The sequence below is a fragment of the Altericroceibacterium spongiae genome (genome assembly GCF_003610805.1).
Taxonomy (GTDB): Bacteria; Pseudomonadota; Alphaproteobacteria; order Sphingomonadales; family Sphingomonadaceae; genus Altericroceibacterium; species Altericroceibacterium spongiae.
In genome coordinates this window covers 1-345,794 of sequence record NZ_RAPF01000005.1, presented here as the reverse complement: position 1 = coordinate 345,794, position 345,794 = coordinate 1, and the positions used below count along the sequence as shown (strand labels likewise).

336 protein-coding genes, 6 tRNA genes and 3 pseudogenes are annotated in these 345,794 nt (G+C 58.1%); 174 read left to right on the top strand and 171 right to left on the bottom strand.

The annotated features are described in order from the left end of the window. Positions 1-345: 345 nt before the first annotated feature. From D6851_RS11870 to D6851_RS11845, 6 genes are all read left to right on the top strand, one after another. The gene (locus D6851_RS11870; protein WP_120325083.1) at positions 346-1,395 is read left to right on the top strand and encodes a glycosyltransferase family A protein; all 1,050 of its coding nucleotides are present in this window, start codon (positions 346-348) and stop codon (positions 1,393-1,395) included. A gap of 3 nt (positions 1,396-1,398) precedes the next feature. Further along, positions 1,399-2,385, top strand: coding sequence for a glycosyltransferase family 2 protein (locus tag D6851_RS11865; RefSeq protein ID WP_120325082.1), 987 nt, complete (start codon positions 1,399-1,401; stop codon positions 2,383-2,385). 10 nt (positions 2,386-2,395) lie between these two features. Next, entirely contained in the window at positions 2,396-3,385 is a 990-nt protein-coding gene (locus D6851_RS11860) for a glycosyltransferase family 2 protein (protein WP_120325081.1), read from the top strand. Between the two features lie 14 nt (positions 3,386-3,399). After that, positions 3,400-4,863 (top strand): oligosaccharide flippase family protein, encoded by a 1,464-nt coding sequence (locus tag D6851_RS11855; RefSeq protein ID WP_183030079.1) that lies wholly within the window; start codon positions 3,400-3,402, stop codon positions 4,861-4,863. Positions 4,864-4,918: 55 nt separating this feature from the next. Next, a complete protein-coding gene (locus D6851_RS11850; protein ID WP_120325079.1) occupies positions 4,919-6,730 on the top strand; it encodes an ABCB family ABC transporter ATP-binding protein/permease in 1,812 nt (603 codons plus the stop codon). A gap of 188 nt (positions 6,731-6,918) precedes the next feature. Beyond that, positions 6,919-8,412, top strand: a complete 1,494-nt coding sequence (locus D6851_RS11845; protein WP_183030078.1) for a SulP family inorganic anion transporter — start codon at positions 6,919-6,921, stop codon at positions 8,410-8,412. A 109-nt stretch (positions 8,413-8,521) separates the two neighbouring features. Here the strand turns inward: D6851_RS11845 and D6851_RS11840 are convergent, their stop codons facing one another. From D6851_RS11840 to D6851_RS11825, 4 genes are all read right to left on the bottom strand, one after another. Then, complete coding sequence (locus tag D6851_RS11840; RefSeq protein ID WP_120325077.1) at positions 8,522-8,713, bottom strand: DUF1737 domain-containing protein; 192 nt, start codon at positions 8,711-8,713, stop codon at positions 8,522-8,524. Positions 8,714-8,726: 13 nt separating this feature from the next. Beyond that, positions 8,727-10,031 (bottom strand): ATP-dependent protease ATPase subunit HslU, encoded by a 1,305-nt coding sequence (gene hslU / locus D6851_RS11835; protein WP_120325076.1) that lies wholly within the window; start codon positions 10,029-10,031, stop codon positions 8,727-8,729. A 5-nt stretch (positions 10,032-10,036) separates the two neighbouring features. After that, the gene (gene hslV, locus D6851_RS11830) at positions 10,037-10,609 is read right to left on the bottom strand and encodes an ATP-dependent protease subunit HslV (RefSeq protein WP_120325075.1); all 573 of its coding nucleotides are present in this window, start codon (positions 10,607-10,609) and stop codon (positions 10,037-10,039) included. Positions 10,610-10,702: 93 nt separating this feature from the next. Then, a complete protein-coding gene (locus D6851_RS11825) occupies positions 10,703-11,176 on the bottom strand; it encodes an outer membrane protein assembly factor BamE (protein WP_120325074.1) in 474 nt (157 codons plus the stop codon). A 176-nt stretch (positions 11,177-11,352) separates the two neighbouring features. Here D6851_RS11825 and D6851_RS11820 point away from each other — a divergent pair, with 176 nt between their 5' ends. From D6851_RS11820 to D6851_RS11810, 3 genes are all read left to right on the top strand, one after another. Next, positions 11,353-11,871: a ubiquinol-cytochrome C chaperone family protein gene (locus tag D6851_RS11820; RefSeq protein ID WP_120325073.1), complete on the top strand. Its 519-nt coding sequence runs from the start codon at positions 11,353-11,355 to the stop codon at positions 11,869-11,871. Beyond that, a complete protein-coding gene (locus D6851_RS11815; RefSeq protein WP_120325072.1) occupies positions 11,868-12,419 on the top strand; it encodes a YceD family protein in 552 nt (183 codons plus the stop codon). Before D6851_RS11820 ends, D6851_RS11815 begins: the two co-directional genes overlap by 4 nt. A gap of 86 nt (positions 12,420-12,505) precedes the next feature. Next, on the top strand, positions 12,506-13,525 hold the full coding sequence (locus D6851_RS11810; RefSeq protein ID WP_120325071.1) for a toxin-antitoxin system YwqK family antitoxin: 1,020 nt from the start codon (positions 12,506-12,508) through the stop codon (positions 13,523-13,525). Positions 13,526-13,622: 97 nt separating this feature from the next. Here D6851_RS11810 and ssb read toward each other — a convergent pair whose 3' ends face one another. From ssb to D6851_RS11785, 5 genes are all read right to left on the bottom strand, one after another. Continuing rightward, the gene (gene ssb, locus D6851_RS11805) at positions 13,623-14,231 is read right to left on the bottom strand and encodes a single-stranded DNA-binding protein (RefSeq protein ID WP_120325070.1); all 609 of its coding nucleotides are present in this window, start codon (positions 14,229-14,231) and stop codon (positions 13,623-13,625) included. Between the two features lie 110 nt (positions 14,232-14,341). Then, positions 14,342-16,195 (bottom strand): ferrous iron transporter B, encoded by a 1,854-nt coding sequence (gene feoB / locus D6851_RS11800; RefSeq protein WP_120325069.1) that lies wholly within the window; start codon positions 16,193-16,195, stop codon positions 14,342-14,344. Next, positions 16,192-16,431 (bottom strand): FeoA family protein, encoded by a 240-nt coding sequence (locus D6851_RS11795; RefSeq protein ID WP_120325068.1) that lies wholly within the window; start codon positions 16,429-16,431, stop codon positions 16,192-16,194. The genes feoB and D6851_RS11795 overlap by 4 nt, the downstream gene beginning before the upstream one ends. A gap of 72 nt (positions 16,432-16,503) precedes the next feature. Next, complete coding sequence (locus D6851_RS11790) at positions 16,504-17,151, bottom strand: COQ9 family protein (RefSeq protein ID WP_120325067.1); 648 nt, start codon at positions 17,149-17,151, stop codon at positions 16,504-16,506. An 88-nt stretch (positions 17,152-17,239) separates the two neighbouring features. Continuing rightward, a complete protein-coding gene (locus tag D6851_RS11785; RefSeq protein WP_238474062.1) occupies positions 17,240-17,866 on the bottom strand; it encodes an ankyrin repeat domain-containing protein in 627 nt (208 codons plus the stop codon). 96 nt (positions 17,867-17,962) lie between these two features. Between D6851_RS11785 and D6851_RS11780 the strand changes: the two genes are divergently transcribed. The 9 genes from D6851_RS11780 to D6851_RS11740 all read left to right on the top strand — a co-directional run bounded on the left by D6851_RS11780 (position 17,963) and on the right by D6851_RS11740 (position 24,725). Beyond that, positions 17,963-18,556 carry an SCO family protein gene (locus D6851_RS11780; RefSeq protein WP_338014751.1) on the top strand — a complete coding sequence of 198 codons (594 nt, stop codon included), beginning with the start codon at positions 17,963-17,965 and terminating at the stop codon, positions 18,554-18,556. After that, entirely contained in the window at positions 18,544-19,011 is a 468-nt protein-coding gene (locus tag D6851_RS11775; protein WP_120325066.1) for a YcgN family cysteine cluster protein, read from the top strand. The genes D6851_RS11780 and D6851_RS11775 overlap by 13 nt, the downstream gene beginning before the upstream one ends. Then, on the top strand, positions 19,008-19,730 hold the full coding sequence (locus D6851_RS11770) for a M48 family metallopeptidase (RefSeq protein ID WP_120325065.1): 723 nt from the start codon (positions 19,008-19,010) through the stop codon (positions 19,728-19,730). The genes D6851_RS11775 and D6851_RS11770 overlap by 4 nt, the downstream gene beginning before the upstream one ends. A gap of 276 nt (positions 19,731-20,006) precedes the next feature. After that, positions 20,007-21,362, top strand: coding sequence for a hypothetical protein (locus D6851_RS11765; protein WP_120325064.1), 1,356 nt, complete (start codon positions 20,007-20,009; stop codon positions 21,360-21,362). Then, on the top strand, positions 21,362-21,703 hold the full coding sequence (locus tag D6851_RS11760) for an antitoxin Xre/MbcA/ParS toxin-binding domain-containing protein (protein ID WP_120325063.1): 342 nt from the start codon (positions 21,362-21,364) through the stop codon (positions 21,701-21,703). Before D6851_RS11765 ends, D6851_RS11760 begins: the two co-directional genes overlap by 1 nt. Before the next feature lie 3 nt (positions 21,704-21,706). Next, complete coding sequence (locus D6851_RS11755; RefSeq protein ID WP_120325062.1) at positions 21,707-22,276, top strand: RES family NAD+ phosphorylase; 570 nt, start codon at positions 21,707-21,709, stop codon at positions 22,274-22,276. A 318-nt stretch (positions 22,277-22,594) separates the two neighbouring features. Next, entirely contained in the window at positions 22,595-23,101 is a 507-nt protein-coding gene (locus D6851_RS11750) for a hypothetical protein (RefSeq protein WP_147395469.1), read from the top strand. Next, positions 23,101-24,123 (top strand): bifunctional diaminohydroxyphosphoribosylaminopyrimidine deaminase/5-amino-6-(5-phosphoribosylamino)uracil reductase RibD, encoded by a 1,023-nt coding sequence (gene ribD, locus D6851_RS11745; RefSeq protein ID WP_238474069.1) that lies wholly within the window; start codon positions 23,101-23,103, stop codon positions 24,121-24,123. Before D6851_RS11750 ends, ribD begins: the two co-directional genes overlap by 1 nt. Beyond that, entirely contained in the window at positions 24,108-24,725 is a 618-nt protein-coding gene (locus D6851_RS11740; protein WP_120325060.1) for a riboflavin synthase, read from the top strand. Before ribD ends, D6851_RS11740 begins: the two co-directional genes overlap by 16 nt. 83 nt (positions 24,726-24,808) lie before the next feature. Here the strand turns inward: D6851_RS11740 and D6851_RS11735 are convergent, their stop codons facing one another. After that, positions 24,809-25,984 carry an amino acid aminotransferase gene (locus tag D6851_RS11735; protein ID WP_120325059.1) on the bottom strand — a complete coding sequence of 392 codons (1,176 nt, stop codon included), beginning with the start codon at positions 25,982-25,984 and terminating at the stop codon, positions 24,809-24,811. A 79-nt stretch (positions 25,985-26,063) separates the two neighbouring features. Further along, entirely contained in the window at positions 26,064-26,885 is an 822-nt protein-coding gene (locus D6851_RS11730; protein ID WP_120325058.1) for a DUF1134 domain-containing protein, read from the bottom strand. A gap of 200 nt (positions 26,886-27,085) precedes the next feature. Between D6851_RS11730 and D6851_RS11725 the strand changes: the two genes are divergently transcribed. Beyond that, positions 27,086-27,178 (top strand) — tRNA-Ser (locus D6851_RS11725). 93 nt (positions 27,179-27,271) lie between these two features. On the opposite strand, the gene D6851_RS11720 is transcribed toward D6851_RS11725, so the two are convergent. Then, on the bottom strand, positions 27,272-28,378 hold the full coding sequence (locus tag D6851_RS11720) for an Abi family protein (RefSeq protein ID WP_238474061.1): 1,107 nt from the start codon (positions 28,376-28,378) through the stop codon (positions 27,272-27,274). A gap of 100 nt (positions 28,379-28,478) precedes the next feature. Then, positions 28,479-28,766, bottom strand: a complete 288-nt coding sequence (locus D6851_RS11715; RefSeq protein ID WP_147395468.1) for a hypothetical protein — start codon at positions 28,764-28,766, stop codon at positions 28,479-28,481. Between the two features lie 224 nt (positions 28,767-28,990). Between D6851_RS11715 and D6851_RS11710 the strand changes: the two genes are divergently transcribed. Then, entirely contained in the window at positions 28,991-30,229 is a 1,239-nt protein-coding gene (locus D6851_RS11710) for a membrane dipeptidase (RefSeq protein ID WP_120325056.1), read from the top strand. A gap of 213 nt (positions 30,230-30,442) precedes the next feature. On the opposite strand, the gene D6851_RS11705 is transcribed toward D6851_RS11710, so the two are convergent. From D6851_RS11705 to D6851_RS11685, 5 genes are all read right to left on the bottom strand, one after another. After that, entirely contained in the window at positions 30,443-30,955 is a 513-nt protein-coding gene (locus tag D6851_RS11705; protein WP_238474060.1) for a hypothetical protein, read from the bottom strand. 792 nt (positions 30,956-31,747) lie between these two features. Further along, a complete protein-coding gene (locus D6851_RS11700; RefSeq protein ID WP_120325055.1) occupies positions 31,748-32,371 on the bottom strand; it encodes a DUF305 domain-containing protein in 624 nt (207 codons plus the stop codon). Next, positions 32,372-32,788: an ion channel gene (locus D6851_RS11695; RefSeq protein ID WP_120325054.1), complete on the bottom strand. Its 417-nt coding sequence runs from the start codon at positions 32,786-32,788 to the stop codon at positions 32,372-32,374. After that, positions 32,785-35,151, bottom strand: a complete 2,367-nt coding sequence (locus D6851_RS11690) for a heavy metal translocating P-type ATPase (protein ID WP_120325053.1) — start codon at positions 35,149-35,151, stop codon at positions 32,785-32,787. Before D6851_RS11690 ends, D6851_RS11695 begins: the two co-directional genes overlap by 4 nt. A gap of 39 nt (positions 35,152-35,190) precedes the next feature. Then, on the bottom strand, positions 35,191-35,655 hold the full coding sequence (locus D6851_RS11685) for a DUF411 domain-containing protein (RefSeq protein WP_038575711.1): 465 nt from the start codon (positions 35,653-35,655) through the stop codon (positions 35,191-35,193). Positions 35,656-35,691: 36 nt separating this feature from the next. Between D6851_RS11685 and D6851_RS11680 the strand changes: the two genes are divergently transcribed. Then, positions 35,692-35,955: a hypothetical protein gene (locus D6851_RS11680; protein ID WP_147395467.1), complete on the top strand. Its 264-nt coding sequence runs from the start codon at positions 35,692-35,694 to the stop codon at positions 35,953-35,955. A 105-nt stretch (positions 35,956-36,060) separates the two neighbouring features. On the opposite strand, the gene D6851_RS11675 is transcribed toward D6851_RS11680, so the two are convergent. Next, positions 36,061-36,759: a DUF2231 domain-containing protein gene (locus D6851_RS11675; RefSeq protein ID WP_120325051.1), complete on the bottom strand. Its 699-nt coding sequence runs from the start codon at positions 36,757-36,759 to the stop codon at positions 36,061-36,063. A 98-nt stretch (positions 36,760-36,857) separates the two neighbouring features. On the opposite strand from D6851_RS11675, the gene D6851_RS11670 reads away from it, so the two are divergent. From D6851_RS11670 to D6851_RS11640, 7 genes are read left to right on the top strand one after another with little or no spacing between them, the layout of a single operon-like run. Next, positions 36,858-37,142 carry a hypothetical protein gene (locus D6851_RS11670; RefSeq protein ID WP_120325050.1) on the top strand — a complete coding sequence of 95 codons (285 nt, stop codon included), beginning with the start codon at positions 36,858-36,860 and terminating at the stop codon, positions 37,140-37,142. Further along, entirely contained in the window at positions 37,139-37,579 is a 441-nt protein-coding gene (locus D6851_RS11665; protein ID WP_007013475.1) for a periplasmic heavy metal sensor, read from the top strand. Before D6851_RS11670 ends, D6851_RS11665 begins: the two co-directional genes overlap by 4 nt. A 6-nt stretch (positions 37,580-37,585) precedes the next feature. Beyond that, the gene (locus D6851_RS11660) at positions 37,586-38,146 is read left to right on the top strand and encodes an RNA polymerase sigma factor (protein WP_120325049.1); all 561 of its coding nucleotides are present in this window, start codon (positions 37,586-37,588) and stop codon (positions 38,144-38,146) included. Positions 38,147-38,178: 32 nt separating this feature from the next. Continuing rightward, positions 38,179-40,029 (top strand): copper resistance system multicopper oxidase, encoded by a 1,851-nt coding sequence (locus D6851_RS11655; protein ID WP_120325048.1) that lies wholly within the window; start codon positions 38,179-38,181, stop codon positions 40,027-40,029. Continuing rightward, positions 40,029-41,264 carry a copper resistance protein B gene (locus D6851_RS11650; RefSeq protein WP_120325047.1) on the top strand — a complete coding sequence of 412 codons (1,236 nt, stop codon included), beginning with the start codon at positions 40,029-40,031 and terminating at the stop codon, positions 41,262-41,264. The genes D6851_RS11655 and D6851_RS11650 overlap by 1 nt, the downstream gene beginning before the upstream one ends. 11 nt (positions 41,265-41,275) lie before the next feature. Next, the gene (locus D6851_RS11645; RefSeq protein ID WP_183030077.1) at positions 41,276-41,791 is read left to right on the top strand and encodes a YybH family protein; all 516 of its coding nucleotides are present in this window, start codon (positions 41,276-41,278) and stop codon (positions 41,789-41,791) included. A 13-nt stretch (positions 41,792-41,804) separates the two neighbouring features. Further along, complete coding sequence (locus D6851_RS11640; protein WP_183030076.1) at positions 41,805-42,533, top strand: PepSY domain-containing protein; 729 nt, start codon at positions 41,805-41,807, stop codon at positions 42,531-42,533. A gap of 250 nt (positions 42,534-42,783) precedes the next feature. On the opposite strand, the gene arsH is transcribed toward D6851_RS11640, so the two are convergent. From arsH to D6851_RS11605, 7 genes are all read right to left on the bottom strand, one after another. After that, on the bottom strand, positions 42,784-43,530 hold the full coding sequence (gene arsH / locus D6851_RS11635) for an arsenical resistance protein ArsH (protein WP_120325046.1): 747 nt from the start codon (positions 43,528-43,530) through the stop codon (positions 42,784-42,786). Between the two features lie 23 nt (positions 43,531-43,553). Next, positions 43,554-43,877: a YnfA family protein gene (locus D6851_RS11630; protein WP_007013468.1), complete on the bottom strand. Its 324-nt coding sequence runs from the start codon at positions 43,875-43,877 to the stop codon at positions 43,554-43,556. Further along, positions 43,874-45,160: an arsenic transporter gene (locus D6851_RS11625; protein ID WP_120325045.1), complete on the bottom strand. Its 1,287-nt coding sequence runs from the start codon at positions 45,158-45,160 to the stop codon at positions 43,874-43,876. The genes D6851_RS11630 and D6851_RS11625 overlap by 4 nt, the downstream gene beginning before the upstream one ends. Beyond that, a complete protein-coding gene (gene arsC / locus D6851_RS11620) occupies positions 45,160-45,588 on the bottom strand; it encodes an arsenate reductase (glutaredoxin) (RefSeq protein ID WP_120325044.1) in 429 nt (142 codons plus the stop codon). The genes D6851_RS11625 and arsC overlap by 1 nt, the downstream gene beginning before the upstream one ends. Beyond that, the gene (locus D6851_RS11615; protein ID WP_120325043.1) at positions 45,589-46,107 is read right to left on the bottom strand and encodes an arsenate reductase ArsC; all 519 of its coding nucleotides are present in this window, start codon (positions 46,105-46,107) and stop codon (positions 45,589-45,591) included. 11 nt (positions 46,108-46,118) lie between these two features. Next, positions 46,119-46,451 carry an ArsR/SmtB family transcription factor gene (locus D6851_RS11610; RefSeq protein ID WP_120325042.1) on the bottom strand — a complete coding sequence of 111 codons (333 nt, stop codon included), beginning with the start codon at positions 46,449-46,451 and terminating at the stop codon, positions 46,119-46,121. A 253-nt stretch (positions 46,452-46,704) separates the two neighbouring features. Next, positions 46,705-47,094, bottom strand: coding sequence for a MerR family transcriptional regulator (locus D6851_RS11605; RefSeq protein ID WP_238474059.1), 390 nt, complete (start codon positions 47,092-47,094; stop codon positions 46,705-46,707). 76 nt (positions 47,095-47,170) lie between these two features. Here D6851_RS11605 and D6851_RS11600 point away from each other — a divergent pair, with 76 nt between their 5' ends. The 3 genes from D6851_RS11600 to D6851_RS11590 are packed head-to-tail and all read left to right on the top strand — an operon-like array spanning position 47,171 to position 49,047. Further along, positions 47,171-47,518: a mercuric transporter MerT family protein gene (locus D6851_RS11600; RefSeq protein WP_120325040.1), complete on the top strand. Its 348-nt coding sequence runs from the start codon at positions 47,171-47,173 to the stop codon at positions 47,516-47,518. After that, positions 47,511-47,723 carry a GDCCVxC domain-containing (seleno)protein gene (locus tag D6851_RS11595; RefSeq protein WP_120325039.1) on the top strand — a complete coding sequence of 71 codons (213 nt, stop codon included), beginning with the start codon at positions 47,511-47,513 and terminating at the stop codon, positions 47,721-47,723. Before D6851_RS11600 ends, D6851_RS11595 begins: the two co-directional genes overlap by 8 nt. After that, positions 47,716-49,047 carry a dihydrolipoyl dehydrogenase family protein gene (locus D6851_RS11590; RefSeq protein ID WP_120325038.1) on the top strand — a complete coding sequence of 444 codons (1,332 nt, stop codon included), beginning with the start codon at positions 47,716-47,718 and terminating at the stop codon, positions 49,045-49,047. Before D6851_RS11595 ends, D6851_RS11590 begins: the two co-directional genes overlap by 8 nt. Before the next feature lie 105 nt (positions 49,048-49,152). On the opposite strand, the gene D6851_RS11585 is transcribed toward D6851_RS11590, so the two are convergent. Together D6851_RS11585 and D6851_RS11580 are read right to left on the bottom strand one after the other, a co-directional pair. Further along, positions 49,153-49,368, bottom strand: coding sequence for a helix-turn-helix transcriptional regulator (locus D6851_RS11585; RefSeq protein ID WP_120325037.1), 216 nt, complete (start codon positions 49,366-49,368; stop codon positions 49,153-49,155). Next, positions 49,361-49,852: a hypothetical protein gene (locus D6851_RS11580; protein WP_120325036.1), complete on the bottom strand. Its 492-nt coding sequence runs from the start codon at positions 49,850-49,852 to the stop codon at positions 49,361-49,363. The genes D6851_RS11585 and D6851_RS11580 overlap by 8 nt, the downstream gene beginning before the upstream one ends. A 368-nt stretch (positions 49,853-50,220) precedes the next feature. On the opposite strand from D6851_RS11580, the gene D6851_RS11570 reads away from it, so the two are divergent. From D6851_RS11570 to D6851_RS11485, 18 genes are read left to right on the top strand one after another with little or no spacing between them, the layout of a single operon-like run. Further along, on the top strand, positions 50,221-50,553 hold the full coding sequence (locus D6851_RS11570; RefSeq protein WP_039280257.1) for a hypothetical protein: 333 nt from the start codon (positions 50,221-50,223) through the stop codon (positions 50,551-50,553). A gap of 31 nt (positions 50,554-50,584) precedes the next feature. Next, positions 50,585-50,872: a type IV conjugative transfer system protein TraL gene (gene traL, locus D6851_RS11565; RefSeq protein ID WP_120325034.1), complete on the top strand. Its 288-nt coding sequence runs from the start codon at positions 50,585-50,587 to the stop codon at positions 50,870-50,872. 12 nt (positions 50,873-50,884) lie between these two features. After that, a complete protein-coding gene (locus D6851_RS11560) occupies positions 50,885-51,454 on the top strand; it encodes a type IV conjugative transfer system protein TraE (protein ID WP_120325033.1) in 570 nt (189 codons plus the stop codon). After that, positions 51,451-52,266 carry a type-F conjugative transfer system secretin TraK gene (locus D6851_RS11555; RefSeq protein ID WP_120325032.1) on the top strand — a complete coding sequence of 272 codons (816 nt, stop codon included), beginning with the start codon at positions 51,451-51,453 and terminating at the stop codon, positions 52,264-52,266. Before D6851_RS11560 ends, D6851_RS11555 begins: the two co-directional genes overlap by 4 nt. Then, complete coding sequence (locus D6851_RS11550) at positions 52,266-53,582, top strand: TraB/VirB10 family protein (RefSeq protein ID WP_120325031.1); 1,317 nt, start codon at positions 52,266-52,268, stop codon at positions 53,580-53,582. The genes D6851_RS11555 and D6851_RS11550 overlap by 1 nt, the downstream gene beginning before the upstream one ends. After that, the gene (locus D6851_RS11545) at positions 53,579-54,451 is read left to right on the top strand and encodes a DsbC family protein (RefSeq protein ID WP_120325030.1); all 873 of its coding nucleotides are present in this window, start codon (positions 53,579-53,581) and stop codon (positions 54,449-54,451) included. Before D6851_RS11550 ends, D6851_RS11545 begins: the two co-directional genes overlap by 4 nt. Next, positions 54,448-55,020 (top strand): hypothetical protein, encoded by a 573-nt coding sequence (locus tag D6851_RS11540; RefSeq protein WP_120325029.1) that lies wholly within the window; start codon positions 54,448-54,450, stop codon positions 55,018-55,020. The genes D6851_RS11545 and D6851_RS11540 overlap by 4 nt, the downstream gene beginning before the upstream one ends. After that, positions 55,017-57,560, top strand: a complete 2,544-nt coding sequence (gene traC / locus D6851_RS11535; RefSeq protein ID WP_120325028.1) for a type IV secretion system protein TraC — start codon at positions 55,017-55,019, stop codon at positions 57,558-57,560. Before D6851_RS11540 ends, traC begins: the two co-directional genes overlap by 4 nt. Beyond that, positions 57,557-57,937 (top strand): hypothetical protein, encoded by a 381-nt coding sequence (locus tag D6851_RS11530; protein ID WP_120325027.1) that lies wholly within the window; start codon positions 57,557-57,559, stop codon positions 57,935-57,937. Before traC ends, D6851_RS11530 begins: the two co-directional genes overlap by 4 nt. Further along, positions 57,930-58,316 carry a type-F conjugative transfer system protein TrbI gene (locus D6851_RS11525; RefSeq protein ID WP_238474058.1) on the top strand — a complete coding sequence of 129 codons (387 nt, stop codon included), beginning with the start codon at positions 57,930-57,932 and terminating at the stop codon, positions 58,314-58,316. Before D6851_RS11530 ends, D6851_RS11525 begins: the two co-directional genes overlap by 8 nt. Further along, positions 58,313-58,834 (top strand): S26 family signal peptidase, encoded by a 522-nt coding sequence (locus tag D6851_RS11520; protein ID WP_120325026.1) that lies wholly within the window; start codon positions 58,313-58,315, stop codon positions 58,832-58,834. The genes D6851_RS11525 and D6851_RS11520 overlap by 4 nt, the downstream gene beginning before the upstream one ends. A 23-nt stretch (positions 58,835-58,857) precedes the next feature. Continuing rightward, complete coding sequence (gene traW, locus D6851_RS11515; protein ID WP_098104463.1) at positions 58,858-59,469, top strand: type-F conjugative transfer system protein TraW; 612 nt, start codon at positions 58,858-58,860, stop codon at positions 59,467-59,469. Next, positions 59,466-60,479, top strand: a complete 1,014-nt coding sequence (gene traU / locus D6851_RS11510) for a conjugal transfer pilus assembly protein TraU (protein WP_120325025.1) — start codon at positions 59,466-59,468, stop codon at positions 60,477-60,479. Before traW ends, traU begins: the two co-directional genes overlap by 4 nt. Beyond that, positions 60,476-61,228: a type-F conjugative transfer system pilin assembly protein TrbC gene (gene trbC, locus D6851_RS11505; RefSeq protein ID WP_120325024.1), complete on the top strand. Its 753-nt coding sequence runs from the start codon at positions 60,476-60,478 to the stop codon at positions 61,226-61,228. Before traU ends, trbC begins: the two co-directional genes overlap by 4 nt. Then, positions 61,225-62,958: a conjugal transfer protein TraN gene (locus D6851_RS11500; protein ID WP_120325023.1), complete on the top strand. Its 1,734-nt coding sequence runs from the start codon at positions 61,225-61,227 to the stop codon at positions 62,956-62,958. The genes trbC and D6851_RS11500 overlap by 4 nt, the downstream gene beginning before the upstream one ends. Beyond that, on the top strand, positions 62,955-63,785 hold the full coding sequence (locus D6851_RS11495; protein WP_238474057.1) for a conjugal transfer protein TraF: 831 nt from the start codon (positions 62,955-62,957) through the stop codon (positions 63,783-63,785). Before D6851_RS11500 ends, D6851_RS11495 begins: the two co-directional genes overlap by 4 nt. After that, complete coding sequence (locus tag D6851_RS11490; protein ID WP_120325022.1) at positions 63,775-65,211, top strand: conjugal transfer protein TraH; 1,437 nt, start codon at positions 63,775-63,777, stop codon at positions 65,209-65,211. Before D6851_RS11495 ends, D6851_RS11490 begins: the two co-directional genes overlap by 11 nt. A gap of 12 nt (positions 65,212-65,223) precedes the next feature. Beyond that, positions 65,224-67,935, top strand: a complete 2,712-nt coding sequence (locus tag D6851_RS11485) for a conjugal transfer protein TraG N-terminal domain-containing protein (RefSeq protein ID WP_120325021.1) — start codon at positions 65,224-65,226, stop codon at positions 67,933-67,935. Here the strand turns inward: D6851_RS11485 and D6851_RS11480 are convergent, their stop codons facing one another. Then, positions 67,936-68,139: a hypothetical protein gene (locus tag D6851_RS11480; RefSeq protein WP_337189597.1), complete on the bottom strand. Its 204-nt coding sequence runs from the start codon at positions 68,137-68,139 to the stop codon at positions 67,936-67,938. A 149-nt stretch (positions 68,140-68,288) separates the two neighbouring features. Here D6851_RS11480 and D6851_RS11475 point away from each other — a divergent pair, with 149 nt between their 5' ends. From D6851_RS11475 to D6851_RS11460, 4 genes are read left to right on the top strand one after another with little or no spacing between them, the layout of a single operon-like run. Beyond that, entirely contained in the window at positions 68,289-68,648 is a 360-nt protein-coding gene (locus tag D6851_RS11475) for a helix-turn-helix domain-containing protein (RefSeq protein ID WP_098104470.1), read from the top strand. Beyond that, complete coding sequence (locus D6851_RS11470) at positions 68,645-69,940, top strand: type II toxin-antitoxin system HipA family toxin (RefSeq protein WP_120325020.1); 1,296 nt, start codon at positions 68,645-68,647, stop codon at positions 69,938-69,940. Before D6851_RS11475 ends, D6851_RS11470 begins: the two co-directional genes overlap by 4 nt. A gap of 34 nt (positions 69,941-69,974) precedes the next feature. Beyond that, positions 69,975-71,528 carry a hypothetical protein gene (locus D6851_RS11465; RefSeq protein ID WP_238474056.1) on the top strand — a complete coding sequence of 518 codons (1,554 nt, stop codon included), beginning with the start codon at positions 69,975-69,977 and terminating at the stop codon, positions 71,526-71,528. Further along, on the top strand, positions 71,506-73,977 hold the full coding sequence (locus D6851_RS11460) for a phospholipase D-like domain-containing protein (protein ID WP_120325018.1): 2,472 nt from the start codon (positions 71,506-71,508) through the stop codon (positions 73,975-73,977). The genes D6851_RS11465 and D6851_RS11460 overlap by 23 nt, the downstream gene beginning before the upstream one ends. Positions 73,978-73,997: 20 nt before the next feature. Here the strand turns inward: D6851_RS11460 and D6851_RS11455 are convergent, their stop codons facing one another. From D6851_RS11455 to D6851_RS11440, 4 genes are all read right to left on the bottom strand, one after another. Further along, positions 73,998-77,396: a TM0106 family RecB-like putative nuclease gene (locus tag D6851_RS11455; protein ID WP_120325017.1), complete on the bottom strand. Its 3,399-nt coding sequence runs from the start codon at positions 77,394-77,396 to the stop codon at positions 73,998-74,000. Between the two features lie 61 nt (positions 77,397-77,457). Beyond that, a complete protein-coding gene (locus D6851_RS11450; protein ID WP_120325016.1) occupies positions 77,458-77,622 on the bottom strand; it encodes a zinc ribbon domain-containing protein in 165 nt (54 codons plus the stop codon). Next, positions 77,615-78,559, bottom strand: a complete 945-nt coding sequence (locus D6851_RS11445; protein WP_183030075.1) for a toll/interleukin-1 receptor domain-containing protein — start codon at positions 78,557-78,559, stop codon at positions 77,615-77,617. The genes D6851_RS11450 and D6851_RS11445 overlap by 8 nt, the downstream gene beginning before the upstream one ends. A gap of 25 nt (positions 78,560-78,584) precedes the next feature. Next, positions 78,585-78,821, bottom strand: coding sequence for a DUF2188 domain-containing protein (locus D6851_RS11440; RefSeq protein ID WP_120325014.1), 237 nt, complete (start codon positions 78,819-78,821; stop codon positions 78,585-78,587). 95 nt (positions 78,822-78,916) lie between these two features. On the opposite strand from D6851_RS11440, the gene D6851_RS11435 reads away from it, so the two are divergent. The 7 genes and pseudogenes from D6851_RS11435 to D6851_RS11405 all read left to right on the top strand — a co-directional run bounded on the left by D6851_RS11435 (position 78,917) and on the right by D6851_RS11405 (position 93,445). Then, positions 78,917-79,831 (top strand): helix-turn-helix transcriptional regulator, encoded by a 915-nt coding sequence (locus tag D6851_RS11435; RefSeq protein WP_476561127.1) that lies wholly within the window; start codon positions 78,917-78,919, stop codon positions 79,829-79,831. Further along, positions 79,828-83,331, top strand: coding sequence for a protein NO VEIN domain-containing protein (locus tag D6851_RS11430; protein WP_120325013.1), 3,504 nt, complete (start codon positions 79,828-79,830; stop codon positions 83,329-83,331). The genes D6851_RS11435 and D6851_RS11430 overlap by 4 nt, the downstream gene beginning before the upstream one ends. Continuing rightward, positions 83,328-83,675 (top strand): annotated as a pseudogene (locus tag D6851_RS18365) (sacsin N-terminal ATP-binding-like domain-containing protein); the annotation flags it as partial. The gene D6851_RS11430 and the pseudogene D6851_RS18365, both read left to right, overlap by 4 nt. A gap of 105 nt (positions 83,676-83,780) precedes the next feature. Next, entirely contained in the window at positions 83,781-86,351 is a 2,571-nt protein-coding gene (locus D6851_RS11425; RefSeq protein WP_238474055.1) for a hypothetical protein, read from the top strand. After that, on the top strand, positions 86,335-89,166 hold the full coding sequence (locus D6851_RS11420) for a DUF1156 domain-containing protein (protein ID WP_120325011.1): 2,832 nt from the start codon (positions 86,335-86,337) through the stop codon (positions 89,164-89,166). The genes D6851_RS11425 and D6851_RS11420 overlap by 17 nt, the downstream gene beginning before the upstream one ends. Before the next feature lie 11 nt (positions 89,167-89,177). Continuing rightward, complete coding sequence (locus tag D6851_RS11415) at positions 89,178-92,480, top strand: DUF499 domain-containing protein (protein WP_120325010.1); 3,303 nt, start codon at positions 89,178-89,180, stop codon at positions 92,478-92,480. 329 nt (positions 92,481-92,809) lie between these two features. Beyond that, positions 92,810-93,445 (top strand): S24 family peptidase, encoded by a 636-nt coding sequence (locus tag D6851_RS11405; protein ID WP_063512036.1) that lies wholly within the window; start codon positions 92,810-92,812, stop codon positions 93,443-93,445. A gap of 10 nt (positions 93,446-93,455) precedes the next feature. Here the strand turns inward: D6851_RS11405 and D6851_RS11400 are convergent, their stop codons facing one another. The 5 genes from D6851_RS11400 to D6851_RS11380 form a co-directional block, all read right to left on the bottom strand. Further along, entirely contained in the window at positions 93,456-94,364 is a 909-nt protein-coding gene (locus D6851_RS11400) for an HNH endonuclease (protein ID WP_120325008.1), read from the bottom strand. Positions 94,365-94,436: 72 nt separating this feature from the next. Continuing rightward, positions 94,437-97,361, bottom strand: a complete 2,925-nt coding sequence (mobF, locus tag D6851_RS11395; protein WP_120325007.1) for a MobF family relaxase — start codon at positions 97,359-97,361, stop codon at positions 94,437-94,439. Positions 97,362-97,419: 58 nt separating this feature from the next. Further along, positions 97,420-99,732 (bottom strand): type IV secretion system DNA-binding domain-containing protein, encoded by a 2,313-nt coding sequence (locus D6851_RS11390; protein WP_120325006.1) that lies wholly within the window; start codon positions 99,730-99,732, stop codon positions 97,420-97,422. Further along, on the bottom strand, positions 99,722-100,054 hold the full coding sequence (locus tag D6851_RS11385) for a hypothetical protein (RefSeq protein ID WP_089217209.1): 333 nt from the start codon (positions 100,052-100,054) through the stop codon (positions 99,722-99,724). Before D6851_RS11385 ends, D6851_RS11390 begins: the two co-directional genes overlap by 11 nt. A gap of 729 nt (positions 100,055-100,783) precedes the next feature. Further along, complete coding sequence (locus D6851_RS11380; protein WP_120325005.1) at positions 100,784-101,005, bottom strand: hypothetical protein; 222 nt, start codon at positions 101,003-101,005, stop codon at positions 100,784-100,786. A gap of 346 nt (positions 101,006-101,351) precedes the next feature. Between D6851_RS11380 and D6851_RS11370 the strand changes: the two genes are divergently transcribed. Beyond that, positions 101,352-101,618, top strand: coding sequence for a DUF6437 family protein (locus D6851_RS11370; RefSeq protein WP_063511267.1), 267 nt, complete (start codon positions 101,352-101,354; stop codon positions 101,616-101,618). A gap of 67 nt (positions 101,619-101,685) precedes the next feature. On the opposite strand, the gene D6851_RS11365 is transcribed toward D6851_RS11370, so the two are convergent. From D6851_RS11365 to D6851_RS11335, 7 genes and pseudogenes are all read right to left on the bottom strand, one after another. Then, positions 101,686-102,084 carry a single-stranded DNA-binding protein gene (locus D6851_RS11365; RefSeq protein ID WP_063511266.1) on the bottom strand — a complete coding sequence of 133 codons (399 nt, stop codon included), beginning with the start codon at positions 102,082-102,084 and terminating at the stop codon, positions 101,686-101,688. Positions 102,085-102,354: 270 nt separating this feature from the next. Continuing rightward, positions 102,355-102,624 (bottom strand): hypothetical protein, encoded by a 270-nt coding sequence (locus tag D6851_RS11360; RefSeq protein WP_120325107.1) that lies wholly within the window; start codon positions 102,622-102,624, stop codon positions 102,355-102,357. Between the two features lie 70 nt (positions 102,625-102,694). Continuing rightward, entirely contained in the window at positions 102,695-103,630 is a 936-nt protein-coding gene (locus D6851_RS11355; RefSeq protein WP_120325003.1) for a DUF2493 domain-containing protein, read from the bottom strand. A 243-nt stretch (positions 103,631-103,873) separates the two neighbouring features. Continuing rightward, a complete protein-coding gene (locus D6851_RS11350) occupies positions 103,874-104,290 on the bottom strand; it encodes a hypothetical protein (protein WP_120325002.1) in 417 nt (138 codons plus the stop codon). A gap of 14 nt (positions 104,291-104,304) precedes the next feature. Beyond that, positions 104,305-105,234, bottom strand: coding sequence for an ArdC family protein (locus tag D6851_RS11345; RefSeq protein ID WP_120325001.1), 930 nt, complete (start codon positions 105,232-105,234; stop codon positions 104,305-104,307). A gap of 420 nt (positions 105,235-105,654) precedes the next feature. After that, positions 105,655-105,899: pseudogene (locus tag D6851_RS18360) on the bottom strand (YHS domain-containing protein); the annotation flags it as partial. Between the two features lie 12 nt (positions 105,900-105,911). Beyond that, positions 105,912-106,775 carry a multicopper oxidase family protein gene (locus tag D6851_RS11335; protein WP_238474068.1) on the bottom strand — a complete coding sequence of 288 codons (864 nt, stop codon included), beginning with the start codon at positions 106,773-106,775 and terminating at the stop codon, positions 105,912-105,914. Between the two features lie 69 nt (positions 106,776-106,844). Here D6851_RS11335 and D6851_RS11325 point away from each other — a divergent pair. Continuing rightward, positions 106,845-108,208 (top strand): IS3 family transposase gene (locus tag D6851_RS11325; protein WP_120325000.1). Its coding sequence is split into 2 segments (ribosomal slippage): positions 106,845-107,192 and positions 107,195-108,208, totalling 1,362 coding nucleotides; the frame shifts between segments, so codons are not numbered across the junction. Positions 108,209-108,426: 218 nt separating this feature from the next. On the opposite strand, the gene D6851_RS11320 is transcribed toward D6851_RS11325, so the two are convergent. The 8 genes from D6851_RS11320 to D6851_RS11290 form a co-directional block, all read right to left on the bottom strand. After that, positions 108,427-108,852 (bottom strand): CBS domain-containing protein, encoded by a 426-nt coding sequence (locus D6851_RS11320; protein WP_238474067.1) that lies wholly within the window; start codon positions 108,850-108,852, stop codon positions 108,427-108,429. Between the two features lie 251 nt (positions 108,853-109,103). Further along, complete coding sequence (locus D6851_RS11315; RefSeq protein ID WP_120324998.1) at positions 109,104-109,742, bottom strand: cation diffusion facilitator family transporter; 639 nt, start codon at positions 109,740-109,742, stop codon at positions 109,104-109,106. A 163-nt stretch (positions 109,743-109,905) separates the two neighbouring features. Then, entirely contained in the window at positions 109,906-113,169 is a 3,264-nt protein-coding gene (locus D6851_RS11310) for an efflux RND transporter permease subunit (protein WP_147395470.1), read from the bottom strand. Between the two features lie 43 nt (positions 113,170-113,212). Further along, complete coding sequence (locus D6851_RS11305) at positions 113,213-114,361, bottom strand: efflux RND transporter periplasmic adaptor subunit (RefSeq protein WP_120324996.1); 1,149 nt, start codon at positions 114,359-114,361, stop codon at positions 113,213-113,215. An 11-nt stretch (positions 114,362-114,372) separates the two neighbouring features. Beyond that, entirely contained in the window at positions 114,373-114,831 is a 459-nt protein-coding gene (locus D6851_RS17775) for a TolC family protein (RefSeq protein WP_238474066.1), read from the bottom strand. Between the two features lie 32 nt (positions 114,832-114,863). Further along, on the bottom strand, positions 114,864-115,598 hold the full coding sequence (locus D6851_RS17770) for a TolC family protein (protein ID WP_183030073.1): 735 nt from the start codon (positions 115,596-115,598) through the stop codon (positions 114,864-114,866). A gap of 89 nt (positions 115,599-115,687) precedes the next feature. After that, on the bottom strand, positions 115,688-116,035 hold the full coding sequence (locus D6851_RS11295) for a hypothetical protein (RefSeq protein WP_147395466.1): 348 nt from the start codon (positions 116,033-116,035) through the stop codon (positions 115,688-115,690). Between the two features lie 193 nt (positions 116,036-116,228). Continuing rightward, positions 116,229-116,675 carry a MerR family transcriptional regulator gene (locus tag D6851_RS11290; protein WP_238474054.1) on the bottom strand — a complete coding sequence of 149 codons (447 nt, stop codon included), beginning with the start codon at positions 116,673-116,675 and terminating at the stop codon, positions 116,229-116,231. 87 nt (positions 116,676-116,762) lie between these two features. On the opposite strand from D6851_RS11290, the gene D6851_RS11285 reads away from it, so the two are divergent. The 11 genes from D6851_RS11285 to D6851_RS11235 all read left to right on the top strand — a co-directional run bounded on the left by D6851_RS11285 (position 116,763) and on the right by D6851_RS11235 (position 129,245). Continuing rightward, positions 116,763-117,425, top strand: a complete 663-nt coding sequence (locus D6851_RS11285) for a cation efflux transmembrane domain-containing protein (protein ID WP_050775901.1) — start codon at positions 116,763-116,765, stop codon at positions 117,423-117,425. After that, entirely contained in the window at positions 117,422-119,362 is a 1,941-nt protein-coding gene (locus D6851_RS11280; RefSeq protein WP_238474053.1) for a cytochrome c/FTR1 family iron permease, read from the top strand. Before D6851_RS11285 ends, D6851_RS11280 begins: the two co-directional genes overlap by 4 nt. Positions 119,363-119,388: 26 nt before the next feature. Further along, positions 119,389-121,008 carry a multicopper oxidase family protein gene (locus D6851_RS11275; RefSeq protein WP_120325105.1) on the top strand — a complete coding sequence of 540 codons (1,620 nt, stop codon included), beginning with the start codon at positions 119,389-119,391 and terminating at the stop codon, positions 121,006-121,008. A gap of 67 nt (positions 121,009-121,075) precedes the next feature. Then, positions 121,076-122,716 (top strand): acetolactate synthase large subunit, encoded by a 1,641-nt coding sequence (locus D6851_RS11270; RefSeq protein ID WP_120324993.1) that lies wholly within the window; start codon positions 121,076-121,078, stop codon positions 122,714-122,716. Further along, positions 122,713-124,107 (top strand): aldehyde dehydrogenase family protein, encoded by a 1,395-nt coding sequence (locus D6851_RS11265; RefSeq protein ID WP_120324992.1) that lies wholly within the window; start codon positions 122,713-122,715, stop codon positions 124,105-124,107. The genes D6851_RS11270 and D6851_RS11265 overlap by 4 nt, the downstream gene beginning before the upstream one ends. Continuing rightward, complete coding sequence (gene lspA / locus D6851_RS11260) at positions 124,104-124,583, top strand: signal peptidase II (protein ID WP_063506150.1); 480 nt, start codon at positions 124,104-124,106, stop codon at positions 124,581-124,583. The genes D6851_RS11265 and lspA (D6851_RS11260) overlap by 4 nt, the downstream gene beginning before the upstream one ends. A 193-nt stretch (positions 124,584-124,776) precedes the next feature. Then, on the top strand, positions 124,777-125,412 hold the full coding sequence (locus D6851_RS11255) for a peroxiredoxin (RefSeq protein WP_067468560.1): 636 nt from the start codon (positions 124,777-124,779) through the stop codon (positions 125,410-125,412). Positions 125,413-125,654: 242 nt separating this feature from the next. After that, positions 125,655-126,818: a cytochrome P450 gene (locus tag D6851_RS11250; RefSeq protein WP_210210347.1), complete on the top strand. Its 1,164-nt coding sequence runs from the start codon at positions 125,655-125,657 to the stop codon at positions 126,816-126,818. 107 nt (positions 126,819-126,925) lie between these two features. Continuing rightward, positions 126,926-127,618 (top strand): AraC family transcriptional regulator, encoded by a 693-nt coding sequence (locus tag D6851_RS11245; protein ID WP_120324990.1) that lies wholly within the window; start codon positions 126,926-126,928, stop codon positions 127,616-127,618. Positions 127,619-127,690: 72 nt separating this feature from the next. Further along, positions 127,691-128,575, top strand: coding sequence for a sterol desaturase family protein (locus D6851_RS11240; protein WP_210210346.1), 885 nt, complete (start codon positions 127,691-127,693; stop codon positions 128,573-128,575). A gap of 109 nt (positions 128,576-128,684) precedes the next feature. Next, entirely contained in the window at positions 128,685-129,245 is a 561-nt protein-coding gene (locus tag D6851_RS11235; protein WP_238474052.1) for a class I SAM-dependent methyltransferase, read from the top strand. Between the two features lie 64 nt (positions 129,246-129,309). Here the strand turns inward: D6851_RS11235 and D6851_RS11230 are convergent. The 4 genes and pseudogenes from D6851_RS11230 to D6851_RS11215 form a co-directional block, all read right to left on the bottom strand. After that, a pseudogene (locus tag D6851_RS11230) lies at positions 129,310-129,432 on the bottom strand (chromosome segregation ATPase); the annotation flags it as partial. 255 nt (positions 129,433-129,687) lie between these two features. Next, positions 129,688-131,661 carry a ParB/RepB/Spo0J family partition protein gene (locus D6851_RS11225; protein WP_120324988.1) on the bottom strand — a complete coding sequence of 658 codons (1,974 nt, stop codon included), beginning with the start codon at positions 131,659-131,661 and terminating at the stop codon, positions 129,688-129,690. Positions 131,662-131,764: 103 nt separating this feature from the next. Continuing rightward, on the bottom strand, positions 131,765-136,012 hold the full coding sequence (locus D6851_RS11220; protein WP_120324987.1) for a strawberry notch-like NTP hydrolase domain-containing protein: 4,248 nt from the start codon (positions 136,010-136,012) through the stop codon (positions 131,765-131,767). A gap of 75 nt (positions 136,013-136,087) precedes the next feature. Continuing rightward, positions 136,088-137,002, bottom strand: coding sequence for a DUF7146 domain-containing protein (locus D6851_RS11215; protein ID WP_120324986.1), 915 nt, complete (start codon positions 137,000-137,002; stop codon positions 136,088-136,090). Between the two features lie 138 nt (positions 137,003-137,140). Between D6851_RS11215 and D6851_RS11210 the strand changes: the two genes are divergently transcribed. The 3 genes from D6851_RS11210 (at position 137,141) to D6851_RS11200 (ending at position 138,526) form a co-directional block, all read left to right on the top strand. Further along, positions 137,141-137,725 (top strand): lytic transglycosylase domain-containing protein, encoded by a 585-nt coding sequence (locus tag D6851_RS11210; protein ID WP_050601845.1) that lies wholly within the window; start codon positions 137,141-137,143, stop codon positions 137,723-137,725. A 64-nt stretch (positions 137,726-137,789) separates the two neighbouring features. Further along, positions 137,790-138,341, top strand: a complete 552-nt coding sequence (locus D6851_RS18050; protein ID WP_238474051.1) for a thermonuclease family protein — start codon at positions 137,790-137,792, stop codon at positions 138,339-138,341. After that, a complete protein-coding gene (locus D6851_RS11200; protein ID WP_082835508.1) occupies positions 138,332-138,526 on the top strand; it encodes a DUF6961 family protein in 195 nt (64 codons plus the stop codon). Before D6851_RS18050 ends, D6851_RS11200 begins: the two co-directional genes overlap by 10 nt. Before the next feature lie 136 nt (positions 138,527-138,662). Here the strand turns inward: D6851_RS11200 and D6851_RS11195 are convergent, their stop codons facing one another. Continuing rightward, positions 138,663-139,886, bottom strand: coding sequence for a tyrosine-type recombinase/integrase (locus tag D6851_RS11195; protein ID WP_120324985.1), 1,224 nt, complete (start codon positions 139,884-139,886; stop codon positions 138,663-138,665). A gap of 166 nt (positions 139,887-140,052) precedes the next feature. After that, a tRNA-Leu gene (locus D6851_RS11190) sits at positions 140,053-140,139 on the bottom strand. 242 nt (positions 140,140-140,381) lie between these two features. Here D6851_RS11190 and D6851_RS11185 point away from each other — a divergent pair. Next, positions 140,382-141,329: a complex I NDUFA9 subunit family protein gene (locus D6851_RS11185; RefSeq protein WP_120324984.1), complete on the top strand. Its 948-nt coding sequence runs from the start codon at positions 140,382-140,384 to the stop codon at positions 141,327-141,329. Positions 141,330-141,339: 10 nt separating this feature from the next. Here D6851_RS11185 and D6851_RS11180 read toward each other — a convergent pair whose 3' ends face one another. The 5 genes from D6851_RS11180 to ligK all read right to left on the bottom strand — a co-directional run bounded on the left by D6851_RS11180 (position 141,340) and on the right by ligK (position 145,749). Beyond that, a complete protein-coding gene (locus D6851_RS11180; RefSeq protein ID WP_120324983.1) occupies positions 141,340-141,819 on the bottom strand; it encodes an NfeD family protein in 480 nt (159 codons plus the stop codon). After that, on the bottom strand, positions 141,819-142,793 hold the full coding sequence (locus tag D6851_RS11175; RefSeq protein ID WP_120324982.1) for an SPFH domain-containing protein: 975 nt from the start codon (positions 142,791-142,793) through the stop codon (positions 141,819-141,821). The genes D6851_RS11180 and D6851_RS11175 overlap by 1 nt, the downstream gene beginning before the upstream one ends. Positions 142,794-142,982: 189 nt before the next feature. Further along, positions 142,983-143,852, bottom strand: a complete 870-nt coding sequence (locus tag D6851_RS11170) for an amidohydrolase family protein (RefSeq protein WP_120324981.1) — start codon at positions 143,850-143,852, stop codon at positions 142,983-142,985. A gap of 91 nt (positions 143,853-143,943) precedes the next feature. After that, the gene (locus D6851_RS11165; RefSeq protein WP_238474050.1) at positions 143,944-145,002 is read right to left on the bottom strand and encodes a 4-oxalomesaconate tautomerase; all 1,059 of its coding nucleotides are present in this window, start codon (positions 145,000-145,002) and stop codon (positions 143,944-143,946) included. Between the two features lie 72 nt (positions 145,003-145,074). Continuing rightward, positions 145,075-145,749, bottom strand: a complete 675-nt coding sequence (gene ligK / locus D6851_RS11160) for a 4-carboxy-4-hydroxy-2-oxoadipate aldolase/oxaloacetate decarboxylase (RefSeq protein ID WP_120324980.1) — start codon at positions 145,747-145,749, stop codon at positions 145,075-145,077. 112 nt (positions 145,750-145,861) lie between these two features. On the opposite strand from ligK, the gene D6851_RS11155 reads away from it, so the two are divergent. The 7 genes from D6851_RS11155 (at position 145,862) to D6851_RS11125 (ending at position 152,335) form a co-directional block, all read left to right on the top strand. Further along, positions 145,862-147,001 carry a LysR family transcriptional regulator gene (locus tag D6851_RS11155; protein WP_120324979.1) on the top strand — a complete coding sequence of 380 codons (1,140 nt, stop codon included), beginning with the start codon at positions 145,862-145,864 and terminating at the stop codon, positions 146,999-147,001. Between the two features lie 103 nt (positions 147,002-147,104). Then, positions 147,105-147,905 (top strand): NAD(P)-dependent oxidoreductase, encoded by an 801-nt coding sequence (locus tag D6851_RS11150; protein WP_238474049.1) that lies wholly within the window; start codon positions 147,105-147,107, stop codon positions 147,903-147,905. Then, a complete protein-coding gene (locus D6851_RS11145) occupies positions 147,902-148,927 on the top strand; it encodes an amidohydrolase family protein (RefSeq protein ID WP_120324977.1) in 1,026 nt (341 codons plus the stop codon). Before D6851_RS11150 ends, D6851_RS11145 begins: the two co-directional genes overlap by 4 nt. Before the next feature lie 12 nt (positions 148,928-148,939). Further along, positions 148,940-149,347, top strand: a complete 408-nt coding sequence (gene ligA, locus D6851_RS11140) for a protocatechuate 4,5-dioxygenase subunit alpha (RefSeq protein WP_120324976.1) — start codon at positions 148,940-148,942, stop codon at positions 149,345-149,347. A gap of 1 nt (position 149,348) precedes the next feature. Further along, positions 149,349-150,257 carry a class III extradiol dioxygenase subunit beta gene (locus tag D6851_RS11135; RefSeq protein ID WP_120324975.1) on the top strand — a complete coding sequence of 303 codons (909 nt, stop codon included), beginning with the start codon at positions 149,349-149,351 and terminating at the stop codon, positions 150,255-150,257. Between the two features lie 126 nt (positions 150,258-150,383). Continuing rightward, the gene (locus D6851_RS11130) at positions 150,384-151,343 is read left to right on the top strand and encodes a Gfo/Idh/MocA family oxidoreductase (RefSeq protein ID WP_120324974.1); all 960 of its coding nucleotides are present in this window, start codon (positions 150,384-150,386) and stop codon (positions 151,341-151,343) included. After that, positions 151,343-152,335: an aldo/keto reductase gene (locus tag D6851_RS11125; protein WP_120324973.1), complete on the top strand. Its 993-nt coding sequence runs from the start codon at positions 151,343-151,345 to the stop codon at positions 152,333-152,335. Before D6851_RS11130 ends, D6851_RS11125 begins: the two co-directional genes overlap by 1 nt. Positions 152,336-152,407: 72 nt before the next feature. Here the strand turns inward: D6851_RS11125 and D6851_RS11120 are convergent, their stop codons facing one another. Together D6851_RS11120 and D6851_RS11115 are read right to left on the bottom strand one after the other, a co-directional pair. Further along, positions 152,408-153,286 carry a dienelactone hydrolase family protein gene (locus D6851_RS11120; protein ID WP_120324972.1) on the bottom strand — a complete coding sequence of 293 codons (879 nt, stop codon included), beginning with the start codon at positions 153,284-153,286 and terminating at the stop codon, positions 152,408-152,410. A 72-nt stretch (positions 153,287-153,358) separates the two neighbouring features. Next, complete coding sequence (locus tag D6851_RS11115) at positions 153,359-154,288, bottom strand: SDR family oxidoreductase (protein WP_120324971.1); 930 nt, start codon at positions 154,286-154,288, stop codon at positions 153,359-153,361. 74 nt (positions 154,289-154,362) lie between these two features. Between D6851_RS11115 and D6851_RS11110 the strand changes: the two genes are divergently transcribed. From D6851_RS11110 to D6851_RS11100, 3 genes are all read left to right on the top strand, one after another. After that, positions 154,363-155,061 carry a nuclear transport factor 2 family protein gene (locus D6851_RS11110; RefSeq protein WP_120324970.1) on the top strand — a complete coding sequence of 233 codons (699 nt, stop codon included), beginning with the start codon at positions 154,363-154,365 and terminating at the stop codon, positions 155,059-155,061. Beyond that, positions 155,061-155,546, top strand: a complete 486-nt coding sequence (locus D6851_RS11105; protein ID WP_120324969.1) for a nuclear transport factor 2 family protein — start codon at positions 155,061-155,063, stop codon at positions 155,544-155,546. Before D6851_RS11110 ends, D6851_RS11105 begins: the two co-directional genes overlap by 1 nt. 200 nt (positions 155,547-155,746) lie before the next feature. After that, on the top strand, positions 155,747-158,098 hold the full coding sequence (locus D6851_RS11100) for a TonB-dependent receptor (RefSeq protein ID WP_238474048.1): 2,352 nt from the start codon (positions 155,747-155,749) through the stop codon (positions 158,096-158,098). An 83-nt stretch (positions 158,099-158,181) separates the two neighbouring features. On the opposite strand, the gene D6851_RS11095 is transcribed toward D6851_RS11100, so the two are convergent. Next, a complete protein-coding gene (locus tag D6851_RS11095) occupies positions 158,182-159,282 on the bottom strand; it encodes a 5-methyltetrahydropteroyltriglutamate--homocysteine S-methyltransferase (RefSeq protein WP_120324968.1) in 1,101 nt (366 codons plus the stop codon). 191 nt (positions 159,283-159,473) lie between these two features. Here D6851_RS11095 and D6851_RS11090 point away from each other — a divergent pair, with 191 nt between their 5' ends. The 4 genes from D6851_RS11090 (at position 159,474) to D6851_RS18045 (ending at position 162,679) form a co-directional block, all read left to right on the top strand. Next, the gene (locus tag D6851_RS11090; RefSeq protein ID WP_120324967.1) at positions 159,474-160,238 is read left to right on the top strand and encodes a glutathione S-transferase family protein; all 765 of its coding nucleotides are present in this window, start codon (positions 159,474-159,476) and stop codon (positions 160,236-160,238) included. Then, positions 160,238-161,026 (top strand): glutathione S-transferase family protein, encoded by a 789-nt coding sequence (locus D6851_RS11085; RefSeq protein ID WP_120324966.1) that lies wholly within the window; start codon positions 160,238-160,240, stop codon positions 161,024-161,026. Before D6851_RS11090 ends, D6851_RS11085 begins: the two co-directional genes overlap by 1 nt. A gap of 67 nt (positions 161,027-161,093) precedes the next feature. After that, positions 161,094-161,966, top strand: coding sequence for an amidohydrolase family protein (locus D6851_RS11080; protein WP_120324965.1), 873 nt, complete (start codon positions 161,094-161,096; stop codon positions 161,964-161,966). 380 nt (positions 161,967-162,346) lie between these two features. Next, entirely contained in the window at positions 162,347-162,679 is a 333-nt protein-coding gene (locus D6851_RS18045) for an LbetaH domain-containing protein (protein WP_238474047.1), read from the top strand. Here the strand turns inward: D6851_RS18045 and D6851_RS11070 are convergent. Together D6851_RS11070 and D6851_RS17765 are read right to left on the bottom strand one after the other, a co-directional pair. Beyond that, positions 162,669-163,895: a glycosyltransferase family 4 protein gene (locus D6851_RS11070; RefSeq protein WP_183030072.1), complete on the bottom strand. Its 1,227-nt coding sequence runs from the start codon at positions 163,893-163,895 to the stop codon at positions 162,669-162,671. The two genes, D6851_RS18045 and D6851_RS11070, sit on opposite strands and share 11 nt — an antisense overlap. Then, positions 163,892-165,274, bottom strand: a complete 1,383-nt coding sequence (locus D6851_RS17765; RefSeq protein ID WP_183030071.1) for a polysaccharide biosynthesis protein — start codon at positions 165,272-165,274, stop codon at positions 163,892-163,894. Before D6851_RS17765 ends, D6851_RS11070 begins: the two co-directional genes overlap by 4 nt. Before the next feature lie 124 nt (positions 165,275-165,398). On the opposite strand from D6851_RS17765, the gene D6851_RS11065 reads away from it, so the two are divergent. From D6851_RS11065 to D6851_RS11055, 3 genes are all read left to right on the top strand, one after another. Next, complete coding sequence (locus D6851_RS11065; RefSeq protein WP_120324962.1) at positions 165,399-166,556, top strand: glycosyltransferase; 1,158 nt, start codon at positions 165,399-165,401, stop codon at positions 166,554-166,556. A 98-nt stretch (positions 166,557-166,654) separates the two neighbouring features. Next, complete coding sequence (locus D6851_RS11060; RefSeq protein WP_120324961.1) at positions 166,655-167,086, top strand: hypothetical protein; 432 nt, start codon at positions 166,655-166,657, stop codon at positions 167,084-167,086. Continuing rightward, the gene (locus D6851_RS11055; protein WP_120324960.1) at positions 167,083-168,333 is read left to right on the top strand and encodes a hypothetical protein; all 1,251 of its coding nucleotides are present in this window, start codon (positions 167,083-167,085) and stop codon (positions 168,331-168,333) included. The genes D6851_RS11060 and D6851_RS11055 overlap by 4 nt, the downstream gene beginning before the upstream one ends. On the opposite strand, the gene D6851_RS11050 is transcribed toward D6851_RS11055, so the two are convergent. Continuing rightward, positions 168,279-169,727, bottom strand: coding sequence for a hypothetical protein (locus D6851_RS11050; protein WP_147395465.1), 1,449 nt, complete (start codon positions 169,725-169,727; stop codon positions 168,279-168,281). The genes D6851_RS11055 and D6851_RS11050 overlap by 55 nt on opposite strands. A 35-nt stretch (positions 169,728-169,762) precedes the next feature. Between D6851_RS11050 and D6851_RS11045 the strand changes: the two genes are divergently transcribed. Then, complete coding sequence (locus D6851_RS11045) at positions 169,763-170,746, top strand: glycosyltransferase family 2 protein (RefSeq protein WP_120324958.1); 984 nt, start codon at positions 169,763-169,765, stop codon at positions 170,744-170,746. Here the strand turns inward: D6851_RS11045 and D6851_RS11040 are convergent. The 4 genes from D6851_RS11040 to D6851_RS11025 all read right to left on the bottom strand — a co-directional run bounded on the left by D6851_RS11040 (position 170,695) and on the right by D6851_RS11025 (position 178,305). Further along, positions 170,695-172,569: a GumC family protein gene (locus D6851_RS11040; protein WP_183030070.1), complete on the bottom strand. Its 1,875-nt coding sequence runs from the start codon at positions 172,567-172,569 to the stop codon at positions 170,695-170,697. The two genes, D6851_RS11045 and D6851_RS11040, sit on opposite strands and share 52 nt — an antisense overlap. 352 nt (positions 172,570-172,921) lie before the next feature. Continuing rightward, a complete protein-coding gene (locus D6851_RS11035; protein ID WP_120324956.1) occupies positions 172,922-174,262 on the bottom strand; it encodes a WcaI family glycosyltransferase in 1,341 nt (446 codons plus the stop codon). A 330-nt stretch (positions 174,263-174,592) separates the two neighbouring features. Next, entirely contained in the window at positions 174,593-176,026 is a 1,434-nt protein-coding gene (locus D6851_RS11030) for an exopolysaccharide biosynthesis polyprenyl glycosylphosphotransferase (protein WP_238474046.1), read from the bottom strand. A gap of 311 nt (positions 176,027-176,337) precedes the next feature. Continuing rightward, complete coding sequence (locus tag D6851_RS11025; protein WP_238474045.1) at positions 176,338-178,305, bottom strand: TonB-dependent receptor plug domain-containing protein; 1,968 nt, start codon at positions 178,303-178,305, stop codon at positions 176,338-176,340. A gap of 191 nt (positions 178,306-178,496) precedes the next feature. Between D6851_RS11025 and D6851_RS11020 the strand changes: the two genes are divergently transcribed. Next, complete coding sequence (locus tag D6851_RS11020) at positions 178,497-179,036, top strand: nuclear transport factor 2 family protein (protein ID WP_238474044.1); 540 nt, start codon at positions 178,497-178,499, stop codon at positions 179,034-179,036. 74 nt (positions 179,037-179,110) lie between these two features. Here the strand turns inward: D6851_RS11020 and D6851_RS11015 are convergent, their stop codons facing one another. Both D6851_RS11015 and D6851_RS11010 read right to left on the bottom strand, forming a co-directional pair. Further along, positions 179,111-180,580 carry an aldehyde dehydrogenase gene (locus D6851_RS11015; RefSeq protein WP_120324954.1) on the bottom strand — a complete coding sequence of 490 codons (1,470 nt, stop codon included), beginning with the start codon at positions 180,578-180,580 and terminating at the stop codon, positions 179,111-179,113. A gap of 134 nt (positions 180,581-180,714) precedes the next feature. Further along, positions 180,715-181,629 (bottom strand): SDR family oxidoreductase, encoded by a 915-nt coding sequence (locus tag D6851_RS11010; RefSeq protein WP_120324953.1) that lies wholly within the window; start codon positions 181,627-181,629, stop codon positions 180,715-180,717. Positions 181,630-181,724: 95 nt separating this feature from the next. On the opposite strand from D6851_RS11010, the gene D6851_RS11005 reads away from it, so the two are divergent. Next, complete coding sequence (locus tag D6851_RS11005; RefSeq protein ID WP_120324952.1) at positions 181,725-182,219, top strand: nuclear transport factor 2 family protein; 495 nt, start codon at positions 181,725-181,727, stop codon at positions 182,217-182,219. Positions 182,220-182,264: 45 nt separating this feature from the next. Here the strand turns inward: D6851_RS11005 and D6851_RS11000 are convergent, their stop codons facing one another. From D6851_RS11000 to D6851_RS10985, 4 genes are read right to left on the bottom strand one after another with little or no spacing between them, the layout of a single operon-like run. Beyond that, positions 182,265-182,813, bottom strand: a complete 549-nt coding sequence (locus D6851_RS11000; protein WP_120324951.1) for a hypothetical protein — start codon at positions 182,811-182,813, stop codon at positions 182,265-182,267. Beyond that, complete coding sequence (locus D6851_RS10995) at positions 182,810-183,226, bottom strand: c-type cytochrome (protein WP_120324950.1); 417 nt, start codon at positions 183,224-183,226, stop codon at positions 182,810-182,812. Before D6851_RS10995 ends, D6851_RS11000 begins: the two co-directional genes overlap by 4 nt. Next, entirely contained in the window at positions 183,223-184,785 is a 1,563-nt protein-coding gene (locus D6851_RS10990; protein ID WP_120324949.1) for an FAD-binding oxidoreductase, read from the bottom strand. Before D6851_RS10990 ends, D6851_RS10995 begins: the two co-directional genes overlap by 4 nt. 14 nt (positions 184,786-184,799) lie before the next feature. After that, complete coding sequence (locus D6851_RS10985; protein ID WP_120324948.1) at positions 184,800-185,564, bottom strand: SDR family NAD(P)-dependent oxidoreductase; 765 nt, start codon at positions 185,562-185,564, stop codon at positions 184,800-184,802. 239 nt (positions 185,565-185,803) lie between these two features. Here D6851_RS10985 and D6851_RS10980 point away from each other — a divergent pair, with 239 nt between their 5' ends. Further along, positions 185,804-187,009 (top strand): MFS transporter, encoded by a 1,206-nt coding sequence (locus tag D6851_RS10980; RefSeq protein ID WP_183030069.1) that lies wholly within the window; start codon positions 185,804-185,806, stop codon positions 187,007-187,009. 78 nt (positions 187,010-187,087) lie between these two features. On the opposite strand, the gene D6851_RS10975 is transcribed toward D6851_RS10980, so the two are convergent. Both D6851_RS10975 and D6851_RS10970 read right to left on the bottom strand, forming a co-directional pair. After that, positions 187,088-187,519 carry a nuclear transport factor 2 family protein gene (locus D6851_RS10975; protein ID WP_120324946.1) on the bottom strand — a complete coding sequence of 144 codons (432 nt, stop codon included), beginning with the start codon at positions 187,517-187,519 and terminating at the stop codon, positions 187,088-187,090. 53 nt (positions 187,520-187,572) lie between these two features. After that, positions 187,573-188,097: a MarR family winged helix-turn-helix transcriptional regulator gene (locus D6851_RS10970; RefSeq protein ID WP_120324945.1), complete on the bottom strand. Its 525-nt coding sequence runs from the start codon at positions 188,095-188,097 to the stop codon at positions 187,573-187,575. Positions 188,098-188,222: 125 nt separating this feature from the next. On the opposite strand from D6851_RS10970, the gene D6851_RS10965 reads away from it, so the two are divergent. After that, the gene (locus tag D6851_RS10965) at positions 188,223-189,713 is read left to right on the top strand and encodes a lignostilbene-alpha,beta-dioxygenase NOV2 (RefSeq protein ID WP_338014750.1); all 1,491 of its coding nucleotides are present in this window, start codon (positions 188,223-188,225) and stop codon (positions 189,711-189,713) included. Positions 189,714-189,836: 123 nt separating this feature from the next. Next, positions 189,837-190,265, top strand: coding sequence for a hypothetical protein (locus tag D6851_RS10960; protein WP_183030068.1), 429 nt, complete (start codon positions 189,837-189,839; stop codon positions 190,263-190,265). 91 nt (positions 190,266-190,356) lie between these two features. Here the strand turns inward: D6851_RS10960 and rplA are convergent, their stop codons facing one another. The 3 genes from rplA to D6851_RS10945 all read right to left on the bottom strand — a co-directional run bounded on the left by rplA (position 190,357) and on the right by D6851_RS10945 (position 192,609). Then, on the bottom strand, positions 190,357-191,058 hold the full coding sequence (gene rplA / locus D6851_RS10955; protein ID WP_120324943.1) for a 50S ribosomal protein L1: 702 nt from the start codon (positions 191,056-191,058) through the stop codon (positions 190,357-190,359). A gap of 4 nt (positions 191,059-191,062) precedes the next feature. Continuing rightward, on the bottom strand, positions 191,063-191,494 hold the full coding sequence (gene rplK / locus D6851_RS10950; RefSeq protein WP_120324942.1) for a 50S ribosomal protein L11: 432 nt from the start codon (positions 191,492-191,494) through the stop codon (positions 191,063-191,065). Between the two features lie 203 nt (positions 191,495-191,697). Then, positions 191,698-192,609: a hydrogen peroxide-inducible genes activator gene (locus D6851_RS10945; protein WP_120324941.1), complete on the bottom strand. Its 912-nt coding sequence runs from the start codon at positions 192,607-192,609 to the stop codon at positions 191,698-191,700. Positions 192,610-192,924: 315 nt separating this feature from the next. Here D6851_RS10945 and nhaA point away from each other — a divergent pair, with 315 nt between their 5' ends. Next, positions 192,925-194,109: a Na+/H+ antiporter NhaA gene (nhaA, locus tag D6851_RS10940; RefSeq protein ID WP_120324940.1), complete on the top strand. Its 1,185-nt coding sequence runs from the start codon at positions 192,925-192,927 to the stop codon at positions 194,107-194,109. After that, complete coding sequence (locus D6851_RS10935) at positions 194,106-195,050, top strand: calcium/sodium antiporter (protein ID WP_120324939.1); 945 nt, start codon at positions 194,106-194,108, stop codon at positions 195,048-195,050. The genes nhaA and D6851_RS10935 overlap by 4 nt, the downstream gene beginning before the upstream one ends. Positions 195,051-195,102: 52 nt before the next feature. Here the strand turns inward: D6851_RS10935 and D6851_RS10930 are convergent, their stop codons facing one another. Both D6851_RS10930 and D6851_RS10925 read right to left on the bottom strand, forming a co-directional pair. Next, the gene (locus tag D6851_RS10930) at positions 195,103-195,885 is read right to left on the bottom strand and encodes an IclR family transcriptional regulator (protein WP_238474043.1); all 783 of its coding nucleotides are present in this window, start codon (positions 195,883-195,885) and stop codon (positions 195,103-195,105) included. Positions 195,886-195,887: 2 nt separating this feature from the next. Further along, positions 195,888-197,015: a cobalamin-independent methionine synthase II family protein gene (locus D6851_RS10925; protein ID WP_120324938.1), complete on the bottom strand. Its 1,128-nt coding sequence runs from the start codon at positions 197,013-197,015 to the stop codon at positions 195,888-195,890. Positions 197,016-197,357: 342 nt separating this feature from the next. Between D6851_RS10925 and D6851_RS10920 the strand changes: the two genes are divergently transcribed. Genes D6851_RS10920 through D6851_RS10905 form a run of 4 tightly spaced genes read left to right on the top strand, consistent with a single transcriptional unit; the run spans position 197,358 to position 200,704 of the window. Then, on the top strand, positions 197,358-199,016 hold the full coding sequence (locus D6851_RS10920) for a GMC family oxidoreductase (protein ID WP_183030067.1): 1,659 nt from the start codon (positions 197,358-197,360) through the stop codon (positions 199,014-199,016). Then, positions 199,013-199,402 (top strand): nuclear transport factor 2 family protein, encoded by a 390-nt coding sequence (locus D6851_RS10915; protein ID WP_120324936.1) that lies wholly within the window; start codon positions 199,013-199,015, stop codon positions 199,400-199,402. Before D6851_RS10920 ends, D6851_RS10915 begins: the two co-directional genes overlap by 4 nt. Positions 199,403-199,425: 23 nt before the next feature. Beyond that, positions 199,426-200,175, top strand: a complete 750-nt coding sequence (locus tag D6851_RS10910) for an SDR family oxidoreductase (RefSeq protein WP_120324935.1) — start codon at positions 199,426-199,428, stop codon at positions 200,173-200,175. A gap of 10 nt (positions 200,176-200,185) precedes the next feature. Then, positions 200,186-200,704, top strand: a complete 519-nt coding sequence (locus D6851_RS10905; RefSeq protein ID WP_120324934.1) for a DUF3237 domain-containing protein — start codon at positions 200,186-200,188, stop codon at positions 200,702-200,704. Between the two features lie 101 nt (positions 200,705-200,805). On the opposite strand, the gene D6851_RS10900 is transcribed toward D6851_RS10905, so the two are convergent. The 4 genes from D6851_RS10900 to D6851_RS10885 form a co-directional block, all read right to left on the bottom strand. Continuing rightward, a complete protein-coding gene (locus tag D6851_RS10900) occupies positions 200,806-201,567 on the bottom strand; it encodes a competence/damage-inducible protein A (RefSeq protein ID WP_120324933.1) in 762 nt (253 codons plus the stop codon). A gap of 108 nt (positions 201,568-201,675) precedes the next feature. Then, positions 201,676-202,548 carry a bifunctional methylenetetrahydrofolate dehydrogenase/methenyltetrahydrofolate cyclohydrolase FolD gene (gene folD, locus D6851_RS10895; RefSeq protein ID WP_120324932.1) on the bottom strand — a complete coding sequence of 291 codons (873 nt, stop codon included), beginning with the start codon at positions 202,546-202,548 and terminating at the stop codon, positions 201,676-201,678. A gap of 15 nt (positions 202,549-202,563) precedes the next feature. After that, entirely contained in the window at positions 202,564-203,418 is an 855-nt protein-coding gene (purU, locus tag D6851_RS10890) for a formyltetrahydrofolate deformylase (protein WP_120324931.1), read from the bottom strand. A 61-nt stretch (positions 203,419-203,479) separates the two neighbouring features. Then, the gene (locus tag D6851_RS10885; RefSeq protein ID WP_338014749.1) at positions 203,480-204,304 is read right to left on the bottom strand and encodes a methylenetetrahydrofolate reductase; all 825 of its coding nucleotides are present in this window, start codon (positions 204,302-204,304) and stop codon (positions 203,480-203,482) included. Positions 204,305-204,485: 181 nt separating this feature from the next. On the opposite strand from D6851_RS10885, the gene D6851_RS10880 reads away from it, so the two are divergent. Beyond that, positions 204,486-205,178, top strand: a complete 693-nt coding sequence (locus tag D6851_RS10880) for an alpha/beta fold hydrolase (RefSeq protein ID WP_120324929.1) — start codon at positions 204,486-204,488, stop codon at positions 205,176-205,178. Positions 205,179-205,218: 40 nt separating this feature from the next. Further along, positions 205,219-206,622 (top strand): syringate O-demethylase, encoded by a 1,404-nt coding sequence (gene desA, locus D6851_RS10875; protein WP_120324928.1) that lies wholly within the window; start codon positions 205,219-205,221, stop codon positions 206,620-206,622. Between the two features lie 184 nt (positions 206,623-206,806). Here the strand turns inward: desA and nusG are convergent, their stop codons facing one another. After that, positions 206,807-207,343, bottom strand: coding sequence for a transcription termination/antitermination protein NusG (gene nusG, locus D6851_RS10870; protein ID WP_120324927.1), 537 nt, complete (start codon positions 207,341-207,343; stop codon positions 206,807-206,809). A 32-nt stretch (positions 207,344-207,375) separates the two neighbouring features. Further along, positions 207,376-207,570, bottom strand: coding sequence for a preprotein translocase subunit SecE (secE, locus tag D6851_RS10865; protein WP_120324926.1), 195 nt, complete (start codon positions 207,568-207,570; stop codon positions 207,376-207,378). Positions 207,571-207,865: 295 nt separating this feature from the next. Between secE and D6851_RS10860 the strand changes: the two genes are divergently transcribed. Further along, positions 207,866-209,383 carry an alanine/glycine:cation symporter family protein gene (locus D6851_RS10860; protein ID WP_238474042.1) on the top strand — a complete coding sequence of 506 codons (1,518 nt, stop codon included), beginning with the start codon at positions 207,866-207,868 and terminating at the stop codon, positions 209,381-209,383. A gap of 441 nt (positions 209,384-209,824) precedes the next feature. Here D6851_RS10860 and D6851_RS10855 read toward each other — a convergent pair. Then, a tRNA-Trp gene (locus D6851_RS10855) sits at positions 209,825-209,900 on the bottom strand. Positions 209,901-210,053: 153 nt separating this feature from the next. Here D6851_RS10855 and aat point away from each other — a divergent pair. Next, a complete protein-coding gene (gene aat, locus D6851_RS10850; RefSeq protein ID WP_238474041.1) occupies positions 210,054-210,755 on the top strand; it encodes a leucyl/phenylalanyl-tRNA--protein transferase in 702 nt (233 codons plus the stop codon). Here the strand turns inward: aat and D6851_RS10845 are convergent. The 4 genes from D6851_RS10845 to D6851_RS10830 all read right to left on the bottom strand — a co-directional run bounded on the left by D6851_RS10845 (position 210,680) and on the right by D6851_RS10830 (position 212,707). Then, positions 210,680-211,204, bottom strand: a complete 525-nt coding sequence (locus D6851_RS10845; RefSeq protein WP_120324924.1) for a DUF2155 domain-containing protein — start codon at positions 211,202-211,204, stop codon at positions 210,680-210,682. The genes aat and D6851_RS10845 overlap by 76 nt on opposite strands. A 41-nt stretch (positions 211,205-211,245) precedes the next feature. Next, positions 211,246-211,644, bottom strand: coding sequence for an NADH:ubiquinone oxidoreductase subunit NDUFA12 (locus tag D6851_RS10840; protein WP_120324923.1), 399 nt, complete (start codon positions 211,642-211,644; stop codon positions 211,246-211,248). A 69-nt stretch (positions 211,645-211,713) separates the two neighbouring features. Further along, positions 211,714-212,202, bottom strand: coding sequence for a DUF192 domain-containing protein (locus tag D6851_RS10835; RefSeq protein ID WP_120324922.1), 489 nt, complete (start codon positions 212,200-212,202; stop codon positions 211,714-211,716). 4 nt (positions 212,203-212,206) lie between these two features. Then, on the bottom strand, positions 212,207-212,707 hold the full coding sequence (locus D6851_RS10830) for a regulatory protein RecX (RefSeq protein ID WP_238474040.1): 501 nt from the start codon (positions 212,705-212,707) through the stop codon (positions 212,207-212,209). A gap of 220 nt (positions 212,708-212,927) precedes the next feature. Here D6851_RS10830 and D6851_RS10825 point away from each other — a divergent pair, with 220 nt between their 5' ends. After that, a complete protein-coding gene (locus D6851_RS10825) occupies positions 212,928-214,661 on the top strand; it encodes a fatty acyl-AMP ligase (protein ID WP_120324920.1) in 1,734 nt (577 codons plus the stop codon). A gap of 65 nt (positions 214,662-214,726) precedes the next feature. Here the strand turns inward: D6851_RS10825 and D6851_RS10820 are convergent, their stop codons facing one another. Together D6851_RS10820 and D6851_RS10815 are read right to left on the bottom strand one after the other, a co-directional pair. After that, on the bottom strand, positions 214,727-215,461 hold the full coding sequence (locus tag D6851_RS10820; RefSeq protein WP_120324919.1) for a metallophosphoesterase family protein: 735 nt from the start codon (positions 215,459-215,461) through the stop codon (positions 214,727-214,729). A gap of 78 nt (positions 215,462-215,539) precedes the next feature. Further along, complete coding sequence (locus D6851_RS10815) at positions 215,540-217,054, bottom strand: DUF389 domain-containing protein (RefSeq protein ID WP_120324918.1); 1,515 nt, start codon at positions 217,052-217,054, stop codon at positions 215,540-215,542. Between the two features lie 148 nt (positions 217,055-217,202). Here D6851_RS10815 and D6851_RS10810 point away from each other — a divergent pair, with 148 nt between their 5' ends. The 4 genes from D6851_RS10810 (at position 217,203) to D6851_RS10795 (ending at position 220,814) form a co-directional block, all read left to right on the top strand. Next, positions 217,203-218,408 carry a toxic anion resistance protein gene (locus D6851_RS10810; RefSeq protein WP_120324917.1) on the top strand — a complete coding sequence of 402 codons (1,206 nt, stop codon included), beginning with the start codon at positions 217,203-217,205 and terminating at the stop codon, positions 218,406-218,408. A gap of 7 nt (positions 218,409-218,415) precedes the next feature. Next, positions 218,416-219,159, top strand: coding sequence for a hypothetical protein (locus tag D6851_RS10805; protein ID WP_120324916.1), 744 nt, complete (start codon positions 218,416-218,418; stop codon positions 219,157-219,159). Beyond that, positions 219,159-219,467, top strand: coding sequence for a polyhydroxyalkanoic acid system family protein (locus tag D6851_RS10800; RefSeq protein ID WP_120324915.1), 309 nt, complete (start codon positions 219,159-219,161; stop codon positions 219,465-219,467). Before D6851_RS10805 ends, D6851_RS10800 begins: the two co-directional genes overlap by 1 nt. A 423-nt stretch (positions 219,468-219,890) precedes the next feature. Then, positions 219,891-220,814 (top strand): OmpA family protein, encoded by a 924-nt coding sequence (locus D6851_RS10795; RefSeq protein WP_120324914.1) that lies wholly within the window; start codon positions 219,891-219,893, stop codon positions 220,812-220,814. 57 nt (positions 220,815-220,871) lie between these two features. Here D6851_RS10795 and D6851_RS10790 read toward each other — a convergent pair whose 3' ends face one another. Beyond that, positions 220,872-221,312, bottom strand: coding sequence for a DUF2721 domain-containing protein (locus tag D6851_RS10790; protein ID WP_120324913.1), 441 nt, complete (start codon positions 221,310-221,312; stop codon positions 220,872-220,874). A gap of 172 nt (positions 221,313-221,484) precedes the next feature. Here D6851_RS10790 and D6851_RS10785 point away from each other — a divergent pair, with 172 nt between their 5' ends. Continuing rightward, the gene (locus tag D6851_RS10785; protein ID WP_120324912.1) at positions 221,485-222,060 is read left to right on the top strand and encodes a biliverdin-producing heme oxygenase; all 576 of its coding nucleotides are present in this window, start codon (positions 221,485-221,487) and stop codon (positions 222,058-222,060) included. Beyond that, positions 222,057-224,663, top strand: a complete 2,607-nt coding sequence (locus D6851_RS10780; protein WP_120324911.1) for an HWE histidine kinase domain-containing protein — start codon at positions 222,057-222,059, stop codon at positions 224,661-224,663. The genes D6851_RS10785 and D6851_RS10780 overlap by 4 nt, the downstream gene beginning before the upstream one ends. A 28-nt stretch (positions 224,664-224,691) precedes the next feature. Here D6851_RS10780 and D6851_RS10775 read toward each other — a convergent pair whose 3' ends face one another. Beyond that, positions 224,692-225,435, bottom strand: coding sequence for a TonB family protein (locus D6851_RS10775; RefSeq protein ID WP_238474039.1), 744 nt, complete (start codon positions 225,433-225,435; stop codon positions 224,692-224,694). Between the two features lie 373 nt (positions 225,436-225,808). Between D6851_RS10775 and D6851_RS10770 the strand changes: the two genes are divergently transcribed. Genes D6851_RS10770 through D6851_RS10755 form a run of 4 tightly spaced genes read left to right on the top strand, consistent with a single transcriptional unit; the run spans position 225,809 to position 230,123 of the window. After that, positions 225,809-226,957, top strand: a complete 1,149-nt coding sequence (locus D6851_RS10770) for an NAD(P) transhydrogenase subunit alpha (protein WP_120324910.1) — start codon at positions 225,809-225,811, stop codon at positions 226,955-226,957. Next, entirely contained in the window at positions 226,954-227,265 is a 312-nt protein-coding gene (locus D6851_RS10765; protein WP_238474038.1) for an NAD(P) transhydrogenase subunit alpha part 2, read from the top strand. The genes D6851_RS10770 and D6851_RS10765 overlap by 4 nt, the downstream gene beginning before the upstream one ends. Before the next feature lies 1 nt (position 227,266). Further along, complete coding sequence (locus D6851_RS10760) at positions 227,267-228,688, top strand: NAD(P)(+) transhydrogenase (Re/Si-specific) subunit beta (RefSeq protein ID WP_120324909.1); 1,422 nt, start codon at positions 227,267-227,269, stop codon at positions 228,686-228,688. Positions 228,689-228,731: 43 nt separating this feature from the next. Further along, positions 228,732-230,123: an NAD-dependent succinate-semialdehyde dehydrogenase gene (locus D6851_RS10755; RefSeq protein ID WP_120324908.1), complete on the top strand. Its 1,392-nt coding sequence runs from the start codon at positions 228,732-228,734 to the stop codon at positions 230,121-230,123. A 73-nt stretch (positions 230,124-230,196) separates the two neighbouring features. Here the strand turns inward: D6851_RS10755 and soxR are convergent, their stop codons facing one another. Further along, positions 230,197-230,661, bottom strand: coding sequence for a redox-sensitive transcriptional activator SoxR (gene soxR / locus D6851_RS10750; RefSeq protein WP_120324907.1), 465 nt, complete (start codon positions 230,659-230,661; stop codon positions 230,197-230,199). Between the two features lie 207 nt (positions 230,662-230,868). Between soxR and D6851_RS10745 the strand changes: the two genes are divergently transcribed. The 4 genes from D6851_RS10745 to D6851_RS10730 are packed head-to-tail and all read left to right on the top strand — an operon-like array spanning position 230,869 to position 236,946. After that, a complete protein-coding gene (locus tag D6851_RS10745) occupies positions 230,869-232,074 on the top strand; it encodes an efflux RND transporter periplasmic adaptor subunit (protein WP_120325096.1) in 1,206 nt (401 codons plus the stop codon). Between the two features lies 1 nt (position 232,075). Next, complete coding sequence (locus tag D6851_RS10740; RefSeq protein ID WP_120324906.1) at positions 232,076-235,168, top strand: efflux RND transporter permease subunit; 3,093 nt, start codon at positions 232,076-232,078, stop codon at positions 235,166-235,168. After that, entirely contained in the window at positions 235,161-236,603 is a 1,443-nt protein-coding gene (locus D6851_RS10735) for an efflux transporter outer membrane subunit (protein WP_120324905.1), read from the top strand. Before D6851_RS10740 ends, D6851_RS10735 begins: the two co-directional genes overlap by 8 nt. Continuing rightward, the gene (locus D6851_RS10730; RefSeq protein WP_183030066.1) at positions 236,590-236,946 is read left to right on the top strand and encodes a winged helix-turn-helix transcriptional regulator; all 357 of its coding nucleotides are present in this window, start codon (positions 236,590-236,592) and stop codon (positions 236,944-236,946) included. Before D6851_RS10735 ends, D6851_RS10730 begins: the two co-directional genes overlap by 14 nt. Before the next feature lie 150 nt (positions 236,947-237,096). Here D6851_RS10730 and D6851_RS10725 read toward each other — a convergent pair whose 3' ends face one another. Next, complete coding sequence (locus D6851_RS10725; protein ID WP_120324903.1) at positions 237,097-239,361, bottom strand: NADP-dependent malic enzyme; 2,265 nt, start codon at positions 239,359-239,361, stop codon at positions 237,097-237,099. 113 nt (positions 239,362-239,474) lie between these two features. Here D6851_RS10725 and mutS point away from each other — a divergent pair, with 113 nt between their 5' ends. Further along, entirely contained in the window at positions 239,475-242,084 is a 2,610-nt protein-coding gene (gene mutS / locus D6851_RS10720) for a DNA mismatch repair protein MutS (RefSeq protein WP_183030065.1), read from the top strand. A 42-nt stretch (positions 242,085-242,126) separates the two neighbouring features. After that, entirely contained in the window at positions 242,127-242,522 is a 396-nt protein-coding gene (locus tag D6851_RS10715) for a YidH family protein (protein ID WP_120324902.1), read from the top strand. A gap of 39 nt (positions 242,523-242,561) precedes the next feature. Here D6851_RS10715 and D6851_RS10710 read toward each other — a convergent pair whose 3' ends face one another. The 4 genes from D6851_RS10710 to gluQRS are packed head-to-tail and all read right to left on the bottom strand — an operon-like array spanning position 242,562 to position 244,960. Continuing rightward, positions 242,562-242,906, bottom strand: a complete 345-nt coding sequence (locus D6851_RS10710) for a hypothetical protein (RefSeq protein ID WP_120324901.1) — start codon at positions 242,904-242,906, stop codon at positions 242,562-242,564. A 51-nt stretch (positions 242,907-242,957) separates the two neighbouring features. After that, complete coding sequence (locus tag D6851_RS10705; protein ID WP_120324900.1) at positions 242,958-243,827, bottom strand: 3-hydroxybutyryl-CoA dehydrogenase; 870 nt, start codon at positions 243,825-243,827, stop codon at positions 242,958-242,960. Between the two features lie 54 nt (positions 243,828-243,881). Continuing rightward, complete coding sequence (locus D6851_RS10700; protein ID WP_120324899.1) at positions 243,882-244,109, bottom strand: hypothetical protein; 228 nt, start codon at positions 244,107-244,109, stop codon at positions 243,882-243,884. 5 nt (positions 244,110-244,114) lie between these two features. Continuing rightward, positions 244,115-244,960: a tRNA glutamyl-Q(34) synthetase GluQRS gene (gluQRS, locus tag D6851_RS10695; protein ID WP_120324898.1), complete on the bottom strand. Its 846-nt coding sequence runs from the start codon at positions 244,958-244,960 to the stop codon at positions 244,115-244,117. Positions 244,961-245,084: 124 nt separating this feature from the next. Here gluQRS and D6851_RS10690 point away from each other — a divergent pair, with 124 nt between their 5' ends. Beyond that, positions 245,085-245,693 carry an HNH endonuclease gene (locus tag D6851_RS10690; RefSeq protein WP_120324897.1) on the top strand — a complete coding sequence of 203 codons (609 nt, stop codon included), beginning with the start codon at positions 245,085-245,087 and terminating at the stop codon, positions 245,691-245,693. A 29-nt stretch (positions 245,694-245,722) separates the two neighbouring features. Here D6851_RS10690 and D6851_RS10685 read toward each other — a convergent pair whose 3' ends face one another. From D6851_RS10685 to D6851_RS10645, 9 genes are all read right to left on the bottom strand, one after another. Next, positions 245,723-246,139, bottom strand: coding sequence for a DUF4112 domain-containing protein (locus D6851_RS10685; protein ID WP_238474037.1), 417 nt, complete (start codon positions 246,137-246,139; stop codon positions 245,723-245,725). Between the two features lie 33 nt (positions 246,140-246,172). After that, on the bottom strand, positions 246,173-247,708 hold the full coding sequence (locus D6851_RS10680; protein WP_120324896.1) for an ABC transporter substrate-binding protein: 1,536 nt from the start codon (positions 247,706-247,708) through the stop codon (positions 246,173-246,175). A gap of 47 nt (positions 247,709-247,755) precedes the next feature. Next, entirely contained in the window at positions 247,756-248,130 is a 375-nt protein-coding gene (locus D6851_RS10675) for a PilZ domain-containing protein (protein WP_120324895.1), read from the bottom strand. Positions 248,131-248,274: 144 nt separating this feature from the next. Then, on the bottom strand, positions 248,275-248,733 hold the full coding sequence (gene dksA / locus D6851_RS10670) for an RNA polymerase-binding protein DksA (protein WP_120324894.1): 459 nt from the start codon (positions 248,731-248,733) through the stop codon (positions 248,275-248,277). 276 nt (positions 248,734-249,009) lie between these two features. Continuing rightward, positions 249,010-250,158 (bottom strand): GNAT family N-acetyltransferase, encoded by a 1,149-nt coding sequence (locus D6851_RS10665; RefSeq protein WP_120324893.1) that lies wholly within the window; start codon positions 250,156-250,158, stop codon positions 249,010-249,012. 28 nt (positions 250,159-250,186) lie between these two features. Continuing rightward, complete coding sequence (locus D6851_RS10660; protein ID WP_120324892.1) at positions 250,187-250,960, bottom strand: glycerophosphodiester phosphodiesterase family protein; 774 nt, start codon at positions 250,958-250,960, stop codon at positions 250,187-250,189. Next, positions 250,932-251,393: a RidA family protein gene (locus D6851_RS10655; RefSeq protein WP_120324891.1), complete on the bottom strand. Its 462-nt coding sequence runs from the start codon at positions 251,391-251,393 to the stop codon at positions 250,932-250,934. Before D6851_RS10655 ends, D6851_RS10660 begins: the two co-directional genes overlap by 29 nt. Beyond that, positions 251,390-252,019 (bottom strand): HAD family hydrolase, encoded by a 630-nt coding sequence (locus D6851_RS10650; RefSeq protein ID WP_120324890.1) that lies wholly within the window; start codon positions 252,017-252,019, stop codon positions 251,390-251,392. The genes D6851_RS10655 and D6851_RS10650 overlap by 4 nt, the downstream gene beginning before the upstream one ends. Next, complete coding sequence (locus tag D6851_RS10645; RefSeq protein ID WP_338014748.1) at positions 252,016-252,270, bottom strand: DUF3572 domain-containing protein; 255 nt, start codon at positions 252,268-252,270, stop codon at positions 252,016-252,018. Before D6851_RS10645 ends, D6851_RS10650 begins: the two co-directional genes overlap by 4 nt. Before the next feature lie 93 nt (positions 252,271-252,363). On the opposite strand from D6851_RS10645, the gene D6851_RS10640 reads away from it, so the two are divergent. The 4 genes from D6851_RS10640 to D6851_RS10625 all read left to right on the top strand — a co-directional run bounded on the left by D6851_RS10640 (position 252,364) and on the right by D6851_RS10625 (position 254,947). Continuing rightward, positions 252,364-252,765, top strand: coding sequence for a response regulator (locus D6851_RS10640; protein ID WP_120324888.1), 402 nt, complete (start codon positions 252,364-252,366; stop codon positions 252,763-252,765). A gap of 73 nt (positions 252,766-252,838) precedes the next feature. After that, complete coding sequence (locus D6851_RS10635) at positions 252,839-253,081, top strand: acyl carrier protein (protein ID WP_120324887.1); 243 nt, start codon at positions 252,839-252,841, stop codon at positions 253,079-253,081. Positions 253,082-253,087: 6 nt separating this feature from the next. Next, entirely contained in the window at positions 253,088-254,338 is a 1,251-nt protein-coding gene (gene spt / locus D6851_RS10630) for a serine palmitoyltransferase (protein ID WP_120324886.1), read from the top strand. 180 nt (positions 254,339-254,518) lie between these two features. Next, the gene (locus D6851_RS10625; protein ID WP_120324885.1) at positions 254,519-254,947 is read left to right on the top strand and encodes an OsmC family protein; all 429 of its coding nucleotides are present in this window, start codon (positions 254,519-254,521) and stop codon (positions 254,945-254,947) included. 71 nt (positions 254,948-255,018) lie between these two features. Here D6851_RS10625 and D6851_RS10620 read toward each other — a convergent pair whose 3' ends face one another. Further along, positions 255,019-255,657: a YqaA family protein gene (locus D6851_RS10620; RefSeq protein ID WP_120324884.1), complete on the bottom strand. Its 639-nt coding sequence runs from the start codon at positions 255,655-255,657 to the stop codon at positions 255,019-255,021. 194 nt (positions 255,658-255,851) lie between these two features. Between D6851_RS10620 and D6851_RS10615 the strand changes: the two genes are divergently transcribed. The 19 genes from D6851_RS10615 to D6851_RS10530 all read left to right on the top strand — a co-directional run bounded on the left by D6851_RS10615 (position 255,852) and on the right by D6851_RS10530 (position 270,656). Next, the gene (locus D6851_RS10615) at positions 255,852-256,394 is read left to right on the top strand and encodes a hypothetical protein (protein ID WP_183030064.1); all 543 of its coding nucleotides are present in this window, start codon (positions 255,852-255,854) and stop codon (positions 256,392-256,394) included. After that, on the top strand, positions 256,372-257,709 hold the full coding sequence (locus D6851_RS10610; RefSeq protein ID WP_238474036.1) for a DNA-packaging protein: 1,338 nt from the start codon (positions 256,372-256,374) through the stop codon (positions 257,707-257,709). Before D6851_RS10615 ends, D6851_RS10610 begins: the two co-directional genes overlap by 23 nt. 65 nt (positions 257,710-257,774) lie before the next feature. Then, positions 257,775-258,935 carry a phage portal protein gene (locus D6851_RS10605; RefSeq protein WP_120324882.1) on the top strand — a complete coding sequence of 387 codons (1,161 nt, stop codon included), beginning with the start codon at positions 257,775-257,777 and terminating at the stop codon, positions 258,933-258,935. Next, the gene (locus tag D6851_RS10600) at positions 258,932-259,240 is read left to right on the top strand and encodes a DUF6127 family protein (protein WP_120324881.1); all 309 of its coding nucleotides are present in this window, start codon (positions 258,932-258,934) and stop codon (positions 259,238-259,240) included. Before D6851_RS10605 ends, D6851_RS10600 begins: the two co-directional genes overlap by 4 nt. Beyond that, positions 259,237-259,698, top strand: a complete 462-nt coding sequence (locus tag D6851_RS10595) for an HK97 family phage prohead protease (RefSeq protein WP_120324880.1) — start codon at positions 259,237-259,239, stop codon at positions 259,696-259,698. Before D6851_RS10600 ends, D6851_RS10595 begins: the two co-directional genes overlap by 4 nt. Before the next feature lie 135 nt (positions 259,699-259,833). Beyond that, complete coding sequence (locus D6851_RS10590; protein ID WP_420797108.1) at positions 259,834-260,964, top strand: phage major capsid protein; 1,131 nt, start codon at positions 259,834-259,836, stop codon at positions 260,962-260,964. Between the two features lie 133 nt (positions 260,965-261,097). Continuing rightward, a complete protein-coding gene (locus D6851_RS10585; protein WP_120325093.1) occupies positions 261,098-261,658 on the top strand; it encodes a head-tail connector protein in 561 nt (186 codons plus the stop codon). Then, on the top strand, positions 261,655-261,819 hold the full coding sequence (locus D6851_RS17760) for a hypothetical protein (RefSeq protein WP_183030063.1): 165 nt from the start codon (positions 261,655-261,657) through the stop codon (positions 261,817-261,819). Before D6851_RS10585 ends, D6851_RS17760 begins: the two co-directional genes overlap by 4 nt. A 4-nt stretch (positions 261,820-261,823) precedes the next feature. Continuing rightward, positions 261,824-262,219: a DUF3168 domain-containing protein gene (locus tag D6851_RS10580; RefSeq protein WP_120324878.1), complete on the top strand. Its 396-nt coding sequence runs from the start codon at positions 261,824-261,826 to the stop codon at positions 262,217-262,219. Positions 262,220-262,241: 22 nt separating this feature from the next. Beyond that, positions 262,242-262,649 carry a phage tail tube protein gene (locus tag D6851_RS10575; RefSeq protein ID WP_120324877.1) on the top strand — a complete coding sequence of 136 codons (408 nt, stop codon included), beginning with the start codon at positions 262,242-262,244 and terminating at the stop codon, positions 262,647-262,649. Next, positions 262,646-262,960 carry a gene transfer agent family protein gene (locus D6851_RS10570; RefSeq protein ID WP_120324876.1) on the top strand — a complete coding sequence of 105 codons (315 nt, stop codon included), beginning with the start codon at positions 262,646-262,648 and terminating at the stop codon, positions 262,958-262,960. Before D6851_RS10575 ends, D6851_RS10570 begins: the two co-directional genes overlap by 4 nt. Next, on the top strand, positions 262,957-263,160 hold the full coding sequence (locus tag D6851_RS10565; protein ID WP_120324875.1) for a phage tail assembly chaperone: 204 nt from the start codon (positions 262,957-262,959) through the stop codon (positions 263,158-263,160). The genes D6851_RS10570 and D6851_RS10565 overlap by 4 nt, the downstream gene beginning before the upstream one ends. Beyond that, a complete protein-coding gene (locus tag D6851_RS10560; protein WP_120324874.1) occupies positions 263,153-263,746 on the top strand; it encodes a tail tape measure protein in 594 nt (197 codons plus the stop codon). The genes D6851_RS10565 and D6851_RS10560 overlap by 8 nt, the downstream gene beginning before the upstream one ends. A 15-nt stretch (positions 263,747-263,761) precedes the next feature. Continuing rightward, entirely contained in the window at positions 263,762-266,098 is a 2,337-nt protein-coding gene (locus D6851_RS10555; RefSeq protein ID WP_120324873.1) for a DUF2460 domain-containing protein, read from the top strand. Continuing rightward, on the top strand, positions 266,095-266,922 hold the full coding sequence (locus tag D6851_RS10550) for a DUF2163 domain-containing protein (protein ID WP_120324872.1): 828 nt from the start codon (positions 266,095-266,097) through the stop codon (positions 266,920-266,922). The genes D6851_RS10555 and D6851_RS10550 overlap by 4 nt, the downstream gene beginning before the upstream one ends. Continuing rightward, positions 266,919-267,347: an NlpC/P60 family protein gene (locus tag D6851_RS10545; RefSeq protein WP_120324871.1), complete on the top strand. Its 429-nt coding sequence runs from the start codon at positions 266,919-266,921 to the stop codon at positions 267,345-267,347. Before D6851_RS10550 ends, D6851_RS10545 begins: the two co-directional genes overlap by 4 nt. Further along, a complete protein-coding gene (locus D6851_RS10540; protein WP_183030062.1) occupies positions 267,308-269,527 on the top strand; it encodes a phage tail protein in 2,220 nt (739 codons plus the stop codon). The genes D6851_RS10545 and D6851_RS10540 overlap by 40 nt, the downstream gene beginning before the upstream one ends. A gap of 12 nt (positions 269,528-269,539) precedes the next feature. Further along, positions 269,540-269,998, top strand: a complete 459-nt coding sequence (locus D6851_RS10535) for a DUF2793 domain-containing protein (RefSeq protein WP_120324869.1) — start codon at positions 269,540-269,542, stop codon at positions 269,996-269,998. A 61-nt stretch (positions 269,999-270,059) separates the two neighbouring features. Then, the gene (locus tag D6851_RS10530; RefSeq protein ID WP_120324868.1) at positions 270,060-270,656 is read left to right on the top strand and encodes a superoxide dismutase family protein; all 597 of its coding nucleotides are present in this window, start codon (positions 270,060-270,062) and stop codon (positions 270,654-270,656) included. A 12-nt stretch (positions 270,657-270,668) separates the two neighbouring features. Here D6851_RS10530 and D6851_RS10525 read toward each other — a convergent pair whose 3' ends face one another. The 7 genes from D6851_RS10525 to D6851_RS18210 all read right to left on the bottom strand — a co-directional run bounded on the left by D6851_RS10525 (position 270,669) and on the right by D6851_RS18210 (position 277,612). Beyond that, positions 270,669-272,210: an MFS transporter gene (locus D6851_RS10525; RefSeq protein WP_120324867.1), complete on the bottom strand. Its 1,542-nt coding sequence runs from the start codon at positions 272,208-272,210 to the stop codon at positions 270,669-270,671. A 1-nt stretch (position 272,211) separates the two neighbouring features. Next, positions 272,212-272,922 (bottom strand): 7-cyano-7-deazaguanine synthase QueC, encoded by a 711-nt coding sequence (queC, locus tag D6851_RS10520; RefSeq protein ID WP_120324866.1) that lies wholly within the window; start codon positions 272,920-272,922, stop codon positions 272,212-272,214. A 65-nt stretch (positions 272,923-272,987) separates the two neighbouring features. Further along, positions 272,988-273,422 (bottom strand): DUF3617 domain-containing protein, encoded by a 435-nt coding sequence (locus tag D6851_RS10515; protein WP_238474035.1) that lies wholly within the window; start codon positions 273,420-273,422, stop codon positions 272,988-272,990. 91 nt (positions 273,423-273,513) lie between these two features. Beyond that, entirely contained in the window at positions 273,514-274,431 is a 918-nt protein-coding gene (gene hslO / locus D6851_RS10510; RefSeq protein ID WP_238474034.1) for an Hsp33 family molecular chaperone HslO, read from the bottom strand. A 117-nt stretch (positions 274,432-274,548) separates the two neighbouring features. Continuing rightward, complete coding sequence (argF, locus tag D6851_RS10505; RefSeq protein WP_120324865.1) at positions 274,549-275,478, bottom strand: ornithine carbamoyltransferase; 930 nt, start codon at positions 275,476-275,478, stop codon at positions 274,549-274,551. Then, positions 275,478-276,668: an aspartate aminotransferase family protein gene (locus D6851_RS10500; protein ID WP_120324864.1), complete on the bottom strand. Its 1,191-nt coding sequence runs from the start codon at positions 276,666-276,668 to the stop codon at positions 275,478-275,480. The genes argF and D6851_RS10500 overlap by 1 nt, the downstream gene beginning before the upstream one ends. A gap of 167 nt (positions 276,669-276,835) precedes the next feature. Further along, complete coding sequence (locus tag D6851_RS18210; RefSeq protein WP_120324863.1) at positions 276,836-277,612, bottom strand: cold-shock protein; 777 nt, start codon at positions 277,610-277,612, stop codon at positions 276,836-276,838. Between the two features lie 234 nt (positions 277,613-277,846). Here D6851_RS18210 and D6851_RS10490 point away from each other — a divergent pair, with 234 nt between their 5' ends. After that, a complete protein-coding gene (locus tag D6851_RS10490; RefSeq protein WP_120324862.1) occupies positions 277,847-278,647 on the top strand; it encodes a TerC family protein in 801 nt (266 codons plus the stop codon). A 2-nt stretch (positions 278,648-278,649) separates the two neighbouring features. Next, complete coding sequence (locus tag D6851_RS10485) at positions 278,650-279,093, top strand: protein tyrosine phosphatase family protein (protein WP_120324861.1); 444 nt, start codon at positions 278,650-278,652, stop codon at positions 279,091-279,093. A gap of 87 nt (positions 279,094-279,180) precedes the next feature. Here the strand turns inward: D6851_RS10485 and D6851_RS10480 are convergent, their stop codons facing one another. The 18 genes from D6851_RS10480 to D6851_RS10390 all read right to left on the bottom strand — a co-directional run bounded on the left by D6851_RS10480 (position 279,181) and on the right by D6851_RS10390 (position 298,251). After that, positions 279,181-281,322, bottom strand: coding sequence for a tetratricopeptide repeat-containing sulfotransferase family protein (locus D6851_RS10480; protein WP_120324860.1), 2,142 nt, complete (start codon positions 281,320-281,322; stop codon positions 279,181-279,183). Between the two features lie 151 nt (positions 281,323-281,473). Continuing rightward, a complete protein-coding gene (locus D6851_RS10475; RefSeq protein ID WP_120324859.1) occupies positions 281,474-281,812 on the bottom strand; it encodes a P-II family nitrogen regulator in 339 nt (112 codons plus the stop codon). Between the two features lie 185 nt (positions 281,813-281,997). Further along, positions 281,998-283,383 (bottom strand): ammonium transporter, encoded by a 1,386-nt coding sequence (locus D6851_RS10470; protein ID WP_120324858.1) that lies wholly within the window; start codon positions 283,381-283,383, stop codon positions 281,998-282,000. A 17-nt stretch (positions 283,384-283,400) separates the two neighbouring features. Beyond that, positions 283,401-283,739: a P-II family nitrogen regulator gene (locus D6851_RS10465; RefSeq protein WP_120324857.1), complete on the bottom strand. Its 339-nt coding sequence runs from the start codon at positions 283,737-283,739 to the stop codon at positions 283,401-283,403. A gap of 158 nt (positions 283,740-283,897) precedes the next feature. After that, entirely contained in the window at positions 283,898-284,656 is a 759-nt protein-coding gene (locus tag D6851_RS10460) for an endonuclease/exonuclease/phosphatase family protein (RefSeq protein ID WP_120325090.1), read from the bottom strand. 104 nt (positions 284,657-284,760) lie between these two features. Then, complete coding sequence (locus D6851_RS10455) at positions 284,761-286,284, bottom strand: peptide chain release factor 3 (protein ID WP_120324856.1); 1,524 nt, start codon at positions 286,282-286,284, stop codon at positions 284,761-284,763. Between the two features lie 141 nt (positions 286,285-286,425). Continuing rightward, positions 286,426-288,819 (bottom strand): phenylalanine--tRNA ligase subunit beta, encoded by a 2,394-nt coding sequence (gene pheT / locus D6851_RS10450; protein WP_120324855.1) that lies wholly within the window; start codon positions 288,817-288,819, stop codon positions 286,426-286,428. Continuing rightward, complete coding sequence (gene pheS, locus D6851_RS10445) at positions 288,816-289,916, bottom strand: phenylalanine--tRNA ligase subunit alpha (RefSeq protein WP_120324854.1); 1,101 nt, start codon at positions 289,914-289,916, stop codon at positions 288,816-288,818. Before pheS ends, pheT begins: the two co-directional genes overlap by 4 nt. Positions 289,917-289,978: 62 nt before the next feature. Then, complete coding sequence (locus tag D6851_RS10440) at positions 289,979-290,872, bottom strand: helix-turn-helix domain-containing protein (RefSeq protein WP_120324853.1); 894 nt, start codon at positions 290,870-290,872, stop codon at positions 289,979-289,981. A 162-nt stretch (positions 290,873-291,034) separates the two neighbouring features. Next, positions 291,035-291,394: a 50S ribosomal protein L20 gene (gene rplT, locus D6851_RS10435; RefSeq protein WP_120324852.1), complete on the bottom strand. Its 360-nt coding sequence runs from the start codon at positions 291,392-291,394 to the stop codon at positions 291,035-291,037. Between the two features lie 32 nt (positions 291,395-291,426). Beyond that, the gene (gene rpmI / locus D6851_RS10430) at positions 291,427-291,630 is read right to left on the bottom strand and encodes a 50S ribosomal protein L35 (RefSeq protein ID WP_120324851.1); all 204 of its coding nucleotides are present in this window, start codon (positions 291,628-291,630) and stop codon (positions 291,427-291,429) included. Between the two features lie 152 nt (positions 291,631-291,782). Next, a complete protein-coding gene (locus D6851_RS10425; protein ID WP_183030061.1) occupies positions 291,783-292,223 on the bottom strand; it encodes a gamma-glutamylcyclotransferase family protein in 441 nt (146 codons plus the stop codon). A 29-nt stretch (positions 292,224-292,252) separates the two neighbouring features. Continuing rightward, complete coding sequence (gene hisN / locus D6851_RS10420) at positions 292,253-293,035, bottom strand: histidinol-phosphatase (RefSeq protein ID WP_120324849.1); 783 nt, start codon at positions 293,033-293,035, stop codon at positions 292,253-292,255. A 1-nt stretch (position 293,036) separates the two neighbouring features. Next, positions 293,037-293,972, bottom strand: a complete 936-nt coding sequence (locus D6851_RS10415; RefSeq protein WP_120324848.1) for a ribose-phosphate pyrophosphokinase — start codon at positions 293,970-293,972, stop codon at positions 293,037-293,039. 167 nt (positions 293,973-294,139) lie between these two features. Next, the gene (glpX, locus tag D6851_RS10410) at positions 294,140-295,123 is read right to left on the bottom strand and encodes a class II fructose-bisphosphatase (RefSeq protein WP_120324847.1); all 984 of its coding nucleotides are present in this window, start codon (positions 295,121-295,123) and stop codon (positions 294,140-294,142) included. Positions 295,124-295,640: 517 nt separating this feature from the next. Beyond that, positions 295,641-296,951: a homoserine dehydrogenase gene (locus tag D6851_RS10400; protein WP_120324845.1), complete on the bottom strand. Its 1,311-nt coding sequence runs from the start codon at positions 296,949-296,951 to the stop codon at positions 295,641-295,643. A gap of 99 nt (positions 296,952-297,050) precedes the next feature. Continuing rightward, the gene (locus tag D6851_RS10395) at positions 297,051-297,932 is read right to left on the bottom strand and encodes a hypothetical protein (RefSeq protein ID WP_147395464.1); all 882 of its coding nucleotides are present in this window, start codon (positions 297,930-297,932) and stop codon (positions 297,051-297,053) included. 127 nt (positions 297,933-298,059) lie between these two features. Continuing rightward, positions 298,060-298,251: a hypothetical protein gene (locus D6851_RS10390; protein WP_147395463.1), complete on the bottom strand. Its 192-nt coding sequence runs from the start codon at positions 298,249-298,251 to the stop codon at positions 298,060-298,062. A 146-nt stretch (positions 298,252-298,397) separates the two neighbouring features. On the opposite strand from D6851_RS10390, the gene D6851_RS10385 reads away from it, so the two are divergent. The 4 genes from D6851_RS10385 (at position 298,398) to D6851_RS10370 (ending at position 301,050) form a co-directional block, all read left to right on the top strand. Then, positions 298,398-299,069 (top strand): energy transducer TonB, encoded by a 672-nt coding sequence (locus tag D6851_RS10385; protein ID WP_120324842.1) that lies wholly within the window; start codon positions 298,398-298,400, stop codon positions 299,067-299,069. Between the two features lie 80 nt (positions 299,070-299,149). Further along, complete coding sequence (locus D6851_RS10380) at positions 299,150-299,941, top strand: MotA/TolQ/ExbB proton channel family protein (protein WP_120324841.1); 792 nt, start codon at positions 299,150-299,152, stop codon at positions 299,939-299,941. Between the two features lie 102 nt (positions 299,942-300,043). Then, positions 300,044-300,580: an ExbD/TolR family protein gene (locus D6851_RS10375; RefSeq protein WP_183030060.1), complete on the top strand. Its 537-nt coding sequence runs from the start codon at positions 300,044-300,046 to the stop codon at positions 300,578-300,580. Between the two features lie 35 nt (positions 300,581-300,615). Further along, positions 300,616-301,050, top strand: a complete 435-nt coding sequence (locus tag D6851_RS10370) for an ExbD/TolR family protein (protein WP_120324840.1) — start codon at positions 300,616-300,618, stop codon at positions 301,048-301,050. Positions 301,051-301,225: 175 nt separating this feature from the next. Here the strand turns inward: D6851_RS10370 and D6851_RS10365 are convergent, their stop codons facing one another. From D6851_RS10365 to D6851_RS10345, 5 genes are read right to left on the bottom strand one after another with little or no spacing between them, the layout of a single operon-like run. Continuing rightward, positions 301,226-303,673, bottom strand: coding sequence for a ligase-associated DNA damage response DEXH box helicase (locus D6851_RS10365; protein WP_120324839.1), 2,448 nt, complete (start codon positions 303,671-303,673; stop codon positions 301,226-301,228). 30 nt (positions 303,674-303,703) lie between these two features. Continuing rightward, complete coding sequence (locus D6851_RS10360) at positions 303,704-304,564, bottom strand: arylamine N-acetyltransferase family protein (RefSeq protein ID WP_120324838.1); 861 nt, start codon at positions 304,562-304,564, stop codon at positions 303,704-303,706. Between the two features lie 13 nt (positions 304,565-304,577). Beyond that, positions 304,578-305,981, bottom strand: a complete 1,404-nt coding sequence (gene pgmG, locus D6851_RS10355) for a phosphoglucomutase/phosphomannomutase PgmG (RefSeq protein WP_120324837.1) — start codon at positions 305,979-305,981, stop codon at positions 304,578-304,580. Then, positions 305,978-306,271 carry a J domain-containing protein gene (locus tag D6851_RS10350; protein ID WP_120324836.1) on the bottom strand — a complete coding sequence of 98 codons (294 nt, stop codon included), beginning with the start codon at positions 306,269-306,271 and terminating at the stop codon, positions 305,978-305,980. The genes pgmG and D6851_RS10350 overlap by 4 nt, the downstream gene beginning before the upstream one ends. A 3-nt stretch (positions 306,272-306,274) precedes the next feature. Continuing rightward, positions 306,275-307,096: a division plane positioning ATPase MipZ gene (locus D6851_RS10345; RefSeq protein WP_120324835.1), complete on the bottom strand. Its 822-nt coding sequence runs from the start codon at positions 307,094-307,096 to the stop codon at positions 306,275-306,277. A 76-nt stretch (positions 307,097-307,172) separates the two neighbouring features. Here D6851_RS10345 and panC point away from each other — a divergent pair, with 76 nt between their 5' ends. Continuing rightward, entirely contained in the window at positions 307,173-308,066 is an 894-nt protein-coding gene (gene panC, locus D6851_RS10340) for a pantoate--beta-alanine ligase (RefSeq protein ID WP_120324834.1), read from the top strand. A 41-nt stretch (positions 308,067-308,107) separates the two neighbouring features. Here panC and D6851_RS10335 read toward each other — a convergent pair whose 3' ends face one another. From D6851_RS10335 to pepN, 11 genes are all read right to left on the bottom strand, one after another. Next, complete coding sequence (locus tag D6851_RS10335; RefSeq protein WP_120324833.1) at positions 308,108-308,818, bottom strand: GntR family transcriptional regulator; 711 nt, start codon at positions 308,816-308,818, stop codon at positions 308,108-308,110. Positions 308,819-309,259: 441 nt separating this feature from the next. Beyond that, positions 309,260-310,543, bottom strand: coding sequence for a 3,4-dihydroxy-2-butanone-4-phosphate synthase (ribB, locus tag D6851_RS10330; RefSeq protein WP_120325088.1), 1,284 nt, complete (start codon positions 310,541-310,543; stop codon positions 309,260-309,262). A gap of 191 nt (positions 310,544-310,734) precedes the next feature. After that, positions 310,735-310,808, bottom strand: a tRNA-Gly gene (locus D6851_RS10320). 38 nt (positions 310,809-310,846) lie between these two features. Further along, a complete protein-coding gene (locus tag D6851_RS10315; protein WP_120324831.1) occupies positions 310,847-311,491 on the bottom strand; it encodes an OmpA family protein in 645 nt (214 codons plus the stop codon). A 10-nt stretch (positions 311,492-311,501) separates the two neighbouring features. Next, on the bottom strand, positions 311,502-313,349 hold the full coding sequence (locus tag D6851_RS10310; protein ID WP_120324830.1) for a cation:proton antiporter: 1,848 nt from the start codon (positions 313,347-313,349) through the stop codon (positions 311,502-311,504). A gap of 256 nt (positions 313,350-313,605) precedes the next feature. Then, a complete protein-coding gene (locus D6851_RS10305; RefSeq protein WP_120324829.1) occupies positions 313,606-314,142 on the bottom strand; it encodes an adenine phosphoribosyltransferase in 537 nt (178 codons plus the stop codon). A gap of 74 nt (positions 314,143-314,216) precedes the next feature. After that, entirely contained in the window at positions 314,217-315,074 is an 858-nt protein-coding gene (locus tag D6851_RS10295) for a cytochrome c1 (protein ID WP_120324828.1), read from the bottom strand. Between the two features lie 27 nt (positions 315,075-315,101). After that, positions 315,102-316,397, bottom strand: a complete 1,296-nt coding sequence (locus tag D6851_RS10290) for a cytochrome b (RefSeq protein ID WP_120324827.1) — start codon at positions 316,395-316,397, stop codon at positions 315,102-315,104. 16 nt (positions 316,398-316,413) lie between these two features. Further along, complete coding sequence (gene petA / locus D6851_RS10285) at positions 316,414-316,992, bottom strand: ubiquinol-cytochrome c reductase iron-sulfur subunit (protein WP_120324826.1); 579 nt, start codon at positions 316,990-316,992, stop codon at positions 316,414-316,416. A 202-nt stretch (positions 316,993-317,194) separates the two neighbouring features. Further along, positions 317,195-317,956 (bottom strand): peptidoglycan editing factor PgeF, encoded by a 762-nt coding sequence (gene pgeF / locus D6851_RS10280; protein WP_120324825.1) that lies wholly within the window; start codon positions 317,954-317,956, stop codon positions 317,195-317,197. Then, positions 317,949-320,603 (bottom strand): aminopeptidase N, encoded by a 2,655-nt coding sequence (gene pepN, locus D6851_RS10275; RefSeq protein WP_120325086.1) that lies wholly within the window; start codon positions 320,601-320,603, stop codon positions 317,949-317,951. The genes pgeF and pepN overlap by 8 nt, the downstream gene beginning before the upstream one ends. A 52-nt stretch (positions 320,604-320,655) precedes the next feature. On the opposite strand from pepN, the gene D6851_RS10270 reads away from it, so the two are divergent. Beyond that, positions 320,656-321,450, top strand: coding sequence for a Rossmann-fold NAD(P)-binding domain-containing protein (locus D6851_RS10270; RefSeq protein ID WP_120324824.1), 795 nt, complete (start codon positions 320,656-320,658; stop codon positions 321,448-321,450). Here the strand turns inward: D6851_RS10270 and D6851_RS10265 are convergent. Together D6851_RS10265 and D6851_RS10260 are read right to left on the bottom strand one after the other, a co-directional pair. Further along, the gene (locus D6851_RS10265; protein ID WP_120324823.1) at positions 321,441-322,376 is read right to left on the bottom strand and encodes a DMT family transporter; all 936 of its coding nucleotides are present in this window, start codon (positions 322,374-322,376) and stop codon (positions 321,441-321,443) included. The genes D6851_RS10270 and D6851_RS10265 overlap by 10 nt on opposite strands. Then, on the bottom strand, positions 322,373-323,368 hold the full coding sequence (locus D6851_RS10260; protein ID WP_120324822.1) for a threonine aldolase family protein: 996 nt from the start codon (positions 323,366-323,368) through the stop codon (positions 322,373-322,375). Before D6851_RS10260 ends, D6851_RS10265 begins: the two co-directional genes overlap by 4 nt. A gap of 54 nt (positions 323,369-323,422) precedes the next feature. Here D6851_RS10260 and D6851_RS10255 point away from each other — a divergent pair, with 54 nt between their 5' ends. Continuing rightward, entirely contained in the window at positions 323,423-323,728 is a 306-nt protein-coding gene (locus D6851_RS10255) for a GNAT family N-acetyltransferase (protein ID WP_120324821.1), read from the top strand. Positions 323,729-323,804: 76 nt separating this feature from the next. On the opposite strand, the gene D6851_RS10250 is transcribed toward D6851_RS10255, so the two are convergent. Then, positions 323,805-323,879 (bottom strand) — tRNA-Thr (locus D6851_RS10250). 109 nt (positions 323,880-323,988) lie between these two features. On the opposite strand from D6851_RS10250, the gene D6851_RS10245 reads away from it, so the two are divergent. From D6851_RS10245 to D6851_RS10200, 10 genes are all read left to right on the top strand, one after another. Next, a complete protein-coding gene (locus D6851_RS10245; RefSeq protein ID WP_120324820.1) occupies positions 323,989-324,180 on the top strand; it encodes a hypothetical protein in 192 nt (63 codons plus the stop codon). Positions 324,181-324,248: 68 nt separating this feature from the next. Further along, positions 324,249-324,935: a 2,3-diphosphoglycerate-dependent phosphoglycerate mutase gene (gene gpmA, locus D6851_RS10240; protein ID WP_120324819.1), complete on the top strand. Its 687-nt coding sequence runs from the start codon at positions 324,249-324,251 to the stop codon at positions 324,933-324,935. Between the two features lie 3 nt (positions 324,936-324,938). Then, positions 324,939-325,442 (top strand): 5-(carboxyamino)imidazole ribonucleotide mutase, encoded by a 504-nt coding sequence (gene purE / locus D6851_RS10235; RefSeq protein WP_238474033.1) that lies wholly within the window; start codon positions 324,939-324,941, stop codon positions 325,440-325,442. A 1-nt stretch (position 325,443) separates the two neighbouring features. Beyond that, entirely contained in the window at positions 325,444-326,508 is a 1,065-nt protein-coding gene (locus D6851_RS10230; RefSeq protein ID WP_120324818.1) for a 5-(carboxyamino)imidazole ribonucleotide synthase, read from the top strand. Then, entirely contained in the window at positions 326,505-327,020 is a 516-nt protein-coding gene (locus D6851_RS10225) for a dihydrofolate reductase (protein WP_120324817.1), read from the top strand. The genes D6851_RS10230 and D6851_RS10225 overlap by 4 nt, the downstream gene beginning before the upstream one ends. Then, the gene (locus D6851_RS10220) at positions 327,017-327,943 is read left to right on the top strand and encodes a bifunctional riboflavin kinase/FAD synthetase (protein ID WP_120324816.1); all 927 of its coding nucleotides are present in this window, start codon (positions 327,017-327,019) and stop codon (positions 327,941-327,943) included. Before D6851_RS10225 ends, D6851_RS10220 begins: the two co-directional genes overlap by 4 nt. Before the next feature lie 78 nt (positions 327,944-328,021). Continuing rightward, positions 328,022-328,597, top strand: coding sequence for a GNAT family N-acetyltransferase (locus D6851_RS10215; protein WP_120324815.1), 576 nt, complete (start codon positions 328,022-328,024; stop codon positions 328,595-328,597). 12 nt (positions 328,598-328,609) lie between these two features. Then, positions 328,610-331,513 (top strand): isoleucine--tRNA ligase, encoded by a 2,904-nt coding sequence (gene ileS, locus D6851_RS10210; RefSeq protein ID WP_120324814.1) that lies wholly within the window; start codon positions 328,610-328,612, stop codon positions 331,511-331,513. Next, positions 331,510-332,046: a signal peptidase II gene (gene lspA / locus D6851_RS10205; protein WP_120324813.1), complete on the top strand. Its 537-nt coding sequence runs from the start codon at positions 331,510-331,512 to the stop codon at positions 332,044-332,046. Before ileS ends, lspA (D6851_RS10205) begins: the two co-directional genes overlap by 4 nt. Then, a complete protein-coding gene (locus D6851_RS10200) occupies positions 332,046-332,456 on the top strand; it encodes a DUF3035 domain-containing protein (RefSeq protein ID WP_120324812.1) in 411 nt (136 codons plus the stop codon). The genes lspA (D6851_RS10205) and D6851_RS10200 overlap by 1 nt, the downstream gene beginning before the upstream one ends. A 100-nt stretch (positions 332,457-332,556) precedes the next feature. Here the strand turns inward: D6851_RS10200 and D6851_RS10195 are convergent, their stop codons facing one another. After that, positions 332,557-333,885: a hemolysin family protein gene (locus D6851_RS10195; RefSeq protein ID WP_120324811.1), complete on the bottom strand. Its 1,329-nt coding sequence runs from the start codon at positions 333,883-333,885 to the stop codon at positions 332,557-332,559. A gap of 148 nt (positions 333,886-334,033) precedes the next feature. On the opposite strand from D6851_RS10195, the gene D6851_RS10190 reads away from it, so the two are divergent. Then, a complete protein-coding gene (locus D6851_RS10190; protein WP_120324810.1) occupies positions 334,034-334,723 on the top strand; it encodes a YiaD family glycine zipper/OmpA-like lipoprotein in 690 nt (229 codons plus the stop codon). Positions 334,724-334,813: 90 nt separating this feature from the next. Here the strand turns inward: D6851_RS10190 and D6851_RS10185 are convergent, their stop codons facing one another. After that, complete coding sequence (locus D6851_RS10185; RefSeq protein WP_120324809.1) at positions 334,814-336,682, bottom strand: ABC-F family ATP-binding cassette domain-containing protein; 1,869 nt, start codon at positions 336,680-336,682, stop codon at positions 334,814-334,816. Positions 336,683-336,766: 84 nt separating this feature from the next. On the opposite strand from D6851_RS10185, the gene D6851_RS10180 reads away from it, so the two are divergent. Both D6851_RS10180 and ybaK read left to right on the top strand, forming a co-directional pair. Continuing rightward, positions 336,767-337,183 (top strand): DUF4186 domain-containing protein, encoded by a 417-nt coding sequence (locus tag D6851_RS10180; RefSeq protein ID WP_238474032.1) that lies wholly within the window; start codon positions 336,767-336,769, stop codon positions 337,181-337,183. Then, complete coding sequence (gene ybaK / locus D6851_RS10175; protein ID WP_120324808.1) at positions 337,180-337,659, top strand: Cys-tRNA(Pro) deacylase; 480 nt, start codon at positions 337,180-337,182, stop codon at positions 337,657-337,659. The genes D6851_RS10180 and ybaK overlap by 4 nt, the downstream gene beginning before the upstream one ends. A 49-nt stretch (positions 337,660-337,708) precedes the next feature. Here ybaK and D6851_RS10170 read toward each other — a convergent pair whose 3' ends face one another. The 6 genes from D6851_RS10170 to D6851_RS10145 form a co-directional block, all read right to left on the bottom strand. Next, positions 337,709-339,091 (bottom strand): glycoside hydrolase family 27 protein, encoded by a 1,383-nt coding sequence (locus D6851_RS10170; RefSeq protein ID WP_120324807.1) that lies wholly within the window; start codon positions 339,089-339,091, stop codon positions 337,709-337,711. Between the two features lie 156 nt (positions 339,092-339,247). Next, the gene (locus tag D6851_RS10165) at positions 339,248-340,150 is read right to left on the bottom strand and encodes an amidohydrolase family protein (protein ID WP_147395462.1); all 903 of its coding nucleotides are present in this window, start codon (positions 340,148-340,150) and stop codon (positions 339,248-339,250) included. A 159-nt stretch (positions 340,151-340,309) separates the two neighbouring features. Further along, positions 340,310-340,792 carry a hypothetical protein gene (locus D6851_RS10160; protein ID WP_120324805.1) on the bottom strand — a complete coding sequence of 161 codons (483 nt, stop codon included), beginning with the start codon at positions 340,790-340,792 and terminating at the stop codon, positions 340,310-340,312. A gap of 106 nt (positions 340,793-340,898) precedes the next feature. Then, on the bottom strand, positions 340,899-342,833 hold the full coding sequence (locus D6851_RS10155) for an FAD-binding monooxygenase (RefSeq protein WP_120324804.1): 1,935 nt from the start codon (positions 342,831-342,833) through the stop codon (positions 340,899-340,901). A gap of 34 nt (positions 342,834-342,867) precedes the next feature. Beyond that, a complete protein-coding gene (locus D6851_RS10150; protein ID WP_120324803.1) occupies positions 342,868-344,184 on the bottom strand; it encodes a M24 family metallopeptidase in 1,317 nt (438 codons plus the stop codon). Between the two features lie 46 nt (positions 344,185-344,230). Continuing rightward, positions 344,231-344,785, bottom strand: a complete 555-nt coding sequence (locus D6851_RS10145; RefSeq protein WP_120324802.1) for a carboxymuconolactone decarboxylase family protein — start codon at positions 344,783-344,785, stop codon at positions 344,231-344,233. A gap of 268 nt (positions 344,786-345,053) precedes the next feature. On the opposite strand from D6851_RS10145, the gene D6851_RS10140 reads away from it, so the two are divergent. Continuing rightward, positions 345,054-345,491 (top strand): MarR family winged helix-turn-helix transcriptional regulator, encoded by a 438-nt coding sequence (locus D6851_RS10140; protein ID WP_120324801.1) that lies wholly within the window; start codon positions 345,054-345,056, stop codon positions 345,489-345,491. A 176-nt stretch (positions 345,492-345,667) separates the two neighbouring features. On the opposite strand, the gene D6851_RS10135 is transcribed toward D6851_RS10140, so the two are convergent. Continuing rightward, positions 345,668-345,744, bottom strand: a tRNA-Met gene (locus D6851_RS10135). Positions 345,745-345,794 lie beyond the last annotated feature (50 nt).

Genomic DNA, 345,794 nt, shown 5'->3' with positions numbered 1-345,794 from the left:
GGACGCCGTCGCCCACATGTCCCTTCATCATATAACTACAATGTCAAAGATCACACCAATACAAAAACAGAAAAATAATCCCCGAAATTCCTCCCGGAGGACCAATATCCCGTTCCTGTTGGCGACCGGGTCAGTTGCGAGCCGTTGAAGCGTCGTTCCCGTCCGGTGAGCAGCCCTCTACGGGGCATGCAGGATTCGGGCAAGCCCTTTTTTGCAAAATTGTTTCAGTTTTTTTGGATTGACGGATTTTCGCCATTTTTGTCCGACCGGTCAATGATTGCCGACGGACCATGGGTCATCACATGTTAAACCAATTGTTATCAGCCACTCTCTTATAGAGCCTTCATGATCGACGAGCCTCTTCCCCCCAAGGATAGACCATATAGTGACAGCGCCTCTGCACGTGTCGCTGTTATCGTGCCGGCCTATGGTGTTGCCGATGTTGTTGGCGAAGCGCTTTCCTCGCTTGAGGCGCAGACCATGGAGGATTGGGAATGCGTGGTTATTGATGATGGCTCTCCGGACGATGTCACGAGCGCCGTTGAGCCTTTCCTGTCCGATTCCCGCATCCGCTTCCTCAAGACAGCCAACCGGGGTGTCTCGTCCGCCCGCAATACGGCGATCGCGTCCTGCAAGGCTCCGCTGATTGCCCTGCTGGATGGCGACGACCGGTTTGAGCCGGACTACCTGGCTAGGATTGTTCCCCTTATGGAAGCGGACAAGGACGCTCGCCTTGCGACCTGCAATGCACGCCTGTTTGGATCGATCTCCCAAGAGGTGCCTATTGTCCAAGATAAGCAGGGGAATGAAGACGGGCGGACGGGTTCACTCGCCGATGTTCTGGATCGCAGTTTCAACGTCTATATCGGCTCCACCTTCCGTCGGGCCGATTATGAGCGGATCGGCGGCTTTGACGAAGCCATGGCCCAGGCTGAAGATCTGGACCTGTGGTTCCGCCTGATGGCTTTGGGCGGACACGCTCTCTATGTAGACGCCATTCTTGGGGCCTACCGTGTGCGGGAAGGCTCTGCATCCGGGCATATGGGCAAGATGTTACGCGGCAACATCCGCGCTTATGAAAAAGTGCTGCAACTGATTGGCGGCCAGCCTGAGACTGCGCTTGTTCACCAACTGCTGGAAAAGAACCGGCGCGCCCTGCGGTTTGAAGATGCCATCGACATGATCCTGGACGGCAAGGTGCACGATGGACTGGAGAAGATCGCCGGGAACGACGTCGACCATCCGACCTCGCTCGCTTGGAAGCTGTCCATGCGAATCTGGAGGATATTCCCCTCCCTTGCTCCAGCCATGCTGGCATGGCGGCGTCACACCCACCGACGCGGGGGGCAATCCTTCCGCAGTTTCACCTTTTCCGCCAACAAGAAGGCAGCCTGATTGATGACGCCTCCGCGCATTTCCGTTCTGATGAGCGTCTATAATGACGGCCCCTTTGTCGGCGCCGCGATAGACAGCATTCTGGCTCAGACCCTTACGGACTTTGAATTCCTGATCGTGGATGACCTGTCTACGGACGATTCCCTGTCCGTCATACAGCAGCGCGCCGAACAGGATTCGCGCATCCGCGTCCTGCCTCATGGAAAGAAGGGCCGTGTGCCGGCGCTCAACCGGCTGATCTCGGAAGCCCGCGCGCCCTGGCTGGCGTTGATGGACAGCGACGACACCTGCTCTGCCGATCGGTTCGAGAAGGAGATGGCTTTTCTGGAAAGCCATCAGGATCACGGCGCGGTCAGCTGCAACTGCACGGTAATTGACGAGAAGGGCGCCCCTTACTGGCGCCCCAAGATCGACCGTCCACTGACGCATGAGGGAATAGTCGCCAATCTGGAAAGCGGCCCCCTGCTGAATCACAATGCGGTGGTTCTTTCCCGCGAGGCGATCCAGTCCATTGGCGGCTATCGCAAGGCTTACAGACACGCCGAGGATTACGACCTCTGGCTGCGCCTGTCGCAAGTGACCAAACTGGCCAATCTGGAAGAGGCGTTGACCTCCTACCGCATCTATCCCGGCCAAGTGAGCACTGCCCATGTCATAGAGCAGACAGCCAACGCCGCCATTGCCTGGCTGGCCCATTGCGAAAGGCTGGCCGGACGGCCTGACCCCACCGAAGGGCAGGAAGCGCTTCCTTCTATTGAAGAGCTGGACACTATCTTTGACCCCGGCAGCGCGGCCTATGTCCGTCGTCGGGTGATTGAACGCACGATCTACACGCCAGAGCTTCTGGCAGGCCAAGGCTGGCCCCTGCTGATCGCCCATGCGCGCGAGAGCAAGAACAAGGCCCCGCTCTGGCGGCTGAGCGCGCGTTTGCTGAAACACGGCCACCCGGCCAAGGCGCTACGCCTTGTTATGGCGCTGATAGGCGGCTGAAGGACACACGATGACCAGCCCCCAGATCAGCGTCCTGATGACGGCCTATAATGTCGAGCCCTATGTCGGCGATGCGATAGACAGCATCCTGTCGCAGAGTTTTAGCGATTTTGAACTGCTTATCATTGATGACCAGTCCACCGACGGCACGGCAACCATCATTGCCGAACGCGCAGCAGAGGATAAGCGCATCCGTGTGCTGCCCTCTCTTGAGAAAGGCCGGGTACCTGCGCTCAATGCCCTGCTGGCCGGAGCGCGCGCGCCGTGGATCGCAGTGATGGACAGCGACGACATCGCCCTGCCAGATCGATTCGAAAAGCAGATGGCGTTTTTGGCGGCGAATCCCGATTGCGGCGTGCTGGGCGGTATGGCCCAGAACATGACGGAGGACGGCACGCTGCTGCCCGCCCCGGAAAGCACCATTGAACAGACCCATGAGGCGATCATCGTCGACAGGGAGAACGGCATCCCCCTGCGCAACCCGACCGTGATTGCGCGGACGGAGCTGCTGCGCGCAGTGGGTGGTTACCGCCGCCCCTTCCGCTTTGCGCAGGATTACGACCTCTATCTTAGGCTGCATACGCGGACCCGGTTGGCGAACCTGCCGGACATCCTTCTCTATTACCGCATCCACCCGACACAGGTGAGCACGCGCAACGCCATGGCGCAGACGCAATCGGCCGTGGTCGCATGGCTATCCTGCAAGGCACGACTTGAGGGGCAGCCTGATCCGGTGGACGGGTTGGATGCTCTTCCCACGGTTGGCACGCTGGATACCCTTTTCGATATGGAAGGGGCCGATGCCCTCGCCCGCCACCGGATTGTGGACCGCATCCGCTATTCCCCTGCCATGCTGGCGGGTGAAGGCTTCCCTGTTCTGGCCGGCTATGCGCGCGACACGGGCGCCAGCAAGGATTTATGGCGCATGGCTGTGCGACTGCTTCGCGCCGGGCACCCTCTCGCCTCCCTGAAGCTTGCCATGGTATTGGCCAGGGCCTGAGGGAGACACGGGCGATGAACATCCGCAACGCGGCAAGCTGGGCCATGGGGGCGCAATACGCCTCTTTCGCGATGCAATTCGTGACCAGCCTGATTCTGGCCCGCTATTTTATTTCGCCCGAACAGCTGGGCCTGTTCTCCATTGCCTTTGCCGCGATCAGCCTGCTAGCTTCGCTGCAGGATTTCGGGGTGAACCGCTATGTCTGCGGGGAGGCGGACCTGACCCCGCAAAAGCTGCAGACCAGCTACACCGTTTCGCTTGGCATCAGCTGGGCGATTGCCTTTGTCTGCCTTGGCCTCGCCTGGCCCATGGCGGCCTATTATGGCGAAGCGCGCCTGTTCGCGCTGACGCTGGTGATAGCCGCGTCCTATTTCCTCGTGCCCTTTGCCATTGTCCCGCAGGCCCTGCGCCAGAGAGAACTCGATTTCCGGTCCAGCGCCATGATTACCGTGGGGGCGACCGCCGCCAATTCGGCCGTGGCGCTCTATCTGGGGCGGGATGGCTGGGGCGCGATGGCGCTCGCCTGCGGCGCACTGGCTCAGCAGGCCGCCCGCGCGCTGATCGCGCAATGGCGGGCAGGCTGGATCTCCCCCTGGCCGCCCAGCCTGCACAAACCGGGCCGGGTGCTGAGCTTTGGCGGAACGAACACCGTGCTCGTCACTTGTGCCAATATTGCCGCCAGCGCGCCGGAACTGGTCATTGGCCGAATCCTCGGCGCCGCGTCCGCTGGTCTTTATACCCGCGCGACGGGGCTGGCCCTACAGGTCCGCCTGCTGCTGGTCGGCGCGGTTGGCGGTGTCTTCCTGCCCGCCTTCCGCAAGATTCGCGAAGAGGGCAAACCGCTTGGCCCGCCCTATTTGCGCATCGCCGCCATCTTCAGTGCGATCATGTGGCCGGCCCTCGCAGGGCTTGCTGTTCTGTCGGAGCCGGTGGTGAACCTGCTCTACGGCCCGAAGTGGATCGACAGCGCGCCGCTGCTCTTCCGTCTCAGCCTGGCGCAGATGTTCTTTGTCGCCATGCCGATGATCGCCGACCTTGGCGTTCTGCTGGATCACAAGAAGGAGCTCGTCATCCGCAATATCGTGGATGTGGTGGTCGCCATCACCCTGCTGGCTCTCGCCGCGCCCTTTGGACTGGGAGCGATTGCCGCATCGCGCATCGTGCATGGCGTTTTGTGGACTGTGAACTTCATCACTTTCCTGCGGCGGATGGTGGGCTTTTCCTGGAAAGACTGGGCCAATGTGCAGCTGCGCAGCCTTGTGCTGACCGGGCTGGCCATCGTGCCGTCGCTGGCATTCTTCCATTACGCCGATGGCCCACGAGAAGCGGGGGCGCTGCAAATCCTCGCCAGCGCAGGATGCGGAGTGGTGCTGTGGCTGATCGGCCTGTGGTTGCTGCGGCACCCGGCCTATGAGGAAATCCTGCGGGTGGCCCAGCCTCTGCTGGCAAAGGCCAAAGGCGCTCGCCCGGCGAATTAGGGATTCAGCCACACTCCGGATTTGCGAATCCCACTCACATTCCTACATAGGGCAGATGCCACCAGACACATCAGGCGATAGCGCCTCCGGCCGTCACGCGGACTGGGCAACCGTCCGCCGTTTCCTGCCTTATCTCTGGCCGAAGGACCGGCCCGATCTGCGCTGGCGGATCGGCTGGGCGATTGTCTTTGTGGTGCTGGCCAAGATTGTCGTGCTGACTCTGCCTTTCGCCTATGCCGGGGCGGTGGATGCGATGTCGGACGATGCCGATCCGGCCTTCTGGGTCGCCATGGCTCTGGTGATCGCCTATGGCGCGGGGCGTTTCGCCACGGTCGCTTTCGACAATATCCGCAATATCATTTTCGAGCGGGTCGGGCAGGATGCGGTACGGCATCTGACCGAGGACGTGTTCCAGCGGCTCCACCGGCTGAGCCTGCGCTTCCATCTCTCGCGCCGCACCGGCGAAGTCACCAAGATCATCGAACGCGGCACCAAGAGTATCGACACGATGCTCTATTTCCTGCTGTTCAATATCATGCCCACCGCCATCGAACTGCTGATCGTGGGGGGCATTTTCTATGTCAAATTCGGCTGGCCGATTGTAGCGGCGACCGCGCTCACCATCGTGGCTTATATCTATATCACCCGCATGATTACCGAATGGCGCACCAAATTGCGCCATGAAATGAACGAACTGGACGGCCGCGCGCTGGCCCGGGCGGTGGATTCGCTGCTCAATTACGAAACGGTCAAATATTTCGGGGCCGAACAGCGCGAGCAGGAGCGCTACGCGTCCGCCGCAAGGGCCTATGCCAAAGCGGCGATCAAATCGGAAAATTCGCTCGGCGTGCTCAATATCGTGCAGGCGGTCATCATGAATCTGATGATGGGCGGCGCGATGGCCTTCACCGTCTGGGGCTGGAGCACGGGGCGCTTCAGCGTGGGCGATCTGGTCCTCATCAACACCTATCTGATGCAGCTTTTCCGCCCGCTCGACATGCTGGGCTGGGTCTATCGTACGATCCGGCAGGGGCTGATCGACATGGCCGCCATGTTCCGCCTGATCGATACGCCGGTGGAAGTGAGCGATGCCCCCGGCGCACCGGCGCTGCTGGTCCGCCAGCCGACGGTCGTGTTCGACAATGTGGTGTTCGGCTATGAACAGGACCGCGATATTCTCCACGGCCTCAGTTTCGAAGTGCCTGCGGGTGCGCAGGTGGCGATTGTCGGCCCCTCGGGTGCGGGCAAATCGACGATCGGGCGGCTGCTTTTCCGCTTTTACGATCCGCAATCGGGCCGCATTCTGATCGACGGGCAGGATATCGCCAGCGTCACGCAGGAAAGCCTGCGCGCCGCCATCGGGATCGTTCCGCAGGACAGCGTGCTATTCAACGACACCATCGGCTATAATATCGGCTATGGCCGCGAAGATGCGAGTGCAGAGGCCATTGCCAGAGCCGCCGCAGATGCCGCAATCCTGCCCTTTATCCGCTCTCTGCCCGAAGGATTCGACACGGAAGTGGGCGAACGCGGGCTGAAATTATCGGGTGGCGAAAAGCAGCGTGTGGCGATTGCGCGCACCTTGCTGAAAGACCCGCCCATCCTGCTGCTCGATGAAGCGACCAGCGCGCTCGACACCCGCACCGAGCAGGAAATCACCGGCACCCTGCGCCGCGTATCCCGCAACCGCACCAGCATAGCCATCGCCCACCGCCTTTCCACCATCGCCGATGCCGACACGATTTTCGTGCTGGATAAAGGGCGCCTCGCCGAAAGCGGCTCCCACCAGCAACTCCTGCGGCATGACGGGCTCTATGCCGAAATGTGGTCAAGGCAGGCGAATGAACGGGTGGAGGAAGTGTCCTGAGGATCTTCGATTCCCGATAGCCCGGCTCACACCATTCTCTCCAAACTCCGCTCACACGCAAAAACGCAGGGTTGCAATGGGTTGCCAGATGGGTTTAGGCGGGTGAGGCCCTGCAGGGGGGCTTTCCGACATTTTATCTGCACAATGCAGCGCTATGGCGCCGCATGTCTGGCCATACGGATCATCTCATGAGTTTACCCGAGACGCTAAAGCGCGACTGGCTGTCCCATCCCAGAGCCGATATTCTCGCCGGAATCGTTGTGGCGCTGGCCCTTATTCCCGAAGCCATCGGCTTTTCGGTGATTGCCGGGGTCGATCCGCGGGTGGGGCTGTATGCCTCGGTGGTGATTGCCATGGTGATCGCCTTTACCGGCGGGCGCACCGGCATGATTTCCGCCGCGACCGCTGCCGTGGCCGTGGTGGTGGTACCTCTGGTGCGGCAATATGGTGTGGACTATCTTTTCGCCGCGACGATCCTGATGGGCATTCTCCAGCTCATCGCCGGATTGCTACGTCTCGACCTGTTGATGCAGTTCGTGTCGCGCTCGGTCATTACCGGCTTCGTCAATGCGCTGGCGATTCTGATCTTCATGGCGCAGCTTCCGCAGCTGACCAATGTGAGCTGGGAAACCTATGCCATGGTCACGGGCGGCCTTGCGATCATTTACCTGCTGCCGCGCCTGACCACGGCCGTGCCGTCCCCGCTGGTGGCCATTATCGTGCTGAGCATCATTTCGATATCGCTGGGCCTGCCGGTCAATACGGTAAGCGATATGGGCAAGCTGCCCGAGGGCATGCCCTATTTCGTGCTGCCGGATGTGCCGCTCAACTGGGAAACCCTGCAAATCATCTTCCCCTATTCGCTGACCATGGCGGCGGTAGGTCTGCTCGAATCGCTGATGACCGCACAGATCGTCGACGATATGACGCATACGGACAGCGACAAACGCCGCGAATGCGGCGGTCAGGGCCTGGCCAATATGGCCGCAGCCTGTTTCGGTGGTATGGGCGGCTGCGCGATGATCGGGCAATCGGTCATCAATGTGACCTCGGGCGGACGCGGACGATTGTCTACCTTCACGGCCGGTCTGGTGCTGCTGATCCTGCTTTCGCTGCTCGGCCCGATTGTCGGGCAGGTGCCGATGCCTTCACTGGTGGCGGTGATGATTATGGTCTCTATCGGCACATTCAGCTGGAATTCGATCCCCAATCTGCGCGTCCATCCGCTGACCTCCTCCTTCGTCATGCTGGCGACGGTCGTGGTGGTGGTCGCCACGCATAATCTCGCGCTGGGCGTGGTGATCGGCGTGCTGCTCTCGGGCGTGTTCTTCGCCTATAAGGTGCGCAACATGTCGCATGTGGTGCGCACGCGCGAAGCCGACCACGCGCTTTATACCGTCACCGGGCAAATCTTCTTCGCTTCGGTCGACCGGTTCCAGCAGGCGCTCGGCCCCGAAAGCACCCGGCCCGACCCCGCCGACCATGTGGTGATCGATGTGACCGGCGCGCATTTCTGGGACATTTCCGCCATCGATGCGCTCGACAAGGTGGTGGAACGAATGCGCCGCAACGGACGCAGCGTGCAGGTGCTCGGTCTCAACCGGGCAAGCGCCGATCTGGTCGATCGCTATGCCAATACGGACAAGACCGGGGTCGAGATCGGCCTCGCCCCGCATCCCTGACCCGGCTTGGGAGTCCATAGGAAGAGCGCATAGAAAAGGCCGGCGGATCGCAACGATCCGCCGGCCTTTTTCTCACTGGCACGCCCTGAGCGCTGCCCCGGCTTGCGCCTCAGCCGATAAAGCCCTTCCAGATGACGGCCTGCGCACAGATCACCCGTTCGCCATTGAAGGTCAGAGCGGGCGAGCCATGCAGTTCCCAACCATCTTCCAGCGCCTGCGAGACACGCTTGCAGAATGTGTCGTCATCCGGGCCGGTAAGGCAGCGATAGATCGGCTTGCCGTCGGGCGGGGTCGTGCTCATGCGATAGGCTCCGTCAGAGGATATATTTGCTCAGATTGGTATCCTGCACGAGATTCGAGAGCTTTTCACGCACATAATCGGCATCCACCGTCACGGTTTCACCCCGGCGATCCTCGGCATCGAAGCTCAGTTCTTCCAGCAGGCGCTCCATCACGGTCTGCAAACGGCGCGCACCGATATTCTCGACACTTTCATTCACCTGCGCAGCAAGGCGCGCGATTTCGCGGATCGCATCCCCGGTGAAAGTCAGCGTCACCTGCTCGGTGCCGATCAGCGCCTGATACTGGTCGATCAGATTGGCCCGCGTATCGCTGAGGATCGAAACGAAATCCTCTTCCGTCAGCGCAGCCAGCTCCACCCGGATCGGCAGACGGCCCTGCAATTCGGGCAGCATGTCCGAAGGTTTGGCGACATGGAACGCCCCGCTGGCGATGAACAGCACATGGTCGGTCTTCATCGGGCCGTATTTGGTCGCCACTGTGGTGCCTTCGATCATCGGCAACAGGTCACGCTGCACGCCTTCGCGGCTGACGGAACCGCCGCTGCGCGATTCGGAAACGGCGATCTTGTCGATCTCATCGAGAAAGACGATGCCGTTTTCCTGCGCATTCTGAAGAGCGACACGCGCCACATCGTCCTGATCCAGCCGTTTTTCGGCTTCTTCATCGACCAGCTTGTCCCACGCGTCGGGGACTTTCAGCTTGCGACGCTTGAGATTCTGATTGCCGAAAGCCTTGCCCATCATGTCGGACAGATTGATCATCCCGACATTGCCGCCCATGCCCGGAATTTCCATCGGCATATTGGGGCTGTCTTCGACTTCGATCTCGACCTCGGTATCGTTCATCGAATCCTGCACGATACGCTGACGGAAACTTTCGCGCGTCGCTTCGGACGCGCTTTCGCCGACCAGCGCATTGAGCAGCCGTTCCATCGCCGCTTCCGATGCGGCTTCGCGCACGGATTCGCGACGGCGGTCCTTTTCCAGCCGGATCGCTTCTTCGGCCAGATCGCGGGCAATCTGTTCCACATCGCGCCCGACATAGCCGACTTCGGTGAATTTGGTCGCTTCCACTTTCACGAAAGGGGCATTGGCGAGCTTTGCCAGACGGCGGCTTATCTCGGTTTTGCCGCAACCGGTCGGGCCGATCATCAAAATATTTTTCGGCGTGATCTCATCGCGCAGATCGGGCTGCAATTGCTGGCGCCGCCAGCGATTGCGCAGCGCAACGGCTACCGCCCGCTTTGCGTCTTTCTGGCCGATAATATGTTCGTCGAGAGCGGCGACAATCGCCTTGGGAGTCAGTTGATCTGTCATGAATCTCAAATGGTTTCGACCGTCACGCGGTCATTGGTGAAGACGCAGATATCGGCAGCCACCGCCATGGCGCGGCGCGCGATAGCCTCGGCATCCTCTTCATAATCGTCAAGCGCCCGTGCGGCGGACAGCGCATAATTGCCGCCCGATCCGATGGCGGCGATACCGCCTTCGGGTTCGAGCACATCGCCATTGCCGGTCAGCACCAGCAGGCTGTCCTTATCCGCTACGATCATCAGCGCTTCGAGATTGCGGAGATATTTGTCGGTCCGCCAGTCCTTGGCCAGCTCCACAGCCGAACGCAGCAACTGGCCGGAATATTGTTCCAGCTTGCGTTCGAGCCGCTCGAACAGCGTGAATGCGTCGGCGGTGGCACCGGCGAAACCGGCGATCACCTTGCCCTTGTCCGGCCCGCCTTCACCGATCCGGCGGACCTTGCGGGCATTCGGCTTCATCACCGTATTGCCCATGGAAACCTGTCCGTCACCGGCGATCACGGTCTTGCCGTTTTTCCTCACACCGATGATCGTCGTACCATGCCACTGGGTCAGGCCGTGGCTCGCTGTCTGGTCATGCATGGAGCGGCATATGGGAGGCGGGCAAGAACGGTTCAAGCCGCTTTATTGTCCTATTCCACGCATCAGGGGCAGCCCCCATGACCGGCCGCCGCCTTATGTGCCCGGACCGCCCGCGCCACCTGCACCGGCACCGGGCATACCGCCCACCTGGCCGATATTGCCGAACAGATCTTCCAGGAAGCTGCGTTCGCGGCCCAGAGTCGGGGTGGAATCGCCATTGGGATGGATCCGCACGACATTTTCCATGCCCGACCGGTCGGCAGACACCACATTGCCTTCCTTATCGAACTTTACCGCCAGAACCGTCTGCGCATCGATATGCGGCGTGGTGAAAGGCGCCTGTTTGGTAGTGCTGGAAACATAATACCAGGTCGGCGGACCGAACTGGCTCTTGAAACTCGGCTGGCCCAGCGTGCCTTCAACCGAACGCTCATTATCGATCCCCGGCTGGATGGCGTACATCAGCGTTTCATCGACAATATAGCCGCGATGATTGGTAATCGAACTGCAGGCAGCCGACAGACACGCCAAGGCCACCACTGCCCCGATCCGACCAAATTGCGTCATGCTACCCTTTCCACTTCCGTGTCGGCCCGTCACTTCCGGCAATAGAGGCTTTGATTTGCCTTCGATAGTGCCACATTCTACAGCGCGAGCCTTAGGGCCATGTGCGCCACTTCGCAATGGCGCTTGGCCTCCGGCAATTTAATCGCCGCTGAACAATGGACAACCGACACCGCGTCATGAGCCTGCTTTCCCGCCTTTTCCGCTCCCGATCCGACCCGCGCGAAGCGCTGCGCCCCCTATGGCACCGGACCGTCGAAATTTCCCGCGAACCGCACTGGTATGCGCAATGCGGCGTGGAAGACAGTGTAGCCGGGCGTTTCGACATGATAACCGCAACGCTGGCCATCGTGCTAATCCGTATGGAACGCGAGGAGGAGCTGATCGCTTCTTCGGTATGGCTGACCGAATTATTCGTCGAGGATATGGACGGGCAATTGCGCGAAAGCGGTGTCGGCGACATGGTCGTGGGCAAACATATCGGGCGGCTGATGGCCGTGCTTGGCGGCAGGCTCGGCGCTTATCGCGAAGGGCTGGCCGAACAAGGCGATTCGCAACTGGCCGAGGCCATCACCCGCAATGTAAGTCTGGTCGACAATACCGGACCGGAAAAACTGGCAGCAGCGCTGCGCCGGCTGGAAGCGGATTGCGCCGCCATGCCGGGCACCGCGCTGCTCGAAGGACGAATTGAACGATGAGTGTATCCCAGCAAGGCAGCCCCGCGGCGGGCGAAACGGAGTCAGGTGAATTTTCCCGCATGATCGACCGGCGGCAAATCGGGAACGATCCGGTTAAACTGGAAGCGAGTGAGGAAGAATGCGCTGCGCTGGCCGAGCGATTCGGGCTGGTCCGGGTCGCCAGCCTGGCGGCCGAAGTGGAACTGGAGCCTGAAAAGGACGCGGTGATGGCGCGTGGCCGGATGCAGGCCTCCATCGTGCAAAGCTGCGCTGTATCGGGTGAGGATCTGCCGGTCGGGATCGATGAGCCGATCGCTTTTCGTTTCGTCCCCGACCGCCGGATCACCGAAGAGGAGCTGGAGCTTGAAGAAGAGGATTGCGATGAAATCCCCTATTCGGGCACCGCTTTCGATCTTGGCGAAGCCGTTGCACAAAGCCTCGCTCTGGCTATCGATCCTTTCCTCACCGGCCCCAATGCAGACAAGGTAAGGCAGGAAGCTGGCCTGCTCGATGAAGAGGCCGCCGGCCCCTTTGCCGCACTGGCCGCGCTGAAAAAAGATCAGGACTGAACTTCAGGCGGGCAGGATCGCACTTGCGGCACAGCATACCGCAAGCCGGCTTTGCATCGGCGCGTCTCTCCCTTTAGGCCAGCCCCATGCTTTCCCTGCGGCACGGTCTTCGTCTTCCTTTCCGTTCGCTTTCCGGCTTTCTGAGTATCGGCCTGGCGGCACTGGTGCCGCTGACCGCTCATGCCTCTCCGGTCCTGACGCTCGATGCCGGTCGGGACCGGCGCGAAGCCGCCTTATGCACCCCGCCCGAGGCCGGCAGCTCTGCATTCACCGGCACTCTCGAATTGCGCCGCGAAGACGGTTCTTTGCAGCGGCGCCTCTTTTGCCGGGCGGGCCGCAAAGACGGTCTGGACCGCAGCTTCTTTCCCGATGGTACGCTGGCAGAAGAAGAGCACTGGAAAGAGGGTGCCCTGTTCGGCCCCTATCGCAGCTGGTTTGCCGACGGAACGCTGGAGCAGGCATGGCGCTATGGCCGTGCAGGACTGGAAGGGCTTTATCGCACCTATCATCCCAATGGTATGCTGGCCGCCGAAGTACACTGGCGCGATGGCAAGCGCGACGGGCCTTATGCCGATTATGACCGGGACGGCCATCCCATCGAAGCCGGGACCTATGCGATGGGCCATCCGGACGGGCCGGTTACCGAATGGTATGCTTCGGGAGCGATAAAATCGACTTTGTTGTGGAAGGATGGCCGACGGGTCGGGACCGCCCGTTTATGGGGCCGCGACGGCTCTTTGCTGCGCGAAACCCGCCGCAGCGCCGATGGGCGCTTTCTGGGGCAGCGCGTATGGCAGCATGGACAAAACGGGCATGGCCGGGTGCTCTGGCGCGTAACCGAGCCGGTGACGGTGCCGCAATACGGGCCGGGGCTGAAGACCGAACGCTATGAAGGTCCGCTCACCTATACCACGGTCGAAACCGGGGCGGACGATCCGGCAGAACTTTCCTACCTCAATTATGTCGAGACGGACGGGCTCTATAAGCTCGAAACGCTGCATTGCGGCGACAGGCTGGTAGACCGGGTGGAAGCCTTCGATCACACATTGATCCCGCCGGTCATTCACAGGGACAGGGATTGCCCCTGCCCGCCACCGCAGGACTGACATGGCCGCAAGGCTCATGCAAAACGCCCGGCCTCTGCAAAGACAACTGCCTGCAAAGACTGGGCGGTTCAGAGAATAGCCATTCGGGCCGGCAGGCTCAGAACGGGATATCGTCGTCCAGATCGTCGCCGAAATTGCTGCCGCCACCGGCGGGCGCGCCACCGCCGCCCTGATTCCAGCCGCCCGAGGACCCGCCCGAACCACCGCCCTGGTTCCAGCCACCACCGGAGGAGGAGCTGTCTCCACCCTGATTCCAGCCGCCGCTCTGGCCGCCACCGCCTTGATTCCAGGCACCGCCTTGATTCCAGGCACCGCCGCCCTGACCACCGCCAGCACCGCCGCCCTGACCGCCTCCGGGGCCGTCGAGCATGGTCAGCGTGCCGTTAAAGCCGCGTAGCACCACTTCGGTCGTGTAACGGTCCTGCCCGTTCTGGTCCTGCCATTTGCGGGTCTGAAGCTGGCCTTCGATATAGACCTTGGAGCCCTTGCGCAGAAACCGTTCGGCCACATTGACAAGCCCTTCGGAGAAAATCGCCACCGAATGCCATTCGGTGCGTTCCTGCCGCTCACCCGTATTACGATCCTTCCAGCTTTCGCTGGTGGCGATCCGCAGATTGCAGACCTTGCCGCCATTCTGGAAGCTGCGCACTTCCGGGTCCTGCCCGAGATTGCCGATCAGAATGACCTTGTTGACGCTACCTGCCATGGAGTCGCTTTCCTTAATTCGTCTGTTGCGCTGCCGCTTAGTCCAAAGCGTAAGAGTGACACCAGCGCCAGCCTCTGTCCATCCACAGCAGAATCATATCGCCGCGTCGGCTATAATCCCGCTGCGCTGGCCAGCCAGAATGTCAGCCCGGCAAAAATATAAGCGAGGCCGAAGAGATAGACGAGCATGAAAATCGGCCATTTCCAGCCATTTGTCTCGCGCCGGGCCACCGCGATGGTGGACAGACATTGCGGTGCGAAAACGAACCAGGCGAGAAAAGCCAACGCCATGGGCAGAGTCCAGCGCGCAGCGAGCTGATCGGTCAGCGCGGCGACTTCGGCATCTTCGTCATCGGTCGAAATGGCATAGGTGGTGGCGAGCGAGGATACCGCCACTTCGCGCGCCGCCATGGCCGGAATCAGCGAAAGCGCCATATCGCGATCGAACCCGATCGGTTTCACCACCACGGCGAGCCCGTTGGCGAGATGGCCGGCGATGGATGCGTCGACCTGATCTTCGCCCGGTGCGGCCTTGGGAAAGCTGAGCATGATCCACAATACCACGGTGACAGTGAAAATGATCGTGCCCGCGCGGCGCAGGAAGATCCAGCCGCGTTGCCACAGCCCGATCAGCAGATCGCCCAGCTTGGGCATCTGATAGCGCGGCAATTCCATGATGAAACCACTCGCCCGCCCGGCCGTGACCGAACGGCGCAGAACCAGCGCGGCCAGCACCGCCCCGACGATCCCCGCAACATACAGCCCGAACAGTACCAGACCCTGCAAGCCGATACCGTAACCCACGCTGCGTTCGGGAATGAAGGCCGCGATAATCACCGCATAAACCGGCAGACGCGCCGAACAGGTCATCAGCGGAGCGATCAGGATCGTGGTCAGCCGGTCTTTGGGATCGGCGATGCTGCGTGTCGCCATAATGCCGGGAATGGCGCAGGCGAAGCTCGACAGCAACGGAATGAAGCTGCGTCCGGACAGCCCCACATAAGACATCAGCCGGTCCATCAGGAAAGCGGCGCGCGCCATATAGCCCGATTGTTCGAGCACCAGAATGAAGGCGAACAGAATGATAATCTGCGGCAGAAAGACCACCACCGAACCGACGCCCGACAAGACGCCCTGCGTCAGAAAATCGCGCAGAATCCCGGCGCTCATATGCGCATTCACCATTTCGATCAGCGCACCCACCCCGCCATCGAGCGCATCGATCAGCGGATTGGCCCAGGCGAACACTGCCTGAAAGATCACGAACAGCAAAGCGAACAGGACCGGCGGCCCGAGCCAGGGATGCAGCAGCACTTTATCGAGCTTCGTATGCACCAGATGCCGCGCGCTCTGCGACAGGATCGCGCCCTTGGCGATATTGCGCGCCGCCAGCCGCCTTTCGGGTAGCGTCAGATGCGCCATCGGATGATCGGACGGGTCTTCCTGCGCTTTCCGTTCGGCCGAAGCGACCGCTTCGACCAGCCGGTCGAGCCCGCGCCGCCGCACCGCTACGGTGGGAATCACCGGAACGCCCAGCGCCTGTTCGAGCGCGCCGGGATCGACCACCAGCCCGTCGCGCTCGGCCAGATCGAACATGTTGAGCGCCACCACGGTCGGATGGCCCAGCGCAATCACTTCCTGCGCGAAAACCAGATGCTGTTCGAGATTGGACGCATCGAGCACCAGAATGAGCACTTCGGGCTTCGCTTCGCCCGCAAACTCGCCCAGCACCACTTTGCGCGTCACTTCCTCATCGGGGCTCGACGCATCGAGACTGTAGCTGCCCGGCAAATCGATCAGCTCGACCGGTTCGCCCGAAGGCAGAGTCAGCCGCCCGGCTTTGCGCTCCACCGTGACACCGGGATAATTGGCGATCTTCTGACGCGCGCCGGTCAGTGCATTGAACAGCGCGCTTTTACCAGCATTAGGGTTGCCGACCAGCGCGGCGGTGCGCAGCCCGCTCATATGTCTTCAACCGTCATGGCCCGGGCATGAGAGCGGCGCAGCGCCACTGTCATCTTGCCCACGATGAGTGCGATGGGATCTTTCCCGGCGAAAATCCCGCGATGGGCGATTTCCACCTCGGTTCCTTCATCGATCCCCAGAGCGCGTAATCTTTTGCCTTCTTCCGGGGCAAGACTGGGCCAGTCCACCGCGACTATTCTGGCGCGATGCGAAGCAGGGAGATCATCGAGATTCATGCGGGCGCTCGTGCCAGACCGCCTGTTTATTTGCAACTGCCTCGCATTTAAGAATGCATATTCAGCGCAAAATTATCGTGCCGGATAACGCAAACGGCCCAGAAACCGCACCGGGCTGAAATGATCGCGCGGCTTCAGCCATTGCGCTTTCACCTTTTCAAACTTCATCACCCCGGCAATCCGGCGGTCGAGAAAATCGCGAGTCTCCACTTTGCCTTCCGATTCATCCTCGATAAAAACCGCCAGCGTAGCGGCATAGATACCGGCCAGAATCGTGCGCTTGGTGTAATAATTATAATCGGTCGCCCGGTCTCCGGCGAGACGCCACATCGCATCGGCACTGTGCCAGCCGAATTTCACCGAACGGGCGACATTTTGCGGCATCGCCTGAATGGCCAGCGCCCGGCGGATCGCTTCTTCGCGCCCCAGCACGGCATCGAGACGGAACTGCACCAGCGTGCGGATTCGTTCACGGATCGGCAAAGCCGCCATCCGTTCTTCCGGGCATTCTTCGGCCATGCGCTGATCGACGAAGCCGATCCAGGCGGCGATCATATCGATCGCGCCGCCCGGAAAAGCGATTCGCGCCACATCCCGGTCCACACCGAGGCTGTCGGCCGACGCCATCAGCGCCTCTTCGGTCCAGCCATCGAAAATGGCCGCATCGGCAATGGCCGGCGCCAGTTGCAGACGAATTTCATCAAGCGTCAGATTTTCCATGACTATCCCTCTGAGAGCGATCCTCTATCGGCCTTCCTGTACATAACAAGCGGGCCGCAACAACGATCCGGTGCAGGCTGCGACCCGGTCAGAAACGCGGCCCATAAGTGACGCCGGCATTTTCACGCTCATTTTCAGGTTTGGCATTGCGCTCTATCACATCGATCAGTTCCTGCCCCGCTCCGGCGAGCCTGGCATAATCCATCGCCGAGCGGCCCGAATTGTCGTTCCGGTCGGGATTAGCCCCGGCTTTCAGCAATACGCGCATCATGGAAAGATCGCGCCGGTGCACAGCGGCAATCAGCGGGGTTTCCCCGGCGGCATTGGGATTATCGACCTGCGCCCCGGCCTTGGCCAGCGCTTCCACGCCATCGGTAAAGCCGAGCTGGCTGGCAATCATCAAAGGGGTTTCCCCCTTCTTGTTGCGGATATTGGGATTGGCGCCCTTGCCGAGCAGAAACCGGATCCAGGTCAGATCGCGGCGCGCGGTGACCATATGGAGGGCCGAATCGCCGGTTGTAAGATCGCGCGAATTGACGAGAGTCGAGCCCGGCTTGTCGAGCATCTGGGTGACTTCGGTCCCGTCCTTCTTCTTCACCGCTTCGAGGAATTTATATCCGTCAGAAAACATCTGCGCCGAAACGGGCGCGGCGCTGAGCAGCGCGACACCACAAAAAATCCCGAGAAGGCCTTGCGAAAAGCTGCCCCTGAACACAGACTTACTCCTTAAACAATATCACGGCGGTTTGCCCCGCCATGCTAACAACCCCCCTTGTTCGAACAGCGTTAGCAGAGCATGAACCGCCACGCCATGATGATGAAACATTCTCTTTTCGCCGCGCCCCTGCTGTTGCTGGCCGCCTGCGGCAACGGCACGGCAGGCGATCCGGGTGAAGCGCCGCTGGCCGGCGCCCGGATCGGCGGCCCCTTCACTCTCACCAGCAGCGATGGTGAAACGGTCGAATGGTCCGATTTCGACGGCAAATACCGGATGGTCTATTTCGGCTATGCCTATTGCCCCGATGTCTGCCCGCTCGATGTCCAAAGGATGATGAAGGCCTATGCCGCTTTCACCGAAGCCGAACCGGATAAGGCGCAGCAACTCCAGCCGATCTTCATCACCATCGATCCCGAACGCGATACGCCCGAGGTGGTCGGCCAGTTCACCCACGCCTTTTCGGACGATCTGCTCGGCCTGACCGGCACACCCGAACAGGTAAAGCAGGCGGCCGATGCCTTTTCGGTCTATTATGCCAAAGGTGCCGTGCGCGAAGATGGCAGCTATCTCATGGATCACAGCCGGGCCGCTTATCTGATGGGCCGAAAGGGTGAACCCATCGCCCTGCTGCCGGTGGATGAAGACGCGCAAAGCGTGGTTACGGAACTGGAAAAATGGGTTCGCTAAGGCCGAAATTCTGGGAATTGCCGCTCGACGATCTTACGCGTGACGAGTGGGAGGCGTTGTGCGACGGCTGCGGCAAATGCTGCCTGCACAAGCTGGAAGATGAAGATACCGGCGCCATCGCCCATACCAATGTCGCCTGCAAGCTGCTCGATCCCGATACGGCACTGTGCAGCGATTATCGCTTTCGCAAGCTGAAAGTGCCCGATTGCATGCGGCTGACGCTGCGCATCGTACGCGATGTGCCCTGGCTGCCCGCCACCTGCGCCTATCGCCTGCGCGCCGATGGCGATCCCCTGCCCGACTGGCATCCTTTGCTCACCGGCAACCGGCAGGCCATGCGCGAAGCGGGCATTTCGGTGGCCGGGCGGGTGGTCAGCGAATTGCAGGCCGGGCCGCTGGAAAACCATATTGTCGACTGGCCGGGCGAAGAGCCTTTCGAACTGGACGAGGAATGATCGACTGGCTGCTGCGTGAGACACAGGAGCCGACCATCAGGGTCGGCGATTGCGATTTACCACTGGCCATTCGCCGCCATGCCCGCGCCACACGGATGACCCTGCGCCTTGCCCCCGATGGCAGTGAGGTTCGGCTGACCATTCCGCAATGGGGGCGCACGGCCGAAGCGGTGGAATTCGCCCGCAGCCGCACCGCATGGCTGGCCGAGCAGCTTGGCCGTATTCCCGAAAGCACCCCCCCGGCGCCCGGCGGCACGCTGATCTATCGCGGCATGCCCGTACGGATCGAATGGACGCCCGGCGCGCCGCGCAAACCGCAGATGGACCCCGATGCGATCCGGCTGGGCGGGCCGGAAGACGGGCTTGCCCGGCGCCTGCTCCGCTGGCTCGAAAGCGAAGCCTTGCGGCTCATGGCGCAGGACGCCGCCTTTTATTGCCGGGAGGCCGGCTGCGAGACGCCGCCGATCCGCCTGTCACGCGCCCGGCGACGCTGGGGAAGCTGCGCATCGGACGGCACGATCCGGCTTAACTGGCGGCTCGTTCAGGCGCCCGATTTCGTCCGCCGCTCGGTGGTCGCGCATGAAGTCGCGCATCTTACCCATTTCGACCATTCACCCGCCTTCCACGCCCTGCTGGCGCGGATTTTCGAAGGCGATCTCGATACGGCCAATCTCTGGCTAAAACGCGAAGGCCGCGCACTCTACAGCAGTTTCGGCTAAAGCGCGGAGACAATTCCGACCTGAATGCGCGTCTAATATCGGGAGGTGCAGGAGAGTGCTTTCTTTCATGGCGGGAAAGGGGAGAGTTTGCGACTGTCTGCTTTCAGATGGCAAATCGACAAACCGGACATTCCATCAAGGGCGAAGGCTGGGCCGATTGCAGTCGGTCCGGACTTGGACAGAGGGTCGCGGAAGCGGACGTCCCACCAAGATCGGCCACTCTGTTATTGACCTTTTCGTTTCACAATGGCATATGCCTGAAACAAAGAGGTCATTATGAGCGTCATTCAGTTTCCGAAACAGAAAGCGGTCTTCCAACCGTTCGCCCATTTCATCCGACTTGGCGAAGGTAGCTATCGCCGCGTAGCCGATCTAATTGCGGCGGGCACTTTGACCAGTAAGCGGGTGGTGATCGACGCTTCCAAAGCTGCTCACCAGCGCGACTTGATCGAAATGCTTCGTGGACGCGAAACCGAGATCATTCTCGATCCGCGAACCATCGAGCTTTCGTCGAGACGAAAGTGCGGCGGACTCGCAGCCAGCGCACCATGGGCGTCGCCCGATAAAGGGACGCCACTTGGGCCCGAGCTTTTCCGAAAAGGTCATTCTACGGACATCTATGGCCAGATCGCTAAAATGTGCATGGAGCTCGGTGTAGACGCGGTCCTGGCACCGACCCAATTTCTTGGCGATCCGGGGTTCGATGGCTGGTATCGGATTAACGTCGAGGGTTGCGAACTGCTGCGCACGGCTCTCGACGATGCTGGCGGTCAGAACGTACGCATCGACTATCTGCTCGCTGCGCGCCTTAGCGATTTACGCAAACCCGATTTCCAGCGGCAGTTCCTTACCGACCTGCAATCTATGCCCGTCGACAATCTTTGGCTTCGCCTCAGTATGTCTCCGGTTGAGAATAGCCCGACCAACGCGCAGCGCCTAATCGGCACATTGGCAGGGTGGCACAATGCGGGCGTACCTATCATCATGGATTATGTGGGCGGTCTCGCCGGCGAGGCATTGCTCTCGATGAACGTCGTCTCTGGGATCGCTCATGGCTTCGGGGAGCAGACGGCCTTCACCACCTCGAACTGGAATGACCCGCCCAAAAAGCGCGACCCCGAAGATGGCAAGAAAGGTGGCCGCGCCCAACGCATCTCTGTGACCGCCCTCGGTCGCACCTTCACCACGAAGGAGATGGAGGTTCTCTTGTCGGCTCATGGTGCAAGAAGTCTGCTTCTGCCGGCCGAGCGCCATATCGCGCCCAACGGCGTCCAAGATATTCAGAACGATGCGCGTCGCTTTAATGCCGCCGATGCCGAGCATCGGCTGCTTGCGATTTCCAAAGTCCCGACAGTGGATCGCCCCGAATTCTTCGCCCAGACACGGATGCGCGAAATTGCCAGTACAGCGAAGCGTGCCGAGAAGCTCAATCCCAAGGCGGAGGTCGCTAAGGCGAACAATGTCGATCTTGCTAAGCTTCAGAAGCGCTTGACGGAGCAGAGACAGAAATCAGATTCCCTGCGTGAGACGTTCGAGGATATCGCAACCGAGCGGAAGGAGCAGGGTTATCTCGCTAAGGAAATTGGCTCGGTTCGCCTCGCGACCCAACATAAAGAAACCGGGACACGATAATGGCTAGCACGGCCATAGCGCGAAGCATTTCGGACCTTGAGACCATCGGTGGCCTTAACGGGACCGATATCGCCAATTTCACTGATGTCTCCAAAGCGACGGTATCGCGATGGCGGAACGGCACGAAGAGGCCGCAACCGGGGCGCGAACGCGTTCTGTCGGACCTAGTTTATGTCGTTAAGCGGCTCGAGGATTACTACAACAACGACGAGATCCGGATGTGGCTCTATGCTCCGCATCCTCAGCTCGAAGGACAACGGGCGATCGATCTCATCCATGAAGGGCGAGTGGTCGAAATCTTCCGCGTGCTCGATCGCCTCGATTCGGATGGATATCTCTAACCGATGATTGGGGGGGCTCGTGATCGCACCCTGATTGACACTCTGGAGGGCTTGCCCTGCGAGCCGCTTGAGATGATCGTCTGGAGAGTTGTTCGCGATACGCGCGACCCAACGATCTTTTCAAGTGGTGGAAACCGGTGGGACGACGGCAGTTTCGAAGTCCTCTATACCTCGCTTTCACGCGAGGGCGCGCTGGCCGAAATGCGTTTCCACCTCGGCAGGGGGCAGCCCGTCGTCCCGTCAAAGCTCAAATACCGGCTATTCGCTCTTTCGGTGAAGGTGAGCGGCGCAATCGACCTCTGCGGGAAGGGAACGCTCGAAAAGCTCGGTGTTGACATGGCGAGTTTCGGAAAGCTGCCGTATCTCGACCGCATCGGTGAATACGAGACTTGCCAGAAGATTGGCGAGGCTATTCACTTCCTCGGCTCCGATAGCCCGGGCGATCCGACCGCGATGCTGGTGCCAAATGCTCGGTATGACACGCGCAATCTCGTCCTTTTAAGCGACTACACCAGTCCGGGTGATGTCGAGGAGCTGGAAAACCATGGCATCATCGACTGGTCGGGGATTTAGGATAAACGCGCATTTGATGTCTGCTTTCTTCCTTCGTGCCAAAGCCATTCAACGACCGACATTAGGGCGCAAAGCTGACCAAGCTAACCTCGCGCCGAACGTCCGCTTTGGAGAGCGGTACAATAAATGCGCTATGACCGGCAGTAGGGTCGTGTCCGAAAATGCCGCTTTCGACCGAAATATCGCGAAAAGCGGACTTTATGTGCGGCGGCTCAGTGTGCTTTCGCAACTACTGGGCCGCCATCGGTCCTGCTGTTCGCCGTTTCCCCGCCATGAATGGGCTGGCATGATGCGGCCACTGCGCCTATCCTGCGCCCCATGAGCTTCTGGCGTGACATCAATCCTCGCAGCGCGGCGGCCGATTTCGCTGCGATCTGGCGGGACAATCCCTATCGCTGGCGGGTGCTGGCGATTTCGATAGCGCTGACCTTTGCCATTTTCATGGTGCTGCTGCCCAAGAGCCAGCGCGTGCCGCCACGCCCGCCCAAAGTGACCTATATTTCCACTTTCGCCGATGGCCGCAGCGATGCCGAAATCGTCGCTTCGATTCTCGAAAGCCAGAAGCGCAAGGAAGAGCGGGAAGCCAGGCTCGAAGAACGGGCCGAATTGCGCAAGGATCTCTATCGCACGCTGGGCCGCGCGACCGGGCTCGACGTCGATTCGATGGAACGCGATATCGAGCAGGATGAAGCGGCGGCGAAATCGAGCCGTCAGGCCGAACGCGAAAAGCTCGCCGAAGAGCAGGAAGAAGCCATCGCCGCGATCGAGGCAGGCCGGTCCGGGAGCGATGGCGAAACGGCCTCTCCCGACTCACCCTCCCGGTGATTTCCGGTCTGGACGAAAAATGGCTGGCGGCAGCCGCCGCTCTGGCCGAACGCGGCCGGCCTTTGAGCCGCCCGAACCCCGCTGTGGGCGCGATCATTGTGGCTAATGGCCCCGTTCAAGGCGCTTCTGGCCCTGTTCCGTGCCCGTCAGGCCCCGTTGTCGGACAAGGCTGGACCCAGCCCGGCGGCCGCCCCCATGCCGAAGCCATGGCGCTCGAACAGGCGGGAAACCGGGCGAAAGGCGCCACGCTCTATGTCACGCTCGAACCCTGCGCCCATCGCAGCACACGCGGCCCGGCCTGCGCCGATCTGGTGAGCAAATCGGGACTTTCCCGCGTTATTATAGGCACTTGCGACCCGGACCCGCGCACCGCAGGACAGGGCATAACCCATATCCAACAGGCCGGAATCGCTGTCACCCTCGCTCAGTCGAAATCCGCTGAAGACAGCCTTTCGGGCTATCTCCGGCAGCGCCTTTCGGGGCGCCCCCATGTTACTCTCAAACTGGCCCTTTCACTCGACGGAATGATCGCTCTCGGCAATGGTGAAAGCCGCTGGATCACTGGCCCCGAAGCCCGCGCTCACACCCATCGCGAACGCGCACGAGCCGATGCGATTCTGGTCGGTGGCGGCACGCTGAGAGCCGACAATCCGCGCCTCGATGTCCGCCTTCCCGGGCTCGAAAAACGCAGCCCGCAGCGCTTGGTTCTGACCGGCGGCGCAGTGCCAACCGGATGGCATGCCATCTCAGAACCCGCGGAAATCTGCGGCCTGGAGGGCATCCAATATCTCTTCATCGAAGGCGGTGCGCAAACAGCCGCCGCTTTTCTCAAAGCGGATCTGGTCGATCGCCTGTTGCTTTATCGCGCTCCTATCCTGATCGGCGGCGGGCAACCTTCCATTGCCGATCTCGGCCTCACCGGTCTCGCCGCCGCCCATCATCGCTGGACCTTTCAGGACCGGCGCCAGCTTGGCAGCGACACTCTCGAAATATATGAGCGAAACCCATGTTTACCGGCATAGTCACCGCCATTGGCACCATTCTTAAAGCTGAACAAAAAGGCGATCTGCACCTTACCATCACCTGCCCGTTCGATCCCGAAACCATCGCCATCGGCGCCTCCATCGCCTGTTCGGGTGTCTGCCTGACAGTGGTTTCAAAGGGCGGAACCGCCGGAAACTGCTGGTTTTCCGTCGATATTTCAGCCGAGACCCTCGCCTGCACCTCTGTCGGAATGTGGCACGAAACCCGCCGCCTCAATCTCGAACCCTCGCTCAAACTGGGGGACGAACTGGGCGGCCATATCGTCAGCGGTCATGTCGATGCAGTGGGCCGGATCGTCTCGATCCGCGATGAGGGCGATTCGCATCGCTTTCTCATTCATGCTCCGGCAAACCTCGCTGCGTTCATCGCTCCCAAAGGTTCAATCACCGTGGATGGCATTTCCCTCACTGTGAATTCGGTTGAAGATCAAACCGATGGCAGTGTGCATTTCGGACTGAACATCATCCCTCACACCGCGCAGGTTACCACGATCGGCCAGCGCCGGAGCGGCGATACGGTCAATCTCGAAATCGATACGGTGGCGCGCTATCTTCATCGCATGAACAGCCTGCGAAGCTAATCTTGCTTTGGAAAAACAAGCGCCTGAAACGATAATCCCCGCCACACAGGGCGGGGACTACCATAATATGAAATCTCTATTGTTCAGACCGTTACATCGGCCAGAGCATCGATAAACTTCTCAATATTACCCATTGTCAGGCCGGCAATATTGATCCGGCCGGAACCGGCCATATAGACCGCATGATCTTCCCGGAGCTTGAGAATCTGTTCTTTTGTAAGCGGTAAAACCGAGAACAGGCCGTTCTGCGTGCCGAGCGGGGTCATATCCAGCGAGCCGACCGTACCGGCTTCGGCCAGACGATCGCGCACCTGGCGCATACGATCGCGCATACCGTCGAGCTCATTATGCCACATGGCGGTCAGCGCTTCATCGCGCAGGACCAGCCGAACGGCAGCCGCCCCGTGATCAGGCGGCATCGACCAGTTGGCACGGGCCAGCGCATGACCATTGGACAGAATGCGATCGATCTGGCCATTAGCTTCGGCCATCACGTAAAGAGCACCGACACGGTCTCGATAAAGACCGAAATTCTTGTCACAACTATAGGCGATCAGGGCTTCCGGAACCTTGGCCAGCACAGCACGAAGGCCATAGGAATCGTCTTCCAGACCGTGTCCCAGCCCCTGATAGGCAAGATCGATAATCGGAAGCAGCTCGCTATTACCAAGCGCAGCGGCGATCTCATCCCACTGCTCATGTGTATAATCGATGCCCGTCGGATTGTGACAGCAGCCATGCAGGAGGATGGCATCGCCCGGCTGAGAATCCTCGATTGCCTTTTTCACGGTATCGAGATCGGCCAGACCGTCCGACGTGGCATGGGTGAAGCTCACGATCTCGATACCGAGATCCTTGATGATCTGGGCATGATTGGGCCAGCTCGGCGCTCCTACGATCATCCGCTTGGCGCCGGCGCGGTGAGCCAGGGCGGCAGCAAGGCGAACGGCCCCGGTGCCGCCAGGCGTCTGCATACCCTCAATCCGTCCGCCGCGCGTCGGATCTTCGCCGAAAATAAACGGCATCAGAGCATGGACGAAGCCCATATCGCCTTCGGGACCAAGATAGGCCTTGGAGTCCTGTTCCTCGACCAGTTTGCGCTCCGCCTCTTTAATCGCACCGAAGACGGGAGTGCCTCCGTCATCCGTACGATAGACGCCCACGCCGAGGTCGATCTTATCGACACGCGGGTCGTCATTATAGAGCTTGATAAGCGCAAGCAGCGCATCGGGCGGTTGTTGGTCGAGTGTGTCAAGCATGGGCAGCGCTAATGCTCCTGTGCGCGGGGCCTATCAAGCGTGAATTTCAGCGCCGCACTATTTTTCGCAAGAAAGTTCCTCAGAAAGGCAGCCAGCGCTGCTTTTTCGAGAACTTCATATAGCCTGCATTCACACCAAGGCGCAGTCCTGCCCCCATACGGATGGGAATCATTACAATATCGCCTTTACGCAGATAGCTGGCAGTCAGACCACCCACCACATAAGCCTGCCCTTCCCCTGCCGGAAAGCGCTCATAGAGATCTTCGGTATCCCAAAGGTTGTAGACGAGAATAAACGTATTCCCGGCATTCGCGCCCGCGTCGAATCCTATGGACGGGCCTGTCCAGTAAACCGGCTTTTGCCCTTCAACCTTGTGGTACAGCGTACCCGAACCATAGCGGACACCCACAATAAACGCTCCGCCACCTTCACGACCGACAATATAGGCGTTGGGTTCACCTTGTTTGGCCAGTAAATCTTCGATCATGCGGGCAAGGCCTTCAGCTCCTTTCCCGAAAAGACCTTCGGCCGCACCGATCAGATCGTCTTCTTTATAAGTCGTGCTGGAATCAGCAGCTTCTGCTGCGGGTGCTGCTTCAGTGGCAGGGCTCGATTCGCCGGTGGGAGACTGGGTAGCCGGCGAAGCATAGGGATCCTGCTCAGGGGAAGCTGCTTCCGGCGGAAGATCCATGGTCCGATCTTCATAACTCGGCACATCCGTTGTCGATGCATCGGACTGGGGTTCCGGCTGTGACAGATCTCCATCGATAGCCGCGTCGGGATCGATCTCCTGCACCTGGGCAACAGCCGGAGTGGTTGCGAACATGGCAAGCGGCATAAGAGCTGCCACGGCACCTCGGCGTATCATTCCGGCAAAATCGATCATCGTCCCCTGCACCATTCACACCTCACGAAAAATACTTTCAGCCAGAAACGCGCTTATGCCTGAAGCAACAATGAATGCGCGGTCAGTTGAGTCGGTTTTACGGCAGAACGAGCCAAAATGCAGGCTTTGAAATTTCGTACAATTTTGTGTGAAACCGGGCTTGTCCCATCCGCCGACAGGCCCTATAGCGCGCCCTCATCGCTGAAACGCGATCCGGAGACGTGGGTGAGTGGCTGAAACCAGTCCCCTGCTAAGGGACCATACGGGTGATCCCCGTATCGAGGGTTCGAATCCCTCCGTCTCCGCCACCTTCCCTTGATTTTATTGATTTTTCAAGGTCGTGCGCCGGTTCCCATAACCGTTCCCCGATAGGCGCTGCGCTTCAGGCAGACGCGAGCGGACTAATCGGAGCAGAGATGCGCCCATAGCGGACGCTCCCGCCAATCGTCGGGGAAGCCCATGGCGGCAAAATTACCCGTGGGATTTTCCGCGATCAAACACGTCAAACGGCTTGGCCAATCCGATTCAGGGGCCACGATTCCCATTGAGTGCAAGAGCATCGAGAGTGTGTTGTAGAGCTTGCGATCAGCTTCGGGGGCTATCGTATCTGCAAGGCTGGCCGGATTTTGTGCGATTGGAAAGGTTACGGTGAAGCGCCGATTCCAAAGGCGGCTATGGTGTGCGCAGATATTCCGCACCGTTGCAAGGTGATGCATCAAGCCCTGAAACACCCGGTCATCAAAGCCGATCTTTCGAGCAATGACCTTACGGTCTGCGCGTCCCCCCAAGGCAGAGAAGAACTTGGAAAGCAGGCCAAAGGAAATGAACTCCGCAGCCATCCAGACAGGCGGCAATGGCGGGTTGTTATAGGTGCGCTTGTAGTGATCGACGAACACGTCATGCGAGCGATCATATTCGGATTGTAGCTGGGCCAGGTTGGCTTGAAAGCGGTCCGTGCGCGGATAGAGCGCCGCATTAAGGTAGCCGTGCGGCCCATAGGGCATTGCCATTTGGTGCGCCCACGCACCGCGCGCCGCGACCTCTATCCGCTCCAATGCATCCATGAGCAGGAGCCGTAGATGACGATCAAACTCATACAAGGCGAGCACCGCCTCCAGCGTCGTCCCATCCTTGAATACATGATTGCCGGATTCGGGATCGGCTTCATAATAGAGCCAGTAGGCACGCAACCGATAATAGCTGATATGGCTGAGCGCCCACTTTGCTTGCTGGACGTTTTGAATCACCATGCCACGCTCTTGGAGCAACGCGATTTGATCGGGAATTGATTTGGATGGCTTATTGAAATGGCGCATTGTCGGCTTATGCGCGAGCCAAGGCCAAAAACAAAGTAGCCCGCCATGGTGCGCATCGTTGAGAGGCGTGGCGGGCTTTGTTGAAGTGGATATATCCACCAAATCCCAACAAATCAATAACCGGCTGTTGCGCTTCGTCGCATCCAGCCGGACCGGATTGCCAATGGACTGCAATACAATTCGGGAAGCCATGCCGGCGCCAGCCGTGGAAGCTGGGAACCCTACACACCCTGCGCGACAGATCGCGGCTGGAAACGATGGAAATGTGTGGGTTTCGAGAGGCGGTAGCTTCTCAATCGAAAATGATCGGCCAATCGAATTTGATTAGAAGCGCGGTTTTCTGCGGGTTTATGGCTAATCGTTTCCGGGTCGCAGCTTGCCAGTCGGTTGGCACTCCACTCGCTTCTCCATCAAGCGATTGTGCCCAATTTCGAGCAATGAGATTGCGAGGAAAAACGGAAACCACCATGCCGCTGCCAAAACCAATCGGCCCGCGCCTTCCCATGCACCCGCGTCGGAACTGATGCCCCTGAATATCTGAATGCCGATCATGAAATAGCAGGCGAGCGGGATCAACCATAGAAACCCAGCCTTCGGAAAATACCAAGCAAATCGGTGCTCATGAAAACTCTTGTCCGCAGTGTGGCTGCCGACAAAGACCCAGATCATAAATAGCCAGATGGGCCGGTCGGGGACAACGCACAATTCGGACCAGCTATCCTATTTGACATCCAAGACCTTTCGTACCCTGTGGTTCGCGCGTAAGGATGTGGAACAACATGTGGAAGATCGGACAGTCTTTTGATGCGACAGAACCCTCTCTTTTTTCTGACTCTGGCACCATTCTTGATCGGAGCGGGGCCTGCGCTGGATCCTGCCAAGGTACATCAGGAAGCTGTTGTACTCGACACCCACTTCGATACGCCTGCTAATCTGGGGCGGCCGGGCTGGAACATTACAGACCGGCACGATGTGGAGATCGATGGCGATCAGGTCGATGTGCCTCGTATGAATGATGGCGGGGTGGATGGCGGTTTTTTCGCAATCTACACTCCGCAAGGTCCGCGTACCGTTGAAGGAATGCGTACTGCACGCGATAATGCTCTGGTGCGAGCTGTGCAGATTCGTGAAATGGTATCGGCGCATCCCGACATTTTCCGCTTCGTCATAACCCCGCAGGAAGCCCGCGAGGCAGTGGCGGCAGGGCGACACTTTGTGTTTATGAGTATGGAAAACGGCTCGCCATTCGCCGAGAATGTTTCGCTTCTTTCCAGTTTTCAGAGACTGGGGGTGACGATGGCCTCTCCGGTCCATTTCCGTAATAACGCTTTGGCTGACAGCGCCACGGATACGCCGGAATGGCACGGATTGAGCCCTAAAGGGCGTGAATTCGTAAAAGAAGCCAATCGGCTGGGCATCCTGATCGATTGCTCGCATGCCTCGGACGAAACCTTGAGACAAGTGCTTGCTTTATCGGATGCACCTATCATCTTGTCCCATTCCGGCGTCCGTGCGGTTCACGATCATCCGCGCAATGTATCGGATGAAGATTTACGCGCCTTGGCGGCAAAGGGAGGCGTTGTACAAATCAACGCCTTTAACGATTATATGATCGATCAGCCCAAAATCCCTGAACCTGAAAGAGAAAAGGCGATGCGTGCCCTGATGGGTGAAGCAATGCGCAAATTCGATTCCATGACCGAAGAAGAACGTCGCGAATTTGTGACGAAACGGCGGAAAATTGATGAGAAATGGCCGGTGCCTAAAGCGAATTTTAGCGATTTGATGGAGCATATCAATCATGCCATCGAAGTTGCCGGTATTGATCATGTCGGCATTAGCGGTGACTTCGATGGCGGTGGCGGCGTCGATGGCTTCAACAGTGTCGCTGATTACCCGCGCATTAGTGAGGCTTTGCTCGCTGAAGGCCATTCGTCAGATGATGTTCGCAAAGTAATGGGAGGAAACGCCTTACGTGTGCTGGCCGAAGCTCAGGCCGCTGGTGATCCCGCCTTGCGCGCAGTTATACCTGATACGCATTAGATATTTTGTTGTGATAGAGGCATTCCTGTTCAACTGAGGCCTGCTCAATCGAGGCAAAGACTGAGCGGATTTGATGGGTGTAAGCCGCCTCACCTAAGCACATTGAGGCTACTCCGTTCAGGCCTTCGCAGATGCCTCCTCATTGAGGAACATTGCAACTGGGAACCTGCCTTCTTGGCGAACACCCGAATCAAAGCATGACTTCGCCGCGTTTTATTCTGGGATCTTGCAACCGCGTGCGGTGGCAAGGCCGCGCAAATAGCCGCGCCGCGCCACTCCAGCGCCGATCGCTGCCTGTAGCCGCCGCTCGGCGGACGCCGCCCCGCTAATTTCGCGCACCAGGCCACGAAACGGGATCAGCGAATTAACCACCATCTGTCCTGCAGCTTCGGCAATCTTGCCCGCGCGATCTTCATTTTCCTTCTCGTCATCGCTGAAGTCGGGGCCGAGCGCTTCATTGAGTGTCCTCATATCGGCAATCATCGCCGAGCATTTACGGCCGCTCGGCGGCGCATAAGGATTTTTTGCAGCCTTTGTCAGCACAGGCGGTATCTTCGTCTTCGAAACGCCGACATCGCGGGCGGGCTGGGTCGCAATATCACCCGCCTTTTTCAGCGTTTCGTCATCCTGTACTTCCTGTTCCCCACTCTTCTGCGCAGAAGCGATGGCTGGTGGTGCGATAAGCGTGCCAAGGAGAAATACCAAAACCAGCGTGCGTATCGTCATGTCCCGATTATCCTCATATATCTATCGACGGGGAAACTTGGGAAAACCCGCTCTCTTTCTTTATAGAACAATCCGCACGACGAGGGAACGCTCCCTCCAACAGGCCACCTCTCGAGAAATGTCCGATCCCTTTGTCAGTTTCACCTCACACGTACCTTTGCGATCAGTTCTCGCCCTGACACTGGTGAGACCACACTAACCGAGAAGAGAGTCCTCCAACTGCTCAAAGATGGGGGCACTTCATTGCCTGCTACCGGCTGGATAATCACTAGTGTAGAGGCCGAGCTGGCCAGCAACTTTGTAAAGCCTGTCTTTTCTTCTTGAGAGTGCGAAGCCAGGATTCGGTTAGAGGCATGTGCGGGCCTTTTCCCAGTGTGGTTTCGCAAAGACCCACAAAAATCTCTTGGACCCCGAGATTTTGCGGGACGTTCCGGAACGATCCAAGGGCTAATTTCCAAGGGTCTCAGCGGGTTTTACAGATTATTTGGGAGAACGTGAGAAGAACAAATGGTGCCAGAAGAGGCATCACATTCGAACTGATTTTATATGTCTTATCAGCTAGTTAGGAATTCGGCCTTCTCCAAAAAGCCCTCAAAAGGCCCTCAAAAGCCGTCTAATGCATTGGTTCGATGCCTTTTTGAGGACTCAGAATACGCAATTATCCAGCTTTGGCATCGTCGATGCAAGTCCACAAAAACGGTCAGCGAACCATCTCCGCAAAGCCATCCGATCACGTTTTTATCCCGCAAATTCACATTTTCGTGAATTGCGGGATAAATCTGGCCGGAGCATCTATTCGCGCGTCGTAACCTCGTCGCGCACCTCCGGGCTGATAGGACGCTCGACCGCCTGTTCGGCTTCCTGCAATAGCTCTGGTGTGAGATCGGTCGTCCGCGCGGGGAGTGGCGTGCCGTCGCCCATCTCACCGTTCCTTTCGATGTCTTCGATCAGCAACTTCATCTCTGCAATTTCTTTGACCTGAGCCTCAATGATCGAGTCCGCCAACTTGCGAACACGCGGATCGGTGATCTCAGCCCGCGCACTCGTCATGATTGCGATCGAATGGTGAGGGATCATAGCCGACATGTACTCTTCGTCGTTGACGGTCGCCTGGCTGCGGACCAGCCACAGCGCCACCGCAAAGACCAGCGCGCCTACGCCCAGGATGATGAAGTTCTTGGTCTTGTCCTTGTACATGCCCCACATGAAGAGGAGCATGACGATCATCATCATGCCGCCCATGACGAACGTCATCCAGAAGCGCGTCTCGCTCCAGAACACGTGATCAAGCTCGTATGTGTTTAGATACATCAGGCCGAACATGATCGCGGTCGACGTCGCCACCATCGCCATGAAGCGCCAGTAGTTGCCTCCACCACCGTTCTGCTGGTGATCCGCGCTGTGGTTGTCGGCCATTCAATCCTCCTGTTGGCTCATCGTCTTGTATACGTACTGGGCTGTGCAGCTGATCAGGATGAAACCTGTCAGCGACGCGATGCCCGCGATCACCCTGAGGTGATCGGTTGGATAGATGTCGCCCAAGCCCACTGTCGTCACGGTGATCAGGGCGAAGTAATAGTAATCCATAGCCGACATGGCCGGTTCCTTGGCGAACCCGCCAAGACCGAGCGAGGCGGCCCATGCAAAACCGGCCGCGAAAACAACGGCTACCATCATGTGGCTGATGAGAACGAGCAGCGATCCGCCCGTCAGCCGCAAACCGGTCGGCGCAAGCCCCGGCGGTGAAAGCTTCTTCGCAAGTCTCAGCATGGCCAAGTGCAAGATCAGTGACGCAATAAAGAGTGAAATCCCGATTGCCGTTGCCGCGATCATGGCCGACCTTCGCTCAAGGTTGGAAGTTTGAGCCCACGAAGACGCAGGGCATTGGCGATGACCGACACCGACGAGAGGCTCATGGCCGCGGCAGCGATCATCGGATTGAGAAGAAGGCCAAAGGCGGGAAACAGCACGCCCGCCGCTACCGGTATGCCGAGCGCATTGTAACCGAACGCGAATACGAGATTTTGGCGAATATTGCGCATGGTGGCGCGCGACAGGACAATCGCCTGGAGCACACCGGTCAGGTCGCCGCGTACCAGCGTCACACCGGCGCTTTCGATCGCCACGTCGGTGCCGGTTCCCATTGCAATGCCAACATCCGCAGCCGCCAGCGCTGGCGCGTCGTTGATGCCGTCCCCTGCCATTGCGACGCGCTTACCGGAGGCCTTGAGCGCCTCGATTTTGCGATGCTTGTCCTCGGGCGAGACGTTTGCCTCGACCTCGTCGATACCGAGCTGGCGGGCCACGGCTTCGGCGGTGGCGCGGCTATCGCCGGTTAGCATGACCACTTCGATCCCGCGCTCGTGCAGCGCCCTAATGGCCGCAGGGCTGGTCGGCTTGATCGGATCAGCGACCGCGATCAGCCCTGCCGGTGCGCCATTGATGGCCACGAACATCACGGTTTGGCCTTGGGAGCGTCCGGATTCTGCGGACGCGAGCCATTCCGCATCATCGATCCCGAGCCGCCGCATCAGTTTCTCGTTGCCAATGGCGACCTTCCGCGGTCCCACGCGCGCCTCGACACCCTCGCCGGTAATCGACGACAAATCATACGCTGCCTCGAACGCCACGCCTCGCGCCTTGGTGCCTTCAACTATTGCATGGGCGAGCGGATGCTCGCTCCCGGCTTCGACCGCGGCGACGGCGGAAAGGAACTCGGCCTCGTCCAGTGCCACTCGGGGAGTGACCGAGACGAGATCAGGCTTGCCCATGGTGAGAGTGCCCGTTTTGTCGACCACCAGCGTGTCGATCTTTTCGAGAGTCTCCAGCGCCTCGGCGTTGCGAATGAGGATGCCGTGCTGGGCCCCCTTGCCGGTGCCGGTCATGATCGACATCGGGGTTGCGAGGCCGAGCGCGCAGGGACATGCAATGATGAGAACGGCGATCGCGTTGACCAGTGCATAGGCAAGCGCGGGGAATGGCCCCCAGATGGCCCAGACGATAAAGGTAACGACCGCGATGACGACGACCGAAGGCACGAACCAGGCCGCGACCTGATCGGCCAGGCGCTGGATCGGTGCCCGGCTGCGCTGTGCCTCGGCGACCATCTGGACGATCTTGGACAGCATCGTGTTCTTGCCGACCGCGCCTGCACGCATAACGAAGCCGCCGGTCTGGTTGACCGTTCCGCCGATAACCTGGTCGCCGGCCTTCTTGGACACGGGCAATGGCTCACCGCTGATCATGGACTCGTCGATCGCGCTCGAACCCTCGGTCACCTCGCCATCGACCGGCACCTTATCGCCAGGGCGGACGCGGAGCAGGTCACCGCTCGCCAATTGGTCGAGAGAGACTTCGCGCTCGTCGCCACTGCCGAAGATCTTGAGTGCGGTCGGAGGCGCGAGTTCGAGCAACGCACGCAGCGCGCTCGAGGTCGAACCCCGCGCCCTGAGTTCAAGCACCTGGCCAAGTAGGACGAGCGTGGTGATGACCGCCGCCGCCTCGTAATAGACGCCGACCCGGCCTGAGTGATCGCGGAAGGCGGGCGGGAATATGTCGGGCAGGAGCGTCGCGACGAGACTGAACAGGAATGCGATCGCTACGCCGAAACCGATCAGCGTAAACATGTTGAGGTTGCGGGTCCTGAGCGACTGCCACGCCCGTACGAAGAACGGCCACCCGCCCCAAAGTACGACCGGTGTGGCGAGGGCCAGCTGCGCCCATTGCGCACGTGCCGGTTCGATCAGCCGGTCGAAGCTGATCCCGGGCACCATGTCGCTCATCGCGTAGACGAACAACGGCAGGGTGAAGAGCGCGCTGACCCAGAAGCGGCGCGTCATGTCAACGAGTTCGGGATCGGGTCCATCCTCGAGGCTGACCGTCTCAGGCTCCAGAGCCATTCCGCAGATGGGGCAGCTTCCCGGTCCTACCTGCCGGATTTCGGGATGCATGGGACAGGTGTAAATCGTCCCCTCGGGAACGTCCTCGACCTGCTCAAGATGCGCGCCCGACAGATAGTGCTCCGGGTCGCTGACGAACTTGTCCTTGCACCGCGCCGAACAGAAGTGATGGGTTGCGCCGTCGTGCTCGGCGATATGCGTAGCACCCTCGATCGCCACGCTCATGCCGCAGACAGGGTCGATGGCGGTAGCTTCACCTTGGGCGTGGCCTGCCTGATGGGTGTCGCAACAGCTCATGGATTGCCTCCTCTGCTTCGCAGGTGCGTATGACTGAAATCAGGGATAGGACGCGAAAACCTCGCGGCGCCCGTTGCCGAACGCTATGACCTGGTAGGGTTGCACTTTGCCCCCCGCCTCCATGCCGGGCGATCCGAGCGGCATACCGGCCACCGCCAGACCTTCCACCCAGTCGGGCCTTTCTGCGAGCAAGCGCTCGACGTCGGCGGCGGGCACGTGGCCCTCGATGACGTACCCATCCGCGATCATGGTATGACACGAACGAAGGTCATCGGGGACACCGTGCTGCGTCTTTACCGACGCCATGTCGGGGTGATCGACCGTTGCGACTTCATGCCGGTCGCCCTGCTGCATGTGCGCCGCCCAGGCTTCGCAACATCCGCAACTGGGATCGCGATACATGGTGAAGCTGGCTGCCTGCGCCGCGCCCGTACAGGCTGCGAGCAATATCGTGCCAAGTATGGGGAGAAGTGGGCGATGGTTCGGATGTCTGCGTTTGCTCATCAGTTGTGTCCCATTGCTTTCATGTCTTCATCCGACATGGTCGACATGTCGTGGCCGGCATGCGGATCGTTAACAGGCGTCCCGGTGGGGGCGGGCGCTGGTACAGGCGCTGCATGGGAGCCTTCCCGAACAGGTGTCTTCGCCTCAGCGGGCGCCGGATTTGACTGCGACGCTGCCGGCGCCACCGGTGCCCGGACCGCAGTGGCTGTGCGGGATTCTATCGAGCTGCTGGTCGGGGACGGGGTAGCACTCGCAGAGGTGAGCGGTGCAGAAGGTTCCGCATTGCTGTCACTCTTTTGATCGTTTCGAGCGTCTGACGAAGCTCCACAAGCAGCCAGCGACAAAAACAAGAACGGCAGAACGCCGATTAATCGCACGTGTTTCGAAGTCTTTCGCTCCATGCTCTTACTCCAGACCAAGGTGATTGGGGCCGAAAACCATCTCGCCGCCGAGATAGCCTTGCAGTACGAGTGCTACCGCCAGCACCGCCAGCACGATACGAAGAAGGGTGCGGTTCCTCGCGCGAAATGCCAGCCAGGTCGCAACAAGGGCAACGGCTGCAATCGCCGTTCCATTCCATCGGTGCAGTCCCAACGTCTCGGAGCGGTCCTCGAGGCGCCATCCCGCAGCAAACCAACCGAGGAGTGCAGCGGTAAGCGCGCCAGCGGCCCCCCCGCTGATAAGAAAGCGCACCGTGGTTTCGAGGCCGAGAGCAGGCCGGATCGTCAGCAATAGTTCCCCCAAGGCAGCAAGCAAAAGGAGGGCAATCGGAAAATGCGCGGCGACAGGGTGGAGGCGACCGAGGAAGTCGCTGATCGAGGTAACCCGGTTCTCGGCAATTTTGGCTGCGAGCGCCTGGTCGGCTGTCTGCGGCATGGCGTTTGCCGAAGCTTGACGGGCACCTGCTGGGCCGATCATGGCGTCGGGCATCATCTCCGCCCCATCATGATGCGCAGCGGGATGATCCTGCATTTCCATCTGCGCCATCTCGGCCTCGCTCAGGTCCTTCTTATGACCCTCGTGAGCACTGCCAGGGGCCGAAAGAAGGAGGAGCGCCACAGCGATCGGTGTGAGGAGCGAGAGGAGCGAACGGGATAGCTTCATGCTTCTCTTACGTCCGACCCGTTCGCATCCCTCAAAAATTTTCAAGGGATATGAGAGGACGAAGCGTATAGTTGGCTGTAAGACAGGATAAAATACGCATGGCTGACAACGAAAGACTAAATCGTGCCTTGCAGTCGCTGGGAGCTGCACCCGATCCTTCGCTGCCCGAAGACTTCATGGGTGGCGTGTGGATGCGGGCGGGTAAGCTTGAACAGGTCGATGCGACGCGAACGCGTGTCGCCTTATTCACGGCGATGGCATTTATTGGGCTTGGTGCGGGCTTTGGCACGTCGCAATCGCCTGCCCGTGAAAGCCAAACAAATTACCAGCTAATCGAAGGCGCCGACCTCTCACCTGCTTCACTGCTGCATGTTCAACGATGAAGGTCAGCATTCTCCAGATAGTGCTTGCTGCCCTTCTGGCCGTGGCTGCGGGATGCATCGGCGCATACGCTGCCGGGCAATGGCGCGAGGCATCGCATGCGATCACTTTGCATGATTTCGTCCACGAGGAACTCGATCTTGATGCATCGCAGGACAGGAAACTCGATCAGCTCGAGGCGCGGTTCGCTGTTCAACGCCAGGAGCTCGACCTGTCGCTCAGAGCCGCAAACGCGAGGCTCGCCTCCGCGATGGACGATGAACATGAATACGGTCCCAAGGTGGCCGCGGCTATTGACGAGGTGCACGCACGCATGGGCGATCTGCAGAAGGCAACAGTCGAGCATGTATTTGCAATGCGCGCCTTGCTCGATCAGGAGCAGCGCGCGCGCTTCGATCGCCAGGTCGCGGCTTCGCTAACACGCGAACCTGGCGAATGACAGGTCGTGGAGGGGCGGAACGACACACCTGACGAGGAACTGGTCGAAAAGATAATTGCAGGGGACAAGGCAGCATTCGGCAGACTCGTCGAGCCTCATCTGCCCCGCCTGCTCGGTCTGGCCCGCCGGATGCTCTCGTCTGCCGACGAAGCCGAAGATGCGCTGCAGAACGCACTGGCATCGGTTTGGATGGCGCGAGCCAAGCTCGATCCTCGCAAGCCTGTAGCAGCCTATCTGACAACCGTGACGCTCAACAAATGCCGCGACCGGCTCAGGCGCCAAAAGGTTGTGCGGCTGCTGAGTTTGAGGGCCCTAGGTCCCGACGTTGCCGTTGCGGCAGACGAACCCGGTCCTGATGTTGAGATCGCCGACCGGCAATTGCTCGCTCAGGTCACCAACGCGATAGATCGCTTGCCGCTCCGCCTTCGCGAGGCTCTTGTTTTGGTCGCCATCGAGGGGCGAAGCCATGGCGAGGTTGCTGAATTGTTGGGAGTAACGGAAAAATCGGTCGAAACACGTGTGTATCGGGCCCGTCAGCGCCTGCGCAATAAGATCGATTTTCTTTGAGGGGTGATGGCGGTCGCGGCGTAAACAGAGGCATGAGCATACTTCCTCTAATCGACGACGTCGCAATCAACCGCAGAAAGTTCCTCACCGCCAGCGCCGGCGCGGCAAGCTTGCTCGCCCTCGGTCAGACAGCGCCGGCATGGGCCCGCGGCGCCGACCTGCACGGCGGCGGCCCCATCCGCCCCGGCTTCGACGAAGTGTCGGGCCGCGACATCGCACTGACGATCGGCGAAGGTCCGCGCGTTGTGCAGGGGCGTCGCGGCCACGCCATCGCTGTAAATGGGAGCGTACCGGGTCCGCTGATCCGTCTCAAGGAAGGTCAGCCGGTCCGGCTGGCAGTGACGAATACCCTCCATGAAGACAGCTCCATTCACTGGCACGGGCTGCTTCTGCCATTCCAGTACGACGGCGTACCGGGTGTCAGCTTTCCCGGCATCAAACCTGGAGAGACTTTCGTCTATGACATCCCCGCGCTGCGACAGAGCGGCACCTACTGGTGGCATAGTCACTCGGGGTTGCAGGAGCAGGCCGGGCACTACGGCCCGATCGTGGTTGAACCCGCCGGGACGGTCCCCGTGCAAGCGGACCGCGACTATGTTCTACTCCTGAGCGACTTCACGCCTCTTCACCCCCATACGATCATGGACAAGCTGAAGAAGGGCGAAGGCTACTTCAATTACCAGCAGAACACCTGGACCGACGACTATCCGCTGTCGGGCGAGGACCGCCGGATGTGGGCGCGTATGCGCATGATGGCGACCGACATCCTCGACGTGACCGGCTCGACCTACACCTACCTCGCCAACGGGCGCGGACCGGAAGAGGGTCTCGAGTTCCTGTTCAACCCTGGCGAGCGAGTACGGCTGCGCGTCATCAACGGCAGCGCCATGACATTTTTCAATGTCCGCATTCCCGGAGTGAAGTTCTGGGTGGTCGGTGCCGACGGTCAAAACGTGCGCCCGGTCGAGGTCGAGGAGTTTCAGATCGGCACAGCGGAAACCTACGACATCGTTGTCGAGCCGACCGGCGAGGCGCGGACAATCGTGGCAGAAAGCATGGACCGGTCGGGCATGGCGGTGGCGACCCTCGCCTCCCGTCCTGGCGCGCGGGCTGCGGTCCCTCCATTGCGCGATCCGCCACTGCTGACGATGGCGGACATGGGCATGAACCACGGCTCGGGCGGAATGGACCATGGCGGTGGCGAGATAGGCGGGATGGACCATTCGGCCATGGGCCACGACATGCCATCGCAAGGTGCGTCTGCGGATCCGATGGCCGGAATGGACATGAGCGGCATGGATATGCGCGACACATCCCTGCTGCCGCCCAGCGTGGAGGTCGGCCCCGGCATCGACATGGTGTCGATGAACCCGGTCGATCGCATGGGCGATCCGGGCCTCGGCCTGGACAACGTTCCCCACAAGGTTCTCACCTACAAGGATCTTGTGGCGCTCGAGCCGAACGACGATCTGCGCCGCCCGACACGTCAGATGGAGATCCATCTGACCGGCAACATGGAGCGCTACATGTGGTCGTTCGACGGCAAGAAGTTTACCGCCGTCAGCGACGACCCCATCCGCTTCGCCTATAACGAACGTGTCCGTGTGAAGCTCGTCAACGATACGATGATGGCGCATCCGATCCATCTGCACGGCCATTTCTTCGAACTGGTCAACGGCGCGCCTGCCGACCGGCAGCCGCAGAAGCATACGGTTATCGTGCAGCCCGGCGGCAGCGCCACCTTCGACCTCACCGCCGACGAACAGGGCGACTGGGCCTTTCACTGCCACCTGCTCTACCACATGCATTCGGGCATGTTCCAGATCGTGACCGTCGCCCAGCCGCCTTCGGCGCCCGATGTGAAACGGGTGGGAGAAGACTGATGCGCCTGATCGTCGCCATGTTTCTGGCGGGCACCGCCACCCCGGCCTTCGCGCAGGACCATTCGGGCCACGCGATGCCCGCGCCCCAGGCTCCTGCCCAGACCGAATGCGAAAAGGAGGCCGCACGTCATCGCGCCATGGGCCACCCGGTGCCCGAGGGAGCGTGTGCGCCCACTGCGCAACCGGGCGAAATAGCCTCCGCCGATCCGCACCAAGGCCACTCTGGCATGGATCATTCGCAGATGAACCATAGCCAGATGGAGGGGATGGACCATTCCACCATGGACCATTCGGGGATGGATCATAGCCAGATGCCGGCGATGGACGATTCTACCATGGAAAACATGGACCACGAGGCGATGGGCCATGAAGGGATGCAGTGGTCCGGCCAACCACCGATGAACCATCAGTCGATGGACCACGGGATGATGGACCATGGCACTATGGACCATGGCACTATGGACCATGGCGCCATGGACATGACCCCCATCCCGCAAGGACCGCCTCCGGCTGCGGCGGGATCGGGACCGCCCCGTGCCGCCGATGCGATCTGGGGGGCGGACGCGATGCGTGCCTCCCGCGATGCTCTGCGCGCCGAGAACGGCGGGATGAACGTTTTCTGGTTCCAGGGCGACCGCGCCGAATATCGCGCACGGGAAGGCGGGGATGGTTACCTGTGGGACGTGCAGGGCTACTACGGCGGTGACCTCGACAAGTTCTGGTTCAAGAGCGAGGGCGAAGGCACATTCGGCGAAAAGCCCGAGTCCGCTGAAATCCAAGGCTTGTGGAGCCACGCGATCGGCCCATGGTGGGACCTGCAAGCCGGCGTACGGCAGGACCTGACGGGCCCCGAACGGACCCACGCCGTCCTCGGCGTGCAGGGTCTGGCGCCCTATATGTTCGAGGTCGATGCGGCCGCTTTCCTGTCGACCAAGGGCGATCTGACGGCACGTGTCGAAGCCGAACTGGACCAGCGCATAACGCAGCGCCTTATCCTGCAACCGCGCGCTGAGGTGAACCTGTCCGCGCAGGACATTCCCGAACTGGGTGTCGGAGCCGGTCTCGATTCGGTCGAATTGGGGCTGCGGCTGCGTTACGAATTCGTCCGTGAATTCGCGCCCTATGTCGGCATCGAGCAGGAATGGAAGGTTGGCCAGAGCGCCGACTATGCCCACCTTGCGGGCGAGGATCCAAGCGTGACCAACTATGTCGTGGGCGTTCGGTTCTGGTTCTGAGGGGATAAGCGATGAGGGTTACAGGTTTCGCGGCTGCGGCTGCGGCGGCACTCGCTGCGATGGCCACTGCGGCGCACGCTCAGCATGCCGGTCATGGCGATCATTCCGCCCATAGCGCACAAATTGCGGCGCCGGACGCGCTCACGCAACAGGCGCAGGCCGTGCTCGTTGCCTACCGTGAGGCACTGGTTGCCCGTGACGAGGCGGCCATGCGGACGCTGTTTGCCGCGGACTCGCTGGTTTTCGAGAATGGCAAGGCCGAGGGCACGTTCGCGCAGTACATGGAACACCACCTCGGCCCAGAGCTCGGCGAGATCACCGAGTTCGCATTCACCAATCCGACGGTGAACGCCAAGATAGTCGGGCATGTGGCGTATGGCCATGAAACTTACCGCTACCGGATCGCCCTCACGGATGGCCGTGTAATCGAGCGCGACGGGGTTGCGACGTCCGTACTGACGCACGAGGATGGCAACTGGAAAATCGTCCAGTACCACTCCTCGTCACGCGCGCCGCGCCAGAACTGATCAACCGGCCGCGATGACAGGCCAGCGTTCGCGCAAGCTGCGACTGCACATCTTTGGCAGCAAGGTCCACAAGTGGCTCGCAGTCTTCGTCGGCGTGCAAGCCCTCCTGTGGATGGCAACCGGGACGATCATGTCGTTCCTGAAAATCGAACACGTCCGTTCCGAGCACGTGATCTCGCGCGAACCATTACCCCTGGGCGTTGACGCTCCGCTACCTGCATGGGCGGCTAACGAGGGCGACCTGGTCTCGGCAACGACGAAGACCGTCAACGGCGATCCGGTGGTTGAATTGAAGCGCGTCGATGGCAGCGCAACATTGCACGAAGCAGTGACCGGACGGAAATTGTCGCCGCTCTCGCGCGACGCCGCCGAGCAAATCGCCTCGGCTGCCTGGACGGGACCCAGCACCGCGATCAAATCCTCAATGTCGATCGAAGCGCCGGTCGGCACCGAATTCGGCGGACCGTTTCCGGCGTGGCAGGTGCAATTTGCCGATCCGGATGGCACGCGCCTCTACATCGACGCTTCAACCGGCGCGGTGCTCGCGGCGCGCAGCGATACCTGGCGCCTATTCGACCTCGTCTGGGGACTCCACATCATGGACTGGACCCAGCGTGACCGGATCAACAGCTGGTGGCTGCTCCTGTTCGGCATCGGCGGGACCGTCATTGCAATTTCCGGCTTCGTGCTTCTTGCCAATCGCTTTCCCAAGCTCCGGCGCAATCGCGCGAAGGGGCCGTAGTTCGCGGTGCGCGATCTCCTGTCTGCAATCGGCCCGCGATCGGTCTGCGGACAGATGCCACGGGAGTATATGCTGCCCATGGTGCAGGCCTCGCCCCCGGATGCGATGAGGCCCGAAAGAAACTCCAATCCGTGAGACTGCGATTTCGAGCTCAAAATTGAATTGTGGCGCCGAGAGAATAGATCACCGAATATTCTCTCACCGCCTCAGGCTCACTTGTTCAGGCAGGATGTCGAAGGCTCTAGACGTCTCACGATGACGATAAGGCGATAGACGAGATATCGGCCTTGGGATCGATATCGCGTTTGGCTTCCTTGCGCTCCGAATAGCGGTCGACCAGCTGGTCGGCATGCCGGCGCAGCAGGACGGTGAACCGCACCAGTTCCTCCATGACATCGACGATGCGGTCATAGAGCGAGGACGGTTTCATGCGGCCCGCCTCGTCGAACTCCTCGTATGCCTTCGGCACGCTTGACTGGTTCGGGATGGTGAACATCCGCATCCAGCGCCCAAGCAGTCGCAGTGTATTGACGGTATTAAACGACTGCGAGCCGGCAGATACCTGCATGACCGCCAGCGTCCGCCCCTGGGTCGGCCGCATTCCCCCGATGCTGAGCGGGAGGTGATCGATCTGGGTCTTCATGATGCCGGTGATCTGGCCGTGCCGCTCCGGGCTGCACCACACCATGCCCTCGGACCAGAACGCGTGCTCGCGAAGCTCGTGAACGGCAGGATGGTCGTCACCGCCAATTTGATCGGGCAGCGGCAGGTCGGAGGGATCGAAGATACGCGTCTCCGCGCCGAACAGCTGGAGCAATCGAGCAGCTTCCTCGACCGCGAGGCGCGAATACGAGCGCTCCCGCAGAGAGCCGTAGAGCAACAGGATGCGCGGCGGTGGCTGGTCGGCGCCGAGACCTTCCGCCGGGCGGGCATGGACGAAGGCGGGGTCGAGCGCCGGAAAGCTGTCGGGATCGGGCAAGGGTCGCAGACGGGACAAGGAAATTCTCCAAATTTGGGTCGTCAGCCGCGGGGGCCGAACAGGATGATGGCAGCGCCGGCGAGCACGACCGCGCCGCCGACGAAGTCCCACCGGTCGGGGGTGGTGCCTTCGACAGTCCACAGCCACAGGAGCGACGCGGCAACATAGACCCCGCCATAGGCTGCGAAGGCGCGACCGGCAGCGTCGGTCGGCACGAGAGTCAGCAGCCAGGCGAACAGGGCCAGCGACACCATTCCGGGCAGCAGCCACAAGGGGCTCTTCTCCAGCCGCCACCATGCCCAGAATGCGAAGCAACCGGCGATTTCGAACAGCGCCGCGAGCGGATAGACGAGGAACAGCTTCATGCGAGGCTCAATCGCAGTGCGAGGGCGGCCAGGGTTACCAGCAGGATCGGCGTGGTCAGTGTGATGCCGACGCGGAAGTAATAGCCCCAGCCGATCTTCACGTCCTTCTGTCCCAGCACATGCAGCCACAGCAGGGTCGCGAGCGAACCGATCGGCGTGATCTTTGGCCCGAGGTCGCAGCCGATGACGTTGGCGTAGATCATGGCGTCACGAACCGGGCCGGTGGCACTCGTGGCATCGATCGACAGCGCGCCGACGAGGACGGTCGGCATGTTGTTCATGCCCGAGGATAGCACCGCGGACAGAATGCCCGTTCCGAAGGCCGCACCCCATATGCCGCCCTCGGCCGAGCGCTCCAGCACCCCGGCGATCGCAGTGGCAAGCCCCGCATTGCTCATGCCGTAGACGACCAGATACATGCCGAGCGAGAAGATCACGACCTGCCAGGGCGCTTCGCGGATCACCTGGCCCGTAGGGATGACGTGGCCGCGCGCAGCTATCGCGATGAGCGCCAGCGCGCCGACGGCAGCGACCGCGCTGATCGGCACGCCAAGAGGATCGAGAACGAAAAAACCGATCAGCAGCAGGGCCAGCACCACCCAGCCGGCGCGGAAGGTCGCTCGGTCATGGATCGCTTCTGCCGGAGCGCGGAGCTGTGCGACGTCGTAGCTGGTCGGAATGTCCTTGCGGAAGAACAGCAGCAGCGCTGCCAGCGTAGCCACGATAGCCGCCAGGTCGACTGGCACCATGACCAGCGCATACTCGCCGAACCCGATATCGAAGAAGTCCGCCGAGACGATATTGACGAGGTTCGACACGACCAGCGGCAGGCTCGACGTATCGGCAATGAACCCTGCCGCCATGACGAAAGCCAGCGTCGCTTTGGCGTTGTATCCCAGCGCCCGGAGCATCGCGATCACGATCGGGGTCAGGATCAGCGCCGCGCCATCATTGGCGAAGATCGCGGCAACACCTGCACCCAGCAATACCACGAGCACGAATAGCCAGCGACCGTCGCCGCGCCCCCACCGCGCCACATGGAGCGCAGCCCATTCGAAGAACCCGGCACGATCGAGGATCAAGCTGATCAGGATCACCGCGACGAAGGCGCCGGTGGCGTTCCAGATGATGTTCCACACCACCGGGATGTCGGCGAGCGAGATGACGCCGGTGGCAAGGGCGAGCAGCGCTCCGCCGATCGCGCTCCACCCGATGCCGAGCCCGCGCGGCTGCCAGATCACCATCGTGATGGTGACCACGAAAATTGCAACCGCAAGCAGCATCAGGCGATACGTTCGCCCGCCGCGTCCACGACCTGCTCGCCGTCTTCCTTGGTGAAGGCGCCCAGCTGGGGGCTTGGCAGAATGTCGAGCACCGCCTCTGACGGACGGCACAGGCGGACGCCGAGCGGGGAGACGACAACTGGACGGTTGATCAGGACCGGGTGCTCCATCATCGCGTCCACCAGCGCTGTATCGCTCAGGCTCTCATCGCCGAGGCCCAGTTCGGCATATGGCGTGCCCTTTTCACGCAACAGCGCACGGGGGGTGGGCCCAGCGCGCTCGATCAGGCTTTCGAGCATGGCGCGCGAAGGCGGCGTCTTCAGATACTCAATAACATGCGGCTCGAACCCGGCGTTGCGGATCATCGCCAGCGTGTTGCGCGAGGTGCCGCATTCGGGGTTGTGGTAGATCACGATGTCGGTGGTCATTCAGGATTCCTTGGCCTTGGCGCTGGCGCCTTCTTCGCGGCCGATGGCGGCCAGCTTGCTGCGCACAGACAATTCGTCGATGCTCTGGAGCGGGAGCATTAGGAACAGCTCGATCCGGCGTTTAAGATAGCTGAGCGAATCGACGAAAGCCTGCCGCTGGCCATCCCCTTCGACTGCGGCGGGATCCTCTACGCCCCAATGCGCGGTGAGCGGCTTGCCTGGCCATACCGGACAGCTCTCGCCCGCAGCGTTGTCGCAGACAGTAAAGATGAAATCGAACTCCGGTGCGCCGGGCTTGGTGAACTCGCTCCAGTTCTTCGAGCGCAAGCCATCGGTCGGATAGCCGAAGCTATCGAGCACCTCGAGCGACATCGGATGCACGTCGCCCTTGGGCTGGCTGCCTGCGCTGTAGGCACGGAAGCGACCTCCGCCCATCTTGTTCATCAGCGCTTCGCCCAAAATCGAGCGAGCCGAGTTGCCCGTGCACAGGAACAGGACATTGTAGGGTTGGTCAGCCATTGCCTGCTCCTTCAGCAACAATGGGAAAGTTCGGCGACAAGCGGCTCGCAAAGCTCTGCGCGACCTTCACAGCAATCCTTGGCGAGAAACAGCATCAGGTCGCGCAGGACTTTGATGTTTGCCCGTTGGATCATCTGTCGCCCCCGCTTCTCAGGTATGACGAGATCAGCGCCGACGAGGATCGCGAGGTGACTCGAGAAAGTGCTCTGCGTGAGGCCCGAGGCTTCCACGAGCTGGCCGGTAGAGAGCCCGTGGGGCTCGCTGCGCACCAGACGACGGAACGCATCAAGCCGCGTCGGGTGCGCGAGCGCAGAGAGTGCCTCTAGTCCTGTGGTCGACTTCATCCATCGGCAATTATCGATGGATTGCAAGGCCGTCAATTCTTATCGATATTTTTCGATGAATTGCGGAGGCGTTCCGCGCAACTGTTCATTGACGCCAGAAGGGAGAATGTGCGGATGCACCGCTCTGAATCCCTAATCCGACTGTCGGTTGACGCCCCCTCGGCGGCTGCGCCCCCTCTGGTGCTCTGCTTCCTCGGCGAAAGGCGCTTTAGATGGGTGGAAACCCGTTGGCCTGTCGCTTTGATCCGTTGGGCTAGCCTTCGCCGGCTAGGCTTTCCAATACCGGGCACCGATCAACACTCGTGGTGCCGCATTGCTCGATTAGCTCAGCGAGAGCGTTCTCCATACGCTCAAGGTCGGCCCGCTTCGCACGGACGTTCGCGAGGTGCTGTTCAGCGATCGACTGCACCTCATCGCAATGCACTTCCTGACCTGGCGTCAAGTCAAGCAATGCCCGCACCTCTTCAAGGGAAAAGCCCAGTTCGCGCGCGCGCCTGACGAAGCGGAGGCGCTCGATGTCCCGAGGACCATAGTCGCGGTAAGCGCCTCTTCGTGGAGGGGGAGCGATGACCCCAATCCGCTCGTAGTAGCGGATGGTCTCGATATTGCATCCCGCTCGTCTTGAAACCTCGCCAATTTTCACGCCGAAACCTCTTGAGTCTGTAGTGGCTACTGAGTTTAGATAGGGTTGCATCTCGGATTTTACAGAAGGAAGATCAATGCGCAGCCTCGGGATTTGGTGGAACGGATTGGCAACCGGTGGCGGCATTGCCGCGGCTTTCGGCGCGGCCGCTTGTTGTGCCCTTCCTCTCGTTTTGGCATCGGTGGGAGTGGGCTCAGCGTGGCTCGGCAGTATTGCCCCCGCCGTCGGACCGTATCGCACGCCCCTCCTGGTTCTAGCTTCAGCTCTGCTTGTTGCCGCCACCCTTCGGCTCCTCTGGCAATTCCGCCAGGCGCGGACATGCCCGACCGATACGGCGTGCGGTTCATCCACCTATCGAGTCCTGACTGCCATCGGCATTGTCATCGGGTTGGTTCTGCTCGCCGGAGCTTTTCTCTATGGCTGATCCGATCCTGATCTCGCGCTTGCGCTGCCCCGAATGCGGGCATGAGAAGGACGAGGAGATGCCGACCAACGCCTGCATGTTCTTCTACAACTGTTCGGCATGCGGCGTTCGCCTTCAGCCGCTCCAAGGTGATTGCTGCGTGTTCTGTTCCTACGGGACCGTTCCCTGTCCTCCGATCCAGGAGGGCGATTGCTGTAATGGCTGAGGCTTTCGATTTCGTCGCCATCGGATCGGGAACTGCTGCGCAGGTCGCGGTCCACCGGATGGCCGACGCCGGGAAGCGCTGCGCGGTTATCGATTATAGACCTTACGGTGGCACATGTGCGCTGCGGGGATGCGACCCGAAAAAGATGATGGTGAGTGCAGAGGAAGCGCTCGCTGCATACAGGCGAATGAAGGGGAAGGGCATCGAAGGTTCGGTTTCGATTGACTGGGGCGACCTCCAGGCATTCAAGCGGAGCTTTACCGACCCCGTCCCCGAAAAACAGGAAGCTCGCTACGAGCGAAAGGGCGTGGCGACCTTCTACGGAGCGGCGCGCTTTGCTGGCCCCGACAGGATCGCGGTAGGCGACAGGGAACTGAGTTTCTCGCACGCTCTTATCGCAACGGGAGCGGAGCCTCGGCCACTTGGCATCGAAGGCGAGCCATTGCTGACCCACAGCGATGCATTCCTGGAACTTGAAACCCTTCCAGATAGGATCGTATTCGTCGGCGGCGGATACATTGCCGCGGAATTTGCCCACCTCGCCGCACGCGCCGGAGCAAAGGTCACCATCGTCCAACGAGGCCGCATTCTGAAAGCCTTCGACCCGGATACGGTCGATTGGCTCATGCCGAGTTTCGACGATCTCGGCATTGAAATCGTGGATGCCGAGGTGAACGGCGTAACGAAGACAGCCGGCGGTCTGACCGTGCATGCTGGCGACCGCATGATCGAAGGGGAGCTGGTGGTGCACGCTGCCGGAAGGGTCCCCGCGATCGGCTCGCTCGATCTCGAGGCTGGAGGCGTCGCCATTGACGATGGTCGCCTGGCGCTAACCGCTCAGCTACGAAGCCAGAGCAACCCCAAGGTCTTCGCGGCGGGTGACGCTGCTGCAAATGGCCCGCCACTGACTCCAGTCTCCAGTCACGATGCCAAGGTCGTGGTAGATAACATACTCGAGGGTAGCGGCCGCACGCCGAACTATCACGGGGTTCCGAGTGCACTGTTCACCGAGCCGGCGGCGGCGCGGGCCGGAATGCTTGAAAGCGAAGCACGTGAGGCAGGTCTGGACTTTACGGTGAGCGCTGGCTCGCACCCCGGTTGGTTTTCGGCGAGGCGGTTAAACGCCCAGATTTACGGACACAAAGTTCTGATCGAGGTCGGCACGCGCCGCATCCTCGGTGCCCATTTGGTGGGTCCCGCTGCCGATGAACTGATCAACGTGTTTGGTCTTGCCATCCGCCATGGCCTTTCAGCGGACGACATCAAGTCGACGATGTTTGCATATCCCACCGCAGCGTCCGATGCTGGCTATATGGTCGGATGAAAGGCTAAGCGAAAAGCCGATGCGCAGCATTCCCAAAGCTGTGCATCTCTTTACCGCAGGCGAAAGCCACTGGCGTCTTCACCTATCGTGACCTAGTTGTTTTTATCAGGGCAATCTAACCGCAATCCAATTATCGATTTCATCTTCCGCCCATGCAACAGAGTAGCCACCAAGTTGCACCGGCTTCGGAAACTTGCCCTCGGCCATCCAGCGATAGATAGTCGAACGGCCTAGCCCGACGCGGTGTTGCACTTCCGGAAGACGGATGAGACGGGTGACCCGGCGGGTTTCGGTCGCTCCCTTGTCGATCTCTTCACCCACGATGGCCTCCTTCGACACCGGCGAAAACATCGCCTAGTAGCGCGTCCTTGCGTTCAAGTTCATCGATGTGGTCGGAGAGCAGCCGTGCAACACGGTGCGCCGTGCCCTTAGCCCAGCGCGGCTTCACATCGTGAACCTGGTTGCCCAGGACACGTTCGAGCGCCGAGGGCAGTTCGCCGGAAAAGTCCTCGAAGAACTGCGCTAGGTCCGATTGCAGCCACGCAATCGCGTGATCGCCGCTGCTGACGAGGAACAGGAGCAGGTGTGCGTGCGGCGCGACGCCGCACGCGGCAAGAATGCGCAAGGCTTCGCCGAGGCTGGCCGAGCGTTCGCCGGCGAGGACCCGGCGCAAGGCATCTTTATGGATCTGCGCGTCGCGCGCGATGTCGCAGCGGGCACGGCCGCTGGTTTCGACAGCTGCTACAAGCAGCCGGGCGAGGTCGGCGCGAACCTGTTGTTCGGCAAAGAGCGCTATGCTGGTCATCGACGAATCCTTTTCTCAAGATGTGATCGACTCACCGGCTAACCGCGAAGGAAGCCTGTAGGAAAACGAAAAGAACATTAAGAGAACATAGAGGAAGGAACGAATCAGCTTCCTTCGACGATTCGCGCGAATTTCGGTCGTGTTCGCGCATATGACGGCACGCTTCGCGCCAAAGCCGGCACAGTCGGCGCTGCAGCGCAATTGGCCGGCGCGGATCCCGGCATGCGCACCTTCCGATGTCGCTTTTTGCTTGGCCGGCAGCCCCAGAATCCAGTTCCCGATTTCCTACAGCCCGGCTCCGGAGAGAGGAAAGAACATACAGCGAACGCATCGCTGACTGATGTTCAATCCCTCGAAAGGTTCCATCCATGACCACCAAGACTGCCCTTCCGGTCCAGCAGCGCACGCTCAACCGCGTTCGTGGCCGCGACTACATTCTTCCCGCCTGCGTGGCGCTGGCCTGCGCCGGTGCAGCCTTTGCCGGCGCCGACACCACCTTCGATCCCGCGCTGACCAAGTTCACCGACTTTCTCGAAGGCTCGGGCGGCAAGATCATCACCGTGCTCAGCCTCGCGGGCGGTCTGATCGGTCTCGCCTCGGGGCGCTTTTCGCTCGGCCAGGTCGCAGTCCCGGTCGGCGTCGGGATCGGTGTCGGCACCGGCGTTCCGATCGTCACCTCGGTCGTGACAGCGGTCATCTGATCAGCGGATCCGGTCACGACAGGAGGGCGGCATGGCCGACAGGTACCTCGTTCCACGGCGGCTCGACGACCCGGAGCTCATCGGCTTCTGGACCATCGACGAGTTTGCAGGGATTCTCATTCCCTTCGCCTGGGGCATTCTCTCGCAGCATATCTTCATCGGTATCGGCTTGGCCGCCGGGGCCTGGCTTGCCTTGCGGAAGGCAAAGACACGCGGCGCCGGTTCGGCACTGGTGCATGCTGCGTACTGGTACCTGCCCGGGAGTTTTCTCGGGCTGAAAGCCACGCCGCCCTCCCACTGCCGCCTGTTGGCGGGCTGAGGGAGGCTACCCATGCGAGCAGAATTCGCGCACGAACAGGCGCAGACTTACCTTCGACAACGCAACCGCTTTGCCGTGCTGGCAAGTGTCCTTGGCCTCACCACGCTGGTCAGCCTCGGCGCCGCCGTGACCCGCGACGAGCAGGTTGTGCTGGTGCCGATTACCGCCGAGCGGATCACCGTCTCGAGCGGCGGGATCGACGCGCCTTATCTCGAGCTCGTCACCCGCGACACGGCGCTGATGCTCCTCAACCGGGCCCCGGAAAGCCTCGACTACTGGATGGCGAACATTCTGAAGCTCGCCGATCCCGCCGCGCACGGCCGCCTCAAGGCCGAGCTCGTCAGAATCGTCGAGGAACAGCGCGGCTCGGACATCAGCCAGGCCTTCGTGATCGCGGAAATGCATGTCGATCCCAAGGCCCTGACCTCGACCGTCACCGGCACGCTCAAGACCTTCGTCGGCGCGCAGGTGATCGCGAGCCAGCGCCGCTCCTTCCGTTTCCGCTGGTCGAAGCGTGGTCTCAGCGTCGCGCTCGCCGGTTTCGAGCAACTTCCCACCGACAAGGAGGAACCCGGCCAATGAGCCTTCTCCCATCTCCCCTCGCTGCTGCGCTTGCCGGAACCGGCCTTGCCTGGTTCGCGATCGGCGCGACTCGGCGCCCCGATCCCGGACTCAAGCTGACCGGCCTCGCCGTAATCGCCTTCGCGCTCGCCCCTATCCCTGCGCATGCCGACCAGTTCGTCGAGGCCGCCGACAACGCGACCATCGACTGCGAACTCGCACGCGGCGAACTCACCCGGATTGCGCTCATCGATGACGGCTTTGCCAATGTCTCGAAGATCGCGAGCGGCTTTCCCTACAACGACTTCCAGGTGACGCACGAGCCGGTGCGCGGAGACATCTATATCTCCGTGCCCCCGCAATTTGCCGCCGCCCGGGTCAGCTTCTTCGCCACCAGCAAGGCGGGCTACGTCTACAAATTCGCCTGCCGCCTTGGCGGCGAGGAAGCGACCCAGCTTTTCATCACCAATCCCGCGCTCGCAAAAGCAGCGGCTACCGAATGGGAGACCGAGACCGGCCCGGAGGACGCCGCGATCCGCCTGATCGAGGCGATGGCGAGCGATGCCGTCCTGCCCGGGTTCACCGCTCGCGCCGAACTTTCGGCTCCGCGCCGTACCGGCGGGATCGAGGTCCAGCTGGTCGTCGAATACCAGGGCGATGAACTCACCGGAAAGCGCTTCCTCGTACGCAACCTCGGCCAAGATAGCCTTGCGCTTGGCTCCGAGCGCGAAGGTCCCGCGGGCGCGCTCGCCTTTGCCTATGGCCGCGATGCACTCGCTCCCGGTGAAGCGACCAGTGCCTTCCTTGTCTTTGCCAAGGGAGGCCTCGACTGATGGCCGAGGCAACACAGAAGGACGCCGAAAAGAGGCCTCTGCCAGGCTCGCCGGAAGCGCGCGAAAGCGGACGGCGCAACCTCAATTCGCAGATCGCGCAGCGCCAGAAGATGCTGCTCGCCGGGATCGGGGCCATCGCGCTCATCGGCGGCGGGATGTTCATCTTCGGCGGCGACGGCGACGAGGGCGGCAGTGATGCCAATGGTGCGGCGACGATCGACACCGGCGGCCTCGTCAATCGCAACCTCTCACAGCGCGAGTTCGTCGCGAGCTACGGCAACCGGCTCGATGCACAGGGCCGCGCGATCAAGGATCTGCAGCAGGCCCAGCTACCGCGACCCGAGATCGAGCAGGAGCTCGAAGCACTGCGCAGCGAGAACGCGCAGATGCGCTCCGACGGCCAGGCGGCGATCGACGCGATCTCGACCGAGAATGCCAATCTGCGTTCACAGCTCAGCGAAGCCGCGAAGGCGCCTGCAACCGCGCCGCCGCTGCCACCACCACCGGCCTATGGTCCCGGCGTGGGAACGGGCGGGGCTGTCCAGCCACCGCAAGGAGCGCCGGAAGCGCAGGGCGGACAGCTCAGCCTGATGAGTTTCAGCGCTGAGCCGGGCAACGACGGCAAGCCGCGCGCGGCAGAGACTGCGCCCGCACTGCTGCTCGAAGCGAGCCGCGATTACCTGCCTCCCAACAGCTACGCACCGGCAACGGTCATCGTGGGTGTCGACGCCTCGACCGGCGTTGCCAGCCAGAGCGATCCGCTTCCCGTAGTGCTCCGGATCACCGGGCCGGCCCGCTCGGTGATGCGCGGCAACAAGCTGCTGACCACCGACATCACCGGCTGCCTCGTCAATGGCGCTGCGCGCGGCGATCTCTCGGCCGAGAAGGTCTACGTCAAGCTGGTGCGCATGACCTGCGCGCAGCCCGGTGGGCGCTTCGCGGTGAGCGAGGTCAAGGGGTTCATCTCCTTCGCCGGAAAGTCGGGCGTGCGCGGCCGCGTGGTCAGCCGCGAAGGCAGCCTTGTCAGCCAGGCGCTGCTGGCCGGGATTGTCGGCGGGTTCGGGCGCGGATTCTCAGCCAACGCCAACGGTATCTTCACGCAGCCTGTCGGCGCCAACGGTCAGCGCGAAGCGCTGTCGCCGACCGACATTCTCGCCGGTGGCTTCGGTCAGGGTGCTGGCGAGGCCGCCGACACCGTCAGCCGATACCTCATCGAACGCGCCGAACAATACCAACCCGTCGTCGAGATGCCGACCGGCATCGAGGTCGAGATCGTCTTTCTCGACGGCGTCCACGTCAGGAGCCCCTCCAAATGAACTACAATGACCACCGACCGGGCCTGAAGGCCCGCGCCGCCCACCTTGCCCTTGCCCTCTCGAGCGCCGCCGCCGTGCTGACGCTCGGAGTCTCGGCCGTCACCGCGATGCCTGCGAGCGCCGCCGGCATGGCAAGCGATGTCGCGCAGGCGCTGAAACTGCGGCTGCCCAAGACCCCGATCGATGCGATCAGCTGCGATACGCTTGGCCCCTGGTGCGAAGTCGTCTCGGGCGACACGCTGTTCTACATCGACGAGACCGCCCGCTACCTTTTTGTGGGCCGTCTCTACGACATGGAAGAACGGCGCGACGTTACCGCCGCCCGCCTGCTCGAACTCAATCCCGACCTGCTTGCGGCCGGTGCGGCACGCGTAGCCAGCGATGCGCCGGCGGGACGCGACGAAGCGCCTGTGCAGGCGGCCGCCAGCCATGTCGACCTCTCGTCGCTTCCGGCTGCGGGCGCGATCCACTGGGGCAACCCCAAGGGCGAGCGCCTGGTCGTCTTCTCGGATTTCCAGTGCGGGTATTGCCAGCGCCTGGCGGGCGAACTCGCCAAGGCCAGGGTCCATGTCGAAGAGCGACCGATCTCGATCTTCGGCGCGGCAAGCCGCAAGATTTCCGAGGCGGTACTGTGCGCCAAGGATCCGGCAAAGGCACTCCATGCAGCCTACGCCGGGCAGGGTCCGGCGACCGGCAAGACCTGCAAGGACGCCAAGGTGCTCGATGCCAACGAAGTCTTTGCGAAGGCCAACGGGTTTGCCGGAACTCCGGTCATCGTGCGCGCCCGCGATGGGGCAGTGCTGCATGGCTACCGCGATGCCGCAGCGATCCGCCGCTTCGTCGCCGAGGGCAAGGGAGCGGCGCAATGAGCCGGCTCCCGATCCTTCGCGCCGTGGTGCTTGTTGCGCCGCTCCTTTTGGCCAGTGGTTGCGCCAGCCTCGGCGGCAACGTCAAAGGCAGTTTCGCCTGCCGCGCTCCCGAAGGGACCTGCGCTCCGACTTCCTCGATCGATGCCGGGGCGACCGGTATCGAAAAGGCTGACACGACTGACGCGCAGCGGACGGTGACCCCGACCGGCGAAGCGGTTCGCCGCCTGCAGGTCGTGTTGACGCCCTACCGTGACGCGGCGGGCCGCGACCATGAGGCGCGCGTCGTTCACCTGACGCTGCCCGAGCAGGCAGGGACAGGCTGGCGCGCCCCGCAGGGCCGCCGCGAAGTCCTGCGCTCGCTGGCATCGACCATTGCCGCGACCCGCGAGGGCAACCCCGCACCTGAATTCCAACCAACAGACACATTGCCGGAACAGCTGTTTATCCCCTCGCAGCCCGTTCCGGTGATGCCCGGCGCTGACGCGCCGGAACCCGGGGGACCTGGCTCGTTTTCCCCTCCCCGCGAGTCGGTCCCCCACCCTGACATGACCGAAGGAGAGAGCCAGTGACGCTATCCCTTGCTGCCGCGCGCGACGCACTCTCGCGGGGCCTGTTTGCCGACACGGCTCGGCCTGAAAAGCCGCAGGCGCATTTCGGGCTCGATATGCTCTCGGACTGGCTGCCCTACCGGGTCTATGACGAGGGGGCGAAGCTCTACCGCAACGCCCGCTCCAAAGGCTTCGTGCTCGAAGTCACCCCGCTGATCGGGGCCGACGAACGGACCGGCGAGATCCTCGGTCAGTTCTTCTCCGAAGGCCTGCCGCAGGGCGCCTGCCTCCAGGTCCTGAACTTCGCATCTCCGCGGATCGGTAGTGTGGTCGGCCCCTGGTTCGCTCCGCGCTACGAGCAGGGCGGTATCTACGAGGCGATCGCCAGGGCGCGCACCAGGCGCCTTTACGATCTCGTCTGGAATTCGGGCTCAGCGCATGCGCCCTTCCACGCGCGCAACGTCCGGCTGATCGTCTCGCTTGGCGTGCCGGTGCCCGGCAGCGTGACCGATGCCGAACTCTCCGAATGCCGCGAAGGGCTGATGGGCATGCTCCATTCGCTCGGACTGCACGCGCAAGAGCTGCGTCCGGGCGGATTGCTGGCGCTGATCGACGAACTTACCTCGCCGACCACCGCGCACGAGACCGACATCCATGCGTGGAACCCGCACGATACGCTCGATGTCCAGGCGATCCGCCGCGACATCGAGCTCGAGGTCGGCGACGATCGCCTGATCCTCAGGACCGAGCGCTTCCGCGAGACGGGCCGCGACGAGGAGGGCAATCCCGAAGTCGGCGAATGCTATCCCGACCATTTCGACGTGCGGCATTATGCCGTGCGCTCTACCCCTGAGCGCTGGGCGCCCTGGGAATGCGCGCGGCTCATCGGCGACATGTTCACCGACAAGCTGCGCTTCCCCTGTCCGACGGCAACCATGCTGTGCCTCGTCTACCCCGACCAGGAAGCCGCATCGGCGCGCGCGGGCTTCAAATTCATGCGCACCACCAGTCTCAGCCAGACCAAGAGCGCGCGCTTTCTTCCCAAGCTCGCCGAACAGTCGGCCGAATGGCGCCACGTCCAGGCCGAGCTCCAGGCCGGCAAGAAACTCGTGAAGCTGTTCTACGGGCTCACCAGCATCTCGCCGCTCGGCCAGGGCGACGCGCACGAACGCATCATCAAGGCGATCTACAAGGCAGCGGGCTGGGATTTGGCAGACGAGCGCTTTCTCCAGCTGCAGGGCCTCGTCGCTGCCTTTCCCCTGAGCCTTGCCGATGGCCTCGCCGACGACATGGCGCGGCTAAAGCGCCTCAAGACCATGCTCTCGACGACAGCGGCACATATCGCGCCAATGCAGGGGGAATATCTCGGCGGCGTGATCCCGCACCTCCTGCTCGTTGGCCGCCGCGGCCAGCCCTTCTGGTGGTCGCCGTTCGAAAACACTGCCGGCAATCACAATATCGCGATCTGCGGCAAGTCGGGCTCGGGCAAGTCGGTCCTGCTGCAGGAGCTCTGCGCCGCCTTGCGCGGTGCGGGCGCCAAGGTCGTGGTGATCGACGACGGGCGCAGCTTCGAGCATTCGGTCAAGCTGCAGGGTGGACGCTTCGTCGAGTTCACGCTCGCCTCGGGCTTCTCGCTGAATCCCTTCTCGATGGTCGATGATGCCCGAGCGCACGAAGACGAGGACTACCGCCTCGACTGCTTCGCCATGATCAAGGCGATTGTCGGCCAGATGACGCGTCCCGGCACCGCGCCGAGCGACACCGAGCGCGGACTGATCGACCGGGCCGTAACTGCGACCTGGGAGGCCCTCGGAAGCGGCGCATCGGTCGACGATGTCGCGCATGCACTCCATGGCTCGGAGAGCGAGGCGGGCCGCGATCTTGCCACCGCGATCGCGCCCTTCTGCCGCGGCGGCAGCTACGGCGGGTTCTTTGCAGGCAAGGCGAGCTTCGCACTCGACGATGATTTCACCGTCTTCGAGATGAGCGATCTCGCGTGCCGCGAGGAACTGCGCAGCGTGGTCCTCTCGGCGATCATGTTCATGACCAGCCAGGCGATGACGCGCTCGTCACGGGCAACCAAGAAGCTGCTGCTGATCGACGAGGCCTGGGCCATGCTCAAGGGCGGGTCGATGGGCGAGTTCGTCGAGACCTACGCCCGCACCGCGCGCAAATATGGCGGCGCGCTCGCCACCGCGACCCAGTCCCTCAATGACTATTACAAGTCCGATGGCGCGCGCGCTGCGCTCGAGAACAGCGACTGGATGCTGGTGCTTCAGCAGAAGGCCGAGACGATCGCCGATTTCAGGGCGAACGCGCGGCTCGACATGGACGACCGCACCGAGACGCTGATCCGCAGCCTCAAGCGTTCGGGGACCGAGTACAGCGAGGTCTTCATAAAGGGTCCCGAGACCGAAGCGGTCGGCCGGCTCGTGCTCGATCCCTTCTCGGCAACGATCTACTCCTCCGATCCCGACACCTATGCCGCGATCCAGGACTGCGAGCGGCGCGGACACAGCCTAGCAAATGCCATCCGCATCGTGGCGGGAGGTGGACAATGATGGTCTCGCATCTCGCCGACCGGACACCGCCGGCCAACCTCCGCAGCCTGCTGCCGTTCCTGCAAGGGAGCTGCTTCGTCCTGATCGAGACCGCACGCTTTGCCGCGACCTCGCTGCTGATCGTGCTGGGATTGCCGCTCGCGCTGTTCCTGTTCGTTGCTGGCTGGGACCTTGGCAGCCTCTTCACTCAGCTCGCCAATCTGTCGGACCGCTACCTTGAGGCCGACGGCCTGCGCCGCAGCCTGTTCAGCCAGGACCTCAAGGGCTGCTTTCTCGTGCTTGCTGGCGCGGTGACGCTGTTTCGCATGCCGCGCTTCCTGAAGCGGCTCGCGGCCGATCTCGACAACCATCCGGCCCGGGAGGCAAACCGTGATTGAGACGCGCAGATTACAATCTTTTAATCACCCGCTGTTGCTGAGAATTCTTGGCGTGCTCGCGCTCGTCGCCGCACTGCTCTGGGTAACCTGGGTCAGCCGCGAGCTTTCCGAGCCGCGCCAGCAGATCGTCACCGTCCGGCTTGCCGAGACCATCGCCGCATTCGTCGATGCCGAAGCGCGCGGGCAGCAGGATCCCGAAGCCAGTCAGGCGCGCGTGCTCGCCTTCCTCCAGGCCTCCGAGCGTGCCGTTGCAGAAATGGGAACCGATGGCCGCGTGGTGCTGGTCGGCGAAGCGGTGCTCGCGGGCGATGCCCCCGATGCCACCGACGAACTGCGCGCACGGATCGCCCGCCAGCTTCAGCAGGGAGGCGGTCAGTGACGCACTTTGCCTCTCGTCTTGTCCGCACGATCAAACGGCCGCTTGTCCTGACCGCGCTGGTGCTGCTGCCGCTCGGATGGGGCGCGGTTGACGCCTTCGCAAAAGACCATGCCTTCCTCATCAACGCTAGCCCGAGCCTGCCCAACTGGGCCTTCTGGCTCGACAAGCATGCGCGGATCGAGCGCGGCAGCCTGATCTTCTTCGAGCCGCCGGCAGGCTGGCTCGTCGAAGTGCATTTCGGAAAAGGCACGCAGCTCTTCGGCAAACGGGTGCTGGGCGTGCCGGGCGATGTCGTGAGCCACCGTGGCCACGAGGTCTTCATCAACGGTCGCAAGATCGCCGCGCGGCTCGATGAGACCCGTCTCGGCATTGCGCTACACAAAGGCCCCGAAGGCCCGATCCCCGACGGCTGCTTCTACACCGGGACCAGCCATCCCCGCGGCCTCGACAGCCGCTACGCCGAGATCGGTTTCGTCTGCCGCGGCCAGATCCTCGGCAGCGGGAGGGCGATCCTGTGAGCAAACTCATCCTCCCCGCAGCCATGCTTGCAGTGCTGCTCTGCCCTGCCGAGGTGCTGGCGCGCGACTATGGGCAGCGCGGCACGGTGTTTCCCGTGATCGAGCGCGACCTCCTCGAGCAGATCCATTCGCGCCTGACGCAGATGGAACGTTCGGGCGAGACCGCGCGGCTCAATGAAGATTTGAAGCGCCGCACGATCGCGCGGGTGAACCGGCCCGACCCCGTCGCCGGGATCGTCCGGGCCAGCGAAGCCCGGCGCTGGCACTTCGATCCGACGATCACGCTCGCTGCCGATATCCGCGGGGCAAAAGGCGAGCTGATCCATGCCGCTGGCACGAGGGTTAATCCGCTCGACAGCGTCGGCCTTCGCGCTGATCTCCTGTTTCTCGACGGCGACGATCCCGACCAGCTCGCCTGGGCGCTCAAGCAGGACGCCAATGCCAAACTGATCCTGGTGAAGGGTGCGCCGCTCGAGCTGATGAAGGCCCGCCAGCGCCGCTTCTATTTCGACCAGGGCGGCAAGCTCACGGAGAGGTTCGGGATCAGGTCGGTGCCTACACGCGTGCGCCAGGAGGGCCGCCTGCTCGAAATCAGCGAAATCGCGCTGCCACCGAAAAGGAGGACAGCCCAATGATGCACTTAAGAAAGCTGGCGCTCGTGCTGGCCGCCATTCTTGGTCTCGCCACCGCAACGCCCGCCATGGCCGATGCCGGTCCCGGTCGCTGCACCGGCAGCTTCGTCAACCCGATCACCGACATCTGCTGGTCGTGCCTGTTCCCGATCTCGATCGGCGGGCTGGACATCTGGCCGTCGAGCCGGCCCGATCCCGACAACCCCGATCTGCCGGTGTGCCTGTGCGGTCTGAGGCCCGGGATCGCGATGGGCTTCTGGGAGCCGGTGCGGCTTGCCGATGTCAGCATGAAGCCGTGGTGCTTCGTGAACCTCGGCGGCATGAAACTCGGTCCGGGTTTCGATATCGGCTTTCGCTCGATCTCGGGTCCGTCGGCGGTGGGCGGCGCGAGCCAGTATTATTCGAGCTGGCACGTCCACTGGTATGCCTATCCGCTGATCTACTGGATGGAGATCGTCGCCGATTTCCTGTGCCTGGAATCGGGCTCGATCGACATTCTCTACATCTCCGAGATCGATCCGCTGTGGCAGGATTCCGAGCTTACCGCGATCATCAACCCCGAAGCCGTGCTTTTTGCCAACCCGCTGGCGCTCGCTGCCTGTGCGGCCGACTGCGTCGCCTCGACCGCGAAGCTGCCGATCGACGAGATGTTCTGGTGCGCGGGCTGCCAGGGATCGATGTATCCGATGAACGGCAATGTCTCGGCCAGCATAGGCCACGTCCAGGCATCGCGGCTCGTGCTCTCGCGCTTTGCCTACAAGCTCCACCGCGAACTCGTGTCGTGGGGGACGATGGGGTCCAAGGGACTGTGCGGCAAATATTTGATGCCGGTGATGCGCAAGCAGCAATACCGCTTCCAGGCCACCAACCCAAACCCGGCGACCTCGGGCCGTTACGCCTGCCCGCCCGTCGGCGCCTCAACCACCTTTCAATCGGCCGGACAGGTCATCCCCGCCATCGGCGAAGACATGGGATATCTCGTCTGGCGCAAGCGGAACTGCTGCGCGCTATGAACAAGCACCTCCTCCTTTTGCCCGTCGGCCTTGCCGTCACCCTTGGTGGCCTCGCTCTCGCCCAGAGCGCGCCCGAAGGCATCGACCTCGAAGCGATCCGCGAGCGTGCGGCCGAACATGCCGACGATGCGCAGGCGCTCAGCACCAATGTCCGCCAACGCGCCGAGGCACTGACCGAGGATGCACAAGCTATCCAGACGCAAGCGCAGGCCAATCGCGCGGCCTATGCGGACACCATCAAGGCAATCGAGACCGACGCCGTCCTCGACTTCGACGCGATGATCGCGGGGCAAGCCGCCGCAGAGAAGGCATCGCTCGGGGGAGCCCCGCGCTTCATTGCCTTTGCCAGCCTGTCGATGCCTCCCGAGGCGCTGAAAGCACTGGTCCATGACATGACCAGGGCGGGAGGCGTCACCGTGCTGCGCGGTTTCCCGCAAGGAAACAGCGAGGCGTTCAAGAAGCGGCTCGCCGCCATCTGGAGCACCCGCGACGCGGCCGGTTCGCTCGGGATTGATCCAAGGCTGTTCCGCGCCTTCAACATCGAGGCCGCGCCGAGTTTCGTCATGCTGAGCACCGAGTTCAGCCCATGCGACGGGTTCGATTGCACCAGCGAAGTGCCGCCACACGACCGTATCGCCGGCAACATCAGCGCGAGCGAAGTCCTCGAGACCTTTGCTTCGGGCAAGGGTCCGGGCGCCGAGCTTGCCCGCCTCCATCTGCGCCAGCTCTCCACGGAGGAACGGCCATGACCGGCAGAACTCTCGCCAATCTCCTTGCGGCACTCGTCGCCCTCACAAACGCGGCTTCCATTCACGCTCAGACCCGCGATGCAGCAAGGGCCGACGGCAAGGACTTTGCCACCGAGTTGCTGGGCGAGGCGCGCGATGCCGCAACGACCAATCCCGACGCTGCGCGCGTTCCCAATTTCGATCCGCAGGCGACGCGCGACCTGCAGGATCTTACGCGCGATCCCGACCAGATCGAGGCCCGCGCCCGCAGCGCCGCCACGACCAGCACGCCGATGCGCACCATCCGCGACAGCGTGGCCAATCGCGCAAGGTTCGAGCCGAACGAGATCGAGGATGTGATCGCCCGCAGCCTCAGGATCAATGAGACGCCGCTGGACTACACGAGCGGCATGGCAATTTCGGGCAGCCAGGGATCGTGCGTTCCGCTGCCGGCCGGTTCGGGGTCGGCAGGCACATATACCGCAACCTGCAATACGGGCACACGGATCGATCAGTCGGTGGGCCAATGCACGGTGCCGCTCGTCGCCGCGGTCAGCCAGCGACCGCAGTATCATTATCTTTGCAGCCCATTGGTTAGCTTCAACCTGTCAGCTGAGCCGGATTGCGAAGAATTCTCGGGCGCTCTTTGCCGGGTGACCGGACACCGGGACGGTCCGTGCCTGCAGTGGGGTTGGTCCGGCGGTCGCAAGTGGTGCACCGAGCCGGGCGATCCGCTTACCGAGCTGACGTGCAACGAACAGGTCGCGGGGCAGACGCCCTACCGCATCGCCACGGCGACCACCGTAACAACGACCCCTGACGAAAGCCAGTGCACAGGTCTTGCGGACAATAGCGATTGCACGCTGGACGCCGAAATCTGCACCGATAGCGATCCGCAGACGCGCGTGATCGACGGCGTCTCTGTCACCAGGCCCTGCTGGGAATGGCAACGCAGCTACACCTGCATTGCGCGCGAAGCGGCGACCGACTGCTCCGACATCGAAAGCCAGGGCACCTGCCGCTTTGTCCGCGAGGAATGCCTCACTGACGAAGACCCTTGCCAGACCTGGGAGCGCATCTACGAGTGCCCGCTTCCCGGAAACGATAGCTCAACCCAGTATGTCTGCGACGGTGATGTCTATTGCATCGACGGCAGCTGCGAGACGATCGAGCGCACAGCTAACGATGAGTTCAAGGATGCCGTCACCGCGCTCCATGCGATGGACGAGGCCCGCGGCCAGTTCGATCCCGAGACGCTGACGCTGTTCCGCGGCACCCGCAACACCTGCTCCTCCAAGGTCTTCGGCGTGCTCAACTGCTGCAAGGGCAAGGGCTTCCCGCTCATCCCCGGAATCAGCCTGCTCGTCGCGCTCGGCTGCAACCGCGAGGAAGTGCTGCTCCACGAACGCGATGCGCAGGGACTGTGCGCTTATGTAGGGACCTATTGTTCGGACAAGTTCCTCGGCGTCTGCCTGACCAAGAAGAAGGTCTACTGCTGCTTCGAGAGCAAGCTCTCGCGGGTCCTGCAGGAACAGGGCCGCCTCCAGCTGCCCAAGCCGTGGGACAAGCCCAAGGAAGAGCAGTGCGAGGGTTTCACGCTCGACGAATTCGCCCGGCTCGACCTCAGCCAGATGGATTTCAGCGAGGTCTATGCCGAGTTCACCGAGGCTGCGCGGCTCCCCGACGAGCTCGAGACCAGCATCCTCATCCAGCAGAAAATCGAAGACTATTACGCAAGGAGTGGCCAATGACGCGCCGCCAATCACTGCCGATGCTGGCCCTCCCAGCACTGGCCATGTGTCTCGCTGCACTGCTTCCCGTTCGGGCAGTTGCCCAGGAAGCGCGCCTGGCAGAGCCAGCTGCGTCAGCAGACAGCCTCTACTGCGAGCAGCGCAGGCTCGGCTATTGGTTCTATTGCGTAAAGCCGGTGCCGGCAGAGGAGCCGCAGATGGCGCAGCCACCGGCCCAGTTAACCGCAACGCAAGAACTCGACGCGGTCACGGGGGAACTGCGCGAACTCAAAGCGCGTGCAATCCTCTATCCGACACCGGAAAACGTCACCGCCTATATCCGCTTCCAGCGTGCCCAGCTCGACCGGGCTTCGCTGTTCTCCGATGTCTGGCAGCGCGCGATCTGGCAGGATCCCGAGCTCGACTACACGCTCGAACGGCCGGTCGGCGCGCTCGCCAAGAAGCAATGGCAGGACGCGCGCGCTGCCGACCGCGATGCGGTGATGGCCCGGCTCTCCGAGCGCTATGGCCTGTTCTACTTCTTCGCCCAGACCTGCGGCGCTTGCGAAGTGATGAGCCCGATCGTGCGCTCGGTGGCGGACCGCTGGCATATCGCTGTCCGGGCGATCTCGACCGATGGCGGACCGTCCCGGCACTTCCCCGACTACAAGGTCGAAAGCGGCCAGCGGCCGCGCATGGGGCTCGAACCCGGCATCACCCCGGCGCTCGTGCTGTGGGACAGCGTGGCCAGGCGCCCGATCCCGATCGGGTACGGCGTGCTCTCGGCCGACGAGCTGCAGGACCGCATCTACCTCCTCACCTCGAAGGAAGCCGGACATGATTACTAGCATCCGCAATGCGGCGCTCACCATAGCTGCCGCCGGCATGGTCGCGTCCCCCGTCGCCGCAAACGTCGGCGACAGCATGGACCGTTTCATGGACGACATGGGCGCGGCGGCCAATGTCACCGGGCCGAGCGCGTTCGAAGGCCAGTCGGCGGGCTATTACAGCCTCGGCAATGTCTGGACGCGCTTCCCGCAAAAGACGACCAACATCGCCAATCTCCAGCTTCCGCGTGCCCGCGCTGGTTGCGGCGGTATCGATATCTTCGCCGGGTCCTTCTCCTTCATCAACGCGAGCGAGATGGTCGCATTGCTCAAGGCCGTCGCCAACAATGCGGTGGGGTTCGCCTTCAGCCTCGCGATCGACACCGTCTGCCCCGAATGCTCGAAGATCATGCAGGAGTTCAGCCAGAAGGCGCAGCTCATGAACAATCTCTCGATCAACTCCTGCGAGATGGCGCAGGGACTGGTCGGCGGCGTGTGGCCCAAGGGCGATCTCGCCGACAAGGCGATCTGCGAAGCAATCGGCAATTCCGAAGGTATTTTCACCGACTATGCCGCAGCCAAACATGGTTGCGGAACGCGCGGCCAGCGCGCCTCGACCAACGAGGGCGCCGGCGCCGACTATGCTGACGTCAATCCCGGTGTGCCGCGCAATTACACCTGGCATGTCCTCAAGCAGAGCGCCTTCTTCAACCCCGGCGGCACATTCGACCGCGATCTTGCCGAGTATGCGATGACGCTCATCGGCACGGTGATCTACGTGCCGCCCCGCGACGACGAGCCGGGCAAGTTCGTGCCTTTCGCCGGCGATGCCTCCTCGACGCTGGTGACCGCACTGCTCGACGGGACGCAGGGCCAGTCGGTGCGGGTGTTCCAGTGCGACGAGCCCGACCAGTGCCTCAACCCCACTTTCCAGCAGATGAGCCTCTCGAGCGCAAAGGCCATCAGACCGCGCGTTGCCCGGCTCATCGGCAGCATGGTTGAGGCCATCCGCAGCGACACCGCGATTGGCGACGAGGAGAAGGAATTACTCCAGGTGGCATCGGTACCGCTCTACAAGATCCTCACCGTGCAGGCGGCCTATGGACGCGGGATGGCCACCGACGACCGCGACACGCTGGCCGAGATCGCCAGCATCGATCTCCTCTATGCCATTCTCGAACGCATCACCGCAGAGGCTGGACGCTCGATGGCGAGTTTCATCGCGGCCGACGAAGCCAAGCTCGCGATCTGGCGCGCTCAGGTCGCCGAGGTCCGGTCTAGCCTCGCCCAGCGACAAGCGACCGGACAGGTGCGGGTCTCGGCGATCATGCAGATCATCGAGAAAACGGCGATGATCGAGAACATGCTCGCTGCCTCGATGTCGCCGTCGATGGCCGCCGCGCTCGACTGGTCGCGCGGGATGCAGTCCCGCTCCATCGTTCCATAAGGGTCAGGCAGCATGGTCGAGATTTTCACGGTCGGCGGCGGCGAGTACATCGTCAATGTCCTCAACGCCGTTGCCGCCTGGACCGGTGCGGGCGGCTACAAGAGCCTCATCCAGGTCGCGCTGGTGATGGGCATGGTGCTCGCGGTCATAGTGGCCGCGTTCAACCAGGACTGGCGCGCATGGCTCAACTGGTTCCTCGGTGCGACGCTCATTTACATGTGCCTGATGGTGCCGCGCATGGACGTCCATGTTACCGATCGGGTCAATCCCAGCCTTGCACCGGCAACAGTCGCCAATGTCCCGCTCGGGCTCGCCCTGATGGCAAGCTTCACCAGCCAGGCGGGAGACTATCTGACCCGCTCTGCCGAACTCGTATTCGGCCTGCCGGACGACCTCAACTACTCGAAGAACGGCATGATCTATGGCGCGCGGCTGCTTGAATCGACGCGGTCGTTGCGCATTTCCGATCCGGAGTTTGCTGCGAACTTCGACGAGCATGTCCGGCAATGCGTGTTCTACGATCTGCTGCTCGGCCGCTACTCGATGAAGGAGCTGTCCGAGAGCGATGACATCTGGGCAACGATTGCACCGGGCAGCGCTGCGCGCGCGCAGAAATTCCTGACCCGGCAGGCCGACGACAGCGTGACGGCCTCGATCATCACCTGCCGCGAAGCCTACTCCGCGCTGTCGGGGCAATGGGCGAGCCTCATTGACGAGATGACGCTTGTCGCGGGGCGTCAGCTCTATCCGCGCCAGACCGAAGCGCTCGCCAAGGCCAAGCTCATGGCCGACCTCCCGATTGCCTACCAGTATCTCACCGGCATCTCGCGCAGCGCGAGCGACATCTTCCGCCAGGTGCTGACGATCAATGCCATGAACCAGGCTATGCACGGCTTTGCCGGGGCGAGCGGCACGGGCAGTATCGACGTCTTCGCGCAGACCCGGGCAGATATTCAGACCGAGCGGACCTATTCCTCGATCGCGCACAACGCGATGAAATGGGTCCCGATCCTCAATGTCGTGCTGACAGTGGTGTTCTACGCGCTGTTCCCTGTCCTGTTTCCGCTGTTCCTGATGCCGCGGACCGGACCCATTGCATTGAGAGGTTACGTCACCGGCTTCTTCTACCTTGCGGCGTGGGGACCGCTCTTCGTCATCCTGCACATGATCCTGATGTTTAAAGGCGCGGGCGATATCGCCGCCGCTGGCGGCAGCACAGGCCTCAGCCTAGCGACTTTTGCCGGCATGAGCGACGTCAACAGCGATATCGGCATCTTGGCGGGCTATCTTGTCGCCTCGATCCCGTTCCTTGCCGGCGGGGTGGCACGTGGTGCGCTGGCGATTTCGGGCCAGGCAACGAGCTATCTCAACCCAAGCCAGAACGCGGCCGAGGAAGCCTCGCGCGAAGCGAGCACCGGCAATGTCTCGCTCGGCAATTCGAACATCGACAATTCGACAGTGTTTTCCCGCCAGTTTGCCCAAGGCAATCTTGCCCCCAACATCGCCTATGGCGCCACGCAGACCCGTGGTTTCAGCGATAGCGGCACGCAGACTACCAGCTTCCCCGATGGCGAGTTCGCTGCTGTCCCGAATTCAAGCTATCCGTTCACGCCGACACTGGGGCAGGACTTCACCGGCCGCCTCGGAACGATGGCGAGCCAGAGCCGGACGCAGAGCGAGACCTATGCCAACCTCGCCCAGCAATCGACGAGCTCTGCGCTCACCCGGTTCAGCGAGATCCGCAACGCCTACAGCCAGGGTCAGAGCTCCGACACGGTCAGCGGCGTCGGCACGAACGACAGCATCGGCACGGCATTCAGCGAAGTCGACAATGCCTCTAGGACGCTCCAGCAGCAGTTTGGCCTGTCCCGGCGCGCGTCAGACGACATTACTATTTCTTGGTTCCTTAACGGCGAAGCAGGAGCCGGAGCAAAGGCCGAAGGCGGAGTACTAAACGCGCAGGCTGGCGTCCGCGGTGGCCGAAATCAGTCGTGGACCGACAGCGATATCGGGATCGCCTCGGAAGACCGTGGCAGGATCATGGGCACGCTGCGGCAGCTTTCGGATAGCCGTAACTGGTCGAACACGCGTGAAGGCTTCCTGCGCGAGACGAGCTCGAGCTCGGTATCGCAGGTGTCGACCAGTTCGTCGGGTCTCAGCCGATCGCTGACAGAAGCCGAAAGCTATACGCGAGAGGCGCGTCGTGCCGAAGAGATGGCCAGCCGCCTCGAGAACCAGGCCAGCTGGTACGAGGCCAACAGCGCCGCAGGCACGCTGAACCTGAGCCAGGCCTATCGCGAATGGGGCATGGCTGAGATGGAAGCCAATCGCGACTATTACGGGCCGGTTCGGTTCGACGACATCGAGTTCCAGATGAGCGCCCGCGGCCAGCAGCTGCAATCGCGGTTTGTCGAGAGCTATGCTGATCGCCTGCAAGACGACATCGAAGCCGACCTTTCGCTGCCGGACTTCGCTCCTGTCAGCCGCCCCGGGATCGGAAGTGCTGAGCAGGTACGCGCAAGAGGAGCCGTGGGTTCTGCGGGTGGTCCCTCAATGCCCGATACTCCTGATCGGTCTGGCATCACAGATGAGGTCGAACGGGTGCGCCGACAGGGTCGTGGCAGGATTGGAACCGTGCGAACTTATCTTGATCGCCAGACGGAAGGTGCCACGGGCGCGAGTGAGGAAGCTGCAGACGACGTCAAAGAATGGAGCAATAGATAGCTACAGCACGAAATCCTGCAGGATGACGAACGCCGCAAATGCGACGACGACCAGCCCAAGTAGCCAGAGTCCGCGTCGTTCCCAAGGATCTGCTAGAGCCTTCTTCCAGCTGTATTCCATACGCCGATTTTCGGAGATGGCACGGTCGATCTCTCGTAGACCCTTCCAGTCCGTCTGGTCGTTTTGCTCCTTCTCGTCATCCATTTCCATCACTCCGGCCTACATAAAGTCGCAAATTTGATGCATTATCGGTTATAAGCCAAGTTACGTCTCGATATTGACACATTAGGTTCCTTCATGTAAAGACGCAAAATCGCTACACAAAGCTCCATATCGGAGATAATGTCTCGATAATGCCACATTATGATTCATCAGACCTGCGCCCTCTATCGGTGCTGCTATCCGACCTCGGGAAGCAGATCGAAGCATATCGCATATCACGCAATCTCAAACAGGCCGAGCTTGCGGAAATGGCAGGTATCTCGCGTTCAACGCTCGCCCGCCTGGAAGCCGGTAATGGCGGGACCATCGATAGCCTCGCCAGGATAATGCGTGCGCTCGAAATTGAAGACCGCCTGCTGGATGTCATGCCGGATGCCAAGCTGAGCCCGCTCGATCCCCGGTCCGACACCGGCAAAGCGCGGCAAAGGGTGCGCAAGTCTTCTGAAGGTGAGGCTGGCGAGGAATGGAGCTGGGGCGACGAGGCCCCATGACGCGTGCCGTAGTCAATCTCTGGGGTCGTCAGATCGGCGCCGTCCTGTGGGATGAGGATCGCGATGTCGGGGTCTTCGAATACACTCCGGAATTCAGCCGCAGCGGTATCGAAGTCGCCCCGCTCACAATGCCCTTACGAAGCGGCGTCTACGATTTTCCCGCGCTGAATTACGAGACCTTCAAAGGGCTGCCGGGCATGCTGGCCGACAGCCTGCCCGACAAGTTTGGCAACGCCCTCATCAATCGTTGGCTTGCCGAGCAGGGCCGCACAGCCGACAGCTTCGATCCGGTCGAGCGCCTTTGCTATACCGGTCGCCGAGGCATGGGCGCGCTAGAATTCGAGCCTGCTACCGGTGAGCGCCGTGAACAGGGCCGGCCGGTCGATATCGCTCCGCTTGTCGAGCTCGCCAACAGGGTCATTGCTGCGCGTGAAGAACTGGCCGGTGTCCTTAAGGGTGAAGATGATCATCGCGCACTTCAAGAGATCTTGCGCGTCGGCACCTCTGCTGGTGGCGCCCGGGCCAAGGCCGTCCTCGCCTGGAATGAGGAGACCGGAGAATTCCATTCAGGGCAGCTGACTGCAGGGCCCGGCTATACGCAATGGCTGGTCAAATTCGATGGAGTGTCGGGCAATGCCGACAAGGAACTCGCCGACCCGATGGGCTTCGGACGGCTTGAATACGCCTGCTATCTGCTAGCCCGAGAAGCTGGCATCGACATGGCTCGCTCTCGTCTGCACGAAGAAGGCGGGCGGGCACATTTCATGACCCAGCGATTCGACCGCACGCCTGACGGCAAGAAGCTCCACATGCAGTCGCTTTGCGCGATGCGCCATTTCGATTTCAACCTCGCTCGCGCATACAGCTACGAGCAGGCGATTGAGACCATCCGCATGCTTGGCCTCGGACGCGAAGCGATCAAGGAGCAGGTGCGCCGCGCGCTGCTCAATGTCTTCATTCGCAACCAGGACGACCACACCAAGAACATCGCCTTCCTGATGGATAGCTCGGGTCGCTGGAGCCTCTCGCCCGCATTTGATGTCGTCTACGCCTACAATCCTGACGGGGACTGGACCAACGAGCACCAGATGTCTCTGGCCGGCAAAACGGACGGCTTCGAACGCGATGACCTGCTGGTATTCGGAAAGTTCGCTGATCTTAAAACTATTGAGACAAAAGCAATAATATCCGAGATCGGTGCTGCAGTAGACCGCTGGTCCCAATTTGCACGAGACGCCGGAGTGCCAAGTACCATGGCGCAGAGGGCGAGGATGGGATTCAGATCGTTCTAGAAGGCGATAGGCATTTTGGCGCGAGGACATTGATTTGGGGATTGAGGGGCAATCTTTGAACGGCGATCCGCTGTGGACCAAGACGGGCAGTTGGACGATGGGCCTCGACCCCCTTGGGCTTCAAGCTACCAGCATCAGAATCTATCAATCTCTGGTCCCGAACATCACCAACATTACCAACAGGCTGAGATACTACGCATATTTTCCGTGGCTGGTCAGCTTGTATGAAAAGCTCCACCACTCCGATGATCCAGCAAAATTTGCCAACTTCATGCGTCGCGGCGAGGCCCTCTATGCCCTCGCCACCCTCGTAGACGATCAGCAAGGCAGCGACGGTCTGGGTGGTTCGAACTGGGCAAGCCAGCATCGTTCCGAGGCCGCAGTCAACGGCATAGATTTCCGCCCCTATACGGACGACAGGACGTCGCCTCAAACCTACCTACAGGCATCGCGCGGCAACTATGGCGTTGCCTATGCTCCAACCCTGGTCGAGATGGAGTGGCTGACCCGCTCATCGGTGCCCGTGACAAAGGGGCGCGGTGAAACGGTGGCTTCCGCATTTGCCCACTCAATTGGACAGGTCGCCGACGACATTGAAGCCGTACTGCTTGCCGGCACAGCAACCGCCAAGCAGCTTCAGGTTATCGGAGCCGCAATCCATCCGGCCAAGATTCCGTCAGGATCTCAAGAGCAGTCCGTCCTTCGGGAGTTCCTGATCGGCACGCATGATACGACGAAGGACGCCCTGTCGCGCCGATCGACGATCTGGCTTGTTCTCGACCTCATTCGTAAGGGTGTCGCCCCCGGCGACATCGATGCACTTCGAAAAGCATTCTATGCCCGACGATTGCCCAATGACGATGTGTACAATCAGTCTGCCGAAACGCTTGATCGCTGGCGTGCATACCAGGCCAACGAGTTCGGGCAGGTTGCACTGGCCGGTACGTTGAACGCGCTGACCGGCTTGCAACGAGAAGACCATCCTTCTGGTATCGAACCAAATGATCTGATCGGGAAGGTGATCGCAAGTTCACTTCCGGCAAGCAACCAAAGCTGGTCGCAATGGGCCAGTTCTTTGGCGGCAGACTCCGAAGCTGATGAACTGAGGTTGATCGAACCCATACTCCAAGACCTGGGTAATGGTGTGCGGCCAGCGGAAGAAACCATGTTGAGCGCATTCAAGCTGCTCGCTGTGCTCTGGGCACGATGGGCGAAAGGTGACGAAGCTGTCCGGCCAATCATCGCGCGAATGGCGGGCCCCGACGGTCGCTCGCTCGATGGTATTCTGCGGACCCTGGATCTGGGTCAGAGCCTGACAGCCGGTGAAGCCTTGGCCGCAGTCATGCTGAAGCACGTTGTTATCGACCATCAGATCATTGCTGGCCGAAAGCTCTCGACGGCAGGAACCTTCACGTATCACTTCCTCGTCGAAGACGGCCTGCTCAGTGAGGGCTTGCTGGGCGAGTACGGCTACACGACGCCACGGTTGTTCAATTTGACCCGTGTTCTGAGAGATGCAGGGTATCTCAGCGACGATGGCGTGACGAGCGATGGGGAGGCGTTCCTTGAACAGCATCAGCCTCTTTAAAGATCTCGCGCGTACTGGCTTCCACACCTCGATCGTCACAACCTATTCGGTCGATGCGGCCTTCTACGACGGCTCGCTGCATCATCGGCTGCGCGTCTACGGAAGCGACAACAACATATTGATGGCCGATGCCAATATGCTCCAGCGGGCCATATCCGAGACGCCAGAGTCGTTTGGCCGTGCCGGCACGGCCTATGCCTTGTTGCCAATTTCAGTGCCTGGCGCATTCCATCCCAAAATCAGCGTCCGACTGGGCAGTGACGCCGGCTGCGTCATTGTTGGATCTGCCAACGCGACCGCAGCAGGCTGGGGCAGGAATCGCGAGATCGTCGGCCAATTCGAGTGGTGGCGCAAGCGCAACGATGGTGAGGAGAACGCCAATCGTCAGTTGATCCGCAAGGCATTCGATTATCTCTCAAAGTGGCTTCAGGAAGCGGGCCTCGAAACGGTCAAGCGCAAACTCGACCTCATCGAACGCGATGCCGCGTGGTTGTTCGATACTGAAGCAAATGAAGGTCCGGTCGAACTTAATGATGGCACGCTGATCGATCTGCTGTGCGAGGACGCCAGTGGCGGACCTGGCATACTCAGTCGAGTAGTCGATCTGGTCGGGGGCGCAGCTGTGACCCAGCTTGTCGTGCTCTCGCCCTATTGGGACGCAAAACTCGAAGGCCTGCTCGGCCTCATCAAAGCTTTGAAGCCTAAGAAGACAACCATTGCACTCAGTGCCCACAGCCCCGAGTTCCCCGTCGATCAACTCCATCGCATTCCGCAAGTCAGTTTTGCCGGGGTTTTCGATGGTAACGATGGCGCGAGGTTTATCCATGCCAAGGTCTTTGTGATCCAGACGGAGGATTGGGACCATATTGTCTACGGCAGTGCTAACTGTTCCGACGACGCCTTGGGCCTTACTGACCTTGCAGCGCGCAACGCTGAGTGTTCGGTCTATCGCCGTCTTCCGTCGGGTTCCGCACTTGAGCTGTTGGGCCTCGATCTGTCATCGAAGATAGACCCATCCGACTTGATGGAGCCGACGAAGGAACTGCTCGAAGCGAAACCCGGCGCACCGCTACCTCTTGGCACGATCGAAGCGGCGGGAAGCAGCTTGCGCTGGGTGCCATCGAAACGAATTGCCGATCCGGAGGGCGCGGTACTCGTGATCCCCGAGGGCGAGTTTGCATTCTCGGGCGTCCGCAGCGGCAGCTATGCACTCGATCTGCCGGCAAAACCTCGGTTTCCGCTGATCGCACGGATCCGGCTGAACAACGGAACGCTCACCAGTGCGGTTATCGTCAACGATGCGGTCAGTTTAACCCACGCTGCACCCGGCTTGGGAGACAAGCGGTTACGCTCGGCATTCGCGAAAGTGGAACTCGAGGGTGGCGACTTTCTCGAACTTGCCAGCCTTGCCGCGATCATCTTCTCCGAAACGCCCGAGAGTCGCCGTAAGGCGGCAAAAGCGGTCAGATCCATCGGCCGGGCCCATGGCAAAGGAACAGAGGACGGGGACGACCACGTCGTCTTCGACTACGAGAGTCCTGAAGCCTTCCGAGAGGCAATGTCGGCAAGCGCACCGTCCAAGGGCGATAGCAGTCGGCTCAATTTCGACGACCCCGATGCGGTCAATCTCCTGAGGATCATTCTCCGTGCAATCGGCCAGGCGGATGAGGAGGAGGATGACCTCTATCGCGACGAGGTGCTTGACGGCGGCGATGGAGCCGATGGAAGCGATGGAGATAACAATTCGGATCAGTCCGGCGATCAAGGAGCTGGCGATAACGGGGACCCGCCGTCTCGAGAACCGCGTACGTACCGACGTGATGAGGCCGAAAGGCAAAGCCTCGACATCCTGAAAGCGGTCGATTGCTTCGAAGCCTACATTGCGCGGTTGGCTGCCGAGGAAACTCCTCCGCCTCGCAAGCTCACTGCGGAAGTCTGCTTCATTCTGCGACTGATGGTCGAAGCGTGCCGTCGCCCACTCCAGGTCAAAGAAGGCGAACAGCGAGACCAGCTGTTCGCATTGGACCTAGAGCCTAAGCAACACGATCGCGAGCGCGCGTTTGTGGTCCGTGTTGGACGAATTCTCCAACGCCTGTGGCAGGGCAGCAAATCGGAAGCAGCTCTGTTGTCACGGATTTCGATCGGCCAGCATCAGACAGAACTTCCCTTCGACTGCTTTGCCTTGGTGGCGATCACGCGATGGGCGCTTGCGCGTTCAGTGATGGCAGTTGCTGACCACAAGCAGGCGGCTTTGGCAGGGTTCGTGACGAAAAGTGCAATCGCGATCTGGAAAGCAACCCAATCTTGGCCGCGGCTCGATCAAGAGGCCGAGCTCGAATTTGTCGGCAAATTGGATGCTGCTCTAGGCATTGATCGCGAAGAGACAGAGCTTCTCCTAAAACACTATACCCAGCTCAACCAGCAACTCACGAACGCCGACGCATCTTGAGCGTGAGCCTGCAGGCCTGCTCATTGCGCTCTCTCGAGGTAGCGGCAAAAGGCATTTGCAAGTTGCATTTGTCTCGGCGTGCGGCACTCGGCTTCGAAGACTTGCGGAGAGCCAACCAGAATCGTCACGCATTTCGCGCGGGATGTCGCAACGTTGAGGCGATTGAGACTGTAGAGAAACTCCATGCCTCGCGGAGCGTCCGCATGGGATGAGCTTGCGAGGGAGTAGATTGAAATCGGCGCTTCCTGCCCTTGAAATTTGTCGACGGTCCCAACCCGCGCCTGCGGCAGGCGCTGCTGAATTTCGAAGACCTGGGCATTGTACGGCGCGATGATCAGGATGTCATCGCTTCCGATAGGATGCTCTTCCCCATTCCGGTCAACCCAGGTCGCTTCTTGCTGGAGGATGTCGTCTACCAAGGCTGCGATAACATCGGCTTCCTCGGGAGAGCAGTTCTGATTGCCTTTGTGCTCGACGGGCAAGAAGCGGAGCCCCGTGCCCCCGGCGATGCCGCTGGCATTGACGCGTTGACCCGCCGTCTCCTCCTTCGATTCAAGCTTGCCCTCATAGAAGAGTTCTGAAGTGAATCCGGAAATATCGGGATGCAGCCGCCAGGTGACGTCGAGGAACAGCCCTTCGTCAGATGCTATCGTCTGTTTCCCCGACAAGAGATGGTCCAGAGCCGAGCATCCAGTGCCGTCCGGATGGCTTCCCTGCATTGGTTGGTCGAGTTGCTGAGGATCACCGAGCAAGACCAGCGTTTTGGCTGCCTGCGAGACCGCGAGCACATTTGCGAGGGACATCTGCGCGGCCTCATCCACGAAAAGAACGTCAAGACATTCGAACGCGTCCTCGGTCGACCACAGCCACGCCGTCCCGCCTGCGACCTGGCAATCGCCATGCAAAGCGGCGAAGACCTCTCCATTACTCTTCTTGGCAAAGCGAAGGCGGTCGGTGGCCTCTTCCTTTGAACCGCCTTTCGGCTTTTGAATGCACACAAGCGGCGTGGAGGTTTCCTCAGCAACCTCAATAACTTTGTCGAGAAGGTTGCGGATCACATCGTGGCCATTGGCCACGATCCCTACCTTTTTGCCTTGTTTCACCAGCTCGCAGATCATGTGCCCGCCAGTATGCGTCTTGCCGGTTCCGGGTGGTCCCTGGATCGGCAACACTCCTGACGCGACTAGCGGTGCAATCCGCACGCCGGCGGCCAGCGGCGTTTCGCCGTCCATCCTGATGGGCGCATCTCCTCCAACTTGCGGGGCCACGCGCATGAGCATGTCTCGGGCAGGCCGGTAGGCATCGCCGTCGAACATGCCATGCTCGCAGACATAGCGTGCCAGTCGAACAAGCGATTCCTGCATGGGCTTCGATGAAACATGCTCGTGGACGAAGATCGCTTCGGGATGCTCGCTCGCCATGGCCGAGGTCTTCTTGATGTCGACAGTCCGTTGGCTGCGGGAAATGTCCTCAACGGAACCGACCGATTGGCCGCCCTGGACCTTAATCCCCTTGCCCGGGCGAATGTCGGCTTCCTGAGCTGGAAAGCTGTAGCGGTCGATCGGACATTTTGCCGTTCCACCCACCGTCTCGATGTACTGCAGACCCGAGAGGCCCGCGCGCTCATCCAGTAGATCTTCTGCAGAAAGGTCGCACAGGCGGAAGTATTCCCACCAGCCTGCCTTCTCCTCGCGGCGATGCCATTCGAGCAGGTTCGCCAACAGCCAACGACCATGCTCTTCGGCCGACCGATCGGCCGGATCAACTGGCACTCCATCGGTAAGTCGCTCGATCAACGGCGTGATCAGCTCGAGCCATTCGGAGAGGTTTTCGCTTGGTGCGCCATCGGCGATCTCGGGACGCGCAATGTCGGCTCCCTGTTCGACCAACTCTTGCCGCTGCACTTCCAGCCAATCGCGCAAGTATCGCGTCGCAACGCAGTCATCGCGGTTGTAAGCCTCGACAGTAGCGCGATCCTCGGCCTCAATCCCAGTGGGATCGTTCGCTTCGAGGCACAGCTGAAGCCGCGTCAGAGCCTGGTTCGCGTCGGGCAGTTTGGCATCGCGTTCGTAGCCGAAAAGCGGCTCGAGCTTCTTGATTGAATAGCTTTCGACGCCAGCGCGAATGGCGTGTCGCACGACGCTGAGAAGGTCGACAAGAACCTTGCCGCGAAGCAGCCGATCGAGTTCATCTTCCCGGGTGGCATAGCGGCCCATGAGCCGCTTGAGCGCCCCCGGCTCGTATCCCCCGTAGTGATAGACATGCAGGTTGGGATAGGTTTCAAGCCTCGCGATAACGAAATCGATGAAGGTTTCGAATGCTGCCTTTTCTGCCTCGCGATCGAGCGCCCAGAGCCCCTGATAGCGCGTCTCTCCGCCGTCGATGTAATGAAAGCCGTGGAGGTATTCGAGACCATGCTCTCCGACGAAGGGATCACCCTCGAAATCGAGGAAGATATCGCCTTCATCGGGCTCGGGCAGGCAAGCCAACCCAAAACCGGGCACTGGTGCAAGGAGCTCGAATTTGAGTTCTCCGGCAAGACGGCTTTCCAGCTGAACGCGGGCCTGCTCGCGAACGCGCGTGAAACTCTCGATCGAGCCGCGTTCTGGTTTCCAGGGCAAGGGCATGGCGAGCTCGGCAAGCTGCGCACCTGTCGTGACCCCGTGCTCCTTGAGTTCGGCGATCTGAAGGCTCGAAATCCCAGCTACGAGGCAAAGATGGTCGTCGTCGCGGCGTTGCTTGTCGCAGCGGGTGCTCCACACGCAGATATCGCAATGCGCGGCCGGTTCCGGATATGACTCCTGCGGATCCCCGCAAGCGAAATTGGCCGCCATTCCTCCCTTTACCTGGCGGTAGTATGCCCCGAAATCGGAAACGCGATAGCACTCGGGCACAAAATCGGTCCAGGGTGGAACGACGTGCGCAAACTCCGGCATACGGCCCTGGACCTCGCCGATGAGCTCGGAATAGAGGCAAAGCTGGAGGACCGTCCCGCCTTTGGTCTCGCGGGCCAGCTTGGTGTCGACGGCTTCATAGGACCAACCGCCGAGATCGCTCGGCGTATCGACCTTCCGGAGGATGTCGGCGCGACCGACCCATGCGCCAGAACGCAGAGCGCCCTGCACGATGACGTCAACGCCTGCTCGCATGGCCTCGTGTGTCGCCGCAACAGCTTCATCCGTAACTTCAACACCGTCGATACGCACAACGTGCAGCCCGAGGGATGCCAGGTGCTCGACATAGTCCTGCTCATGTTTGGCCCCGCGTTCCCACAGAGCTTCGAGCAGAGGATCGTAATACTTGGGTTTCGACAGCTCACCCTTGGCAACGGCGTGCTCAAGACCACTCAGGTGCCGACAATTGAGGTAGCCGACCAAATCGGTTGCGCTGAAGCGAAGCTGATCATTTTGGATTTTCACGAGCTTTGCCCTCCTTGGGTACCTGGCATCTTTTCACTTCGGGATTTTGGACCGCGCTTGGCTACTCCCAGCCGCGACGGATGTCGGTGCGATGGCACTGCGGACAATGGACCGCCGATGTGGGGCGATCGAGGCGCCGCGCTTCCCGGCGCTCAGCCTCGTCGAGCACTTCCGTCTCGAAGCGGTAGCCGCAGTTCTGGCAACGGAACCGCACCATCTCAGTCATAGGTCACTCCCGCGTGCTGCAGGAATTCCGCCCAAAGCGCCTCGGCCGCACCCTCAGGGGTCAGACGCTCATCTTCGCGCCCGTAGCCAAACATCATCGGCGCAAGGAAAAGTTCGTATTCGTCGGCCTTGATGCTGAAGCCGCCATTCGCCGTGTTGTCCGGCGCGTTCTCCGAAAACGAATAGAATATGTCGCTGAATCCGTGACTGGTCCCGCGACAATGCACCGTGATGTGCGCTACGCCGCGGTCGCGCGCCTTGTTGACCAAGGTGCAGCTGAAGGAGGTTTCCGTCAGCGGAACGAAGCGTCCGCGCAAGTCGTCGATCGAATCGATTTCGGCGATGGCTTGCTCGAAGTAGGTTCGCAGCGATCGGAATGCCGCTGTACGAAAGTCGCTTCGATCGATCTCATCAAAGTCCCGCTTGACGCGATAGCGCCTCGCCGCGCCCCCTGCTTCGGTGGCGGCGGCCACCCCCGCGCTGGCATCTTTCGTATCCGGCCGGTCTTCGGTGCGAAGGATACGGCGGATTTCATTCACGACATCGAGGTAGGCGTTGTTCTCGTTCGTCCATTCGCTGATCGGCTTGCCGTCGCGTGGAAGCGCCTTCAGCTGTCGCAGCGGCGATGCCGCCCAATCGCAAGGCTCGATGATGATCGGGACGACCCGGGCATCCCCTGCAGCATGACGTTCGAGTGCGCGCTGCATCTCACGCTCCACGCAATAGTCGGAAGCGAGAAAGTCAGGACTGACAAGCAGCAAGAAGAGTTTGCACCCTTCGAGCTGCGCGGTGATCTCGGCATCAAGCTTCCCGCCCGCCAGAATCTCGCGATCGAACCAGGCCTCGACCGCGCCCTCACGACGAAGCATCGCCAGATGCGTGTGCAACCGGTCGAGCGCGTCTGCGTCCTTGTGCGAATAGGAAATGAAAGCCTTCACCGTGCCAGCCTTTCGAAAATGCCGATCAATGCTTCTTGTCGCGGGGCGGGTAGGGATCATTGCCCGGTGCAACCGTGTCGGAGTCACGCCAACGACCATCGCGTCCCTGGATGCGAACTTCGCCGCCGCCGAGATTTCCAACCGTCTTCTTGGCAGCCTTTTCGGCCTCCTTCTGCGTGCCATGCACACTGCTGGCTCGCTTCGCGCCGGGAGCTTTTACGGCCCAGCCCTTGTCGTGTTTGGTTACATATCGGTCCGCCATCGTATCCTCCGTGCGCATTGACTCGACTCGTTTAGTGTGTATATAAACTATACCTATAATACGGATTAGTCAATCTAGAAACTATACGGACTGATATGGCGATGCGCTGGGGTGTCGAGCAACGGCTCGAATTCATTGAGTTTCGGCTCTTCTGGGAGGGGGCGATCAACCGGGGCGACTTGGTTGAACAGTTCGGCGTGTCTGTGCCGCAAGCCTCTAAGGACCTGAGTCTTTACCAAGAGTGGGCACCCGGAAACATGCGCTACGACACCCGGGCGAAACGCTACTTTGCCGAACCGGAGTTCATGCTCCGCTTCCTCGATCCCGATCCTTACGTTTACCTGTCGCGGCTTCGCTCGGTGACTGAAGGCGTGGTCCCGCTTGAGGAATCCTGGTTCGGTGCGATTCCGAGAGCCGATGTGGCGGTCACGCCGCGCCGCGATGTCGATATCGAGGTCCTCCGCGCCGTTTTACGAGCGATACGGGAAGATCGATCTGTCGATGTTCTCTATCAATCGATGAACAAGGTTCGTCCTGAACCAACGTGGCGACGAATTTCGCCGCATGCATTTGGCTACGATGGTTTTCGCTGGCACGTTCGGGCCTATTGCCACCTTGAGCACAGCTTCAAGGACTTCCTCTTGCCGCGAATTCTCGAGGTCGGAGAGCTCGCTGCCCCAGGAGAATCCGGCAAGGCCGACTGGCTCTGGAACAACTATTTCGACATCATCATCGCGCCGCACCCCGGCTTGACCCCGAGCCAGCAACTGGTGGTTGCGAAGGACTATGGGCTCCCCGACGGCAAGGGCACGGTGAGTGTCCGGTATGCGATGCTTTTTTATGTTCTGAAAAAGCTTGGCCTCCTCGGAAGTCCCGAAAAAGACGACCCTCGTCGCCAGCATATCATTGCTGTGAACAAACGGGACGTGCAAGAAGCTCTCGACAAATCAAATGCTTCGCAGGGCCTTATCTTGAGTGATACGGCTACGAACGCAGCGGGGGGCAAATGAGTACGCTCGAAGACATCAAGAGTGGGGCCATTCTTCGTGGCATTGCACCCAATCAGGCCGTCCAGGTCGTCAGCGTCGACTGGATCGGCGATCAGGCAGTGAATGTCGTGTTCCGCGATCAGAACGGAACGGTGGCCGAGCGGACGCTCTACCGCGACGACGAATACCGTCTGGAAGTTGAGGCCAGTGGGCGTCCGTGGTCTTTCGATGCCGACGGTGCTTTGCTTCGACTTGTTACCGAGGCCAACCGGATCAAGCTGGCCCATTACTTCGATCCCTATCTCGCCATCCACACCAGCCTTGTCGATCCGCTGCCGCATCAGATTTCCGCGGTCTATGGCGAGATGCTGCCGCGCCAACCCCTGCGTTTCCTGCTCGCAGACGACCCTGGGGCCGGCAAAACGATCATGGCCGGCCTGCTCATGAAGGAGCTGATCGCTCGGAGCGATCTCGATCGATGCCTGGTCGTTGCGCCCGGCAGCCTTGTCGAGCAGTGGCAGGACGAACTCGGCGAGAAGTTCAATCTCGAATTCGACATCCTCACCCGGGATATGATCGAGACCTCGCGATCGGGAAATCCATTCAACGATCGCAATCGCCTGATTGTGCGCCTCGACGTCCTGGCGCGCAACGAAGAGCTCCAGGAAAAGCTGATGAAGTCGCAGGAATGGGACCTCGTCATCTGCGACGAAGCGCACAGGATGTCTGCGACCTATTTCGGCGGGGACGTCAAATACACCAAGCGATACCAGGTCGGTCAAAAGCTCGGCCAGGTTTGCCGTCACCTGCTCCTGATGTCTGCGACACCGCACAACGGCAAGGAAGAGGACTTCCAGCTGTTCATGGCGCTGCTCGACGGTGACCGTTTCGAGGGCCGTTTCCGCGACGGGGTCCACTACGCGGATACCGAAGACATGATGCGCCGCCTGACCAAGGAAGAGCTGTTGCGTTTCGACGGTCGCCCGCTTTTCCCGGAACGCTGCGCCTATACTGTGAAGTATGATCTGTCGCCCAAGGAGGCGGCGCTCTACACGGCGGTCACTGAATACGTGCGGACCGAAATGAACCGCGTCCAGCGCTTCACCGAGACCGATGGCAAGAAGCGCAACAATGTGGGGTTCGCTCTGCAGATCCTGCAGCGGCGCCTCGCATCCTCCCCAGCAGCCATTTATCAGTCACTCAAGCGTCGCCGTGAGCGCCTTGAGAACGAGCTGGCTGAAGCGCAACTTGCTGCACGGGGCAAGCGAGCCGGTTTCAACGAGGCCATTGTCAGTGAAGAAGTGTTGGGGAATATCGATGAGTTTGGTCAGGATGAAATCGACGAACTCGAGGATCTGATCTCGACCGGCGCAACAACCGCAGAGACGGTCGAGCAGCTGAAGCTCGAAGTAGAAACGCTTAAGGGGCTCGAAGACATGGCCCTTAAAGTCCTCCAGGCGGGAGAGGACACCAAGTGGTCGCAGCTGAACCGGATTCTCGACGACGAGCTGATGATCGACAAGGACGGCAATCGCCGGAAGCTGATCATCTTCACCGAACCCAAGGACACGCTGCACTATCTGACGGACAAGGTTCGCGCACGCCTCGGCAAACCCGAAGCGGTCGATGTCATTCACGGCGGTGTGACGCGCGAGGAACGCAGAAAAGTCATCGAGCGATTCATGCAGGACAAGGACCTGCTGGTGCTCATAGCCAATGACGCTGCCGGTGAAGGTGTGAACCTACAACGCGGCCATCTGATGGTGAACTACGACCTGCCATGGAACCCGAACAAGATCGAGCAGCGGTTCGGACGTATTCATCGAATCGGTCAGCAGGAAGTCTGCCACCTCTGGAACATCGTCGCGGCCGATACCCGCGAAGGCGAGGTCTATGCCCGGCTCCTGGAAAAGCTCGAAGCCGCGCGAGCGGCGCTCGGTGGCCGCGTTTACGATGTCCTCGGGGAACTGTTCGAAGGGGTTGCACTCAAAGACCTGCTGTTCGAGGCCATCCAGTATGGCGAGCAGGATGAAGTTCGCGAGCGCCTTTTCAAGCAGGTCGATGGTGCCGTCGACCAGCAGCACTTGCTCGATCTGCTCAAGCGGCGTGCGCTGACCAACGACACGATGCCGGAAGCCAAGGTGCACGAGCTGCGCCTCGAAATGGAGAAGGCCGAAGCGCAGCGTCTGCAGCCGCACCATATTCAGAGTTTCTTTGTCGAGGCCTTTCAGGAGCTCGGCGGCAAGCTCAAGCCACGCGAGGAAGGGCGGTGGGAGATAACGCATGTCCCGGTCCGCATCCGTGAACGGGATAGGCAGATCGGTACCGGCGCTCCGGTCCAGAAGAAGTACGAACGCATCTGCTTCGAGAAGAGCAAGATCAACCAGCAGCCGGTCGCGACCTTCGTTTACCCCGGGCATCCGTTGCTGGAAGCCGTCATCAGCATCATACGCGAGCAGTACGATCAGCTCATGAAACAGGGAGCAGTCCTGGTCGACGACACCGACGATGGCACGGAGATTTCCGCGATCTTCCTTCTTGAGCATAGCGTCCAGGACGGTCGTCATACGAGCCTGGGCAAGCAGCACATCATTTCGCAGAAGCTGCAATTTGCGGCGATCGACAAGACCGGCCGCACAGTCAACGCCGGGATTGCCCCACATCTCAACCTAAGGCCTGCCACGAGCGAAGAAATTGCCGCAACGGAGGATCAGCTGAAGGCCGATTGGCTGACTACGGAACTCGAAAAGACAGCGGTCAATTTCGCCACGGTCGAACTCGCTCAATCGCACGTTACCGAGGTGAAGGCACGTCGCCTGCCCGAGATCGCGAAGGTCGAGCACGAGGTGAACTTGCGCCTCAAGAAGGAGATCAACTACTGGGACAGCCGCGCTTTCGAACTGCAGGAAGAAGAGAAGGCTGGCAAAAAGACGCGGCTCAGCTGGCAAAACGCCCGGCGCCGCGCGGAAGACCTCGCCGAGCGTTTGAAGCGTCGCCAGGACCAGTTGGAAGAGGAAAAGTTCATCAGTTCTCAGCCGCCTCGCGTTCGCGGCGGAATGGTCGTGATCCCGCGCGGCCTGCTTGACAGCTTGGGACATGGAAATGACCCTGCCGGAACTGCGTTCTCTCAGGACAGCGAAGCTCGCAAAGCAATCGAGCGCGCGGCAATGGACGCTGTCATCGCGGCGGAGCGGGCCTTAGGAAACGAGCCTTCAGACGTCTCCGCCCAAAAGATCGGCTACGATATCGTTTCGCTGGATCCCGAAACCCAGCACCTTCGCTTCATTGAAGTGAAGGGCCGGGTCGATGGTGCAACCACGGTGATCGTCACGCGCAACGAGATCATCACCTCCCTCAACAAGCCGGAGAACTATATCCTCGCGGTGGTGCTGGTAGCCGATGGCGACGCCGGCGACCCTGCCTATGTTTGGCAGCCCTTCGAGGTGGAACCGCCATTCGGTGTGACTGCCCAGCAATTCGAACTGAAGCACTTGTTGAGCAAGGCGGAAGCCCCACGGTGAGCAAGCAGCCCGCCTATTTTGAAGCTGTGAGGCATCGTTCCCAGAAGCGCTGGGAGCAGCTTGAGGCCGATCCGGAACTTGCCGGTCCTTGGCACCAGCTTTTCAAGCAGGTGCAGAGCCCGCGGCATATTCTTTCGGAGCTCCTGCAGAATGCCGACGATGCCGGAGCGACGGAAGCGCATGCACGGATCGACGGCGATGCTTTCGTCTTCGAACACAATGGCGAGGATTTCACGGAGGAGCACTTCGCCTCGCTGTGCCGCTTCGGCTACTCGAATAAGCGCGCTCTCCACACTATCGGCTTCCGAGGCATAGGCTTCAAGAGCACGTTCAGCCTTGGCGATAAGGTCGAACTCTATACCCCGACCCTCTCAGTTGGCTTCGATCGGACGCGTTTTACCGAACCCTTCTGGATCGATCAGAAAAAGGTGGCCAATGGCGGAACCACAGTGCGGGTCGAAATTCTCGACCGGCACCGCAAGACTGAGGTCCAGAAAAATCTCGAAGATTGGACCAAGAGCCCTGTCTCGCTGCTGTTTTTCAAGAACATTCGCAAGATCCGGATAGGCGAGGAATTGATCCACTGGGTCTCGTGCGGCGAAGGTCCTGTGAAAGGGTCGCAGTGGCTCGCGCAGCACGACAACCTCGATGAGAAGTTTCTGCTCGCACGGTCGGAGCCGGAGGACTTTCCGGCTGAGGCGTTGGTCGAGATCCGCCAGGAGCGCCTCCTAAGCACCGAACAGGAGATGGAGTTTCCACCCTGCCAGATTGAAATCGTGATTGGGGTCGAGGGCCGACTGTTCGTCGTCTTGCCGACAGGTGTCGAGACCGAGCTACCCTTCGCCATCAATGCGCCGTTTATCCAGGACCCAACTCGCTTCAAGATCAAGAGCCCGTCAGTTTCGCCGACCAATCGCTGGTTGCTGGAGCGAGCCGGGAAGCTGGCGGCCGACGTTTTCAAAAATTGGCTTCAGCGACCTGACCTGCCGCTGTCCGATCGCGCCAAAGCCTATAATGCCATGCCGGACGTGGATCGAAAGAAGACGTCACTCGACAGCGCCTGCGGAACGCTTGTCGAGGAAGCCTTTGAAGCCGAGATTGCGGAAGCGGCTATCGCACTGACCGAAGACGGAAACTGTGTGGAATCACAGGACGCAGTGCTGCTTCCGCACGAAATCTACGACGCATGGCCGCAAAAGCAGGCAATTGGCTTTTTCGATGAGGCCGCGCGACCGGCTATAGCGATGGATGTGGAGCCCTTCGTCCACAAATCGCTCGATAGCGAGTCGACCAAGCCATGGCTGAAGCTGATCGGCGTTTCCGACCAGCCGACGGGGCCCGAAAAGTTGCTTGCGCGCCTGAGTGCGCTCGCCAGTTCGAAGACAGCTCCCGCGCACGAGGTTGAGAAGTGGTATCGGCGCCTGGATCAACTGATCGATGGGTGCTCGACGGACATCTTCAAATCGATCTGCGCGGCTTTCCGAGTTGAACGACTGATCCTGACGGACACTGGGGAATGGGAGGGCTCAGAAGGCGTATTCCTCAACGCTGGAGACGAGGAGATCCCAGACGCCCCTGTCATCAGGGCTTCCGTCCGTGACCTGACGTTATGGCGCAAGATCGGTGTTGGAGACCGCCCGACCGGCGATCTCATCATGCGCTGGCTGGGCAAGCTTGAGTCGGGTTCGATTTTGACGCAGGAAGACGTTCGCCGCGTGCGCGGACTGCTCCCAAGGTTCCCTGTTCGAATCTGGAATGAGTGCGCTCATTGGCTCAATCTCGCAGGCGAATGGGTTCCAATCTCGGATCTGAAGTTCAGCCTTTCAATGCAGACTCTGACTGCATTCGCTCACCTGCATCCTTGGGTGAAAAAACAGACGGCCGACCTGCGGCTGCTTCCGGTGGAAGTGGTCGAGGCCATGCCGTTTTCACAGCTGCCGGCTCTCGCGGCGCAAATCGATGAGCGACTGGAACTCGATCAGATTGAGGATAGCAGAGGCGAGGCACGGCCATGGCTGCGAGAGCTCGGACTCATGCTCCTGCGGATCAAGCTGGAGGATGGGGACGATTCCGATAAGCTGCGCGTGCTGGCGGCTCAGCTCAGCGAGACACTCTGGTATGGCTGCGCAGAACTGGAGACGCTTCCCTACATTGAAGGGAAGCCCGCGGGGACGGCCCGAAGGGCAGATGTTCTTTGGATCGATGAGTGCCTCTACGCAGAGCGCAAGCCGCTGGCCAAACTGGCCAAGAGCGTAGCGCAGGAGATTGGCAAGGCATTCCGTCGCGCTGACATCGTCGATGCGATCAAGCTCTGCTTCGACAGGGATGCGGCTTTCGTGCGTAGCTACATGGAAGAGAATTTCGATCTCCTTCCCGAAGCTGAAGTACCCAGGGTGCAGAACCCGGTCGTCGGCGATGAAACAGCTATCAAAGCAGCGCCCAGCCGCGATCCTTCGCTCACCAACGACACAGAGCAAGCATTTGACGACGATGAAGAGGACGATGCATTTCCCGATGACGATTCTGAGCAGCCAGATACTCATGCGGCTGGAGACGATGTCTCCGACAACGATGACACGGGCGAAAATCCAAACGCAGCCGAACCGACAGTCGTCCATCCTCGGAAACCGCCTGATGTGAAGCCTCACATCATGGAGCGTTTCGCCCTGTCACAAGGGTTCCGCAAAGACGGTGACGGCTCATTCTTCAACGATCAGGGCTGCACGATCGGAAAAGCCAATGGTGCATCATTTCCCTGGGAGCAAAGGTCGCAGGATGGCGACCTCCTCAAGCATTATTGGGCAAAGGATCATTGCCTCGAACGCGAGCCGCTGGAACTCGATGCGGTAATCTGGGGCATGCTCGAGCGCAGCGAAAACTATGTGCTTGTTCTCAGCGATCCTGACGGAGACCCGATCGAAGTCCCCGGCGACCATCTAATTCAACTTCGGGAACGCGAAGTGCTTGCACTTCATCCCGCCACCTACCGACTGGTTATCGAACATGACAAAGACCTATAAGAAGAAGCTCATCGAAGTCGCGATCCCGCTCGAGGCCATCAACGAGGCTTCAGCGCGCGAGAAGTCGATCCGCCACGGACACCCGTCGACCCTGCACCTTTGGTGGGCGCGGCGCCCTCTTGCGGCTTGCCGAGCTGTCTTGTTCGCACAGCTGGTCGATGACCCGTCGAGCAACCTCGAGGAATTTCCGACGCACGAGGCTCAGGAAGCTGAGCGCAAGCGGCTGTTTACCATCATCGAAGATCTGGTGAAGTGGGAGAATTCGACGAACGAAGAGGTCCTCGAAAAAGCACGAGCGGAGATTCGCAAGAGCTGTGGCGGCGAGCTTCCCCCTGTATACGATCCCTTCTCGGGCGGAGGCTCGATTCCGCTTGAGGCGCAGAGACTTGGTCTTCCTTCCTTTGGTTCTGACTTGAACCCAGTGGCGGTGATGATCGGGAAGTCGATGATTGAGATTCCCCCAAGATTCAAGAACGCCGACCCGGTCCACGGTGGAGCAAAAGAAAGGAATTTTTACCGAAATGCGGAGGGACTGGCTGAAGACGTCAAGTTCTATGGGGAATGGATGCGGGAGGAAGCTTGGAGGCGTGTGGGACATCTATACCCTCAAGCGCCCCTGCCGAAGCCGTATGGCGGTGGCGACGCAACCGTAATCGCTTGGATATGGGCGCGGACCGTCGCGAGCCCGGACCCTGCGTTCGGCGGCGCACATGTTCCCCTCGTAAGTTCTTTTCTGTTATCAGCCTATGCCGGTCGGGAAGCCATGATTTTTCCCAAAGTCAATAAGTCCGCAAGGTGCATTGATTATGAAATCAAACAAGGGCCGTTCTCTAAGTCTGAATTAGAGGTCGCACGTAGTGGAACAAAAGCCGGGAAGGGGCAGGATTTTATTTGTTTGCTTTCCGATACCGCCATCCCGCGCGAATACATAAGGCGAGAAGGTAAAGCTGGTCGGCTAGGACAGAAGCTTATTGCCATAGTCGCTGAGGGCAATGGCGGTCGCGCCTATGCATCTCCGTCACAAGATCACGAGAATGTCCTTATCGGATTGAAGGGGGACGCGGCAATCAGCGAGGCCCGCGATACTTTTCTCGCAGGAGAAACACCGACAAGGGCGGAAATTACCGGCGGGGTTTGTTCAGCTTACGGGCTAACAACTTGGGGGAGCCTGTTTAACGACCGGCAGTTGACGGCATTGCTCACATTTCTGAACATTCTTCCCGATCTGCGAAAAAAGGTGTTCGAAGATGCAATCGCGGTCGGCTTGTCCGAAGAATGCTCCGGTCAGGGAGACGGCATTTCACTTGCTGGCACATATGCCAATGCCATAAGTATCTATCTTTCGTTCGCGATCACCAAGCTTGCTGATCGCGGTAGTACCATCTGCAGCTGGGATTCTAGCCGGACCATTCTTCGCAATACGTTCGCACGCCAAGGCATTCCAATGACTTGGGATTACGCCGAAGGGAATCCGTTTTCATCCTCAACTGGCAATTGGTCATCATGTTGCGAATGGATCTTTAAGGCTATTGAGAAATTTTCTCCGAACTCATCCGGTTCGGAAAGTCAACAAGATGCACAAAGTGCGCAAATACCAAAAGCGGCGGCCATATCTACCGACCCACCTTACTATGACAATATCGCATATTCTATTCTATCAGATTTTTTCTACAGCCTACTTCGACCTGCTCTAAAGAACGTCGCGCCAGAGATTTTCTCTGTCATTTCAACGCCCAAATCTGAAGAACTCGTTGCAATTGCCTCTAGGCATGGAGGGCGCGATGGTGCCGAGCAATTCTTTATTGAGGGAATGACCAAGGCAATCCGAAAAATGGTCGAAAATAGTTTAGAAGATATTCCTGCTACGATTTATTACGCGTTTAAGCAAAGCGAAGTAAAAGAGGAGGGAATAAGCTCTACGGGGTGGGCAACATTTCTTCAGGCAGTTATTGAAGCAGGATATGCGGTTGTCGGGACCTGGCCAATGCGCACTGAGATGGCAAACCGCATGATCGCTTCCGGTACCAACGCACTTGCGAATTCTGTCGTTCTCGTTTGCCGGAAGAGGGATGACGCGGCGGAACCGGTCACTCGTGCAGAATTCATCCGGACTTTGAAGCGCGAATTGCCTGATGCAATAGCAGAACTGCAAGCTGCAAACATTGCTCCTGCAGACATGCCCCAATCAGCGATTGGCCCCGGGATGGGTATATTTTCTCGTTATCAGGTCGTCCTAGAAGCTGACGATAGTCCTATGTCGGTTAAGACCGCTTTGCAGTTAATCAACGCAGAGCTCGATGAGTATCTTGGCGGCATTCAAGGGGAATTTGATCCTGACACCCGTTTTGCGATTAACTGGTTCGAACAACACGGAATGAAGGCGGGCGATTATGGAGCTGCTGACAATCTAGCTCGCGCTCGCGGCATCTCGGTCGACAGTGTGAAGCATGCGGGTATCGTCGAGAGCGCGGCAGGTAAGGTCCGGCTACTTTCACGCGAGGAATTGGATGAGGAATGGGAGCCTGAAGGGGATGACCATCTGACCATTTGGGAATGCCTGCAGCACCTTGTCCGTTTTCACGAGAAAGATGGGCTTTCTTGGGAGACAATCCGTCTGATGCGCATGATTGGCGAAAAGGCTGAAGCGGCGAAGGACCTTGCTTATTGCCTCTATGACATCAGCGCGAACAAGCGAAAGGATGCCAAAGAGGCGACGGCCTACAACGCGATCATTGCCGACTGGACAGAACTTAGTCGCGAAGCCGCCAAAATCCACGATACCCGCCGCGACGGCCAATCAGCATTCGATCTTTAAGGTAAGCGGACATGGCAAAAAGCACCCGTCAGTATGTGTTCGAAGGCATGGAGCTGCTTCCAGAGGCCCTCATCCCCTTTGTCGAAAAGCGGCTTGAGAGTTCGCTCAAAGGGCACTGGCAACTCGAGGTCGTCGATCGAGTGAATGGCCTGAAGCCAAATTCCAAAGGCGATGTGGCATGGGATCAGGCTTCCCTTTTGAAGACCATGATGTTCATGTGGAAGGAGGCTTTTGCCACCGTCCTCGGCCATCCTGAGCGATCTTATGTTTCGGAGCTGCTCGACGTGCGGAACAAGCTTTCGCACAACGAGACCTTCACTTACGACGATGCTGAACGCGCACTCGACTCAATGCGGCGTCTCATGGAAGCTATCAGTGCAGGTGAGACTGCGGCAGAAATCTCCAAGATGCGTGAGACAATCCTGCGCACCAAATATGCTGAGCTGCAACGCAATGAGGAGCGGCGCAAAACACAGCGTCTCAATATCTCTGTCGAGACCGTGGCTGGCCTACTTCCTTGGCGTGAAGTCGTCGAACCTCATCAAGATGTAGCCACCGGCGAATTCCAACAGGCCGAGTTTGCTGCCGATCTCGGCAAGGTTCACGCGGGGAGTGCTCCCTCAGAATACAGCAATCCCAAGGAATTCTTCAGCCGCACCTATCTTACGGATGGTTTGAGTACTCTACTCGTCAACGCAGCGAAGCGACTGTCGCAGAACGGCGGAGATCCAGTCGTCGAACTGCAAACGAACTTCGGCGGCGGCAAAACGCATTCGATGCTAGCGCTCTACCACATGGTCGGTGCAACTCCGGCCCAAGACCTTCCTGGTCTGGATCAGCTCCTGTCGAAGAGCGATCTCACCGTTCCAGCGAAGGTCAATCGAGCCGTACTCGTTGGAACCTCGCGCGGACCACAGGATGTCTTGAAGGTCGAAGGCGGTCGTGAGATCCGGACGACCTGGGGTGAGCTTGCCTGGCAACTGGGCGGCGCCGATGCATTCGACATGGTGGCCGCCAACGATGCGAACGGGATCGCTCCTGGTTCGAACTTGCTTGAGGCCATCTTCAATAAGTGCGCACCGTGCCTGATCCTGATCGATGAATGGGTCGCCTACCTCCGCCAGATCTACAAGGTCGAGGGTCTTCCTTCCGGCTCATTCGATGCGAACCTGTCGTTCGTCCAATCGCTGACCGAAGCTGTCAAGGCGAGCCCCGGCACGCTGCTCGTGGCTTCGCTTCCCGCGTCCCAGATCGAGGTCGGCGGCGAAGGCGGACAAGAAGCGCTGGCGCGCCTCAAGCAGACGTTTTCGCGCGTGGAATCCTCTTGGCGACCCGCGTCGCAGGAAGAGAGCTACGAGATCGTGCGCCGCCGGCTCTTCAAAGAGATTCCCGGCGACCGTCATCACCACAAGGACAATACACTCAAGCAATTCGCGAAGCTCTATCGCGAGAATTCCAACGACTTCCCTCAAGGGTGTTCGGACGAGGACTATCGCCGCAAGCTTGAGAAGGCTTATCCAATCCACCCCGAGCTTTTCGACTTGTTGTATACCAGCTGGGGTTCGCTCGAAAAATTCCAGCGCACGCGCGGCGTGCTGCGGCTCACGGCGCAAGTCATCCATGAGCTTTGGATGAGCAACGACCCGTCGGTCATGATCATGCCCGGAAGCGTCGCTATCAGTTCGTCGCGGGTCGAACCGGAGCTTCTGCACTACCTCGACGTCAACTGGCAGTCGATCATTGCTGGAGACGTCGACGGTGCCAGCTCGACGCCTTATAAGATCGACCAATCGGCACCGAACCTCAACCGGTACTCGGCAACCAGGCGCGTGGCGCGAGCTGTCTTCATGGGCTCGGCACCTACCTATCAGGAAGAAAACCGCGGCCTCGACGACAAGCAGATCAACCTTGGCGTCGTACAGCCGGGCGAGCGGCCAGCAATCTTTGGTGATGCCCTTCGACGACTGACGAACCAGGCCAAGTTCATGCACAGCGATCTCGGTCGCTATTGGTATTCGATGTCCGCGAGCCTCAACCGGCTCGCAGCCGATCGCGCCGGCCAGCTGGAAGATGCGCTGATCTTGGTCACAATCGACCAGGAACTCACGAAGTACGTCAATGGTATCGCGGACCGAGGGCACTTCGATGCCGTCCAGGTTGCACCGGCGTCATCGGCCGAAGTACCCGACGAAGCGGGTGGCGTTCGGGCAGTCGTCCTTGGTGTGTCTCATGCCCACAACGGGCGCGAAGCGTCCGATGCACAAGTCGAAGCCAAGGACATCTTGATGCAGCGCGGTTCGACGCCGCGTGTCTATCGTAACACCTTGGTGTTTCTGAGTGCGGAAGCGCGGCAACTCGACGGGCTGAAGGACGCTGTTCGGTCGGCTCTCGCCTGGGAGTCGATCGTCAAGGACGACAAGCGCCTCGACCTGAAAAAGAGCGACATTGCCCTGGCGGAAGCGAAGCTTGCCGAAGCCAAGGACACGATGAAGACCCGGCTTCGCGAATGCTGGTGCTACCTCATCTACCCGCACCAGGAAGATGCGCAGTCGGACGTCGAGTGGTCTTCGAGCAAAATTCCGGCGCAGGATGGACTCTTGTCCAGGGCCAGCAAGAAGCTCGCGAGCGATGAGGGACTCTTGCCGGAATTGGGTCCCACGAGGCTCGACCGCGATTTGCAACGCTATATCTGGAACGGCAAACCGCACCTGCTTTTGCGGGATCTCTGGGAGTATCTGAACCGGTACACCTACCTCCCAAGGCTCAAAGACCAAACGGTGCTCGTCAAAGCCGTGCAGGCGGCAGTCTCAGGGATGCTCCCGGGGCCATTCGCCTATGCTGAAAAGTGGGACGAAAGCACCGAGAGCTATCTTGGGCTCCTGATCGATAAGGCGTCAAGCCCACACATCGTTGTTGATCGCGACAGCGTCCTTATCAAACCGGACGTCGCGGAAGCTCATCGGCCCACGCCAGCCAAACCCGGAGAGACGCATTCGGAAGAAGGCACTCCCGGAGGTGAATCTGGCCCGACAACGCAGGACGAAGAGCAGACCACCAAGACCGACCCGGATGAGAAAGAAAAGCTGCCGACGCGGTTCAATGGAACGGTCATGATCTCTCCGGATCGTCCGGCACGCGACATCCATCAGATCGTCGAAGCCATCGTCGAACAGCTTACGACCATTCCTGGTAGTGAGGTCTCGTTGAAGCTGGAGATCGATGCGGAAGTAGCGAGCGGTCTCGATCGATCCAAAGTTCGGACGTTGATGGAGAACGCGGCAACGCTTGGCTTCATCGACAAAGACATCCGCTAGCCGAGATTATGAGAGGGTGTGGGCGCCAAGCGCTGCCTCAGCGATTTGGCTGATCAGCCAAGTAGCGCTCCACCTTCTCTACGGTTCGTCGGCGCGGCCTGCGGCCACACCTTAGATCAAGCACGAAGCGCGGATCGCCAACGGCCCGACGACCGAACCGTGTCGCCGACATGTGCGACTCCTTGAGATGTCGCTCAATGCGATCAAGCAATTTCATGGCCTTCCTCGACTCACTCGGGGCTTGTGTTCCTGTTTTGTTCTTAGTAGGAAGGTTCCATCGAGTCTAGGAGATTTCCTTCTCTCCTGAGACCGTCAGAAGGAACGACACGATGGAACACGTCAGAGAGGAGCTCGATCGTCTGATCCAGCAGCGACGGCTCGGATATTCCTCGATCTCGCGGATGATCGGACGAAACTCGTCCTACATTCAGCAGTTCATCAAGCGCGGCTCGCCGCGCAAACTGGATGACGATGACCGTCGCACGCTTGCCAGCTTCTTCGGGGTCGACGAGCAAGTGCTTGGCGGACCGCCCGCACCCATGCGTGACGGGTTGATTGAAATACCCGTGCTCAATGTCGATGCGTCGGCAGGCTTCGGAGCGATTGCCGAAAGCGAGACCGCCCATACCCGCTTTGGTTTCGACGAACGCTGGCTTGGCCGGTTGACCCGGGCAAAGAGCGCCAGCCTTTCGATCATCCACGTCCTGGGCGATTCCATGGAGCCGACACTCAGCGATGGCGACGAGGTGCTGGTCGATGCATCGGATCAAGGCTCGCGGCTACGCGACGGTATCTACGTCCTCCGCGCCGACGATGCGCTGGTGGTCAAGCGCGTGACGCTCAAGCCCGGTGGCCGCAAGATCACCATCAGCAGCGATAATTCGGCCTATCCCAGCTGGGACGATGTCGACCGGTCCGAGATTCAGGTGGTCGGCCGTGTCATCTGGTTCGGACGTGCGGTCTGACTCTACCGGATCAGAACCCCGCAAAACGTGCGCGATGCTTAGCCACAAAGTCCGGACGGGGGTGATCCCGCGGATCGCACGGAAGCCTGATCTTTTGTCCTGAAGGCGGGAAGAGCTTCAACAGGTCGGACGGCACCTTGTTGTGCGATACGAGCAGGCACAAGTTGTCGTCGAACGTGATGAGATGCCGGTCGAACAGCCAATGGGCCGTAGCTGAAAGTGCCACGCCGTTGGGTACGACGTCGGGTCCGCCATCGGCGACGGACCACATATGGGCCGCCTGTGCCTCGGCTTTCCCGCCACCATTGATGATCCGCAATCCCGTGACGGCGCACGTGCTGTCATAGGCATCGAGAACCTGATTGCGGAAACTGGCGGCCCGGATCTTCTTGTTCACCAGGATCTGCTCGATCCGGCGTTCGCCAAAATCATCGGCCAGCAGCGCGGCGGTCGCATCGTCGATGTACCGCTCGTCGAGCTCGAGCCGGATCCGGTTGTCCGGGTCGAGCGTCTCACTCAGGCCCTGATTGACGATGGCGACGAAATCATCGCCATCGAGCGTGCGCACCGATTTGCCGCGCAGCGTCCTCCCGGCATCGCCAGGACGGGCCATGTCGCGAAGGAAGCGCTCGGCGAAGCGTCCGTCCTTGTCGCGGTATGAGACCGCATCATCGAAGGGTAGATAGTCCCTGACGCGCGCATAGTAATGGGTTGGATCGGCCTCATCGGGATCGATCCGCTCAACGAAAGCCGTCGCGATGTAGGCCATCCGACCGCCGGATACGCGGGTTTCGCGGTAAAGGATCCAGTCGTTTTCAAGCTGGCGGGCTAGAGGAAGATATTGCGAGGGGAAATGATACCGCTCGGTAATGAGGTCGTCGTAGCGCGAATTGCCGCTGATCTCGAATACACCCTTCACCGGCAACGCTCCGCACTTCTCTCGAACAGGCATCGTGCCTGGTAACGCGGAAATCGTCCAGGCTGTCGGTGATCAAATGCCGATTTCGAAAGGCTTTACCCTTTCCTTGGTGAGATCGGGCTTGTCACTTGCAGGCGAAGCGCTGGCGACATCCCTGTCTTGTGAAAGGCCTTTGGCAGCTGCCATCTTGAGCCTTTGCGTTACTTCGAGGGCCGATGCTTTCTCGCCGCTGTTGGACTTGATGGCCCGGCCGAGTTTCTCGGCATTGTCTGCAATCAGCGTAAGGCCGTCGCGAAGCCGGGTGACCGTAACCAGGAAAGTCTGCCGATTGGCGAGATTGCGTTCGCGACTGTCCATTACCGCGATCCCGCGATCGGAGGTCAGTCCCTGCGCCATATGCGCATTGAGGGCATAGGCGAGGTCCATGCGTTTGAGCATGGGGTCGCCGCGGCTCAGGCGGAGCTCCTTGCCCGCAGATGTCTCCACCAAGACGCCCTTTGTGTCGATGGCCACGATCCTCGCCTGGTCGGCGTTGAACAGCCCGCGCTTGTGGTCATTGGCGGTCCAACGGATCTTGTCACCCTCGATGATGGACAGCGATTTGCGTTCGAAGAGCGACAGCCGGCTATCGTCTGCGCCCGGCCGCAAGCGCGCGGGATTGAACTTGCGAAGCCGCCCTTTCCTGTCCTCAAGGACGAGCTGCTTGCGCGCATGGTCGATGGTCTTGACGGTGTAGTCACCCATGGAGAGCTTCTGGGTGCTGTCGCGCGAGCGAAAGTTGAGGACCATGCCCGGTTGGTAAGTGCGAAGATAGCGCAGCTCCTCAGGCGTCACATTCACCCGAGAATGAACGGTCAGCCGGCCCGATCGTGGGCCGAGCTCGCCGTTGGCCTTGAGTCCGCGCTGGACAGCCTCGTTAACCGCAGACCGTAGGGCCCGTCCCGACGCGTAGATCGACGTCCGATACCGATCCGCCGGGCTGAGCGAAAGCCACTTTTCGGCGGCAACAATCGCGCTGTCCCCACGAGCCTCGATGGTTGAAGGAGCAAGAGCCCGGAGCGCATCGTCGATGCGTCCCTCCTGCGCGGCGGCCTGGGCTCGCCGCAGGACGGGATCGCGGCCGCGCAAATTCACATCCATCTTGGCGCGCGCGATCCCGGCCTGCTGGACGAGGTCGAAGGGCTTACCGGCATCGACGGCGCCTAGCTGTCGCTTGTCGCCGACGAGAACCAGGCGCTGGACTTCGGCAAGGTTAGCCAGCCGTACCAACTTGGCTTTGTCCTCATTCGACACCATCGAGGCCTCGTCGAGCACCAGGACATGGTCTCCAAGCGCGCTCCGAGCCTCACTCAGCAGCGTGGCATTTCCCGGCTCGTGCAGAAGCCTGCCCCATTGGGCGAGAAAGCGGGCGATGGTCATCGAACGGATGCCGGTGTCGCGCTCGAGCATCTGGACGAGCGTATTCTGCACCGCGAGCCCCAGCACTTGCTTGCCTTCCTCGCGGAGCAGCTGGGCAACCGGCTTCATCACGCTGCTTTTGCCCGCCCCGGCAATGCCCTGGATCGCTACGATCCTGTCACGCGATGAGAGCACAAGGCTCGCCGCATCCTCCTGCCCTTCGTTGAGCGAAATTCCGTGGTTGAGCGCGGCAACAGCCTGAACCCGTTCTGCGGCGTCCGATCGATCCAGGATGGGCGACACCGCAGCTCGTCCTTGGTCGACATTCGCGAGAATGGTGCTTTCAAGGTCAAGCGCCTCCCGGCTCGCCAGCCAGCCTTTGTGCTCGCCTTTGCCGGGCTCGAGTGCGCCGCTTCTGATCAATGCGTTCACACGGGTTTCGATGTGGTCTACCGTCGTCGGCAGCCCAAAATCGAGCGCCGCCTTCAGCAATCCCTCACGGGGAAAGGCTGCCTCGCGCTGCGAGAGATGGCGCACCGCGGAAGCAACGGCCTGCGCGGCCGCGATGGTCGGTGCATCTTGCTTGAGGACATGGGCAGGGATCAGTGGATCCGCCGGATCGCCCTTGATCCGCTGGGCAAACTCTCTCAGCTTCGCAATTCCACGCTGAAGGAGGTTCCCTTCTTTCGAGCTGGGAATGTCCTTTGTTGCAGCGCGCATCTGCGACGCATCGATCAAACTGGCAAGGTCCATTCCGACTTCCTGGGCTTTCTGCTGCCATGCATCGAGAAGGCTGTCCCTGTCCCTTACGGGCGCCTTGCTTTTCCTCGTATCGAGCACAGCAATGTCGCGGGTTTTCGAAGTGTTCTCACCCAGCTGGCGTACCGCGTCGAGGACTTCTTCGCGCCGCGTTGAAAAGGCCATCACCTGCTCACGGGCAATGCCCGCTGCTTCGAAATTGCCATGCTTTCCAACCGGCCCCGCCTCGTAGCCCATTTTCTCGGCCGCCAGACGAAAGCGCGCCATGGTCATCGAGTTGAGCAGGGTGTTGAACGACCAAAGCTTGTCATTGCGAAGCGCGCGCCACTTCCCGTCGCTGCCTTGCGTGACATTTGCCACGACCGCATGAAAATGCAGGTTCGGCTCCTGGTTGCGGTTGGTGTCGTGCTGGAAGAGACCAATCGTGAGGTTATCTGTCGCGACCTTCCCGTAACCAGCCTGACTGCCCATCCGGGTCTGCGCCGCGTTCTTTTCTGCCCAGCGCAAGGTCTCGATGACGGCTTCGCGATAGGCATCGATAATCCGCTGGTCGCCGCCCACCAGCGCGAGCAGCGACCAGCTTTTCGGGAGTGAGAATGTGAGGTCGGTTCCCGGCCTGTGGGCCTGGCCCGCGTTGCCAACCTGGATGCCACCGGGAAGTTCTCCCCGCAGCAAGGCATCGAACTGCTCGGCATTGACGCGGCCCTCAAGGCCAAATCGTTCCGCTCCCTTCCCGACCCATGTTCCGGAACGATCGGCATCGGCGCCGGTGTAGTAATTGTCTGCCGCGAAATAGCTCGCAGCAGCTGAAGGGGAGCGCACATTGGCGACGGAAAGCATCCAGTCTAATCCTCGTCGGGCTCCCCTCGCGGCCGAGTAATCCCTCCCCATTTGCCTTTCACATGTCGGGCTCGAACTCGCCGAAATCCTTTTCCGGAGGATCTGCGACCGCACCTTCACGCAGGTCTTTCTCGACCGGCGTGAGAGATTGGTGCCCACTGGTCACCGCGCGAGCTTGGGGCGTCGAACCGCCCTTTCCAGCTGCGTCATCGCCGGCGGTTCCTGGTTCGGAGGGATGCTGTTCCGCGCCCATTGCTGGTGCATCCTCACCGGTTTGCACTGCGGTGAGGGGTAGTGTTAGACCTGCATCCAGATGCGTATCGGACCGGGTTTCGGCACCGAGATCACCAGCAGCGCGCCCTGCATTCAGCTTTTCAAGCGGCACAGGCTCCTGCCGATCCTGCGGTTCATCGGCGACACGGCGCTGCCCCTCCAAGTCAAGTTTGAGCTGCTTCGAATCGACAGGCTTACCAGCACCGTCGTCATTCGAGGCGGGATGCTCGTCATTCGGTTTCGAACCCGGTTTTGCTTGGAGCGTAGTTGCTGTAGGACCCTGGCCAGGCTTTAGGAGCGGTTTCTCGCGGGCGATGAATCCCTCGGCAATACGGCCACGCGTGCGCGGAATGAGCGATACCGGCGCAGCGGGGAATCCGTCGGGAAACTTGATGTAGGCCGACAACCGCGGAAGGTTCATGAACTGGTCGGGCAGAAGCAACGGCTCGATCTGCCGCCTGGGCGTCAGGCTGACTGCGTCGCGCGCATTGTTGTACCCGTAGCTGTAGCCTTCTTCCATGTCGCGCACCTGCCGGTGGCCGATGAAATCGGAGCACCAGGTCGCCGTTTCGCGATCGGCTGTCGCCAGGATGAGCTTGGTGCGCGCAAGCGAGGACAGAGTCATGGCCATGTTCTCGCCGTAAACTTCCTTGAGCTTGGCAAACGCATGCACGCCGGTGACGATCGCTCCGCCGAAGTTGCGCGCGGTTTGCAGCCCCTTTTCGAGGGCCGGTAGTCGGTGAAGGGCGCCGAGTTCGTCGATCAGAAACCACATCCGCAGGTCCTGTGTGCGCTCGAGCGTCATCAGCGTATTCATCGCCGTGTCGAGCCAAAGCGTGAGTAACTGAGAGGAGATGCTCATGTCGACATAGCGGGCAGAGAGGAACAGGATCGAGCCCGCCTGGCAGTCGCCTTTGACCCAGTCGCGGACCGAAAAGCGCGGTCCGGATGAGGGCAAAAGCTTGAGCACTTTCGCATTCGCATTGAACACAGCGCGGATCGATTCCGCCATGCGAGCCGCTTCCGGAGCGGTCAGAGGATCGGCCATGGTACCGCGCATCAGCTTATGCACTTCGGACAGGTCAGCGGTCATCAGCCGCCGTGCCAAGGCCTCGTTGGTTGCAGTGCCGGTACGGGCAAGATGGAGACACATCTCGACGAACAGCATGCGCGCTGCGAGCACCCAGAACTGTTCTGAACCACCCCCGTCATGGGGCACGAGCGCTTCAGCTGCGGCATGAAACTCAGCTTCCGTAGTACAGTCGTTGAACACGCTCCACAACGGGCACCGCACATCGACAGGATTGAGAATGATGTCGCGCGCGGGATCGTAGAAGGCTTCGATAAAGGCCCCTGTAAGGTCGAAAATGACCGCGCGCTGGCCGCGTTCACGTGCTTCGGCCACAAGTTCGGTGAGCGCCACGGTCTTGCCGGTTCCGGTTGTGCCTATGAGCATGGCGTGGCTCTGCTCGAGCCGCCACGGCCAGCTTACGCCGGCGAGATGTGCGGGTTGGTAATGGCCCGCTTCGGCAAGCGCCGACGAGCTCGCAAGCCGCCACTTCCAGCCGAACTTGCGTCCCAGTTCTTCGGCCCGGAATGCCTTGTTGTGACGCTCGATTTCTTCTTCGAGTTCGTCGAGCGAAACAAGCATTGCGCCGCGCTCGTGCTTGCGCTCTTTCGACCGCCCGCCAAAGCGCTCGGCGAACCACCAGAAGAACACGAAGGCCGGGATCAACAGTACCGCTGAGACCAGCAATCCCTGCTTCACTGCCGTACGAAACGCCTCGACCGCCTCGCGCATCGGCGGGAACTCGCGAACGATGCCGAACGGGAGGCCGACCCTTTCGCCGTCAAGCAGTTCAAGGTTGACCAGCTTGGCCGGATCGAACTCCATGAAGGCATAGAGACTGGCGTAGATATGCATCCAGACCAGGTAGATCTGGTGATCACTCAGAGCCGACCGCACTTCCCAATAGCAGGTGCCGACCGCTACCAGGCCGGTGACAATCAAGGGGCCCTTCAGGCCGGCTGCAAACATGAAACCAAAGTGGCCGAGCAACTGGCTCCCGCGGGTGAAGTTCAGGAGATTATGCTTCATGGGATTGGCCTCCCATGTTTGCGTTGACGGGGAGGCCAAGACGCTCGAGGCGTCGCCGGTACGCCTCGTGAGTACGGTCGCGCAAACTCGCGTCAGAATGGCTGGCCAGAAGCGCATCGAGCGCCACCGAAATGAAGATTGCCTGTCGCGCGGGATCGAGCCCTGCGGGCCTGTCCTTCGCCTCGTTATCGCGCTGCCACGCTGCGACGATTAGGTCACGAATAAAGACGCTGACACTGACGCCATGGTCCGCGGCACACTGGCGAACCCAGTTACCAACGGAGAGAGACACGAATGTCTGAAGCCGATCTTGTCGGGTCATGAAACAGGTTCCTTGTCGGGCCGACGGAACCTGGCTCACCTTGCGGAAGGTGCCGATGAGAATAAATCGTGAACAACTCGCAGTCAATCTAAAGATTCTGACGACATTTCAGAGTGATAGATGGATGTGAGTTGTCAGCGGATCAGCGCAAAGCCGCTCTACTCGCAGACGGGTTGATTTCGCCCAAAACCACATTCTTCAGCAATACCAGAAAGATAAATCCCGAAATCGCGGGGTAGGGTGTGCTCCTTTGTTCCCAAGAGCGCGAGGTGGTCCAGGCAATGAGGGGGATTGATCAAGGACGACCTTTCCCGATCTCCATGTTGGAGCGCGAGCAACTAGGCCTGGCACCTGATCGCATGCAGATCGAGAGCATTTCAACGCCTACAGCCAAAGACAGCACCTGCGAAAGAGGCAGCGGCCAAGGGCGCGTGGGAAGCAAGGTAAGCGGGGCATGTCGCGTGCCTAACTTCCCGCCGCCCGACCCGGTGCCGGTTCGCAAGTGTGCGCGGGGCCAAAGTACAAATCACGCCGCACCCTCAGGAGCGCATCTTTAGATGCGCGGGACAGAGTGCGTCCACAGCCCCGCTCCATTTATCGGGCGCCGCCGCATTGCGGTGGGCGACCGTCAGAGCAACCGACCGAACCGGGTTTTTGTGCTTGGTTGGACTACCCGGCGAACAAGAAAAAAGGCAGGAACCGTTCCCGGTTCCCGCCCTGTCGGTAGTCTCAAAACTCGTCGAGCATGCCGCCGTGGACCGTGTGGACCACCCGCGCTGCGAGATGTGCTGGCAAGATGTTGTAGTCACCCTCGTCGAGGGCAAAGTACCCGAGTTCGTCATCCTCGATAACGTGCTGATCGAAGAAGCTGTGCAGCGCTCTCTTCTCGGCTGCTTCCAGAGCCTCGAAATAGCTCCGCGACGGAAAGGCGCAATGCATTGAATAAGCCATGATAATCCTCCTGATTTCTGTCGTGAGACGACAGGAGGTGCGCGCGATGGTCTTGTGTATCCCGGGTCAGGGATCGCCCGAGTGGGCGACCGCGATAGCGGCGGTGGGGGTAACGATTTTGTTCGCTGCCGGATGCAATCCGGTGGCGGGCAAAATGGTGGGGCCCCGCCGTCCTTGAGGCGGGAGGCGCAAGGCCATCATGCTGGGAGAACCGTGAGCAAGAACCCACCGCCTCCGTCCCAATATCGAACGCCTGCTGGGTGCGAATTGCCTTTCCTACACCCCGATGACGCGGGCATGGAAACAACCGGGGAGCAGATCCGAGGGGGACAAAAGGACAAGTAACATGCCCCGAAACAGGAGCGCGATTGCAGCCCTGCAAAAGCTCGAAGCAGACCGCGAGGCGCTCGACGCCAAGCAACGCGAACTTGAAGTGCAAGCGGCCAGAGAACTCGGTGAAATCATCCTGGGAAGCGGCCTCGAAAGCTTCTCGAAGAAGGGCCTGAGGAAGGTTGCCGAAGAACTCGGGAAACTCGGTGAGAATGCCGCGATCGAGAAGCTGACTGGGCGCGGTGCAACCCGTGCTTCGAATGCAGCGCCGCAAACCCAGTAGCCACAGAAGAAGAGGCCCTGCCGCTTGCGGCAGAGCCTCTTCGTAAAAGGGACGACCGGCATCGATGTCAGTCGATATCGGGAGCGTCGGTGTTGTCGTTGTCGTCGCCCGAACCACTGCCGCGGGAGAGGAAATCGACCTTGTCGGCGAGGATCTCGGTGCCGTAGCGCGTGACCCCGTCCTTGTCCTCCCACTGGGTGTAGTGGATGCGGCCCTGGACGCTGACCAGCTGGCCTTTGGAACAGTATTGGCCGACGGTCTTGGCGAGGCCGTTGAAGCAGGTCACCCGGTGGAACTCGCTTTCCTTAGCGGTGTAGCCGTTCTCGTCCTTGTAGGTTTTGCCATCCTTGTCGCGTGCGGGGCGATCGGTGACGACGGTGATCCCGGTGACATTGGTGCCGCCCTTGGTCTCGCGGGTATCGGGATCGCGGGCGATGCGGCCGGTGAGGATTGCGATATTGGTCATGATGTAAGTTCCTTCAGTTCCTCAAACCGGAGACCATCTCCGGCTTGCGAACATCCAGAAGAAGCAGGGCATGGGAGGACTGCACCGCAGGCCTGAAAGGCCGAAGGGAAACCTGTTCATGACGGGTGGTGCGGGCAGGCGCGCGAAGCGCGACCACACGGCCGGAAAGGAACGGGTTGCTGTCCTCAGCTGACCTGATTCAGGACTGTTCGCGAAGAAAGCCGGATGGGTATCGGGTGCGAGTCTGAAGGTGCCAATACCCCAATGCAATCAGCTTACCCCATCGCCCTCCGATGCCGCCAGGAGGTCCATGAAGTTGCGCGCTGCCTCCCGGTCTTCCTCGTTTTCGAACGCCACATCGAGATCGGGGGCAGACCCGAACATGTGCAGGAACGACCACAGTGCAAAGCGCTTGCCCCGGTCCTCCTCGAGCCCGAGATCGACCCGGCAGTGTTCGATGCCGGCTGCAAAGGTGTCGGGAGCAACCCCGGAGAGGTCGGTGGTGGCAAAGTAGCGCTGCAGCAGATCGTCAAGTTGCATGGCCGGTCCATAGTCGGGTCGGCGCCGAATGCACATCCAGGCATTGCAGATATAGATGATCAAGGCCCCCTCAGGACCCGGGAGAGGCGCCCAAGGGGCCGCGACGATCGACCACGGTGATCCGGCGCGTCTTGGCATCGATCACCAGCCGTTCGGTCACGCCATTGCCCGGAAAGGCGACGACATAACGCGGATTGAGGGAAAGCATCTGCTCGTTGCGCTTGAACCCGGCGCGGGCACCAAGCCGACGATCGAGCGAATAAGTTAGTTGCTGGACTTCGCGGCGTTCAGCCCAACTCGCGGCAAGGCGATCGGCACCCTTGCCGTCGCCGCCATGGACCAGGAAGAGATCGGGAACCACATCGCGAACCTTGTCCAGCGTCGCCCAGATATTGTCGGCATAAACGCGCGCATCCTCAGCGCTCTCGAAGCTCTGGCGCCCACCTGCGAAGAGGACCGGGGTACCTTCCGGGATCAGGGCATGACGCCGGTTCTCGGCGCGTGCGCGGAGGAAATCGCGGGCATCGATCACGGCCGAGGTAAGGTGACGCGAATGGCTCGTGCGCGAGCCCGAAACGGGCTTCCAAGAGGAACCGGTCTCGTCGCGGTAGAGTGCTGCCGCAGCCTCACGCATCTGCTCAAAGGCCAGCATGCTGGCTTCGGCAGCCTGCGCGCGCTCGACCTGCTCTTCAAGATTGCTCGAATGCACTTCGGAGCCATCGGCCGAGGCGAGCAGGACACGGATCTCGTCGCTTGCCCGGTCGAGCTGAGCCGACTTGCGGCTTGCGGCGCGGTGGAAGAGGTTGACCACGCCCCAGGCAATATCCTCGGCATCGGCTTCCAGGGCCGTGTCGGAAAACATCGCGAAAAGGTCGGACCATACGGCGCCAAGCGTCTGGTCGATCGCTTCCTCGCAGGGAAAGTCGGTCGCGTCGAAGGGAGCCGGCCTGATGCTGAGGCCTGAGAGGTCAAGGCCGCTCAACTGGTCGATGAAGCTGTCGTACATGGGGTGTCTCCTGATCGCGGGGACAAGGAGAGGAGGCACCATTGCCTCGGCCCTGTCCGCCGGAGCCCGATCAGGGCCGGGGAAAGGGGCGTGACGCACCGCGTAGCGGGAAACCTGCGGCCCTAGGCTGGCGCGGGCAACACGGGCCGAGGGGCCGCAGGTTGCGGCGCGCCCAGACCGGCCCAAGGGCCTCTTCCGGCGGACTGGGTTGAGGCAGGATCACGACCCGATGTCGCAGATGGATCAGGAGCGCTCGAAGATCGCTTCACCATTCGAGAACCGCCCGACCAGGCGCAGCTCACCGAACAGGTCGACGAACCTGCCCGACACCTGGGCAAGCCAGTGCTGCGCCCTCGCTGTTCGAGGAGTGTAGAAGTCGGCCTCCCAGTAGCGAGCGTCATCGCGCTCGGCGAGCCAGATCGCGGCGAGCCCGCAATAGGTCGATATGCCGCAATCGGCGAAAGCGTTGCGCAGGAGGATACGATCTTCGCGGCCGCGCCATCCATCGAAACGCTCGAAGGAAGGAAAGGCCGCCTTGGCGGTGTCGATGGTCTCGTCAACGAGGCACTCGTAGACCCAGTCGACATCTTCCTCTTCACCGTCCTCAAGCAGGCGAAAGGCCACTACGGAGCCGGTCGGATAGCCGACGGAACGTCCCATCTACGGTCTCCCGTTCAGGCTGCATCAGCGAGATCGACATCGGGCTCGCTTGCACGGGATTGGTGACCACCCAGTTCGAGGAGCAGGGTAGCCGCTTCCTCGGCTTTTGCCGCAGCCGTCAGGATCGCGCGCTCATCCGATTTGAGGATCTTGAGCCAGGACGCGATGTAGCTGGCGTGATGGTCGAGGTGGGTGACCGGAAGACCCAGTTCGGCTCCAAGGATTGCCGACGAAAGTTCGGCGATCAGTTCTTCGGCGGCATAGGCCTCGCTGCCGAAGCGATTCTTGAGATCGCGATCGAGCCGCGAGGAATGCCCCGTCCAGTGCGACAGCTCGTGTGCGAGCGTTGCATAGTAGTGGTCATAGGCTTCGAACAGTTCGGCTGGCGGCATGGTGACACGGTCACGCAGCGGCTCGTAATAGGCCTGCGCACCATAATGGCGCAGGTCTGCGCCAATATGGGCAAAGAAGGCATCGAGCCGGTCTTCGCGTCCTTTGGGCTCGAGCGCGGCAACCAGCGGTTTGGGATGGTAGAATGCAGGGAGGCCATCGCACTGGTCGGCATTGAAGACAGCATAGGCCTTGAGCACGCGCCGGTTCTCGGTGTCGGCTTCGCCTTCGGCGGTCTCGACCTCCTTCGTGTAGCTCTTGTAGAAGATCGCGATGGTCGATTTCTCACCCTTGCGGACCTGTCCGCCGAGCTTCTGGCACTGGCGATAGGTCATCCAGTAGGGCGAGGCGTAGCCACAGCCGTCGGCCACCATCCACAACCAGAAGGTGTTCATGCCGCGATAGGGCGTCCCGCAGGAGCGCAAGGGCCGCGAGACGGGCACACCGCGCCACGGCTTGACCCAGGGCTTTGTGCCTTGCTCGAGCTTTTCGATGATGGCGGCGGTGATGCGCTGGGCAGGCGAAGTCGAAGCAGTGCGGCGGGACTTGGTCATGGGAGTTCTCCTGATCGCCGAGACGGACATGTCCCGGTTCAGGAAAAGCAAAAGCTCCCTCCCCTCTCGTCTAATGATGACGGCTTTGCGCCCTCCATCCGGGCATTTGGGAACTAATCGCAATCGCCCGAAAGCGGACACCCTTAAGGGAGACCCGTCTTGGAGTTAGAAGCTCGAGGCGTACACTGCTTGGTGGGGGTGTTGGCGCTGCCGAAGCTGCGCTTCAACGTGATGCCGAAGTTCAGATGGCGGTTTCGCTCACGAAACTCTCTAGCGGTTGATCCGGGCACAGCTCGGGAAAAACATCAACCGTTCCCGTTGGTTTGACGTATCGAAGAGATTGTCGATATCGATTGCTATGGCTGTTCGTGGATCGGGGCGCTATTCAATAAAATACCTCTCCGAATGGCCCTCCGTTGAACGTATCTCGGGATGCATCGGGCAGGTGTAAATCATGCCGGTCGGCAAGTCCTCCACCGCGTCGAGATGCGCTCGTGAGAGATAAAGCTCGGGATCAATCTCGAATTTGTCGAGACAGCGCGATGAACAGGAATAATGCTCAGAGCCCTCGTGGCGGGCCTCTGTTTGGCGCCCTCGACCGTAACGCGCATACCGCAGACCGGATCGTTCGCTGTGCCCTTAATAACGCTGTCCTCCTTGCTCATGCGAACTCCTTTCTAGCTCTTCACCACGACGAACTGTCCCATCATGCCTGCGTCCTCATGTTCGAGAATGTGGCAGTGATACATGTAAGGCAGGTCCGGATCGTTATGTTCCGCGAAGCGCAGGAGCACGCGCACCTGCTCGCGCGGATTGACGACGACCGTATCCTTGAATCCCGTTTCCAGCGGCGGCGGCGTGCGGCCGCCGCGATCGATCACGCGAAACTGCGCATTATGGATATGAAAGGGATGGGCCATCATCGAGGCATTGGCGATCTCCCAAATCTCCCACTGGTCGACGGGCACCCGCTGGTTGATGACATTCATGTCCATGTTGGCACCATTTATAGACATCCCGCCGCCCCTCATTCCCATATCGAGCACGAACCGCCGGGTTCGCACTGCAAGTGAAGGGTTGAGTGCTGGGAGCGCGGCAAGCTGCGGCGGAAGAATCCTTCGCGGCGAGGAGCCGGCGGGCCTGATATCGAGGGCGCGGAACGGCTCGTCCATCCGGGCATCGTCGCGCCGTCGGCCCATACCGCCTCCCATCATACCGCCGCCGTCGCCTCCCATCATGCCCATCGAATTGTCCGGACTGGTCGCCACAAGGCTGAGTGGGCGCCCTTCGGAAAGATCGACGAGGATCTGCGCCCGCTCACCCGGTGCGAGCCTGAGCGAGCGGACCGCATGCGGGCGATCCAGCAAGCCGCTATCGCTCGCGATGAGCTCCATGGTCTGACCACCGGACAGCGAGAAATCGTAGAAGCGTGCGTTCGATCCATTGAGGATCCGCAAGCGTAACTGACCGGTCCGAGCGTCAAACACCGCGTTTTGCGTGCCATTGACGTAGATACGATCCCCGCTGTCCGCCGTCAGCACCAATGGCACAGATTTGAGGTTGTGATTTAAGGAGGATTTGGGCTTCGTCGTAGTGACGAAGGAACGAAGATGAAGCCCAAATCCTCCAATGCAAAATCGCCAGCCAAGGCTCCTGCGGCACAGGTGGTGAAGAACATCCGGCGCCAGACCCGCCGGCATTTCTCGGCCGAGGACAAGATCCGGATCGTGCTCGATGGCCTGCGCGGCGATGACAGCATTGCCGAGCTGTGCCGACGGGAAGGTATCGCGCAGAGCCTGTATTACACCTGGTCGAAGGAGTTCATGGAAGCCGGCAAGCGTCGCCTGGCGGGCGACACCGCCCGTGCCGCCACGACGGACGAAGTGAAGGGCCTGCGCCGCGAGGCGCGCGACCTGAAGGAATGCGTGGCCGATCTCACTATCGAGAACCGCCTGCTTAAAAAAAGCATGATCGCGGATGGGGACGACGACGCATGAGATACCCAGCATCCGAGAAGCTCGAGATCATCAGGATCGTCGAGCAGTCGCACCTGCCTGCCAAACGCACGCTGGACGGGCTCGGCATCGCCCGCCGGACCTTCTACCGCTGGTATGACCGCTACCGCGAAGGCGGGCCGGAGGCGCTGGAGGATCGGCCATCGGCGCCGAGCCGGGTATGGAACCGGATCGAGGACGATATCCGCGGCCAGATCATCGAGATGGCGCTGGAGCAGACCGAGTTGTCACCGCGCGAACTGGCCGTGCGCTTCACCGACGAGAAGCGCTACTTCGTGTCGGAAGCCACGGTCTACCGCCTGCTCAAGACCCACGATCTGATCACCAGCCCGGCCTATGTCGTGATCAAGGCGGCCGAGGCGTTCCACACGCAGACCACACGCCCGAACGAGATGTGGCAGACCGATTTTACCTACTTCAAAATCATCGGGTGGGGCTGGATGTATCTGTCGACCGTGCTCGACGATTACTCCCGCTACATCATCGCCTGGCGCCTGTGCTCCACCATGTGCGCCAGCGACGTCACCGACACGCTGGACCTCGCTCTTGCGGCTTCGGGCTGCGACAGCGCCACCGTGTTGCACAAGCCCAGGCTGCTCAGCGACAACGGTCCCAGTTACATCGCGGGCGAGCTGGCGGAATATATCGAGGCCCAGAAGATGACCCATGTGCGCGGCGCCCCGTTCCATCCGCAAACCCAGGGCAAGATCGAACGTTGGCACCAGACCCTGAAAAACCGCATCCTTCTCGAAAACTACTTCCTGCCCGGCGATCTCGAGCAGGAGATCGAGGCGTTCGTCGAACATTACAATCACCGCCGCTACCACGAGAGCCTCGACAACGTGACACCCGCCGATACCTACCTCGGCAAGGCACCCGCCATCATCAAACAGCGCGAAAGGATCAAGCGACAGACCATCGAACATCGGCGCTTGCAGCACCGCAGGCTCGCCGCTTAATATCAACCCCAGAACGAGGCCCACACTCCGCTAATTTACGCAGCGATCTGCGCCAAATGTTCTGACGACGGACAGGATCAAGGTCAAGGTACGAATGAACTTCACCGGCCCGAGATAGTCGGGGGCGAGGCGATTGGCAAGTAACGAGCGATTGCGGACGGGGACCGATCAGATCGCCCCGTCCGCTTTAAGCGCGTAAAATAAATAGTCTTTTACGACTAGCAGCATCCCGCCGAAGCTGGCTCCGAACTAGCTTCGGATACCTCGCGCACGAGGTCACCCGTTTCCTTCTCAGCTGCGCTTCTGGCGATATCGGCCTGCGCAACGATGCCGCAGCATTTGCCTTCGTCATCGACCACCGGAAGCCGCCGAACCTGATTGTCTTCCATCTTGGTGCAGCATTCGTCGACGCTTGCATCGGCGGTGACAGTAACAGGTGATGATGTCATCACCTCCTCAACGCGTTGGTCGGAGGAATTGCCTTTGGCAACACAGCGGCAGGCGATGTCCCTGTCGGTCACCACGCCCACCAACGCACCGGAATCATCGACAACGGGGATTTCGCCGCAATCATTATCGACCATCAATGAAGCTGCCTCTTGCACGGTGCTCGATGGACTGCAGCATGCGGGGCTAGCTGTCATTACATCTTGGGCTTTCATGGCTTATCTCCTCATTCGTAATCGAGCTTTCAATGGAGGAAACGAGGCATTCCGAGTGTTAGTTCCGCGCATGTCGGCCACCTGTGGGGCGTAGAAGCTATCCCGTTCTGAGATTTCTGTCCAGCGTCGCCTCTTATAGCGGAGGCTTGGGTTCCGACTGCATCAGCAATGTAGATAACCAAGGGTTCGCAGCCGGATGTCAAACGCGTCGCAAATATAACCATCTTGGCCGGTTATCTGCCAAATTCGTCGCCCTTGCGGTGCTCGGTACCCTCTTCGTCATGGCGATCCTTATGCGCATCTCGCAAAATGTCGATGCCGCCGTAAAGCGCGATACCCGCAACGGCGACGCCCACGACAAGATCGGGCCAGTTCGCGCCGGTAAGCATGACGATGATGCCCGCAATGATGATCCCACCGTTAGAGATGAAATCGTTGAAGCTAAAGGTCGTGGCAGCGCGTAAATTGACGTCCTTCTTTTTCATGTTCTGGAGCATTCGCAGGCAAACCAAATTCACCACACCTGCCACCGCCGCCATCACCATCATCATCACACCGCCGGGATCAGAGCCTTCGAGGAAGCGCCGAATGGCATCGGCGATGACGCCGCCAGCGAAGATGAGGAGCATGATACCGGAAAAGCGCGCGGCGCCGCGCTTCCAGGTTCGAGAACGGGTTAACGCCAGCAGGCTTAATAAATAGACGATCGCGTCTGACGAATTGTCCAGGCCATTTGCAAGCAATGCGTTGGAATCAGCGAAATAGCCGACAACGAAAAAACCTATAGCGATCGCCACATTGAGCCAGAGGACAATCCAAAGCGTATGCCGCCTATCGTCTGTGTCGAGCTCAAGTTCTGCATCGCCGCTCATGTGATACTTCCTCCACTGCGACACCAAGCTTTGGCAGCGACCGGCATGGACCGGCTCATAAGACTGTTGTGGTCGAAACTTCGAGAATTTGCGTGGGCTCGAAGTCTGAACGACGGCTTGTCTTCTGCAATTTTCAACATTTGACATCTCCAACTCATTCCGGTCATGTCACATCTTTTAATTCCCGCCGCTCTTCGCGCGTTACGTTGCGTCGCAAACGGTCCCACCATTTCTCGCGCCAGCTGCGCTCGTCATCCGAACGGTGCAGGACGAGACGTGCGATTGCAGGCAGAACGAACAGAGTCAGCGCAGTTGCGGTAATCAGTCCGCCTATAACCACCGTAGCCAATGAACGCTGCACTTCCGCGCCTGTTCCGGTGGCGATCGCCATCGGCACGAAGCCGAGCGAGGCCACCAGTGCGGTCATCAGCACCGGTCGCAGACGCGCAAGCGCGCCATCGGCGATGGCTTCATCCAGCGGCATCCCCTTTTCCAGACGCTGGCGGATGGCGGTCATCATGACGAGGCCATTGAGCACCGCCACGCCCGACAGGGCGATGAAGCCGACCGCGGCCGACACCGAAAACGGCATGCCTCTCAAAGCCAGTGCGAAGACGCCGCCAGCGAGGGCCATGGGTATGGCGCTGAATACCGCAAGCGCCGGAACCCAGCCGCCGAGCGCCATGAACAGGAGGAGCAGAACGAGGGCGAAGCAGACAGGGACAACTATAGCTAACCGTGCCTGTGCTTCTTGCAGGTTTTGATACTGGCCACCCCATTCGATGAAAGATGCGGGCGGCAGATCAACTTGGGCCGCGACACCGGCCTGTGCTTCCTCAACAAACGACCCGAGGTCACGTTCGCGCACATTGGCTGATACGATCACGAGCCGACGCCCTTGTTCGCGGCGGACCTCCGCGAGGCCGTCGACCACCTGAAAATCGGCCAGCGTGCGCAGCGGAACGGTGACACCGTTTTCAAGGACGATCGGGAGAGCCCCGAGCTGGTCGAAATCGTTTCGGGTGGCATCTTGCAACCGCACAACGACGTCGAACCGGCGATCGCCTTCGAACACGAGGCCAGCAGGCCGTCCCCCAAGCGCGATCGCCACCGATTGGGCCACCTCCTCGACAGTCAGTCCGTATCGCGCGATGGTCGGGCGATCAAAAGCGATGTCGAGCGTGGGAAAGCCGCTAACCTGTTGAACGCGAACGTCTGCCGCACCCTCGACATCACGCATAACATCGGCGACATCATCGGCTGCGGTCGTCAATTGCGCCAAATCGTTTCCATAAATCTTGACGGCAAGGTCGCTGCGGCTTCCTGCAATCAATTCGTTGAAGCGCATTTCGATAGGTTGGGTAAATTCGTACAGGTTGCCGATCAGCCCTTCCAGATCCTCCTCAATCTCTGAGATAAGCTCTTCTTTGTTCTTGGAGGGGTCTGGCCATTCGTCCCGCGGACGAAGCATGACGAAGGCATCGGAGATATTCGGGGGCATGGGGTCGCTCGCCACTTCTGCGGTACCGGTTTTCGAGAAAACCAGTTCAACTTCGGGAAAACGAACAAGCCGATCTTCAAGCCGTCTTTGCATCTCGACCGAGCGTTCGATGGGAGTCGAAGGAATGCGTATCGATTGGACCAGAAGATCCCTCTCGTCGAGCTGCGGCGTAAACTCGCTACCGAGAAACCCAAACGTGACAGCCGCGACCGCGAAGATCCCGACCCCGGTGCCAATAACCGGCCAGGGCCGCGCAATAGCCTTGCGAACTGCTGGGCCATAACGCTCCTTCGACCAGCGAATGGGCTTGACCTCCTTTTCGGTAAGCTTCTTGTTGAGCAGCACCGCGATCATCGCAGGGACGAAGGTCAGCGACAGCACGAAGGCCGAAGCCAGTGCGAGCATCATCGTGATCGCCATAGGCGAGAACGTCTTGCCCTCGATCCCGGTAAAAGTGAGCAGCGGCGCGAAGACGAGGAAGATGATCGCCTGTCCGTAAACGGTCGGTTTGATCATTTCCTGCGCTGCCAGACGCGTCTCGGTCAGCCGCTCGCCCAACGTGAGCAAGCGTCCCTCGCGATGCTGTCGCGCCGCGAGCCGCGCGACGCTGTTCTCGACTATAATGACAGCACCGTCGACGATCAGCCCGAAGTCCAGCGCCCCAAGGCTCATCAGATTGCCCGAAACACCGAGCCGGTTCATCCCCACCGCCGCCATCAGCATCGACACGGGAATAACCAGAGCTGTGATGATCGCTGCTCGAATATTGCCAAGCATTAGGAACAGCACTGCAATCACCAGCAGCGCGCCTTCGAGCAGGTTTCTCTCGACCGTTGCGATGGTCGCATCGACAAGAGACGAACGGTTGTAGACGATCTCGGCCTCTACCCCTGCAGGAAGCGAGGCGCGGACTTCGTCAAGCCGTTCAGCCGCCTCGGCCGATACCGTGCGGCTGTTCTCGCCGCTGCGCATCAAAACCGTTCCGACCACAGCTTCTTCGCCGTTCAGCGAGGCGGCGCCTGTTCGCAGATCGCCGCCGATTTCGACATCGGCGACATCGCCAATACGGATAGGCACACCTTCGCGGGTAGCGATGACGGCTTGTTCAATATCCGCGATCCCGCCGAGCCGTGCATCGACCCTTACGAGCAGAGCCTCGTCTGCGCGACTGACGAAGTTGGCACCTGCCGCCAGATTCGCCGCTTCGAGAGCATCGATCAGCGAGTCGAAAGAGAGGCCGTAACCTGTCAAACGGGCCGGATCGGGCTGAACCAGAAATTGCTTTTCGAAGCCTCCGATCGAGTCGACCCCGGCCACTCCGTTGACGGAGCGCATCAACGGTGCGACGACCCAATCCTGCACTGTGCGCAAATAAGCCGCCTTGGCCACTTCGCTTTCGAGGCGGTCGCCACGTTCGGTGATAAAGCTGCCATCGGACTGCCAGCCTGTCCGGCCGCCACTGGTCGCACCCTTGCCGCCGGGGTGCTCATACTCGATCGTATACATCAGCACTTCGCCAAGGCCGGTGGAAATCGGCCCCATGGTGGGCTCCGCTCCCTCAGGCAGCGAAGCACCGATTGGTGCAAGACGCTCGTTTACCTGGCTCCGCGCGAAATAGAGATCGGTCCCTTCCTCGAAGATAGCGGTGACCTGGCTGAAGCCATTGCGCGAGATCGAGCGAGTCATCTCCAAGCCCTCAATCCCGGCCAATCCGGTCTCGATGGGAAAAGTTACTTGCGTCTCGACCTGCGAAGGCGAGAGCGCAGGCGCGGTGGTGTTGATCTGGACCTGCGTATTGGTGATGTCAGGCACCGCATCGATCGGCAAACGCAACAAATTGAGCGCGCCGTAGATCGCAGCAAGTATGGTTAGAGCGATGATCGCCCAGCGAAAACGCACGGCGATATCCAGCACCATCCCGATCAGGCCATGGCGGTGGCTGCCCTCATCCGAAGGCGTCGATACATGATCAGTCGTCATCTTCGACGTTCTCCTTTTCGAGTTCGGCCTTCAGCAGAAAGGCATTGTCGGTCGCGATCCGCTGTCCGGCTTCAAGACCGGACAGTATCGTCACCATTCCGGCGGACCGGCTGCCTGTGGCCACTTCACGCGCCTGGAACCCGCGCTGTGTGCGCACGAAAACGACATCGCGCCCTTCGAGCACTTGCACGGCGTCCTCTGGAACCGCGATGCGGCTCTGGTCGACTTCGCCCGAAGGACGAATGCGTACCTGGAGAAACGAACCGGGCTTGAGGCCGGGAACAGCGCGTGTGAGACTGAGCACGGCGGTGGCACTGCGGCTCTCCGGATCGAGCGAAGGCGTGACCGATCGGACACGTGCGCCGATCTCGCGGCCATCCCCCACGATCACCGCGGCTTCATCGCCAGGCTGAATGCGCGCGGCATCTTCGGAAGGCAGCGCAACTTCTACCTGAAGGCCGTTCGGATTGACCACGCGGTAGAGTTCTTCACCGGCATCGACGAACGAGCCGAGCACGATCGGGGCAGCGGTGACGCGGCCCGAGAGTGGACTCGTCACCGCAAGCGAACGTCCATCACCACTTACACCCGCTGCAGCGACAGCAGCCTGCGCACGGTTCAATTCGGCACGGGCAACGTCAAGATTGGCGCGCGCCGCTTCGAGATCTTGGCGCGCTGTCACGTTAGCTTCAAAAAGACGACGCTCCCGCTCATAGGCTGCCGAAAGCTCGGTCACGCGGGCGCGGGCGGAACTAAGCTGGGAAGCGAGGGCCGCCGCATCGGCGCTTTCGATCCGCGCAACAGTCTCGCCTTGGCGGACATAGTCGCCAAGCGTCTTGCCAACGCTGCGGACGACGCCCGAAGCGCGCGCATCGATTCTTGCACTTGCGGTCGGGCTCGCCGCAACGGTCGCTGGGAAGACCAGTTCGACTGCAGCACCGGCCTGCACTGCGGCGACCTCGATCTCTGCCGTGCGGATCTGTTCTTCGTCGATCAGAACGAGGCCTTCTGGCAATTCAGTTTCGGCGGCTTCGTTTTCTGCAAGAGGATCAGCTTGATAGTCAGGCCACAGCAATAATAGCAGTGCCGCGGCGAGTATGACGATTCCGGCGACGATCGCCAGTTTTCTGCGGTTCATTGGGAGGTTCCTCATTGTGCGGCCAGCCTGATCAGTTCGGCGGCAGCTTGTCCCCGGTCTTGCTGCGCGGCGATCAACGCCTCGCGTATGGCGTCACGCGCTTCGGCTGCGCTCAACACCTCGATCAGCGGAAAGCGACCGTTGCGATACCCGATGCGAACAAGCCGCAGCGCCTCTTCAGCCTGGGGGAGTGATGTCGTGGAAAGTGTCTCGACGCGCGCTTCGGCGGCAAGATATTCGGCACGAGCGCGGGTTATGGACTGTTCGAAGTCAGCGAGCGCAACTGCCTCGCGGGCATTGGCGGCCCGCAGCCTAGCCTCGGCAGCAGCGATGTTACCCTGGTTCCGATTGCGGAAAGGAAGCGGTATCGAGACGCCGACAAGAAAGGCACTGTCGTTGCTTTCCTCAAAGCGGCGAACACCGGCGGATACGACAGGATCGGGAATGCGCAAGCTGCGCTCACGATCGATCTCGGCGGCTGCGGCGGTGCTTTCGGCTCGCGCTACTTGTAATTGCAGCCCGTCGCCGAGGCCATTACGATGCCCGGAGGCACGATTTCGGGAAAGTCGGTCGGAACGAGCGGCGGCGCTTCCTGGTCGCTCCAAAGCGAGGCAAGCGCCGTGCGCGCCGCGAGACTGGCTGCTTGCGCCGCTTGAAGCTCGGCACGTGCTTCCGCCAGGGCCGCTTCTGCGCGCAATGCGCGCAGAGGCGGTTCGCGGCCCACTTCGACCAGCACACCGGCTATGCGGGCGAGTTCTTCGTTCCGCTCAACCACATCGCGAGCGAGTGCGACACGCGAGGCAGCCGCAACTGCCGCAACGTAGCGCTCACGAACGAGAAAGCCGAGCTCGACATCGGCGAGGTCGGCTCGCAAGCCTGCCAGCTGCGCCTGTGCCCGTGCAGCCTCCACGCGCGCGCCACGCTTGCCTCCAAGTTCGAGCTGCTGGCCGACAGCAAGCGTATATTCGGTTGCGCTGAGTCCCGAGAATGCACCACTACCGGCGATGTTCTCAACCTCGAGCGATACTTCAGGATTGGGCCGCAGCCGCGCCTGACCGACTAGCGCCTGTGCTGCCTCGGCTTCCGCCCGCGGACCGACGATGCGCGGGTTTAATTCGGGGTCTGCAGTTTCGCCGACCACGCCTGTCCGGCTCAATGCATCCTCGAGCGTCAGAAGCTCCTGTTCCTGCGCTGCCACGGGCGTGGCAATGGCGACGAGGGATAGCCCTGCAGTCAAGGCATCCCGCCAACTTATGGCTGACATTCTGTATAGTTCCTCTGCTGACGATCCGGTGTGCGCCGCGTTGCACAGCGCGATTCAACCCGTCAGCTTCGAGGAGGGCGTTGGGGCAGGCCGTGCGCCTCGCCAGTGATTTTCACGTCTGGAAAGGAGGTAGTAACGATGACGGTTTCGCCGAACGTTTGACTATGACTATTGGATACCAACGCTGCGAACAGGTGGTGGCAATGTCCATGCGCGCAGACCTGGGGCTGCGGACTATCTCGCTCAGATCCGTCACTGGTAACCGCATCAATCGTTTGGTTCGCATAGATTGCCGAAGACATTTCATCGCCGCATTGAGCGGCTTCCGCCACCGGCGACACCATTAGCGCCGCCACCGCCAAAACAGCGGCGACAATTCTAAAGGAAATCAATCCATGCTGTTCAAACATCCTGGCGCCTCTAGCGAACCTAAACCGGATCCGGATTGCCAAATAACCCCTCCAGCGACTGTAGGGGCAAGCGATTTTTCGCGCCTACGGGGCTTCAGTCGTCTCTCAATGTGGCGAAATAGATTATTGGAACGCCTTCATCACGAGGTGATCCGTCAGCTCTCCATAGTTTCTAATTGCACCGCAGCGCCGCTCAGAGAGACGAAAACGCATGGCTTCGCCTTTTTGGCTTTGCGGACACAGACTTTGGTCGGGATTGGGAAAGTGTCTCGATAATCTTGCAGTCCGACACGTCGCCGCCGGTACAAGACACCACTACGTTTTCCAGCTCTGCGCGAAGAGCTTCCAGACGGGTAAGGCGATCTTCCACACTCAGAAGGTGTTGTTTCGCAATATCGCCCGCCTTGTCGCAGCTTCCATTTGGCGTGTTCTTTAGTTCCAAGAGAGAGCGCGCTTCCTCGATGGAAAAGCCAAGTTTGCGCGCCTGCCGGATGAAGGCCAGTCGTTTAACATCCCGCTCCGTATAGGTTCGCTGGCCCGCTGCCGTACGTTCGGGTTCAGGCATCAGTCCGATGTCCTCGTAAAACCTGATCGTATTGACCTTGGTCCCGGTGGCCTTTGCCAAACCTCCGATAAGCATGAATCTACTCCTTAGACACTTAACATCGCGAAACATTCGCGATTGCAGCTTGCCTCTACAGCCACTGGAGGTGCTAGCTAGTGTCCCATGTTGGAAAATGAAACATCGGATTGTGGCTGCACCGGCGATACGCAAAGAGCAGGTGTGGACCCGGCCTATCGCCGCGCGCTCTGGATAGTGGTCGTGCTCAATTTGGGATTCGGTATTGTCGAGGCCTTCGGCGGATTTCTGGCGGACAGCCAGGCGCTCAAGGCTGACGCCCTCGACTTCATCGGCGATGGATCGATCACGCTGATCGGCATCCTGGCACTTGCGTGGAGTGCCCGCACGCGCGCGCGGGTCGCGCTGGCACAGGGCCTGTTTCTGGGCGCGCTGGGTCTTGGAGTGATCGGTCTGGCGGTCTGGCGCTCGCTTAACGCGGTCGCGCCTGAAGCCAGCTTGATGGGCGGGATCGCGGTCGCGGCCTTGATAGTCAACATCGCGGCGGCGCTTGTGCTCATGCGGTTTCGCGAAGGCGACGCACATGTATCCGCGATCTGGCTTTTCAGCCGCAATGACGCGATCGCCAATGTCGGAGTGATCATCGCTGCTGCCCTAGTCGCCTGGACCGGACAAGCTTGGCCCGATCTGCTGGTCGCGGCGGTGATCGCCCTGATCTTCCTGCATTCGGCTTACCTCATTGTAAAGCGCGCGACCGAGGAACTTCGCGCGCAGCATGCTCCTGCACAGGGAAAGGCCGCCTCCAAATGACGCTACGTGCTTTTGCGGTCCAATTGATCGCTTTCCTGTCGATCGCAGTCGCAATGCCCGCTTCTGCAGGCACGCATGGCGCGGTTCAGACGACCTGGCGCCTGCTCGATTACATCGCCGTGGATTACACTGAGGCCGTCAGCGACGGTGAAGTCACGAACGAGCTGGAATATGCCGAAATGCAGGAATTTTCTGCCTCGGTAGCCAAACGCATGGCTGCTCTGCCCGCAAACGCGCAACGTGCCCAACTGGTTGCGGACGCAGAGGCTCTCGTCGAGTCAATCTCGGCGAAGGTGGAGCCTGCTGTCGTCGCGCGCGACGCGCGCAGATTGGCAAGCGAGCTGATCGCGGCGTTTCCCGTTCCGCTTGCGCCCGAGGCGGCACCCGACCTCGCGCGAGGTGCCGCACTGTACGCCCAGAACTGCGCAAGCTGTCATGGCCCAAGCGGTGGCGGCGACGGCCCTGCCGCAGAGGGACTCGATCCCCCGCCAATCGCTTTTGACGACGTCATCCGTGCCCGCGAGCGCAGCGCTTTCGCGCTCTATCAGGTCATCGGACAAGGGCTGGAAGGAACGGCCATGCCGGGCTTTTCCGATCTCCCGGCGGAAGATCGCTGGAGCCTTGCCTATTATTCAGGGTCGATCGCATTTGAGAATGTAGAGCGCGGCAGACGGATCTGGAACGACGATCCGAAAATCCGGGCGCGTATTCCTGACCTCGCCGCTCTATCCGGCCTTACCCCGGCAGCCCTTGGCGAGGCGATCGGCACCGAGCGTGCCGATGCCGTTATGGCCTATTTGCGGGCTCATCCCGAAGCCGTGGCCAGCGATACGACCGGCTCACTCGCTTTGGCACGCGAACGCTTGCAGCAAAGTCTTGCCGCTTACGAAGCGGGTAATAAGGCCGAAGCGCGCGAACTCGCGCTCTCGGCCTATCTCGATGGCTTCGAACCTTTGGAAGCCGTTTTAAGCACGCGCGATGCAGACCTGCTCGCATCTGTCGAAACCGGCATGGCCGAGCTTCGAGCGGCAATAGGTCGCGGGGATCCGGTGGCCGCCGTCGCCCAAAGGGTGAATGCGCTCGACGTTCTTTTCTACCACGCCGAGACGGTTCTCGCCCCGGACAATGCCAGTGAGGCCTCGGCATTCGCAGGAGCCTTTGCGATCCTGTTGCGCGAAGGGCTCGAGGCGTTGCTGATCGTGATCGCGATGATCGCGTTCCTGCGCAAGGCCGAGAGAACCGAAGTTCTGCCCTTCGTCCATGGCGGATGGCTCTCCGCTCTTGGGGCCGGAGCCCTGACGTGGGTGGCAGCGACCTACCTGATCGGAGTGAGTGGTGCGGGCCGCGAGCTGGTGGAGGGGTTCGGATCGCTTTTTGCCGCTCTCGTCCTGCTGTCGGTCGGCATATGGATGCACGGCAAGTCGCAGGCCGGCGAATGGCAACGCTATATCCAGAAGACCATGCAGCACGCTCTGTCGCGCAGGTCCGCATGGTTTCTGTTCGGGCTGGCGTTCCTCGTGGTTTACCGGGAGGTCTTCGAGACGATCCTGTTCTTCGCAGCGCTCTGGACCCAGGGTCATGCCGACGCAATTTTTGTCGGCGCCGCCTCCGCAATCGTGTTGCTGGCGCTGATCGCCTGGGCGATGCTGCGCTACAGTCGGCGACTGCCGATCGGAACCTTCTTCGCCTACAGCTCGATCCTGATCGGCATTCTTGCCGTCGTTCTGGCCGGGAAGGGCATCTCGGGCCTCCAGGAAGCCGGACTTTTGGGGATCACCCCGCTTCCGAATCTGCCCCGCGTTCCGATCCTAGGCATTGCACCGGCACTTGAACCGGTAGCCGGGCAAATCATTACGCTCGCCCTCATTGCTCTGGGGTACTGGCGCAACAGAAGGAAAGGCATGCAAGTCCGGACACCGCAAGCCGAGGCCGGTTGACGGCGCTCCGGGCAATGGGAAGCAATATGATCGACAGACGTTCCATTCTTGGCGGTGCGGTGCTCGGCGCAGGTGCATTCGGAATAGCCGCATTTACCGGGCGCGATCTGTTGACCGGCCGGAATGCGACGCTTGCTTCAGCAACGGCGCGCTCGCAACTTCGCATTCCTCCTCTTTATTCGGGCGAGCGAAAAAGCGGCGAGAGGGTTTTCGATCTCAATCTACGCCACGGCGTCTCGCGATTTTTTGAAGGGATCGAAACGCCGACCATCGGTATCAACCAGTCCTACCTCGGCCCCACGCTTGAGCTGAACGCCGGCGATACGGTGCGGATGAATGTCACGAGCGATCTGCCCGAAACGGCGACCGTCCACTGGCACGGTTTTCATCTCCCTGCGCGCGCCGATGGCGGACCGCATCAACCGATCGGGCCGGGAGGCAGCTGGACCGCGCGTTTCGATGTCCGCCAGCGCGCATCGATGTTCTGGTATCATTCGCATGCGCACCGTCGCTCGGGGCCACAAGTTTACCAGGGGTTGGCCGGGATGATCTATGTCCGCGACAACGCCAGCGAAGCGCTCGATCTTCCAAACGATTATGGGGTCGATGATATACCGCTGATCGTGCAGGACCGCGCGTTCGCGAGCGATGGAAGCTTCATTTACTCCACGCGAATGCACAATGTTATGATGGGAATGATGGGCGATACGATGCTGGTCAACGGCGTCGTCGAGCCCGTCTTCGAGGCAAGGTCCGATCGCCTGAGGCTACGCCTGGTCAATGGCTCGAACGCACGCTTTTACCGTTTCGGGTTCGACGATGGCCGCAGCTTTCATCAGATCGGCACCGACGGCGGTTTTCTCGCCGCGCCGCTGCCAACCGACAATGTTGTTCTCGCTCCCGGCGAACGCGCGCAGGTAATCGTCGATGTCAGTGATGGAAGGCCGGTTTCGCTGCTTGCGGACGGCCTCGAAATCATGGGCATGGGAAACATGGGCCGGGGGATGAGAGGGTCCGGGCGCATGCGCGAGTCCGACGGGCCGATGGGCAACTGGATGATGGGCGAGCGAGGTGGCCGGGACGGTATGATGGGCGAACGGGAGCGCCGCGATGGGATGATGGGCGGCATGATGGACGAGCGGCGTCAATTCACCGTATTGGACATCCGACCTGCCGAGGGCCGGACCAAGGCCATCGTGATGCCTCGCCGGCTTGCCACATTGCCCCGGATAGATCCCGGCGATGCGGTCCGAACGCGCCATTTCGTTCTCGATATGGGCATGGGAATGCGCATGATGCGCGGAGGCGGTTTTACAATCAACGGCAAATCGATGGACATGCAGCGTATCGACGAGACAGTGCGGGTCGATACCACCGAAATCTGGCAAGTCGAGAATGCCTCGATGATGGCGCATCCGTTCCACATTCACGATGTGCAGTTCCGTATCCTCGACCGGAACGGCCGGGCACCTGATGCGGCGGAACAGGGACTAAAGGACACGGTTGTCGTCTATCCGGGCGAGACCGTGCGGCTCCTTTTGCGGTTCGAGGACTACACCGACCCGGATTTGCCTTACATGTATCACTGCCACATCCTCGAGCACGAAGACGCCGGCATGATGGGGCAATTCACCGTCACAGCTTGAATCAGTAGCCGAGCAGAAGATCTGCCACCAACAGCCTCCAAGCCCTCACCAATGCGAGAACCATACCATGAAAGCATCCGATCTTCTTGTCGCCGCGTTGGAAGCCGAAGGCGTCGAGTATATCTTCGCGGTTCCGGGCGAAGAAAACCTCGATCTTCTGGAGTCACTGCGGACCTCGTCGATCCGTCTGATCGTTACCCGGCACGAGCAAGGGGCAGGGTTCATGGCGGCAACCTATGGACGTCTTACCGGTAAAGCCGGCGTATGCCTTGCCACGCTGGGGCCAGGGGCGACAAACCTCACGACGCCCGCAGCTTATGCCGCTCTGGGTGCTTTCCCACTGGTCATGATAACTGGCCAAAAACCCATCAAGGTCTCGAAGCAGGCGCAGTTCCAGATCGTCGATGTCGTCTCGCTTTTCACCCCATTATGTAAGATGGCGAAGCAGATCGTGAATGGGGAGCGCATTCCTTCGCTCGTGCGCGAAGGTTTCAGGAGAGCTCAGGAAGAGCGACCCGGTGCAGTTCTGCTGGAGCTGCCCGAAGACATTGCCGAGGAAGAAACCTCCGAACCGGTCGTTGCGCCCCACCCCCGCCAATATGCGGTGGCCGGAGATGCCGCGCTAGACGAAGCTGCCGAGCGAATTCTCGCCGCGGATCGCCCGCTGCTTTTGGTGGGTGCCGGGGCCAACCGGCGTAGCGCCTGCAAGGCGCTCCGAAAGTTCGTCGACGATACCCGATTTCCGTTTTTTAATACGCAAATGGGCAAGGGAGTGCTCGATGAGGCAAGCCCCCTGTATCTGGGAACGGCGGCTCTATCATCGGATGACTATGTTCATTGCGCCATCGATCGTGCCGATCTGATCGTCAATATCGGCCATGACGTGGTCGAGAAACCGCCCTTTTTCATGGAGCCTGACGGACGCACCGTTATCCATGTGAATTACAAGGCCGCAGAGGTCGACCAGGTCTATTTCCCGCAGCTGGAAGTCATCGGCGATATTGCCGGATCTGTCGAGCGACTGGGAAACCGGCTACGCGGAAAACACCCTAGTGACCCGGCAGCCTACGCCAATGTCCACGAAAATATCGCCGCGCACATCCGCCAAGGCAGCGACGATGGCCGCTTTCCGATGGTGCCCCAGCGCATCGTTGCAGATGTGCGGACGGTCATGGGCCGGGATGATATCGTCGCGCTCGACAATGGTATCTACAAGATCTGGTTCGCCCGCAACTATATCGCGCATGAGCCCAACACCATTCTGCTCGACAACGCGTTGGCGACGATGGGAGCGGGTCTCCCCTCGGCGATGATGGCAGCGATGCTGTCGCCCGAGCGCCGCGTGCTCGCCGTATGCGGCGATGGCGGGTTCATGATGAATTCGCAGGAGGTGGAAACCGCGGTCAGGCTCGGCCTCAACCTCGTGGTGCTCATTCTCAACGATGCCGCTTACGGGATGATCCGGTGGAAGCAGGAACAGCTAGGCTTTCCCGATTACGGCCTGAGTTTCGCCAACCCCGACTTCGTTACCTATGCGAAGAGTTATGGTGCGACGGGCCACCGGATCGAAAGCAGCGAAGCACTGGTACCGACCTTGAATGAAGGGTTTGAAAGCGGCGGCGTTCACCTTGTCGACTTGCCGGTGGATTACTCCGAGAACCGCAAGGTTCTGATCGATGAACTCAAGGCGATGGAGTGTCCCCAATGACGTGGCAGGTCCTCAATCCCTACGACCAGGAATGCATTGGCAGCGTTGAGCTGGTCGACTGGCCGCAAGTCGATCGTTGGCTCGACGAGGCGCGCGCGCTGCACGAAGACCGACAAGCGCGGCTCCCCGCGCATGAACGCATCGCCATCCTGCAGCGCGCCATCGGGCTGATGCGCGAGCGCGCGGAGACACTGGCAATGCAGATTGCGCTCGAGGGCGGTAAACCCATCGTCGACGCGCGCGTGGAAACCAGTCGCGCCATTCAGAGCGTCGAATTGTGCATACACGAATTGTTCGCCAGCGGCGGGCGCGAAATCCCGATGGACCTGACGCAGGCGGGGGCAGGACGCAAAGCCTATACCTTCCGTGAGCCGATTGGGCCGGTCGTGGCGATCTCCGCTTTCAATCATCCTCTGAACCTGATCGCCCATCAGGTGGGACCGGCAGTTGCAAGCGGATGCCCTGTTCTGGTGAAACCGGCCAAGGACACGCCCCTTTCCTGCAAGAGCTTCGTCGAAATCCTTTATGAAGCCGGACTCGATGAACGCTGGTGCCGCTTTGTGCCATGTTCGAACGATGTCGCCGAACAAATGGTCATCGATTCGCGGACGGCATTTTTCTCCTTCATCGGTTCGGCCAGAGTTGGCTGGATGCTCCGCTCCAAACTGGCGCCGGGCACCCGCCTGGCACTAGAACACGGTGGCGCGGCTCCGGTCCTCGTCGATGAGGGCGTCGCAAGCGGCAAGGTAATTCCTCCTCTCCTGAAAGGCGGCTTTTATCATTCTGGACAAGTCTGCGTCTCGGTGCAGCGCGTGTTCGTTCCGCGCGCCGAACTGCCGGACTTCGCTGCCGAGCTCGCTGAGGGAGCAGAAGCGCTGACTGTGGGCGATCCGACCAAAGCGGAAACCCAATGCGGTCCGCTCATTCGTCCTGCCGAAGTCGACCGCGTCGCATCCTGGGTCGATGCAGCCGTTCAGGGCGGCGCCAGGCTCGCCGCAGGGGGTAAGCGCATGGGGTCCACCCTTTACCAGCCCACGGTCCTTGTCGATCCGCCGTGCGACGCCGATGTATCGCAGAAGGAAGTGTTTGGCCCTGTGGTCTGCATTTACGGATACGACGACGTCGATGCTGCGATCGGCCAAGCGAACGCGCTTCCCTACGCCTTTCAGGCGGCTGTGTTTACCGACCGAATGTCCTGGGCCGATTACTGCGTCGAAACGCTGGCCGCGTCAGCCGTAATGGTCAACGATCATACCGCATTTCGCGTCGACTGCATGCCGTTCGCAGGACGCCGTCAGTCGGGTCTCGGAACAGGCGGTATAGGTTATACGATGGTCGATATGAGCGAAGAAAAGATGGTGGTCGTGAATGCACCATCCAGCGTCCGATGACCTTGAGCGCGGCGAAACGGCTTGCGCCCGTTTTGATTCTGGTTAGCTTCGGCCTCGACCAATTGTCGAAAACCTGGGCGCATTCTTTGGTTGGTTCGGGTAACGTGATCGCAGTGTTCCCGGGCTTCAATCTAGTCGCCATCGCCAATAGCGGCGTGGCTTTCGGACTGGCCGGTGGAGCAGCCCCCGTGATCCTTATCGCGATCGGCGTTCTGCTTTCGGGCATGCTCGGGATTTGGCTGATGAGAACCCGATCCCCCATCCATGCGCTCGGCTTGAGCTTGGCGATTGGCGGAGCGCTCGGCAACGTTGCAGACAGGCTGATGTTTGGCGCCGTCAGGGACTTTATCGATTTGTACTGGGACAATTTTCATTGGCCATCATTCAATCTGGCCGACGTCGCGATCGTAGCGGGACTGGGGCTTTTGATCCTGGTGGGCGAAGACCAGCCTGAAACCAGCGCGAATACGAGCTGATTAAGACCGGACGCAATGAGAAAAGACGAACGCTTCCGCATAGCGCGGAAGGTCGGCACACCAGCACGCTGGCGATGCCGTCTATCGCGTCTGAACGCCGCTTGGTCGCGATCTCGGTTGCACCTACAGCAACTGTAGCACCCATCTGTACGTGTAGCTGCGTTGCTTTAGCGCTCACCACAGGAGATTTTCAATGACACTTCAACTTGGCGACACCGCACCCGATTTCGAGGCCGACACAACCGATGGCACGCTCAAATTCCATGAATGGATGGGTGACGACTGGGCGGTGCTGTTCTCGCACCCTGCGGATTTCACTCCTGTTTGCACGACGGAACTTGGTGAGGTTGCCCGCCTGAAACCGGAATTCGACAAACGCGGCGTTAAAGTGATCGGTCTCAGCGTTGATCCACTCGAAGACCACCGCTCCTGGGCAGGCGACATAGCCGAAACCCAGGGTCATGCTCTCAACTTTCCGCTGATCGCGGACCCGGATCGTGAAATCGCCGATCTCTACGGAATGATCCATCCACAGGCCGACGACACTCTTACAGTACGCTCGGTCTTCGTAATCGGATCCGATAAAAAGGTGAAACTTACGCTGACCTATCCCGCGAGCACGGGTCGAAATTTCGAAGAGATCCTGCGGGTCATCGATTCGCTGCAACTGACAGCCGACCACAGCGTGGCCACGCCTGTGAACTGGCAGCATGGCGAGGACGTCATCATCGTGCCCTCGCTCAGCGATGAAGAAGCGCGTGAGAAATTCCCCAAAGGCTGGGAGACGGTAAAACCTTATCTGCGCGTCACACCGCAGCCGCAGGATTGATCGCAGCATAAGGGGCAATGCGAGACTTATCGGCGGGAGCATAATCAAAAGCGCGCCGGTTGGTTTTGCCGTGCCTGGCTCGGCACCGATATGCCAAATCGAGAGGACGGTATTGGTCTATGAAACGTTCCATAAAACAGAGCGAAGAACTCATACCGCAAGGGCCCTTCGACAGCACACTCCATTTCCTGAGGCGGCCCTATGACTTCGTAAGCACGGTCTGCTCGCGAACCGGTGGCAATATGTTCGAAACCCGCCTGTTGCTCCGGCGGACTGTGTGCCTGCGCGGCGAAGCTGCGGCCGAGATGTTCTACGATAAAGCGCGAATGTCGCGCGACGGCGCGATGCCGGAACCGGTTCGGGCGACTTTGACTGGCAAGGGCGGAGTCCAGGGTCTGGATGGCGAGCGGCATCTGCGGCGCAAGGAAATGTTCGTGTCGTTGCTGACGCAAGAGCGTGTCGAGGCTCTGGGAGAGAAATTCGAGAAAATGTGGTTGGCCCAGCTCCCGGCATGGACCCGGGAATCGCAGGTAATCTTCTACGAAGCGCTGCATCCCATATTGGCCGAAGCAGTGTGCGACTGGGCCGGTGTGCCACTACCGGCTGAAGAGCGCATCAAGCGAACTCGCGACCTTGTTCTACTCTTCGACCGCGCGGCCGCGCTCGGCTTGGGCCATTTTCGGGCCCGGCGCGCTCGCAGCCGTTCCGAAGCGTGGCTTGCTCGCGTCATCAAGGATGCGCGTGACCGCCGTCTGGTCCCACCCGCTGAATCGGCGCTGGCTGTGATTGCTGCGCACCGGGATGAGGATGGTGCGCTGCTAAGTCCCAGGATCGCTGCCGTCGAACTGCTGAACGTTCTGCGTCCAACCGTCGCGGCGTCCGTTTACATTGCTTTATTGGCGCACGCTCTCCATTCGTTTCCCGACGTGGCACCGACCACTGCATCCGATCGCTCCGAATTGTATCATTTCGTACAGGAAGTGCGCCGGTTTTATCCGTTCTTCCCCGTGGTCGCAGCCAGAAACTGGAAGGTCTTTAGCTGGCGAAACATCCGTTTTCCAGCTGGGCGACGTTTCCTTCTCGACTTGCATGCAACCAACACTGATCCGTGTCTCTGGAATGAGCCGGAAACCTTCAATCCGGAGCGCTTTCGCAAGGAAGACTTTTCCGCGTTCGCATTAATCCCTCAGGGCGGCGGCGATGTCTCCAAAAATCATCGCTGTCCCGGCGAGACAGTCGTACTCGAAGTCATGGAGCGCGCGTTGCGTATGTTGCTTTGCGAAATGGAATATCGGCTTCCCGCGCAGAATCTGCGCATCGATCGTTCCCGGATGCCGGCGCTGCCAGTCAGCAAGATCATTCTCGCGGATATCCGGCGCAGTGAGCGGTCTTTGAAAGAGACTTGAGGAGAGTCGGGAACGCGTTGAGATCTCTCAGAAAGGAACGTCCGATTGCACAGCAGCTAAGACGAAATCGCTCTTTGAGAAGCACCGACGCTCCATGGGAGGGCAGCATGATGCTCGGATTTGGCTGGGCACTTCTCGACGCCCAAACAGGAGAGAACCGGCCGCACAGCCATCTGGCACACCAGATCAGTCTTTCGCTGGGCGACTCTTGCAGCATTACCGCTGACCGAGATCTTCGCTTGTCGCCCGGTGAAGCTGTTCTCATCCCTGCCACCACGGTTCACCGCTTGACGCCATCCGGTGCCATCCTGCGAAATCTGTATGTCGATCCGTTTTTCATGGGAACCCGTGACCTCAATAAGAGTGTTGGACTGGAACGGCTTTCGACCGCTGAAGCGAATGCATTGGCTCTGGTTCGATCCGGGAACGACGCACGCAAATGGATAGAGGGTTTTTTGAACCGAAAGAGTTCGAGGCGAATCGACCCGCGCCTCCGCTCTGCGCTGCAACGGATCGGACCCGGGGCAACCCCTTCGGAATTGGCCAAAGCCGTTGGCGTTTCCACCACGCGGATGCGGGAGATTGCGGTTCGGGATTTTGGAGTGCCGACAACCAAGCTCCTGCAATGGTTACAGGTTCAGCGTGCCATCGAGAGCTTCGACCAATCTCATAGTGTCGCTGCCGCAGCGGCCGCGGGTGGGTTTTCCGATCAAGCGCACTTTACCCGTCGTTTGGTCGAATGGTTCGGCGTGACGCCATCACTGGGTCTTGCAAAAATCGCGATTACCATCGTGCGTTAAAACACCAGCGAAACGTTCAAGACCGGTGGGCGACGGGAGCGTAAATGGATCCATCGTTTGATGGAGGCTCCAGTGGTCGTTTTTCGTTATCTCTATGCCCCACTCTATTTTTTTGGTTTTGTCGGGGGCGCTACGGCGATCGTGTCCTCGGATAGTTCGCCGGCCTGGCTGTTAGTTCTGGTCATCGCTGCGATCGGGACCTCACTTGCCGCCGAGCATATCGCGCCTTTCGAAAATCAGTGGAATTCGCGCCATGGGGATGACGGGCGGGACGTTTTGCATGCCCTTGTAAACGAAGGGTCTCTTGTGGCTATGGTGCTGCTTCTTCCGCTCATCGCAAGCCTTGTCCCTTGGGAATCAGCCTGGCCAACGACGCTGCCCTTATGGGCTGATGCGGCCATCGCGATCGTGCTTCTCGACCTAGGGATAACCCTTGCCCATTTCGCCAGTCACAGGGTTTCGTTTCTCTGGCGTTTTCATGCCGTGCATCATTCGGTACGCCGCATGTACGGCTTCAACGGGCTATTGAAGCATCCGGTCCACCAGTTCATCGAGGTTTCCGCCGGTGCCTTGCCATGGCTTCTATTGGGGATTCCTCTAGATGTCGCTGCCGTGGCTTCCTTTGCGGTGTTAATCCAGCTCCAGTTACAGCATTCGAATGTCGACATGCGGGTCGGGCCGCTGGCATATGTCTGGGCCGTCGCCCCTGTCCATCGGCACCACCACCTTGCGTCCCAAACGGACGGCGACGTCAATTTCGGTCTGTTTCTAACGCTCTGGGATGTTCTGCTTGGTACAGCGCGCTTTGGGTCGAGCCAGCATATCAGAGCGGGGGCGATTGGCCTCGCTGGCATCGAAGATTATCCGGATGCCTATCTAGCACAGTTGGCCGAACCATTTAGAAAGCAGGCACAGTCTCTGCCGGAGCTCGGCCCACAGAGCGAGAGACAGGCATGACCGATCAACATGCAGTCTATACGCCGCCAGCCGGTTTCCTATTCTCACGCCACTCTACGATATCGGGGTCCGACTTTCGACCCGCGAAAAAAGGTGGCGTAGCGACCTTGTGGACCTGATTGAGCCCAAGTGTAACGAGGTCCTGCTCGACATTGGGGCGGGTACCGGCAGCCTGGCGCCACTACTGGCCACGAAAAACCCAGCCACCACGTACTTCGGGATCGATCCAGACGAAGACGCGATCCAGATCGCACGAAAGAAAGCGGGGCGAGCTGGAATAGATGCTGAATTCAGGCATGGATTATTCTCGGCGGCCGCTGTTGCCAGTTGGCCAGCGCCGGACATCGCCACACTCTGCCTTGTTCTCCATCAAGTGCCTTATGATGAGAAGCTCCGCTTGCTGTGCGACATAAACGAAGCACTTAAGCCAGGTGGACGCCTGTTCATAGCAGACTATGGCGAGCAGAAATCACGCCTCATGCGTGTCCTGTTCAGAGCAACGATACAGCAGCTCGACGGTGTTTCGGACACGCAGCCAAACGCAGACGGCGCGCTTGTACCGCTTATGGAACAAGCTGGATTTCTCAGCATCACAGAATGCAAGAGATATCAAACCATCACTGGTTTGATATCGATCTACGGAGCGACCAAGGCTTCTGCGGATGAATGAGAAGATTGCTCATTTTCTCGCTTGGTTTGGAGTGGCCGGTACATGGATTTGCTGCCAGAGAGTTTCACCTCTCGCGAGGATTTGTCCCAAGAGGTCCACGACGGTCAACTACGCTGACCCGGCGTGATTTTGCCTCAATCACGAGTCGCTCAAGTACGCCATTGCCGGGAAAGGCGATGACATAGCGCGTAGCAAAATGCTCGTCCATCTCTTCAAGGACCCGCGCCTGATAGTCGCGCCAGTTCCCTTTGAAGTTCATATCCTTGAGCATGCTGTGCGCGATAACGAGGTAGACCCGGATCGCCTATTGCTATGTCCGCTATGTCCGCAAGTTTGCGCTAAAGCGGACAGGCAGCAAGCGGCCCAAATTCTGACATGAAAAAGGCGATCCGTCCCAATTGGGACGGACCGCCCACCGAGCGACCTCGACCTGTCAGGAGGGTCAGGCAGCCTGCTCGGCAATTTCGTCTGTCGCATCGTCGCTGACTGCCTCGTCGACTTCGACACCAATCGGCGCGACCTCCTGAGCAGCAGTGAACAGCATGATCGCAGGAACCCAGGCTTGCGCCCGCTCCTTGACCTCGGCCTCGCCGATGAAGTTGCCTGAGAAGATGCGCTCGGCTGCGCTCGCAAGCTCAGCCTTCTTCGAAGCAGCGTATCGGCTGACCAGCTCCGGACCACCCGCAGCATCGAGCGCTTCGAGCGTGCGAGCCTTGGCCACGCGGTCGAAATAGTTTGCCGCGGTGGGACGCCACCAATGCGCGGTTTCGATTTCCAGAAGTGCCCCGAGCGCTTCGTGCATGGGCACCGAACGATCGCCTTCGCAGGCTAGGCTGGCGACGAGCGTGCGCGAGACGACATGACCAAGCCAGGCCGAACGCGCCTCATCGGAAAGCGACCGGAACCTGGCAAACCGCTCGACGTCGGTCTCGCCCGAGCGCCAGCTTTCGTCGAGCGAACCAGCGAACTCGGCCAGAGCAGCGCTCGCCGGTGCATCCTTGGCCTCAAACCCGGCAACCGGTCCAGACGCGATGGAGCCGACAAGCGTCGATGCCTTTCTGGCGCGCCAGTCGTGCCCATCGGCATCCGCGAGCGTGAAGACCATGAAGTCGAGCGCCAGTGCCGGATCGTTAGCGAGATGGACCGCCAGGATATCGCGGCGCTGCATTGCGAGTTCGTCGAGCAGGCGCTGCGAAAGCGAGCTGCCCTTGGGTTTAACCGCTCCGCTTTCTTCGACTGCCTCCACCACACCTTCGTCAGCGATGACTTCGGTCTCGGTGTAGAACTGCGGGACCAAGGTCGGCTCGCCATTGCGCGAGAGGATAAGGAAGGCACCGGCCTCGGGTTTCAGCTCGTCGGCGAGCACGGGCGGCCGGTCATTGAGCGCGCGCATGGCGCGGTCGATGACGACGAGTTCCTGTTCGGCCTTGGCGACCTCGTCCTCGTGGCTGTCCTCGTCTTCGAGCACGGCGGCGACGCGGTCGTAGTCGGCCTCGAGCTCGCCAAGTTCCTTCGCTTCCTGTTCCGTCATCGGCGCAGGCTCGCAAGGCAGACGGCTCAGACCTTCGACAAGGTCGTGACTGAGATAGGTGCCCAGCGTCGGCCGAACCCAGGCAAGGCCATATTCGAGCGCAGCCTTTTTTGCCGCCTCTTCCATGGCCTTGTGCACGAGGTCCTCGAGCAGCGCGACATCGATCCAGCTCTCGCTGGCGTCATCGTCGAAGAGTTCGCGTTCGATCCGGCCACCCGCACCGATGTACGCATCGCGTCCGACCAAAACAGCTCGCGGATCAGAACCGCGCACCGTGGCATCGAGCACCATGCGGCGGATCGTGTCGGGCGTGATCTGGTACCAGGCGTCCTGCAGCTCGGCATAGACATGCGCCTGGCGCTCGACGTCGGAGATCGCGCCGTAGGCCTTGGCCATGTCGAGCGTGATCGTGCCTTCGGCGAGCGCTTCGAAGACGCAGGGTGCCAGACTTGCCAAACGCAGGCGCCCTTCGACGAACCGGACGGTGAGGCCGAAGCGGCGCGCCACGTCTTCGGTGGTAGCTCCTGCTTCGATGATGGAGGCGAAGGCCTGTGCCTCGTCGGCCGGGTTCATTGCGAGTCGCTGGAAGTTCTCGGCAAGGCTGGCTTCGCGCACTTCGCTTTCCTCGCCTTCGATGACGAGGCAGGTGACTTCGTGCGTGTCAGGCAAGGTGCCCTCTTCGGCCAGCGCCTGCAGCGCGGCGAGCCGGCGACCGCCAGCCTCGACCTCGAACTTGCCGCGCTTTCCTTTGCGCACGACGAGGTTCTGCAGCAGGCCGCGCGCGGCAATGTCTGCCCGCAGCTGGAGGTCGGCCAGCACGTCGCTCGACTTGCGAACGTTACGCGGGCTCGGGACGAGCTTCTTCAAGGGAATCGACTGGATCATGGGTGTTCTCCTGATGGAATGAAGGCGCCAGTGAGGATCACTTGGCCCACAAGCCCAAAGGGCTCCCTCCACTCTCATTCCGAGATTGGGGTCTCCCGAGGGATCAGGCGGCTAGCGCAGGGAGGACGGACGAGGCTCTCGACACCGGCACGAACAGCCGCGTGCGGTAGCGGATGATCTCGGTGAAGCAGCCCTTGCCCTTGTACCAGTCGAGCCGATCGGGCGAAAATCCGGTCAGTTCAAGGCGCTGTTCGCCTCCGACCAGCGAGCGCTTCACGGTGAGTGGATCGTGGCTTGCAAGGTCCAGCGGTTTGCCGCTTTCGAGGACGAGGTCGCCGATCTGGTCCGGCGCCGGACCGGTAACTCCGGAAAGACCAAAGGTATCGGCGATTGCGGCGAGATCGATATCGAGCACTTCGCGACCGATGATCGACTGGCCGTCCTCGGCAACGAGCCGGGTGACGCGGACATGATCGCCGGGCAGGCGCTTCCAGACAGGAAGCAGCAGTCCGGTGGCGAGATGGACGCGCTCGGTCACCGGTGACTTGGCCGCTTCCTCTTCCTCGGCCAGCCAGGCGCTGGTGAACGCTGTGACGCCAATTTCCTCCCAGTGGCTCTCACCAAGTGCTTCAAGCGTCCAGTTCGCGGAATTGAGCGGACGCAGAAGGCGTCGGCGTTCGACCACGGCCCCGTCGTCGGCGATGAGGCGCCGGGCTGGAACAGACAGCGCGACCTTGCCCGAGCGCGCATTGCGCAAGGGGATCGCGTGCGCGCTGCCGATCTCGTGCATCCGCACCAGGCGCTGCAACCGCAGAGGCCGAAGGTACCTTACCACCTCGAGCGAGACGAGGCGGGTCTCCGCTCCGGTCACGGGGTCGGTGCGCAGGAGCTCATCGGCGAGGACCGTGAAGCGATCGACCCTGATGGTTTCCAGTCCCTGGTCGAGCGTTCCGGCCTCGCGCGCGGCTTCGATCCGCGCTTCCACCAGCCCGAGATACTCGTCGAATATGGCGTTCTGCAGCGCGATCGGCAGCGCGAGGATGCGGTTGAGCCAGCGCTGGATCGTGGGGAGATTGTCGGTCAGCCCGCCATCGGGATTTTCAAGCCGGAGGCCGGTGCGCTCCACGAAGTTGCCGAAGCTCGTGGCCTCCAGCTTGCCGTCATAGAGCAGCTGGAACCAGCGGCTGAGCGCGTCGCGTGCATAGTCGCTTTCGAGATTGTCTGCCGGATCGAACAGGTTCTGTCCGCCGGTCTGGCGCTGGCCGCGCGTCAGCGCGCCGAGGGCATCGAGCCTGCGCGCAATGGTCGAGATGAAGCGGCGTTCGCCCTTCACATCGGTGGTCACTGGGCGGAACAGCGGGGCAGAGGCCTGGTTGGTGCGGTTGGTGCGGCCGAGCCCCTGGATCGCATTGTCGGCGCGCCAGCCCGGCTCGAGCAGGAAATGGACCCTGCGCTGCTGGTTCCTGCAGCCAAGGTCGGCATGGTAGGAACGCCCCGTGCCGCCCGCATCCGAGAAGACCAGGATGCGCTTGGTTCCTTCCATAAAGCTCTGCGCTTCGGCGACATTGGCACTGGGGCTTCGCCGTTCGAGGCGCTGCTGACCATCTCGTCCTGATACCAGCCTGCGGGTCCGACCCGTGACCTCGGCAACCGCCTCGGTCCCGAAATGCTCGATGATCGCGTCGAGTGCTGTGGCAATTGGCGGCAACGCGCAGAGCTGTTCGATCAGCGCATCACGCGCAACGATTGCACGTGGGCAGGAGACGGGATTACCCTGTTCATCGCTCATTGCCTCGGAGCGAAGATTGCCGTCCTCGTCGGCAAAGATCTGCATCAGGCGCACCGGAAAGCTCTTGGTGAGGTAGTCGATGACATATTCGCGCGGGGAGAGATCGATATCGAGCGCTTCGCGTTCTTCGTCGGAAAGGTCGGCCAGGCGCCGGTCGAGCATGGCCTCGGCGGTCGAGACCAGCTGCACGACGACCGAATGGCCGTCACCAAGCGCTGCTTCCATCGCGGGGATCAGGCTCGGCAATTTCATCGAAAGCAGGAGCTGGGCAAAGAAGCGCTGCTTGGTGCCTTCGAAGATCGATAGCGCCGCAGCCTTGGCATTGCGGTTGAGCGTGTCGCCGCTGTCTTCGTCGACCACGCGGGTTGCTTCGAGCGCAGCTTCGAGGTTGCGGTGAATGATCGCCCAGGCATCGGCATAGGCATCATAGATTTTTATCTGCGCATCGGTCAGGCTGTGTTCGAGGATCTCGTACTCGACCCCGGCGAAGGACAGCGCACGGGCAAGATAGAGGCCCTGGGCCTTGAGATCACGGGCGACGAGCTCCATCGCCGCGACGCCGCCAGCGCGGATCTCGGTCATGAATGCTTCGTGGGTCGGAAAAGCGGTCTCGGGTCCCCAAAGGCCGAGGCGGGAAGTGTAACCGAGGTTGGCGATATCCGAAGCGCCAGTGGCAGACGCGTAGAGCACGCGGGCGCGCGGGAGATGGTTCTGCAGCCTGAGGCCCGCCATCCCTTGTTCGGAGCCCTTGACCTTGCCGCGGATTGAAGAGCCCCCGAGCGCATTGGCCATCGCATGGGCTTCGTCGAAAGCGATCACGCCGTCGAAATCCTCGCCCGCCCAGGCAAGGATCTGGTCGAGCCGCGTATCCTCGGCGCGGCCCGAGCGCAGCGTCGGATAGGTGACGAAGAGAATGCCTTCGGACATCGTTACTGGCTGGCCGAGTTTCCAGCGCGAGAGCGGCTGGAGATCGAGCGGCAGCCCGCCAAGCGCTTCCCAGTCGCGGCGTGCATCTTCGAGCAGCGCCTCGTTCTTGGTGATCCAGACATGTCGGCGCTCGCCTGCGAGCCAGCGATCCATGATGACCGCGGCGATCTGCCGTCCTTTGCCCGCTCCGGTTCCGTCGCCGAGGAAGAAGCCTTGGCGGTAGGCGTGCCCATCTTCGGACAGTTCCAGCGAGGTGCCTTCCTGGCTGACCTTGAAGCGCCCCGGGAGGTCGCGTGCGAATGCCTGGGCAGCATAGACCAGCGTCTCGCATTGCGCTTCGGAGAGCAGGCCACCGGCCTGCCAACCTGCGGGGAGACGCGGGGTGACTTCAGGCTTCGGTGCCGCGACCGAACCCATGGCGACCGATTCCACGAGCGGGGTGGGATGAACGGGCGCGTCTTCGAACGCGATGCGGCTGGGCCGGTAAGGCAGGTAGATGCCTGTCTGTTCAGGCACCGGCGCAGGTTCGGTTAGGACCGAATAGGTCAGGTCGATCACATTCGTTGTGGCTCTTTGTGTCGCTTCAAAAGGCGCCACCGGCCGGATCGGCGTTCGTTGGGTCGAAGTCTTGCCAAGGAGACGCACTGGCTTGCCGACTGGCAGACGATGGAGGCTGGCGGAGGTCTGCGTTCGTGGCGGGAGCGCAGTGATGAGCTCGTGGAGCTCGATCAGGTCAGCAGTAGCTCCGGTGATCGGGGGCGAGGACGCGGTCGGCGTCTTGTCGATCACGACCAAGCGAACGGCAATTCCCGTGCCCGTCCGGCGAAACATCTGCTGCAGCCGGACATCGAGGAGCAGCGACGCTTCGTCCTGTGCCTTGGCGAAAGTGGAAGCATTGAAGCCGTCAGGCATGATGGCGACAATCCTCGCGCCACTGGCGGCGGCCCGGATTGCACTACGAAGGTGGCGCTGCGCCGTCTCGCCATCCTTGCCGCGTTCCTGGCTGCGGGCGAACGGCGGGTTCATCAGCACGACCGACGGAACAGGGCCGCGAAGCAGGTCGGCGATCAGTTCCCCGTCATGCGTGGTGGTCGCGGCCGAAGGGAAGATGTGGCCGAGGCCATCTCGTCTTGCCGGATCGATCTCGTTGAGGACCAATGAGGCCTTCCGGACGCTGCCCCATAGGGCAAGCGCACCATTGCCGGCTGATGGTTCAAGGAGTGTGTCGTGCGCGGAGATCGCTGCGGCCTTCGCCATCAGCCAGGCCAGCATTGGCGGGGTCGAGAACTGCTGGAGCTCGACCTGTGCTTCGCTGCGCACGTGCCGCGGCGGCAAGGCAGCTTCGAGCCAGTCGAACCGCGCTTCTGCTGCGTGCACGTTCGTCGCCAGATCGATCCGTGAGGACTCTCGAAGCCAGAGTAGTGCGCCGATCTCGACCGCGCTGTTGTAGTCGTCGATCGTCCAGGCACCTCCCCAGTCCAGAACACCGGTCTCTTTGGCGAACAGCCCGGAAATGTCGGTACGGGTAAGATGACGTCCCGAAGCAAGAAGCGCGGCAACTCGGGTGCCAATGGCATAGGCCATGGGCATGGACGGCAACTGCTCGCCGGCGGGAAACAGGTCAGATTGAAACATGGCAATTCGTCCTCCTGATGGGGGCATCGGGACACGCCCTCTGCCGGATCAGGAATTCGAGAAGCTTTCTCTCCTCTACCGCGCCGCTTTGCGGCGCAGCCATGCTGTCAGTTCATCGTTCCAGTCGGTGTCGCGTGAGGATGGTTTGCGAACGTGGATCGTCCGCCCTTCGCGGGCATAAGCGGCCAGGCCACGCGACGCGGCCAGCTCGCCGCCAGCATCGTGATCGACGAAGAGGTGAAGCTCGGTCACGCTCTCAGGCACGCTGACGAGACCGAAGCGCTCATTGCCCAGGGTCGCCCAGACGGGAATGCCGGTGAGAGCATAGGCCGACATCGCGCTCTCGACCCCCTCGGCAAGGCCAAGCTTGCCGGAAACTGGAGCGAAGAGACGAACAGCAGCTTCACCGAGCGCACCGAGCGCGCGTTTCGGCTTTTCGAAAGCGGCCTTGCCTGAAGCCTCGGTAGACAGGAACGTGCGGTGGATGGCGATCGGGCCCTCGTCGAGGCTGACTGCCGCGATCATGGCGGGCAGAAAGCGGGCCCGTCCTTTCGGGCCAAGCGGCGTTCGTGGATGGAAGCGGAGCGCCGGAGATGCGGCGAGGATGCCGCGGCTTTCAAGATATGCCTTTGCCGGACTGGCACGCAGTGGCTGTGCATCGCGCCAGATCCTCAGCGCTACCGCCGAGGGTTTGCAGGTGCTAGTCGATTCGGGTTCGTTGGTGGTCGCAGAACCTGAAAAAAGCGCCGGTGCCTCGAAACCTTCACGCGCCAGAGCAGCCAGCACGCTCTGCTGATCGCATCCCGCGAAACAGTGGAAGAGGATGGCCTGTCGGCCGAGCGACACACCGAGTGACGGCGTGCGGTCATCATGCGCGGGGCAACAGGCCATGCCCTTTGTGCCGGACCATTTGCCCCCTCGCGATTCGCAAATGCGACGGGCGGTCTCGGCAAGCGACCGGTTGGGATGAGTTTGGACAGACAGGGACATGCGAGCTCCTCAGCATGCAAAGTGGCCCCCTCATCAGCGTTCCTCTCCTCTCCCAAAGGCAGGCATTCGCGGCTTTCCTACAGGCACATGTTCTTTTTATGTTCTCTTTCGATTCGAATCAATGGAGCACAAGACGAGATGAACTGCCTCAATTGTCTGACCGCGCTAGCGGTCGCCTGTCTGGGGATGATCGCGACCTCCTCACAGCAAGTACGCGCCCAGGATTTCACCTTGTTCGAGCACGCGATCGTTCCGCCGAAGACGGGCCAGCAGCCGGCAAGGGAATATCTTCCTGCAATCTACCAGGCCGAGCCAGCAAACGTATCCTACCGGGAAGGCTTGTATATGGCGGCGATAGCCGAGGCTGAACGCCGTTACGGGCTTCCGACCAACCTGCTTCGTGCTCTTATCTGGGCTGAGTCCCGCTTCAATCCGATGGCTGTTAGTCCAGCCGGTGCTGCCGGGCTGGCTCAGCTTATGCCGGCCACGGCGAGAGAACTGGGCGTCCGGAACCGTCATGACCCTCTTGCATCGATCGACGGTGGCGCCAGGTACCTTCGCGATATGTTGGACCGGTTCGACGCAGTCCACCTGGCCTTGGCTGCTTACAATGCTGGCCCAGGTGCCGTCTCCCGATCACGCGGCATTCCCAACAATGGTGAAACGCCGCAATATGTCCGGTCTGTGTTGGGACGTTGGCAAGCAATTGGTACGTACAATTGACGAAACTACCTGATTTCCGGCTATTGTCTGAAATCATGTGCCGGAATGAAGACGGACAACGCCAGTGAATGAGACCCCGGGTGAGCCGTTCGACTTTCGCAAGGCGATGAAGGCACAGAAGCGCCGGAAGCTGAGAAAGGAGATCGCGTTGGGTTTGGGAGCATTCGCGATCGTATTTGCTGGAGGTATGCTGGCACTCAACTGGCCAGTCCATGATGCCAGCCTTGCTAACGACGATCAGCAGCCTCAGGCATTATTCCAGCAAGCAAGCTCCCCACAATTCGACATCTGCGGATCCATCCGGCGCACATGCGTCGTGGATGGAGATACTTTCTGGCTTGATGGCGTGAAGATCCGGATTGCCGACATTGACACTCCCGAGATCAGCGAGCCTCGTTGCGACTATGAATACCAGCTCGGCATGCGCGCGACGCACCGCCTTGTCGAATTGCTGAATAGCGGGCCCTTTGAACTGAGGACCATCGGTAGCAGAGACGAGGATCAGTACGGTCGCAAGTTGCGGGTTGTAACGCGCGGCGGCCGCTCGCTTGGCGATCAGCTGGTCAGCGAAGGCCTGGCGCGAACCTGGACCGGGAGACGTGAACCATGGTGCTGAACCGCGATCAGGAATTGTGGGCGGTCGCGCTCTGGGTCGAAAAGAACCATGGCGAAGAGGGAACCGCGTATATCGCGCAGCAAATCCAGCGGCTATCCAACGAAGGGGACGAGGCAGCCATAGCAACGTGGAAGACTGTTGCTGAGCGCTTCGATCAACTTAGCTGCCAAAGCTCTACGAACTGAGGCTCGGCACGATGCGGAATTGGCTTCGAATCTGGGGCATCAGAATTGAGTTCGCCGTGCTGGCGTCAGTGTCCCTGATAGGGCTGATCCTCAGCCTTCAATCCTGCACTGGCTGAGAAGAAATTCGTTCTTCCGATCAACCATTCGCAAACTTTCCCATGATGACCTTTCCTCCTGTCCGGAGCTCATCGAGGTAGTCGCTCCACCATTGAGCCATGCGCACGCGCTCTTCCCAATGTTTGCCGCGATGGTAGATGCCACGCACAATATTGCTGTCGCCATGTGCCAGGGCACGCTCGATCGCATCGGGATTCCAAAGGCCCGACTCGTTCAGGAATGTCGATGCTGTCGCCCGGAGTCCATGCGCGGTGACTTCTTCCTTCGAATATCCCATGCGACGAAATGCGGCATTGAGCGTGTTTTCACTCATGGGACGCTTGGAACTGCGCGCAGACGGGAAGACATATCCTTCGCGGCCGAGCATCTCGGCCAGGTCTGTGAGATAGCCTCTAACTTGCTTGGACAGCGGGACGGCATGCGCTCGGCGCGCTTTCATTTTACCGGCAGGGATCTTCCAGACCCCATCGACCAGGTCGATCTCATGCCATTCGGCGTGGCGGAGTTCGCCGGGGCGTACGAACACATGCGGCGCGACCTGCAAAGCAAACTTGGTCACCATGTAGCCAGTGAAGTCGTCGATTGCGCGCAGTAGCCCGCCTAGCTCGGTGGGCTCGAGGATTGCTGCATAATGCGTGGCTCTCGGCGTTACGAGAGCGCCCTTCAGCATACTGGTCGGATCGGATTTGCAGCGGGTGGTTGCGACACCGTAACGAAACACGCGGCCTGCGAACGAGCGGCATTTCTTCGCAGTCTCGTGCTTACCAGTGGCTTCCAGTCGTTTCAGAGGAGCCAGGACTTCGAACGGCTCGATCTCGTTGATGGGTCTGTTCCCGATGGCAGGCGCAAGCTTGTCGAGGAAATAATTGGCCTTGACGATCGTGCCATCGGCACGGCCATTCTGGACCATCATCTGTTCAATATACTCACGTGCGACTGCCTCGAACGTCTGTGCAGAAAGGAACTCGGCGCGGATTTTCCGCTTCCGCTTCTCAAAGGCCGGGTCGCCGCCAGAAGCAACAGTTCGTCGTGCCTCGTAGGCCACGTCTCGCGCTTGCTTGAGGCTGATTTCGGGATAGCTGCCGATGCAGAGCTTCTTTTGCGCACCGCCGATCCGGTATCGGAATCGCCAAAGTTTGCCGCCGGTCGGCGTGACCTCAACATATAGGCCGCGCTCATCGGTTACCTTGTACGGCTTATCCTTGGGCTTGAGTGCGCGGAGGCGAGTATCTGTCAGCGGCATGTGGGGGCCTTTCAAATGTGGGCTTTTGCGAAAAGACCTCAAAAGGCCCACAAAAGTGTCTGGAACGGCCGAGATTGGGCGGGACATTCCGAGACGATCCAAGGGCGGAATCCCTAGGATTTCTGCGGGTTTTATAGACTATTTGGGAGAACGTGAGAAGAACAAATGGTGCCCAGAAGAGGACTCGAACCTCCACGACCTTGCGATCGCCAGCACCTGAAGCTGGTGCGTCTACCAATTCCGCCATCTGGGCACGCGTTGCAAAAGCATTCAACGAAGTCTGCTTCGAGGTAGGAGCGCGCCGATAGCCAAGAGCGGGCAGGCTTGTCAACGTAGTTTCGACCTGAAAGGAATAAATTTGTCCATTGCCCGCTTGCGACAGGCAACGGCTTGCTGCATGGCGACACTGACAAAGCGTTGCGCGATACAGCGCAGCCTAACGGAAACACTCATTGCCAAGAGAAGTCTGGGCCAAGAGAAATCTGGATCGAATTTATGTCTCACGCATCGTCACTTGATGGTAAGCTCGTTGTCCTGATTGGCGGGAGCGGCTTTTTCGGATCGCATATCGCGCAGGATTTGCTCGATCGTGGTGCACGGTTACGAATTGCCAGCCGCACTCCCGATGACGCCTTCAGGCTGAAACCTCTCGCCAATCTGGGTCAGATGCAATTTTTCCCTTGCAGCGTAACCCATGAAGGCAGTGTTGAAGCAGCCGTGCGAGATGCCGATGCAGTGGTCTATCTAGTCGGCGCTTTTGCCGGCAATCTGCAAGCACTGCATGCCGATGGCGCCGGTATTGTAGCCCGTAAGGCCGCCGAAGCTGGCGCAGCCAGCTTCGTGCATATTTCTGCTATAGGAGCCGATGACACTTCCACAAGCACCTATGCTCAAACCAAGGCAGCCGGAGAACAGCAGGTTAAGCAGGCTTTCCCTAATGCCACGATCCTGCGTCCATCTGCCCTGTTTGGCGAAGATGATAATTTCATTAATATGTTTGCTTCGATTATCGCCTCTTTCCCGATTGTGCCCGTTTTCGGAGCCAATGCCCGTCTGCAACCTTTGTGGGTAGATGACGCAGCAGAGGCTGTCGGCAATGCGCTTGCGAACCCGGCTGCATTTGGTGGTCAAATCTACGAAATCGCAGGACCGGATATATTGACTATGGGTGAAATCAATCGACGTATCGCCGAAGGCCAGGAGCGCGACCGCAGCTTCATTGAAGTGCCTAATGGGATAGCTCGGCTGTTTGCCGCCTTGCCAGGCACACCGCTGAACAAAGACCAGCTCATCATGCTCAGCCAAGGTAACATTGCTTCAGGTCATTATCCCGGCATCGCCGACCTGAATGTGCATTCCAAGCCTCTCAGCCTGTTTCTTGATCGCTGGATGGTCCGTTATCGCAAGCATGGCCGCTTTACGGCGGAAGAGGCTTCAGTTTGAGCTGACCTCATTATTCTGGCGGCGCTTCCTTAGTCGGAGGCGTCGCCTGCGATGGTTCCACCTCCAAAATCACTCCTTTGGCACCAGTCACGCGAACAGGTGTTCCCACAGCACAGTCCGGCCCCCGGGCAATCCATTCGCTGTCCCCCAGTCTCACACGCCCGCTTCCATGCTCAATTGCCTGGGTTACGCGTGCCACTTCATTCACCATGCGCATCGCCGGGTGATTAAGTGTCGGATCGGAACTTTCAATCGGACGATCCTGAAAATAACGTCGCGCGGAAAAGACTGCGATTAATGCGAAAAAGACGAAATCTACTACCTGCATAGGCAGATTCGGCTCAATCGCCAGTGTCAGCAGACCGGTACATATCGCCGCCACAGCCAGCCATATCAGATAAACACCAGGCACAACCATTTCGAGCCCAGCCAAACCCACACCAATAGTAAGCCATATCCAATGAGCTTCGATGCCGTCAAACCAGTCCATCAGCGGCGGCCCGTTACCGGAACACCCGATGGGGAGCGCGGCGTGGGCACAGAGACATCACCTGTTTTATCATCACCTATCACGCCCTTCACCAGTTCGCCGATCCCACCCAATGTTCCGACCAGCTGGGTCGCCTCAACCGGGAACAGAATTGTCTTTGCGTTAGGTGATTCCGCAAATTTGGCCACTGCCTTGGTATATTCCTGTGCGACAAAATAATTGATGGCCTGACTGCCGCTTTCGGCGATCGCATCAGAAACCAACCGGGTCGCTTTGGCTTCAGCTTCCGCTTCGCGCTCACGCGCTTCAGCATCGCGGAATGCAGCTTCGCGTTTGCCCTCTGCAGAAAGAATGGCCGATTGCTTTTCCCCTTCAGCACGGAGAATGGCAGACGCCCGATCCCCTTCGGCTTCGAGGATTTCCGCCCGTTTCAGACGTTCGGCTTTCATCTGGCGGGCCATGGCTTCGGAGATGTCAAGCGGCGGACGAATATCTTTGATCTCAACCCGGGTGATCTTCACACCCCATGGTGAGGTTGCATGGTCAACCACGGCCAGCAAACGAGCATTGATTTCATCGCGTTTGGACAAAGTCTCATCAAGATCCATCGATCCCATCACCGTGCGCAAATTGGTGGTGGTCAGCGCCATGATGGCATTGTGCAATCCGGAAACCTCATAAGCAGCCTTGCCTGCGTCGAGAACCTGGAAGAAAACCACTGCATCGACACCGACCATGGCATTGTCACGGGTGATGATTTCCTGACCGGGAATATCGAGCACCTGTTCCATCACGTTGATCTTATGGCCGACGCTATCGATAAAGGGAACGATCAGGTGAAGACCTGGCTCTGCCTGCTTCGTAAATTTACCGAGACGTTCAATGGTGTAAATATAACCTTGGCGAACCACCCGCACTGCCATCAGCAAGAAGATGACTAACAAAGCCAGTAATGCAATCAGAAAATAGGCCATGTATACTCTCCATCGGGCTCAGACCTGTCGGAAAGCATGGTAACGTGGCAACATGCCACGGCAAGGAAAAGCATCTCAGGTGCAATGAAACGCCTCTCATCAATCTGCTCAATCAGTAAGCAGAACGCAAAAACGCTTTATCTCCGTCCTGCCGAAAAACTGGCAGGACGGAGTTAGAAAGAAACAGTATCAATCTGCCCAGTAAAGCCGGTCCGGATTGTTCACGAGCAACTTTTGCTGCAGCTCTGCAGTAGGTGCGATGCGCGGGATCATGTCGACCAGATGGCCATCATCGGGCAGGATAGTCTGCTGATTAGGATGCGGCCAGTCTGTGCCCCAGATACAACGATCCGGATAGTCCGCCACGAGAGGGGCAACAGCTTTGGCGAAAGCATCCCACGGATCGCCTGAAGGATCGAGCCGGTCGGGACAGGTCGGTTTGAACCAGATATCGTCTCGACTTTTAAGCAACTTGCGGAAAGCTTTCATATCAGCACCATCCGGCCCCTGCGTCACATCCGGGCGGCCCATATGATCAACCACGACCGGCACAGGTATGGCCGCCAGGAAAGGGCGTAACTCTTCAAGAAGATCCGCCTCGAAATAGATCACCACATGCCAGCCCTTGGGCAAGCGACCCGCTACGTCGAGAAACTGGTCTTTAGGCGCATTGTCGACCAGCCGCTTGAGGAAGTTAAAGCGCACGCCACGCATTCCGCCTTCGTGCAGCTTCTGCAGTTCAGTATCAGAAATCGCCGGATCAACCACAGCGACCCCACGAGCCTTACCATTCGATTGAGCGATAGCATTCAATGTCGCGGCATTGTCCGTACCATGGCAGCTCGCCTGCACCACCACATTGCGCGAAAAGCCCAGATGATCGCGCAAAGCGAATAGCATATCCGGGCCGGCATCTTCGGGGTGATATTTGGCCTTGGGGCTAAAAGGAAAATCCACTTCCGGTCCGAAAACGTGGCAATGCGCATCCACGGCGCCGGGCGGAGGTGAAAATTTTGGTTTTGAAGGATTGGAATGCCAGCTTGTAATACGCTCGCTCATATCAGGGTCTCTTCCTTATGATCGCCATCTTCATTGCCAGACGCATCCTGTCTTTCATTGGTCCGTCTGCAGGAATGGCGAAATAACAGGCTTATACGAAAACTATGCCATCCATCAGTTTGCGTGCTGTGCGCAACAAAGCAGCACTGCGCACTTCGCCACTTTCATCTACCTTCAGAATACAGGTCATTTCCCCACTCGGGTGCTCTATACTGAGGGTCTTCTCTGGCCCATCGGGAATATCGGCTACTTGCGAAGCTGGAGATCCTTGCACCAGGCAGGCCGTCGCCGCTGTGACTGCACCAAGCACGCCGATAGAAGCATGCGCACGATGCGGAATAAATACCCGGGTCGTTACAGCACCGCCATGTTTAGGTGGTGCCACCAAAGTCATCTTGGGCACAGATTTATCGGTTACATCGCCCAGATTCATCATCGATCCGGCCTTGAGGCGAATAGATTCGATCTTTTCACGAACAGGCGCAAAAGCATCGCTTTCCAGCTCCTCCCGGCTTTCATATCCGGTTGCACCAACATCTTCAGCCTTGAAGACAATACAAGGCATACCATTGTCGATCAGCGTACAGGCAACCCCCTCGATTTCATCAAGTGCATTGCCGGTAGGGAGTAGCGCTCCACACGAAGATCCTGCAGTGTCACGAAACTCGAGCGGCACAGGCGCATGGCTGCCGGGCACACCATCAATGCGGGCCTTACCCCGATAATTCACAACACCTTCGGGCGTTTGAACTGTGGCGATAGCGACCTGCCCGGTATTTTCCATGTAAATGGCCACCCGGGTTTCATCGCCAGTCGGCTCCACCAGCCCGCGCTCAATTGCAAAGGGACCGATACCGGCTAGTATATTGCCACAATTTTGTTGATCAGAAACGAGCGCTTTTTCGACGAACACCTGAAGGAACAAATAATCAACATCGATCCCTGGCCGCTCAGATTTACGAACTACGCCAACCTTGCTGGTCAACGGGTCCGCCCCACCCATTCCATCAATCTGACGATGATCGGGCGACCCCATCACCTTCAACAAGAACTCATCCCGCTCTGCAATGTCGGCAGGTAAATCGTCTGCGAGGAAATAGCCGCCTTTCGACGTACCACCCCGCATCCACATCACGCGTGTCTGGTCCATAATTCATCCTTTCAGCCTCTCAATAATACGAGATCATGAGGCAGACTGTAGTCGCCTCATGATAGTAGCTGATCAGATCCATTTCAGACCCATATCCTTAAGCTTGTCTCTGAACCCATACATATCGAGGCCCAATACCCCATCTGCCAGCTTCACGCGCTTTTCTTCTTCATTGGCTTCGCGAGCCTGTGCTTTTTCAAGCACCTCTTCGGCACGTTCACGCTGTACGACACAAACACCATCATCATCCGCAACGATAATATCGCCAGGACGGATGAATGCACCCGCACAGACCACATCCACATTTACACTGCCGAGCGAAGCCTTGATTGTGCCTTGCGCAAAAATGCGCTTTGACCAGACGGGAAAATCCATCTCCTTGAGGTCACGCACATCACGCACGCCAGCATCGATAATCAGGCCCTTCACACCGCGGGCCTGCGCAGAAGTAGCAAGCAAGTCGCCAAAATAGCCATCTTCGCAAGGCGATGTCGGAGCAATAACGAGGATATCGTTATCCTGGCACTGTTCGATCGCAGCGTGAACCATATAATTGTCGCCCGGCGGCACTGAAATGGTCACAGCCGAAGCGCCAATACGCGCACCGGGATAGATTGGGCGCATATAGGAGGCGAGCAAACCAGTACGGCCCTGCGCTTCATGAACCGTTGCAACGCCGCATTTGCCGAGTGCTTCGACCACCGTCTTATCCGCACGTTCAATATTTTGGACGACAACGCCTTTCATACCACTCTCCTACAGTCAAAATCCAACTATAAGTGACAAATGGACCCTGCCCCCTGCAAATCGCCAATCCGAAGCATGGTGCAAGGCATAAGGAAATGCTAAAAATACCTTCATGGCACAGCGCAGCTTCAATATCCGTCATTTCGCCGCATTGGCAGCTGTGGTGCAACATGGCAGCGTGACACGCGCTGCCAAAGCAATCAATCTGACCCAACCCGCTCTAACGCAAGCTATTGCGCGACTTGAAAGCGAGCTGAAATGTTTGCTGTTCCAACGTGGCCCATCTGGCATGACACCGACCGAACCTGCTTTGTTGCTTACCCCGCGCGCCGAAGCAGCGCTTGCTCACATCGGCTCTTCCCGCGTAACAGGCACCCAGTTGCGCGCATTTCTGGCTCTTGCACGGGCCGGCAGTTATGCTGCAGCGAGCGAAGCGACAGGCCTTTCCGCGGCCTCTTTACATCGAGCCGTCGCAGATCTTTCACTGGCTTTGGGACAGCGCCTGGTAGATCGCCGCGGTCGCAGTGTAATTCTGACTCAAGCTGGTCAGCGGCGCGCACGAGGATTTGGCCTGGCCATGGCAGAATTGCGCGCCGGGCTTGCCGAGATCGCTGCATGGCAAGGCAAAGCAGCCGGGCGAATTGTAATTGGTGCCATGCCACTCTCCCGAGCGCGTTGGTTGCCCAAAGCAATTGCCCGTTTTGTGGCAATACATCCCGGCGTGGATATCTCTGTGGTGGAGGGCAGTCATGCAGAACTGTCCGGGCCTTTGCGTGATGGAGAAATCGACCTTATGCTCGGCGCCCTGCGTGAAGCAACATTGGTTGAAGATATGATGCAGGATCCGGTGTTTGAAGACCGACCAGCCATTGTCATGCGTGCCGGACATCCTCTGCAAAAAAGCCCCGCCCCCACCGCGGCTCAGTTGCTTGAATATCCGTGGATCATGCCAGGTCGAGACACTCCGTTGCGGCGCTACTGGGAAGAAATGCTCCGCGAATGCGGTGAAAAACCGCCTCATGTGGGAATTGAGTGCGGTTCGGTGCTGGCAGTGCGCGAATTGCTACTATCCGGCGATGCGCTAACCCTGCTGTCTATCGATCAATTACGTGTAGAGCTCGAAAACGGTGTCTTAACAACATTACCGCCACCGGCACCGGTGTCGCGCATTATCGGCATTGTCACACGCGCAGGCTGGCGCCCCACCCGTCCACAAGCTGAATTTATCGATTTACTTAAAGACGTATCCTGAACCGCCAAACCAGCAATCATTTCGTAAAAACTTATGGCTATGTTGCTCTATCCATTTGCAGAAGCAAGAAGCTATACGCACATCCATTTACATGGAGAGCAGATTGGCCCTGATTGGCTTTGGTGAAGCCGGTTCTACTTTCGCCCGCGCCGCTTCTTGGGGCAAAACTACAACCGCTTTCGACATTAATGACTCTCGTCAGCAAATTATGCGAGAAAGCGGGGTGACGCCTTGTGACAGTGCAGAAAGTGCTTTGTATAATGCCGATATGGTTCTGTCGCTGGTCACTGCTGACAGCGCGCCGTTAGTGGCCAAAGACTATGCTGGCTTTTTGAAAAAAAATGCATTGTGGTGCGATATGAATTCCATCGCGCCACAGACCAAGCAAAGTAATGCCCAACGTGTGAATGCCGCTGGAGGACGCTATATTGACGTGGCTGTGATGGCCCCCGTCGATCCCACTGCTCTTGATGTCCCTTTACTGATTGCCGGGCCTAATGCAGCCGAAGCTGAGCAGAACCTCAACGCTTTGGGTTTCAAAAAAACACGCATCGTTGGAGAACAGATTGGCAGGGCCTCTGCAATCAAGATGATCCGATCAGTCATGGTAAAAGGTCTGGAAGCACTCAGCTGGGAATGTGCTGCAGCCGCCGACCAAGCCGATGTGTTTGAAGAAGTCATGACTTCGCTTGATGCAAGCGAGAAAGACTGGCCCTGGGCGAAACGCGTGGTGTATAACCGCGAGCGCATGACCACTCATGGCGCTCGCCGTGCCGCCGAAATGGAAGAATCCGCCAAAACTCTGGAGGGCTTTGGCATCGAACCTGTCATGACACGCGGAACGGTGATTCGTCAGCGTCGCGCTGTCGGACAGAATGGTAATGAGAGGAATGACACCCGATGACTTTGGTAATTGATTGCCATGGCCATTATACCACGGCACCGCCTCAGCATGACGAATGGCGTGCAGCACAAGTGGAGGCCTATAAAAACGGCGGCAAAGCGCCAGCCTATCCGACCATTACGGATGATGAAATCCGTGAGACGATCGAAAGCAATCAGCTCAAGCTGATCAAGGAACGCGGCGCGGATGTCACAATCTTTTCGCCTCGCGCCAGCCGTATGGCTCCGCATGTCGGCGATCAGGCAGTAAGCGAGGCATGGTCGCAGCATTGCAACAATCTGATTTATCGTGTCACGCAACTTTACCCAGAGACGTTTATCGGCGTCTGTCAGCTTCCGCAGAGCCCTAAAGCCGACATGTCGGCTTCGATCAAAGAACTGCGTCGCTGTGTCGAGGAACTCGGATTTGTCGGTTGCAACCTCAACCCCGATCCGGGAGGAGGGCATTTCACCCATCCGTCACTCACCGACGAATATTGGTATCCATTTTACGAAACCATGTGCGAGCTCGACGTGCCCGCTATGATCCATGTATCGGGCTCCTGCAATCCGGCGATGCACGCCACGGGCGGTTATTATCTTGCTGCCGACACGGTTGCTTTCATGCAGCTGATGGAGGCAGACCTCTTCAGTCGTTTCCCCAATCTGCGCTTTATCATTCCGCATGGCGGCGGCGCAGTTCCCTTCCACTGGGGACGTTACAGAGGCCTTGCGGATATGCTGAAAAAGCCTTCGCTCGACGAATATATCATGACCAATGTGTTCTTCGACACTTGCGTCTACCATCAGCCTGGCATCAACTTGCTGGCAGATGTGATCGAAAATAAAAACATTCTGTTCGGTTCGGAGATGGTTGGCGCCGTGCGCGGTATTGACCCCACCACCGGACAGTATTTTGACGACACCAAGCGTTACGTCGATGCGCTCGATATTACCGCCGAAGAACGCGCCGCGATTTTCGAAGGCAATGCCCGCCGCGTCTACCCGAGGCTTGATGCCAAGCTGAAAGAACAGGGCCTGTAAGGGAGAGATTATATGGCCAAGCAGGATATTCACAGTTACCTTGCCGAATTTGACGATATTCCCGGTACCCGGGTTTATACTGCCAAACGCGCGCGAGCCGGTTACCACCTCAACCAGTTTGCTATGAGTCTCATGAAACCAGAAAATCGTGAGCGCTTCAAAGCAGACGAACGCGCCTATCTCGACGAATGGCCTATGACTGAAGAGCAGAAACAGGGTGTTCTCGACCGTGACTTTAACAAGCTGCTCGATCTTGGTGGAAATATCTATTTCCTCGCCAAGGTGTTTTCCACCGATGGCCTGAGTTTCGTGCAGGCAGTCAGCACCATGACTGGCATGAGCGTAGAGGAATACCAGGCGATGATGAACGCCGGTGGGCGCTCGCCGGAAGGCGTCCGCTCGATTAAGGAGAAGAACTGATATGGCACGCATTACTGCTGGTATCGGCTGCAGCCACGTTCCCGTGCTCGGTTATGCCCATGACTCAGGCAAGGAGCAGGAAGACTATTTCAAACCCTCTTTCGAAGGGTTCGACTGGACACGGAAATGGATGAAGGAAGAGGCTAAGCCCGATGTCATCATCCTGGTCTACAATGACCATGCATCGGCATTTGATATGTCGATCATTCCGACTTTCGCCATTGGTACGGGTGAAAAATTCGCTCCCGCCGATGAAGGTTTCGGGCCGCGCCCGGTACCTGACGTGATTGGCCATCCTGATCTTGCCTGGCATCTTGCTCAAAGCCTGATTCTCGACGAATTCGACATGACAATGATCAGCGAAATGGATGTCGATCACGGCCTCACCGTTCCCCTTACGATGATGTATGGAGATGTTGAGGAATGGCCGGTCAAAGTCGTGCCGCTGGCCGTGAATGTCGTGACTTATCCGCCACCCTCCGGCAATCGTTGCTGGGCTCTGGGCGAAGCCATTGCTCGTGCTGTGGACAGTTTCCCGGAAGATCTCAACGTGCAGGTCTGGGGAACAGGTGGTTTGAGCCACCAGCTTCAGGGGCCCCGCGCCGGCCTCATCAATAAGGAATGGGACAACCGTTTCCTCGACCGACTGATCGGCGACACACAGGAACTGCGCGAGATTCCACATATCGAATATCTGCGTGAAACAGGCAGCGAAGGCATCGAAATGGTGATGTGGCTGATCATGCGCGGCGCGCTTGGTAAGAGCACTAAAGCCCTGCATCGCCATTATCACGTGCCAATCTCAAACACGGCTCTGGGACATATCGTGCTGGAACCTGTTGATGGCTCTGTTCCTCCCAGCACCACACTGGAAGGGAACAATGAGGCTGCTCAGGCGATGATTGACTGAACCGAATGCCTCTTCTTCCTGTTCGGAAGAAGAGGCTCGTCAGCCTAGTGCCGTGCTGACATTTAAAATCTCTCCGGCCTCCAATCCGGATATATTGCATTTCCTGACTGCAAGGAGAACTCACTTATGAAAATCGCACTCGCTGGCGGTGGCGCCTTCGGTGAAAAACATCTTGATGGTCTTCAGAAGATCGATGGGGTCGAAGTCGTCTCCCTTGTCGGTCGTACTCTGGACAAAACCCAGGAAATGGCTGACAAATATGGCGTTCCTAACGCCACAACCGATTACGAAGAAATGCTCAAGGATGACTCGATTGACGCCGTCATCCTTTGTACGCCTACACAAATGCATGCCGATCAGGCCATTAAAGCGATGGATGCCGGTAAGCACGTCGAAGTCGAAATTCCGCTTTCCGACAGCTGGGCAGATGCTCAGAAGGTTCTCGAAAAACAGAAGGAAACCGGTCTAGTCTGCATGGTCGGCCATACCCGCCGTTTCAATCCCTCTCATCAATGGGTGAAACAGCAGATCGACGCCGGAGATCTCAACGTTTTGGCGATGGACGTAGAAACCTATTTCTTCCGTCGTGAAAACAAGAACGCCAAAGGAGAGCCGCGTAGCTGGACCGATCATCTTCTGTGGCATCATTCTGCCCATACAATCGATATCTTCCAATATATGACTGGCGCCAAAGTGGTGAAGGCGAATGTTTTGCAAGGCCCCAAACATCCGCAGCTCGGCATCGCTATGGATATGTCGATCCAGATGAAGACAGATAAGGGCCAAATCCTGACCTTGTCACTGTCCTTCAATAATGATGGACCTTTCGGTACCTTCTTCCGCTATATTGGTGATACCGGTACCTATCTTGCCCGTTATGATGACCTCTTCAACGGCAAGGACGAACAGATTGATGTGTCGGGAGTGGCCGTTTCAATGAACGGCATCGAATTGCAGGATCGTGAATTTGTTTCCGCAATTCAGGAAGGCCGTGAGCCCAATAGTTCTGTACAGTCAGTCTTCGATTGCTATCGCGTCATCGGCGAGCTGGCTGCTGATCTTGAAGCGCAGGATGGCTGGTCCTGATGAAACGTACAATTGCCGGAACCCAAGTACACCCGATTGGCCTTGGCTGCATGAATGTAGCCTGGGCCTACGGGAGCCCACCTTCCGAAGATGACAGCATCAAGCTGTTCAACAAGGCTCTGGATCTGGGCTATAACCATCTCGATACGGCGAATATTTACGGCAAGGGCAAAAGCGAAGAACTGATCGGAAAGGCGGTGAAAAGCCGCCGCAAGGAATTCTTCCTCGCGTCTAAAACCGGGATTATCGTCGACGGCCCGAAACGCGGGATCGATTGCAGCCCTAAGGCCATGACTCAATCAATTGAGGACAGCCTCAAACGACTGCAGACCGACCATATCGATCTGTTTTACATGCATCGGTTCGATCCGAAAGTACCTATCGCAGAATCGGTAGGCGCTCTGAAGGACGCTATCGATGCTGGCAAAATCGGAGCTTATGGCGTTTCGGAATGGAGTTCCGACCATATTCGTCAAGCCCATGCGGTTTACCCCATGGCTGCTGTGCAAACCGAATATTCGCTTTGGACTCGCAATGTAGAGCTCGGAATTCTTGATACGACAAAGGAACTCGACATTGCACTGGTGGCTTTTTCACCTGTCGCGCGTGGAGCAATTTGCGGGATCATGACAGACCCTTCGAAACTGGAAGAAAAGGACCTGCGCCGCTCTCATCCACGTTTCAGTGAAGAAAACTGGCCGCACAATCTGGCTCTGGTCGAAAAATTTGTCGATCTTGCACAACAAGCCGGAATCACACCGGCCCAGCTCGCCCTGCAATGGGTTATTTCACGCGGTGATCACATCCATGCGATTCCCGGCACGACCAAAATCGAGCATATGGAAGACAATTTCCATGCGCTCGATCGGCCGGTAGACGCTGATGTTCTGCAACGGGCTGGCGAGTTGATCAATCAGCAAACCGTATCCGGTCATCGCTATCCCGAAGTAATGCGCAACACGATTGACACGGAAGATTTCGTAAACGCATGATCGGCAATCATGTCGATCAGAAACAAAAGGCCGGACGCGCTATATAAGCGTAGCCGGCCTTTTCTATCTATATCAAAGCGTTTCTTCAAAGAGACTAAGCATCCGCCCCCAGGCTCTTTCGGCCTGTACTTTATCGTAAGACGGGGAGTCCGCCACAGTCCAGCCGTGATCTGCAGGATAAACTTCAATTTCAGCTGAAATGGCAGCCTGTTCGGCATATTCGTGCAAAGTGGTTTTGGCCGCCGGGTCACGTTTATCATCGTTCCTGGCAATGGCGAACAGATAACCGGCCTGAGTCTTTTCCAGCAATCGGTGCGGACTCATCGGGTCATCACTGACCAGTCCGCCACCATGAAACGAAGCCGCAGCCCTAATCCGTCCTGGCACAGCGGCCGCGGTAAACACCGTGAAGGGCCCGCCCATACAAAAGCCGATAGTACCGCCCCCCTTCATCGTATCGACCGAATCCTGCGTATCCAGCCATGATATGACAGCCTTGGCATCGCTCATAATAGCTTCCGGAGTAAGGGCATCACGCATGGGTGCTGTTCTGTCCCGGCCTGCCGGCGTCATCCATTCGGAAAACTTGGCGAAGACAGGGGCCTTGGCATCCCGGTAATAGGGATTAACCACCAGCACTGCATATCCTTCCATAGTCAGCCGCCGAGCCATCAAGCGAAAGACTTCGCGCGAACCAGCCACATCAGGCCACAAAATGACGGCAGGATAATCGCCTACTGTCGGATGGATAAAAACAGCATCCATTTCACCGTCCGTGGTGGGGAGGGTTATATCTTCGGAGATAGGCGTCACCTGAGCTTCTGTCACACCACCCTCCGGTTTCCTGGCAGGTGAACAGGCTGCGAGCGCTGCCATCGCGCCCGAAACAGTAAACTGGCGACGATTCCATCCACCTTCTGCCCAACGGGCGACATCTTGTTCATCACACATAAAGCCTCCGAGAGCTGCCCGTCCTTCAACTTCTGAGTTTATCATTACCGCCCATCAGGTCTAGCCTTGAACTCAGGTAAGGTCAGCAAGATCAGTACCGATACCCTGTTCAGCCTTGCGCATCGCATCGCGCCGTAATTCCTCGATTCTGAGACGTGCCTCCGGCACCGCCTCATCCGGTAGAGCTGCCATACTGGCTTCATAAATCTCTTTGAAATCCGGTCCATGTTCAGGATGCGTCAGGATCAACCCATGCTGCTGCGTCATACCCTTTAAAATCTTGTCACCCACTTCGCGCGGATTCATGCCAACTTCAAACGCTGTGCCAAACTCCGCCAGTTGTTCCGCGCTGGTTTCGGGAAAACCGCTTTCCCCAAATCCGGCCGGCCGCTTCATCGCACTTGTCCAGGCGTTTGTACGGGTCAGAGCCGGGCAACACAGGGAACAACCAATTCCATGAGGTGCCAGATTGTAGCGCAGACTTTCTGTAAGGCCGCGTACCGCGAATTTACTTGCCGTATAGATTCCAGCCTGCGGGCCGGGCAGGAAAGCCGCCATGCTGGCAATGTTCACCACATGGCGACGGCCTGTCGCCTCCTTGAGGTAAGGAAGAAAGCTGACAAGACTGTTGACTACCCCCCCGAAGTTGACGCCCATGATCCAGTCATAGTCATCATAGGTCGCTTTATCAGTCGGGCCGAAAACCGAAACGCCGGCATTGTTCACCAGCACGTGTATTTCACCGAAATGCTCAGAAACTTCTGAAGCGACCTCTGCGAATCGGGCTCGATCCGTTACATCCAGTTTGACGAAAAGGGGCTCTTCCCGCCCCCGATCCGTGAACCACTGAGCAGTTTTCAATTTGTCTTTTTCGTTTCGGTAGGACAGCGCAAGCCGCATTCCAGCATCGCTAAAAGCCTGCGCAACCCCTAGTCCTATGCCGGTTACAGCACCTGTCACAAATGCCACACGACCTTCCCATGGACCGTTTTCATTGCTCATGTCTGAATTTTCCTCTCGCCAAACAATCTATATTTGTTAGTGAAGCATACAAATAAATAAAAGGGAGAGTCGAGATGAGTGAGGTTGAAAATCGGCTGACACAGCTGGAACATCGCGTTGGCGAGCTTGAAGATATCAATGCTATTCGGCGCCTGCACTGGGCCTATGGTTATTATATCGATTTCAATCGTCCCGAAGAGGTCGCTCAGCTTTTCAGCGAAGACGGTGTCGTTGTCTTTCTATCCGGCGAATATGTTGGACACGAAGGCATCAAACGCTTGTATGGCGACTGGATTGCCGGACGTTTTACTGGCGGCAAACCCGGCCCGGTTCATGGCCTTTTACTCGACCATTTCCAGATGCAGGATATCATCACGGTCGCTCCCGACCGGCAAAGCGCCAAGGGGCGGTTCCGCGGTATGCTGTTCGGTGGCTGGCATGACAATTTCCAGGACACAAAGGAAGAATTCATGCCCCAGCAATTCATGGAAGCGGGCATCTATGAAAATGATTACGTCCGGGAAAACGGCGTCTGGAAGATCAAACGGCTAGATTATATGATGCAGTGGCAGGGAGACTATAGCGATGGCTGGGCGCACACCACATCGCACCTCCAGCCCGCAGAAAAGACTTATCCGGAAGATCCGCTCGGTCCTGATCGGCTTTTACCCAAGGACAAGCACCGCCAGACCTGGCCTTATCGGCAGGATGTGCCCATGCACTTTGCCCATCCCAAATTCGGTGCTGTGCTGGCGGGACAGGAAAAAGCATAATGCGCATCGCTTTGATGCCATCCATGGCATGGACAATAATCGCGATTGCGATTTCCTCCCCTCTTGCCGCTCATCCCAGGACCGATCCCGAGCCCGCTCCGCATCATTGTTCGTTGTCGGCGCGCGAAGTTGTCGAACGGTTCATCCCGCTATTCTACGAACAGCGGGATGCCCGTACCGCTTTTACACGCTGGGTACACCCGGATTACATCCAGCATAATCCCAATGCAGCAAGCGGTCGGGACGCTGCCATTGCTTTTCTTCAGCCTTTCTTCGACGCCAATCCGCAGCTCCGATATACAGTCCACCGTGTGATCGCATCAGACGGCTTGGTGGCAGTACAGAATGAAGCTCGCTTTTCATCCGACGCGCCTCCCAATGCCGTGGTTGACATCTTCCGGGTCGAAAAATGTCAAATCGTCGAACACTGGGATGTAGTTCAGCCGGTTCCCAACGAAGCAAAGAACGATAACGGTATGTTCTGATGACTGCTGGTTAGCCGCTCAACGGCGGGGCTTTCCTTCTTGGATGAATTTTACGCAAAAGATTTGTGCTTTTTTTGCAACATTAGATTCGATGCGTCTCCGAATGCACTTTTTCGAGTTGCGAATGTCTGAAATTCGTGCCTAGTAAGCTATCGTATCAGCCGGGCTGAAGATCCGGCAAAGTATGGAGAGGATGTTCAATGACTTCACGCCACAAGAGTGCCCTGAGCCGCGCCCTGATCTTGGGTGCTTCCAGCTTCGCCCTGCTGTCAACGCCCGCATTTGCACAGGATAGCGGTCAGGCCACGGAAAATTCCAGCGATCAGCCTGCCGGCACCGGCAGCTACCGGCCGGGCGAGATCGTGGTGACTGCACAGTTCCGCGAACAGAAATTGCAGGATACGCCGCTCGCTATTACAGCAGTTGACTCTGCCCTTCTGGAAGCGCGCAGTCAGGACGATGTTCAGGCGGTAGCCCAACAGGCACCTAGCGTGACCTTACGGGAACAGGGCGGAGCCTATGGCGCTTCCATGGGCGCCTCAATCCGAGGTATCGGCCAGTTTGACTTCAATCCCGCTTATGAGCCGGGCGTCGGCATGTATATTGACGATGTCTATTATCCGACACTGACCGGTGCCAATTTCGATCTGCTTGATCTCGAGCGTGTCGAAGTGCTGCGCGGCCCGCAGGGAACACTGACCGGACGCAACTCGATCGGCGGTGCGATCAAGCTGTTCTCCAAGAAGCCCGAATACGAAACCTCTGCCTTCGCCGAGGCCAGCTATGGCACGCGCGACCGCCTGGAACTGCGTGCCGGAATGAACTTCCCGATCACGCAAAATCTATACGCCCGTCTGTCCGGCGTGCATAAAGAGCAGGACGGTTACGTCGATCAGGTGGATTATGGCTGCGCCAACCCGGATAATCCGGAAGGGATTGCACCGACGATCGGCAATGATGGCACAGGATCGACCTGTGTGCTCGACAAGCTGGGAGGGCAGAATTATTCCGGCCTGCGCGGCGCCATTCGTTGGGAACCCTCTTCAGATATCGATCTGATGGTCATTGCCGATTATCAGAATTCGGATCGCACCAGCGCCGCTGAAGTGCAGCTGGTAGGCCCGGACAATTTCGATTGCGGCCGTTTCTGCACCTATACCAACTGGTTCCTGCCTGCTGCCGGCGATGCCGGTGCCTATTACACCAGCAATCGCAACAAGTTCAATGGCTGGGGCATTTCCGGCCATGCCGATATCCAGCTCAGCGACAATGTGCAGTTGCAATCCATCACCGCCTACCGCGAATATAACAACAAATGGGGCACGGATGACGATTTCTCACCGAACCCGGCTGTTGCGGCAGGCGGCATCAACGATTTGGATTTCTGGTTCTTCAGTCAGGAATTGCGGGTTAATGCAACGCTGACCGACTGGGCCGATGTGACGATTGGTGGTTTCTATTCAGACCAGCGCAGTACCTATTGGACGCAGCAAGATATTCGCTATTTCGGCCCTGAACCACTGCAGTTCATCGGTAACGATCCGGTCAATGCAGATTCAAAGGCAGCTTTCGGAACGGTTATCCTGAAACCGACCTACGGTCTCACGCTTACGGGTGGCATCCGCTATACCGAAGAGCACAAGGATTACACATTCGTTCGCCGCAACCTGCAATATGAACAGGCGCCTATCGGCTCTGGCATTGAAGCTCTCGATGGTCTGAAATCCGTTTATGACGGGGATCGTGTCGACTGGCGCATTTCTGCCGATTACCGCTTCTCACCGGCTGTGCTCGCTTATGTGACGGTTTCCACCGGCTTTAAGGGCGGTGGCGTGACGGCACGTCCGTTTCTCCCGACACATGCCACAGAGGGCGACTTCGGGCCGGAAACTGTCACCGCCTATGAAGCCGGTCTAAAAACCAACCTGTTCGACCGTCGGGTCCAGCTGAACCTCGCCGGTTTCTATAACGATTATAAGGATATCCAGCTTCCACTGTCTGACTGCTCTGCTTATGGCGGTGGCCCCTGTGCGGTGAGGGCCAATGCCGGCGATGGCGAAATCTACGGTTTCGAAGCCGAGCTGAATGCTGAACCGGTCGATGGCCTGATGATCGACGGATCGGTCAGCCTGCTGGGCTCCAAATATACCTTTATTGCCGATGCCGTGGGCACCAGTGTGCAGGATGACGATCCGATCGTTTCACCCGAAGTCCAGTTCAGCGCAGGTATTCAGTATGAGGTCGATCTCGGCGATACCGGATCCATCACACCGCGTATCGATATTTCGCATCGTGGCCGTGAATTCCACGGCCATGCGCTGGATGTCGTCAGCACCGATTATGAATATTACAAGGCTTACACACTGGCCAATGCCCGCCTGACCTATCGCAATGCGGATCGTGATCTGTCTGTTGCTCTCGAACTGACTAATCTGTTCGACAAGTACTATACGACCTCACGCTTCGATTCTGTCTACAACTTTGCTCGCACGGCCTACACTCAGGTTGGCCGCCCGCGCGAATGGCGTCTGTCTATCCGCAAGGAATTCTAAGGCATATCTCATCCGTGATACGGAAAGGGCGGCTCCGCAGAGCCGCCCTTTTTACATATTGCGAAAGCCCAAAAGAGGTGCAATCAGCTTCCCCAGACCTCTTCAGCCACTTCAACCACCAGCCGGATTTTATCCGCCTGCTGCTCCACCGAAATATCGTTGCCGTGAACGGTAGAGGAAAAGCCGCATTGCGGGCTGAGAGCCAGCTGATCGAGCGGTGCGAATTTGGCCGCTTCCTCGATCCGCCGTTTAATATGGTCTTTCGTTTCCAGGTCACCCAGCTTGGTAGTAACGAGACCAAGAACCACGGTCTTGCCTTTAGGCAGAAACCGAAGTGGTGCAAAGTCGCCCGAGCGCGGATCGTCATATTCAAGGAAGAAGGCGTCGATATCGAGTTCGTTGAACATGATATCTGCGACCGGCTCATACCCGCCTTCCGCAGCATAGGATGAACGGAAGTTCCCGCGGCAAAGATGGATTGCCTTAAGCATATCCGCCGGAGCATCGCGAAAACTGGCATTAATAAGCTTCGCATAGTCACGCGGCACATCGTTCGGGTCCATACCCCTGGCACGTGCATTTTCACGCTGTTTGTCGTCGCACAGATAGGCCAGATTGGTATCGTCGAACTGAAGATAGCGGCAACCCGCTTCTGCCAGACTTGCCACTTCAGCGCGATAAGCTGCCGCAATGTCCTCGTAGAACTCTTCCATTTCAGGATAGACATCCTTCGGAATCCCTTCGCGGCCAGCGCGGAAATGCAACATGGTCGGTGACGGAATGGCCACTTTGGGCGTCTCGCTGGTGACACTGGCAAGATAGTCGTAATCAGCCTTCTGAATCGGATGGCTGTGGCGGATCTTGCCATTCACCACCATACGCGGCGGGGCAAAACGGACATCCTTGCCGGTATCGTTCTTGAAGGCCACTTCCATGCCGCCTTCTTCCACCACACCCTCAAGTTGCAGAAGGAAATCGGTATGGAAGAAAAAACGGCGATATTCCCCGTCGGTAATAGCCTTGAGACCGAGATTCTCCTGCCACTTTACCAATTCGGCAATCGCTTCATCCTCTATGTCGCGCAGCTCATCACGAGCAATCTGCGCTTCCCGTGCTTCCATGAGCTTTTTCGGGCGCAGAAAAGAACCGACATGATCGGCGCGTGAAGGGAGTTGATTGGGCACAATAGCGCTCCTTTTTCATATAGGCGAATAATCGTCTTACCCGCCTATGGTATAAGGCGCGCTTCATCTCAATGGTGAAAAGTCTTGCTTCCCCACAAGAAAAGCCTTCAGCTTGACCGACAGCCCCCTCCAATTGTAGGTAGAACTTACAAAGTGCGGCCCGCCAAAGAGGCTGCAAACGGGGAGAGATCATGGCAGAGGTCACGCTCTATCACTGGGAGCCGAACGCCAATTCAGGGAAGCCCATGCTGGCTCTGATGGAAAAGGGCGTTTCCTTTCAGTCGCATTACATCAATATGCTGGAATTCGACCAGCACAAACCCGACTATCTGGCTATCAATCCGCAAGGAACGATTCCCGCCATGACGCATGGTGATCGCGTACTCACCGAAAGCACTGCGATCATGGAATATGTGAATGAGGAATTTGCCGGACCAGATCTTATGCCAGCCGATCCACAGGATCGGTGGCGCATCCGCTGGTGGATGAAGTTCATGGATCAGTGGCTGGGGCCGAGCTTTTCGATGATCGGCTGGAGCGTTTTTGTCGGGCCGATGGTCCGCAAGAAACCAAAAGAAGAGCTGGAAGCGCTGATCGAACGGATTCCTCTTCCCGAGCGCCGCCGGGCATGGCGCAAAGCCATGTTCGGGCAATTCGGCGAAGAAGAACTTGCAGAAAGTAAGCGTCGGGTTGGCTTTGGAATCGATCGCCTGGAAGAAGAGCTTGGCCGCCACGAATATGTCGGCAGCAATTTCTATTCGCTAGCTGACATCAATATCTTCAATTCTACTTACTCTCTGCCTCTGTCCCATCCCGATGTGGCCAGCAAAGAACGTACCCCTAACATCATGCGCTGGCTCAAAACCGTTTATCTGCGCCCGGCGGTGCAGGAGACCTGGAAAATGGGCAAAACTGATCTCGCCCATCGTTACAGCCTGATCATGGAGGACATCTGATGGCAGCGGAGATTCTTTATCACGGCGAACCTAATGGCCCATCGCTCAGCGTTCTGGCCGCGCTCGTCGAAAGCGGACTCGACATTGAATGCCGCCACATCGATTTCCTGAGAGGCGAACGCCACAGAATCGAAGGTGCTGCACAGACACTTGCCAGCGATATGGCTGTGGAAGGCGAAGGTCCGGTTCTGCTCAAGGATGGTGAGACCATGAGCGAGGCTGTGTTCCTTGCGCAATATTTCGACGATTGTGCCGGGGGATGCGGCTTACAACCGAGCGATGCCTATGCGCATTGGGAAATGATGATGTGGTGTCGCCAGACAACCGAAAGGCTGGCGCCGGCCGTCGCTTATCTCGGTAATATGGCCTATTCCCAAAAGGTCGTCACAGCGATGGATGAGGACAGCTTTTCTGCTATCATCGACAGTATTTTCAGTGAGGACTTGCGGGCACGCTGGCAAGATCTGCGCGACGATGTGGTGGATGCCGCCAAGCTGGAAGACAGCAAGGCCAAAGTTGCCCAGTTCGTCGAACGGGTCGAAGACAAACTTGCTGATGGCCGCGACTGGCTAATGGGTGACTTCTCGATCGCCGACCTCGAAACCTATGCCTGGCTGCGTCCAATGGCTGAACTGGAGGCTTCCGCCTTTACGGGGAAAACACATTGTTCTGCATGGATGGAACGTCTGGAAGCCCGTCCGAGCGTACAAAAGGCGCTTGCCCGTGCCACCACGGACAATCCGGCCCATGCTTTTGCACCCGGTCCGGAAATCAATCGCTGGGGCTAGGCGATACACAATAATCGGGGATCATGAATCGTCATGATCGCATAAAGAATTTCCGGGGAGCAGAGCGATGCCAATCGATATTTCAAAGATCCGCGCGATCGATGTTCACGTCCATGCCGAAGTGTCGTGCCACGATCCCGAAGACCCCGTGATGGGAAAGTTTTTCGATGCGGCCAGTACCTATTTCAAGGCTCCGCGCGAACGCCCCAAAATTCCCGAGATCATTGAACTGTATCGCGAAACTGAAATCGCATTGTGTCTTTTCACCGTCGATTGTGAGAGCGGCATGGGCGCCAAGCGCGTTTCCAATTACGAAATTGCTGAATTCGCGCAGAAGAATGACGATATCTGCATGGCTTTTGCCAGTATCGACCCTCACAAAGGCAAATATGGCGCCCGGGAAGCCCGCGATCTGGTAGAAAATCATGGTGTAAAAGGCTTCAAATTTCACGGCATTGCGCAAAATGCGCATCCTGCCGACCGGATGGCCTATCCAATTTATGAAGTTATCAACGAATACAAACTGCCGGTGATATTCCATACCGGCCATTCGGGTATGGGGACCGGTATGCGCGGCGGCGGCGGCATGCGGCTTAAATATGGCCAGCCCATGCTGATCGATGATGTGGCTGTGGACTTCCCCGACATGAAAATCATTCTGGCCCATCCAAGCTGGCCCTGGGTCGATGAGAGCTTGTCCATGGCCTTGCATAAAGACAATGTTTTTATCGATCTGTCAGGCTGGAGCCCGAAATATTTCATGCCGCAGATTATTCGCTATGCAAATACGCAGCTAAAGAAGAAGATGCTTTTCGGCTCCGATTTCCCGCTCATCCACCCGGATAAATGGATCGCTGCGGCAAAGGATGTAGGCTTCAAGGATGAAGTCATGCCGCTTATCATGAAAGACAATGCTGCGCGGATTCTGGGCCTGTCATGATCGCTTGCCCGGTTAGGGCATTGCAACGCTTGTCGGCCCTTTTTCGCCAACATATGAAGCTGCTTCATTCATAGACAGCCACCTGGACAGAGTGGCAGCTTTTCCCTCTCTGCCATAGAGCAGAAGGAGGGGGAAGAGACATGCAAGCTGGCCCTGCATCACCTGCGCGTAACAAAACACCGATGGAAGGCGGAGCGAGTTTTTCCGCCCGTCATCGCTGTTACCGCGCAGCATTCGGGATTGTCTGGCTGCTCCTTGCCCGCTGGACACCTCCCTGCTGCCATGGGTGGCGCAGATGGGTTCTTCGCCTTTTCGGAGCCCGCCTCCATTCGACATCACGGATATATTCATCTGCCCGGATCTGGTGTCCTGCACATCTCTTGATGGACTGCCATGCGACAATTGGCCCCCGCGTAAACTGCTATAACATCGCTCCTCTCCGGATTGCCGCCTACGCCATTGTTTCACAAGATGCAGAACTGGTCACAGGCAGCCACGACCCCGATAATCCAGCGCATCCACTGGTAGCTGCCCCGATCACGCTTGGCGCGCATAGCTGGATAGCGGCAGGCGCATTTGTCGGACCCGGCGTAACAGTCGGACGCGGTGCGGTCCTCGGTGCGCGATGTGTTTGCTTTAAGGATTGCGAAGAGGCCAGTATCTATATCGGCAACCCGGCCCGGCTTTTGCGACGGCGCAACATTACTTTTTAAGCAGAACCGAGAGTTGCGCCACGAAATCGGCCAAAGCATTTTGCTGTAGCAGTTCTTCCGCCCGATACCACGCAGCGAACCGCATTGCTTCCAGCCGATCACGGTCTGCGGCCAGAATATGCAAGGCCTGTGCTATCGCATCACTGTCCCGGACGGGCAATATGAAGCCCTCCTGCCCGTCTCGGATCAGTTCGCCCGCTCCGACATTATGTGTCACAATAACGGGCAGGCCCTGCCCCATTGCCTCGGTCACCACCAGCCCGAATGCATCCGACAAAGATGGCAGAACCAGAACATCGTGCTGCTGCATAATCCGCCGCACGTGCGGATTGGGCAACGAAGGATGCCATATGGCGCGCATAAGCAGACGGTCCACCGCCTGACAATCGGTCGTCACTTTGCGGCCGATTACCGTCAATTGACAGTCTGCCCCCATCCTGTTGAGTGCACTGGCCAGATAGGCGATCCCCTTACGCTGCGTAAGCGCTCCCACAAACAGCACTCTTAAAGGTTTTTCACGAGATGTCGGCGCCAGGGAAACCGCTTTGTGCGCTACGCTATAAGGATACAACAGAGATTTTTGAGACACTGCTTGTGGCAGGCTCCGCAGCACGAAACGGCTCGGCGCTACAATATGAGTTGCCATATGCAATATACGCGCCTGCTCATCGGCCCCAAAAGCACCATCGCCAGCCCGCTTAGGTGGCAATGTTGCAGCCCAGCCGGGTTGCAGTTCCCGTTCTTCGGCAAACAGGGCTTCATCGAAAGCACGAAAGCAGGTGGTCATCTCTATGAAACTGGTCAGCCCCATATTCCGGGCCATCTCAAGCGAGCGAGGTGAGGAATCAATGTATCCGTAAAAACCCCTTGCACGTTTTTCCTTGGTCAGATGGCGCGCCACCGCCCGATCGAACTGACGGTTCATTCCATTTCGACGATAGCTACGCGTCAGCTCAAAAGCATGCAGTACAGGTAAACGCTCGGCCATCAATGCCAGCGCTTCACGCAGCAGAACTGTCCGGCTCTTTCCCGGAGACAACGCGAAAACACGCCGATTGGCTTCATCTGCCAAGGCCCTTGGAAGATGCTCTATCAGGGGTTTTAAAGGAGTGAGATCGAGGCTGGTATAGAATCGTTCCAAAAAGCCGGTATCACTCAGTGCTTCAGCCAGCATGTGCGCATGTGTAGCGCCTGTCGGATGGGACAGGACAATCACGCCCGCGGCCTCTGACGCCAGCACCCCCATTGACGAGCGACAAGACTTGCCCCGGTTCGAGGATGCAACAAAGCAACCAAATATAACCATGGTCCGATTGCGAGATAATGCGCCGCCATATGAAGGCAGACCAGAAAGGATACTGCTTCCCCAAATGTCAGTGCCAGTACAACACCGTGCAAACCGGCTACCATCACCAATGGAACAGCAACCAGCAAGGCCAGACTCCATCCCGCTAACAATAGCAACCCTGCAGCACCTGTATGATTTCGCGCAGTCAGACAGGTTAGAGAGGGGCGGCCCGCCTGAACAAACAATGTACCAGCACCCAGGATAAGAAGCAGGTGCGGATCGAATATCACTTGTCCGCCGGTCAACCATGGACAAAGCCATGCGCCTACCAGAAATAAGATAACCAGCCAGCTTAGTGCAATGACAAGACCAGCCAAAGTCGCAAGGCCGACGGCTGACAATACCGTTTTCCGGTTCTGTGACTCAACGCCTCTTCTGGCCAGTTCGAGCTGAAGCACAGGAAGAACCATATTGGTACAATGTTCTGTGAATCGCAGCAATGCCGTATAGATCGCAAGAACAGCTACGGCGGCACTTCCCAGCGTAGCTGCTGTTATCAGCCGGAATCCCTGTATTCCAATGCCGTTTATAGCGAGAGCCGTAGCAATATTGCCGAGCGTGGGTGTGACGAGACCATTGCGTGCGGACCGCAAACGGAAAGTAAGAGATAATCTCAGTCGAGACGAATGGGAGCGTGCAAAATGCCATTGAGCGACACAATCGATTACGGCCATGATCGTAATCCACCCAGCCACACCAAGTGGCCCGCCCCCAAGCAAAACTATTGTAGCACTACCGGCAAACTCTCCGCCTCTGACGGCAGAAGAGAGCAAAGCAGGGCGGGCATAATCTCCCGTAGCATGGACAATAGCCATGAAAAGGCTGCGACAAGAAAGTGACGTGATCTGCATGCTCACCAGCAAGAGCAAGGCCAGCAGTTCTTCGCCATTTATATGGGTTACAGACAGAAAGCGGCCAAGACCGAATCCTGCAAAAAGGCAAAGCGAAAAGAGTAAAAAGAAAAAACCTGCGAGCAGGATGGCGGTGAAACTTGCAGCAAGAGTCTCTTTTGCATCCTCTTCCTCTCCCTTGGCCAGTTTATGGATGATTTGCATGGCGCCGGCAGTTACCAGCCCTTGTCCGGAAATCGCCAAATAGGTTGCCAGCCCTGTAAGGATAAGCCATTCGCCGTAAAGATCGGCACCCCAGCCAGCGATCATCAGCGGAATAATAGCGAGTTGATAAATTGCGACCATCACACGGGCTGAAGCCTGCCCGATCACGCCAGCTATCAGCCTCTCGATCATATGCCCTGCCCCTTCCCCATCCCAGGGTGATCCATTCGGGCACACTACCCTGCTCTGGCTTGAAGAGATCAGCCTGACTTGCCACCGTTCTATCCTGGCACAGCAGCGCGCAGGAAACGGTCCATTGCGTATCCTTCATATTATTCACAGCACCGATCCTGCTACCGGAGGTCCGATTGCCGGTATCCTGATGCATCATGCCGTGACATGCGGCAGCCCTTTCAATGTGGAGCGGGAAATTGCTACGCTTGACCCGCCTGATGCAATCTGGCTGACCGATTTACCGCTCAGAACCCATGCGCTGGGCAATACGCATCACTTCCTGCGCACACCCCGAAAGATACAAAAATACGGTTCAGGCGCCCGGTTATGTGCATGGCTCCGCGATAATGCGGAACGGTTCGACTGCGCAATTATTCATGGGTTGTGGAACGCCGCTTCACTGGCGGCACGGCAGGTGCTTCCGCATAGCGGCCTGCCCTATTTCGTTTTCGCACATGGTATGCTCGACCCATGGTTCCGTAAGCGCTTCCCTGTGAAGCATGCCGCAAAATGTCTGTCATGGAGCATAGTGGAAGGCCCTCTGCTCGCCCGGGCTCGTTCTGTCCTGTTTACCAGCGAAGAAGAAAAACAGCGCGCAGCCGGTTGCTTTCCCCACCATCATTATCGCGGAACGGTCGTGGGATATGGCACTGCCGATCCCGCTCTCAACCAGCCGGTCGATCCACAGGCAGCGAGGGAACCTTATCTTCTGTTTCTCGGAAGGTTACACCGCAAGAAAGGGGTCGATATGCTGCTACAGGCATTAAGCCGGATTGCTGCACCTTACCGGCCGACCATTCGTTTTACCGGTCCTGATGAGGAAGGCCGCCTCCCCTTTCTGCGTGAACAAAGCGAGGCGTTGGGCCTGACCCGACATGTCTTATGGACAGGTCCGGCATATGGTACGGACAAAGCCGATCTATTCCGCAAGGCGGAAGCTTTCATCCTTCCTTCCCATCAGGAGAATTTCGGGATTGCCGCTACGGAAGCGCTCGCCATGGCGACACCGGCTCTTTTGTCAGATCAGGTGGCGATTGCCAGGAATGTAATGCAATCTGGAGCTGGGTTTATCGCAAACGATACTCTGGATGGGACATATGCGCTGCTGCAACGTTGGCAAAACACATCTGAAACCGCCCGCCGCAAAATGCGCAGTGAAGCCCGCGCTCTTTTCTTGCGGGATTACGATATCAACCGGAACGCCCCCCATCTCATCGCGACTTTGCAAAAACTGCTCTAAACTACCATCCTGTCCTAACTCGACTGATTTTATATTTTCCTACAAATAACCTTTTTGGTTATTTCATGCTCCTCAATTCTCAACTGAAGGAGCATGCTGTGGCGACTACATTCCCGATAGAAATACCGGCATCCTATGTCCCCCCTCTGGCCCTTGCCTTTGCCGGCCCCGAAGAAAAGGCTCTTCTCGTCACGGCCGACCGCCCACTGCCCGTCAGCCTGCGAGCCGATACATCCTACACAGATGCCCTTACCGGCACGATGGAGGAAAGCGGCGCTACCGCCAGTTTTTCCGCAGTTAGCGGACGGGCTATCTGGCTGACCCTGTCGGGCGAATGGAGCGGTATGACCATGCTGCAACGCTCAACCGACGGAACGACCTGGCACAATCTTACTCTGTCCGGAAAGATTTGGGGGCAATTTACAGGCAATATCTGCGAAGCTGTTACGTTTGAAAGCGAAGCCGATACCTATTATCGTTTGCTCGTGGATATTCTGTCCGGAACTCTTACTTTCCGGATCGCTCAATGACCGGCAGCATCGATATCAGCGCAAGAGCGCTCGCCACGCAAGCCATTGATCGCGCACACCTGGCTGTCATTCAGAATGCGCTACTTCGCGCGCCCTGCCGCTTTCCTCCTGTAATGGCAGAACCGCCAACGATTAATAAGGGTGCCGATTTCGCATCCAGCACCATTCCTTCGGCGCAGTTTATTCCTGTGCCCGATCCTCGCATGGGGTGCCATTTTAGTGAACTTTCTACGGTTAACTTTACCGCATCGCATGGTGGTCGAGATGTTGGGTTTTATACAAATCCCGGCCCTGCACCGCAGCATATGGTCTTCTCCCTGATGACCGATGCCGATCAGGTGGATCTGCTCTTTTCCCGCAGCCAGCGGGTACAATTCCTTATCGATGGCAAAAGAGCCTCCGCTGCGCCTTTTGAATGGACAGTAAATGGCTCGACTCGTTACATTGTGAGCCTTCATTTCACATCTGCCGAAATGCGCGAAATCAGCTTTAATGTCGGAAGCATGGCTGGTGCCTATATCGGCCCAACCTATAGTATGGCACCGGGCCGCATTAGCGGAGCGGGCGCTATATCAATAAGCGCCGTTACAGATAGTTATGGCTCAAAGCCCGGATCGCAAACGAAACTCGCCATGCAGATCGGTATGCTGCTGGGCTGTTCCGGTGTACAACAGGATACACTCGGCGGCACCGGCTATGCGCAGAGTAACGCCTCCGATCCGGCACCTGAAGACCACTTCCTCGCCCGCTCGACGCCCGGTCATGTCGCGCAGCAAAGCTTTGCCGAATGGAATAGCGATATCGATTTCGTGTTGGGCGGTATCAATGACTTGCCGTCCCTGACTGTCGACCAGGTGCGAAGCGTTCTGCTTGCCCGACGTGCATTGTTTCCCCGTGCTATCATCATTGCAGGAGGGAACTGGTGGCCCGACCCCACTGCCACACGCGTGGCGAGCACCAAATTCGAAACCATTCAGACAGTGATCGATCAGGCCATTTCGTCACTTCCCGGCCCATGGGTTCTGATCGACAATATCCACGGAGAATGGCGGAATTCGGCAGGAGTCCGCGGCTCAACCGGCGGTGAGCCCTGGCAAACCGGTGCAGGCACTGAAAGTATGCCGACCGGTGTCGGAAATGGCGATATCTATATTGCCGATGACGGAACTCATCCGACCATGAAAGGTGTCGACTACCTCTCTGTCCGGCTGGCAGAAACAGCCCGTACCGCCATTCTGGCTCTGTGATCTGCGCCAAGCGAATGATCCGGCTCCCCTGCCGGGTCATTCCTGTCCGAAAATCGTAAGCAACAGAACAGCAAACCACAGGAAAACCAGCCAATCGAGGCAATCTGATTCTGACCGCTAAGCTGGAATATGAAAAACTGCATTCCCACCGCCCCGATCAGAGAAAAAGAGGCAGCGCTACCGTTCCAATATGCAATATATGCCGCCCTTCCCAGACCCCACACTATAACAGCTCCACGGAACGCAAGCATAAGGCTCCCGACCAGAAGACCCGCTTCTTGCAGGACCCGGGCAACCTCATATTCGGAAAGCGTGAACCCCCTTGCGCCCTTTATCAGAAAACCTCCGGCATTCGAGCCGGCTCCGAGACCCTGACCCACAAGATCAGGTGCCAACCCATCGGGAGGGAAAGGTGACAAAATCATAACAGCCCGGTGCAGAGCCGATCCTTCCGATATGAAGGCTTCCTGCTGTCGGGCTGCCATATCTGATAAAGCGTTTGGAAACAGGAGCGAAACGGTGACTGCCAGTATCGCCGCAGTAAGCCCCATGCCCGTGAGTCGTCCAGCCATCCGCACTGGCCCGGCGAAAATCAGTCCACCCAATCCATATATGATCCCGACCATAGCCACTCCGAAAAATACAGTCCGAGATCCCGACAGGACCGTCATGACAACGAGTGAAGCCGTACCGATCGTCAGCGGAGCGATTGGGATCGTCCATAGCTTGCGCCGATCCCACGCCGCCAGAAACAACGCCGCCAACATTACACAGAAGGCTGATTGCGGTGTGACAAAAGGGAACACACCGTAAGGCCGCACAACACCCCTTACGACCTGAAAGACGTAGGCTTCGGGATCATCGCTCACCCCGCGATTGATCAAAGCACTGACCGGTGCATGATATTGCCAGATGACCAGTACGGCCATTGGGAGGCTCAACCAGCAGCAAAGCTGTATCAACCGCCGCCAGTCCTCGATCAAAAAGACATCGCGCATTACGAAACTGACGGGAATGAACAGCATAGTAATGCGCAATCCGTAGAGAAACGCAGCGAGTGAAGCGTCACCTGCGATAATCTGAATCGCTCCGAACAACAGCAAACCAGCCACAGCAAACATCCAGAGAAGCAACCAGCGGGGCAGGCAAGACCGGTTATCCATAATATGCGTAACAAGGAGAGCGAGAACCACCGGGTCACGTAAAAGGATGAGAGGCTGCTGCCAGGGATTGAGCAGCCATTTGCGCAATATACCTTCGATGGGCAGCAGGAGCAGAAACAACAGGACCAGCCGCACACTCCATTGCCGCCATACACTCCTGTCCCATTGCGAGACCTCATGTCGCGAGCCTCTCGCCAGAGCCTGAGACCGGGATAGGATAGCTTCCATCATCGCCGGATTGCCGCATCCTGGGAGGGAGGATTTGCATGCGCACCGATCCTGATATTTCTGTAATTATTCTGAGCTTTAATGAAGCCCGCCATATTGCGCGGGCTATTGTAAGCGTGCAGCCTTTCGCCAAAACTGTTTTTGTCGTGGACTCCGGTTCGGATGACGACACTCTGGCCGTTGCCCGGGCCTATGGTGCGCAAACTGTCACCCATCATTTCATCAATCAGGCACAGCAGTTCAACTGGGCACTCAAGACGCTGCCTATCGAAACGGAATGGGTGCTCCGCCTCGATGCTGATGAAGTCATCGAAAACGATCTGGCAAAGGCGATCAGCCTCACTCTTCCGTCCCTTCCTGCCCATATTACCGGAATCGAATTTCCCCGGAAACATGTCTTCATGGGACGCTGGATCCGTCATGGAGGACGCTACCCCGTGTGGATGCTGCGCCTGTTTCGCACACATTGCGGACATTCCGAGGATAGATGGATGGATGAACACATCGTTCTCACCCAGGGTAACAGCATCCGTCTGCACGGTGGTTTCGCAGATATCAATCTGAACGATCTCACACAGTTTACCGCCAAACATAATGCCTATGCCACACGAGAAGCGATCGCGATTTTCGGGGAACGTTACGCTCTGTTCGGTAGCAACAAAACCATCGCCGGCAAGCTTCAGGGCAGCGCCTGTTTCCGACGCTGGCTGAAGGTACACATCTATGGGCGCCTTCCCTTCGGCCTCGGACCGCTGGGATATTTTCTTTATCGCTATTTTATCAAAGGCGGCTTCCTCGACGGGAAGGAAGGCCTGATCTACCATTTCCTGCAAGGCTTCTGGTACCGTTTGCTGGTCTCGGCGAAAGTGGCCCAATGGGACCGCGAATTGCGCCCATTGCGCAACCGGACAAATCGCTTGAACCGCCTCGAAGAACTGACCGGTTTTACACTTTTCAGCGGGCAAAGATTTCATACCCGCCCTGCCGGAACGGCATCAAAGGCGCGCGCACCAACACCATAGCGCCAATATTCCCTGTCCTGATAGGACAGGTGCCGTCCGACAGAACGCGCTGTGAACTTAGTCAGTACAGTGCCCAACAGATAATTATTAGCACAACGCAAACGTTCGGCAGCCGTTTCACATGCTCTAATCGTTGTTCGATTGGCCTCCGTCACTAGTATTGTACCATCGGCCAGACTGCCAATAATGGGCGCGTCAGCCAAACCGACAACAGGAGGGCCGTCAAGAATGACCACCTCATGATACAAACGGGCATTATCGAGAAAAGTCTCGAACCGGGGATCGCTGAGCAGATCGGTAGGATTATCGGGCACCGGCCCCGCTGTCAGGCGGAACAAATGGTTCTTACCGGCAGGCTTTATAAAACCCAGAGGATCGACGCCTTCTTCCAGAGCACGTGATAGCCCGTCGTCATTCAGACAATCGAGCAAATGATGCAGTGCTGGCCGGCGAAGATCCACATCGACCAGCAGGGTGTTTACGCCGAGCCTTGCGAACGCCAAGGCGATTGCATAGCTGGTCACGCTCTTGCCTTCGCCGGCTTGCACGCTGGTAATGAGGAGAACGGGCGGCAAACCCTTTGCTGTCGAATGCGTAAGCGCCGTACGCAGGGCGTTATAGGCTTCGCTGAGCGCCGATCTGCCATTCTCCAGTTCCTGCATTGGAGATAGTCCAGCCTCACTCGCAGGGATCATTCCGAGGACAGGCAGTCCGATTTTATCGGACAGATCCTGCGACATGCGCAGCGTATCATCTCCCTGAGAACGCCATAGAGTCCAAACTGCCGCCAGCGCGAAACCTGCCATAAGAGCAACAGCACCGCTTATCAGTAAACGAGGTGAAGATGGTTCCATAGACAGCGAAGCCTCATCTATCACTGCGATATTGTTTTGGACCGTATTCGATGAATTGTTCAACCCATTGTAGCGATCCAGCAAGGCACGATACTGGCTCCGTTTGGCCGCCGCTTCACGCGCAAGAATATTATAAGCCACAGAGGCATCATTCTCGTCCAGACTTTCGCCACGCAAGTTACGCAATTGCATGACGAGTTCGTTTTCACGAGTTAGAGCCGCCTGATACGTCTCGCCTATCGACGCTCGGATCGTATTGGCCAGACGACTGATCTGACTTTTCAGTGCCTTACGTTCAGCCTGCAAACGGCGAATATCGGGGTGATCGGGCAGATAGATGGCATTGCCCTTCTCAAGCTCCGCTTCCACATTGGCCTGACGCTGGAGCAATTGTTGAATGGCAGGGCTGGCGAGCACTTCCGGACTCGTGAGAGGATCAGAATCCACCACTGCTTCCCAGCGACTCTGTGCTTCGATACGGGCAGCACGGGCTTCTCCGAGAACTTCATTGATCTGTCCAAGCGCTGCCCCCAGCATGGATTGCTGCGTATCATCAGCTTCGCCCATTGCCGTTCCCCCGGCCCGGAGCAGATCATGCTGTCTGGCATATTTGTTGAGAGCTTTTTCGGCGTAAGCCAGCTCTTTGCGCATTTCGCGCAAACGTTCCGTCAATAAACGTTGCGCGTAACGTGTTGAATCGAATTGCTGTTGCACATTAGCGGTAACAAAAGCGGCAATATAAGCATTTGTAACAGCACGCGACAAAGCAGGATCGGGGCTTTCAAAGGACAGGCCAATTATCTGCGACTTATCCGAAAGATGAACCGATAACCCTTCCCTTAGTTTTTGAATCACGCGATTTTTCCGATGCTCGGCATCACGACTGTCGTTGGCTCGACCACCGGTCAGTGCAATCAATACGGCATCGTCTTTTAGCATATTGAGCCGCTCGGCGACCCTTTCAGCCAAAGCTCTGCTCTGCAAAATCTCACCCTGAGTGTGCAAAAAACGCTTTTCGATGTCGGTCCCCGCAGGACTGGTTATGGTTTCGACTGGAAATGGCTGTACTTTGGTAACCTCAAGACTCGCCTCGGATCGATATTGCGGCGTTCTCATAAAATGAAAGATCGCACCGAGAGCAAATGTACAACACAGGATTACAAGGATGTCCCGGCGCTGCCGACGAATATACGGCCAGATATCCGGTAGACCGCTTTGTCTTATTCGGGCTTTGGAAGGAAACTGCGAAGTGGTTTCTGAAAAACCGCCATCGCTGCGGTTTTTGTCAGGGCAGTTTGTTTCAGCAGGCTGCGCCATATAATTAAAAATTCCCGGCCAGCAGCAACCAGGCGAGACGACTGAAAAAACCCGTCAAACCAATGGTAAGAAATATCAGGCTCACAATCGCCCCCCTTCCTTTCCGCCGGCTGGAGCGCGGGATGTTTGCCACCCTTGTGAAATCACACAGAAAGCGTTTAAGAATTCCATCACGGGCCCAGCGGGAAATCGCTTTCCATCGCGCCCGATATCCCAAATCTTCGCGAAGAGCAGGATTATCGGCCAGTCGCTCTATTGCCCGCGCCAGAGCAACAGGATCACCCGGCCTGGTGGCTATTCCGACATTACGGATCTCGTCGTAAACTCCTGTACCCGGTTCTGTCGTGGCAATCACCGGTCTTCCGGCAGCCATCATATTGGGCAGTTTGGACGGCAAAACGAGGTCGGCAGCGTCAGCAAGCTGCGGCAATATAAAAATATCCGCTGTCGCAAGCAGTTCACCGAGCCTCTCACGAGATTGCAAAGGCTTGATAAGACAATGATCCAACCCCACGGCCTGCCGCTCAAGCTCCGTCCGTTCCGGCCCTTCCCCGCATATTACAAATATCAGATCCTGACGATGTTGAAGATCGCGCGCCGCTTCCAGAACGATATTCAGCCCCTGTTTGCGACCGATATTCCCCGAATATAAAACAACGGTGCGGTCCCCCAGCGACCATTCGCGCCGCAGATCGGTATTTCGCGACAGGGGACGAATAGTGTCGTCCTCGGCCCAGTTTGGAAATTCGACGATGCGCTCCTGGGCGACACCTTTATCGGCCAGCCGCTGACACATTTGAGGTGAAATCGAACTAACGATATCGGCGCTCCGGAAGAAATGGCTTTCGGCCATTCCTACCAGGCGGTTTCCCGGAAACCCCTTGGAAAGCACACCTGCAGCCTGCGCGGCTTCCAGCTCAAAATCCTGCACATGCAACCAGAAGCGTGCACCGCAAAGCCCGGCGACCACACGACCTCCCAGAGCCGCGATAAGAGAGGGAGCCGTGGCCAATATAACATCGGGCCGTTGCCTCGCCGTCTGATAAAGCAATGCGCAAAAAGCGCTTAGCGCAAAGGTGAAATGATGCAGCAATCGCTTCACACCACCAGGCCGGGCGGGCACATAATGCGGACAACGGGTGACACGAACACCCGCCTCCCGCCGTGTGGTATAAAACCCCGGACGATAGCTCTCTGCAATCCTCCATTCCGGATAATAGGGTTTGCCGCAAATGACGCTAACTTCATGCCCGGCCGCAGCCAGCATTTCTGCAGTCATGCAGCTATATGGCCCGATCCCGATCTGTTCCGGTGCATAGTTGAGCGAGAGGAATGCCAGTTTCACATTTCCTCTCCTCTTCTTACACTCAAAAGAGCAGAGTTACCTTTCCAACAAATCCAAGCCGGAAATCGAAAAATATAGCTGATTGTTCTTAGAAAAAAGCTGCCCTCTTTCCAGAGAACAGATCCGTTCAACATTATCGATTGCATAAAGGCGCCCCCTCACCTTAACGAAACCGGACCGATTTTATTATTGGAGCTTCTATACTGCCTTTTCTGGCTGGCATGGCAATCACTCGACTCTCTGCCATCGGCAAAAACAAAGAACCGCCCCATGACGGGACGGTTCTTTGTTTCCAGAATGCTATGCTTCCGGGCTTACCGGATCTGTTAGTCAGAAAGCGCGGTCATGAACAACTACGGCGAGTGTTCGGAACAGAATCAGAATATCGCCCGGCAGATTCCAGTTCGCGATATATTCCAGATCGGATTGCAGACGATCCTGCAAATCTCTTTCACGATCGGTCGCCCCACGAAAACCGCGCACCTGCGCCAGCCCGGTCAAACCGGGTTTGAGCGAATGGCGATGCCAATAGGCAACGTCGACTTCCCAGAAGAGCTTTGTCCCAGCCTGGGAGCCCAAAGCATGCGGGCGTGGACCGACTATGCTCATATCACCGCGTAACACATTCAAAAGCTGCGGCAGCTCATCGACACTGGTCTTGCGCAAAATGCGGCCAACACGAGTAATCCGGTCATCATCCTTCGCTGCGGATCTCGTGCCGTCGGCATCCGATTCTGCAGCCCGCATCGAACGGAACTTAAACATCGGGAAGAAACGATTGCCGCGCCCGAGACGGCGCTGAACGAAAAACACCGGCCCTTCGCTTTCCAGCTTCACCGCAAGCGCCGCGATAATCATGAGAGGCGACAGGCAAATCAGTGCCGGAATGGCGATCGCCAGGTCAAAGAGCCTTTTGAGAATGCGTGCACGCAGATCGAGCGGCCCGGCAGCAATCGCAAGAGAGGTGAAATGCTGTTCGCGATGCAATCCGATCGCACCCAGTTCGTGAAGCGATTCAGATACCAGTTCACCATTGATCCCCGCAGCACGAAGGACGAAAGACCATTCCTCACGCTGAGCCAGCGGACAGCTGACAATCACCCGGTCCATATTGGCCACGTACCGCCCGAGACGGTCGAGCGCGCCCGGATTCTGTTTGAAGTCGTGCAGCTGATGTTCTTCGGCATTGAGCCGATAAGCATGATCGAGCTTCACAGCGGGCCCGCCATCGTCGATCACCAGCACATTAAGCGCGGTCGGGCCGATGAAGCGATGCAGAAAGCTGAACATGCAAAAGCGCAATGCGATCATCAGCATAAGGCTGAATACGAGCCCAAGCGCATATACTGCGCGTGAAAAATCTTCTGCCGATTTGGTGTAAAAAACGACGAAAACCAGCAAGGCTGCCGATAGTGCCATGCTGAGGATCAAACGACGGATCGCAAAATTGCGGCTTTCCAGCGCCTCGATCGAGTAAACTCGCTGGTAAAAAGCCAGAGTAAGATAGAGCGGCAGGAAGAGCTGCATTTCGAACAGAGCCATGGAGGATGGAAGATCCCCGAAATAGGCCAGCCCTGCCAGTACGAAACCGATCAGCAAAGATCCGATATCTCCAACCATCAGCAGAAGATAAATCTGCAATCGACGTCGCTCGAAAGACGGCGCGAGAGGGCGTGGAGACTTCAGCCCAATTGTAAAATTGTTCGTCGGCGCGTTCATGGCTCGCTCGGACAAAGGTGGAGACTGATTATTGCGATGCAGCATTACTCTGCCTTTCGGCATGAAAAGGCAAGGGGAATTACGTAGGCCCCTAGGTGAAATTCCTTATGAACAGCCTGTAATATTGCGGCAACTCGTTTCGTGAAACAGGTAAGACGTTAAAATTTAGGGTTTTCTTTCAAAAAATCATGACCTCCAGCAGGCCCATTGCCAATGGTTTTATGTATCTTGATACCAGGCCGCAATAAGTTTTATGATTCATTAACTAAGTTTATTGCAATGCAGCATAACTGGATATCGTATTCTGGAAGCACGGTTGGATGCGGCCCGATCCTTGCTGGCGAACGGGCGCTTAATCAGAAGCCATACCGGATTCCAAGCCAGACAGTGCGTGGTACACCCAGGTCGATAGACCCGGCCTGATTTCGGGTAACAATTTCTTCATCGAACAGATTTTCCGTTCGTGCGATGACCGAAACATTCCCGAAGACCGGTAATTGCGCAAAAAGATCCAGTGTCGTCGCAGATGGCAGAATAGTGGTTTCCTGATCGTCCTCGAACTGCCTGCCGATATGGCGCAAGGTCATTGAGAGGCGCGCGTCTTTGAAAGGTGCCCAGGCAAGCGTTGCACTCCCTGCCCAACGAGGTGTTTGCGGCGGCCGGTTATCGTCAAGCGCAACCGCATCGCCGCTGCTGTCCACTTTTGCATCGGTATAGGACAGAGAAGAAGTGAAACTCAGCGTCCCTAATTTCACCTTTGCGCCCAGTTCGAGGCCCCGCGCATCAATCGCATCCAGATTGCGGCGCTGCCGTAAATTCTCCGCGAGAGTGACATTAGCAACAGCATTCTTTACTTTATTGTCGAAGGCCGTGAGCGATACCGTGACAGCGGAGACCGGTTGCCAGTCCAGCCCGATATCCACTCCGTGCAGCCGCTCATTCTTCAGGTCGGCATTGGCTCGGGTCACTACCGGATAGACGGTGAAGGGGCGGTATAGTTCGTTCAGCGTCGGCAAACGCAAGCCGCTATAGGCAGCAGCACGGATTGTAAGAGCCTTACCGGTGTGGAGCATCGCTCCCATACGATAGGAAACATCCCAGCCCGAACGCGTCAAATAGCGGTTATCACCTAGCAGTTCGCCATTTTCATCGGTTTCCAGAAAGTAGCCTCCGGCGATTTGCCAGCGATCCGCCCGGATACCACCAGTCAGAATCAACCGCCCGATCGTCCAGTCATTCTCCACGAAAAGGCCGAGATCGGTATTTTTGCCTCCGGCAAACCGCCGCCCCGTCAGCGCACCGCTATAGGAACTGTACCGGTCTTCCGATAAATCGCCTTTCGAACGACGATAATCGATGCCGAAACGCAGTATATGGTCCTCCCCCAGCGGCGGCCGGATTTCCAGCTTGCCACCGAGACCGGTAGAGGGCGTATCCTTCTGGTCCAGCACTTTGGAATATGTGCTGGAAGAGATGACAATATTGGTGAAATTGCGCCATTGTGCATAGGCCAGCGCATCCACTTGCCAGCTGCCCCGTCCTACCAGCCTGATGCTGATGTCCTGTCCCTCTGTTGAGGAATCGGCACCATCGAAACGTAAAGTCCGCTCATCGTTATAAGCCAGCCCACGGAACTGTATTTCAAAGTCCCTGCCCAGGGGCTGTACCAGCCGGCCACTGAACGACCAGCTATCAAACGCTGCCCGAGCCGAGGCGGGCACGCGCTGATCGCCGGGGCTCGTATAGAATCCCTTCCCCCGATCCCAACGACCTGACACCACCGCGAAACCATCTCCCACAGTGGGTGCCACGCTCCCGCTCAGTTCCGTTTCGCCACGATTATTCCCGAGTGCGGAGGCATTGACCAGCCCCAGTTCGGATGGATCGGCACTCTCCAGCTCGATTGTGCCGGCAAGCGCCCCCGAACCGAACGGTCCCGAACCACCGCCTCGCGTCACGCGAATATTTTCCAGTCTTTCCGGCACAATGGCACTAAATGGAATATAGCCGAAAAAAGGATCGGATAGCGGCACACCATCGAGCATCATCAAAGCCCGGCTGGTCGCATTTCCGCCCAGCGACCGTAAAGTGACACCCTGCGCAGACGGATTGGACGACCGGCTGTCGGACCGGCGAAACTGCTGGAAACCCGCAACCGATGACAGAACGTCCTCTATCCGTCCGGAACTGCTTGTAAGGATCGTTTCACGGTCAATCCGCTGCGTATCATAGGCAGGGGTTGCAGGTGTTTCCGGCAGCCCGTTACCGGTAACGATGATATCCCGGTCATCCGGTATGTTGTCGACAACTGCATCCGATGCCATGGCAACCGACGCCGGAAATATTCCTCCGCCGAGAAGCAAAAGAGCTATCAGGCGGCGAAGAGAAATCATAAAGCAGATATCACTTTCAGATCGGGTATGAATGCCAGGAATTGTTACTTGTCTAACGGTCACATCTTGCCGCGTCACCCCACCTTTGGCACGCTCAGACAAGACACCAGGGAGAGAAACGGATGTACAAGGCCATTATAGCCGGATTGATGCTGTCAACGAGCTGGTTTGCCGCCCCGGCCTATGGAGAGGATATCCGACATATGCCCCCTACACCCCCGACCGTGAGTGACGATCAGAGCACCCTTCTCACAAGCGACGATCCACAGCTCGCAGCCAATAAGAAGCTTGTTTACGACATGTATCGTATTGTGCTGCAGGGTGGTCATGCTGATCGCGCGAAAGAGTTTATTCGCGAAGACTATATCCAGCATAATCCCAACGTGCCAAGCGGCCGGGCCGCACTTGAAAACTATGTCCGTGCAACGCGTCCGGAAAGACCTCTGAAGGACGTGCTGGAGCTGCCGCTCGTCACTATTCTTGCCGAACGTGATATGGTCACCATGGCTTTCGTTCGCCCGGAAAAAGACGCCCATGGCAATACGTATTATTCAACCTGGTTCGACATGTTCCGTATAGAGGATGGCAAGATTGCCGAACATTGGGATCCGATGCTGAAAAGCGATGCGCCGATCGATCCTAATGACAAGAAAATCGACTGAAAGCATTGCTGCTCTGAAACGGAAAAGGCCTGCTCCCCGTCATAGGGAACAGGCCTTTGCTTTATAGCCGGCGATCAGATCGAACTGGGTGTGCCGGTCAACAACATGGTCTTGGTTTCGAGATAAGCCTCGATCCCATCCGGCCCGCCTTCCCGGCCGATCCCCGATTGTTTGAAGCCGCCGAAAGGCAGGTTGAAATCCATCTGCAAACCATTCTGGCCGAAACCGCCCGTGCGAATCCGGCGACCTACGCGATAAGCCGTATCGGCGTCATTGGTCAGCACCGATCCGTTGAGGCCGTAATCGCTTTCATTGGCAATACGGATGGCATCTTCTTCATCCTCTGCCGGAATGAGGCACAGAACCGGGCCGAAGATTTCTTCCTGTGCAATACGGCTGGTATTGTCCACATTGGCAAACAAAGTCGGCTCCATGAAAAAACCCTTGTTCATATGGGTCGGCCGCGCACCGCCGGTTACCAGATCGGCTGTTTTCTTACCTTCCTCAACATACATCTCGACCCGTTCGAGCTGACGCTTCATGGCGAGTGGCCCAAGCTGCGTATTCTCGTCCTCACTATGACCGATCGTGATGCCCTGCATGACTTTGGCGATGGCTTCGGCGAGCTCATCGTGGCGGTCTTTAGTCACGATGGCCCGACTCAGCATTGCACAAACCTGCCCGCTCATGATCGTGATCGTGTTGCCGAGCAGTCCGGCAGCCGCTTCGATCGGATAATCGTCAGAAATGATCGCGGCCGATTTGCCGCCCAGTTCGAGCGTGCACCGCGCAACACGGCTCGCGCATACTTCACCGATGCGTTTCCCGGCGCCGGTCGATCCGGTGAAGGACACTTTGTCGATCCCCGGATTCTGCACGAGATGGTCAGATGCCTCGCGCTCACCGACAGCCAGATTGACCGTGCCGGCGGGCAAACCAACCGCCTCGGCGGCTTCGGCAATGATATAGGCTTCGAGCGGCGTTTCGGGCGAAGGTTTCACAATAACCGGGCAACCGGCCACCAGAGCATAGCCGACTTTGGCGATCATGATGCCGAAAGGCGCATTCCACGGTGCAATCGCGGCAACCACACCAACCGGCTCCTTCGCGATAAGCGCGGTTTCCACCATCATGCTGGGGCGCTTCTGGACGAATTCATATGTATTGCCGAGATCGGCAATCGCCTTGAGCTGCATGATTGCACCACCATGCATCTGCGGCGCGAAACTGGCCAGACCGCCGACCTGCGCTGTCCATGCAGCACAGAGTTCCGGCATACGCTTTTCAAGATATTCAGCCATCTCCATCAGTTTGGCGGCCCGTTCGGCAGGCGGGGTAGAGGGCCAGGGGCCATGGTCAAAAGCGGTGCGCGCTGCGGCAACCGCCTTATCCATATCCTCCTTGCTGGCTTCGGCAACGCGGCCGACAACTTCCTCGCTGTTGGGCGAGACCAGTTCAATTTCACGACCACTGGTCGCCGCAACCCATTCGCCGCCAATAAACAGCTTATCGGGATGAGTGATATTTACACCTTCAGGTGTCATGGCATTCCTCCTTATTCCCGCTTTCGTTAGCCCGTGCGGTCGAACGGGTCAGTGATTGGACAAAATTCAACAGGCTCTCCGCTTCCGCCCTGCGAAGCCGAGCCGGGCCTGCCGGATCTTCAGCAACATCATGATTATTGCGGCCATAAATGCTTATGCGCTTCGAAAACCTCCCGCAGACTTCTGGGCGGCTTGCCGGTGATGCGTTCGACACAATCGGTTACATCTGCGAAGAATCCTTCGCGGATCGCTTCACCGAATGTCACCATATCATCACTCGACCATGGAATGGGACCGTCGGGAACGATGTCGGATGCATGGCGCGGAGCGCCCATCGCATCGAAATATTCATACATGCTATCATCATCGACCGCCTGCACTTCGATGGGTTTGCCGGCCATTTCGCTCACCATCGCCATGGCTTCAGGGATCGACAACGCTTCGGGGCCGGTGAGAGGATAGGCCTTATTACCATGACCCTCTTGCGTCAGCACACCGACCGCTGTCGCCACGCAATCGTCGCGGCTTACAAAGCCCACACGGCCATCGGCGCAATTATCCGGTTTCACACCCATTTGCAGCGCCGGAATGGCCATAGCTGTCGCAATGGCTTCGGAATATTGACTGTCTCTCAAATGCGTCCATGCCGCACCCGATCCTTCGATAATCTCCTCGGTGGCGCGGTGGTCGAGTTTCACGATAGCGGGATTGTCCGCCCTGTCAGCATTGATGAGCGAAGTGTAGACAATATGCTTCACCCCCTGCGCAACGGCAGCTTCAACCGCATTTCTGTGCTGCTCCACCCGGGTTCCGACGCGCGCAGTGGAAATCAGCAGCATACGCTCACCACCCTGCATGGCCGAGACAAGGCTGGCAGGATCGTCAAAATCCGCAGCGCGGCATTCGACACCCAGATCGGCGAATTCCTGCAATTTCTTCGGCGTGCGAGACAAGAATACCAGATCTTCCGGCGCACATTTTTCCAGCAGGCCGCGCGCCGCAGCTCCGCCAAATGCACCGGATGCACCAGTGACGATAATCTTGCCCATTCAACTCTCCCTTAATTCACTATGCAGGTTTGACCGCTTGCAGCTAATAATAACGAGTGTTACGGTTGAAGCAAGAAAGGGAGAGAGGAATTTCCATGAAATTGACCGTTGAAGACCGTTTTGGCCTGCAGGATCTGATTGCCGCCTATAGCTGGGCCCTCGATACAGGGGATGTAGATGCGCTGGTTGAATGCTTCACCGAAGATGCGGTGATGAGCGAGGAGGTCTTTGAAGATCCCGATATCTGGGAAGGCCATGAAGGAATTCGCGGTATTGCCGAACATTACCGCAATGCCGAAGGTTTCCCCGGCCGCCAGCATCACGTTACCCAGACGCAATATATGCCGCAGGACGATGGCTCAGTGAAAATGAAGAGCTTTGCTTTCGTCACCGAATGCGAAGATGAGCCGCCCTATCTGCTGCGTTTCACCGGCTGGTATGACGATCATGCCGTGAAAGGCGCAGACGGCAAATGGCGATTCAAGCGCCGCACGGTGCGCCTGTGGGACGGTGAAGTCTTGCAGAACTTCCCCGGTCGTGGCCATTGGGTCCCGCGCAAACGGCCAGCTTCGCTCATGATTAAAAAGTGAGATGAGAGCATCCCCCTTCCGATAGCGGGAGGGGGATGCTTTCCCTTATCCTTTCGGAGCCAGCACCCAGCCCAATACAAGGCCGATATCCGGTGCCGCATGCGCGGACTGCGGCAATAGAGGCCCGATATTATCGGCCTGCGCGGCAGTGAACGCCGCCAGCGCTTCCACCCAGTCATACCCGGCCGAACGAACCATCCGGCCCAGCGCCTGCCAGCCCGACCGGCAATCCTGCGCCATGCAGGTGCGCTCCCGCCCCTGCAACAAAGCTACGCGCCGATAACCGGCTTCGCGGGCGACATCCTCGATCAGCAACTGATCGGCATGACGGGTCACGCCCGCAATCATAGCCGGGCGGCGATCCAGAACGTCGCGCGCCAGACGCACCCGGTCGCCCTCAAGCTTGATAGCGGTGTGACCATAGCCTTGACCGGCAGCCGCGAAACGCCGCCCTGCCGAAAGCGTATCATCATGCAGCAAAACGCGGCCATCGCCATGCTTCCAGCGCCAGCTGGCCAGACCGGCAACGGTCGGAATGGCCATCATCCCCAGCGCAGCGCCGCCAATGACCGTTCGGCGATCCGCCTCAATCATGCCCCGTCCCCTGCATCCGGATTTTTACTTGCCAGATATTGGGCGATCTGTTCCAGCTGCTCATCGCTCACTTCACCGCGCGGGATAGCCGGCATATTGCCAATGCCCATGCGGGCAGCCTGCGTCACGTAGTCGACCGTCAGATCGTCACGCTCTTCGAGCAGCGGAACATCCATGCGACGCGCCAGAAGACCGGTACCCATACCGTTCGGGCCGTGGCACATCATACATTTTTCGACATAAAGCTTCTCGCCACCGGTCGCATCGGGCCGCTGGGACAGAGTGATAGGTTCGGGCATGGGCGGAGGCCCCTGCTTCGCACCGTCAGTTTGCGTGGTGTCATCGCCCGAACCCGAACATGCCGCGAGGCTCAATGCCGCGGCGGCAAGGCCCAAAAAACCGAAAACCCTCATGCTTCGCGTTCTCCGCTCAGATTGGTAGGCCAGATTCCGCTCTTACCCGGTGCCAGGATGCCATTGGGATCGAGCGCATTCTTCACTTTCTCGTTCAGGCGTCGCATCGCGTGATCGTTGAAATCATATGTTTTGGCGACGAGATCCATATAATCGAGATGAGTCCGGTATTCGCCATAGCCATGCTCGGCGGCATCGGCGACCAGCCGACGGAAAAACGGATCGATCCGCTTCATCATCTCGGGATCGTCCTTATTGAAAATCATGGCATTCACATTGGTCAGATGCCTTTCGCCAAAAGCGAAACTGCCCTGATAATCCATGCCATATTCCTTATAGCGGTCATATGTCCGCTTGAACTGAGCAAGCGCCAGACTGCCATCTTGCGGAAGCACCGGAGAGAAGCCGATATGTCCGCCACGGCCGCCATACCAGTTCACATTCTGCATCGGGAAGGTCATCGGCGTGCCCGTCCATCCCGTATGTTCGATCGGTTCGCCTTTGACCCATTTGGTCGGCTTGATGAGCATCGGATTGATGTCGTTAATAGCTTTTTCAAGCACCTTATAAGAAGCCTTGTTGACCTCTTCCCGACCATAGAGGCGCAATGAAACGCCCCACCAGCCAATATTGAACCGCTTGCGAATCGCGCTGATAACATCATCGCTCAGCGCGCCGGGCTTGTCCGTCCATTCGCCGCGTGTGGTCAGAACAGCAGCGGCACGCAACCAGTTTCCGATAGACGGACTTTGCTGAAGAAGGCCTTCGCGGCGGAGCGGGCCGATTGTGTCAACCATCGCTTTCAGATCTTCCGGGCTGTCAAATTCGACATCCATACCCATCAGGGATTCGGGTTCCGGCATCAGCCACAAACCCATCTTGGTCACCACGCCGAAATTGGACTGAACGAACATCTGATCCCAGGCGGGACCATAACCGAAAGGATAGGCCTGCCAGGTCGGCGCATTGGAAAATGCCCCCATACCCGTGCGCACCAGATCGCCATCGGGCAGCACCACTTCCATGCCGCAGATCTTCTTGGTGTTCTCACCATAGGGAGTGTACCCGACACCGCGATCGAGCGCATTGCCCATCACCGAACCCCAGCTATTGCCGGGCGTCGAGAGCCAGTAAGGCAGATTGTTCGCTTTCAGATAATCATAGAGGTCATAAAAGCCCACGCCGGGCTCGACAACCACCGTTCCCATCTGCTCATCGAACTCGATCTTCTTCATGCGCGACAGGTCCATCACGACACTGCCCGACAATTCGGGTGCATTGCCGCCATAACCCAGATTCTTGCCGCGGCTGATCGGCCAGACAGGGATCCGATACTGATTGGCAATCCGCATTGCAGCCTGAACTTCATCCACTGTTTCAGGGGCAATAGCGCCCGAAGGATGATGCGCTGCATCGTTTACGGCAAATTTGTCGCTATAGGTCTCACGGTCGAGATCTTCGAAAAACACCTTATCGGCACCGAGCGCACTTTCAAAAGCGCGCCGGGCCTGTTGCAGGCGCTGCGTATCAATTCCAGGAGGGAGGGGTATATCGGCCATTTCTCTCTACTTTCTCAACTCGCGGACCAGCTTGTACGCGCCGGGGGACGGGTTCCCGCATCCAGCCGCATGACATCCCCGTTGAACATTGGCGAGCGGATAATGAAGATTGCCGCCTCGGCAAACTCTTCCGGCTTGCCTGCCCGTTTGGGATATTCGCTATCGGCCAGCAATTCGTCGACCAGAGCAGGCGGGAGACCTGCGACCATCGGCGTAGCAAAGAAACCCGGCGCAACGCCAGCGCAACGGATATGATATCTGGACAGGTCGCGCGCCCACACAAGAGTCAGCCCGGCGAGCGCGGCTTTGGAAGCGGTATAGGCGCCCATTCCTTCCTGCCCTTCGAAACTGGCAATCGAGCAGGCATTGATGATGACACCGCGCTCTTCATCAGAACCGGAAGGCGTATTGTTCGCCATGTGGTGCGCCACTTCGGCGGTTACATTGGCCGCTCCGATCAGATTGACGTCGATAACCCGGCGAAAATCCTCAAGATTGCCCGGTGCATCGGCATTCGCGATAACACCGATGCCACCCACACCGGCACAATTGACGAGAATAGCGATCTCGCCATACCGCTCCGCGACCTGCGCCACGGCAGCCCTGACTGCCGCACCATCGGCAACATTGCAGGGCATAAAGTCCGCCCCCTCCGGCGCAGTGCCGTCCAGGTCGAACGTCACGACGCGCGCCCCGGCTGCGAGCAACGCTTTCGCGGTCGCTTCGCCGAGTCCTGAATTGCCACCGGTGACGATAGCCAGTTTGCCATTCGATTCCATAATTCTCCCACTCCATCAGCGCCGCTTTCGGCGTCTTTAACTTTAACGATCGTTACTTTTCTCCTATCCCTTATGCAACCCCAACGCCATCCCTGATTCTTGCCAGCGGGCAGGATTAGGACATGAGCCGCTGGAGCAGAAAAAATTATGGCAGATATTCAAAGGCCAGGGAGAGATATGTTCGAACATACGCAACGATTTGCATTCCGTGGGTTCACCTCATCGCTGGATATGAAACCATGAGCAATTTCATGCGCTTCCTGACGCTCGTGCTGATTGGCGGTGTCATGCTGATCGATGGCTTCGATCTTAATGCCATGCCGCTCGCCCTGCCCTATCTCGCGCCCCAATTGCAGCTTTCCCCCGATGATTTCGGCGTGGTTTTTTCTGCTGTACTGGTCGGGCTCGGAGTCGGAGCGCTTTTTGTCGCGCCGCTGGGCGACCGGTTTGGGCGGCGCCTTCTGATCGTCAGCGCCTGTCTCGGCATTGCCGTCACCACTTTCGGCACAGCCTTTGCGGATAGCGTTGCCCATTTCGCGCTTTGGCGTCTGGCTACCGGCATAGCGCTGGGCGCCTGCCTGCCCAATGTCAGTGCCCTGTCCGCCGAGCTGGCTCCGCCAGACAAACGGTCTTTCGTCATGTCGCTGGTCTCAGCCGGTATCGCTATCGGAGCCATGAGTGCCGGTATACTGGCCCCTGAGCTCGTCCGGTTCGGCGGGTGGGAAATGCTGTTCTTCACCCCCGCAGTCTTTGCATTATTTCTGGCTGTTTCTCTTGCCTTTTGCCTTCCTGCCAGGACGCTTCTGCATGACAAGGGTGGTGCAGAGGATAAGAGTCCGGCCCGTGCCCCGCTGCTGGCATTGATAAGCAAGCCCTACATCGCGCCCTTTGCCCTGTTCGCGCTGATCTATGCGCTGAATTCCGTCGCTCTTTACATGCTGACGAGCTGGCTTCCCACCTTACTACCGCAAGCCGGTTTCAGCATGGCTTTCTCCTCCCGTCTGGCCGGCTTGCTGCAAGGCGGCGGACTGGTTTTCGGAATCGCTATTTCGCTACTGCTCGACAAATGGAAACCCGGCCCGGCCATCCTGTCAGGCTACGGGCTGGTTGCTCTGGCATTGTTCGGTATCGGCCTGCTGCCCTCCGCTCCGCTCGAATGGGGCGTGCTGCTTATTGTGGCAGGCGGAGGCATTACCGGCATTCATATGGCAATCATGGCGCTGACACCCTCTCTCTTTCCCTCCCACATTCTGTCGTCAGCCATAGGCGCAGGGGTGGCCATTGCCCGGCTCGGTGCCATTGCCGGCCCGATGGTTGGAGAGTGGCTGATCAAAAGCGAAATCACCCCGGCCTATTTTTTCCTCGCGCTGGTCGTGCCCGTCGGCCTGTGCGGTGCGATCGCCTTGTTGATCCCCGGTGTCATGCAATCGAGGAAGCAGAGCTGACCCCGTCAGGCAGAGGGCTGGTATCACCTAGCGGGACATCGCCAGCCCTTTCCCTGACAGTAATATTAAAGTGGCATGTTAAGGCTGGAAATCGAGGCCGCCAACACGCTCGGCAAAGCGCCAGCCTTCCGTTGTACGGACCAGCTTATCGGTAAAGGAACCTACCAGAGGGCTTTTGGCGTTCATTTTCGGCAATTCACCGGAGGCAGCAGCGTCGCCCATATACAGCACGATCACGCTAAAGGCCCTGGCATTGTCCGAATCCACAACATCGACCACTGTATTGGCGATCACATGACGCTGCGCTCTCGGCGGACGGGATGTAAAGCCTTCCAGAATCGCCGCGCGCCCTTCGACAAATTCATCGGGCTTGGAAGGCCGTGCGAAACGGGCATCTTCAGTATAAAGATTGGCGACCGCTTCCCAATCCTGTGCGTCGTTCAAATTGACATACAGATTGATCAGTCGTTGACAGTCCGCTTCGATAGCTCTGCGTTCGTCTTCAGTCACGCTCTACACCTTTCTATCTATGGTTCAGCGCCCGATAGGTTACTCTCAGGCCCTTATGTGCCGGCATCATTATCGGGCTTGGTCCGTTCAAGAAACAGCGAATTGCCCTCTTCATCCCTGGCTTCAAGTGTGTCGATAACCGTGTCCATAATCCGGTGCAGCGACTGGACATCATCCTCGGACAAGCCGCTGACGAGATAATCCGCAACCTTTTCGGTTTGCGGTTTCATCAGCTCGAAAAGTCGCTGCCCTTCCTCCGTCAAACGCAGTGATTTGCGCCGGCGATTGCGCGGATCTGGCTCAACCGTGATACGTCCATTGCGCTCCAGCGCCGCCACAGCGCGGCTTACACTCATGACATTAACCCCGGTATGCTCGGCCAGCTCATGGCTGGCGCTCTCTCCCAGCCGGCCAATCGCCATCAGCAAACGGAATTCATTCAGACTGATTTTATAACGATTTGCCAGATAGGTAGAAAATGGCGCCATCAGCCGATTTGTCATTTTCAATAAGCCATGCAGTACAGCCACGGGCTGTTGCCTGAATTCATTCTGGTCCACGTCTGTTTCGGACTGCATTCGCGCTCCATTACCTTGGTCGTTCTGCACCCTTGCCAAATCATCCCCCACTTTACACCTCCTTTTTCCGGAGCTTGATCCTTGGCTTAAACCATAACAGGCGTTACTAATAAGCACGAGAAACAATGGGAGAACCGGCGATGGGCGCCTTTCCGCAATCTATTCATTTTATCGGCACCAACACGCCGCGACGTGTCGAAATGTCCGTTCGCGACCTGGAAGTGGAGGGAGAAATCCCTGCAGAAATCGATGGTGCTTTTTTCCGCGCCGTACCCGATAATGCACATGTCCCTATGTTTGAGGACGATATCGCGCTCAATGCTGATGGCATGGTGGCACGGTTCAATATCACCGGCAATCAGGTCGATTTCGATATTAAATATGTCGAAACAGAGCGCTATCTGGCTGAAAAAGAAGCCCGTCATGCGCTCTTCGGTCAATATCGCAACCCGTTCACCGATGATCCGGCCGCTGCCGGCAAAGACCGGACACTCGCCAATACTACGCCGGTCTGGCACGGTGGCCGGTTGTTCATGACGAAAGAAGACGGGCTGGGCTATGAGGTCAATCCACATACACTCGAAACAGCGGGCAAGTGGACCTATTATGGTGCGCTGAAATCGGAGACTTTCACCGCCCATCCCCGAATCGACGATGAAACAGGGGAAATGTTCTTCTTCGGTTATGAAGCCGGAGGGTTGTGTTCGCTCGATGTCGCCTATGGCATTGCCGACAAGGACGGCAACCTGACTTCGGAGCAGTGGTTCAAACAACCCTATTGCTCTTCGATCCACGATTTCTGCATCACCGAAAAATACGCAGTTTTCCCAATCTATCCAACCACAGCCGATCTCGACCGGCTCAAGACAGGTGGCGCGCATTGGGCGCATCAGCAGGATCTGGAAAGCTGGGTTGGCATTATGCCTCGCTACGGCAAGGTTGAAGAGATGCGCTGGTTCAAAGGCCCGAAAGGCGTTTCAGCTTTCCATTTCATCAATGCCTATGACGATGGCGACCTCGTCCACATGGATGTATGCCTTTCGGACACGAACGCTTTTCAGTTCATGCGCGAGGCCGGGGGTATCCACCGCGATCAGATGGATGTGAAAGGTGCGCTCACACGCTGGACATTCGACATGTCCAAACCCGGAGACACCTTTGAAAGCCGCGAGATGGGGCCACCCGGAGATCTTCCGCGTTTGCCGGACAAGGATCAGGGCCACCCCTATCGTCGTGCATGGTATCTGAGCATGAATCCCGAGGGTGGCCCGCCCATGCCCGGCGGCCCTGTCGGCGCCAATTTCAACGCTATTGTACGCATTGAACCGGGTAATGGTCGGATCACTATGATGGGTGTTCCGCCGGGAGCTGGTGTTAGTGAACCTGCTTTTGTACCGGGTGCCAATCCGGACAATGGCGGGTGGTTGCTTTCTGTGGTCGATATTCCCAACGGTCCCGACCCGGCAAATTATCTTTCCGAACTGTGGGTCATCGAAGCCGACAATGTGGAGAAAGGGCCGATTGCCAAGGTGAAGCTCAATATGCCGTTGCGCAGTCAGGTACACGGAACGTGGGTCAACCGGACCAAACTCAACACCAGCAAACTGCAAGGCTGAAATAAGGGAAAAGAAGGATATGCACGGGGTCGGTTCTGCACCAGGATTGACCCCTTAGATATAAAACCTGTTCTCAGGCGAATCGGAAAATCTCCTCATAAGAAGGAGACGGGAGGATATCAGATGGGCAAGTTCATTTATCATTTCAGCCGAATTTTGTTTGGAGGATGGTGGCTCTATTCGGGTGCAATGCATTTTCTCGTCGAAGGATGGCAGCCTATGGGGCAGGAACCTGCTGCTATCGACTTTACTCAGGCACTGATTGACAGCGGCTTGTTCGAATGGATTAAAATTATCGAGATAATTCTGGGCATCACAATGCTGATGAATCGCTGGATGCCTCTCACCATGATTGCACTCACACCTATCAACATCGTCATCATCTACTGGAATTTCGTGCTCGATTATGGCGTTTTTGAATGGGTTTTCGGTGGGCTGTCTATCTTGTTTAACATTGTGCTGATGTGGGCATGGCGTTCCTATTTCTGGCCACTCCTCATCTACAAAGGCGACGCAAATTATTCGCTCGAACCGCATATGCATGCACGGTAAACCAGCATTCCAGTTTCCGGTTTGTACAAACAGAAAAGGCGGGAAGATACCTTCCCGCCTTTCTTGAGATCTTGTCTACGCCAGCGTAATATCAGGCGCCTTCAACTTCCGCTGCATCGAGCTGCAGCCCCGGCCCCATCGAGGAGCTGAGCGACACTTTGCGGACATATTTGCCCTTAGCGCCAGCCGGCTTTGCTTTAACGATAGCATCGGTAAACGCCTTGAAATTGTCTTTCAGCTGTTCGTCTGTGAAAGACAGCTTACCGATACCCGAACTGATGATGCCTGCCTTTTCGACGCGGAATTCGACCTGTCCGCCTTTGGCGTCCTTAATAGCCTGTTCCACATTGGGAGTTACAGTGCCCAGTTTCGGGTTCGGCATAAGGCCCTTAGGCCCCAACAGCTTGCCCAGACGACCAACCACACCCATCATATCCGGGGTTGCGATTACACGGTCGTAATCAAGGTTACCGTTCTGCATGTCTTCCATCAGGTCTTCCGCACCGACCTTATCGGCACCGGCAGCCTGTGCCTTCTCGGCATTATCGCCGCGCGCGAAGACCGCAACCTTGACTTCCTTGCCAGTTCCGGCGGGAAGCGACACCATACCGCGAACCATCTGGTCTGCGTGACGCGGATCAACGCCGAGATTCATGGCGATTTCCAGCGTTTCATCAAACTTGGTGGTTTCAGCTACTTCGCGCAGCGTCTTCAGCGCATCATCGAAAGCATAGAGCTTGGCGACATCCAGCTTTTCGGCGAGCATCTTCTGCTTCTTGGTCAGCTTTGTCATGGATTTAGCCCTCCACCACTTCAAGGCCCATCGCGCGAGCGGAGCCTTCGATGATCTTTGTCGCCGCTTCGATATCGTTGGCGTTGAGATCCTTCATCTTCGATTCAGCGATTTCCTGAACCTGCGAGCGCTTGATGGTTCCAGCAGATACTTTGCCCGGCTCTTTCGAACCCGACTTCAGATTCGCAGCCTTCTTAAGCAGGAAGCTCGCTGGCGGTGTCTTCGTGGTGAAAGAGAAAGAACGATCCGCGTATACCGTGATGATTGTCGGGATCGGAGCATTCTTTTCCAAATCCTGCGTAGCAGCGTTGAACGCCTTGCAGAATTCCATGATATTCACACCGCGCTGACCCAGAGCAGGACCGATTGGCGGTGAAGGATTTGCAGTGCCAGCAGGCACCTGCAACTTGATATAACCAGAAATCTTCTTGGCCATGAGGCCACTCCTTTCACACTATCAGGCGGGCCTTTGGGCCGGCCGTCATGTTAAGCGGTCAGACGGGGACTACTACGTCCCCTTCCGCACGGATTCCCTATGTTGTCGATTGGGAAGAGGCGCGCTTAACAGATATGAAGCAGAAAGCAAGAGAGCCTTCGGTAGAGTTTTTTTGTGCCCGCCTCCAAAAATCGCATTGAGGCTTAGACTTCACTTTTCATGATCCGATGCGCTTCTGTAGCTATCGCGTCGGCTATATGCTGGTAATTTTCACTAAATGCCGCTCCTTCACGCCAGATGGCAGCCAATGAGCGTTCGGCTGACCACCCTCTTATAGTAAGTCGTTTAATAGTCGCTTCACCACCTGCTTCGGAGCGGAGATATAATTCGGGAAGAATCGCAAGGCCGAGTCCCGATCCCGCCATTTGTCGCAGACTGTCAAGGCTGGTGCCTTCATAATCGTCAAGCAGGTCCGCATTGAGCTCAGCACAAATGGCTTTAGTCTGACGATGGAAGTGATGGCGTGGATCGAGGCTTAACACAGGCTGGCCAGCCAGATCCGTAGGTGCAAGATGGGAATGGCTGCAAAGCGGGTCCTCACTGGCAGCGACCACATACAAAGATTCGCGAAACAGTGGTTCAATATGCACGTCAGTCCCACCAATCGGCATGGGCGCTAACAGCATATCAAGCGCGCCACGACGCAATTCCGCCAGTTGCTCATCTGGAATGCCTTCACGTATCAGTAACCGCAGCTCGGGATAAGCACGATGTAATCCAGCAATCACCGCGGGCATCAGATAAGGGCCAAGTGTCGGCGTAACGCCAAAGCGGATGGAACCAGCCATACCTGAAACACTGCGTTTGGCCAGAGCCCGGATATCGTCTGCCTGCACGATCATACGCCTTGCCCGATCCGTAATTTCCCGCCCGACCGGTGTAAGCTGGATAGGATTACTACTACGCTCTATCAAAGTAACGCCGAGCCGGGTTTCGAGATGGCGCAATTGCTGGCTCAATGTCGGTTGGGAGACATTGGCTGCAATGGCGGCCCGGCCAAAATGCTGGGTGTCAGCGATGGCAACCAGATATTCCAGTTGTCGTAAGGTGGGCATGTAAGATCCTTAAGCAAAGAGAGCTCATTTTGATAGCCATTGGCTATGGAAATGGATCATATCTTTCAATTGGCAGTATTACTGAGACTGCCCCATCTTGTTTCCAAAGAGCTTGAGAAGGAGCACCCGTGCCACATGATCGCGCTTATTGGTGCTTCCCACATGGCAAGCTTCTTCATCCAAATGACCGGTAGCCTTTAGGCGACAAACCGGTCATGATGGCGGCGCGCGGCTTCCCCCACCCCTCGTCACTCCGCGCGTCGCCTCTTTTTTGGCCACTACTGGGAGGCACTTTTGCCTGAACGTCTAGCACCCATGCTTAAGGAGTTTCTGCAAGACGAAAGTGCAGGCGGCATTTTCTTAATGATCGCCGCAGCGTTGGCCTTGATAGTCGCCAATTCACCTTGGGGAACGGGTTATACGACAGTACTCGATACCAAGCTGGCGGTAAGTTTCGGCAATTTCGAAATCAACAAAGCCTTGTTACTGTGGATCAATGACGGCCTGATGGCGCTGTTCTTTTTTGTGGTCGGCCTCGAGGTTAAGCGTGAAATACTTACCGGACAGCTTTCCAGCCTGCAGCAAGCGTCTTTGCCATTATTCGCCGCGATTGGCGGTATGGCTGTCCCGGCGCTCATCTTTCTTGGCTTGAACTTTAGCACACCGGAAAACATCGATGGCTGGGCGATTCCTGCTGCTACCGATATCGCTTTTGCTCTGGGCATTCTCGCCTTGTTGGGAGATCGCGTGCCGGTAGCACTCAAAGCGTTGCTACTTGCAATTGCCGTAATCGATGACATCGGTGCCATTCTGATTATCGCCCTGTTTTACAGTCACGGTTTCGAACCGGCTATGTTCGGTGGTGCTGTCGCTATCTTCGTTCTGATGGCTTTGCTCGGCCGTTTCAGGGTATGGCGAAACTGGCCTTATGTTGTGCTGGGTTTGATCCTGTGGGTCTTTGTGCTGAAATCAGGCATCCATGCGACGCTTGCAGGCGTAGCGGCCGCTTTAACAGTTCCGATCAGCGCCGGTGACAAAAATCCTCTGTCCCGGATGGAGCATGGCCTTCATCCCTGGGTGACCTTTCTCGTGGTGCCGATATTCGCTTTTGCCAATGCCGGAGTCTCGCTCACCGGGATTGAAGCATCTTCTTTTCTTGCACCGCTTCCACTCGGCATCGCGCTGGGTCTGTTGCTCGGCAAGCAAATCGGCATATTTGGCTTTGCCTGGGGCGCAGTAAAGATGGGGTGGGCGAGCCTGCCGAAAGGAACCAACTGGAAACAGGTTCATGGCCTTTCTCTAGTGGCCGGAATTGGCTTCACGATGAGCCTGTTCATCGGCAATCTGGCTTTTACCGAAGCAGAACAACTTTCAATGGTAAAGGTTGGCGTATTGAGCGGCTCGATCTTGTCCGCCCTCGGAGGCTTCTGGTTATTACGGCGCCATATTGCCCGGACCTCCTCTGCCGATGAAACCGATACGGATGAAGCAGCCGCGTGATCTTTTCCATTCTGTCCGTTTTGGGCGGCCTCGCCGCCTTGGCTGTTGGCGGTGAAGTACTGGTTCGCGGAGCTGTCGGGGTTGCCCGCAAGACGGGCCTGCAACCTCTGCTGATTGGACTTGTTGTAATTGGTTTTGGCACTTCTATGCCGGAACTGGTGACTAGCGTGCAGGCTGCCAGAGCCGGTTCCCCCAATATTGCATGGGGTAATATTGTCGGCTCCAATATAGCGAATAGCCTGTTAGTGCTCGGCATGGCGGCCACGGTTACACCAATCATTTTGAACGGCAAAGGCACCCGACGCGACCCGCTTGTTGTACTCACAGCCAGTGCCTTGTTCGCCGTACTCGCCTGGACAGGTGCAGAACATTGGCTACTCGGCATTGCCCTCCTTGCGCTTCTCGCCAGTTATATCCTGGCTCGTTATGTTATGGAGCGCAGCGACGATACCGCACCCGTTGAGAATGAAACCGCAAACCCAACTCCCCAAGGCTGGAGCAAACCACTCGTCGAAACCATTCTCGGCCTGGCAGCACTCCTAATTGGTGGGCATATACTGGTCTCGGGTTCCATTGAACTTGCCGGAGCTCTCGGTATGTCCGAAACATTGATCGGCCTGACGGTAGTAGCAATTGGCACGTCTTTGCCTGAACTTGTTACATCCATCATTGCAGCATGGCGCGGCCAGTCCGGGGTAGCTTTGGGTAATGTATTAGGTTCCAACCTCTACAATATTTTGGGGATTGGCGGGATGACAATGGCTTTGGCGCCCAGCGCAATTCCAAGAAGTATGGTATCCATCGACATCCCGCTAGTGCTGCTGAGCGCCCTTACCATCGCCTTGCTATGCACTTTCGCTAAGGGAATGGGGCGCATACTCGGGGCCTTTTTTACAGCCCTTTATTTCGGCTACCTTGCTCTGTTGGTGGTGACCGCATGATGGATGCAGCAGTTATGATTGCCGATTGAGCACCTTGATTTATCCAGTTTGGTCAGGGTTTAGTATCGAGAAGATCAGCCGTACGCTCTAATAGATCCATAGCCCGCCGCTCCAACGCGGAGTCATAACGTGCCTGAGGTACGGCAATGGACAAAGCTCCGACTACTTCCCCTTCGACCCTCACCACACGACCGATACCCCGAATTCCTATGCTATATTCGCTTTCAGTTTTACCGAACCCGGTTCGACGGATCTGATTTATCTGATTGCGCAGGGGAGTTTCGCCCGTGATTGTCGCCGGTGTGAAGCGCTTGCGCGTCGATTCGCGAAAATAGCGGTCGAGATCCTCCTCGGATAACGCAGCCAGCAGGGCTTTACCTGACGCCATCGCATGGACGGGTTGTCGCGTGCCAATATTGATCGAGTAACGCAACGCGTGATCGCTCGTCTCGGTTACGATAGCCTCAACATCCCAGTGCGTGCGGATGAAAAAACTGGTCGTTTCATTGAGCTGTACGCGCAATGTACGCACTAACGGCGCCGCGCGTTCAGCTAACGTGAAACCACCACGATTAGCCTGCAGGCGTTCAAGGCCAGGGCCGGGACTGTAACGCCGCCCCTCACGTATAAGATAAGCGCGATCAACCAGAGTGGCCAGCAGATAAGACAGGCTGGAGACCGGAATGCCGAGAGCCGTAGCAATTTCCTGTGCCACAAGCGGCCGTTCATGCGCCACGACATACTCAATAATATCGAGCGTGCGTGTGGCTGACTTGACCTGACTGGTCGTCACCCCCGCCGAACCGGCGATGCCTCCCGGCATTCCGTCAGCCATGATTATCCAATCCGTGCTTCTGCAATGTCTGCGCCCTTGCGCAGATTGGCAAGTTTTTCCCAGGCAACTGCGGGGTCAATTTTGCCGTAACCGGCAAAGGTGCCGAACCCGCAGTCAGAACTGGCCATCACGCGATCCTTACCAACAATATCGACGTAACGTTCGATTCGCTGAGCAATTAGTTCAGGTGTTTCGATATAGTTCGAACAGCTATCGATCAAACCCGGCGCAAGAATCTTCTCATCAGGTAATTTAGCATCGCGCCATACGGCCCATTCATGTTCATGGCGTGGATTGGCCCCTTCGAACAGGATGGTCGCCGGGCGGGCCGCAAGCACAATATCGATAATCTTTTCGAGCGGAATGTCGTAATTATGCGGGCCTTCATAATTACCCCAGCAAACATGCATACGCATCTTTTCAGGAGCGATATTGGCTGTGGCAGCATTCAGTGCTTCGACATTAGCTGTAATTGCTTTGAGAAATTCACTCTCACTCATATCCTGATAACCGGTATGGCGCGACATGGCGAGATCGGGACAATCAAGTTGGATTTGCAGCCCTGCATCGACAATCGTCTCATATTCCGGTCGCATCGCTTCTGCAAGATCAGCCAGATAGGCTTCATGCGTCGGGTAATACTGGTTCGGCTGAAAAGCCGTGATAAGGCCGGGCGATGCAGAGTTAAGAAAAGCTTCGACACCCTGCCCATTCTTTTCCAGCGCATTCTTGAACCGCCGAATATCGTCATGCAGCGGTTCAAGATTAACCAGCTTAATGGGTGCGATAGCGCTTGCGCGCGTGAATTCCTGCGCCCCCATAATCGCCGAGAGTTTCTTGGCAAGTTCAGGAACATCCGCCAGGTCCTTGGCTGGCTTCCGCGGCGTATGGCCACCGAAACCTTCTAGGCGCTCAATAATATAAGTCGAATAGCCAACTTTACCCAGTTCGCCATCGCTAACAACGGAGACACCTGCTTCCACCTGCTGAGCGACAGCTTCGTCAACTGCCTCTTGAACCACGCGGTCGAATTCTACCGCATCATACTCTTCACCTTTGTCGCGAGCGAGGAGAAGCGGAACGAGATTTTCGCCACGGGGGAGGCTGCCGACATGCGTCGATTTAATCATAAGAGGGTCTCCTAAAAGAAGTTAGGCCACGACCCGCTCATATTTCATCTATGCGAAATTGACGCAAGTATGAAGGAGTGCAGGCATTTCACCCCACCTATACATAGTCCCGGAATAATTGCAGGACGGTGTGACCACTTGATGCACGTCGCCTTCACGCATCTCATTCATATGGAATTGCAGAAAGCTGTCAGATGCAACTGACGACACACGTCTCAAAAGAGTCGCGATAATCTTCTTTTGCGCCGCTCACCCTCTCCATCTGCCTTGCCTTTAACCGTAACGATCGTTAGCAAGTTGCTGAAGGAAGCATCTGCAAGATGCGTGAGAGGAATGCAAATCATGGCTAACAGCGGATCGGGTGAAAATTTCGACTATATTGTGGTTGGGGCAGGCAGTGCTGGCTGCGTTGTAGCAGCGCGGCTATCGGAAGTGCCGACAAACAAAGTTCTGTTGCTCGAAGCCGGGGGCAAAGACAACCATCCCTATCTTAAAATGCCGGTCGCCTTTTTGAAAGCCGTGCCCGATCCACGCTTCAACTGGCCCTATATGACCGAGCCTGAGCCACATCTCGACAATCGCCAGCTCCCGCTGCCACGCGGTCGCGTTATGGGCGGATCATCCTCTATAAATGGCATGTTCGCCATGCGCGGTCATTATAAGGATTATGACCAATGGGCTCAGATGGGGGCCCGGGGCTGGAGCTATGCAGAGGTCCTCCCTTACTTCAAAAAGCTGGAAAGCAGCTGGCGCGGTGAGGGTATATTCCATGGTGGGGACGGCCCGATGCAAGTGCGTCCTATCAACAGCCCGTTGCTTCATCATGAACCGTTGATGGAGGCAGCACATGATGCTGGCTATTCCACCAGTGAAGATCTGGCAGGCAAAAAACAGGAGGGGTTCGCCAGAGGTGAAATGACAGTGGATGATCGCGGTCGTCGGGTAAGTGCTTCCACTGCCTATATCAAACCTGCGATGAATCGTTCAAACCTTGAAGTAAGATCTGGTATTCTGGTTCGCCGAATGGTGTTTGAAGGTAAACGCTGCATTGGCGTTGAAATCGATACACCTGAAGGCGCACAGATTATTCGTGCCAATCGGGAAGTTATCATTTCAGGCGGTGCTTATAATTCGCCGCATCTCTTAATGCTTTCTGGCATCGGCCCCGCAGAACATTTGCGCGATATCGGGATTGATGTGCTGCATGACAGTCCAGGCGTGGGACAAAACTTGCAGGAACACGCGAATGTGTCGATGGAGTGGTATGCAACCAAGCCTGTCACCTTCCTCAATCAGCTGCGCTGGGACAAGATCGCACTGAATTCGCTAAAATGGGCATTGTTCGGCAAGGGACCGCTCGCTCTCCAGCTCAATAGTTGCAATGTCGTTATCAAAACACGCGATCATCTCGACCGCCCCGATATCCAGTTTATGGCAAATCCCATCCGTTTCGATGCACAAACTTGGTTTCCCTTTATCAAGCCCGGACAAGAACATGTATTCTGGGCCGGTTTGGTCGCTCTGCATCCCGATAGCCGCGGCTGGGTGAAACTGAAAAGCAAAAACCCTCGTGATGTCGCTTCGGTGACTTTGAACCTGATGGCCGAGGAATCCGATCTCGCTACCATGCGCGCAGCGATCCGGGCTGCACGCAAAATATATAATACTCCACCGCAGGCCAATCTGATTGGCGCTGAACGTATGCCTGGCATCAATATCGATAGTGATGAAGAGCTTAACGCCTTTATTCGTCAGACCTGCTACATCGCGATGCATCCGACCAGCACCTGCGCCATGGGGATGGGTGAGCGCTCGGTAGTAGACTCCGAACTGAAAGTGATTGGTGTTGAAGGGCTGCGGATTGCCGATTGCTCAGTGATGCCTACTGTACCGGGCGGCAATACCGGTCTGCCCGCCGTGATGGTTGGGGAGAAATGTGCTGATCTTATCAAGGGACAAAGCCTGCCTGCCGTTACTTTACCTCCTGAGATGGCCGCATGAGCCGTACACCTCAAGAAGAAGCCAATCTCCGGCTGGTACTCGACATGTTTGCTGAAGTACTGAATCCGATGGATTCCTCAGCAGCGGACAGGTTTATCTCACACGATTACATTCAGCATAATCAAGTGGTAGCTCCTGGACTGGCTCCATTTAAAGCTTTTCTAGACATGATCCAAGAACAGACACCAAACGCTGTTCATGATGTAAAACGCGCTTTTGTCGATGGCGATCACGTAACGATACATTACCATGTACGCCGGTGGCCCGACGATCTGGGCTGGGCAGTCATTGATATTTTCCGGATCGAAAATGGCAAAGTGGCGGAACACTGGGACGTGATGCAAAACATTGTGGAAGGCGGACCGAATCCGCTTTCGCCATTCTGACCAGACGTATTCGGGAGAGAGAAATGCGTTTTGACAACAAAACCGTCCTCGTGATGGGCGGCAATAGTGGCATGGGTCTTGCCAGCGCCAAAGCTTTTGCCTCGGAAGGAGCAAAAGTACGGATTACCGGACGTAACCCCAAAACGCTTGATGAAGCAGTCGCTGCGATTCCCGACGCTGTTGGATATCAGGCTGATATTTCTGACATCACCGCAACCGAAAGGCTGATATCTAGAATCGAAGCGCAGGACGGTAAGATCGATGTGCTTTATGTGAATGCCGGGGTTGGTGGATTTGCGCCACTTCGAGATATTTCTGAGGAGGACTGGGATTTCGTCCACTCAGTCAATCTCAAAGGCTGTGTTTTTGCTATTCAGAAAGCACTGAAACTCATGGGCAAAGGTGGCTCGATCATCGTCACCGGTTCTATCGGTGCACATGTCTCCTTGCCTGGTAATCTCACATATGCCGCTGCGAAAGGCGGACTCTACGCTGCGGTAAAAGTGATTGCAGGCGAGCTGGTATCTGAGAAAATTCGCGTCAATATGGTCAGCCCTGGCCCAATCGACACGCCTTTACTCCATCGTAATCCTGGAATGGACGATAAAGCTGTTGCCGCACTGAAAGAGCAGATGCTCGGAGCGATTCCGATGCACCGCATGGGTGAAGCCGATGAAGTAGCCCGCGCTGTTTTATTCCTTGCCTCTGACGAGGCTTCCTTCATTACTGCTGCCAATCTCTTCGTGGATGGTGGTGCTCTAGAGCTGCGTTGAGGAATTTCTTATGGCCAACGGCCCTTTTACCCCACCCTTTTCCACTTTTGACAATCCACGTCTGGAATTCGTCATGGAAGTGCGACTGAAGTTTCCCGATGTCTATACGATTCCCAATACACCTGCCGGAGGCAATCGCAGTGCAGTGATCGTATCTGAAGGTACGTTCGAAGGCCCTCATTTGCGCGGCAAAGCGGTGCCTCATTCAGGCGGAGACTACGCTTATTTTCGTCCTGATGACACCGCCTGCTTCGATGCTCGCTATCTCCTTGAAGAGGAAGATGGCACGCTCATCCTGCTTAATAACAAGGGTTTTCTGTGGGGCCGCAAACCCGACACAATGAGCAAACTGCGGGACTGGGCGTTTGGTGAAGGTGAGCCGGTAGACAATCAGGAATATTATCTGCGCGGGCAACCATCTTTCGAATGTCCGGTAGGCAAGCATGACTGGCTCACGAAACATGTTTTTATTGGTGTTGGCGAGCGTCGAGCGGATGGCAATGTGCTGCGCTATTACGCGCTTGTCTGACAAGAAAGAGTCAGCCTAACGTCTCCTGCTAATATCTTCAGATTAGCAGGAGAAGGCAGAAATATCTCTGGGTGATTGTCTGAACCCGTAAAAGGTATCCATCAGATACCGCCCGGCGTGAAATCGTAGCCTGCTGTTGCCAGGCCATCGCATAATGTGTCTACCGCACTTTGCAGTTCTTCAGTATCCGTCGAACGGATCACAAAATTGGCCCCGCCCTTACCCTCTTGGAAGAACGGATAAGAGCCGATCTGACACTTGCCATGCGCCGCCTCAATCTCGCGCAGCATATCCGCCACTTCACTTTCGGCTACCCAGCAGCCGATCGTTTCTGAAAGAAGCGGTGCCCCACCTTCCAGCGTTCCGGTCAACGCATCAAGCATACCTGCCGTGATATGTGGCACACCAGCCATTAGAAAAATATTGCCAATCCGAATACCTGGCGCCCCCGACATGCGATTGGGGATTAGCGCAGCCCCTTCAGGTACCCGTGCCATTCGTAATCGGGCATCCGTGAGGCCTCCGCGTGTGGCATAGTATTGTTCCAATATCTGCTTTGCTTCAGGATGGATCACCACAGGCAAGCCCAATGCACGGGCAACGGCATCTACTGTTATATCGTCATGCGTCGGACCTATCCCCCCCGTGGTGAAACAATAATCATTCCGCTCACGCAACACGTTCAGCGCTTCCCCAATAGCAGTCAGGTCATCCGTTACCACACGCACTTCACGCAAACGGATGCCCTGCACTTGCAACCAGCTCGCGATCTGAGGGATATTTTTATCATGCGTTCGACCGGAGAGAATTTCATCGCCTATCACAAGAAGGGCGGCGGTCCATATACGGTCTGACTGGCTCATGGAGCAAAGCCTTAGAATAATTATCGATGCAGCTCCACCTTACTATTCACGATACCACTTAGGAGATGCTGCAATGAAAAAGCCGGGCCATCCCACCCGGCTTTTTAATCAGTGCTTATGGTGCTTTTCTAAAGCCTCTGCCGCCTGAACAGTGTTGGCCAGCAAACAAGCGATTGTCATCGGCCCAACACCCCCTGGCACTGGTGTCACCGCTTTTGCATGTTGCACCTCATCAAATGCCACATCGCCAACCAGCTTATCCTTACCGTTCTCTCCTTTGGTCCGGGTAATACCAACATCAATGATGACCGCACCTTCTTTGACCCAATACCCTTTCACCAGCCGCGGCGCTCCGGCAGCGGCAATAATGATATCTGCTTTACGACAGATATCGGGAAGGTTCTTAGTTTCAATATGGGTAACAGTTACCGTCGCCTCACGTTCTAGCAGCAACATGGCAATCGGCTTGCCCACGATATTGGACTTACCGATCACTACGGCATCAAGACCGGTCATATCGTCGATAACCGTATCGAGCAGCTTCATTACCCCGAGCGGCGTACAAGGCACCAACCCCCCTGTGCCGGTCGACAGACGACCCACATTAACGGGACAGAAACCATCAACGTCTTTAGCCGGGTTAATAGCCCCCAAAACAGCTCCTTCGTCAATATGATCGGGCAAGGGCACCTGTACCAAGATACCATGCACATTGGGATCAATATTGAGACGGGCGATCAGTGTAAGCAAATCATCCTGTTCGGTTTCGGCAGGCAGACGGTGCTCATAAGAGCGGATGCCGACTTTCACGCATTTCTTGATCTTATGCGCAACATAGACTTCACTCGCCGGATCATTGCCAACCAGAACCACAGCGAGGCCTGGAGCATGTCCGTTACGTTCCGAAAAGGCCTTCACCTTTTCGGCCGTTTCATCCTCGATCTTTGCCGCAATAGCACGACCGTCGATCCTGTCTGCCATACCTGTCCTGCCTCCTCAGGCTTCGAAAACCACTGTTCGCTGACCGTTCAGAAAAACACGATCTTCAAGATGCGCCTTCACCGCACGGGCAAGCACACGGCGTTCGACGTCGCGACCCTTAGCAACGAGCTGGTCGGGTGTTTCACGATGGCTGCATACCGCAACATCCTGCGCAATGATCGGACCTTCATCGAGGTCTTCAGTTACATAATGGCTGGTCGCACCTATCATCTTCACACCACGCTTATAAGCCTGATGGTAGGGCTTAGCTCCCTTGAAGCCGGGGAGGAAAGAATGATGAATATTGATGCAGCGCCCGTTGAGGAAGCTGGCCATGTCGTCCGACAAAATCTGCATATAGCGCGCCAGCACGACCAGATCGGCACCAGTATCTGTCACCACCTGCTTTACTTGCGCCTCTTGCTGAGGTTTTGTGTCTTTAGTGATCGGGAAATGATAATAAGGGATATCACCCATCAGCGACGTTGTTAGCACATTTTGAGGATGATTGCTGACGATGGCGACGACATTCATGTTAATCTCGCCAATGCGCATACGGTAAAGCAGGTCACCAAGAGCATGGTCAAACTTGGAAACCATTAATACAACCTTCGGTGCATAATCCGGTTCACGCAAGCTCCAGATCATGCTGTGCTGATCGGCAATTTGCTTGAAGCTATTGCGAATTTTGTCGTGATCAGCACCGTTCCAATCAAACTCTGCGCGCAGAAAGAAATTACCACTGATCGGATCGGCATATTGCTGAAGATCGGTAATATCAGCGCCATTTTCCGTCAGAAAGCCGGATACAAGTGCGACCAGACCAGGCTGGTTTTTGCAGGACAATGCCAGCGTGCTTGTGTTGCTCACCAATTCTCTCCTTGTTTATTTGCAGGAGGGCAGTTGCGCGAAAAAGGCGCAGCCCGGCCCCTCAGCTATGCTTTGCGTTATATTCGTTGATCCATTCGGCCGAAGCCTTGAGGTTACCAAAGGGATAGAAATGAAGGCGCACACGGCCATGTTCGGGAGTAAGGCCACTCTCCAGAGCATGGATCAGCTTATCTGGCCCTGCCTTGCCAATCAGATTCGTCAGCGAGACACCATATTTTTTCATAACGTTGGCTGATGCTCCAACACCACAACGCTTGGCGAAGCCGATAAGACGCTTAATGCCTGCAGGCCCCGGAACACCAATGCGTACCGGAACATCAATTCCACGCTCACGCATTTCCTCGATCCAATTCAGGATCGCCTCATCATCAAAAGCGAATTGAGTGACGATCAGAGGGGTAATGTCACGCTCCCGCAAAGCTGTGATCTTGCGCTCCATCCAAACCCACAGATCGGATTTGGAAACATTGGGATGCCCTTCGGGATGGCCTCCAATTCCTGCTACCGTAATACCGTGTTTTTCAAGAAGCCCGGATTCGATTATCTGCAATGAATCTTCGTAAGGGCCTTCCGCTTTCGGAGGATCGCCCGCGATCATGAAAACACGTTTCACACCGGCCTCGCCGGTTACTCTGGCGAGCAGGTTGTCTAGGGTCTCTGTCGATTCAAGGCGGCGAGCCGACAGGTGCGGCATGGGCTCAAATCCGAGTTCGCGCACCAGTTTGGCAGCAGCAACACGGTCTTCCATTTCCTCTCCGGGAAGGAAGGTAACGGCAATGGGGGTACCAGGGCGGATCAGCGGGGCGGCTTCCCGTAAGTGATCCATTTCCTTAGCTGTCATCTCTAAGGAATAGCCATCGACCATATTAGCTGCGGGCTTTTCCCAATCGGGGTGAATGGTGGCATATGACATCGCTACAATCTCCTCTCACGCGGATAGCTGACTAGCTGCCCGTCGAGTATGCGGAAACCCCCTAGCGTATCCCATTTTATTCGTATAGACGAAATTTTCATAGAGGCGAACTGAACTGGCGGACTGGACTCATATGATACTATTTCTCCCCGGACTCATCTGTGATTCACGGATTTTTGCGCCTCAGCTGAAGGCGTTTCCCGATTCGCAAGCCGTGAACGGATATGGGCTGGCCGATAATTTTGAGGATATGGCTCACGTCGCCCTCGAACAGGCTCCCGACCAGTTCGATCTGTTTGGCCACTCAATGGGCGCACGTGTGGCGCTGGAAATCTATCGCCTTGCGCCCGAACGTGTCCGTCGCCTCGCTTTGGTCAGCACTGGCGTGCACCCCGTAAAGGAAGACGAACCCGCCAAACGCGCGGCTCTGCAAAGAATCGGTCGAGAACAAGGCTTTCCAGCTTTGGTCGATCAGTGGTTACCACCGATGATAGCCGAACCCAATCGCTCCAATACTAAAATGGTTGAGGAGCTGCGTAACATGTGTCTCGACCAAGGGCAGAACGTGTTCGATGCACATGTTCACGCGCTACTGAATCGTGAAGGGCGCGAGGACTTCCTGCCAAAAATCAGTTGCCCTACGCTCGTCATGGTCGGAGCACTGGATGCTTGGAGTTCGGCGGCACAACACGAAGCGTTTGCCAAAGCCATTCCCAACGCTGAATTCGTTATCATACCCGGCGCAGGACATATGATCCTCCATGAGGCGCCAGAAGCAGTCAATACAGCCATCCAAAACTGGCTGGCCATGCCCACTTCAACCTAAATTTCCATTCAACCCCAACCTCTCAGGAGAGGATTTTCCAATGAGTGAACAAACCCTTCAACAGAAGCTGGACACAGCAGGTGACCTTGTCACCTTTCTGCGCAACCAGCAGACCGGCCCGAACGTTTATCCGGGTGTTCCGGCAGAATATTCCAACTGGCGCAACGAACAACGCGCCTGGGCCGAAAGCGCCGTGCTGTTCAACCAGTCCTACCACATGGTCGAACTGTATGTTTCCGGCCCGGATGCTGAAAAGCTGCTGAGCTATCTCGGTATTAACAGCTTCAAAAACTTCCCCGTCGACAAGGCGAAGCAATGGGTTCCAGTGACTCCTGATGGCTATGTCATCGGCGACGTCATTCTCTTCCATCTCGAAGAGGATGTTTACAGCCTCGTAGGCCGCGCACCAGCGATCGAATGGGTTGAATTCCATGCTGACACAGGCGATTGGAATGTGACGGTTGAGCGCGATGAGCGCTGGGCAATGCGCAATGACGGCAAGCGTAAAAACTACCGTTTCCAGCTTCAGGGCCCGAACGCGATGAAAGTGCTGGAAAAAGCCATGGGCACCACCCCGCCTGATCTCAAGTTCTTCAATATGGCAACAGTAACCATCGGCGGCAAAGACGTTCGTGCGCTGCGTCACGGCATGGCCGGTCAGCCAGGCTACGAACTGTTCGGCCCATGGGCAGATTATGAAGCCGTTCACGCAGCCATTGTTGAAGCCGGTAAGGATTTCGGTCTGGCGCTGGTCGGCGGCCGTGCCTATTCCTCTAATACATTGGAGTCGGGCTGGGTCCCTTCTCCGCTGCCTGCTCTGTACACCGGAAACGATCCGATGCTGATCGCATTCCGTGAATGGGCCAAGGGCAATTCCTATGAAGGCATGTGCTCGATTGGTGGATCTTATGTTCCCGATACAGTTGAAGGGTATTACCTGACGCCTTGGGATCTGGGCTATGGTATCATGCTCAAATTCGACCATGATTTCGTGGGTCGCGAAGCGCTCGAAAAGATGAAGGACCAGAAGCATAAGCAGAAGGTCACGCTTGCGCTCGACAACGAAGACGTGATGCGTGTGATGAGTTCGGTTCTCACCAAGGGCGAGCGAGCGAAATATTTCGAATTCCCGAGTGCCGTTTATTCCATGCATCCCTTTGACGAAGTGAAGTGCGACGGTGCAGTGATCGGCATTTCGACCTGGGTCGGTTATAGCTCCAATGAAGGTAAAATGCTGACCATCGCTATGATCGATCCGGATTTTGCTGAATTCGGCAAGGAAGTGACTTTGGTTTGGGGTGAGCCCAACGGCGGCACCACCAAACCGACTGTTGAACCGCATGTACAGACTGAAATTAAAGCTACTGTTTCGCCGGTTCCTTATTCAGAAGTTGCCCGCGATTCTTACGCCGATAGCTGGCGTCAGGCCGGTAAAGGCAAATAAGCTTCCCACCGGATTGATACTGAGCAACAATAAAAGAGGGTGGTTACCGCAAGGTGGCCACCCCTTTTTATAGATAAAACCTCTTACGCTGCGGCACTCAACACTCAGCAAAAACCCGTCATGCGCAGAAGGCATGACGGGTTTTTGCTGACATGCGGTGCCATAAGACACCAATTAAGAGACGTTACTTAGCCACTTCAACCTGTTCGAAATCGAGTTCCACCGGCGTTGCACGACCGAAAATAGACACCGATACCTTCACCTTGTTCTTGTCGAAATCAAGCTCTTCGACCACACCATTGAAGCTGGCAAAGGGGCCGTCCAGGACTTTGACCTGATCGCCGATTTCATAATCGACATCAACCTGACGTTTAGGCTGCGATGCCGCCTCCTCGGCAGCCCCGAAATAACGGGCTGCATCACGTTCAGAAATTGGTTGCGGCTTACCATTATTGCCCAGGAACCCAGTAACCTTCGCAGTGTTTTTCACGAGATGATAGACATCGTCATTCATCCGCAATTTAGCGAGAACGTAACCTGGCATAGTCTTGCGTTCAGTCTGGACCTTTTTACCGCGCTTGATCTCAGTAACCGTCTCAGCGGGCACCTGAATGTCTTCAACAGCCTCTGACAGCCCCAGACGCTCGGCCTCTGCGATGATCGAATCGCGAACCTTGTTCTCGAAGCCGGAATAAGCGTGGATGATGTACCAGCGAGCCATATTGCAAATCCGTTATTGAAAGAGCCTGATAGTCAAACCAGCGAAAGCAGCCAGCGAACAACAGCCCCGAAGAGCGAATCGATACCCAGAAAGAAAACTGACAGAATGACCATCAGAATGAATACAAAGATTGCTGTGGTCACCGTTTCCTGACGGGTGGGCCACACCACTTTGGAAGCTTCTGCACGAACCTGACGGATGAACTCGCCGGGACTGGTTTTGGCCATTGCGATTCGACCTCTTGAAAAATCTCAGTTTATTTCCGCCAAGGGGTCCGCGCCTTCCCAATCAAAGACAATCGGGAGGAGGCTTTCTTCGCCTATGTTGGAATTGAGTAGGCATGTAGCGAGCAAGAGGCGTGAAAGCAAGTCTTGCTCACCCGCTCCGATAGAGTTTCACTTGTGAGATCTTGTTTCGTATCCAACTGTGCTGTTACAGCTATGTCATAACGACAAATCACGGATTTTCCGGATCAAGCGAAGGGGGCTATCCCGGGTGTCATCTCAAGAAGCATCGGTCGGTTTGATCGACCAAATAACCAACATCTCCGACTTTATCTGGGCAGGACAATGGGACGGGCAGGAACTTGTCCCTTTCCCACCCATGACCATTGTACTGTTCGGTATAGGTCTTTGGATAATGATTGGATTACGTTTCTATCCGATCGTCAAACTGGGCAGTGCCGTAACCGGGTTATTCAAAGGCCGGAAAAGCGCTGGAGCAGGTGAAATCTCTCCCTTCGCCGCCCTCTCCACGGCTTTATCCGGACAGGTCGGCACCGGTAATCTCGCTGGCGTTGCAACTGCTATCGCTTTAGGCGGCCCCGGCGCAATTTTCTGGATGTGGATCACTGCGCTGTTCGGCATGGCGCTGGGTTTTGCCGAGGGCGCTCTCGCCATTCGGTACCGCGAAAGAACCTCCGACGGGATCTATCGCGGCGGTCCGATGAGCTATATCATGCGCGGCCTCGGACCCAAATGGACCTGGCTCGCCATCATTTTCTGTTTTGGCACGCTCTTTTCTGCACTTGTAACCGGGAATTCGATTCAGTCGAATGAAATGGCAAGCGGGCTCAACGAGCTGTTCGGTATCGATCGCTGGGTCGGCGGACTGGTTGCAGCCATTGCAGTATTCATTGTGATCGTAGGAGGGATTAAATCGATTGGCGTCGTGGCAGAGAAAGTCGTGCCCTTTATGGCTGCCGCCTATATTCTCATGGCCTTCACCGCCCTTATGATCAATCTGGCCGACCTTCCGGAAACATTCAGTCGGATTTTCGCCGGGGCCTTCAACATTCAAAGCGCGACCGGAGGCTTTGCCGGTGCAGCCTTAATCATGGCCATTCGCGCTGGCGTTGCCCGCGGGCTGTTTTCGAACGAAGCGGGACAGGGTTCCACTCCGATTGCCCATGCCGTTGCACAAACAGACGATCCGGAGCAGCAAGGCCGCATGGCCATGCTTGGCACTTTTATCGACACAATCGTCATTTGTACCATGACTGCTCTGGTAATTCTCACTGTCGAAGGCAATTTCACACACACGCTGGCCGACGGTACAGTCGAGCAAGTTCGCCATGTCTGGCAATCCGACCTCGGAACAACGGCCCAGTCAGGCTTCGTTACCACATCAGGAGCTTTTGCTGCCGCATTCCCGTTTCAGCTTGTCGGCATTCCACTTGGCACGCTCATAGCCAGTATAGCTCTTATCCTTTTCGTCTTCACGACAATTCTGACCTGGTCTTATTATGGCGAGCGGGCGATCACTTTTATTTATGATCGCATTCCAGGCTCTTCCCGCCGCGGTGAAAAGCTTCTTCACAATATCTGGCGCGTAATCTGGTGTGTCGGCGTTTACGTCGGTGCAACGCAACCCTCGCAGCTTGTTTGGCGGCTTGGCGATATTTCGAATGCTGCCATGGCGCTGCCCAACCTTCTGGCTTTGTTCATGCTTTCCGGGGTAGTCTTCAAACTTGCAAAGGGGAACAAAACAGCAGGGCCCGACTACGGCCGAGAAACACCAGAAGAGCCTGACGAATATTGATACTTAGATCTTCCTGACAAGGCAAAAGGCCGACAGCACCAAGAGGAAAAGGCCGCTTCGATTGCCGAAGCGGCCTTTTCAATATCCATCATTCATTTTATGCCCGCCTTAGCAGGCGATCCAACCAGTTCGGCTCTTCCATCGGCCGAATGGGTCCGTGAGTCATCAGCCGTTGACTTGCATCACGATGCGGACGGGGAATTGTCCAGCCATCGGGACGGCTACTGCGAAAACTCAAGCTAGACATAAGTACCTCACACTAACTGCTGCGTTCTGTCGCTAACAATGACCACTTCACCGCAATGGTTCCAGATTGGCCGTCTCTTTCGAACAATCGGAAATAAGTAAGGGCCCGCAAGCTGAGGTTAACTGCCAGAGTTCCCAGTTTTAAAGAAATTTTTCATCAAGGGAAAATAAGGTCAGCATCGAAGCCAACTCTAGTGGCAGGAGTGGAGGGACTCGAACCCACGGCCCTCGGTTTTGGAGACCGATGCTCTACCAACTGAGCTACACTCCTGCAGATGGGGAGGCCTCTATCGCCAAGGCCGGCCAATGGCAAGCAGCAAGGCAAAATTCGTGTGAATCATTTCCGTATCATAACGTTTTTGTCAGTTGCGCGCCGCTTTGCGGGCAGACGTGAAGACAGGCTTTTGATAAACCCTTGGGAATAATGCACATGCGCGCGCCCTCCATGATTCCACCAGAAATGCTACTGCTAGCTTATCGCAGTGGGATTTTTCCTATGGCAGATAGTAGGGATGATCCCGAAATTTACTGGGTAGAACCGCGCCGCCGGGCAGTTATTCCTCTGGACAAGTTTCACTGCTCCCGCTCACTGCGCAAAGTGTTAAAGCAAGATCGTTTTACAGTGACCTGCAACCAGGCCTTTCCTGAAGTGATGCGTGGCTGCGCCGCCCCCCGGCCCGATCACCCCGAAAGCTGGATCAACAATGCAATTACCATAAGCTATGAAGCCCTTCATGCCATCGGCCATGCTCATTCGATCGAATGCTGGCTCGACGATCAACTGGTGGGCGGTTTGTATGGTGTATCTTTCGACCAGGTCTTTTGCGGTGAAAGCATGTTCAGCTACGCCACCAATGCGTCAAAAATCGCACTGGCATGGCTTGTGGCAGCTATGCGCAGAGCCGGTTTTCAGTTGCTGGATTGTCAGTTCATAACTGATCACCTTGCCTCCATGGGCGCAGTAGAAATTTCACAAAAAATTTATATTGAGAAATTATCTGCCGCATGCCGAGGCAAAGAAGGGGAAGAAGCCGTTCTGCCAGCAGCCTTTCAATCGCTACTGGACGAAGCTGGAGCCTCTTCACCAGGAAAGCTCATCGCGCAATCTTTAACCCAGACATCGTAGATAGGGTGCTGCACGACATTGAGGCTGGGTGAATTCTTGAATAGCCAACCAGAAAAAATCCGATGCCACTCCGCACGCGAATTATCCGCACTACGTTCATGTACCAGCACCTGAACAAAAGCTCCTGTTTCAGAAGGATGTTCCCACGGCGCTGTACGTTCACAAGTAGCAAGGCGAATCACTACATTCCCAAAGCGTTTCGATTCGCCCGGTGTCATTTCAATATCCTGCGTGAGGTTATTGCGCTTATTCAATAGAGCAAGCGTCGCCACCCGCTCTTCGCGGGGCGTTCCCACACTTTCACTATCATTTGTGTGTTTAGCCACCTGCAACGGCGCCTTCACCAGCTCTTCAGGAATTTCCGTTTCTTCCGGAGCAGGCTCAGGGGCTTCCTTTCCGCAGGCGGAAAGCAATAATGTTACTGGCACCATCATGGCTACCAGACGCATAGATGCAATCCTACAGCCGAGCACAATGCCACGCTGCATGCTCAGGCGTCCGGGGTCCAGGCTTCGTAGTCACCCGTCGCCCGGGCTCGTTTCCCACCACGCTCCAACGCACCTTGCGGGCGATAGGCCGCCATCGTACCAGTAGCATTCGGGGTATAATCCACTTCCCAGATCTTGGGAGGAGGTAGGTGGCTTTCAGGCAATTCATCATAAGAATGATGTAACCAGCCATGCCATTCAGAAGGTACACGGCTGGCATCGTTGGAACCGTTATAGAGCACCCAGCGCCTCTCCCGTCCACGGGCATCGGGCTTCTTCGAGCGATAATAGCGGTTGCCTTGCGCGTCGGTGCCGACATTCTCGCCATTCCGCGCTGACCAAAGTGACGTGCCGATTGTGGCACCGTCCCACCAAGTGAAAATTTTCGACAGGATTCCCATAGCCAGCGCGTTAGCCCTTTTCACCTATGATGTGCAAGCCGAGGTATGCACTCATTGCAAAATCGTTCTTTACCAGGAAACCTCGTCGCCCGGTTCAATACCAAGCTCAGCCGCACGACCGCCATTGAGCTCGAGAATGGCCAAAGCAGGCCCTTCTGAAAGAAGCGGTTCAGTCGAATAAGGTTTCGCATTGGCAGCTATATTCAGAATGCGGTGATCAGCCCCAATATAGATAATATCGAGCGGAATGACCGTATTTTTCATCCAGAAACTGGCCGGCTGCGCGAATTTACGCAGAAAGATCATACCTTCATCAGCACCCATCTCGGTGCGAAACATCAATCCGCGTGCTTGTTCGCGCGGTGTCGCCGCCACTTCCGCCTGAAATGTATGAGAATTGCTATCGCTGTCTATCGTAACCGGAATAACCTCTAGCCCCGATTCTGGATGACGCGACAACGTGCCTTCAGAAGATGCTGGCGGCTTACCTATTGCTTGCTGCGAGCAAGCAGCAAGAGCCAACGCAATCGGAACCAGTACAGTGGAAATGCGGGTCATTCGTCTATTCCTGCTCGTGATCCAGTTCGGTGGCCCATTGTTCTGCCCACTCGATGCTTTCGGCATTGACCATTTCGCGAGCATTGTCGAGGGAATGTCCTGCACGCAGCAGCGAAGCAAGCTGTTTTTCCCGGCGAGCTGCATCAGGCGACTCATGTCCAAATGGCCCGAAACGCTTCTTACGCGCCATGGCCAATATTGCCCGGCGCTGTTCAGAAGGAGAAGCGGAGACAGCTTCCTGTATCTCTTCATCAATACCTGCAGCCCCGAGCGCTTGCGTGATCCGGCGCCGACCGTATCCCCGGCGCAGCAAGCTATTTGCCCTCGCACGAGCATAAGTTTCATCATCGACATAGCCAAGCGCCACATAACGCTCGACCAAAGCACGCACATCCGGCTGCGGAGCAGTGTCTTCATCCCAGCCGCATTCGCGCAATTTGCGATTGAGATAAGCCTCCAGCTTTGCAGCGCTGGTCGCAAATCGTGCCACGTAGGCCAGTGCCATTTCCTCAAATCGCGTAGCGGTTAGAGGCTTAGGCACACGCGTGCGTTGCGAATATGTTCGTGTCTCACGGTCCATCGGCCATATTCGTGCCACAGTCGGGATGGAAAAGTGAAGTCTGTGTAAGTATGGCTATCCCGTCATTTGCTGGTCATGCCATGTTCAGGAGCATCCCCGGATTGGCGGGGCGATATGGAAGCTAACAGTTTCGCATTAAAGAATTATGATGGACAAAACGCTGACACCAACGCCCAATAACTGCGCTCTACCGCGCCGTTTCTCAGATTTCGAGACTTTTTGCGATGCGCTAGATTATGCGGCACGAGGCACCCGTGGACTCAATTTCCACGATCCGCGCGGCAATCTTTTACGTCCTTATCCGTATAGTGAATTGCGCGAGGACGCGCAGAGAATGGCCCGTAAACTGATCGCGCAAGGTGTTGTCCCGGGAGACCGAATTGCCTTGATAGCGGAAACCGGCACCGAATTTGCCTCACTGTTCTGCGGAGCTATTTATGCGGGCGCATGGCCCGTTCCCCTTCCTTTACCGACCAGCTTTGGCGGGAAAGAAGGCTATATTGAACAGCTCACCGTTCAATTGAACAGTTCAGACCCGAAATTTCTGTTATTTCCGGCTGAAATTAGTGCAATGGCCAGTGAGGCCGCCACGCGCCATAACTGCACCGGCATGAGTTATGCACACTTCATCGCCTTGCCAGAAAGTGATGCCGCATTGCCAACACCGGAGCCCGACGATATTTGTTATCTCCAGTATTCGAGCGGTTCGACCCGTTTCCCTCACGGTGTAGCGGTTACCCATCGTTCGTTACTAAATAATCTACGCGGCCATGGCACCGGCATGAAATTGGAGCCGGAAGATCGCTGTGTCAGCTGGCTGCCCTGGTATCATGATATGGGTCTGGTCGGCTGCTTTCTTTCGCCGATCGCCAATCAGGTCTCAACCGACTATCTCAAAACTGAAGATTTCGCACGACGGCCGCTGGCATGGCTCGACATGATCAGCCGCAATCAGGGTACGACACTCTCTTATTCCCCGACATTCGGCTATGACATTTGCGCACGGCGTATTTCCAGTCAGTCAACAGTGGCCGAGCGGTTCGACCTGTCGCGCTGGCGTATTGCAGGCAATGGTGCGGATATGATCCGCCCTGATGTCATGCAAGGTTTCGTCAATGCCTTTGCCGATGCCGGCTTCCGTGCCGATGCATTCCTGCCGAGTTACGGCCTGGCAGAAGCAACCCTAGCCGTTACGATTATGCCTCCCGGAGAAGGTATTCGGGTGGAACTGGTAGAAGAAGAGCGGTTGTCCGGCAGCCCACGCGACCTCTCTCGTCCGGCACGCTATCGCGCGATTGTCAATTGCGGCAAGCCAGTGCTCGATATGACTGTAGAAATTCGCGGTGAAACTGGACAGGTCAAGGCAGATCATCAGATCGGTAAAGTCTGGTGCAAAGGTCCGAGCGTCATGCACTCTTATTTTCGCGACGCCGAATCGACTGCAGAATGCTTGGTGGATGGCTGGCTCGATACAGGCGATATGGGCTACATGGCCGATGGATACCTGTTTATTGTCGGCCGCGCTAAAGACATGATTATCATCAACGGAAAAAATCACTGGCCGCAGGATATCGAATGGGCCGTGGAACAACTTCCAGGCTTCCACCAGGGCGATATCGCAGCCTTTTCCGTTGAGACCGAAAATGGTGAGGAAGTGCCCGCTGTCTTAGTCCATTGCCGCGTAAGCGATCCAGAAGAACGTGTGCGCCTTCATGGTGAAATTCGTGAAAAGGTCCGTTCTATCACTGGTATGCATTGTGTCGTCGAATTGGTGCCTCCGCGCAGCTTGCCACGCACAAGTTCTGGCAAACTGAGCCGCGCTAAAGCCAAGAAACTTTATCTGTCAGGTGAAATCGAACCTTTCAAAATTGCAGCTTGATAGAGCTTCAAAAGATCTGCCCGGTTCTTTATAATGGGCAGATCTTTTAACCTTAAACGCAGCACTTAAGCTCTCCCCGTTCTGAAAGCTCTTGCCCAATCCAACCGTCCATTCACTTCGGCATCACAAGCAGCCTGCTCCCAGTCATATTCGACCGCATGGAAAGATGCCGACCAGCTTCCCTCCCTTTTTGTGACAATGGCATAGCGAGCATGGGGAGAACCGACCTCCACAACATGTGGGTGAGGATTATCATCATCATAAGCAGGTAAGCCAACGCTCCCCGGGTTGAGCACCATTCGGCCATCAGTAAGATACACTACTCGCGCAAGATGTGTGTGGCCGCACAAAATGACAGCGAAATCTGCATTGCCTGTACGTTCCTTAACTTCTTCTTTGGTCGCCAAACGCAGGCCTTCCTCGGTAACAGTATCAAGAAAATATTGCAGGTCGCTTTCAGGCGTACCGTGAACAAGCAATACATCGTCGCTGAGTCGAAGTGTCGCAGGAAGCGAGGCAATCCAGGCGAATTGATCGGCGCGTAGACAATCGGCGGCATGCCGGTCTGACAAGCTCATGCATGCATAAGGCATTTCCAGTAATTGGCGCTCGTGATTTCCTCGAATCGTTGGCAATTCCATTGCCATCAATCGATCTGCTGTTCTTTCGGGAAATAACCCGCCTGAAAGAATATCACCCAGATTTACGATTTTATCGACACTACGCGTTTCTATATCCGCAAGAACAGCGTCAAGCGCTGCGATATTCCCATGGATATCGGAAAGAACGGCAATCTTCATTCACCGGTTCTAACCACCGTTTATGTGTGTGGCAATCTACCGCAAGCAGCGCTCAGGACATCACTGCATACGCAAAACTCAGTCAGCTGGATTAGCCCAGCGAACCTGCACGGCTCCTTTTCTCTCCTCACCATCGCGCACTGCCACATTGCGCACAGAAAGTAGCTTTTCGACCGTTTCACGATCTGATTGCGGCCCATCAATAATTACCGGAACGTCAATCCGCCCCGCCGCCCATTCGACCAGAGCTAAAGCTTTCTCGCCATCGTCCGTCAGCTTTCCTTCTGCATTCAACGCAATCGAAGGAAGTGCTTTAGCAGGCGGGAGCAGTTCCACCCGCCATTCAGGTTCTGTTCCGCCAATGCGTCTTTCCAGTTCACGATAAGAGGCCAATCCTGCACCTTCCAACTCCTGCGCCCGTACCAAAGCGCGGCGGCGTTCCCTGTCCACCAACACTTCGCTTTCGGGCACGCCTGCAATTAGTGACAAGCGCTGAGCAAGCTCCTCCGCTCGTTGCGAGGCGTCGGCTTCAGCCGCCTCGCGAGCTGCGGCGAGCTGCGCCTGTTCAGCTGCAGTGGCGCTGGTTCCAACCTGATATTGAGTCAGGGTGAAATTGAGCGAACGATTATTCAGCAAACGGCGCAATTCGCGGCGGCTGATCGTTTCCGCATCGGGCATCAGTTCAGGCGTCAGTACCGTAGCGCTGACATCGATCGGGCTGGCATCGAATCTGATGTCCATTTGCGAAAGGCGAGCCTTTCCGCTGAAATTATCCATCACGGCACTTTGTGCCTGACGAGACACGTTGGACTCCCAGGCGATCTGCCGCAGAGAATATCCCAAGGGCAAGGCCAGCGCGACAAATGTTACGACTATTGCAAATACTTGCAGTTGTGTCTGTCGTTCCGACAAAGTGGTTCGAAAACCATAAAGGCGCGCCATCACCGCAGCGGTGAAAGCTATGGTCATCAGATTAGTGACATAAAGCAGCAGAGCACCTGAAAAGACCGTCCAGTTGAACGTGGCAAGGCCGAAGCCAACCACCGCAAGTGGCGGCATCAGGGCGGTTGCGATGGCCACACCGACTACAGTACCCTCCCGCCCGCGGATCATGGCATAAGCGCCCGCCAGTGCCGAAAAGAGCGCCACAAGCAGATCGAACAGATTCGGGCGGGTCCGGGCGGCTATCTCTGCGGTCACAGTCTGCAGGGGGCTGAACAGAACCACGAGGGCGCAGAAAGCGACAGAAAGGAGCGTTCCGACCAGCAGAGCTTTCGCACAACGCCGCATCCAGGGGAAGTCACCGATCGCCAGCGAGAAGCCGAGTCCGATAATCGGTCCCATCAGCGGAGAAAGCAGCATGGCCCCGATCACAACCGCCGGGGACGAGAGGAGCAAACCGAGAATGGCAATGCCTGCCGACATTGTTAGCATGAAAAGATAACGCGCCGAGAGATCGCCCTCCTCGCGCCGTCGCTCGATCACATCGGCCTGATCGACCGTATCGACAACAGCATTGCGCCACCAGCGCCGGAAACTGAAAATGACATAGGAGAAGGAATGATGCTCAGGGCGCTGTCGGGGAACATTCATGAAGATCGGTCTTATCTGTTATCAGCAGGCTTTCGGCATAGGGCATCGGCAACCTGGCGGGAATAAACAATATCATCATCACCTTGTCAGGCGTGTCTTAGGTTATTAATACAGTTGCTGTTGCGATACAGGAATTTGAGCGCTGACCATGGCAAGCAAAAGCGAAACCCAGACCGCCACCGATTTCGAACTGACGCCGCCCGATCCGGTGCCGGAAGTGAAGGCAGAAAAGGCCGCCGGCCTCGTACCGGTAAGCGACGACAAGAAAAGCAAGCTGGATGAAAAGGTGGACAGCTTCGTTTCCGAGCTGGTCGCCCTCGATGCCAATTCGCCCGATTTCGGGCAAAAGGTCGATCAGCTCACCAATATGGGCCGAAAGGAAATTGCTGCCGCAGCGGGGCAATCCAATCGGTTTCTCGATCGTCCGGTGCGGGCGATGGACAAGGATAGCGGCGTCGGCACCGACCTCGCCGAATTGCGCCGCACGGTGGAGGAGCTCGATCCGGGCCGTCAGGGCAAATTATCCGGCCCACGCAAGATTTTCGGTATCATTCCCTTCGGCAACAAACTGAAAAACTATTTTGACAGCTACACCTCCGCACAGGGACATATTCAGGCAATCCTTGCGCGCCTCGCCAGCGGCAAGGACGAATTGCTGATGGATAATGCGGCGATCGATGTGGAGCGCCGTAAACTGTGGGAAGCGATGGGCAATCTGGAGCAGATGATCCATATTTCCCGCTCACTCGACGCCAGACTGGAAGAAAAGGCAGAGGATCTCGACGCCACCGACCCGGCCAAGGCTAAGGCGATTCGTGAAACCGCGCTGTTTTACGTCCGCCAGCGCACACAGGACCTGCTGACGCAAATGGCCGTCAGTGTGCAGGGTTACCTCGCGCTCGATCTGGTGAAGAAGAATAACGTCGAGCTGGTAAAAGGCGTGGACCGCGCCAGCACTACCACCGTTTCGGCATTGCGCACGGCCGTCACCGTAGCGCAGGCCATGACCAATCAGCGGCTCGTTTTGCAACAGATCACAGCGCTCAACGAAACCACTGCGGGGATCATCGATTCCACTGGCACCATGCTGCGCGAACAGACGGGCAAAATTCACGAACAGGCCGCCAGTTCGACCATTCCACTGGAAACGCTGCAAAAAGCCTTCCAGAATATTTACGACACGATGGACGAGGTGGACGAGTTCAAGGTCAAAGCGCTGTCTTCCATGAAGCAGACCGTGACCACACTGTCGGACGAGGTGGAAAAGTCCAAAGGCTATATCGCCCGCGCCGAAGGGCAGGCTCAGGCACAACAGAGCGCCAGCGAGCCTTCTCTGCTGACACTGGAAGACTAAGCGGAATATGCCTGGCGAAGCTCATGATTCCGACCGCATCCTGTCCGATGCAAAGCGCAGCCTGACCGTTCAGCAAAATGGCGGGCGGCGCCTTAGCTCGATCGGGCGCGGTTCGGCGGAAGCCAAGCGCAACCATCTGGTGGGCAAGCTGAAGCGGATGGCGATTGCCGTTCTGGGTATTTTACTAGCCGCCGGAATCGCCGGAGGCATTCTCAACGGGATTGGCTTTGCCGGAGTGATGTTAACGGCGCTCGCAATTTTTGCCGCAATTGCCGCCTTCGCCATATTTCCACGTATGAAAGTCCCCCGGCGCAGCGATCTCAATCGCGGCGATGTGCAACAGCTCGTCTCCCGCACGGAATTATGGCTGGAAGCACAGCGCTCCGCGCTGCCCGCTCCGGCCGCACAAATGATCGATCGGATCGGCGTGCAGCTTGACGGGCTGGGTGTGCAGCTCGAAGGAATCGAGCCTGGCCATCCCGCTGCGGTGGAAACCCGCAAGCTGGTGGGCGAGCATTTGCCCGATATGGTCGAAGCCTATCGCAAGATTCCGCAACATTTGCGGCGGGAAGAGCGCGCCGGTGCCACACCCGATGCTCAGTTGATCGACAGTCTGGGCAAAATCAGCGAGGAGATCGATTCGGTCACCCGGCAGCTTGCCGATGGCGCACTGGACGATCTTGCGATTCGGACACGCTATCTCGATTATCGTTACGGCGTGAGTGAAGATACTTCGCCAGGGCAATCGTGATGCAAGTCACACTGCCTCATAATCTCGGCAAGGATCAGTTACGGCACCGCCTGCGTACCCGCAGCCACGAAATTGCCGATCATATACCTGGCGGCATGGCCCAAGTGGAAACTGAATGGCCTTCCCCTGACCGGATGCTGATGACTATCCGCTTTATGGGTCAGATTCTGGCAGGCGATATAGTGCTGGAAGATAGCAGTGTTCTTCTGAGTATCGATCTGCCGCCTGCTCTCGGCTTTATCGAACCCATGGTGGAAAGCGCGGTACGCAAACATGGCCAGGATCTGCTTGCTGCACCTGAAGACTGACCAACAAACCGGGATACGCCGAAAGTACCCTGCCCTTTACTGACCCTCTTGCCAGTAAAGGTTGCTTTGTGCTGAGCGATAAATGCACTGCCAGCGGAGGCCCTTTCTCCGGGATTTCGATTGCGGAAAATTTATTGGGGCGTGGCCTTTGCCACATTCAGCGCGAGCAAAATCGGCTCACCGCAGTATGAGCTCCAATTATCCTTAGAACCAACCGGTTGGCCGAAAATGTTCATGGAAAAGAAAGGCGAAGCTGAACAGGCAGGAGCTCCACGGCGCTCACGTGCAGCATGTTTGCGGCACATCTAACAATGCCAAACAAAGGGGGTTCTGACAGCCGGACACGCCAAAACAGGGGAAATGCGGAGGGACGATATCCGCGAATATTCGGAGCCGGCTGGTGTAGGTTTAAGGAGTTGCGTAATGAGTGTTATTTCCAGGAATTCGAAGGCTTTCTTTCTGGTCACCATGCTGACCGTACCCATCTCCGGCGCTTTGGCGGCGCAACAGCAGGAGACACCTGAAGGCGACAGCTCAACCACTGTCTATGGTGAACGTGCGGCAGAAGAACAGGCATATAACGACGTGGCTGAGCCCGTCGATGGCCCCGATATCGAAGGTATCATCTCTGCGCGCAGCGGCGACAGGATGCAGGTGACTGCCGAGGACGGTTCCCGTTCAGTCATCACGATCAATGACGATACGGAAATCAAAGGCCGTGGTGGTTTTCTGGGCCTTGGCAGAGAACAACATGCGGCGACAGCGCTGATGAACGGCCTGCCTGTTGATGTCGAAACATTGCAATCGAGCGGCGGCGAGCTGTTGGCCAGCAAGATAACCTTCAAGAATGATGATCTCGATACGGCAGCTATGATCCATGACGGAACGGCACAGCAATTCGCCCAGCATGGTGCGGCGATAAATAAAAACGCAAAGGACACAGAGGCGTTGCGCGGCCGCATGGGCGATATTGGCGATTACAATGTCAAAGGGACCACGAATGTCCATTTCGACACCGGCAAGGCCGAGCTGTCCGCCAAGGCGAAAAACGATCTTTGTGCCACGGCGAATGCTGCCAAGGGCATGGATAATGCTCTAATGCTCGTTTCGGGTTACACCGATTCAACCGGAAGCCTCGAATATAACCAGATGCTGAGCGAGAAGCGCGCCGAAAGAGTCGTCAATTATCTTCAGCAAGCCTGCGGCTGGAAACCCTATCGTATGCTCAATCCCACCGGAATGGCAGAGGCCGAGCCGGTAGCGAGCAACGACACTGCAGCGGGCAAAGCGCAGAACCGTCGCGTTGCGGTGAACATCCTGGTCAGCAAGGGTCTTGACGGTCTTTAAGACACTCGGGGTGGGCTCACTCGCCCACCCCGGATTTTGCCGCAGACGGCACCATTTTCACAACGTCCGGTCCCATTCCATATAGCTTTCCGGAATTTGCAGGGCGAGCATCGCTTCGCGGGTCTCGCGCAGAAACAGAAGCAGTGCCCACATCAGCAGTGAGACGGCGACCAGAAAGCAGATCGGTGCGGTGTAATAGAGATTCATCCCGGCAAAGACTTCGAGAAAAAGTAGCGCCACAACCAGACCGACAAACAGGGCGCTGACCACCAGCACACGGATGGCCTTACTGATAATCTGAATACGGCGGGCCACAAACCGGATCTCCCGGACCACTGCATCATGCTCCGACCCGGACGTCTTTTCATGGCGCTCCTGCAAGTTGCGCGAACGGTCCACCACCCGGCCCAGACGGGTCGATAAAAGGTTCATAATATTGCCGATCGCCACCAGCATGAAGACTGGGGCGAGCGCGAGCTGGATAGTCTCTGCAATCATATCCTGATCATTCTCTCCCCATCTCGTATTCCCGCCAATATCATCTTTCCATAAGCTGTCAGGCGAATTACGGGAACATTAACGCCTGAAAACTATTATTGGAATTCCGGGGCCTTACGCTGATTGGTGACGGCTCCGGTTACTTTCTGGCACAGAAGAACAGGGTGCCCAAGTGGTCGAAAAAAAACAAACAAACAGCCTGCGGGCCCGTCTCAGAGAAGAGACAGGTCCGCTCCATGATTCGCTCGATATACGAATGGGTCAGCTCGACCTTGCTGTGCCGGAGGATTATGCCCGGTTTCTGAAATTGCAGCTTGCCGCCCGTGCACCGATCGAACGCTGGGCACGCCATAACTGCCCGGCACACCTGCGCCCGCCGGCACAGGTCCCGCTGCTGCTGGAAGATCTAAGCGAACTAGGCGGCCCCTTTTCCGTTTCCAACCGTGCTTTTGCTCTGCCCGTCCATGCCGAGCCGCTGGGTTTCGCCTGGGTGATGGCCGGATCGCATCTCGGAAACCGCGTTATGCTGAACGATCTTCGCAAGCGAGCAAACGGCCGTTTGCCGACCCGTTTTCTGAGCGATCCGCGTATGATGGAGTTCTGGCGCGATTTACGCCCACAACTCGAACAGCCCGCATCCGATGAACAAACAGACAGAGCGCTGACCGCTGCATTGACGACATTTCGATTTTTCCTGTCGCAGTTTCCCGGGGAATCAGAGCGTGTGGCAGGGCGCCGCGTTGCATGACTGACCTCCACGATTACGAAGTCAATCTGACTAATTGCGATCGCGAACCCATCCACAAGCTCGGTCGGATTCAGCCTTTCGGAGCGCTGATTGCAGTCACCTCAGACTGGATCGTTGCCCATCGCTCGACCAATATCGGAACATTTTTGCAGCGCAGCGTGCCCGCCATTGGCGACCGGTTGCAGGATCATCTTTCGGCAACATCCTTCGAGCGACTGGTGAAAGTGCTGTCCGGCGCCGGTGAAGAGGACGCGCAGGAACGTGTTTTTGGGCTCGACCTGCAAGGGAACGGGACGCATTTCGACGTCGCCATGCACGTTCAGGGGTCGCTCTCGATCATTGAGATCGAACCGCATGACGAAGACGGCATGGCCGATCTGACCAATTCGCTGCGACCGATTATGGCCCGGCTCGAAGGGGCAGATACTGCCGCGGAACTATGCAAACAGGCCGCCCGGCAAATGAAGCGTCTGCTCGGCTTCGACAGAGTCATGGTCTATCGCTTCCATCCCGATCAGAGCGGCGAAGTGGTAGCCGAGGCGCGCGAACCGCAGCTCGAAAGCTTCCTCAATCTGCGCTATCCGAAAAGCGATATCCCGCAGCAGGCGCGCAAGCTCTATCTGCGCAACCTCTTCCGCATCATCGCCGATGTCGAATCAGAGCCGGTCCCGATCGAGCCCGCCCGCAGCATTACGGGTGAAGAACTGGACCTCTCGCTCAGCACTTTACGCGCAGTCTCGCCCATCCATATCGAATATCTCAGAAATATGGGCGTAGGCGCCTCACTGTCCATTTCCATCGTGATCGACGGGAAATTGTGGGGCCTGTTCGCCTGTCATCATTACGGCCCTCGAGTCCTGCCTTACTCGCTGCGCACTGTGGCCGAACTGTTTTCACAACTCTTTTCCTTCAAGCTCGAAATCGCCCTTGCCCGCGCCGGATCGATACTCAAGGAACGCGGACGGCAATTGCACGACCGGCTGATGAGCCGTCTCGCCGGAGGCACAGCACTGGTCGAGGAATTGAACACAGTGGATGAGGTGATCGGCGATGTCATTCCGCATGACGGGGCCAGCGCCTTTATCGAGGATGCCTATAGCGCACGTGGTCATGCACCGACCGAGGAACAGTTCCGCCAGCTTATCCCCTCGCTCAACACAGCCACCACGAGCCAGATCATCGAGACTGACAATCTGTCCGCCATGGTCCCGACCGCGGCCGATTTTGCCGATAAGGCTGTTGGCGCGCTGATTATTCCCGTGTCGCGCCGTCCGCGTGATTATATCGTTCTCTGGCGACGCGAATTGCCGCAAGTAGTCACCTGGGCAGGCAATCCGCAAAAACCGGTCGAAACCGGCCCCCATGGAGACCGACTGACACCACGAAAAAGCTTCGAAGCCTGGCAGGAATCAGTCAGCGGTCGCAGCGCTCCCTGGACCGAGGAAGAACTGACCATTGCCGAAAGGCTGCGTGTCACGCTGCTCGAAATCATTATTCGGGTGACTGACGAAGCGATAGAAGAGCGCCGCCGCGCACAGCAACAGCAGGACTTGCTGATTGCTGAACTCAATCATCGGGTGCGCAATATTCTAACGCTTATTCGCGGACTGGTCAGCCAGTCGCAAGCCGACGCTCATAGTGTGCAGAGCTATGCCGAGATTATCGGCAGCCGCATCCGGGCGCTGGCCATGGCGCATGACAATATTACACGCGAACAATGGGAATCGGCTTCATTGCATGAGCTGATCCGGCAGGAAGCCGAAGCCTATCTGTCGGGCAAGCATGATCGCGTTATCATCACAGGCGAAGATCGTCTGCTGGCGCCCGAAGCCTATACGGTAATCGCCCTAGTCCTTCATGAGATGATGACCAATTCGGCCAAATATGGCTCTCTTTGCGACAGCGCAGGCCGGTTGGAACTGCACACAGAAGTGCATTCCAACGGCGATTACAGGCTCCACTGGAAAGAAGTCGGCGGTCCACCCGTTCAGCCTCCCAAGCGCAAGGGATTCGGCACGACCATCATTGAGCGCTCGATCCCCTTCGAGTTGAAGGGCGATGCTCAGATCGACTACAAACTGACCGGAGTGGAAGCCGAATTCTGCATTCCGGCAAAGTTCGTCTCGCGCGCCAAACGGGGCAAAGTGGAAAGCTCCTCACAGGATGTCACGCTTCCCAGCGGCCTGAAACGCCCTGCACCGAACCGCAAGAACAAGACAAAGGATAGCGCTTTGCCCGAACATGTCCTGCTGGTGGAAGACAATATGATCATCGCTATGGATGCCGAAGAAGCGTTGCAGCGTCTTGGCGTTGCACGAGTGACGATCGCCAGCGGCACTACCCGTGCCTTACAGGTCATCAGGGAAGAAACCATCGATTTCGCGCTGCTGGATTTCAATCTGGGCTCGGAATCGAGCGAGACGATTGCAGAGGCGCTGGGTTCTGCAGATATCCCCTTCTGCTTCGCCACCGGTTATGGCGAATCTATCACACAGATGTCCGAAACAAATGCGCTTGGCGTTCTGAAAAAGCCTTATTCGGACAGCGATATAAAGGCACTGCTGGACCGTGTATGGCTGAAATCGGAAAAGGTGGCAGACTGAACAGCAAGCACGGCACTCAATATCCGTCCTAATACCAGCGCTGTCGCCAGCGATAGCGGCCCACCACAGGATTCCCCTGCGCATCAAGAGCGGGGAGAAAGCGGAATCGTTCACTGGCCAGCTGGCAAGTGATGGTGTCGGCCTGTGGGTCGGGACTCGGATCGGTCACCCGGCAGGCTGTGACACGCCCGTCAGCGCCCACTGTCAATTCGATTATGACATCATGCCCGCGCCGCAAATCGCGCGTGGCCCGCGGATAATCGCCTGCGCTGGTAATATTGCCTTCGATCTTTTCAAGCCGACGCGAAAAGCCGCTGCCCTGCCCGCTGCCGTTCTGTCCGCCCCCGGAGCCTTGCCCGGCACCGCCCGCACCTGTGCCCTCACCCGTTTCGGCTGCACCTGAAGCATTATCGGGCCCTTCTGAAGAAACTGATGGCGCAGGACTGGGATCTGGGCGCGGAACGGCAGGTTTAGGGGCCGTGACCGGACGGGGCCGTGCCTGTTTTCCTGCTTCGGCGGCGGCTCCCTCAGGTTCGGCATCGGGTGGTGTGTTGGCTGGCGGAGGAGATTGCGGCGCCTCTTCAGGCTCGTTCGTTCGCACAGTCACCGTCACCAGCGAACTGGCCTGTCTCATCACGCTATCTGTGAAGTCGGGTGCAAAGGCTCTTACCAGTGCTGCCAGCATGACGACATGAAACACACATACGCCCAGAAGCACCCACCAGTTCGGGCGACGGCGAGGCCTGTATTCCCAATCATGCGCAAAGGCCAATCCGTTCTCCCGTTAGCATTCCGGCTCCATGAGACAAACGCGCAAGTGGTACGGAAAGTGCCAGCTGGCTTACACACTCAGCTCATCGCAAAAACAGCACGACTGGCTCAAAAGTGAGACACACTTACTTTTTTGCAAATTCCGCATAGCGGGCAATTCATTGCGCACAATAGAAATACACCCTAAGTGTCGTTTCGTCATGATCTTATACCCCTTGCGGCTTGGCACCTGTGCCATCACCGCAGAAACAATCGGGCGCCGGACAAGAAATCGGGGCAGAGAATCATGGCCGCTTGATGAAAGTCAATGCGCCGTAGCCTTATCAGCAGTCTGAAAAGGGCGCCGCGCAGCGCTGTGGAAGGTCCGGAATTTTATGCCCATTACCATTGCTATTCTGAAGGAAACCGAAGCGGACGAAAAGCGAGTGGCGATGGTCCCGGCTGTCATATCCCGGCTGGAACGGCAGGGTGCTGCACTGACACTTGAAGCAGACGCCGGCAAAGCCGCGCATTTCCCTGATTCAGCCTATAAGAATGTCACAATCGAAAGTGACAGGACAGCATTGCTGGCAAAGGCCGATATCGTTCTTTCCGTCCAGCCGCCCCCGCCGGACATCGTTAGCGCGATGAAACCCAGCGCCATCCTGATCTCACAACTTTACGGGACCAGTCATCCAAGGCTGGTGAATGCTTTAAAAGAACGCAAGATCACCGCTTTCGCGATGGAATTAATTCCGCGGATAAGCCGGGCACAATCCATGGACGTGTTGTCCAGTCAGGCTGCGCTCGCCGGTTATTATGCGCCGCTGCTGGGGGCAGTCCATATGCCGCGCATTATCCCCATGATGACCACTGCGGTCGGGTCGCTACGTGCCGCAAAGGTATTGGTAATGGGGCTTGGAGTGGCCGGACTTTCTGCCCTCGCAACCGCGCACAGACTCGGCGCGATTACTGAAGGTTACGATGTGCGCCCCGAAACGGCGGAACAGGCGCATTCGCTAGGTGCCAAGTTCGTTGACACCGGGGTGGATGCACGCGGCGAAGGTGGTTACGCGCGCGAGTTGACAGCGGAAGAACAGGCCCAGGTCGAAAAAGTCCTGACGCAGCATATCGCCGAAGCCGATATGATCGTCACCACCGCTTCGGTGCCAGGCCGCCCGTCTCCCAGACTGATCTCTTCGGCGCAGGTCGCATCCATGAAACCCGGTGCGGTGATCGTCGATCTCGGTGCCGAAGGAGGTGGCAATTGCGCGGATAGCAAGCCCGGGGAAACTATCACCAGCGGCCCAGCCACCATCATCGCACCGCTCAACGTACCTTCCGCGCTCGCTCAGCATGCAAGCGAACTTTATGCCAAAAATATCCTCAACCTGCTTGGTCTGGTTGTCAAAGACGGCGCCATACAACTCGATTTCGAGGATGACGTGATCGCCGGCACAATTGCCATTCATGACGGTACAATCCGCAATGATGCGCTGCGTAAAGCCATTGAAATCGCCCCCGCGAAGCAGGAGACCACATGATACCTGTCGACACCTCCATGACCTGGCTGATCGCCCTGTATATTTTCATGCTGGCCGCTTTTACCGGCTATGAAGTCATCAGCCGGGTGCCCTCTATCCTGCATACCCCCCTTATGTCCGGGTCGAACTTCATTCACGGCATTGTGGTAGTCGGCGCCCTTCATGCGTTGCTCAATGCCACCACGCTTTTTGCGCAGATCATTGGCTTTCTGGGCGTGGCGCTTGGCGCCGCTAATGCAGCGGGCGGTTATGTCGTGACCGACAGAATGCTCGCCATGTTCAAGTCGAGCGGCGAAAAGGACCAGTAAAATGATCGCACAGCATATTACCGGGCTGAGCGGTTTCCTTGCCGCCGTCCTGTTCATTTTCGGCCTCAAGCGGATGGCTTCTCCAGTCACCGCTCTGTCCGGAATCGTGACTGCCGGCATCGGCATGATCGTGGCAGTGGCGGCCAGCTTCCTCGTCCTGTTTAATCTGGAAGAAGCTGCACGGTCGCATTTGATGACCAATCTTGGTCTTGCCATCATTGCTCTGGTGGCTGGTGGTGGCTGGGCATGGTGGCGCGGCGGCAAGGTTGAAATGACCGCCATGCCGCAGATGGTGGCGCTCTATAACGGTATGGGCGGCGGCGCAGCGGCAGCTATCGCTGCAGTCGAACTATCAGATTCCACCAACCCGGGTGGAGTCCTGCTCGCTGTCACTTTCGTCGGCGCTTTGATCGGTTCGATCTCTCTAACCGGCTCTGTCATTGCCTGGGCCAAGCTGGACGGACGGATCAGAAAGCCATTGCGTTTTCCGGGGCAGCGCGTCCTCAACGGGCTGATATTCGTGGCCACACTGGCCATTGCAGCAGCGGCTGTTGCGCTTCATGGTACCCCCGCAGCCGTCACACTTGCCGTGGTGTTCTTTATCGGCGCGCTGCTCTTCGGCATTATGATGACCCTGCCGATTGGCGGAGCGGATATGCCGGTTGTGATTTCGCTCTACAATGCTTTCACCGGTCTTGCCGTGGGCCTTGAAGGCTACGCACTGCAAAACCCCGCGCTAATGATCGCCGGCATGGTAGTCGGTTCGGCAGGTACACTGCTCACATTACTGATGGCCAGATCGATGAACCGGTCGCTTACCAATGTGCTGTTCTCGAACTTTGGAGACACGGCGGCAGCGGGTGGCGGGGACGTGCAGGGTCAAATGACATCGACCGATCCGGGCGATGCGGCCATCAATATGCGCTACTCTTCCAGCGTCATTATTATTCCCGGCTACGGTCTGGCGGTCGCGCAGGCGCAGCAGAAGCTCTACGAATTCGTCAAATTGCTGCAAGCGGCCGATGTCGATGTGAAATTCGCCATCCACCCGGTGGCGGGCCGGATGCCGGGCCATATGAATGTGCTGCTGGCCGAAGCCGGTGTGCCTTACGATATCATCTACGACATGGACGACATTAATGAGGACTTCCCCAACACCGATGTCGCGCTGGTGATTGGCGCCAATGATGTGGTGAACCCCTCGGCGCGGACAGACACATCCTCGCCCATTTACGGCATGCCAATCCTCGACGCGGATAAGGCCCGGCAAGTCTATGTCATCAAGCGCGGACAGGGGAAAGGCTATTCAGGCGTGGAGAACATACTGTTTTATCAGGAGAACTGCTCGATGGTCTATGGCGATGCACAAGCTGTTCTGACCCAGATGGTTCAGTCGGTAAAGGATCTCGCAGCAGCCGCATAAGAAGCAACGGGGCTCGGCAATCTATTTGAAGAGGAGACGTATAATGGCGTATCAGACCATCAATCCCTATACGGGCGAAACGGTCGCTACTTTCCCCGATGCCAGCGACACGGAAGTGCGTGCGGCTATCGATGCGGCAGATAAAGCATTCCACAGCTGGCGGGAAACCTCTTTTGCCGAACGCGGGCGTATTCTTCAGAAGGCAGCGGATATACTGCGCAGCGAGAGCGATAAATATGCAAAAATCCTGACGCTGGAAATGGGGAAACTCTTTTCCGAAGCGAAAGCCGAAATCGAACTGTCGGCCAAGATTTTCGAATATTACGTCCGCCATGCCGAAGAACTGCTGGCCCCGGAAAAATTGCCAGTGCTCGATCCGGCTGAAGGCGATGCAATGCTGGTGCATGAACCGCTCGGCGTGCTCCTCGCCATCGAGCCCTGGAATTTCCCCTATTACCAGATCGCCCGCATTCTTGCGCCGCAGCTTTCAGCCGGGAATACATTGCTGCTGAAACATGCGTCCAATGTGCCGCAAAGCGCAGCTGCTTTCGAAGAGCTGATGGCAAAGGCCGGCCTGCCCAAAGGTGCTTTCACCAACCTCTATGCCACACGTTCGCAGATCGAGATGATCCTCAACGATCCGCGCGTGCATGGTGTGGCCCTGACCGGTTCCGAAGGTGCTGGCGCCGTGGTTGCCGCCCAAGCCGGCAAGGCGCTCAAGAAATCGACGATGGAACTGGGCGGCGCCGATGCTTTCGTCGTGCTCGCCGATGCAGATCTCGACAAGACGACCGACTGGGCCGTGTTCGGCCGGCACTGGAACGGTGGACAGGTCTGTGTATCGTCCAAGCGCATGATCGTTGTCGATGAAGTCTATGACGAGTTTCTTACCCGCTATCGCAAGGGTGTTGCCGGACTCGTCGCAGGCGATCCGATGGACCCCGCCACCACGCTCGCTCCACTTTCTTCACAAGGCGCGGCAGACGATGTGAAGGAACAGATTCGCGAAGCTGTGAAGCTTGGTGCCAAGGCAGAGGAAGTCGGCCCGCCTGTTCCCAATCAGGGAGCTTTCGTACAGCCCACGATTCTGACCGATCTGGGTGCAGACAACCCAGCCCGCCACTGGGAGTTTTTCGGCCCCGTATCAATGCTCTTCCGCGCGAAAGATGAGGATGATGCCGTGCGCATCGCCAATGATTCACCCTTCGGACTGGGCGGCTCCGTCTTCACATCAGATACGGCACATGGCGCTGAAGTGGCGAAACGCATTTCGACCGGCATGGTTTTCGTCAACCATCCAACAAAGGTTGAAGCCGATTTACCGTTCGGCGGTATACGCCGGTCAGGTTATGGCCGTGAATTGCTCGGACTGGGTCTCAAGGAATTCGTCAATCACAAGCTGATCGATGTCGTCGATATCGACGCACCTTTCTGAGCAAGACAGGCCAGCTCCGCAAGAAATATAAAGATGAATATGAAAGCGGAGCGCAAGAAGCGCTCCGCTTTCATTATGTGCTGCGCACAGCCTCTATTTCGGCTTCAAGCAGTCGCGCGCCCGGCCCTTCCTGCGCCAGTTCATCTTCGGGATTGCGCAAAGGGCAGTCCTTGAGCGACAGACAGCCGCAACCGATACAACCTTCAAGCTGATCGCGCAGCTGGATCAGACTGACAATGCGTTGATCCAGTTCGCTCCGCCATTCGGCACTCAGCTCATGCCATTGTGTGGCTGTTATATTTTCACTGGGCAATTGCGCCAGATGCTCGCCGATTCGTGCCAGAGGGATTCCCGCTCTTTGTGCAATCCGGATGATCGCGATCCGGCGCAGAATACGACGCGGATAGCGCCGCTGATTGCCTGCACTACGCCAGCCTTCGATCAGCCCCTTTTTCTCATAGAAATGAATAGTCGACACCGGAACGCCGCTGCGTTTGGCGACTTCCCCCACCGTCATCACCTTTTCACTGCTTACCATATGTAACTTTTTCTCTTGACCTCAACCAATGTTGAGGTTGTATTAGCCCGGTCGGCAAAGAATAACAACTCCGCCTTATTGGGTGTGAGTAGCAACAGGAGCCGACATGAAACGCCCATTCCAGCCCGCTCGGTGGAGGCCCCGTCTGGCCTGCCCGTCCCGTTTCTCAATCTCGCCAATAAGCGGGATGCAGCAGGAGCCGAGCCGATGACCGATGGCCGTGAACTCATTGATGATGAAGGCAATGATAAATTGCTGAAAGACGAACGTCCCGCATCACTGCGGCGGACAATCATTATAACTATTGTCGTGCTCGCGCTGATCATCGGCGCGCTGTATTTCTGGCGAATGATGCGCAGCGGCGGGCAAGCCTGGCAGGCGCAGGAAGTTCCCGTGACCGCCATGGTCGCGAAGACGAGCGATGTGCCGGTTTCTCTGGATGCCGTGGGCAGTCTCAGTGCAGTGCGTGAAGTTCTTCTGGCCCCCGAAGTGGCCGGGCGGGTCTCATCGATCCATTTCAATTCGGGTGATTATGTCCGCTCCGGCGCTCCGTTGGTGAATCTTTATGCAGGCCCCGAAATCGCAGATCGTAAAGCGGCGCAGGCGCGAGCCGAATTTGCCCGTCTTCAGCTCAAGCGTTCTGAAGAACTCGCTCCTACCGGAGCGGAATCGCAGGAATTGCTGCAGGAACGGCGCTCACAACTTCAGGAAGCGGAAGCCGCTGTCGCACAGCTTGATGCTCGCATCCGGCAAAAACGCATTCTGGCTCCCTTTTCCGGCAAGCTGGGCATTCGCCAGATTGATCCAGGCGAGTATCTTAATGCGGGCGCTCCTGTTGCCTCGCTGACTGCGCTGAATCAGCTTTATGTCGATTTCTCGCTTCCACAACAGGATCTGGCAAAACTCGAACCGGGTACGGAAGTGAATGTGGTAACCGATGCCTTTCCGGGGCAGACCTTCACCGCGAAGATCAATGCTCTTGATCCCAAGATCGATGAAGGCACTCGCAATGTCCGTGTGCAGGCTACTCTACCCAATCCGGGGCAGAATTTGCGGCCGGGCATGTATGTCACCGCCTCGGTGATGCTGGCACCTGAAAAGGGTGTCATTGTCCTTCCCCTCACCGCAATCCAGACATCGGCACAAGGCGATAGTGTGGTCGTCATCCGTGGCGAAACCGCCCGCAAGAAAGGCAAAGCTGAATTCGTCCCGGTCAAGACAGGCCGCCGCGTCGGTGAATCCGTTGTCATCAAAAGCGGTATCAAACCAGGCGATGTGATCGTCACACAGGGTCAGCTCCGTGTCCAACCGGGCGCCGATCTGGCTGTCTCCAATCTCGTGTCGACGAACGGAACCGCATCCTCGGCCAAGCCCAAAAAGTCGGCCGAAGCCGCACCATCAGAGGGGCAGTGAGATGCGTTTTACCGACCTGTTCATTCGCCGCCCGACGGTGGCGATCGTGGTCAGCGTGCTGATTTTTCTCGCCGGGCTAAGTGCCATACTCAGCCTGCCGGTTCGGCAATATCCGGCTATGGAAAGCGCGACGATCACTATCGACACCTCTTTCCCGGGGGCCACACAGGATGTGATGCAGGGCTTCGTGACGACGCCAATCGCACAATCCATTTCGACCGCCAGCGGCATCGAATATATCACATCCAATTCCACGCAAGGCAAAAGCCATATTGCCGCGAAACTCGTGCTGAATGCCGATGCCGACCGTTCGATGACCGAAATTCTGTCGAAAGTGCAGGAAGTCAAATATCGTCTGCCCGAAGGTGTGTTCGATCCGGTGATTTCCAAGATCACCGACGGTGCCTCGGCCATTCAGTATATTTCCTTTGCAAGCGACGATATCGATTCCGCGCAAATGGTCGATTTTGCGACGCGTATCGCTCAGCCACTGATTACTGCAGTGCCTGGTGTGGCTTCAGCCAATATTGACGGGGGTGCGCCGCCAGCCATGCGCATCTGGCTGTCACCCGACAAGCTGACTGCGCGTGGTCTCACGGCAGATGATATTGCCGCTGCTTTACGGGCCAATAACGTGCAGGCCTCTCCAGGTCAGCTTAAGGGCGCCAGCACCGCTTTCAATATCACCGCAGCGACCGATACACGCGATGCACAATCCTTCCGCGACATGGTCATCAAGGAAGAAAACGGTAATGTGGTTCGTCTGGGCGATGTCGCCAACGTCGAACTGGGCAGTCAGAACTACAATACGAAGGCAATCGCTTCCGGTAAGAAAGCTGTCTTCATTTCAATCACTCCGACACCGGACGGCAACCCGCTGGAAATCGTCAAGGCAGTCAATAATCTCCTGCCTCAGATCCGCGCTTCCGCGCCGACTGGCATGGAAATCAAAAGCAGTTTCGACACAGCGCAATTCGTTGACGCTTCGATCGAAGAAGTCGAACACACACTGCTGGAAGCGGTAATCATCGTTATCATCGTGATCTTCCTGTTCCTCGGCAGCGCGCGGGCCGTCATCATTCCGATTGTGACTATCCCGCTGTCGCTGCTCGGAACAGCAGCGTTGATGTATATGACCGGCTTTTCGATCAATCTGCTTACCTTGCTGGCCATGGTTCTCGCTATCGGCCTGGTGGTCGATGACGCTATCGTCGTAGTGGAGAATATTCACCGGCATATCGAAGAAGGTAAATCGCCTTTCGAGGCCGCCATTATCGGTGCACGTGAAATCATCGGCCCCGTGATCGGCATGACGCTGACACTGGCTGCGGTCTATGCTCCTATCGGTCTGATGGGCGGGCTGACCGGTGCATTATTCAAGGAATTTGCTTTCACTCTGGCCGGTTCGGTCATCGTATCAGGCGTGGTCGCACTCACATTGTCTCCGATGATGAGTGGCTGGCTGCTCAATGCCCAAATCACGGAAGGTCGTTTTGCTCAGGGCGTCGAACGGACGATGCATAAGGTCACCCGCACCTATGATAGTCTGTTACGTAAAACGCTCAAGGCCCGCGCGGCAGTGCTGATTGCCTGTGTGGCCATTCTCGGGACCATTGTGGTCCTGTTCGCCGGGACGCAGAGTGAACTCGCTCCGCAAGAAGATATGGGATATGTTTTCGTCCAGACGAAAGCCCCCCAATATGCCAGCGTCGACTATACGCGTAAGTTCAGCTCGGAAGTCGACGGAATATTTCAGACTCTTCCTGAATTTGCCAACAGCTTCTTTACTGTCGGTCTGGATCGCGCATCGATCGGCTTTGGCGGCGTAGTTCTAAAGGACTGGGCGGAGCGGGATCGTGACTCTAATGCCATTCAGGCAGAACTGGCGGCAAAAACCGGCAGTGTGACCGGGGTTTATTCGACCGCGTTCCAGCCCAGCCCGCTGCCTGCCGGCAGTGGCGGCCTGCCTGTACAGATGGTTATCAAATCACCCGATGATTTCTCTGCCATCTACAGCACATTGCAACAGCTCAAAGGTGCGGCATGGGGCAGCGGCCTGTTTGCCTTTGTCGATAGCGACCTCGCTTTCGACAGCCCTTCGGCTCACGTGACGATCAATCGCAGTAAAGCAGGTGAGCTGGGCGTAAAAATGTCGGACATTGCCGATACGCTGGCTCTGCTCGTCGGTGAGAATTACGTTAACCGCTTCAACTGGTTCGACCGTTCCTACGATGTCATCACGCAGGTTCCTCAGGATAAACGTCTTTCTCCGGAAGATCTGGGACAATATTACGTCCGTACCGCCTCAGGGGACATGGTTCCGCTATCCAATGTGGTCGATATCTCCGTCAAACCCGAACCCAACCTGCTGCCGCAGTTCAACCAGATGAATTCGGCAACCCTGTCGGCCGTGCTGGCACCGGGGGTCACCATGGGTGAAGCGGTGGACTTCCTGCAAAGCCAACCTTTACCAGATGGAACCACCATCGACTGGATGTCTGACAGCCGACAATATGTGAAAGAAGGCAATCGCCTGACCGTATCTTTCGCTTTCGCGATGGTCGTGATCTTTTTGGTGCTTGCCGCTCAGTTCAACAGCTTTCGCGATCCGCTGGTCATTCTGGTGACGGTGCCGCTGGCTGTGTGCGGAGCTCTGGCACCGCTTTATCTGAACTTCACCACCCTCAACATTTACACGCAGATCGGTCTCGTCACTCTGATCGGGCTGATTTCCAAACATGGTATTCTGATGGTGTCCTTTGCCAATGACATGCAACGTCATGAAGACTGGAGCCGGGTTGAAGCTATACGACATGCTGCGGCTGTTCGTATGCGCCCGGTTCTGATGACGACCGCAGCCATGGTCGCCGGACTGGTTCCACTGATCTTTGCCGGAGGGGCCGGTGCTGCCAGCCGCTTCGCCATCGGTGTAGTGGTCGTGATGGGACTGCTGATCGGCACGCTCTTCACCCTGTTTGTGCTGCCGACGATCTACACATTCATTGCCGCTGACCACCGTAAGAGTGCCAGAAAGCCTCATGAAACGGCAGGCGAAGAAAACAATGCTTCGGAAGGAGGTCCGGCCCATGCGTAAAGGCTTTTTGACGATAGCGGCGCTTCCTTTGCTGGCTGCCTGCGCAACAGTGCCCGATTACGCGCCCCCTGCGCAACCGACACTGCCGGATGAACAGGGTGGCTTTGTGACCCAGGCAACGGATTTCGATCCGTCAGTGCCGCTGCCCGACAGGTGGTGGCAACTCTATGACGATCCTGCTCTGGACCGGCTGGTCCAGCAAGCGCTCTCGGCCAATACCGACCTGCGCGTCGCGGATGCAAATCTAAAGAGAGCCAATGCGGTTCTCAAAGAAGCGCGTGCAGGTCGCCTGCCTTCCACCACGCTTAGCGGCGGCGCCACTTATGGCGACTCACTGCCCGGGGCGAACGGGCAAGCAGGAGGTGGTACGTTCAGCGACAGCCAGTTCTCGGTTCTGGGATCGGGGAATGTGTCATGGGAAGCCGACCTGTTCGGACGCATAGGCAATGCCATTCGGGCAGCCAATGCCGATGCACAGGCCAGCAAGGCGGCACGCGATGCTGTGCGCGTCACCGTGGCAGCAGAAACAACGCGCAGCTATCTCAATATCTGCACTCTTGGCCTCGCACAGACCATCGCCGAAGAATCCATCAAGACCAGTCAGGATTCGCTGAAACTGATCCGGCAACGGCAGGAAGCAGGGGCGGCTGGGCGGCTCGAAGTCGAACGCGCTGCTGCCGCTTATGCCCGGGCTCAGGCGCAGTTGCCCACGATCCGCGCACAACGGCGCGTTGCGCAGTTCGAACTGGCAGCTCTCCTGGGAGCCACGCCTGCAGAAGTGCCAGGTATCGCCAGTCAGTGCACAACGCCGCCGGACATGAGCGTCTCACGCCTGCCGATCGGAGACGGAGAAGCGTTGTTGCGCCGCCGCCCCGACCTGCGCGCTGCAGAAAGACAGCTTGCGGCCGACACTGCCCGGATCGGTGTGGCGACGGCAGATCTTTATCCCCGGATCTCACTCGGTGCGACGGGTAATTTCCTTCGCAACGATGATGTGAAAGGCAGCGATTCCTTCTCCTTCTCGCTCGGCCCGCTCATTTCCTGGAGTTTCCCCAATATGAGCGTTGCCAGGGCGCGCCTGCGGCAAGCCGAAGCGCAAGGTGAAGCCTCGCTCGCCAGTTTCGACGGGCAGGTACTGACCGCCCTGAAGGAAGTCGAACAGGCACTTACCACTGTCGAGAATGAAGGCGAACGTCTGCAATCTTTGCGTGAAGCACGGGATCGTTCGGAAAATGCCTTCAAGCTGGCCAATTTGCGTTATCGCGCCGGGTCAGTCGCTTATCTGGACGTGCTGACCGCACAGCAAGATTTACTGGAAGCAAGAGCATCCTATGCCTCTTCGATTCAGACACTCAGCTCCGATCGTGTTGATCTGTTCAAAGCATTGGGCGGCGGATGGCAATCCATGGAGGAAACCACTGATGCCCAGCAATAACACCGCTGAACAGTCTGATGAAAGCCCTGCGCCTGGTAGCGACGCCATAGAACAGGGTACGCGCGTGATCGGTACGAAATGGAGCGGTGCAATCCTCTGGGAACTTCAAAGGGGGGCACTGCGCTTCAATGAAATCGTACGTTCCACCGGTGCGAGCCAGCGTATGATTAGCAAGCGATTGCGCGAATTACAGGAGGCGGGCCTCGTCCAGCGCGACGTGTCCTGCGATCCTCCCATCTATGTGCATTATGCTCTTAGCCCGAAAGGGACCGCCAGTCTGGCGGCTCTTCGCGAAGTCGGACAATGGGCCAATACATGTCTGACGCATCCGGAGGAGTCCTAGGCCATACAAGGTATACCAATTTCTGGCGGCACGGCCCTCCCCACCCCTCAAGGCCGAGCATGCCAGACCGGCTCTCTTTGTGAGAGCCAAAAAAGGCCCGGCCGGAGAAATCCGGTCGGGCCGATTTTTATCTGTCTTTAAAGACGTTATCTATTTCACGACACCGGCACTCGCGAGCACGGCAAGCGTCAGAATATCGGGAGCTGCTGCCGTCATAGGAGCGATCTGAACCGGCTTTTCCATGCCGATCAGCATTGGACCAATCACTGAATTGCCACCCAGTTCGCGTAGCAGCTTGGACGAAAGATTGGCCGACTGCAGACCCGGCATAATCAGTACGTTGGCCGGAGCCGACAAGCGGCTAAATGGATAATTCGCCATGATGACCGGGTTGAGCGCCGCATCGGGACCCATTTCGCCTTCATATTCGAAATTGGGCTTTTCCTGATCGAGAATATGTACTGCACCGCGCAGATTTTCCAACCAGCGTCCCGCCGGGTTACCAAAGGTCGAATAGGACAGGAAGGCAACACGTGGTTCATGGCCGAGACGACGTGCCACAGCGGCGGTTTCCTTGGCGATATGTGCCAGTTCCTCAGCCGTAGGTCTCTCATTGATGGTGGTATCGGCAAGGAACACGGTTTTGTTCTTACCGATCATCAGATGAACCCCGAAAGGCATGCCGCCCGGCTTGGGATCGAGCACGTGACGCACTTCCTTCATGGTCTGTGCAAAAGGCCGGGTAAGGCCTGAAATCATCGCGTCGCCATGCCCCAGCGCGACCAAGGCACTGGCAAAGATGTTGCGGTCCTGATTGACGATCCGGCGCACATCGCGTTCCATAAAGCCGCGGCGCTGAAGGCGCTGATAGAGATAATCCACCATTTCCTGCACATAGGGTGAATCCGCCGAGTTCTGAATTTCAAAAGCTTCAGGGTGGGCCACGCCCAGTTCCTTGAGCTTGGTAACCACTGCCTGTGTCCGACCGACCAGAACCGGCGTGCCATATCCGAAATCACGAAACTGGATAGCCGCACGCAGAGTCACTTCTTCTTCCGCCTCGGCAAAAACAACCCGTTTAGGGTGAGCCTGCGCATCAGCATAGACCTGTGTCAGCACCGAAGTCGTGGGATTGAGCCGTGCCTTGAGCTTCATTTTGTAGGCTTCCAGATCCTCGATCGGAGCCTTGGCTACACCGGTATCCATCGCCGCTTTGGCAACAGCAGCCGATACACGCTCCATCAGACGCGGATCGAACGGGGCGGGAATGATATATTCGGTGCCAAAACGGTGATTTTTGCCGTAAGCAGCAGCAACCTCTTCCGGCACACGCTCACGTGCGAGTTCGGCAATAGCTTCCGCAGCGGCCATCTTCATTTCTTCATTGATCGCCGTAGCCTGCACATCCAGCGCACCACGGAAAATGAAGGGGAAGCCAAGCACATTATTGACCTGGTTTGGATAATCCGAACGACCTGTAGCGATAATGGCATTCGGGCGCACCTTCTTGGCTTCGTCCGGCCAGATTTCAGGGGTCGGATTAGCCATCGCAAAGATGATCGGTTTATCCTGCATCTTTGCGAGCAATTCAGGCTTCAACGCGCCACCGGCAGACAGACCGAGGAAGATATCAGCACCATCAAGCGCGTCAGCAAGTGTGCGGGCGTCGGTGTCGATCGCATGCGCGCTCTTCCACTGATCCATCCCTTTTTCACGCCCACGATAAATCACGCCGTCCCGGTCGCACATAGTGACATTTTCATGTCGAACGCCCATCGCCTTGATAAGCGCAGTGCAGGCGATGGCCGATGCGCCAGCCCCGTTGACCACCATCTTCACATCTTCGAGCTTGCGCCCTGTCAGATGACAGGCATTGATAAGGCCCGCCGTGGCAATGATCGCTGTGCCGTGCTGATCGTCATGCATCACCGGAATATTCATCCGCTCACGCAGAGTCTGCTCAATGATGAAACATTCCGGCGCCTTTATATCTTCCAGATTGATACCGCCAAAAGTCGGTTCCATCAAAGCAACGGCATTGATGAAAGCTTCAGGATCTTCGGTGTCGAGTTCGATATCCATTGAGTCGACATCGGCAAAACGCTTGAACAGTACCGACTTGCCTTCCATCACCGGCTTGGAAGCAAGCGCACCAAGATTGCCAAGGCCGAGAATCGCGGTACCGTTGGAAATCACTGCTACCAGATTGGATCGTGCCGTATAATCGGCAGCCGCCGCCGGATCTTCTGCGATAGCCTCAACCGGCGCTGCCACACCGGGCGAATAAGCCAGCGACAAATCGCGCTGGGTCGCCATGGGCTTGGAGGCGATAATCTCGATCTTACCCGGGCGCTTTGCCTTGTGATAGAAAAGCGCTTCGCGGGTGGTGAAACTCGAATTGTCTTGTTCGGCCAAAGCTCTTTAACTCCTGTCTCTGGCGGCTGCTTAAACGCCCCTAACGAAAAGCGGTAGGGGAAAGCTCCCTGAACCCCATTCCGAATCTTTGCAAGGATCGCTACCGGAAGATTATGGCAGGTTCCGCAACACCGATGATGGCGCAATATCTCGCTCTCAAACAAGAGGCAGAAGATTGTCTGCTGTTTTACCGCATGGGCGACTTTTTCGAACTCTTTTTCGACGATGCCAAGACCGCAAGTAGCGTGCTCAATATTGCTCTGACCACACGCGGCGAACATCATGGAGAGCCGGTGCCCATGTGCGGCGTGCCGGTCCATTCAGCAGAAAGTTATCTCGCGCGCCTTATCAGGGCAGGCTGCCGGGTCGCTATTGCCGAGCAGGTGGAAACGCCGGAAGAAGCAAAGAAACGCGGCGGCTCCAAAGCACTGGTAAAGCGTGATATTGTACGTTTCGTTACCGCAGGCACGCTGACTGAGGAAGCCCTGCTCGAACCGCGCCGCGCCAACATGCTCGCCGCGATAGTCGAACTTCGCGGAACTTGCGGTATCGCATCCTGCGATATTTCCACCGGACGGATGGAACTCGAAGAATGCGCACCTGAGCGGCTTCATGCCCAACTTGCCCGGATAGGAGCAAGCGAGCTTGTTGCTCCCGACAGCTGGCTTGCGGAAACAGACATAGTTTTGAATCAGGCCATTCCTCGTGCGAACCAAGATTTTTCGAGCGATGAGGGTGAGAACCGGCTGAAAGCTCTTCATGGTGTCTCGACACTCGATGGATTCGGCCAATTCAGCCGCCCCATGCTTGCCGCTGCCTGTGGCCTGATTACCTATCTCGACCATGTCGGACGAGGCACATTGCCTTTCCTTCTGCCTCCTGTTCTGCGGGCTAGCGATAATAGCATGGCAATGGACGAAGCGACGCGAGCCAGTCTCGAAATCGTTCAGTCCCAACAAGGCAATCGAACCGGCAGTCTGCTTGCCGCTATCGATCGCTGCGTTACCGGCGCGGGTGCACGCCAACTAGTAGAAGACCTCTCAGCCCCTTTGGTCAATGCACAGGCTATTGAGGAACGATTGTCAGCTGTAGACTATTTTCGTCAGGACGCGATTCTGCGGGGGGACATGCGCGAAATGTTACGCAGTCTCCCTGATATTGGCCGCGCATTGGGCCGAATCGTTGCCGGACGAGGTAGTCCGCGCGATCTTGGCCAGATTCGCGATGGTCTTACCAAAGGTATAGCCATTCGCCACCGGCTGAATGAAAACGACAATCATCCCACCCTGCTCGCAAGCCTGATGCCCGGGCTCGACAAACATGACGAGCTCATTGACCTACTGTCCCGTGCTCTCATCGCTTCACCGCCAACTGAACGTGGCCAGGGTGGTTATATTGCTGAAGGCTATGATGCTTCACTCGATGAATTGCGCGGTATCTCCGGCAATGCGCGGCGCGCGATTGCCGCTCTCGAAGGGCGCTACCGCGAAGAGACCGGCATTTCCTCGCTGAAGATCAAGCACAATGGCGTGCTGGGTTATTTCATCGAAGTGCCCAGCCGCCATTCTGAAGTGCTGATGGCACCGGACAGCGATTTCACGCATCGCCAGACGATGGCCAATGCGGTGCGTTTCAATTCGCTCCATCTGCATGAAGAGGCAAGCCGGATTGCCGAAGCAGGTGGGCGCGCTATTGCAGCCGAAGAATCCCATTTTGAAGATCTGACCCTTTCCGTCGTGGCTGCAAGACAGACCATAGCCGAAACCGCTTCTGCACTCGCTCGGATCGATGTGGCGGTCGGACAGGCAGAAAGAGCCGCCGATGGCGACTGGTCACGGCCAACCATTTCAGAAGATACGGTGCTCGATATCAAAGGCGGCCGCCATCCGGTGGTAGAGGCTGCTCTCATGGCCAATGGAGAGCGTTTCGTGGCCAATGATTGCCAGCTCCAGCCAGCTGACAGGCTATGGTTGGTCGGTGGGCCGAATATGGGCGGTAAGTCGACTTTTCTGCGGCAAAACGCCTTAATTGTATTGCTAGCGCAGGCAGGATGCTTCGTACCTGCTGCATCAGCCACTATAGGACTGGTCGACCGGCTGTTCAGTCGTGTCGGGGCATCGGATAATCTTGCTCGTGGACGCTCAACCTTCATGGTCGAAATGGTGGAAACCGCCGCCATTCTGGCGCAGGCAAGCGAGCGCAGTTTTGTCATTCTCGATGAAGTGGGCCGCGGTACGTCTACTTATGACGGTCTGGCACTCGCCTGGGCAGTGGTGGAAGCAGTGCATGAACGTAATCGTTCACGCTGCCTCTTTGCCACACATTATCACGAACTGGCCCGGCTTGCCGATACATGCGATTCGCTTTCACTCCATCATGTGCGGGCGCGTGAATGGAAAGGCGATCTGGTTCTGCTGCATGAGCTGGCACAAGGCCCGGCCGACCAGTCCTATGGCCTTGCCGTGGCGCGGCTAGCCGGTGTTCCGAAAGACGTCGTGTCGCGCGCCAAAATGGTGCTCGATAAACTCGAAAAAGGCCGGGCCGAAACTGGTGGGCTCGCCGCTGGTCTGGGAGAACTCCCGCTCTTCGCCGCCGCAACACAGGCAGAAGAAGAACAATGCGACCAATTGCGCACGGCTTTGTTGGCTCTGGATGTCGACGCGCTGAGCCCGCGTGAAGCGCTGGACATGCTGTATGAACTGAAGCGCGAAGCCGCAAATTGAAAGGAAGATTGCCTTTAACGGGGGTCCGGCTAGATTATTTCTATGGCCGATGGGCAAAAGAATTCCACTGAGCTGGCCGAAGACCGGACCGATCTTGCCGAAGACCGGACGGTTCAGGCTACCGAGCGTACATTCGCCGGATGGCTGCGCACAGCCTTTGCCGCTATCGGCATCGGTCTTGCCTTTAGGGCAGTATTTGGCGATTTCGAACCACCGTGGCTAGCCAAGGCAATAGCCACCTTGTTTGTGCTACTGGGTGCCACCATCGCAATCACGGCCCAAAACCGCGCTTGTAAAACGTTCGAACGGCTTTCAACTCATCAGGTAGACAAACCGGATCTGCCCAACATCCGATGGATGAGCTGGTCCGTGGTAGTCGGAGCAATGGTGTTGATTGCCGGTTTCTGGGTTTTGAATGATGGCCGGATCGGACCGTAATACATATCGGCTTACCCGGCCTTCATATGCGATGCGTCTTTAACTGCCATCTCCGCGCAATCCGTCGCTATTATGGCCTTCGCCATATTTATCGACATTATCATCGTAATTCGGTTCACCGCGATAGGCATCCATATCCACCCGACCGCTTGATTCCATATCGCGCATATGATCGACCATATCCTGTGTGGAATCATTGAGCAGGCCACTATCGCCCTGGTCTCTTTCACTTTCAGTCGGGCTTTCGCTGCCAGGCGTCAGTGCCTGCGCCTCTTCTGACACCTCCTGTGCCTGGGCGAGATGATCGTCCTGCTCGTCATTATGCGTTTCAGGCGCCATATCGGCTTGACGCTGTTCCTGATTTTCAACGGGCTTATCAGTCATCGGATATCTCCTTTGACTGATTAACGGGTAGCATGCCTCGCCTGTTCCCAATCAGCGGGTCGGCTGAGCTTCCTCTTCGGAATAGTCATAAAAGCCTTTGCCGGTTTTCTTCCCAAGCCAACCCGCATCGACATATTTAGTGAGCAACGGTGCAGGGCGATATTTGGAATCGCCGGTGCTTTCAAAGATCACATGCATGATTTCAAGACACGTATCGAGGCCAATAAAATCAGCCAGTTGCAAAGGCCCCATCGGGTGATTGAGACCAAGATGGCAACCTTTGTCGATATCAGCCACATTGGCTGTACCCTGCCCCAACACGAAAACCGCTTCATTAATCATCGGCAACAGGATGCGATTAACTACAAAGCCTGGCTCGTCTTCGCTCAGCACTACTTCTTTGCTAAGGCTTTCAGCGAAGCTACGCGTGCGAGTGACCGTATCATCGCTGGTTGCCAGTCCCGGAATCAGTTCGATCAGTTTCATGACGGGAACGGGATTAAAAAAATGGAGCCCAATAAAACGCTCCGGGACCGGTGTTGCCGCCGCCATGCGTGTGATCGAAATCGAACTGGTGTTGCTGGCAAGAACAGCTTCATCGGCCAGAACAGCACAGGCCTGTTCGAAGATGGCTTTCTTGATCTCTTCGTTCTCGGTCGCCGCTTCAACAATCAGCTCCGCATCAGTCATCGGCGCATAATCGTCAATCGGCGTGATCCGGGAAAGGGCAGATTGTGCATCCTCCGAGGTCATTTTCTCCTTGCTGACCAGACGATTCAGCCGCTTGGCAATGCCATCTTTCGCCTTTTCCGCAATGGACAGATCACGATCAGTCAGTAGCACCTCTATGCCGCTGGAAGCCACCGTGTGGGCGATTCCTGCACCCATCTGCCCTGCTCCAATAACTCCGATCCTTCTCATCACGCCACTCCTTCGCAGTTGCAGCACGCATATAACGGCCTGGAGGCCGCTTTGCTAGCGATTGAACAGCAGGATAATTGCCACGACGAAGATAGCAGCTGCCTGATACTTGATACGGGACATCATGGCGCGGTTCTGCTTCAGTTGCAGCTCTGTTACTTTGTCTGAGCCACTTTCCAGATCGATTCTGGTGCTTTGAAGAAAAGCAACGATCCCGCGAATTAGCGAAACGACCACCATAATCGCCAGAAAGATCAGCAAAATAACCAGAAACGTGTTCATATATGTCATTCTAACGAATGAGACAGAACAAGACCAGCGGGGAAAGTTCCTGCACGCAGATCGGCTGCCAAGATCAACCCGTCCTGCCCTGCCAGACGGCGATCCACCAGGGATGGAGATCCGCGCCTTTTAGCCAGTTTGCGGCCATCATCATCCACCAGCAAGTCATGATGATACCAGTGCGGGCTCGGCAAGCCGAGCAACGCTTGAAGTAAGCGATGAATATGCGTCGCCATAAACAGATCCATTCCACGTGTGACCAGCGTCACACCATCGGCAGCATCGTCCAGCGTGGCCGAGAGATGATAACTTGAAGGCGTATCGCAATCCTTACGCACCAGAACCACATCGCCCATGAGATCGGCCGACATCCTTTGCTCACCAAACCGCTCATCTATCCAAGTAAGCGGTCCAACAGCCTCCATGGCCGCCGCAACATCCATCCTCCAGGCAACCTTTTGCCTCGTCGGGTCGGGAGGGTTATGGCGGCAATGCCCGGGATAGATCGGCCCCAACGGTCCCATTTCGGGATCTGTGGCCATAATATCCGCCCGGGTACAATTACAGGGATACAGCAATCCCGTCGCTTTCAAGCGTTCGGCTGCCTCTGAATATCTGGCCAGTCTTGTCGATTGTGGCGGGACATCTTCCCACGATAGGCCAAGCCATTGAAGATCAGCACGAAATTCGTCCGCCAGCTCGGAGCGTGAGCGGCTCCCATCAATATCCTCGATCCGCAAGAGAAAACGTCCGTCACCCATCCGGGCACAATCATGAGCGGTAATAGCAGAATAGGCATGGCCAAGATGTAGAGAGCCATTCGGAGAAGGGGCAAAGCGCGTAACGATCATTCCGGCACTGTCCTAGAGGCTAAACATAAATTTAGCCAAAATTTCTGTGGATTATGCTTTTGTAACAGTCTTGACGCTTTTTGCAGCAAATGCTCACCTGCATTCATCAGGGAGGGCACAAAGAGTGTTCAAAGCCGAACTGATCGAAAGAGCAGCTTGCTTCCGCAGTGCGGATGAAGATCCCACACGCAAGCTGGAAAACTGCCCGGCGCTGGTTCTCAACGCCGATTACACTCCGTTGTCCTATTATCCGCTGAGCCTCTGGCCCTGGCAAACAGCCATTAAGGCAATCTTCCTCGAAAGGGTGGATGTCGTGGCGAGTTATGATCGTGCGGTTCATTCGCCTTCGCTCGACATACAGATTCCTTCTGTAATTGCCCTGCGGCAATATGTGAAACCGAGCGAATTTCCGGCTTTCACACGGTTTAACCTGTTCCTGCGGGACCGCTTCGCCTGCCAATATTGCGGATGCCACGACCATTTGACCTTCGATCATGTCATCCCACGCAGACTGGGCGGCAAAACGACATGGGAGAATATCATCACCGCCTGCGCCCCCTGCAATATGCGGAAAGGCGGACGCACGCCGGAACAGGCTCATATGAAGCTAAAAGTGGAACCGATCCGGCCAACAAGCTGGCAATTACAGCAATATGGCAAGGGATTCCCGCCTAATTATCTTCATGAAACCTGGCGGGACTGGCTTTATTGGGATATCGAACTGGAAGAGTAATTCATCGGCAGACCGGACAAGTATCGCCTTTAACCGTCGATCACCTGTGCAGCGGGATGGTGCTTATCGAGATGCTTTTTAATGATCTTCAGATTGCGCGAATTGGACCGATAAACAAAGTCGAACAAATCGCCGGCTACCGGAATAGCACCGATAGCACTGTCAAAAGCGATATTGCCCGCCATGCGCCATAATTTCCATTTCGGGATACCCAGATTGCGCGCTTCCCATATGATATAGGCGCCCATAGCCGCTGTGATGACATCACCTACCACAGGAATGAGGCCGATAACGGCATCGAGACCAACGCCGCGTTTTATGCCCGGCACGGTAAAGGCTCGCTCAAGAAGCGCTTCCATCATCTGGATCCGCTGACGGATGGAGGCTGGATCGTTGCCAACCGGCATTTCGATCCCCATGGAGCGCGGACGTTTATTATCAGACATTTGGTACCTTCCCGCCTAGCTGACCTTCCTGCTCTAATTGGGAAGTGTAGCCAGTTCCGGCAAGGGATGGAAAGCCCAGCGATTGACGGCGAAGCCTTCCTGCCGCCCCCGAACTAACGACCAGCGAATTGGTGATCCAAGCGGAATATAAGCATTAGCAGAAGTCAGTTCCGCTTCTGCCTCGGTCAGCAGAGCCGAGCGCTCCCCAGAGTCGGTCGCGGTCATGGCTTCCGCTACACGCTGGTCGGCCTCAGCTGAGCAAAGACCTCGTTTCAGCCGGCAATTGAACTGGTTGAGAAACCAGCGTGCACCCGCATATCGGGCGACATTATCGACCAGCACCATATCGGCAGCCTGTGCATCCGGTGCACGGACAAGCGTAATACCTATTTCCGCATATTGGCTGCCCAACGCATCCAACAGCATATCATAACCGGGACCTTCGGGCAGGAAGACAGTCATACGAAGTTGTAATGGCGTATTTTCCTTATCTTCCTTCGCCATGTCGGCTGACACTTCAGCTTCCGTCCTGTCGAGTTCGCTTCTAACCGAAGCTTTCCAGGCTGCGACACGTAAAGCCGCCTCTTCGCGTCGCTCTTCCATGGAAATATCGGCCCATCTCTCACCGATTGTGCCGAGATCGCCTTGCAGACCTGCTGCCACGATACGCGTGGTCGGAATCCAACCAGCAAGATTGAGCGCTTCGCGCAGACGATTCCGGTCCAGCGCCAGACTGAGAGCTTCGCGCCCTTCAGGCTCTGCAAGAAAGCCCTTTTCATGTCGAATCTGGAGTCCAAAGAGGCCCAGCGCAGGGTCCAGCTGCAAGGTCCCGCGCGCAAGCGGCCCCATATCGGTAAGAGGAAGGCTTCCCAAACGGCCATCGACCACCAGATCAACCGCACCATTCTTGAAGCGTTCAATCGCATCTTTTGCGGTTAACGGCACAATGTGGACCGGACGATTGTGCTGAGCCCATTTTCCATCCAGCGGCAATCCCAGTTCTTCAGGCGGACGCAAGAGAAGCACAGCTTCATCGTCTTTCCTGGTCATGGTCATCAGCCCCATACTGCCACTTTCGCGACGAATCGCGAATTCAGGCTGTGCAAGAAGTTGCAGAAAATCGGGCATCGGGCTCGACAGGCGAATCTCGATCACCCGTTCTGCCATCGCGCGAACTTGGGAAATCTGCGCAGTGTCGAGGCCCAGCTCGGTCCCGGTCAGAGCACGCAGAGTCTGACGCAAACTTTGCCTCACGCTACGTGCGGTGATTGCGCTGCCATCAGGCCATTTCCCATCCCGCAGGCGGAAAATATAACTCATCCCGTCTTCCGTCACGATCCAGCGATCAGCGATGGCAGGAATAACTTCACCGTTACGATCCAGCCCGACAAGGCCACTTTCAGTTGCCCCGCGCAAATAACGCGCCGGCGGGGTCAATTGCAGCCCCTTTGCATAGAGCGCTTCGGCGGATGTGGGAAATGCAACAGTAACGGGGCCGCTCTGCTTTTCCTTACACCCCGTTATTGCGAGAAAGGCGCAGCAAAGCATAAGGATTCGGGCAGGGACCATGCGAAATCCTTACGCGTAGCGGTGACCCGCATCAACGAATAGATGGATCAGATCTTACGCAGCTTCTTGGGATCGCGATCGTCCGCTTTACCGACGGCAGTGCGCGTGTAACGCGGTGTATCGAGATCACCCGACATATTGACCGGATTGCGCACCTGTTTGGCGTCGATTTCATCAATAAAGGCAATACCGAAACGATTATCCTGCGTCCACGCGACAGTGCCTTCCACCCAGCCGATATTACGCAATTCGACGGAAAGCTGCGTCCCACGCATAACCTTCACATCTCCCTCAGCCATCATGCCGCGAGAAGAGAGATTGCGCACACGGACCGTATGAAGCTGCTCGCTCCCATCCACACGCAATTGCGCGAGAAGGAACAGGCTGTCCCGGCTAACCTGGCGAGTATCGACTTTTGCCATTATCCTACGATCTTGCCACAAGAAAAATGCTTCAGCATTGCTGTGCATGAATATACTGCAATACAACAAGTTTATCTGCTCTTAAGATCGCAAACGCAATCATAAAAGGGCAGGTTCCCCGTCAGCAGCCTGTGTCAATAGGCGTCAATCGTCGCGCGAAATCTTTTCACGACGTTCATGAGCCTGTTGCGCTTCCACCGTCATGGTGGCAATTGGCCGGGCGATCAGACGATTGATACCGATCGGCTCACCCGTAACTTCGCACCAGCCATACTCACCCTCTTCGATCCGCCGTAAAGCTGCATCGATCTTGGCAATCAGCTTGCGCTGCCGATCCCGGGTCCGCAATTCGATCCCCCAGTCGGTCTCACTGGAAGCGCGATCATTAAGATCGGGCTCCCGGATCGGACCATCCTGAAGCGATTGAAGCGTGCTTTCAGCAGCCGAAAGAATCGCCTTTTTCCATTCAAGCAAAAGCACTCGAAAATAGTCTTGTTGTTTGGCCGACATATATTCTTCGTCATCGCTGGGTGTGTAATCACCATCCAGCGCTCGCTTGGCCTTCGCGAGAATATCGATATCGTCACCTAAAATGGTAGCCATCTATGCTACTCCGCAATCGGTCCACCTCCCCATATCGGTCTTAACGGCGTGCTGTTCCGCTGCATCTTTTATCGTTAAGCCCCGATGGGCCGGGCGTATAAAGCGAGTGATATTTGCACACAAGTCGCAATCCCCCGTGAAGGCAAACAAAATTATAAAAATGCCTCGTGATCCCCGTTTTCCGGCATTCGGAATGGGTCGGGCATAAAGGACAGAGGCTGTATCTTCCATTTACCGCTTGTGGAAATCCACCAAATGATCGAGCGCAAATTTCGTTCATCCTTTACGAAAAGGACTTCGACTTCCGAGAAACAGCTGATCGGCAGCTACACCATCGCGCTCCTGTTCGAGATATTCGGCTATAGCGGCGCGAAAACCTGGATCGGCAATCCAATGGGCAGACCTTGTTCGGACCGGTTCATAACCCCGCGCCAGCTTATGCCCTCCTTGCGCTCCGGCTTCGACCCGTTTCAGTCCAAGTGCAATCGCAGCGTCGATCGCCTGATAGTAGCATAATTCAAAATGGAGAAAGGGCTTGTCGACGATACAGCCCCAATAGCGGCCATACAACGCCTCACTTCCGATGAAGTTGAGTGCACCGGCAATCGGGTTTCCATCCTGATAGGCCAGAATAAGCAGAATCTGATCGCCCATTCTTTCGCCAAAGAGATCAAAAGCTTCACGTGTCAGATAGGGTGTACCCCATTTGCGTGCACCAGTATCCTGATAGAATTCCCAGAAAGCATCCCAATGTTCCGCTTTCAGATCATCACCCGACAGGTGACGAATTTCGACCCCCTCTTGGGCTGCCCGACGCTCCTTGCGTATCGCCTTGCGTTTGCGTGACGCCAGTTTCTCGAGAAAATCGTCGAACTGGGAAAACCCCGTATTCTCCCAATGAAACTGGATATCGCTGCGGGTAAGCCAGCCAGCCTCTTCGAAAAGCGGTAACTGGCGCGGATCGATAAAAGTCGCATGCGCGGAAGACAGATCATTCTGCTCGCATAGCGCTTCGGCAGCTCTCAGTAGAAGGGGGGCCACACTTTCATCTCGTAACAGAAGTCTTGGCCCGGTAGCCGGTGTAAACGGTGCCGCAATCTGTAATTTGGGATAATAATTCCCGCCTGCCCGGTGCCAGGCATCTGCCCAGGCATGATCGAATACATATTCGCCCTGACTATGACCTTTGATGTAGGAGGGAAGCGCCCCCAGCAAACCACCCTGTGTGTTTTCGATGACCAAGGGGGCAGGGCTCCATCCCGTGCCGGGCCCGACGCTGCTCGAATCTTCCAGCGTGGTAAGAAAAGCATGCGACATAAATGGGTTGCTCTCACACCCTCCATCCGTAGCCAGCCCATCCCACTCATCGGCAGAGAAAGTGCCCACCGAGGAAGCCACGCGCGCAATCAGTTTATTGTCAGACATTGCCTCATAAATAGGGCATTTGGGTCCATTATACGACCCCCGAGCCTTCAGCAATCGGGGCATCAGCATATTGAGCCGCCAGCCCCACAAGCCCAGGCTGATCGACCGTCCAGGTCAAAACCGGCATGCCGCGCCTGCGTTGCATGGCCGCGAAACGGCTGGGCAGGTCACGCACATCATAAGCGAGAAAATCAGGTCTGGCGCGCCACAGAGCAAGGTGACGACGAATTGCTCCAGACAAAGTCCGCGCGTTCTTTTCACTCATAACCAGCCCGCGACAGATGCTGTCGGCATAACGGGCAAACCAGCTTACTACACGCGAATCGAAACTCATCACTGCCACAGGCCCCGGATAGCCTTCCAGCTCACGCCGAACGGCCAGGCAAATTCGTTCAACCCGGCCCGTATTGCGCGTTTTGACTTCTACCAGCAGCGGCACCCGGCCCCGCACCAGTTTCAGCAGATCGTGCAACGTTGCTATATTATCGGCCGAATCGAGCAGAGCCGTATGCGTCAACTCCCCCACCGTGCGATGTCCTACCGGGCCTCGATGTCCGGTCAGCCGGTCAAGTGTCCAGTCGTGAAAAATGATTGCTCGGCCATCCACACTGGCCTGCACATCGCATTCAATACCCATTCCGGCATTGAGCGCTGCTGAAAAGGCCGACATCGAATTTTCGACCCGTGCTTTCCCGTGCAGGCCGCGATGAGCGAACTGCCAGTTATATAACCATTCTACGCGCTGCGCAGGAGGAGCTGGAGCTCGCCAGCGGTCAATCAGTCGCCAGAGCAATGATCGCATCCACTTCCACGGCTGCATTGAGCGGCAGAGCAGCCACGCCAACGGCACTGCGCGCGTGACGACCAGCCTCACCCAACACCTCGGCCATTAATTCAGAAGCGCCATTCGCCACTTTCGGATGATCTGTATAATCTGCTGGCGAATTGACAAAAACGCCGAGTTTGACCACCTTTTCGATCCGGTCGAGCGAAAAACCCGCCGCTTTGATTTGAGCCAGAATCATCAATGCACAGGCCTGTGCTGCCGTTTGGCCCTGTTCCAGCGTCAAGTCAGCACCGAGTTTACCCGTCACCAAGGTGCCATCGACAAAAGGGAGCTGCCCCGAAACATGAGCAAGACCATTCTGTACGACCACGGGCAGATAGGCCGCAACCGGCGCAGCGGCTTCTGGCAGTATGTAACCTTTTTCAGCCAGACGGGCTTCGATACTCATTTGCGTTCTCCATGAAGATTGTCGAGCAGCCAGGGCAAGGCCTCGGCCCAGTTATCTATGCGTGCGTCGGCATCCCCGGCTTCCAGCGCACAAGGCACATAAGGGGCGATACTGGGTTCTCCGCAGAAGTGCAGGCGGCCGATTTGCGGCAAAGCCTCCGCGGCTGAAGCGTGGTGGATAGCCAGATCGTCCACGAACACCGCCCGATCCGGCTGATATTCGTTGAAAATACGTTTCAGCGCTTCGCCTTTCGGCCCTTGGTTGGTGAAAACCGGCGCGTCAATTCCGTGTTCTCTCAATTGCTTCACGCGCGCTTCATTGCGCATATCTCCCAGATTGGTCAGAATCACCACATCGGCATCGCGCTGTAACTCCGAAATGGCATTTACGGCTCCGGCAATCGCTGTCTGCCTCGGCATTTCCGTATCGAAAAACAGATTAAGATAATGAAATGCATCGTCCTGAGTGAGATACTCGCCTGTCTCGCGCCGGGTCATGGATTGCGCAAAAGGCTGGCCTTTGAGGGTGAAATCCACCCCGTGTTCTTCATCCAGCCAGTCGCGAAAATGACGCACCATGTGGAGCAGCACTTCATCGCAATCCGAAATGAGAAGCGGGCGATTCATCGATCCAACCTTTCACGCGCTGCTGCCAGTTCACCCGGTTCGATACCGATCATTTCGGCAGCTGCAACCAGATCCGGTTCGTGCGCACACAGAAAATCCAGCACCGCGCCCTGAACCACCCGGTCCGTCACGCCGTCACGCAGGGATTCGGGTGTGAGGCCGGTCAAAGCCAGAAAGCGTTGCGCCCGGTCTTCATCGCTCAGAATCCAAGCGAGGGCCTGCAAGGCCAGTACAGACGGGTCATGAGTCATATGGTCGGTCCGCTTAACAATTGCCAGCATCCTGCAAGATCGGTAAACAGGCCGGTAACCTTTTCTTTCCTGAAGGACATGTCCGGGGGACACATGACCAAGCGGATCCTCGTTGTCGAGGATAACGATCTCAATCGGAAGCTTTTCTGCGATGTGCTGCGAGCCAGCGGGTTCGAAGTGGAGCCTGTAGCCGATGGCCATGCCGCGATCGAACGAACACGTGATTTTATGCCCGATCTGGTTATCATGGACATTCAGTTGCAGGACGTTTCCGGGCTTGATCTGATCGCTGAAATCAAGCGGGACCCCGCCCTTCGGGACATTCCGGTTCTGGCTGTGACCGCCTATGCCGGAAAGGGTGACGAAGAGCGGATACGCGATGCCGGGGCGGAAGGATATCTGGCCAAGCCGGTCTCGATCGGACCGTTCATGACAACCGTCAAAACCCTGCTCGATGACAGAACGAATGTCAGCGCCAGACAGGCAATTGCTTGACAAGCTCCCCATGCGCCGCTTTTGCGCCGCATTTGGGTTTTAGATGACGTGTCATACGTCAAGGAGTTCCGTCATGGACCGCGCAGACATCGATAGTCGCATCCGTTCTCTGATCGAGCCTTTCAACAAGAAGGGCGTCGAGATCACAGAAAACACCAGCTTTGCCGGTGATCTCGAATTTGACAGCCTGACGGTGATGGATTTCGTCGCCGCTATCGAAGATGAGTTCGACATTATCATCAGCATGAACCAGCAGGCCGAAATCGAGACTTACGGCCAGTTGATCGATGCTGTGCATAAATTGCAGAACGGTTAAACGATCATGAGCGAAGGTATCAGCCAGTCCGACCGGCCCGTGACGCATGACGCTGAAAAGGGCGATCTGTTTTCCAAATTCGATCCGCTTATCAAACAGCGCGAAGATCTGCTGGAAAGCGGCGTGGAAGACCCGTTCAACCTCGTGATGGAGCGGGTTCTCTCTCCGACCCAGGCGATCTGCAACGGGCGCGAAACGATTTTGCTGGGCACCTATAATTATATGGGGATGACATTCGATCCCGATGTGGTTGCAGCCGGCAAGCAGGCTTTATCCGATTACGGTTCGGGCACCACGGGCAGCCGGGTGCTGAACGGAACCTATCAGGGCCATAAGGAATGCGAAGAGGCGCTGAAAGCGTTCTACGGCATGGATCACGCCATGGTCTTCTCGACCGGCTACCAGGCCAATCTCGGAATCATTTCGACCATTGCCGGAAAAGGCGATTACATCGTCCTCGACATCGATAGCCATGCCAGCATCTGGGACGGCTGTTCGCTCGGCAATGCCGAGATCGTTCCCTTCAAGCATAATGACATCGACGCGATGGAAAAGCGCCTGCGTCGAATCCCTGAAGAGGCCGGCAAGCTCGTCGTGCTCGAAGGTGTCTATTCGATGCTCGGCGATATCGCTCCGCTGAAGGAAATGATCGCGGTCGCCAAAAAATACGATGCGATGGTCCTGGTCGATGAAGCGCACAGCATGGGCTTCATCGGTGAGAACGGCCGGGGCGTTGCCGAAGCGCAGGGTGTGATCGACGATGTCGATTTCGTGATCGGCACTTTTTCGAAATCTGTCGGTACGGTGGGCGGCTTCTGCGTCTCCAACCATCCCAAATTCGAGATCATGCGCCTCGTCTGCCGGCCCTATGTCTTCACCGCCAGCCTGCCGCCGAGCGTTGTCGCCACCGCTGCGACCTCGATTCGCAAGCTGATGCATAATGCCGATAAGCGCAAGCATCTGTGGGACAATTCGCAGCGTCTCCATGCCGGGTTGAAAGAGCGCGGCTTCACGCTGGGTACCGAAGAGGCGCAAAGCGCCATCGTCGCGGTCATCATGCCCGATCTCGAAAAGGGCGCGGCCATGTGGGAAGCGCTGCTGAAGGAAGGGCTCTATGTCAATCTGGCGCGCCCGCCGGCGACCCCTGCCAATATGACGTTACTGCGCTGTTCGCTCTGCGCCGAACATAGCGAAGAGCAGGTCGGGACGATTCTCGATATGTTCGAGCGCGCGGGCAAAACTGTGGGGATCATCTGATCCGAAAAGCGCGAAAGCGCATGGGCAAGGCCGGGCAGGACCGGATCAGGCCACCAGCCAGGCCTTGCCCGCGCGATCTGCGCAAATGAGCGGCTCTGCATAAGGGAACGCTGAAAGCCACGGAACACAGCCCCCCTTTGCCGAGTCTTTCTCCTGAAACGCAAATCAGGAGAAAGACCTATGACGACCAATACAGGCACCGCCCGATATGAAGGTCTCGGTAAAAGCGGCAAGGGCCATGTCTCGACCGGAAGCGGCGTGCTCGACAATCAGCCCTACGGTTTCAACACCCGCTTCGAGGATGAGCCGGGCACGAATCCCGAAGAGCTGATCGCGGCGGCTCATGCGAGCTGTTTCACCATGGCGCTGAGCTTTGCACTGGCCGAAAAAGGGCTTTCCAAGGGCACGCTGGAAACCACCGCCCGGGTCAGGCTGGAAAAAGACGGGGCGGGCTTCACCGTGACCCGCTCCGACCTGACATTGACGGGCAATGTGCCGGGCACCGATAAAGAGGTATTCACCGATCTGGCCAATACCGCCAAAGCCAGTTGCCCGATTTCCCGCTTGCTCAATGCCGAAATCACGCTCGAAACCACTTTCGAGGACTGACCATTTTCGAGGACTGACCGGGCCGGCGGGATGTGAAGTGAGAGGCCTGCCAGCCTCTCCCCCTCCCATCCTCAGCCAGGCTGGATCATGGTGGCCGATTCGCATTTGTCATGCGCTTCGCCGCCATCATGGCCAAGCAGCGAAAGGGCCAGAATTCCGCCGATCAGCAGCACGGTAAACACTGCTGTCACCAGCCCGAGATATTTATCGATAAACCGCTTGATCGGCGCCCCGAACAGGCGGAACAACACACCCACGCTCATGAAAATCAGCCCGCGCCCGGCAATGCTGGCGAGAATGAATGTCACCAGATTCATTTCGATGAAACCGGCGGTGATGGTCAGCAATTTGAACGGCACCGGCGTGGTGCCCGCCAGCACGATCACTTCCCAGTCATATTCGCGCAGATAACAGGCCGCCACGGGAAAGCTCTCGGTAAGGCCCAGCGTATCGATCAGCGTCTGGCCGATCGCACCGTAAAGACCCCAGCCGATCCAGTAGCCGAACAATCCGCCCACTACCGAAGCCAGCGTAGCGACCAGCCCGAATCGCAAAGCCTTGCTCGGCCGCGCGAGACACATCAGCCCAAGCAGCGGATGCGGCGGGATGGGGAAGAAACTGGATTCCATGAAAGCGAACAGCGCGAGCCAGCCGGTAGCATGGGGATGAGCCGCTTTTTCCAGCGTCCAGTCATAAAGTCGGCGCAGCATCGGGCCCTCATATCCGCGTCTGATAGGCTCCGCTCTAAAAGAGCGCGTGCAGCACCGCAACCACTATCACTTAACCTTTTTGGTTATTTTATCTTGACATTGTCACGCTGATTGGTTAGCAATCAGGAACATCGCGAAGGTCCGACTCGCTCAGGCCGCGTTTTTCTTCTCCCAGATCTCACGGATATCCCGACATGACTCACACCGAGGCCTTACAGCCGCGGCGGCGTTCCGCGCGCACCAAAATCAGAGCCGATCTGCGCGAAGGCGAAAGCGGCCATCTCAATCGCCACTGGCGCACTGTATTTCTCGACAAGCTGGCCGATACGTCCAATGTCAGCGCTGCGGCACAAGCGGCAGGCGTCACCACGGCGCGCGCTTATAAAACACGCCGCAGCGAGATCGCTTTTGCCCGGCAATGGCACAAGGCGCTGATGGAAGGTTACGAGCATCTCGAAATGGAGACGCTCTATCGCCTGCGAATGGGCGCGCCTGCCGATGGGCCGAAATTCGATATCGGTTCTGCCCTGCGGCTGCTCGCTTTGCATCAGGAAACTGCACAGCGCGAAAGGGCCCGGCACGAGGATTTCGACGAGGCAGCCCTGCTCGCTTCGATCAATGCCCGAATCGCCAAAATGCGCGAACGCGAAAAGGCCGCGCGAAAATTGCTGCCGCCCGGTTCCGCCACCGCCACACAGCCCGATGGAACCGGCGATGAAAAGCCCGCTCATGGATGAGGCTCTGCGCGGCTTTACCTCGCTGAACGATACCGATCGCACAGCACTGTTTTCCTATCTCACAGAGGAACAGAAAAAGAATCTTCATTATTGCTGGGACATCTGGGCGCGGCCCGAACAGCTTCCGCCCGCGGCAGTCTGGCGGCTCTGGCTGATCTGCGCCGGGCGCGGTTTCGGCAAGACACGGGCCGGAGCCGAATGGGTGATCCGGGTGGCGCGCGAAGATCCCGAAGCGCGGATCGCTCTGGTCGGGGCCTCGCTCAACGATGTCCGTTCGATCATGGTCGAAGGCGAAAGCGGTATTCTGGCCTGTGCCCGCCCGGCGCGGCGCCCTTCTTACGAACCGTCTCTGCGCCGTCTGCAATGGCCGGGCGGTGCGCAGGCACTGCTCTATTCCTCGGCCGAACCCGAAAGCCTGCGCGGCCCGCAACACAGCCATGCCTGGTGCGATGAAGTGGCTAAATGGGACAATGCCTCCTCCCGTGCGCTCAAGGCATGGGACAATCTGCAACTGGGTATGCGTCTGAGTGAAAACCCGCAGATCCTCGCCACTTCCACGCCGCGTGCGGTCCCGCTGATGCAGCGCCTGCTGGCACAGGAGAGCGAAGCGGGCGTGGTCGTGACGCGCGGTTCCTCTTTCGACAATGCAGCCAATTTGCCGCATCGGTTCATGGCCGATATTCAGCACCGCTTCGGCGGCACGACGCTGGGGCGGCAGGAACTGCTCGGCGAAATGCTCGGTGAAGTGGACGGCGCGCTGTGGAGCCGCGCGCTGCTGGAACGCTGCCGGGTGGAAGTGCCGCAACCGCTCATCCGCATCGTGGTCGGGGTCGATCCCCCGGCCTCGGCGCATGGCGATCTGTGCGGCATTATCGTTGCCGGTATCGGTGAGGACGGCCATGGCCGGGTGCTGGCCGATGCCTCGCTCGGCCCGGTCGGGCCGGAACGCTGGGCGCGGCAGGTCGCGCTTACCGCGCAGAGCTGGCAGGCCGACCGGGTGGTGGCCGAAGCCAATCAGGGCGGGGCCATGGTCGAAAGCGTGCTGCGCGCAGCCGATTGCGCCATGCCGGTGCGGCTCGTCCATGCCAGCCGGGGCAAGAGCGCCCGCGCCGAGCCGGTTGCCGCCCTTTACGAAGCGGGCCGCATCACCCATGCGGCGCAGTTTCCTGCACTGGAAGACCAGCTTTGCGGAATGATGGCGGGCGGCAGCTATGAAGGCCCCGGCCGCTCCCCCGACCGTGCCGACGCGCTGGTCTGGGCCCTTACAGAATTGCTCCTCACCCGCCGCACGGGGCCCCGTGTGCTGACTTTCTAACGCGTGCTGACTTTCCAGATCGTCGCTTGCGGCGCTCATCCCGCCTTCAATCCAAGAGGTTTCTCATGTCTTTTCTCGATACGCTGCGCACCGCCTTCAAGGGCGGTGACGCGGGGCGTATGCCTCTGGCGCGCTCCTATGTTTCGCCCTGGTTTCATGCTTTCGAGACTCAGGGCACCCGGCCGCCTTACGAATATCGCCGGGCGGCAGGCCATGCCGTGCTCGAAAACCCGGTCGCGCAACGCTCGCTGCGGATTGTGATGGAAGCCATCGGGCAAGTGCCCCTCACCGCTGCTTCGGACATGCGCGCGGCGAAGCTGTTGCACGCTTCCAGCGCAGGGCAGTCGCTGCTCGAAACACTGGCCGCGCATCTGCTGTTGCATGGCAATGCCTATGTGCAGATCATGAAGGATGCCGCCGGGCAGCCGGTGGAACTCTATGCCCTGCGGCCCGAGAGGGTTTCGGTGATTGCCGGGGCCGATGGCTGGCCGGCGGCCTATCGTTATCAGGTGGGGGATACTACGCTGTCCCTGCCGCTGGAAGACGAAGCGGGCTGGCCCAATATCGTGCATCTCAAAAGCTTCCATCCGCTTGACGATCATTACGGGGCGGGCTGTCTGCAAACGATCGAACAGGCGGTCGCCATCCATAATGCCGCTGCCGACTGGAACCGGGCGCTGCTCGAAAATGCGGCCCGCCCCTCGGGCGCTCTGATTCATGAAAGCGAAGACGGAATCGGCCTCAGCGCCGATCAGTTCGAACGGCTCAGAACCGAATTGCAGCAGGCCTATGCCGGAGATGGCAATGCCGGGCGGCCCATGCTGCTCGATGGCGGGCTGCGCTGGCAGAGCATGTCGATGACGCCCGCCGATATGGATTTCGCAACGCTCAAAGCCTCGGCCGCGCGCGATATTGCGCTGGGTTTCGGGGTGCCGCCGATGCTGCTCGGCCTGCCCGGAGACAATACCTATGCCAATTATCGCGAGGCCAATCGCGCTTTGTGGCGGCTGACGCTGCTACCACTGGCAGGCAAGATCCTTTCGGGCATCGCCGAGGGGCTGGAAGTGTGGTTTGCCGGGCTGACGCTCGAAGTGGATCGCGATCAGGTGCCCGCCCTGTCCGAAGATCGCGAGAAATTATGGGCGCAGGTCGCCGGAGCGGATTTTCTCAGTGCGAAGGAGAAACGCGCCATGCTCGGCCTGCCGCGGAACGGAGAGGCGCAATGAAACAGGAAACCACCCTTGCCAGCCTGATCGCGCAGGCTGCCGAAGAAGGCAGCGACCTCACGACCCTGCGCGCGATTATCGAGGAGGCGAGCCAGCATGGCGCCGACCGTGTGCTGCATCGGCTGGGCCTCGCGGATGACAATGCGCAAAGCGATATCGACGAATTGCGCGAGCTTCTGCGCGCCTGGCGCGACGCCAAGGCGAGCGCCTGGAAAGCCGTGGTGGACTGGATGGTGCGCGGCGTAATGGCGCTGCTGCTGGTCGGGATCGCAATGCGTATGGGCGTGCCGGAGTTGCTGAAATGAGCCGTGCCTCCGGAATCCGCCACCCCGCCGCAACCGCGCATAGCCGTGTAACCCAAAGCACCGCGCCGCTTTCCATCGCCGGCTATGCGGCTTTGTTCGACCGGGAAGACCGGGCGGGCGATATCATCCTGCCCGGCGCCTTCGCCCGCAGCCTCGCCGAGGCGGCCGATCCCTTCCCATTGCTCTGGGAGCACCGTCCGGAAAAGCGCATCGGCACGGTCGGCTGGCTGGGCGAAGACAATCGTGGCCTGCGCATCATCGCCCGGCTCGACAGCAGCCGGAGCCGCGCGGCCCATGCGCTTTACGACCGTACGGTAACGGGCCTGTCTTTCGGCTATCGCGCGCGCGCCTTTCAGCCGCTACCCGGCGGGCGCCTGCTCGAAGATATCGAACTGATCGAAGTCAGCCTCGTCACCTATCCGCTGCAAAATGGCGCGCGCGTGCATCTGGTTCACTGACGCAGAGCCCCGCCCTGCCCCACGCCCTGCCCTGCCCCCCTGTTCCGTCCTTTCCCTCTTCCTCCTGCCAGCCGCCTTTCCGGGCGGCTTTTTCGTGCACGTTTCCAACCCCGAAAGGTGAAATGCCCCATGGATATGACTCCCGAAAACACCCCGCTCGAACAGAGTTTCGACCTCATTGCCCGGCAGGATGAAGCCGATAAGGCAATCACCGAATTGCGCGGCGATATGGACGAGGTGAAGACCCGGCTCGACCGGGTAAGTCGCGCCGCCGCCCGCCCCGCTCTGGGGCGCGACAATCCTGCCAGCCCCGAAGTGAAGGGCTTTGTCGATGGCTATCTGCGCCGCGGATCGGAAAAGGAAATCAAGAGCCTGTCCGGTGCCACCCCGCAGGATGGCGGCTATGCCGTGCCACGTGAAATCGATGCGATGATCGCCCGCGAGCTGATCGAAATCAGCCCGATCCGTCAGCTCGCTCAGGTCGTGCAGGTCGGCAGTGCCGGCTATCGCAAGCTCGTTTCCACCGGCGGCACAGCCTCGGGCTGGGTCAGCGAAACCGCCGCTCGCCCGGAAACCGACACACCCGAATTTGCCGAAATCGCACCGCCCACCGGCGAACTCTACGCCAATCCGGCGGCCAGCCAGGCCATGCTCGACGATGCCGCCTTCGATATCGAAAGCTGGCTGGCAAGCGAAATCGCGATGGAATTCGCCCGCGCCGAAGGGGCCGCTTTCATCAAGGGCAATGGCACCCATCAGCCACTCGGCTTCCTGTCTTCGCCGGTCTCGCTCGCAGGCGATGCCGTCCGCCCGTTCAAGACGCTGCAATATATCGGCAGCGGTGACAGCGAGGGTTTCGACACCAATCCCGAAGCGAAACTGATCGACCTCGTCCATACGATGAAAGCAGGCCACCGGCAGGGGGCGAGCTGGGTGATGAATTCCTCCACCCTCTCCACCGTGCGCAAGCTGAAAACCGCCGACGGAGCTTTTCTGTGGCAGCCGGGCCTGATCGAAGGCCAGCCCGACCGGCTGCTCGGCTATCCGGTAATCGAAGCCGAAGACATGCCCGATATCGCCGCCAATGCTTTCCCGATCGCGTTCGGCAATTTCAAGGCCGGATATCTGATTGCCGAACGCAGCGCGACCACGATCCTGCGCGATCCCTTCACCAACAAACCCTTCGTCCATTTCTACGCCACCCGGCGGGTCGGCGGACAGGTGCTCGACAGCGCCGCCATCAAGCTGCTGAAAATCGAAGCCTGAGACGCCGCAGGGCCTTTTGCCACCCCGTAGCAAGGCCCTGACGAACCGCCTGCGCGCCCGTGCCTCCTGCCTGTCCTCCCCTCCGGGCAGACGCATGGGCGCGCCCCTTTTCCTGCCCATTGTGGAGACCGCCATGAAGCGGGTAATCGTTACGCGGCCCGACCTTTCGGGCAGCGCGCTCGGTGAGCTGAAAGACTGGCTCGCCATCACCGCCGGCAGAGATGACGCCACCCTCGAAGCGCTGCTGCATAGTGCCTGCGATATGTGCGAAGGCTTTACCGGCCTCATGCCGCTCGAAAACCAGTGCGAGGAAGTGCATCCCGCCGCACCGCCTGGCCATGGAGGCTGGCGCAGCCTTGCCACTCATCCGGTCAGCGCCATTACACAAATCCGCTGGCTGGCAGATGACGGCAGCACCCGGCCGCTGGAAGCCAGCGACTACCGGCTCGATCTCGGCGACGACGGATGCGGCCTGTTCCGCCTGACAGCAGCGCCGCAGGAAAGCCGGATCGTCATTCGCTTTACCGCCGGCCTGGCTCCCGGCTGGACCGGCCTGCCCGATGGAATGCGCCACGGCATCCTGCGGCTTGCCGCGCATCTCTATCGCCAGCGCGATCGCGGCGACGAGGGCAGCGCACCGCCGCTCGCCATTGCAGCCCTGTGGCGGCCATGGCGGCGGATGCGGCTCGCATGATCGCCACCCTTCTCCATTCGCGCGCACTGGCCGGAAAGCTGGCTGAAAAAGCGCGCCACCTCGCCGAAGCAGCCATCATCGAACAGGCGCATACCCGCCGCTCCTCGCCCGAGAAATGGCGCGATCCGCGCCTGCTCTGGCCGCTCATCCACAGGGAGTAAGCCCATGGAAACCGCCTTGCGAATCCTGCTGGCAGACTGGCTGCGCACCGATCCCCTGCTCCAGACAGAGCTGAACGCCGTCACCGAGGAAGCCCCTTCCCGAACCAGCTTCCCCTGGCTCGGCATCGCCGCCAGCGCCAGCACAGACTGGAGCACCAAAACCGCGAAAGGGCGCGAAGTCCGCCTCGCCTTCGAACTGCACTGCCGGGGTGACGATCCGGCCATGGCTGCGGCCCTGACCCGTGCCATCGAGGAAAGGATCGAAAGCCTGCCCGCCGGTCAGCCCGGTTTCACCATCGCTTCCACCACCTTCCTGCGCGCCCGGGCCGAGCAACGCCCCCGGAATCTGCGCGCCATCCTGCTCGAATACCGCTTCCGGCTACTGGCCGCCGAAGCCTGATCCCATTTTAAGGAGACTGCCCATGTCCGCCCAGAAAGGCTCTGCCTTCCTTCTCAAAATCGGTGACGGTTCCGCCGATCCGGCCTATGCCACCGTAGCGGGGCTACGCACCACGCAAATGTCCATCAATGGCGATCCGGTGGTCGTCACGCATAAGGAATCGGGCGGCTGGCGCGAATTGCTGTCAGGCGCCGGAACGCGCTCCGTCTCGGTCAGTGCGGCGGGAATTTTTCTCGGCAGCAATGCCGAAAATGCCTGCCGTGCTCATGCGCTGGCCGGCACGCTGGAAGATTATGAACTGTCCTTCGAAGATGGCGAGAAACTGCGCGGGCGATTCCTGATTCAGCGGCTCGATTATGCCGGGGATTTCAATGGGGAGCGCAATTATACGCTCCAGCTCGAAAGCTCAGGCCCGGTACTGCCGGTATGAACGCCCCGATCAATGCACTGCGCGGTGAAGCTGTGCTGACGGTGCACGGCACACCGCACCGGCTGCGCCCGAGTTTCGCCGCGCTGGTGGCTGCCGAAGAAGAACTGGGCCCGCTTTTCGCGCTGGTGGAACGCGCCGGAGCGGGCGAATTGCGCTTGTCCGAAATGGCCTGCCTGTTCTGGCACTGTCTGACCGAGCGCAACACCGTAACACGGGAAGCCGTGGGCGAAGCGGTGCTGGCGCTCGGTCTGGCCGGAGCGGCGGCGCCCTTGCGGCAAGTGCTCGGGCAGATTTTGCAAGGCCGCGCATGAGCGAGCGTTTCGCTGCCCACGCATTGCGGCTTGCCAGCATAACAGGGCAGCTCTGGCACTGGCGGCCGGACGAATTCTGGCAGGCGACCCCTGCGGAGATAGTGCTGCTTTTCACGCCGCCCGATAGCGATAGCAGCAGCGCTGCCCCGCTCAATCGCACAGATATAGACCGAATGATGGAGCAAGAGCGCCATGGATGACGAAATCGAAACGCTGCTGGTCGATGTGCGGGCCAGCACGCAGGGCTTCCGGACCGATATCGAAACGATGCGCGGAACGCTCGACACCACGCTGGTCGATGGTTTCGCCAAAGCGGGTGACGTGCTTGAAAGCGGGTTGTTACGCGCTATCCGGCGCGGCCATCTCGGCTTTGACGATCTCAAACGCGCGGCATTGACGACCATGAGCGAAATCGCCGCCCAGGCAGTGCAAAGCGGAATTGGCTCGCTATTCGGGGATCGCCGGACCGGACCGCCATCACCCGGAAGCGCCGGTGGCTTGCTGACATCGGCCATTGGGGGGTTGTTGGGCTTACCCGGCCGGGCCACCGGTGGCCCTGTGGCACCGGGGCAGGCCTATATGGTGGGCGAAAGAGGTCCCGAAGTTTTCGTACCGACCAGCGCCGGACGGGTCGAAACCCCGGCCGCACAGGACAGCACGCGGAAAGTCTCGGTTGGCATCACTATTGCCGCGCCGCGCGGCAGCCACACCCCGGCCATTCTGCAACGCTCCTCGCGACAGGTGGCAAGCTCGGTCCGCCGCGCGCTGAGCGAAATCCAGGCTTAAATCAGGAGAGCGCCTATGGCTTTCGCTTTGATAAAACACCGCGACGGGCAGGATAGCGACCATATTCAGCGATTCGATCCGCGTTTCTGGACGGTCGATTTTCCGCGCCCGATGATGGCGAGTGTCGTCACCACCGGGCCGGACAGCCTGCGCGTGGATGCTGAATTTCATCGCAAAGGCGATCTTGCCGGACTGATCTGGGCAAGTGAGGATACACTCGATCACCCGCTGCTCGGCTACCGCACCGACCGCAATTACGCCCGCACTACTCTGCGCTTCCGCTGGCGCTCGGCAGGTGTGCTGCCGCTCGATGCCGTGAACGGGCCGACGCTGACGATCGAAGGCCGGGACGCAACCGGCGCGGCCCATATCTGGCTGGTCAGGCTGTGGAATTATGCCGAAGGGGCTCCCGACAATGCGCTCATCACCCTGCCCTTCTCCGACCTTGCCGGAGGGTGGAATGTGGATAATGGCGGCGGCGATCCGGTCTGGCCCCGCAATATAGACCGCCTGTTCCTGTCGCTCACCCCGCCCGGTTTCGTGGCGCAGAGCGAAGATCTGCTACCCGCCCGCGCCAATGGCTATGTCGAACTGAGCGAAATCCTTTGCGAAGGCGACAGGCCGATGCTGGAGGTGGGCGATGTGCTGGTGCCACCGCATGGCGTGCAGATGGCGACCGCCTATGATGACAGCTATAATCAGACGCCTGCCCGGCTGCTGCGCAATCTGCGCGGGCTCGGCTATCGCGGGCGGATTCTGCATTATGTCGGCATGAGCCATTTCTACCGCCTGACGCGCGATAATGGCACGCTGCTGGCCGATGAAGCGGGCATATTATGCACACCCGCACAGAGCTGGCACGGCAATTTCTTCGCGCTATGCAAGGCGCAGGGATATGAGCTTATCGCCTCGCTATCCTATGAATTACTGGCACAGAACTGCCCTGCATCCTGGCAGCAACGCACTGCCGATGGCACACCGGGACGCACCGGCTGGGACCCGCCATCCGCCCTGCTTTCGCCCGCGAATCCGCAGGCTATGGGCTGGCTGCAGGCGGTGGCGGGGCGGTTCGTCACTCTGCAAAAGCAGGCCGGTCTGCCCGTTCTGTTCCAGATCGGGGAAGCCTGGTGGTGGGTAACACCCGATGGCGCCATTTGCCTCTATGACGATGCCGCAAGCACCGCGCTGGGCGGCGATCCGGTGGCCATTCCCGATATGCGTGCCGCTCTGTCGGCTCCGCAGACCGCACTGCTCGACAATGCCGGCGCACTGCTTGCCCAGTCCACCGCTGCATTGCGCGATGCGGTTCGCACAGCAGCCGGAGAGACGGAAACCGAAGTGCTGCTGCTCGCTTTCACGCCTACCGTGCTGGCAGCGGATATGCCGGAGCTTTATCGTGCCAATCTGCCGCAGGGCTGGGCATATCCGGCTTTCGACCGCTTCCAGCTCGAAGATTATGACTGGCTCACCGCCGGGGCCGAAGCGGTGCGCCTCGCGGCTTACCGTAAAGTGCAGGACCGCCTCTCTTATCCGCCCGAACAGCAGGATTATCTCGCCGGTTTCGTGCTTCAGCCCGAAGATGCCGAAACCTACTGGCAGCGTATCGATGCGGGACTTGATGAGGCCGCCAAACGCGGCATCGACCAGCTCTATATCTGGGCACTGCCGCAGGTCACGCGCGATGGATACACGCATTTTCCATCTTTCGAGGAAACCGACATGCAGGCTTTCGACGATATTCTCTACCCGCTCGCGCCGGGGCGCGATGCCGCTGTCAGCCCTGAATTTTCGACCGCCGTGGCAGTGACCGCATCGGGGCATGAAAGGCGTAACAGCCGGTGGAGCGATGCACGGCTTTCCTACGATGTCGGCCCCGGCATTCGCTCGGAAGAGGAACTGGGCGTGCTGCTCGCCTTTTTCCGCGCCCGGCGCGGCGCAGCACGCGGTTTCCGTCTGGCCGACCCTTTCGATTGCAGCTCTCATGGCATGACCGGTACACCCACCCCGATCGACCAGCGGATCGGCACGGGTGACGGGCTGACCGCCACATTTCAGCTGGTTAAACGCTACGGTTCGGGTGACGATCCGCAGATCCGGCCGGTCACCCGCCCGCGCGCTGCAAGCATACAGGTAAGTGTGGACGGCTTGCCGGTGATTGACGGCTGGACGCTGGGCGATGGCGGCACGATCCTGTTCGAAACCGCCCCCGCACCGGGCGCCGATATTCGCGCGGGCTTCCTGTTCGATGTCCCCGTGCGCTTTGCCGAGGACCGGCTGGACATTACCGGCGCCACCTTCGCCGCCGGCGAAGTGCCGTCGGTCCCGCTGATCGAAATCAGGGAGGCGGTATGAGCCGGGTCTTCTTTCGCGAACAGCTCGAATGCGTGGCGATCTTTTGGCGAATCGCCCGCCGCGACGGGGTCGTGCTCGGTTTCACAAGCCACGATCGCGACCTGTTCTTCGACGGTATTCTGCACCGCTCCGCACCGGGGATCACCCCGTCCTCGATACGCCGCCATGCCGATCTGACCATGGATGCCGCCGAAATGCAGGGCGTGCTGACGCACAGCACCATCAGTGAGCAAGATTGCGCACAGGGGCGCTATGACGGTGCGCAGATTCTCGTCGGCCTCGTCGACTGGGAAAACCGCGAGGATACAGCCCTGCTCTATCGCGGAGAAATCGGCGCCATCAGCATGGAGAATGGGCGGTTCAACGCCGAATTACGCTCGGCCAAGGCGCAGCTCGATCGTGATCCGATACCGCGCACCAGCCCGACCTGCCGTGCGTCCTTTTGCGGCCCCGGTTGTACGCTGAGTGCGGCACGTTTCACCCATGAAGCGCGTCTTGCCGCTATCGATCCGACAGAAAACCGCGTCACCTTCACCGGTGCTCCCGCCCTCGACAGGATGGCCGGCGGCTCACTGTGCTGGCTCGACGGACCGCAGGCCGGATTGCGCATGGAAGTGATAGAAGCCGGTGCCGCCGGGCTGATGCTCGACAAGGCGATATCGGAAAGCATAATGCCCGGCACTCGCGCTCTGCTGCGCGAAGGTTGCGATCACCGGCTGGAAACCTGCCATCAGCGCTTTACCAACGCCGCCAATTTTCAGGGTGAACCCTTTCTGCCCGGCAATGACGCGATCACCCGTTACCCCACTTCGTCCAGCGCATGAGCACGCAGACGCAAACACAGGCACAGGCACAGGCACTCGTTGAGGCCGCCCGAACCTATATCGGCACCCCTTTCCGGCTTCATGGTCGTGACCGGCAGCACGGGCTGGACTGCCTCGGCCTGATTCTCGCAGCTTTGCGCGATACCGGCCATCGCTGCCCCTCTCCTCCACCCTATGCCCTGCGCAACAGCAGGATCGATCCGCTGCTCGCCTTCGCTGCGAATAGCGGACTGATACAGGGCCCTCCACCTTTTCGCACAGGCGATATCCTGCTCGGGAAAGTCGGGCCGGCCCAATGGCACGCCGCCATCGCTATGGGCCCCACCGGCTTTATCCATGCCCATGCCGGTCTGCGCCGGGTGGTGCAGACACCGGGCGCCTTTCCATGGCCCTTGCTCGGCCTGTGGCGCTGCCCTTCCAACTGAAAGACCTCTCCATGGCTACTCTTGTCTTTACCGCCGTCGGCACCGCGCTTGGCGGGCCGCTGGGCGGTGCGCTCGGATCGCTGGCCGGTCAGCAGCTCGACCGCACATTGTTCGGCCACGACCGGCAGGGCGCACGGCTCAATGAACTGGCTGTCACCACGTCAAGCTACGGCACGGCGGTCGGCCGCCATTATGGTCGTATGCGAGTGCCGGGCAGTATTATCTGGGCCAGCGAACTGATGGAGAATGCCGAAAGCACCGGTGGCATGAAAGGCGCGGCGGCGACCACGCAATATAGCTATTCGGTCTCCTTCGCGGTCGCCCTCTCCAGCCGTCCTGTCGCTTCGGTCGGACGAATCTGGGCCGATGGCAATTTGCTGCGCGGTGCGGCAGGCGATCTGAAAACAGGCGGATCTTTCCGTCTCTATCGTGGCGGAGGAGACAATGCGCTCGATCCGCTGATCGCTTCGGCGGTTGGGGGTGCCTGCCCGGCCTTTCGCGGGCTTGCCTATTGCGTGTTCGACACTCTTCAGCTCGCCGATTTCGGAAATCGAATCCCCACCCTGAATTTCGAGCTGTTCGGCGAGGAGGGCGAAGTCGCGCTGGTCGATCTGCTCCCGCCGGAAACCAACGCGAAGGACCCGGCACTCCCCGGCCTTGCCGGTTTCAGCCATGAGGGCGGGAGCTTCCTCGATCTTCTGGCAACGGTGAACTCAGCCTATCCTCTGGCCTGCAATGCCGATGGAAACGGACTGACGATCGTCTCTGCCGCGCAGCCTCCCGCAGAGATTCCATTGCTTCCCGAACCGGCCAGGGCGCTGGATGGCGAAAGCTTCGGACAGATGACCGGCCAGCATCATCGGCGCAGCGCTGCCGAGGCCACAATTCCGACTGCTATCCGCTATTACGATCCTGCGCGCGATTATCAGCCCGGTATGCAGCGTGCCGGGGGACAGGCTTTGCCCGGAACGACCGCTACGATCCAGTTCCCCGGCGCGCTGGATGCACAATCGGCCCGCAATATCGTCAATGCCGCCCGTGAAAGGGCTGGCTGGCATAGCGAAAGCATCGCCTGGCGCCTTGCCGAACTCGATCCTGCGCTCGGTCCCGGCAGTGTGGTGCGCCTGCCCGGCCATGCCGGATATTGGCGTATCACAAGCTGGGAATGGCGCGATCAGGGCGTCGAGCTGGAACTTGTGCGTCTGCCGCGCGGTCCGGCACGGGAGGATCCGGCAGAAAGCGGCACGGTGTTGAGCCCGCCGGACAAGCAGGCGACCCCCACACTTCTGCACGCTGTCGAACTGCCATGGGACGGGTCGGGCAACATGGCGAACCGCATGATCTATGCCGCACCATCCAGCATCAGCTCGGGCTGGACAGGCGCAGCGCTCTATACCGACCGGGAAGGGCAGTTGCACCCCATCGGCTCCTGCGGACCGCGCCGTGCCATCATCGGACACAGCCTCACAGCCTTGCCACCTTCTCGCGCCCTGCGTTTTGAAAGAGAGGCAACACTCGATATCCTGCTAGCCGCGGAAGATTTCACGCTGGACGATGCCAGCCCCGAACAGCTGGCTGCGGGCGCGAATCGCGCGCAGATCGGCTCAGAAGTGATTCAGTTCGCCCGTGCAACGGCTCTGGGCGGAAGCCATTGGCGCCTGTCAGGCTTGCTGCGCGGGCGCGCGGGCAGCGAAGGCGACGCTTATGCCGGGCAACAGACCAATAGCGATTTCACGCTACTCGACGAACGGCTGGTACAGCTCGATAGCGCCGATATTTCTACCTTTGAGGGAACACGGATTCTCGCCCTCGGCCTTGCCGATGACGAGCCGGTTTCCGCATCTCTCGTCACACCGGGCCGGAGCCTGAAACCGCTTACCCCGGTTCATCCCAAAGTGACGCAGAACGGTTCCGGCGATTTCCTGTGTCAATGGACCCGCCGGGCACGCGGCGCATGGGAATGGCGCGACGGTGTGGATGTGCCGCTCAATGAGGAACGCGAAGCCTATCTGGTCGGGATCGGTCCGGTCGATTGGCCCGACCGGCAATGGGAAAGCGACATGGCGTCCCTCACCATTCCCGCGGTTCAACTAGCCGGAGGAACCGGCAAACCTCTCTGGGTCCGGCAGAAGGGCCAGTTCGCCCTGTCCGACCCGCTTCTTCTCACTGTCATTTCCTAGGAGACTATCGTCATGCCCGACCCCTTATCCTTCACATCCACCAGCCCCCGCTTCGGCCTGCCCATGCTTTTCGCCGGACAGGCGCAAAAAGAGTTTTTCGTCAATGAAGCTCATAGCCGCACCGATGCGCTGCTCCATGCAGCCATTGAAGCCGAACAGGCCGAACCGCCGACCTTTCCTGAAGACGGGCAATGCTGGCTGATCGGTCCCGACGCCAGCGGCGAATGGGTTGACCGGGAAGGCACTCTGGCCTGCTGGCAGGCGGGAAGCTGGCTGTTCATACCCCCGCGTGACGGAATGAGCCTGTTAGACCGAAGCAGCGGGCAGATCATCCGCTATGCCGGTGGCTGGAAACGGCCCTCCACCGTTACCGGTCCCAGCGGCGGCGATACAGTGGACAGCGAAGCAAGAGCAGCCATTGCAGGGCTCATCGCCAGCCTGATCGATGCCGGTATCTTTCCGAATATATAAATTTCGGACCAAAAGGCAGAGTTACACGTTGGTAATCGACATTCTGACTGGAGGAACCTGTATGTCGACCTATCGTTTTGCCGCGCTTTTGCCGCTTACTATCGCTCTTGCCGCCTGCGGCGGTACGCCTGAAGAAAGTGCCACCGACGCTCCTGCCGAAACCGCGACCACCGGGCCTGAAGAGCTGGGTACAGCACAACTGGCCATGGCTGACGGTACACCGGCCGGCACGGCAACATTGCTGGCCGATGGCGACGCTATCGAAGTTTCGGTCAACGCAACCGGCCTTGAAGAAGGCGAACATGGCTTCCACCTGCACCAGACCGGCACATGCGATGCGCCCGATTTCAAATCCGCTGGCGGGCATCTCAATCCGGATGACAAGGAACATGGCACCGAAAATCCGAATGGTGCCCATATGGGCGATATGCCCAATCTGACCATTGGTGCCGACGGCACAGGTTCGGCCACGGTCACGCTGGATGGTGATCGCGACCATATTCTGGACAGCATTTTCGACGATGACGGTACGGCGGTTGTGATCCATGCCGGCCCTGACGATTATAAAACTGATCCGGCTGGCGATGCGGGAAGCCGCATGGCCTGCGGCGTAATGGAAAAACCTGCCGCGACTGAAGAAGACGCTCAGGCAGTCTGATCGGTCCAACTGTTAAACACCGCCCGTCTGACTTTCGAGTCGACGGGCGGTTTCCGGTATAGCCCGGCAGGCCCGCCACAGGGCGAAACACCCGAAGGGCACTGCCACCAGCACCGCTTTCACACCCGTTCCAAGATTGCCCGTCGCTGTGGAAACATAGCCCGCCGTGAAGGGCCCCAGTGCAAGACCGATCAGCGTTGTGCCAATCAGGAAAATGGCTGTCGCCGTTCCGCGCATATGCGGTTTGACAAGAGCCTGACTCGCCGATGCCGAAGCCGAAAGCCCGGTCGATGTGGCAAATTGCAGGGCAAAGCTGATCGCATAGAACAGCACAGCACTATGCGTACCGTAACCGATCAGGATCAGCGGTACAGGGAGAAGAAGGCCAATCGACAGAACGATGGCACGCCCTGCAGGGATTCGATTGCCGAGACTATCCGCCAGCCGTCCACCGCCGATTACCCCCAGAAAGCCACCCAGCGCCGCCGGAGCGCCCAACAGCCAGCCCAGTTCAGTCTTGTCTACGGCAAACTGCCGCTCGGCAAAGGGCGCTGCCCAGTAGGTGACCGAATAGCCGACAAAACAAATCGCCCCATAAGTCACGACGATTCCCATGAAAGCGGGGGAGCCCCAGGTAAAACGGAAAGTTTCCGGATCGTCATGGCGCAATGCCAGAGCCCAGCTCAGCACAGCATATATGCCCGTCGCCAGCAGCCAGAATTGCATCGCACTGCCTGTCAGTGCCGCAAGTAACGCAGCCGTGAGAGCGAGCACCGCTGCCATGGTCAGATTGGCGAACAGTGCTCCACTGCCTCTGCGCGCCGCTCCCAACAGAGTGAAAGGCGGAATCACATCGGCACAGTCACGCAACAGCTTGCGCCACTGCGCCTCTGCGGGATGCCAGCCTTCGGGCCGGGCCGGTTCGCGCAAGGAAAACACCCAGGCGGACAGCAGCAGGCCCGGCAGGCCGACGGCCAGAAAAGCTGCCTGCCAGCCTGCCAGCCCGAGTGGCCCGCCTGCAGGAAAAGCCGCATTCCAGCTCTCTACCACTGTACCGCCGATCACCAGCGACAGGCCGCTACCGACAAACAGGCCAGAAGAATAAATCCCGACCGCCGTGCCGCGCAAGCGCTGCGGAAACCAGTCTCCGATGAGCGAATAGGCGCAGGGATTGGCCGTCGCTTCGCCGACCCCCACCCCGATCCGCGCGACTGCCAGAGCCCCGCCATGGCGCGCCAGACCTGACAGAGCCGTCATTCCCGACCAGAGCAGCAACCCGATGCCGAGCAGCCGGGTCCGGTGCCAGCGATCCGCCAGCCGCCCCAGCGGAATGCCAAAAAGCGCATAAAAAATCGCAAAAGCCGTCCCATACAGAAAACCGAGATCGGCATCGTCAAGCGCAAGATCCGCTTTGATATCGTTCGCGAGAATCGAGAGAATCTGCCGGTCGACGAAATTCAGGAAATAGACCAGCACCAATATGCCCAGCGCATACCAGTGATAAAACGGCACAGTGCCATTACCCGTGTCCCTGCCCGCACCAGCCTGAGACATATCAGTCGAGCGGCGGCTCTGCGGCGTACTGCGTACGATCCTCTACACCTGCATCCGCAAAGCCCTTGCGCCGCAAGCGGCAACTGTCGCAAGTTCCGCAAGCGAGCCCTTCAGGCGTCGGATCGTAGCAGGACCAGCTCTGCGCAGGGTCCAGACTGAGCCGCGCAGCCTCGCGCGCAATATCGGCCTTACCGAGAAATTGCAGCGGCGTATGAATGGTGAAACCCTTGCCCTGATCGCCCGCTTTCGTGGCGAGAGTCGCGGTTCTGGTGAAGCTTTCGATAAATTCGGGGCGGCAATCGGGATAACCCGAATAGTCGAGTGCATTGACGCCGATGAAAATATCCTGCGCCCCGATCGCTTCGGCCCATGCCAGCGTCAGTGAGAGGAAAACCAGATTGCGTGCCGGAACATAGGTGACGGGAATATCCTCCCCCACGCCGCTCTTGGGCACATCAATGGCATCGTCAGTCAAGGCCGAACCGCCGAACTGACGCAAATCGAGCGGCAAAATCACATGGCGAACGGCCCCGAGATCGCGGGCAATGGTTTTTGCCGCCTCGATCTCGCAACGATGGCGCTGATTATAATCGATGGTGAGGGCATTGATGCGATAGCCCTGCTCCAGTGCCAGCCCGGCCGACACCATGGAATCGAGTCCACCGCTCAGAAGAATGACGGCATCGGCATCTTTTCGTGATTCATCCAGCATGACTGTGCGCTAGGCCGCCCTTCGCTGCCGTGCAAGCCCCGCTGCCACAGAGCGGCGACCAGGACTCAGCAGGAACCCACGCGCCGCAACTCCGCATCGATAGAAAAAGGCCGGCCATTCGAAATGCCCTGAGTCTTGAGCTGCGCCAGCTCGCTCGATTCCTTGCGAATCGAGGTTCGGCCATAGCCATTGCCGTGGCAGGTATATTGCACGATCACTTCCTTGGGCGTGTCTTTCACCACGAAGCGATCGCATCCCGGCTGGCGATGCTCGATCTGGATGAACTGACGGCCATCATGCATGCAGATACGCTCCCGCTTTTCAGCTCCGCGCATACGCAATTCCCACAGGCCCTGATCGAGCCCGTCCAGCATGGCAAGCGAGCCGCTGCCCTGAGCCAGCGCCGGAGCCGCCACACCAAGGACGGCAGCTATGGCCAGCCAGCGACCAGGCTGCGCTTTTACCATGCGCATAAAACGAGAGAGCAGAGATGTGGTCATAAGACGCTTTATAGCATACCTAATATGAACGGCCAATTGCCCCCCATATACGACGAATGGAAGACCCGGTTCCCAAACTGAAGTCGAAACCTCAGTCCTGAATTTCGAATTCGCGCGAACAGAAGGCGCAATCGACCCGGATAATACCTTCTTCATCGCTCATTTCGCGCCGTTCTTCTTTGGGGAAACGTGCCAGCACATCCTCGAAATGCGTAATCGTGCATCGGCACCCGCGCGTGAGCAGACGCCCCTGCTCGACCCGGACTTCGGATTCCTCATGAAACAGGCGCCAGATCACCGCTTCCTGTGACAGAGCGGGATCGATCAGCTCTTCATGCCGGATACTGCCAGCGAGAATCGCCACATGGTCCCATTCGGGATGGTCCATCCGCACATGCAAACGCTCGCGTCCTTCCTCACCTTCGGGCAGATGCTGAACCAGAAGGCCTGCGGCCACGCAGCCATCCGGCCCGGTCTTCACCGCTGTACGGATCAGAGTAGGCACCTGTTCGCTCTGAGCGAAATAGGACTCTACGGCTTCAGACAGCGAATCACCTTCCAGCGGTACGATCCCCTGATAGCGCTCCCCGCCCAGCGCGAGATCGAACGTGATCGCCAGATAGCCTTCACCGAAGAGGGAAGACAGGCCGGGATTGGCGCCCAGCCCCGCAAAACGCTCAGGATCGTGCTGCACATAACCGCGCAGTTCGCCATCGCGATAATCGCAAACGAGCAATTCCACGATGCCGCTTTCGGTCTGCGCCTGCATAGTAAGCTGACTGCCTTCATCCTTCAGCAACCCGCCCATCAGAGCGGTCAGGACCAGAGCTTCCGCCAGCAGATGCTTCAGCGCCGGCGGATAGTCATGCGATGCAAGGATAGTATCGAGCACCGGGCCGAGACGCACGGAACGCCCCCGCGCATCACGAGCGGGAAGCGAAAAGGTCAGAATACGGTCGAACCCGGTTTCATCGGCCGGGAGGGGAGAGGGATTCATATTGTCGGTCATTACAAAACCATATGGGAAGCGTAATAGCCCCCGATAAGCCCCCTTCTCCCTGCCAAAATCCGGAAAAGCGGCAAAAAGGGGAGACAGAGGCAGGTTCACCACCCGCCCCTGCTCAATTTACAGCAGACCGAAACACCACAGAAGAATGGACTTCTGGCCGTGAAGGCGATTTTCCGCTTCATCGAAAACGATCGATTGCGGTCCTTCGAAGACGCTTTCGCTCACTTCCTCGCCGACATGAGCGGGCAGGCAATGCAAAAAGCGCGCATCGGGTTTCGCGAATGCCATCAGCGCCTCGTTGACCTGATAAGGGGCCATCGCCGCCAGCTTTTCCTCGGCATGGGCCTGCCCCATCGAAACCCATGTATCGGTCACGATAATATCCGCCCCCGCTGCCGCGGCCTGCGCATCGCGCGTCAGCACGATATTGGCCCCGCGAGCCCGGGCCTGATCGACAAATTCAGCATCCGGATCATACCCTTCCGGTGTCGCCACCCGCATGTTGAACTTCATCAATCCTGCGGCTTCGAGCACTGAATGCAGCACATTATTACCATCCCCGAACCATGCGATTTCGAGCCCGGGAAGCGGTTTTCCATGCTCCACAATTGTCAGGAGATCGGCCACGATCTGGCAGGGATGCGACCGGTCGGTCAAACCGTTGATAACCGGCACAGTGGCATGACGGGCCATTTCTTCAACCTTGGCATGGTCATCGGTGCGAATCATGATCGCATCGACCATCCGGCTGAGCACACGTGCTGTATCGGCAATCGGCTCGCCGCGACCAATCTGAGTGGTCCCCGCATCCATAATGAGCGCATCGCCCCCCAGCTGACGCATAGCCATATCGAAGCTCACCCGTGTCCGGGTGGAGTTTTTCTCGAAGATCATCGCCAGAGTACGGCCAGCCAGTGGCGCATCTGCATCGGATTGGCCTTTCGGCCAGTCGGCACGCGCAGCCTTCCGGTCCTGCGCATCCCCGATCATCGCCGCAATCGCATCGCTGCCCGCATCGGACAGATCAAGAAAATGCCGTAGAGTCATCAGTCTCTCTCCGGTTGAGGGTAATCGCCAGCCCCTTTGGACAACTTATCGAAAAATTCGTCCATCTCGGCATCGCCGATGACGAGCGGTGGCAGAATTCGTAGCGTACTGTCACCTGCAGCCACGGTCAGTAACTGGTGGTTATCCCGCAGATGCTGCATGAAAGGCCGTGGCTCGACCTTCATTTTCAGCCCCAGCATCAGCCCCTTGCCACGCACACCTTCGAACAGCTCGGGATAGTTACCGATAAATTGTTCCATACGCGTACGCAGCCTTTCACCCTTGGCGCGCACTTCAGCAAGAAATTCTTCATTGGCCACGACATCGAGCACAGCCATGCCCGCCGCCATGGCAAAGGGATTGCCGCCATAAGTGGAACCATGAGCACCGAAGCCCATGCCGCGCGCTGCCTTTTCCGTGGCGAGACATGCCCCCATCGGGAAACCGCCACCAATACCCTTGGCCGTCGCCATGATGTCGGGCTCGATCCCATATTGCTCATAGGTGTAAAGCGTTCCGGTCCGGGCTACGCCGGTCTGCACTTCATCAAGCACCAGCATCAAATCATGCTCATCGGCCAGAGCACGCAGACCTTCCATGAATTCCGGCGTGGCTTCGCGAATACCGCCTTCCCCCTGGATCGGCTCAACAAGGAAGCCCGCCGTATGGGGACCGATTGCGGCTTTCACACCTTCCAGATCATTGAAATCGACATATTTGAAACCAGGCAGCAGCGGCATGAAGCCCTTATGCATCTTTTCCTGACTGGACGCGCTGATCGTCGCCATGGTCCGGCCATGAAAGGCATTATTGAAGGTTATCAGTTCGAAACGCTCTTCATTGCCATCATGCTGATGATAGGCACGCGCCGTCTTGATCGCCGCTTCGACCGCTTCGGCACCCGAATTGGTGAAGAAAACCGTATCGGCAAAAGTGTTATCCACCAGACGTTGCGCAAGCGCTTCGCCTTGCGGGCTGCCATAGAGATTGGAGACATGCATCAGCGTCTCTGCCTGTTTCTGCAAGGCACCGATCAGTCCCGGATGCGAATGGCCCAGCAGATTGACCGCAATCCCCGCAGCAAAATCGAGATATCGCGTGCCATCTTCCGAAATCAGATGGCAGTGGTCGCCTCGGACAGGCCGCACGCCGCACCGGGGATAAACGGGCATAAGCGGAGAGATGGACATCGCGTATTTCCTTGCAAAACAACAGGCCTTCAGGATCTGGCCCGGAATAAGGATAGAACTGTAAATAGATAAAACGACAAATGGCGGCTCCGGAAAGAACCGCCATCTGCATCCGTTTATGATTTCTGCTCTGAAACCGGCGCGATCACCGGCCTGAGAGCGGCGTGTCAGTCCTGAACGGGCACAAGATTGACCGCCGAGTATTTCCCTCGTCGATCAACTTCGAGATCGAACTCGAAACGTTCCCCTTCTTCGATGCCAGACAGGCCGGACCGTTCCACTGCGCTGATATGAACGAAGGCATCTTCCTTGCCATCGTCCCGCACAATGAAACCGAAGCCCTTCATTGCATTGAAGAATTTGACTGTGCCAGTGGCTTTTTCACCCGTCAGCTGACGCTGGGGAGCCCCGCGGTCACCGCGGTCGCCACTGTCTCCGCCGCCGCGCGGCTGCTGCACCGGAATCACATCACCGACAATCTGCAGATCGGCTGCCGAAACCTTGCCGCCGCGATCGACCAGATTAAAAGCCAGTTCCTGCCCTTCGGCGAGGCCTTCCAGCCCGGCGCGTTCCACCTGGCTGATATGCACGAATACATCTTCGCCGCCTTCATCGCGCTGGATGAAACCGAAACCCTTCTGCGTATTGAAGAATTTAACCTTACCCTGGCCGGTACCGACCACCTGAGCGGGCATGCCTCCGCCGCGGGGACCGCGACCACCGCCGCCGCCTCCACCGAAGCCGCCACCACCGCCGCCGCCGCCGGAAAAACCACCGCCACGATTGCCAAAGCGGTCATTTCCTCCGAAACGATCGGAACCGCCAAAATCATCGCCGCCACCGAAACGATCACGACCCGAACCCGGAAAAGCGTCAAAACCTTCTTCGCCAAATCCGTCTCGTTTGTCGCGCCCACGACCGCGACGACCTCTATCGTAACCCATGAACCTTACGTACCTTCACTTCGCCCTCACCAAACATCCGACAACGAGGGCGAATCCGTGCCGAACAGACAATGGAGGCTTTTCCCCCCGAAATTATCCGGAGATACTTATAACCTAGATGACGCCGTATAGCGAATGTTTTAAGAAGTCACCTGTAAGACTCTCGCGATTTTACAATACAGTCTTGCGCTTACTGCTTGTCAGTACCGCATGGCTTGGGCAGAAACCGCCCCTATGGATATTCTCGCTCTTTTGTCGGATCCGGGCGCCTGGGCTGCCTTGCTGACTCTGGTCGTACTGGAAATCATTCTTGGCATCGATAATCTCGTTTTCATTGCGATTTTGTCGAATAAATTGCCGGTACAGCAACAGAGCAAAGCCCGCCGTGTCGGGCTCGGGCTGGCGCTTATCATGCGAATCGGCCTGCTTTTACTGATCGGATGGATCGTTACTTTACAGACGCCGCTATTCGATCTCGGCCTCCAGGGCGCACCGGGGCCGCATGGAGAGCCGACTTTCGAAACCGCCTTTTCAGGGCGCGATCTGATCCTGCTCGCCGGCGGCCTGTTCCTGCTGTGGAAAGCAACCAAGGAAATTCATCACAATATGGAACCCGATGACGCTTCGGGCGAATTACTCGATCACAAAAAAGGGCTGGGCGAAATCACCTTCACCGCCGCCATTGCGCAGATCATCGCGCTCGACCTGGTGTTCTCGATCGATTCGATTCTCACGGCCGTGGGGATGACCGATCAGGTCCCGATCATGGTCACAGCGGTCGTCATCACCGTGGGCATCATGCTGATAGCCGCAGATCCGCTGGCCCGTTTCATCGAAAACAACCCCACCCTCGTCATGCTGGCACTGGCTTTTCTTGTCATGATCGGACTGGTCCTGATAGCAGACGGTTTCGGCTTCCATGTGCCCAAGGGCTATATTTACGCTGCAATGGGCTTCTCCGTTGCGGTGGAAGCGCTCAACATGGTCAAGCGCAATCGCCGCCGCGCGGCGGCCCAAACAGAAAAGGAAGCCTGACGATGAGCGATTTTCGTCATCTTACCCCCACCATGCTCGTCAGCCCGCAAATCACCTCCGGGGATGTTGCGAAAGCCGCTCAGGATGGTGTGACCATGGTAATTAATAACCGGCCCGATGGAGAAGCGGCCGATCAGCCAGAGGGGGCCGAGATCGAAAACAGCGCGCGCGAGGCCGGGCTGGACTATGTGGCGATCCCGATCACCCATGCCGGCTTCAGCGAAGCGCAGGTCAATGCCATGGTCGATGCGCTGGGCAAGGCCAAAGGACCGATTCTCGCTTATTGCCGTTCAGGTACTCGCTCCACACTGCTCTGGTCGCTGGCGCAGGCGCTGCTCGGCAAGGATAAGGAAGAGATAATCGCTGCCGCCGAAGGGGCAGGATACGATATTTCACCCATCGAACCGGCACTGGATATGTATGTGGCAAGAGGCCAGCAGCTCTGACGGCTCCTTTGGCCAGCCGTTAAATACCGCATCGAAAAAGGGGCTTTTCAGCCCCTTTTCCTTTGTCGGGAATGGGCAGATTACAGATCACAAGGTACCGATGGCATTCACCAGCGGCTTGATCGCATCACCATATTTTTCCGCGCGTTTGACCGAGGTCGTGTAGATCGGCTTGCGCACCTGCGTCACGCTGGCGGTCTTCACCGGCCGGCTGGACTTATGAAAATCAAGCAGGCCCGGATTCCAGTCCAGCCCGAGAAATTCGATAAGATCCTTCGCCTGCTGCTCCGTATCGGCGACCACATCCTCGTAATAGACGGTTTTCATCACCCCTTCGGGCAGCACCTTTTCCCAATGCTTCATCAATGCATCATACTGACGGTAATACCGTCCGAGTTCCACCATGTCATAGCTGTGCGGCATGTCGTCCTTGAACAGCTTGGTGAAGGTCGAAAGACAGGTATCGACCGGATCGCGGCGCGTCTGGATGATCTTCGCATTCGGGAAAAGGATGTTGATCATCCCGATAAAGAAGAAATTGGTCAGCAATTTATCCGTGACCATTTTGGCATCGCCCGCATTGCGGAAGATGGCCTGCTCATAGCCTTTGGCCACCAGATCCCACTGCCCGGCGGACATCTCTTCGATCATCGCCGGATAGGTAGACAATGAAGGGAAACGATCACGCAAGGCCAGCAGCGTATCATTGAGGCATTTGACCTCCCCGGCCCCATAGACATCTTCGTGACCGGAAATGATTTGTTCCACCAGCGTCGATCCCGAGCGGGGCATGCCGACAATGAAGACCAGCCGGTCGGTCATATGGCCGGCAAAGGGCCGATCCCTGAAAAGGGCCGCGGGGAACGCCTTCTTCACCTGCGCGAAAAACCCCTTCGCCTCTTTCTCATCATAACTTAGCTGCCGACGCTTGAGCTGCCCGCCCTTAATGTAATGCTCCATGGCATTTTCATAGCGTCCGTGATGTTCGAGCGCCCGGCCATAAGCGTAATGGAGCGGCAGACGCATTTCATCAGATAACGTATCGCTGTTCTGAACCAGCTTTTCGAGCTGATCGAACAAGGCCTTATCCTGCGAATAATCAATCAGATCGCTAATATTGGCATAAGCACCGTAAAGTGCAGGATTGATGTCCAGGCTGCGCCGCAACTGATCCCGCGCAGCGTCGAAATCGCCCAGAGACTTCAGAACAATGCCATAATAATTGATCGCTTCGGCGAAGTTCGGTGCCAGGCTGAGGGCTTTTTCCAGAGCTTCGCGCCCTTCCGCATAGCGGTTGGTCTCATGCAATATATAGCCCAGAACGGACAGTGCCTCGACATTGTTCGGATTGTTCTGCAGGGTGAGACGACAGGCCTGCTCTGCGGTCGACCAGTTATTGAGACGCATCTGGATTCGCGCTGTCAGCACCAGGCCGCGCTCATGCCTGGGGTCGCGCTGGAACAGTTCGTTCAACTGGCGCAATGCATCGAGATCCGCCTTTTTGGAATAAAGTATGAAAGCCAGATTGTAATAGGCTTCGGTATAATCGGGCTTCTGCCTGATGGCCTTGCGCAGAGCATGTTCGGCCTGATCGAGCTTGCCCGCTTCCCGCAGCAAAGTGCCCAGATTGGCATAGGCTTCGGGATAGGTTTCCCGAATGGCCAGCGCGTTCTGATAGGCGTCGATGGCACCGGCCCGGTCACCCGTGCGGCGCAGTGCATTGCCGAGATTGTTATAGGCTTCGGCAAAATCGGGTTTCAGCGCGATGGCCGTGCGATAGGACTGCGCGGCATCCTCATAGGCCCGGCTTTCGAAACGGATGATGCCGAGATTATTATGCGCTCTGGGGTTGCGCGGATCGAGATCGATCGCTTCGGTCAGGCTAACGGTCGCATCGGCCAGATTCCCCTGCAAACGCTGGACTTCGCCCAGATTGGACCGGTAGCTGGCTTTTTGAGGGGCCAGCTTCACAGCTTTGCGCAGCGAAGCCAGCGCTTCCTTGCGTTGCCCCTGTGCATTGAGGGCAATGCCGAGAATCGAATGGGCATCGGCAATATTCGGCTTATGGCGAATCAGTTGCCGGCAGATATTCTCCGCCTGCTTATAGCGCCCTTTCGCATAAAGCTGCCCGGCGATGGAGATGGCATCGGTCTCGGTCATACGCATACTGCCGGACTGAATCTTCTGGATCATCGCATCGAGGCGATCATCGCTCTGGGCGTGCTGCATCAAATCCACTTTCTGTCATTCGCATAAATTATATTTGCGCCCGCAATACGGGCGAAGCCCTGTGGCGTTAAAATAAGCAGGCTGCGCTGTCACGCTTCGGTTTCAGACCGGATGGCGCGAGCATCTGCCTGGCCCCCGGCGGGACGTCATGTCAAAGTGCCATATCGCCGCGCTCATTGGTCCGCACGCGAATCGTGTTGACGAGATCGAGCACAAAAATCTTGCCGTCACCGATCGCACCCGTTTTCGCGGCCTGCTGAATGGTTTCGACGACCTGCGGTGCCTGTTCGTCGCTCACTGCCACTTCGAGCCGCACTTTGGGCACCATGTTGATGGCATATTCGGCTCCGCGATAGATTTCGGTCTGGCCTTTCTGACGGCCGAAACCCTTGACTTCGGAAGCGGTCAGCCCGGCGATGCCCATCGCACTGAGCGCCGAACGAACTTCTTCGAGACGGGACGGCTTGATAACGGCAATGACGAATTTCATGCTTTCCCCTTAAATTTGAGCTTCTGAATACCCGTCTCGCCCGGGAAAGTCACCGTTTCTGAAAAACGCATAAAAAAGGGCCGGAGCAATCAGCTCCGGCCCATTCAGTTGACGTTCGCAGGAGGAACATCTGGAGGCGGTGATCGAGTGGAGAGGTAAAGCCCGATCACCGCCAAACTATGCGATCAGTTGTAAGCGCGTTCTCCATGTTCGCCGATGTCGAGACCTTCCTGTTCGACCTGAGGCGTAACTCGCAGGCCTGTCAGAGCCTTGGAGATGAAGATCGCAATGGTGGTGCCAACGGCAGCCCAGACAATCGCGATAATCACGGCAATGATCTGCACCATCACCTGAGCGCCCATCGCAGTCGAGCCATCACCCGGTCCGCCAAAGAAAGGCTGATAAACGATACCCGTGCCGATCGCGCCAATAATGCCGCCAATGCCGTGGATGCCGAAAGCATCGAGCGAGTCGTCATAGCCGAGCATCGGTTTGACCTTCGCAACCATGAAGTAGCAGACTACAGAAGCGACAATACCAAGGACAATCGCTCCGAAAGGCCCGGAATTACCGGCTGCCGGCGTTACCGCGACCAGACCGGCGATGATGCCCGAACAGAAGCCCAGAGCCGAACCCTTGTGGCCAGCGAGACGTTCCGCCAGCATCCATGCAAGACCGGCCGCAGCGGTCGCCACGAAAGTGTTGATCATCGCAAGACCGGCTGTGCCATCGGCTTCAAGTTCTGAACCAGCGTTGAAACCGAACCAGCCAACCCACAGGAGCCCGGTACCCACCATGGTAAGCGTAAGCGAATGCGGAGGCATCGGTTCTGCGGGGTAACCCTGACGTTTGCCGAGGATCATCGCAGCGACCAGTGCCGAAACACCGGCATTGATATGCACCACAGTGCCGCCCGCAAAATCGAGTGCGCCCATCTTGAACAACAGACCGCCACCAGCCCAAACCATGTGAGCTATCGGGAAATAGACGATTGTCAGCCAGATGGCGACAAACACCATCACAGCGGAAAATTTCATCCGTTCGACCGTAGCCCCGAGAACCAGCGCTGCGGTAATCGCAGCAAAAGTCATCTGGAAGCAGACAAAGACATATTCACTAATGACTTCATCAGAAAAAGTCGCGGCCGTGCTGCTCGGCGTAACCGAAGACAGGAAAAGACTCCCGCTGCTCAGGAAGTTGCCGATAAAGCCTTCCGAAGTGTTCGGGCCAAATGCCATGGAATAGCCCCACATCACCCAGATCAGCATGGCGAGAGCTGCCGCTGCACCGATCTGCGTCATGGTAGACAGCATATTCTTAGACCGGGTGAGGCCGCCATAAAAGAGCGCCAACCCCGGCACGATCATCATCAGAACCAGAATGGTTGCCGTCATCATCCAGGCATTATTACCGGGATTGGCAACAGCGGCAGCGGTGGTGGCCACTTCGGTTGCTTCGGCAATCGGCGTCCCTGCGGCGACGGCGCCTTCCGCCGCGTCCTGAGCCCAGGCAACGCTGGCTGTGGCAAGCGACCCGACGGCCCCCGCACCATATGCTAACTTGCGGATCATATTGTTCCCCCTCAGTTTCACAGCGCCGTATCGCCGGTTTCACCGGTACGAATGCGCGTGGTGGAAGCCAGATCGAGCACGAAAATCTTGCCGTCACCGATACTTTCGGTGCTGGCGACCTGCTGAATCGTTTCCACGACCTGCGGCGCGACAGCATCCGTTGCGGCGATTTCGAGCTTTACCTTGGGCAGCATATTCGTCGAATATTCCGCGCCGCGATAAATCTCGGTTTGCCCCTTCTGGCGTCCGAACCCCTTCACTTCAGACACTGTCATGCCGGCGACGCCGATTCCGCTCAGCGCTTCGCGCACTTCGTCGAGCTTGAATGGTTTGATTATGGCGATGATGAATTTCATCACAGACCCCTGTTGCTTACCGGGCCGGTCCCCGGCTGTGAAATGGCTCTGCAACAAGCATGCCAATTCACATTTTCGCTATATAAAGGGGAATTGGGCGCAAGTTTGTGCTCTGTTGCGCTCCCAACTGGCTTGAATCTTGTGCATATGCCCAAAATTTAGGCAGTGAGCTCAAGATCCGCTTTGATCGGTAAATGATCGGAAGCCCGCACCGACAGGGCACTTTGATGGACCGCAGAGGAATGGCAGGTCCATTCGGAGGAAATCACGATCCGGTCCAGTGCGGCCAGCGGGCGGCGGCTGTGAAAACTGCGGCCGGGGCGCAGAACATTCCACCGCTTACCGAATTCACGAAAACAGCCGCCTCTGCCCGACCATTCATTGAAATCTCCGGCCATGATTGCCGGGCCCGGCCTTTCCTCCAGATGTGCGCAAACAGAAGCAATCTGCTGCCGGCGGCGCAAACCCGACAGATCGAGATGCATACCCACCACGCGAAAATTCCATCCGCCCATGGCGAGATGCGCGCAGACAGCCCCGCGCGGTTCGATAGTGGGCAGGCCTATCGGTTCCGCATCGACGATTTCAATGCCCTGCCTCACGAGAATGGCATTGCCGTGCCAGCCGATACTGGCCGGCTTCATCGCCAGCGGCACGAGCTGCCAGTGATGTTCGGCCAGCAGACCGCGTGAGAGGACGGCACTGCGAGCACCGATCCGCCGATCGACTTCCTGCAGCACAACGATATCGGCATCGATTTCATGCAGCACGGTCATGATCCGTTCGGGATCGCGCTTCCGGTCCAGCCCGACGCCCTTATGGATATTATAGCTTGCCAGAGTGAACCGAACCGGGTTCCCGTTATGCCCGGCATCGGCCTTGGTGTCTGGAGCGTTTTTTCCGGATTTTTGGATCATCGGCATCCTGTTTAGGGCGGACTACGCCCTCTGTCACCGTTTCAGGCCCCGTTCGGTTTCGCTCTGGCCCTGCTAAAAGCCTTTATGGCCCCCTTCAATCATGCTCAACGCTCCTTTGTAGCGCTGAACGTCAGGTCCTTATTCTTCTCTTCCTGATAGCCGACATCCCAGGCGGATTTGGCCATGAAAACCAGATCACCATCGCGATCTTTGGCAAGATTAGCACGGTTGAACTGTTCGAAATCCTTCATCGCCGCTTCCGGCCCGGCTATCCAGCGCGCGGTAGAAAATGGCGAGGCTTCCAGCATCGCTTCCACTTTATATTCGGCGGCCAGCCGGTCGACCAGCACTTCCAGCTGAAGTTGCCCGACCACGCCGATAATCCATTGTCCGCCGATTTCCGGGTAGAAAACCTGGATCACACCTTCCTCGGACAGATCGTCCAGCGCTTTACGCAACTGCTTGGTTTTGGTGGGATCTTTCAACTTAACACGGCGCAGAATTTCCGGCGCAAAATTGGGCAGGCCGGTAAAGCGAATCTGATTTTTTTCAGACAGAGTATCGCCCACACGCAGCGTTCCGTGATTGGGGATACCAATGATATCTCCCGCTTCCGCCGTATCGGCAATTTCACGGTCCTGCGCAAAAAACAGGATCGGCGAATGAATCGCTATCGGCTTGCCGAGACCCGAGGGCGTCAGTTTCATGCCCCGCTTAAATGTGCCCGAAACCATCCGCATAAAGGCAATCCGGTCACGATGCTGCGGGTCCATATTGGCCTGAACCTTAAAGATGAATCCGGTCACTTCATCGCGGTCCGGTGAAATCTGTTCATCGCCCGCCGGTTGCGCGCGCGGCGGTGGAGCGTGTGCGGCAATCGCTTCGATCATTTCGGTAACCCCGAAATTCTTGAGTGCCGAACCGAAATAGACCGGTGTCAGATCGCCATTGCGATAGGCTTCTTCGTCAAATTCGGGATAGCCGATTTTCGCAAGCTCGATTTCCTCCGCACTTTCCTCAGGCAAAGACGGATCGTCCTCCCTTTTACCGAGGAATTCCCGGCTGCCGCCTTCGGGACGGCTAACCGTATTACTGGCGAAATCGAACACACCTTCAAACCGGCCGCCCATACCGACTGGCCAGCTTTGGGGCGACACGTCGAGCGCCAGCATATCGGCCACTTCGTCGAGCAGTTCGAAGCCCGGGCGCCCTTCCCGATCGACCTTGTTTATGAAAGTAATGATCGGCACAGAACGCAGACGGCAGACTTCGAACAATTTGCGCGTCTGCGGCTCGATCCCCTTGGCAGCATCGATCACCATGATCGCCGAATCCACCGCTGTCAGCGTGCGATAGGTGTCTTCCGAAAAGTCCTCATGACCCGGCGTATCGAGCAGGTTGAAAGTCACACCATCACGCTCAAAGGTCATGACCGAACTGGTCACGGAAATGCCGCGCTGCTGCTCGATTTTCATCCAGTCGGAACGGGCCCGTCTGGCTTGCCCGCGGGCCTTCACCTGCCCCGCCAAGTGAATAGCACCGCCCTGCAACAGCAGCTTTTCCGTCAGCGTCGTCTTACCCGCGTCAGGGTGCGAGATAATGGCGAATGTGCGGCGATTGGAAGTCATAGATTGTCTCAATATGTGAGGAGAAGCGGTAAGGGCAACACACCATCATCCCGGCCCCGCTCAATGCTCCGCGCTCTCCAACTCAGGAAAAACTGCGCGAAACACCGAGGCGAGCCGAAGCCGGATGATTGTGCTGACAACCTATCCCCGCAACTCAGCTCCCTGTTTTGCGGCGGCTTTCACGACCTTGTCGGAAATCACCTTGAGGTCTTCTTCCGTATAGCTTTTCTCGCCCGGCTGCAGAGTCACTTCTACCGCCAGCGATTTCTTCCCTTCAGGCACGCCAGCGCCCCGGAAATCGTCGAAGATACGCGCATCGACGATATTGGCTTTATCGGCGCCCTTCACGCTGCGCAGCAGGTCGCCTGCCGGTACATCCGTATCAACCAGGAAGGCAAAATCGCGCATCACAGTTTGCAGAGTCGGGGGAGCATAAGCAGGACGAGCGAAGTTCTGCCCGCCCTTCTTACCCGGAATAGCATCAAGAAAAATTTCCACAGCCATAACCGGACCTTCAATATCGAACGCTTCCAGCGTCCGGGGGTGCAAGGTGCCGAAACGGGCCAGGACATTCTTGGGGCCAAGCCGCAAGGTCGCCGACTGGCCAGGATGGAACTGGTGCCCGGCTTCGCCCATCACCTGCAACCTGTCAGCCGGTGCGCCCGCTTGATTCAGCAGCGCCAGAGCTTCCGCTTTAGCATCGAAAGCATCGAACGGCACAGATTTGCCTGCAGCCCAGTCACGCGGGGCCCTTTCACCGGCAAGCAGCACCGCCAGCGTCGGCCGTTCATCGCTCATCCCGTCCGCACCACGCAGATAACGGCGACCGACTTCGAAAAGACGGATGCCCTGCGCTCCACGATCCATATTGCGCTTGGCTGCCGACAGGAGCCCCGGCAGAAGCGACGGGCGCATCGCCTTCATGTCTTCGCTGATCGGATTGTCGAGCAGCCAGAGAGCCTGACTATCGATAGCGAAATGCTCTGCCTCCGGCACCGGGATGAAAGACCATGTCACCGCTTCATTCAGGCCTCGCGCAGCAGCAGCACGGCGTATCCGCCGTTCCACCTTCTGCTGCTGCGTGGCGGTCGGACGGGCGACGCCTTCCACACGCGATAATGCGGCACTCTGCACCTTATCGAGGCCATAGATACGCACCACCTCTTCAACCAGATCGGCAGGACCTTCGATATCGGGGCGCCAGGTAGGAACACCGACCTGCCAGTCTTCGCTCGCCATAAAGCCGAGCTTTGCGAGAATGGCACGTTGCTCTGCCTCAGGCACATCGACACCGCCCAGATTGCCGGTCAATGCCGGATTGAAGGATACCGTTCGGGCGCCAAGCGGAGGTGCTCCGGCCCGGACGATATCGGAAGCTTCGCCACCACAGATTTCGAGAATGAGCTGTGTCAGAAGATCGAGCCCGTCATCAAGGAAAGCCGGATCGACTCCACGCTCGAAACGTGTGCGCGCATCGCTGGCAAGACCGAGCTTGCGACCGGTAACGCCTATTGCTTCGGGATTGAAATATGCGATTTCGAGAAGAACATCGGTGGTTTCTTCAGAAACGCCGGACTCCTCACCCCCCATAATACCCGCAATATCATGCACACCCTGATCATCAGCAATCACGGTCATGCCGGGTTCAAGCGTATAACTCTTTTCGTTCAGCGCCAGGACCTGTTCGCCGTCCTTTGCGTGGCGAGCGACAACCGGACCTTCGAGCTTAGCGAGATCATAGACATGAGCGGGACGGCCAAGACCGAGCATCAGATAGTTGGTAATATCCACCAGAGCCGAGATCGGGCGCTGCCCTGCATCGCGCAGGGCATCCTGCATCCACTGCGGTGAAACCCCATTCTTCACACCGCGGATCACGCGACCGAAAAAGGCCGGGCAACCTTCGGGCTCATCGATCCGAATTTCGACCGGACAGGGAAATGTTCCTTCCGTCTTGTTGATTTCAAGAGGCTTCAGTGTACCAAGACCTGCCGCCGCCAGATCGCGCGCTATGCCGTATACCCCCATGCAATCGGGGCGATTAGGCGTAATAGCCACATCGAAAACGGGTGAAGATGCGCGATATTCAGCGAACGACGTGCCGATCGGCGCATCATCGGGGAGTTCGATAATTCCGGCGTGATCGTCGCCAAGATCGAGCTCACGTGCCGAACACATCATACCGTTGGATTCAACACCGCGAATAGCGCTCTTGCGCAACTTCATACCATTGGTCGGCACGACCGCACCGGGTAACCCCAGAACGCCTTTCATCCCGGCCCGCGCATTGGGTGCGCCGCAGACCACCTGCAATGCTTCGCCTTCCCCGGTATCCACGCTAAGCACCTGAAGCTTGTCAGCATCCTTGTGCTTTTCAGCTGTCAGCACATGGGCCACACGAAACCCCGCCAAGGTCTCTGCCGGATCTTCCAGTCCCTCGACTTCGATACCGATCGCATTGAGCTTCGCCGCAATATCGTCGGCCGATGCTTCGGTGTCCAGATAAGTTTTCAGCCAGTTCAGGGAGAATTTCATGCGCTGGCTCCTACACCGGCGGAAAGTGTGGGCTGGTCAAACGCGGAAAATCCGTAATGCGCCATCCAGCGCACATCGCCATCGAAGAAAGCACGAAGATCGTCCATGCCATATTTGAGCATGGCGAGCCGGTCGACGCCGGTGCCAAAGGCGAAACCCTGCCATTCATCGGGATCGAGCCCGCTCATTTCAATAACGCGACGGTTGACCATGCCGGAACCGAGAACCTCCATCCAGGCATGGCCTGGCGCATCACCCGATCCGCCAACCACACGGCGGCCTTTTTCGACTGAATAACCAACATCCACTTCCACCGAAGGCTCGGTGAAAGGGAAGTAAGAGGGGCGCAGGCGCAATACGATATCATCCCGCTCAAAGAAGGCTTTGAGGAACGTTTCCAGCGTCCATTTCAGATGGCCAAGATGAATATCGCGATCAATTACCAGGCCTTCAATCTGATGGAACATCGGCGTATGCGTCGCATCGCTATCCGACCGATAGACCCGGCCGGGTGCGATAATGCGAACCGGCGCACCCTCTGCCATCATTGTCCGAACCTGAACCGGGCTGGTATGCGTTCGTAACAGCATCCGGCCGCCCTTCGGCGCCTGATCGGGAAAATAGAACGTATCGTGCATCGCCCGTGCCGGATGGCTCTCAGGCATGTTGAGCGCCGTGAAGTTATACCAGTCATCCTCAATTTCCGGCCCCGTCGCGACCGCGAAACCAAGATCGGCAAAGATTTCCGCCAATTCGTCCATCACCTGACTGACCGGATGAACCGAGCCTTTGGGCTCCGCAGGTTCGGGCAGTGACAAATCGAGCGTCTCAGCCGCCAGTCGCGCTTCCAGTTCGGCAGCTTCCATTGCCTGTTTGCGATCAGCCAGTGCGCCGGCAACTGCCTGCCGCAAGCCCTGAATTTTCGGGGCCTTTTCCTGCCGTTCCTCCGGGCTCATCTTACCAAGAGTCTTCAGCAATGCAGATACGCTGCCCTGCTTGCCAAGATACTCTACGCGCAATGTTTCCAACGCACCAAGGCTTTCCGCCTCGGAAATACGAGTGCGGGCTTCCGCTTCAATCTGTTCCAGTTCCGCCATTTTTTCTATCGCAAAGAAGGTATGGCTGGCCTGTTAGACCCGGGAAGGCTTCAGCCCAACCCCTAATTGCATCTTACCATGCGAGTGGCAGATGAAACCGGATGCTGTGTCGCCCCCAAATCAGTCAGTCGCTGATTGAGAACGAGATTCATGATGGGATGCTCCATATCGGCATATTCGCGGGGCGTCAGATCCATGAAGCTGCGAAATTCACGCACAAACTGCGCCTGATCGAAATATTGCGGGTCCAGCACTTCCGACCAGCTCTGGCCAGAATCGAGCATGAAACGGCCGATACTTCGTAAAAAACGCTGCCGCCGGAGCAAAAATTTCGGCGGAAAACCAAAATAGCGCGAGCAAAGCCGCTCCAGCGAACGGGCTGACATATCCACCCGTTCAACCAATTGCATGACGGTCGCTATATCTGGATCGCGCAAGGCATTCTGACAGGCTAGAATCTGTTTTTCCTGCGCTGGCGGCTCATCCAGCTGTTCCAACAGAAAGTCACTAATCCATTCGGCAATCTCATCAGACGTACGCCCTTCAGCCTCGACAATTTCCTGAATCGGGCGGAACTGCTGAAAAGGGGGAGTATGACTTCCGTCAAAAAAACGGTCGGTGACGGTGCGGGCGGGGACATCCATAAATTTTGCCCAGCCAAGCGGATACATAGCAAGACCCCAGATAGAACAATTACCCAGTTCGAAATGAATGCTGCGACTGGTAGGGCCGTTGGCGACAAAGGGCCATGTTGTCTGACGCGGCTGTTTGCCGATGGCCGCGCTGGGAGGCAGACCTTTAACGAAATGAAACTCAGTGGAAACCGGATAAAGAACATCAAAAACTGCTTCATCCGGCGGACAGCATATGCGAATGCCAAATAGTGTTGCGAAATAAGGGCTGAGCTTTTCGCTAAAGCGATAGGAACTTCCCTTTACCGCGGCATTCTTTTGCATTCTACAGAAACTCGATAATTCTTGGCATTCCGATGAAATACTGAGTTAGCTAGCGCTATCAGCACAACCATTCCGGAATATACCATATAGTATCGCAAGCAATAAAAAAGGCACCGGGTAAAGCCGGTGCCTTTTCAAATAATATAGTATGACTGGAAGTTGTCAGGCCGGAAGTGCGTCTTTCGCCTGCTTCACAATGACACTGAAGGCTGCGCCTTCATTCATCGCAAGATCAGCCATCACCTTACGGTCCAGTTCGATGCCGGCAAGCTTCACACCGTGCATGAACTGCGAGTAGGTCAAACCTTCGGCGCGGACAGCAGCGTTGATACGCTGAATCCACAGGGCACGGAAATTCCGTTTTTTGATCTTACGGTCACGATAAGCGTACTGGCCGGCTTTTTCGACAGCCTGGCGAGCAACGCGAATCGTGTTCTTGCGGCGGCCGCGATAACCCTTGGCCTGATCGAGCAACCGCTTATGTTTCTGGCGCGTGGTAACGCCGCGTTTAATACGGGGCATGGTCTAGCTCCTGATTTCCTGAAAGAACGGGCTCAATCGAGGCCGTATGGGGCCCATTTCTTCACCGTCCTGGTGTCCGCATCGGACAGGACGGAAGTGCCACGGTTCTGGCGGATATATTTGGCATTATGACTGATAAGGCGGTGACGCTTACCAGCAACGCCGTGCTTGACCTTGCCATTGGCGGTGAGCTTGAAACGCTTCTTAACACCGCTCTTGGTTTTCAACTTGGGCATTTTCGTCTCCTTTGTTCGAGACACGTCTGACCAGCCCTGGCAGCCCTTGTCGCCAGACCGGCCTTGGAAATCGTGTCAATGAAGGCAGCGCCTTTATGCCGCCGCTAGCTGAAAAGCAAGCCCAAAGAGGTTGTGAACAGGGCAGGCACTTCTCATTCGCCGGAATAGGGCCGGAAACCGGTTTCCAGTAAATAGCGAGTAAAATCGCCATGTTCTAACGGCACCAGGTGGTCACCAATCTCACGATTATAGAAATAAGCCTGAGACATCATAGTCGACCCATCCTCTAGTACCGCTTCCATAACGATACGGCGGTATTCGCTATTGGCAGGATCATGCGGATCGATTCCTTCGAAGAGATCAAGCGCAGCCATATCTACACCCCTTGCCTCATGAACCATGCCATGCACCCGAGCAGTTCCCTTTATTAGCACAGGATAGGAACCCTCTGGATCAGGCACTGCATAAAGCATCCCCTGCACCGTTCCTTTCCGCCCCGGCCCGAGATCAGCAAGCAATGCCTTAACAGCAGGAGGAGCGACATCGCCCAGCAACACACCGTAAAAGAACAAATGCGTTACCCGATCGGGCACAATCGGCCTCCCCTGTCACGAAACGACGATCAATGAGTGCAAGCAAGCGCCTCGACCACATCGTCGAGCCTGGCGGGATCGCCCAGAGCAATGACATGGCCATCCGAATCTGCATGGAGCGGATCTCCATTCCAGTCGCTCATCGATCCACCCGCACCTTCGACAACCGGTACGAGCGCAGCAAAATCATAAAGCTTCAACCCGGCTTCGCAGACAATATCGACATGGCCTGACGCAAGCATCGCGTAATTATAGCAATCGCCGCCCATCACCATGCGCTTATGATCAGTCCTGGCAGCAAGGGCCATGAAGTGCTCACCCTGATGGTCATCGAAATAATGCGGACCGGTGGTGGCCAGTACAGCCCCGTTCAATTCGCGGCAGCGCCGTGTATGAACCGGCTTGCCGTTAAGGGTTGTTTGCTGCCCCGTCACGCCCAGCCATCTTTCGCCGAGAATCGGCTGATCGATCACTCCCAATACCGGGAAGCCCTCGACCAATAAGGCTATCAATGTTCCGAATATTGGCCGGCCGGCAAGAAAGCCTACTGTCCCGTCTATCGGATCGAGAACCCATTGGCGACCCGACAGGCCTTCGGATGTACCAAATTCCTCACCGACGATCCCATCCTGAGGTGCAGCTTCATTAAGAATGGCCCGCATAGCCTCTTCTGCCGCCCGATCCGCGACCGTGACCGGCGAGGCATCGCCTTTCCGTTCAGGGTCGAGCGGTGTCCGAAAATGCGGGCGAATCGCTTCCCTGGCAGCATCGGCCAGACAACCCGCCAGAGTGATATCAACCCGCAGATCCATATCAGTCGAACAGACTCGAAACCGAACTTTCATCCGCAATCCGGCGTACCGCTTCGCCGATCAGGGGCGCAATGGTGGCTATGCGGATCTTATCAGAATCCTTGGCCGCATCCGTCGGCAGGATCGTATCGCAGATCACAAGTTCCTTAAGCGCAGAATTGTTTACGCGCGCCACCGCACCGCCCGATAGCACGCCATGGGTAATATAGGCTGCCACACTCTTGGCTCCGTTATCGAGCAAGGCCTGCGCTGCGTTACATAATGTCCCGCCCGAATCGACAATATCGTCTATCAGAATGCAGGCACGGCCCTTCACATCACCGATAATATTCATCACTTCCGATTCACCGGGACGATCGCGACGTTTATCAACAATGGCCAGCGGAGCGTTATCGAGTCGCTTGGCCAGTGCCCGGGCCCGGACCACGCCACCGACATCGGGAGACACAACCATCAGTTCCTCATGACCGTAACGCGCCTGAATATCGGCTGCCATAGTCGGTGCGGCATAGAGGTTGTCGGTCGGAATATCGAAGAAGCCCTGAATCTGTCCGGCATGAAGATCGACCGAAAGCACACGATCAGCGCCGGCCTGAGTAATCAGATTGGCCACGAGCTTGGCTGAAATCGGTGTACGCGGCCCGGGTTTACGGTCCTGCCTAGCATAGCCGAAATAGGGGACCACTGCTGTGATTCGCTTGGCAGATGCACGCTTCAGCGCATCGATGCAGATCAGCAATTCCATCAGATTGTCATTGGCGGGATAGCTCGTCGACTGCACGAGAAACACATCCTCACCACGCACATTTTCATGGATTTCGACGAAGATTTCCTCGTCGGCAAACCGGCGGACCGAAGCATCGGTCAGAGGCAGTTCGAGATAGGCAGCAATTGCCCTGGCGAGCGGCAGATTGGAGTTGCCGGCCATGATCTTCATCGGAGGAAGCCCTTTTCTTGCACAGATACGCTTATTTCCGCGGCTCTAGACAAGAGTCATATGATTGCAACCTGAGAAGGCCTGCTCGGTATAAAAGCAGGCCTTCTGTGTGCTTCTGGCACCAGCTCCTGAACCGAACAGGGCCGAGGTGGCACACTAGCTGCCTGTTACGCCGTACGATGTTCGCCTTTAACCCAGCGCACAGTACCGGAACTTGCACGCATTACGACGCTGTCCGTTGTCATCTTACCGCCACGCAGACGCTTAACCCCTTCAAGCAGAGACCCGTCGGTCACGCCGGTTGCGGCAAAGATGCAGTCACCCTTAGCGAGGTCTTCCAGCAAATAAATGCGATCAAGATCGTCGATACCCCATTTGCGGGCACGAGCGCGTTCATCATCGTTGCGGAAAACCAAACGACCATTAAACTGCCCTCCGGCGCAGCGCAGAGCGGCCGCAGCCAGAACGCCTTCGGGAGCACCGCCTTGCCCCATATAAATGTCGATCGTAGTGTCCTCATCGGTGGTTGCAATCACACCGGCCACATCGCCATCTGGAATGAGATAAATCCCACAACCGATTTTGCGCAATTCAGCGATAATATCGGCATGACGCGGCCGGTCGAGCACACAAACGATAACTTCAGCCGGCGAAACGCCCTTGGCTCTGGCCACAGATTCGACATTCTCGGTCACGCTCTTTTCAAGGCTGATGACACCTGGAGGGTAACCGGGACCTACTGCGATCTTGTCCATATAGACATCGGGTGCGTTAAGCAGGCAACCTTCTTCCGCCGCCGCCAGAACGGCAAGAGCATTGGGTCCCGCCTTGGCGGTGATCGTCGTTCCCTCCAAAGGATCCAGCGCAATATCGATTTTAGGCCCTTTGCCCGGAGCACCCCCAACCTTTTCGCCGATATAGAGCATCGGTGCCTCGTCCCGTTCGCCTTCACCGATGACGACAGTGCCATCCATATAAAGTTCGTCGAACGCTTTCCGCATAGCTTCCACTGCAGCAGCATCGGCAGCCTTTTCATCGCCCCGCCCCACAAGGTTGGAGGCTGCGATCGCAGCGGCTTCGGTGACGCGCACCATTTCCAGCACCAGCACGCGGTCAAGTACCTTGCTGGCGGTGATCTCTTTTTTGTTCATGTGCAGTTCAATCCCTCTCGGCAGGTCATTGAAAGGCTTAGGACGAGGACTTTCGAATGTCGAGAATAGTAAGTCCTCTGCTTTCTATATATGGTGCACTTTTTGCACTTCCGTCGATAGCATGTGCCCAGATCACGGCGGAAGATGCCATTGCCAAAGCAAAAGAAGTTTATGGCCCTCCCCCGCCGGATGACCAGAAGCCTCGCTGCCCACAGCAAACTATCACTAATGAAATAATAGTGTGCAAAGAACTGGAAGAGCAATCGCAGTTCCGCGTGCAATCTACAGCAGATCTTGACCCGCACTCACAAGAAGCACTGGATGATGGCATGGTGCATGCCCCAAATGTTGCAGCAGCCAGTCTGACAGCATACGGACAGGCAAGTATGAGAGGGTGCGGCATTCAGAGATGCCCAGCGCCACCGGTCTATATGATAGACTTCCAGTCATTGCCCGAACCTCCCGAGGGGTCAGACGCCGATCTGATTGCTAAAGGCCGGAAACCGGCCGACTGACATCAGCTTCCAAGAAGACGCATAACGAGCGGCATTTCAGTCAGGCTTTCAGAGCCTTCGAGAAGCTTGAGTGCATCTGTCACACAATGTTCAGCGCATTCATGCGTAACCATCACCACCAAAACTTCACCCGAATCGCCCGCCTGCCCTTTCTGAATCAGACTTTCTATCGATACACCCGCATCGCGCATGGCAGCGGTAATCTCCGCCAGCACGCCTGGCCGGTCAGTCACAGTGAAGCGCAAATAGGCACGATTGAGACGATGGCCCGATTCGGCAGGTTCCAAACGGTCCAGCTGTTCGACCGGTATTGAGAAAGGTGCACTCTCTTCACCGCGTGCAATATCGATAATATCGGCCATCACCGCACTGGCCGTCGGCCCGTCGCCGGCCCCAGCGCCCTGAAACAGCAAGCGACCGACAAAGTTGCCTTCAAGCACGACAGCATTTGTAGGACCGTCAACCGCTGCCAGCGGATGGTCACGCGGAACAAGATAAGGCTGAACACGCTGAAAGAGACGAGGCGCCCCACCGGCTTCGTGATCGGTATCAGCCATACCGATAAGACGAATGACATATCCCAGCGAAGCTGCTTCCGCTATATCCGCAGCGCGGATCCGCGTAATGCCGGACATATCGATAGCATTGAAATCAACCCGTGCACCATAGGCAATCGCTGACAAGATGGCGAGCTTATGCGCTGCATCGACACCTTCGATATCGAAACTGGGGTCCGCTTCGGCATAACCCAGCTCCTGAGCTTCTTTCAGTACATCGCCGAAGTCACGGCCTGTATCTTCCATCGTGGAAAGAACATAATTACAGGTGCCGTTGAGAATACCGTAAATGCGGTCGATTTCATTGGCCGCCGCGCCTTCCCGCAGGCCTTTGACCACCGGAATGCCGCCTGCAACTGCCGCTTCGAACTTAAGCGCGACGCCGCGTTTTTCAGCTTCCTCAGCCAAGGAAAGGCCATGATGTGCGATCATCGCTTTATTCGCGGTGACCAGCGATTTACCGGCGTGGAGAGCATTGCGGGCAAGTGTAAGGGCCGGACCGTCAGATCCGCCGACCAGTTCGACCACGAGGTCGACATCGTCACGTTCTGCCATCGCGGTCATATCGTCTTCCCAGACATAAGGGGAAAGATCGACGCCCCGATCCTTGCTGCGATCGCGCGCACTTACGGCGCTAATTCGGATAGGACGGCCTGCCCGCTTCTCGATCAGCGGGCCATTGGCCTCGATCAGCTTGATGACGCCAGCGCCAACAGTTCCCAGTCCAGCAAGTGCGATACGAAGCGGTTCAGCCATGCAATCCCTTTCTCGTTCGCGCCGCGAATTAGGGATCAAAGCGCTATTTGGCTAGGCCGATTTCACAAATATGGCTGTGGATTGCAATATTATGTCGCCTTAACCCGGTTTGGGCGCCCAATCATGCTGGCGTTCACAATCGCCTAACCCCTGCAGAATCAACTTATAATCCGCTTCCGCGCGATAACGCGCTGCTCCGCTGGTCTGCAAAAAGGCGGAATTCGATATAGAGCGCGGCAGAAAACAGGCGAGGCGATACCACTCCAATGTGTCAGGCTGCGGTGCATCGGCTGCCTGATCCACAATTTCACTCCATGACACACCCCAGCGCGGTTGCTGGCCCGGGCGACGAACCAGAGTAAGCGAAACAGGTTCATCGTTTTTCGTATCGAGGAAAAACTGTGTTTCCGATTCGCCAGCGAGATTGCCGTCGATCGAAATCACTTCTCGCACACCGGTCACTTCCGGCGGTGCATCAGGAGAAGACACAGCGGTAAGAATCGGGCGAAGACGATCCTCAAGAACCGGTGTCGCCGGCAGTTGCGCATCGGGTGCAACCAGCCGCAACTGCCCCGGCCGACCCGGAACGGAATTGGCGAAAATAATCACAGATTGCTTCTTGAGCTTGGGCGCCTTCCCATTTTTATCCACTGGCAAGTCGACCAGATAAACGAATGACGCGCCTTGCGCGGATGGCCCAGCCAACAAGGCCTCGGTTTCCGCTTCCACATATAGACGAACATACCCAGACTTGAGCCCGGGAGCCCGCTCAGGCTCAACCGTCGCCTGATCCGTAATACGGGCCTTGATGACCAGCTTCGCCCGATCCGCCAGATCAACCAGATCGGCATAAGTAGCCTGCGAATCGGTTTGCGTTGCAGAAGGCAATGGCGATTGCGCCTGAAGCGCAGAGACACATCCGGTAAGCATAACGGGCATGCCCAGCAACGTCATTGCCCGCCAGCCGGAACGAATCGTCAAAAACATTTTCTTGCCTTTCATAGCCTGCAACCGTTCTTAGCGCTGAACGTATAGAGCAGGTTTCCGCTCCCGAGCCACGCCTTTTCGGATACATTTTTGCGCTAAAATATCGCACTTTTCTGCGTGTTCAAAAGCCGAGAATGCTTAGCAGAACATTAACACTGCATTGCCTTGCAATATCCGTCCGCCTCTTCATTTCAAGTGAAACGACCGCCCCATGATTCACGGCTGGATTGACAAAGCGATTGCCCCAGCGGGCATCGCTCGCTAAACACTCCGCAGAAAACGGCGCTTTGACAACATTAAATAAGTCGTTCATGCCTGTCACACCGCCCGGCATCTGCCGGTGCTTGCCCGCAGGTATTTAGGGTGGACAAGTTTCGTTAGCACCTGTCAGGATAGAGTTCCTGATTTGGTGTACCGCCGGGTTATGCCCGGTAGCCGCAAATGGAGTGATGCGACTGGATGGCTTACGCTGACCAACAAATGAGCGGCAATAAGATTATTGCCATTATCATCGTTGTTCTCATCCACCTCGCTGTCGGATATGTGCTGATCACGGGGCTTGCCTATTCGGCTGCCCAGAAGGTCATTGAGCGTGTGACGACGGTGGATATCGATGAACCCCCGCCCCCCGAGCCGGAGGATGAACCTCCGCCTCCGCCGCCTGAACCTGAAACGGCTCCGCCGCCACCGGTTGCGCCGCCGCCACCGATTAATGTGAGCACGAAGCCGCCTCAGATCGAGACACAGATCAATATTCCGCCGCCAGCTCCGCCTGCGGTGATTGTGCCTCCTCCGGCAGCCCCTGCTCCGCCGCCCCCGCCGCCGCCTCGGTTCGATCCGAAGCCTGCGGAACCGCGGAACAATCCGGGTACCTGGGCAACGCCGAACGATTATCCTTCACGTGCTCTGCGTGAAGAACGTGAAGGCGTAACCCGCTTCCGGGTCACGGTTGGCACAAACGGGCGTGTTGAAAATTGCACGATTATCGGTTCGAGCGGTCATCCAGACCTCGACGAAGCGACCTGCAAGAATGTGACACGCCGCGCTCGCTTCCGGCCGGCAAAGGATGGGAACGGTAATGAAACTACCGGATCTTATACCAGTGCTGTTCGGTGGGTGATCCCCGATTGATTTAATCTCTGCGCCCCTTTCGCGGAGAGAGGGGCGCTTCCACAATTTCACTTGCTTTTGTCTAGAGAGGACTAACCCGCATGCTTATCGACATTCTGGCCGCTGCTGGCGGCGAAGCGGCGCCGCAGAACGCCTTCGGCTTCACGGAAGCCCTCGAACAAGGCGGTCTGATTGCGCAGACCATTTTCGGTATCATGGTCATCATGTCCGTCGGTACCTTCTTCATTCTGATCACCAAGCTGCTCGAGCAGAACAAGATCCTTCGCCAGTATAAGGGCGTCCGTAACGGCTTCTGGAAAGCTAACACTCTTCAGGAAGGTGCTAACAAACTCGAAAAGAACAGCGCATGGCGTCAGCTCGTCGATGACGGTCTGGCCGCTCAGTCGCAGCACACCAAAATGACAGACAGCCTCGAAGCACATGAGTGGATGCACGGTTCGCTCGCTCGTTCCGAAGCATCGATCAATTCTCGCCTCTCCGGCGGTCTGCCGTTCCTCGCTACCGTGGGTGCTACCGCACCGTTCATCGGTCTGCTCGGTACGGTTATCGGCATTTATCGTGCTCTCATCAGCATCGGTCTCGCCGGTTCGGCTTCGATCGACAAGGTTGCAGGCCCGGTCGGTGAAGCTCTCATCATGACCGCTATCGGTCTTCTCGTGGCTGTTCCGGCCGTGCTGGCCTATAACTGGCTGCAGAGCCGCAATAAGCGTATTGCCGAATTGCTGAGCGGTTTTGCTACCGACCTGCTGGCCAACATCAGCTCCAATGGCGCTGTGAAGCCGCAAGTCATGACCAAGGCCTCCACCCAGCAGGCAGGCAAGACTGCCGCGAAGCCGGCGGCAACCACCGCCAAGCCGGCCACAAAGGCCTGAGGCACAAGCCTCAACACGTCGTCTGGGTTCAGGGACGGGAAATCCGGCATGCGGGCTTGCCCGTCCCACCCAAAAACGAAGTTTTGAGTTAGGACAGAAACCATGGCCATTTCGACAGGCGGCGGCGGCGGCGGCGAGACCCCGATGTCGGACATCAACACCACGCCCTTGGTGGACGTGATGCTGGTGCTCCTGATCATCTTCCTCATCGCCGTCCCGGTCGCCATCCAGACGATCGAGAAGCTGAAAATACCGATTTTCGAATCGACCGAATCCAAGGATAAGGTTGAGAATCTTCTGCTGACCGTCACCACAACCGATGCCGCAGGCCGCAGTGCAGGCGATCCCGGTTATGAAGGTGCGAGCCGCGACGGTGAATGCCGGGTCTATTTCAACAATATTACCCCGGTCGATTCGCAGGAACTGTATGACAAGGCATTTGAACGCCTCGACAATATCGTTCAGCGCGAAGGCGGTATCGAAGCAATTATCGCAGATCCGGAAAAGATCCCACAGGTTCATATCCGCGGTGATGTCAACGCCCCGTGGCGCTGTGTTGCCGGTACGATCTTTAACGTCCAGGCAGCCGGTTATCCAACCGTTGGCTTCATCTCGAACCCGGTCGATCCCAACGGTTGATCGACCTGGCTCAGGAAATTCAGGAGTAACATCTCATGGCAATGTCAGGCGGCAGCGATGATGGCTCGCCGATGATGGAAATGAACACGACGCCGCTTATCGACGTCATGCTCGTTCTCCTCATCATGTTCATCATCACCATTCCGGTTGCTACCCACTCTGTGGATATCGATCTTCCGACACCTTCCAACGCACCGACCGACAACGTCGACCCGGTGAAGAATAAGGTGGTTCTTACCCAGCGGGATGAAATCCTCTGGAATGGTGAAGCGATCAATCAAAATCAGCTCATGGCCAACCTTCAGGAAACACTCAGTTTCCCGGTTGAGCCCGAACTGCAGTTTGAGCCGGAATCAATGGCCAGTTACGATCTTTCAGCCAAGGTGCTGAACATTATCAAGGGATCGGGTGTTTCCAAATTCGGGTTTGTCGGAAATGACAAATACCGCTCTTTCGGAAAAGCTGGCTGATTCAGCTGCATCGGTTTAGCAAAAAAGGGGCGGAGCAATCCGTCCCTTTTTTGTTATCCAGCTTACGTACGGCCTAACTTCTGTGTCTGTTATCATCGCCACACATTGTCCGAATCTGTACATCAGAGCCAAGCTTTGGCGCAGCATTGCAAAGCAAAGTAATCGAATTCCATTTTCAACGATATGACAGTTCCGGCATCATAGCGGCATTCGCCAGGCTTTCAGCTTCCAGCAACAACGCATCATCCGCAGCGCCTTGCGGCAAGCTTTCGCGCCCGATCATAACCATAACCGGAACAGCCAGCGGGCTGACGCGATCCAGTGTTACATGAACCAGTTGTTCGCTGGCCCTGTCGAGCATATCGCCCAGTCGACCAATGTCAGTCATGCGTGCGCGGGCATCTGCCCAAGCCGCTTTCAGCAGCACATGCTCGGGCTCATATTTGCGCAACACGTCATAAATGAGATCTGTTGAAAAAGTGACCTGACGACCGGATTTGCGTTTACCCGGTTGCTGACGCTCAACCAATCCGGAAATAACCGCCACTTCACGAAAGGCGCGGCGTAACAGATAGGAATTTTCGATCCATTCAACGAATTCATGTGCGAGAATATCGGGAGACAAGAGCGGTGCCGGGTCGATCACCGGCTTAAGTCCCCACACGGCAAGCGAATAGTCATTCGCTACAAAACCCAGAGGTTGCAGTCCCTGCTCTTCCATTCTTTTGGTAATCAGCATCCCGAGAGACTGATTCGCGTTCCAGCCAACGAAAGTGTAATAAGTCGTGTAGTGCACGCCGCCATGAGGATAGCTTTCCACGAGCAAACGCCCCGGAGCCGGCATTTGTGATCGCCAGTCCTGCATTTCCAACCATTCACGCACATCATCGGGAAAGCGATTCCACCCGGCACGGTCATCAAGCAGAGCAAGGACCCGACCCGAAAGATGCGTGGTAAGGGGTAGACGCAGTCCTCCATAGGAAGGAATCATCGCTGCACGGCTTGTAGCTTTTACGAACAGGTCCATATCCTTGACCTGCTCCACTTCCAGACTCATGCCCGCGAAGGAAAATGTGTCGCCCGGCCCCAGCGTTGCAGCAAATCGCTCCTCTACTTTACCCAGTGCGCGACCGTTGCGAAACCGTACCTGCACCATCTCGGCATCAACGATAATGCCTGCATTCAGGCGATGACGTGCGGCATGATCGGGATGTGTCAAACGCCAGACACCTTGGCGATCCCGAATGATCCGGCGGAACCGGTCATACGCTTCCAATGCATAGCCGCCTGTAGCGACGAAATGCAGCACACGCTGCCAGACGTCTTCATCTACCCAGGCATAGGACAGAGATGAACGGACTTCACCTAGCAGCTCCACCTCATCGAAAGGCGCGGCGCAGGCGCAAGCCATGATATGTTGAGCAAGAACGTCTAGGCCACCTGTCCGAAAGGCTTCCCCATCGCGCTCACCTTCATCGACCGCCTCCTTAGCCGCCGTCGCCTCAAGAAATTCAAAGCGATTTCCGGGAACCAGAATAGCACGACTAGGCTGATCCAGCCGGTGATTGGCACGGCCAATGCGCTGTAAAAGGCGCGAGGAGCCCTTGGGAGCACCCATCTGGACCACACAATCTATGTCACCCCAATCGACACCCAGATCGAGGCTGGCTGTCGCCACAAGGGCCCGTAGCTCACCTCTCGCCATCGCCCCTTCCACCTTTCGCCGCGCTTCACGGGACAGCGAGCCGTGGTGAATACCGATTGGCAACAAATCTTCATTCACATCCCAGAGCTTCTGGAAAATAAACTCGGCCAGAAACCGCGTATTGGTGAAAATCAATGTGGTCCGGTTGCACCGAACCTCCTCATAAAGCTGCGGGACCGCCCATGTCCCGGCATGACCGCCCCAGGGTACTCTTTCCCGATCGGGAAGCAGAATATCGACCTGAGGCGCCGCTCCCTTTTCGCCTTCTATCAGTGCAACGCTGTCCAGATCGCCCCATGGCGCCAGCCATTCACAAAAGCTTTCGGGATTGCCCAGAGTCGCCGAGAGGGCCGCACGCTGCATGTCCGGCGCGATGGCCTGCAACCGCGCCAGAGACAGTGCCAGCAAATCTCCTCTCTTGCCCGTCGCGAATGCATGAACTTCATCGATAACCACCCGTTTCAGACTAGAAAAGAGCTCGAAACTGTCGGGATAACTCAGCAATAGAGACAGCGACTCGGGGGTTGTAAGGAGAATATGCGGCGGACGGCCGCGCTGGCGTTTTTTGCGGTCCGACGGCGTATCTCCGCTTCGCGTCTCGATCCGCAATTGCAGGCCCATTTCTTCAACCGGCCTCAGCAGATTGCGCTGTACATCATGCGCGAGGGCTTTCAGTGGAGAGATATACAGGGTGTGCAGCCCGTCGGGAGCCCCCTTCCCCTGCAATTGCGACGGTACGAAAGCGGCCAGCGTAGGCAGGAAGCCGGAAAGAGTTTTCCCTGCTCCCGTATCGGCGACAAGCAGAGCGTGCCGCCCCGCCTCACTGGCGTCAAACATTGCCTGCTGATGATCGCGTACACGCCATTCTCGCTGTACGAACCACTCTGTAATTTCCGGCGGAAGAGATGCATGAGTCATGGCCTCTCTTCCCCCTGGGAACAGGAGGAATCAGGCCTTAATCGGGGCAAATACAGGCAGGCGGGAAAGCTCTTCATCTGACAGAGAAATGCATAACAGATCGTTCAGTGCCTGCCGATATGCGCTCCTGCCCGCCAGTTTCCGCTTCTCATACCGACCGGAGCCATAAACGGACAGAACAGGGCCAGACAGCGACACAAAACCATCTGACAGAACAATACTGGCAATACACAGAGTACTAAACCGCCCGCCGGGAACAGTAGATGCCCAATGACTGGCCTGCCGGAGATCGGCCTCGGCGATTTCTGCCAGATCGAAACTATATTGCGGTTGCCAGTCCGAATGATGCTGCCCACGCCCGTCAGTGGCTTCAGCCGGCCCGGCCCGTTCGAGCAGCCATTCGCCCTGCAGCGCCCCAACCTTACCGATTCTGCGCAAACGATGCCTCGCACCATCCAGTGTTTGCACCTCAGCCCCGTCACATAATGGAAGCGGCGGTACATAGCTGCCACCAAAACCGGCATCGGCCAGCCAGTCTTCACCGTCGACATTTGCAAGCAGCAGAATATGCGATCGGGCAGGCAGGAATTCGCCAGCACCGCCCAGCAAGACACGCGCCAGCAAAGGACGATTGGCTATGCCGCAATCCGACAGCATGTCGGAAAAAAGGCGATTATGTTCGAAACAATATCCACCTCGCCGTCGGGTCACGAGCTTGTCGAACACCGTTTCGCTATCGATTTCGATCGGACGACCGAGCATCACATCGAAATTCTCGAAAGCAATGGCCTGCCGATGGGCTTGCTGAAGCTGCGCCAGACCGGAAGGATCGGCACCCGGCACCGTGCCGAGGCCGATCCTGTCACAATATTGCCGAAACCGGTCTGTCATCGGCAGCGATGGATCAATGCGCCGCCTGCGGACCGCGCTGGAGGCCCGATTTGGCGAGCTGATCGTCAATTTGCGCCATCAGCCGTTCAAGACCTTCCTCGCTATCGCTTTCGGCGCGAGCGACCAGCACGTCCTGCGTGTTGGAAGCCCGCAGCAGCCACCAGCCGTCATCATTGGTTACGCGCACACCATCGGTGGCATTCACATCGTCCGGACTGTCGGCCAGACGGTCTTTCACTTCGTCGATAACCGCGAACTTGCGGCTTTCATCGACCTGAAAACGCATTTCCGGCGTATTGATCATGTCAGGCATCCCGCCTCGCAATTCGGTGACCGATTTGCCCAGACGTGCCGCGGCGGCGATCAAACGAATACCGGCATAAAGCGCATCGTCATAACCGTAATATTCATCGGCGAAGAAAACATGGCCACTCATTTCGCCTGCAAGTGGAGAGCCGGTTTCCTTCATCTTGGATTTGATGAGGCTGTGGCCCGTCTTCCACATCAGCGGATTGCCGCCACAGGCAGCCACATGATCGAACAATGCGCGCGATGCTTTCACATCGGCGATGATTGTCGCCCCTTTAGAGCGCCGCAGAAGATCTTCAGCATAGATCATCAGAAGCTGATCGCCCCAGATCACGCGACCTTCACCATCTATCGCCCCGATCCGATCGCCATCACCGTCAAAGGCAATACCGAAATCAAGGGATTTTGCGGATACGAGGCTTTGCAGATCCGCAAGGTTTTCCACCACAGTAGGGTCAGGATGATGATTTGGAAAATCCCCGTCCACTTCGGTGTAGAGCAGATGATGCTCACCCGGCAGCTTCGCCACCAGCTTTTCGAGAGCGGGGCCGGCGGCACCGTTCCCGGCATCCCAGCCGATCCTGAGACTGGCAAGGCGTTCCTGATCGATACCATCGAGGCCAGCCAGCAGCCGGTCGATATAATCTTCCATGATATCGCGGGTCTCGACCTCACCGGTTCCGTCGGTCCAGGCTCCGGCGGCGGCAAGCTCCCCGATTTTCTGGATGTCGGCACCGAAGAAGGGCCGACCTTTAAACACCATTTTGAAACCATTGTAATTGGCGGGATTGTGGCTGCCAGTTATCTGAATGCCGCCATCTACTTCTTCACTTGAAGCCTCGGCATAATACAGCATCGGCGTGGGGCCGAGGCCGACTCGCACCACATCGCAGCCGCTGGCATTCAGCCCTTCGATCAGGGCATGTTCGAGCATCGGGGAACTGACCCGCCCGTCATAACCGACCGCCACTTTCTTACCGCCGGCCTCGCGCAGCAATGTCGCAAAACCGCGTCCGATGGCGCGCGCATCGTCTGCTCCCAGCGTTTCACCAATAATGCCGCGAATATCGTACTCACGGAGAACGGAAGGATCGAATTGGTAGCTCATTTATGCTCCTTTGGTGCAGGCAGTCGGGAGAGCAGCAGGTCTCTTGCAGCATTGGTTGCATGAACCTGTTCACCACTCCCACCCCGATCCGGATGGACCGAAGCGATGCGCTGCCTGTGCGCGTCGATAATATCCTGGCGCGATGCCCCTTTATGCAGCCCCAGTAATGTCCGGGCCCGGTCTTCATCCCGTGTCGTCGCCTTCAGATAAGCATATTCCCATATCCAACGCCCGGTAAAGGCCCGCCATGCACCTATTATGACAGCGGAAAGGAGCAGGAATTTGGTCATGTATCAGGCAGACTCCACAGGTGACCCGGCGGTGGCCGGGGACGCGATGAAAGGCAGGTTGAGGCCTTTCACCATGCCGCGCAATTCCTGACGCGCAACAAGATGACTGGTTCCCAGCTCGCCAAGATGGCCTTTATCGAGCAAGGTCAGGCCGGACGGAAACAATTCGCGATAGATCACCCTTTCCGAAAGACCGCCAGTGATCCGGAAACCCACGCGTTTGGACAATTCGCGCAGGGCATCGTCGATCCGCCTCTGATTGCGCGCTTCGATATGCTGGGTACGGTTGCGCACCACCACCCAGTCCATTTCACGGCGCTGCTCATGAATTTGTTTCAGGGCTCGTTTCTTGCGGGTTTCCCAGATCAATTCGGCATAAAAGCTCAGGCGGCGCACCTTGAAGTTCTCCGCATCGACCTGTCCGATAAGGTCAAAATCGACAAAACTGTCATTGAGCGGGGTCACCAGCGTATCGGCCTGTGTGGCGGCATGGCGGGCCAGCGGATCGTCCCGGCCCGGCGTATCGAAAATAATACAATCATGCCCCTCACCCAGCGCTCTGGCTTTGGCTTCGAATTCTTCGATATTGTCACCGTCATAGACATCGAAGCTGGCTGTCGGCAACGCAATATCCCGGCGCAACGCCGTTTCTGCGCGATTTTCCAGATAGCGAAAAAGCGTCCGCTGCCGGTGATCGAGATCCAGCGCAGCCACTTTGACGCCCTGATAAGCCAGAGCCACAGCAACATGCACGGCGGTGGTGGATTTACCGGTACCGCCTTTTTCATTGGCGAATACGATCCGGTGTGGAGTGGTTTGCGTCACAAGCCTTGGGCTTTCTCTTAATGTGTCTCAAGTTTAAGGGCAGCTACGAACAGTCCTTATCGGAGGCCCGAATCGGGTGCAAATTATCAAGCATATCATTCCACTGCGCGATTCCGTGGAAGCCCTGCGCAACGGCGCAGCAGGACGCAGTGCCGAAACCGTCGCTCTGATCCCCACAATGGGGGCCTTGCATGAAGGCCACCTTACGCTTGTGCGTGAAGCCCGGAAGCGTGTCGACCACGTGGTCGTGTCGATTTTCGTCAATCCCACGCAATTCGGGCCAAATGAAGATCTGGACGCCTATCCCCGTCAACTGGAACAAGACAGTGCTACGCTGGAACGCGAAGGCGTGGCGATTCTCTGGGCACCGGATGTGACGGAGGTCTATCCGGAGGGCTTCGCCACCAATATTTCCGTCTCCGGAGTCAGTGAAAATTATTGCGGCGCCGCGCGGCCGGGCCATTTCGACGGTGTGGCAACCGTGGTGTGCAAATTGTTCAATCAGGTACGGCCCGATTACGCCTTTTTTGGAGAGAAAGACTGGCAGCAACTGGCCGTGATCCGGCGAATGGCGCGCGATCTGGACCTGACACTGCCCCATGCCGATCATATTCACGGTGTGCCCACTGTGCGGGAGGAAGACGGACTCGCACTTTCAAGCCGCAATCGCTATCTTAGCCCCGAAAATCGGCAGCGTGCTATCGCGCTGCCACGGGCCATCAGGCGCACAGCCGACCGGATCGAACGGGGCGAGGATGTCAGTGCCAGCCTGTCCGAACTGAAAAGGGCACTGCTGGAAGCAGGCTTCTCCTCCATCGATTATGCGTCTCTTGCCGATGCGACAACGCTGGAACCGCTCGACACACGGCCCGACAGGCCGGCTCGCCTTCTGGTAGCGGCCCGGATCGGAACGACACGGCTAATCGACAATATGCCGGTAGCCGGGTCGCACGATAAACCCGCACCCTAGAGACAGCCCTTAGCTCAAGAAGGCTGTCCGGGGCGGCGGATTTATTCGGAAGCTTCTGCAACCGTGCTGATCGGTACGATGGCAAGATCGCTGTGATCGACAGCGTGGCACCCGTTTTCATCTTCAATCAGCGTGGCGTGGAAAGCCTGTCGGATATGGCTTTGCATGACGTGTTTCGCCCAGGCACCGTCACGCACTTCAAAGGCCTGCATGATCTCGTCATGACCGGCATGGCTGCGATGCAGCCCCGGAATCCCATATCTGAGCGCTGTACGCTGCAGGACCGGCTGTTCGACCAGCAAGGCAACAAGACGGCACAGACGCGGCGAATCCGCGATTTCCAGAATATAGTCATGGAATTCGCGATTGATGGTGACGAAACCGTCAAAATCAGCCGGTTCTGCAAGAATCGCCTGTTTGATGCGATCGTTTATCTCGCGCAGACGAGCGATCTGTTCCGGGGTCGCACGCATCGCCGCCCGTTCTGCGGCATGGCCTTCGAGCATGGCGCGCAATTCGAAAATCTCACCGACTTCCTCATCCGACCAGACCGGTACGAAAGAACGCTGCGTATCGGTTCGCAGGACAAGCATATCCGCTTCCAGCCGCCGCAAAGCTTCGCGGACCGGTGTTCGCGAAACGCCGCACATTTTGGCAAGGTCTTCTTCCTTGAGCTGCGTGCGAGGCTTGATTTCACCCGAAAGAATTCTGGTACGGATATATTCATATGCCTTTTCAGAGGCACGAGACATAGCATTCCTATCGTTACTATCTGATGCAACTACGAACAGTGCTGTTTATTGTACACATTTAGACAATCGGTACCGTAACGACAAGAAAATAACACCACCTTTTGTTCAAAAGTGCATCAGAACGGGCTCCCGACTGATGCACTTTTGATCTTATCATGCTGGCGCCTTTTAGAACGGGCCGGTCCATCTGTGCTGTTTTTCGCACCTTACTTTACAGCAGAAAATGCATACAGCTTCGCATACTAAGCAATATCCTGCCGGAAACAGCGACCGTTTCCGCTCGTCTTCAGCAGTTGTCAATAGTGCAACATATCTGCGTCATTCTGCCGCAAACGGGTCTCGTCAGGTCGCTGTTTCAGACAGGGAGCGCAGAATAAACCGGCTCGATTTCCAGGCTGTGCGTACCCGAATCTCTTTCAAAGGCATCAGCACTCAAAGCGCTCATTCTATCGGCCGTTCACCGACAATATTGAGGCCATAACCGGAAAGTCCGATCAGAGAATGATGTGTATTGGTCAAGAGCACCATGTCACGCACATTCAATTCAGCAAGAATCTGCGCCCCGACACCGTAATCGCGCAGTTCTTCGACGCCGATCTTCTGATTCTCGCCCGATTGCGCCCGCGCCTCCATCAGACGTGACATCCAGCCCGGAGACTGGCGATTGATGACCACGACCACGCCCGCCCCTTCCTGGCCAATCAGTTCCATGGACCGGCTCAGCAGGCGGGACCGGGGCGTTTCCTCTCCGAACACATCTTCGAAAAAGGACAGGGCATGCATGCGCACCAGCGTCGGTTTTCCGGGTGTGATCCGGCCTTTGACCAGCGCCATGGTTTCATCGCCCGTCGCTTTGCTGAAATAGGATTGCGCCGTCCATTCGCCTCCCCAGCGGCTGAGGAAACGGCTTTCCGATCTCTTCTCGATCATCCTGTCATGCCGCCGCCGATATGCGATCAGATCGCGAATAGTGGCGATTTTGATGTCATGTTTACGCGCAAAGCCGATCAGATCGTCGAGCCGCGCCATCTTACCGTCATCACGCATGACTTCGCAGATGACACCCGAGGGATTAAGCCCCGCCAGCCGCGAAATATCCACAGCGGCCTCGGTATGTCCTGCACGCACCAGCACGCCGCCATCCTTTGCCCGAAGGGGGAAAACATGCCCCGGACTGACCAGCGCATCACCGCCAGCCGCTGCATCGATCGCCACCGATACGGTTCGCGCCCGGTCAGCCGCCGAAATACCAGTGTCGATGCCCTCACGCGCCTCGATCGAGACGGTAAAGGCCGTTTCATTACGAGACCGGTTATTGCTGACCATGGGCTGCAAGCCAAGCGCATCACATCGTTCGGACGTCAGAGCCAGACAGATGAGCCCGCGACCATGAGTTGCCATGAAGTTAATCGCATCGGGCGTCGCCATCTGTCCGGGAATAATCAGGTCGCCTTCATTCTCACGATCTTCATCGTCCACCAGAATATACATGCGCCCATTGCGAGCTTCGGCAATGATCTCCTCGATAGGAGCGAGAACCGGCCGTTCATCATTCGCATCGAGAACGGCGCGCAACTTGTTCAGCGTTTCGATAGTCGGATTCCAGCTATCCTCGAGACAATCCCGAAGCGTATTGGCATGCAGCCCGGCCGCTCTTGCAAGACCGGACCTTGAAATAGCACCCGATGTGATAGATTCGCGAACTTTTTCGATAGTTTGGCTCATAGGAGAGGCCATTATCACATCATAATGTGCAATCAAGCCCATGAGTCACATAGAAGTCTCATTCGTCTCCGACAGCGCGCATTTCGTCCTGACAAAACCTGCACGGACCTTGACGAAATCCAAGGTCAGGTGCGGCTGCCAGAGACACACGGCGCCGGATCAGAGCTATATTTCCATTCTGGGAGAAAAACTGGAGCGGGTAGCGGGAATCGAACCCGCATAACCAGCTTGGAAGGCTGGGGCTTTACCACTAAGCTATACCCGCTCGGGTGGCACACGCTTGCCACTGACTGACCTTATTCGTCAAGCGCCTGAATCACTATCCGTGTTTTCTTCAGCATTTTTGTCCGGCACCTTGGCCTCGGAACCGGTGTCACCCTCATCCTGATCGGGCGCCTCCACCTTCAGTTCGACGCGGCGATTGGCGGCTCTGCCTGCCTCATCCGGCGTACCATCGAGCTTGGCATTGGGCTCAGCCTGTCGCTGTTCACCCATGGGGATGACGCTGATACGCTTTTCATCCACACCATGATCGATCAGATAGTCAGCCACAACCTGCGCGCGTTTTTCCGAGACACGCAGATTGGCCTCGTCTCGCCCGGTCGAATCGGTGTGCCCCCACAAGATAACCGGCCAGCCGCGCGCGAGCTGATCCGATTTCAGCACGCGGTTCAGTTCGGCGAGCGCATTATCGTCAAGATCATTTCCACCGGCGGGAAAGCCGATCGTGGTTTCCAGGCTGGGCGGCGGAATATCGATCATAGGTTCAGGCGTAATGTCCGGCCGGATAATCGATGTAGTCGGTGTTTCGTCGGCTTCCTCGGGCACAGCAGCAGGCTTGGTCGAGGGCTCGGCCTCCGGAGCAGAACTATTGTCCTCCTCCTTCTTGCAGCCCGTTATGGCCAGCATGATCGCCACAGATGGTAACAGCCACGCAGTTCGCGTCATTCTCCTCTCCTCAAACCCCTTGCTTCTTGCCGGATTTAGCGGCTTTTTTCGCCGCTTGCTCTTCGGGCGTTTTGGTACGCGGGGGCGAAAAGGAAATGACCGTATCCCCCGGCCCCGGCTCAGGTGCGGAAGCATGGGTAAAAAACCGCATTTCGCCATCGGGATGCAGCAGCAACAGCATATTGGCTGCGTTGGGCAGGTTTTCCTTCGCCGCCTTCATATCGAAACGGTCCGACAGCCGCGTCTTGCGGAAAACCCAGCCTTCGAGATGGCGCTGATGCACATCGCTTACGCTGAAACCCGAGGTGAACAGCGCCCGCCCTCTTAAACTGTCAGGAAGGGCGCGCGGGTCTTCCTCGCTGACATTCTCACCCAGCTGATACACCGCATCGCGCCCGATTTCGAAAGCGAATTCATTACAGACCAGCGCATTATAGGCTTCGTTCTCAGTAGCAGCCACCAATACCTGAAACGGTGACAGATCGAGATTATGCTCGGTCGCCTCATTCAGAATTTCGCCGTGATAGGTCGGCAACCCGGCGGCCCGGGCCGGCTTCAAACGTTGCCAGCTGGCATCCACCAGCATGATCGGCGTGTCCAGATCGTGCAATTGCCTGGCGAGAGAAATTGTCCAGGGTGTCGCTCCGACGATCAACAGACCCGGCCGGGTAACACCCTTCACATTAAGCCAGCGCGCAACCAGATCGACGGTGAAACCATGCGCCACAATCGTCGCCACCACGACGGCGAAGCTCAAACCGATCAAAATGGTACCATCGGCATAACCCAGCTCACTCAGGCGCAGGGCGAACAGGCCCGAAATAGCCACCAGAACGATACCGCGCGGGGCGACCCAGGCCAGGAATAAACGCTCATTCCACGGAACCTTGCTGAATAGCAGGCTGAGCAGCACCGTGGCCGGGCGGACGACGAACAGGAGCGCCAGCAGAAACAGACCGAAGCGCCATTCGAACTGACGCACTGCTTCATAATTCAGCGAAGCCGACAACAGGATGAAAATGCCCGATACCAGCAGAACGGCAATATTCTGCTTGAAAGGGTGAATGGAACGCAGCGACTGCACATCCATATTGGCCAGCGCGATACCCATCACGGTTACGGCGACAAGCCCGGCCTCATGCTCGATCATGTTGCACAGCACGAAAACGCTCACCACAGTGACAAGCAGCACCGGAACTTTGAGATATTCGGGAACTTTACCGCGCGGAAAGGCCCAGGAAATCACCCATGCTGCGGCATAGCCGACAACCCCTGCCAGAGCAGCCGCGATGAGCATGGGCGGAACAACCTCAAAAACCGTTGCGCCATCCGCCGACAGGCGAAAATATTCATAGGCGATCACAGCGCACAGAGCGCCGAAAGGATCGTTTACGATGGCTTCCCATCTCAAAATAGCAGCCGGGCGCTGCTGAATATTGGACTGTCGCAGCAATGGCATGACCACTGTCGGCCCGGTCACCACCAGAATACCGGCAAAGAGAATAGCGACAGGCCAGACCAGTCCGGCGACGTAGTAAGCTGCCAGTGAGCCGAACAGCCACCCCAGAGGCACGCCCAACACTACCAGACGGGAAACGCCTTCACCGTATTTCTTCAGTTCGCGAAAATCGAGGCTGAGACCACCTTCGAACAGAATAAGGGCCACACCGATGGAGATCATCGGCTCCAGCATTTCTCCGAACGCGGCATCGGGATCGATAATTCCGAAAATAGGTCCAGCCAGAAAGCCAGCCGCCAGCATCAGAACGATAGCAGGCCAGCCAGTTCGCCAGGCCACCCACTGGGCTCCGATACCCAGAATGCCCACAAGGGCTATGATAAAGGCCTGATGTTCCATTCCCGTCCGTTAGTTATCGCACAGATATGTGCAGCCTGTTAATGCCCCGGCGTGCAAATCTATCCCGCCATCCGATCGGCAGCGGGATCAGCCGCAGGCAACTTCTCCCAGAGTGCCCGGTTTGTTTTCAACATGAAAGATGAAATGAGCGGCTCTATGTCGTTGATGAAACCGATACGGGCGTAAATGTCTGCCAGTCAGGCCCTCGCGCCAAAAACTGCCGCGTCATATCCGGCAGGCGCAGCGAGGACCGGCCTTATTCATTGCCGAACTGCATGATCGCCTGAGATGTCACTCCGGCTGCGCGCAGCTTTTCTCCCCCGCCAAGCTCATGCAGATCGATCACAAACAAAGCATGGTGCACATGCGCTCCCGCCTCTCGCAGAAGATCCACAGCAGCACATGCCGTTCCTCCCGTGGCGAGCAAATCATCCATCAGCAGCACCTTTTCGCCTGTGTCGATGGCGTTTGGATCGAGCTCCAAACGGGCATCGCCATATTCTAGCTGATAATCGATGCCGATCGTATCGAGCGGCAGCTTGCCAGGCTTGCGTAAAGGTACGAAACCAATGCCCAGACGCGCTGCCACCGCTGCACCGAAAATAAAACCCCGCGCTTCAATGCCTGCTACCGCCGAAGCATCGGCCATCTGTGCGCGATCGACGAGCCGATCAATCGTTGCTGCAAAACCCCGACCATGGGCAATGAGCGTAGTAATGTCGCGAAACAATATCCCCGGCTTGGGAAAATCGGGAATGGTTCGGACAATGGCCTTCAGTTCTGCGGGATCCATGCAAGGCTCCAGATGAGCAGCGCCCCTCTCACCTGTATGGTGGAGGGGCGCCCTTAAAATCAATCCAGACCGGATCAGTCATCCTGTCTGTTTTTATCGGGCTTCACTCTGGCCCATATCTGCTGCTTGGCCAGATAGGCAAGGATTGTTGCGAAGAGCAGGAAACCCAGCACCGGCCAGCCGGTCTGTTTGCGCTTGGGCAGGCTTGGTTCCGCCGTCCATGTGAGGAAAGCAGCAACATCCTGCGCCATCTGGTCGATCGTCGCTTCGGTGCCATCGGCATACGTGACCTGGCCATCCATGGTGAGAGGCGGTGCCATTGCGAGATTGAGATTGGCGAAATAAGGATTGTAATGCAGCCCGGCAGGGGTTTTCGCCTGAGGAAATTCCTCAAGCAGCTTTTCCGGTTGCTCCTGAAATCCCGTCAGCAGCGAATAGACATAGGCAGAGCCGTCATGCCGCGCCTTGGTCATCAGCGAAAGATCGGGCGGAACGGCATTGTTATTCGCCGCAGCGGCAGCCACTTCATTGGGATAGGGTGACGGGAAATAATCGGTCGGTTCACCCGATCGTGTCGTCGCTTCACCCGTATCGGGATCGACTCCCGGAACGGTCCAGCTGGCGGCTTCTGCTTTCACTTCCGCTTCCGAGTAACCCAGCTGCTCAAGATCGCGCATGGCGACGAATTTCAACGAATGGCAGGCGGAACAGACCTCTTTGTAAACCTGATAACCGCGTTGAAGTTGTTGCAGGTTCCACGTTCCGAAAGGCCCGTCACTCTGAAGATGAAGTTCCCTCGGATGTTTGTGAAATGCGTGTTCCGCCGTTTCCGGTGCCGGTTCCGTGATGGCGGTATAAGCGCCGGTCACGAAAGCCCACAGGACCGAAAGGGTGAAGAAGGCGCCTGCTGCGATTCCGATGATACGAATCATGGCTTTTACTCTCTCCTCGCGATCCGGTCAGACGGCCGGTTTCGTGTTTTCGCCGAGAACGGCCTTTTTGTCTTCGCCCAGCACCGCTTCGGTGATGGAGAAAGGCAGAGGCCTTGGTTTCTCGATCCTCGACACGATCGGAATGATCACGAGGAAATGCATGAAGTAATAGGCCGTGGCGATCTGGCTCAGCATCACATAGGGCTCTTCCGCCGGGGCCCCTCCGCAATAGAACAGTACTGCCATGGCCGGGATCAGACCAAACCAGAAGAACTTGCGGAAGAGCGGGCGATAATGGCCCGAGCGCACCGGTGAATTATCCAGCCAGGGCAGGAAGAACCACAGGAGAATGGCGCCAAACATCGCCATAACCCCCATCAGCTTCGCCGGGATGAACAGAATATCGGCCGTGAAAGCCCGCAAAATTGCGTAAAAGGGCCAGAAATACCATTCAGGCACAATATGCGCCGGCGTCGAAAGCGGGTTAGCTTCGATATAATTATCCGGATGACCGAGATAGTTAGGGAAAAAGAAGACGAAGGCGCAATAAAGCAGCAGGAAAACACCCAGCCCGAAACCATCCTTTGCCGTATAATAGGGATGGAACGGCACCGTATCGCTTTCGCTTTTCACTTCCACGCCGGTCGGATTGGTCGAGCCGGGTATGTGCAATGCCCAGATATGCAGAATAACCACACCGGCAATCACGAAAGGCAACAGAAAGTGAAGTGAGAAGAAACGGTTGAGTGCAGCATTATCGGGAGCGAACCCGCCCAGCAGCCATACTTGCAGCGGTTCGCCCACCAGCGGGATAGCGCTGAAAAGCCCGGTAATAACCTTGGCGCCCCAGAAGCTCATCTGCCCCCACGGAAGCACATAGCCCATAAAAGCGGTGGCCATCATCAGCAGGAAAATCACCACGCCGAGCAACCAGATCATTTCTCGCGGCGCCTTGTAGGAACCATAGAAAAAACCGCGAAAAATATGGAGATAGACAACTACGAAGAAGAAACTTGCGCCATTGGCATGGGCATAGCGCAACATCCAGCCCCAGTTTACATCGCGCATCAGATGCTCGGTCGAACCGAAAGCCACCAGCGAATTGGGCGCATAATGCATGGCCAGAATAACGCCGGTTACAATCTGCAACACCAGGCAAAAACCGGCGAGCACGCCGAAATTATACATGTAATTGAGATTGCGCGGCACCGGATAACCGGCCCCTACCGCATTATAGACCAGCCGGGGAAGCGGGAGCTTTTCATCCAGAAATCGCATGACGGGGTTTCTGGGTTCATAATGCTTGGCCCAAGGAAAGCTCATTTTCTTTCTCCTCGCCTCAGCCGATCAGAATGGTTGTATCGGATGTGAATTCGTAATCGGGCACAACCAGATTGGATGGCGCCGGACCTTTGCGAATGCGGGCTGCCGTGTCGTAACTCGACCCGTGGCAGGGGCAGAAATAACCGCCGAATTCACCGCGATTCTCTCCCTCGCCGGCTCCCAGCGGCACACAACCGAGATGCGTGCAGACACCCATGGTGACGAGGATATTGCGATGACCCTCTTTGGTCCGCTCCTCCAGCGTTTCAGGATCGCGCAGGCGGGACAGGGGCACCGCATCGGCTTCGTCCATCTCTTTCTGCGTGAGATTACGAACAAAGACCGGCTGTTTCCGGAAAACTGCCTTGATGGCCTGCCCCGGCTCGATTGCGGAAATATCCAGTTCGGTCGTGCTTTCGGCGAGAACGTCTTTCGACGGCGCCATCTGGCTGACCAATGGGATCAGCGTTACCAAACCACCAACACCAGCCGCCGAAACGGCTGCGATATTAATGAAATCACGGCGGCGAACGCCTGTTCCGTCCGCCTCTGGGGCCACCGCATCGCTTTGCGGGGTGCCAGTGCTCGTCGCCATCAGCCTTGCCCTACCCTGTTTGATCCGCACCGTGCAGAGACGGAGAGAATCAGTCATCCATTATTCAGCCGTGCTGTGAACGCCCCTCGTTCGGATGTTTTCGACAAACACTGTTCCGAACGTGTTGCATGCCGACCTGATTTTGGTGAATAACCGAGCAAAGCAGTATTGCCAACAGCCATTTTGCCTCGGCACCGAGACCTTAAGCTGCGAGGCCGATTAAAGAAAATTGCCGGCCATATGTCGGTTCGGCCCGATGGGTCGCCCGCCGATAGGAGAAAAAACGCTCAGGATCGGCATACGTGTCGAGCCCCAATCCGCTGACAGATCCCGCCCCGGCCCGTTCCAGCCTCGCTCTGACGTAACCTTCCAGGTCGAATTGCCAGTGCCCCGATTTTCCCGGGGCAAAAAAAGTTTCGTCTTCCGGCGCAAACTGCCCACGAAACCCTTCATCCACTTCATAGCTGGATTGCGCGATGGCAGGCCCGATCACAGCGGCAACCCGCTCCCGCCGGGCGCCGAGGCGTTCCATGAGATCGAGCGTCGCTTCGAGCACACCGCCATGCGCACCCCGCCAGCCGGCATGCGCCGCCGCCACTATTCCGGCCTCAGGATCAGCGAAAAGCACTGGCGCGCAATCGGCCGTTACAATACCCAGAGCGATACCCGGCCTGTCCGTAACCATCGCATCGGCTCGCGGGCGTTCATCCAGTTTCAGCCCGCGCTCGACAATAACGGCATCCGCCGAATGAACCTGATAAACCGTCGCAAGATCCGCCCCGGGAAGCACCGCTGCGACGGCACGACGACGATTTTCGCGAATATCCGCCGGATCGTCATCCGCACCGATACCGACATTGAGCCCGGCCACCACCCCGCGCGACACACCGCCGCGACGGCCGAGAAAACCGTGCGCTATGCCCGAGAGAGCCTCGGCCCGGATGACTTCCACAGATTCAGCCAAGGCTGCGGCTCACCTGTTCGAATGTATCGCGCGACAATTGCGGTGCGGCCGCGATCCGTTCCAGTTCGGCCCGCATCAAAGCTGCCCGTTCCGGTTCGGTTCGCCGCCAGCGCCCAAGCGGCGGCACGAAACGCGCCGCAGTTTGCGGATTGATCGGGTCGAGCGCGAGAATGCAATCGGCGATCATCCGGTACCCTTCACCATCTGCCGCATGGAAGGCCTGGGGATTGGCAGCGAAAGCCATGTAGAGAGAGCGCACCCGATTCGGATTTTTGAGTGTGAAATCGGGATGATCGGCCAGTGCTTTCACGTGATCGAGTGCTCTGGGATGGAGCGACTGCGCCTGAATCGCAAACCATTTGTCGATGGCCAGTGCATTGCCCTGATAGCGCTTATAGAAAGCTTGCAACACCTCTTCGCGTTCGGGAACGTCCAGCCCGGCCAGCGCGATCAGTGCGCTCTGGCGATCAGTCATATTATCAGCAGCATGATATTGCGCAGCGGCCATTTTAGCGGCTTTTTCAGGTGCACCTGCCGCGAGATAAATGAGAGTCTGCGCTCTCATTTTGCGCAGGCCTCGCGCTGCAGCGTCGCGCCGATACGGGCCGCCCGCTGCTCTGTCATGCAAGGCTTCAAGCAAAGCTTCGCATTGTTGTGCCAACCATGTCTTCAGCCCCTCACGCTCGCGATGAATGGCCTGCGGGTCGGATATGTCCAGCTGTTCGGCAAGGTAGGTCTGGCTGGGAAGAATCATCAGTTCTCCACGCATCAGATCGTCGAGCGCGGAGTCTTCAAGGACGGCGGTAAAAGCTTGCAGAATAGCGGCCCGCCCTTTGGTCCGATCCTCTGCGGATAATTCGCCGCGCAAAGCCTCAACCAGATGGCTCACGACGAGATCCTGCATCGCTTCATAACGGGCAAAAGGATCGTCATCCTTCGCCGCAAGAAAAACCAGATCCTCTCTGGCAATATCTCGCTCAATCGAAACGGGCGCGGAAAAGCCGCGATTGATCGAAATGATCGGCGCCTCATCATAGCCCGGAAAATCGAAGCTTTGCTCAGTGTCCCGCAGAACAATCAGCTCTTCTCCGCGATGCTCCTCCGTTGCCGGATCGAACAGGGCAATCCGCAGCGGAACGGGCATAGGTTGCTTATCGGGCTGGCCGGGTGTTGTCGGCACTTTCTGCGTCAGGCGAAGCCTTACCGTATCTCCGTCCTGTTCCTGCCGGACGATAATTTTCGGTGTTCCCGCCTGACTGTACCACAGACGAAACTGCCTCAGATCGAGCCCCGTCCCATCCTCGATCGCTTTGACAAAATCCTCACAGGTGGCGGCTTCCCCGTCATGCCGTGCGAAATAGAGATCGGTACCTTTGCGGAAACGCTCCTCTCCCGCCATTGTCCGCATCATACGGATCACTTCGGCGCCCTTATTATAAACGGTGGCGGTGTAGAAGTTAGAGATTTCGCGATAGGAATCGGGCCGGATAGGATGCGCCAGCGGGCCACTATCCTCGGGGAACTGGATGGACCGCAGAACCCGTACATCCTCGATCCGCTTTACCGGCTCGGAGCCCATATCCTGGCTGAAGAGCTGATCCCGTAAAACGGTGAAACCTTCTTTCAACGAGAGCTGGAACCAGTCACGGCAGGTAATCCGGTTGCCTGACCAGTTGTGGAAATATTCATGGCCGATCACTCCTTCGATGGCTTCGTAATCGCCATCAGTAGCGGTGTCGGCTTCGGCCAGAACATATTTCGTGTTGAAAATATTGAGGCCTTTATTTTCCATTGCCCCCATATTGAAATCGCTGACGGCAACCACATTGAACAGATCGAGATCATATTCCCGCCCAAATGTTTCCTCGTCCCATTTCATCGCTTTTTTAAGCGATTCCATGGCATGTCCGGTACGATCCAGATCACCTTCGCGAACCCAGATAGCGAGATCGACATCTCTGCCGTTCATTGTCGTGAAACGGTCTTTGCGGGAGACAAGATCCCCGGCAACAAGGGCAAAAAGATAAGAGGGTTTGGGCCAGGGATCGTGCCATTCCGCCCAATGGGAACCATCCTGATTTTCACCGCTGGCAACGCAATTGCCATTGGCGAGAAGCACAGGAAACTGTGCCTTATCCCCGCGCATCCGCACTGTATAGGTGGACAAAACGTCGGGCCTGTCGGGGAAAAAGGTGATCCGCCGGAAACCTTCCGCTTCGCACTGGGTGCAAAGCATTCCGTTGGACGCATAAAGCCCCATCAACTGACTGTTGGCAGAGGGATCGATTTCCGTCACCACTTCTACCAGATGCGCCTCTCCGGGCAAGGAAATGCGCAGATTATCGCCGGCCATCACCCAGCTATTGATGACTTCGCCATCCACTTTGACTTCGAGCGGCATCAATCCGTCACCATGCAGATCCAGCACCGGGCTGGCCGGTGCATCGGGGTTGCGCACCACTTCCAGACGTGAAGAAATACGTGTCTTTTCAAGGCCCAGTGAAAAATCGAACGTGACGCGCGGCAATAGCCAGGGGAAAGGTGCATAATCCTCGCGGCGGATCACGGGTGGGTGCAGCGGTTCGGAAGCGGCATCGGCCATTTCGGGATTGCCATCGGGCGTAGCGGGGTTGCGTGCAATATCCATAAGTTCAGCCATATCCTCTTTCGCGGCGCCTTTCAGCCTCTAGAATGCAGCCATGGCAAATATGTTCATTTTCGGCCTTGGCTATTCCGCCGGGCATATTCGCAAAGCGGCTCTGACACATGGCTGGCAGGTTGCCGCGACAGGGCGTGAAGGCGATGTGGATTTTGCAGACAGGGACGCTGTAAAGCGCGCAATTGAGCGATCCAGCCACATTTTATCGTCGGTTCCTCCTTCGCAAAACAGCGATCCTGTGCTGGATGAATATAGCGATTTGCTTACCGGCTTTTCCGGCTGGACCGGCTATCTTTCCTCCTCCGGAGTCTATGGCGATGCGAGGGGCGCATGGGTGGATGAATCCTCCCCGACAGGCCGGGGGCGACGGCAGGCGCGCTCTGCGGCGGATGCCCGATGGCTCGCTCTGGGTGCACGGGTTTTCCGTCTGCCGGGGATCTATGGGCCGGGCCGGAGCATGTTTGAACGAATCGCTTCAGGAAAAGCCCATCGTATTGATATAAAAGGACAAGTTTTCAGCCGAATCCATGTCGAGGATATTGCAAGCGGGGTGATGGCAGCCGCTTTGAACAGCTCGCCAGCGGGTGCCTACAACCTCGCTGACGACCGGCCATCGCCCCATAATGCGGTGGTGGAAGAGGCCTGCCGGATTCTGGGAAAAACCCCGCCTCCGATGCAAAAACTGGAAGAAGCGGGGCTGTCCGAGATGGCGAAAGGTTTCTACGCCGAAAATCGCCGCATCGCCAATGGCAAGGCAAAGCGCATACTCGGCTGGCAACCAAAATTCCCTGACTTTACAGCAGGTTTGCGTGCCATATGGGCAGCTCAGTCCTGAAAGCGGGACTTGGGCGGGATATGTTTGGCACGCAAAGCGACGACCATTCCCAAGAGGGCCAGAACGGCACCTAACAGGGCCAGAAGCGACCACTGATAGGCCTCAAACACGGTGGAGAGGACCATAGCGACGATCGGCACGATCACGCCGTTATAGGCTGCCCTGCCCGCGCCGATTTCGCGGATCAGGAAGAAATAGAGCGGGAAGGTCACCACCGATCCGAAAATGGCGAGATAGGCAATACCCGCCCAATATTCCCAGCTCGCGGGAAAGACCGGCGGGCCTGCCGTGACCCAGGCCATGATAAAATCGGCGAGCGTGCCCCACAGCATGGCCCAGAAGAGCAGCACCACCAGCGGGCGCTTGGCGGCGATAGGCGCCGCCTGCATAACATTGGCGGTCGAGGCCGAAAGCAAGCCGAGACCGGCAAAGATAATGCCGGGCAGAACATGGTCGACGCTCTGCGCCATGCGCGCTTCATGCGTCAGCAGCAGCACGATGCCCGCAAGGCCGATAATCGTGCCGAGCAGAAAGCGCGGGGTGATTTTCTGGCCCAGAAATATGCGCGCGAAAATCGAATTGGGCAGCATCAGCAGGCCGAACAGCACCGCCACCAGCCCCGACGTCAGATAGATTTCCGCCCGGTAGACGAAATTGAAATTCAGGAAGAATTGCGTGAGGCCGATCACAATTGCGGCGAGATGCCCGCCGGGGGTCATACGGAAATCGCGGGCCTTGAACAAAACCAGCACGCCCATGCCGATCGTGGCAAGGGTGAAGCGCCATGTGACCGACCAGCTGGGCGGCGCGACATCGAGCTGGCCCTTGATGACCAGCCAGGTCGAGCCCCAGATCAGGGCCACCAGCAGGAAAGGAATGGCCAGGCGCGGCCGGAGCAGCGCATGCGGTGGATTGACGCCGATCATAATGTACCAATCGCCTCCGCCAGCTTGCCGGCATGGTCGGCCGCGCTGTCCCAGCCGGCAACGAAGCGCGCCGCATCCTCGCCCCAGTCGTAAAAAGCGAAACCCTGCGCCCGCAGAGCAGCCCGCTCCTGCGCCGACATGCGGCAGAAAACTTCATTCGCCTCGACCGGATGGAGCAGCCGCGCCCCGGCCCCTGCGGCAATCAGCCCTGCGGCGTGATTTGCAGCCCGGGCATTAGCGAGCCACAGATCCTCTTCCAGCATGGCGAGCAATTGCGCGGCGAGATAACGCCCCTTGGATTGCAGATGCCCGGCCCGCATCCGGCGATAACGCGCCAGATCGGCCAGAGCAGGATCGAAAAACACGATGGCTTCGGCATTCATCGCACCATTCTTGATACAGCCGAAACTCAGCGCATCGGCCGGCCCTGCCGCTTCGGCGGGCGAACAGCCGAGAAAGGCCACGGCATTGGCAAACCGCGCCCCGTCCATATGGAAACCGAGCCCGCGGTCACGTGCCAGATCGCCCAGCGCCTGCAACTCCGCCGGTCGATAGACGCAGCCGCATTCATTGGCCTGCGTGATCGACAAGGCATGCGCTTTCACCTGATGAACATCGTCGCGAATCGGATCGAGCACGGCGCTGACCGATGCCGGGGTCACTCTGGCGTCCGCGCCTTCGGCAAGCAGCAATTTGGCGCCATGGAGATAGAAACCGGCCGCTCCGCCTTCATCCTTTTCGATATGCGCTTCGCGATGGCAAACCACCGCGCCATGCGGCTGCACCATGGTCGTCAGCGCCAGACAATTGGCGGCGGTTCCCGTCGCCACCCACAGCACCGCACAGTCGCGTCCGAACAGGTCCGAAAAGGCCGCATCGAGGCGCTGAGTCAGCCGGTCTCCGTCATATGCCAAATCGGGTTCGTCAGCCGCCTGCATCGCCTGCCAGATGCGCGGATGGACCTTTGCCGTATTGTCGGAAAGAAATTGCATAGGAACGCCTATGCCAACGCATGTGTTTGACGCAAGTAAGGAGACTGAAAAATCATGGATGAGAAGATAGAAATTCAGCGCGAAGACCATGTCACCCATGGCGCCTATACTGTCGCCCTGCCCAATAGCGGCGAACAGGCCGAACTGACCTGGCAAGCGGCAGGCGAAGCGCGCATTGCCGATCACACCTATGTCCCCGATGCCATGCGCGGCAAGGGAATCGCCGCCGAACTGGTGAAAGCGCTGGTGGCCGATGCGCGAGAGAAGGGTTTTACCGTGGTTCCGCAATGCAGCTATGTCGATGCCGCCTTCCGCCGCCATCCCGAATGGGCCGATATTCTCGCGGAAACCGAAAGCTGACACGCGCCGGCGCGGTGCCCCCTGAGGACTCCGGCGGACCGCTATTCCCGTTCTGCCGATGAAAAGAGGAAGCCGATGGTGCTGCTGGGGAGGATTGAACTCCCGGCCTCACCCTTACCAAGGGTGCGCTCTACCACTGAGCTACAGCAGCATAACCATCGCGAAATGCCGGGCTGAAAGTTCTCGCCTCGGCAGGGGCGCGCTCTTGGCGATAGCGCGCCCTCTTGTCAAGCGCTGCTGTCGAGGGCAGTGCAATTTCCATGACACGCGGAACCGATACATCCATGAGCAAGGAAGAAAGACTGGCAGCCAAATTGCGGGAGAATCTCCGTCGGCGCAAAGCCCAGTCGCGCCAGATGGCCAGCCCCCATATTTCCGAAAAGAACAAAAATACCGCATCACAGGGCAATGACGGGAAAGCGCCCCTTCCCAAAGACGAAGCGAAAAGCTAACCGCCTCATTTCCGACCGTCCCCGGGCCGTTCATTTTCAGCCTGATAGCCTCCAGGAGCGACATTACCATGCCTACGCTTATTCTCGTTCGTCATGGCCAGAGCCAGTGGAATCTCGAAAACCGTTTCACCGGCTGGTGGGATGTCGACCTGACCGAAAAGGGCATTGCCGAAGCGCGTGCTGCCGGTGAACTGCTCGGCGTGAAGAATCTTCTGCCGACCCGCGCTTTCACCTCGCTCCAGACCCGCGCCATCAAGACGCTGCATCTCGCCCTCGAAGCGAGCAACCGCCTGTGGATTCCGGAAGTGAAGGACTGGCGCCTCAATGAACGCCATTATGGCGGACTGACCGGCCTCAACAAAGCCGAAACAGCGGAAAAGCACGGGGAGGAGCAGGTCCATATCTGGCGCCGCAGCTTCGATGTGCCGCCGCCCGAAATGGAACAGGGCAGCACGTTCGATCTGTCCGCCGATCCTCGCTATGCCGGGATCGACGTACCGCAGACCGAAAGCCTGAAACTCACGATTGAGCGCGTGCTGCCTTATTGGGAAAGCGACATCAAACCGGTTCTCGCCAGCGGGGAAACGGTTATCATTTCCGCCCACGGCAATTCGCTGCGTGCGCTGGTGAAGCATCTCTCCGATATTTCGGATGACGATATTACCGGCCTCGAAATCCCGACCGGTCAGCCGATCGTTTATGATTTCGACGATGCTATGCAGCCCGGCGAACGCCATTATCTGAAGGATCGCTGAGCCATGGCTCCCGTTTCCGACACCGCCCCCAAAATCGCCATCATCATGGGCAGCCAGTCCGACTGGCCGACCATGAAATGCGCCGCCACCGTGCTGGACGAACTGGGTGTGGCCTATGATGCGCGAATCGTATCCGCGCATCGCACGCCCGACCGGATGTACGATTTTGCGCGCAATGCCGCGGCAGAAGGTTTTCAGGTCATCATTGCAGGGGCGGGCGGCGCTGCCCATCTTCCCGGCATGGTTGCCGCGCTTACCCATCTTCCCGTTCTGGGCGTTCCGGTGAAAAGCCGTGCGCTGAGCGGGCAGGACAGTCTGCTTTCCATCGTCCAGATGCCCGCCGGAGTGCCCACCGGCACACTCGCCATCGGCGAAGCGGGGGCCACCAATGCCGGATTGATGGCGGCATCGATTCTCGGCCTGCAGGATGCAGGCATTTCTCAACGCCTGCAGGACTGGCGCGCAGCCCGCAGCGCCGCCGTGGCGGAAAGGCCTTCAGACGACTGACATGATTGAACCGGGCGCGACTATCGGAATTCTCGGCGGCGGCCAGCTTGGCCGGATGCTGTCCATGGCGGCGGCGCAACTGGGCTATCGCTGCCATATCTATGCGCCGGAAAGCCAGAGCGTTGCCGGCGATGTCAGCGCGCGCTTCACCAGCGCGCCATGGCACACACAAGGCGCCCTCGCCGCCTTCGCCCGGCAATGCGATGTCATCACCTATGAATTCGAGAATGTGCCGGTCGAGCCGCTCGCCGCAATCGAAGCGGACAAGCTGGCCCCCGGCCCGCAGGCGCTGGAAGTGGCGCAGGACCGCCTCGCCGAAAAACGTTTTGCTGAGGATGTCGGCGGGCGGCCCGCCCCCTATGCCCCGGTCGATACGCGCGAAGAACTGCTCGCCGCTTTCGATCGTCTCGGCCCCGGTATCCTCAAAACCCGCCGGGAAGGCTATGACGGCAAGGGCCAGTGGCGCCTGGCGGCACGGGAAGACGCCGAGACACTGGACATGTCGCGCGGCGGACTGATCTATGAGGCGCTGGTTCGCTTCGAAGCGGAATTCTCGGTCATTCTGGTGCGCGGCCGGGATGGTGAAATCCGTTTCTGGGACAGTGCGCATAACGAACATGAGAGTGGCATTCTCGCCCGCTCCACCCTGCCAGCCCCCGATGCCGTGATCCGTCAGGTGGACGAAGCGCGCGGGCTGGCTGCGGCTGTGGCCGAAAAGCTCGGCTATGTCGGGGTGCTGACGCTGGAATTTTTCGCCACCGGGGACGGGCCGGTTTTCAACGAAATGGCCCCGCGCGTACATAATTCGGGCCATTGGAGCATCGAAGGCGCAGTCACCAGCCAGTTCGAAAACCATATACGCGCGATTTGCGGATTGCCGCTCGGCGATACCGCACTGGCCGGGGACCGGGTCGAAATGCGCAATCTGATCGGCACAGATGGAGGCGAAGCCGCGCACTGTCTCTCCGACCCGCAGGCGCACCTCCATTTCTACGGCAAGGGCGAGGCGCGGTCGGGGCGCAAAATGGGCCATGTCACCTATATTTACCGCGAGCCGGCCCGGTGAGCGCGCCGGACATCGTCTTCGTGGTCGCCCGCGCGACCAATGGGGTGATCGGCCGGGACGGTGCCGTTCCCTGGAAGATCCGCGCCGATCTCCGGCGATTCAAACGCCTTACCGACGGCACGCCCATGATTATGGGCCGCAAGACTTTCGAAAGCCTGCCCGGCCTGCTGCCGGGCCGCCGCCATATCGTGCTGACGCGCGATGCCGGATGGCAGGCCGATGGGGCGGAAGTGGCACATAATGTCGAACAAGCGCTGGAGATGGCGGCGGCCGACCGGATCTCGATTATCGGCGGAGCGGAAATCTATGCCGCTTTCATGCCCTATGCGACGCATATCGAACTGACCGAAATTCATGACAGGACACAAGGCGATACGGTGATGGCCCCGCCCGGGCCCGACTGGGAGGAAGTGGCGCGCGAGGATCATCCGGCCAGCGGCGACGATCCGGCCTTTTCCTTCGTCACCCTGATTCGCGATTCTGTCCGCAATCCCGGAGAGCAGCCCTCATGACCTGGCTCGATCACCGCCAGCCCGTGCCGGATAATCTGCGCGGCGCGATCATTGCGCTGGGCAATTTCGACGGTTTCCATCTCGGCCATCAGAAAGTGGTCGCCGAAGCGGTGGAATGGGCGCGCAGCGAAGGGCGCCCGGTGATCGTCGCGACTTTCGATCCGCATCCGGTACGCCATTTCGCTCCGCATATCCCGCCTTTCCGGCTTACCACCCTGCCGCAACGGCACGAATTGTTCACCGCCGCCGGGGCCGATGCGATGCTGGTGTTCCATTTCGACAAGGCTCTCGCCAATACCACCGCGCAGGATTTCGTGATCCGCCTGCTGGGCGAGCATATCGGTGCGGCCGGTGTGGTGACGGGCGATGATTTCACTTTCGGCAAGGATCGCGGCGGCAATTGCGCACTGCTCGCCGAATGGGCGGCAGGCATGGGAATCGGCACGCGCACGGTCGCTCCGGTGCGCGATGGCGGCGCGGTGATTTCGTCCAGCCGGATTCGCGATCTGCTGAAAGCGGGCGAGGTGGAAAATGCCGCCCGGCTGCTGACCCGCCCTTTCGCCCTGCGCGCACCGGTGCAGCATGGCGATAAGCGCGGACGGGAAATCGGCTTTCCCACCGCCAATATGGATATCGGCCATTATCTGCGCCCGCGCTATGGCATCTATGCCGTCACAGCGCGGATCATCGATACGGGCGAGGAGCTGAAAGGGGCCGCCAATATGGGCGTGCGTCCGACATTCCAGCCGCCCAAGGAATTGCTCGAACCGCATTATTTCGGTTTCAAGGGCGATCTGTACGGCCGCGAAATCGAAGTGCGGCTGCACCATTTCCTGCGCCCCGAAATCAAATTCGATTCGCTCGACGAACTGGTCGCGCAAATGGCGATGGATTGCGCACAGGCCCGCCGGCTGCTCGCCTGAATCTTGTGCGATTCGGGCTGCTGGCGCTCCTGCGCCAGCCCCGCTAGGCTCTGCCCGAAAAAATACGGGAGAGAGAATATGTCCGCCATTCCGGTTCTGGAAACCGAGCGTTTGCGCCTGCGCGAATTTCGCCCCTCGGACAAGGACGCCTTCATCGCGGCCTTTGCGAAAGAGAAATTCGCCAGCACCATCACCCGCGAAGGACGCGCTTTGTCGCAAGAAGAAGCCTGGCGCAATCTGGCACTGGTCAATGGTAGCTGGTCGCTCGAAGGATTCGGCAATTTCGTGGTCGAACTGAAAGAAACCGGTGCCCCGATTGGGCGACTCGGGCCGTTTTCGCCGCCCGGCTGGCCGGGATTCGAAGTGGGCTGGGCCATTTTCCCCGAATATCACCGCCGCGGCTATGCTGCCGAAGGGGCCGCTGCTGCCCTGATCTGGTGCAAGGAAGCACTTCACCGGGACCGCGTGATTCACTGCGTTTTAAAAGGAAATACCGCCAGCGAAAGGCTCGCTCTATCGCTCGGCGCCAGGCATATAAGGGACTGGCAACCCCCATGGGGCGGCGATGTCAGTGTGTTCGAAACCCGGTGGGAACGGTTTATCGTGAGCCAACCCTATCAACGCCATATTGCCGCGAAGCGCGATAGCGCGTAAGCGGCGCGCTCTATGGCACAGCAGCGCGACGATAAAGAACGGGACTGGCGCCCGACCGTATTCCTCCCCAGGACCGGCTTTCCGATGAAAGCAGGCCTGCCGCAGAAGGAACCGGGCATTCTGGAAAAATGGCAGACAGAGGATCTGCACGGCACTTTGCGCGCGCAGCGTGCGGGCCGGGAGAAATTCATTCTGCATGATGGCCCGCCTTACGCCAACGGCGATATGCATATCGGCCATGCGCTCAATCATATCCTGAAAGACATGGTCTGTCGCACGCAGAGCCTGCTCGGCAAGGATGCGCCTTATGTGCCCGGCTGGGACTGCCACGGCCTGCCGATCGAATGGAAAGTCGAAGAGCAGTACCGCAAGAAGAAGAAAAACAAGGACGAGGTTCCGCAAAAGGAATTTCGTGCCGAATGCCGCGCCTATGCCGCCAAATGGGTGGATGTACAGCGCGAGCAGTTGAAGCGCCTGGGCATTCTGGGTGACTGGGACCATCCCTATCTGACGATGGACCCCGAAGCCGAAGCGACGATCGTGGCCGAATTGCTCAAATTCGCCGAAAGCGGCCAGCTCTATCGCGGTGCCAAGCCGGTGATGTGGAGCCCGGTTGAAAAGACCGCGCTGGCCGAAGCCGAAGTCGAATATGAAGACATCACCTCGACCCAGATCGACGTGGCGTTCGAAATCGTCGAAAGCCCGGTTAAAGAGCTGGTCGGTGCCTATGCGGTAATCTGGACCACAACGCCCTGGACGATCCCGGTCAATCAGGCACTCGCTTACGGCGATGATGTCGAATATGTCGTGATCGGGCATGACGGCAAAAAGCTCCTGCTGGCCGAAATATTGTTGCCTGCCACACTTGCCCGTCATTCTTCAGAAAACGGGAATGATGTCGATATTCTCTGGCGCGGCAAAGGCTCCGATCTTGCCGGGACCAAAGCCCGCCATCCGATGCACAAGCTCGGCGGCTTTTTCGCAACGCTGCGTCCTATGCTGGCGGGCGATTTCGTCACCACCGATGCAGGTACCGGTATCGTTCACCTCGCCCCCGATCACGGGGAAGACGATTTCGATCTGTGCAAGGCCAATGGCATCAACCCCGTCTTCGCGGTCGAAGCCGATGGCCGCTATCGCGCAGACTGGCTGTGGCTGCCACGCACAGACGAACGTTCGAACAGCGTCATCAATGCCCGCTTCACCGCGCCCGACGGCCCGATCTGCGAAGACCTGCGCGAAGCCGGTGCTTTGCTGTCGGCCCGGAACGATGAAAGCACGCGCCATTCCTATCCGCATAGCTGGCGTTCCAAGGCCAAGGTGATCTATCGCTGCACGCCGCAATGGTTCGTGCCGATGGATCAGCCGCTCGGCGCGCTGGAATTCGATGCCGCCCCGCTCGACGGTATCGGCGGCGCAATCGCTGCGACCGCTTCGGTGCCCACCGCCACTTTGCGCGAAACCGCACTGAAAGCCCTCTCCGAAACGCGTTTCGTGCCCGAAAAGGGCCGCAACCGGATTCGCTCCATGGTCGAAGGCCGTCCCGACTGGGTGCTCTCCCGCCAACGCGCATGGGGCGTGCCGATCACGCTTTTCGTCAATCGCGAAACCGGCGCCTATCTGGTCGATAAGGACGTCAATGCCCGGATCGTCGCCGCCGTGCAGGCACAGGGCGTTGATGCGTGGGACGAAGAAAATGCGCAGGCGCTGCTCGGCGAGAAATACGATCTCGCCGATTATGAGCGCGTTACCGATATTCTCGACGTCTGGTTCGATTCGGGTTCCACCCATGCCTTCGTACTGGAAAGCGGCCGCTGGCCCGCCCTTACCCGGCCCGAGGGTTATGACGGCCCGCCCGCCGATCTCTATCTCGAAGGGTCCGATCAGCATCGCGGCTGGTTTCAGTCTTCCCTGCTCGAAAGCTGCGGCACACGTGGCCGCGCACCTTACAAGGCAGTGCTGACTCACGGCTTCACCATGGATGCCAAGGGCATGAAAATGTCCAAGAGCCTCGGCAATACGATCAGCCCGCTCGATGTGATGCGCGATTACGGTGCGGATATTATCCGCCTGTGGGCGCTGTCGGTCGATTATACCGCCGATCACCGGATCGGGCCGGAAATCCTCAAAGGCGTGGCCGATCAGTATCGCAAGCTGCGCAACACGTTCCGCTATATGCTCGGCGCGCTGGCCGATTACGATACGGCAGAGGCTGTGCCGGTCGATCAGATGCCCGAGCTGGAACACTATATGCTGGCGCTGCTCGGCGATCTCGAAATCACCCTGCGCAATGCAGTCGATAATTACGATTATGACCGTTACACGCGCGCGCTGGCCGATTTCTGCAATGAAGATCTCTCGGCCTTCTTCTTCGATATCCGCAAGGACCGGCTCTATTGCGATGCGCCGGACAGTGCCGAACGCCGCGCCTATCGCACGGTGCTGGATATGCTGTTCCACGCACTGGTGCGGTTCGCCGCGCCGGTGCTGGTCTTCACGGCGGAAGAAGTCTGGCAGACCCGCTATCCCGAAAGTGACAGTGTGCATCTGCTCGAATGGCCGGAATTGCCCGGCGTCAGCGCCGATAAGGCACGCTGGGAAAATCTGCGCAAATTGCGCGAACAGGTGATGGAAGCCATCGAGCCGATGCGCCGCGAAAAGCAGATCCGCTCCGGCCTCGAAGCCAATGTGACCGTGCCGGGCAGCGCCGTGCCTTACGATTTCACCGATGCCGATCTGGCCGAACTGTTCATCACCGGCCCGGTCACGCGTGCTCAGCAGGATGCGATTTCGGTCAGCAAGAGCGGCGATTCCAAATGCGGCCGGTGCTGGCGGCATTTACCCGAAGTTGCCGAAGAAGGCGCATTGTGCAATCGCTGTGCCGATGCCGTTTCGGATATGGAATTGCCTGAATGAACTCTGTTTTGCGTAACAGGCTAATCGGCTTCGTGCTGGCCATCGCGATTTTCGCGGTGGATCAGTTCGTCAAATGGCTGATGGTCGGGCCGCTGCGCCTCCATCGGGTAGGCCATATCGATCTGCTGCCTTTTTTCGATCTGACCTGGACGCAGAATTTCGGTGTGTCGCTGGGCATGTTTACTGCCAATTCGATGGAAACACGCTGGATATTGGTGGGCGTGACCGCGCTGATCGCGCTGGTCGTGTTCATCTGGATTTTGCGTGAAAAACGTTTGTGGGATATTTTCGGCCTTGCCCTGATTCTGGGCGGAGCGGCCGGAAATATTCGTGACCGGATCGAATATGGTTATGTTATCGATTATGCCGATTTCCATATCGGCACCTGGCGGCCATTTCTGATCTTCAATCTCGCCGATGCCGCTATTACGATCGGTGTCCTGATTATCCTTGCTCGCTCATTGTTCATGGGCGAGAAACCCTCCAGACCCCAAAGCGAGGGCAAAGCGGACAAACCCGCGGAGACGAATTGATGCGCAACACCACCCGTTTCACCCTTATCGCCGCGAGCTGCTCGCTGCTGGCCGCCTGTGGCGGCAACGGCATTTTCAATCGCGAGCGCCCGGACGAATTTGCCGTCCAGCGGCAGGCACCGCTGGTGGTGCCGCCAGATTTCCAGCTCGTGCCCCCGGCATCGGGTGCACCGCGCCCGGCGGAAGGCTCGGCCAGCCAGCAGGCGCTCGACGCCCTGTTCGGTGGCAAAGCCGAGCGCAGCGACGTGGAAAATGACACGCTCAGCCGCGCGGGCGATGCCGATCCCGGCATCCGTTCGGAAGTGGGTTCAGAAAAGACCTATACGGTGGATAAAGGCACCGATACGCGCGCTATCCTGTCCGCTCCGCAAGGCGATGGACAGGCCGCCCGCGCTGTCACACCGAGCTGATAAGGGCCCCGCCCTCTTCCAGAACAATTATTTCGAAAAAGCCGGGCTCGTTCCGGCTTTTTTGCGGGCCCCTGCCAGAACCGAATACAGGCAGGACCGATCAGTCGCCCGCCACCTCATCGCCCTCTTCCTCATGCACGATACGCTGAGCGAGAATCTTGTCGATCTTGCGGCCATCCATATCGACCACTTCGAAGCGCCAGCCCTGCTCATCGAACAGTTCGCCTTCCTGCGGCAGCTTTTTCAGGACCGACAGAACGAAGCCCGCTGCCGTGGCGAAATCGCGCCCCTCGGGCAGTTCCACACCGAGATATTCGGTCAGCATATCAGCAGGCATAGCGCCGGAAATCAGCAGCGACCCATCGGCTCTTTCGGTGATTTCGGGATCGTCACCTTCATCCTGATGGCTGGCAAAGCTGCCGGCAATGGCGCTCAGCAAATCCGCCGGGGTCACGATCCCTTCGAGATGGCCATATTCGTCATGCACCATAGCCATGCCGGTGCCAGATTGCTGAAGAATACGTAGCGCATCCAGCGCATCGAGCTGATCGGGCACCACTTCGGTCTTGCGGGTAAGCGAAGCGAGCCGAACCGGTTTTCCCGCGAGCAGCAAAGCGAGAATCTCGCGCACTTTCACTACACCGAGCAATTTATCCGCCGAGCCGTCAGCAACGGGCAGCAGCGAGTGCGGCGACTCTGCGATTGTGGCGCGAATCTCTTCTTCGTCGGCCTCATGATCGATCCAGTCGAGCTCGATCCGAGGGGTCATCAAATCACGTACCTTGCGATCGGCCAGGCGCATAATGCCCGACAGCATCGCCCCTTCCTCTTTCTCGATCGCGCCCGAACGGGTCGCTTCGTTGAAGAGCATCTGCAATTCCTCGGCGGTCAGCGACTCTTCGCCGCTATGCCGGATACCGAGCAGGCGCAGGGCGAGGCTGGAAGATTTGTCCAACACCCAGACAAAGGGAGCCGCCACCATGGCCAGAAAAGCCATAAGCGGCGCGACCACGATTGCCACCGGCTCGGCGGCGCGCAAAGCCAGTTGCTTGGGCACGAGCTCCCCGGCAACGAGGCTGAAATAGGTGGTCAGCCCGATAACCAGAACGAAACCGGCTTCGCCGGCCAGATCCGACGGCAAACCCAGCCATGCCAGCCGCTCGCCCACCGGCCCGCCCAGCGTGGCGCCTGAATAAGCCCCCGCGACGATTCCGATCAGCGTAATGCCGATCTGCACGGTGGACAGGAACTTGCCCGGTTCGGCGGCCAGCGACAAGGCGGTTCTGGCCGGGCGGCTGCCCCGGTCGGCGGCCATTTGCAACCGCGCCCGACGGGCCGAGACAATGGCCAGCTCGGACATGGAAAACACCCCATTCAGAAGAATGAGTGCAGCCAGAATGCAGAGGTCGAACCAGGGAAAAGGTGTCACATCCGAAGCGCTAGCAGATTTGGCCGAAAGCGCGAAGACGGCAATTGCAAATGGAACAGCCGTTCATCTTGGGCGTAGTATAGGAAGGTCAGGCCCCGGCCCCGATGGCGGGTCAGTGCCTGCTATTTCGTTCAGGAGGAAAAACACAATGAATATCTCCCGCTATCTCCTTTCCGGCCTGGCCGCAGTCTCTCTGGTGACCGTGTCGGGCTGCGTGACCGACCCGAATACCGGCGAACGCAAGGTTTCCCGCACCGCCATCGGCGGCGTCGGCGGAGCGGGTCTGGGCTATCTTCTCGGCGGCCTGATCGGTGGCGACACGGCCCGCATCCTCGGTGCAGGTATTGGCGGCGTCGCCGGCGGCGCGGTCGGTTATAAGATGGATCAGCAGATCAAGGAACTGAAGGAACAGACCGCCGGTTCCGGTGTGGATGTGACCGAAACGCCCGACGGGGACGCCATTCTCGTCAATCTGCCCGACGTGACCTTTGCCGTGGACAGCACCACGATCAGCCCGAGCTTCCGCGATGCGCTCGACAATGTGGCATCGAGCCTCAGCCAGTATCCGGACAGTCTGGTCGACGTGATGGGCCACACCGATTCGACCGGTTCGGATTCGTATAATCTCGATCTGTCGCGCAGACGGGCCGATTCGGTAGCCAATTATCTGGTTTCGCGCGGTGTTTCGCGCGCCCGAATCGAAACGGTCGGCTATGGCGAGCAATATCCGGTGGCGGACAACACCACCGAATCCGGCCGCGCGCTCAACCGCCGCGTCGAAATCAAGATTACCCCGATCACGCAGGATCAGGTTCAGGCAGCCCGTTCCGGTTCCTGATCGCAACTATCGGAATCCGCGCAGCGAGCGGAGGGGAGCCGGTCCGTGAGGGCCGGCTCCTTTTTTATCCTGTCGGCCCGGAAACGCAGCCTATTGCAGCTCTTCGAGCTGCTCGCTCAGTTCGAGCCAGCGTGCTTCCTGCTCTTCCAGTTCGGCGACCAGAGCGACACGCCTTTGGCCCAGCTCTCCGATCGACAGACTGGCAAGCGGCCCCGACGCCTTAGCGGGATCGGCCAGGACATCGTCAATCGCCGCGCATTCCTGCTGAAGCTGGCCCATCGCCTTTTCCGCTGCAGCAATATCTTTGCGCAAACGCCGTGTCTGTTCGCGCCAGTTATTGCCCGAGGGTCTGGGCCTGCCCGGCTTATCCTGCCCCTTGCTGTCCGCAGGCGGCTGATTCCGCCCCAGCACAAAATCGATATAGTCGGCCATGCTGCCGTCATATTCCGTCGCTGTGCCGCCATCGACCAGCACCAGCCGGTCGGCTGTCAGCTCGACCATATGGCGGTCATGGCTGATAAGAATCACCGCGCCCTGAAAATCGTTGAGCGCCTGCACCAGCGCTTCGCGCGCATCGACATCGAGATGGTTGGTCGGCTCGTCCAGAATAAGAACGTGGGGCGCATCGCGCGTCACCAGAGCCAGAGCAAGGCGCGCCCGTTCGCCGCCAGATAATTGCCGCACATCGGTGAGCGCCTTGTCCCCCGAAAAACCGAACCGTCCAAGCTGCGCACGCACCTGTTCAGGTGTCCTGCCTTCCATGGCCCGGCTCATATGGTCGTAAGGCGTGGCATCGCCCGCCAGCTCCTCAACCTGATATTGCGTGAAATAGCCGATCCGCAATTTAGAAGAGCTGTTCATGCCACCTTCCATCGGCGGCAATTGCCCGGCCAGCAGCCGGGCCAGCGTGGTCTTACCATTGCCGTTGCGCCCCAGCAGCGCCAGCCGGTCTTCCGGGTCGATACGCAGATTGAGGCGCCGCAATATCGGTTTTTCAGCCTCATATCCTACGGCTGCCAGATCCAGCGTGACCAGCGGCGGACGCAATTGATCGGGATCGGGGAAGGCAAAGCGCATTTCCGGATCTTCTATCATCGCGGCAACTGGCTGCATCTTGGCCAGCATCTTGGCGCGCGACTGCGCCTGTTTCGCGGTAGAGGCGCGCGCACTGTTGCGGGCGACGTAATCGGCCAGTTTGGCACGCTGCGCTTCCTGCGCCGCCTGTGCCGCTTCGAGCTGTGCGGCGCGGGCGGCCCGCTGCTGTTCGAAGCTGTCATAACCGCCGGGATAAAGCGTTAGCTTCCCCCCCTGGAGATGCAGTATATTGTCCACCACATTGTTCAGCAGATCGCGCTCATGGCTGATGATGAGGATGGTTGCAGGATAGGTCTTGAGAAAATTTTCCAGCCACAATGTCGCTTCGAGATCGAGATGGTTCGACGGTTCGTCGAGCAGCAGCACATCGGGTGCAGAAAACAACAATGCGGCCAGAGCGACACGCATTTTCCAGCCGCCCGAAAAATCATCGAGCGGGCGTTGCTGCATGGCTTCATCGAAACCCAGCCCCACCAGAATTCGCGCTGCCCTGGCCGGAGCGCTATAGGCATCGATCGCCAATAATCTTTCATGAATATCGGCCAGCCTCTCAGGCGCAGGATCCTGCTCCAGTTCGATCAGCAAATCCGCGCGTTCGACATCGGCAGCCAGCACCGTTTCGAAAGGCGTTGCATCGCCTGCCGGTGCATCCTGCGCAATATAGCCCAGCCGGGCGCGCCGGGGCACATCGATACTGCCATCGTCGGGTTCGATCTGACCGATCAGTGCCTTCATGAGCGTGGACTTGCCCGCCCCGTTCCGGCCGACCAGCCCGACCCTGCCCCGCGGAGGGATCGACGCACTCGCCTTGTCGAGAATAACACGCCCGCCAAGGCGCACTGTGATGCTATTGATCGTCAGCATGGCGTGCGTCTAGCAGCGCCTTTCCGAGCATTCCATGGGTTTGCCGGAAATCGTACACTTTCCCGCAGAACAGACAGGCCCTATATGGCTCCCGAGACAGTCATGATGGTTCACGATACGCTTTTCGACAGGCTGGCCCGTTCCCGTTTTCGCAGCCGGTTTCATCTCGGGGAGCGGGAACATGACTATGCCCGGGCCAAAGGACGCATGGCGATCATCGACCACGCCCAAGGCTTCATCGCGCAGCGTCTGGCCCCGGCATTTCCCAGGAATGACGGTAAACAGACGCCCATGCGCGGCCATCCCGTCTTTATCGCCCAGCATGCCACCGCCTGTTGCTGCCGCTCCTGCCTGACGAAATGGCACGGCATTGCAGCCGGGCGCGCCTTAGGCGCAGCGGAACAGAACTATATCGTTGCAGTGGTCATGCGCTGGATCGACGGAGAAATGAATCGTTCTGTTCCGGCCATCGCCCCGACAACAGGAAAACATCTATTATGAGTGTTGGAACCCCCGCCACACAGTTTCTGCGCAAGGCCGACATCGCCTTCGAACCCGTACAATATGATTATCATCCGGGGCAGGAGCGGGTCGCTTTACAAGCTGCCGAGGCGGTGGGCATTGCCCCCGATCATCTGCTCAAGACATTGATGCTGGAAGTGGACGGCCATCCGGCCTGTGTCGTGGTTCCAGGAGACCGGACGGTCTCGATGAAACGGGCCGCTGCGGCATTCGGCGGCAAATCGGCTTCGATGATGCCCAGTGACAAGGCAGAGCGCATCACCGGCTATCGGACTGGCGGAATCAGCCCCTTCGGGCAAAAACGCAAAGTACCGGTGATATTCGAAAGCACAGCCATGGCGTTCACGCAGGTCGGTATCAATGGCGGCAAAAGGGGGTTGATTCTGTTGCTGTCACCCGAAGCGGCCCGGGCTGCACTGGATGCCCGGGCCTTGCCGCTCTGCGCGGAGAACTGATGGAACGGTTTCGTGTCATCGCCTGACCGACCCCAGGCAAGCGGTGCGCCTATGACACGGCTCGCAGGCGATAGAGCGCACTGCCATGCGGTGGCAGTTCGGCCGTGACACGCCCTTCGGACACACCCAGCTCCTGCCCTGCCCACAGATCGCGCACCGCCATACGCTGTGGCATGCCGAGCAAGGCCAGATCCGCGCCAACCGGGCGGGCTTCGCCGGACATATTGAACAAAGCGAGATAGCGGTCCTCGCTATCCGATGCTCTGGCCGACCAGACGCGTATTCCATCCTCCAGATAATGCGGCTGATTATCGGTGCTCGCCTGATTGACTGCCAGTACTTCACGATTGGTCAGCAAGGTGAGCGTCGCTTCATCGAGATAGCGTAAATCGCCCCCCATAATGAGCGGTGACCGGGCTATCGACCACAAAGTCATGAGCGTGCGCTGCTCGGCCGGGGTGAAGCGCGTATCCCGATCCCCCAGAGCCAGACGCCCCAGCGGCAACATATCGGCATCCGGCCAGCAGCCGGGGCCGCGGAACAGACTCCAGTTCGCCAGACGCGTGAATTGCGCTTCCAGCATGCCCCAGTCATCCCAGAAATCGTCGGAAATACGCCACATCTGGGCATAGCGGCGGACATGATCGCCACGCGGCACCGGCGTTTCACCGGGGGACAGGCTCAGAACCATCGGCCGGCCGCAACGGGCAATGGCTTTTCCCGCCGCCTCGATTTCGGGCACATGCGCATCATAAGGGCGGCTCATATCGTCCATCTTGATGAAATCGACGCCCCATGATGCATAGAGCCGGAAAATACTGTCATAATAAGCCTGTCCGCCGGGCCGCCCCATATCGACCCCGTACATATCGGGATTCCAGGGGCAAATGCTGGACGTATCGGCAATATCCTGCGCACGGTAACCGGTATCGAGAATGGGGAGATTACGCTTCACGGCCAGACGCGAAATACCGCGCATCACATGAATGCCGAATTTGAGACCCAGTGCATGAACTTTATCGGCCAGCGGCGCGAAACCCTTGCCACCCTTTGAGGAGGGGAACCGGTTGGGGGCCGGGATGAGCCGGGCATATTCATCCAGCGCCGGTACCGGATTGGCATTATAGGAATAGCTGCTGGCCTCAGGTTCATACCACTGAATGTCCACCGTCAGCGTATCGTAACCGGAAGGCAGCAGTTTATCTGCCATAATCCGGGCGGTTTCGAGCGTTTGCTCCTCAGTGATCGTACCGGCAAAACTGTTCCAGCTGTTCCAGCCCATGGGCGGGCGCGGTGCAAGCATGGCAGATGATGAATCGGTCTTTCGGCTGTCGGGACCGTCCGCCACATCGCGCGCGCTCGCGCGCAACGCCATACCCGCCAATGGTGCCGCCGCTGTTGCCAGCAAAGCCCTGCGTCGCGAAATATCCATATATCTTTGCCCCTCGCTTTAACTCAGACAAATTAATGTCCGAGTTAAAGCGAGGTTGCAAGGGCTCTGCCAAAAGCACCGGTGAGACCGGTCGCCTTTCAAGCTTGCACAGGCAGGCTGGCATCGTTGCAGATAAGGCTGAAGGCTATGTATTCGCTATAAACGGTACAGGCGCTTGCCATTATCGTGGAAGATTTTCGCCCTTTCCGCCGCGTTGCATCCGGCTTCGTCCAGTAAAGTCGAATGTGTTTCCCATATTCTGGCATAGGAAGCGGCCAGCCCGTCTACAGGGTAATTGGACCCGCAAACCAGACGGTCCGGCCCAATCGCATCGATACAATCCAGCACATAGGGCCGCACTTCATCGATCGTCCATTCCTTACCGAAAAGGCCATAGCCGGATAATTTGAGATAGACATTCGGCAACTCGCCATAAATCCTGATCGTTTGCTTCCATGCCGCGATCGCTTCTTCATCGCGCCATATCGAAAGTGCAAGATGGGGAAACACGAAGTTTATATTCGGGTGGGCCCGGATAAGGCTGATGACATCATCTGTCTGCTCGGGGGAAGCCGCACGAACTTCCAGCACAAGCTTGTGTTTCTCCAGCAGCGCCAGATTGCGCAGCCAGGTTTCATCCTTGAGCGGATTGTAATCGGCCGGAGCGCCAAGGCCCGGATGCATCTCGGCGCGCAGACCGCGCAGATTCGGGAATGCGCAATGCTGTTCGATGGTTTCGGCCGCATCACTCGCCCGTAAATCCCCCCGAGCGACAAAACCCTGCGGCATGCCGTTCCCCTCCGAATCCGCCACGGATTGCAGCCAGGCGGACTCACTGACGCTGTCAGCCGGATCGGCATCGGCCTGCAAATGAACCGCAGCCACGACATCAACCCCTGCCATGTCCTTGCGAAAATCCTCAATCAGGTAGTTTTTCCTGATGCTGCGGTAATCGCCATTAATACGGGTCACATTCTCCGAAATCCGGTCGGTCAGCCAGGGGTAGTAATTCACCTTCAGGTCCCAGAGGTGAAAGTGACAGTCGATTATTTTTTCCATAACCTCTCCTTCCGGCCTGGCAGCCAGATCGACAGATTCGCCTTTCAAGGCAAAAACAGGATGTGTCCGGTTGCGTGACCGTCTCCTTCGAGCAGGAAAACGGCACTATCCCTGCCCAAGCACCATGCGAGGCAGATTCACAGCACCGGCTGATGCGGCTCAGCCGAGTTTGGCTTCTTTCCACTTTTCCAAAGCGGCCATCCAGCGCGGCGTTGTGGTGGTCTCAAGGTAATCGGACTGCATCTCTTCGGTCAGGATTTCGAGCATGACCCTGTTCTCAATCCAGAGTTCGACCACATCAAACCCCATTTTGCGGCGCAGGCGCTGAGCGAACCAGCCTTCTCTTTCGCCGATCGCGAATATGTCGTCCGCAGTCAGCCCGGTGCCGATCGCCAGATGCGTCTCAACACGATTTGTGCCTGAGGGTGCAGGATTGGGGACTACAACCTTCGGGTCCTCATAATCGATAATACTGTTATGAGGGTATACTTCCAGCGCCGTGTTCCGATCGTCCGAAGCGACGGCCATCCAGGACCCGTTCTGAAGCGGCAGAAAAGGGAAATGTTCCCCGCCCCAGATTTCCGCTACGACTTTTGAAACATTTTCCGGATCTTTGGCTGCGATTGACGCATGATACAGCATTTTCAATAATCCTCTTCCAAGTGTTATTCACGCGACAGGCGCCATTGCCCATCCACGCCTTTTGTTATGCTGGATGTTTCCAGTCATTAGCTCGGGAGCTGCACATTCAGGCTGGCTCCCCAACCGCTTCCCGCACCGGCAGAAGAAACCCGGCAAAGAACCGGCTCAGTTCGTTATGTGCGGATAACGGCAAAACATGGCTGACATATTGATCCGGCCGGACGATCACGACGCAGCCTTCTGCCCTATCGATGTCACGCAGGGCGAAAATATCCTCACCGCTCTTCACATCAGCGCAGAACACTTTCTCGTAATCCGGCAATCCGTAGATGCCCTTTTTAGGGCGCAATAATGAAGGCATGGCGGCATGTTCGAGGCTGCGAAACCCTTGTTGGAACACAGCCCGCACATCGATCACAGCGTCGATATCCTCATCCGGCCCGGTATGGCGCCAGACCGGCGAAAGACCGGAGTTCTCAAGGAAATCGCATAGCGTATCGATAGCACCGCCCGCCTGCCCGCTGTCATCCGCAGGAGCGAAAGCAAACAGACGCCACCGCCCGTCGGCTTCTACTGCATGACCAAGCTGCATAGGCATGGCATCCGCCAGCCGGATAACGGGTGCGGAGTGGAAACGCATACCGACAGGAAAACCGGTTGCCAGATGCTGCCAGTCCTCACTTCCGGTTAAAACCGAGGGTTCATAGCGTATGGTCAGTCCGGCGGTAAATTCGCCATTGGCGATAAACTCGCGCTGGACCCGCGGCATTGATTCGTCGATATCATCTGCCGATCTGGTGCCAATGACACGCGCCCAGCGGTGATCGAACTCGACCAGAGCCTTAGCTGCGGCACGGCGTTCGGCAGTATAGCTGTGCAGCAGTTCGGGAGAAGAACGCCCTGTCAGCACAGCAATCAGCTTCCAGCCCAGATTGAATGTATCGCCCATCGATACGTTCATCCCCTGCCCCGCTTTCGGGCTGTGCGTATGGCAGGCGTCACCCGCCAGCAAGACACGCGGGGTCCGGTCCGATGAGGCATCGGCCGAAACATCGTCGAAAGCATTGGTTAGCCGATGCCCGATCTCATAGATCGACGACCAGACCACTTCTTTCACGTCGAGCGTATAGGGGTGGAAGATGCGTTTGGCCTTGGCGATGATGTCATCGGCACTCAGGCCGCGTTCGGCGACACGTTCATCCGCCGCCAGCTTGTCCAGCTCTACATAAATACGAACCAGATAGCCTCCCTCTCTGGGAAGAAGAAGAACAGACCCATTCTCAGCAGACTGGATAATCGCCTTCATGCGAAAGTCGGGAAAATCTGTAAGAGCGAGCATGTCCATCACGCCCCAGGCCTGATTGGCAGCATCACCCTGTAAAGAGCCGCCGATTGCCTTGCGAACACTGGATCGCGCCCCGTCGCATCCGACGACATAACGCGCGCGAACGATCTGCGTCTGGCCTTCTCTGCCTGGTGCAGTATGTTCAAGTGTGACCGTTACAGGATAATCCTTCGCCGTCTCATCAACAGCCAGCGTCGAAACTTTCAGCCCATAATCGGGTGTCAGCCGGGTGGGCGCATTGCGCATGAGATCAAGATACATATCATGCACCCGGGCCTGATTAATCAGCACATGCGGCATCTCGCTCAGACCGTCCGCCACATCCTGCACTCGCCCAACCCGGTGGATATTCTCGGGTTTTTGAGGGTCCGGATTCCAGAAAGTGGTTTCATTGATCCAGACCGATTCCCGCTTCACTTTTTCTGCAAAGCCAAACGCCTGAAACATCTCCATTGAGCGAACATTAATGCCATCCGCCTGGCCCTTTTCCATAGGTGCCAGCTTGGGCTCCACAAGCATGGTCCGGATTTCCGGGACACGGGCAAGCTGGGCCGCGAGACACAGCCCGGCGGGACCGCTACCCGCAATCAGGACATCGACACGATCCGGCACAACGACATCCGGCACCCGCACCTTCGGTGCAGCGGGGAAAATATCCGGATCGCCCGGGCGAAAGCCGTTCAAATGAAACTGCAATCTGTCCCTCCTTTTATAGCGGGCGGGATCGTCCTCACCCCACCTGTCCGATCTCAAGCGGAGTATCGACCAGCTTCTCAGCGCCACCTTCGCGCACAACCATGAAGTCGCCGAGCATCACGCCGACATCGACTTTCCAGCGTGAGTCATGGAGGTCGACATTGTTGCCAAGCGTCATCCGCTCCTCGAGAACAAGATTCATCATCCGGTCGCCATTGCCCGGATTATTGCCGTAGCCCGGCTCGTAGACGATGCTCGGAAACTCGGGAGATGCCGTCCCCTTCGAATTGAAGCCGAGTTCGACCCAGTCGAGATTGGCTTTTTTCGCGGGTGCACGGATCATCTCCAGCGCCTCGCCAAAAGTCCGCCCCGGAACGAGCGCTTCCTGGCTGGCATGCAGGCATTCAACCGCAATGTCCCACAGCCGCTTCAACTCGTCCGGCACAGTTTTGCCGAGATAGACTGTATATTCGGTGTGGACGCGATAGCCGCCATATTGAGTATGGAATTCAGAGATCACGAGATCACCGTTCTGCAATGGCCGCATCGAGGGGATGACCGGATGTTCAAACCCGTGCAGCAAGTGCCACAATTCATCTTCGGAATGCTCGACCGGCCCCGCACCGAACAGATTGAACAGAATTGGCTCGGCCCCGTTGGCGACCTGCGTGCGGAACATTTCGGCATAGACAGCGGCGTCGGGCTGCCCCGGCTGACACGAAGCAAGCATGGCATCGACGGTCTTGCGCGCGATCTTGCCCGCCTCGCGCATCATGCCGATCTCTTCCTCGCTTTTAGTGAAGCGCATTTCGGAAAGCAGTGGCGTCGCATCAACGAACTGCACATTGGGCAGACATTTCTCAATGCCCAGAATATCGTGATGCAGGAAGGTAGGCTGGGTCTGCAGGAAGGACGAAAATCCGACCAGACCGATACGCGAACGATCAAGACCTCGCGCCTCGATCTCGGCTGCCAGTGCGGGCGGGCCGCCCTTATGACGGAAGTCACTCACCCATTCCTGCGTGGAATGATAAAGCGTGGTGGGCCGCAGCATATGTGCCACGCTGCTCCATACCACCGGTTCGCCATCGAGAGGAAACAGCGCGTCCGCCCCAAAGCCCGTTCCCACCTGTAACAGATAGCGCAGATTGCCCATACCGCTACCTGCCGAGATGTCGTTACCCAGAAGCAACAGGGCATCGATCTTGCCATGGATCATCTTCTTGCGGATCCGATCCCAGCGCCAGTCCCGCTCCTTGAGCGAAAGTTGCGGAATATAGTTCAGCAATTCACGCGTAGCACGGGCTCCTTCTGGTACCGGACGATTGGGGGCTGGGAAATCAGGCTGCATGAATGGGATCCTCTCTTTTATTATAGAAACCTGGCACCGCCCGGCCTTAAGGCCGCTCCGGCAAGACAGGACCGCCGGAAAGCAGAGTGATATCGAAACCGTTGGTCACGATCGCAGCCAGGCTGTATTGTCCGATAGTGGTTATCAATTCGACCATGCCGCCAAAGCCAATCCGGTCGATGGCCCTCTGATAAAGCGCATCCGGGATTTGCCGAAGTTCCAGCAGGCTGATCGACAGGTCATAGAAAATCAGCTCATCGTCCGGAGCCGATGCAGGTCTGGTGCTATTGGCAATAGAATCGATCACGTCCTGCGTCAGACCGGCTTCCAGCGCTATCGGCGCATGTGCCGCCCATTGATAGCGCGCATCCCAGAAACGGGCGACACACAGAATAGCCACTTCAATCAGCCGCCTGTCGAGCTTTCCGCTTTCTCGCAGCACGCTGCTGACGTCATCCATCCGGGCGGCAAGTTCTGGATTGGCACGCAGCCACACACGAAAAGGACCATCCACGATTCCACCACGTGAGCCGGAAATTGCTTCGCAAATTTTAGCATTCGCAGGATCGAGCTTATCAAGGTCGATCGGTTCGACACGCATATCGTTTTCGCCTTTCACTCTACCCAATCTCGAGGTCGTTGCCCCAGTCGATCATCTTACCGACGTATCGACCATCTATATCGTGTACATATATTATGTGCACGTAATATATGTCGTCAAGACATCTCTCACGATTTTACGACGAGAGGTGGCGTAGAAGGTTTCAACTTTCATCCAGCCCGCCTCAAGATGGATATAGCCTCCGTCTTCCAACAACTGACGGGAAATTTGCCTTGTTTGCAATAAATCCGTGAGTAAAGCATGGCACATGCACCTCGAAAAGATGCTTCATCTACCTGCCCATCTTCTGCGACGCGCGCATCAACTGTCTACGGCACTCTTCGCCATTGAATTACCGGACGAAGACCTGACAGCCATCCAGTACGCCACGATGATTGCGGTTGCCGACCTTGGAGAGACCGATTCGACCACGATTTCTCGTACGATAGGTGTCGACCGAGCGACATTGGGTGGAGTGGTAGACCGGCTCGAGAAGAAGGGTATGCTGTCACGAACATCCTGCCCGGTTGACCGGCGTGTGAAGATGCTACGGGTGACAGATGCGGGTCTTGCTGTGCTGCAACGCATTGAGCCTGCAGTGATGAATGTGCAGCAGCGCCTGACACAAAATCTGACCGCAGAAGAGAGTGAGCTGTTTTGCAGCCTGCTCCTCAAAATGGTCCGCGGGACTGAAAAGGTGGACTGACACCCTGTTTGCCCGCCCTCGACAGGCGGATATTAAGAGGCAGCACGACCGGATTCAAACTATCCTTGAATCGCTATCATCGGAGCTTTCGTTCGAAGTAGAAAGTCTTCGAGAACAGGTGCTTTAACCACCGAGCCTGTATTGGCAATGGCGATTGGGAGGTTTGGTTTGGAGTGTGGTTGCGGGGGCAGGATTTGAACCTGCGACCTTCAGGTTATGAGCCTGACGAGCTACCGGACTGCTCCACCCCGCGCTGGGTGTCTGTGTTGTTACAGACGCAAAAGCCGCCGCTCGGAGTGATCC

Bases quoted from the DNA above. Each gene is read 5' to 3' on its own strand.
- D6851_RS10265 (WP_120324823.1), bottom strand. From the start codon at position 322,376: ATGATCGGCGTCAATCCACCGCATGCGCTGCTCCGGCCGCGCCTGGCC.
- D6851_RS11245 (WP_120324990.1), top strand. From the start codon at position 126,926: ATGATGCTCGGATTTGGCTGGGCACTTCTCGACGCCCAAACAGGAGAG.
- D6851_RS10825 (WP_120324920.1), top strand. From the start codon at position 212,928: ATGATGGACAAAACGCTGACACCAACGCCCAATAACTGCGCTCTACCG.
- D6851_RS10565 (WP_120324875.1), top strand. From the start codon at position 262,957: ATGAGCGAGCGTTTCGCTGCCCACGCATTGCGGCTTGCCAGCATAACA.
- rplT (WP_120324852.1), bottom strand. From the start codon at position 291,394: ATGCCCCGTATTAAACGCGGCGTTACCACGCGCCAGAAACATAAGCGG.
- traU (WP_120325025.1), top strand. From the start codon at position 59,466: ATGATGCACTTAAGAAAGCTGGCGCTCGTGCTGGCCGCCATTCTTGGT.
- D6851_RS11180 (WP_120324983.1), bottom strand. From the start codon at position 141,819: ATGGACTGGTTTGACGGCATCGAAGCTCATTGGATATGGCTTACTATT.
- D6851_RS11790 (WP_120325067.1), bottom strand. From the start codon at position 17,151: ATGGAAAATCTGACGCTTGATGAAATTCGTCTGCAACTGGCGCCGGCC.
- D6851_RS11315 (WP_120324998.1), bottom strand. From the start codon at position 109,742: ATGAGCGGCGATGCAGAACTTGAGCTCGACACAGACGATAGGCGGCAT.
- D6851_RS11265 (WP_120324992.1), top strand. From the start codon at position 122,713: ATGACGTGGCAGGTCCTCAATCCCTACGACCAGGAATGCATTGGCAGC.
- D6851_RS10835 (WP_120324922.1), bottom strand. From the start codon at position 212,202: ATGACCCGCATTTCCACTGTACTGGTTCCGATTGCGTTGGCTCTTGCT.
- ssb (WP_120325070.1), bottom strand. From the start codon at position 14,231: ATGGCAGGTAGCGTCAACAAGGTCATTCTGATCGGCAATCTCGGGCAG.
- purE (WP_238474033.1), top strand. From the start codon at position 324,939: ATGGCTCCCGTTTCCGACACCGCCCCCAAAATCGCCATCATCATGGGC.
- D6851_RS10600 (WP_120324881.1), top strand. From the start codon at position 258,932: ATGAAACAGGAAACCACCCTTGCCAGCCTGATCGCGCAGGCTGCCGAA.
- D6851_RS11215 (WP_120324986.1), bottom strand. From the start codon at position 137,002: ATGTCCCTGTCTGTCCAAACTCATCCCAACCGGTCGCTTGCCGAGACC.
- D6851_RS11185 (WP_120324984.1), top strand. From the start codon at position 140,382: ATGTCTCACGCATCGTCACTTGATGGTAAGCTCGTTGTCCTGATTGGC.
- D6851_RS11025 (WP_238474045.1), bottom strand. From the start codon at position 178,305: ATGGCATCGGATGCAGTTGTCGACAACATACCGGATGACCGGGATATC.
- D6851_RS10260 (WP_120324822.1), bottom strand. From the start codon at position 323,368: ATGCAATTTCTTTCCGACAATACGGCAAAGGTCCATCCGCGCATCTGG.
- D6851_RS10745 (WP_120325096.1), top strand. From the start codon at position 230,869: ATGACCGATGGCCGTGAACTCATTGATGATGAAGGCAATGATAAATTG.
- D6851_RS11675 (WP_120325051.1), bottom strand. From the start codon at position 36,759: ATGAAGCTATCCCGTTCGCTCCTCTCGCTCCTCACACCGATCGCTGTG.
- D6851_RS11640 (WP_183030076.1), top strand. From the start codon at position 41,805: ATGACAGGCCAGCGTTCGCGCAAGCTGCGACTGCACATCTTTGGCAGC.
- D6851_RS10610 (WP_238474036.1), top strand. From the start codon at position 256,372: ATGAAAAGCCCGCTCATGGATGAGGCTCTGCGCGGCTTTACCTCGCTG.
- lspA (WP_063506150.1), top strand. From the start codon at position 124,104: ATGACCTTGAGCGCGGCGAAACGGCTTGCGCCCGTTTTGATTCTGGTT.
- D6851_RS10880 (WP_120324929.1), top strand. From the start codon at position 204,486: ATGATACTATTTCTCCCCGGACTCATCTGTGATTCACGGATTTTTGCG.
- D6851_RS10915 (WP_120324936.1), top strand. From the start codon at position 199,013: ATGAGCCGTACACCTCAAGAAGAAGCCAATCTCCGGCTGGTACTCGAC.
- desA (WP_120324928.1), top strand. From the start codon at position 205,219: ATGAGTGAACAAACCCTTCAACAGAAGCTGGACACAGCAGGTGACCTT.
- D6851_RS11135 (WP_120324975.1), top strand. From the start codon at position 149,349: ATGGCACGCATTACTGCTGGTATCGGCTGCAGCCACGTTCCCGTGCTC.
- D6851_RS10465 (WP_120324857.1), bottom strand. From the start codon at position 283,739: ATGAAATTCATCATCGCCATAATCAAACCATTCAAGCTCGACGAAGTG.
- D6851_RS11200 (WP_082835508.1), top strand. From the start codon at position 138,332: ATGGTGCTGAACCGCGATCAGGAATTGTGGGCGGTCGCGCTCTGGGTC.
- hslO (WP_238474034.1), bottom strand. From the start codon at position 274,431: ATGACCGACAATATGAATCCCTCTCCCCTCCCGGCCGATGAAACCGGG.
- arsC (WP_120325044.1), bottom strand. From the start codon at position 45,588: ATGACCACCGACATCGTGATCTACCACAACCCCGAATGCGGCACCTCG.
- D6851_RS11770 (WP_120325065.1), top strand. From the start codon at position 19,008: ATGATCGACTGGCTGCTGCGTGAGACACAGGAGCCGACCATCAGGGTC.
- D6851_RS11435 (WP_476561127.1), top strand. From the start codon at position 78,917: ATGGCGATGCGCTGGGGTGTCGAGCAACGGCTCGAATTCATTGAGTTT.
- argF (WP_120324865.1), bottom strand. From the start codon at position 275,478: ATGACTCTACGGCATTTTCTTGATCTGTCCGATGCGGGCAGCGATGCG.
- D6851_RS11580 (WP_120325036.1), bottom strand. From the start codon at position 49,852: ATGACCAGCATAGCGCTCTTTGCCGAACAACAGGTTCGCGCCGACCTC.
- D6851_RS11615 (WP_120325043.1), bottom strand. From the start codon at position 46,107: ATGGCTGACCAACCCTACAATGTCCTGTTCCTGTGCACGGGCAACTCG.
- D6851_RS10995 (WP_120324950.1), bottom strand. From the start codon at position 183,226: ATGAGGGTTTTCGGTTTTTTGGGCCTTGCCGCCGCGGCATTGAGCCTC.
- D6851_RS10625 (WP_120324885.1), top strand. From the start codon at position 254,519: ATGACGACCAATACAGGCACCGCCCGATATGAAGGTCTCGGTAAAAGC.
- D6851_RS10715 (WP_120324902.1), top strand. From the start codon at position 242,127: ATGGCCGATGGGCAAAAGAATTCCACTGAGCTGGCCGAAGACCGGACC.
- D6851_RS10400 (WP_120324845.1), bottom strand. From the start codon at position 296,951: ATGGCTGAACCGCTTCGTATCGCACTTGCTGGACTGGGAACTGTTGGC.
- ligK (WP_120324980.1), bottom strand. From the start codon at position 145,749: ATGAAAGGCGTTGTCGTCCAAAATATTGAACGTGCGGATAAGACGGTG.
- D6851_RS10925 (WP_120324938.1), bottom strand. From the start codon at position 197,015: ATGATTAAATCGACGCATGTCGGCAGCCTCCCCCGTGGCGAAAATCTC.
- D6851_RS10560 (WP_120324874.1), top strand. From the start codon at position 263,153: ATGGATGACGAAATCGAAACGCTGCTGGTCGATGTGCGGGCCAGCACG.
- D6851_RS11390 (WP_120325006.1), bottom strand. From the start codon at position 99,732: ATGAAGCATAATCTCCTGAACTTCACCCGCGGGAGCCAGTTGCTCGGC.
- D6851_RS11840 (WP_120325077.1), bottom strand. From the start codon at position 8,713: ATGAGCACGACCCCGCCCGACGGCAAGCCGATCTATCGCTGCCTTACC.
- queC (WP_120324866.1), bottom strand. From the start codon at position 272,922: ATGCTGGATGAATCACGAAAAGATGCCGATGCCGTCATTCTTCTGAGC.
- D6851_RS10990 (WP_120324949.1), bottom strand. From the start codon at position 184,785: ATGGCCGATATACCCCTCCCTCCTGGAATTGATACGCAGCGCCTGCAA.
- D6851_RS11275 (WP_120325105.1), top strand. From the start codon at position 119,389: ATGATCGACAGACGTTCCATTCTTGGCGGTGCGGTGCTCGGCGCAGGT.
- D6851_RS11655 (WP_120325048.1), top strand. From the start codon at position 38,179: ATGAGCATACTTCCTCTAATCGACGACGTCGCAATCAACCGCAGAAAG.
- D6851_RS10790 (WP_120324913.1), bottom strand. From the start codon at position 221,312: ATGATTGCAGAGACTATCCAGCTCGCGCTCGCCCCAGTCTTCATGCTG.
- D6851_RS10960 (WP_183030068.1), top strand. From the start codon at position 189,837: ATGGGCAAGTTCATTTATCATTTCAGCCGAATTTTGTTTGGAGGATGG.
- D6851_RS10905 (WP_120324934.1), top strand. From the start codon at position 200,186: ATGGCCAACGGCCCTTTTACCCCACCCTTTTCCACTTTTGACAATCCA.
- D6851_RS10305 (WP_120324829.1), bottom strand. From the start codon at position 314,142: ATGGATCCCGCAGAACTGAAGGCCATTGTCCGAACCATTCCCGATTTT.
- D6851_RS11855 (WP_183030079.1), top strand. From the start codon at position 3,400: ATGAACATCCGCAACGCGGCAAGCTGGGCCATGGGGGCGCAATACGCC.
- D6851_RS10760 (WP_120324909.1), top strand. From the start codon at position 227,267: ATGATCGCACAGCATATTACCGGGCTGAGCGGTTTCCTTGCCGCCGTC.
- D6851_RS11050 (WP_147395465.1), bottom strand. From the start codon at position 169,727: ATGATGGAAGCTATCCTATCCCGGTCTCAGGCTCTGGCGAGAGGCTCG.
- D6851_RS11680 (WP_147395467.1), top strand. From the start codon at position 35,692: ATGGTCGACATGTCGTGGCCGGCATGCGGATCGTTAACAGGCGTCCCG.
- D6851_RS10615 (WP_183030064.1), top strand. From the start codon at position 255,852: ATGACTCACACCGAGGCCTTACAGCCGCGGCGGCGTTCCGCGCGCACC.
- D6851_RS11595 (WP_120325039.1), top strand. From the start codon at position 47,511: ATGGCTGATCCGATCCTGATCTCGCGCTTGCGCTGCCCCGAATGCGGG.
- D6851_RS10655 (WP_120324891.1), bottom strand. From the start codon at position 251,393: ATGAGTATCGAAGCCCGTCTGGCTGAAAAAGGTTACATACTGCCAGAA.
- D6851_RS10795 (WP_120324914.1), top strand. From the start codon at position 219,891: ATGAGTGTTATTTCCAGGAATTCGAAGGCTTTCTTTCTGGTCACCATG.
- D6851_RS11730 (WP_120325058.1), bottom strand. From the start codon at position 26,885: ATGGTGCAGGGGACGATGATCGATTTTGCCGGAATGATACGCCGAGGT.
- D6851_RS10350 (WP_120324836.1), bottom strand. From the start codon at position 306,271: ATGACCAAATTCCTGCTCCTTTCCGCTGTCATAATAGGTGCATGGCGG.
- D6851_RS11540 (WP_120325029.1), top strand. From the start codon at position 54,448: ATGAGCCGGCTCCCGATCCTTCGCGCCGTGGTGCTTGTTGCGCCGCTC.
- soxR (WP_120324907.1), bottom strand. From the start codon at position 230,661: ATGGTAAGCAGTGAAAAGGTGATGACGGTGGGGGAAGTCGCCAAACGC.
- hslV (WP_120325075.1), bottom strand. From the start codon at position 10,609: ATGCATGACCAGACAGCGAGCCACGGCCTGACCCAGTGGCATGGTACG.
- D6851_RS10535 (WP_120324869.1), top strand. From the start codon at position 269,540: ATGCCCGACCCCTTATCCTTCACATCCACCAGCCCCCGCTTCGGCCTG.
- D6851_RS10985 (WP_120324948.1), bottom strand. From the start codon at position 185,564: ATGGAATCGAATGGCAAACTGGCTATCGTCACCGGTGGCAATTCAGGA.
- D6851_RS11865 (WP_120325082.1), top strand. From the start codon at position 1,399: ATGACGCCTCCGCGCATTTCCGTTCTGATGAGCGTCTATAATGACGGC.
- D6851_RS10310 (WP_120324830.1), bottom strand. From the start codon at position 313,349: ATGGAACATCAGGCCTTTATCATAGCCCTTGTGGGCATTCTGGGTATC.
- D6851_RS11360 (WP_120325107.1), bottom strand. From the start codon at position 102,624: ATGCAACTTGACGATCTGCTGCAGCGCTACTTTGCCACCACCGACCTC.
- D6851_RS11165 (WP_238474050.1), bottom strand. From the start codon at position 145,002: ATGGACCAGACACGCGTGATGTGGATGCGGGGTGGTACGTCGAAAGGC.
- D6851_RS18210 (WP_120324863.1), bottom strand. From the start codon at position 277,612: ATGGGTTACGATAGAGGTCGTCGCGGTCGTGGGCGCGACAAACGAGAC.
- spt (WP_120324886.1), top strand. From the start codon at position 253,088: ATGAGCGAAGGTATCAGCCAGTCCGACCGGCCCGTGACGCATGACGCT.
- D6851_RS10680 (WP_120324896.1), bottom strand. From the start codon at position 247,708: ATGGTCCCTGCCCGAATCCTTATGCTTTGCTGCGCCTTTCTCGCAATA.
- D6851_RS11345 (WP_120325001.1), bottom strand. From the start codon at position 105,234: ATGACCAAGTCCCGCCGCACTGCTTCGACTTCGCCTGCCCAGCGCATC.
- D6851_RS10635 (WP_120324887.1), top strand. From the start codon at position 252,839: ATGGACCGCGCAGACATCGATAGTCGCATCCGTTCTCTGATCGAGCCT.
- D6851_RS10270 (WP_120324824.1), top strand. From the start codon at position 320,656: ATGGCAAATATGTTCATTTTCGGCCTTGGCTATTCCGCCGGGCATATT.
- D6851_RS11755 (WP_120325062.1), top strand. From the start codon at position 21,707: ATGATTGGGGGGGCTCGTGATCGCACCCTGATTGACACTCTGGAGGGC.
- D6851_RS10230 (WP_120324818.1), top strand. From the start codon at position 325,444: ATGATTGAACCGGGCGCGACTATCGGAATTCTCGGCGGCGGCCAGCTT.
- D6851_RS11490 (WP_120325022.1), top strand. From the start codon at position 63,775: ATGATTACTAGCATCCGCAATGCGGCGCTCACCATAGCTGCCGCCGGC.
- D6851_RS10885 (WP_338014749.1), bottom strand. From the start codon at position 204,304: ATGGTCGATGGCTATTCCTTAGAGATGACAGCTAAGGAAATGGATCAC.
- D6851_RS10390 (WP_147395463.1), bottom strand. From the start codon at position 298,251: ATGAACGACTTATTTAATGTTGTCAAAGCGCCGTTTTCTGCGGAGTGT.
- D6851_RS11715 (WP_147395468.1), bottom strand. From the start codon at position 28,766: ATGGTTGATCCCGCTCGCCTGCTATTTCATGATCGGCATTCAGATATT.
- D6851_RS10580 (WP_120324878.1), top strand. From the start codon at position 261,824: ATGGAAACCGCCTTGCGAATCCTGCTGGCAGACTGGCTGCGCACCGAT.
- D6851_RS11100 (WP_238474048.1), top strand. From the start codon at position 155,747: ATGACTTCACGCCACAAGAGTGCCCTGAGCCGCGCCCTGATCTTGGGT.
- D6851_RS11670 (WP_120325050.1), top strand. From the start codon at position 36,858: ATGGCTGACAACGAAAGACTAAATCGTGCCTTGCAGTCGCTGGGAGCT.
- D6851_RS10335 (WP_120324833.1), bottom strand. From the start codon at position 308,818: ATGTCTCGTGCCTCTGAAAAGGCATATGAATATATCCGTACCAGAATT.
- nusG (WP_120324927.1), bottom strand. From the start codon at position 207,343: ATGGCTCGCTGGTACATCATCCACGCTTATTCCGGCTTCGAGAACAAG.
- D6851_RS17760 (WP_183030063.1), top strand. From the start codon at position 261,655: ATGATCGCCACCCTTCTCCATTCGCGCGCACTGGCCGGAAAGCTGGCT.
- D6851_RS11320 (WP_238474067.1), bottom strand. From the start codon at position 108,852: ATGACAGCTAGCCCCGCATGCTGCAGTCCATCGAGCACCGTGCAAGAG.
- rplA (WP_120324943.1), bottom strand. From the start codon at position 191,058: ATGACAAAGCTGACCAAGAAGCAGAAGATGCTCGCCGAAAAGCTGGAT.
- gluQRS (WP_120324898.1), bottom strand. From the start codon at position 244,960: ATGATCGTTACGCGCTTTGCCCCTTCTCCGAATGGCTCTCTACATCTT.
- D6851_RS17765 (WP_183030071.1), bottom strand. From the start codon at position 165,274: ATGATCGAGAGGCTGATAGCTGGCGTGATCGGGCAGGCTTCAGCCCGT.
- D6851_RS11795 (WP_120325068.1), bottom strand. From the start codon at position 16,431: ATGAATCTCGATGATCTCCCTGCTTCGCATCGCGCCAGAATAGTCGCG.
- D6851_RS11700 (WP_120325055.1), bottom strand. From the start codon at position 32,371: ATGGCCGACAACCACAGCGCGGATCACCAGCAGAACGGTGGTGGAGGC.
- D6851_RS10605 (WP_120324882.1), top strand. From the start codon at position 257,775: ATGTCTTTTCTCGATACGCTGCGCACCGCCTTCAAGGGCGGTGACGCG.
- petA (WP_120324826.1), bottom strand. From the start codon at position 316,992: ATGGCGACGAGCACTGGCACCCCGCAAAGCGATGCGGTGGCCCCAGAG.
- D6851_RS10660 (WP_120324892.1), bottom strand. From the start codon at position 250,960: ATGCGATCATTGCTCTGGCGACTGATTGACCGCTGGCGAGCTCCAGCT.
- D6851_RS10820 (WP_120324919.1), bottom strand. From the start codon at position 215,461: ATGAAGATTGCCGTTCTTTCCGATATCCATGGGAATATCGCAGCGCTT.
- ribB (WP_120325088.1), bottom strand. From the start codon at position 310,543: ATGAGCCAAACTATCGAAAAAGTTCGCGAATCTATCACATCGGGTGCT.
- D6851_RS10645 (WP_338014748.1), bottom strand. From the start codon at position 252,270: ATGACTCATGACCCGTCTGTACTGGCCTTGCAGGCCCTCGCTTGGATT.
- D6851_RS10220 (WP_120324816.1), top strand. From the start codon at position 327,017: ATGACCTGGCTCGATCACCGCCAGCCCGTGCCGGATAATCTGCGCGGC.
- ligA (WP_120324976.1), top strand. From the start codon at position 148,940: ATGGCCAAGCAGGATATTCACAGTTACCTTGCCGAATTTGACGATATT.
- D6851_RS10490 (WP_120324862.1), top strand. From the start codon at position 277,847: ATGGATATTCTCGCTCTTTTGTCGGATCCGGGCGCCTGGGCTGCCTTG.
- D6851_RS10245 (WP_120324820.1), top strand. From the start codon at position 323,989: ATGACACGCGGAACCGATACATCCATGAGCAAGGAAGAAAGACTGGCA.
- gpmA (WP_120324819.1), top strand. From the start codon at position 324,249: ATGCCTACGCTTATTCTCGTTCGTCATGGCCAGAGCCAGTGGAATCTC.
- D6851_RS11145 (WP_120324977.1), top strand. From the start codon at position 147,902: ATGACTTTGGTAATTGATTGCCATGGCCATTATACCACGGCACCGCCT.
- D6851_RS11470 (WP_120325020.1), top strand. From the start codon at position 68,645: ATGACGCGTGCCGTAGTCAATCTCTGGGGTCGTCAGATCGGCGCCGTC.
- D6851_RS10970 (WP_120324945.1), bottom strand. From the start codon at position 188,097: ATGCAGTCCGAAACAGACGTGGACCAGAATGAATTCAGGCAACAGCCC.
- D6851_RS11195 (WP_120324985.1), bottom strand. From the start codon at position 139,886: ATGCCGCTGACAGATACTCGCCTCCGCGCACTCAAGCCCAAGGATAAG.
- D6851_RS10735 (WP_120324905.1), top strand. From the start codon at position 235,161: ATGCGTAAAGGCTTTTTGACGATAGCGGCGCTTCCTTTGCTGGCTGCC.
- D6851_RS11740 (WP_120325060.1), top strand. From the start codon at position 24,108: ATGTTTACCGGCATAGTCACCGCCATTGGCACCATTCTTAAAGCTGAA.
- rplK (WP_120324942.1), bottom strand. From the start codon at position 191,494: ATGGCCAAGAAGATTTCTGGTTATATCAAGTTGCAGGTGCCTGCTGGC.
- D6851_RS10315 (WP_120324831.1), bottom strand. From the start codon at position 311,491: ATGACGCGAACTGCGTGGCTGTTACCATCTGTGGCGATCATGCTGGCC.
- D6851_RS11080 (WP_120324965.1), top strand. From the start codon at position 161,094: ATGCCAATCGATATTTCAAAGATCCGCGCGATCGATGTTCACGTCCAT.
- trbC (WP_120325024.1), top strand. From the start codon at position 60,476: ATGAACAAGCACCTCCTCCTTTTGCCCGTCGGCCTTGCCGTCACCCTT.
- D6851_RS11225 (WP_120324988.1), bottom strand. From the start codon at position 131,661: ATGATCCAGTCGATTCCCTTGAAGAAGCTCGTCCCGAGCCCGCGTAAC.
- D6851_RS10740 (WP_120324906.1), top strand. From the start codon at position 232,076: ATGCGTTTTACCGACCTGTTCATTCGCCGCCCGACGGTGGCGATCGTG.
- D6851_RS11780 (WP_338014751.1), top strand. From the start codon at position 17,963: ATGATGATGAAACATTCTCTTTTCGCCGCGCCCCTGCTGTTGCTGGCC.
- D6851_RS10710 (WP_120324901.1), bottom strand. From the start codon at position 242,906: ATGACTGATAAGCCCGTTGAAAATCAGGAACAGCGTCAAGCCGATATG.
- D6851_RS11355 (WP_120325003.1), bottom strand. From the start codon at position 103,630: ATGTACGACAGCTTCATCGACCAGTTGAGCGGCCTTGACCTCTCAGGC.
- D6851_RS10945 (WP_120324941.1), bottom strand. From the start codon at position 192,609: ATGCCCACCTTACGACAACTGGAATATCTGGTTGCCATCGCTGACACC.
- D6851_RS10460 (WP_120325090.1), bottom strand. From the start codon at position 284,656: ATGATCCAAAAATCCGGAAAAAACGCTCCAGACACCAAGGCCGATGCC.
- D6851_RS10590 (WP_420797108.1), top strand. From the start codon at position 259,834: ATGACTCCCGAAAACACCCCGCTCGAACAGAGTTTCGACCTCATTGCC.
- lspA (WP_120324813.1), top strand. From the start codon at position 331,510: ATGAACTCTGTTTTGCGTAACAGGCTAATCGGCTTCGTGCTGGCCATC.
- D6851_RS10980 (WP_183030069.1), top strand. From the start codon at position 185,804: ATGAGCAATTTCATGCGCTTCCTGACGCTCGTGCTGATTGGCGGTGTC.
- D6851_RS11645 (WP_183030077.1), top strand. From the start codon at position 41,276: ATGAGGGTTACAGGTTTCGCGGCTGCGGCTGCGGCGGCACTCGCTGCG.
- D6851_RS10165 (WP_147395462.1), bottom strand. From the start codon at position 340,150: ATGGAAAAAATAATCGACTGTCACTTTCACCTCTGGGACCTGAAGGTG.
- D6851_RS11290 (WP_238474054.1), bottom strand. From the start codon at position 116,675: ATGCTTATCGGAGGTTTGGCAAAGGCCACCGGGACCAAGGTCAATACG.
- D6851_RS11550 (WP_120325031.1), top strand. From the start codon at position 52,266: ATGGCCGAGGCAACACAGAAGGACGCCGAAAAGAGGCCTCTGCCAGGC.
- D6851_RS10550 (WP_120324872.1), top strand. From the start codon at position 266,095: ATGAGCCGGGTCTTCTTTCGCGAACAGCTCGAATGCGTGGCGATCTTT.
- pepN (WP_120325086.1), bottom strand. From the start codon at position 320,603: ATGGATATTGCACGCAACCCCGCTACGCCCGATGGCAATCCCGAAATG.
- D6851_RS11690 (WP_120325053.1), bottom strand. From the start codon at position 35,151: ATGAGCTGTTGCGACACCCATCAGGCAGGCCACGCCCAAGGTGAAGCT.
- D6851_RS10145 (WP_120324802.1), bottom strand. From the start codon at position 344,785: ATGCGTGTCGAACCGATCGACCTTGATAAGCTCGATCCTGCGAATGCT.
- D6851_RS11760 (WP_120325063.1), top strand. From the start codon at position 21,362: ATGGCTAGCACGGCCATAGCGCGAAGCATTTCGGACCTTGAGACCATC.
- D6851_RS10360 (WP_120324838.1), bottom strand. From the start codon at position 304,564: ATGACAGACCGGTTTCGGCAATATTGTGACAGGATCGGCCTCGGCACG.
- D6851_RS11650 (WP_120325047.1), top strand. From the start codon at position 40,029: ATGCGCCTGATCGTCGCCATGTTTCTGGCGGGCACCGCCACCCCGGCC.
- D6851_RS11020 (WP_238474044.1), top strand. From the start codon at position 178,497: ATGTACAAGGCCATTATAGCCGGATTGATGCTGTCAACGAGCTGGTTT.
- D6851_RS10180 (WP_238474032.1), top strand. From the start codon at position 336,767: ATGGCTCCCGAGACAGTCATGATGGTTCACGATACGCTTTTCGACAGG.
- D6851_RS11420 (WP_120325011.1), top strand. From the start codon at position 86,335: ATGACAAAGACCTATAAGAAGAAGCTCATCGAAGTCGCGATCCCGCTC.
- D6851_RS11120 (WP_120324972.1), bottom strand. From the start codon at position 153,286: ATGTGTGATGAACAAGATGTCGCCCGTTGGGCAGAAGGTGGATGGAAT.
- D6851_RS10700 (WP_120324899.1), bottom strand. From the start codon at position 244,109: ATGAACACGTTTCTGGTTATTTTGCTGATCTTTCTGGCGATTATGGTG.
- D6851_RS10845 (WP_120324924.1), bottom strand. From the start codon at position 211,204: ATGCGTCTGGTAGCCATGATGGTGCCAGTAACATTATTGCTTTCCGCC.
- D6851_RS11270 (WP_120324993.1), top strand. From the start codon at position 121,076: ATGAAAGCATCCGATCTTCTTGTCGCCGCGTTGGAAGCCGAAGGCGTC.
- D6851_RS11295 (WP_147395466.1), bottom strand. From the start codon at position 116,035: ATGTTTGAACAGCATGGATTGATTTCCTTTAGAATTGTCGCCGCTGTT.
- D6851_RS10500 (WP_120324864.1), bottom strand. From the start codon at position 276,668: ATGTCCATCTCTCCGCTTATGCCCGTTTATCCCCGGTGCGGCGTGCGG.
- D6851_RS11735 (WP_120325059.1), bottom strand. From the start codon at position 25,984: ATGCTTGACACACTCGACCAACAACCGCCCGATGCGCTGCTTGCGCTT.
- D6851_RS10815 (WP_120324918.1), bottom strand. From the start codon at position 217,054: ATGAATGTTCCCCGACAGCGCCCTGAGCATCATTCCTTCTCCTATGTC.
- secE (WP_120324926.1), bottom strand. From the start codon at position 207,570: ATGGCCAAAACCAGTCCCGGCGAGTTCATCCGTCAGGTTCGTGCAGAA.
- D6851_RS11085 (WP_120324966.1), top strand. From the start codon at position 160,238: ATGGCAGCGGAGATTCTTTATCACGGCGAACCTAATGGCCCATCGCTC.
- D6851_RS10650 (WP_120324890.1), bottom strand. From the start codon at position 252,019: ATGAATCGCCCGCTTCTCATTTCGGATTGCGATGAAGTGCTGCTCCAC.
- D6851_RS10675 (WP_120324895.1), bottom strand. From the start codon at position 248,130: ATGGCAAAAGTCGATACTCGCCAGGTTAGCCGGGACAGCCTGTTCCTT.
- D6851_RS10440 (WP_120324853.1), bottom strand. From the start codon at position 290,872: ATGCAAAAGAATGCCGCGGTAAAGGGAAGTTCCTATCGCTTTAGCGAA.
- folD (WP_120324932.1), bottom strand. From the start codon at position 202,548: ATGGCAGACAGGATCGACGGTCGTGCTATTGCGGCAAAGATCGAGGAT.
- D6851_RS10380 (WP_120324841.1), top strand. From the start codon at position 299,150: ATGCTTATCGACATTCTGGCCGCTGCTGGCGGCGAAGCGGCGCCGCAG.
- ybaK (WP_120324808.1), top strand. From the start codon at position 337,180: ATGAGTGTTGGAACCCCCGCCACACAGTTTCTGCGCAAGGCCGACATC.
- aat (WP_238474041.1), top strand. From the start codon at position 210,054: ATGCACATGCGCGCGCCCTCCATGATTCCACCAGAAATGCTACTGCTA.
- D6851_RS10570 (WP_120324876.1), top strand. From the start codon at position 262,646: ATGAACGCCCCGATCAATGCACTGCGCGGTGAAGCTGTGCTGACGGTG.
- D6851_RS11685 (WP_038575711.1), bottom strand. From the start codon at position 35,655: ATGAGCAAACGCAGACATCCGAACCATCGCCCACTTCTCCCCATACTT.
- D6851_RS10920 (WP_183030067.1), top strand. From the start codon at position 197,358: ATGGCTAACAGCGGATCGGGTGAAAATTTCGACTATATTGTGGTTGGG.
- D6851_RS11495 (WP_238474057.1), top strand. From the start codon at position 62,955: ATGACGCGCCGCCAATCACTGCCGATGCTGGCCCTCCCAGCACTGGCC.
- D6851_RS10190 (WP_120324810.1), top strand. From the start codon at position 334,034: ATGAATATCTCCCGCTATCTCCTTTCCGGCCTGGCCGCAGTCTCTCTG.
- D6851_RS11130 (WP_120324974.1), top strand. From the start codon at position 150,384: ATGAAAATCGCACTCGCTGGCGGTGGCGCCTTCGGTGAAAAACATCTT.
- glpX (WP_120324847.1), bottom strand. From the start codon at position 295,123: ATGAACAAAAAAGAGATCACCGCCAGCAAGGTACTTGACCGCGTGCTG.
- D6851_RS10215 (WP_120324815.1), top strand. From the start codon at position 328,022: ATGTCCGCCATTCCGGTTCTGGAAACCGAGCGTTTGCGCCTGCGCGAA.
- D6851_RS11405 (WP_063512036.1), top strand. From the start codon at position 92,810: ATGGAACACGTCAGAGAGGAGCTCGATCGTCTGATCCAGCAGCGACGG.
- D6851_RS11500 (WP_120325023.1), top strand. From the start codon at position 61,225: ATGACCGGCAGAACTCTCGCCAATCTCCTTGCGGCACTCGTCGCCCTC.
- traW (WP_098104463.1), top strand. From the start codon at position 58,858: ATGCTTGCAGTGCTGCTCTGCCCTGCCGAGGTGCTGGCGCGCGACTAT.
- D6851_RS10170 (WP_120324807.1), bottom strand. From the start codon at position 339,091: ATGGATATTTCGCGACGCAGGGCTTTGCTGGCAACAGCGGCGGCACCA.
- D6851_RS10160 (WP_120324805.1), bottom strand. From the start codon at position 340,792: ATGCTGTATCATGCGTCAATCGCAGCCAAAGATCCGGAAAATGTTTCA.
- traL (WP_120325034.1), top strand. From the start codon at position 50,585: ATGGCCGACAGGTACCTCGTTCCACGGCGGCTCGACGACCCGGAGCTC.
- D6851_RS10840 (WP_120324923.1), bottom strand. From the start codon at position 211,644: ATGGGAATCCTGTCGAAAATTTTCACTTGGTGGGACGGTGCCACAATC.
- D6851_RS10620 (WP_120324884.1), bottom strand. From the start codon at position 255,657: ATGCTGCGCCGACTTTATGACTGGACGCTGGAAAAAGCGGCTCATCCC.
- D6851_RS11530 (WP_120325027.1), top strand. From the start codon at position 57,557: ATGATGGTCTCGCATCTCGCCGACCGGACACCGCCGGCCAACCTCCGC.
- D6851_RS11545 (WP_120325030.1), top strand. From the start codon at position 53,579: ATGAACTACAATGACCACCGACCGGGCCTGAAGGCCCGCGCCGCCCAC.
- D6851_RS11285 (WP_050775901.1), top strand. From the start codon at position 116,763: ATGTTGGAAAATGAAACATCGGATTGTGGCTGCACCGGCGATACGCAA.
- rpmI (WP_120324851.1), bottom strand. From the start codon at position 291,630: ATGCCCAAGTTGAAAACCAAGAGCGGTGTTAAGAAGCGTTTCAAGCTC.
- D6851_RS10185 (WP_120324809.1), bottom strand. From the start codon at position 336,682: ATGCTGACGATCAATAGCATCACAGTGCGCCTTGGCGGGCGTGTTATT.
- hslU (WP_120325076.1), bottom strand. From the start codon at position 10,031: ATGACAGATCAACTGACTCCCAAGGCGATTGTCGCCGCTCTCGACGAA.
- D6851_RS11210 (WP_050601845.1), top strand. From the start codon at position 137,141: ATGAACTGCCTCAATTGTCTGACCGCGCTAGCGGTCGCCTGTCTGGGG.
- D6851_RS11860 (WP_120325081.1), top strand. From the start codon at position 2,396: ATGACCAGCCCCCAGATCAGCGTCCTGATGACGGCCTATAATGTCGAG.
- D6851_RS11175 (WP_120324982.1), bottom strand. From the start codon at position 142,793: ATGGCCTATTTTCTGATTGCATTACTGGCTTTGTTAGTCATCTTCTTG.
- D6851_RS11590 (WP_120325038.1), top strand. From the start codon at position 47,716: ATGGCTGAGGCTTTCGATTTCGTCGCCATCGGATCGGGAACTGCTGCG.
- ileS (WP_120324814.1), top strand. From the start codon at position 328,610: ATGGCACAGCAGCGCGACGATAAAGAACGGGACTGGCGCCCGACCGTA.
- D6851_RS11255 (WP_067468560.1), top strand. From the start codon at position 124,777: ATGACACTTCAACTTGGCGACACCGCACCCGATTTCGAGGCCGACACA.
- D6851_RS10965 (WP_338014750.1), top strand. From the start codon at position 188,223: ATGGGAGAACCGGCGATGGGCGCCTTTCCGCAATCTATTCATTTTATC.
- D6851_RS11365 (WP_063511266.1), bottom strand. From the start codon at position 102,084: ATGACCAATATCGCAATCCTCACCGGCCGCATCGCCCGCGATCCCGAT.
- dksA (WP_120324894.1), bottom strand. From the start codon at position 248,733: ATGGCTACCATTTTAGGTGACGATATCGATATTCTCGCGAAGGCCAAG.
- D6851_RS11045 (WP_120324958.1), top strand. From the start codon at position 169,763: ATGCGCACCGATCCTGATATTTCTGTAATTATTCTGAGCTTTAATGAA.
- D6851_RS11820 (WP_120325073.1), top strand. From the start codon at position 11,353: ATGAGCCTGCTTTCCCGCCTTTTCCGCTCCCGATCCGACCCGCGCGAA.
- D6851_RS11125 (WP_120324973.1), top strand. From the start codon at position 151,343: ATGAAACGTACAATTGCCGGAACCCAAGTACACCCGATTGGCCTTGGC.
- D6851_RS10770 (WP_120324910.1), top strand. From the start codon at position 225,809: ATGCCCATTACCATTGCTATTCTGAAGGAAACCGAAGCGGACGAAAAG.
- D6851_RS11450 (WP_120325016.1), bottom strand. From the start codon at position 77,622: ATGACTGAGATGGTGCGGTTCCGTTGCCAGAACTGCGGCTACCGCTTC.
- D6851_RS10640 (WP_120324888.1), top strand. From the start codon at position 252,364: ATGACCAAGCGGATCCTCGTTGTCGAGGATAACGATCTCAATCGGAAG.
- D6851_RS11440 (WP_120325014.1), bottom strand. From the start codon at position 78,821: ATGGCGGACCGATATGTAACCAAACACGACAAGGGCTGGGCCGTAAAA.
- D6851_RS10525 (WP_120324867.1), bottom strand. From the start codon at position 272,210: ATGTCTCAGGCTGGTGCGGGCAGGGACACGGGTAATGGCACTGTGCCG.
- D6851_RS11765 (WP_120325064.1), top strand. From the start codon at position 20,007: ATGAGCGTCATTCAGTTTCCGAAACAGAAAGCGGTCTTCCAACCGTTC.
- D6851_RS11005 (WP_120324952.1), top strand. From the start codon at position 181,725: ATGAAATTGACCGTTGAAGACCGTTTTGGCCTGCAGGATCTGATTGCC.
- D6851_RS10755 (WP_120324908.1), top strand. From the start codon at position 228,732: ATGGCGTATCAGACCATCAATCCCTATACGGGCGAAACGGTCGCTACT.
- D6851_RS10150 (WP_120324803.1), bottom strand. From the start codon at position 344,184: ATGCAGCCTGATTTCCCAGCCCCCAATCGTCCGGTACCAGAAGGAGCC.
- D6851_RS11170 (WP_120324981.1), bottom strand. From the start codon at position 143,852: ATGAGCGAGCGTATTACAAGCTGGCATTCCAATCCTTCAAAACCAAAA.
- D6851_RS11380 (WP_120325005.1), bottom strand. From the start codon at position 101,005: ATGGCTTATTCAATGCATTGCGCCTTTCCGTCGCGGAGCTATTTCGAG.
- D6851_RS11705 (WP_238474060.1), bottom strand. From the start codon at position 30,955: ATGACGATACGCACGCTGGTTTTGGTATTTCTCCTTGGCACGCTTATC.
- D6851_RS11600 (WP_120325040.1), top strand. From the start codon at position 47,171: ATGCGCAGCCTCGGGATTTGGTGGAACGGATTGGCAACCGGTGGCGGC.
- D6851_RS10665 (WP_120324893.1), bottom strand. From the start codon at position 250,158: ATGTCTGACAATAAACTGATTGCGCGCGTGGCTTCCTCGGTGGGCACT.
- D6851_RS10485 (WP_120324861.1), top strand. From the start codon at position 278,650: ATGAGCGATTTTCGTCATCTTACCCCCACCATGCTCGTCAGCCCGCAA.
- D6851_RS11015 (WP_120324954.1), bottom strand. From the start codon at position 180,580: ATGACACCTGAAGGTGTAAATATCACTCATCCCGATAAGCTGTTTATT.
- D6851_RS11815 (WP_120325072.1), top strand. From the start codon at position 11,868: ATGAGTGTATCCCAGCAAGGCAGCCCCGCGGCGGGCGAAACGGAGTCA.
- D6851_RS11385 (WP_089217209.1), bottom strand. From the start codon at position 100,054: ATGACCCGACAAGATCGGCTTCAGACATTCGTGTCTCTCTCCGTTGGT.
- mobF (WP_120325007.1), bottom strand. From the start codon at position 97,361: ATGCTTTCCGTCGCCAATGTGCGCTCCCCTTCAGCTGCTGCGAGCTAT.
- D6851_RS10930 (WP_238474043.1), bottom strand. From the start codon at position 195,885: ATGGCTGACGGAATGCCGGGAGGCATCGCCGGTTCGGCGGGGGTGACG.
- D6851_RS10255 (WP_120324821.1), top strand. From the start codon at position 323,423: ATGGATGAGAAGATAGAAATTCAGCGCGAAGACCATGTCACCCATGGC.
- D6851_RS10685 (WP_238474037.1), bottom strand. From the start codon at position 246,139: ATGTCTGATAATAAACGTCCGCGCTCCATGGGGATCGAAATGCCGGTT.
- D6851_RS11110 (WP_120324970.1), top strand. From the start codon at position 154,363: ATGAGTGAGGTTGAAAATCGGCTGACACAGCTGGAACATCGCGTTGGC.
- D6851_RS11105 (WP_120324969.1), top strand. From the start codon at position 155,061: ATGCGCATCGCTTTGATGCCATCCATGGCATGGACAATAATCGCGATT.
- D6851_RS10385 (WP_120324842.1), top strand. From the start codon at position 298,398: ATGGCTTACGCTGACCAACAAATGAGCGGCAATAAGATTATTGCCATT.
- D6851_RS11030 (WP_238474046.1), bottom strand. From the start codon at position 176,026: ATGCTGCATCGCAATAATCAGTCTCCACCTTTGTCCGAGCGAGCCATG.
- D6851_RS10910 (WP_120324935.1), top strand. From the start codon at position 199,426: ATGCGTTTTGACAACAAAACCGTCCTCGTGATGGGCGGCAATAGTGGC.
- D6851_RS11720 (WP_238474061.1), bottom strand. From the start codon at position 28,378: ATGGCTTCCCGAATTGTATTGCAGTCCATTGGCAATCCGGTCCGGCTG.
- D6851_RS11570 (WP_039280257.1), top strand. From the start codon at position 50,221: ATGACCACCAAGACTGCCCTTCCGGTCCAGCAGCGCACGCTCAACCGC.
- D6851_RS10365 (WP_120324839.1), bottom strand. From the start codon at position 303,673: ATGACTCATGCATCTCTTCCGCCGGAAATTACAGAGTGGTTCGTACAG.
- D6851_RS10470 (WP_120324858.1), bottom strand. From the start codon at position 283,383: ATGATCCGCAAGTTAGCATATGGTGCGGGGGCCGTCGGGTCGCTTGCC.
- nhaA (WP_120324940.1), top strand. From the start codon at position 192,925: ATGCTTAAGGAGTTTCTGCAAGACGAAAGTGCAGGCGGCATTTTCTTA.
- D6851_RS11825 (WP_120325074.1), bottom strand. From the start codon at position 11,176: ATGACGCAATTTGGTCGGATCGGGGCAGTGGTGGCCTTGGCGTGTCTG.
- D6851_RS11430 (WP_120325013.1), top strand. From the start codon at position 79,828: ATGAGTACGCTCGAAGACATCAAGAGTGGGGCCATTCTTCGTGGCATT.
- D6851_RS10480 (WP_120324860.1), bottom strand. From the start codon at position 281,322: ATGCAGCACGCCCAGAGCGATGATCGCCTCGATGCGATGATCCAGAAG.
- D6851_RS10575 (WP_120324877.1), top strand. From the start codon at position 262,242: ATGTCCGCCCAGAAAGGCTCTGCCTTCCTTCTCAAAATCGGTGACGGT.
- D6851_RS11350 (WP_120325002.1), bottom strand. From the start codon at position 104,290: ATGGGACGTTCCGTCGGCTATCCGACCGGCTCCGTAGTGGCCTTTCGC.
- D6851_RS10530 (WP_120324868.1), top strand. From the start codon at position 270,060: ATGTCGACCTATCGTTTTGCCGCGCTTTTGCCGCTTACTATCGCTCTT.
- D6851_RS11010 (WP_120324953.1), bottom strand. From the start codon at position 181,629: ATGGGCAAGATTATCGTCACTGGTGCATCCGGTGCATTTGGCGGAGCT.
- D6851_RS10455 (WP_120324856.1), bottom strand. From the start codon at position 286,284: ATGACTTCCAATCGCCGCACATTCGCCATTATCTCGCACCCTGACGCG.
- D6851_RS11115 (WP_120324971.1), bottom strand. From the start codon at position 154,288: ATGAGCAATGAAAACGGTCCATGGGAAGGTCGTGTGGCATTTGTGACA.
- D6851_RS11485 (WP_120325021.1), top strand. From the start codon at position 65,224: ATGGTCGAGATTTTCACGGTCGGCGGCGGCGAGTACATCGTCAATGTC.
- D6851_RS11555 (WP_120325032.1), top strand. From the start codon at position 51,451: ATGAGCCTTCTCCCATCTCCCCTCGCTGCTGCGCTTGCCGGAACCGGC.
- D6851_RS11870 (WP_120325083.1), top strand. From the start codon at position 346: ATGATCGACGAGCCTCTTCCCCCCAAGGATAGACCATATAGTGACAGC.
- D6851_RS10475 (WP_120324859.1), bottom strand. From the start codon at position 281,812: ATGAAATTCGTCATTGCCGTTATCAAGCCGTCCCGTCTCGAAGAAGTT.
- D6851_RS11155 (WP_120324979.1), top strand. From the start codon at position 145,862: ATGGCACAGCGCAGCTTCAATATCCGTCATTTCGCCGCATTGGCAGCT.
- D6851_RS11775 (WP_120325066.1), top strand. From the start codon at position 18,544: ATGGGTTCGCTAAGGCCGAAATTCTGGGAATTGCCGCTCGACGATCTT.
- D6851_RS10705 (WP_120324900.1), bottom strand. From the start codon at position 243,827: ATGAGAAGGATCGGAGTTATTGGAGCAGGGCAGATGGGTGCAGGAATC.
- D6851_RS10540 (WP_183030062.1), top strand. From the start codon at position 267,308: ATGGCCCTTGCTCGGCCTGTGGCGCTGCCCTTCCAACTGAAAGACCTC.
- D6851_RS10780 (WP_120324911.1), top strand. From the start codon at position 222,057: ATGACTGACCTCCACGATTACGAAGTCAATCTGACTAATTGCGATCGC.
- D6851_RS11090 (WP_120324967.1), top strand. From the start codon at position 159,474: ATGGCAGAGGTCACGCTCTATCACTGGGAGCCGAACGCCAATTCAGGG.
- D6851_RS11370 (WP_063511267.1), top strand. From the start codon at position 101,352: ATGCCCCGAAACAGGAGCGCGATTGCAGCCCTGCAAAAGCTCGAAGCA.
- D6851_RS10810 (WP_120324917.1), top strand. From the start codon at position 217,203: ATGGCAAGCAAAAGCGAAACCCAGACCGCCACCGATTTCGAACTGACG.
- D6851_RS10200 (WP_120324812.1), top strand. From the start codon at position 332,046: ATGCGCAACACCACCCGTTTCACCCTTATCGCCGCGAGCTGCTCGCTG.
- D6851_RS10585 (WP_120325093.1), top strand. From the start codon at position 261,098: ATGAAGCGGGTAATCGTTACGCGGCCCGACCTTTCGGGCAGCGCGCTC.
- feoB (WP_120325069.1), bottom strand. From the start codon at position 16,195: ATGAGCGGGCTGCGCACCGCCGCGCTGGTCGGCAACCCTAATGCTGGT.
- D6851_RS10595 (WP_120324880.1), top strand. From the start codon at position 259,237: ATGAGCCGTGCCTCCGGAATCCGCCACCCCGCCGCAACCGCGCATAGC.
- D6851_RS11415 (WP_120325010.1), top strand. From the start codon at position 89,178: ATGGCAAAAAGCACCCGTCAGTATGTGTTCGAAGGCATGGAGCTGCTT.
- D6851_RS10765 (WP_238474038.1), top strand. From the start codon at position 226,954: ATGATACCTGTCGACACCTCCATGACCTGGCTGATCGCCCTGTATATT.
- D6851_RS10140 (WP_120324801.1), top strand. From the start codon at position 345,054: ATGCACCTCGAAAAGATGCTTCATCTACCTGCCCATCTTCTGCGACGC.
- D6851_RS11475 (WP_098104470.1), top strand. From the start codon at position 68,289: ATGCCACATTATGATTCATCAGACCTGCGCCCTCTATCGGTGCTGCTA.
- D6851_RS11280 (WP_238474053.1), top strand. From the start codon at position 117,422: ATGACGCTACGTGCTTTTGCGGTCCAATTGATCGCTTTCCTGTCGATC.
- D6851_RS11665 (WP_007013475.1), top strand. From the start codon at position 37,139: ATGAAGGTCAGCATTCTCCAGATAGTGCTTGCTGCCCTTCTGGCCGTG.
- D6851_RS11220 (WP_120324987.1), bottom strand. From the start codon at position 136,012: ATGTTTCAATCTGACCTGTTTCCCGCCGGCGAGCAGTTGCCGTCCATG.
- D6851_RS11625 (WP_120325045.1), bottom strand. From the start codon at position 45,160: ATGCTGCTTGCGGTTGCAATTTTCGTGGTCACCATCACGATGGTGATC.
- D6851_RS10730 (WP_183030066.1), top strand. From the start codon at position 236,590: ATGCCCAGCAATAACACCGCTGAACAGTCTGATGAAAGCCCTGCGCCT.
- D6851_RS10805 (WP_120324916.1), top strand. From the start codon at position 218,416: ATGCCTGGCGAAGCTCATGATTCCGACCGCATCCTGTCCGATGCAAAG.
- D6851_RS10295 (WP_120324828.1), bottom strand. From the start codon at position 315,074: ATGATTCGTATCATCGGAATCGCAGCAGGCGCCTTCTTCACCCTTTCG.
- pheS (WP_120324854.1), bottom strand. From the start codon at position 289,916: ATGGCGGAACTGGAACAGATTGAAGCGGAAGCCCGCACTCGTATTTCC.
- pgmG (WP_120324837.1), bottom strand. From the start codon at position 305,981: ATGAGCTACCAATTCGATCCTTCCGTTCTCCGTGAGTACGATATTCGC.
- D6851_RS11560 (WP_120325033.1), top strand. From the start codon at position 50,885: ATGCGAGCAGAATTCGCGCACGAACAGGCGCAGACTTACCTTCGACAA.
- D6851_RS10800 (WP_120324915.1), top strand. From the start codon at position 219,159: ATGCAAGTCACACTGCCTCATAATCTCGGCAAGGATCAGTTACGGCAC.
- D6851_RS11480 (WP_337189597.1), bottom strand. From the start codon at position 68,139: ATGGATGACGAGAAGGAGCAAAACGACCAGACGGACTGGAAGGGTCTA.
- D6851_RS11810 (WP_120325071.1), top strand. From the start codon at position 12,506: ATGCTTTCCCTGCGGCACGGTCTTCGTCTTCCTTTCCGTTCGCTTTCC.
- D6851_RS11850 (WP_120325079.1), top strand. From the start codon at position 4,919: ATGCCACCAGACACATCAGGCGATAGCGCCTCCGGCCGTCACGCGGAC.
- D6851_RS10415 (WP_120324848.1), bottom strand. From the start codon at position 293,972: ATGAAGATCATGGCCGGCAACTCCAATCTGCCGCTCGCCAGGGCAATT.
- D6851_RS10290 (WP_120324827.1), bottom strand. From the start codon at position 316,397: ATGAGCTTTCCTTGGGCCAAGCATTATGAACCCAGAAACCCCGTCATG.
- hisN (WP_120324849.1), bottom strand. From the start codon at position 293,035: ATGGATCTGCGGGTTGATATCACTCTGGCGGGTTGTCTGGCCGATGCT.
- D6851_RS10900 (WP_120324933.1), bottom strand. From the start codon at position 201,567: ATGAGCCAGTCAGACCGTATATGGACCGCCGCCCTTCTTGTGATAGGC.
- D6851_RS11695 (WP_120325054.1), bottom strand. From the start codon at position 32,788: ATGATCGCGGCAACGGCAATCGGGATTTCACTCTTTATTGCGTCACTG.
- D6851_RS11000 (WP_120324951.1), bottom strand. From the start codon at position 182,813: ATGATTGAGGCGGATCGCCGAACGGTCATTGGCGGCGCTGCGCTGGGG.
- D6851_RS11710 (WP_120325056.1), top strand. From the start codon at position 28,991: ATGCGACAGAACCCTCTCTTTTTTCTGACTCTGGCACCATTCTTGATC.
- D6851_RS10375 (WP_183030060.1), top strand. From the start codon at position 300,044: ATGGCCATTTCGACAGGCGGCGGCGGCGGCGGCGAGACCCCGATGTCG.
- D6851_RS11305 (WP_120324996.1), bottom strand. From the start codon at position 114,361: ATGAACCGCAGAAAACTGGCGATCGTCGCCGGAATCGTCATACTCGCC.
- D6851_RS11630 (WP_007013468.1), bottom strand. From the start codon at position 43,877: ATGAAGCTGTTCCTCGTCTATCCGCTCGCGGCGCTGTTCGAAATCGCC.
- D6851_RS11750 (WP_147395469.1), top strand. From the start codon at position 22,595: ATGAGCTTCTGGCGTGACATCAATCCTCGCAGCGCGGCGGCCGATTTC.
- D6851_RS10515 (WP_238474035.1), bottom strand. From the start codon at position 273,422: ATGACCACATCTCTGCTCTCTCGTTTTATGCGCATGGTAAAAGCGCAG.
- D6851_RS11610 (WP_120325042.1), bottom strand. From the start codon at position 46,451: ATGAAGTCGACCACAGGACTAGAGGCACTCTCTGCGCTCGCGCACCCG.
- D6851_RS10370 (WP_120324840.1), top strand. From the start codon at position 300,616: ATGGCAATGTCAGGCGGCAGCGATGATGGCTCGCCGATGATGGAAATG.
- D6851_RS11055 (WP_120324960.1), top strand. From the start codon at position 167,083: ATGACCGGCAGCATCGATATCAGCGCAAGAGCGCTCGCCACGCAAGCC.
- D6851_RS11250 (WP_210210347.1), top strand. From the start codon at position 125,655: ATGTTCGAAACCCGCCTGTTGCTCCGGCGGACTGTGTGCCTGCGCGGC.
- D6851_RS10555 (WP_120324873.1), top strand. From the start codon at position 263,762: ATGGCTTTCGCTTTGATAAAACACCGCGACGGGCAGGATAGCGACCAT.
- D6851_RS11845 (WP_183030078.1), top strand. From the start codon at position 6,919: ATGAGTTTACCCGAGACGCTAAAGCGCGACTGGCTGTCCCATCCCAGA.
- pheT (WP_120324855.1), bottom strand. From the start codon at position 288,819: ATGAAATTCTCCCTGAACTGGCTGAAAACTTATCTGGACACCGAAGCA.
- D6851_RS10830 (WP_238474040.1), bottom strand. From the start codon at position 212,707: ATGGCACTGGCCTACGTGGCACGATTTGCGACCAGCGCTGCAAAGCTG.
- D6851_RS10545 (WP_120324871.1), top strand. From the start codon at position 266,919: ATGAGCACGCAGACGCAAACACAGGCACAGGCACAGGCACTCGTTGAG.
- mutS (WP_183030065.1), top strand. From the start codon at position 239,475: ATGGCAGGTTCCGCAACACCGATGATGGCGCAATATCTCGCTCTCAAA.